Origin of the sequence: Bradyrhizobium huanghuaihaiense, from assembly GCF_025200885.1 — a bacterium.
GTDB classification, from domain to species: domain Bacteria; phylum Pseudomonadota; class Alphaproteobacteria; order Rhizobiales; family Xanthobacteraceae; genus Bradyrhizobium; species Bradyrhizobium huanghuaihaiense.
In genome coordinates this window covers 4132252-4589811 of sequence record NZ_CP104172.1, presented here as the reverse complement: position 1 = coordinate 4589811, position 457560 = coordinate 4132252, and the positions used below count along the sequence as shown (strand labels likewise).

431 protein-coding genes, 5 tRNA genes and 4 pseudogenes (2 of these 440 cut by a window edge) are annotated in these 457560 nt (G+C 64.1%); 158 read left to right on the top strand and 282 right to left on the bottom strand.

All coding sequences use genetic code 11. The annotated features are described in order from the left end of the window. A protein-coding gene (locus N2603_RS21935) for a YoaK family protein (protein ID WP_260423984.1) crosses the window boundary here: on the bottom strand, positions 1–471 show its 5' portion. 207 nt of this gene lie to the left of the window's left edge; 471 of the gene's 678 nt are visible here — the first part of the coding sequence; it begins with the start codon at positions 469–471; its stop codon lies beyond the left edge, outside the window. Between the two features lie 137 nt (positions 472–608). Between N2603_RS21935 and N2603_RS21930 the strand changes: the two genes are divergently transcribed. From N2603_RS21930 to N2603_RS21920, 3 genes are read left to right on the top strand one after another with little or no spacing between them, the layout of a single operon-like run. Continuing rightward, positions 609–2297: an aspartate:alanine exchanger family transporter gene (locus tag N2603_RS21930; protein WP_260423983.1), complete on the top strand. Its 1689-nt coding sequence runs from the start codon at positions 609–611 to the stop codon at positions 2295–2297. A 10-nt stretch (positions 2298–2307) separates the two neighbouring features. Then, the gene (locus N2603_RS21925) at positions 2308–3195 is read left to right on the top strand and encodes an alpha/beta hydrolase family protein (protein WP_260423982.1); all 888 of its coding nucleotides are present in this window, start codon (positions 2308–2310) and stop codon (positions 3193–3195) included. A 22-nt stretch (positions 3196–3217) separates the two neighbouring features. Continuing rightward, on the top strand, positions 3218–3802 hold the full coding sequence (locus tag N2603_RS21920) for an invasion associated locus B family protein (protein ID WP_260423981.1): 585 nt from the start codon (positions 3218–3220) through the stop codon (positions 3800–3802). Positions 3803–3816: 14 nt separating this feature from the next. Here N2603_RS21920 and N2603_RS21915 read toward each other — a convergent pair whose 3' ends face one another. Continuing rightward, positions 3817–4218, bottom strand: a complete 402-nt coding sequence (locus tag N2603_RS21915) for a response regulator transcription factor (protein WP_311741519.1) — start codon at positions 4216–4218, stop codon at positions 3817–3819. A gap of 117 nt (positions 4219–4335) precedes the next feature. Next, positions 4336–4959 carry a response regulator transcription factor gene (locus N2603_RS21910; protein ID WP_260424229.1) on the bottom strand — a complete coding sequence of 208 codons (624 nt, stop codon included), beginning with the start codon at positions 4957–4959 and terminating at the stop codon, positions 4336–4338. 305 nt (positions 4960–5264) lie between these two features. Between N2603_RS21910 and N2603_RS21905 the strand changes: the two genes are divergently transcribed. Further along, entirely contained in the window at positions 5265–5948 is a 684-nt protein-coding gene (locus tag N2603_RS21905) for a helix-turn-helix domain-containing protein (RefSeq protein ID WP_018641902.1), read from the top strand. A 9-nt stretch (positions 5949–5957) separates the two neighbouring features. Here N2603_RS21905 and N2603_RS21900 read toward each other — a convergent pair whose 3' ends face one another. Both N2603_RS21900 and N2603_RS21895 read right to left on the bottom strand, forming a co-directional pair. After that, a complete protein-coding gene (locus N2603_RS21900; RefSeq protein ID WP_260423980.1) occupies positions 5958–6410 on the bottom strand; it encodes a potassium channel family protein in 453 nt (150 codons plus the stop codon). Further along, positions 6410–7486 carry an AI-2E family transporter gene (locus tag N2603_RS21895; RefSeq protein ID WP_260424228.1) on the bottom strand — a complete coding sequence of 359 codons (1077 nt, stop codon included), beginning with the start codon at positions 7484–7486 and terminating at the stop codon, positions 6410–6412. Before N2603_RS21895 ends, N2603_RS21900 begins: the two co-directional genes overlap by 1 nt. Before the next feature lie 359 nt (positions 7487–7845). Between N2603_RS21895 and N2603_RS21890 the strand changes: the two genes are divergently transcribed. Beyond that, positions 7846–7992 carry a hypothetical protein gene (locus tag N2603_RS21890; RefSeq protein WP_260423979.1) on the top strand — a complete coding sequence of 49 codons (147 nt, stop codon included), beginning with the start codon at positions 7846–7848 and terminating at the stop codon, positions 7990–7992. A gap of 188 nt (positions 7993–8180) precedes the next feature. Here N2603_RS21890 and ntrC read toward each other — a convergent pair whose 3' ends face one another. From ntrC to dusB, 3 genes are read right to left on the bottom strand one after another with little or no spacing between them, the layout of a single operon-like run. Continuing rightward, positions 8181–9623, bottom strand: a complete 1443-nt coding sequence (ntrC, locus tag N2603_RS21885) for a nitrogen regulation protein NR(I) (protein WP_018641898.1) — start codon at positions 9621–9623, stop codon at positions 8181–8183. A 9-nt stretch (positions 9624–9632) separates the two neighbouring features. Beyond that, on the bottom strand, positions 9633–10808 hold the full coding sequence (locus N2603_RS21880) for a two-component system sensor histidine kinase NtrB (RefSeq protein ID WP_018641897.1): 1176 nt from the start codon (positions 10806–10808) through the stop codon (positions 9633–9635). Then, positions 10805–11806, bottom strand: coding sequence for a tRNA dihydrouridine synthase DusB (dusB, locus tag N2603_RS21875; protein WP_260423978.1), 1002 nt, complete (start codon positions 11804–11806; stop codon positions 10805–10807). Before dusB ends, N2603_RS21880 begins: the two co-directional genes overlap by 4 nt. 277 nt (positions 11807–12083) lie before the next feature. Between dusB and N2603_RS21870 the strand changes: the two genes are divergently transcribed. Further along, positions 12084–13265, top strand: a complete 1182-nt coding sequence (locus N2603_RS21870; protein WP_260423977.1) for a bifunctional 2-C-methyl-D-erythritol 4-phosphate cytidylyltransferase/2-C-methyl-D-erythritol 2,4-cyclodiphosphate synthase — start codon at positions 12084–12086, stop codon at positions 13263–13265. Between the two features lie 3 nt (positions 13266–13268). Then, positions 13269–13877 (top strand): CinA family protein, encoded by a 609-nt coding sequence (locus tag N2603_RS21865; RefSeq protein WP_018641894.1) that lies wholly within the window; start codon positions 13269–13271, stop codon positions 13875–13877. A 141-nt stretch (positions 13878–14018) separates the two neighbouring features. On the opposite strand, the gene N2603_RS21860 is transcribed toward N2603_RS21865, so the two are convergent. Then, the gene (locus N2603_RS21860) at positions 14019–14198 is read right to left on the bottom strand and encodes a hypothetical protein (RefSeq protein WP_018641893.1); all 180 of its coding nucleotides are present in this window, start codon (positions 14196–14198) and stop codon (positions 14019–14021) included. Positions 14199–15475: 1277 nt separating this feature from the next. Here N2603_RS21860 and N2603_RS21855 point away from each other — a divergent pair. Continuing rightward, a complete protein-coding gene (locus N2603_RS21855; RefSeq protein WP_260423976.1) occupies positions 15476–17539 on the top strand; it encodes a DUF1217 domain-containing protein in 2064 nt (687 codons plus the stop codon). A gap of 16 nt (positions 17540–17555) precedes the next feature. On the opposite strand, the gene N2603_RS21850 is transcribed toward N2603_RS21855, so the two are convergent. The 3 genes from N2603_RS21850 to N2603_RS21840 form a co-directional block, all read right to left on the bottom strand. Continuing rightward, positions 17556–18416 carry a DNA-binding protein gene (locus tag N2603_RS21850; RefSeq protein WP_260423975.1) on the bottom strand — a complete coding sequence of 287 codons (861 nt, stop codon included), beginning with the start codon at positions 18414–18416 and terminating at the stop codon, positions 17556–17558. Between the two features lie 9 nt (positions 18417–18425). After that, positions 18426–20033 (bottom strand): acyl-CoA synthetase, encoded by a 1608-nt coding sequence (locus tag N2603_RS21845; protein ID WP_260423974.1) that lies wholly within the window; start codon positions 20031–20033, stop codon positions 18426–18428. Between the two features lie 105 nt (positions 20034–20138). Beyond that, positions 20139–20636, bottom strand: a complete 498-nt coding sequence (locus N2603_RS21840) for a hypothetical protein (protein ID WP_260423973.1) — start codon at positions 20634–20636, stop codon at positions 20139–20141. A gap of 94 nt (positions 20637–20730) precedes the next feature. On the opposite strand from N2603_RS21840, the gene N2603_RS21835 reads away from it, so the two are divergent. The 3 genes from N2603_RS21835 (at position 20731) to N2603_RS21825 (ending at position 21993) form a co-directional block, all read left to right on the top strand. Then, a complete protein-coding gene (locus N2603_RS21835; protein WP_018642166.1) occupies positions 20731–21099 on the top strand; it encodes a hypothetical protein in 369 nt (122 codons plus the stop codon). Between the two features lie 91 nt (positions 21100–21190). After that, positions 21191–21706 (top strand): DUF3828 domain-containing protein, encoded by a 516-nt coding sequence (locus N2603_RS21830; protein ID WP_018642167.1) that lies wholly within the window; start codon positions 21191–21193, stop codon positions 21704–21706. Between the two features lie 11 nt (positions 21707–21717). Beyond that, a complete protein-coding gene (locus tag N2603_RS21825) occupies positions 21718–21993 on the top strand; it encodes a GNAT family N-acetyltransferase (protein WP_260423972.1) in 276 nt (91 codons plus the stop codon). Positions 21994–22041: 48 nt separating this feature from the next. Here the strand turns inward: N2603_RS21825 and N2603_RS21820 are convergent, their stop codons facing one another. Continuing rightward, the gene (locus N2603_RS21820; RefSeq protein ID WP_260423971.1) at positions 22042–22440 is read right to left on the bottom strand and encodes an SPW repeat domain-containing protein; all 399 of its coding nucleotides are present in this window, start codon (positions 22438–22440) and stop codon (positions 22042–22044) included. A gap of 165 nt (positions 22441–22605) precedes the next feature. Further along, positions 22606–23541 (bottom strand): tetratricopeptide repeat protein, encoded by a 936-nt coding sequence (locus N2603_RS21815; protein WP_260423970.1) that lies wholly within the window; start codon positions 23539–23541, stop codon positions 22606–22608. 104 nt (positions 23542–23645) lie between these two features. Between N2603_RS21815 and N2603_RS21810 the strand changes: the two genes are divergently transcribed. Further along, a complete protein-coding gene (locus tag N2603_RS21810) occupies positions 23646–23921 on the top strand; it encodes a GNAT family N-acetyltransferase (protein WP_260423969.1) in 276 nt (91 codons plus the stop codon). Between the two features lie 50 nt (positions 23922–23971). Here the strand turns inward: N2603_RS21810 and N2603_RS21805 are convergent, their stop codons facing one another. Next, the gene (locus N2603_RS21805) at positions 23972–24373 is read right to left on the bottom strand and encodes a DUF3597 domain-containing protein (protein WP_260423968.1); all 402 of its coding nucleotides are present in this window, start codon (positions 24371–24373) and stop codon (positions 23972–23974) included. 444 nt (positions 24374–24817) lie between these two features. Between N2603_RS21805 and N2603_RS21800 the strand changes: the two are divergent. Then, positions 24818–25261 (top strand): annotated as a pseudogene (locus N2603_RS21800) (DUF2189 domain-containing protein); the annotation flags it as partial. A gap of 129 nt (positions 25262–25390) precedes the next feature. Then, the gene (locus tag N2603_RS21795) at positions 25391–26215 is read left to right on the top strand and encodes a lytic murein transglycosylase (RefSeq protein WP_018642173.1); all 825 of its coding nucleotides are present in this window, start codon (positions 25391–25393) and stop codon (positions 26213–26215) included. A 74-nt stretch (positions 26216–26289) separates the two neighbouring features. On the opposite strand, the gene N2603_RS21790 is transcribed toward N2603_RS21795, so the two are convergent. Further along, positions 26290–26616 carry a hypothetical protein gene (locus N2603_RS21790; RefSeq protein WP_018642174.1) on the bottom strand — a complete coding sequence of 109 codons (327 nt, stop codon included), beginning with the start codon at positions 26614–26616 and terminating at the stop codon, positions 26290–26292. A 643-nt stretch (positions 26617–27259) separates the two neighbouring features. On the opposite strand from N2603_RS21790, the gene N2603_RS21785 reads away from it, so the two are divergent. The 5 genes from N2603_RS21785 (at position 27260) to N2603_RS21765 (ending at position 31972) form a co-directional block, all read left to right on the top strand. Beyond that, positions 27260–27412 (top strand): DUF1127 domain-containing protein, encoded by a 153-nt coding sequence (locus tag N2603_RS21785; protein WP_007590701.1) that lies wholly within the window; start codon positions 27260–27262, stop codon positions 27410–27412. 127 nt (positions 27413–27539) lie between these two features. Then, positions 27540–28967 (top strand): methylenetetrahydrofolate--tRNA-(uracil(54)-C(5))-methyltransferase (FADH(2)-oxidizing) TrmFO, encoded by a 1428-nt coding sequence (trmFO, locus tag N2603_RS21780; RefSeq protein ID WP_260423966.1) that lies wholly within the window; start codon positions 27540–27542, stop codon positions 28965–28967. 7 nt (positions 28968–28974) lie between these two features. Continuing rightward, the gene (locus N2603_RS21775) at positions 28975–30069 is read left to right on the top strand and encodes a serine/threonine protein kinase (protein ID WP_260423965.1); all 1095 of its coding nucleotides are present in this window, start codon (positions 28975–28977) and stop codon (positions 30067–30069) included. 95 nt (positions 30070–30164) lie between these two features. After that, positions 30165–30716, top strand: a complete 552-nt coding sequence (locus N2603_RS21770; protein ID WP_018642177.1) for a CAP domain-containing protein — start codon at positions 30165–30167, stop codon at positions 30714–30716. Between the two features lie 77 nt (positions 30717–30793). After that, positions 30794–31972 (top strand): aminotransferase class V-fold PLP-dependent enzyme, encoded by a 1179-nt coding sequence (locus tag N2603_RS21765; RefSeq protein WP_260423964.1) that lies wholly within the window; start codon positions 30794–30796, stop codon positions 31970–31972. A gap of 12 nt (positions 31973–31984) precedes the next feature. Here the strand turns inward: N2603_RS21765 and N2603_RS21760 are convergent, their stop codons facing one another. From N2603_RS21760 to yajC, 6 genes are read right to left on the bottom strand one after another with little or no spacing between them, the layout of a single operon-like run. Continuing rightward, positions 31985–33229, bottom strand: coding sequence for a threonine ammonia-lyase (locus tag N2603_RS21760; protein WP_260423963.1), 1245 nt, complete (start codon positions 33227–33229; stop codon positions 31985–31987). 45 nt (positions 33230–33274) lie between these two features. Continuing rightward, positions 33275–34138, bottom strand: coding sequence for a phytoene/squalene synthase family protein (locus tag N2603_RS21755; protein WP_260423962.1), 864 nt, complete (start codon positions 34136–34138; stop codon positions 33275–33277). Next, on the bottom strand, positions 34135–34518 hold the full coding sequence (locus tag N2603_RS21750; RefSeq protein WP_260423961.1) for an Mth938-like domain-containing protein: 384 nt from the start codon (positions 34516–34518) through the stop codon (positions 34135–34137). Before N2603_RS21750 ends, N2603_RS21755 begins: the two co-directional genes overlap by 4 nt. A gap of 60 nt (positions 34519–34578) precedes the next feature. Continuing rightward, positions 34579–35598, bottom strand: a complete 1020-nt coding sequence (gene secF / locus N2603_RS21745; protein WP_018642182.1) for a protein translocase subunit SecF — start codon at positions 35596–35598, stop codon at positions 34579–34581. Positions 35599–35608: 10 nt separating this feature from the next. Continuing rightward, positions 35609–37213, bottom strand: coding sequence for a protein translocase subunit SecD (gene secD / locus N2603_RS21740; RefSeq protein WP_018642183.1), 1605 nt, complete (start codon positions 37211–37213; stop codon positions 35609–35611). Positions 37214–37260: 47 nt separating this feature from the next. Further along, entirely contained in the window at positions 37261–37638 is a 378-nt protein-coding gene (gene yajC, locus N2603_RS21735) for a preprotein translocase subunit YajC (protein ID WP_011087504.1), read from the bottom strand. A 182-nt stretch (positions 37639–37820) separates the two neighbouring features. Between yajC and N2603_RS21730 the strand changes: the two genes are divergently transcribed. Continuing rightward, on the top strand, positions 37821–38813 hold the full coding sequence (locus N2603_RS21730) for an ATP-binding protein (RefSeq protein ID WP_260423960.1): 993 nt from the start codon (positions 37821–37823) through the stop codon (positions 38811–38813). 50 nt (positions 38814–38863) lie between these two features. Here N2603_RS21730 and N2603_RS21725 read toward each other — a convergent pair whose 3' ends face one another. The 6 genes from N2603_RS21725 to N2603_RS21700 all read right to left on the bottom strand — a co-directional run bounded on the left by N2603_RS21725 (position 38864) and on the right by N2603_RS21700 (position 47136). Beyond that, entirely contained in the window at positions 38864–40354 is a 1491-nt protein-coding gene (locus N2603_RS21725; RefSeq protein WP_260423959.1) for an arylsulfatase, read from the bottom strand. Positions 40355–40565: 211 nt separating this feature from the next. Next, a complete protein-coding gene (locus N2603_RS21720; protein ID WP_260424227.1) occupies positions 40566–41543 on the bottom strand; it encodes an HAD family hydrolase in 978 nt (325 codons plus the stop codon). A 238-nt stretch (positions 41544–41781) separates the two neighbouring features. Next, positions 41782–43383 carry an arylsulfatase gene (locus N2603_RS21715; protein ID WP_260423958.1) on the bottom strand — a complete coding sequence of 534 codons (1602 nt, stop codon included), beginning with the start codon at positions 43381–43383 and terminating at the stop codon, positions 41782–41784. A 195-nt stretch (positions 43384–43578) separates the two neighbouring features. After that, positions 43579–44574 (bottom strand): formylglycine-generating enzyme family protein, encoded by a 996-nt coding sequence (locus tag N2603_RS21710; RefSeq protein WP_260423957.1) that lies wholly within the window; start codon positions 44572–44574, stop codon positions 43579–43581. 401 nt (positions 44575–44975) lie between these two features. Then, on the bottom strand, positions 44976–46376 hold the full coding sequence (locus N2603_RS21705; protein WP_260423956.1) for a peptidoglycan DD-metalloendopeptidase family protein: 1401 nt from the start codon (positions 46374–46376) through the stop codon (positions 44976–44978). Between the two features lie 109 nt (positions 46377–46485). Then, positions 46486–47136: a protein-L-isoaspartate(D-aspartate) O-methyltransferase gene (locus N2603_RS21700; protein ID WP_260423955.1), complete on the bottom strand. Its 651-nt coding sequence runs from the start codon at positions 47134–47136 to the stop codon at positions 46486–46488. Between the two features lie 239 nt (positions 47137–47375). On the opposite strand from N2603_RS21700, the gene N2603_RS21695 reads away from it, so the two are divergent. Continuing rightward, entirely contained in the window at positions 47376–47750 is a 375-nt protein-coding gene (locus tag N2603_RS21695; RefSeq protein WP_260423954.1) for a response regulator, read from the top strand. A gap of 110 nt (positions 47751–47860) precedes the next feature. Here the strand turns inward: N2603_RS21695 and surE are convergent, their stop codons facing one another. The 12 genes from surE to N2603_RS21635 form a co-directional block, all read right to left on the bottom strand. Continuing rightward, entirely contained in the window at positions 47861–48628 is a 768-nt protein-coding gene (surE, locus tag N2603_RS21690) for a 5'/3'-nucleotidase SurE (RefSeq protein ID WP_260423953.1), read from the bottom strand. A 108-nt stretch (positions 48629–48736) separates the two neighbouring features. Further along, on the bottom strand, positions 48737–49093 hold the full coding sequence (locus N2603_RS21685; RefSeq protein WP_260423952.1) for a hypothetical protein: 357 nt from the start codon (positions 49091–49093) through the stop codon (positions 48737–48739). 62 nt (positions 49094–49155) lie between these two features. Beyond that, the gene (serS, locus tag N2603_RS21680; RefSeq protein WP_018642195.1) at positions 49156–50487 is read right to left on the bottom strand and encodes a serine--tRNA ligase; all 1332 of its coding nucleotides are present in this window, start codon (positions 50485–50487) and stop codon (positions 49156–49158) included. Positions 50488–50704: 217 nt separating this feature from the next. Continuing rightward, positions 50705–51517, bottom strand: coding sequence for a twin-arginine translocase subunit TatC (gene tatC, locus N2603_RS21675; protein ID WP_018642196.1), 813 nt, complete (start codon positions 51515–51517; stop codon positions 50705–50707). Beyond that, the gene (tatB, locus tag N2603_RS21670) at positions 51514–52050 is read right to left on the bottom strand and encodes a Sec-independent protein translocase protein TatB (RefSeq protein WP_260423951.1); all 537 of its coding nucleotides are present in this window, start codon (positions 52048–52050) and stop codon (positions 51514–51516) included. The genes tatC and tatB overlap by 4 nt, the downstream gene beginning before the upstream one ends. A gap of 88 nt (positions 52051–52138) precedes the next feature. Beyond that, positions 52139–52372 (bottom strand): twin-arginine translocase TatA/TatE family subunit, encoded by a 234-nt coding sequence (locus N2603_RS21665; protein ID WP_018642198.1) that lies wholly within the window; start codon positions 52370–52372, stop codon positions 52139–52141. Positions 52373–52540: 168 nt separating this feature from the next. Then, positions 52541–53293, bottom strand: a complete 753-nt coding sequence (gene scpB / locus N2603_RS21660) for an SMC-Scp complex subunit ScpB (protein ID WP_260423950.1) — start codon at positions 53291–53293, stop codon at positions 52541–52543. 21 nt (positions 53294–53314) lie between these two features. After that, positions 53315–54154, bottom strand: coding sequence for a segregation and condensation protein A (locus N2603_RS21655; protein ID WP_018642200.1), 840 nt, complete (start codon positions 54152–54154; stop codon positions 53315–53317). Next, complete coding sequence (nagZ, locus tag N2603_RS21650; RefSeq protein WP_260423949.1) at positions 54151–55179, bottom strand: beta-N-acetylhexosaminidase; 1029 nt, start codon at positions 55177–55179, stop codon at positions 54151–54153. The genes N2603_RS21655 and nagZ overlap by 4 nt, the downstream gene beginning before the upstream one ends. Positions 55180–55225: 46 nt before the next feature. Next, positions 55226–56776: an SPOR domain-containing protein gene (locus tag N2603_RS21645; protein ID WP_260423948.1), complete on the bottom strand. Its 1551-nt coding sequence runs from the start codon at positions 56774–56776 to the stop codon at positions 55226–55228. Positions 56777–56916: 140 nt separating this feature from the next. Next, entirely contained in the window at positions 56917–58707 is a 1791-nt protein-coding gene (gene argS / locus N2603_RS21640; protein WP_260423947.1) for an arginine--tRNA ligase, read from the bottom strand. A gap of 9 nt (positions 58708–58716) precedes the next feature. Next, positions 58717–59925 carry a deoxyguanosinetriphosphate triphosphohydrolase gene (locus tag N2603_RS21635; protein ID WP_260423946.1) on the bottom strand — a complete coding sequence of 403 codons (1209 nt, stop codon included), beginning with the start codon at positions 59923–59925 and terminating at the stop codon, positions 58717–58719. A 123-nt stretch (positions 59926–60048) separates the two neighbouring features. Here N2603_RS21635 and erpA point away from each other — a divergent pair, with 123 nt between their 5' ends. After that, the gene (gene erpA / locus N2603_RS21630) at positions 60049–60378 is read left to right on the top strand and encodes an iron-sulfur cluster insertion protein ErpA (RefSeq protein WP_212084647.1); all 330 of its coding nucleotides are present in this window, start codon (positions 60049–60051) and stop codon (positions 60376–60378) included. A 9-nt stretch (positions 60379–60387) separates the two neighbouring features. Here erpA and N2603_RS21625 read toward each other — a convergent pair whose 3' ends face one another. Next, on the bottom strand, positions 60388–62718 hold the full coding sequence (locus N2603_RS21625; protein ID WP_260423945.1) for an ATP-binding protein: 2331 nt from the start codon (positions 62716–62718) through the stop codon (positions 60388–60390). Between the two features lie 137 nt (positions 62719–62855). Between N2603_RS21625 and xth the strand changes: the two genes are divergently transcribed. Beyond that, positions 62856–63653 carry an exodeoxyribonuclease III gene (gene xth / locus N2603_RS21620; protein WP_260423944.1) on the top strand — a complete coding sequence of 266 codons (798 nt, stop codon included), beginning with the start codon at positions 62856–62858 and terminating at the stop codon, positions 63651–63653. A 103-nt stretch (positions 63654–63756) separates the two neighbouring features. On the opposite strand, the gene N2603_RS21615 is transcribed toward xth, so the two are convergent. The 8 genes from N2603_RS21615 to N2603_RS21580 all read right to left on the bottom strand — a co-directional run bounded on the left by N2603_RS21615 (position 63757) and on the right by N2603_RS21580 (position 70663). Further along, entirely contained in the window at positions 63757–64578 is an 822-nt protein-coding gene (locus N2603_RS21615; protein ID WP_260423943.1) for a tetratricopeptide repeat protein, read from the bottom strand. Next, complete coding sequence (gene ilvD, locus N2603_RS21610; RefSeq protein WP_260423942.1) at positions 64565–66289, bottom strand: dihydroxy-acid dehydratase; 1725 nt, start codon at positions 66287–66289, stop codon at positions 64565–64567. The genes N2603_RS21615 and ilvD overlap by 14 nt, the downstream gene beginning before the upstream one ends. A gap of 597 nt (positions 66290–66886) precedes the next feature. After that, a complete protein-coding gene (locus N2603_RS21605) occupies positions 66887–67456 on the bottom strand; it encodes a hypothetical protein (RefSeq protein WP_425248999.1) in 570 nt (189 codons plus the stop codon). 91 nt (positions 67457–67547) lie between these two features. Continuing rightward, complete coding sequence (locus N2603_RS21600) at positions 67548–67769, bottom strand: hypothetical protein (protein ID WP_018642215.1); 222 nt, start codon at positions 67767–67769, stop codon at positions 67548–67550. A gap of 90 nt (positions 67770–67859) precedes the next feature. Continuing rightward, positions 67860–68117: a hypothetical protein gene (locus tag N2603_RS21595; RefSeq protein ID WP_018642217.1), complete on the bottom strand. Its 258-nt coding sequence runs from the start codon at positions 68115–68117 to the stop codon at positions 67860–67862. A 141-nt stretch (positions 68118–68258) separates the two neighbouring features. Further along, positions 68259–68471, bottom strand: a complete 213-nt coding sequence (locus N2603_RS21590; protein ID WP_026311873.1) for a hypothetical protein — start codon at positions 68469–68471, stop codon at positions 68259–68261. Between the two features lie 152 nt (positions 68472–68623). After that, positions 68624–68800 carry a hypothetical protein gene (locus N2603_RS21585; RefSeq protein ID WP_260423940.1) on the bottom strand — a complete coding sequence of 59 codons (177 nt, stop codon included), beginning with the start codon at positions 68798–68800 and terminating at the stop codon, positions 68624–68626. A 126-nt stretch (positions 68801–68926) separates the two neighbouring features. Next, positions 68927–70663: an adenylate/guanylate cyclase domain-containing protein gene (locus N2603_RS21580; protein WP_260423939.1), complete on the bottom strand. Its 1737-nt coding sequence runs from the start codon at positions 70661–70663 to the stop codon at positions 68927–68929. Between the two features lie 320 nt (positions 70664–70983). Between N2603_RS21580 and N2603_RS21575 the strand changes: the two genes are divergently transcribed. Next, on the top strand, positions 70984–73170 hold the full coding sequence (locus N2603_RS21575) for a lytic transglycosylase domain-containing protein (protein WP_260423938.1): 2187 nt from the start codon (positions 70984–70986) through the stop codon (positions 73168–73170). Between the two features lie 82 nt (positions 73171–73252). Here the strand turns inward: N2603_RS21575 and N2603_RS21570 are convergent, their stop codons facing one another. The 3 genes from N2603_RS21570 to N2603_RS21560 all read right to left on the bottom strand — a co-directional run bounded on the left by N2603_RS21570 (position 73253) and on the right by N2603_RS21560 (position 74200). After that, positions 73253–73414, bottom strand: coding sequence for a hypothetical protein (locus N2603_RS21570; protein ID WP_244635732.1), 162 nt, complete (start codon positions 73412–73414; stop codon positions 73253–73255). Between the two features lie 205 nt (positions 73415–73619). Next, positions 73620–73808 (bottom strand): hypothetical protein, encoded by a 189-nt coding sequence (locus N2603_RS21565; protein ID WP_260423937.1) that lies wholly within the window; start codon positions 73806–73808, stop codon positions 73620–73622. Further along, positions 73805–74200, bottom strand: a complete 396-nt coding sequence (locus N2603_RS21560) for a hypothetical protein (protein ID WP_260423936.1) — start codon at positions 74198–74200, stop codon at positions 73805–73807. Before N2603_RS21560 ends, N2603_RS21565 begins: the two co-directional genes overlap by 4 nt. A 680-nt stretch (positions 74201–74880) precedes the next feature. Between N2603_RS21560 and N2603_RS21555 the strand changes: the two genes are divergently transcribed. The 3 genes from N2603_RS21555 to N2603_RS21545 all read left to right on the top strand — a co-directional run bounded on the left by N2603_RS21555 (position 74881) and on the right by N2603_RS21545 (position 78449). Continuing rightward, positions 74881–77313: a PAS domain S-box protein gene (locus N2603_RS21555; RefSeq protein WP_260423935.1), complete on the top strand. Its 2433-nt coding sequence runs from the start codon at positions 74881–74883 to the stop codon at positions 77311–77313. After that, entirely contained in the window at positions 77310–77975 is a 666-nt protein-coding gene (locus N2603_RS21550) for a response regulator transcription factor (RefSeq protein ID WP_018642231.1), read from the top strand. Before N2603_RS21555 ends, N2603_RS21550 begins: the two co-directional genes overlap by 4 nt. A gap of 87 nt (positions 77976–78062) precedes the next feature. Next, entirely contained in the window at positions 78063–78449 is a 387-nt protein-coding gene (locus N2603_RS21545) for a response regulator transcription factor (RefSeq protein ID WP_260423934.1), read from the top strand. A 63-nt stretch (positions 78450–78512) separates the two neighbouring features. On the opposite strand, the gene N2603_RS21540 is transcribed toward N2603_RS21545, so the two are convergent. The 17 genes from N2603_RS21540 to N2603_RS21460 all read right to left on the bottom strand — a co-directional run bounded on the left by N2603_RS21540 (position 78513) and on the right by N2603_RS21460 (position 95639). Then, positions 78513–79484 (bottom strand): tripartite tricarboxylate transporter substrate binding protein BugD, encoded by a 972-nt coding sequence (locus N2603_RS21540; RefSeq protein ID WP_260423933.1) that lies wholly within the window; start codon positions 79482–79484, stop codon positions 78513–78515. 126 nt (positions 79485–79610) lie between these two features. Beyond that, entirely contained in the window at positions 79611–80852 is a 1242-nt protein-coding gene (locus N2603_RS21535) for a threonine synthase (RefSeq protein ID WP_260423932.1), read from the bottom strand. A 143-nt stretch (positions 80853–80995) separates the two neighbouring features. Beyond that, entirely contained in the window at positions 80996–82417 is a 1422-nt protein-coding gene (gene lpdA, locus N2603_RS21530) for a dihydrolipoyl dehydrogenase (RefSeq protein WP_260423931.1), read from the bottom strand. 17 nt (positions 82418–82434) lie between these two features. Beyond that, a complete protein-coding gene (locus tag N2603_RS21525; protein ID WP_018642236.1) occupies positions 82435–82668 on the bottom strand; it encodes a hypothetical protein in 234 nt (77 codons plus the stop codon). Positions 82669–82676: 8 nt separating this feature from the next. After that, entirely contained in the window at positions 82677–84020 is a 1344-nt protein-coding gene (locus tag N2603_RS21520; RefSeq protein WP_260423930.1) for a pyruvate dehydrogenase complex dihydrolipoamide acetyltransferase, read from the bottom strand. A gap of 62 nt (positions 84021–84082) precedes the next feature. Beyond that, positions 84083–84535, bottom strand: a complete 453-nt coding sequence (locus tag N2603_RS21515; protein ID WP_260423929.1) for a nucleoside deaminase — start codon at positions 84533–84535, stop codon at positions 84083–84085. A gap of 2 nt (positions 84536–84537) precedes the next feature. Continuing rightward, a complete protein-coding gene (locus N2603_RS21510) occupies positions 84538–84840 on the bottom strand; it encodes a DUF5076 domain-containing protein (protein ID WP_172783638.1) in 303 nt (100 codons plus the stop codon). Then, a complete protein-coding gene (locus N2603_RS21505) occupies positions 84837–85160 on the bottom strand; it encodes a hypothetical protein (RefSeq protein ID WP_260423928.1) in 324 nt (107 codons plus the stop codon). Before N2603_RS21505 ends, N2603_RS21510 begins: the two co-directional genes overlap by 4 nt. A gap of 14 nt (positions 85161–85174) precedes the next feature. After that, complete coding sequence (locus N2603_RS21500; protein ID WP_260423927.1) at positions 85175–86557, bottom strand: pyruvate dehydrogenase complex E1 component subunit beta; 1383 nt, start codon at positions 86555–86557, stop codon at positions 85175–85177. Between the two features lie 29 nt (positions 86558–86586). After that, positions 86587–87609, bottom strand: a complete 1023-nt coding sequence (pdhA, locus tag N2603_RS21495) for a pyruvate dehydrogenase (acetyl-transferring) E1 component subunit alpha (protein WP_018642240.1) — start codon at positions 87607–87609, stop codon at positions 86587–86589. A 255-nt stretch (positions 87610–87864) separates the two neighbouring features. Beyond that, positions 87865–89244 (bottom strand): glycerophosphodiester phosphodiesterase family protein, encoded by a 1380-nt coding sequence (locus tag N2603_RS21490; RefSeq protein WP_260423926.1) that lies wholly within the window; start codon positions 89242–89244, stop codon positions 87865–87867. A gap of 165 nt (positions 89245–89409) precedes the next feature. Next, positions 89410–90927, bottom strand: coding sequence for an aldehyde dehydrogenase (gene adh, locus N2603_RS21485; protein ID WP_145831631.1), 1518 nt, complete (start codon positions 90925–90927; stop codon positions 89410–89412). Between the two features lie 275 nt (positions 90928–91202). After that, positions 91203–92186 (bottom strand): GAF domain-containing protein, encoded by a 984-nt coding sequence (locus N2603_RS21480; RefSeq protein WP_260423925.1) that lies wholly within the window; start codon positions 92184–92186, stop codon positions 91203–91205. A gap of 219 nt (positions 92187–92405) precedes the next feature. Beyond that, positions 92406–92723, bottom strand: coding sequence for an FtsB family cell division protein (locus tag N2603_RS21475; protein ID WP_130366516.1), 318 nt, complete (start codon positions 92721–92723; stop codon positions 92406–92408). A gap of 98 nt (positions 92724–92821) precedes the next feature. Then, a complete protein-coding gene (locus tag N2603_RS21470) occupies positions 92822–93373 on the bottom strand; it encodes an NADPH-dependent FMN reductase (protein WP_260423924.1) in 552 nt (183 codons plus the stop codon). 183 nt (positions 93374–93556) lie between these two features. Beyond that, positions 93557–94555, bottom strand: coding sequence for an MBL fold metallo-hydrolase (locus N2603_RS21465; RefSeq protein ID WP_260423923.1), 999 nt, complete (start codon positions 94553–94555; stop codon positions 93557–93559). A 115-nt stretch (positions 94556–94670) separates the two neighbouring features. Then, on the bottom strand, positions 94671–95639 hold the full coding sequence (locus N2603_RS21460) for an AraC family transcriptional regulator (RefSeq protein ID WP_260423922.1): 969 nt from the start codon (positions 95637–95639) through the stop codon (positions 94671–94673). Between the two features lie 98 nt (positions 95640–95737). Between N2603_RS21460 and N2603_RS21455 the strand changes: the two genes are divergently transcribed. Then, positions 95738–96475, top strand: coding sequence for an SDR family oxidoreductase (locus N2603_RS21455; protein WP_260423921.1), 738 nt, complete (start codon positions 95738–95740; stop codon positions 96473–96475). 29 nt (positions 96476–96504) lie between these two features. On the opposite strand, the gene N2603_RS21450 is transcribed toward N2603_RS21455, so the two are convergent. After that, positions 96505–97641: a zinc-binding dehydrogenase gene (locus tag N2603_RS21450; protein WP_260423920.1), complete on the bottom strand. Its 1137-nt coding sequence runs from the start codon at positions 97639–97641 to the stop codon at positions 96505–96507. Positions 97642–97675: 34 nt separating this feature from the next. Next, positions 97676–98959 (bottom strand): phosphopyruvate hydratase, encoded by a 1284-nt coding sequence (gene eno / locus N2603_RS21445; protein WP_260423919.1) that lies wholly within the window; start codon positions 98957–98959, stop codon positions 97676–97678. Between the two features lie 174 nt (positions 98960–99133). Here eno and N2603_RS21440 point away from each other — a divergent pair, with 174 nt between their 5' ends. The 3 genes from N2603_RS21440 to N2603_RS21430 are packed head-to-tail and all read left to right on the top strand — an operon-like array spanning position 99134 to position 101429. Beyond that, positions 99134–100111 (top strand): Vgb family protein, encoded by a 978-nt coding sequence (locus N2603_RS21440; protein WP_260423918.1) that lies wholly within the window; start codon positions 99134–99136, stop codon positions 100109–100111. A gap of 51 nt (positions 100112–100162) precedes the next feature. Then, positions 100163–100615 (top strand): preQ(1) synthase, encoded by a 453-nt coding sequence (gene queF, locus N2603_RS21435; RefSeq protein ID WP_035666153.1) that lies wholly within the window; start codon positions 100163–100165, stop codon positions 100613–100615. A 16-nt stretch (positions 100616–100631) separates the two neighbouring features. After that, the gene (locus N2603_RS21430; protein WP_260423917.1) at positions 100632–101429 is read left to right on the top strand and encodes a substrate-binding domain-containing protein; all 798 of its coding nucleotides are present in this window, start codon (positions 100632–100634) and stop codon (positions 101427–101429) included. Positions 101430–101596: 167 nt separating this feature from the next. Here N2603_RS21430 and glsA read toward each other — a convergent pair whose 3' ends face one another. The 4 genes from glsA to N2603_RS21410 form a co-directional block, all read right to left on the bottom strand. Continuing rightward, positions 101597–103423, bottom strand: a complete 1827-nt coding sequence (glsA, locus tag N2603_RS21425; protein ID WP_260423916.1) for a glutaminase A — start codon at positions 103421–103423, stop codon at positions 101597–101599. Between the two features lie 157 nt (positions 103424–103580). Further along, positions 103581–104786, bottom strand: coding sequence for an MFS transporter (locus N2603_RS21420; RefSeq protein WP_260423915.1), 1206 nt, complete (start codon positions 104784–104786; stop codon positions 103581–103583). Beyond that, positions 104786–105634, bottom strand: coding sequence for a 3-deoxy-8-phosphooctulonate synthase (kdsA, locus tag N2603_RS21415; RefSeq protein WP_260423914.1), 849 nt, complete (start codon positions 105632–105634; stop codon positions 104786–104788). The genes N2603_RS21420 and kdsA overlap by 1 nt, the downstream gene beginning before the upstream one ends. Positions 105635–105759: 125 nt before the next feature. Next, entirely contained in the window at positions 105760–106086 is a 327-nt protein-coding gene (locus N2603_RS21410) for an NIPSNAP family protein (RefSeq protein WP_018642257.1), read from the bottom strand. A gap of 196 nt (positions 106087–106282) precedes the next feature. Between N2603_RS21410 and N2603_RS21405 the strand changes: the two genes are divergently transcribed. The 3 genes from N2603_RS21405 to N2603_RS21395 all read left to right on the top strand — a co-directional run bounded on the left by N2603_RS21405 (position 106283) and on the right by N2603_RS21395 (position 109122). Then, positions 106283–106960, top strand: a complete 678-nt coding sequence (locus N2603_RS21405) for a response regulator (RefSeq protein ID WP_260423913.1) — start codon at positions 106283–106285, stop codon at positions 106958–106960. 10 nt (positions 106961–106970) lie between these two features. Beyond that, positions 106971–108347, top strand: a complete 1377-nt coding sequence (locus tag N2603_RS21400; protein WP_260423912.1) for a sensor histidine kinase — start codon at positions 106971–106973, stop codon at positions 108345–108347. Between the two features lie 112 nt (positions 108348–108459). Beyond that, positions 108460–109122 carry a class I SAM-dependent methyltransferase gene (locus N2603_RS21395; RefSeq protein ID WP_260423911.1) on the top strand — a complete coding sequence of 221 codons (663 nt, stop codon included), beginning with the start codon at positions 108460–108462 and terminating at the stop codon, positions 109120–109122. A gap of 5 nt (positions 109123–109127) precedes the next feature. Here the strand turns inward: N2603_RS21395 and N2603_RS21390 are convergent, their stop codons facing one another. From N2603_RS21390 to tpiA, 3 genes are all read right to left on the bottom strand, one after another. Then, entirely contained in the window at positions 109128–110759 is a 1632-nt protein-coding gene (locus N2603_RS21390; protein WP_260423910.1) for a CTP synthase, read from the bottom strand. Between the two features lie 166 nt (positions 110760–110925). Beyond that, the gene (secG, locus tag N2603_RS21385; protein WP_018642262.1) at positions 110926–111312 is read right to left on the bottom strand and encodes a preprotein translocase subunit SecG; all 387 of its coding nucleotides are present in this window, start codon (positions 111310–111312) and stop codon (positions 110926–110928) included. Positions 111313–111451: 139 nt separating this feature from the next. After that, on the bottom strand, positions 111452–112207 hold the full coding sequence (gene tpiA / locus N2603_RS21380; protein WP_260423909.1) for a triose-phosphate isomerase: 756 nt from the start codon (positions 112205–112207) through the stop codon (positions 111452–111454). A gap of 255 nt (positions 112208–112462) precedes the next feature. Between tpiA and N2603_RS21375 the strand changes: the two genes are divergently transcribed. The 4 genes from N2603_RS21375 to moaC are packed head-to-tail and all read left to right on the top strand — an operon-like array spanning position 112463 to position 116738. After that, positions 112463–114361, top strand: coding sequence for a SurA N-terminal domain-containing protein (locus N2603_RS21375; protein WP_260423908.1), 1899 nt, complete (start codon positions 112463–112465; stop codon positions 114359–114361). A gap of 14 nt (positions 114362–114375) precedes the next feature. Continuing rightward, positions 114376–115389 (top strand): anthranilate phosphoribosyltransferase, encoded by a 1014-nt coding sequence (gene trpD / locus N2603_RS21370; protein WP_018642266.1) that lies wholly within the window; start codon positions 114376–114378, stop codon positions 115387–115389. A gap of 7 nt (positions 115390–115396) precedes the next feature. Beyond that, positions 115397–116218, top strand: coding sequence for an indole-3-glycerol phosphate synthase TrpC (gene trpC / locus N2603_RS21365; RefSeq protein WP_260423907.1), 822 nt, complete (start codon positions 115397–115399; stop codon positions 116216–116218). A gap of 1 nt (position 116219) precedes the next feature. Then, on the top strand, positions 116220–116738 hold the full coding sequence (moaC, locus tag N2603_RS21360) for a cyclic pyranopterin monophosphate synthase MoaC (RefSeq protein WP_260423906.1): 519 nt from the start codon (positions 116220–116222) through the stop codon (positions 116736–116738). Positions 116739–116742: 4 nt separating this feature from the next. Here moaC and N2603_RS21355 read toward each other — a convergent pair whose 3' ends face one another. Next, complete coding sequence (locus tag N2603_RS21355) at positions 116743–116907, bottom strand: Flp family type IVb pilin (RefSeq protein WP_026311877.1); 165 nt, start codon at positions 116905–116907, stop codon at positions 116743–116745. A 300-nt stretch (positions 116908–117207) separates the two neighbouring features. On the opposite strand from N2603_RS21355, the gene N2603_RS21350 reads away from it, so the two are divergent. Further along, positions 117208–119928 (top strand): bifunctional diguanylate cyclase/phosphodiesterase, encoded by a 2721-nt coding sequence (locus tag N2603_RS21350; RefSeq protein ID WP_260423905.1) that lies wholly within the window; start codon positions 117208–117210, stop codon positions 119926–119928. 178 nt (positions 119929–120106) lie between these two features. Here the strand turns inward: N2603_RS21350 and N2603_RS21345 are convergent, their stop codons facing one another. Next, on the bottom strand, positions 120107–121444 hold the full coding sequence (locus tag N2603_RS21345) for a S41 family peptidase (protein ID WP_018642271.1): 1338 nt from the start codon (positions 121442–121444) through the stop codon (positions 120107–120109). Positions 121445–121739: 295 nt separating this feature from the next. On the opposite strand from N2603_RS21345, the gene N2603_RS21340 reads away from it, so the two are divergent. The 7 genes from N2603_RS21340 to N2603_RS21310 all read left to right on the top strand — a co-directional run bounded on the left by N2603_RS21340 (position 121740) and on the right by N2603_RS21310 (position 127202). Then, entirely contained in the window at positions 121740–122873 is a 1134-nt protein-coding gene (locus N2603_RS21340) for an alpha-hydroxy acid oxidase (RefSeq protein ID WP_260423904.1), read from the top strand. Between the two features lie 8 nt (positions 122874–122881). After that, the gene (locus N2603_RS21335; RefSeq protein WP_260423903.1) at positions 122882–123514 is read left to right on the top strand and encodes an HAD family hydrolase; all 633 of its coding nucleotides are present in this window, start codon (positions 122882–122884) and stop codon (positions 123512–123514) included. Between the two features lie 155 nt (positions 123515–123669). Then, positions 123670–123864: a hypothetical protein gene (locus N2603_RS21330; protein WP_018642274.1), complete on the top strand. Its 195-nt coding sequence runs from the start codon at positions 123670–123672 to the stop codon at positions 123862–123864. Between the two features lie 230 nt (positions 123865–124094). Then, positions 124095–125306 carry a molybdopterin molybdotransferase MoeA gene (locus N2603_RS21325; protein ID WP_260423902.1) on the top strand — a complete coding sequence of 404 codons (1212 nt, stop codon included), beginning with the start codon at positions 124095–124097 and terminating at the stop codon, positions 125304–125306. A 176-nt stretch (positions 125307–125482) separates the two neighbouring features. Next, the gene (lexA, locus tag N2603_RS21320; protein WP_027559402.1) at positions 125483–126184 is read left to right on the top strand and encodes a transcriptional repressor LexA; all 702 of its coding nucleotides are present in this window, start codon (positions 125483–125485) and stop codon (positions 126182–126184) included. 185 nt (positions 126185–126369) lie between these two features. Next, positions 126370–126573 (top strand): hypothetical protein, encoded by a 204-nt coding sequence (locus N2603_RS21315; RefSeq protein ID WP_260423901.1) that lies wholly within the window; start codon positions 126370–126372, stop codon positions 126571–126573. 197 nt (positions 126574–126770) lie between these two features. Next, positions 126771–127202, top strand: coding sequence for a hypothetical protein (locus tag N2603_RS21310; RefSeq protein WP_260423900.1), 432 nt, complete (start codon positions 126771–126773; stop codon positions 127200–127202). 104 nt (positions 127203–127306) lie between these two features. Here N2603_RS21310 and N2603_RS21305 read toward each other — a convergent pair whose 3' ends face one another. After that, positions 127307–127438 carry a hypothetical protein gene (locus N2603_RS21305; RefSeq protein ID WP_260423899.1) on the bottom strand — a complete coding sequence of 44 codons (132 nt, stop codon included), beginning with the start codon at positions 127436–127438 and terminating at the stop codon, positions 127307–127309. On the opposite strand from N2603_RS21305, the gene N2603_RS21300 reads away from it, so the two are divergent. After that, positions 127425–128366 (top strand): GAF domain-containing protein, encoded by a 942-nt coding sequence (locus tag N2603_RS21300; protein ID WP_260423898.1) that lies wholly within the window; start codon positions 127425–127427, stop codon positions 128364–128366. The two genes, N2603_RS21305 and N2603_RS21300, sit on opposite strands and share 14 nt — an antisense overlap. Positions 128367–128375: 9 nt before the next feature. Here N2603_RS21300 and N2603_RS21295 read toward each other — a convergent pair whose 3' ends face one another. Both N2603_RS21295 and N2603_RS21290 read right to left on the bottom strand, forming a co-directional pair. Further along, entirely contained in the window at positions 128376–130658 is a 2283-nt protein-coding gene (locus N2603_RS21295) for a ComEC/Rec2 family competence protein (RefSeq protein WP_260423897.1), read from the bottom strand. Positions 130659–130751: 93 nt separating this feature from the next. Next, positions 130752–130985 carry a DUF2171 domain-containing protein gene (locus tag N2603_RS21290; RefSeq protein ID WP_026311879.1) on the bottom strand — a complete coding sequence of 78 codons (234 nt, stop codon included), beginning with the start codon at positions 130983–130985 and terminating at the stop codon, positions 130752–130754. A gap of 386 nt (positions 130986–131371) precedes the next feature. Between N2603_RS21290 and N2603_RS21285 the strand changes: the two genes are divergently transcribed. Continuing rightward, a complete protein-coding gene (locus N2603_RS21285) occupies positions 131372–132697 on the top strand; it encodes an MFS transporter (protein ID WP_260423896.1) in 1326 nt (441 codons plus the stop codon). 82 nt (positions 132698–132779) lie between these two features. Here N2603_RS21285 and N2603_RS21280 read toward each other — a convergent pair whose 3' ends face one another. After that, the gene (locus N2603_RS21280) at positions 132780–133142 is read right to left on the bottom strand and encodes an SPW repeat protein (RefSeq protein ID WP_260423895.1); all 363 of its coding nucleotides are present in this window, start codon (positions 133140–133142) and stop codon (positions 132780–132782) included. A 244-nt stretch (positions 133143–133386) separates the two neighbouring features. On the opposite strand from N2603_RS21280, the gene N2603_RS21275 reads away from it, so the two are divergent. Together N2603_RS21275 and glnA (N2603_RS21270) are read left to right on the top strand one after the other, a co-directional pair. Continuing rightward, on the top strand, positions 133387–133569 hold the full coding sequence (locus tag N2603_RS21275; protein ID WP_026311880.1) for a hypothetical protein: 183 nt from the start codon (positions 133387–133389) through the stop codon (positions 133567–133569). Between the two features lie 126 nt (positions 133570–133695). Then, positions 133696–135126 (top strand): type I glutamate--ammonia ligase, encoded by a 1431-nt coding sequence (gene glnA, locus N2603_RS21270; protein ID WP_260423894.1) that lies wholly within the window; start codon positions 133696–133698, stop codon positions 135124–135126. 94 nt (positions 135127–135220) lie between these two features. Here glnA (N2603_RS21270) and N2603_RS21265 read toward each other — a convergent pair whose 3' ends face one another. The 3 genes from N2603_RS21265 to N2603_RS21255 all read right to left on the bottom strand — a co-directional run bounded on the left by N2603_RS21265 (position 135221) and on the right by N2603_RS21255 (position 137959). Further along, positions 135221–135607 (bottom strand): nuclear transport factor 2 family protein, encoded by a 387-nt coding sequence (locus N2603_RS21265; protein ID WP_260423893.1) that lies wholly within the window; start codon positions 135605–135607, stop codon positions 135221–135223. Between the two features lie 8 nt (positions 135608–135615). Beyond that, complete coding sequence (locus N2603_RS21260; RefSeq protein WP_260423892.1) at positions 135616–137292, bottom strand: glutamine--tRNA ligase/YqeY domain fusion protein; 1677 nt, start codon at positions 137290–137292, stop codon at positions 135616–135618. Positions 137293–137371: 79 nt separating this feature from the next. Beyond that, positions 137372–137959, bottom strand: a complete 588-nt coding sequence (locus tag N2603_RS21255) for an NAD(P)H-dependent oxidoreductase (protein WP_260423891.1) — start codon at positions 137957–137959, stop codon at positions 137372–137374. A 67-nt stretch (positions 137960–138026) separates the two neighbouring features. Between N2603_RS21255 and gltX the strand changes: the two genes are divergently transcribed. The 9 genes from gltX (at position 138027) to N2603_RS21210 (ending at position 148022) form a co-directional block, all read left to right on the top strand. Further along, positions 138027–139457 (top strand): glutamate--tRNA ligase, encoded by a 1431-nt coding sequence (gltX, locus tag N2603_RS21250; protein ID WP_260423890.1) that lies wholly within the window; start codon positions 138027–138029, stop codon positions 139455–139457. Positions 139458–139603: 146 nt separating this feature from the next. After that, positions 139604–140908 (top strand): citrate synthase, encoded by a 1305-nt coding sequence (gene gltA / locus N2603_RS21245; RefSeq protein ID WP_018642295.1) that lies wholly within the window; start codon positions 139604–139606, stop codon positions 140906–140908. Positions 140909–141007: 99 nt separating this feature from the next. Further along, positions 141008–141712, top strand: coding sequence for a hypothetical protein (locus N2603_RS21240; RefSeq protein WP_260423889.1), 705 nt, complete (start codon positions 141008–141010; stop codon positions 141710–141712). 123 nt (positions 141713–141835) lie between these two features. Further along, on the top strand, positions 141836–143014 hold the full coding sequence (locus N2603_RS21235; RefSeq protein ID WP_260424226.1) for an ROK family transcriptional regulator: 1179 nt from the start codon (positions 141836–141838) through the stop codon (positions 143012–143014). A gap of 61 nt (positions 143015–143075) precedes the next feature. Then, positions 143076–144362 (top strand): ABC transporter substrate-binding protein, encoded by a 1287-nt coding sequence (locus tag N2603_RS21230; protein WP_260423888.1) that lies wholly within the window; start codon positions 143076–143078, stop codon positions 144360–144362. Next, positions 144359–145282, top strand: a complete 924-nt coding sequence (locus N2603_RS21225) for a carbohydrate ABC transporter permease (RefSeq protein ID WP_018642298.1) — start codon at positions 144359–144361, stop codon at positions 145280–145282. The genes N2603_RS21230 and N2603_RS21225 overlap by 4 nt, the downstream gene beginning before the upstream one ends. Continuing rightward, positions 145275–146132, top strand: coding sequence for a carbohydrate ABC transporter permease (locus tag N2603_RS21220; protein ID WP_260423887.1), 858 nt, complete (start codon positions 145275–145277; stop codon positions 146130–146132). Before N2603_RS21225 ends, N2603_RS21220 begins: the two co-directional genes overlap by 8 nt. 10 nt (positions 146133–146142) lie before the next feature. After that, positions 146143–147258, top strand: coding sequence for an ABC transporter ATP-binding protein (locus N2603_RS21215; protein WP_260423886.1), 1116 nt, complete (start codon positions 146143–146145; stop codon positions 147256–147258). Further along, positions 147255–148022 carry an SDR family NAD(P)-dependent oxidoreductase gene (locus N2603_RS21210; protein WP_260423885.1) on the top strand — a complete coding sequence of 256 codons (768 nt, stop codon included), beginning with the start codon at positions 147255–147257 and terminating at the stop codon, positions 148020–148022. Before N2603_RS21215 ends, N2603_RS21210 begins: the two co-directional genes overlap by 4 nt. Before the next feature lie 99 nt (positions 148023–148121). On the opposite strand, the gene lpxB is transcribed toward N2603_RS21210, so the two are convergent. Genes lpxB through lpxA form a run of 3 tightly spaced genes read right to left on the bottom strand, consistent with a single transcriptional unit; the run spans position 148122 to position 150965 of the window. Continuing rightward, positions 148122–149300: a lipid-A-disaccharide synthase gene (lpxB, locus tag N2603_RS21205; protein WP_260423884.1), complete on the bottom strand. Its 1179-nt coding sequence runs from the start codon at positions 149298–149300 to the stop codon at positions 148122–148124. After that, complete coding sequence (locus N2603_RS21200) at positions 149297–150154, bottom strand: LpxI family protein (protein WP_260424225.1); 858 nt, start codon at positions 150152–150154, stop codon at positions 149297–149299. Before N2603_RS21200 ends, lpxB begins: the two co-directional genes overlap by 4 nt. 19 nt (positions 150155–150173) lie before the next feature. Further along, positions 150174–150965, bottom strand: coding sequence for an acyl-ACP--UDP-N-acetylglucosamine O-acyltransferase (gene lpxA / locus N2603_RS21195; RefSeq protein WP_260423883.1), 792 nt, complete (start codon positions 150963–150965; stop codon positions 150174–150176). 176 nt (positions 150966–151141) lie between these two features. On the opposite strand from lpxA, the gene N2603_RS21190 reads away from it, so the two are divergent. Further along, positions 151142–151465: a KTSC domain-containing protein gene (locus tag N2603_RS21190; protein WP_260423882.1), complete on the top strand. Its 324-nt coding sequence runs from the start codon at positions 151142–151144 to the stop codon at positions 151463–151465. Between the two features lie 23 nt (positions 151466–151488). On the opposite strand, the gene fabZ is transcribed toward N2603_RS21190, so the two are convergent. The 15 genes from fabZ to N2603_RS21115 form a co-directional block, all read right to left on the bottom strand. Next, the gene (fabZ, locus tag N2603_RS21185) at positions 151489–151950 is read right to left on the bottom strand and encodes a 3-hydroxyacyl-ACP dehydratase FabZ (protein ID WP_018642306.1); all 462 of its coding nucleotides are present in this window, start codon (positions 151948–151950) and stop codon (positions 151489–151491) included. Then, positions 151947–153014, bottom strand: a complete 1068-nt coding sequence (gene lpxD, locus N2603_RS21180) for a UDP-3-O-(3-hydroxymyristoyl)glucosamine N-acyltransferase (protein ID WP_260423881.1) — start codon at positions 153012–153014, stop codon at positions 151947–151949. Before lpxD ends, fabZ begins: the two co-directional genes overlap by 4 nt. 136 nt (positions 153015–153150) lie before the next feature. Next, positions 153151–155691, bottom strand: a complete 2541-nt coding sequence (bamA, locus tag N2603_RS21175) for an outer membrane protein assembly factor BamA (protein WP_260423880.1) — start codon at positions 155689–155691, stop codon at positions 153151–153153. A gap of 174 nt (positions 155692–155865) precedes the next feature. Next, positions 155866–157017, bottom strand: a complete 1152-nt coding sequence (rseP, locus tag N2603_RS21170) for an RIP metalloprotease RseP (RefSeq protein ID WP_260423879.1) — start codon at positions 157015–157017, stop codon at positions 155866–155868. A 44-nt stretch (positions 157018–157061) separates the two neighbouring features. Then, positions 157062–158285, bottom strand: coding sequence for a 1-deoxy-D-xylulose-5-phosphate reductoisomerase (gene dxr, locus N2603_RS21165; RefSeq protein ID WP_018642310.1), 1224 nt, complete (start codon positions 158283–158285; stop codon positions 157062–157064). Between the two features lie 4 nt (positions 158286–158289). Beyond that, positions 158290–159132 (bottom strand): phosphatidate cytidylyltransferase, encoded by an 843-nt coding sequence (locus N2603_RS21160; protein WP_260423878.1) that lies wholly within the window; start codon positions 159130–159132, stop codon positions 158290–158292. Next, complete coding sequence (locus N2603_RS21155) at positions 159129–159887, bottom strand: isoprenyl transferase (RefSeq protein WP_018642312.1); 759 nt, start codon at positions 159885–159887, stop codon at positions 159129–159131. Before N2603_RS21155 ends, N2603_RS21160 begins: the two co-directional genes overlap by 4 nt. A gap of 10 nt (positions 159888–159897) precedes the next feature. Continuing rightward, positions 159898–160461: a ribosome recycling factor gene (gene frr / locus N2603_RS21150; RefSeq protein ID WP_026311883.1), complete on the bottom strand. Its 564-nt coding sequence runs from the start codon at positions 160459–160461 to the stop codon at positions 159898–159900. A 69-nt stretch (positions 160462–160530) separates the two neighbouring features. After that, entirely contained in the window at positions 160531–161247 is a 717-nt protein-coding gene (gene pyrH / locus N2603_RS21145) for a UMP kinase (protein ID WP_260423877.1), read from the bottom strand. A 60-nt stretch (positions 161248–161307) separates the two neighbouring features. Beyond that, on the bottom strand, positions 161308–162231 hold the full coding sequence (gene tsf, locus N2603_RS21140) for a translation elongation factor Ts (RefSeq protein ID WP_018642315.1): 924 nt from the start codon (positions 162229–162231) through the stop codon (positions 161308–161310). Positions 162232–162364: 133 nt separating this feature from the next. Then, entirely contained in the window at positions 162365–163360 is a 996-nt protein-coding gene (locus N2603_RS21135) for a 30S ribosomal protein S2 (protein WP_018642316.1), read from the bottom strand. Positions 163361–163572: 212 nt separating this feature from the next. Next, positions 163573–166068: a caspase family protein gene (locus N2603_RS21130; RefSeq protein ID WP_260423876.1), complete on the bottom strand. Its 2496-nt coding sequence runs from the start codon at positions 166066–166068 to the stop codon at positions 163573–163575. A 189-nt stretch (positions 166069–166257) separates the two neighbouring features. After that, positions 166258–167028, bottom strand: a complete 771-nt coding sequence (locus N2603_RS21125; RefSeq protein ID WP_260423875.1) for a carbonic anhydrase — start codon at positions 167026–167028, stop codon at positions 166258–166260. Positions 167029–167355: 327 nt separating this feature from the next. Then, the gene (gene dnaE / locus N2603_RS21120; protein ID WP_260423874.1) at positions 167356–170859 is read right to left on the bottom strand and encodes a DNA polymerase III subunit alpha; all 3504 of its coding nucleotides are present in this window, start codon (positions 170857–170859) and stop codon (positions 167356–167358) included. A 458-nt stretch (positions 170860–171317) separates the two neighbouring features. Next, entirely contained in the window at positions 171318–172040 is a 723-nt protein-coding gene (locus N2603_RS21115; protein ID WP_260423873.1) for an outer membrane protein, read from the bottom strand. Between the two features lie 255 nt (positions 172041–172295). On the opposite strand from N2603_RS21115, the gene N2603_RS21110 reads away from it, so the two are divergent. From N2603_RS21110 to N2603_RS21095, 4 genes are all read left to right on the top strand, one after another. Then, positions 172296–172604, top strand: a complete 309-nt coding sequence (locus N2603_RS21110) for a DUF3551 domain-containing protein (protein WP_260423872.1) — start codon at positions 172296–172298, stop codon at positions 172602–172604. Position 172605: 1 nt separating this feature from the next. Further along, positions 172606–172854 (top strand): DUF3551 domain-containing protein, encoded by a 249-nt coding sequence (locus N2603_RS21105; RefSeq protein WP_260423871.1) that lies wholly within the window; start codon positions 172606–172608, stop codon positions 172852–172854. A 161-nt stretch (positions 172855–173015) separates the two neighbouring features. Continuing rightward, complete coding sequence (locus tag N2603_RS21100; protein WP_260423870.1) at positions 173016–174335, top strand: MFS transporter; 1320 nt, start codon at positions 173016–173018, stop codon at positions 174333–174335. Between the two features lie 88 nt (positions 174336–174423). Continuing rightward, on the top strand, positions 174424–175677 hold the full coding sequence (locus tag N2603_RS21095; RefSeq protein ID WP_260423869.1) for a hypothetical protein: 1254 nt from the start codon (positions 174424–174426) through the stop codon (positions 175675–175677). 416 nt (positions 175678–176093) lie between these two features. Here the strand turns inward: N2603_RS21095 and N2603_RS21090 are convergent, their stop codons facing one another. Continuing rightward, positions 176094–176264, bottom strand: coding sequence for a hypothetical protein (locus N2603_RS21090; protein WP_018642326.1), 171 nt, complete (start codon positions 176262–176264; stop codon positions 176094–176096). Positions 176265–176316: 52 nt separating this feature from the next. Then, a complete protein-coding gene (locus N2603_RS21085) occupies positions 176317–176721 on the bottom strand; it encodes a response regulator (protein WP_260423868.1) in 405 nt (134 codons plus the stop codon). Positions 176722–176804: 83 nt separating this feature from the next. Here N2603_RS21085 and N2603_RS21080 point away from each other — a divergent pair, with 83 nt between their 5' ends. From N2603_RS21080 to N2603_RS21060, 5 genes are all read left to right on the top strand, one after another. Continuing rightward, on the top strand, positions 176805–177809 hold the full coding sequence (locus N2603_RS21080; protein WP_260423867.1) for a chemotaxis protein CheB: 1005 nt from the start codon (positions 176805–176807) through the stop codon (positions 177807–177809). Then, complete coding sequence (locus N2603_RS21075; RefSeq protein ID WP_260423866.1) at positions 177806–178099, top strand: hypothetical protein; 294 nt, start codon at positions 177806–177808, stop codon at positions 178097–178099. The genes N2603_RS21080 and N2603_RS21075 overlap by 4 nt, the downstream gene beginning before the upstream one ends. Before the next feature lie 167 nt (positions 178100–178266). Then, positions 178267–181437 (top strand): CheR family methyltransferase, encoded by a 3171-nt coding sequence (locus N2603_RS21070; protein WP_260423865.1) that lies wholly within the window; start codon positions 178267–178269, stop codon positions 181435–181437. Next, positions 181434–182183, top strand: a complete 750-nt coding sequence (locus tag N2603_RS21065; RefSeq protein ID WP_260423864.1) for a Crp/Fnr family transcriptional regulator — start codon at positions 181434–181436, stop codon at positions 182181–182183. Before N2603_RS21070 ends, N2603_RS21065 begins: the two co-directional genes overlap by 4 nt. Before the next feature lie 326 nt (positions 182184–182509). After that, entirely contained in the window at positions 182510–182758 is a 249-nt protein-coding gene (locus N2603_RS21060; protein WP_018642333.1) for a DUF6894 family protein, read from the top strand. A gap of 56 nt (positions 182759–182814) precedes the next feature. Here N2603_RS21060 and N2603_RS21055 read toward each other — a convergent pair whose 3' ends face one another. Next, positions 182815–183588 (bottom strand): helix-turn-helix transcriptional regulator, encoded by a 774-nt coding sequence (locus N2603_RS21055; protein WP_260423863.1) that lies wholly within the window; start codon positions 183586–183588, stop codon positions 182815–182817. A gap of 107 nt (positions 183589–183695) precedes the next feature. Between N2603_RS21055 and N2603_RS21050 the strand changes: the two genes are divergently transcribed. Next, positions 183696–184775 carry a quinone oxidoreductase family protein gene (locus tag N2603_RS21050; protein ID WP_260423862.1) on the top strand — a complete coding sequence of 360 codons (1080 nt, stop codon included), beginning with the start codon at positions 183696–183698 and terminating at the stop codon, positions 184773–184775. A gap of 129 nt (positions 184776–184904) precedes the next feature. Here N2603_RS21050 and N2603_RS21045 read toward each other — a convergent pair whose 3' ends face one another. The 11 genes from N2603_RS21045 to N2603_RS20995 all read right to left on the bottom strand — a co-directional run bounded on the left by N2603_RS21045 (position 184905) and on the right by N2603_RS20995 (position 196124). Beyond that, positions 184905–185609: an ABC transporter ATP-binding protein gene (locus N2603_RS21045; protein WP_018642336.1), complete on the bottom strand. Its 705-nt coding sequence runs from the start codon at positions 185607–185609 to the stop codon at positions 184905–184907. A 7-nt stretch (positions 185610–185616) separates the two neighbouring features. After that, entirely contained in the window at positions 185617–186897 is a 1281-nt protein-coding gene (locus tag N2603_RS21040) for a lipoprotein-releasing ABC transporter permease subunit (RefSeq protein ID WP_018642337.1), read from the bottom strand. A gap of 90 nt (positions 186898–186987) precedes the next feature. Then, positions 186988–188307, bottom strand: a complete 1320-nt coding sequence (proS, locus tag N2603_RS21035; protein ID WP_183238930.1) for a proline--tRNA ligase — start codon at positions 188305–188307, stop codon at positions 186988–186990. A gap of 145 nt (positions 188308–188452) precedes the next feature. Continuing rightward, entirely contained in the window at positions 188453–190012 is a 1560-nt protein-coding gene (locus N2603_RS21030) for a copper resistance CopC/CopD family protein (protein ID WP_260423861.1), read from the bottom strand. Next, positions 190012–190530, bottom strand: coding sequence for a YcnI family copper-binding membrane protein (locus N2603_RS21025; RefSeq protein WP_260423860.1), 519 nt, complete (start codon positions 190528–190530; stop codon positions 190012–190014). The genes N2603_RS21030 and N2603_RS21025 overlap by 1 nt, the downstream gene beginning before the upstream one ends. Positions 190531–190550: 20 nt before the next feature. After that, on the bottom strand, positions 190551–190964 hold the full coding sequence (locus N2603_RS21020) for a hypothetical protein (protein ID WP_260423859.1): 414 nt from the start codon (positions 190962–190964) through the stop codon (positions 190551–190553). Between the two features lie 20 nt (positions 190965–190984). Continuing rightward, entirely contained in the window at positions 190985–191506 is a 522-nt protein-coding gene (locus tag N2603_RS21015) for a copper chaperone PCu(A)C (RefSeq protein ID WP_260423858.1), read from the bottom strand. A 27-nt stretch (positions 191507–191533) separates the two neighbouring features. Then, the gene (locus tag N2603_RS21010; RefSeq protein ID WP_018642343.1) at positions 191534–192031 is read right to left on the bottom strand and encodes a TlpA family protein disulfide reductase; all 498 of its coding nucleotides are present in this window, start codon (positions 192029–192031) and stop codon (positions 191534–191536) included. After that, positions 192028–193239: a sialidase family protein gene (locus tag N2603_RS21005; RefSeq protein ID WP_260423857.1), complete on the bottom strand. Its 1212-nt coding sequence runs from the start codon at positions 193237–193239 to the stop codon at positions 192028–192030. Before N2603_RS21005 ends, N2603_RS21010 begins: the two co-directional genes overlap by 4 nt. A gap of 26 nt (positions 193240–193265) precedes the next feature. Next, on the bottom strand, positions 193266–195665 hold the full coding sequence (locus tag N2603_RS21000) for a TonB-dependent receptor family protein (protein ID WP_260423856.1): 2400 nt from the start codon (positions 195663–195665) through the stop codon (positions 193266–193268). A gap of 84 nt (positions 195666–195749) precedes the next feature. Beyond that, on the bottom strand, positions 195750–196124 hold the full coding sequence (locus tag N2603_RS20995) for a DUF2946 domain-containing protein (protein ID WP_260423855.1): 375 nt from the start codon (positions 196122–196124) through the stop codon (positions 195750–195752). A gap of 483 nt (positions 196125–196607) precedes the next feature. Here N2603_RS20995 and N2603_RS20990 point away from each other — a divergent pair, with 483 nt between their 5' ends. The 4 genes from N2603_RS20990 (at position 196608) to N2603_RS20975 (ending at position 200749) form a co-directional block, all read left to right on the top strand. After that, positions 196608–197012, top strand: a complete 405-nt coding sequence (locus tag N2603_RS20990) for a globin (RefSeq protein ID WP_260423854.1) — start codon at positions 196608–196610, stop codon at positions 197010–197012. A gap of 153 nt (positions 197013–197165) precedes the next feature. Then, positions 197166–198188 (top strand): sugar ABC transporter substrate-binding protein, encoded by a 1023-nt coding sequence (locus tag N2603_RS20985; protein WP_260423853.1) that lies wholly within the window; start codon positions 197166–197168, stop codon positions 198186–198188. Between the two features lie 21 nt (positions 198189–198209). Continuing rightward, entirely contained in the window at positions 198210–199712 is a 1503-nt protein-coding gene (locus N2603_RS20980) for a sugar ABC transporter ATP-binding protein (RefSeq protein ID WP_260423852.1), read from the top strand. 11 nt (positions 199713–199723) lie between these two features. Beyond that, positions 199724–200749, top strand: a complete 1026-nt coding sequence (locus N2603_RS20975; RefSeq protein ID WP_260423851.1) for an ABC transporter permease — start codon at positions 199724–199726, stop codon at positions 200747–200749. 325 nt (positions 200750–201074) lie between these two features. On the opposite strand, the gene N2603_RS20970 is transcribed toward N2603_RS20975, so the two are convergent. Genes N2603_RS20970 through N2603_RS20950 form a run of 5 tightly spaced genes read right to left on the bottom strand, consistent with a single transcriptional unit; the run spans position 201075 to position 206461 of the window. Further along, the gene (locus N2603_RS20970) at positions 201075–202106 is read right to left on the bottom strand and encodes an ABC transporter ATP-binding protein (RefSeq protein ID WP_260423850.1); all 1032 of its coding nucleotides are present in this window, start codon (positions 202104–202106) and stop codon (positions 201075–201077) included. Further along, on the bottom strand, positions 202099–203079 hold the full coding sequence (locus N2603_RS20965) for an ABC transporter ATP-binding protein (protein WP_260423849.1): 981 nt from the start codon (positions 203077–203079) through the stop codon (positions 202099–202101). Before N2603_RS20965 ends, N2603_RS20970 begins: the two co-directional genes overlap by 8 nt. Continuing rightward, the gene (locus N2603_RS20960; protein WP_018642354.1) at positions 203076–203897 is read right to left on the bottom strand and encodes an ABC transporter permease; all 822 of its coding nucleotides are present in this window, start codon (positions 203895–203897) and stop codon (positions 203076–203078) included. Before N2603_RS20960 ends, N2603_RS20965 begins: the two co-directional genes overlap by 4 nt. Then, positions 203894–204817 carry an ABC transporter permease gene (locus N2603_RS20955; protein WP_260390224.1) on the bottom strand — a complete coding sequence of 308 codons (924 nt, stop codon included), beginning with the start codon at positions 204815–204817 and terminating at the stop codon, positions 203894–203896. Before N2603_RS20955 ends, N2603_RS20960 begins: the two co-directional genes overlap by 4 nt. Before the next feature lie 54 nt (positions 204818–204871). Further along, positions 204872–206461 (bottom strand): ABC transporter substrate-binding protein, encoded by a 1590-nt coding sequence (locus tag N2603_RS20950; RefSeq protein ID WP_425248998.1) that lies wholly within the window; start codon positions 206459–206461, stop codon positions 204872–204874. A gap of 232 nt (positions 206462–206693) precedes the next feature. Between N2603_RS20950 and N2603_RS20945 the strand changes: the two genes are divergently transcribed. Further along, the gene (locus N2603_RS20945) at positions 206694–207569 is read left to right on the top strand and encodes a hypothetical protein (RefSeq protein WP_260390222.1); all 876 of its coding nucleotides are present in this window, start codon (positions 206694–206696) and stop codon (positions 207567–207569) included. Positions 207570–207713: 144 nt separating this feature from the next. Here N2603_RS20945 and mtnK read toward each other — a convergent pair whose 3' ends face one another. The 24 genes from mtnK to N2603_RS20825 all read right to left on the bottom strand — a co-directional run bounded on the left by mtnK (position 207714) and on the right by N2603_RS20825 (position 231950). After that, positions 207714–209003: an S-methyl-5-thioribose kinase gene (gene mtnK, locus N2603_RS20940; protein WP_260390221.1), complete on the bottom strand. Its 1290-nt coding sequence runs from the start codon at positions 209001–209003 to the stop codon at positions 207714–207716. 33 nt (positions 209004–209036) lie between these two features. Continuing rightward, complete coding sequence (locus N2603_RS20935) at positions 209037–209384, bottom strand: hypothetical protein (RefSeq protein ID WP_260390220.1); 348 nt, start codon at positions 209382–209384, stop codon at positions 209037–209039. A 142-nt stretch (positions 209385–209526) separates the two neighbouring features. Continuing rightward, positions 209527–209802, bottom strand: coding sequence for a DUF1467 family protein (locus N2603_RS20930; RefSeq protein WP_080136915.1), 276 nt, complete (start codon positions 209800–209802; stop codon positions 209527–209529). A gap of 9 nt (positions 209803–209811) precedes the next feature. Then, on the bottom strand, positions 209812–210216 hold the full coding sequence (gene mce / locus N2603_RS20925; RefSeq protein WP_260390219.1) for a methylmalonyl-CoA epimerase: 405 nt from the start codon (positions 210214–210216) through the stop codon (positions 209812–209814). A gap of 42 nt (positions 210217–210258) precedes the next feature. Next, the gene (locus N2603_RS20920) at positions 210259–211929 is read right to left on the bottom strand and encodes a ribonuclease J (RefSeq protein ID WP_260390218.1); all 1671 of its coding nucleotides are present in this window, start codon (positions 211927–211929) and stop codon (positions 210259–210261) included. Beyond that, positions 211929–212735, bottom strand: coding sequence for a biotin--[acetyl-CoA-carboxylase] ligase (locus tag N2603_RS20915; protein ID WP_260390217.1), 807 nt, complete (start codon positions 212733–212735; stop codon positions 211929–211931). Before N2603_RS20915 ends, N2603_RS20920 begins: the two co-directional genes overlap by 1 nt. Position 212736: 1 nt before the next feature. Then, positions 212737–214173: an NADH-quinone oxidoreductase subunit NuoN gene (gene nuoN / locus N2603_RS20910; protein WP_260390216.1), complete on the bottom strand. Its 1437-nt coding sequence runs from the start codon at positions 214171–214173 to the stop codon at positions 212737–212739. A 22-nt stretch (positions 214174–214195) separates the two neighbouring features. Then, entirely contained in the window at positions 214196–215704 is a 1509-nt protein-coding gene (locus N2603_RS20905) for an NADH-quinone oxidoreductase subunit M (protein WP_018642369.1), read from the bottom strand. Further along, complete coding sequence (gene nuoL, locus N2603_RS20900) at positions 215705–217783, bottom strand: NADH-quinone oxidoreductase subunit L (RefSeq protein WP_260390215.1); 2079 nt, start codon at positions 217781–217783, stop codon at positions 215705–215707. Positions 217784–217791: 8 nt separating this feature from the next. Next, positions 217792–218100 carry an NADH-quinone oxidoreductase subunit NuoK gene (gene nuoK, locus N2603_RS20895; protein WP_008547737.1) on the bottom strand — a complete coding sequence of 103 codons (309 nt, stop codon included), beginning with the start codon at positions 218098–218100 and terminating at the stop codon, positions 217792–217794. Continuing rightward, entirely contained in the window at positions 218097–218735 is a 639-nt protein-coding gene (locus N2603_RS20890) for an NADH-quinone oxidoreductase subunit J (protein WP_018642371.1), read from the bottom strand. The genes nuoK and N2603_RS20890 overlap by 4 nt, the downstream gene beginning before the upstream one ends. 9 nt (positions 218736–218744) lie before the next feature. Then, positions 218745–219233 (bottom strand): NADH-quinone oxidoreductase subunit NuoI, encoded by a 489-nt coding sequence (gene nuoI, locus N2603_RS20885; protein WP_026232873.1) that lies wholly within the window; start codon positions 219231–219233, stop codon positions 218745–218747. Between the two features lie 17 nt (positions 219234–219250). Next, positions 219251–220318, bottom strand: coding sequence for an NADH-quinone oxidoreductase subunit NuoH (nuoH, locus tag N2603_RS20880; protein WP_130366410.1), 1068 nt, complete (start codon positions 220316–220318; stop codon positions 219251–219253). A gap of 5 nt (positions 220319–220323) precedes the next feature. After that, complete coding sequence (gene nuoG / locus N2603_RS20875) at positions 220324–222399, bottom strand: NADH-quinone oxidoreductase subunit NuoG (RefSeq protein WP_260390214.1); 2076 nt, start codon at positions 222397–222399, stop codon at positions 220324–220326. 5 nt (positions 222400–222404) lie between these two features. Further along, complete coding sequence (gene nuoF / locus N2603_RS20870) at positions 222405–223730, bottom strand: NADH-quinone oxidoreductase subunit NuoF (RefSeq protein WP_018320146.1); 1326 nt, start codon at positions 223728–223730, stop codon at positions 222405–222407. A gap of 15 nt (positions 223731–223745) precedes the next feature. Then, positions 223746–223952: a hypothetical protein gene (locus tag N2603_RS20865; protein WP_018642378.1), complete on the bottom strand. Its 207-nt coding sequence runs from the start codon at positions 223950–223952 to the stop codon at positions 223746–223748. Continuing rightward, the gene (gene nuoE / locus N2603_RS20860; protein ID WP_211411596.1) at positions 223952–224563 is read right to left on the bottom strand and encodes an NADH-quinone oxidoreductase subunit NuoE; all 612 of its coding nucleotides are present in this window, start codon (positions 224561–224563) and stop codon (positions 223952–223954) included. The genes N2603_RS20865 and nuoE overlap by 1 nt, the downstream gene beginning before the upstream one ends. 10 nt (positions 224564–224573) lie before the next feature. Continuing rightward, the gene (locus N2603_RS20855; protein WP_260390213.1) at positions 224574–225536 is read right to left on the bottom strand and encodes an FkbM family methyltransferase; all 963 of its coding nucleotides are present in this window, start codon (positions 225534–225536) and stop codon (positions 224574–224576) included. Beyond that, positions 225536–226732, bottom strand: a complete 1197-nt coding sequence (locus N2603_RS20850) for an NADH-quinone oxidoreductase subunit D (protein WP_018642381.1) — start codon at positions 226730–226732, stop codon at positions 225536–225538. Before N2603_RS20850 ends, N2603_RS20855 begins: the two co-directional genes overlap by 1 nt. Positions 226733–226734: 2 nt before the next feature. Next, the gene (locus N2603_RS20845) at positions 226735–227346 is read right to left on the bottom strand and encodes an NADH-quinone oxidoreductase subunit C (RefSeq protein WP_260390212.1); all 612 of its coding nucleotides are present in this window, start codon (positions 227344–227346) and stop codon (positions 226735–226737) included. An 11-nt stretch (positions 227347–227357) separates the two neighbouring features. Continuing rightward, a complete protein-coding gene (locus N2603_RS20840; RefSeq protein WP_371740171.1) occupies positions 227358–227939 on the bottom strand; it encodes a NuoB/complex I 20 kDa subunit family protein in 582 nt (193 codons plus the stop codon). After that, on the bottom strand, positions 227936–228301 hold the full coding sequence (locus N2603_RS20835; protein WP_008136158.1) for an NADH-quinone oxidoreductase subunit A: 366 nt from the start codon (positions 228299–228301) through the stop codon (positions 227936–227938). Before N2603_RS20835 ends, N2603_RS20840 begins: the two co-directional genes overlap by 4 nt. Positions 228302–229006: 705 nt before the next feature. Then, positions 229007–231259 carry a TonB-dependent siderophore receptor gene (locus N2603_RS20830; protein ID WP_260390211.1) on the bottom strand — a complete coding sequence of 751 codons (2253 nt, stop codon included), beginning with the start codon at positions 231257–231259 and terminating at the stop codon, positions 229007–229009. A gap of 178 nt (positions 231260–231437) precedes the next feature. Further along, positions 231438–231950, bottom strand: a complete 513-nt coding sequence (locus tag N2603_RS20825) for a MarR family winged helix-turn-helix transcriptional regulator (RefSeq protein WP_260390210.1) — start codon at positions 231948–231950, stop codon at positions 231438–231440. Positions 231951–232130: 180 nt separating this feature from the next. On the opposite strand from N2603_RS20825, the pseudogene N2603_RS20820 reads away from it, so the two are divergent. The 3 genes and pseudogenes from N2603_RS20820 (at position 232131) to N2603_RS20810 (ending at position 235018) form a co-directional block, all read left to right on the top strand. Beyond that, positions 232131–233318 (top strand): annotated as a pseudogene (locus N2603_RS20820) (Rieske 2Fe-2S domain-containing protein). 60 nt (positions 233319–233378) lie between these two features. Continuing rightward, on the top strand, positions 233379–234674 hold the full coding sequence (locus N2603_RS20815; RefSeq protein ID WP_260390209.1) for a spinster family MFS transporter: 1296 nt from the start codon (positions 233379–233381) through the stop codon (positions 234672–234674). 140 nt (positions 234675–234814) lie between these two features. Continuing rightward, entirely contained in the window at positions 234815–235018 is a 204-nt protein-coding gene (locus N2603_RS20810) for a hypothetical protein (RefSeq protein ID WP_018642392.1), read from the top strand. A 132-nt stretch (positions 235019–235150) separates the two neighbouring features. On the opposite strand, the gene N2603_RS20805 is transcribed toward N2603_RS20810, so the two are convergent. Next, positions 235151–235993, bottom strand: a complete 843-nt coding sequence (locus tag N2603_RS20805) for an FkbM family methyltransferase (RefSeq protein WP_260390208.1) — start codon at positions 235991–235993, stop codon at positions 235151–235153. A gap of 219 nt (positions 235994–236212) precedes the next feature. Next, positions 236213–236289: transfer RNA gene (locus N2603_RS20800), tRNA-Asp, on the bottom strand. Positions 236290–236522: 233 nt separating this feature from the next. Here N2603_RS20800 and N2603_RS20795 point away from each other — a divergent pair. The 11 genes from N2603_RS20795 to N2603_RS20745 all read left to right on the top strand — a co-directional run bounded on the left by N2603_RS20795 (position 236523) and on the right by N2603_RS20745 (position 250859). After that, entirely contained in the window at positions 236523–236837 is a 315-nt protein-coding gene (locus tag N2603_RS20795) for an HU family DNA-binding protein (protein ID WP_018642395.1), read from the top strand. Between the two features lie 106 nt (positions 236838–236943). After that, complete coding sequence (gene pepT / locus N2603_RS20790) at positions 236944–238194, top strand: peptidase T (protein ID WP_260390207.1); 1251 nt, start codon at positions 236944–236946, stop codon at positions 238192–238194. Positions 238195–238395: 201 nt separating this feature from the next. Beyond that, complete coding sequence (locus N2603_RS20785; RefSeq protein WP_260390206.1) at positions 238396–238770, top strand: hypothetical protein; 375 nt, start codon at positions 238396–238398, stop codon at positions 238768–238770. Positions 238771–238887: 117 nt separating this feature from the next. Further along, entirely contained in the window at positions 238888–239286 is a 399-nt protein-coding gene (locus tag N2603_RS20780; protein ID WP_260390205.1) for a FixH family protein, read from the top strand. Further along, the gene (locus tag N2603_RS20775) at positions 239283–240701 is read left to right on the top strand and encodes an efflux RND transporter periplasmic adaptor subunit (RefSeq protein WP_260390204.1); all 1419 of its coding nucleotides are present in this window, start codon (positions 239283–239285) and stop codon (positions 240699–240701) included. Before N2603_RS20780 ends, N2603_RS20775 begins: the two co-directional genes overlap by 4 nt. Continuing rightward, a complete protein-coding gene (locus N2603_RS20770; protein ID WP_260390203.1) occupies positions 240698–243856 on the top strand; it encodes an efflux RND transporter permease subunit in 3159 nt (1052 codons plus the stop codon). The genes N2603_RS20775 and N2603_RS20770 overlap by 4 nt, the downstream gene beginning before the upstream one ends. A 139-nt stretch (positions 243857–243995) precedes the next feature. Then, entirely contained in the window at positions 243996–244361 is a 366-nt protein-coding gene (locus N2603_RS20765; RefSeq protein ID WP_018642405.1) for a hypothetical protein, read from the top strand. A gap of 55 nt (positions 244362–244416) precedes the next feature. Further along, positions 244417–245691: a divalent metal ion exporter subunit IhpA gene (gene ihpA, locus N2603_RS20760; protein ID WP_260390202.1), complete on the top strand. Its 1275-nt coding sequence runs from the start codon at positions 244417–244419 to the stop codon at positions 245689–245691. Next, positions 245688–246665: a divalent metal ion exporter adaptor subunit IhpB gene (gene ihpB / locus N2603_RS20755; protein ID WP_260390201.1), complete on the top strand. Its 978-nt coding sequence runs from the start codon at positions 245688–245690 to the stop codon at positions 246663–246665. Before ihpA ends, ihpB begins: the two co-directional genes overlap by 4 nt. Then, entirely contained in the window at positions 246658–249870 is a 3213-nt protein-coding gene (gene ihpC / locus N2603_RS20750; RefSeq protein WP_260390200.1) for a divalent metal ion exporter subunit IhpC, read from the top strand. Before ihpB ends, ihpC begins: the two co-directional genes overlap by 8 nt. 2 nt (positions 249871–249872) lie before the next feature. Then, positions 249873–250859 (top strand): cation diffusion facilitator family transporter, encoded by a 987-nt coding sequence (locus N2603_RS20745; protein WP_260390199.1) that lies wholly within the window; start codon positions 249873–249875, stop codon positions 250857–250859. A gap of 5 nt (positions 250860–250864) precedes the next feature. On the opposite strand, the gene N2603_RS20740 is transcribed toward N2603_RS20745, so the two are convergent. From N2603_RS20740 to N2603_RS20715, 6 genes are all read right to left on the bottom strand, one after another. After that, entirely contained in the window at positions 250865–252523 is a 1659-nt protein-coding gene (locus N2603_RS20740; RefSeq protein ID WP_260390198.1) for a hypothetical protein, read from the bottom strand. Positions 252524–252525: 2 nt separating this feature from the next. Then, positions 252526–253374, bottom strand: a complete 849-nt coding sequence (locus tag N2603_RS20735) for a class I SAM-dependent methyltransferase (protein WP_260390197.1) — start codon at positions 253372–253374, stop codon at positions 252526–252528. Between the two features lie 17 nt (positions 253375–253391). Continuing rightward, on the bottom strand, positions 253392–255296 hold the full coding sequence (gene asnB, locus N2603_RS20730) for an asparagine synthase (glutamine-hydrolyzing) (RefSeq protein ID WP_260390196.1): 1905 nt from the start codon (positions 255294–255296) through the stop codon (positions 253392–253394). A 22-nt stretch (positions 255297–255318) separates the two neighbouring features. Beyond that, the gene (locus tag N2603_RS20725) at positions 255319–256185 is read right to left on the bottom strand and encodes a glycosyltransferase family 2 protein (protein WP_260390195.1); all 867 of its coding nucleotides are present in this window, start codon (positions 256183–256185) and stop codon (positions 255319–255321) included. Next, on the bottom strand, positions 256182–256832 hold the full coding sequence (locus N2603_RS20720) for a class I SAM-dependent methyltransferase (RefSeq protein ID WP_260390194.1): 651 nt from the start codon (positions 256830–256832) through the stop codon (positions 256182–256184). The genes N2603_RS20725 and N2603_RS20720 overlap by 4 nt, the downstream gene beginning before the upstream one ends. Positions 256833–257208: 376 nt before the next feature. Further along, entirely contained in the window at positions 257209–258069 is an 861-nt protein-coding gene (locus N2603_RS20715; RefSeq protein WP_260390193.1) for a class I SAM-dependent methyltransferase, read from the bottom strand. A 195-nt stretch (positions 258070–258264) separates the two neighbouring features. Here N2603_RS20715 and N2603_RS20710 point away from each other — a divergent pair, with 195 nt between their 5' ends. From N2603_RS20710 to N2603_RS20695, 4 genes are all read left to right on the top strand, one after another. Continuing rightward, a complete protein-coding gene (locus N2603_RS20710; protein ID WP_260390192.1) occupies positions 258265–260121 on the top strand; it encodes a caspase family protein in 1857 nt (618 codons plus the stop codon). A 187-nt stretch (positions 260122–260308) separates the two neighbouring features. Next, positions 260309–262150 carry a caspase family protein gene (locus tag N2603_RS20705; protein WP_260390191.1) on the top strand — a complete coding sequence of 614 codons (1842 nt, stop codon included), beginning with the start codon at positions 260309–260311 and terminating at the stop codon, positions 262148–262150. 587 nt (positions 262151–262737) lie between these two features. Further along, positions 262738–263094 carry a hypothetical protein gene (locus N2603_RS20700; RefSeq protein WP_260390190.1) on the top strand — a complete coding sequence of 119 codons (357 nt, stop codon included), beginning with the start codon at positions 262738–262740 and terminating at the stop codon, positions 263092–263094. A gap of 228 nt (positions 263095–263322) precedes the next feature. Beyond that, a tRNA-Val gene (locus N2603_RS20695) sits at positions 263323–263399 on the top strand. 141 nt (positions 263400–263540) lie between these two features. Here N2603_RS20695 and N2603_RS20690 read toward each other — a convergent pair. The 6 genes from N2603_RS20690 to N2603_RS20665 all read right to left on the bottom strand — a co-directional run bounded on the left by N2603_RS20690 (position 263541) and on the right by N2603_RS20665 (position 271144). Next, complete coding sequence (locus N2603_RS20690) at positions 263541–263945, bottom strand: GFA family protein (protein WP_260390189.1); 405 nt, start codon at positions 263943–263945, stop codon at positions 263541–263543. A gap of 67 nt (positions 263946–264012) precedes the next feature. Then, the gene (gene lon / locus N2603_RS20685) at positions 264013–266436 is read right to left on the bottom strand and encodes an endopeptidase La (RefSeq protein WP_018642419.1); all 2424 of its coding nucleotides are present in this window, start codon (positions 266434–266436) and stop codon (positions 264013–264015) included. A 325-nt stretch (positions 266437–266761) separates the two neighbouring features. Beyond that, positions 266762–268033, bottom strand: a complete 1272-nt coding sequence (clpX, locus tag N2603_RS20680) for an ATP-dependent Clp protease ATP-binding subunit ClpX (protein WP_018642420.1) — start codon at positions 268031–268033, stop codon at positions 266762–266764. A gap of 451 nt (positions 268034–268484) precedes the next feature. Beyond that, positions 268485–269120: an ATP-dependent Clp protease proteolytic subunit gene (locus N2603_RS20675; RefSeq protein ID WP_018642421.1), complete on the bottom strand. Its 636-nt coding sequence runs from the start codon at positions 269118–269120 to the stop codon at positions 268485–268487. Between the two features lie 405 nt (positions 269121–269525). Next, positions 269526–270887: a trigger factor gene (gene tig / locus N2603_RS20670; protein ID WP_260390188.1), complete on the bottom strand. Its 1362-nt coding sequence runs from the start codon at positions 270885–270887 to the stop codon at positions 269526–269528. A 172-nt stretch (positions 270888–271059) separates the two neighbouring features. Further along, positions 271060–271144, bottom strand: a tRNA-Leu gene (locus tag N2603_RS20665). Positions 271145–271298: 154 nt separating this feature from the next. On the opposite strand from N2603_RS20665, the gene N2603_RS20660 reads away from it, so the two are divergent. Further along, positions 271299–272603: a multicopper oxidase domain-containing protein gene (locus N2603_RS20660; protein WP_260390187.1), complete on the top strand. Its 1305-nt coding sequence runs from the start codon at positions 271299–271301 to the stop codon at positions 272601–272603. Between the two features lie 99 nt (positions 272604–272702). Here the strand turns inward: N2603_RS20660 and N2603_RS20655 are convergent, their stop codons facing one another. Further along, positions 272703–274202 carry an NAD(P)H-hydrate dehydratase gene (locus N2603_RS20655; RefSeq protein WP_260390186.1) on the bottom strand — a complete coding sequence of 500 codons (1500 nt, stop codon included), beginning with the start codon at positions 274200–274202 and terminating at the stop codon, positions 272703–272705. 382 nt (positions 274203–274584) lie between these two features. Between N2603_RS20655 and N2603_RS20650 the strand changes: the two genes are divergently transcribed. The 4 genes from N2603_RS20650 to N2603_RS20635 all read left to right on the top strand — a co-directional run bounded on the left by N2603_RS20650 (position 274585) and on the right by N2603_RS20635 (position 278466). Then, the gene (locus N2603_RS20650; protein WP_007603495.1) at positions 274585–274923 is read left to right on the top strand and encodes a P-II family nitrogen regulator; all 339 of its coding nucleotides are present in this window, start codon (positions 274585–274587) and stop codon (positions 274921–274923) included. A 153-nt stretch (positions 274924–275076) separates the two neighbouring features. Next, on the top strand, positions 275077–276486 hold the full coding sequence (glnA, locus tag N2603_RS20645; protein WP_018642425.1) for a type I glutamate--ammonia ligase: 1410 nt from the start codon (positions 275077–275079) through the stop codon (positions 276484–276486). A 323-nt stretch (positions 276487–276809) separates the two neighbouring features. Continuing rightward, positions 276810–277649, top strand: coding sequence for a hypothetical protein (locus N2603_RS20640; protein ID WP_260390185.1), 840 nt, complete (start codon positions 276810–276812; stop codon positions 277647–277649). Between the two features lie 7 nt (positions 277650–277656). Next, the gene (locus tag N2603_RS20635) at positions 277657–278466 is read left to right on the top strand and encodes a hypothetical protein (RefSeq protein ID WP_260390184.1); all 810 of its coding nucleotides are present in this window, start codon (positions 277657–277659) and stop codon (positions 278464–278466) included. Positions 278467–278799: 333 nt separating this feature from the next. On the opposite strand, the gene N2603_RS20630 is transcribed toward N2603_RS20635, so the two are convergent. The 4 genes from N2603_RS20630 to N2603_RS20615 all read right to left on the bottom strand — a co-directional run bounded on the left by N2603_RS20630 (position 278800) and on the right by N2603_RS20615 (position 282658). Further along, the gene (locus N2603_RS20630; RefSeq protein WP_260390183.1) at positions 278800–279939 is read right to left on the bottom strand and encodes an asparaginase; all 1140 of its coding nucleotides are present in this window, start codon (positions 279937–279939) and stop codon (positions 278800–278802) included. Between the two features lie 80 nt (positions 279940–280019). Further along, on the bottom strand, positions 280020–280781 hold the full coding sequence (locus N2603_RS20625; RefSeq protein WP_018642427.1) for a slipin family protein: 762 nt from the start codon (positions 280779–280781) through the stop codon (positions 280020–280022). Continuing rightward, a complete protein-coding gene (locus N2603_RS20620) occupies positions 280778–282223 on the bottom strand; it encodes an NfeD family protein (protein ID WP_260390182.1) in 1446 nt (481 codons plus the stop codon). The genes N2603_RS20625 and N2603_RS20620 overlap by 4 nt, the downstream gene beginning before the upstream one ends. A gap of 180 nt (positions 282224–282403) precedes the next feature. Next, entirely contained in the window at positions 282404–282658 is a 255-nt protein-coding gene (locus tag N2603_RS20615) for a tautomerase family protein (RefSeq protein WP_260390181.1), read from the bottom strand. Between the two features lie 150 nt (positions 282659–282808). Between N2603_RS20615 and N2603_RS20610 the strand changes: the two genes are divergently transcribed. After that, the gene (locus N2603_RS20610; RefSeq protein WP_260390180.1) at positions 282809–283786 is read left to right on the top strand and encodes a GlxA family transcriptional regulator; all 978 of its coding nucleotides are present in this window, start codon (positions 282809–282811) and stop codon (positions 283784–283786) included. An 89-nt stretch (positions 283787–283875) separates the two neighbouring features. Here N2603_RS20610 and N2603_RS20605 read toward each other — a convergent pair whose 3' ends face one another. Further along, on the bottom strand, positions 283876–284253 hold the full coding sequence (locus tag N2603_RS20605) for a VOC family protein (protein ID WP_260390179.1): 378 nt from the start codon (positions 284251–284253) through the stop codon (positions 283876–283878). Positions 284254–284612: 359 nt separating this feature from the next. Further along, positions 284613–285386, bottom strand: coding sequence for a gamma-glutamyl-gamma-aminobutyrate hydrolase family protein (locus N2603_RS20600; RefSeq protein ID WP_260390178.1), 774 nt, complete (start codon positions 285384–285386; stop codon positions 284613–284615). 270 nt (positions 285387–285656) lie between these two features. On the opposite strand from N2603_RS20600, the gene N2603_RS20595 reads away from it, so the two are divergent. Next, the gene (locus N2603_RS20595; protein ID WP_260390177.1) at positions 285657–286814 is read left to right on the top strand and encodes an AI-2E family transporter; all 1158 of its coding nucleotides are present in this window, start codon (positions 285657–285659) and stop codon (positions 286812–286814) included. A 6-nt stretch (positions 286815–286820) separates the two neighbouring features. Here the strand turns inward: N2603_RS20595 and N2603_RS20590 are convergent, their stop codons facing one another. The 6 genes from N2603_RS20590 to N2603_RS20565 all read right to left on the bottom strand — a co-directional run bounded on the left by N2603_RS20590 (position 286821) and on the right by N2603_RS20565 (position 290496). Beyond that, entirely contained in the window at positions 286821–287117 is a 297-nt protein-coding gene (locus N2603_RS20590; RefSeq protein ID WP_260390176.1) for an antibiotic biosynthesis monooxygenase family protein, read from the bottom strand. 99 nt (positions 287118–287216) lie between these two features. Beyond that, positions 287217–287453 (bottom strand): hypothetical protein, encoded by a 237-nt coding sequence (locus N2603_RS20585; protein WP_018642437.1) that lies wholly within the window; start codon positions 287451–287453, stop codon positions 287217–287219. 59 nt (positions 287454–287512) lie between these two features. After that, positions 287513–288733 (bottom strand): GGDEF domain-containing protein, encoded by a 1221-nt coding sequence (locus N2603_RS20580; protein ID WP_018642438.1) that lies wholly within the window; start codon positions 288731–288733, stop codon positions 287513–287515. Between the two features lie 230 nt (positions 288734–288963). After that, positions 288964–289443, bottom strand: a complete 480-nt coding sequence (rpsI, locus tag N2603_RS20575; protein ID WP_018642439.1) for a 30S ribosomal protein S9 — start codon at positions 289441–289443, stop codon at positions 288964–288966. A 1-nt stretch (position 289444) separates the two neighbouring features. Further along, positions 289445–289909, bottom strand: coding sequence for a 50S ribosomal protein L13 (rplM, locus tag N2603_RS20570; protein WP_018642440.1), 465 nt, complete (start codon positions 289907–289909; stop codon positions 289445–289447). 158 nt (positions 289910–290067) lie between these two features. Beyond that, positions 290068–290496 carry a PaaI family thioesterase gene (locus tag N2603_RS20565; RefSeq protein ID WP_018642441.1) on the bottom strand — a complete coding sequence of 143 codons (429 nt, stop codon included), beginning with the start codon at positions 290494–290496 and terminating at the stop codon, positions 290068–290070. A gap of 86 nt (positions 290497–290582) precedes the next feature. Between N2603_RS20565 and N2603_RS20560 the strand changes: the two genes are divergently transcribed. The 4 genes from N2603_RS20560 to N2603_RS20545 all read left to right on the top strand — a co-directional run bounded on the left by N2603_RS20560 (position 290583) and on the right by N2603_RS20545 (position 294068). Further along, a complete protein-coding gene (locus N2603_RS20560; RefSeq protein ID WP_260390175.1) occupies positions 290583–291407 on the top strand; it encodes an enoyl-CoA hydratase in 825 nt (274 codons plus the stop codon). Between the two features lie 101 nt (positions 291408–291508). Further along, complete coding sequence (locus N2603_RS20555) at positions 291509–292093, top strand: CoA-binding protein (RefSeq protein ID WP_018642443.1); 585 nt, start codon at positions 291509–291511, stop codon at positions 292091–292093. Positions 292094–292241: 148 nt separating this feature from the next. Further along, positions 292242–293522 carry an O-acetylhomoserine aminocarboxypropyltransferase gene (locus N2603_RS20550; protein WP_260390174.1) on the top strand — a complete coding sequence of 427 codons (1281 nt, stop codon included), beginning with the start codon at positions 292242–292244 and terminating at the stop codon, positions 293520–293522. A 201-nt stretch (positions 293523–293723) separates the two neighbouring features. Next, entirely contained in the window at positions 293724–294068 is a 345-nt protein-coding gene (locus N2603_RS20545; RefSeq protein WP_260390173.1) for a hypothetical protein, read from the top strand. A gap of 19 nt (positions 294069–294087) precedes the next feature. Here N2603_RS20545 and N2603_RS20540 read toward each other — a convergent pair whose 3' ends face one another. Further along, positions 294088–295170, bottom strand: a complete 1083-nt coding sequence (locus tag N2603_RS20540; RefSeq protein WP_260390172.1) for a COX15/CtaA family protein — start codon at positions 295168–295170, stop codon at positions 294088–294090. 109 nt (positions 295171–295279) lie between these two features. On the opposite strand from N2603_RS20540, the gene N2603_RS20535 reads away from it, so the two are divergent. Next, a complete protein-coding gene (locus tag N2603_RS20535) occupies positions 295280–295501 on the top strand; it encodes a DUF2842 domain-containing protein (protein WP_018642447.1) in 222 nt (73 codons plus the stop codon). On the opposite strand, the gene N2603_RS20530 is transcribed toward N2603_RS20535, so the two are convergent. Beyond that, a complete protein-coding gene (locus tag N2603_RS20530) occupies positions 295485–296534 on the bottom strand; it encodes a polysaccharide deacetylase family protein (protein ID WP_260390171.1) in 1050 nt (349 codons plus the stop codon). The genes N2603_RS20535 and N2603_RS20530 overlap by 17 nt on opposite strands. 130 nt (positions 296535–296664) lie before the next feature. On the opposite strand from N2603_RS20530, the gene N2603_RS20525 reads away from it, so the two are divergent. Next, positions 296665–297846 (top strand): GNAT family N-acetyltransferase, encoded by a 1182-nt coding sequence (locus N2603_RS20525; protein ID WP_260390170.1) that lies wholly within the window; start codon positions 296665–296667, stop codon positions 297844–297846. Positions 297847–298001: 155 nt separating this feature from the next. On the opposite strand, the gene N2603_RS20520 is transcribed toward N2603_RS20525, so the two are convergent. Beyond that, on the bottom strand, positions 298002–300317 hold the full coding sequence (locus N2603_RS20520; RefSeq protein ID WP_260390169.1) for a GumC family protein: 2316 nt from the start codon (positions 300315–300317) through the stop codon (positions 298002–298004). A 202-nt stretch (positions 300318–300519) separates the two neighbouring features. On the opposite strand from N2603_RS20520, the gene N2603_RS20515 reads away from it, so the two are divergent. The 3 genes from N2603_RS20515 to N2603_RS20505 all read left to right on the top strand — a co-directional run bounded on the left by N2603_RS20515 (position 300520) and on the right by N2603_RS20505 (position 304761). Continuing rightward, positions 300520–301653 carry a glycosyltransferase family 4 protein gene (locus N2603_RS20515; RefSeq protein WP_260390168.1) on the top strand — a complete coding sequence of 378 codons (1134 nt, stop codon included), beginning with the start codon at positions 300520–300522 and terminating at the stop codon, positions 301651–301653. Positions 301654–301772: 119 nt separating this feature from the next. Then, the gene (locus N2603_RS20510; protein ID WP_260390167.1) at positions 301773–303323 is read left to right on the top strand and encodes an undecaprenyl-phosphate glucose phosphotransferase; all 1551 of its coding nucleotides are present in this window, start codon (positions 301773–301775) and stop codon (positions 303321–303323) included. Between the two features lie 190 nt (positions 303324–303513). Next, complete coding sequence (locus tag N2603_RS20505) at positions 303514–304761, top strand: O-antigen ligase family protein (protein ID WP_260390166.1); 1248 nt, start codon at positions 303514–303516, stop codon at positions 304759–304761. Here the strand turns inward: N2603_RS20505 and N2603_RS20500 are convergent. Beyond that, positions 304739–305206, bottom strand: a complete 468-nt coding sequence (locus N2603_RS20500) for a MarR family transcriptional regulator (RefSeq protein ID WP_260424224.1) — start codon at positions 305204–305206, stop codon at positions 304739–304741. The two genes, N2603_RS20505 and N2603_RS20500, sit on opposite strands and share 23 nt — an antisense overlap. 147 nt (positions 305207–305353) lie before the next feature. On the opposite strand from N2603_RS20500, the gene N2603_RS20495 reads away from it, so the two are divergent. Further along, positions 305354–306550 (top strand): FAD-dependent monooxygenase, encoded by a 1197-nt coding sequence (locus N2603_RS20495; RefSeq protein WP_260390165.1) that lies wholly within the window; start codon positions 305354–305356, stop codon positions 306548–306550. A gap of 101 nt (positions 306551–306651) precedes the next feature. Here N2603_RS20495 and N2603_RS20490 read toward each other — a convergent pair whose 3' ends face one another. From N2603_RS20490 to N2603_RS20480, 3 genes are read right to left on the bottom strand one after another with little or no spacing between them, the layout of a single operon-like run. Then, the gene (locus N2603_RS20490) at positions 306652–307830 is read right to left on the bottom strand and encodes a saccharopine dehydrogenase family protein (RefSeq protein ID WP_260390164.1); all 1179 of its coding nucleotides are present in this window, start codon (positions 307828–307830) and stop codon (positions 306652–306654) included. Between the two features lie 10 nt (positions 307831–307840). Next, positions 307841–308623 carry a DUF169 domain-containing protein gene (locus tag N2603_RS20485; RefSeq protein WP_260390163.1) on the bottom strand — a complete coding sequence of 261 codons (783 nt, stop codon included), beginning with the start codon at positions 308621–308623 and terminating at the stop codon, positions 307841–307843. A 59-nt stretch (positions 308624–308682) separates the two neighbouring features. Continuing rightward, positions 308683–309399: a YdcF family protein gene (locus N2603_RS20480; RefSeq protein WP_260390162.1), complete on the bottom strand. Its 717-nt coding sequence runs from the start codon at positions 309397–309399 to the stop codon at positions 308683–308685. Positions 309400–309618: 219 nt separating this feature from the next. On the opposite strand from N2603_RS20480, the gene N2603_RS20475 reads away from it, so the two are divergent. The 3 genes from N2603_RS20475 (at position 309619) to N2603_RS20465 (ending at position 311509) form a co-directional block, all read left to right on the top strand. After that, a complete protein-coding gene (locus N2603_RS20475; RefSeq protein ID WP_260390161.1) occupies positions 309619–310560 on the top strand; it encodes an acetamidase/formamidase family protein in 942 nt (313 codons plus the stop codon). A 199-nt stretch (positions 310561–310759) separates the two neighbouring features. Further along, on the top strand, positions 310760–310957 hold the full coding sequence (locus N2603_RS20470; RefSeq protein ID WP_007603456.1) for a hypothetical protein: 198 nt from the start codon (positions 310760–310762) through the stop codon (positions 310955–310957). 72 nt (positions 310958–311029) lie between these two features. Then, positions 311030–311509: a GcrA family cell cycle regulator gene (locus N2603_RS20465; RefSeq protein WP_260390160.1), complete on the top strand. Its 480-nt coding sequence runs from the start codon at positions 311030–311032 to the stop codon at positions 311507–311509. 279 nt (positions 311510–311788) lie between these two features. Here the strand turns inward: N2603_RS20465 and N2603_RS20460 are convergent, their stop codons facing one another. Next, positions 311789–313345, bottom strand: a complete 1557-nt coding sequence (locus tag N2603_RS20460; protein ID WP_260390159.1) for a porin — start codon at positions 313343–313345, stop codon at positions 311789–311791. Positions 313346–313753: 408 nt separating this feature from the next. Between N2603_RS20460 and N2603_RS20455 the strand changes: the two genes are divergently transcribed. After that, entirely contained in the window at positions 313754–314260 is a 507-nt protein-coding gene (locus tag N2603_RS20455; RefSeq protein ID WP_026311904.1) for a MarR family winged helix-turn-helix transcriptional regulator, read from the top strand. A 15-nt stretch (positions 314261–314275) separates the two neighbouring features. Here N2603_RS20455 and N2603_RS20450 read toward each other — a convergent pair whose 3' ends face one another. The 3 genes from N2603_RS20450 to N2603_RS20440 form a co-directional block, all read right to left on the bottom strand. Next, on the bottom strand, positions 314276–315388 hold the full coding sequence (locus tag N2603_RS20450; protein ID WP_018642461.1) for an alpha/beta hydrolase family protein: 1113 nt from the start codon (positions 315386–315388) through the stop codon (positions 314276–314278). 272 nt (positions 315389–315660) lie between these two features. Continuing rightward, positions 315661–316632, bottom strand: coding sequence for an SDR family NAD(P)-dependent oxidoreductase (locus N2603_RS20445; protein WP_260390158.1), 972 nt, complete (start codon positions 316630–316632; stop codon positions 315661–315663). A 143-nt stretch (positions 316633–316775) separates the two neighbouring features. Beyond that, complete coding sequence (locus tag N2603_RS20440; protein WP_260390157.1) at positions 316776–317684, bottom strand: dihydrodipicolinate synthase family protein; 909 nt, start codon at positions 317682–317684, stop codon at positions 316776–316778. 328 nt (positions 317685–318012) lie between these two features. Here N2603_RS20440 and N2603_RS20435 point away from each other — a divergent pair, with 328 nt between their 5' ends. Further along, positions 318013–318252 (top strand): hypothetical protein, encoded by a 240-nt coding sequence (locus N2603_RS20435; protein WP_027547402.1) that lies wholly within the window; start codon positions 318013–318015, stop codon positions 318250–318252. A 135-nt stretch (positions 318253–318387) separates the two neighbouring features. On the opposite strand, the gene N2603_RS20430 is transcribed toward N2603_RS20435, so the two are convergent. After that, positions 318388–319362, bottom strand: coding sequence for an alpha/beta hydrolase fold domain-containing protein (locus tag N2603_RS20430; protein ID WP_260390156.1), 975 nt, complete (start codon positions 319360–319362; stop codon positions 318388–318390). A 121-nt stretch (positions 319363–319483) separates the two neighbouring features. On the opposite strand from N2603_RS20430, the gene N2603_RS20425 reads away from it, so the two are divergent. The 4 genes from N2603_RS20425 (at position 319484) to N2603_RS20410 (ending at position 323362) form a co-directional block, all read left to right on the top strand. Then, a complete protein-coding gene (locus N2603_RS20425; protein ID WP_260390155.1) occupies positions 319484–320107 on the top strand; it encodes a TetR/AcrR family transcriptional regulator in 624 nt (207 codons plus the stop codon). A gap of 327 nt (positions 320108–320434) precedes the next feature. Next, positions 320435–321010: a hypothetical protein gene (locus N2603_RS20420; protein WP_260390154.1), complete on the top strand. Its 576-nt coding sequence runs from the start codon at positions 320435–320437 to the stop codon at positions 321008–321010. Positions 321011–321528: 518 nt separating this feature from the next. After that, positions 321529–322803 (top strand): tyrosine-type recombinase/integrase, encoded by a 1275-nt coding sequence (locus N2603_RS20415; RefSeq protein WP_260390153.1) that lies wholly within the window; start codon positions 321529–321531, stop codon positions 322801–322803. After that, positions 322793–323362: a hypothetical protein gene (locus N2603_RS20410; protein WP_260390152.1), complete on the top strand. Its 570-nt coding sequence runs from the start codon at positions 322793–322795 to the stop codon at positions 323360–323362. The genes N2603_RS20415 and N2603_RS20410 overlap by 11 nt, the downstream gene beginning before the upstream one ends. Positions 323363–323380: 18 nt before the next feature. Here N2603_RS20410 and N2603_RS20405 read toward each other — a convergent pair whose 3' ends face one another. The 4 genes from N2603_RS20405 to N2603_RS20390 all read right to left on the bottom strand — a co-directional run bounded on the left by N2603_RS20405 (position 323381) and on the right by N2603_RS20390 (position 326510). Continuing rightward, a complete protein-coding gene (locus tag N2603_RS20405) occupies positions 323381–324211 on the bottom strand; it encodes a nodulate formation efficiency C protein (protein ID WP_260390151.1) in 831 nt (276 codons plus the stop codon). A gap of 36 nt (positions 324212–324247) precedes the next feature. Then, on the bottom strand, positions 324248–324856 hold the full coding sequence (locus tag N2603_RS20400; protein WP_260390150.1) for a hypothetical protein: 609 nt from the start codon (positions 324854–324856) through the stop codon (positions 324248–324250). A gap of 383 nt (positions 324857–325239) precedes the next feature. Continuing rightward, the gene (locus N2603_RS44875; protein ID WP_341850489.1) at positions 325240–325563 is read right to left on the bottom strand and encodes a thermonuclease family protein; all 324 of its coding nucleotides are present in this window, start codon (positions 325561–325563) and stop codon (positions 325240–325242) included. After that, entirely contained in the window at positions 325560–326510 is a 951-nt protein-coding gene (locus N2603_RS20390; RefSeq protein ID WP_260390149.1) for a restriction endonuclease, read from the bottom strand. The genes N2603_RS44875 and N2603_RS20390 overlap by 4 nt, the downstream gene beginning before the upstream one ends. 67 nt (positions 326511–326577) lie before the next feature. On the opposite strand from N2603_RS20390, the gene N2603_RS20385 reads away from it, so the two are divergent. Both N2603_RS20385 and N2603_RS20380 read left to right on the top strand, forming a co-directional pair. After that, entirely contained in the window at positions 326578–327156 is a 579-nt protein-coding gene (locus N2603_RS20385; RefSeq protein ID WP_260390148.1) for a hypothetical protein, read from the top strand. 180 nt (positions 327157–327336) lie between these two features. Further along, complete coding sequence (locus tag N2603_RS20380) at positions 327337–327507, top strand: hypothetical protein (protein ID WP_260390147.1); 171 nt, start codon at positions 327337–327339, stop codon at positions 327505–327507. Positions 327508–327835: 328 nt separating this feature from the next. Here N2603_RS20380 and N2603_RS20375 read toward each other — a convergent pair whose 3' ends face one another. The 4 genes from N2603_RS20375 to N2603_RS20360 all read right to left on the bottom strand — a co-directional run bounded on the left by N2603_RS20375 (position 327836) and on the right by N2603_RS20360 (position 331476). Next, positions 327836–329146 carry a hypothetical protein gene (locus N2603_RS20375; protein WP_260390146.1) on the bottom strand — a complete coding sequence of 437 codons (1311 nt, stop codon included), beginning with the start codon at positions 329144–329146 and terminating at the stop codon, positions 327836–327838. Between the two features lie 26 nt (positions 329147–329172). Next, positions 329173–330384, bottom strand: a complete 1212-nt coding sequence (locus tag N2603_RS20370; RefSeq protein WP_260390145.1) for a hypothetical protein — start codon at positions 330382–330384, stop codon at positions 329173–329175. After that, positions 330381–331175 carry a hypothetical protein gene (locus N2603_RS20365; protein ID WP_260390144.1) on the bottom strand — a complete coding sequence of 265 codons (795 nt, stop codon included), beginning with the start codon at positions 331173–331175 and terminating at the stop codon, positions 330381–330383. Before N2603_RS20365 ends, N2603_RS20370 begins: the two co-directional genes overlap by 4 nt. Before the next feature lie 91 nt (positions 331176–331266). Then, a complete protein-coding gene (locus tag N2603_RS20360) occupies positions 331267–331476 on the bottom strand; it encodes a hypothetical protein (protein ID WP_260390143.1) in 210 nt (69 codons plus the stop codon). 759 nt (positions 331477–332235) lie between these two features. On the opposite strand from N2603_RS20360, the gene N2603_RS20355 reads away from it, so the two are divergent. Then, complete coding sequence (locus tag N2603_RS20355; RefSeq protein ID WP_260390142.1) at positions 332236–332472, top strand: site-specific integrase; 237 nt, start codon at positions 332236–332238, stop codon at positions 332470–332472. 39 nt (positions 332473–332511) lie between these two features. Here N2603_RS20355 and N2603_RS20350 read toward each other — a convergent pair whose 3' ends face one another. The 5 genes from N2603_RS20350 to N2603_RS20330 form a co-directional block, all read right to left on the bottom strand. Beyond that, complete coding sequence (locus N2603_RS20350) at positions 332512–332817, bottom strand: hypothetical protein (protein WP_260390141.1); 306 nt, start codon at positions 332815–332817, stop codon at positions 332512–332514. A gap of 271 nt (positions 332818–333088) precedes the next feature. Then, on the bottom strand, positions 333089–333790 hold the full coding sequence (locus N2603_RS20345) for an AbiU2 domain-containing protein (protein WP_260390140.1): 702 nt from the start codon (positions 333788–333790) through the stop codon (positions 333089–333091). A gap of 13 nt (positions 333791–333803) precedes the next feature. Then, complete coding sequence (locus N2603_RS20340) at positions 333804–334556, bottom strand: hypothetical protein (RefSeq protein WP_260390139.1); 753 nt, start codon at positions 334554–334556, stop codon at positions 333804–333806. Further along, complete coding sequence (locus N2603_RS20335; protein WP_260390138.1) at positions 334553–335083, bottom strand: thermonuclease family protein; 531 nt, start codon at positions 335081–335083, stop codon at positions 334553–334555. The genes N2603_RS20340 and N2603_RS20335 overlap by 4 nt, the downstream gene beginning before the upstream one ends. A gap of 14 nt (positions 335084–335097) precedes the next feature. Next, positions 335098–335346, bottom strand: a complete 249-nt coding sequence (locus N2603_RS20330) for a signal recognition particle (protein WP_260390137.1) — start codon at positions 335344–335346, stop codon at positions 335098–335100. A 185-nt stretch (positions 335347–335531) separates the two neighbouring features. Between N2603_RS20330 and N2603_RS20325 the strand changes: the two genes are divergently transcribed. The 4 genes from N2603_RS20325 (at position 335532) to N2603_RS20310 (ending at position 338245) form a co-directional block, all read left to right on the top strand. Continuing rightward, complete coding sequence (locus N2603_RS20325) at positions 335532–335756, top strand: hypothetical protein (RefSeq protein ID WP_260390136.1); 225 nt, start codon at positions 335532–335534, stop codon at positions 335754–335756. 31 nt (positions 335757–335787) lie between these two features. After that, positions 335788–336681: a hypothetical protein gene (locus tag N2603_RS20320; RefSeq protein ID WP_260390135.1), complete on the top strand. Its 894-nt coding sequence runs from the start codon at positions 335788–335790 to the stop codon at positions 336679–336681. 111 nt (positions 336682–336792) lie between these two features. Continuing rightward, positions 336793–337239 carry a thermonuclease family protein gene (locus tag N2603_RS20315; protein ID WP_260390134.1) on the top strand — a complete coding sequence of 149 codons (447 nt, stop codon included), beginning with the start codon at positions 336793–336795 and terminating at the stop codon, positions 337237–337239. A gap of 46 nt (positions 337240–337285) precedes the next feature. Beyond that, on the top strand, positions 337286–338245 hold the full coding sequence (locus tag N2603_RS20310; RefSeq protein WP_260390133.1) for a hypothetical protein: 960 nt from the start codon (positions 337286–337288) through the stop codon (positions 338243–338245). Positions 338246–338471: 226 nt separating this feature from the next. On the opposite strand, the gene N2603_RS20305 is transcribed toward N2603_RS20310, so the two are convergent. Beyond that, the gene (locus N2603_RS20305) at positions 338472–338633 is read right to left on the bottom strand and encodes a hypothetical protein (protein WP_260390132.1); all 162 of its coding nucleotides are present in this window, start codon (positions 338631–338633) and stop codon (positions 338472–338474) included. 182 nt (positions 338634–338815) lie between these two features. Between N2603_RS20305 and N2603_RS20300 the strand changes: the two genes are divergently transcribed. From N2603_RS20300 to N2603_RS20285, 4 genes are all read left to right on the top strand, one after another. After that, complete coding sequence (locus N2603_RS20300) at positions 338816–339994, top strand: restriction endonuclease (protein WP_260390131.1); 1179 nt, start codon at positions 338816–338818, stop codon at positions 339992–339994. A gap of 267 nt (positions 339995–340261) precedes the next feature. Further along, positions 340262–340825, top strand: coding sequence for a hypothetical protein (locus tag N2603_RS20295; RefSeq protein ID WP_260390130.1), 564 nt, complete (start codon positions 340262–340264; stop codon positions 340823–340825). Positions 340826–340959: 134 nt separating this feature from the next. Further along, positions 340960–343809 (top strand): TrlF family AAA-like ATPase, encoded by a 2850-nt coding sequence (locus N2603_RS20290; protein WP_341850488.1) that lies wholly within the window; start codon positions 340960–340962, stop codon positions 343807–343809. Beyond that, a complete protein-coding gene (locus N2603_RS20285) occupies positions 343809–344357 on the top strand; it encodes a hypothetical protein (protein ID WP_260390128.1) in 549 nt (182 codons plus the stop codon). The genes N2603_RS20290 and N2603_RS20285 overlap by 1 nt, the downstream gene beginning before the upstream one ends. Before the next feature lie 333 nt (positions 344358–344690). Here N2603_RS20285 and N2603_RS20280 read toward each other — a convergent pair whose 3' ends face one another. The 5 genes from N2603_RS20280 to N2603_RS20260 form a co-directional block, all read right to left on the bottom strand. After that, positions 344691–348050, bottom strand: a complete 3360-nt coding sequence (locus N2603_RS20280) for a caspase family protein (RefSeq protein ID WP_260390127.1) — start codon at positions 348048–348050, stop codon at positions 344691–344693. Beyond that, positions 348031–348540 carry a DUF1353 domain-containing protein gene (locus N2603_RS20275; protein ID WP_260390126.1) on the bottom strand — a complete coding sequence of 170 codons (510 nt, stop codon included), beginning with the start codon at positions 348538–348540 and terminating at the stop codon, positions 348031–348033. The genes N2603_RS20280 and N2603_RS20275 overlap by 20 nt, the downstream gene beginning before the upstream one ends. A gap of 690 nt (positions 348541–349230) precedes the next feature. Further along, entirely contained in the window at positions 349231–349470 is a 240-nt protein-coding gene (locus N2603_RS20270; protein WP_260390125.1) for a hypothetical protein, read from the bottom strand. A gap of 416 nt (positions 349471–349886) precedes the next feature. Then, positions 349887–351392 (bottom strand): AAA family ATPase, encoded by a 1506-nt coding sequence (locus tag N2603_RS20265; protein WP_260390124.1) that lies wholly within the window; start codon positions 351390–351392, stop codon positions 349887–349889. 165 nt (positions 351393–351557) lie between these two features. Beyond that, complete coding sequence (locus tag N2603_RS20260; RefSeq protein WP_260390123.1) at positions 351558–351791, bottom strand: hypothetical protein; 234 nt, start codon at positions 351789–351791, stop codon at positions 351558–351560. A gap of 298 nt (positions 351792–352089) precedes the next feature. Between N2603_RS20260 and N2603_RS20255 the strand changes: the two genes are divergently transcribed. After that, positions 352090–352272 carry a hypothetical protein gene (locus tag N2603_RS20255; protein ID WP_260390122.1) on the top strand — a complete coding sequence of 61 codons (183 nt, stop codon included), beginning with the start codon at positions 352090–352092 and terminating at the stop codon, positions 352270–352272. Between the two features lies 1 nt (position 352273). Here N2603_RS20255 and N2603_RS20250 read toward each other — a convergent pair. The 7 genes from N2603_RS20250 to N2603_RS20220 all read right to left on the bottom strand — a co-directional run bounded on the left by N2603_RS20250 (position 352274) and on the right by N2603_RS20220 (position 356989). Continuing rightward, positions 352274–352351: transfer RNA gene (locus tag N2603_RS20250), tRNA-Pro, on the bottom strand. A gap of 110 nt (positions 352352–352461) precedes the next feature. Continuing rightward, the gene (locus N2603_RS20245; RefSeq protein WP_260390121.1) at positions 352462–353037 is read right to left on the bottom strand and encodes a MerR family transcriptional regulator; all 576 of its coding nucleotides are present in this window, start codon (positions 353035–353037) and stop codon (positions 352462–352464) included. 24 nt (positions 353038–353061) lie between these two features. Continuing rightward, complete coding sequence (locus tag N2603_RS20240) at positions 353062–353403, bottom strand: integration host factor subunit alpha (RefSeq protein WP_026311906.1); 342 nt, start codon at positions 353401–353403, stop codon at positions 353062–353064. 134 nt (positions 353404–353537) lie between these two features. Beyond that, positions 353538–354518 carry a beta-ketoacyl-ACP synthase III gene (locus tag N2603_RS20235; RefSeq protein WP_260390120.1) on the bottom strand — a complete coding sequence of 327 codons (981 nt, stop codon included), beginning with the start codon at positions 354516–354518 and terminating at the stop codon, positions 353538–353540. Then, the gene (gene plsX, locus N2603_RS20230) at positions 354515–355576 is read right to left on the bottom strand and encodes a phosphate acyltransferase PlsX (protein ID WP_018642473.1); all 1062 of its coding nucleotides are present in this window, start codon (positions 355574–355576) and stop codon (positions 354515–354517) included. Before plsX ends, N2603_RS20235 begins: the two co-directional genes overlap by 4 nt. Before the next feature lie 295 nt (positions 355577–355871). After that, positions 355872–356441, bottom strand: a complete 570-nt coding sequence (locus N2603_RS20225) for a YceD family protein (protein WP_260390118.1) — start codon at positions 356439–356441, stop codon at positions 355872–355874. Then, positions 356438–356989 carry a ubiquinol-cytochrome C chaperone family protein gene (locus N2603_RS20220; protein WP_260390117.1) on the bottom strand — a complete coding sequence of 184 codons (552 nt, stop codon included), beginning with the start codon at positions 356987–356989 and terminating at the stop codon, positions 356438–356440. The genes N2603_RS20225 and N2603_RS20220 overlap by 4 nt, the downstream gene beginning before the upstream one ends. A 98-nt stretch (positions 356990–357087) precedes the next feature. Here N2603_RS20220 and N2603_RS20215 point away from each other — a divergent pair, with 98 nt between their 5' ends. Both N2603_RS20215 and N2603_RS20210 read left to right on the top strand, forming a co-directional pair. Beyond that, positions 357088–357573, top strand: coding sequence for an outer membrane protein assembly factor BamE (locus tag N2603_RS20215; RefSeq protein ID WP_260390116.1), 486 nt, complete (start codon positions 357088–357090; stop codon positions 357571–357573). A 96-nt stretch (positions 357574–357669) separates the two neighbouring features. After that, positions 357670–358683: a Bug family tripartite tricarboxylate transporter substrate binding protein gene (locus tag N2603_RS20210; RefSeq protein WP_260390115.1), complete on the top strand. Its 1014-nt coding sequence runs from the start codon at positions 357670–357672 to the stop codon at positions 358681–358683. A 193-nt stretch (positions 358684–358876) separates the two neighbouring features. Here the strand turns inward: N2603_RS20210 and N2603_RS20205 are convergent, their stop codons facing one another. The 13 genes from N2603_RS20205 to N2603_RS20145 all read right to left on the bottom strand — a co-directional run bounded on the left by N2603_RS20205 (position 358877) and on the right by N2603_RS20145 (position 369615). Beyond that, positions 358877–360997, bottom strand: a complete 2121-nt coding sequence (locus N2603_RS20205; RefSeq protein ID WP_260390114.1) for a sodium-translocating pyrophosphatase — start codon at positions 360995–360997, stop codon at positions 358877–358879. Between the two features lie 232 nt (positions 360998–361229). After that, a complete protein-coding gene (gene thiL / locus N2603_RS20200; RefSeq protein WP_260390113.1) occupies positions 361230–362270 on the bottom strand; it encodes a thiamine-phosphate kinase in 1041 nt (346 codons plus the stop codon). After that, positions 362228–362404 carry a hypothetical protein gene (locus N2603_RS20195; RefSeq protein ID WP_260424460.1) on the bottom strand — a complete coding sequence of 59 codons (177 nt, stop codon included), beginning with the start codon at positions 362402–362404 and terminating at the stop codon, positions 362228–362230. The genes thiL and N2603_RS20195 overlap by 43 nt, the downstream gene beginning before the upstream one ends. Positions 362405–362413: 9 nt before the next feature. Further along, complete coding sequence (nusB, locus tag N2603_RS20190; RefSeq protein ID WP_260390112.1) at positions 362414–362911, bottom strand: transcription antitermination factor NusB; 498 nt, start codon at positions 362909–362911, stop codon at positions 362414–362416. Between the two features lie 3 nt (positions 362912–362914). Beyond that, a complete protein-coding gene (ribH, locus tag N2603_RS20185) occupies positions 362915–363406 on the bottom strand; it encodes a 6,7-dimethyl-8-ribityllumazine synthase (RefSeq protein WP_018644625.1) in 492 nt (163 codons plus the stop codon). A 159-nt stretch (positions 363407–363565) separates the two neighbouring features. Beyond that, positions 363566–364174, bottom strand: coding sequence for a riboflavin synthase (locus N2603_RS20180; RefSeq protein WP_260390111.1), 609 nt, complete (start codon positions 364172–364174; stop codon positions 363566–363568). A 1-nt stretch (position 364175) separates the two neighbouring features. Then, positions 364176–365324 carry a bifunctional diaminohydroxyphosphoribosylaminopyrimidine deaminase/5-amino-6-(5-phosphoribosylamino)uracil reductase RibD gene (gene ribD / locus N2603_RS20175; protein ID WP_260390110.1) on the bottom strand — a complete coding sequence of 383 codons (1149 nt, stop codon included), beginning with the start codon at positions 365322–365324 and terminating at the stop codon, positions 364176–364178. Then, positions 365321–365803: a transcriptional regulator NrdR gene (gene nrdR, locus N2603_RS20170; protein ID WP_011087793.1), complete on the bottom strand. Its 483-nt coding sequence runs from the start codon at positions 365801–365803 to the stop codon at positions 365321–365323. Before nrdR ends, ribD begins: the two co-directional genes overlap by 4 nt. A gap of 15 nt (positions 365804–365818) precedes the next feature. Continuing rightward, positions 365819–367117 carry a serine hydroxymethyltransferase gene (glyA, locus tag N2603_RS20165; protein WP_018644621.1) on the bottom strand — a complete coding sequence of 433 codons (1299 nt, stop codon included), beginning with the start codon at positions 367115–367117 and terminating at the stop codon, positions 365819–365821. Between the two features lie 269 nt (positions 367118–367386). Next, on the bottom strand, positions 367387–367608 hold the full coding sequence (locus tag N2603_RS20160; protein WP_018644620.1) for a hypothetical protein: 222 nt from the start codon (positions 367606–367608) through the stop codon (positions 367387–367389). Positions 367609–367645: 37 nt separating this feature from the next. Further along, positions 367646–367882 carry a hypothetical protein gene (locus N2603_RS20155; protein WP_018644619.1) on the bottom strand — a complete coding sequence of 79 codons (237 nt, stop codon included), beginning with the start codon at positions 367880–367882 and terminating at the stop codon, positions 367646–367648. A gap of 194 nt (positions 367883–368076) precedes the next feature. Then, positions 368077–368595: a transcriptional regulator LdtR gene (gene ldtR / locus N2603_RS20150; RefSeq protein ID WP_018320040.1), complete on the bottom strand. Its 519-nt coding sequence runs from the start codon at positions 368593–368595 to the stop codon at positions 368077–368079. Between the two features lie 516 nt (positions 368596–369111). After that, positions 369112–369615: a DUF6163 family protein gene (locus N2603_RS20145; RefSeq protein ID WP_260390109.1), complete on the bottom strand. Its 504-nt coding sequence runs from the start codon at positions 369613–369615 to the stop codon at positions 369112–369114. A gap of 124 nt (positions 369616–369739) precedes the next feature. Here N2603_RS20145 and hemB point away from each other — a divergent pair, with 124 nt between their 5' ends. The 3 genes from hemB to N2603_RS20130 all read left to right on the top strand — a co-directional run bounded on the left by hemB (position 369740) and on the right by N2603_RS20130 (position 372482). Continuing rightward, entirely contained in the window at positions 369740–370798 is a 1059-nt protein-coding gene (hemB, locus tag N2603_RS20140; RefSeq protein WP_260390108.1) for a porphobilinogen synthase, read from the top strand. Between the two features lie 235 nt (positions 370799–371033). Next, positions 371034–371576 carry an RDD family protein gene (locus N2603_RS20135; RefSeq protein ID WP_260390107.1) on the top strand — a complete coding sequence of 181 codons (543 nt, stop codon included), beginning with the start codon at positions 371034–371036 and terminating at the stop codon, positions 371574–371576. Positions 371577–371705: 129 nt separating this feature from the next. Then, positions 371706–372482 (top strand): arginyltransferase, encoded by a 777-nt coding sequence (locus N2603_RS20130; protein ID WP_018644615.1) that lies wholly within the window; start codon positions 371706–371708, stop codon positions 372480–372482. A 52-nt stretch (positions 372483–372534) separates the two neighbouring features. Here the strand turns inward: N2603_RS20130 and N2603_RS20125 are convergent, their stop codons facing one another. Further along, positions 372535–373887 (bottom strand): Nramp family divalent metal transporter, encoded by a 1353-nt coding sequence (locus N2603_RS20125; protein WP_018644614.1) that lies wholly within the window; start codon positions 373885–373887, stop codon positions 372535–372537. A 170-nt stretch (positions 373888–374057) separates the two neighbouring features. Here N2603_RS20125 and N2603_RS20120 point away from each other — a divergent pair, with 170 nt between their 5' ends. Together N2603_RS20120 and N2603_RS20115 are read left to right on the top strand one after the other, a co-directional pair. Beyond that, positions 374058–375302, top strand: a complete 1245-nt coding sequence (locus tag N2603_RS20120; RefSeq protein WP_260390105.1) for an MFS transporter — start codon at positions 374058–374060, stop codon at positions 375300–375302. A gap of 288 nt (positions 375303–375590) precedes the next feature. Further along, positions 375591–376355, top strand: coding sequence for a hypothetical protein (locus N2603_RS20115; protein WP_260390104.1), 765 nt, complete (start codon positions 375591–375593; stop codon positions 376353–376355). Positions 376356–376388: 33 nt separating this feature from the next. Here N2603_RS20115 and N2603_RS20110 read toward each other — a convergent pair whose 3' ends face one another. Further along, positions 376389–377651: an adenylate/guanylate cyclase domain-containing protein gene (locus N2603_RS20110; RefSeq protein WP_018644611.1), complete on the bottom strand. Its 1263-nt coding sequence runs from the start codon at positions 377649–377651 to the stop codon at positions 376389–376391. 163 nt (positions 377652–377814) lie between these two features. Here N2603_RS20110 and N2603_RS20105 point away from each other — a divergent pair, with 163 nt between their 5' ends. Together N2603_RS20105 and N2603_RS20100 are read left to right on the top strand one after the other, a co-directional pair. Beyond that, positions 377815–378972, top strand: coding sequence for an MFS transporter (locus tag N2603_RS20105; protein ID WP_260390103.1), 1158 nt, complete (start codon positions 377815–377817; stop codon positions 378970–378972). Between the two features lie 31 nt (positions 378973–379003). After that, entirely contained in the window at positions 379004–379192 is a 189-nt protein-coding gene (locus N2603_RS20100) for a hypothetical protein (protein WP_018644609.1), read from the top strand. Between the two features lie 13 nt (positions 379193–379205). Here the strand turns inward: N2603_RS20100 and N2603_RS20095 are convergent, their stop codons facing one another. The 5 genes from N2603_RS20095 to dmeF all read right to left on the bottom strand — a co-directional run bounded on the left by N2603_RS20095 (position 379206) and on the right by dmeF (position 385190). Next, entirely contained in the window at positions 379206–381269 is a 2064-nt protein-coding gene (locus N2603_RS20095) for a methyl-accepting chemotaxis protein (protein ID WP_260390102.1), read from the bottom strand. A 79-nt stretch (positions 381270–381348) separates the two neighbouring features. Further along, positions 381349–381999 (bottom strand): hypothetical protein, encoded by a 651-nt coding sequence (locus N2603_RS20090; protein ID WP_260390101.1) that lies wholly within the window; start codon positions 381997–381999, stop codon positions 381349–381351. Between the two features lie 344 nt (positions 382000–382343). Further along, on the bottom strand, positions 382344–383222 hold the full coding sequence (locus N2603_RS20085; RefSeq protein WP_260390100.1) for a DMT family transporter: 879 nt from the start codon (positions 383220–383222) through the stop codon (positions 382344–382346). An 83-nt stretch (positions 383223–383305) separates the two neighbouring features. Then, positions 383306–384136, bottom strand: coding sequence for an N-acyl homoserine lactonase family protein (locus N2603_RS20080; protein ID WP_260390099.1), 831 nt, complete (start codon positions 384134–384136; stop codon positions 383306–383308). Positions 384137–384218: 82 nt separating this feature from the next. Further along, positions 384219–385190 (bottom strand): CDF family Co(II)/Ni(II) efflux transporter DmeF, encoded by a 972-nt coding sequence (dmeF, locus tag N2603_RS20075; RefSeq protein WP_260390098.1) that lies wholly within the window; start codon positions 385188–385190, stop codon positions 384219–384221. A 199-nt stretch (positions 385191–385389) separates the two neighbouring features. Here dmeF and N2603_RS20070 point away from each other — a divergent pair, with 199 nt between their 5' ends. Both N2603_RS20070 and chrA read left to right on the top strand, forming a co-directional pair. After that, positions 385390–386208: a chromate resistance protein ChrB domain-containing protein gene (locus N2603_RS20070; protein WP_260390097.1), complete on the top strand. Its 819-nt coding sequence runs from the start codon at positions 385390–385392 to the stop codon at positions 386206–386208. Further along, positions 386208–387593 carry a chromate efflux transporter gene (gene chrA / locus N2603_RS20065; RefSeq protein ID WP_260390096.1) on the top strand — a complete coding sequence of 462 codons (1386 nt, stop codon included), beginning with the start codon at positions 386208–386210 and terminating at the stop codon, positions 387591–387593. Before N2603_RS20070 ends, chrA begins: the two co-directional genes overlap by 1 nt. A gap of 180 nt (positions 387594–387773) precedes the next feature. On the opposite strand, the gene N2603_RS20060 is transcribed toward chrA, so the two are convergent. The 3 genes from N2603_RS20060 to N2603_RS20050 are packed head-to-tail and all read right to left on the bottom strand — an operon-like array spanning position 387774 to position 389737. Next, complete coding sequence (locus N2603_RS20060) at positions 387774–388457, bottom strand: L-2-amino-thiazoline-4-carboxylic acid hydrolase (protein ID WP_260390095.1); 684 nt, start codon at positions 388455–388457, stop codon at positions 387774–387776. A 22-nt stretch (positions 388458–388479) separates the two neighbouring features. Further along, positions 388480–388866, bottom strand: coding sequence for a RidA family protein (locus N2603_RS20055; protein ID WP_260390094.1), 387 nt, complete (start codon positions 388864–388866; stop codon positions 388480–388482). Position 388867: 1 nt separating this feature from the next. Continuing rightward, complete coding sequence (locus N2603_RS20050) at positions 388868–389737, bottom strand: VOC family protein (protein ID WP_260390093.1); 870 nt, start codon at positions 389735–389737, stop codon at positions 388868–388870. A gap of 127 nt (positions 389738–389864) precedes the next feature. Here N2603_RS20050 and N2603_RS20045 point away from each other — a divergent pair, with 127 nt between their 5' ends. After that, a complete protein-coding gene (locus N2603_RS20045) occupies positions 389865–390491 on the top strand; it encodes a LysR family transcriptional regulator (protein WP_260390092.1) in 627 nt (208 codons plus the stop codon). Between the two features lie 181 nt (positions 390492–390672). On the opposite strand, the gene N2603_RS20040 is transcribed toward N2603_RS20045, so the two are convergent. The 10 genes from N2603_RS20040 to N2603_RS19995 form a co-directional block, all read right to left on the bottom strand. Continuing rightward, a complete protein-coding gene (locus N2603_RS20040) occupies positions 390673–392217 on the bottom strand; it encodes a GMC family oxidoreductase (protein ID WP_260390091.1) in 1545 nt (514 codons plus the stop codon). 4 nt (positions 392218–392221) lie between these two features. Next, complete coding sequence (locus N2603_RS20035) at positions 392222–393772, bottom strand: ABC transporter substrate-binding protein (protein ID WP_260390090.1); 1551 nt, start codon at positions 393770–393772, stop codon at positions 392222–392224. Positions 393773–394161: 389 nt separating this feature from the next. After that, the gene (gene parC, locus N2603_RS20030) at positions 394162–396420 is read right to left on the bottom strand and encodes a DNA topoisomerase IV subunit A (protein ID WP_018644591.1); all 2259 of its coding nucleotides are present in this window, start codon (positions 396418–396420) and stop codon (positions 394162–394164) included. A gap of 214 nt (positions 396421–396634) precedes the next feature. Beyond that, on the bottom strand, positions 396635–397582 hold the full coding sequence (locus tag N2603_RS20025) for an ABC transporter substrate-binding protein (RefSeq protein ID WP_260424223.1): 948 nt from the start codon (positions 397580–397582) through the stop codon (positions 396635–396637). A 56-nt stretch (positions 397583–397638) separates the two neighbouring features. After that, positions 397639–399744, bottom strand: coding sequence for an adenylate/guanylate cyclase domain-containing protein (locus N2603_RS20020; RefSeq protein WP_260390089.1), 2106 nt, complete (start codon positions 399742–399744; stop codon positions 397639–397641). A 21-nt stretch (positions 399745–399765) separates the two neighbouring features. Continuing rightward, positions 399766–400782 carry a SphA family protein gene (locus N2603_RS20015; RefSeq protein ID WP_260390088.1) on the bottom strand — a complete coding sequence of 339 codons (1017 nt, stop codon included), beginning with the start codon at positions 400780–400782 and terminating at the stop codon, positions 399766–399768. Positions 400783–400828: 46 nt separating this feature from the next. After that, a complete protein-coding gene (locus N2603_RS20010; protein ID WP_260390087.1) occupies positions 400829–402256 on the bottom strand; it encodes a DUF1254 domain-containing protein in 1428 nt (475 codons plus the stop codon). Positions 402257–402273: 17 nt separating this feature from the next. Continuing rightward, the gene (locus tag N2603_RS20005) at positions 402274–403299 is read right to left on the bottom strand and encodes a DUF1214 domain-containing protein (protein ID WP_260390086.1); all 1026 of its coding nucleotides are present in this window, start codon (positions 403297–403299) and stop codon (positions 402274–402276) included. A 15-nt stretch (positions 403300–403314) separates the two neighbouring features. After that, positions 403315–405021, bottom strand: a complete 1707-nt coding sequence (locus N2603_RS20000; RefSeq protein ID WP_260390085.1) for an arylsulfatase — start codon at positions 405019–405021, stop codon at positions 403315–403317. A 15-nt stretch (positions 405022–405036) separates the two neighbouring features. Then, on the bottom strand, positions 405037–406050 hold the full coding sequence (locus N2603_RS19995; protein ID WP_260390083.1) for a formylglycine-generating enzyme family protein: 1014 nt from the start codon (positions 406048–406050) through the stop codon (positions 405037–405039). A gap of 511 nt (positions 406051–406561) precedes the next feature. Here N2603_RS19995 and N2603_RS19990 point away from each other — a divergent pair. Continuing rightward, complete coding sequence (locus N2603_RS19990; RefSeq protein ID WP_260390082.1) at positions 406562–407569, top strand: helix-turn-helix domain-containing protein; 1008 nt, start codon at positions 406562–406564, stop codon at positions 407567–407569. 73 nt (positions 407570–407642) lie between these two features. On the opposite strand, the pseudogene N2603_RS19985 reads toward N2603_RS19990, so the two are convergent. The 10 genes and pseudogenes from N2603_RS19985 to rpoZ form a co-directional block, all read right to left on the bottom strand. Next, positions 407643–407913: pseudogene (locus N2603_RS19985) on the bottom strand (hypothetical protein). Positions 407914–408012: 99 nt separating this feature from the next. Further along, positions 408013–408765 carry a DNA repair protein RecO gene (recO, locus tag N2603_RS19980; protein WP_018644581.1) on the bottom strand — a complete coding sequence of 251 codons (753 nt, stop codon included), beginning with the start codon at positions 408763–408765 and terminating at the stop codon, positions 408013–408015. Positions 408766–408915: 150 nt separating this feature from the next. Next, positions 408916–409296: a hypothetical protein gene (locus N2603_RS19975; RefSeq protein ID WP_018644580.1), complete on the bottom strand. Its 381-nt coding sequence runs from the start codon at positions 409294–409296 to the stop codon at positions 408916–408918. A gap of 21 nt (positions 409297–409317) precedes the next feature. Then, entirely contained in the window at positions 409318–410244 is a 927-nt protein-coding gene (gene era / locus N2603_RS19970; protein WP_260390080.1) for a GTPase Era, read from the bottom strand. Next, positions 410234–411085, bottom strand: coding sequence for a ribonuclease III (rnc, locus tag N2603_RS19965; RefSeq protein WP_018644578.1), 852 nt, complete (start codon positions 411083–411085; stop codon positions 410234–410236). Before rnc ends, era begins: the two co-directional genes overlap by 11 nt. Continuing rightward, positions 411082–411846 (bottom strand): signal peptidase I, encoded by a 765-nt coding sequence (lepB, locus tag N2603_RS19960; RefSeq protein ID WP_018644577.1) that lies wholly within the window; start codon positions 411844–411846, stop codon positions 411082–411084. Before lepB ends, rnc begins: the two co-directional genes overlap by 4 nt. A 249-nt stretch (positions 411847–412095) precedes the next feature. Next, positions 412096–412515 carry a holo-ACP synthase gene (gene acpS, locus N2603_RS19955; RefSeq protein WP_260390079.1) on the bottom strand — a complete coding sequence of 140 codons (420 nt, stop codon included), beginning with the start codon at positions 412513–412515 and terminating at the stop codon, positions 412096–412098. Then, positions 412512–413264 carry a pyridoxine 5'-phosphate synthase gene (locus N2603_RS19950; RefSeq protein WP_260390078.1) on the bottom strand — a complete coding sequence of 251 codons (753 nt, stop codon included), beginning with the start codon at positions 413262–413264 and terminating at the stop codon, positions 412512–412514. The genes acpS and N2603_RS19950 overlap by 4 nt, the downstream gene beginning before the upstream one ends. Positions 413265–413309: 45 nt before the next feature. Continuing rightward, complete coding sequence (locus N2603_RS19945) at positions 413310–415595, bottom strand: RelA/SpoT family protein (protein ID WP_260390077.1); 2286 nt, start codon at positions 415593–415595, stop codon at positions 413310–413312. A 208-nt stretch (positions 415596–415803) separates the two neighbouring features. Beyond that, entirely contained in the window at positions 415804–416196 is a 393-nt protein-coding gene (gene rpoZ / locus N2603_RS19940) for a DNA-directed RNA polymerase subunit omega (RefSeq protein ID WP_008133017.1), read from the bottom strand. Between the two features lie 330 nt (positions 416197–416526). Here rpoZ and N2603_RS19935 point away from each other — a divergent pair, with 330 nt between their 5' ends. Further along, positions 416527–417174: a LabA-like NYN domain-containing protein gene (locus N2603_RS19935; protein WP_018644573.1), complete on the top strand. Its 648-nt coding sequence runs from the start codon at positions 416527–416529 to the stop codon at positions 417172–417174. Beyond that, entirely contained in the window at positions 417155–417829 is a 675-nt protein-coding gene (locus N2603_RS19930) for a uracil-DNA glycosylase (protein ID WP_260390076.1), read from the top strand. Before N2603_RS19935 ends, N2603_RS19930 begins: the two co-directional genes overlap by 20 nt. 16 nt (positions 417830–417845) lie before the next feature. On the opposite strand, the gene N2603_RS19925 is transcribed toward N2603_RS19930, so the two are convergent. From N2603_RS19925 to dapA, 4 genes are all read right to left on the bottom strand, one after another. Then, positions 417846–418427 carry a peroxiredoxin gene (locus N2603_RS19925; protein WP_260390075.1) on the bottom strand — a complete coding sequence of 194 codons (582 nt, stop codon included), beginning with the start codon at positions 418425–418427 and terminating at the stop codon, positions 417846–417848. Positions 418428–418431: 4 nt separating this feature from the next. Then, on the bottom strand, positions 418432–418905 hold the full coding sequence (smpB, locus tag N2603_RS19920; RefSeq protein WP_018644570.1) for an SsrA-binding protein SmpB: 474 nt from the start codon (positions 418903–418905) through the stop codon (positions 418432–418434). A 73-nt stretch (positions 418906–418978) separates the two neighbouring features. Next, a complete protein-coding gene (gene mscL / locus N2603_RS19915) occupies positions 418979–419392 on the bottom strand; it encodes a large conductance mechanosensitive channel protein MscL (RefSeq protein WP_026312235.1) in 414 nt (137 codons plus the stop codon). 54 nt (positions 419393–419446) lie between these two features. After that, on the bottom strand, positions 419447–420337 hold the full coding sequence (gene dapA, locus N2603_RS19910; protein ID WP_260390074.1) for a 4-hydroxy-tetrahydrodipicolinate synthase: 891 nt from the start codon (positions 420335–420337) through the stop codon (positions 419447–419449). A gap of 279 nt (positions 420338–420616) precedes the next feature. Between dapA and N2603_RS19905 the strand changes: the two genes are divergently transcribed. Continuing rightward, positions 420617–423004, top strand: a complete 2388-nt coding sequence (locus N2603_RS19905) for a lytic transglycosylase domain-containing protein (RefSeq protein ID WP_260390073.1) — start codon at positions 420617–420619, stop codon at positions 423002–423004. A 284-nt stretch (positions 423005–423288) separates the two neighbouring features. On the opposite strand, the gene N2603_RS19900 is transcribed toward N2603_RS19905, so the two are convergent. The 4 genes and pseudogenes from N2603_RS19900 to N2603_RS19885 form a co-directional block, all read right to left on the bottom strand. Continuing rightward, positions 423289–424965: an arylsulfatase gene (locus N2603_RS19900; RefSeq protein WP_063710356.1), complete on the bottom strand. Its 1677-nt coding sequence runs from the start codon at positions 424963–424965 to the stop codon at positions 423289–423291. Positions 424966–424994: 29 nt separating this feature from the next. Next, positions 424995–425420, bottom strand: a pseudogene (locus N2603_RS19895) (formylglycine-generating enzyme family protein); the annotation flags it as partial. Between the two features lie 402 nt (positions 425421–425822). Continuing rightward, entirely contained in the window at positions 425823–427430 is a 1608-nt protein-coding gene (locus N2603_RS19890; protein WP_260390072.1) for a porin, read from the bottom strand. A 747-nt stretch (positions 427431–428177) separates the two neighbouring features. Next, on the bottom strand, positions 428178–430790 hold the full coding sequence (locus N2603_RS19885; RefSeq protein ID WP_260390070.1) for an O-linked N-acetylglucosamine transferase family protein: 2613 nt from the start codon (positions 430788–430790) through the stop codon (positions 428178–428180). A gap of 493 nt (positions 430791–431283) precedes the next feature. Between N2603_RS19885 and N2603_RS19880 the strand changes: the two genes are divergently transcribed. After that, positions 431284–431376 (top strand) — tRNA-Ser (locus tag N2603_RS19880). Between the two features lie 141 nt (positions 431377–431517). Here N2603_RS19880 and N2603_RS19875 read toward each other — a convergent pair. The 10 genes from N2603_RS19875 to N2603_RS19830 form a co-directional block, all read right to left on the bottom strand. After that, positions 431518–431727, bottom strand: a complete 210-nt coding sequence (locus tag N2603_RS19875) for a hypothetical protein (protein ID WP_260390069.1) — start codon at positions 431725–431727, stop codon at positions 431518–431520. Positions 431728–431922: 195 nt separating this feature from the next. Next, positions 431923–432189, bottom strand: coding sequence for a hypothetical protein (locus N2603_RS19870; RefSeq protein ID WP_260390068.1), 267 nt, complete (start codon positions 432187–432189; stop codon positions 431923–431925). 1529 nt (positions 432190–433718) lie between these two features. Further along, positions 433719–435203 carry an Asp-tRNA(Asn)/Glu-tRNA(Gln) amidotransferase subunit GatB gene (gene gatB, locus N2603_RS19865; protein ID WP_018644561.1) on the bottom strand — a complete coding sequence of 495 codons (1485 nt, stop codon included), beginning with the start codon at positions 435201–435203 and terminating at the stop codon, positions 433719–433721. Further along, complete coding sequence (locus N2603_RS19860) at positions 435200–436084, bottom strand: FkbM family methyltransferase (RefSeq protein WP_260390067.1); 885 nt, start codon at positions 436082–436084, stop codon at positions 435200–435202. The genes gatB and N2603_RS19860 overlap by 4 nt, the downstream gene beginning before the upstream one ends. After that, positions 436081–436374 (bottom strand): hypothetical protein, encoded by a 294-nt coding sequence (locus N2603_RS19855; protein ID WP_208751666.1) that lies wholly within the window; start codon positions 436372–436374, stop codon positions 436081–436083. Before N2603_RS19855 ends, N2603_RS19860 begins: the two co-directional genes overlap by 4 nt. A 2-nt stretch (positions 436375–436376) precedes the next feature. Then, a complete protein-coding gene (gene gatA / locus N2603_RS19850; protein ID WP_260390066.1) occupies positions 436377–437858 on the bottom strand; it encodes an Asp-tRNA(Asn)/Glu-tRNA(Gln) amidotransferase subunit GatA in 1482 nt (493 codons plus the stop codon). Next, positions 437855–438067: a hypothetical protein gene (locus N2603_RS19845; RefSeq protein WP_074119612.1), complete on the bottom strand. Its 213-nt coding sequence runs from the start codon at positions 438065–438067 to the stop codon at positions 437855–437857. The genes gatA and N2603_RS19845 overlap by 4 nt, the downstream gene beginning before the upstream one ends. A gap of 18 nt (positions 438068–438085) precedes the next feature. Beyond that, positions 438086–438373: an Asp-tRNA(Asn)/Glu-tRNA(Gln) amidotransferase subunit GatC gene (gene gatC / locus N2603_RS19840; protein ID WP_260390065.1), complete on the bottom strand. Its 288-nt coding sequence runs from the start codon at positions 438371–438373 to the stop codon at positions 438086–438088. Between the two features lie 77 nt (positions 438374–438450). After that, positions 438451–439527: an NAD(P)H-dependent flavin oxidoreductase gene (locus N2603_RS19835; RefSeq protein WP_018644556.1), complete on the bottom strand. Its 1077-nt coding sequence runs from the start codon at positions 439525–439527 to the stop codon at positions 438451–438453. A gap of 142 nt (positions 439528–439669) precedes the next feature. Further along, on the bottom strand, positions 439670–440692 hold the full coding sequence (locus N2603_RS19830; RefSeq protein ID WP_260390063.1) for an NAD(P)H-dependent flavin oxidoreductase: 1023 nt from the start codon (positions 440690–440692) through the stop codon (positions 439670–439672). Between the two features lie 97 nt (positions 440693–440789). On the opposite strand from N2603_RS19830, the gene N2603_RS19825 reads away from it, so the two are divergent. Both N2603_RS19825 and N2603_RS19820 read left to right on the top strand, forming a co-directional pair. Continuing rightward, entirely contained in the window at positions 440790–441680 is an 891-nt protein-coding gene (locus N2603_RS19825; protein WP_260390062.1) for a LysR family transcriptional regulator, read from the top strand. A gap of 187 nt (positions 441681–441867) precedes the next feature. After that, positions 441868–442803, top strand: coding sequence for a cyclase family protein (locus tag N2603_RS19820; RefSeq protein ID WP_018644553.1), 936 nt, complete (start codon positions 441868–441870; stop codon positions 442801–442803). A 50-nt stretch (positions 442804–442853) separates the two neighbouring features. Here N2603_RS19820 and N2603_RS19815 read toward each other — a convergent pair whose 3' ends face one another. Beyond that, positions 442854–443072 carry a hypothetical protein gene (locus N2603_RS19815; protein WP_260390061.1) on the bottom strand — a complete coding sequence of 73 codons (219 nt, stop codon included), beginning with the start codon at positions 443070–443072 and terminating at the stop codon, positions 442854–442856. 47 nt (positions 443073–443119) lie between these two features. On the opposite strand from N2603_RS19815, the gene ruvX reads away from it, so the two are divergent. Together ruvX and N2603_RS19805 are read left to right on the top strand one after the other, a co-directional pair. Further along, positions 443120–443599: a Holliday junction resolvase RuvX gene (ruvX, locus tag N2603_RS19810; protein WP_260390060.1), complete on the top strand. Its 480-nt coding sequence runs from the start codon at positions 443120–443122 to the stop codon at positions 443597–443599. A 4-nt stretch (positions 443600–443603) separates the two neighbouring features. Then, positions 443604–444527 carry an AEC family transporter gene (locus N2603_RS19805; protein ID WP_260390059.1) on the top strand — a complete coding sequence of 308 codons (924 nt, stop codon included), beginning with the start codon at positions 443604–443606 and terminating at the stop codon, positions 444525–444527. A 179-nt stretch (positions 444528–444706) separates the two neighbouring features. Here N2603_RS19805 and N2603_RS19800 read toward each other — a convergent pair whose 3' ends face one another. From N2603_RS19800 to N2603_RS19790, 3 genes are all read right to left on the bottom strand, one after another. After that, positions 444707–445471 (bottom strand): CPBP family intramembrane glutamic endopeptidase, encoded by a 765-nt coding sequence (locus N2603_RS19800; protein WP_260390057.1) that lies wholly within the window; start codon positions 445469–445471, stop codon positions 444707–444709. 138 nt (positions 445472–445609) lie between these two features. After that, entirely contained in the window at positions 445610–447253 is a 1644-nt protein-coding gene (locus N2603_RS19795) for an acyl-CoA dehydrogenase family protein (protein ID WP_260390056.1), read from the bottom strand. Between the two features lie 20 nt (positions 447254–447273). After that, complete coding sequence (locus N2603_RS19790) at positions 447274–448032, bottom strand: M15 family metallopeptidase (protein ID WP_260390055.1); 759 nt, start codon at positions 448030–448032, stop codon at positions 447274–447276. 180 nt (positions 448033–448212) lie between these two features. Here N2603_RS19790 and N2603_RS19785 point away from each other — a divergent pair, with 180 nt between their 5' ends. The 4 genes from N2603_RS19785 to N2603_RS19770 all read left to right on the top strand — a co-directional run bounded on the left by N2603_RS19785 (position 448213) and on the right by N2603_RS19770 (position 452546). Further along, a complete protein-coding gene (locus N2603_RS19785) occupies positions 448213–449160 on the top strand; it encodes an aspartate carbamoyltransferase catalytic subunit (protein ID WP_018644545.1) in 948 nt (315 codons plus the stop codon). 5 nt (positions 449161–449165) lie between these two features. Then, a complete protein-coding gene (locus N2603_RS19780) occupies positions 449166–450467 on the top strand; it encodes a dihydroorotase (protein ID WP_260424222.1) in 1302 nt (433 codons plus the stop codon). A 62-nt stretch (positions 450468–450529) separates the two neighbouring features. Continuing rightward, the gene (gene plsY / locus N2603_RS19775) at positions 450530–451126 is read left to right on the top strand and encodes a glycerol-3-phosphate 1-O-acyltransferase PlsY (RefSeq protein ID WP_018644543.1); all 597 of its coding nucleotides are present in this window, start codon (positions 450530–450532) and stop codon (positions 451124–451126) included. Positions 451127–451337: 211 nt separating this feature from the next. After that, entirely contained in the window at positions 451338–452546 is a 1209-nt protein-coding gene (locus N2603_RS19770; RefSeq protein WP_260390053.1) for a patatin-like phospholipase family protein, read from the top strand. Here the strand turns inward: N2603_RS19770 and N2603_RS19765 are convergent. Beyond that, entirely contained in the window at positions 452538–453782 is a 1245-nt protein-coding gene (locus N2603_RS19765; RefSeq protein WP_260390052.1) for an amidase, read from the bottom strand. The genes N2603_RS19770 and N2603_RS19765 overlap by 9 nt on opposite strands. A gap of 90 nt (positions 453783–453872) precedes the next feature. Between N2603_RS19765 and dprA the strand changes: the two genes are divergently transcribed. Next, on the top strand, positions 453873–455015 hold the full coding sequence (gene dprA, locus N2603_RS19760) for a DNA-processing protein DprA (protein ID WP_260390051.1): 1143 nt from the start codon (positions 453873–453875) through the stop codon (positions 455013–455015). A gap of 241 nt (positions 455016–455256) precedes the next feature. Here the strand turns inward: dprA and N2603_RS19755 are convergent, their stop codons facing one another. Continuing rightward, a complete protein-coding gene (locus tag N2603_RS19755; protein ID WP_260390050.1) occupies positions 455257–455715 on the bottom strand; it encodes a winged helix-turn-helix transcriptional regulator in 459 nt (152 codons plus the stop codon). A gap of 83 nt (positions 455716–455798) precedes the next feature. Here N2603_RS19755 and N2603_RS19750 point away from each other — a divergent pair, with 83 nt between their 5' ends. Then, positions 455799–456407 (top strand): FMN-dependent NADH-azoreductase, encoded by a 609-nt coding sequence (locus tag N2603_RS19750; protein WP_260390049.1) that lies wholly within the window; start codon positions 455799–455801, stop codon positions 456405–456407. A 58-nt stretch (positions 456408–456465) separates the two neighbouring features. Here the strand turns inward: N2603_RS19750 and N2603_RS19745 are convergent, their stop codons facing one another. After that, positions 456466–456648: a hypothetical protein gene (locus tag N2603_RS19745; RefSeq protein WP_260390048.1), complete on the bottom strand. Its 183-nt coding sequence runs from the start codon at positions 456646–456648 to the stop codon at positions 456466–456468. Between the two features lie 176 nt (positions 456649–456824). Continuing rightward, positions 456825–457560, bottom strand: the 3' portion of a protein-coding gene (locus N2603_RS19740; RefSeq protein ID WP_260390047.1) for an SDR family oxidoreductase. Its footprint extends 38 nt past the window's final position; only the last 736 of its 774 coding nucleotides appear in the window; its start codon lies off the right edge, out of view; the stop codon is at positions 456825–456827.

The following is a 457560-nucleotide window of genomic DNA, read 5'->3' as shown; positions in this document are numbered from 1 at the left end:
GGTTTCGACGGACTGACGCATGTTGCCGGTGATCATCACCGTGCTGCATACGGAGCCCTCGACCTTGACGAACGTCGCTGCCTGCATCGCCGCGACCAGGGAAATGCCGAGCGTGCCGGCCAGATCCGGGAGCCGGTTGTGCAGGATGCCGATCGTGATCAAGAACACGATCTCGATGAGGATCGTGAGTGCGCTGGCCCGCTCGCCGGCAACACGGCGCAGCCAGGCCGCGATCACGATACCGACGGTGAAAGCCAGGATCGGCGGCACGAAGTGCAATGCCCGCATCCAATCGCCGGCCATCGCGTAGACCCAGAGGAAGATCACATTGGCGGTCTGGGCGTTGGCCATCACGCCATGGATGATCCAGGTATAGGCGTCGATATAGCCGCCGGCGAAGGCGAGCAGCAGCACGATTTCGACCGTCTCATCGCGGCGGATCGCGCCGGCTGCGACGTCCAGCGTACTCATGTCGGCAATGGCCGCTGTCGCGAACTCTTCATCACGGCATTGGCGGCGGCTTACCCCCGGCGAGGCTTGATCTGGATCAAGCAACGATCCCGCGCGCCCAATCAAATCCGCCGCAATACGCCGGGGGAAATGCGACCATGGATACCGTCAGGTGGATCATCTCCACCGCACCGGAAATCTTCCTGCTGCTGGCGATGGCGATCGGCACCCTCCTCGGCCGCATCAAGATCCGTGGCTTCTCGATCGGGACCACGGCCTGCATCCTGATCGTCGCGGTGCTGATCGGACAACTCGGGCACTTCGCGTTCCCGCCGATCCTCAGGGCGATCCTGTTCAGCCTGTTCGTCTTTACCATCGGCTATCGCTCGGGGCCGGAATTCTTCGCCTCCTTGAGCGTTCGAACCCTGGCGCAGGTCGTGCTGGCGCTGGTGATCGGGACCACCGGGCTCGTCCTGGTGCTCGCCTTCGCCCATGCGTTCAAGCTTGATGCAGGCACCGCGGCGGGGCTGACCGCCGGTGCGCTGACCCAGTCCTCCGTGATCGGCACGGCCTCGGGCGCGCTGGCGCAGCTTGGGCTTCCGAGTGACGTGCTGAAACAGCAGGAGGCCAACATCGCGGCGGGCTATGCCGTGACCTATGTGCTCGGCTACATCCTGACGCTGATGTTCGTGCCGTTCGTCGCGCCGCGGCTGATGCGCATCGATCTGAAGGTTGAGGCCAAGAAGCTCGAGGCCGAGCTCGCCGGCGGCGCGCCGCCGAAGACGGAAAACCTGTCCTATCGTAAATTCCAGGCCCGTGCCTATCGCGTGTCCGCCGGCGCAGGCCGTGCCGTCGCAGCGATCGAGGCGGAGATAGGCAGCCGTACGGTGGTAGAACGGATCGTGCGCGGCGGAGCCGACATCAAGCCGCAGCACGACATCGTGCTCGAGGCTGGCGACGACATCGTCATTGCCGGTCCCACCGCCGCGATCGTTGCGGCCAAGCCGATCCTCGGGGCCGAGATCGATGCGGGAGAACTGCTGCGCAATCTGCCCGGCAACGTGATCGAGGTGCTGGTCGAGAACCGCGAGCTGCACGGCCGCTCACTCCGCGAGATGGTGGAGCGACTGGGAGGCAATGCGCGCGGCGTATTCCTGCGGGCGCTCACCCGCATGGGCCGGGAGGTGCCGCTCGGTCCCGACACGCGGGTCTATATCGGTGACGTCATGACGCTGGTCGGCAGCACCGGCAATATCGCGCGGGCCACGGCGCGGGTCGGACATGCCCTCAATACCAGCGACCGGACCGACATTGCCTTCCTTGCCGTCGGCATCGCTGCCGGTCTTCTGGCGGGTCTTGCCAGCTTCAAGGTCGGCACTGTCGCGCTGACGCTCGGCGGTGGCGGCGGCGCGCTGATCGCAGGGCTCGTCTGCGGTTGGCTGCGGACGCGCAAGCCCGGTATCGGTGCGATGCCGCCGGCCGCACAGCAGACGCTGAGCGATCTCGGGCTCGGCGGCTTCATCGCGGCCGTCGGACTCGGCAACGGGCTTGCCGCCTGGTCGGCGATCCAGGCGCACGGTCTCCTGCTGGTCGGCATGGGCATCGTCGTCACGCTGATTCCAATGACGGTCGGAACGCTCGTTGCCTATTATTTGCTGCGGATGAACCCGGTCGTGACCTGCGGTGCGCTCGCCGGCGCCATGACGGTCGATGCCGCCGTCACCGGTGCCTGCGACGTGGCCGAGAGCCAGACCCCGGTGCTCGGCGTCGCCGTCCCCTATGCGGTCGGCAACGTCGTCCTCACCGTGCTCGGTCCGATTGTGGTGGCCGCCACGTTCACGGGTTGAGGAGGCAATGATGCGCTTTGATCTCCCCGCAATCCGCCGTCTCCTTGCAACCGTTTTGCTCCTTCTCGCCGGCCTCGTGGCGCCGGCCCGTGCCGAGGACGAAATCCGCATCCAGGAAGAGATCTGGGCGCTGCCGCTGCCACTGCCGATGTTCGCCTATCTGGTCCGCCCGGTCGGCGATGGCCCCTTCCCTCTGGTGATCATGAACCACGGTGTCTCGCTCAACCCCACTGACCGGAGCTTCTTTCCGCTGGTGGAATTCCGCGACGCCGCAAAATGGTTCGCCAAACGCGGCTACCTCGTGGTCGCACCCGTCGGCAGCGGGTATGGCGCGGCGGCCATCGACATTCCCGAGCGCGCGCTCTACGGGCCGTTCTTCTCCAAGGTCGGCAAGTGCACCAATCCGAACTTCCATGATGCCGGCCTCGCGGTCGCGCAGGTCGATCTCTGGATCATCGACCACCTGACGGCCCAGAAGCGCATCATCCCCAAGGAAGTGATCGTGGTCGGGCAGTCCGCCGGAGGCTGGGCCTCGATCGCGCTGTCAAGCGTCAACCCGCCGCAGGTGAAGGCCATCATCACCTTCGCTGCCGGCCGTGGCGGTCGGGTCGGCGGCAAGCCCAACAACAATTGCGCGCCCGACAGGCTGGTCGAGGCCACCGCGGATTTCGGCCGCACCTCGCGGGTGCCGATGCTGTGGATCTACATCGAGAACGACACCTTCTTCGGGCCCGAACTGTCGAAGCGGATGCATCAAGCCTTCACCGCCGCCGGCGGCCGCGCCGAATATCATCTGATGCCGCCGTTCGGCAACGAGGGACATTTCTTCATCGGCTCGCCGGATGCGATCCCGCTCTGGTCACCGCTGGTGGCAAAATTTCTCGATGCACAGAAGTAGAGCCTGGCCTGGAGGCGTAACCATGTTCACCATCCGTGATCATCTCTGTGGCGCGCTGGTTCTCGCGCTCGTCGGGACCGCGACATATCCTGCCATCGCCGCGCCGGAAGCCGCACCGGCCGATAAACCTCCCGAGGTGGCCACGCGCGGTCAGCGCGAAGCCAAGGACATCAGCTACGGTGACTGGCAGAAGTTCTGCTTCAAGGCCGGCGGCGCGCCGATGTTGTGCCGGACGACCATCACCGGGACATTCCCGACCGGCCAAGTAGCCGTGCGCGTCGACCTGATCGAACGCGAGGGCACCCCAACGGCCCGGCTGCAACTTTTCGTGCCTGTCGGAATGTACCTGCAGCGGCCGCCCAAGCTGTCCGTCGACCCCGGCAGCAGCTTCAGCGTCCCCTACAACTGGTGCCTGACCAATATCTGCATCGCGGCTGACGTCGTCCCGTCCGGGATCGTCGAGGAAATGGAGTCGGGAAAGACAATGGCGCTCGAGGTTGTCGATTCGAACCTGCTGGCGCTGACGACCCTGGTGCCGCTGGCGCAGTTCGGCACGGTCCACAAAGGTGCGCCCACGAAAATGCTGGAGCAGTATGTCGACGAATGATCGGCGTTTCCGCGCTAAGCCGCAGCCGCACGCGTGACCGACTCGATCAATGACTGCGCCGTGAACGGCTTCGTCAGATAGGCGACGCAACCCGACGCAACCGCAGCACTACGGTTCACCGGGCTGTCATTGCCGGTAACGTAGATCACTGGCGCCGTGACGCCTTCCTCCGCCAGCTTGCGTCGCAGCTCGACGCCCGACTTGCCGTCGAGATTGATGTCGATGACGATGCAGATCGCCTTGTCGAAACCACCGTGATCAAGCAGGGCCTCCGCGGAGTCGAACAGCGTCACGGCGAATCCGTGTGCGCGCAGCAGCCTGTTCATGCTCACTCGCATGGATGGATCGTCGTCGACGATGAAGACTGATCCGCGCATCGGCAAGAATCGACCTTTCGGACTCGCCACGATGGTCATGCAGAAGCCGCAACCAGTGCGGGTGGCGCAGTTGCATGGCAGCACCACGTCAATGCGCTTCATATTGTCCTTTGGGGCAGTGACATGGCGGGAACTGGATTCGAAGCGACGGAATGGCTAACCGCTATTCGAATCCAGCATCCCAAGCCGCTCCGCGATCGAAACGAGCTCGGCAAGCGAATGAACCCGCATCTTCTCCATCACCTGATGGCGATGGGCTTTCACGGTCCGCTCGGTCGTCCCCAGCTCGTACGCGATCTGCTTGTTGATCTTGCCGCGGACGATGAGATCGAATACCTGCCGTTCGCGCTGCGTCAGCGTTGCAAGGTGTACGCGAAATGCTTCGAGCTTTCCGCGTTGACTGCGCGCGGCATCTTGCCTCGCCAGTGCACGCGCGATCGCATCGAGCAACAGCTCCGACGAAACCGGTTTGGTCAGGAAGTCTTCCGCTCCCGCCTTGATGGCCTGCACGGTCGTCGGCGTGTCGGCGTGCCCCGTCAGGAATATGATCGGCAACGTCGAGCCCGCGGCGATCAGACGACTTTGCAGTTCAGGACCGCTCAAGCCCGGTATGCGCACGTCAAGCAGGATGCATCCCGGCTGCTCATCGTCTGGCGCTGCGTCCAGGAGATCCTGCGCCGATGCGTAGGTTTTGACGTCATAACCCGCAAGTTTCAGCCGGCGCTCGATCGCCGTCCGGAACGATGCGTCGTCATCGACCACGTGGACAAGGCCGGACACCATTTACCTCGCGTAAAATTCAGTAAAGCAATCTTTTAACCGAGGCCGCGTGGTTGCCAACGGTTCAAAAACCGAAACATATGCTTCGCAACAGAATACTTTTCGGCCTCCATTGAGGTCTTTCTCAGTCCGCGCAGCGAACGCCCCCCGCTGTCCCTTGGGACATTGACCCTTGGGACAATGGATTGGAATACCTCGTTAGTCGTAAATCAACCTCGGCGGGAGTGCGATTGCGCGGCGTATTCCGGTGCAAGAGATTTTTTGTCTCAAAGACCAAATTCGACGGCAAGCTGAGGAGCTGGCCCATGTTCGTTCGCATCACCACTGATTCCGCGCTGCGCCCCAACTCTCTTCGCGACCTCGGCATGACAAGCGATTCAAATGCGCTCGTCAGTTTAATCGAGTTTTCCTACAAGAAGGGCACCGAGATCTATGGCGAGAAAGAACCCGCCGAGTATGTCTACCAGGTCAAGTCTGGTGCGGTGCGGAGCTACAAGCTGCTGTCGGACGGCCGCAGGCAGATCGGCGCGTTTCACCTGACCAGCGATATTTTCGGGTTGGAGAACGGATACGAGCACCGCTTCACCACGGAGGCGATCGTCGACACCACAGTGCGCCTCGTGAGGCGGGAGAGCCTCGAGATGGTGGCCGAGAGCGATGCCATGGTTGCGAAAAACCTGCTCAGCATGACCACGAACAATCTTCAGCATGCGGAAGATCACATGCTGCTGCTCGGCCGCAAGACCTCGCTGGAGCGGGTCGCGGCCTTCCTGCTGGAAATGGACAAGAGGCTGACCGCTGCGGGCGTCCTCGCGCTGCCGATGTCGCGGCGCGATATCGCCGACTATCTCGGCCTGACGCTGGAAACCGTCTCGCGCGCGCTCTCGCGGCTGCATGAGCTTGGAATCCTCGGCTTCATCGGCAACACCCAGCGCCAGATCGTGCTCCTGAACCGCGACCAGCTCGCGAGCCTCGATCTTCAGCCCTGAGCGGCAGGCTCACTGTCCTGTCCTGCCCGGAAGCCGCGCGATCGCTTCGAGATGCTCGATCGTCTTGCGCAGGACCTCGAACAGGATGGCCGCCGACCAGCCGAACAGCAGGATGCCGTTCATGGCCGTCAGCGGCCCGATCAGCCGCCATTCGGGCACCGGCGTGATGTCGCCATAGCCGAGCGTGGTGTAGTTCACGAAGGCGAAATACAAGAGGTCACTTCCCGCCGGCGCCGCCTGGACGAACCAATACGTGCAGACCCAGACCAGGACCTCCAGGGTGTGCGCGACGCTCAGCGCTGCCGCCGTTGCGACCATCACTCCCATCAAATGCAGTCGCGGACCCTTGGTGTGTCGCAGGCCGGCCGTTCGCGCGATCGACACGGCAACGACGGTCGCCAGCGCGTGGATTCCGATATTGATCGCGCTGACCAGCGCGCCGACAAGGACTTGAAGCAGCATCAGGGGTGCCCATGCGATTGGACGGCAGTGGAAATCCCGGACTGTTCCTGCTCCCGTAGGGCTGCGGAACGGTCGATTTGGATCCAGGCCGCTGCGAGCTCCCAGGCGACCGCCAGAATGATCGGGCCGATGAAGAGGCCGATGATGCCGTGCGCCAATGTGCCGCCGATGACCCCGATCAGGATGACGAGCGTCGGCGTGCTCAGGCCGCGGCCCATGACCAATGGCTTGAGGATATTGTCGAGCAGACCGACGACGACGAGGAAGATCGTCAGTGGCACCGCCGTCGCGACGTCCTTGTCCATCCAGATCCAGATCACAACGGGCACGAGGACGATCGCGGCACCGATCTGCACGATCGACAGCAGCAGAACGAGGATGGCGAGCAAGCCGGCGCTCGGGATGCCCGCAAGCTTGAGGCCGATGCCGGCCAGCAGCGCCTGGATGATCGCAACGCCGATCACGCCCTGCGATACCGCCCGGATCGTCGCGCCCGCCAGTTCGAGAAAATGCTCGCTCTGCTCCGGCACGATGCGGAACAGGAAACCGCGGACCGCGTCAACGAGCTGCGGTCCGTACGGAAACAGGAAGCCGGCGACCAGCACCGAGAGCAGGAACTGCAGCGTGCCGACACCGGCGCTGCCGGCGAATGACAGCATCACCCCCGCCAGCGGTTTCAGATAAGGCGCCACCTCGCGCAGAACGGCGCGAATGTTGGTATAGGCCAGTGTCCAGAGATCGAACAGCTGGGGGCCGATCAGGGGCCAGTCCTTGAGCCATTCCGGCGCCGCCTGGAGCATGAGATCGCCGGTGCCGATCTGGGTCGCGAGATCCTTGATGCCCTCGGCCGCGCTCAGCCCGAGCCATGCCGCCGGACCGATGATGATGCCAAGCATCATCAGCGTGAGGATGACCGCAGCCGTCCGGGGGCGACCGCCGAGGCGTTTGGCGAGCCCGCTGAAGGCGGGATAGAACGCGACCGCGAGCACCGCGCTCCAGGTCAGGATGGGCACGAAGGGGTGGATGATCAGAAACGTCCATGCGATCAACAGCGCGAGCAATCCGAGACGGATCACGAGCTGGACGATCTGCTCCGCGGAGAGAAGCTTGCGAAGTGTGGTCAAGACGACCGTCCTTCCGGGAGTGCGGATACCCGATGGACGTAGCGGCCTCTGCCGCGCGGCATTCTTGATCCAGATCAAGCGGGCGCGGGAGACACGTCCTTCGTTCCCGATCTCATGCGGCCTGAGGCGATCATACCGATCGCCGTGCCAGCCGGTCTGCCGGGACATGCCCCGTCGGCGAAAGGCGACCTTTGTAAGATATTGTAATTGCTAAGAGAATCTTGGTGGCGCCCGGATGGCGAAATCCACAGGAGTTTGCTGATCGGCACTCTCTCGCGGGAACGGATTCCCTCGTCTCCGGATTGACCGGGATGGATAGAGTCTTTCTCGCGACGATGGTTTCAGCCGTGCTGCTGCTGATTGTGGCCGCCGACCTCCTGGTCAACGGCGTCGGCCTGCAGCCGCCGCCGACGCAACTGGCCAATGTGGTGCCGGTGCCTGCACGCCCGGTCAGATAGTGCGACGCCGCGTCTCGCGGCTGAATGACCAATTTGAACGGTTCCCACGGAACATTTCGGCCCCATCGGGACTTCTGCTCACCGCGCCAGCCACAACGGCCAGCGCGATCCGGACAGGCTCAGCTCCGCTGTGGTAGGGGGAGCTGAGCCACCCCGCGCAAACGCGTTTAGCGTTTGTCGCGAGAAAACTAACCCCCGCTCCGATACACCTGGATATCGAGATCCCGGATCTTCTTCCGCAGCGTGTTGCGGTTGAGACCGAGCAGGTCAGCGGCCCGGATCTGGTTGCCGCGGGTGGCGGCGAGCGCCGCCGTGAGCAGCGGCACCTCGATCTCCTTGAGGATGCGGTGATAGAGGCCCGGCGGCGGCATGCCGTTCGGAAAGCCCTGGAAGTGCGAAGACAGATAGGCCTCGACCGCGCCGCCGAGATTGTCGACGCCCTGCTGGACCGCGGCCCCCGGACTGACCGAGGGCGGCGCCAGCTCGCCGTCGATGACGGAGGCCGTGATCACGTCCTGCGGATAAAGCGCGGCAAGGCGGCGGGCGAGGTTCTCGAGCTCGCGGACGTTGCCGGGCCAGCGGTGCTGCTTCAGCCGCTCCAGCGCCAGCGTGTCGAGCTTCTTCGGCGGCAGACCGTCCTTCTCGGCCAGCGAGAAGAAGTGCCGTACCAGATCCGGCAAGTCCTCGATGCGCTCGCGCAGCGGCGGCAGCCGCAGCGGCACCACGTTGAGGCGGAAGAACAGGTCCTCGCGGAACAGGCCCTGCTGGATCAGGACGCGCAGATCCTTGTTGGAGGCTGCGACGATGCGCACGTCGGTCTTGATCGGGGTGCGGCCGCCGACGGTGGTGTATTCACCCTGCTGCAACACGCGCAGCAAGCGGGTCTGCGCTTCCATCGGCATGTCGCCGATCTCGTCGAGGAACAGCGTGCCGCCCTCGGCCTGCTCGAACCGGCCCGAGGCGCGGGTGTTGGCGCCGGTGAAGGCACCGCGCTCATGGCCGAACAACTCGGATTCGATGAGGTCGCGCGGGATCGCCGCCATGTTGACGGCGACGAACGGGCCGTTGCGGCGCTTGCCGTAATCGTGCAGCGCGCGCGCCACCAGCTCCTTGCCGGTGCCGGACTCGCCCGTGATCATCACGGTGAGATCGGTCTGCATCAGGCGCGCCAGCACGCGGTAGATTTCCTGCATCGCCGGCGAGCGCCCGACCAGCGGGATCGCCTCCATCTCCGCGTCCTCGTCCGGCGTCGAGACCCGCTCCTTGGGCTCGGCCAGCGCGCGGCCGACGATGGCGATCAGCTCCTTCAGGTCGAAGGGTTTTGGCAGATATTCATACGCCCCGCGCTCGGAGGCGCGGATCGCCGTCATGAAGGTGTTTTGCGCGCTCATGACGATGACTGGCAAATTCGGCCGCATCTTCTTGATCCGCGGCAACAGGTCGAAGGCGTTCTCGTCCGGCATCACCACGTCGGTGATGACGAGATCGCCCTCCCCCTGGCTGACCCAGCGCCACAGCGTTGCGGCGTTGCCGGTGAGCCTGACTTCATAGCCGGCGCGGGAAAGTGCCTGATTGAGAACCGTGCGGATGGCGGTGTCGTCATCAGCGACGAGAATGCTACCTGCGGGCATCGTTAATCCTCATTTTGCCCCCTGTGACGCAGACGACGACTTCCCGGCAGAGCCGTCGCGACTGCTTTGATCGGCATGTTTCACCGATGTGGAATACATCGGCATCAGCACACGGAAGGTGGTCTTGCGCGGCTGAGATTCGCATTCGATGATGCCCCCGTGATCGCCGACGATTTTTGCGACCAGCGCCAAGCCGAGACCAGAACCGGTCTGCTTGGTGGTCACGAAGGGATCGAACAGGTTGGGCAGAAGATCGTCGGGCACGCCCGGTCCATTGTCCCTCACGCAGAATTCGAGCGGCAGGGACACCCGGGATTTTTGACCGGGGACTGACAGGCGCACGCCGGGGCGGAACGCGGTGGTGAGCTGGATCTCGGCGTCGGGCACGTCGATCAGCGCTTCGGCGGCATTCTTCACGAGGTTGAGGAACACCTGGATGAGCTGGTCCTGGTTCGCCAGCACCGGCGGCAGCGATGGATCGTAATCCTCGATGAAGCGGATGTTGCGGGCAAAGCCCGACTGCGCCAGCCGCTTCACGTGGTCGAGCACCGAATGGATGTTGACGGGGCCGCGCACCACGGGACGCTCGTCGCCGAACACCTCCATGCGGTCGACCAGCGTCACGATGCGGTCGGCCTCGTCGCAGATCAGCCGCGTCAGCATGCGGTCCTCGGACGAAGCCTGCTGCTCCAAAAGCTGCGCCGCGCCGCGAATGCCCGAAAGCGGATTCTTGATCTCGTGCGCGAGCATGGCTGCTAGCGCTATCACCGAGCGCGCAGCGCTGCGATGGGTGAGCTGCCGATCCATTTTGTCGGCGATGGTGCGCTCCTGGAGCATCACCACGATATGGCCGGGCCGCTCGGTGAGCGGAGCGACATGCAGATCGACCTGGCGGTCGCCGCCCATGCGCGGCGTGCCGAGATCGACCTTGTATTCGTTGACCGGCGAATTCGAGGAGCGCACCTGGTCGATCAGCGCCAGCAAGGGGCTGCCGAACGGCACCAGCTCTTTCAGCGACTGCCGCTTCAGGAACTGCGTCGAGATCTCGAAAAAGGCTTCGGTTGCGATGTTGGCGGCGACGATCTTGCCGTCCGGCCCGATCATGAGCACGGGATTGGGAAGCGCATCCAGGATCGCATCGCTGTCGGACGGAAGCGGCCGACGATGTTCAGCGGCTGAGCTCATGCAGCAGCGCTCCATGCGAAGTCGTCGAAGGCATCTCGCAGTGAATTGTGAACGAGGCGCGGATCCTCGGAGGTGAGGATCTTCTGGCGCCAGGATTTCAGCTTCTCGGCCGGCGCGCGGCTCGCATCGGCCGCGACGTCGAGCGCCCAGCCCAGATGCTTGCGCGCGTGTTTGAGACCGACGCGCATTCCATAGAGTGCGCAGACGCCATCATAGAGCGTGCGGACATAATGGAGCTGCGTCTGCAGCGACGGCGCGGCTTCTGCCGCCTCGCCCATGAGGCGGCGACCGATCTGGCCCGGCAGCCAGGGCTGGCCCTGCGCGCCGCGGCCGATCATCACGGCATCGGCGCCGGAGGCCTGAAGCGCCGCGCGCGCTTTTTCGTATGACGTGATGTCGCCATTGACGATGAGCGGGAGAGAGATCGCTTCGCGCACGGCGCGGATCGCGTCCCAATCGGCCTCGCCCTTGTAGAACTGGCAGCGGGTGCGGCCGTGAACGGTGACGAGCTTGACGCCCGCGGCTTCCGCGCGGCGTGCCAGCTCCGGCGCATTGCGGCTGCGGTCGTCCCAGCCGAGCCGCATCTTCAGCGTCACCGGCACCTTCACCGCCGCAATCGTCGCATCGATCAGGCTGACGGCGTGGTCGAGATCGCGCATCAGGGCGGAGCCGGACTGGCCGCCGGTGACGTGGCGGGCCGGACAGCCCATGTTGATATCGATGATGTCGGCGCCTTCGGCTTCCGCGATCCGGGCGCCTTCGGCCATCCAGTGCGCTTCGCAGCCTGCGAGCTGGACCACGTGCGGACCGATTCCCGTCGCTTCGCAACGCAACCGCGACATCCGATGGCCGTTGGCAAGCTCATCGCTCGCGGTCATCTCGGACACGACCAGACCGGCCCCGAGCTCGGCCACCAACCGCCGAACGGGCGAGTCAGTCACCCCCGACATCGGCGCCAGGAAGACCGGGGTGGCGACTTCAATATCGCCTATTTTCAACGGCTTAGAGCCGGATACTGCCGGGCCTGTCACAGGGGTCTCGTCAACTCAGCAGCGCCTCATCGCGCTGGCCATGACCTATCTTGCGCACAATTCTTGTGCAGTCAAGCGTCATGCCTACAGTTTAGACAGTTCTGCAGATCTTTCAAGTGCAGTGCAGCAAAATGCTGTTTCCCACAATCCGGGGAAACCCCCTTTTTTTGCGGGCCTGCCGTGCTAGAGGCATGCCGGCAAATCACCCCCTGCTCTTTCATTAGCAACTGAGTATTTGAGTCCTATGGCGAAATCACAACGTACCGCTGTCGTCCTCGTGGCGGCCGGACGCGGCCTGCGCGCCGGCGCCGGCGGGCCGAAGCAATATCGCGAGATCGGCGGCGTGCCTGTGATCTATCGCGCCATGGAAGCCTTCAGCCGCCATGCTGATGTGTTTGCGGTGCAGCCGGTGGTGAACCCCGACGACAGCGCCATGTTCACGGCGGCGGTCGCAGGATTGAAACACGAGCCGCCGGCCCATGGCGGCGCCACCCGTCAGGCTTCGGTGCTCGCCGGTCTCGAGGCGCTGGCCAAGCACAAGCCGGACATCGTCCTGATCCATGACGCCGCGCGCCCGTTCGTCTCTGAAGGCGTGATCTCGCGCGCGATCGAGGCGGCGAGCCGCACCGGAGCTGCGATTCCCGTCGTTGCCGTCACCGACACCATCAAGCTCACCGGCGAGAGCGGCAATGTCGAGGACACGCCGGACCGGTCGCGCCTGCGGATCGCGCAGACGCCGCAATCCTTTCGTTTCGATGTCATCCTCGAGGCGCATCGTCGCGCCGCGAAGGACGGACGCTCCGATTTCACCGACGATGCCGCGATTGCCGAATGGGCGGGATTGACGGTTGCAACCTTTGAAGGCGATGTTGCCAACATGAAGCTCACCACCCCCGAGGATTTCGTGCGCGAGGAAGCGCGCCTGGCTGCCCAGCTCGGCGACATCAGGACCGGCACCGGCTACGACGTGCACGCCTTCGGCGAAGGCGACCATGTCATGATCTGTGGCGTGCGCGTGCCGCACAGCAAGGGTTTCCTGGCGCATTCCGACGGCGACGTCGGCCTGCATGCGCTGGTCGATGCCATCCTCGGCGCGCTCGCCGACGGCGACATCGGCTCGCACTTCCCACCGAGCGACGCCAAGTGGAAGGGCGCCTCCTCCGACCAGTTCCTGAAATACGCCATCGAGCGCGTCACGGCGCGCGGCGGCCGCGTTGCCAATCTCGAGGTCACCATGATCTGCGAGCGGCCGAAGATCGGCCCGTTGCGCGACACCATGCGCGCACGCATCGCCGAGATCTCCGGCGTCGACATCTCCCGCGTCGCGGTGAAGGCGACGACCAGCGAGCGACTCGGCTTCACCGGCCGCGAGGAAGGCATCGCGGCCACCGCGAGCGCCACCATCCGTCTTCCCTGGAGCGTCTAGGTCATGGGCGGCAGCGACGCACGCGCCCTCTCCCGCTCGCTGCTGGATTTGTGCCGGATGCGCAAGCTGACGATCGCGACGGCAGAGTCCTGTACCGGCGGCCTCGTCGCGGGCGCGCTGACCGACATCCCAGGCTCGTCCGACGTCATCGATCGCGGCTTCGTCACCTATTCCAATGACGCCAAGCGCGCGATGCTTGGCGTCGAAGCCGGCACGCTGACGAATTTCGGCGCGGTGAGCAAGGAGACCGCAACCGCCATGGCGATCGGCGCGCTTGAGCGTGCGGATGTCGATCTCGCCGTCGCCATTACTGGCATCGCCGGTCCCGGCGGCGCCACGCCGGGCAAGCCGGTCGGCCTCGTGCACTTTGCCGCTGCCGCGCGCGACGGCCGCATCATCCACCGCGAGCACCGTTTCGGCGCGATCGGCCGCAGCGCCGTGCGCGCCCGCTCGGTGGTCGAGGCGCTGCGCATGCTGATGGACCTCGCCCGCGGCCCGCAAGTCGCCGCCAAGCCGCAACGCACCGCCGCCAGCCGCCTGCGCCCGCGCGTGACCCGCTCACCGCGCCGGCATGCGGTGAAGCGCCGGCCGCCACGCTCGCCAAGGGGCTGAGCCCGTAGCCCGGATGGAGCGCAGCGCAATCCGGGATTTGCATCCGCGGGCGCAGGGGTCCCGGATTACGCTGAGCTCCATCCGGGCTACGAGTCTGCGCACGGCGAAGCATCTCACGCCGCTGCAAGCAGCACGCGCCTGTCATTGCGCCGTTCGCTCGGTCCGATAGATGACGGGGAGCTTTTGTTCGATCGCCTTCGCGAGCACCGTTCCCGTGGTCCGTCCGAGCTCTTTCGCGATCGTCGTGATTGGCTTGGTGCCTGCGAGCTTCCTGAGCCGGTTGAGATCGTCCTCGCTCCACGATTGCTTCCAGCGCGCCATATCTCCAGTCCCACTCCACAAGCCCCCGCGCCCGACTCAGATTTTAGTTGAACATCCCATGAAATACAGCCCTTGCAGGTGTACCGCTCGCGGCAAGGGGTGTTCCGTCACTGCACCGCCTTTTGGCACAAACTGCACTTGTCAGCTTCGGCCGCGCGAAGTCTTGATTTCGGATTGTGCGCCCGGCTCGCCGGTGTCCGCCCATATCTACAAGCCCTTGTGCTGCTGGTCGGGCAAAACACCCATCCGGCGGGTGAACCGCCGTGCGCGAAAATATTCCACTTTACCGAAATTCGGCTTTGGCGTATTCGTGCGTCACCTCATCCCGGTCAGAGGGGCGTATCGCGATCGTCACGAAACGTGGGGTGAGCGGCGGTGGACGCTAGTCACATCGGCGCGAGAAGGCATCGCAGGGCGGGCAACCGTGAGCGGGCACCATCGCGCACACGACCGGTGCGATTTGCGTACGGCAAAACCGTGTCGTCCTGGCGCCCGGGGTCTGAGCGCCAAGTCTTGCGGTGATGCGGCGGCCCGACCGGGCACGTGCATCAGCCATCGCGCAAGGCGACGGGGGCAATAGTGCATCGCTCCCCGGGGAGAGCGCGGCATAAGCCGTCAAACCACTGCGCAGGGAAGGCCGGATGTTTGGCTTCACCTGTATGCCGCTGTGCAGCTTCTCGTAGCGCAATTTTCGCACAGTGGACCGTGGGTGCCAGCCGGCACCCGGCCTTCCCTGCGCCCTCGGCACTTTTGAGGGCGACGACTGAAGCAAAGCTCGGGCACGATGTGCCGCGAGAATGCGAGACCGTGTGTGCGATTTAGATTCGAGCATGAGATGAATTCCGCGCACGTGCCCCGGACGCGGCGCAGCGCCCCGTCGGCGATGCGCTTCAGAGCCGGGGCCCATGCAGCAGCAAAATGCGCGGCTTCTGGGTCCCGGCTCTGCGCCGCAACGCTTGCGCATTGCAGCTTGTCCGGGACACGCGTGTGGGCGTCGGGTATGCCCCCTCGCCGCCCATTCCGATCCATTCCCTGATCGGAACATATCCGGAACACCATCTTCGCGAAAGCTGCATCTGAGAAACATATGGAAACAAACGGCAACAAAACACGGCATGCGTCATCTTGGCACAAACTAAAACTTTAGATTGTGATCCAGAATCACTTTAAGAAAACGCAGCTATGAGACAGAGGCTGGCATGAGGCCGGCTCCCACCTCGCGACCCCGCAATGATTGACGGAAGTCCGGGACGTTAAGAAGCCGCGAGGAATGCGCGATGGTGTCAACGTATTTCAGTTACAACTACATTTCGCACCATCTCAAACAGTCCCTGACGCGGGTCGAACAGCAGACCGACGTCGCGCGAGAGGCCGCCTATTACAAGGCCAACATCGGCAAGGTGAAGACCGTCGACGATCTCATGAAGGACTATCGCCTCTATCACTATGCGATGAAGGCATATGGCCTGGAAGACATGGCCTACGCCAAGGCGTTCATGAGAAAGGTCCTGGAGAGCGACCTCTCCGACGCAAAGAGTTTCGTCAACAAGCTGGTCGACAAGCGTTACCGGGAGTTTGCCGCGGCATTCTCCTTCGCGGGCGGTACAAAGCCCGTTGCGCAATCGGAGGACCAGATCGACGAGATGATCGGCCTGTACACGGCGACCAAGAAGGGCCAGGTCGATGCACTTGCGGACGATACGAAATACTACAGCACCCAGATCGGCAGCATCACCAGTGCAGACCAGCTGCTGAACAACGATCGTCTTCGCAACTACGTCTATTCGGCATTCGGGATCGATCAGAGCAAGTGGCCGCGCGACACGATCAGTCAGGTCCTGCGCAGCGATCCATCCGATCCAAACAGCTACGTCAACACCACCTTCGCGTCTCAGTTGCCCGGCCTCAACGCCCAGCTCGCTCAAGCCAAATCGGACGTGAGTGCCACCACTACGAAGATCGCCGACTACACGGCCCAACTCTCGCAACCAGGCGCCGACGTGGATCAGTTGAACGTCCAGATCCTGGTCGAAAAATATCACCTGGAATCATATACGAAGAGCGTATCCAGCCTCAACGACCAGATATCGACGATTGGCAACTTTGTCGATCTCGCCGGCGCATTCGAGTTTTCGCCTGACGGTTCGCTGCCGTCGGGTGTGCCCGCGCAGACTGCTGCAAACGTCACGCTCACGACAAAGCGGTTCGACGACAGCAAGTCCGCCATCTATGCGGCGGCAAGCCCGCTGAACGAAGCTCTGGCAATCAGGCAGTTCAGAAACGCCATCCTCAACATCAAGTCGGTCCAGGCGTTCGTATCGACTCCGGCCGTGTATGATTTTGCGCTGGGCGCCGTCGGCCTCGATCCCAAAGCGGTCCCGCAGGACACTGTCAAGGCTGTCCTCGAAAGCGATCTCAGCAACCCCAAGAGCTTCGTCTATACGCTCAAGGACAATCGGTACGTCGAGCTCGCACGGTCCTTCAACTTCGATGCAAAAGGCAATCTGACGACCCCCTTGGTGGCTCAGGACCCGGCAAAAGTCCTCCAGATCGCGAAGGACTACGTCATTGCAGTCGTGAAACAGGCAAGCCCTGAGCAGCAGAAAGCAGTTCGGGAACAGGCCCAGAAAGACGCGACGTCCTATCAGGAAGCCATCGCAGGCATAGACAGCGTTTCCGAGCTGCTTGCGAACCAGAAGATGGTCGATTTCATTCTCGTCGCCAAGGGTTTGGACCCCAAGAAGGTCAGCACCGAATATCTCGAGAAGATCTTCGCGTCCGACCTGAACAATCCAAAGAGCTTCGCCAACACCCAGACCGATCCTCGCTTTGCCGAAATCGCGGCGTCGTTCAACTTCGACAGCAAGGGCAACGTCGCGCGCCTTGCGATGATGGGTCCGCAGAAGCAAGACCAATTCCGGGAAACACAGGAAAACTATCTCCAGCAAAGCCTGGAGCAGCAGCAGGGGGATACGAACCCCGGCGTACGCCTGGCACTCTATTTCCAGCGAAAGGCGGGGGAAATCACGTCCGCATACGACATCCTCGCCGACAAGGCTCTTTCGGAGGTGTTCAGGACCACCTTCAATCTGCCCGACTCGATGGCGTCGATGCCGATCGATCAGCAGGCCAAGTTCGTGGACAAATTCATGAAGATCAAGGATCTCTCCGATCCCGCGAAGGTCGAAAAGCTGCTGGGCCGTTTCTCCGCCATGTATGACGTCAAAAACGGCCAGAGCATCGGTCAGGGACAATCCCCGTTGCTCAATCTCTTCCAGGGATCAGGCTCAGGGATAAGTGACTCCACGTACCTGGCCATCGCCAAACTACGCTCTCACTGATGATCGTTCGCCGAGATTAGCTCAACACCTCGAGCATCAATTCCATGGTCATCAGCACGGGATTGTCGCCACGGATCAGACGCCCTTCGGCGATGCCGCCCATGTAGTCGATCAGGGCAACATCGAGTACAGCCTCCAGCTCCCCAGAGGGACCAGACGCGATCGTCCCGGCCGTTATCGCCAGCTCCGTCGCGAACGGCTCGGTCACGCCGCCATGGGTGAAGCGGGCGCCGATGGTCGAGCCGACGCCGCCATGAATCTTGGCCCGCGCGATGCCGTGTGCGCGGCAGAAGTCTTCGAGGCAGAAGGCAAAATCCTGATTGGGGCGCAGCCGCAGCGCAAAGGCACGGCTGGTCGTGCGCGCGCCGGTGCTCGCAAGCGCGACCGGTCCGAACAGCTTGAAATTGGTTTCGGGATCAGGCTCGGCGGTGAACATTGCGCCGTCGAGGCCGAAGGCTTCGACCTCGAACGGCTCGGCGACGATGGTCTCGTCCGGCAGCATGTGGCCACCGCCGGCCTTGTCGCCGGCTTCGGTCCAGAGCCCATGGCAATGAAAGAACGGCGCGCCGTCGCGCGTGCCGAGCGTCATGCTGCCGAGCTTCGTGCGCGTGATGCCTTGGGGCCGATAGGTGTCGCTGTAGAACGCGGCATTCTCGCCGGTCTTGGACAGCGCCGGCATGACATAGCCGAACGGCCCGAGCGCGCCTCCGCGAAAATTCAGCACGCCACCGACAAATCCCTCCGTCGCAAAGCCGCGCCGCGCAGCCTCCAGCAGCGGCACACCTGCCTGAAGCGTGAAGGAGAAGGCACGCCCCCTCGCCTCCACCCATTGAATGCGCTCTGCGACGGGCGCGCCGGGCTGCTTGATACTTCGCATCACCTACGCTCAGCCCGCCTTGATCTTGTCGAGGTCGAGCAGGCCGCGCGCCTCGAGCTCGTCGCGCACCATGCGCTTCGGCACCTTGCCGTAGCCGGATTTCGGCAGCGCCTCCCAGAAGAAGAACCGCTTCGGCATCTTGTAGCGCGGCACCTTCGGGTCGAGGAACGCCGCCATCTCGGCCTCGCTCACGGCCTTCGCGCCTTCACGCGCGACGCAGACGGCGACGCCGACCTCGCCCCAGGTCGCGTCGGGCACGCCCAGCACGGCGACCTCGCCCACCGCGGGATGCGTCAAAATCTTCTCCTCGATCTCGCGCGGATAGATGTTGGAGCCGCCGGAGATGTACATGTCGGAGGCGCGGCCGGTGATGTAGATAAACCCCTCCTCGTCCATATGGCCGAGATCGCCGGTCCGGAACCAGCCGTTGCGGAACGCCTTGGCATTGGCTTCGGGGTTGTCGTAGTAGCCGGCGAACACCGCAGGTCCGATCACGCAGATCTCGCCGCTCTGGTTCGCCTTGAGCTCGCGGCCCTCGTCATCCTGGATCGAGACCTGCATGCCGGTGCGCTCGAAGCCGCAGGTGCCGATCTTCGCATGCGCGCCGTCCTCAGGATCGTGCAACGCCGCCGGCAGCACGGTGATGTTGCCGGTGACCTCGCCGAGACCGAAATACTGCACGATGACCTTGCCGAGCTTCGTCAGCGCCGACTTCTGGTCCTCGCGATACATCGGCGCGCCGGCATAGATCACTTGCCGCAACGAGGAATGATCGTATTTGTCGACGGCGGGATGCTCGACCATCATCTTCAGGATGGTCGGCACCGTGAAGAGATTGCTGACGCGATGGGCCTCGATCAGACGGAACGCCTCGTTGATGTCGAATTTTTCCGTCGGCAGCAGCACGGTGCAGACGCCACGCACGGTCTGCACCAGCTGGTGGACGCCGGCGCCGTGCGACAGCGGCGCCACCACCAGCGAGGCATCGTTCTCGGTGACGCCCGGGGTGAGATCGGCGAGATGGTTGGTGACGACAAATCCCATCTGGCCGTGGGTCAGCACCGCCGCCTTGGAGCGGCCGGTGGTGCCGGAGGTGAAGAAGAACCAGCAGGGATCATCATATTCGACCTCGGCATTCGCGACATCTGCGCCGGCATTCGAAGCGATCGCGTCGGCCACCGAGCGCTCGCCGAACGTGGCCTTGCCGTCGAGGCTCCAGGTGAATTGCAGCGCGCCGCCCTTCACTGCCGCCGCATGCTCGGGAAAATCGACGTGGCACAGAAACGCCTTCGCGCCGGAGGCCTCTGCGAGGTAGGTGACCTCATCCGGCATCAGGCGGAAATTGGTGGGCACCCAGACCGCACCCAGCCGGAACGCTGCGAACATCGAGAAGAACATCTCGTCGCCGTTCTTGGAATGGACGAGGATGCGGTCGCCTTTCGTGACGCCGCGCGCGGCGAGCGCCGCGGCCAGCGCCGAGACCTGCGCGTCGATCTCGCGCCACGTCCAGGATCTGTCGCCCCAGACGAAACCGGGACGCGATCTATGCCGCCGCGCATTCTGCGTCAGCATGTAGGCGAGATTCATGACGCGGCGGGACATGCGCAGGGGCTGCATCGGGCTTCCTCTTCGAGCGCGGACGGCGCGCAAGCCGCCCGCTCATTGCAGCCCATTTATCGCCATCGCCGGCGCCCCCGCAAGGCCGCCCGCCGCACACCTGCCCTACGGTTGCCTGAACGCAAATGGGGTTGCCGAGATCGCCTTCTCCTTGGAGCAGGCCTGCGCACCGAAACCGCCGCAATAGCTCCCATGCAGATCGAACCGGACAACGCGCGCGGCGCCGCGCTTCATCGGCGGCGCCAAAATCTTGTAGCTGCGGACGTAGCCGTCGAACACCGAACGCACGCTGCCATCCGGCAGCGTGACCAGGATGTTCGTGACGCAGCCGCCGGTTCCGCAATAGGTGGTCTCGCGTTCCCCGCATTTGGTGTCGCGGAAATCGACGATATAATCGTCGCGGCCGTCGCCGGTCAGGTCGAGCTTGCGCACCGTGTCCGGTGCAAAGGTCACCGCGCCTCCGTCCTGGCTCTCGCATTCCTCATTGGCGTAACGCAGAGCCTTCTGCACGCCGGACGGATAGTCGGCCGGATTGAACGGCTTTGCGTCGTCGGCGCGCGCGGCCGTGGCAAGGAGGGTCAGCAGGAGCATCAGATATCGCATGCGCGTTGGTCGTGCGCAGGCCCGCCATCGTTCAAGGAATCTTAAACATGATCGGCGCAACCTCGCTCAGTTCTCGCGTACAGAGTGCCGCATCATGGTCAAAGCGCCCGCCCTCCTCGTCTTGTCGCTGGCGCTCGCCGGATGCGCCATCGCCCCGCAAGCACATCTGGCCTCCGATCCCGCCTTCAAGCCTGCACGCTATGCCTGGGATGGCGCCGGCGAGGATCCCAATCAGCCGCGCGCTGCCTCCGCACCATCGCGAACGACGCGTACCGCCGCCACATCCGAGCGCACCGGGTCGCGAGCCGGACTACAGCCCTATTCGAAGGAATGGTGGCAGGCGCAGGACGGCATCGAGGCCGAGCAGGACGCCAGGGTCAACCGCTCCCTCGTCATCTGCCAGGGCTGTCTCCGCCCGCAGCCGCAGGCGGAAGATTCCAGGCTCGCCAAAGCGAGCGATTGAACCGAACGGCCTTCCCATCGGTCTACAGAAATGTGCGCCGGCACCGGCCGCCCCGGCCTGCCGTCATGCGCCATCATCTCAGGGACATCTCATGCTCACCCGTCGCTCCTTCGTCGCCGCTTCTCTGCTCGCCGGCATCTCCCCGGCATTGGCCGAGACCCCTGCCCCCGCCGATCCCCTCGCCACCCTGACCGCGATCTACGCCCGCGCGGCCAAGGGCAAGGGCGATGGCGGCGGCGCTTTCATCATCGAGAACAAGGCGGCGAAGGCAAAATACCTCTCCAAGGCGCTGGTCGCGCTGTGGGCCAAGGCGGATGCGCATACGCCGAAGGGCGATGTCGGGCCGATCGATTTCGATCCGGTCACCAATTCGCAGGAACCGGACGTGAAGTCGTTCAAGGTGGACGCCGAGAAGATGGAGGCGGACAAGGCGATCGTCGCGGTCACCATCACCGGTCACCGCAACGACCGGAAACCTGCCGACCTGATCGTGCGTTACGACTTCGTGCGCGAGGCAGGTAGCTGGCGGATCGACGACATCAGGGGTGCCTCCGACGGCGAGGCCTGGTCGATCCGCAAGATGCTGACGGACTCCCTCAAGAGCTGACCGGAGACGACATGAGCGACGTCATTGACAACAAAGCCCACCACCGCTTCGAGTTCGAGGTCGAGGGCCACCTTGCGACCGAGCATTACAAGCTCGACGGCAATGTCATCACCTTCGAGCATACCGAAGTGCCGAAGGAGCTCGGCGGCAAGGGCGTCGGCTCAAAGCTCGTGCAAGGCGCGCTCGACCAAGTTCGCTCCGCCGGATTGAAGCTGATCCCGCAATGCCCGTTCGTGAAGGCGTGGATCGAGAAGCACCCGGACTATCAGGACCTGGTGAAGCGATAACCGCGCAGGCCCGCCCGTAGCCGGGCGGGCCTGCCGACATCCTTCGGCCTATTGCCCGTGCTTGAGCATGTCCTGGTCGTTCAGGTCCCAGTCCTGCCACAGCAGCAGCACGCCGAGGAGAACCACGGCCGCGCCGAGGCTCGTGTGGTAGATGCGCAGGAACCCTTCACCGGAATAGCCGAGGAAGTAGGGCGAGGCGATGAGCCACAATCCGACAAGGATCGTCGCCACTTCCTGCCAGCGTTGCAGCGCGACATATTCGAGCTGGCTGATGCCAAACACGATCAGGCCGACTGCGACCGCATTCAGGATGACCATCGAGTCTCCGACGACCCCGGGCTGATCCTGGATGGGAAACCACGGCGAGACGACAATCAGTGCGCCCAGCAGCATCCCGGACCAGTCTTCCCACGTGCGATGAGTATTCAAGAAACCAAAGTCCGACATCGTACCCTCCTCTGACAGAGGCACACGTCGGCGGCTGGCGATCACGACTTCCGAATGTCTGGCGACCCTGCCTGCCGCATTCGGACGTATGTCCTAGGGAACACGTGGGAACAACCGGTGACCGCGCAAGAGTGAGAGCGAGGATTATTTCATATCGCACCGCAGCTAGGGCGCCCCGAGCTTCCTCAACGACTCCTGTGCCGTCTGCAAGCCCGGCTTCAATTCCAGCGCCTTCCTGAAATCGGCGATCGCACCCTGCTTGTCGCCCAGCCGCAGCTTAGCCTGTCCGCGGTTGTTCCAGGAGAACACGTCTGAGGGATCGTATTGCAGCGCCTTGTCGTAGTCGGCGAGGCCGCCCTTGTTGTCGCCCTGAAAGAGCCGGATCATGCCGCGATTGCGCCAGCCGCGCGCATCCGTCGGCGCGAGTCGGATGGCCTCGCCATAATCGGCGGCCGCACGATCGAGCTGCTCGCTGTCGCGATAGACGTTGCCACGGTCGATATAGGCGAGCATATCGGGCGCCAGCTTGATCCGCGTGGTGTAGTCGGCGAGCGCATGCGTGGTATCGTGCTTGCGGGCGTAGACGTAGCCGCGATTGGCATAGGCGGTGGCGTAATTGGGATCGCGCTTGATCGCGGCGTCGAAATCGGCAATGGCGCCGTCGAGGTCGCCCTTGTTGAAGCGGGACTCGCCGCGGTTGCTGTAGGCCAGCGCCAGCGACGGATCGAACTTGATGGCCTGGTCGTAATCGGCGATGGCGCGATCGTAGTCGCGCTTGAAGCTATAGACACGGGCACGGTTGTTGTAGGCGCAGGCATAGTCCGGCGCGAGCCTGACCGCCTCGTCGAGATCGGACAGCGCGGCGTCGAGCTCGCGCTTCTCGGTGAGGCCATGGCCGCGGTTGCAATGGGCGCCCGCGAGCCTGCGACCAGTCTCGCTCCCGGTGTCAATGACGCTCGAGCAGGCCGCGACCCGCTGGTCCGGCGTGCTGGTCGGCCCGACGCACGCCTCCCAGGCTGGACCGCCTTCGGCCGCAGCCAGCACCGGTGCCGTCGAAGCGAGCGCGACCAGCAAGGCCACGACGCTGAGCGGGACACGCATTTTCCGGATATCTCCCCTGCGGCAACCTCCCTTGGTCGCATCTTGGCAAGGGCCGGTTCAGCCGCCTAGATCAGAGGCAGACATCGTTTCGGAAGGATTTCCGCATGGCGGCATCGGTACGCGACAACAAGGACAAGAGCCGCTTCGAGCTCGATATCGGCAGCGACATCGCCTTCGCCAATTACCGCCTGACGCCGTCGGCGGTGATCATCACCCACACCGAGACGCCGCGCGCGCTGCGCGGCCGCGGCATCGCCTCCGATCTGGTCAAGGGTGCGCTGGATCTGATCCGACGCGACGGCAGGAAGGTGATCGCCGGCTGCGGCTTCGTCGTCGACTATCTCGACAAGCATCCCGAGGATGCGGACCTCGTCGCCTGAACGCAAAAGGGCCCGCGCGATCGCGGGCCCTTCGACGACCGAGGGATCGGTCAGTGCTTGATCTCGGGCGGCAGCTTGCCGCCATTGGCGGCGAGCTTGGACATCACCTGCTTGTGCAGCCAGACGTTCATGCTGGCCGAGTCGTTCATGTCGCCGCTGTAGCCGAGCTCCTTGGCAAGATCCTTGCGCGCGGCCAGGCTGGAGTCGATGTCGAGCGCCTTCATGAGATCGACGATCGAGGTGCGCCATTCCAGCTTCTCGCCCTTGTGCGCGGCAACCGCCGCATCGACGATTGCCGCAACGTCCACATTCGCCATCGGCGCGGACGCCGGCGTCGATCCGCCCGGCGCGGCGCTGGCGGGCGCGCTACCCGGCGCTGCGCCACCGGCGGGCGCGGCGGAAGCCGGATGGCTGCCGAAGATCGCGCCCATGATTTTCCCGAAAATGCTCATGTCTGCTCCCCGAAAAGGATCCGTTGGAAGGCCTTGAGTGGCCACTTATAGACCAAGTTACTGCGTTGCGCCCGCGGTGTTCTGCGAACCTGCAAACAGCATGAGCTTATCTGCGGCGAAATGACGGCCGAATGACATCGTCGAGGTTGCATTGCGGCATCAAATTTCACCCAGGCGTGAGGGACAGGACTCGGAATTGGGAGTAGCCTCAAGGTTCAACTCGCGATCCCGTCCGGAATTCGCGTCTGGTTGGAATCGCGAAACTCAGAGAAGAGCGGCCGCTTGCGCCGTTTGCCGGCGTCGAGTGCGGCTGCCCGGCAAGGGAGCTAGCGACCATGGCGACACTCTACCAGGGCAATGTCCCCACGATGGCCCAGCCCACTGATGCGGCTGGACCAGTCATTCGAACCATCCACCTGTCCGACCTGCACGAGGCGCTCCGGCACTGGGATCTCGGATTTCGTGACGCGCGTGCTGATGACGCAGCAGGGCTGGTGGCTGATCGTGGTCGGCTGCGGCACAGGCTTCCTGTTTGCGCTCGCCGCGCTCTGCCTCAGCGCCGTGTCGTTCCCGCTCATGCTCGACCGCCATGCCGGCGCGTTCGAGGCCATGGTGACCTCGCTGCGCGTCGTCGCCAGGAACCCGGTGCCGATGGCGGCCTGGGGCCTGATCGTCGCGGTGCTGCTGGCGCTCGGCACGATCCCGGCGTTCCTCGGCCTCGCCGTCGTGATCCCCCTGCTCGGCCACGCCACCTGGCATCTCTACCGTAAGGTGATCGTATCCGATCCCGGTGCGCGCCCCGTACCGCCTCCGCCGCATCGTCCGCGCAAACCGGCCGCGGATTTCCCGGCCAATCTCTTCCCGTGGCGGAATCGAACGGACGCTTAACGATCTCGTGACATCCGATCCTGCCCGGCTCCGGGCAGGATCGGCACGGTCATGCGCCTTGCTTTGGCCGCGGTTCCGGCAGAGATTGCACGCGCCGGTCAGATCACTTCACGGAATCCATTTCATCTGATGACCCCGACGATTTCTCGTCTCGCTCTCGCAGCCCTCGCCCTCTCCGTTTCAATTCTGTCCGCCGAGCCAGCGCTTTCCGCTGCTGCCTGCGGCTCGGGCAATTTCGACGCCTGGCTTGCGGATTTCAAAGCCGACGCCGCGGCCAAGGGTATTTCGCAGCAGGCCATCGCCGCCGGGCTCGCAGGTGTGACGCTTGACGACAGCGTGCTCAAACGTGACCGCTCGCAAAAGGTCTTCACCCAGACCTTCGAGGAGTTTTCCGGCCGCATGGTGCCGCCGCGCATGACACGCGGCTCCAACATGATGAAGCAATACGGCTCGGTGCTGTCGCGCATCGAGCAGACCTACGGCGTGCCGGGCGAGGTGCTGGTCGCGATCTGGGGTCTGGAGACCGATTTCGGCGTCAACACCGGCAAGTTCGCCACCATCCGCTCGCTGGCGACGCTGGCCTATGACTGCCGTCGTTCCGATCAGTTTCGCGCCGAGTTGCTGGATGCGCTGCGCATCGTCCAGCGCGGCGACCTCGCGCCAGCCGACATGAAGGGGGCCTGGGCCGGCGAACTCGGTCAGACCCAGTTCATGCCGTCGTCCTGGATGAAATATGCCGTCGACTTCGACGGCAACGGCAAGCGCGACTTGCTGCACAATGCGCCCGACGTGCTCGCATCCACCGCGAACTATCTTGCCGGTTATGGCTGGCAGAAGGGCAAGGATTGGCAGCCGGGCAGCCCGAACTTCGCGGTGCTGCAGCAGTGGAACAAGAGCGAGGTCTATTCCAAGACCGTGGCCTATTTTGCCGCCCAGCTCGCGCGCGCTCCTTAAAGGCACTTTAGGAAACGCGTAGGGCCGATCGCCCTGCGATCGGCCCTCTCTTGGGTGCGTTTGTACCTACCCGTCTACTTGCCCATGGTGGCTTGCATCGCCTTGTTCAGATGCGCGCCGCACGCACCCATTTTGCCGTTGAGCAGGGAGTCCTGAGCCGCAGCGATCTCCTTCTGCGCGACGAACTTGCTGTCGCCGTCGGCCATGTTCTCGATCGCGGTCTCCGTCTTCTCCAGATTGGCCCCGCTGCAACCGCCCATGGCGTGCTTGGCGGCCTGGGCCGGCGCGATGGCGAATGCGACGGCGGCAATTGCGATAACCCCGAGTAACTTCGTCATGATGTTACTTTCCTTCTCTTGTTCTTGGGACAGACCCGGCGACATTGCCGGAATCTGCAACATGACTTTCCTTCGGTTGCGGCAACTTGCCGCAATAAATTTCCCGCGAGAATTGCGTGATGTTGCGCGCTGCGCAGAGCCCACATGCGAAACTTCTGATTTTCATTACAACTTGGTAATCAGGGGACGCACGCTTGGCGTGTGTGCGCCGCACCAACGGGACGGTGGCCAGCTCCAGATCCAATGGCAGCGAATGCTGCCGAGCCCCACCGAAAGCCATGACTGCAATTCTTCCGGGCAGTGCCGACGAATCGCAGCTCGAAAGCACGATGGAACGCGGCAACGTTTGAATATTTGTTCATTCCTACAAATCGCGTTTCATGCGATTCGCGCATGCGAGACTTGGGCTTAGAAGCTAGCCCATCGTGTTGCGGATCACGGGATCGCAACTTATTTAAACCCTCATCGGAACCGCGATGCCTGCCATAACTCCGTGATTTCACGGTATTTTATTGCAGAACGCGGGCAATCCCGCCCAGCCCTTGGGCGAGACTGCCAAGAGGTTAAGCGCCCCTTACCGATGCTATGCGCTCATCGCTTAGCTGCATCGCAACATCGGAACTTTCGCACTGCACCACTCTCACCTATATTCATTTCAACGATGACGCCTTAGGCAAAGGCTGAATCGAACTACAGGAGACTACCAATGCTGCTCTCGCTCATCCGCATGATCCAGGCCTTCCGGGATTATCAGCGCAATGTTGCCGAGCTGTCCCAGCTCAGCGATCGCGAACTGGCCGACATCGGCCTTGATCGCTCGGACATCCCGCGCGTTGCCGCCGGCCAGTATCAGGGCTGATATCGTTCAGCCCTTCACCGGAACGAACCGATAGCGCCCGCCTCGTGCGGGCGTTGTCGTTTCCGGAGGCAGAAAATTCGATCTCGGCGATTCCACTCGTCGCCGAAAAGCGCTACCTGTCCGCCCCATGACAGGACCCCATTCCAATAGTGTGCACGTAATCGGTGCCGGCCTTGCCGGCTCCGAGGCCGCCTGGCAGGTCGCCAAAGCCGGCGTGCCCGTGGTGCTGCACGAGATGCGGCCGGACCGCATGACCGAGGCGCACCGCACCGACGGGCTCGCCGAGCTCGTCTGCTCCAATTCGTTCCGCTCGGACGACGCCGCCAACAATGCCGTCGGCCTCCTGCATGCGGAGATGCGCCGCCTCGACTCGCTGATCATGCGCGCGGCCGATGCCAACCAGGTGCCCGCCGGAGGCGCGCTCGCGGTCGACCGCGACGGCTTCTCCGCGGCCGTCACCAAGGCGCTGAACGAGCATCCCCTGATCGAGATTGCCCGCGGCGAGATCGCAGGCCTGCCGCCGGCCGACTGGGGCAACGTGATTGTCGCCACCGGCCCCCTCACCTCCGCCCCGCTGGCTGACGCGATCCGCGAGCTGACCGACGAGAACGCCCTCGCCTTCTTCGATGCGATCGCGCCGATCGTGCACCGCGAATCCATCGACATGTCGGTGGCCTGGTTCCAGTCGCGCTACGACAAGGTCGGCCCCGGCGGCAACGGCGCCGACTACATCAACTGCCCGATGACCAAGGAGCAGTATGACGGCTTCGTCGCCGCCCTGATCGCCGGCGAGAAGACCGAGTTCAAGGAGTGGGAGACCAACACGCCCTATTTCGACGGCTGCCTGCCGATCGAGGTGATGGCGGAGCGCGGGCCTGAGACGCTGCGCCACGGCCCGATGAAGCCGGTCGGCCTCACCAATCCGCACGATCCCGCCACCAAGGCCTACGCCATCGTGCAGCTGCGCCAGGACAACAAGCTCGGCACGCTCTACAACATCGTCGGCTTCCAGACGAAGCTGAAATACGGCGAGCAGCAGCGCATCTTCCGCACCATTCCAGGGCTGGAGAAGGCCGAGTTCGCCCGCCTCGGCGGCCTGCATCGCAACACCTTCCTGAATTCACCAAAGCTGCTCGACAACCAGTTGCGCCTGCGCGCGCAGCCGCGGCTGCGCTTTGCCGGCCAGATGACGGGCTGCGAGGGCTATGTGGAATCGGCCAGCGTCGGCCTGATCGCCGGCCTCTACGCAGCCGCAGATGCGCGCGGCGAAGCGCTGGCGAGCCCGCCGGGCACGACGGCCCTCGGGTCGCTGCTCGGCCACATCACCGGCGGCCACATCGAGACGATCGAGCCGGGCACGCGCTCGTTTCAGCCGATGAACATCAATTTCGGCCTGTTCCCGCCGCTTGCGAGCGCTCCGACGAAGAAGCCCGACGGCACGCGCCTGCGCGGCAACGAGAAGACGGTGGCCAAGAAGCAGGCGATGAGCGCACGGGCGCTCGCCGATCTCGATCGCTGGATCGCCGATCACCTGCGCATTGCCGCCGCCGCGTGAGTTGTCGATGAGCCTTCCCAAAGACGACGCCGCTGAGCTCTCGGCGCGCTGGACCGAGGGCGTGCTGCTCAAGCGCGACGTGTTCTCGACCGTCGAGCGCGGCCGCTTCCGCGGTGACAATTGCGAGGTCGACGCGGTCCTGCGCCGGCTCGACGAGGTGCCGTGGTGGTCGTTCCTGCTGGCACGGCATCTGTTCGCACGCGAGAAGCATGCGCTGGCCCTCGCCAAGGGCCTGAATGTCGGCCCCGAGCTGCTCTGGGCCGGACGCCGCGCCTTGGTGCGCGGCTTCGTCGACGGCGTCGCGCTGCATCTGGCAAAGCCCCATGGCGACCTCGCCTATTTCCGTTCGGCCAAGGCGGCGCTGCGGCGGCTGCGCCGTGCCGGCATCTGCCACAACGATCTCGCCAAGGAACAGAACTGGCTGGTCGGCCGTGACGGCCGCGCCTATGTGACGGACTTCCAGCTCGCCGCGTGCTTTGCGCGGCGCGGCCGACTCTACCGCATCCTCGCTTATGAAGACCTCCGCCACCTGCTCAAGCACAAGCGCTCCTATGCGCCGGAAGCGCTGACGTCGCGCGAGCGAAAAATCCTGGCGAAGAAGTCGTTCGCCGCGAGCCTGTGGCTTGTCACCGGCAAGAAGGTCTACCGCGCCATCACCCGCGGCCTGTTCAATTTCACCGACCGCGAGGGCGGCGGCCGGCGGCTCGTCAACGATGCGCCGGTGCTGGCCGAGCTGATCCGCAAGAATCCGGCGGTGCGTGACACCGCCATCGTCGCCTTTGCCGATCGGCGCTCCGGCGTCGGCCTCTATGCCTTCGTCGAAGCGGATCAGGCCACGCTCGAAGGCCAGCTCCGGAGCGAGCTTTCGGCCGCCAAGGGGCCCAAGCCGCCGGAGCACATCCAGGTGGTGCACGCGCTGCCGCGCGATACCAGCGGCAAGCCGCGGACCGAGATCCTGCAGCTGGTCGCCATGAACCAGCTCGACCTGATCGAGCCGATGATGAAGAACGACCAGGACCGCGCCTTCCTCAAGGACATTCTGGAACAGCGCAAGAACCTGCGCGACCGCTTCAATTTCGAGGCGGACCTGCCGGCCGGCTAGTCCGGGGGCCCGCGCCTTGAAGCGTCCACATTGGCGATAGAGAAGCGGTCGGATAAGTGGGGCTTGGCGGGGTCATGGGCACTCGGGGGACGACGATGCGGCGTGCGGTTGGCGGTCTGATCGCCGGCGTGCTGCTGCTTGCGGCCGCCCCCGCAATTGCCGATTCCCCGGCCGAGCAGATCTCGAGCTTCCGCCTCAAGCACGGTGAAGTCCGCGTCGTCCGCGACGCCACGCTCGACCGCATCGCCATGGACCAGGCGCGCGCGATGGCGGCAAAGGACGATCTCAGCCACGACGCGCTCGGCCCGTTCAACCGGCGCGTCGCCCCGGCCGGCGCAGGCCGCGCCGCCGAGAACATCGCCTACGGCTACGACAATTTCGAGAAGACGCTCGGGCAGTGGATCGACTCGTCGGGGCACCGCAAGAACCTCCTGCTGCACAACGCCTCCCGCGTCGGCATCGCGAGCGCCAGGAACGCCAGCGGCAAGCGCACCTATTGGGCGATGGTGATCGCCGGTGATTACGAGCCGAAGGGCAAGAAGAAAAAGGATAAGGAGCCGCTGGTTGCCGTCAAACGCGAGGCCGCACCCGCCAGCAAGCCCAAATCCAGCAACTGCCACGTCAAGCTGCTCGGCCTTTGCATCTGAGGCCCAGCCCTGCCGTCTTGCTCACAATCCTCGACGCATCTAATTCATGCTCGAGATCGCGAGAAGCGGAGGCGCAAGTGATCGACATCGACCGGATACGCGCCGAGACGCCCGCCGCCGCGCGGCTCGCGTACCTGCATAACGCCGGCGCGGCCCTCATGCCGGCGCCGGTTGTCGCGGCGATGAAGGAACACATCGATCTGGAGAGCGAGATCGGGGGCTATGCGGCCGCCGACCGCGAGGCGAGCCGGCTTGATTCAGTCTACGGCTCGGTCGCGCGTCTGCTGAACGCCGCGCCTGACGAGATCGCGCTCGTGGAGAACGCGACGGTTGCCTGGCAGATGGCGTTCTACGCGCTGCCGTTCCGCAAGGGCGACCGCATCCTGACCGCCGAGGCGGAGTATGCGGCCAATTATGTCGCGTTCCTGCAAGTCGCCAAACGTACGGGCGCGATCATCGACGTGGTGCCGAGCGACGCAACGGGCGAGCTCGACATCCAGGCGCTCGAACGCATGATCGACGCGCGCGCGAAGCTGATTGCCATCACCTGGGTCCCGACCAATGGCGGGCTGGTCAATCCCGCGGCGGCGATCGGCAGGATCGCGCGGACGCACGGCATTCCCTATCTGCTCGACGCCTGCCAGACGGTCGGCCAGATGGCCGTCGACGTCGAAGCCATCGGCTGTGACATGCTGTCGGCGACGGGGCGCAAATTCCTGCGTGGCCCGCGCGGCACCGGCTTTCTCTACGTGCGCCGAGCACTGCTGCAACAGCTCGAGCCGCCCATGATCGACCATTTCGCTGCGCCCTGGGTCTCGCGGGACACCTATCAACTACGGGATGACGCCCGCCGCTTCGAAAACTGGGAGAACAATTACGCAGCCCGGCTTGGGCTTGGCGCGGCTGTCGACTATGCCCTCGCAATCGGCCTAGGTCCCATTGAGCAGCGTTGCCGCCTGCTTGCGGACCGTCTTCGCAGCGGCCTCGCCTCCATTCGTGGCATCACCGTTCGCGATCTCGGCCGCACGCCCGGCGCCATCATCAGCTTCACGGTGGAAGGGCATGAGGCTGACGCCATTGTTCGCAGCGCCGCTGAGGCGGGCATCACCATCGGCGCTTCGGATCCGGCGAGCACACGCATCGACTCTGAAATCCGCGCGCTGCCGCCGCTCGTGCGGGCATCCCCGCATTACTACAACACGGAAGCGGAGATCGACCGGCTGATCGACCACCTCGCGGGCCTGACGCCACGCTAGCGTGGCGCGCGCTCAGGTGCAGCGCGCGCTCAGTCCGGATGCGCTGAGCCTTGCCATGACCTCCTCTAGGTGCGCGCTGTCGCGGGTCTCAATCACGAGTTGCAGCAGCGTCGCCTTGGCCGGCAGGTCGGAGAAGGTCCGCTGGTGCGAGACCTCGATGATGTTGGCGCCGGCTTCGGCCAGCAGCGCCGCCACGGCGGCCAGCTGCCCGGGCCTATCAGGTATATCGAGCGACAGTTGGGTCAGGCGCCCCTCCCGCGCGAGTTCGCGGGTGAGGACGGAGGCGATCAGCCTCGTATCGATGTTGCCGCCGCTGAGGACGAGGCCGACCTTCTGGCCGGCGAAGCGGGACGGATCGGACATCAACGCGGCAAGGCCGGCGGCGCCGGCGCCTTCGACAACCGTCTTCTCGATCGAGATCAGGGTCGCCAGCGCGCGCTCGAGCTCGGCTTCGTTGACCAGCGCGATATCGTCGACGAGGCGGCGGACGATCTCGGTCGTGATCTTGCCCGGCGATTTCACCGCGATGCCTTCGGCGAGCGTGTCGCCGCGCGCCGGAAGATGGCCGTCGTGGATCGCATTGTACATCGAGGGATAGAGCCAGGCCTCAACGCCAAGGACCCGCAGCGACGGCTTGATCGACTTCGCGGCAATGGCGATGCCGCTGATCAGCCCGCCGCCGCCGATCGGGACGACCAGCGTGTCGAGCTCAGGGACAGCCTTGAGCATCTCGAGGCCGACGGTGCCCTGCCCCGCGATGACGAGCGGATCGTCGTAGGGATGGACGAAGATCATGCCGCGGGCTTCGCCGTGGCTGCGCGCATAGGCAGCCGCCTCCTCCAGCGTCGCGCCTGTTACCACCACCTCGGCGCCGTGATGCCTGGTGTTCTCGACCTTCACCATGGGCGTGCCGATCGGCATCACGATGGTGGCGGGAATGCCGAGTCGCCTGGCGTGATAGGCGACGCCCTGCGCATGATTGCCCGCGGACATCGCGATCACGCCCCGCGCGCGCTCCTCAGGCGTCAGTGCGGTGAGCCGGTTCAACGCGCCGCGTTCCTTGAACGAGGAGGTGAACTGGAGGTTCTCGAATTTGAGCCAGATATCGCAGCCGCAGATGCTGCTCAGCGTGCGACTGTAGCTGCAGGGCGTCTCGACGACGGCGCCCCGGATGGTCGCGGCGGCAGCGTGAATGTCGCGAGGGGCGACCGGAAGGCCGCTGAGATCGGAGGAGGTGGTTTGGGATAACTCAGCCATGGGACAGCATAGAGCATTTGGCCGGCTCGGGCGATAAGCCAACCGCTAATTGGTAAACTCCCGGGAACGTGAACCCCGCCAGAGCGTCCACAGCGTCCGCAGCCGCGACGGAGGCTGCGGCGCAAACGGATTGCGCCCGGGCTGCGACAGGCGCTTGAGGTCGGTCCGCACCAGGCTCAGCGGCAGAAACGCCGGCCGCACCGACGGCGGCACCTGCGCCAGCAGCGACAAGGCCGTGGTCACATGCTGCTGTGCCTCGCCGGCGAGCTGATCCAGCACGGCACGCAGGCCCGGCGTCTCCTTGCCGGCGAAGACATCCTCCATGCTGCAGCCATGGCTCGCCAGCACCTGTTGCGGCACGAACAATTGCCGGTGCGCTGCGTCGCGCGGCAGATTGGCGATGATTTGCACGATGCCCTGCGCCAGCCCGGCGTGCCTCGCGAGATGCTCGGCCGCCTCCGACGGCGGCCCCAATACCTGCGCCGCCAGACCGAACAGCGCAGATGAGGTCGCGGCCAGATAGCCCTCCAGCGCCGCCATGGTCGGCATGGGATCGTTGTAGAGATCGAACTGGTGCTCGTCGGCGAGCAGTGAGAGCGGCTCGACCGGCAGCTCGAAGTCGCGGATCGCGCGCAGCAGCTCGGCCGCGACCGGATTGCCCTCGGCGCTGCCATGGACATGGCCCGAGAGCATGTCGGTCCACCATTGCAGGCGGATTTCGCCGGGCAAGGGCTGGCTCACCTGGTCGCGGACGCGGACGATCTCGACATTGAAGGCATAGAGCGCCAGCAGCGCGCGGCGCTCGGCCGCGGGCGCGAACAGGGTCGCGGCGTAGCGCGGAAAGTCGTGGCTGCGCACGAGATCGGCGCAGAAGGCAGCGGAATCGGACGGCGGCGCAGCGCTGCTCATGGCACGGCGATCAGCGCGGCTGCGACGCGCCGCCGTTCGCCGATCATGATGTTGTAGGTGCGCACGGCGGGCCCGGTCTGCATCGTGTCCAGCACCACCCTCACCGCCTTGAGAGCCTGACGCAGCTCCGGCGGCGGCAGCCAGTGGCCGGTTCCGGTGCCGACCAGGAGCGTGTCGATGCTGTTGGCGGCTGCGAACACCCGGTCCAGCGAATAGCGGTCGATCTGCGCGGGGTCCGTCACGTCCCAGGCCCAGATCGCGTCGGGCAGGCAGAGCAGCGATCCCCGATGCGACATGCCGGCGAAGGCGAAGCCGCCCTTGCCATAGGCATCGATCGGCGCCGAGCGCGGGAAATGCGGTGCGTTGGGATCGCCGGCCATCTGGTTCGTCCGAATGAGCTTATTGCCCCCGCAAACGCCTGCGGGGGCCTGCAGTTCGGATCATGCCTTGTTTTTCTTCGCGGGCGTAGCCGTCTCGGGTGCATCCTCGCGATGCTCGCCGACGCCGAGATAGATCAGGATCGGCGCCGCAATGAAGATCGAGGTGTAGGTGCCGACCAGCACCACGCCGAACATCATCACCGCCGTGAAGCTGTGGATGGCGTGACCGCCGAACAGCAGCAGCGCGAGCAGTGCCAGCGTCACCGTGACGTGGGTGATGATCGAGCGCGACAGCGTCGAGTTGATGGACTCGTTGAGCAGCTGCGGCATCGGCATCTTCTTGTAGCGCCGCAGCATTTCTCGGATGCGGTCGTAGATGACGACGGTGTCGTTGAGCGAATAGCCCAGAATGGTCAAAAGCGCCGCGATGCTGGTCAGGTCGAAATCGACCTGGCTGATCGACATGAATCCGATCGTCAGCACGATGTCGTGCACGTTGGCGATCATGGCGCCGAGCGCGAACTGCCATTCGAAGCGGAACCAGAGATAGATCAGGATCGCGACGATCGCGAGCATCAGGCCGAGCATGCCATAGGCCAGGAGCTCACCGGCGACGCGCGGACCGAGCACCTCGGTGCGCTGAATGTCGACACTGTCGCCGAGCGCGCCACGAAGCTTCTGCAGGGCTGCCTGCTGTGCGGCATCGCCCCCCGGCTGTTCCGCAACGCGGATCAGCACGTTCTCGGGGCCGCCGAACTGCTGCAACTGGACTTCGCCGAGACCCAGGGCGTCGAGCTTGGTGCGCATCGCCGCGATGTCGGCGGTGCCGGACCTCGCCTTCACCTCCAGCAGCGTGCCGCCCTTGAAGTCGATACCGAGGTTCAAGCCGTGGGTGAAGAACAGCGTAATGGCGACGATCGACAGCGCGGCCGAGATCGGGAAGCTGATGCGGCGGAAGCGCGTGAAGTCGAAATGCGTGTTGTCCGGAACGATGCGCAGCGACGGCAACAGGCCAAGCGCCGCGACCACGGTGAGGATGGCAATGAGGACGCCGAGCCCGATGAGAACGGTGTGAGTCACGATCAGGCTCCTAGATCGGCACGCTCTGCGGCCGCTTCCACCGCACCCACCAGGCGACGATCAGCCGGGTCAGGGTGAAGGCGGTGAACACCGTGGTGATGATGCCGATGCCGAGCGTCACGGCGAAGCCGCGCACCGGGCCGGTGCCGATGTAGAACAGCACCGCGGCGGCAATGAAGGTGGTGATGTTGGAATCGAGGATGGTCGCGAGCGCCCGCTTGAAGCCCGCGTCGATCGCCGAGATCGCGTTGCGGCCGCCGCGCAGCTCCTCGCGGATGCGCTCGTAGATCAGCACGTTGGAGTCCACCGCGATGCCGACGGTAAGCACGATGCCGGCTATGCCGGGCAGCGTCAGCGTGGCGTTGAGCAGCGACAACAGACCGAAGATCATGGCGACGTTGATCGCGACCGCGATGTTGGCGAACACGCCGAACAGCCGGTAGGTCAGCAGCATGAAGATGATGACCAGGATCGAGCCGACATAGGCCGCAAGCTCGCCCTTCTCGATCGAATCCTGGCCGAGGCCCGGACCGACGGTGCGCTCCTCGACCACGGTCAGCGGCGCGGGCAGCGCGCCGGCGCGCAGCAGAATGGCGAGGTCGTTGGCCGATTGCACCGTGAAATTGCCGGAGATCTGGCCCTGGCCGCCGGTGATGGGCTCGCGGATGACGGGCGCCGAGATCACCTTGTTGTCGAGCACGATCGCGAAGGGCAGCCCCACGTTCTCCTGCGTCGCCTGCGCGAACTTGCGCGCACCCGAGGTGTTGAACTTGAAGCTGACGACCGGCTCACCCGTGCGCTGGTCGAAGCTCGCCTGGGCGTCGGTCAAATCGCCGCCGGCGACCAGCACCTGCTTCTTGACCACGTAAGGCGTGGGCGGCGGCGAGGCGCTCATCAGAAGCTCGGATTCCGGCGGCAACCGTCCCTGCTGCGCCTGATCAGGCGGCACGGAGGTGTCGACCATGCGGAATTCCATCTTCGCGGTCTTGCCGAGCAGCTCCTTCAGGCGGGTCGGGTCCTGGAGGCCGGGGACCTGCACCAGGATGCGGTCATTGCCCTGGCGCTGGATGACGGGCTCGACGGTGCCGAGCTCGTTGACGCGGCGCTCGACGATCTGGATCGATTGCTCGATGGTCTTGCGCATGCGGTCGAGCATCGCCGCCTGCGGGATGCCGAGGCGGATCACGCCGCCGCCGGCGTCGGACACCTCAAGGTCGCGCTGGCCGCTGGATCCCATCAGGCCGCCCAGCGGCTGGGACAATTCGCGCAGCTTGGCGAGCGCCGGCTGCACGTCGGTTTCCTTGGTGATGCGAACCTCGGCCGCGTCGTTGCGCACGGTGACGCCGCCGGTGAAGCCGATCTTGGCATCGCGCAGCGTCCGGCGAACGTCGTCGCGGATCTGGTCCAGCCGCTCCTTCTTCACGTAGTTGGAATCGACCTCGAGCAGCAGATAGGAGCCGCCCTGAAGGTCGAGGCCGAGCACGAGCCGGCGCTGCGCCCAGGCCGGCCAGGTCTTGACCGTCGCCTCGGGAAAGAAGTTCGGGACCGCGCAGAGGCACACGATCAGCGCTGTCAGGATAATCCCCAGCGCCCTCCACCGCGTGAAATACAACATCGACTGGACCTGTCAGATCAGGAGACTCAAGAGGCTCGCGGAAGCGCTCACTTCGACGCGGCGTCGTCCTTGGCGGCTTCCTTGGCGCTATCCTTGGATTCTTTCGCCGGCTCGCCCTTGGCGCGCACGCCGGAGATCATCTGGCGCATCTGCCGCACGCGCACGCCGTCGGAAATCTCGAACTCGATCTGGTCGTCATCGACGACCTTGGTGACCTTGCCGACGAGGCCCCCCGAGGTCACCACGGTGTCGCCGCGGCGGATGTTCTTCACGAGGTCGGCGTGGTCGCGCACCTTCTTCTGCTGCGGACGCAGAATCAGGAAGTACATGATCACGAAGATCAGGGCGAACGGCAGCAGCGACATCAACATGCTGTTGGTGTCACCGGCGCCCGCAGCCTGGGCATACGCAGGGGTAATCAACATTCGGACGATCCTCGTGAGAACGGGGGAAAGCCGGTCAGGCCCTCGGGGGGCGACCGGTTCGGTCAAATTCGCGCGGACTATAGCGGCCACCGCCCCAATTGCAACGCTGCCAGACCGTCGATTTGGCCACCTTGCGGCGCGCCGTCAGGCCCGATAAGGCTGCATTCTCAGGAACTTCGGACATGCCCAAAAAACCAAGCAAAAGCCCGGCCGGCAAAGGCCCCCGTACCCCTGCCAGCAAGCCCGCCCGCGTCGCGGCAAAACGCCCCACGGAGGCCGTCAAGGCGGCCGTTAAGGCGGCCCCGGACCTCTCCCAGGAGCGCCTGGTCCGCGCGCTGGAGACCATTGCGGCGCACCTCGCCGCCCAGGGCAATCCGGCCATCGAACCCGAGTCGTTCGAGCGGGCCGATGCCTATGTCTGGCACCCCGACGGCCGGCTTTCGGCCGTGCCGCGGGTGAGCCGCGTCGAGCTGTTCCTGCTCAAGGGCGTCGACCGGATGCGCGACATCCTGATGGAGAACACCGAGCGCTTCGCAGCCGGCCTGCCCGCCAACAACGCCCTGCTCTGGGGCGCGCGCGGCATGGGCAAGTCATCGCTGGTGAAGGCGGCACATGCCAGCATCAATGCCGACCGCAAGCCCGCCGACAGGCTGAAGCTGATCGAGATCCACCGCGAGGACATCGAAACGCTGCCGATGCTGATGGAGAAGCTCCGCGACGCCAGCTTCCGCTTCATCGTGTTCATCGACGACCTCTCCTTCGACGGCAACGACGCGTCCTACAAGTCGCTCAAAGCCGTGCTCGAAGGCGGCATCGAGGGCCGGCCCGAGAACGTCATCCTGTACGCCACCTCCAACCGCCGCCATCTGCTGGCGCGCGACATGATCGAGAACGAGCGCTCGACCGCGATCAATCCCGGCGAAGCGGTCGAGGAGAAGGTCTCGCTGTCGGACCGCTTCGGCCTCTGGCTCGGCTTCCACCGTTGCAGCCAGGACGAATATCTCGCCATGGTGCGCGGCTATTGCAGCCATTTCGCCATCAAGGTCGACGACGAGGCCCTGGAGCGCGAGGCGCTGGAATGGTCGACCACGCGCGGCTCCCGCTCGGGCCGCGTTGCCTGGCAGTTCGTCCAGGAGCTGGCGGGCCGGCTGGGCGTGAAGTTGGCGGCGCCGTAGCGGTCGGGATTGCAACCCCGTTACGGCTGTCTTTCCCCGAAGGTGGGGAATCAAGGGCGCGTGCGCGTCAAACCCGGCTCTGACGGCGTGTAGGGATCTGGGGTGCCGAGTTTGATCGGAGGGTACCTCTTCAGGCTCGCTTCCAGATCTCCGATGATTCTCACTGCGGGATCGGCGACCCAGGAGTTTTGCGCGGCAACATCGCGTTCCTCCTTCCGGTCGGTCAGAAGATTGATGATTCTCGGCAAGGGCAATTTCTGCGGCGTGGCGTACATGGTTTCCTGCCAGATCAAATGGACTTTCCAGTTTCGCCATTTAACGGCTGACAGCCGGTCGGCCACGTAGGCGGGAAACCCCTCACGGTTTGAGGTCTCCTGCTTGCCCAAGAAAAAATCCAGCTGATCCACGCCGTCAATCGGGCGATCCGTAGGGACCTCCGCGCCCCCGACCCGCGCAAGCGTCGTGAAGATGTCGACGATATGAACGATTTCGTTGCTGATGCGGCCTGCCGGCACCTTGCCGGGCCAGCGAATGATGAACGGTGCCCGCAGTGAACCTTCCATCGCCGTGAAGTAGGTTCCGCGCCAAGGTCCGTTGTCACCCTCCCAGGGGTTGGTTGCCTCCGGACCATTGTCGCTGGCGAATATCACAAGTGTGTCGTTTTCGATGCCTGCTTGCTTGATCGCATCGAGGATTTGCCCGGTGCGGTAGTCCAGCTCGGCCAGGCAATCGGCCCAATCGCCGTTGCCGGTTCTGCCCGCGAACTCAAGATTTGGGAGCGTCGGCATGTGAACGTGCGCGAATGGAACGTAGGCATAGAACGGCTTGCCTGAGCTCGCGTTGCGCTTGATGAACTCCACTGCACGGCTGGTGATCTCCGCGTCCATGGTGCGGCGGTGATCAACATCCAGCACAGCGACCTGTCGAGGCTTATCGCCCTTGCGTGCTTCATAGATATGTTCGGGGTGAACGACTTTCGCATTCCAGCCCTGCCTGTTTCCGACCGACGGCCACATGCTTTTTGTCTCGTCGAGGGATGGCCACATCGCCTCGTCATATGTGCGCGGGATGCCATACCACTCGTCGAAGCCCTGATTGGTGGGCATCCGGTCTTCGGCGCTGCCAAGATGCCATTTGCCCCACATCCCGGTTGCATAGCCCCGCCCGGACAACAGCTCGGCGGTGGTGATTTCCCACTGTGTCAATCCGTCGGGGATGCCGCCGACCGGAACTTCGTACGTGCCGGAGCGGATGGCAAAGCGTCCCGTGAGCAAGGCCGAGCGGGACGGCGTACACTGCGCTTCAACATTGAAGTTGAGCAGGCGCATGCCCTCACTGGCAAGTGCGTCAATACGTGGCGTGGGCGCGCCGCGCAGGATACCGCCGCCATATACGCCCAGCTCGCCGTAGCCCAGATTGTCCGCGAGCATGACAACAATGTTGGGATTCCCAGGTTGCTGCGCCGCGGTAGGCAAGCTCGCAATCGTTATGGCGGCGACTGATGCTAATGGACCAACCCAGATGCTTTTGCTCTTTGGCATTTTTGCCCTCAGATCAAGCCATCACTCCCCGCGGGCGCCCAACGCCACTCAAGTTTGCTGAAATGCGCTTGACGACCCTGCGACGGGTCCCGCAACGCTGCTTTCAGGCCCGGTGGGTGAAAATCGCAAAGGTCAGCCAAGTATTCCAACCCGACGGACGATTTGCTGCGTCGAATTCGCTCGCGCGGCCAGGAGCCCTACGATCTCGCCTCTAATCGAACGAAAAGATCCTCCTCCAGTCCTTCTTCATGTCCACGACGGTCCACCTGTTCAGCGCTGCAGCATCGAGAGCGACATCGAGCTTGCCGAAATGTGATTGGCGATCGTAGGCATATTCGCGTTCCGCGTCGGTATGGTGGACGATCAGGCCGAACCGCGCGCCGCTGGCACCGAGCGTCGCCCATTGCAGCATTTCGAGGTCGCCATCCGAGTTCCCGAAGGCGGCGATCGGACGCCGGCCAATGTGGCTATTGATCCCGATCGGCTTGCCGGCCTTGTCGTCGATGAAATCGACCTCCGGCAAGCGAAATAGAACCGGCGTGCTGTCGCGCATTTCATAGCGGGTCTTGATTGACGATCCGACGACCTGCTCGGGCGGAACTCCATAAATCGTCTCGGTCCATGGCCGCATGAATTCGATGCCGCCCCCTGACACGATGAAGGTCTTGAAGCCGTTGGCGCGGAAGTAAACGAGCAATTCGAGCATAGGCTGATACACGAGTTCGGTGTAGGGGCGTTTGAAGCGAGCATCACGCGCCGTCGCAAGCCAGTCTGTGACGATCTTTTCAAACTCCGCTGTCGTCATGCCGGCGTGAGTCACCGCCACCAGCTCGGCCACGCCCTTTTCTCCGAAAGCTGCGAGCACCTTCAGGTCGCCGTTCAGCACTGCCGCGAAGGGCTGCTTGTCCTTCCATTCCGGATGCATGGGCGCAAGAACCTTCACGCGATCCAGCACAAAAGCGAGCTGCACATACATCGGCTGCTCGATCCAAAGCGTCCCATCGTTGTCGAAGGTCGCGATGCGTTGATCGGGCGGTACGAAATAGGGCCCGCCACTCTCCGTGACCCGTGCGACGAAGTCGACGATCGAAGCTTTCGTCGGGCCCTCATTCCAAGATGGCAGAGGACCGGCTTGCGTCTGGGCCATGGCGGACGTGGAACGCAGAGCGGCAGACAGAAACGGAAGCATCGCCAGAGACGAGAGCAGTGAGCGACGGTCAAGGCGAGAAAATCGCATGATCTGTTTCATTGTCGACCCGCTTCGATTGTGCGGTCCCTACCGGTCAACATTGAAGGTGCGTGCGAGGCTGGTGTATCGCTGCTGTTCTCGCACGCTTGCCGATACGCTGCTTCGTGAGCAGTTGGATTCTGACCGCAGTGGATTGGCGAGCGCCGAAAGTGACGCCCGCCAATGCAGTATCGGGCCATTAGTCGCTGCGGCCGGCCGTCTTCATATTCCTGACTTGCCGCATGACCTGTTCCAGATTGTAGCTGGCCGGGTCCTGCAGCGGCGGGAACTTGATGTAAGACTCAAGGTGCATCAGCCAAAGCTGCTGGCCGATGGGCAGCAAATTCCAGTCATAGACATAGGCTGTCGATGGAGAAGCAATCGCCCCGCCCATACCGAAGAGCGTCTTCTGTTGCGAACCCACCGAGGTCTCGAAGGGATCGCGCTTGATGTTGACGACCTGGGTCCAGGAGTAAGGCTGCACTCCGTTAACGAAGCCCGCCGGGTCGTCGGACACCATTGCGAAATACATCTTCCAGTTCTTGTAGCGAACCGCCGACGGCGTCGTGCTGGAGTAGTACAAGAAGTGGTCGCGTAACGACTTCTCAGACTTGCCGCTCAGGTAGTCGATCTGGTTGATGCCATCGAGCGTGGTCTTGACGATGCCGGGATAATCGCCGGCCTCGATCCGTTGCTTGAGTGCATCGCCTTTGGGGCCGCCGGCGATCTCGACGAGCGTCGGAAGCCAGTCCAGAGCGGAAAACATTTCGTTCTTCACCGTGCCGGGCTTGATGACGCCTGGCCACCGGATCACCATCGGGGCGCGCATGCCGCCCTCCCAGGTGCTCAGCTTACCGCCCTTGAACGGCGTGACGCCGCCGTCCGGAAAGGTAATTGTCTCGGCGCCGTTGTCGGTGGTGAAGACGACGATCGTGTTGTCGAGTTGGCCCATGTCTTGGAGCTTCTTGAGCACCACGCCGATATTGTCGTCCATCTGCTTCATGCCGGCTTCATTGATGCCCCAATCCTTGCCGCCGGGCTCGCCCACCATCGCCAGGTACTTGTCGTTCAGCACGGTCGTGATGTGCATGCGCGCCGGATTGTACCAGACGAAGAACGGCTTGTTGGTGCGGCGCGGGTCGTTGCGATCGAGGAAGTCGACGACCTTGGTCGAGATTTCCTCGTCGATACCCTTCGATCGGTCGAGGGTCAGCGGCCCCTCGTCCTTGCACGTCATGTTCTTTGCAGTGCCATCTGAGGACTTGCACGCGAGCATCGGACGCGGTGGCGTCAGGCAGACCGTGGTCTTGGGATCCACCGCGCCGGGAACCTCAGGTACGCCGGGGATCGGCGTGTTCTTGCATGGCGGCGCGACGGTCTGCTGGGCGGGGCTCTTGTTGATGTCGGGGAAGCTCACCCCCTGCATCGCATCGAGGTGATACAGGTAGCCCCAGTACTCTTGGAAACCATGCGCAGTTGGCAGCGAGTCGGTGTGGTCGCCGAGATGGTTCTTACCGAACTCCCCCGTGTTGTAGCCGAGATCGAGCAGGAACCTGGCAAGCGACGGCGTCCCGGGGCGCAGATAGGATGGGCTACCGGGAATCTCTGGCAGGGTCATGCCGACACGAACCGGCTGCATGCCGGTGAGGAAGGCCGTACGCCCGGCCGTGCAACTCTGCTCGGCGTAATAGTGCGTGAACATCGCGCCCTCGTTGCCGATGCGATCGATATTGGGCGTTTCCCCGACCATCAATCCGCGATGGTAGATGCTCGGCTGCATCCAGCCGATGTCGTCACCCATGATGAAGAGGATGTTTGGTTTTTGCGCCGGCTGTTGGGCGACTACCGGAGTACTAATCAACCCTGAGGATGGAATTATCATCGTCGCACTGAGCAGCGCTAGACAGGACCGCTTGATCCAGCTTTGCGTCTTGCGCGGCGTTGCAACCGAAAGCTTGTCATTGAATACGCAATTCAACATGGCATTGCTCTCCCGTTATGATGCGTTAGAGACACCTCGCCTGATGCACCGAAATCCAAGATGACTTGTGGATGTGTCGACCGGCTCCGCATGCCGCGCAGCCGGCCGGTAGCGCCGGCAGTAATTCGGCGCGCACAAATGCGAGCCGCCTTTGATGACCTTGCGTGGAATCTTGACGTTGGTCGTTCTGGGGTCGTAGCTATCGGCCTCGCGGCCGCCGCGCGGGTTCTCTGGAATGCAGCAGGCTTTTGCAGCGTCGGCCTCATGCCGAGGCGCGTACCAGTCGGACGTCCACTCCCAGACGTTGCCGATCATATCGTACAGCCCGTATCCGTTCGGCGGAAATGCGGTGACCGGCGATGTCCGTTCATACCCGTCGTCGCCGCTATTTTGGCGTGGAAATGCGCCCTGCCAGGTGTTGGCCATGTGACGGCCCTCGGGCGCAAATTCATCTCCCCAAGCGAACTCGGCGCCGTCCAGCCCGCCGCGCGCCGCGAATTCCCATTCCGCCTCGGTCGGCAAATCCTTGCCGGCCCATTTTGCGTAGGCGATCACGTCGCTGAACGCCACATGCACGACGGGATGATCGTCCAGCCCACGGATGTCGCTGCCCGGCCCGTAGGGATGCCGCCAGTCAGCGCCTCTGGCGAAGGTCCACCACTGGCTGAAGTCCCGGAGACTGACGGGATACGCGGGCGGAGAGAACATCAGCGAACCCGCGTAGATCATATGCGGGAGAATTCCGGGGTAATCCTTTGGATCGGGCGTGATCTCGGCGACGGTGACGTGGCCGGTAGCTCTGGCAAATGCCTTGAATTGCCGGTTCGTCACTGGATGGCGATCCATCCAGAACGCATCCACGGTGACGCGGTGGACCGGCGCTTCCTCCGGATAGTGCCGATCCGAACCCATGCGAAACGTGCCGCCCGGCACGTACAGCATCCCCTCAGCTGCTGGTTGCTGGAACGACTGTCCGGGATCAGGCGACGATGTCGTATCAGCCAGCTTCATGCCGATCTCCGGACCCGTGCATCATTGGCTTGCGCCGCCACGGAAACGGAACGCCACTCTTCCAGGTTGATCTAGATCAAAGGTTGCGGGTTGGGTCGTTCACGCCGGCGCTGGGTCGCTGGCAAGCCCAGCCATGTCCGTTGCGCCGTCGAAACCGAAGCAGACTCAAAACACTAAAAGATCACACCGACAGCCATCGGCTACTTTGCATGGGGTTGTTTTTCGAAATTTGATTTTCCGGTCGCAAAAGACTCAGTACGCCATGGTTCGAGGCAACTTCTGGGCCTGGCGACCGCCGCCTCTGGAATACTGGATCGCCCGCTCGAGTGCGCAATGCGCACAAGGCGGGCGATGACAGCATATTCGTGATGATTGCGCGTCCGACTTCTCGGGCCCGCGCCTCACGCTCCGTTCAGGAATTGAAGCGGGTCAACCGGGCTCGATCCCTTGCGGATCTCGAAGTGGAGCTGCGGCGACGCCACCTCACCGGATTGACCCGACTTGGCAATGACCTGACCGCGCTTGATGGTATCGCCGCGCTTCACCAACAGCTCACTCGCATGGGCATATGCGGTGACGTAGCCGTTGGAGTGCCGAACCAGGACCAGATTGCCGTAACCCTTCAGCTCGTTGCCGGAATAGGCGACGACGCCGTCTTCAGCTGCCTTGACCGGCGTCCCCTCGGGCACCGCGAGATTGATGCCGTCGTTGGACTTGCCGTTGGTCTTGGCGCCGTAGGTCGTGACCACCTTGCCGCGCACCGGCCAGCGGAAGGTCGGCAGCGCGCCGGTGGCTTCCGCAGCCTTCGCCGGCATCTCGGCGGGCTTCTCTTCGACATTCGCCGTGGCCTGCGCCAAGCGGGCGCTCTGCACGGGCGCGAGGGCCGCCATCTTGGTGGCGGGCGCGGGAGCAGCCGCGACCGGCTGAAGCGTACCCGCAACCGGAGCAGCGCCGACCGGAGCCGCAGCAACCGGCGCCGCGAGGGCGGCGGTCTTGGCACCGGGCACAGTCAGCTTGGCGCCGAGCTTGAGCTTTGCCGAGGCATCGAGGCCGTTGGCGCGGGCGAGCTCGGCCGCGGAGATATGGTTCTTGCGCGCGATGCTGGCGAGCGTGTCGCCGCGATTGACGAAATGACTGCTCGGAGGCGCAGCGACGGCAGCAACCGGCTTGCCAGCAGGCGCCATCGCCGGAGCCGCGGCGACAGGAGCCATCGCAGGCGCGGGTGCAGCGGCCGTGGCCGGATGCGGGATGATCAGCTGCTGACCGGGCGAGAGCGCGCGCGGTCCCTTGTAGCCATTGGCGGCGAGGATCGCCTGCGACGTCACGTGATAGCGTTTGGCCAGCACGTCCAGCGTGTCGCTGGTGCCGACGATGATCTTGGTTCCACCCGCCGGCTGTGCGGCTGCGACCGAGCGCGGCGGCACAGTGGCCGTGGTCTCCAGGTGCGGCTGCGCCGGGGGCGCATAAGAGCTGACGCCGCGGCCGCCTCCGGACACGCCGCCGCCCGAAGTGACGGGATAGGATTGCGGTGTGGACACCGCCGGCGGCGGCAAGGGCTGCGACTGATAGGAACCGGGTTGCGTCTGCGGCCGCGCATATTGCGGCAGCTCACGCGGCTGCTGCGGCGGAGGCGCCTGCTGCACCGAACCGGTCTGGTCGGACGCGAAGGGGTTGGAGAAATTCGATTGGGACAGCCGCGACGACATGTCGGCACTGCACCCTGCGAAGCTGAAGGAGATCAGCGCCAGCACCGCGACCTGCGGCACGCGGCGCGAGTAAAGCAACTCGGCGACGACAGACATGGTTACTCACTCGTACGCAACAGAACTGGTGTTTTAAGTAAACACGCGCCGAGTAAATAACGGCTTAACCCTCCCAATAAGATGTTGGCGGAACAGCCAATCCGGTATTCTACAGCTCCCGCGCCACACCGGGCAGTGCCGGCACGAAGCGCACCTCGACGAGTTCCTTGCGCTCGATCCCGGCCTCGGTCCGGGTCAGGCGGATCAGCGTCTGCACGCCCTGATGCGGTCCGACCGGGGCGATCAGGATGCCACCGACATCGAGCCGCTCGACCAAATTCTCCGGCAGCTGCTCCACCGCGGCGGTGACGATGATGCGGTCGAACGGGCCGATATTGGGCGGCAGGTTGAGGCCGTCACCGAGCATCACCTCGACATTGTGACAATCGAGCTTTTCGAGCCTGGCGCGTGCGGCATCGGCCAGCTTGCGATAGCGCTCGACCGTCAGCACCTGGCCTGCGAGCCGCGACAGCACCGCCGCCTGATAGCCGGAGCCCGCGCCGATCTCGAGCACACGGTGCTGCTTCTGGAGCTGGAGCTGCTCGGTCATGTAGGCGACGACGAAGGGCTGGCTGATGGTCTGCCCGCACGCGATCGGCAGCGCGCTATCGCGATAGGCCCCCTCGCGATCGGCCTCATCGACGAAAAGCTCGCGCGGCACCTCCTCCATGGTCCTCAGCACCGCCTGATCGCTGATGCCCCGACGCCTCAGCGTGAGCTGAAACATCATCTTTTCCGGCGGATGCTGATTGGGAGTCATCGTTGCTTGTATCGTCTCGTCAGGTCCGGATCGTCGCTTGCAGAGCTCAAGGCCCGGGCGAGAATCTTGTTCCTACCCCGGAACCCATGATAACCTTTTGCTGCAGTATTTGACCACAAATTGGCCTGCAGCGGTCTGGACGCAAAGGCCATTTTCAGGCGCTCGTTCGCCGAAACGCGCATTGCGTCGATTCGCGTTATCTGCGAACGTTTTCGCAAATGGGCAAGGACTCACCGACAATGACTGCGACAGGGCTTTCGGGCCGCTCTGTATTCCTCGTCGAGGACGAGGTGATGATCAGGATGATGGTCGCGGACATGCTCGAAGAGCTCGGCTACAAGGTCGCAGCCGAAGCCGGCGACATCACCGAGGCCATGCGGCTCGCCCAGGCCACCGAGTTCGACATCGCCATCCTCGACGTCAACGTCAACGGCAAGGTCATCTCGCCGGTCGCCGATGTCATCAAGGCGAAAGGCTGCCCCTTCATCTTCGCCACCGGCTACGGCTCCTCGGGCCTGCCCGAGCAGTATCGCGACCGGCCGGCGCTGCAGAAGCCGTTCCAGCTCGACGCGCTCGGCAAGACCATCGAAGCCGCCCTGCGCGGCGGCCAGTAGACTTCCGTAGCCCGGATGGAGCGAAGCGCAATCCGGGAGCTTCCGCCACGAGCGACGACGGCCCCGGATTACGCTGTGCTCCATCCGGGCTACAGGTTCGTCGCGAACCGCTACTTCAACGTCGCGCTCAACGCCTCCGAGAACGCTTCGTTGGTGCGATCGAGCCTGAGCGGCGTGACCGAGACATAGCGATCGCGCAGCGCGGCGAGATCGGTGCCATCGGCCGGCGTATCCATCATCGCCGCGCGCTCGAAGCCGATCCAGAAATAGGGGTTGTTGCGCCCGTCCCTGCGCTCGTCGATCCGCAAGAAACCGAGATTGCGCTTGCCCTGCCGCGTCACGCGAATGCCGAGCACTTCTTCCGGCGCGCAGGACGGGAAGTTGACGTTGATGACGGTGTCCTTCGGGATGCCTGCGGCGATCACCTTACGCAGGATGTCGGGACCGAATTTCCGCGCGGTGTCCCACAGCGGCCGGTCGCGGGTCTCGACGCTGAACTCCTGCGACAGCGCGAACGACGGCAGCCCGAGGATGGTGCCTTCCAGCGCGCCGGCGATGGTGCCGGAATAGACCACGTCCTCTGCGACGTTGCGGCCCTTGTTGACGCCGGACAGCACGACATCGGGCGGCTTGGTGCCGAGGATATGCCGCGCCCCCATGATGACGCAGTCGGTCGGGGTGCCGCGCACGGCAAAGTGCCGCGGACCAACCTCGCGCAGGCGCAGCGGATCGTTCAGCGACAGCGAATGCGACACGCCGGACTGGTCGAGCTCGGGCGCCACCACCCAGACGTCGTCGGACAAGGCACGCGCGATCTCCTCCACGACCTTGAGGCCGGGAGCGTGAATGCCGTCGTCATTGGTGCAGAGAATGCGCATATGAAAGGTCGATTCCAGAAAGCGGGTTCCGAGCCGTCTTATCCGGCTCTGGCCGATCAGGCAAACCAGGACAATTTCGGGGCCGGCCAGGTTCCCGGGCCTGTCCCGTTACCGACGGACGCGCCATTGCGGCAGGAAGCGCGCCAGCCGTCCCTCGACACGCAGTTGCATCGCAGGCAGGGCCGGGCTTACGACGGGCGCCTCGACCACGCCGAGCGCCGCCAGTTGCACAATGATCGGGTCCGGTGTCTGCGGAAAACGTTCGCGTGCGATTGTCAGCGCCTTGTCGAAGTCAGCGGCATTCACGCCGGGCTTGGCCCGCCGGCTCTGCACGAGATCGTCGTCCCAGAGCCGCACGATCTCGATGTCGAGCACACCGCGCAAGCGCTGGTCGACGGCCTGGATGCCGGCACCTGTCACCGCCCATTGTCTGCCGACCCAGAAGATATCGCGATGCAAGGCCATGGACGGTCAGTTCGCATTGACGGGTGGGCGGCAGGATAACCGGCCGCCCGATCTTCGCAACCCTACTCGCGCGCGACCACCTTCAAGCCGCCCATATAGGGCTGGAGCACGCTGGGGACCGCGATCGAGCCGTCCTCCTGCTGGTAGGTCTCCATCACGGCGATCAGCGCGCGGCCGACCGCGGTGCCGGAGCCGTTCAGCGTGTGCACGAAGCGCGGCTTGCCGTCGGGCCCGCGCGAGCGCGCATCCATGCGGCGTGCCTGGAAGTCGCCGCAGACCGAGCAGCTCGAGATCTCGCGGAACATGCCGCCATCGCCCTGCCCGGGCATCCAGACCTCGATGTCATAGGTTTTCTGCGACGAAAATCCCATATCTCCTGCGCAGAGCGTCATCACGCGATAATGCAGGTCGAGCTTCTGCAACACCTGCTCGGCGCAGGACAGCATCCGCTCCAGCTCGTCCTTGCTGGTCTCCGGCGTCGTGATCGAGACCAGTTCGACCTTGGTGAACTGGTGCTGGCGGATCATGCCACGGGTGTCGCGGCCCGCAGCGCCCGCCTCGGCGCGGAAACACGGCGTCAGCGCCGTGAGCCGCATCGGCAGTTGCTTCTCGTCGAGGATAGATTCACGCGCGAGGTTGGTGAGCGAGACCTCCGCCGTCGGGATCAGGCCTAGGCGTTCGGTCTTCAGCCGCTCGTGGTCCGGCGAGGCCAGCAGCTCGCCCTTGATCGCCCAGAACTGATCGTCCTCGAATTTCGGCAGCTGTCCGGTGCCGAACATCACCTCGTTGCGCACCAGCAGCGGCGGGTTGATCTCGGTGTAGCCGTGCTCGGTCGTGTGCAGATCGAGCATGAACTGGCCGATGGCGCGCTCGAGCCGCGCCAGCCCCTTCTTCAGCACGACGAAGCGCGCGCCAGAGAGTTTTGCCGCCGCCTCGAAATCCATGTAGCCGAGCGCGGTGCCGAGATCGTCATGCAGCTTCGGCGCAAAGCTGTAGCTGCGCTTGTTGCCGAAGACGTGATGCTGCACGTTGCCGTGCTCGTCCACACCATCGGGCACCTCGTCGAACGGAATGTTCGGGATCGCGGACAGCTCTTTGGTCAGCTCCTCGTCGGCGGCCCTCGCGGCGGCCTCGAGCTCCGGCATCGTGGTCTTCAGCTCGGCCACCTCGGCCATCAGCTTGGCTGCGCGCGCCTCGTCCTTGGCCTTCTTGGCGTCGCCGATTTCCTTCGAGGCCGCATTGCGCCGTGCCTGGGCCTGCTCCGAGGCCAGGATCGCCGCGCGCCGCCTCTCGTCGATCGCCAGCAGCGAGCCCGACAACGGCTTCAGGCCCCGCCGGGCGAGACCGGCGTCGAAGGCTTGCGGATTGTCGCGGATCGATTTGATGTCGTGCATGGCCGTGGTCCTGGATCAGCGCGTAAACATACAACGGCAAACGTTGTAAGTTGCATTGGCGCGCTTCCCCTAGCACAGCTGTCATCATCCGCGAAGGCGGATGATCCAGTATTCCAGAGACAGCAGTGATTTCTCGAGAGGCCGCGGCGTACTGGATTCCCCGCTCCAGTGCGCAATTGCGCACAAGGCAGGGAATGACAGCGGAGATCGGAGCGCCCTACTCGGCGGGTTTCGCCGGCGTCGACACGTCAGTGCCGGTCGCGGCCTGCGAGGCCGCCGCCTTCTTCTCCACCATCCCGACCGCGATGATCGAACCCTCGTAGAGCGCCAGCAAGGGGATCGCGAGCGAGCACTGGCTGAGCACGTCGGGCGGCGTCAGCACGGCCGCGATCACGAAGGCGATCACGATAAAGTAGCGGCGCTTCTCGCGCAGCATCTTCGACGTGACGATGCCGATGCGGCCGAGCAGCGTCAGGATCACCGGGAGCTGGAAGGCGATGCCGAAGGCGAAGATCAGCGACATCATCAGCGACAGATATTCGCCGACCTTGGGCAGAAGCTGGATCTGCGCGGTCTCGTCGCTGCCGGCCTGCTGCATGCCGAGCGAGAAGCGCACCAGCATCGGCAGCACGACGAAATAGACCAGCGCCGCGCCCAGCACGAAGAAGAACGGGGTCGCGACCAGATACGGCAGGAAGGCCTGCTTCTCGTGCTTGTAGAGTCCGGGCGCCACGAACTTATAGATCTGCGTCGCGACGATCGGGAACGAGATGAAGCCGGCGCCGAACAGCGCGAGCTTGAGCTGCGTGATGAAATATTCCAGCAGCGCCGTGTAGATGAACTTGGAGTTCTCGGGCCCTGCGACCCACACGAACGGCCAGACCAGCACGTTGTAGATCTGCTTGGCGAAGAAGAAGCAGAAGATGAAAGCCACGCCAAAGCCGAGCAACGCCTTGATCAGCCGCGAGCGCAGCTCGATCAGGTGGTCCATCAGAGGGGCTTTGCTGGCTTCGATGTCGGCGTCGGTCATGACGCTTTGGCGTCCTTGATCGCTTCGGATGGCGCGGTGTCCTGCGCGACCTTTGCCTGCTCGACTTCACGGGTGATGGCGAGCGGCTCGTTCACGGTCGCATGCGCCTCGGCTTCGACGAAGGTCTCCGGCGTCGGCGCCTCCGGAGTTGTTGGTGTGACCGGCGCTTCGATTGAAGTCGCCGGCGCTTCACTTGAAGTCGCCGGCGTTTCGGCAGCACTCGTCGCGGAGGTTTCCGCCGGCTTGTCCAGCGCATCGACGCGCAGCGCGTCGCTGACGTCCTTCTGGAGCGAGGTCAGCGGATTGAATCCTGTGGCGGCTTCCTTGACCTCGTCAAAACTCTTCTTGAGGTCGGCCATCTCGGCCTCGCGCATCGCCTCCTGGAACTGGCCCTGGAATTCGGCGGCCATCTTGCGGGCCTTGCCCATCCATTGTCCGACCATGCGCAGCACGCCCGGCAGCTCTTTCGGGCCGATGGCGATCAGGGCCACGACCCCGATGAGGACCAGTTCACTCCACCCGATGTCGAACATGAGGTCTTCCGTTCACGCGAAGCCGCAACCGGCCCAATCCCTTGCGCGCAGGATCGGGCCGCTACCCGCGTCTCGCGTGCTCTCTGGCTCAGACGGCCTTGCTGCCGACGTCGGACCGTGCCGCGGTCGGCGCAGCGTTGTGCTCGATGGACTTGGCCGGCTCGGGCTTCTCGGCAGGCTTGTCGTCGTCCTGCATGCCCTTCTTGAACGCCTTGATGCCCTGCGCCACGTCGCCCATCAGATCCGAAATCTTGCCGCGGCCGAACAGCAGCAGGACCACTGCGATCACCAAGATCCAGTGCCAAATGCTGAGTGAACCCATCCTGCAACCCTCCAAACACGCATGGCCGGGGACCCGGCCGATCTTGACCGGAACGTAGGCTTGGCGGGCCTTAAAAACAAGGACCAAGGCAGCGCCAATTCGCTGTTGGTGCTACGTAATCCTGCTAGTGTTAACTGGTCGCAGGGGGGCCCGTGGAAGGCCGGAGGATTACTCCTCGCTCCCGCCCTCGCCACCCTCATTGCTGCCTTCCGGCAGCGTCTCAGGCTCGACCGCAGGCGCCAACGCCAAATCCAGATCCTCGCCCGGTTCCAGCGGATCCTCATCCTCACGCAGCGCCGGATCGTCCGACGGCGTCGGCACGCTGAAGCCGGTCGGCAGGCGCGAATCCAGCAGGCCCGTGCCCTTCAGCTCTTCCAGGCCCGGCAGGTCGCCGAGCTGTTCCAGGGTGAACTGCGACAGGAAGTCCTCGGTGGTTCCGAAGGTGAGCGGACGGCCCGGCGTCTTGCGACGGCCGCGCGGCTTGATCCAGCCGGTCTCCAAGAGCACGTCGAGCGTGCCTTTCGAGGTGACGACACCGCGGATCTCCTCGATCTCGGCGCGCGTCACCGGCTGGTGATAGGCGATGATTGCCAGCACCTCGATCGCGGCGCGCGACAGGCGGCGGGTCTCGGTGCTCTCGCGCGTCATCAACCAGGCGAGATCGCCGGCAGTGCGGAAGGTCCATTTGTTGGCGACCCGCACGAGATTGACGCCGCGCGAGGCGTAGTCGGCCTGGAGCTGCTCGAGCGCGGCCTTGACGTCCACGCCGTCAGGCATGCGCTTGGCCAGCGTTGCCGTATCCAGCGGTTCATTCGAAGCAAACAGCAGCGCTTCCAGCAGCCGTAGCTCTTCGGGACGTGCCTGGGTCTCGTTCTCCATCGGCTCGGCCTCTTCTACCCGCACTTCAGCCAGGCTTGCCATGACAGACTCTCCTTCTTGCACTTAAGCGACCGGCGCGTCGGGCGCAGGAGCTGCGTCCGGAACCGGCTTAGGGCGCCCCTTACGGAAATAGATCGGCGCAAACGCCTCTTTCTGGTTCAGCTCGAGCTGACCCTCGCGCACCAGCTCGAGCGCAGCGGCGAAGCTCGAGGCGAACACCGTCGCGCGCTGCGTGGGATCGGCGACGTGCCGGATCAGGAAATCGTCGAGAACGCCCCAATCGTCCTGTTCGGTGATGCTGCCGACCAGCCGCTCGAGCGTGGCGCGCGCTTCCGCAAGCGACCACACGGTGCGCTTGGCCAGATGCACGCTTGCGAGCACGCGCGACTGCCGCTGCGAGGCGTAGGCGGTGAGCAGGTCGTAGAGCGTTGCGGTGTATTTCGGATGCTTGATCTCCGCGATCTGCTCGGGCTCGCCGCGCGGGAAGATGTCGCGCTGCAATTGCGGCCGGTTCATCAGCCGGTTGGCGGCTTCGCGAATGGCTTCCAGACGGCGCAGCCGGTTGGCGAGTGCAGTGGCCATCTGCTCGGCGCTCGGCCCTTCCGCGCTCGGCGGCTCCGGCAGCAGCAGGCGCGATTTCAGGAAGGCGAGCCAGGCTGCCATGACCAGATAGTCGGCGGCGAGCTCCAGCCGGATCTTTCGCGCGGCTTCGATGAAATGGAGATACTGGTCGGCCAGCGCCAGGATCGAGATCTTGGCGAGATCGACCTTCTGCTGCCGCGCCAGTGCGAGCAGCAAATCGAGCGGGCCTTCATAACCCTCGACGTCCACCACCAACGCCGGCTCACCCTCGGCGAGCTCTGCGGGCCGCCCGGTTTCAAACGATAGGATTTCTGCGGTCATGCGGATGCCGTGTTTGCCCGTGCGATCAATGCGTCCAGCTCAGTGCGTGCGGCCACGCGGTCGAACGGCTGCGGCGGCTTGCGCGCTGCGAGCGCGGCGTTCGCCCGCTCCAGCGCCCTCCCCGACAGTTCAGGTGTCTGGCCGGCAACCTCGCGCATTTCCTCGAGGTTGCCGTTGCAATGCAGAGCCACGTCGCAACCGGCCGCGAAGATGGCGCGGGTCCGCTCGGCGATGCTGCCCGCCAGCGCGTTCATCGACACGTCATCACTCATTAACAAACCCTGGAACCCGATTGCGCCGCGAATCACCTGAGCAATCATTGTCGCAGATGTCGTCGCCGGATGGGCGGGGTCGACCGCGCTAAACACAACATGTGCAGTCATGGCCATCGGCAGATCCGCCAGCGGCTTGAACGCGGCGAAGTCGGTCCGATCGAGCTCGTCCATCGGCGTATCAACTGTCGGCAGCTTGAAATGGGTGTCCGCGGTGGCGCGCCCATGGCCGGGGATGTGCTTGAGCACCGGCAGCACCCCACCCTGCTCCAGCCCCTCGGTGACCGCGCGGGCGATCGCTGCGACCTTGCCCGGTGAGGTGCCATAGGCCCGGTTCCCGATCACGGCGTCGGCGCCAGGCACCGGCACGTCAGCCAACGGCAAGCAATCGACGGTAATGCCGAGATCGGCGAGATCGGCCGCGATCAGCCGGGCACTGAGCCGCGCCGCGGTGAGCCCGAGCGCCGAATCAGTGTCGTACAAAGTCGCGAATACGGCCCCCGGCGGATAGACCGGCCAGTGCGGCGGGCCCAGCCGCGCCACCCGTCCGCCCTCCTGGTCGATCAGGACCGGTGCGTCGGAGGCTCCTGCAACCGCCCGCAATTCTGCAACCAATGCAGCAACTTGCGCCGGGGTCGCGACATTGCGTTTGAACAGGATGAAGCCCCATGGGCGTTCGGCACGGATAAACTCCCGCTCGGCGGCGGTCAGTTCCGTTCCTGATACGCCGGTAATGAAGGCCCGCGTGCTCATAACGGCCGATTAACCCTGACCCGCGAGGGGGTCAAGGAAACGGCCGTTAATTCCTCTGGACGAAGCAGGTCGGGAGACCTGCAGACTTCAGGCTGTTGCAAGCATGCGTCGCTTCTTCGAGCGACCCATAGGGGCCGGCGAAGGCGCGGTAGACGATACCCTTGCCCTTGTCGGTGAGATCGACCCGTTTGATCACCGGCGAACGTGACCCGAGCACGCTACCGTACTTGCCCTGAAGCACACGGTAGGACGCGGCGGCGCTGTCCTCATTCTGCTGCGAGGAGACCTGCACGATGAAGCCGCTACCACCGCTGCTCGCCGGCGCGATCTGTGTCGGATTGGTCGCAGCCATCCGCTGTGGCGGCTCGGCCGCCGATTGCGGCGCCAAAGACATCGGCTGGTTGGCGCTGGCATTGGCCGAGGTCGGCGGATTGCGCGGCGCAGCCGGTGCGGCGGGCGCGGCAACAGGCTTCGGCGCCGCCGCCGTCTGCTTGGCAGCCGCCGATTGCGGCGTGGCGCTGTCGGTCTGATCACCCTTCACGGCCACGGTCCTGATCGGGCGCGGTGAATTGTTCGGCAGCGTGCCGTTGCTCGGGGTCGCCCCGGCGCTCGACGGCGGCACCGCAGACGGCGACACGCTCGCCACCGACGGCGGATTCGCATTCTGGTTCAGTGGCGGGAACACCACGCGCGGACCGCCCGCCCTGGCGTTGACGTCGACAGGCGCCTCCTCGCGCGGCACGATCTTCTCGGTGCCGTCACCGGTGACCATGCGATCCGGCACCTTGGCCGAGGAGTCCGTCGGCGCCGGCACGATCTTCGTCGGGGTGTTGTCGGCCTTGATGACCGGCGGCTCGCCGCTGCGGGGCGAGCCCACATAGGTCTTGTAGGCGAAAGCCGCGCCGGTGCCGACCACCGCAAGCGCAAGGATCGCCGCGACCGTCATCATGCCGCCGCGCTGCTTCTTCGGTTCGTCGAGGTCGGCCTCGGGATAGTCGCTTTGGAATGCGTAGGGGTCGTCCGGATAGGCCGGATCGCGCTGAAAGTCCTGCTCGCCGGTCTCCAGGCGGCCATAGAGTGCATCGTCGTAGCGCGACGGATCGGGCTGCTGATGCGGCTCCTGGTAGGCCTGGTCCTGCTGGTAGGCTTGAGCCTGATAAGCCTGATCCTGGTAAGCGTGATCCTGATAAGCCTGCGGCTGATGAAAATCAGGCTCGGGCGCGGCCGGCTGGGCGGAATAGCGATGCAACGGATGAACCGGACTGGCAGAAACGGGATAGTCCGGCTCCGGCGCGGGTGCCGGCTGCGGCTGCACGTTGGCGCGGCGCATCCATGACGGCGGCCCGGGCGGAGGCGACGGAGCCGGCTCGGCGTAGTCCTGCTGATAATCGTCCTGACCGTAGCCGTCGTCCTGATAGCTCTGGGCGGGGGCTGTCGGCGGGCGCGCGGCGGGCCGGCCCTGCGCAGCGAACGGATCGGTCTGTCCGATCAGGCGGGCGAGCTCGGCCAACGGATCGTTATCCGCCTTCCCATGCTGATCGCCGTCGCGACCATAGTCATCGGAAGGAAACGGTCTGTCGTGATATCGTTCGGCCATCGTGATGATGCGTCCCTTCGGGAAAGCCGCGCGCCCCTCGACCAAGGCACGGCTTTCGACCCACAAGGCTTTCAACCAAGTCTAAGCGATCCGGCTTCTGCCGGTTACCCCCGAATTCCCATTAAGTAGTTCGCCCCAAACTACCGCATCTCGTCCGGAGCATGGACGCCGAGGATGGCGAGGCCCGATGCCAGGACAGAGACGACGCCCTGGACCATTGCCAATCGCGCCTTTGTAAGATCTGCATCATTATTGATAATGAAGCGTAAATAGGGCAAATCGCGCCCCTTCGTCCAAAGTGCGTGAAATTCGCTCGCTAAGTCATAGAGATAGAAGGCAATTCGGTGCGGCTCATGGGCCGCGGCGGCAGCTTCCAGCATGCGCGGATAAATTGCGAGGCGCTTAAGAAGATCGAGTTCCACGGGGTCCGACAGCCGTTCCACGGCCGACTCGCTGAGCCAGGCGATGCGCTCGCCGGCATCTTCGGGGAGATTCGGGAACACCTCGGCCCGCGCGTTGCGGAAGATCGAGTGGCCGCGGGCATGGCCGTACTGGACATAGAACACCGGATTGTCGCGCGACTGTTCCATGACCTTGGCGAGGTCGAAGTCGAGCACCGCGTCGTTCTTCCGGTAAAGCATCATGAAGCGGACGGCGTCCTGGCCGACTTCATCCACCACCTCACGCAAGGTGACGAAGTCCCCGCTCCGCTTCGACATTTTCACCGGCTCGCCGTTGCGCAGCAGCTTCACGAGCTGGACGATCTTGACGTCGAGCGATCCCTTGCCCGAGGTCGTCGCCTTCACCGCTGCCTGCATCCGCTTGATGTAGCCGCCATGATCGGCGCCCCAGACGTCGATCATCTCCGCAAAACCGCGGTCGAACTTGTTCTTGTGGTAGGCGATGTCGGAGGCGAAATAGGTGTAGGAATTGTCCGACTTGATCAGCGGACGATCGACATCGTCGCCGTAAGCGGTCGCCTTGAACAGCAACTGCTCGCGGTCTTCCCAGTCCTCCACCGGCGCGCCCTTCGGCGGCGGCAGGCGCCCCTCATAGATGTCGCCCTTGGCCTTCAGGAAATCGATGGTCTCGGCAACCTTGTTGTTGCCGGTCTCGATCAGCGAACGTTCGGAGAAGAACACGTCGTGGCGGATGTTGAGGGCGGCGAGATCGTCCTTGATCTCGTCCATCATCATCGCGATCGCCTTGGCGCGTGCGGTCGGCAGCCATTCGGCCTCGCTCATTGCGCGCAGCTTGTCGCCGTGCTCCTTCGCCAGCGCCTCACCTACCGGCTTCAGATAGTCGCCGGGATAGAGGCCTTCCGGGATGGCACCGATATCCTCGCCGAGCGCCTCGCGATACCTCAGGAACGCGGAGCGTGCGAGCACGTCGACCTGGGCGCCGGCGTCGTTGATGTAATATTCGCGGGTGACGTCGTGACCGCCGAACTGGAGCAGGCTCGCCAGCGCGTCGCCGAACACGGCGCCGCGGCAATGGCCGACATGCATCGGCCCGGTCGGATTGGCCGAGACGTATTCGACATTGACCTTGGAGCCGCCGTGGACGCGACCGTAGTCGGCACCCTCACGCAGCACCGTCCGTAGCGCCTCGGCCCAGGCGGCCGGCTTCAGCGTCAGATTGATGAAGCCGGGACCGGCGACGTCGACCTTGGCGATCAGGGCGTCGGCACGCAGCCGCTCGGCGATCTGCTCGGCGAGATCGCGGGGCTTCGCCTTTGCCTCTTTCGCAAGCACCATCGCGGCGTTGGTCGCCATGTCGCCATGGGAGGCATCGCGCGGCGGCTCGACCACCACGCGCGAGAAATCGATGCCCCCGGGCCAGCCGGAATCCGCCGCGAGCGCGCGGCAGGCGGCGTGCACGCGTGCGAGCACGTCAGCGAACAGATGCAGGGATGAGGATGTCTGGGGCATGGCCGCCGCCTAACGCAAATCCGGGGTCGAGTCAAAAAGCCGCTGGTGCTCGGTCAGGGCGAAACGGTCGGTCATTCCGGCAATGAAATTGCCGATCCGGCGGGCCCGGTCGCCCTCGTCATCCGCCTCCGCCCCGACCAGCCATTCCGGCGGCAGCTCGGCCGGGGATTTCAGGTATTTCGCGAACAGGTCGAACAGGATCTGCTCGGCCTCCCCCATCACGCGCATCACCCGCTTGTGGCGGTACATGTGCTGGTACAGGAAGCCCTTGATGGCGGCCTCCTCCTCGGCGACCTCCGCGGGAAAGGCGATCAGCGCCCGGCTCTGCTGGCGTACGTCCTGGGCCGATTGCGGCTTGGTCGCGGCGAGGTTCTTCTGCGCCTCGGCGAAAACCGCGCCGATCAGGTGCGAGATCAGCTCGCGCACCAGCTCGGCGCCGCGCCTGACGTCTTCGAGATCGGGATAATGGGCGGCGATCCCGGCGATGATCTCCGCGGTCAGCGGCATGACCTTGAGATCGTCGAGGTCGAACAGTCCCGCGCGCAGGCCGTCATCGATGTCGTGGGCGTCATAGGCGATGTCGTCGGCGATCGCGGCGACCTGGGCCTCGAGCGAAGCAAAACTCCACAATTCGAGATCATAGACCTTAATGTAGTCGGCGATCCCGACGGGAATGCCGTGCTCGCGATAGCGCCCGACCGGCGCGCCGCTGCGATCGGTCAGCGGGCCGTTGTGCTTGACGATGCCCTCCAGCGACTCCCAGGTCAGATTGAGCCCGTCGAACTCGGGATAGCGATGCTCCAGCGAACCGACGACGCGAAGCGTCTGGGCATTGTGATCGAAGCCGCCGAACGCCTTCAGACAGGTGTCGAGCGCCCGCTCGCCGGCGTGGCCAAAGGGCGGATGACCGAGATCGTGGGCGAGCGCCAGGGTCTCGGTGAGGTCCTCGTCCAACCCGAGCTGCCGGGCCAGCGCGCGGGCGATCTGCGCCACCTCCAGCGAATGGGTCAGCCGGGTGCGGTAGTGGTCGCCCTCGTGGAACACGAACACCTGGGTCTTGTATTTGAGGCGGCGGAATGCGGTGGAATGGATCACCCGGTCGCAATCCCGCCGGAACGGGCTGCGGGTCCGGCTCGGGGGCTCGGCGACCAGCCGGCCCCGGCTGCGATCGGGGTCGCAGGCATAGGGCGCGCGGGGGGCTGCCATTCCGACGGACACGGCGAATTTAGTCCCTATCCATTTGATTCTGCGTATGGTGGCACTTAACTATGTCAGGCGCGGGTTACCAAATGAATTGGGCAAGTGAACTTGGTATGACCGCGGGACTATCGGAGACCAGCAATGACCACTGCCGTGACCATCAGTGACCGGGCCGCACGCCGGATTGGGGAGATCCTCAAGGGCGAAGGCTCAGGCGCGATGCTGCGCATTTCGGTCGAGGGCGGCGGCTGTTCCGGCTTCCAGTACAAGTTCGACATCGACCGCGCCCGTACCGACGACGATCTCGTGATCGAGCAGGACAACGCTGTGGTGCTGGTCGATTCCGCCTCGCAGCCCTTCCTGGAGGGATCGCAGGTCGATTTCGTGGACGATCTGATCGGCGCCTCGTTCCGCGTCAACAATCCCAACGCGACGGCGTCCTGCGGCTGCGGCACCAGCTTCTCGATCTGATCTTGCCGGCTACGCGCCGGTGATCTGCCTTTCCTCATCCGTCCACTCCACGTCACCCGGCAATAGCGCCGGTTGAAGCGGTGCGTCCTCCGACACCAGGTGGCCGTCCAGCGCGCGCAGCAAGGCTTCAATCAGCGCCGGCTTGCGCAGCGGCTTAGCCAGGAAATCGGACATGCCGGCTTCGCGGCAGATCCTGACGTCTTCGGGGAAGGCGTTGGCGGTGAGCGCGACGATCGGCAGCGCCTCGAAGCGGCCGCCCTGCGCACGGATCGCGCGGGTCGCGGCAAGGCCGTCCATGTCGGGCATGCGCACGTCCATCAGCACCACGTCGTAGTCGACTTCGGAGGCCGCCGCGACGGCTTCGACGCCGTCGGTGACAACGCGCAGCTCGACGTCGAAGGCCCCCAACATCTTGCTCACGACCATGCGGTTGACGGCATCGTCCTCGGCGACCAGCACCCTCAGCGGCCGATCGAGGCCGGCGATGCGGGCTTTCAGCTCCTCTGCCTCATCGCGCTCGGCCGTGGCATCGGAGGCCTGCGCCTGGCTCCAAGGCAGCACCAGCGTGAAGCGGAAGGTCGAGCCCTCGCCTGGCGCCGAGGTGACGCCGATGGTACCGCCCATCTGCTCGATGATGCGCCGGGAGATCGCAAGGCCGAGGCCGGTGCCGCCGAAGCGGCGGCTGATCGAGGCGTCGGCCTGGGCGAAATCGCTGAACAACTGGCCAAGCTTCTCGGGCGCGATGCCGATGCCGCTGTCGGTCACCGTCCATTCGACGGTCGCCAGCAGGTCGCGCCGCGCCTGGCAGGTGGCCGATATCGTCACCTCGCCTTCGTCGGTGAACTTCACCGCGTTGGAGGCGAGATTGAGCAGCACCTGGCGGATGCGCGCGACGTCGCCGCGCAGCGTCGGCGGCAGGTTCGGATCGAGCTCGACCTTGACCGTGAGCGCCTTGCTCTTGGCGCTCGCGCGCACCACGGTCGCAACCGTCTCAGCCAGCGCCTGCGGCGCGAAGTCGATCGCCTCGAACTGGAAGCGGCCGGCTTCCAGCTTGGAGAGATCGAGAATGTCGTTGAGGATGCGCTGGAGATTGTCGCCGGACTCGCGGATCGTGGTGACGGCCTCGCGCTGCTCCGGATCGAGTTTCGTTTCCAGCAGCATGCTGGCGAGCCCGAGCACGCCGTTCATGGGCGTACGGATCTCGTGGCTCATGACGGCGAGGAAGTCCGACTTGGCGCGGCTCTCGGCCTCGGCCTTTTCTGCGCGCCAGCGCTCGGTGACGTCGCGGCCGAAGCCGCGATAGCCGAGGAACTGGCCGTCGCGGTCATAGCCGGGCTTTGCCGTCAGCGACCACAGCCGCGCCTCGCCGCCGGCAACGACCTTGAGGTTCATCTCGTGCAGCGGCTCGTTGTGTTCCATCAGGCCGACGACGTTGTAGGCCGCGGTCTTGTCCTCGGGGCAAAGCATGTCGAGCACGTCGACGAAATGCGAGCCCTTCAGCAGCGGAAGCGGCAGCTGCGCGACATCGGCAAAGCGTTGGGGCACGTCGACCAGATGCCCCTCGGCGTCGGTCTGCCACAGCCAGTCGCTGGCGTTCTCCTGAAAGTCTTTCAGCAGCAGCGAGATGATCTCGGTCTGCCGCTCGAGCTCGAGCTGGGCCTTGAGGTTGCCGAGGAACAGATTGCCCTGCGAGACGATGTTGCGCGCCATGAAGAACGCGAACAGCAGCAGGAACACCGCGGTCACCAGATAGGGCCCGGTGCCGCATAGCAGCAGCGCGCCGGTGCAGGCGACCGTCATGGTGGCGAGATAGACGAGGCCCGCGCGGGGGAACGTCGAAAGCGTGAAGGCGCCGCCCGACATCATGCCGACCATCAGACAGGCGAGGATGAGCTGGCTGGTCGGCTCGATGCGGCTGAACAGGGCGAGCGGCAGCGTGCCCCAGATCGCAGCAAGGAAGAACGCCTGCCGCATCATCTGCCGCGCGGCGCGGGGCGAGGCTTCCTGCGGCGGGTTTTGATACGACCGCCGCCAGGCCCGCACCGCAAGCGAGGCGGTGACGGCAAGGGTCATGCCCCAGATCGCGAGAAAGTCGTTCCAGCCCCGGCCCCAGAACAGGATCAGCACGATGGCGACGTTGAGCATGGTGACGGCCATCGTCACCGGGATCAGCCGCGTCACGGCGTCGATCTGCTTCGCGCGGATACGGCAGATCTGGCGCTCGCTGAGATCGGCGGTCAGACCATCCTCAATCTCGAAGCCGCCGAGCCAATATAGGAACGCGCCGACAAGGCCGTCGCGTGGCTCAGTGCGTTGTGAAGTCTTGTCCGGCCATCCCATTCCAGCGGAACCTTTTCCGTATCAATGGCCTGCGGCCCGCTTAAGCCGGGTTAATTTTGTGGGAGATTTTGCGGCGTCCTTGACGGGCACGTTTGCATTTTGTTCTAACCATGACCCCTGCCTGGAGCCCTTCCCCAATGCCCATCAGAGTTGCCACCTGGAACGTGAACTCGGTCCGGCAGCGGATCGATCTCCTCCTGACCTGGCTGAAGGAGTGCCAGCCGGACATCGTCTGCCTGCAGGAGATCAAATGCGTCGACGAGGCCTTCCCGCGGCTGGAGATCGAGGCGCTCGGCTACAACGTCGTCACCCACGGGCAGAAGACGTTCAACGGCGTCGCCCTGCTCTCGAAGCTGCGGTTCGACGAGACCAAGTCGGGGCTCGCCGGCGACGATGAGGACTCCCATGCCCGCTTCCTCGAAGGCGTGGTGACGCTCAAGTCCGGCGTGATGCGGATCGCCTGCCTCTATCTGCCCAATGGCAATCCGGTCGGGACCGACAAATATCCCTACAAGCTCAAATGGATGTCCCGGCTTTTTGAGTATTCGAAGGAGCGCCTCAAAACCGAGGAGCCGCTGATCCTCGCAGGCGACTTCAACGTCATCCCGCATGCCCGCGACGTCTCCAATCCCGCCGCCTGGACCGAGGACGCCCTGTTCAAGGCCGAGACGCGCGAGAGTTTTCAGTCCCTGCTGGGCCTCGGCCTCACCGATGCCTTGCGAGCGGTCACCGACGAACCGGGGCTGTACACATTCTGGGACTACCAGGCTGGCGCCTGGCAGAAAAACCAGGGGCTGCGGATCGATCATCTGCTGCTGTCGCCGCAGGCCAGCGACAAGCTCGCCAATGTCGGGATCGACAGCTATGTGCGCGGCTGGGAGAAGCCGTCGGACCACGTGCCGGTGTGGGCGGATCTGGATCTGGAGGCGGCGTAACCGTCAGATTGGTCATTCCGGGGCGATGCGAAGCATCGAACCCGGAATCTCGAGATTCCGGGTTCGGCTCTTCGAGCCGCCCCGGAACGACAGTGTCATGTGATTACTCGCGGCGGCCCTGCACCCATTGTTCCAGCATTTGCAGGCACATGGCGCGGTCGTCGTCGGAGGCCTTGGCGAAGGCGCGGTTGTAGCTTTCCTTGATCCAGGTCTCCTCGGCACCGGCGCTGTCGCGCGCCAGCGTCAGCCACATCAGGCCGCGCGCGGCCTGCCGCGGCAGGCGGTCGCCGTTGAACAGCATCTGGCCGAGCAGCGCCTGGGCCTCATGCTGGCCCTTCTGGGCGGCAAGGCCGAGCCAGCGGGCGCCATAGCGGAAGTCCTCGCGCGAGGCGTCCGGCGTCTTCAGGTACAGCCGGGCGAGGTCGTACTGGGCGTCCGCGTTGCCGAAATAGGAGGCGGCATAGGAGAACATCTCCCGCGCCCGGTCCGGGTCGGCCTTGATCTTCGAGTTCGGGATGCCGCTGAGGTAGTAGCGGCCGAGCGCGACGAAGGCGTTGGCGACGACCTGTGCCTGCGGCGCCGACGGGCTGTCCTCGGCATGCGCGTTGGCGATCCGGCTGAAATATTCGAAGGCCCGCATGTCGTCCTGGGCGACGCCGTCGCCATTGGCATACATGCGGCCGAGCTTCCACTGCGCGATGGGATGACCGCCCTCGGCGGCATATTGCAGGGCGCTGAGCGAGGTTTCCTGGGTCGCCGGCGGCACCTTGCCCCGCACCGCACCTGCGGCGCCCGGCAGCGTGGTCACGACGGGGATGGTCGCGTCCTTCTGGTTGACCGGCGCGCCGTCGAAGGCGAGCGCCGGCGCGACCAGCGCACTGGCCCCCAACACAAACGCAACTATGGCACGCCTAGATGTCCGCATAGCACTGTTTCTCGTGCGCGCCGCCCGGATGGGTCACAGCCCCCCCGACCGCTGGTCCAACCTGCTGAGCATATTTCCAGAGCGCACCCGACGTGTGGTTAGTCGCGCGAGCGCTCCATTTGGTTTTGCGCTGGGCGAGCTCCTGGTCGCTCAATTTTACGTTAAGGGTACCGGCGTCCGCGTCGATCTCGATGATGTCGCCGTCCTCGAGCAGCGCGATCGGACCGCCGATGGCGGCCTCAGGCCCGACATGGCCGATGCAGAAGCCGCGGGTGGCGCCGGAGAAGCGGCCATCGGTGATGAGCGCGATCTTGCCGCCCATACCCTGCCCGGTCAGCGCCGCGGTGGTCTGGAGCATTTCCCGCATGCCGGGGCCACCCTTGGGGCCCTCGTAGCGGATGACGATGACTTCGCCTTCCTTGTAGGTGCGGCTCTGAACAGCCTCGAACGCGTCCTCCTCGCGGTCAAAGCACCTGGCCGGACCGGTAAACTTGAGGTTGGACATTCCCGCGACTTTCACGATCGCACCTTCTGGCGCCAAATTGCCCTTCAGACCGACCACACCGCCCGTGACGGTGATGGGTTTGTCTGCCGGGTGCACCACGTCCTGGTGCGGATTCCATTTCACGCTTTTGAGGTTTTCGGCGATCGTTCGACCGGTGACCGTAATGCAGTCGCCGTGGAGAAATCCGTTGTCGAGCAGCGTCTTCATCAGAAGCGGTATGCCACCTACTTCAAACATGTCTTTGGCGACATAACGGCCGCCCGGCTTCAAATCCGCGACATAAGGTGTCTTTTTGAAGATTTCGGCGACGTCGAATAAGTCAAACTTAATGCCCGCCTCATGGGCGATCGCCGGCAGGTGCAGCGCAGCATTGGTCGAGCCGCCGGAGGCTGCGACGACGGCGGCGGCATTCTCCAGCGCCTTGCGGGTGACGATGTCGCGCGGCCGGATGTTCTCGGCGATCAGGTCCATGATCTTCTCGCCCGCAGTCATGCAGAAGGCGTCGCGGATCTCATAGGGCGCCGGGGCACCGGCCGAGTAAGGCAGCGCAAGGCCGATCGCTTCCGAAACCGTTGCCATCGTGTTGGCGGTGAACTGCGCGCCACAGGCGCCCGCCGAGGGGCACGCCACGCGCTCGATCTCGTCGAGGTCCTCGTCCGACATGGCACCGACCGAGTGCTTGCCGACGGCCTCGAACATGTCCTGCACGGTGACCTGCTGTCCCCGGAAATTGCCGGGCAGAATCGAGCCGCCGTAAATGAAGATCGAGGGCACGTTTAGGCGGACCATCGCCATCATCATGCCGGGCAGCGACTTGTCGCAGCCGGCAAGGCCCACAAGCGCGTCGTAGGCGTGGCCGCGCACTGTCAGCTCGACGGAATCGGCGATGCATTCGCGCGACGGCAGCGACGAGCGCATGCCGTCATGACCCATGGCGATGCCGTCGGTGACGGTGATGGTGCAGAACTCGCGCGGTGTGCCGCCGCCGGACGCGACGCCCTTCTTCACCGCCTGCGCCTGGCGCATCAAAGCGATGTTGCAGGGGGCGGCCTCATTCCAGCACGAGGCGACGCCGACGAAAGGCTGGTGGATCTGCTCGGTGGTCAGACCCATGGCGTAGAAGTAGGACCGGTGCGGCGCGCGCGCAGGACCTTCCGTCACGTGACGGCTCGGCAGCCTCTGCTTGATGTTAGACTTCGCGTCCATACAACCAGTTTCCCCGGTCAACCCTTTCAGACCCGAAAAATCAGAGCCAAGATTTGAATCGACCTTGGGATTTCCCGTCGCCTTCGCGGACCGCCGCTCCCGCTGAAAAACTTAGAGCGATTTTATTCATGTTCGGGTGTGGCCAAAAAGCGGCGGTGATGCGAACGGCCGGCGATGACGGTTTAATCCGGAATGGGTGTGGCGTAGACAGCACAATCGTTACCGGGAAGACACGGAGATAGCTACTTGGGTACCGTCGCGAAGATGACAATCCACAATTTGAGATTTTATGTCGTGGTCGTCTCACCCCGACATGACGTCAAGAACCGAACACGCCTCAACTGAGTCGGCGGCCCGCATTGCCAACCCCGTCATCCTGACGACCACATGATCGCCCTCCCGATGAGCCGGGATGGGCGACACATACGACAAATCAGAATTCGGTAAAGCGGAATATGTTTACGATGACGGTTGACAGCCGGGACACAGCCCAGTGCCGTAGCCCGGATGGAGCGAAAGCGAAATCCGGGACCGCTCGTTCGGCGAGGCAGCTTTCCCGGATTTCGCTTCGCTCCATCCGGGCTACGAGTGGGTCGCTCAGGCCGACATCGCTCCCTTGCGCCCGAACGGAGCGACCAGGCGGACGATCTCGCAGACGGCGACGAGGCCGGCGAGCCAGACTGCGCTGAGGAGCCCAAGCCGCGTCACGGTGGCTGCTGTGAAGGCGCCCTCTCCACCTAAAACCGGCGTTGCGGCGAACAGCACGAGCTCATAGGTCGCGTAGGCGACAGCGAGCGTGCTCGCCAGCATCAGCGGCGTGCGCCCCTGCGGCAGCGTGCGGAGCACGGCGAACGATGCCGCGGTCGCAACCAGCGCAGCGACACTGATCACAAATCCCCAGGCGAGAGTGCTGCCATCGACCGGATAATGCAGCATCCCGAAGCCGATGCTCTGGTTCACCAGCCATGCGCCGGTGACGACGAGCAGCGCCGGCCGCAGCGGCAACATCGCGGCCGCCACGACGGCGAACGCGGCAAACGGTGTTGCGCAGGCGAGCGCGAAGCTTGCCAGCGCGCATGACGCGGTCAGCAGCGCAAGGCAGAACATCGGCGCAAGGCGCGGCGCGACCGGGTGAAGGCGGAAACGATCAACGTCGGGCGAAAGCATCTCGCAAGGCATCATGGACCTCCGTTGGCGATCCTAGCACATGCGCCGAGGGGGTCGACATGACATGCACGCGAGAAGCGGACCGACCGGGCTACGCCGGCTCTTTCTCCGCAGGCGTCCTGATCATCGCCCGCTCGCCGGCGTCGACGAGCTGGCCGATGCCGGTCCGCCCTGCGAGCGCAGAGCGGATGATGTTTTCGGCGACCGATCTGCGGAAGCCATGGTCCTCGCCGTCGGGGCGATTGCGGCAGACCCGGTCCAGTGCCAGTTTCATGTTGATGCGGGTGCGGGTGTCGAAATGCTCGCTGATCATTCGCACGGCCTCAGTCGCGTTGATATCGGAGGCGGAAACGCTTCGGTGACCGGCCGGGTTCCAAAACAGAAGCGAGCGATGGGCCGGCCGCTATGTCCGGCCTCTCGGACGCTGCGCCAGAGCCCAGGCCACGGCAACGTCGCGCGGCGGGACGTCGACGCGCCGGATCGGCGTCAACTCGCCCGAGGCGGAGACGATCGCGGTCTCCTCGCGGCGGCAGCGCGGGCACACGAAGCGAACCTCATGCGGGGACGCCGACCAGCTCGAACGTTTCACATTGGCGGCCATCGGCCAGGCCTCGCATTGCGAGCACGACACCAGAAACCGCCCGGGATCGAGCATACCCATTCCATCGGACTCCGCGTCCTGCCTGCCCCTTCAATAATTAACCCATGTGAATCGTTCCGGTGCCTTGGCACCGTCAGCCTCGACCCAGCGGAGCCAATGGACTCGCTGTTCCCGATCCGCCGGCCTCCGGCTTCGAACGGCTCAGTGCGCGCCCTTGAGGGTGCAGGAGGTGGTGCAGGTGACCGTGGTGCCGTGGTCGCACGCCTTGCAGGCGGCGACGCACTGGTTCATGTCGCGCGCATTGTACGAGCTGTAGTTGCGCATCGGGCAGGTCGACGTCGACCCGGTAATGTCCTGCTCCTGGTTGCAGGCTGCCATTGCGAGCGCGAGACCAAGGACTGCAAGAAGGCGCACGGGATTGCCCTGTAGGAGCGGCAAAGCGACGTCGGCGGGGCACGTCGCACCGCAACGGACCCCGGCATTCCCACTGCGAGCAACCGTGGAAGCCCGACGCTCGCATTCCCGGAGGATGCGCGCGAAAGATTAAAAACGGATTGCAGCCGCCGTCAGGCCGCAGTTTTGGTCGCGATCGCCTGCCGCATGTCCACCGCGAGTTGGCGGTACTGTTCTGACAGTTTCAGATAGAATGCGCGCTTGGTGCTGTCGGTGGCGAGCTTGGCGATCAGCTCGCATTCGGCCGTGAGCGTCTCGAACCGTTCCAGCCTGTCCTCAGGTTCTGTCATCGGCGTGTCCCCATCAAACGCCTAAGGGACAATCAACCTAAGCCCGGGAAATAGGTCACGGCGAACATCGTTATGGGGTAGCATCAATTTTCGCTGCCGCATGTAGCGAGAAGAGGACGCCGCTACCTATTTCTGCTCCAACCGCCATGCGCCGTCCCATTCCTCGCCCGGCGGATCGGACTCGAACTGCGCAATGCGGGCGAGCAGCGTGCGCGAAGGACCGTCGCCCGGGACGGCTTCGAGCGCCGCATTGAACGCGGCGCGCGCATCGTCGAAACGTTGCGCGCGATAGGCGGCAAGGCCTTCGCTGTAGCGCGTGCGCAGGCTCTCCTGGGGGACGCTGAGTCCGTGCACCTTGCTCATCACCTCAAAAATGGCCTGCGGTACGTTCTGGCCGGCCACTGCGAGACGATCGATCTCGCGCAGCTCAAGGTTCGATCCGATCGCATCCGCGGTCGCCTGCGAAATCAGGATTCGGGTTCCGTAGACCTTGTTGACCATCTCGAGCCGCGAGGCGAGGTTCACGGCGTCGCCCATCACGGTAAAGCTCATCATCAGCTCGGAGCCGATGCTGCCGGTCAGGACCTCGCCGGTGGCGATGCCGATGCGCAGGTCGCAGGGACCGGGCATGGCGCGGATGCCGAGCAGGTCCGGCAATTGCTTCTGCAGCGCGGGCACCTGGTCCGCCATCTCGATGGCGGCGTAGCAGGCGAACAGCGCCGGCTCGTCCTCCTCGATGAAGGGCGGGCCCCAATAGGCCATGATGGCGTCGCCGATATATTTGTCGATCACGCCACGATGGCTCCTCACGGGAGCGGACATGACCGTGAAATAGTGATTCATCACCTTGACGAGGCCGCGCGGGGTCATGCCCTCGCTCATCGAGGTGAAGCCGCTCATGTCGCAGAACATGATGGTCATCACCCGGCGCTGGCCGTCGATGGCGACCTCCGGCCGGTCGATCAGGCCCTGCACTACCTTGGGATCGATGTAGCGGCCGAAGGTCTCGCGGATGCGCTCATTGTGCCGGAGCTGCTCGATCATGCGGTTGAAGGCGGCGGCGAGTTCGCCGATCTCGTCTTGGGTGGAGACGGTGATGGGCTTGTCGAAGCGACCGGCCTCGACCTCGCGGGTGCCGGCGAGCAACAGCCGCACCGGTCGCGTGATGCCGCTGGAGACGAGGAGCGCGAAGGCAAATCCGACCACCGCCGCGAGGATGGTGACAATGCCGGAGATGATGATCGCCTTCCGCTGGCGGCTGACCACGGTCGACGTCGAGGCATAGACCTGCTTGAGCATGTCGGCACGAATGCCGTCGATCCTCTGGTTGAACTGGTCGCGCAGCGCGTCGAGATGCTCCAGCGTGCCGCGCGCCTCGGGCATCTGCTTGGCATCGATCTGCTTGAGGAGCTTGGCGTGCGCCTCGTTCATGCCCTGGCGCAGCTCGGTGACGGCGGTCTCGATGCGGGTGTCGATCCGCGCCAGCGCAGCATTGTCCGAGGGCGTCCTGGTGTCGTCGATGATCGCGTTGATGTGGCCGCGCGCGTCCGAGGTCTCCGCCTCGATCTTGCGGTCAGCCTCCTCGAACTCTTTCAGCCGAGCAGCGTACGCCTCCTCGTCCGGGGCTTCCTGCATCTTCATCATGACCATGCGCCGCAGCGCCACCGATCGCTCCAGCGAACGGATGTTGGCGCGCGCCAGATCGCCATAGGCCGGGATGTAGCGATTGGTCAGCTCGTCAAGGAGGACGCCGACCTGGCTCGACATCACCATCGACAGGATCGAGGTGACCAGCATCAGGACGATGAGTCCGAGGGCGATGCCGACGATCTTGCGCCGGATCGACTGGTTGAAAATCGGCATAGGTGCGGGGCAAAGGCTGCAAAGACGGTTTAGGGAACTGAATACACCGGATTTGGCGGCGGGAACACGCGCAATCTGGCCGCCGCGACGCTCCAGACGCCCACAACCGTCGCGCGAGCCCAAATCGTTAACAAAGGTTAAAGCGCCTGCCCTTTTCTCCTTTGCGGAAGTTCCCTTGCATCATCCGTATTTTGCCGCATTGTTGCGACAGCGTGAGACATGCGAAACGATGCCGTGGCATCGTTTTCGGTGTCTTTGATTCTCAAGCCGCATACGATCGCGGACCTTGGTTTGTAGTGGTTTCGCAGGGGGACCATCCAATGAACCAGTGCCTACGCTCGCTCGCGTGTGTCGTTGCCGTGGCCGCTTTGGCCCTCCTTCCGTCGGAGCTGGCGGCGAAGAGCAGTCACAAATCGTCTGCGTCGAAAAAGACGCATGAGGCGAAAGCCGGCAAGCAGCGCCATGCCGCGGCGAAATCCCGTCACGGCAAGCATGCCGAGGCCAAACGCAAGTCGAAGAAGCAGGACGACACGCCCGCGGACAAGCCGGCCGCCCCGCCGCTCACCGGCGATCTCGCCGCACTGAAGGACGCGATCGATCTCGCGCGCAAGGGCAAGTCCGACGACGCGAGCGCGGCGCGCGACCGCATCGCCGACCCCGCCGGGCAGAAGCTCGCCGACTGGTTCATGCTGCGCCATTCCGAGAGCACCGCGAATTTCAAACGCTATGCCGGCTTCCTCGCCATCAACCCGGACTGGCCGAGCAGCGCCCTGCTCCGCCGCCGCGCCGAGGCCCGGCTGTGGCAGGAGAAGGCCGACGCCGCCACCGTTCACAAATTCACGATGGATCGCCCGACCAGCGCCAAGGGCAAGTTCGCACTCGCCCGCGTGCTGCTTGCTGAAGGCGAGACGGACAGGGCCGCGCGGCTGGTCCGCGAGGCCTGGCGCACGGACGAATTGTCCGAGCGCAGCGAGGAAGATTCCTACGAGGCGTTCCGCGACCTCCTGACCGCCGACGATCATCGCGCCCGCATGGACAAGCGGCTCGGCGCCAAAGACTACGCCGGCGCAAGGCGCGCAGCGAAACGGCTCGGCGAGGATGCGCTCGCGATCGTCAAGGCCTGCGCCGCGGTCACCGGCAAGGCGGACAAGGCCAAGGACTATCTCGACGATGTCGCGAGCGAGGCGCGCCGCGACCTCGGCTATGTGCTGTGCCGCGCGCAATGGCATCTGCAGAAGGACCGCATCGACGATGCGGCCGAGGTGATCCTCGCCGCCGCGCCCGACACGATGGCCGCGCAGGACACCGACGCCTGGTGGCGCGAGCGCCGGCTGCTGGCGCGCAAGCTGCTCGACCAGGGCAAGTCTAGGACCGCCTACGACGTGGTCCGCACCGCGGCCGTGCCGGCGATGGAGGTCTACCGGGTCGACTATCACTTCATGTGCGGCTGGATCGCGCTGCGCTACCTCAACGATCCCAGGACGGCGGTGGTGCATTTCGCAGCGATCGACGAGGGCTCGGCCAACCCGATCGCGCTGTCGCGCGCACATTACTGGCGCGGCCGCGCGGCGGAAGCCATGGGTGCGACCGCCGATGCGCGCATGAGCTACAAGGCCGCCGCGCGCTATTCGACCGCCTATTACGGCCAGCTCGCCCGCGCCAAGCTCGGGCTCGACCGCATCGAGCTGCGTGCGCCCTCGCCCGTGCTGGCCTCTGCCGACACGCCTCCCACTGATGAGCGCGTGCGCGCCGCCGACATGCTGTACGGGATCGGCGAACGCGACATGGTGTTCTACTACGCCGAGGATTTCGCCAAGGAGAGCACCGACGTCGCAGCGCTCGAAGCGCTCGGCGAGCTTGCCGGCCGGCGCAACGATGCGCGCGTGATGCTGGAGGTCGGCAAGTCGGCGCTGGCGCGCGGGCTCGCGCTAGACCATTACGCCTTCCCGACCATCGGCATCCCCGAGCACAAGCAGCTCGCCCCGCCGATCGAGACCAGCGTGATCTATTCGGTGGCGCGCACCGAGAGCTCGTTCGACCAGCGCGACAAGTCGCCCGCCAATGCGGTCGGGCTGATGCAGGTGACGCCGGAAGCCGGCCGCGATACCGCGAAACGCTTCGGCCTGACCTATGACTGGGACAGGATGGTCTCCGATCCCGTCTACAACACGCAGATGGGCGCGGCCGAGCTCAGTGCGCTGCTGTCGGAATATCGCGGCAACCAGATCATGACCTTCGCCGGCTACAATGCCGGCCGTGGCCGCGTGCGGGAATGGGTGCAGGCGCGCGGCGACCCCAGGGATCCCAATGTCGATCCGGTCGACTGGGTCGAGCGCATCCCGCTGTCGGAGACGCGCAATTACGTTCAGCGCGTGATGGAGAACGTGCTGGTCTACCGTGCGCGGTTCGAGGGCAGCGGCATGGTCGCGTCGAAATCCGAGCAGCGCGTCACGACGCAGGAAGTGAGCGCGGAACCGTCCGTATCGGCCGCAGCCCCGTCGCCCTAGCCTCGCGACCGCCGGGGCTGGACGCGGCGCGAGTGGACGCGGTGGCTGCGGCCGACGGCTCTGCGCGGCCGGCAACGGGCAGTTAGCGGTCACCTCCTTCCGTGGTCAGAAGGACGTACTCGCGCAGATAGACCTCAGCCAGTGAGCGCGACAGCGCGCTCATCTGAATCATCCAGCTCCAGCCCGCCATCGCAGTCAGCACCGCGATCGCCTCGAACGGGCTACGCGGCCTCAGCATGTCCATGGCGGTCTGCTGGCGGTAGCAATCGTAGTCGCAATACCGTTCTTGCTTGGACACATGCCGGACGTAACTCGAGCCCAGCGGCTGGGCGCATGCGCTGCAGGCTGAGTTGTGGCTGGGATGTTCCTGATTGACGAGCATGAACCTCAATGTCGTGTCCTCTCCTGCCTAAGGCACGTCCGCCGCCGCGTCGCGCCGGCCCGTCTGCTCAGGATGCCGCGCGCGTACGCCCCTCGATCGACCGCCCTGATTCCTGATGAATCGCGTAGCACTCGTAGCCGCAGTAGGGCAGCAGCGTCCTGGCGTCGCGCAGATATCCGCCCTCGATCGCCTCGCAGCACCACAGGCACGACGTCTTGCGGAACGGGGTTCTGCCGTTCACCAATATGAATCTCACGTGGAACCTCCCAGCGCGAAGCAGTAGACCGTGTCGACCAGAGAGGCGGACGGCGGCGGCGCACAGATGTGGTTGCGGCCGTCGGGATTGTCTCTGTTGCGCTCGACCTTCTGGGACGGGATCAGGATGTATTTCCCGTCTTCCCGGCGCCGCGCGTAGATCCTGCCGTCGACGTAGCGTACCTCGGTCGGGTAGCAATCCGCATTGTTGCAGCAGCTCAGAACCGGATTGTCCGGCATGTGCCAGTTCGAATAGAACTTCTCGTGGAGCAGCTGATCCTGAGGCGGATGGTGGCGATGTGAACCATCCCGTACGACTTCCTCGGCCTTGACGCCCGTCAGCAGCAGAAGCGGCAGCGCGATCGCCAACAGGAGCTTGCAGCTACGGTTCAACTCACAGCCTCCGGGCGAAGACATGACCTGACGGGCTAGGTGCGGCGGCCGATCCTCATGCCGCCTGACATCGGAACAGCCAGAGCCGGTCGCGTTCGCGACGCGCCCTGAACCGATCGAGACATTTCCGCGAGCAGAGCGGCGCCCGCCAGGAGTAGTATCGGATCAGACCAAACTTGCCGGCACAGACGGCACAGCCTTTGGACTCGGAACGGCGCTCGGAGTAGTCGGGGCTATCGCACATCATCCTCTCCTCTTGACCTCTTGGGGTCCTGGCCTCCTCGTGCGCAAAACGCAGAGGTGGCCACGGTCGTCACGGAAAATGCGGGCTTCTCAATCGTGTGGACGCAGAGCCTGGCTCTTTTGGGTGCAACACGCCGGGCGTTCCGGCAATTTGTGCTCCGCAATCGTCTCCTCTCGATTGACTGCAAGACTAGGCTCCTTGCAACGCACCGCTCAATTGTACGGAGGTAAATGCGCGCTAGAACTAGGATTGTGCGAGCTATACGTAGGTTTGTGCCGTAGTTTTCCGGACATCCGCCGCAACGAGACGGCGCAACGCGTGCAAGCTGCACGGCAATCGGGAATTTTGCGAGAGTTCGACTTTGGTCGGAGGGAATTGCCCCTGTAATGGCAAAGTGCTCTACTCGCTTTGACGCCAGCGAGCCGGGACGCTTGCGATGATGCCTGGCCAGATCACGAAAATCGGGAGTTCGGCCGCGCAATTCCTGCTCGGCGGCCTTGCGGCGCTTCGATCATTCGGCAACGGCGTGAAGGACCGCCCCGCCGTCGCGGACGCCTCGCGGCAGAACACCGATCTGCGTGACGCCATGAAGCAATGGCGCGAGGTGTTCGAGCACAATCCGGTCATGTACTTCATGGTCGATCCCGCCGGAACGGTGCTCAACGTCAATACGTTCGGCGCCGCACAACTGGGCTACACCACGGATGAGCTGATCGGCCAATCCGTGCTGAACGTCTTCTTCGAGGAGGACCACGACTTCGTTCGTCAATGCGTCGCCTTGTGCCTGACCACCGTGGACCAGTCGCACACCTGGGAGATTCGTAAATTCCGGAAGGACGGCTCGGTGCTCTGGGTCCGTGAAAACGCCAAGGCGATGCTGCGCGGCGACGGCACGCCGATCCTGCTGGTCGCCTGCGAAAACATCACCCAGCGCAGGGAGACCGAGGACGCGCTGCGCCAGAGCGAGGCCTATCTCGCCCAGGCCCAGGAATTGAGCCACACCGGCAGCTTCGGCCTGAACTTCGCGACCGGCGAGGCGGTCTGGTCGAGGGAGACCTTTCGCATCTTCCAGTGCGACCCGACGAGGAAGCCGACCCTCCGCTTCGTCTTTCAGCGCATTCATCCGGAAGATCGCGACACGGTCCGCAGCACTCTTGAGCGGGCCTACCGCCTGGCGGAGGATTTCGATCACCAATATCGCCTGCTGATGCCCGACGGATCGGTCAAATATCTCCATTCCGTGGCGCGCGCGGTGCGACATCCATCCGGGCGCATCGAGTTCGTCGGGGCCGTGACCGATGTCACGGTTGCCAAGGAAGCGGAACAGAGGCTGCGTCGCAGCGAAGCCTATTTGAGTGAAGCTCAACGCCTCAGCCATACGAGCAGCTGGGCCTGGGACGTTCATCGCCAGGAGTTCGCCTACCGATCGGCTGAACTCTACCGCCTGTTCGGGTTTGAGCCGGACCAGATCGATGTCCCGGCCCGGGCTTTCCAGCAACGTATCCTGCCGGAGGACTTTCAGCGGATCATCGCGATGGAACGTGAAGCTGTCAGGCAGAAGCAACCCTTCCAGATCGACTTCCGGATTGCGCGCCCCGACGGCTCGATCAGACGCGTCCATAGCGAGGGACACCCCGTGATAGGCCACGACGGCGAGGTGATGGAAATCATCGGCACGCACGTGGACGTCACCGAGCAGTTCGCGGCAAAAGATGCGCTGCACAAGGCGTTCGACGAGCTCAAGGCATCCGAGCAGCGATTCCGCGACTATGCCGAAACCGCATCGGACTGGTTCTGGGAGACCGGCCCGGACCACCGCATCACGCGGATATCGGAACATGCCGACACCTCCACCGCCCCGCCGACGGGCTTGATCGGCCTGACCCGCTGGGACATCCCACCCGATGCCGAGCTCGAGCCGGAGAAATGGGAGCAGCACCGCGTGGCGCTCGATGCCCATGTCCCGTTCCGCGATCTGATCTACCGCAGCAGGGATCGTAACGGATCTCCAATCTACGTGCGCACCAGCGGCAAGCCCTTCCATGATGCGCAAGGCAATTTTCTCGGCTATCGCGGCGTCAGCAGCGACATCACGGCGGCGATCCGCGTCGAGCAGGCGGAAGAGGCGCTGCGCAAGGCGCAAGGCGAGCTTGCCCATGTCACGCGCGTCACGACGCTCGGCGAGCTGACCACCTCGATTGCCCACGAAATCACCCAGCCTCTTGCCGCCGTGATCTCCAATGCGGACGCCTGCATCGCCTGGCTCGACCGCGAACCGGCCGATTTGAAAGCTGCGCGCCGGTCCGCTGAATGGATTGTCGAGGACGCCAATCGGGCGACCGAGGTGATCCGCCGTATTAGGGCGCTTGCGAAGAAGACCGAGATCGAAGTCGTTCCGCTCGACATCAACCAGGTGGTCAGGGAGGCCGTGGCGCTCGTTCGGCGCGAGCTCGCGACCCACGCGGTATCGGTGCGCATGGAGCTGGCGTCCGACCTGCCCCGGATCTGCGGCGACCGGATCCAGCTCCAGCAGGTGCTGATCAACCTGGTGATGAATGGAATTGAAGCCATGCAGGGCAATCTCGATCGTGCTCGCGAGCTGGCGATCCGCTCGTGCCGGGCGGACGACGACGACCGCCTGCTCCTCACCGTGACGGACCGCGGCGTCGGTCTCGCCAAAGACGTCAAGGAACGCATCTTCACTCCCTTCTTCACGACGAAATCGAGCGGTCTGGGAATGGGACTCTCGATCTGCCGATCGATCATCGAGGCTCACGCGGGCCGGCTTTCGGCCTTTCAAAACGAGGGGCGCGGTGCAACATTCCAGATCGCCCTGCCCTTGCCCTTGCCACACAAGGACATGTCGTGACTGACCATGCCAAGCAGGCCGAGGGGAGCGCCGGTGATCCGATCGTCCTTATCGTCGATGACGATCCGTCGATGCGCCGTGCGCTGACCAATCTTTTTCAATCGGTCGGCCTCAAGGTCGAAGCCTTCAGCTCGGCGGCGGAGATCCTGGAAGCCAAACCGCCTGCGGTCCCCAGTTGCCTCGTGCTCGACATCCGCCTGCCAGGCGCGAGCGGCCTCGACCTCCAGGCCGACCTCGCCAAGGCCAATATTCACACGCCCATCATCTTCATCACCGGTCACGGCGATATCCCCATGACCGTGAGAGCCATGAAAAGCGGTGCCGTCGATTTCCTGACCAAGCCGGTGCGCGACCAGGACATGCTGGACGCAGTGCAAGCAGCGATCGAACGGGATCGCAAGCGGCGCGATGCCGAGAAGTCCATCTCGGGCGTGCGATCCCGTTTCGAGGGGCTGACGGCACGTGAGCGCGACGTCCTCGCTCTGGTTGCATCCGGCCTGATGAACAAGCAGGTCGCCGCTGAACTCGGATTAGCCGAAATTACCGTAAAGATCTATCGAGGGCAGATCATGCGGAAAATGGGGGCAAAATCGTTGGCCGATCTCGTCAGAATGACGGACGCGCTCGGAATCCCGCGCAACAGGGGTCACCTGCAAACCTAAGTATGCTTTCCAAGCTCGCTCTGGTGGCCCACTTTCCCTGAAGCGGCTGAACCGCGGCCGGCGGCTCCCCGTTCAGGAGCGATCATCTTGTCAGTGCCTTCGATCATTTCCGTCATTGATGATGATGCCTCCGTTCGCCTTGCGACGAACAACCTCCTGACGTCGCGCGGGTACACGGTCTACACCTTTGGCTCCGCTCACGAATTTCTCCAATCCGCCGAACTGGAGGCGACCTCCTGCGTGATCGCGGACGTGCAGATGGCGGCCATGAGCGGCGTCGAGCTGTTGACGCATATGCGCGGCCTCGGGCGCATCACGCCCTTCATCTTCATGACGGCTTTTCCCGACGAGGCCGTGCGCGACCGCGCGCTGAAGGCCGGCGCGATCGGCTTTCTCGCCAAGCCGTTTTCAACACGAGCCCTGATCGAGTGCCTCGAGACGGCACTTTCGGACGCCGGTGACGCCACGATGTGATGCGGCGCCGCGTCGCGCCGGTCCTCACGGCAAGCACTGCGTGCTGCGGCCACAGCGAGGCACTCAATCCACTTTGATGTTGGCCGCCTTGATGATCGGCCACCACTTTGCAATCTCGGCCTTTTGCCGCGCACCAAGCGCCTCCGGCGCGAGCTGGTCCTGCGGCGTCATCTCCAGGCCCTGGCTTTCGAGCTGCTTCTTCACGGCGGGATCCTTCAGCGCCTCCACGGCCGCGGCGTTGAGTTTCGTTACGATCGCCTTCGGCGTGCCCTTCGGCACCCACATGCCCGACCACAGCGTCATGTTGAAGCCCTTCAGCCCGGCCTCCTCCGCGGTCGGAATGTCGGGCGCGGAGGCCAGGCGCTTGTCGTCGGTGATGGCGTAGGCACGGATGGTGCCGGCGCGGACCTGGTTGATAGAGTTGGAGGTCTGGTCGACGATGATATCGATCTGGCCGGCGATCAGATCGTTCAGCGCGGGCGCGGTGCCGCGATACGGGACGTATTGCAGCTTGATGCCGGAAACGCTCTCGAAATAGACGCCGGCGATGTGGCTGCCGGAGCCTGCGCCGGCCGTGCCCGCCGTCGGGGGCGAGGGCCGCGACTTCAGCCATTCGATCAGCTCTTTCAGCGAGGTCGCGGGCACTGCGTTCTTGCTGACCACGATCATCGGGTTGCTCGGCAGCAGCACCACGGGTTCGAGATCGGCGACGAGATCGTAGCTGAGCTTGTAGACGGCGCCGTTGGCGACGTGAGTGCCGAGATGGCCGAAGGAGATGGTGTAGCCGTCGGGCGGCGATTGCACGGCGCGGCCGACGCCGATCGAGCCGCCTGCGCCGGTGACGTTCTCGATCACCAGGGGCTGGCCGAGCGAGGTCCGCATCCGCTCGGCGAGCACGCGCGCCATCGCATCCGACGGGCCGCCAGCCGCAAAGGGAACGATGATGGTGATGGGGCGCGAGGGATAGTCGTCGGCGCGCGCGGCGCCTGCGATCGCGAGAATACCGATCAGTCCGGCCCAGACGGCCTTCTTCATTGTGCTCTCCCCAGCGATGTCTTTGTTGTTCTTGTGCCCTCCCGCGTACGGGAAGAGGGACCGGTCGTGAAGAGACGAAATGACGCGCCGGAGCGAGATCGCCGCGCTCCGGCAGTATGGTCGTGCCTAGAACTGCGAATAGTCGATCGGCTTGTGGCGATCGAGCGTGCGGGTGACCGGCGGCAGCGGGTATTTCAGGCCGGTCGCGCAGTTGAACAGCATCACGCGGTCACCCTTCGAGACGCGGCCGTCGGCGAGGCTCTCCTTGTAGGCGGCGTAGGTTGCGGCGCCCTCGGGACACAGCAGCAGCCCCTCCTCCCGCGCAACCTCGTTCAGCGCCGCCGAGATCTTGTCGTCGTCGACGGCAATGGCAAAACCCTTGCTCTCGCGCACGGCGCGCAGAATGAGAAAATCGCCGATCGCCTGCGGCACGCGGATACCTGATGCGATGGTGTGGGCGTCCTCCCAGCGCGTGGCATGCTCGGTGCCGGCCTCGTAGGCGCGTACCATCGGCGCGCAGCCCGAGGCCTGCACCGCGACCATGCGCGGGCGCTTGCTTCCGATGAAGCCGATCTTCTCGAGCTCGTCAAAAGCCTTCCACATGCCGATCAGGCCGGTGCCGCCGCCGGTCGGATAGAAGATCACGTCGGGCACGTCCCAGCCGAGCTGCTCGGCGAGCTCGAGGCCCATCGTCTTCTTGCCTTCGATGCGGTACGGCTCCTTCAGCGTCGAGGTGTCGAACCAGCCGACTTTCGCCTTCCCCTCACCGACGATCTTGCCGCAATCGTCTATATAGCCGTTGACGCGGTAGACGGTCGCGCCCTGAAGCTCGATCTCGCTGACATTCACTTCCGGCGTATCGGCCGGGCAGAAGATCGTGGTCTTGATGCCGCAGGAGGTGGCGTAGGCCGCCAGCGCCGCGCCGGCATTGCCGTTGGTCGGCATCGCCATGTGCTTGATGCCGAGCGCCTTGCCCATCGACACCGCCATCACTAACCCGCGGGCCTTGAAAGACCCGGTCGGCAGACGCCCCTCGTCCTTCACGATGATCTCGCCGCCGCCGAGCTTCTTGCCGAGCTTCGGCAGCCGGATCAGCGGCGTCGTGACTTCGCCGAGCGAGACGATGTCCTTGCATTTGCGCACCGGCAGCAGCTCGCGGTAGCGCCACATATCACCGGGGCGCTGCGCCAGCGCGTCCTTGGTCAGCGCCTTCTTCACGCCCGCGAGGTCGTAGCGCACCAGAAGCGGCTTGCCGGCCTTAGAGAGATTGTGGACCTGATCGGCGGCGTAGTGATCGCCCTCCATCGCGCATTCGAGATGGGTGACGAAGGTCGGGCGTTCGATGGTGAGGTTGTCGTTGTCGTGCATGGGGTGATTTCCTTCTTATTTTGAAAACGCTCTCTCGGCCCGTCATTGCGAGCGCAGCGAAGCAATCCAGAGTCTTTCCGCAGAGGCAGTCTGGATTGCTTCGCTTCGCTCGCAATGACGGCGGCGGGCGACGCGCTCGTCCATCAAATATTCAACACCCGTCCATACGCATCCAGCACGGCTTCCTTCATCATCTCCGACAGGGTCGGATGCGGGAAGACCGTGTGCATCAGCTCTTCTTCCGTGGTCTCCAGGTTCATGGCGACGACGTAGCCCTGGATCAGCTCGGTCACTTCCGCGCCGACCATGTGGGCCCCGAGCAGCTGGCCGGTCTTCTTGTCGAAGATTACCTTGACCAGACCCTGGTCCTCGCCGAGCGCAATCGCCTTGCCGTTGCCGACGAAGGGGAAGCGGCCGACGCGGATCTCGCGGCCGTTCTCCTTGGCCTTGGCTTCCGTCAGGCCGACGGAGGCGACCTGGGGATGGCAATAGGTGCAGCCCGGGATCATGTTCTTGTCCATGGGATGCGGATGCAGGCCCTTGATCGCCTCGACACAGATTACACCCTCGTGCTCGGCCTTGTGCGCGAGCATCGGGGGACCGGAGACGTCGCCGATGGCATAGATGCCGGGAACGTTGGTCTTGCCGTAGCCGTCGACCACGATGATGCCGCGATCGGTTTTGACACCGAGCTTTTCGAGTCCCAGATTCTCGATGTTGCCGACGACGCCGACGGCCGAGATCACGCGCTCGAACTCGGTGGTAACCGGCTTGCCCTTGCCGTCGTCGATGGTGGCGACGACGCTGTCGGCCTTCTTCTCCAGCTTGGTCACCTTGGTCGAGGACATGATTTTGATGCCCATCTTCTCGAAGCGCTTCCGGGCAAGGCCTGCGATCTCGGTGTCCTCGACGGGGAGGATCTGCGGCAGCACCTCGACTACCGTGACGTCGCTTCCCATGGTGTGGAAAAAGGAGGCGAACTCGATGCCGATCGCGCCAGAGCCGACCACCAGCAGCGATTTCGGCATCCGCTCCGGCACCATCGCCTCAAAATAGGTCCAGATCAGCTTCTTGTCGGGCTCGAGCCCGGGCAGCACACGCGGCCGTGCGCCGGTCGCGACGATGATGTGCTTGGCCTGATAAGTCCCCTCGCCCAGCGCGCCCTTCGGGCCCTCGACATCGGACTTCTTCACGGTGACTTTGCCGGGCGCATCGATCGAGGCCGCGCCCCAGATGACGCTGACCTTGTTCTTCTTCATCAGGAAGCCGACGCCGTCGTTCAGCCGCTTCGAGACGCCGCGCGAGCGCTGCACCACGGCCTTCGGATCGAACGAGACCTTCTCCGCCGACAGGCCGTAATCCTTGGCGTGCTGCATGTAGTGGTAGATCTCGGCCGACCGCAGCAGCGCCTTGGTCGGAATGCAGCCCCAGTTCAGGCAGATGCCGCCGAGATAGGATTTTTCGACGATCGCGACCTTGAACCCGAGCTGTGCGGCGCGGATCGCGGTGACATAGCCGCCGGGACCGGAGCCGATGATGATGACGTCGAAGGATGTATCGGCCATGGCGGCTCCCATTCAACTCAAGCGGTCGTTGCGCCGCGGGCGCGGCGTTTGAAGATGTAGGTTCTGATCAGCCATTCGATGAGAATGACCACCGCCATGATGGCGAAGATGGTGAGCGCAATCGGCGCCCAGATGTTGCGCGACAACGCCTCGCCGGCAAAGAAGGCGGCCTCAATGATCTCGCGGCCATGCGGGCTGAGCGTGAGGATCAGCGAAATCAGCATCGAGATCCAGGGCCAGCGCGACGTCATGCGCCATCTCAGACCATCATCATGACGGGGTTTTCGATCAGCTGCTTGAACGCGCCGATCAGCTCGGCGCCGAGCGCACCGTCGATGGCGCGGTGATCGCAGGACAAGGTCACGCTCATCATGTGCGCGATCTCGATCTTGCCGCCGCGTACCACGGGACGCTCCTCGCTGGTGCCGACCGCGAGGATGGTCGCATGCGGCGGGTTGATCACGGCGGTGAAGTGGCTGATGCCGTACATGCCGAGGTTGGAGACGGCCGTAGTACCGCCCTGGTATTCCTCGGGCTTGAGCTTGCGCGAGCGGGCGCGCGCGGCAAAATCCTTCATCTCGTTGGAGATGGTCGAGAGCGTCTTGGTCTCGGCCTTGCGGATGATCGGCGTGATCAGGCCGCCGGGCATCGCCACGGCAACGCCGACGTCGGAATGGTGGTGCTTGACCATGCCGCTTTCGGTCCAGCTGACATTGCAGTTCGGAATCTTCTGCAGCGCGACCGCCATCGCCTTGATGACGAAGTCATTGACCGAGATCTTGTAGAGCGGCTTCTTCTCCTTGTCCTTCGGCGCAGCGGCGTTGATCTCCTCGCGCGCGGCGAGCAGCTTGCCGATGTCGCAGTCGATGGTGAGATAGAAGTGCGGGACGTTCTGGATCGATGCGGTCAGGCGCTGCGCGATGGTGCGGCGCATGCCGTCATGCGGGACGATGTCGTAGGAGCCCGGCTCGAACAGCGACAGGATCTGCTTGTCCGACATGGTCGGCGCGATCGACGGCGCACCTGACGGCGCCGCGGCAGGCGCCTTGAGGCCCTTGCCGGACTTGGCCTGCTCGACGTCGCGCGCGACCACGCGGCCGTGCGGACCAGTGCCCGTCACCATCGACACATCGATGCCGGCATCCTTGGCGAGACGGCGCGCCAGCGGCGACGAGAACACGCGACCGCCATGGCCGTTGCTCTGCGCAGCCGGCGCTGCCGCCTGCGGCGCGGCGGCGGGCGGCGGTGCGGCCTTGGGCGCGGCCGGCGCAGGCGCTGGTGCGGCGGCGGGAGCCTCCGCGGCCTTCGGCGGCGCGGCCGAGGCGCTGGGCTTGGCGCTACCCGCAGCCTTCACGTCCTCGCCCTCGCCGGCGAGCACCGCGATCACGTCGTTGACCGGGACGTCCTGCGTGCCCTCGGGCACGAGGATCTTGGCGATCGTGCCCTCGTCGATGGCCTCGACCTCCATGGTCGCCTTGTCGGTCTCGATCTCGGCGATGACGTCGCCGGATTTGACCTTGTCGCCTTCCTTCTTCAGCCACTTGGCGAGGTTGCCCTTCTCCATCGTCGGCGAGAGAGCGGGCATCAGGATGTTGATGGGCATGCTGACCTCAAGAAGAACTTTGCAAAACGTCGCCTCCGACAGCGGAGACGAACAGACCAGGTTTAGTTGCCGATGTCGCCCTGCCAGAGGCGCTCATTGGCAGGGATGGAACGCCAATTCTTCATCATGGTGATGGAGCGATCGTCGGCAAGGTCGATCCAGGGGATGCCGAACTTGTCGAGGATGTCCTTGGAGCCCGGGAAAGTGACGGACTCCCCGATCACCACCAGCTTGACCTTGAACAGCGCGAGCGCGCCGGCGCACATCGAGCAAGGTGACAGCGTCGTGTACATGACCGTGTCGTGGAACGTGATCGCACCGGCCTCGCGCAGGCAGCTCATCTCGCCGTGCAGGATCACGTTGTTCTCCTGCACGCGATTATTGTGGCCGCGGGCGATGATCTTGTTGTCGCGCGTCAGCACCGCGCCGATCGGCAGGCCGCCCTGCGCGATCGAGGCTTCCGCCTCGCGGATCGCCTCCAGCATGAAGTCGAAGTGGTGGGATTCGATCGCCACTTTCAGTGTCCCTTTCCGCGCGGCGTCGTGGTGCCGGTGTCTGTGGGACGCTCGATCTCAGCCTGGAACATGTCGAGGATCCGGTTCAGCGCATCCTCCTCGGTATATTCGCTCTCGCGCGCATAGGCGCGCGCGGCGTGGCGGGCGAGATCGACGAGCAGCAGGCCCCACATGTCGGGTTCCTCGAAGGCGCGCTGGAACGCCATCGACAGCCCGCCGTCCAGCACGAACACGCGCAGGATCTCGACCGCGTCGTCGCGGGTCATGACGTCAGGCGGCAGTGGCTGTTCCTTCGGCCCGCTCATTGCGATGAACCCGATGCGTCTTGAAGGACAAGGACTTTCCCGCCGAACTCCACTCCAATAGCTCGTTGCAGCATGGACCGGAGCACAAGGAAACCAACCGCGAAAAACACTGGAACTAAGACGACCGGCTGGAAGATCATCGCGTTGACGACTGCCGTGGCAGCGGCCGCAAATTCCGGATAGCCCAGCATGCGCGAAAGGATCGCCACCAAAAGCATCAACGGAAACTCGACCACCATGACCGCGAGCGGAATAAGAACCGTAAAAGCCAGAGCTGCCAATATCCAGCGCCAGTAGATATGCCAGGTTAACTTATACATGGTTGCGCCGGACTCTACCTGTAGCAGACGGCTTTGGCGGCCTCGACGACTTCCGCCGCCGAGGGCAGCGCGAGCTTCTCCAGGTTGGCGGCATAGGGCATCGGCACGTCCTTGCCGGAGACGCGCGCGACCGGCGCATCCAGATAGTCGAACGCGTTCTCCATGATGCGCGCGGCGATCTCGGCGCCGACGCCGCTCTGGGCCCAGCCCTCTTCCACCGTGACGGCACGGCCCGTTTTCTTCACGGAGTTGATGATGGTCTCGGTGTCCATCGGACGCAGCGTGCGCAGGTCGATCACCTCGGCCTCGATGCCCTCCTTGGCGAGCTCGTCGGCGGCCTTGAGCGCATAGGTCATGCCGTTCGACCAGGAGATGATGGTGACATGGCTGCCGGAGCGCACGACGCGCGCCTTGCCGATCGGGATGATGAAATCGTCGAGCTTGGGCACCTCGCCGGTATGGCCGTAGAGCACCTCATTCTCGAGGAAGATCACCGGATTGGGATCGCGGATCGCGGCCTTGAGCAGGCCCTTGTAGTCGGCGGCCGAGAACGGCGCGACGACCTTGAGACCCGGAATGTTCGAGTACCAGGCCGAATAGTCCTGACTGTGCTGGGCGGCGACGCGCGCAGCGGCGCCGTTCGGCCCGCGGAACACGATCGAGCAGCCCATCTGGCCGCCGGACATGTAGAGCGTCTTGGCCGCGGAGTTGATGATCTGGTCGATCGCCTGCATGGCGAAGTTGAAGGTCATGAACTCGACGATCGGCTTCAGCCCGGTCATGGCGGCACCGACGCCGACGCCGGCAAAGCCGTGCTCGGTGATCGGGGTGTCGATGACGCGCTTGGCGCCGAACTCCTGGAGCAGGCCCTGGGTGACCTTGTAGGCGCCCTGATATTCAGCGACCTCTTCGCCCATCACGAACACGTCGGCGTCGCGGCGCATCTCTTCGGCCATGGCGTCGCGAAGCGCTTCGCGGATGGTCTGCGTCACCATCTCGGTGCCGGCGGGCACTTCGGGATCGGGCTCGGCGACGGCTTGCGGCGCAGGCGCAGCCTTGGGCGCGGGTGCCTCGGCCTTTGCTGCGGCAGGCGGCGCGGACTCCGCAGCCTTCGCGGCCGGCGCAGGTGCTTTCGCAAGATCAGCCGCGCTCTCGCCGTCGGCGAGAATAGTCGCGATTGGCGTGTTCACCGCGACATCGGCGGTACCTTCGGGGATCAGGATCTTGCCGAGCGTGCCCTCGTCGGTCGCCTCGACCTCCATGGTCGCCTTGTCGGTCTCGATCTCGGCGATCACGTCCCCCGACTTGATCGTCTCGCCCTCTTTTTTCAGCCACTTGGCGAGGTTGCCCTTTTCCATCGTGGGCGACAACGCGGGCATCAGCACTTGAATTGGCATATCGACTCCAAAAGAAAGCTTGCGCGCGTTCAGCGGTAAACGTCGGTCCAGAGCTCGGCGGCATCCGGCTCGGGATCATGCTGGGCAAAATCGGCGGACGCGTTGACGATGTCGCGCACCTCGGCGTCGATCGCCTTGAGATCGGCCTCGCTGACCTTGGCCGCCAGCAGGCGATTGCGCACCTGCTCGATCGGGTCCTGGTCGTGACGGACCTTCTCGACCTCCTCGCGCGTGCGATATTTTGCAGGGTCGGACATCGAATGGCCGCGATAGCGGTAGGTCTGCATCTCCAGGATGAAGGGGCCCTTGCCGGCGCGGCACCAGGCCGCCGCCTCCTCGCCCGCCGCCTTGACGGCGCGGACGTCCATGCCGTCGACCTGCTTGCCGGGGATGTTGAAGGACACGCCGCGCTTGGAGAAATCCTGCTGGGCCGAGGCGCGCGAGACCGAGGTGCCCATGGCGTAGCGGTTGTTCTCGATGACGTAGATCACCGGCAGCTTCCAGAGCTCCGCCATGTTGAAGCTCTCATAGACCTGGCCCTGATTGGCCGCGCCGTCGCCGAAATAGGTGACGCTGACATTGCCGTTGCCGCGATAGTGATTGGCGAAGGCGAGGCCCGTGCCGAGCGAGACCTGGGCGCCGACGATACCATGGCCGCCGTAGAAGTGCTTCTCCTTGCTGAACATGTGCATGGAGCCGCCCTTGCCCTTGGAATAGCCGCCGCGGCGGCCCGTGAGCTCGGCCATGACGCCATTGGCGTCCATGCCGGTCGCAAGCATGTGGCCATGGTCGCGATAGCCGGTGATGACCTGATCGCCCTCTTTCAGGGCCATCTGCATGCCGACCACCACGGCCTCCTGGCCGATATAGAGATGGCAGAAACCGCCGATCGCGCCCATGCCGTAGAGCTGGCCGGCCTTTTCCTCGAACCGCCGGATCAGGAGCATCTCGCGGAGCGCCTTGAGCTCCTGCTCCCTGGTGAATTCCGGGGGCGATGCGCCGTCGGTTTTGTCCTGTGCAGCGCCTGCGGCGGCTTTCTTGGGTGCGGCCATGGGAATTCCGGGTCAGAGAAAACTTCAGCCCTCTCTAACCCAAGTCAAACGCCCTTGGAAAGCACCGCGGCGGCATGGCACGACTTTCATTATGCCGCACTGCAACGTGGCCGAAACTTTGCAAAACCTTTAGGCTTGATCAGGCAACTTTAGCTCACGCGCCAGCGAACGTGGCGCGTGCCACGCACGCAACGAAATTCGGACGCGTTTATCCGCGGGTCTGAACCCTTGCACGCGTCCGATTCGCCGTGCCGCCTACCAGCCCAGCTCACGCAAATACGCTGCGCGGGCGGCGACGCCGGTATGCGTGAAGTCGCTGAAGACCCCATCGACGCCGAGCCGGAAGAATTTGAGATATTCAAGGCTGGGATCGCCGCGATAGTCGGCTGCGAGATATTTCTTCTCGTTCCGGAATGTGAAGACATGCACGAACAGGCCGAGCATGTGCGCATCGGTGACGAGGCTGGTCGGGTCCTGCGTCGAAGCCTCCGGCGTCGATCCCTTGTAGGGCGTGCCGTCGGCATTGCTGTCCTTCCACGGCGCGATCTTGAGTGGAACGATATAGGCCTTCCACGGACCGATGCCGTCGGCATAGGTCTTGATCTCGGCCATGCCCTCCGGGGTCAGCATCGCATCGTAGAGGCGCGCATCACCCGCAACCGTCCAGTCGAACGGACGTGAGCTCGTGATGTTGTTGAGGAGCACCTTGCCGGTTTTGAAGTCGATACCGTTGCCGTCGATCAGCTGGGCCTGCCGCGTCTGGAGCCCGTGGCTGCGCATATATTTCAGGCTGCCGGGCTCGAAGCTCTGGACCAGGATGGGCGCGTCCTTGGTGTTGAGGCCGTTGTCCTTGATGATCTTGATCAGGGCATCTTCGAGCGGATGACTGCCGGCCGGGCCGCAGCCATTGGCGATCGCCTGGGCATTGTTCCAGGTCGGGTTCTTGGTTTCGGGGTAGACGAGGATCGAGCGCCCGGTCTCCTTGCTCTTGGCCTTGGCGATGTCGATGACGTCCTGGAAGCTGATGATCGGGAGCTTGCCATTGAAGACCTTCGGCCGCTCGTTGGCCGCGTCATAGGTGGTGCCGGCGATCCATTCCTTCAGCTCGGCCATCGTGAAGTCGGTGATCGACCAGTCGTTGGTGTGGTCCTCGCCGTCCACGATCAATGACTTCAGCACCGATTTCGGATCAGCCGGATCGGTGAGATCCGTCAGGTAATCGGCAGGCGCGCTCGGGGAAGCTGGCGCCTTGACGCGCACGCCGGGCACCGTGCGCTTGCGCGCGGCCACAGTCGCATTGGTCTTCGCGACCTCGGCAATGTCAGTGTTGTCGCTGAGCCAGGGATTATGCCGCACGACCAGCACGCAATCCTTGGTCAGGTGCAAATCCTCTTCGAGCGCGTCGGTCCCGACGGCCGCCGCGAGGTCATACGAGGCCTCGGTCTCTTCCGGCACCAGTCCAGGCAGGCCGCGATGGCCGAGGACGAGCGGCGCCTTGCCATCGACGGTCAGGAAGGGTTTTGCGCCTGATGGCGCCGCAGCGGACTGCGCGAAGGCCATCGACAGCGGGAGCGCCGCGGCCCCGAGCAAAATCGCCCCAACATACATTGTCCGCCGTGAACGAATGTTCCGCATCGCCAAGCCTCCGTCTTTGCCCGGCATTGCTGCGAATGCCGGCAGCGCCGAACCCGGATAGGCGCGGCGCTGCCGTCTTGTCCGAATTCTCTGACAGATGGATGACGGTGGAGAGGGCGGCGCAGGGGTGCGCCGCCCTCTCCTGCCTGAACAAATCTTGCTCGATCAGAAGAAACCCAGCTTCTTCGGGCTGTAGCTCACCAGGAGGTTCTTGGTCTGCTGGTAGTGGTCGAGCATCATCTTGTGGGTCTCGCGACCGACACCCGACTGCTTGTAGCCGCCGAAGGCCGCATGCGCCGGATAGGCATGGTAGCAATTGGTCCAGACCCTGCCCGCCTGGATCGCCCGGCCGAAGCGGTAGCAGCGGTTGGCATCGCGGCTCCAGACACCGGCACCTAAGCCATAGAGCGTGTCGTTGGCGATCGCGAGCGCTTCGTCGTCGGTCTTGAAGGTCGTGACCGAGACGACCGGGCCGAAGATCTCCTCCTGGAAGATGCGCATCTTGTTGTGGCCTTCGAACACCGTCGGCTGGACATAGAAGCCCTTGGCGAGGTCGCCGCCGAGCTCGGCACGACCGCCACCAGCCAGCACCTTGGCTCCCTCCTGCTTGCCGATGTCGATATAGGAGAGGATCTTTGCGAGCTGCTCGCTCGATGCCTGCGCGCCGATCATGGTGTCGGCCACGCGCGGATCGCCCTGCTTGATCGCGGCGACGCGCTTCAGCGCGCGCTCCATGAAGCGGTCGTAGATGTCGGCGTGAACCAGCGCCCGGCTCGGACAGGTGCAAACCTCGCCCTGGTTCAGCGCAAACATGACGAAGCCCTCGATCGCCTTGTCGAAGAAGTCGTCGTCCTCGGCGGTGACGTCCTTGAAGAAGATATTCGGCGACTTGCCACCGAGCTCCAGCGTCACAGGGATGAGGTTCTGGCTGGCATATTGCATGATCAGCCGGCCGGTCGAGGTCTCGCCGGTGAAGGCGATCTTGGCGATGCGCGGGCTGGACGCCAGCGGCTTGCCGGCCTCGAGGCCGAAACCGTTGACGATATTGAGCACGCCTGCTGGCAGCAGGTCGGCGATGATCTCGGCCCAGACCATGATCGAGGCCGGGGTCTGCTCGGCGGGCTTGAGCACGACGCAATTGCCGGCGGCCAGCGCAGGCGCAAGCTTCCAGCAGGCCATCAGCAGCGGGAAGTTCCAGGGAATGATCTGGCCGACCACGCCGAGCGGCTCGTGGAAATGATAGGCGATGGTGTCGTGGTCGATCTCGCCGATCGAGCCTTCCTGGGCGCGCACCACGCCGGCGAAATAGCGGAAATGGTCGATCGCGAGCGGCAAGTCGGCGGCGCGGGTCTCGCGGATCGGCTTGCCATTGTCCCAGGTCTCGGCGACCGCGAGGCGCTCGAGATTCTCTTCCATGCGGTCGGCGATCTTGTTCAGGATCGCGGCGCGCTCGGCGACGCTGGTGCGGCCCCAGGCGCCCTTGGCGGCATGCGCCGCGTCGAGGGCGGCCTCGACGTCCTGCGCGTCGGAGCGCGCGATCTTGCACACGACCTGGCCGTTCACCGGCGAGGCATTGTCGAAATACTTGCCGGCAGCCGGCGGGACGAACTTGCCGCCGATGAGATTGTCATAGCGTTCGGCGAAGGGATGCTGGGTGACGCCGAGGAATTCCACCTTGTTCATTGATCACTCCCGATGTTGCTGTTTGCGCTTGTCGTCGCATGTTCGCGACTTGCGCTGACGATGATGCGGGAGGCGTTTTCTGTCAGCCCGGTCGGGAGCGATGGCGGCGCGGACCTGTCGCAGTTCTGAGACAGTCGTGGGCGAGGCAGCGCGAGATGGAGCACCCCTGCTTCCACATCGTCATTGCGAGCGCAGCGAAGCAATCCAGAGTCTCTCCGCGGAAAGATTCTGGATTGCTTCGCTGCGCTCGCAATGACGGCTGAGAGAGGACGTGCTCAGTGGTTCAGCTCGAACCGCTTCAGCTTCCGGTGCAGCGTGGCGCGGCTGACGCCGAGGGCCTTGGCGGCGGCGGAAACATTGCCGCCCGCGCGAAGCAGCGCCCGCTGCAACACCGCGCGCTGACCGCCGGCAAGGTGGTCATGCGCAACATCGCCGCCGAGCAGATCGGCCGCGGGCACTGGGCGCAACGGGCGACCGGGCGCGATCCCAAGTCCAATGCCAAGTCCAATGCCAAGTCCCATCCGGGCGGAGCGGGTCGCACCGATCACGAGATCGTCCGCATCGACGGCCACGAGGCCGCCGCACTGGCCGTCCGCAGCCGGCGTCAGCACGATGCGGGCATGGGCGAAGGCGCGGCGGAACATGTCGGCCTCGATGCGTTTGGCCGCCTCGCCCGCCGCCAGTGCGATCAGGCTGGAAAACGCATCGGTGCGGTCGGCGCGGCAGGAGGAGACGTCGAGCACACCGGCGAAGGCCGCCTCGTGGTCGTAGATCGGAACCGCAGTGCAGCTCAGAAGCGTGTTGCGGGTGAAGAAGTGCTGGTCGCGGTCGATCGTCAGCGGCCGCTGCTCGACGACGCAGGTGCCGATGCCGTTGGTTCCCTCGTGCTCCTCGCTCCAGAGCGCGCCGGTCCACAGGCCCCAGGATTGGAACGTCGCATCGTCCGCGGGCGTGCCGCGACGGTCGACCGGCACCCCCTCGCCGTCGGCAAGCAGCACACAGCAGCCGGCCGCTCCAACGGCCTGATAGAGCCGGTCCATGGCGCCTTGCGCGGCGGCCAGCAGCGGCGCGATGCGCTCGCGCGCCGTGCGGAGTTCCGCCTCCGTCAGCCGCTTCGGCAGGCCGCGGCCAGAGGGGTCGAGATGATGCAATCGGGAGGAACGGCGCCAGGAGGCCACGAGCGCGGAACGAGCCGCCTGGCCTGATGCGATGGCGGCCTCGACACGGGCCGCGTGATGCTGGGGGGCTTGCCCATTCATCACCGTTTCCTCCGGGTGGCATTCTTAAGACGTGCCGGCGGGGCCTTGTTGATCTCCGTCAATCCTGGAGGCCGCGCGTCGAACAAGCCATGCCCCCGCCCGCGCCGCCCCGTCAAGGCGGCAAAGCGGCTGCCGCCTTGCGACCTTCGAGTGATGGAGATGGACCGCGAGGAATCCCGACGCCAGCTTGCGAGGTTGGTTTCGAATCGCGCGAAAACGCTAGTTCGGCGGGATCATCCGGACGAGATCATGCGGATTGACGTAGTCGAGCTGGAACCGGGCCCGCTCGTCCAGCATGTCGGGATCGATCCTCGAGGTGCGCAGCAGCGAGACGCGCTGCTCGCTCCTGGCGCGCTCGCGCTTGAGCTGCGCCAGCTCGCTGGTCAGCGCGATGATCTCCTGGTCGAGCTCCTGGCGCGCGTTGAGGCCGTATTTGCCGGTATAGGCGTTGACGCCGAAATAGCCGACGATGGCAGCCGCCATCGCGTAGAGGGCAAGACCGGTCAGGATCGATTTCAGGCGCGCGCGGGAGACCATCTTGGGAAGATGCGGCACCTTGGTTAAGGGAGCGCTAACGCCCCTACCCGCGTCGTAGTCATGGCCGGGTCAAGCCCGGCCATGACGAGAGCGTGTGCTCACCCGTGATGCTTCGCCACGTGGGCGGCAAAGGCATCGATGTAGGCCTGGAGCACACCCTTCAGCGAGTCCTTGGTGAGGTTGCCCTCCGCATCGAAGGCATCGCCGACGGCGTTCAGATAGGTCTCGGGCTGCTGCATGATCGGACCGGTAATGCCGGGCAGGATGTTCTGCAGCGTCTTGGCGGCGCTGACGCCACCGAGCGGTCCCGGCGAGTTCGAGATGATGCCGACCGGCTTGCCGTTGAACGAGCTCTTGCCATAGGGCCGCGAGGCGACGTCGATGGCGTTCTTCAGGGCGCCCGGAATGGCGCGGTTGTATTCGGGGGTGACGAAGATGACGCCGTCGGACTTTTGGACCTTGTCACGGAAGGCCAGCCAGTCCGCGGGCGGCGCGCCCTCGAGGTCCTGATTGAAGAAGGAGATGCCTGCCGGCGTGATGACCTCGAGCTTGAGAGAGGCCGGCGCGAGCTTGGCGAGCGCATTGGCGATCTTCAGCGAAAAGCTGTCCTTGCGCAGGCTGCCGGCGATAACGACGATATTGTAGGCCATGGGGTGTCCTTGAAACCTTGAGGGGAAGTGCCGGGCGGCACTTAAGCGATCCGGAGCGATGGATGCAAGTGCATGGACCGGTCCGATTTGGAAACGCTGCGTTTCGCGAAAGCAGATAGTCGTCCAAACCAATCAGGCCGCCCAGCGGCGGCCTGATGTTTCGCACAAAATCTACAACGGCAATCAGATCGTCGGATTCCACGCCGACGGGATCAGGCGATACTTCGCCCCGTCCCTCTCGACATGACCGACCGAGGGGAAGGTGAAGTGGAAGCCGATCACGGTCGCCTTCTCCGCCACCGCCATGTCGTAGAATTTGTGGCGCGTCGCCTGCGCCAGCGCGGCGTCGGCATCGAACATCACGTGCCAGTCCGGATTGCGCAGGAAGAACTCCGGGATGTTGGTGACGTCGGACTGGATCAGCACCTTGGCATCGCCCGAGGCAACCGCGAACGAGGTGTGGCCGGGCGTATGGCCGGGCGTCGCGATCGAGGTGATGCCAGGCGCCACTTCCTTGCCCCACTCGTACTTGGTGACCTTGGACTCGAGCCCGGCGAAGGTCTTCTTCACGTTGGCGAAGTAGTTCTTCATCATCGGATTGGACTCGGCCTTTGCGGCGTTGTCCTCGCTGGTCCAGAACTCCCAGTCCTTGCCCGGCACCATGATCTCCGCGTTCGGGAACGCGAGAGCGCCGTCGGCGAGACGGATACCGTTGGTGTGGTCGGGATGCAGATGCGACAGCAGCACGACGTCGATGTTCTTGGGATCGACGCCGGCGGCCTGGAGGTTTTGCAGGGTGCGGCCGACGGCGCCCTTGCTCGGCTCGAGATTGGCGACGCCGTTGCCGGTATCGATCAGCACCAGCTTGGAGCCGGTGTTGATGAGCTGCGGGTTGAACGGCACTGTGACCATGCCCTTGGGCATGTAGGCGGCCTCGCCGGCGGCTGCGGCTTCTTCCTTCGGCACATTGACGACGAACTTGTCGGGCATCGGAAAGGTGCGCGCGCCGTCGTTGATCGAGGTGCACTCCAAGCTGCCGACCTTGTAGCGATAGAAGCCCGGCGCCTGCGTCCCGGCTGGCGGCACTGAGGCATTGGCAATGGTCGGGCGAAGTCCGGTGGCGGCAGCCGCACCGACGGCGGCGACGCCTGCGAGCAGGTGACGACGATTGAGATCGGTCATGGAATGAAGTCCCCTTCTGAGCGCCTTGCGGTTTTTCCGCTTTCAACGGCGGCGGGAATAATCCCCGGCCTCGCTCAGAAGGCAAGTCCTTCTTTCGGTGATGCGCCGTCGCGCATCACGATAATTTATTTGGGGCGTTGGGGAATTTTTCGCCCGTAGCCTGTCCGCGCCAGTATCGCTTCGGTGCATGGCCGTAGACTCGCTTGAAGGCGTGTCCGAAGGCGCTCTCCGACGAATATCCAAGCTGCGCGGCAATTGCCGAAACGGTCGCGCCACGTCGAAGCAGATCGCGTGCAAGTCGCATTCGCCATCGGAGCAGGTAGTCGAGCGGCGCCAGCCCCACCAGCGACTTGAACCGCTTCGAAAATGCGGATCGCGACATGGCGATCGCTTCGGACAATGCTTCCAGGGTCCAGGGGTGAGCGGCGTCTTCGTGCATCAGCCTGATGGCCTTGCCGATCCTGGCGTCGACCAGCGCGTTGATCCATCCCAAACCCTCGCCGGCACTCTGATCCAGCGCCGCGCGGAGCACCTGGACGAGCAGGACGTCGGCAAGCCTGTCGGTGAGTACGGCCGCTCCGATTCCCGTCCCCCTGATTTCAAGGTCGAGAATCTCGAGCGTGGAATGAATGACAGGTGCCGACGGACTGCGCGACGGTATGAGCAGGAAACGGGGGAGTGCATCGGGCAGCAATCCGGCGTCCGACGCTTCGAAACCGAAACTGCCGGCAAGCAGAACGGTGTCGCTGCCCGCATGACGCGCGACATCCGACTGCATCCAATCGAACGCCGCTATGCCGTCTTCGGGAGCAAGGCGTTGGTCGTTGGCCAGAACATAGGCTGGTGCATTGGCCAGAAGAAAGCAGTCGCCGGTGGCAAGCCGATGATTGGCTTCGTCGCCGAAATCGATCCAGCAATCACCTCGGATGACCGCGCCGAACTTGAGGGCGGGTTTGGCCGGGAACCGATACGACCAATTGCCGCCGGCCTCGAACCTCGTGCAACGCGCCGCGCGAACGTTCAGGAGCGAGAAGACCTGAGACAGCGGGTCCGAGGTCTTGTGCCTATCCGAGGGTTTGTCCAAGGCTTGATCCGATCTCGACGATTTTCGAGCATTTCGAGCATAGATCATCCTCGCTGCCGATGCGAAGTTCATCTCGCAACGAATTGCATGGAACATCTATGACGGGCATCGCAGGCAAGGTCATCGGCATCACGGGCGCGAGCAGCGGAATTGGCGAAGCCGCCGCCCGGCATCTCGCAGAACGTGGCGCCATCGTGATCCTCGGCGCACGGCGCGCCGACCGGCTGCAGATGCTGGCCGCGAGCATCGCCTCAAAGGGCGGAAAGGCATCATTCCTCGTTACCGACGTCAGGCAACGCGAGGACGTCGCCAGGCTCGTCGGACTTGCCACGGACCGATACGGGAAGCTGGACGTCCTGATCAACAATGCGGGGATTGCCCCGATTTCGCGCCTGGACGATCTGAGGGTCGACGACTGGGACGACATGATCGACGTGAACGTGAAGGGTGTGCTCTACGGGATCGCCGCGGCCCTGCCCGTCTTCCGTCGTCAGGGCTTCGGCCATTTCGTCAACACCCTGTCGACCGCCGGCATCAAGATCGTTCCGACAATGGCCGTCTATGCGGGGTCGAAGAATGCCGTCAGGGCGATTTCCGAAGGACTTCGCCAGGAGGCCGGCCCGTCCCTTCGCGTGACGACCATCTCACCCGGTTATGTCGACACCGAGCTGCCGTCCTCCATGACGGATTCCGCGTTACGGGAGCAAGGGCAGGCAAGCATGAAGGCGATGGCCATTCCGGCGAGCGCTATCGCGGAGGCGATGGCCTTCGCGATAGCGCAGCCGGATAGCGTGGACGTCGGCGAGATCGTTATTCGCCCCACGGCTCAGGCATAAATTCGATCAGGCCTGGACGCCGCCGCGCGTCACGACTTGTTCGGGTTGATGAGGAATTTTTCGCCGGTGGCGCGTTTGGCGTACGCCGCGATGTTGGCGGGATCGAGTGCCTCGGAAAGCGACACCACCTTGGTGTAGTGGCTGGCGAAGGTGGTCTTCAGTTCATTGACGACACGCTGGCGCAGCCGTCCGATATCGGCCGGACCGATCTTCTGGAGGAACGGGGTCAGCAGCCATCCGCCGACGCCCCAGGCCATGCCGAAGCCGCGCGGCAGCTCGATCGGACGGATGTCGAGCGCGCCGTAGACATAGACCTGCTTGTGCACGCTGGAGCCGTAGCGGCTATATTCCTTGGCGGTCTTGTTGATTGCGATTTCCATGCAGTTGAGGATGTCGCCGGCAAGCTTGCCGCCGCCGATGGCGTCGAAGGCGATGGTGGCGCCGGTCTCGACCAAGGCGGCCGTGAGATCGTCGAGGAAGCTCGGCACGCTGGAATCGACGACGTATTTGGCGCCGATCTTCTTCAGGATCTCCGCCTGCTCCTTGCTGCGCACGATGTTGACGAGCGGGATGCCGTCCGCAATGCAGATCTTGTTCAGCATCTGCCCGAGATTGGAGGCGGCCGCGGTGTGCACCAGGGCCTTATGGCCCTCGCGCCGCATCGTCTCGGTCATGCCGAGCGCGGTGAGCGGATTGACGAACCAGGACGCGCCCTCCGCCGCCGTGGTGCCCTCGGGCAGCGGCTGGCAATCCCTGACCTTCATCGTCCGGTACTGCGAATACATGGCGCCGCCGATCATCGCGACGGTCTTGCCCATCAGCGCCTTCGCGGCATCCGACGAGCCGGTCTTGATGACGACGCCGGCGCCTTCATTGCCGACCGGCAGGGACTGGTCGAGCCGCGCGCCCATCGCGCGCATCGCGCCGTCAGGCACCTTTGCGGTGATGACGGGCGCATCCTTCGTGCCCGAGGCCTTGGCGGTGCTCATGTCGGCGGCGCCGACGAGCAGGCCGAGGTCGGACGGGTTGATCGGCGCCGCCTCGACGCGGACGACGACCTCGTCGTCCGCGGGCTCGGGGGTCGGCACGTCGACGAGCGAGATCTCGAGCTCGCCGCTCTTCTTGATCAGCGAACGCAGTTGCAGTCCGGTCTTGCCGTCGCTCATGTCGATCCTCCCCTGTGTTTGCTAAGGCGCTGGCTTATGCCAGCGCCTTCAGTGCCGCCTTGCCGCCGTAGAGCGCTTGCTTGCCGAGCTGCTGCTCGATGCGCAGGAGCTGGTTGTATTTGGCGGTGCGGTCGGAACGCGCAAGGGAGCCGGTCTTGATCTGACCGCAATTGGTGGCGACCGCAAGATCGGCGATGGTGGAATCCTCAGTCTCGCCGGAGCGGTGCGACATCACCGAGGTGTAACCGTTCTTGTGCGCCATCTCGACGGCGGCGAGCGTCTCGGTCAGCGTGCCGATCTGGTTGACCTTGATCAGGATCGAGTTGGCGCGGCCGGCCTTGATGCCTTCGGCGAGGCGCTTGACGTTGGTGACGAACAGATCGTCGCCGACGAGCTGGCACTTCTTGCCGATGAGGTCGGTGAGCTCCTTCCAGCCGTCCATGTCGTCTTCCGACATGCCGTCCTCGATGGTCACGATCGGATAGCGCGAGACGAGATCACCGAGATACTTGGCCTGCTCGGAGATCGAGCGGGTCTTGCCCTCGCCTTCATAGACGTATTTGCCGTCCTTGAAGAACTCGGTCGACGCGCAGTCGAGGCCGAGCACGATGTCGGTGCCCGCCTTGAAGCCGGCCTTGCCGATCGCGTTCATGACGAATTCGAGCGCGGCGTCAGCCGACGGCAGGTTCGGGGCGAAGCCGCCCTCGTCGCCGACATTGGTGTTGTGTCCGGCCTTCTTCAGCTCCGACTTCAGCGTGTGGAAGACTTCCGCGCCGTAGCGCAGGCCCTCGGCGAAGGACGAGGCGCCGACGGGCAGGATCATGAACTCCTGGAAGTCGATCGGGTTGTCAGCATGCACGCCGCCATTGATGATGTTCATCATCGGCACCGGCAACAGCCGCGCCGAGGTGCCGCCGACGTAACGATAGAGCGGCATGTCGAGCGAGTTCGCGGCGGCCTTGGCGCAGGCCAGCGACACGCCGAGGATGGCGTTGGCGCCCAGCCGGCTCTTGTTCGGCGTGCCGTCGAGCTCGATCATGATCTGATCGATCTGCGCCTGCTGCTCGACATCGAGGCCGCTCAGGGCCTCGAAGATCTCGCCGTTGACGGCTCCGACCGCCTTGGTGACACCCTTGCCGAGATAGCGGGCCTTGTCGCCGTCGCGCAGTTCCACCGCCTCATGGGCGCCGGTCGAGGCACCCGACGGCACGGCGGCGCGGCCGAGCGCGCCATCTTCCAGCACGACGTCGACCTCGACGGTGGGATTGCCCCGGCTATCGAGAATTTCGCGGCCGATGATGTCGATGATGGCGGTCATGATGTGCACTTCCGTTCGTTAGAGCTGATCGGTGCCGCGGGTCTTACACGGGCCGCAAGCAAATGTGAACGCTTGGGCGCCCGGCTTCGGCTGACGCGTGAAGCACCCGAGACTAAGCTTGAGAACATCGGGTCTGCGCGTCCATCCTCAATCCCAAGGAGTCGAGGTAACGCCATGAATCGCCGCCAGTTTCTTGCTTCGAGCGCCGCCGTCCTTGCCGCCCGCCCAAGCCTTGCGCAGGAGGCCTCGTTCCGGACAAAATATTTCCCGATCAGCGCCGGCATTGGCTTGCACGATCTCACGCCCGCCCCTGACGGCACGGTCTGGTTCACCGCTCAGGGCAAGGGCCTGCTCGGCAGGCTCGATCCCCGGGATGGCAGTTTCAAGACGGTCGGCCTCGGCCAGGGCGCCGCCCCGCACGGTGTGACGATCGGCCCCGACGGCGCCCCCTGGATCACGGAAGGCGGCCAGAACGCGATCGCGCGGGTCGATCCCGGCGATCTCAAGGTCGCGCTGTTCCGCCTGCCGGAAAAGTTCGCCTCCGCTAATCTCAACACCGGCGTGTTCGACAAGACAGGTACCTACTGGTTCACCGGCCAGTCCGGATATTACGGCCGCCTCGCGCCGAAATCGGGCGAGATGAACGTATTCAAGGCACCGAAGGGGATCGGGCCCTACGGCATCACGGTGACCCCCAAGGGCGATGTCTGGTACGCCTCGCTCGCCGGCAGCCATATCGCCAGGATCGACCTTGCGACGGGCAGCGCCCATGTCGTCGAGCCGCCGACGCCAAACCAGGGCGCGCGACGGGTCTGGTCGGATTCGAACAGCCGTATCTGGGTCAGCGAGTGGAATAGCGGCCACGCGTCCGTGCACGATCCCGCCGACGGATCCTGGAAGACATGGAAGCTGCCGGGCGAGCGTCCCCGCACCTACGCGGTCTATGTCGACGACAAGGACAAGGTGTGGCTGACGGATTTTTCGGCCAATGCCATCGTGCGTTTCGATCCCGCCACCGAGAAGTTCACCGTCTTCGCCAGCGACAAGGCCAACGCCAATGTCCGCCAGCTCGACGGCCGTCCGGGCGAGCTGTGGGGCTGCGAGTCCGGCAACGACCGGATCGTCATGATCCAGACGACCGCCTCGGGTTGACGACGGCCGCGATTACGTCCATCCCGGCATCCGTAACAGGATGTGACGACGATGGCGAAAAAATCCCTCCAGCTCGGCCGCGCGGTCGAGTGGCCGCACACACCGGACGAAGCCCAGCTCGACCGCGTGCCCAATCCGCAAGCCGGCACGGACTATCTGGTGCGCTTCACGGTGCCTGAATTCACCTCGCTCTGCCCGGTCACGGGCCAGCCGGATTTCGCGCATCTGATGATCGACTACGCGCCCGGCCAATGGCTGCTGGAGTCGAAGTCGCTGAAACTCTACATCGCGAGCTTCCGCAACCACGGCGCCTTCCACGAGGATTGCACCGTGATGATCGGCAAGCGCATCGCGAGCGAGATCAAGCCGAAGTGGTTGCGCATCGGTGGCTACTGGTATCCGCGCGGCGGCATCCCGATCGACGTGTTCTGGCAGACCGGCCGCGTGCCGAAGGGCCTGTGGGTGCCCGAGCAAGGCGTCGCGCCCTATCGCGGGCGGGGCTAATGGGAGAAGAACAACAATGAAAACGATGTCAGCAACATTCCGCAACGTCGCCCTGGGCGTTCTGGGCGCCCTATGGCTCACCGGCGCCTCCGATGCTGCCGAGGTCCGGGTGATGATCTCGGGCGGATTGACGGCGGCCTACAAGGCGCTCGTGCCGGAGTTCGAGAAAGCCACCGGCAACAAGGTGCTGACGGAATATGGGCCGTCGATGGGGACCACCACCAACGCGATTCCCGTGCGGCTCGAACGCGGTGAACCGGCCGACGTCCTGATCATGGTGGGTTACGCCCTCAACGATCTCGCGAGCAAGGGCAAGGTCGTTGCCGGCAGCCAGGTCGATCTCACCAAATCGCCGATCGGGATCGCCGTGAAATCGGGCGCGCCGAAGCCGGACATCAGCTCGGTCGACGCGGTCAAGCGCGCGCTGCTGGCGGCGAAGACGATCGCCTATTCGGACAGCGCCAGCGGCGTCTACGTCTCGACCGAGATGTTCGACAAGCTCGGCATTGCCGACGTCATGAAGGACAAGGCGCGCAAGATTCCGGCAACGCCGGTCGGCGAGATCGTCGCGCACGGCGAGGCCGAACTCGGCTTTCAGCAGATCAGCGAATTGAAGCCCGTGAAGGGCATCGACATCGTCGGACCACTGCCGAACGAATTGCAGAAGATCACGATCTTCTCGGCCGGGATCGCGGCCGGTTCGAAGGAGCCCGAGGCTGGCCGCGCCTTGATCAACTTCCTCGCCTCGCCCGCCGCACGCGAAGCGATCATCGCGAGCGGGATGGAGCCGATCGCGGCTGGTGGAACGAACTGAGGCACCAGCCCCTCGCTCATGTCCCGGACGCGGTGCAGCGTGAAGCGCTACGCCGCTGAGCCGGGACCCACCACCACGAATTCTGGACCTGGATCAGCAACGCACCACGCCGCAAGTGCGGCGCGCGGCGCTGCATCCGCGGAACGAACAACGATGTCTCGGTGTAATCAGTACGCGCTGAGCAGATCGACCTTCGCATTGGCCGCGACCAGCCGCCGCGCCAGGATGGCCGCGAGATTGCGCATGATCTTCAGCGACGTCTCCGGGTGCACGCGGCGGTAGTCGGCAAAGCTGTCGAGCGGCAGTTCGAGGCAGGTGACGGGCGTATCGGCGAGAACGTCGGCGCTGCGGCTTTGCTCCAGCATCGCCATCTCGCCGAACTCCATGCCGGGGCCGAGAGACGCGAGCCGCACGCCGCTGCGCAGCTTCACGCTGACCATCCCGCTCTGGAGAAAGAACAGCGAATTGGCGGGCTCGCCGGCGGCGATGATGCGCTGGCCGGCCGCGTAGTGCCGCGTGGTCGACAGCTTGACGATCGCGGCGATCTCGTCGGCGTCGAGTTCGGCGAGCAGCGCCTGCTCGCCGAAATGCGCGCTCTCCTTGACGTCGGTGAAGCCGCCGAAGCGGTAGATCACCTGGTCCTCGGCCCATTCGATGGCATCATCGAGCAGCGGAAAACGGCGCAGCCGCCGCGGCTCGGCCGTGCGCGCGGCGATCGCGCTCCACACCGCCGAGTTCTCCTCGAAGCCGGACAGAACGGCGGTGACGCCGGCATTGCCGAGCGCGGTCAGCGTCTCGCCGAGCAGCTCCGCGCCGGCCGCGGTGATGTCGGGGACGCGGCGGAAATCAATGATCAGGAGCGGCGCATTCGGCGGCTCGCTGGTGAGCCTTCGCGTGACGTAGTCGATCGTGCCGAAATTCATCGCGCCGACCAGCTCGAGCACGCGGATGTCGCTGTGGCGCTCGTCGAGGATCTGCTGCTCGTGCGGCTGGCGGCTGCGGCGCGAAGAGATGCCGTAGACGTCGTAATCCGCCATGATGCTGGTGCGCACGTCCGCGTTGCGGTTGAGCATGTGCAGGTCGAACCGCGCCGACAGCGCCTCGCAGACCTTCAGGCCGCGCACGCTGTTGAAGTGATTGTCGAGCAGCGGGGAGAAGGTGCCGAGCCCGAGCTGCGAGGGCAGCGCCGCGACGATGCCGCCGCCGACGCCGCTCTTGGCGGGGATGCCGACGCGATAGGTCCACTCACCGGCATAATCGTACATGCCCGAGCTCGTCATCACCGACAGCGTGCGCGCGACGATGTTCGGCGTGATGACCTGGACGCCCGTGACCGGATTGATGCCGCGATTGGCGAGCGTTGCCGCCATCACGGCGAGGTCGCGCGCGGTGACCAGGATCGCGCATTGGCGGAAATAGACGTCGAGCACGGCGTCAACGTCGTCGGGCAGCACCGCATAATTCCGCAGCAGCCAGGCGATCGCACGGTTGCGATTGCCGGTCGCGGTCTCCGAGGCATGCACGGCCTCGTCGACGCCGAGCTCGCGGCCGGCAAACTGGCTGAGCTTGGCGCGGACACGCTCGAAAGCGCCCTTCCCGTCCGCCTCGTAGATCAGGCCCGAGCAGGCGATGGCGCCGGCATTGACCATCGGATTGAAAGGACGGTTGTCGTTGGTGAGCCGGATCGAGTTGAAGGCTTCGCCGCTCGGCTCGACGCCGATGGTGGCCGCGACGCGCGCCTCACCGACCATCTCCAGCGCCAGCGCGAAGACGAAGGCTTTGGACACCGACTGGATCGTGAACGGCACATCGCTGTCGCCGACCTCGTAGACGTGGCCGTCGATGGTGACGAGCGCGATGCCGAAATGATCGGGATTGGCGCGCTTCAGCTCGGGGATGTAGTCGGCGAGCTCGCCGGAATTGTCGGTCCGGAATTCGGCGTGGCAGTCGGTGAGGAAACGCCGCAGCGGTGGCCTGGTAGGATAACCGGTCATGCGGGGCGTGCTGGCTGCGTTGGCGGAACGGCTGGTCTGGGCGTCCACGATCTCACACCTCGATTTGCCCAGAATAAAAGCAATTCGTGTGCCATGTATACGTTGCCGGGGGTGTCATGGTGCGGGACGACGCCCGGCTTACGTCCGCGAATGGACTTCAGCGCGCGTCGGAGGGTGCCCGCGGCTTGAGCAGCCGGGCGCAGACGAGGCCCAGCACCACCATGATCGCGGCGCTCGTGAGCAAGGTCGCAACCTTGCCGGCATGCTGCAGCCCGAAGCCGTAGGCGAGCGGGCCGACCGTCTGTCCCATGAAGAAGAAGAACGAATGCAGCGACAGCGCGGTCGCGCGCGCCTCCACCGACAGCTCGCTGGCGAAGACCTGCAGACAGCCATGGGCGATGTAAAAGCCCCAGCCCATCACGATGAGGTTCAGCGCCTGCACCTCCCAGCGCGGGCCAAAGGCCACGGCGATGAGCTGTGAGGCCACCAGCGTCATGCCCGCGATCATCATTCTCTTCATGCCCAGCCAGGGCAGCAGGCGCGACACCGTCAGCGTGTAGAACAGGCCGCCGACCGCAAAGCCCGCGATGACGATACCGGCGATCGACAGCGACGTCTGCCCGAGATCGAACAGGAACGAAGCGATGTAGGGAAACAGGCCGAGCACGCAGCAGCCTTCGATGAAAACGGCCGAGTAGCACACATAGGCATTGGGATTGGTGAAGATGGTGCGATAGCCCGCCTTCAGCGCGGACAGGCTTGTCTTCGGCGGATGCTTGACCTTCGCGCCACGAAAGCCGGCGGCGACCGCGATCGAGGCGACGATGACGAGCACGCCGAGGACCGCCAGCACGCCGCGCCATCCGAGGAAATCGCCGATCAGGCCGGACGCCGAGGCGCCGAGCAGATTGCCGGTCATGGCCCCGGCGAGCGTGCGGCTGATCGCGACCTGGCGCTTCTCCGGCCCGACCAGATCGCTGGTCAGGCTCAACGCCACCGGAAACACGCCGCCGGAGCCGATGCCTGCGAGGATGCGCGTGGCAAACAGCACCGAGAACGAGGTCGAGAGCGCGCCCAGGATGTTGGCAAGGCCCAGCAACGCCAGGCATGCGATCATCAGCCGCGTCTTGCCGAACAGATCGGCCGCGGCGCCGATCACCGGCTGGATGATCGAGAAGGTGAAGGCGAACACGGCGGCAAAGCCCGCCGCGGCCGCGATGCTGACGCCGAAATCCTCTGCGACATGCGGCAGCACCGGATCGAGCGCGCGCGCCGAGAGCGCTGCTGCGAAGCTTGCTCCGGAAATGACATAGAGCGCTGCCGGCAAGCCGTGATCGTGCGGCCCCGCCTCGCCGTGCTGCATCAGCGCGGGTTCTTTGCGAGCGCGTCGAACGCCATCAGCCTGGCGATCAGCCCCTCGAACTCGCGCAGCGGTACCATGTTGGGACCGTCGGAGGGCGCACGATCGGGATCGGGATGGGTCTCGATGAAGACGCCGGCAACGCCGACCGCGACAGCCGCGCGCGCCAGCACCGGCACGAATTCGCGCTCGCCGCCGGAGGACGTGCCTTTCCCGCCCGGTTGCTGCACCGAGTGGGTGGCGTCGAAGATCACGGGCGCGCCGGTGGTGCGCGCCAGGATCGGCAGCGCACGCATGTCGGAGACCAGCGTGTTGTAGCCGAAGGAGGCACCGCGCTCGGTGACGAGCACGTTGGGATTGTTGGCGCTGGTGATCTTGGTCACGACATTGGCCATGTCCCAGGGCGCCAGGAACTGTCCCTTCTTGACGTTGACGACCTTGCCGGTCGCAGCCGCCGCCAGCAGCAGATCGGTCTGCCGGCACAGGAAGGCCGGGATCTGCAGGATGTCCACGGCCTGCGCCACCTCGGCGCATTGCGTGGCCTCGTGCACGTCGGTCAGGACAGGCAGGCCGAGCGAGGATCGGATTTCGGCGAAGATCGGCAGCGACTGCGCCAAGCCCAGCCCGCGCGCCGCCGACGCGCTGGTACGGTTGGCCTTGTCGAACGAGGTCTTGTAGACGAGGCCGACGTTCAGCCGCGCCGCGATCTCCTTCAGCGCGGAGGCCACCTCCAGCGCATGCTGGCGGCTTTCGAGCTGGCAGGGTCCGGCAATGATCGCAATCGGCAGATCATTGCCGAATTTGACCCTGCCGATGGTGACGACTGGCGCAGCTGAATTCGAAGAGCTCAAGGCAAATCCCTCGTTTCGGCGCGACCATAGCCCCCATGAGTGTCGGATCAACCCCATTCGGCCCGGGCCGTCCGAATATCAGGGTTGCGCCGGGGCTCCCGGCGCCGCCCTTGCGTTGCAGGTTCCTACTTCACCGCCGAGAAGGCAGTCGGCGTCAGGAGCTGGCTGACGATATTGCCGACGATCTGGCCATCCGCTTCGCTCTCGGCGCGTGCTTTCATCCAGTCCGGATCAGTCATGAACTTGCCCCACTTCGTCTCGCGCTCGGCAAGCGAATCCCAGGCCAGGAAATAGGTCAGCTCCTGGTTGGATTCGCCGATCAGCGTGGTGAAGAACCCGGCTTGCTTGATGCCGTGCTTCTCCCACAACTTCAGCGTCACCGTCTCGAACCGCTTCAAAAGCGCCGGCAGGCGGCCGGGCACGCAGCGATAGACGCGCATTTCGTAGATCATTCATGTCCTCCCTGAACAGGTCCGGCGGTTATAGCGGCTCGCCCCGACGGTGTCTTGAGCCAGGCCCGACCGGCCCTGTGGCGTTCTGCGCATGGCTTGAAAGCTTCTGCCGAACCGCGCGCCGTCAGGCTCCCGCAATGCTGCCGCAATGATCGGGCCGCTACAAAGGCTCAGTTGCGGTTGAGGTGGCTGTCACATGCGGATTTTGCTGGTCGAGGATGAAGCGGAAATGGCCGGCGCGCTGGCCTCGGCGCTGAAGCGCTACGACATGGTGGTGGACCATGCGCCGACACTCGCCGAGGCGGAGGAGGCCATTTCCGCCGACGTCCATGCCGCGGTCCTGCTCGACCGCCAGCTTCCTGACGGCGACGGCCTCACCTTGATCCCAAAGCTCCGCGCACGCGCCGACGGTGTGCCGATCATCGTCCTCACCGCGCGGGGCGAGCTCGCCGACCGCATCGCCGGGCTCGACAGCGGCGCCGACGACTATCTGGCCAAACCGTTTGCGGTCGAGGAGCTGCTGGCGCGGCTGCGCGCCGTGCTGCGGCGGCCCGCGGGCCTCTCACCCGAAATCATCCGTGCCGGCCGCCTCGCCTTCGACCTCGGCCATCGCGAAGCCAGCATCGGCGGCGAGCCGTTCGAGCTGCCCCGCCGCGAGCTGCTGGTGCTCGAAGCCTTGATCCGCCGCATGGGCCGGACCGTGCTGCGCTCGGCGCTCGAAGAGGCGGTCTACAATTTCGACGACGAGATCCAGTCCAACGCGCTGGATACGCATATCTCGCGGCTGCGGCGAAAGCTCGCGGACGCCGACGCTGGGATCGAGATCCACGGCATTCGCGGCGTCGGCTATCTCCTCAAGAGGCTGCCAGCCTGAAGAAGCTAACATGAGCAAACACGACGATCCCTATTGCCTGCGCTCGCGCTTGAGCTGGCGCCTGCTCTCGCTTCAGGCCGCGATCCTGGTCGCGCTGGTTGCCGTCGTCCTGGCCGGGCTTTGCGCCTCCGGCCTCGTGCTGGCCGAGCGCGACGAGGACCGCGTCATCGATGTCGTGCAGCGCGCGCTCACGCGCGAGGCGCAAGGTGGACTGGCCTTGCGCCCGACGGCCGAGCTGCAGCAGTTGCGCAGCGAGACGCCGGACCTCTGGTTCCTGGTCCGCGACAAGCAGGGACATTCGCTCAGCGAAGGCACCGTGCCGGCCGAATTCGCTGCGATCGGCGGTGGCCTCGACCAGATCAGCCAGGCGCGGCTCGGCTGGCAGATGTTCGAGGACGATCCGCGCAAGCCGGCGGCGCGGATGAAGCGGGTCGACACCGATGCGGGCAACGTGCAGGTCATCACGGCGACACAAGGACGTCTGACCGGCGCCAAGGCGCTGTTCACGACATCCCTTGCGTTCCTCGGCATCGCCCTGCCCGGCCTTCTGCTGATGGGAACGGCGACGTTCATTGCGACGCCGATGATCGTGCAGCGCGCCTTCAGGGGGCTCGATAGCGCAGCGGACGAGGCGCGGCGCATCGACATTCATCAGCGCGGCGCGCGGCTTCCGGTGGAACGGATTCCGCTGGAGGTCGTGCCGCTCGTGACCGCGATCAACGACGCGCTGGCGCGGCTCGATCAGGGCTATGCCCGCCACAAGCGCTTCGTTGCGGACGCCGCGCACGAGCTGCGCACGCCGATCGCGATCCTGAACACGCGGCTGGAGTCGCTTAGGCCCGGACCGGACAAGACCCGCCTGCTGGAGGATGCGGCGCGGCTGGCGACGCTCGCCGAGCAATTGCTCGATATCCAGCGGCTCGACCGCTGCGGCCATCCGTTCACGCGCGTCAATCTCGTCGCCGTTGCGCAAAGCGTCGCCGCCGATCTCGCGCCGCTGGCGATTGCGGCCGGCTACGAGCTGGCCCTCGATGCGCCGGCGACACCGCTCGAGACGATTGGCGATGCGGCAGCGCTTGAGCGCGCGCTCACCAACCTCGTGCAGAATGCGATCCAGCACGGCCCGCGCCGCGGCACGATCGGGATTCGCCTCAACAAGCCCGCGAGCATCGAGGTCACCGACGAAGGCGCCGGCATTCCCGCCGGTCAGCGCGAGCAGATCTTCGAGCCGTTCTACCGGCTGACGCCACTCGATCGTGGGGCCGGCCTCGGCCTCAACATGGTGCGCGAGATCGTGCAGTTGCATGGCGGCCACGTCTCGGTGGCGGACGGACCCGATGGCGGCGCCTGTTTCCGGATCACGCTGCCGGAAGTGCGGCAGAGCTGACTCAATTCGCATTCGCGCTCGACAGCGCAATGCTCTCGCAATGCGCTCCCGTGACACTGCATCCGTCTCACCTCTGATCTCAAGAGGTGCAAACCAAGATGCCGGAGTGCGCATGCCCAACGATTTTCTTTCGTTTTTCATGTCCTGGATGTCGTCCCCGCGCCGGGTCGGCGCGATCGCACCATCGGGTGCGGCGCTCGCCGATCTCATCACGCGTGAGATCAGTGCAACGACGGGTCCGATTCTCGAGCTCGGTCCCGGCACCGGCGCGTTCACCTACAAGCTGCTCAAACGCGGCGTCCGTCCGCAGGACCTCACGCTGATCGAATACGGCTCCGACTTCATGAAGCTCCTGCAGATGCGCTTTCCCGGATCGCGCGTGCTCTGGATGGACGCAGGCCGTCTTGCGACCGAGCGCCTTTACGACGGCGCCCCCGTCGGCGCGGTCGTGAGCGGCCTGCCGCTGCTCAACATGTCGAGGCGCAAGGTCATCTCGATCCTCAGCGGCGCGTTCAGCTATGTCCGCCCCGGAGGCGCCTTCTACCAGTTCACCTATGGCGTGAGCTGTCCGATCCCGCGGCCCGTGCTTGACCGGCTGGGCCTGCGCGCAAAGCTGGTGGATCGCGCCCTGCTGAACGTGCCGCCCGCTGCCGTCTACCGGCTGACGCGGCGGCCCCAGATGAAGCTGATCACGGGATCGCTCGCGCCTGAATCGTCAACGCGGGTCGCGCTGGCGCCCATGCATCACGCGCGCGACTACTCCGCCGCGCGCTGAAGCCGTCAGACCAGCCGGCTCTGCACCATCGCCGCCTGAATGAACGAGGCAAACAGCGGATGCGGCTCGAACGGCCGCGACTTCAGCTCGGGGTGGAACTGGACGCCGATGAACCAGGGATGATCCTCGTACTCGACGATCTCAGGCAGCACGCCATCGGGCGACAACCCTGAGAATTTCAGGCCATGCTGCTCGAGGCGATCCTTGTAGGCGGTGTTGACTTCGTAGCGGTGGCGGTGGCGCTCGGATATCTCGGTCGCGCCGCCATAGACCTGCGAGACGCGGCTGCCGCGGTTGAGCGCGGCGGGATAGGCGCCAAGCCGCATCGTGCCGCCGAGATCGCCGGCCTGCGAGCGCTTCTCGAGCTCGTTGCCACGCAGCCATTCCGTCATCAAGCCGACCAGGGGCTCCTTGGTCGGGCCGAACTCGGTGGAGTTGGCGTCCTCGATGCCGACGAGATTTCGCGCGGCCTCGATCACCGCCATCTGCATGCCGAAGCAGATGCCGAAATACGGCACGTCGCGCTCGCGCGCGAACTGCGCCGCCCTGATCTTGCCCTCCGCGCCGCGCTGGCCGAATCCGCCCGGCACCAGGATGCCGTTGACGTGCTCGAGGAACGGCGCCGGATCCTCCTTCTCGAAGATCTCGCTCTCGATCCAGTCGAGGTTGACCTTCACCTTGTTGGCGATGCCGCCATGCGAGAGCGCCTCGATCAGCGACTTGTACGCATCCTTCATGCCGGTGTACTTGCCGACGATGGCGATGGTGACGTTGCCTTCGGGATTGCGCACGCGCTCGTTGATCTGCTGCCAGCTGCGCAGCTCGGGTGGAATCCGCGAGCCGATGCCGAAGGCGGCGAGCACTTCGTCGTCGAGGCCCGCGTTGTGGTAGGCCTCAGGCACGGCATAGATGTTGTCGACGTCGCGCGCCTCGATCACGGCGCTTTCGCGCACGTTGCAGAACAGGCCGAGCTTGCGGCGCTCTTCCTTCGGAATCTCGCGATCGGTGCGGCAGAGCAGGATGTCCGGCTGGATGCCGATCGAGCGCAGCTCCTTCACGGAGTGCTGCGTCGGCTTGGTCTTCAATTCGCCGGCGCTCGGGATATAGGGCAGCAGTGTGAGGTGGATATAGACGGCGTGATCGCGCGGCAGCTCGTTCTTGAGCTGGCGGATCGCCTCGAAGAACGGCAGGCCCTCGATATCGCCAACGGTGCCGCCGATCTCGACCAGCACGAAGTCGTAATCGTCATTGCCGTCGAGGACGAACTCCTTGATGGCGTTGGTGACGTGCGGAACCACCTGGATGGTCGCGCCGAGATAATCGCCGCGGCGCTCCTTGGTGATGATGTCCTGGTAGATGCGCCCCGTCGTGATGTTGTCGGCCTTGGTCGCCGGCCGGCCGGTGAAGCGCTCGTAGTGACCGAGATCGAGATCGGTCTCCGCGCCGTCATCGGTCACGAACACTTCGCCGTGCTGATACGGCGACATCGTCCCGGGATCGAGGTTGAGGTAGGGGTCGAGCTTGCGGAGGCGGACCTTGTGGCCCCGGGCCTGCAGCAGGGCACCGAGTGCCGCTGAAGCCAGACCCTTGCCGAGCGAAGAAACCACGCCGCCGGTGATGAATATGTACCGCGCCATGGGACTTAACCTCTAATCCCTCGAATTCGATTCGCCAAAGCGATTCGTATTCCGCCCCAAAGATTTTGCGGGCCTGTGGGTGAGCCAAAACGAAGAGTGGTGACAGTGCCTTGATGGGGATTGTTGATGCAGGACAGTAGCCACCGCCCTGCATGGCCCCCCTGCTTTATTGCGAGCGCGGTACCTGCGGGCCGCTCGGGGCCGGCGCCTGCTGCTGCTCGTCGGCCTTCTTCAGCGTATCCAGAATGCCGCCCGAAGTCGGGGCCGTGATCGGCGATCCGCCGGCCGGCTGGCCCTGCGATGCGGGCGTGCCGATGATCGACGACGGCGCGCGGCTGTAGCCTGCGTGCCAGGACAGGAACATGCTGGTGAGGAAGAAGCCCGCAGCCAGGATAGCGGTGGTCCGCGTCAGGAGGTTCGCGGTGCCGCGGCTCGACATGAAGCCCGCGCCGCCGCCCATGCCGAGGCCGCCGCCTTCCGACTTCTGAAGCAGGACGGCGCCGATCATGACGGCGACGATCATGAGGTGGATGACGATGACAACGGTCTGCATAGTGTCCTTCCGTCACAAGCGGGCGGCGCCTGACGGCGGCCGATCGCGCTTCGCGGGTTTTCCTGAAGTTGCGCGGTGTTACACGATCGGAGGGGGTATTGCCACCCCCGATCAGCCCTGAACCAAAGCTTTGGGTTAGCTAGGGGCAGCCCTTGGCAATGGCAAGGAAATCGGCCGCCTTCAGGCTGGCGCCGCCGACCAGCGCGCCGTTGACGTTCTTCACGGCCATCAGCTCGGCCGCGTTGGAGGGCTTGACCGAGCCGCCGTAGAGGATCCGCATCTTCGCACCCTCAGCCTTGAACCGGGAGATCAGGAACTCCCTGATAAACCCATGAATCTGCTCGACATCCTGGGCCGTGGGGGTCAGGCCCGTGCCGATCGCCCAGACCGGCTCATAGGCCACGACCAGATTGACCGCGGTCGAGGCATCCGGGAGCGAGCCTTGGAGCTGGCCGCGAAGGATGTCCAGGGTCTGGCCGGCGTCGCGCTGGCCTTGCGTCTCGCCGATGCAGACGATTGCCGTCACCCCTGCCCGCCAGGCCGCTTCGGCCTTCTGCCTCACCAAGGCGTCACCCTCGCCGTGATCCGCGCGCCGCTCGGAGTGGCCGACGATAATGGCGGTCGCGCCGGCATCCGCCAGCATTTCGGCGGCGATATCGCCGGTATGAGCACCGGAGGCCTTCGGATGGCAATCCTGGGCTCCGACCGCGACCTTTTGGCCCCGCGCCTTATCGGCAAAGGCGGCGACCAGCGTCGCCGGCGGGCAGACCAGCAGGTCGGCCTTGGCGACCACATCTGCCGCGCCATTGAGCATGGCGTCGAATTCGGCAGCCTGGGCCTTCAGGCCGTTCATTTTCCAGTTGCCGGCGATCAGCGGTCGGATGGCGTCGGTCATTTCAATTTCCAGCGATATGAGGTTTGTTCATGCGCTAGCAGAGGACCTGCCGCAGTTCCAGATTCTTGTTCTGACCCGTTTTCTGACGGAAAACGCTTTGGGGCTTTTAACCGCAGCTTCTCGCAGTCGCATGACCTGAGGTTGCGGGGGGAAAGCCGCCACTTTATGATGATCTATCAATTTGGTGACGCGCTTTTGCGGAATCTGCATTAAGACGCGCTCCCGTTCCCCTCCTGACCAAACAAGTTGGACCAAATGCTTCGAGGAATGCGCAAGGCCTCATCAAACTGGCTCGGCAAGACCATTATGGCCGTGGTGATGGGTGTGTTGATCGTCAGTTTCGGCATTTGGGGCATCGCCGACATCTTCAAGGGCTTTGGCCAGTCCACTGTGGCCAAGGTCGGCCGCACCGAGATCTCGCTGAACGAGTTCCGACAGATCTATACCGACCGCCTGCAGCAGATCAGCCGCCAGTTCGGCCGTCCGCTGACGCCCGACCAGGCGCGCGCCTTCGGCCTCGACCGTCAGGTGCTGCAGCAGACGATCGCCGAAGCCGCCCTCGACGAAGAGGCACGCCGGCTCGGACTCGGCCAGTCCGACGAGCAGATCCGCCAGGTCATCATGAACGACCCCAACTTCAAGGGCGTCGGCGGCAACTTCGATGCGAACCGCTTCCAGGCCATGATCCGCAATTTCGGCTACACCGAGCAGCGTTACGTCGCCGAGCAGCGCAAGGTGTCGCTGCGCCGGCAGATCACCGGCACGATCGGCGCCGGCCTCGAGCCACCGAAGGCCATGATCGACGTGCTGACGCGCTTCCAGAACGAGCAGCGCTCGATCGAGTTCGTCAGGCTCGACGCGGCCCAGGCAGGTACCATCGACGCGCCCTCGCCCGAGGCGCTGGCCGCCTATTTCGAGGATCACAAGGTTCAGTTCCGCGCCCCCGAATATCGCAAGATCGCCTTCGTCGTGATCTCGCCGGAAGAGATCGGCAAATGGTCCGAGGTCTCCGACGAGGACGCGAAGAAACTGTTCGAACAGCGCAAGGACCGGCTCGGCACGCCGGAGAAGCGCCAGATCCAGCAGCTTGTGTTCCCCAGCGTCGCCGAGGCGCAGGCCGCGCGCGAGCGGCTCGTCGGCGGAATGTCGTTCGAGGACCTCGGCAAGGAGCGCGGGCTCAGCGCCTCCGACGTCGATCTCGGGCTCGTGACCAAGTCCTCGCTCGACTCCTCGGTCGGGAATGCCGCCTTCGCGCTGCCCGCAGGTGAGATCAGCCAGCCGATCCAGGGCGCTCTCGGCACCTCCATCGTCAAGGTCGACAAGATCGAGCCGGGCAATGAGGCCGACTACGCGAAGCTTGCCGCCGACATCAAGCGCGAGATCGCGGCCGACCGCGCGCGCGTCAAGGTCGCCGACCTCCGCGACAAGATGGAAGACGAGCGCGGCGGCGGCTCCAGCGTGATCGACGCGGCGCAGAAGCTCGGCCTCACCGCCGTGACCATCGACGCCGTCGATCGCTCCGGCCGCGCCCCGAACGGCCAGCCGGTGGCCAACATCCCGCAGGGCCTCGACGTGGTGTCGCAGGCCTTCAACACCGATGTCGGCGTCGACAACGACGCGATCTCGTTCAAGGGCGGTTATGTCTGGTACGACGTGCTCGCCATCACGCCTTCGCGCGACCGCAGTCTCGACGAGGTCCGCGACCAGGTCGAGGCGCGCTGGCGCCAGGACCAGATCGCGACCAAGCTGAAGGTTAAGGCGACCGAAATGGTGAAGAAGCTCGAAGCGGGCGGCAAGCTCGCGGATGAGGCGGCCTCGATCGGCGCCAAGGTCGAGACCGCGACCGGCTTCAAGCGCGACGACTCGCCCGCCGGCGTGCCCGGCACCGTCGTGGCGGCCGCGTTCCGCACTGCCAAGGACGGCGTCGGACAGACGCCCGTGAACGGCGGCAGCGAGGTGATCGTATTCCGCGTCACCGACATCATCGACCCCGCGGTCGATGCCGCCTCCGAGGCGGTCAAGAAGCTGAAGGACAGCCTCGACCGTGCCCTGACCGAGGAGCAAGTCGCCTCCTACGTCAACAAGCTTGAAACCGACATCGGGACCACCATTAATCAGGCCGCCTTCGCGCAGGTGACCGGCGCGAACCAGTGAGTTGAAAGCACGCGATGGACGACCTGAAATCGATCATTGGAAAAGTGGCGACCGGCGCCAGCCTGTCGCGTGACGAAGCCGCATCCGCCTTCGACGCCATGATGTCAGGCGAGGCAACGCCCTCGCAGATGGGCGGTCTGTTGATGGCGCTGCGGGTGCGCGGCGAGACCGTGGACGAGATCACCGGCGCAGTCGCGGCGATGCGCTCCAAGATGTTGACCGTGACGGCACCGCCCGACGCGGTCGATATCGTCGGCACCGGCGGCGACGGCTCCGGCTCGGTCAACGTATCGACCTGCGCCTCCTTCATCGTGGCGGGCGCCGGTGTGCCGGTGGCCAAGCACGGCAACCGCGCGCTGTCGTCGCGCTCCGGTGCTGCCGACGTCCTGGCTTCGCTCGGGGTGAAGATCGACCTCAAGCCGGAGCAGGTCGGGCGCTGCGTGCGCGAATGCGGCATCGGCTTCATGTTCGCCCCCGCCCACCATCCCGCCATGAAGAACGTCGGCCCGACCCGGGTTGAGCTCGCGACCCGTACGATCTTCAACCTGCTCGGCCCGCTGTCGAACCCTGCCGGCGTGAAGCGGCAGATGGTCGGCGTGTTCTCCAGGCAATGGGTGCAGCCGCTGGCGCAGGTGCTCAAGAATCTCGGCGCCGAATCCGCCTGGGTCGTGCACGGCTCCGATGGTCTCGACGAGATCACCCTCACCGGCCCGACCTTCGTGTCCTCGCTTCAGAACGGCGAGATCCGCAATTTCGAGGTGACACCGGAGGAAGCTGGACTGACGCGCTGCGAGACCGGTGCGCTCAAGGGCGGCGACGCCGACGCCAATGCGATCGCGCTGCAGAGCGTGCTCAACGGCAAGCCGAGCCCCTACCGCGACGTGGCATTGATGAACGCCGCCGCCGCACTGATCGTGGCCGGCCGTGCCAAGGACCTCAAGGAGGGCGTTGCGATCGGCACAAAGTCGCTCGACAGCGGCGCGGCGAACGCGCGGCTGAAACACCTGATCGCGGTCTCCAACGGCTGAGCCTGACATGTCGGATATCCTGACCAAGATCGAGGCGTACAAGCGCGAGGAGATCGCCGCCGCCAAGCGCGCGCAGCCGCTGTCGGCGGTGGAGGCCAAGGCCAAGGCGCAGTCCGCGCCGCGCGGCTTCGTGCGCGCGATCCGGGCAAAGCACGCCAACGACGATTACGCGCTGATCGCCGAGGTCAAGAAGGCCTCGCCCTCGAAAGGGTTGATCCGCGCGGATTTCGATCCGCCTGATCTCGCCAAGGCCTATGAGGCCGGCGGCGCAGCCTGTCTCTCGGTGCTGACCGATACGCCCTCGTTCCAGGGCCATCTCGACTTCATGGTGGCTGCGCGCGCGGCGACCTCGCTGCCGGTGCTGCGCAAGGATTTCATGTTCGACACCTACCAGGTGGTCGAGGCCCGCGCGCATGGCGCCGACTGCATCCTGATCATCATGGCCGCGCTCGACGACGCCACCGCAAAGGACCTCGAAGATGCCGCCATCGCCCATGGCATGGACGTGCTGATCGAGATCCACGACCGCGCCGAGCTCGACCGCGCGCTAAAACTGCGTTCGCCGATGATCGGCGTCAACAACCGCAATTTGCGCACCTTCGAAACCACGCTCGCGACCAGCGAAACGCTCGCGCCGCTGATCCCCGAGGGGCGGCTGATGGTCGGCGAAAGCGGCATCTTCACGCCCGCTGATCTCGCCCGCCTCGAGCGGGTCGGCATGTCGACCTTCCTCGTCGGCGAGAGCCTGATGCGGCAGGCCGACGTCACCGCCGCCACGCGCACGCTGCTCGCGCGTGAGACCGGCGCTCGCGCGACGGGCACGCGCTGACATGGCGCGCAAGGCCTCCACGACCAAGCCATCGAAGACCAAGGCCGGCCCTGCCCTCACCCATATCGGCGCCTCCGGCGAGGCGCGAATGGTGGATGTCTCGGCCAAGCCCGCGACCGAGCGGCTCGCGGTCGCCGAAGGCCGCGTCGTCATGACCAGCGCGACGCTCGATCTGATCGTGTCCGGCAACGCCAAGAAGGGCGACGTGCTCGGCACCGCGCGCATCGCCGGCATCATGGCGGCAAAGCGCACCTCGGAGCTGATCCCGCTCTGCCATCCGCTCGCGCTGTCCAAGGTCACCGTCGACATCGAGCCCGACGCGAAACTGCCGGGCTGCCTCGTCCGCGCCAGCGTCAAGGTGACAGGTCCGACCGGCGTCGAGATGGAAGCACTCACGGCCGTATCGGTCGCCTGCCTCACCATCTACGACATGATCAAGGCCGTCGAGCGCGGCGTCCGCATCGAGGGCATCCATCTCGTCGAGAAGCTCGGCGGCAAGTCCGGCCATTACCGCGCCTGATCTTCTACTTCAGCGATGTGCTGATCGATCCGAACTTCAGCTTCAGCGTCGAGCCGAGATTGTTGACCACGGCGATGATCGCAAGCGCGATGCCGGCGGCGATCAGGCCGTATTCGATCGCCGTCGCACCGGATTCGTCGGCAATGAAGTTCTTCAAAACGGTTTTCACGATCAACTCCTCACTGTGTCGTTGGCAGGCATGTTCGCAAATCACGTGCCAATGGCGACTTGAGGATCGCCAACGCCTTAGATGGTTAAGCCTTGGTTGATCGCGGCATGGTCGGCAGGAACTGTCCGGCAGCGCAGGTGTCTTGCGGCAATTCCTGCACGGCTTGCTCCCGCTTTTCTGCGTGATGATTCATGTCGCATTAACCGCGCTTCCTAACTTCTGCTCCATACCGTTCCCGTAAACCAACGGATGTCTTGAGGATCAAGAATTGATCCTGGCGTGTGCGCGGCAGCGATCGACATGATGACGAAATTCGGCAGTCGCCTTTACGACCAGGCCTTCGCGCGCAGCGGACCGATCCGCTGGCTGGTCGTGGGCGGCACGCTGCTGATCGCCGCGATCGCCGTCGGCGCGACGCTGATGGCGCAGAACTTCCGCGAACGCGCGCTACGCAATTCCGGCCGCGAGCTGGAAAACACCGTCTTGATGCTGGCCCATCATTTCGATCAGCAATTGCAGGATTTCGCGGTCATCCAGAAGGATTTCGTCGACCACGTCCGCACGATCGGCATTTCCAACGCGGAAGACTATCGCAAGCGCCTCTCGGGTCAGGACATCCACCGGATGCTGCGCTCGAAGATCGAGGCGCTTCCTTACATCGGCGGCGTCAACATCATCGATGCCGACGGCAATCTGATCAATTCATCGACGGCATGGCCCGCCCCCAAGGTGAACGTCGCCGATCGCGCCTATTTCCGCACCTTCAAATACGACCCCTATTCGCCTGATGTCCTGATCGAGCCGCTGCACAGCCGGATCTCCGGCGCCTGGACCATCCTGCTCGTGCGCAGGATCGTCGGCCCGAACGGTGAGTTCATGGGCGTGGTCGGACGCGGCATCGAGCCGGCCAATTTCGAGAAATTCTTCGAATCCGTGGTGCTCGGCGAAGGCGCGACGATCTCGATGTTGCATCGCGACGGCACGCTGCTCGCCCGCTATCCCCATTCCAACGAATTGATGGGGCGGAATTTCAGGACCGGCCCCTTCGAGCAGCAGCGGGTCTTCGGGCTCGATCACTTCGCCGGACGCTTCATGAGCCCGGTCGACGGCGAGGACCGCCTGATCGCTTCGCACGCCCTGCCTCACTACCCGATCCTGATGATGGCCACGACGACGCGCGCGGCGGCTCTGACGGACTGGCGCGAGCAGATCGGCATCCTGGTCTCGGTCGCCGCCTCTTCCGCGCTCGCCATCGCCGGCGTTCTGATCGCGATCGTGCGCAAGCTGCTGGAGCAGCACCGCCTCTCCAGGGAACGGCTGACGCTGGAGAAACAACGTCTCGACCGCGCCGTGAACAACATGACCCAGGGCTTGCTGCTGTTCGACGCGGACCGGCGGCTCGTGGTGTGCAACCAGCGCTACATCGACATGTACGGCCTGTCGGCCGCCGTGGTGGCGCCGGGCTGCAGCTTCCACGACATCATCGCGCATCGCAAGACGACCGGCTCGTTCACCGGCGACGTCGATCAATATTGTGAACGCGTGCTGCGCGACATTCATGTCCGCAATTCCATGGTCGTGGACACCGCCGACGGCCGCTCGATCCAGGTCCTCAACGAACCGCTCACCGACGGCGGCTGGGTGGCGACGCACGAGGACATTACCGAGCGCCGGCGCATCGAGGAGCGCATCACCCACCTTGCCCATTACGACGCGCTGACCGATCTGCCCAACCGCGCCATGTTCCACGAGCATCTGCGGCAGGAGCTGGCCGCCATCGTCGATGGCGAGGAGGTCGCGGTCCACTATATCGACATCGACGAGTTCAAGGGGGTCAACGACGCGCTCGGCCATCTCGTCGGCGACGAGCTGCTGAAATCGATGGCAGCGAGCCTCAGCCGCTGCGCCGGTCCGACGGATTTCGTGGCGCGGCTCGGCGGCGACGAGTTTGCCATCGTGCAGAGCGCGGTGACCTCGCCGGACCAGGTCAACGATCTCGTCGCCCGGATCTTCCAGGCCATCCGCACGCCCTTCGACTGCATGGGCCATCATCTCACCAGCGACGCCAGCATCGGCATCGCGCTGGCGCCGGGACACGGCACGGCGCTGGACCAGATCCTGAAGAACGCGGACCTTGCGATGTACGCCGCCAAATCCGCGGGACGCCGCACCTACCGCTTCTTCGAACCCGAGATGGACGCCAAGGTCCGCGAACGGCGGCAGCTCGAGATCGACCTGCGCCACGCCATCGCCCAAGGGGGGCTCGAGGTCTACTACCAGCCCTGCCTCGGCCTGAAGGACGACCGCATCACCGGCTGCGAGGCGCTGGTGCGCTGGCGCCATCCCGAGCGCGGCATGGTCTCGCCGGCCGAGTTCATCCCGATCGCCGAGGACACCGGCCTGATCAACGAGATCGGCGAATGGGTGCTGGCGACCGCCTGCCGGGATGCTGCCGGCTGGCCCGACGACATCCGCCTCGCCGTCAACGTCTCGCCGGTGCAGTTCAAGAGCGGCACGCTGGCGCTGAAGATCATGGCGGCGCTCGCCGCTTCCAACCTTCCGGCGAGCCGGCTCGAGCTCGAGATCACCGAGGCGGTGCTGATCCGCGACGATGACACGGCGCTCGCGATCCTGCACCAGCTCCGCGCCATCGGCGTGCGCATCGCGCTCGACGATTTCGGCACCGGCTATTCCTCGCTGAGCTATCTGCACCGCTTCCCGTTCGACAAGATCAAGATCGACCGCTGCTTCGTCGAGGATATCGCCGGCCCCGACGGCTCCGCCAGCATCGTCCAGGCCGTGGTCAACCTCGCCAGCGCCCGCCGCATGGCGACCACCGCCGAGGGCGTCGAGACCGAAGAGCAGCAACGGCTGCTGCGCACGCTCGGCTGCACCGAGATGCAGGGCTATCTGTTCAGCGCCGCAAAACCTGCCGACAAGATGCTGGAGCTGTTCGCGCTGCATCGCAGCCGGCTCGCGCGGCGCGAAGGCAGCGAAGGCCGCCGACGGGAAGCAGGCTAGGTCGGAATGTCGCGAGCGTAGCCCGGATGGAGCGAAGCGTAATCCGGGTCCGTGTAGTGTGAATCCCGGATTGCGCTTCGCTCCATCCGGGCTACGGATCACCGAGACAATCCCCCAAACGAAATCGCCCGGGAGCGGTATCCACTCCCGGGCGATCGGTGTCTGGAGATCGCAAGGTCTAGTTCGGCACCGCGGCCTTCGGCGCGGGCTTTGAGGCGACGGCATTCGCGGTGACGCCGTGGAGGAAGTCATAGGCCGCGTGCAGGGCCTTGTCGTCCTTCTCTTCCGGCGGGACGTAGGATTGCGATCCGGTCTGCTCGGTGCCGTCGGCGGCTTGCAGATGGCCGCGCATCTGGGACTCCGCCATGGTGTCCATCCGGCCCTTCAGCTCGGGCGGCACATCCTGGAGGATCTCGATGTCGGGCGCGATGCCCTGGGCCTGGATCGAGCGGCCTGACGGCGTGTAGTAGCGCGCCGTGGTCAGCGCCAGCGCGCCGTTGCCGGAGCCGAGCGGGATGATGGTCTGCACCGAGCCCTTGCCGAACGAGCGCGTGCCGATGATGGTGGCACGCTTGTGGTCATGCAGCGCACCGGCCACGATCTCCGAGGCCGAAGCCGAGCCGCCATTGACCAGGATCACGAGCGGCTTGCCCTTGGTGAGGTCGCCGCCATGCGCGGTAAAGCGCTGGGTCTCTTCCGGATTGCGGCCGCGCGTCGAGACGACCTCGCCGCGCTGCAGGAAGGCGCTCGACACCGACACGGCCTGGTCGAGCAATCCGCCCGGATTGTTGCGGAGGTCCATCACGTAGCCAACCAGCTTCTCCTGCGGCACCTGCTTGGAGATCGAGGCGATCGCCTTCTTCAGGCCGTCGGTGGTCTGCTCGTTGAACGAGGTGACGCGGATATAACCGATATCGCCGTTCTCGACATGGAAGCGGACGGGGCGCACATGGATGATCTCGCGCGTGATCGCCACGTCGAGCGGGGCGTCCGCGCCCTTGCGCACGATGGTGAGCTTGGTCTTGGTGTCGACCGGGCCCTTCATCTTGTTGACGGCCTGCTCGAGCGTCATGCCCTGCACGGCGTCGCCGTCGATCTTGCTGATGAGGTCGCCTGACATGATACCGGCCTTCGAAGCCGGCGTGTCGTCGATCGGCGAGACGACCTTGACGAGGCCGTCCTCCATCGTGACCTCGATGCCGAGCCCGCCGAACTCGCCGGAGGTGGTCTCCTGCATCTCGGTCCAGGCCTTGTCGTTCATGTAGCGTGAATGCGGATCGAGCGAGGTCACCATGCCGGTGATCGCGCCTTCGATCAGCTTGGAATTGTCCGGCTTCTCGACATAGCTCGCCTTCACCCGCTCGAACACTTCGCCGAACAGGTTGAGCTTGGAATAGGCATCGTCCGCGCCCGCTGCCGCCCTCGCCGCCCATAGTCCGCCCTGCGGACCGGATACCAGAAGGGTCAGGCACACGCCGGTGAGCGCGCCAAGGGGGAACAGCAGGGATTTCCGCATGGATGAGTTAGCCTTCTTGCTCGGGGCTCGGGAGCCGCCATGCAAATGGCGATCCAGCCCGGTTCTCACAATACCATTCAGGTTTCTTCAAGGCCGGCCCGCAACGCCGGCGGGGCACCTGCAAAAATCCCTTCGTCCCGGCCTAAACTTTTGGCAACGTTCCGAAACCATCACGCACGAGCGGCGGAATCGGCCGGCCGGCCCGCGCTTCGCAGCTATGCGATTTTAGGATGGTTTTGGAGAGGCGGACGGGTTAGGCGATGACACAAGGCTTCAAATTCTCGGGAGGACAACAATGAACGAAGCGCCCCGCATCCGGCCGGAACGGAACGTTGAACTCGGCGCCAGCAACGAGCCGTTCCAGAACCTGCACGAATTCATCCGGAAGGCGCGCGCCAACCTCAACCAGAATGCCTGGGACTATATCGTCGGCGCCGCCGAGACCGAGACCACGATGCGCCGCAATCGGATGGCGCTGGACGAGATCGCCTTCCGCCCGCGCGTGCTGCGCGACGTCCGCAAGGTCGACGGAAGCGTCGAGCAGTTCGGCCGCAAGATGCGCCTGCCGGTGGTGCTGGCCCCGGTCGGCGCGCTGGAGATTTTTGACCCGGATGGCGCCGCGAGCGTCGCACGTGCTGCCGGCACCTTCGGTGCGGCGCACATGCTGAGCTCGGTGTCCGAGCCCGGCCTGGAGAAAACCGCCGAGGCTGCCCCCGACGCGCTGCGTCTCTACCAGCTCTATGTGCGCGGCGATGACGCCTTCGTCGCCGATGTCGTCAGCCGGGCCGAGAAGAACGCCTACGCCGCCTTCTGCCTGACCGTGGACACCGCCCATTACAGCCGTCGCGAACGCGACATCGCCAAGCGCTACGTTCGCGAAAGCCGCCTGCGCGCCACCGGCGGCGACTACCAGAAGGGACTGGAGTGGCGGACCGTGAAGATGATCAAGGACAAGTTCAAGATCCCTCTGATCCTGAAGGGCATCGCCACCGCCGAGGATGCGCAGATCGCGCTCGATCACGGCGTCGAGTGGATTTACGTCTCCAACCATGGCGGCCGCCAGCTCGACCACGGCCGCGGCGCCATGCATGTGCTGCCTGAAATCGTCGACGCCGTGAAAGGCCGCGCCAGGATCATGGTCGATGGCGGCTTCTGCCGCGGCACCGACATCGTCAAGGCGATTGCGGCAGGCGCCGACCTCGTCGGCATCGGCCGGCTGCAATGCTGGGCCCTGGCGGCGGCCGGCGAGGCCGGCGTGGCCCGGATGCTGGAGCTGCTGGAAGACGAGGTGCTGCGCTGCCTCGGCCTCTTGGGCGCCACCTCGTTCGCCGAGGTCGGCAGGTCCTGCCTGCATCCGGCCACCGCGACCAACGCGCCGAGCGTGTTCAGCGCGTTCCCGCTGTTCGACCACGATCCCTATCGATACTGAGTGAAAGGATGCAGGTGCCCCCGCTCTCTCCCGGCAGCGCAGACGCGCTTCTGTTCGATCTCGGGCGCGTGGTGCTCGACATCGATTTCTCCAGGGCGATCGCCTGCTGGGCGGGACACGCCGGCTGCAAGCCCGAAGCCATCGTCGCGCGCTATGTGCGCGACAGCGAAGCCTACCGGCTGCACGAGGTCGGCAAGATCAGCGACGCGGACTATTTCTCCTCGCTGCGCTCATCACTCGGGATCGCGATTTCCGACGCGCAGTTCCTGGAGGGCTGGAACGCGATCTTCGCCGGCGAGATGCCTGACATCGCGGAACTGTTGCCGCGTGCGGCGAGGCGGATGCCGCTCTACGCCTTCTCGAACACCAACCGGCCGCATGTCGACCATTTCTCGAAGGAATATGCCGGCCTGCTCGGCCATTTCCGCGAGCTCTACCTGTCGTCCAGCATCGGCCTGCGTAAACCGGACGCGGAGGCTTTCGACCATGTCGTGGCCGCTATGGGCGTGCCGGCGAGCCGCATCGTCTTCTTCGACGACCTCGCGGAAAACATCGAGGGGGCCCGGGCGCGCGGATTGACCGCGGTGCATGTGACCTCGCCCCGTGACGTCGGCGATGCGCTGAAGCAGCTCGGGATTTGACGGATCCGCCTCCCGGCAGGTGCGGTTCCCTGGAACTCGTTTGCCAAATATGAGGAACCAAATCACTTTGTGCATTTTTGTACAAAGTTCCGGGAACGGAATCTGCCCTTCCGGACTCTTGAGTCCGTTGGGACTTCTACATTGGACCGATCGACGTGCTGGGCAAATCCTACCTCACCAAGCAAGCCTCTCTCCTGCTCGAGTTCGCAAGAACCACCTCGGACTCCGACCTATCCGCCAAGTTGATCAGCAAGGCCGCCGACCTGAAATCCCAGGCCGACCCGCTGCCCGACAAGGATCAGGGCCCCAAAGCGCCGGACGTCAGTCCGGACGCGCCGGCAGGGAGTTGACCGATGCTGGCCGTGGCGCTCGTTCTTCTCGTGCTTGCCATGGCCGTCCTCGTGCCGGTCTGCCTCGCCTTCCGGATCATGCCGCGGCGGATTTGACGTCCATCTTTCGCGATAGAGCGAACGACGCAGGCTGAATCATCCTGCATCTCCACTGTTTTGCCTCTGCGGCCGCACTCGGCTAGAACTCTCGCCGCCGATTTGCCGAACGTGCTCAGCAGGAGTTTTCACCCGTGGCCTTGATGCCGGTATCTGACGCGCTTGCCGCGGTGCTTGCCGGCGCAGAGCCGCTGCCTGAGGAGACGGTCCCCCTCGACCAGGCCTACCACCGCGTGCTCGCGCGCGACGTCGCGGCGCGGCGCACGCAGCCGCCGCAGGCGATGTCGGCGATGGACGGCTATGCCGTGCGCGCGGCCGATGCGGCGACGATCGATTCCCAACTGACGGTGATCGGCGAGGTCGCGGCCGGGCGGCCGTTTGCCGGGTTGGTCGGCGCCGGCGAAGCGGTCCGGATCTTCACCGGCGGCGTCGTTCCCGCCGGCGCGGATACGGTCGTGATCCAGGAGGATACGGTCGCTGATGGCAAGCGCATCACGATCAAGGAAGCAGCGATTCCCGGACGGCACATCCGGCGCGCCGGGGTCGACTTTGCCGAGGGCGAGGTGCTGCTGCGCAAGGGAGCCCGGCTCACCGAGCGCGACCTCGCACTCGCGGCCGGGATGAATCACCCGCACCTACCCGTGCAACGCCGTCCGAAGGTCGCGATCCTCGCCACCGGCGACGAGCTGGTGATGCCGGGCGCGACGCCCGGCCCCGGCCAGATCGTCTATTCCAACGGCTACGCCCTGCACGCGCTCGCCCGCCAGGAGGGCGCCGATACCGTCGACCTCGGCGTTGCCGCCGACACGCTGGAAGCCACCACCGCCGGGATCCGCCGGGCCCGCGAGAGTGGCGCCGACATCCTGATCACGTCCGGCGGCGCCTCGGTCGGCGACCACGATCTGGTCCAGCAGGCGCTCAAGGCCGAGGGGATCGCGATGTCGTTCTGGAAGATCGCGATGCGGCCGGGCAAGCCGATGATGCACGGCCGGTTCGACGCGATGCGCGTCATCGGCCTGCCCGGCAATCCCGTGTCATCCTACGTCTGCGCTTTCCTGTTCATGGTGCCGTTGATTCGCGCACTGTCGGGTCGCACCGTGATTCATCATCGCCGCGAGCGCGCCGTGCTCGGCCGCGACCTCAATGCCAACGACCAGCGCGAGGATTATCTACGCACGCGCCTGGAGCGACGCGACGACGGCACGCTGATCGCCCTGCCCGTCAATCACCAGGATTCCTCGCTGCTTGCGAATCTCGCTGCGGCACAGGCACTTCTCGTACGCGCGCCGTTCGCGCCCGAGGCCGAAGCCGGCACGCAATGCGAGGTGCTGCTGCTGCCCGTATGAACGCTGTCACCACACGCGTTCCGCGAACTTTGTCGCGTTCACGGTAAATTAAGCAGTTGCGGAACATGTATCGAACATATAGTGTCCGTTCATGATTTGTTTCGAGCATGCAGCGGCTTATCGCTGAACTGAGCGTCTCGGAATCGAACGACATCAACCGGGGGATTTTGGTCGAGATGTTAACGCGCAAACAATACGAGCTCCTGCGGTTCATCAGCGAGCGACTGAAGGAAAGCGGCGTGCCGCCTTCCTTCGACGAGATGAAGGACGCGCTCGATCTGCGCTCGAAATCGGGTATCCATCGCCTGATCACCGCGCTCGAGGAGCGCGGCTTCATCCGGCGCCTGCCCAACCGCGCCCGCGCGATCGAGGTCATCAAGCTGCCCGAGCTCCAGGCGGCTGCCGGCAACCGCCGCGGCTTCACGCCGAGCGTCATCGAAGGCAATCTCGGCAAGGTGCGCACGACCTCCAGCCCGCCGGCTGACGAGGGTGAGCGTCCCGTCGCCGTGCCCGTCATGGGCCGTATCGCGGCCGGCACGCCGATCGAGGCGCTGCAGACCCGCAGCCACACTATCAGCGTACCGCCTGACATGCTCGGCTCCGGCGAGCACTACGCGCTCGAAGTGCGCGGCGATTCGATGGTGGAAGCCGGCATCCTCGACGGCGACATGGCGCTGATCCAGCGCAACGAGAGCGCCGACACCGGTGACATCGTGGTGGCGCTGATCGACGACGAGGAAGCAACGCTGAAGCGCTTCCGCCGCCGCGGCGCATCGATCGCGCTCGAGCCCGCCAACGCCGCCTATGAGGTCCGCATCCTGCCGCCCAACCGGGTGAAGATTCAGGGCAAGCTGATCGGCCTGTACCGGAAGTACTAAGTGCATCCCGCGGCGCCAGTTGGCGACCGCGCCTGAACGATTGGAGCGGATCATTGTCCGCTCCGGCTGGATAGTCTTTCTGGTTCTGCACAGATTATCCGGCCACCTCCCCCGCGCTAGATCCTCGGCACGCCGCGCAAAGCACGCATCGCTTTACGGGCCTTTGAGAAACCGAGGAGACAACCATGCGCAAGATCGTCTTGAGCACCGTCGCGATGGCGCTGATCGCAACGTCAGTGTCACCGGCCGTCGCCGCACGATCGCATCATGTCCGCAAGACGACGCCAGCGACGACGCGTGAGCAATTGCGCAACGCACGCGACGCCGTTGGACAGCAGTCGCAACCGGCCTCGCCGTATTCGGGCTGGTCGGCACCTGCTGGCCGCTGACGAAGAAGAAGCTCGCAGAATGCACGGAAGCGGGCTTTGTTCCTCGTGCATCTGAAAAAGATATTGTGATGGCGGCGTGCGGACCCAAGCCGCAGATTTGCCCACAACCAAGCAGACCGTTGTATGCTTCCACTCTGATAGAGGCTTGTGCCTCGACAAGAGGCGCGGGTCGCTATCTTCGAATGAGGAGCACCCCGATGTGTGACTACAGCCTGCACGCCGTCGCGACGCGTCCTGCCGAAGTCGGTGAGACGATCGTCACGACAACCTTCCGCGGCACCTCGACACGCGGCTTCGCCTCCGAAGCCGACATGTCCGTCGCGGTATGCCTGCTGCCGGGAACGGAGCTCGCCTTCGCCGACAACGTCCGCTACGACAATCGCTGGATCTGGACGCGCACCATCAACTCGCGCGTCGGCAAGTTCGGCAAGATCGACCCGCACATTCCGGATCGCCATCACGATGCGATCGAATTTCCCGACGGCAAATACGTGCTGGTGACTCAGCTCGTCGAAGGCCAGCGCGCAACCGTGCTGCAATTGCCGGTGACCCAGCCACTCGGCGAGCGCGAGCACAAGCCGCAGACCATGGCCGACAGGCCGACGATCACACGCCTGCCGATCGGCTGATCGTAGCAGCCCCGGCTCGCGGGTCGGGCCATGATTGAAATCGCCATCGCCGGCCGTGGCCGGCGACGTGGTGTGGTTTGCATCTTCGAAAATACCTTCGCCGATCAGCCGCCGCTCTTCTCCGTCGCACGAAGTTTGCGCTGCCCTGCCTGAATTTTGAACGTCCGTTCCGCAGGCAAATGGCCGATGCTGCCAAAAGGCTTGAGGCGGCGGACACGTTCGATGAAGACCTTCATTCGCGTCGTTGAACTCTGGGTGCCCGACCGGACGCGTACGCGGCTGGAATTCGGCGGGGGCCTCTACGGCGAAGGGCTGTCCGCGTTCAGGGCCGCAAGTGAAGAGCTGCGCTTCGGTCGGGATGAGGGCCTTCCCGGCAAGGCCTGGGCTTCCGGCCATCCCGTCATCCTCACCAAATTCGCCAACTCCTATTTCAGGCGGACCGACCAGGCGCTCGCGGCGGGCCTGACTTGCGGCGTGGCGGTGCCGGTATTTTCAGGCGAATTCCTGCAAGCCGTGATGGTCCTGTTCTGCGGCGACGACGAGGCGCATGTCGGCGCGATCGAGCTCTGGCACAACGACCCCGATACCTCCCACGAGATGGGCCTGGTCGACGGTTACTATGGCACCGCCGACATGTTCGAGTTCAACTCGCGCCACACCAGGTTTCCGCGCGGCTTCGGCCTGCCCGGACGCACCTGGAAAGCCGGCCTGCCGCTGATCATCAAGGACCTGCACAACGCCAAGAGCTTTCTGCGCTGGGAAGACGCCGCCGAGGTCGGGATCAATCTCGGCGTCGGCGTTCCCTACCGGACCGGCACCGACCAGACCTGGGTGCTGACCTTCCTCTCCGCGCAGGCAACGCCGATTGCGCGGCGCTTCGAGATCTGGGGGCCGAACGAGGCTCGTTCTGCGCTGGTCTTCCGCGCCGGCGATTGCAGCGCCCAGACCGACCTTGCCGCGCTCTATGCGGACAAGTCCATCACGAGGGGCGACGGCAGCATCGGCGGCGCCTGGGCCACGGGGATGCCTGCGCTCAACGATGATCTCGCGCATGACAAATCGATCGCCGCGGCCGAAGCCCGCGCGTCCGGGCTGAGCCAGATGGTTGCCTTGCCGGTAATCGGGAGCGCCGGGCTCGACGCCGTGCTGGCCTGGTACCTGTAGCCCGCCTCCTCAATCCTCAGCCTGCATGTCCGCCTCGGACGGCGTCGCATCCCGGTTACGGGGCGCCGCCGCCGGCGGCGCAAGGGTCGCGCCGAAATCGCCTTCGCCGGCGGTTGCCGCCGCCCACGGGCGGTCTGCGCCTCTTGCTTTAACCGTCTGCACCGCAAAGCCGTCGCCCCGCCGTGTCAGCGCCAATGCGCCCTGCGCGGCAAGGCGCTGCCGGTCCACCACCATCGCCGCGCAATCCGGCGCAGCCGGCCGGGCCGTCACCACCAGCGCGGCGCGGCTGCAATCGTCCGCCAGCGCATCGATGCGCAAGGCCAGCGCGACGAGGCGCCCGTCGGCAAGCGGCGTCACGCAGCCGGCCTCGTCGCACGACACGCCGTCGGCCAGAGTACCATTGGCGGCATCGCGCGGATCGGCATCGGCAGCCGGCCACTCCTTCAGCAGAAAGCTGTCCTTGCTCGCCCGGATCACGTGCAGGTGCCCGTCCCTGCCCCGGACCGCGACGCTCTGGCCGTCCCCGGCGATCAGGATATCCGGCGGCCGCGCCGACAGGCCCCAGAGGATCGCAGCCAGCAGCACCAGCCCGCCTGACCAGCGCAACGGCGTGCGCAAGAGGCCCATGACAATGATGCCGAGACTGGCCGCGATCAGCGGCGCGATGCCGAACGCCGGGATGCGGCCGACCGCGCCCGGCAGGGCCGCCACCCAGCGCGACACCGCGACCATCCAGTCGATGCCGATCCCCATCAGCCACCAGAACACGCCATCGAGCCCGAAGGGAGCAGCGAGCAAGCTTAACAATCCGGCCGGCATCACCAGCGCCGAGACCACCGGCATCGCGCCGAGATTGGCGAGCACGCCGTAAGGCGTGACGCGGTGGAAGTGGAAGGCAGCATAGGGCGTGGTCGCAAGCCCCGCGATCAGCGAGGCCAGGAACAGCATCGCGATCTCGCGGCCGCCCCACAGCGCGATGCGCGCGGTCGCGGAATGGTCGGGCGAGGCAAACAGGTTCGGCATGCCGATCTGCACCAGCGCCACCAGCCCGAGCGTTGCCGCAAACGACATCTGGAAACTGGGGTGAACCAGCGCCTCCGGCGCCACCGCGAGCACGATCAGCGCGGCCACGGCCAGCGTGCGGAAGGTGATGGCGCGGCGATCGACCATGACGGCGATCAGCACCACCGCGGTCATGAAGAACGAGCGTTGCGTCGCGACCTCCGCGCCCGAGAGCAGAAGATAAAACGCGGCGGCAACCAGCGCTGCAGCCGCCGACCATTTCTTGATGGGGAAGCCGACCGCCAGTCCCGGGATCAAGGCCAGCAGCGCGCGCACCGCGAAGAACACGACGCCGGCAACCACCGCCATGTGATAGCCGGAGATCGACAGCACGTGGCCGAGCCCCGAGACGAACATCGCGTCATTGACGGGCGCAGTGATGGCATCGCGCCGGCCGGTCAATAGCGCGGTCGCGATCGCGCGGTTGTCGCCTTCGAGCACGGCACGGATGCGCGCGTCGATCGCATCGCGCAGGCCCTGCATGAAGGCGGCGTAGCGCAGCCGCAAGCCGCCGGTCTCCGGCGGCACCGAAGCCGTGATGGCGCCCATCACGAAGCCGGAGGCACCGATGCCCTGGAAGAACATGTCGCGCGAGAAATCGTAGCTGCCGGGGCGCACCGGCGAGATCGGCGGCATCAGCCGCGCCTTGAGCTGCACGAAGCTGCCGACCTCGGGCGCTGTCCCCTTGCGCACCGATAGCCGCACGCGCTCCAACCTGATGTCGCTGCGCTGCGCCTCCATCGCGGTGACGCGCAGCACGAAGCGATCGGTGCGCTCGCGGATGTCGCGCGTCTCGACGAAGCCCGACAACGACACTGAATAGAGCGGCTTTGCCAGAACGGTGTGCGCGATGCGCGCCGTCTTCCAGGTGGCGACGGCAAAGCCGGCCGCAACCGCCGCGATCATGATCGCAGGGGCAAACAGCCGGCTCCGCCGCACCAGGACGGCGCCGAGCAGCAGCGCGATCGCCGTTGTGGCAACGACCCACAGCACCGGCTCGCGGTCGGCCGCAAAGTAGAGCCCGATGCCGCTGCCGAAAGCGACGGGAACCCACGGCAACAGCCGGCCCGCGCCGGCCTCGGCGCTGGCCCATTGGCGCAAAGTCCCGGCGATCGCGGACCAGAGGTCGAAGCCTGCGGGTGCGAGGCCGCCAGCGGACGCGGAGCGCCCCGCCGGCCAGGTTCCTGCGATCCCTTGCGAGACACGCTGCGGCCGGCCCGGCTCCGCCATTCCTGCACCTTACGATACGCGACTGGCTCAGAGGCTACCGGAACGTGCAGGCGGACGAATAGCGGTACAGATCAGGAACGAAGAGGGTGCGCCCTACTTTTCCTCTTCCATCGTCACGGCGACGTCCGCCTTGGCCGAGAGGCGGACCTTGTTCCCCTCGACCCCGGCGACGAGACCCTTGTCGATGAAATGGTGGTGCCCCTTGTGGCTGCCCTCGCCGCTGTCTTTCTTCGTCAGCTTGATGCGGTTGCCCTCGACGCGGTCGACCGTGCCGACATGGACGCCGTCGGCGCCGATGACTTCCATATGCTCTGCGATGTTCTGCATGGTGGGATCCTCTGATAGACCCCACACAACGCCTGGGACGACCTTCCGTTCGCTGCCCGCCAGACGTCACGGAGAATTTGAGCGCGTGCGGCCTCCTTCACAAACGCGCCCCAGGCCCGTCGATTGCGCCGAAAGTCTCATAAGGTGCCCGCCCCTGCTGGGACTACACTACGGTTCCCCGCCTCTCCGGCAAATGGCAAGGCGGTGGCTGCTCGCGGTTCTAAAGCCGCTGGAGCTCACCTCAGGTGGTCCAATACTCCCCTGAGGTCAGGCGTTGCCGACGCAACTCGATAGCAGGCGCATGCAACGCCGCGCATCACGCACTCCGCGAGAAGATCGACCGCTGAAACACGCGAGGAGACATCTTGAAACCATAGGAGTTGCAAATGCCCATGCAAATTCCGAGCGATTTTCGCCGCGTGATCATCGCTGCGTCGGTGGGAAACATCATCGAATGGTATGATTTCTATATCTTCGGCAGCCTGGCCGCAGTTCTATCGGTCAAGTTCTTCGAGCAATCCCACCCGGTTGCAGCCCTCCTCAGCACGATCGCGCTCTTTACGGCAGGATTTCTCATCCGTCCGCTAGGGGCCTTCCTGTTCGGATGGATGGGTGACCGGGTCGGCCGCAAATATACGTTTCTCATCACACTCAGCGGAATGGGACTGGGCACGGGGGCGATCGGATTAATCCCGACCTACCAGTCGATCGGTCTGACGGCCGCGTTCCTCCTCTTCGGCCTCCGCATGATCCAGGGCCTGTGCCTGGGCGGCGAATATGGTGGCGCCATCACCTACGTTGCCGAGCATGTGCCGGACGACAAGCGCGGCTACTATACCGGCTGGCTGCAGACCTCGCCTACTCTCGGGATCGTGGTGTCGCTGGCCGTCATCGTCCTCACGCGGACATATGCCGGCAACCAAGCCTTCGACGAATGGGCGTGGCGCGTTCCGTTCCTGCTGTCCTTCCTGCTGGTGGCGATTGCGATCTACATCCGACTCCAGCTCCAGGAGACGCCGATCTTCCAGGAGATCAAGGCTCGCGGGCAGATGACCAAGAACCCCTGGAAGGAGGCCTTCCTGAGCGCCAACATCAAATACATCGGGATTGCCGTTGTGGTCCTGATCGGTCAGGGCGTGGTCTGGTACAGCGGTCAGTTCTGGGCGTTGTACTTTCTGCAGCAGGTCTCCAAGGTGGACGCGCTGACCTCCGCCTACATCGTGGGAGCCGCGCTGCTCATCGCAACGCCGAGCCTGATCTTCTTTGGCTGGCTGTCGGATCAGATCGGCCGCAAGCCGGTGATCCTCGGCGGCATGCTGCTCGCCGCAATCACATACTATCCACTGTATCTGTGGCTGGGAACGGTCACGCAGCCCGGCAACATCAACTATGTGGCCGCGATCTTCATCATCTTCATTCTCGTTTGCTATGTCGGGATGGTGTACGGACCGGTCGGCGCGTTCCTGGCGGAATTCTTTCCCGGCAGGATCAGGTACACGTCGGTCTCGGTGCCGTATCACATCGGCAACGGCTGGGGCGGCGGGCTGGTGCCGTTCATCACCTCGGCGGCTTTCGCCGCGACCGGCAGCGTCGGCTACGCGCTGATCTACCCGATCGTGGTCCCCGCCGTGTGCTTCGTGCTTGCCGTCTTCCTGATGCCGGAGACTCGCAAGATCAGCATCTGGCAGCCGATCGAGCCCAGAGCCGCATAAAGCGGCAACCCTCACGGTGCAGGACCAAACGCCCTGCACCGTGGCCGACAGTCCGCATCGAAAGCTCGGCCAACGTCTCTCGTCAGCCGGCCCGGTGATGCCAGCGATCGTGCCACCAGGTGGAGAAATCGCGATCGGTCATCAGCTCCCAGCCACCGAACAGGATCACCAGGATGCCTGACAGCACACTGCTGACCGTGGCTGACGTCGTGTCATAGCCGATGGCCCAAGGCGCCAGCACCAGAGCCAGGCCCAGCAGCATTTCTCCCCACTCTTCCAGATAGGATGGGATGACAAACGCTTCTACGGCAAACAGCGCGACGCCGAGCCCGAGCGCGATCGTGATCCAGACGGCCGCCCCGGACGAGCCGAGGACGAAGGGCGACAGCACCAGCCACACGCCGACCAACAGGCTGGCAGCGTCTTGCCAATGTTGGATGCGCATGATGCTCACCTCCTCTCTCCCATTCATATGGTGGTACCGCCTGCGAAAATGTATCCATCCGGCCTGCGCTGTGTTGCCGCGAGGGCCGGTCGAGGAGCCGGCGTCCAGGCCCGGCCGCTCATGCCCGAGATGGCCCTTGCGAGGGCGCACACCCGGATGCAGACTGTCGCCGCTTGACAGGTGTCAATGTCGACCGTTCCCGGTGCCGCGGAAGTTCGCGCCCGGAGCAGAGGGAGATGACGCCATGCGAGAAATGGAAATCCACGACTATGCGCGGCAGTTGCTGGAAGCCCATGGCCCCAAGGCCATTGCGGAAGCCGCTCAAAACGCCATCGACCTCGAGCAGAAGGGCGAGCTCGAATTGGCAAAAACCTGGCGGCACATCGAAGATGCGATGAAGATGATGCGCGGGCCACACCAAAGCTGACTGCCGGCGCGCGAAGCTTGCCTGACTGCGGCGACAACGCCGAACGTGGACGACAGTCCGTCGCGAGCCGCTAGGTTGCGGCCGAACGGCTACGCGATCTCGGGACGCTGACCTGGGAGCGAAGCCATGGTTGCGAAATGTACGACAGCCGAAGACCTCCTGAAGGCGATCACGGACGAGAAAGTCCAGATGATCGATCTGCGATTCACCGACTTGCCGGGGGTATGGCAACATTTTTCCGTCCCGCCGAGCGCAGTGAACGTCGACGCCCTCGAGGAGGGCATTGGATTCGACGGCTCATCGATCCGCGGCTTCCAGGAGATCCACGAAAGCGACATGCTGGTCGTCGCCGATCCGACGACGGCCTTCGTCGACCCCTATAGTCCGGCCAAGACGCTGGTTCTCATCTGCAACATCCGCGATCCCGTGACCGGCCAGTCCTATAGCCGCGATGCCCGCTACATCGCCCAGAAGGCCGAAACCTACCTTGGGGGTACCGGGCGTGCCGATACGAGCTATTTCGGCCCGGAGGCCGAGTTTTTCGTCTTCGACGAGGTCCGCTACGGACAGGGCATCAACTTCGCCATGCACGCAATCGACTCCAGCGAAGGCAGCTGGAACACCGGCACGGATGAAGGACCGAATCTCGGCCACAAGCCGCGCCCGAAAGAGGGGTACTTTCCGGTTCCTCCGACCGACAGCATGCAGGCGCTACGCACCGAAATGGTGCTGACGATGGAATCTCTGGGGATCCAGATCGAAGCCCATCACCATGAGGTCGCAACCGGCGGCCAGAACGAAATCGACATGCGCTTCACCACCCTCACCCGCATGGCCGACAATCTGATGATCTACAAATACGTGGTGAAGAACACCGCGCACCAGCATAGCAAGACCGCGACCTTCATGCCGAAACCGCTGTTCGAGGACAACGCTTCAGGAATGCACGTTCATCAGTCGCTGTGGAAGGGCGAGACGAATCTGTTCTACGACAAAGGCGACTACGCCGAATTGAGTGAACTCGCCCGCTACTACATAGGCGGGCTGCTCGCTCACGCCTGGGCATTGTGCGGGCTCTGCGCTCCCACCACGAACTCCTACCGGCGCCTGGTGCCAGGCTACGAGGCTCCAATCAACCTGGTCTATTCCCGGCGCAATCGCTCGGCCTGCTGCCGGATTCCGATGTATTCGCCGAACCCGCGCGCAAAGCGCGTCGAGTTTCGCTCACCGGATCCCTCCTGCAATCCCTATCTCGCCTTCGCCGCAATGCTGATGGCCGGCCTCGACGGTATCGACAGGCGGATCGACCCCGGTAGCCCGATCGACAAGAATCTCTACGACCTCCCACCTGCGGAGGCGAAGGAGGTGAGGTCCACGCCGGGATCGCTGGATCAGGCGCTCGACGCGCTCGAGCGCGATCACGCGTTCCTGCTGCGCGGCGACGTCTTCACCACCGACGTGATCGAAACCTGGCTCGACTACAAGCGCAAGAAGGAGGTCGACCCGATCCGGCTGCGACCGCATCCTTACGAGTTCCATTTGTATTACGACATCTAGCTATTCACCGTCATTCCGGGGCACGACGAAGTCGCGAGCTATGATGCGCAATTGCGCATCTGAGAATGACGAAACTGATGGAGTCGTATTGTTGCTAGATCAGCGGCGCCTTCGACGAGGCATGGTGATTGACGATCTTCCAGTCGCCGTCCTCGCGGATGATGACCCAGCTCATCTTGACCACGAGATCGTCCCGCTCGCCGGCGAGATCGAACGAGATGGTCGCGCCCATGTTGATCAGGTCGGGCCCGGCCTGCGCCGCGCTCACCTCGGAAAACATCGCGCTCGGCCTGCGCCAGCGCGGCAGGCCGTTGAAGTAATCGGCGACGCCGTCCCTGCCCCGATAGAGCTTAGGGTTCGAGCCGAAGAAGAACGCCTTCCTCGAATACAGCGATGACAGCGCGGCCGCATCGAGCGTCGCGAAGCCGGCGCACCATTTCGCGATGATGGCGGAAACGATGGCGTCGGCTTCGCTGCTCATGTCATCCCTCAACCTTTCGCGACTTCCTTCGCGAAGGTGTCGCGCAGGCCGATGGTCCGCGAAAACACCGGCTTGCCCGGCGTCGAGTCCTTGTCGCGCACGAAATAGCCCTGGCGCTCGAACTGCATCGGCTCGGTCGAATTGCTCTCGGCCACCGAAGCCTCGATCCGTGCATCGGAGAGGATCTCCAGCGAGTTCGGATTGAGATCGGCCGCGAAGTTCGAGGCGTCCGGGCTCGGATTGGCGAACAGCTGGTTGTAGATGCGGATCTCCGCGGGCACCGACGTCGCCGCCGGCAGCCAGTGCATGGTCGCCTTGACCTTGCGGCCGTCGGGCGCGTTGCCGCCCCTGGTCGCGGGATCGTAGGTGCAGCGCAGCTCCACCACCTCGCCGGCGTCGTTCTTGATCACGCCGGTGCACTTGACGAAATAGGCGTAGCGCAGCCGCACCTCGTTGCCCGGCGACAGGCGGAAGAACTTCTTCGGCGGGTTCTCCATGAAGTCGTCCTGCTCGATATAGAGCTCGCGGCCGAACGTGATCTTGCGCGTGCCCGCCGACGGATCATCCGGGTGGTTGATCGCCTCGAGCTCCTCGGTCTGCCCTTCCGGATAGTTCTCGATCACGACCTTGAGCGGCTTCAACACCGCCATGCGGCGCTGCGCGGTGCGGTTCAGCTCCTCGCGGATGCAGAATTCGAGCATGCCGACATCGACCACGCTGTTGGCTTTCGCGACCCCGATGCGCTTGACGAATTCGCGTAAAGCGGCCGGCGGCACGCCGCGGCGGCGCATGCCCGCTACCGTCGGCATGCGCGGATCGTCCCAGCCCGCGACATGGCCGTCGCGGACGAGCTGGGTCAGGACGCGCTTGGACAGGACAGTGTAGGTCAGGTTCAGCCGCGCGAACTCGTACTGATGCGGCTCCGACGGCACCGGCAGCTTCTCGATGAACCAGTCGTAGAGCGGGCGGTGGTCCTCGAACTCCAGCGTGCAGATCGAGTGGGTGATGCCCTCGATCGCATCCGACTGGCCGTGGGCATAGTCGTAGCTCGGATAGATGCACCATGCGTTGCCGGTGCGCGGATGATGCGCATGCAGAATGCGGTACAGCACGGGGTCGCGCAGGTTGATGTTGCCCGCGGCCATGTCGATCTTGGCCCGCAGCACGCGCGCCCCGTTGGGGAATTCGCCGGCCTTCATGCGGCGGAACAGGTCGAGGTTCTCCTCCACCGAGCGGTCGCGGAACGGCGAGTTCTTGCCCGGCTCGGTCAGCGTGCCGCGCGACGCGCGGATCTCTTCCTGGGTCTGGTCGTCGACATAGGCGAGCCCGTCCTGGATCAGCTTCTCCGCCCATTCATACAGGCGGTCGAAATAGTCAGAGGCGAAGAACAGGTTCTTGCCCCAGTCGTAGCCGAGCCAGCGCACGTCGGCCTGGATGGAATCGATATATTCCTGCTCTTCCTTGACCGGGTTGGTGTCGTCGAAGCGCAGGTGGCAGCGGCCCGGAAACTCCTGGGCGATGCCGAAATTGAGGGCGATCGACTTGGCGTGGCCGATATGCAGGTAGCCGTTCGGCTCCGGCGGGAACCGGGTCACGATCTCCTTGTACTTGCCCTGATCGAGGTCGGCCTGGATGATGTCACGAATGAAATCGCGCCCAACCTCAGGTGCCACCGGTTCTGTCATTACGAAAATCCTGTAGGGAAATCAGCGGTCCTTCTGCCAAATTCGCGCCGTCAGGCCAAGCCCCATGCCCGCCCCCCGGTCAAACTTCGGCGATCCTGGCGCGCACGCGCTCGACAAAGGCAGCCCGGGATGCCGGTGTCGACCGGTCCATATCGTAATGCGCCAAATAGAACGAGCTAACGCGAGGTCCGCACATCGGCTTCAGCGCCCGAAACAGGACCTTGCGGCCGGGGTCCTGCATGACGATCCGGGTCAGCCACCACGGCGAGCCGTAGCTCGTCACGACGCCGAACAGGCGGATATTGGTCAGCAATGGCCTGATGCGACCGCCGCTCAGATCATGGGCAAACGCGGTTCCGGGCGCCCAGACCCGGTCGAAATAGCCTTTGAGCATGGCGGGCATCGAGAACCACCAATGCGGAAAGCAGAAGATGATGCCGTCGGCGCGCCGCAAGTGCCCGATGAGGCGCGTCACCGCGTCCTCGGCATAGGGCCCCTGAAAGTAGCTGCGCCGCTCCGCCTCGGTCATCGCCGGCGAAAAGCCCTCGCGGTAGAGATCGGTCGCGATGACCTCGTGCCGGCGCTTCAGCGTCTCGACAATCGTTTGGAACAACGCATGATTGTAGCTGTCCGCAAGTGGATGGCTATGAACGACCTGGATTAGCATTGGCAAACTCTCCCATCCCTATGATACACGGTCGCCCCACAGCTTTACCTTCCCTGCTCGCTATCGAATGACCGCATCCCCGATCGTCACACGCTTCGCCCCCTCTCCGACCGGCTTCCTCCATATCGGCGGCGCCCGCACGGCGCTGTTCAACTGGCTTTACGCCAAGAAGCACGGCGGCAAGATGCTGCTCCGGATCGAGGACACCGACCGGGAGCGCTCCACCGAGGCCGCGATCGGCGCCATCCTCGACGGGCTGAAATGGCTCGAGCTCGGCTGGGACGGCGAAGTGATCTACCAGTTCAGCCGTGCCGCCCGTCACCGCGAGGTCGCCGAGCAATTGCTCGCCGACGGCAAGGCCTATCGCTGCTACGCCACGGCGGAGGAGCTCACCGCGATGCGCGAGAAGGCGCGCGCGGAAGGCCGCACCCGCCTCTATGACGGCATGTGGCGCGACCGCGACCCGGCCACGGCTCCGAGCGACGTCAAGCCCACCATCCGCCTGCGCGCGCCGCAGACCGGCGAGACCGTGATCGAGGACCAGGTCCAGGGCCGCGTGGTCTGGCAGAACGAGAACCTCGACGACCTCGTGCTTTTGCGCGGCGATGGCAATCCGACCTACATGCTCGCGGTGGTCGTGGACGACCACGACATGGGCGTCACCCACGTCATCCGCGGCGACGACCATCTGATCAACGCCGCCCGCCAGAAGCAGATCTACGACGCGATGGGCTGGGCGCTGCCGAGCATGTCCCACATCCCCCTCATCCACGGCCCCGACGGCTCCAAATTGTCGAAGCGGCACGGCGCGCTTGGTGTCGATGCCTACCGTGCCATGGGGTACCTGCCGGCCGCGCTCCGCAACTATCTCGTCCGCCTCGGCTGGAGCCATGGCGACCAGGAGATCTTCTCGACCGAGGAGATGATCGAAGCATTCGACCTCGCCAGCGTCGGCCGGGCCGCCGCCCGCTTCGACTTCGCCAAGCTGGAGAACCTCAACGGCCATTACATCCGCCACGCCGACGATCAATCACTCGTGAGGATGTTCGAGGACGTGCTCGACCATGTCGTACCCAGCCGCGACGAGATTAAGGCGAAGTTAAACGACACCACGCGGGCGCAGCTCCTCAAAGCCATGCCGGCCCTGAAGGAGCGCGCCAAGACGCTGCTCGAGCTGATCGACGGCGCCTATTTCATCTTCGCCGACCGGCCGCTGCAGCTCGATCCCAAGGCGCAGGCGCTGCTGACGCCCGAGAACCGCAAGCTGATCGGCCAGCTTCATTCCGCGCTGGAGAAAGTCGAGACCTGGAGTGCGGCCACCGCGGAAGCTGCGCTGCGCGCCTTTGCCGAGGAAAATAGTCTCAAGCTGGGCGCAGTCGCCCAGCCGTTGCGGGCGGCGCTGACCGGACGGACCACATCGCCTGGTATATTTGAGGTTTTGGACGTGCTGGGACGCCAGGAAAGTTTGGGCCGGCTCAAGGATCAGGCTACGACGTAAGTAGGCCATGCGTGCGGGTGATCTTGCAGCGCACACAGCAATAATATACCCATCTCCCCCGTACCTTCTGGAACATCCGGCCTGCCCCGCCATCTCGTCGGGGCCTTCCGGGTCCGGCCCGTTTCACCATACATCGGGGACCTCTGATGGACGCAAAAGAAAGCCCAAAGACCGCCACGCTGACGGTCGGAAACAAGAACTACGATCTCCCGATCCTCAGCGGCAGCGTCGGGCCCGATGTCGTCGATATCGGCAAGCTCTACGGCCAGTCTGGTCTGTTCACCTACGATCCCGGCTTCACCTCGACCGCGAGCTGCCAGTCCAAGATCACCTATATCGACGGCGATGCCGGCGTGCTGGAATACCGCGGCTATCCGATCGAGCAGCTCGCCGAGCACGGCGACTTCCTGGAGACCTGCTATCTCCTGCTGTACGGGAACCTGCCGACCGCTGAGCAGAAGAAGGATTTCGACTACCGCGTGACCCATCACACGATGGTGCACGAGCAGATGGCCCGCTTCTTCCAGGGCTTCCGCCGCGACGCCCATCCGATGGCGATCATGGTGGCCGCGGTCGGCGCCCTCGCCGCGTTCTATCACGACTCCACCGACATCAACGATCCCAAGCAGCGCATGATCGCCTCCATGCGCATGATCGCGAAGATCCCGACGCTGGCCGCGATGGCCTACAAGTACACCGTCGGCCAGCCCTTCGTGTATCCGAAGAACTCGCTCGGCTTTGCCGAGAACTTCCTGAACATGTGCTTCGCGGTGCCTTGCGAGGACTACAAGGTCAGCCCGGTTCTCGCCGACGCGCTGGAGAAGATCTTCATCCTGCACGCCGACCACGAGCAGAACGCCTCGACCTCGACGGTGCGCATCGCCGGCTCCTCGGGTGCCAACCCGTTCGCCTGCATCGCGGCCGGCATCGCCTGCCTCTGGGGCCCGGCGCATGGCGGCGCCAACGAAGCGGCGCTGAACATGCTCTACGACATCGGCACGGTCGACAAGATTCCCGAGTTCATCGCCAAGGTGAAGGACAAGAACTCCGAAGTCCGCCTGATGGGCTTCGGTCATCGCGTCTACAAGAACTACGATCCGCGCGCCAAGATCATGCAGAAGATGTGTCACGCCGTGCTCAAGGAGACCGGCCATGGCGACGATCCGATGCTGAAGGTGGCGATGGAGCTCGAGAAGATCGCGCTCAGCGACCAGTATTTCATCGACCGCAAGCTCTACCCGAACGTCGACTTCTATTCGGGCATCACGCTGAAGGCGATGGGCTTCCCGGTCTCGATGTTCACCGTGCTGTTCGCGGTCGCCCGCACCGTCGGCTGGATCAGCCAGTGGAGCGAGATGATCGAGGACCCGCAGCAGAAGATCGGCCGTCCGCGCCAGCTCTACACCGGCGTCACCAAGCGCGATTACGTGCCGATCAAGGATCGCAAGTAAGTCTAAGGCCAATTCGGCTTTCGAAACGGCGCCATCTCACGATGGCGCCGTTTTTGTTTGGCAGGGTCCGATGGAGCGAGCGAAGCGTGAGGCAAGCCGATGCGGATCACGAACCCGGTGGATGGATGGTTGCAGGTCGTGGCCTGCTCGCCCTTCCCGGATGCCGCCGCGGAGATGGTGCTTCATCCCCGATGTGACATTGACGGGGTGGTCACCGCGGAGCGCCTTGCGGCGACGGCCGTGCAGTACAGCGGCTATGACGTGCCCAAGGCGAAATGGCCGCAGCCCGGCGCGGTGCTTCCCGTCACAGTGGATTTGGCTGATCCGAAACGGTTCAGGATCGAATGGAATCGGGTGCCAACCGGGCGCGAAGCCGCCGAAACGCTGGCGGCAGATTTGCGTGGCGAGCAGCAGGCCGACACGCCCGGCCGCCACCCGTTTCCCCGCATCTGGCGCGAGGCGAAGCATGCCGCATCGTCGCCGGCGTTGATCAATGGGCTCACGCCGCAGCAGACGGAGATTGCGCTCGCTGGCGGCGGCGCCGCCCTCGGCCTGGTTCCGACGACGGCGAAAGTACTGAGCGCGCATGAGTTGCAACCAAGCAGCGCACCGGGCGGGACGTGGGATATCGCCGTCGCTGTGAACGACCCCACCGGCGGAGCCGCCTGGCAAGCGGTCACGCGCATGTCATTCAGCAGCTCGAGCCGCCGCGAGGGCCGCACCGCCGCTGGCGTCGAGTTGCCTGTCCTGGTCGACCCGGACAACCGCAAACGGATCATCGTCGACGTCGCGCGTCTCTCCTGACTGGCGTCACTCTTCCAACCTTGCTGCCGCGCACAACAACAAGTCGGCGCATCGCGCCGGCGATCGCTTGACAGCGGAAATGCTCCGCGCGCATTCTTACACTAAGTAAGAATGACGACAGGGATGGAAATGCCGGAGCAGCCGAGAAGTCGGCGGCAGACGCGCGCCGCCATTTTGACTCATCTGCTTCAGTCGGGCGGCTCGTTTCGCCCTCCGCTGGCCAAGGCCGTGCGGCTGTCGGAAGCAAGCCTGTCGCGCATCCTGTTTGACCTCAAGGCCGAAGGCCTGATCGAGGAGGTGCGGCGCCCGGCCCCTTACGTCGGCGGCCCAACGGCGCTCGTCGCACTCGATGGCTCGGTGGCCCTGGCCGCCTTCGAGTTGAGCACGCAGCGGCTCAGTGTCGGCGTTGGCAGCCTGTCGGGCGAGCTGCACTACACAGAGCGCGTGCCGCTGCCGAAAACGCCGACCGCCGAATCCGTCGGCCGTGTGTTCCGCGAGGCCATGACGTCGCTGCGCGACTGGACGCGCCGCCGCCGCATCACCCTCGCGCAGATCGGCGTCTCCATTCCCGGCCTCGGCCGGCTCAGCGTGTCGGGCAATCCGATCATTCCCTGCGACGTCGGACGCATCCGCGACATGCTCGACGGCATGTTTGCCGGCGTGCCCGCCGAGTTCACCAATTCGGTCGTCGCCCATGCCACCTTTCACCGCTGCCGCACCGAAAACTATCCCTTCAGCACTACGCATCTGTTCGTCCTCGTCAGCCACGGCGTGGCCGGCGCCTGGATGGATGATCCGGGCGAGGCCGACGCCCTGCAACCGATCGAGCTCGGCCATATGGTGTTCGGCCCGGAAGGACCGCGCTGCCGCTGCGGCCATCATGGCTGCGTCGAGGCCTATACGTCGCTTACGGCTTTGGCCGAGCTCCTCGGCGTCGCCGAAGCCGAGCTGCTCCAGCCCGGCAGCGAATGGGTGAACGCGCTCCCGCTCCCATCGCGCGTTCGTCAGGAACTGCGCCGACGGCTGTTCAGGCTCGGCCTCGCGATCGGCAACACGCTGAACGTGAAGCCATGCGGCGGGGTCGCGATCAGTGGCTGGCCATCGCTTCTCGGCGATGACGACCGCCAGGCGGTGATCGACGGGATCGACGCCTGCCTGCTCGGCGGCCGGACCCTGGCGCAAACGTCCCTCGCCTTCGTGCCGCCCTCGACCGGCAACGATCCGCAGGCTGCGCTCGCCTTCGCCTGTTTTTGCCTTGCCAGAAGCGGCGGCATGCCCGCCGCATCGACGGAGGCTGCCTGACATGCTCTGAGCCGCGCAGTCTGCACGCACCACGAAAGTTCACACCCGGGAGGAACTTGCCATGCCGATCACAACAACAAGGCGCCGTCTGCTCGCTGGATCCGTTGCCACACTCGCGCTGCCGGCATTTGCCCGCGCGCAAGGCGCGGTCAAGCCGCGCCTGACCGCGATCTCGCAATGGTCCGCGGGCAGCGACGGAGCTGCGATCACGGCGCTCGGCAAGAAATTCGAGGAGAAAGGCGGTGTCTGGCAGCACTCGCCCGTCCCCGGCTTCACCACCGAGATGATGAACAAGCTGCGTGCCCAGATCATCGCCGGCGATCCGCCGGCCTGTTCGCAGCTCAAGGGCCCGGAGATCGCGGCCTGGTCGAAGATCGCCCCGACCGTCGATCTCGACGCCCTCGTCGCGGCCGCCGGTTACGAAAAGGTCGTCGCACCAGATCTAGCCAGATTGCACAGGCCGGCGGGCAAATGGATCGCGCTGCCGCTGCAGATCTACAGCACCAACATGCTGTTCCTGTCCAAGCGCGCGATGGACAAGGCCAAGGCCGACAAGATCCCCGTCACCTGGGCCGAGTTCAACGATCTCGCCGAGAAGATGAAATCGGGCGGCGTCGCATTTCCCGTCGCCAACGGCGGCACCCGTCCCGATGATGGGCAAAAGTTCGAGGCCGCGTTGGCCGGGATCAGTCCGGCCGTATATCGCACGGCCATCATGAATCTCGACGAGAAGGCGCTGAAGGCCCCTGAGATCAAGGCTGCCTTCGCGCAGGTCCGCAAGATCGCCGACTGGATGGACCCCAATGTCGGCGCCCAGCATTTCTCGACCAACTTGAAGCGCTTCGTCGACGGCGACATGGGCATGATGATCATGGGCGGTTGGGCGCAGGGCGTGCTCCGCAACGCCGGTTTCAAGTTCGAAGACTTCGTGATCGCCCCGGGCCCGAGCGACAATGGCAAGCCGGTCTTCCTGCTGAATGCCGATGCCTTCATCTTCTGGCAGCGCAAGGAGCCCGATCTGCAGGCGGGTCAGACATTGATGGCCCAGCTCGTCATGGATCCGGCGATCCAGACGATGTACTCGCAGATCACGGGATCGATCCCCGTGCGCACCGATGTCGATCTGTCCGGTGAAGGCTGGTCGGACGGTCAACGGCGGACCGCAGCCGCTCTGAAAGAGGCGATCGCCAGCAATCAGGCCGTCCTCAGTCTTGCGCACAACATGGCGCAGGAAAACGGCATGACCGCCGCGATGATCGACGTGATCACGGAGTACGTGAAGAACAAGACGATCAAGCCGGAGCAAGCGGCCACACGCCTCGCCGACGCCGTCGAGGGCGCACGTTGACCATCGCCGTCTCGACAGGACCGGGCCGGCCGGCGGCATCTGAAATCGTCCGCCGGCTGCCCGAATATCTGACCATCTGGGTGCCGCTGCTGTTGTCCGCCGCGCATCTCATTGCGTTCTCGCTGTGGACGATCTGGATATCGTTCACACCATCCACGCTGGTCCCTGTTACGGGCTGGGTGGGTTTGCGCAACTATTCCGCGGTCGCGGCCTCGCGGAACTGGCAGATCGCCCTCGACAATCTGCTGCTGTTTGGCAGCGCCTTCGTGTTGCTGAGCCTTGCGACCGGCCTCATCCTTGCAATCCTGCTCGATCAGCGCATTCGCGGCGAGAATTTGCTGCGCTCCATCTTCCTCTATCCCCTCGCGGTGTCGTTCGTGGTCACCGGCACGGTCTGGAGCTGGCTGCTCAATCCCGGCCTTGGGATCCAGAAGCTGGTCCACGACCTCGGCTGGACCTCCTTCCGGTTCGACTGGCTGATCGACCGCGACATGGCGATCTGGACCATTGTCATCGCTGCGATCTGGCAATCCTCCGGCTTTGCCATGGCGCTGTTCCTCGCCGGCCTGCGCTCCGTCGATGCCGACCTGATCAAGGCCGCGCAAATCGACGGCGCCGGAGCTATCAGGATGTACCGGCGCGTCATCCTGCCGACGCTTTGGCCGATCACCATCACCGTCATCGTCATCCAGCTGCAGTTCGCGATTTCGACCTTCGACCTCGTCCGTGCGCTCACCAATGGCGGGCCCGGCATAGCGACGCAGCTGCCGGCACTCGTCGTCTATGACCTGATGTTCCAGCGCAGCCTGCTCGGACGGGGAGCGGCAGCGGCGGTCCTCATGCTGCTCATTCTTCTCGCGGTCTTGCTGCCCTATGCAGCGTGGCGTTACATCCAGCGGCGGCGGGCGAAGCATGCGTGACCGCACCTTCGCGCCAAGCCGGATCCTGATCTATCTCATCGTTTTGCTGATCGCCACGGCATGGCTCGCGCCATTGGCTGTTGTCGTGCTGAATTCGCTCCGGACCAACGAGGAGATCGCGCAGGGTTCGATGATCGGCTGGCCGCAACATTTGGCCTGGAGCAATTATGCCGCCGCCTGGAGCGGCTTCTGCGTCGCCGAGACCTGCGCCGGCATCCGGCCGTACATGCTGAACTCCGCGCTTGTGACCATCCCCGCGACGGTCTTCTCCACCCTGCTTGGCGCGGTCGCCGGTTACGCGGTGTCGCTCTGGCGCTTTCGCGGCGACAGCTGGATCTACGGCATCGTCACGCTCGGCATCTTCCTGCCGCAGCAGATGCGCCTGCTGCCCTGGACCATCGTGCTGCGCGATACCGGCCTGATGAACACGCTGACCGGCTTGGTCGTGATCCACACGATCCAGGGCCTCTCCTTCACCACCCTGTTCTGCCGAAACTATTACGTTGCCATCCCGCAGGAGTTGATCAGAGCCGCGCGGATCGATGGCGCAGGGTTCTTCCGCATTTTCTGGCGCATCATCCTGCCGCTCTCGCCGCCGATCCTGGTCGTCACCGTGATCTGGCAGTTCACGCATATCTGGAACGAGTTCCTCTATGGCGTGACGTTCACGACCGGCCAGCAGCAGCCGGTCACCGCCGCGCTGATCGCGCTCTCCGCCGCCGTCGCCGATATCCCGCAGCATGGCGTGCAGAGCGCCGCGGTGATGATCGCCGCCCTGCCGACGCTGCTGATCTACCTGATCGGCGGAAAGTACTTCGTACGCGGCCTGACCGCGGGGGCCGTGAAATGATGGATTTGCCATGACAGCACTGAGCATTCGCGCCCTGTCGAAGCGCTACGCCAATCTGGAGGTGTTGAAGGGGATCGATCTCGACATCGAGAGCGGCGAGTTCACCGTGCTGGTCGGGCCGTCCGGCTGCGGCAAGTCTACGCTGCTCAACATCGTCGCCGGGCTGGACCGCGCCAGCGCAGGCACCGTGGAAATCGGCGGGCGCGTCGTCAACGATGTCCCGCCGAAAGACCGCGACATCGCCATGGTGTTCCAGTCCTACGCGCTCTACCCATCGATGACGGTGCGCCAGAACATCACCTTCGGCATGGAATGCCGTCATGTGCCGAAGGCCGAGCAGGAGAAGGCGGTCGCGAACGTCGCCAAGCTGCTCCAGATCGAGCCGCTGCTCGGCCGCAAGCCGTCGCAGCTCTCCGGCGGCCAGCGCCAGCGCGTGGCGATGGGCCGGGCGCTGGTGCGCGATCCCCTGCTCTTCCTGTTCGACGAGCCGCTCTCCAATCTCGACGCCAAGCTGCGGGTCGAGATGCGGATGGAGATCAAGCGCCTGCATCAGCGCATCGGCGCCACCATCATCTACGTCACCCACGACCAGATCGAGGCCATGACCATGGCGACCCGCATCGCCGTGATGCACCGCGGCGTGGTGCAGCAATTCGCCGACCCCGATACGGTGTACCGCTATCCCGCCAATCTGTTCGTCGCCCGCTTCATGGGCTCGCCGCCCATGAACACGATGCCGGCACGGCTCGAGGCAGATAGCAGCGGACTGGTGGCCGTGATCGGCGCCGGTCGACCGGACGAGGTGCGTCTGCATCTGCAGGGCTACGATGCCGCCGCATCCTATGTCGGGCGCGAGGTGGTGCTTGGAATCAGGCCGGAATGCATCGCCGAAGGCGACCGCGCGTTCTCAGGCGCAACCGGCGCGCCGGTTGTCGTCACCGCGCCGGTCGAGATGGTCGAACCTACCGGGGCCGAGACCATCGTCCTGCTGCGCCTTGGCGGCGAGCCCGCGCAGGCGCGCATCTCGCCGGACGTCCGCCCCGCGCTGGGCGAATTGGCGCCCTTCGCGCTCGACACCCGCCGCATCTGCCTGTTCGACCCCGAGACGGAGCGACTGATTGCATGACAAAGACGAGCTATCCTGGCCTCGCCGACCGCGTGGTGCTGATCACCGGTGGCGCCAGCGGCATCGGTGCCGCCTTCGTGCGCGCCTTTGCCGGTCAAGGCGCCCGCGTCGCCTTCCTCGATTTCGACGAAGCGGCCGGCGCGGCGCTGGTGGCGGAGGTGGCGGCCGCGTCCGGCACGGCGCCGCTGTTCGTACCTTGCGACCTCCTCGACATCGATGCCTTGCGCGTCGCCATGGCCGAGGTCCGCCGAAAGCTCGGGGACGCCGCGGTGCTCGTCAACAATGCCGCCAACGACCAGCGCCAGGTGCTCGCGGAGGTGACACCTGCCGAATTCGACTGGACGATCGGCGTCAACCTCAAGCACGTCTTCTTTGCCGCGCAAGCCGTGGTGCCGCAGATGCAGGCGCGCGGCGGCGGCTCGATCATCAACATGTCGTCGATCGCCTGGATGCGTGGGGCGCCGGCGCTGCCGGTCTATGCCGCCGCGAAGGCAGCCATCGTCGGCTTCACCAACTCGCTGGCGCGGTCGGTCGGCCCCGACCGCATCCGCGTCAACGCGATCGCGCCGGGCATGGTGATCACCGAACGCCAGCGCCGGCTGTGGTATCCGGACGAGCGGGTCATCGCAGAGTTTCGCACCCGCCAGGCCATTCCCGATCCGGTGACGCCTGAGGACATCGCGCGGATGGCGCTGTTTCTCGCATCCGACGAGAGCCAACGTATCACCAGCCAGTGTTTTCGGGTCGATGGCGGCTTGGCCTAATCTTGTAGGGTGGGCAAAGCGCAGCGTGCCCACCACCTTTCGCCGGTCGATAGAAGTGGTGGGCACGCTATCGCTTTGCCCACCCTACGAGACCGTCGCCTACCGCCGCCCCTTCCGCATCGTCGCGAGGACCACATCGGCGGCGAGCACGCTCGGCGATTTGTTGCCGGTCGACATGATCCGATCGAGCCGTGCGAAGGCGTCGACCTGCCGCTGGCGCAGCGGTGTGTCGGTCAGCACCTCGGACAGCGCCAGCGCGAGCTTCTCCGGCGTGCAGTCCTCCTGCAAATACTCCGGAATGACATCCTCGCCGATCACGAGATTGGCGAGGATCACTGAGGAGACGCGGATCGCGCGGCGCAGGATGAAGGCCTCGATCGCACCGACGCGATAGGCCGTCACCATCGGAATGCCCGATAGCGCGAGCTCGAGCGTTACCGTGCCTGATTTCGCCAGCGCGGCATGCGCGATCCGGAAGGCGGCGCGCCTCTCGGCCTCGCCGATCACGATTTGCGGCTCGACCGACCAGCTCGCAATGCCCTCGCGCACGGTGGCTTCGAGATGCGGCATGGTCGGCAGCATCAATTCGAACGCGCGCCCTTGCCCCTGCAACCGGCCGAGCGCCGCGCCGAACACCTCGAGATGATGCCGGATCTCGCTGCGGCGGCTGCCGGGCAACACCAGCAGCACCGGCGGCTCGGTGTTGCGGCGCGTCTGCTCCTCCACATTCGGCCGCAGCGAGGACAATTGCTCGATCAGGGGATGGCCGACATAGCTGCAGGGCGGCCCGCCGAGCTTGCGGTATTCCTCCGGCTCGAACGGCAGCAGGCCGAGCACATGATCGACGTAGCCGAGCATGGTCCGCGCCCGCCCCGGCCGCCAGGCCCAGAGCTGCGGCGAGACGTAGTCGACGACCGGGATCGCGGGATTCTTTGCCCGCACGCGGCGGGCGACGCGATGGGTAAAGTCGGGACTGTCGATGATGACGAGCGCGTCCGGCGCGGCCTCGGTCACGGCATCGACGGTCTGGCGGATCAGCCGCAGGATTTTTGGCAATTGCTGCACCACTGCTGCAAAGCCGACGATCGACAGCTCCTCGATCGGAAACAGCGTCTCCAGCCCCTCGCGCGCCATGGTGCGGCCGCCGACGCCGACGAACTGCACGCCGTCGCCGAGGCGCTGGCGCAATACCTTCATCAACGCGCTGCCGAGCCGATCGCCGGATTCCTCCGTCGCGATCAGAAAAATCTTTCGCTTGGGATCGCGGGACTGCATCATTTGGGCAGGCCGATGACGAAGAGATATTTGGCATCGGCAAGCGCGATCATCGCCTGCGGCTCGGCAGCAATCGTGTTGCCGGCGATGACGGCGATGCCGGCAAGGCCGGCCTTGGCGACACCCTCGATGGTACGCGGGCCGATCGTCGGCAGGTCGAAGCGCAGATCCTGACCGCTCTTCGGTGCCTTCACCAGCACGCCGCGGCCGGTGGCGGCGCGGATGCGGCCCTCTTCGCGCAGCCGCGCGACGCGCGCGAGCAGCGCGTCGGTGCCTTCGATGTCCTCGACCGCCACCACATGACCGTCGATCACGACGGCAGCCTGACCGATGTCGAACGGGCCGAGCGCCGTCAGCACCGCGCGCCCGCGCTCGATGTCGGACTTGGCATTGTCATTCGGCCAGGCACGACTGATGCAGCCCTCGGGCATCAAGAGGTCGGGCGCCACATCCTTGATGCCGACCATGCGAAAGCCGTCCTGCTCGAGGAGACGGCCGACACCCGAGAGAAGATGATCGTCGCCGCCGCGAAAGGCACGGATGACGTTGCCGAGCAGGCGCAGCGTCTTGATGTCGAACCGGATCTCGGACAGCGAAGGTCGCACCAGGGTGCCGATGAAGATCAGGTCGCGGCAGCCCTCCTCGCGGAACAGCCGCATCGCGCGGCCGAGCTGACCGACCGAGATCCAGCGGTGGCGGAATTTCTCCACCCGTGCTGGATCGCAGGCACCGCGCAACGGAAACAGCACCGGCGTGATGCCGCGCGCAGCGAGCGACTCGGCCACAGCGAACGGCATCGCGCCGCCGCCGGCGACCACGCCGACCGGCGATGAAATCTCTGGAGCCGCCGATGTCATGTCCGCGGCCATCCCGGTTTCACTTCGCGATGGCAGGAAGACAGAGCGGGCGCTTGCCCTTGCCGATGAAGTCGAGGATTTCGGCGATGGCCGGATCTTCTCCCGCGAGCGGCCGCACCGCCTCGAGCCGCTCGGCGAACGTGCCCGGGCCGTGGAAGAGCTTCTGGTAGAAGCCGCGCACCGTCGCAAGCCGCTGCTTGGTGAACTTGCGGCGCTTCATGCCGATGATGTTGAGGCCCTCGAGTGCCGCATACTGGCCGTTGACCAGCCCGAACGGAATGATGTCGTCGCGCACGCCGCACACGCCGCCCACCATGACCTGCGGCCCGATGCGGGTAAACTGGTGCACTGCGGACAAGCCGCCGATGAAGACGAAGTCGCCGATCTCGCAGTGACCGCCGAGCGTTGCCGACGTCGCGAAGATCACGTCGTTGCCGACATGGCAATCATGGCCAACGTGGCTGCAGTTCATGAAGTAGCCGCGGTCACCGACCGTGGTGATGCCGCCGCCGGCGACCGTGCCGGCGTTCATGGTTACGGATTCGCGGATGGTACAGCCTGAGCCGATCTTGAGCTTGGTCAGCTCACCCCGATAGCTGAGCGACTGCGGCGGCGTGCCCAGCGAGGCAAAGGGATAGATGGTGCAATCATCGCCAATGGTGGTCTGCGCCGTGATGTGCACATGCCCGATCAGCTTGCAGTTTTTGCCGATAACGACATTCGGGCCGATGATGCAGAAGGGTCCGATCTCGGTGCCCTCGCCGATCACGGCGCCGTCCGCGATCCGTGCGGTGGGATCAATCTTGCTCATCAAGCAATCTAACTCGTCAAGAAGGTCTGATTATGTGTTGAAGTCGCTGGGTTTTCCGGTGGTTAGCGCGACTATGCCCGATCTGTCCAGTGACGTATCATCTCGGCGTGTTTCAAGTGCCGGATGAAGCGGCCCTTCCCGGCTTTCAACGTGCTCATGTGGAGCTTGAACTTATCATGGTCAGGGCCCTGGCACTTCTGCTCGCGCAGCTCACGGCTGCGGCTGTTGTCTCCGAAACGGTCGAGATCGGCGAGGGCGACCGCGTCGATCTCGGGACATTCGAGTGCCGCGACATCACCCGGAGCACGGTGCTCCAGCGGGTCTGCTACGATCGCACGCGTCAGGACCTCGTCGTCGCAACAAACGGTGCCTACGACCGCTATTGCGGTGTCACGGCCGAGACGGTCGACCGCCTCCTGGGCGCACCCTCCATGGGCCAGTTCTTCAACCAAAATATCAGGCGCGAGACTGCGGGCAGCCGCTACGACTGCCACGCGTGAATCCATTCGCGCTAGCTGCTCCCTCAATCCGTCAGCATGGCGCCGACGTCGGCCTCCGCAACCACCTGGCCGTTGACCTTGGCGTCGCCGTGAAACCACCACATGGCCTTGCGGCGGCCGAGAGAGCGCATGTGATACTCGATGGTATCGCCGGGCAGCACGGGCTTGCGGAACTTGCACTTGTCGATGGTAAGGAAATACACCGCGCGCGGCTTCTCGGTGCCCTCGACCGATTTGATGCCGATCACGCCCGCCGTCTGCGCCATCGCCTCGATCATCATGACGCCGGGATAGACCGGACGCTCGGGGAAATGCCCCTGGAAGGCCGGCTCGTTGAAGGTGACGTTCTTGATGCCGATGCCGCTGTAATCGGCGCGGATGTTGATCACGCGATCGATCAGCAGCATCGGAAAGCGGTGCGGCAGCGTCTGGAGGATCGCGTTGATATCCACCAGCTCGAACTTGATAGGCGATTCCTCCGTCATTCCCGTCCCTCGTCCTTCGGATCGGCCTTGCTGTCGCGTACCAGACGCTCCACCGCGATGATCTCCTTGAACCATTGTTTGGTCGGCTTGGCGAAATGCCCGCCCCAGCGGCCGCCCGGCGGGATGTCGTCCTTGACCGCGCTCATCGCGGTCACCTGGGCTCCATCGCCGATCTTGAGGTGATTGTTGATGCCCACCTTCGCTCCGAGCGCCACGTTGTCGCCGATGGTCAGGCTGCCGGCGAGGCCGATCTGGGCCGCCAGCAGGCAGTGCCGGCCGATCGTGACATTGTGGCCGATCTGGACCTGATTGTCGATTTTGGTCCCTTCGCCGATGATCGTATCCCGCAACGACCCGCGGTCGATCGTGGTGTTGGCGCCGACCTCGACGTCGTTCTGGATCAGCACGCGCCCGGTCTGGGGCACCTTCAAATGGCCCTCGGGACCGAAGAAGATGAAGCCGTAGCCATCCTGGCCGATCGAGCAGCCCGGATGGATCAAGACGTTGTTGCCGATCAGGGCGCACTGGATCGCGGTGCGGGCGCCGACATTGCAGTCCCGGCCGATCTTGACGCCAGGGCCGATCACGGCACCAACACCGACCACCGTGCCGCTGCCGATCTCGACATCCGCACCGATCACCGCCAGCGGCTCGACGATCACGCCGTCCTCGAGCCGGGCCGTGGGATCGATGATGGCCGACGGGGCGATGCCGTCATTGCCGGTCCAGGATTGCGGCCTCAGCGCGTCGCCGTGCCATTCCCGGGCAATGCCGACGAAGGCGCGGAACGGCTGCTTCGCCCGCAGCACGGCCACATGCGCGGGCACCTCGCCCTCGAAGCGCGGACTGACCAGGCATGCACCTGCCTTGGTTGCCTTGAGCTGATCGACATATTTGAGGTTGTCAAAGAATGCCAGATGCATCGGCCCGGCTTCGTCCAGCGAAGCCAGGCCGGTGATGACGAGGCCGCCCCTCGTGGGGTCAACCAATTGCGCCTTGGTCAGCGTGGCAATGTCGGCCAGCGCTGTGGCAGGCGGCTTTGTGAAGAAGGTCGGCTGCGCCATTCCACCCCGTCGCGGTCCGGCTTCGGCATGAAGCGGTCAGGCCGCATCATGCCTTATCTCATGGATTGAGCACGATCTTTTTGGAGATCGGCCCCCCAGGAAAACTGAGGGGCCGGATCATGCCGTGCTGTTCGAATTAGAAGGTGGTGCCGCCGCCGAACCGGAACTCCTGGGTACGGTCGTACTTGCCCTTGCTGAGCGGCACGGCGTAGTCGAAGCGCAGCGGACCGAACGGCGACTGCCAGATCAGGCCGACGCCGACCGACGACCGGATCACCTTGCTGTCGTCGTAGATCAGGCCGGTACAGGTTCCCGCGGACACCGGATTGGTGGTCGAGGGGATGCAGCCCGCCACATTGACCTCGTTGGTCGCGGTCCAGCTCGTCGGTCCCTTATAATCATAGAGACCGCCAGCGTCGGCATAGACTGCACCCTTCAGACCCACTTCCTTCGGCAGGAACCAGAACGGCATCTGCAATTCGAACGAAGCGCCCCAGTACTTGGTGCCGCCGAGTGCGTCCTGCGTGCCAAAGGGATTCAAATCGCGAGGACCGATGCCGTTCGGAGCAAAGCCGCGGACGAGGTTCGGGCCCATCTGGAAATGATCGAGCATACGCAGATCGCTGCCCATCTTGGTCAGGATACCGCCCTGGAGGTGGACAAGGCCCACAATGTCCGAGACCAACGGGGTGTAATACTTACCGTCCGCCGCGGACTTGAGGTAGGAGACGTCGCCACCGACGCCGGCGAAGTCCTGGCGGAAGTCGATGAGCAGACCGTCGGTGGGGTTCTTGTTGTTGTCCAGCGTGTTGTAGGTCAGCGTGTAGCCGAGCGCCGAGGTCAGGGTCTTGCCATTGGCAAGCTCCTTGCGCACTGGCAGCGAGGCTTCGCCGTCGCTGTAGCAGCCGAGGCCATTGGTCGAGGCCAGGCTGATACCGTTAGCATTGGCAAAGGCTGGGCTCGGATTGAACAATGGATTCACGCTGCCATCGGGCAGAAACTGCACGTTGTTACAGTTCGCCAGGTAGCTCGGCAGCGTGATTTCCTGCCGGTAGATCGAGTAGCGCAGCTGGAGCGCCAGATCTTCACGCAAGGAGAAGCCGAGACGGGGCGAGAAGCCGAGCGTCTTGGTGCCGTAGGAGATGTAGCTGTTGGACTTCTGCTCACGCTGATAGAGGTCGAGGCCGAGCGCGACGCGATAGTCGAGCAGATACGGCTCGACGAACGACAGCGAGTAGCCGCGCGCGTACTGGCCGTAGGTCACCGACGCCTTGGCGAACAGGCCGCGGCCGAGCAGGTTGCGCTCGGAGACCGAAACTTCGGCCAGCGCACCGTCGGTCGTGGAGTAGCCGCCCGAGATCGAGAAGTCGCCGGTCGATTTCTCTTCCATGTCGACGATCAGGATAACGCGGTCGCTCGACGAGCCGGGCTCGGTCGTGATCTTGACGCTCTTGAAGTAGTCGAGGTTCTTCAGGCGCCGCTCGGCGCGATCGACCAGCGCGCGGTTGTAGGCATCGCCTTCCGAGATGTCGAACTCGCGGCGGATGACGTAGTCACGCGTGCGGGTGTTGCCGCGCAGGTTGATGCGCTCGATATAGGTACGCGGACCCTCGTCGATGTTGAACACGACGGACACCGTGTGCGCCTCGAAATTGCGGTCGCCGCCGGGACGGACCACGGCAAAGGCATAGCCGCGGCGCGAGGCTTCGATCTGCATCTCCTCGACCGACTTCTCGACCGATTCGACGTTGTAGAGCGAGCCGACCCCGACGCGCGAATAGCCCCGCATCGAAGACGGATCGAAGTTCGGAATGCTGGAGCGGAAATCGACCGCGCCGACGCGATACTGCGCGCCTTCCTCGATCTTGAAGGTGACGTTGAAGCCCTTCTTCTCCGGATCGTATTCGGTGAGCGCGGCCACGACCTGGACGTCGGCGAAACCGTTCTTGAGATAGAAGCGGCGAATCAGGTCGCGGTCAGCCTCGACACGATCCGGATCGTAGATGTCGCCGCTGGCGAGGAAGCTGAGGAGGTTCGATTCGCGCGTCTTGATGACGTCCCGCAGGCGGTACGACGAGAACGCGACGTTGCCGACGAACTCGATCGACTTCACGCCGGTCTTGGAGCCTTCCACGATCGTGAAGATGAGATCGACGCGATTGTTCGGCTGCTCGATCACTTCGGGCGTGACGCGCACGTCGTAGCGGCCGGAACGGCGGTAGATTTCAGCGATTCGCAGCGTGTCGGACTGCACCATGGCGCGGGAGAAGGTTCCGCGCGCCTTGGACTGGACCTCGGCAGTGAGCTGCTCGTCCTTGATCTTCTTGTTGCCCTCGAAGGCGATGCGCCCGATCACCGGGTTTTCCACCACGGAGACGACGATCTGGCCGCCGGGGCCGCGGTTGATCCTGACGTCCTGGAACAGGCCGGTCTCGATCAGCGCCTTGAGGCCGTCATCGATGGCGCCTTGATCCAGGCGGCCGCCCGGACCCGGCTTGAAATAGGAGCGGATCGTCTCCACCTCGACGCGGCGATTTCCTTCGACGGAAATCGACTGGACGGTCTGAGCAAGCGCAGACGAAGACACAAGAGCAGCCCCGACCGGGGCAACCACCGGCGCGCCGAACATGATCAGGGTTGCGAGCAAGCCCCCCCGGAGTCGCAGTCCAAACTTCATGCGCAACGCGCCCTTATCATTCCGTGCCAGACCCACCCCAACGCCGGTCTGGAGATTCCCCAAGTTCAGGCCGCTTGTAGCCAATTTCGCCGACGCCGCAAACGGCCGAAAGCGCCGTAATTTCAATTTCATTCCAGGACGTTGCTCAACAGCAACGCCACAAAAAAGCCCCTATCAGGAAGCTGCCATCCGCAGGATGTCGTTGTAGGTCGCAAACACCATCAACATCAGCACCAAGCCCAGCCCGATTCGGAACCCCATCTCCTGAGTCCGCTCGGACAAGGGCCGACCGCGAACCACTTCGGCCGCATAGAACATAAGGTGACCGCCATCGAGCAGCGGGATCGGGAACAGGTTCAACAGACCGATCGACACTGACAGCACGGCGCAGAGATTGATCACGAACTGGAACCCGGCACTGGCCGCCTGCCCCGACATCTTCGCGATGCCAAGGACGCCACTGACCTCGTTCGGGTTACCGTGTCCCACAAACAGCGAGCCCAGGAACTTGAAGGTGCTGGTGATGATGAACCAGACCTGTTCCACGCCGATCTTGAACGCCTCACCGACACCGACGGGCGCGGTCGAGGCTTCGCCGGCCTGAGTCTTGTGCTCGACACCGAGCACACCGACGCGGTGGCTGTTGCCGAACGGGTCCTTGCGCTCGAGCAGCGCCGGGGTCGCAGACAGCGCCACGATGGCCCCGTCACGCTTCACCTGGAACGCAAGCGTCGAACCAGCGTTCATCGCCACGATTCGCTGCATGTCGGCAAAGCTCTCGATCGGCTTGCCGTCGATCTGAACGACGACGTCACCGATCTTGAAACCGGCCGCAGCCGCCGCGCCATCGGCGACGACGCCGTCAACGCGCGCGATCGTGCTCGGCTTGCCGTAGTACAGCGCCATGCCGGCGAAGATGAGCGCGCCCAGAATGAAATTGGCGATCGGACCGGCCGCGACGATGGCCGCGCGCGGGCCGACCTTCTTGTGGTGGAAGCTGCCGGCGCGCTCCTCGGGCGTCATCGCCGCAAGTGTGTCGGCCGACGGGGTCGAGGCCTCGCTCTCGTCGCCGAAGAACTTGACGTAGCCGCCAAGCGGGATCGCCGAGATCTTCCAGCGGGTGCCGTGGCGGTCGTTGAAACCGATCAGCTCGGGTCCGAAACCGAGCGAAAAGGTCAACACCCGAACGCCGGCCCAGCGCGCGACCAGGAAATGGCCGAGCTCGTGGAAGAACACGACGATGGTCAGGACGAACAGGAAGGGAACCGCGTAGCCGAGGAGCCCATGGCTCAACGCATTGAAACTATGGACAAAAAAGTCGATCATCGATTTCCCTCATCCAGCGCCGCAAGGCCCTGGCCCCGAACCAACTAGGATGCCTTTAAGGCAATTTGAGGCAATAGGGCGGCAGCTCTATTTCGAGCAACATGGTCAACAGAGATTGCATCGTCGGCGGACGTCAGGGGCGCCTGGTTCCCGCCGCGGATCCAGTCATCAAGGGTTGCCTCGACCAGCCGGGCAATCGCGCCGAAGCGGATCTTGCCGGCGATGAAGGCGGCGACGGCGACCTCGTTGGCGGCGTTGTAGACCGTGGTGGCCCCCTTCCCGGTCCGGAGCGAATCGTAGGCCAGCCGTAGTCCAGGGAACCGCTCGAAGTCCGGCGCCTCGAAGGTGAGCTGGCCGATCTTGGCGAGGTCCAGCTTGGCCGCCGGCCCCTTGATGCGGTCGGGCCAGCCGAGGCAGTGCGCGATCGGCGTGCGCATGTCGGGCGAGCCGAGCTGCGCCATCACCGAGCGGTCGGAGAACTCGACCATGCCGTGGATGATCGACTGCGGATGCACCAGCACGTCGATCTCGTCCGGCGAGAGCGCGAACAGATAGGAGGCCTCGATCACCTCGAGCCCCTTGTTCATCATCGAGGCGGAATCGATCGTGATCTTCTGGCCCATGCTCCAGTTCGGATGCTTGAGCGCCTGCTCGAGCGTCGCCTGCTCGATGTCGGCGGGCTTCCAGGTCCGGAACGGGCCGCCCGATGCGGTGATGATGACGCGGACCAGCTCGTCGCGATTGCCCGAGGCCAGCGCCTGGAACAGCGCGTTGTGCTCGGAATCGGCCGGCAGGATGCAGGCGCCCGCCTTCGCCGCGCGCTGCATGAAGAAATCGCCGGCGCAGACGAGGCATTCCTTGTTGGCGAGCGCGACATGCGCGCCGCGATCGACCGCGGCGAGAGCCGGCTTCAGCCCGGCGGCGCCGCTGACGGCCGCCATCACCCAATCCGCTGGACGCGCGCCGGCCTCGATCACCGCGCTTTCACCGGCGCCGCATTCGGTGCTCGTTCCCGCCAGCAGAGCCTTGAGCTCGCCGAGCTTCGAGCTGTCCGCGATCGCCACGAAGCGCGCGTTGAATTCCTTCGCGAGCTTGGCCAGCGCTTCGACATTGCCGTTCGCCGTCAAGGCCTCGACGCGGTAGCGCTCGGGCGAGGCGCGCAGCAGATCCATCGTGCTGTCGCCGATCGAGCCGGTGGCACCGAGGACTGTGACGCTGCGAATGTCGGACGCAGCAAGCCTGTTATTACGCAAGGGAACGGCGCTCATATCCTCACCAAACCATAAGACCGCTTCCGGCGCTATGCACACCGTGACGGAGAAAGCCGATAAACCAGGCCGCCAGGATGGCGGCAACAAAGCCGTCCAGGCGGTCCAAAAGCCCGCCATGACCGGGAATTAAGTGACTGGAATCCTTGACTCCGAACCGCCGCTTCACCGCGGATTCGAACAGATCGCCCAGCTGCGACACCACTGAGAGCACGGCGCTGATCAGCAGCAGCGGGACCGCCTTCCCGACCCCGCAAGCCGCAAAGCCGGCGGCGACCGCAAGGCTCGCGGCAAAGCCGCCGAGGGCTCCGGCCCAGGTCTTCTTCGGGCTCACCCGCGGCCACAGCTTCGGTCCGCCAATGCCGCGGCCGGCGAAATAGCCGCCGATATCGGTCGCCCACACCACCAGCAGCACGAACATCAGCGCGGAGAAACCGTTCACGAGATCCTTCCGCACCAGGATCGAGGCCAGCAGCGCCGCCGACGCATAGGCAAACCCGGTGGCTGCCCATAAGAACTTGCCCCGCGCGATCAGGGTCACGATCGCACCGCCGATGAGGCCGGTGACGACGGAGGTCTTGAGCCCGCCAAAAGCGACGGCGGCTCCCATCATGGCGATCACGACCGTCCCTGCCCCGGTCAGCGCAGCCGATCCCGCCCCCACTACCATCAGCCATTCCGCGAACAGCCCGATCGAGACCAGGGTGACGAGAAGCGCCCACAGCCAGCCGCCGGCATAGGCGATGGCAATGGTCAGCGGCGCCAGCACCAAGGCTGCGAGGACCCGCATCACCAGATTGCTCGGGGCAGGCTTGGCGCCCGCCGGTGCGGTGTCGGATTCGCTCACGAGGCGGTTTTCGCGACCAGGCCGCCGAAACGGCGCTCGCGCCTGGCAAATTCGGCGATCGCGCCCTCCAGCGCCGCCTTGTCGAAATCGGGCCAGTGGATCGGCACGAAGACGAGCTCGCTATAGGCGGCCTGCCACATCAGGAAATTCGAGAGGCGCTGCTCGCCGCTGGTGCGGATGATGAGATCGGGATCGGGGATGTCGGGCGCATCGAGATGCGTGCCGAGCGTCTCGGCGTCGATCGTGGCAGGGTCGCGCTTGCCGTCGGCGACTTCGCGCGCCAGCTTCTGTGCCGCCTTCGCGATCTCCTGCCGCGAGCCGTAGTTGAAGGCGACGACGAGCGTGAGGCGGGTGTTGTCCCGCGTCAGCTCCTCGGCTTCGTTCAGCAGCGCGCAGATGTCGCTTTCGAGCCCATCCCGCTCGCCGATGATGCGAACCTTGACGCCGTCGCGATGCAGGCTCGCCAGATCGTTGCGGATGAAGCGGCGGAGCAGACCGAAGAGATCGCCGATCTCGCTCGCCGGACGCGACCAGTTCTCCGATGAGAAGGAGAAGATGGTGAGGTAGCGGATGCCGAGCTCGTGCGAGGCGCGCACCACGCGGCGCAGGGCCTCGACGCCGCGGCGATGCCCCTCCGCACGCGGCAAGCCGCGCGCGGCCGCCCAACGCCCGTTGCCATCCATGATGATGGCGACATGCGCGGGCGCCTCGGACCGGTCGGGTCCTTCCGTAGCGGGCGCGGCGGCGTTGGACATGGAGGCAGCCTTAAACAGTCAGGATTTCTTTTTCCTTGGCGCCCAGCAGCTGGTCGATCTCGGCGATGGTGCCGTCGGTCGCCTTCTGCACCTCGTCGGCGTGACGCTTCTGGTCGTCTTCCGACATCTCGTGATTCTTCTCGAGCTTCTTGAGCACGTCGAGGCCGTCGCGGCGGACGTGGCGCGCGGCGACCTTGGCGGCTTCCGCGTATTTGTGCGCGACCTTCACCAGCTCCTTGCGGCGCTCCTCGTTGAGCTCGGGAATGCGCAGGCGCAGCACCTGGCCTTCGGTCGCGGGCGACAGGCCGAGATTGGAGTCGACGATCGCCTTCTCCACCGCCTTGACCATCGACTTGTCCCAGACCTGCACCGAGATCAGGCGCGGCTCGGGCACGCTGACGGTGGCGAGCTGATTGAGCGGCATATGGCTGCCATAAGCGTCGACCTGCACGGGATCGAGCATCGAGGCCGAGGCGCGGCCTGTGCGCAGGCCGCCAAGCTCGTGCTTGAGCGAGGCGACGGCGCCCTGCATGCGGCGCTTCACTTCGTTGAGATCGAAATTACCCGTGGCCATCACGTTTCTCCTTCAAAATCCCGGCGACCTAACCCGCGCCCTTCCCTTGAGGGCGCGGCAGATGAGCCGTCAGCCGGCGACGATGGTTCCGTGGCTGACGCCACGCAGAATCGCACCGATCGAGCCCGGCTCCGCGATCGAGAATACGATGATAGGCAGCGACGTCTCGCGGGCAAGCGCGAAGGCGGTCGCATCCATCACCTTGTAGCCGCCTTCGATCGCTTGCGAATGCGTCAGCCGGTCGAACCGCGTGGCGCTCGGATCCTTCTTCGGGTCGGCCGAGTAGACGCCATCGACATTGGTCGCCTTCAGGACCGCCTCCGCGCCGATCTCGGCCGCGCGCAGCACGGCGGTCGTATCGGTGGTGAAGAACGGGTTGCCGGTTCCGCCGCCGAGCAGCACGATCCGGCCCTCGGCGAGGTATTTGTGCGCCGCAGTGCGGGTGAACAGCTCGGAAATCTCGGGCATGACGAAGGCCGACAGCGTGCGCGCCGGGGTGCCCTTGCGCTCGATCGCCGCTTCCAGCGCGAGGCAGTTCATCATGGTGGCGAGCATGCCCATGGTGTCGCCGGTGGTGCGCGACACCCCCCGGGAGGAGACCTCGACGCCGCGGACCATGTTGCCGCCGCCGATCACGACCGCAACCTCGGTGCCGAGCTTGCGGGCGGCGATCAGGTCGTCCGCAACCCGGTCGACGGTCGGCTGATCGATGCCAAACCCCTGCTGTCCCGCGAGATATTCGCCGGACAGCTTGATCACGACGCGACGATAGACCGGATCAGTCATGAGCACTTTCCTTGCCCGGGCGCCGCTTCCGGCGGCACGCCGGAAGGAACGTTCCGGCGCTTACTTCTTGCCGCTGGCCGCCGCGACCTCGGCTGCGAAGTCGCTTTCCTGCTTCTCGATTCCCTCACCGAGAGCATAGCGCACAAATCCGGCGATCTTCACTGCGCCGCCGACCTTGCCCTCGGCTTCCTTCACCGCCTGCGCCACCGACTTGCCGGTGTCGTGGATGAAGGCCTGCTCGAGCAGGCAGACTTCCTTGTAGTAGGTCTTCAGACCGGACTCGACGATCTTCTCGATCACGTTCTCGGGCTTGCCCTGCTGACGGTACTTGTCCGCGAGCACGTCCTTCTCGCGCTTGACGACGGCCGGATCGAGGCCGGACGGATCGAGCGCCAGCGGGTTGGCGGCGGCGACATGCATCGCGATCTGGCGGCCGAGGGCGGCGAGCTCGTCGGCCTTGCCCGGCGATTCCAGCGCGACGATCACGCCCATCTTGCCGGCGCCGTCGATGACCGCACCGTGGACATAGTGCGACACCACGCCCTGCGTCACCTCGAGGGCGGCAGCGCGGCGCAGCGTCATGTTCTCGCCGATGGTGGCGATCGCGTCATTGATGGCGGCCTCGATCGTGACGTCGCCGACCTTGGCAGCCTTGATCTTCTCGACGTCTGCGCCGGCGTCGAACGCGACCTGGGCGATCATCTTGACGAGGCCCTGGAACTGGCCGTTGCGGGCGACGAAGTCGGTCTCGGAGTTGACCTCGACCACGACGCCCTTGGTGCCCTTGGTGAGCGCGCCGATCAGGCCCTCGGCCGCGACGCGGCCCGACTTCTTGGCGGCCTTCGACAGGCCCTTCTTGCGCAGCCAGTCCTGCGCGGCTTCCATGTTGCCGTCGTTTTCGGTCAGCGCGGCCTTGCAGTCCATCATGCCCGCGCCGGTCGACTCGCGCAGGTCCTTGACCATCGCAGCTGTGATCGTTGCCATCGTTGAAAATCCTTTGTGCCTGCCGGTTTGCCGCGGCGTGGCATCCGATCGCCCCGCCGCGGTCCATCTCAGGGATTCGCGTCAACTGAAATGGTGGCCGGATCCTATCCGGCCAACCCATCGCTCTTTTTGACTATTCCGCTTCCGCGGTCAGCGCCTTGGCCTTGGCCACCCAGGCGTCCGCGCGGCTCGGCAGACCGACTTCTTCGCCGATCGTGTGCGCGGTGTCGTGGTCGAGCTCGGCGAGCTGCCAGTAGTGGAAGATGCCGAGGTCGTTGAACTTCTTCTCGATCGCGCCCGACACGCCCGGGAGCTTCTTGAGGTCGTCGGCGGTGCCGCGCGGACCTGCGAGGCCCTGGAAGCCGCTCGAGGACGCCGCCGGCAGCTCTTCGGCAACCGGACGAACCGAGGCGCCGATGTCGATGCCCGAATCGCCCTGGGCACGCGAGATGCCGTCGATCGCCGCACGGGCGATCAGGTCGCAATACAGCGCGATGGCGCGGCCGGCGTCGTCATTGCCGGGGACCACATAGGTGATGCCCTTCGGGTCCGAATTGGTGTCGACGATCGCGGCGACCGGAATGTTGAGGCGCTGGGCCTCCTGGATCGCGATGTCTTCCTTGTTGGTGTCGATCACGAAGATCAGGTCGGGCAGACCGCCCATGTCCTTGATGCCGCCGAGCGAACGGTCGAGCTTGTCGCGCTCGCGCTGAAGCGTCAGGCGCTCCTTCTTCGTGTAGGAATTGGCTTCGCCGCCCGAGAGCACGTCGTCGAGGTGACGCAGGCGCTTGATCGAGGCCGAGATCGTCTTCCAGTTGGTCAGCGTACCGCCGAGCCAGCGCGAATTGACGAAGTACTGCGCGCAGCGCTTGGCAGCATCGGCAACGCCGTCCTGCGCCTGGCGCTTGGTGCCGACGAACAGGATGCGGCCGCCCTTGGCCACCGTGTCGCTGACGGCCTGAAGGGCCGTGTGCAGCATCGGCACGGTCTGCGCGAGGTCGACGATGTGGATGTTGTTGCGAGCACCGAAAATGAACGGAGCCATTTTCGGATTCCAGCGGTGAGACTGGTGACCAAAGTGCACGCCAGCTTCGAGCAGCTGACGCATAGTGAAATCGGGCAGTGCCATCGTTCTAATTCTCCGGTTGGTTCCTCCGGAAACGTGTGAGCAAAACGGAGCGTTCTCGCCCCGGTTGCCACCGGACGGCCTTGTGAGCCATGTTTCCGTGTGAGATGGCGCGCTCTATAGCGCAATTTCGGCCAGAAGCAAGGAAATAAGGGCCTTTCGGGGGCGATTTTCGCCCGCCAAAGGCCCCTGTTCCATGAACACCGCCCTGCCATCTAGCACTTCGGCTGGTTGGGCGGGCACTTCTTTGCGGGCGGCGGGGCCGCCGGGCGTGGCGGAGGTGCCGCCGGACGCGGCGGGGCCACGGCCACCCGTGGTGGCGGCGGTGGTGGAGCCGGCCGGGCAACAGGCGGTGGCGGCGCGGGACGGGCCGCAGCGACCGGCGGCGGAGCGGGTCGCGGCGGCGGGGGTGCAGCCATCCGCGGCGGCGGAGGCGCAGCCACCCGTGGCGGCGGCGCGGATACGCGCGGCGGCGGTGGCGGCGGCGTAGGCCGCGCCACGGCCTGGGGCCGCGGCGGCGGTGCAACGGGTCTCGCCGCCTGCGGCGGAGCGGCTGATGGCCGATTCTGCGGCCTGATCGGCTCATGCGCAGCCGAGGGCGGCGGCGCAACCGGCCTTCCGGCCGCGGCCGGAGGCGTGCCGGGCGACTCGCGGGTTGCGGACTTGGCGCGATCCGCAGGCCCGGCCCCCGGCGGGGTCTGTGCCACCGGCGGCTTCGGCGGCAGGCCGGGCGCGGCAGGCGGGCTTGTCGTGGTGGGCGCAGCCGTCGCAGAGCCGGCAGCATTTGGCGCACCGGGATGGGCAGGCAGCGTGGTCGTGCCGGGAGCCGCAGCCGTCGGCGCCCCCGGATGAGCCGGCGGCGGCGCACCGGGTGCAGTCGCCGTCGGTGCTGGCCTGCCGTTCGGCAGCGGGCCAGCCCCCGCCGGCGCCGCAGGCGGACCGCCATGGGCTCCTGGCACCGGCAACGTGTTGGCCGCGGGCAGCCTGGTCTGTGGTGCAGCGTTCGGGGCCGCACCTGGTGCGGCGGCGCCCGGCAGGGCGTTTGGCGCGACGTTCGCCGGCGCCGCCGGCGGCGCCCCGGGCCTCGCCGTTGGCTGGACCGTTGCGCTCGGCGGCAACGGCGCCTTGCCCTGCTGGATCAGGGCGGCGCGCTGCATCACCGCCTGCGGCACGGCCGGCGCCACCGGATTGGCGCGGCCGGCAACCGCCGGCGCCAGATTGGCCGGTCCTGTGCTGGCTCCCGCAGCAGGCGCCGGTGCCGGCGCCTGGTTGATCACGGTGTTGATGACCGTGGTGTTATGGATGTTGTTGAAGATGATGTTGTTCGGCGGCGGCGCGACATAGACCGGCGGCCTCACGAACACCGGGATCGGCACGAACACCGGCTGCGGCAGCACGAACAGGCCGACCACGGGCAGCGGCGGCGGCAGCACGACGAAATCCGGCGGCGGCGGCGGCAGGTAGTAGACCGGCGGCGGCGGTGGCGGCGCGAAGCCGAAATCGGGGTCGCTGAAATACAGCACCGGGCGATCGACATAGACCACCTCCTCCGGCGGCGGGGGCGGCACGTCGTAGTCGATCATCGCAAAGCTCGGCGGCGGCTCGACCGGCGCGGTGAGGATCGCAAGGCGGCGATGCGCATCGCCCGCGTGCGGGCCGCGCGGATAGCGGCGCAGATACGACCAATAGGCCTCCGGCGTGTCGGTCCGGTACGTGCGTCGCCAGGTGATCGCCTCGCGGCGCGCCGCGACGATCACCATCACGCGCTTGGACATCGGATCGTTCGGATAGGCCGCAAGAAATTCCTCATAGGACGGCAGCGTGTCGCGCGAGAGCGCGGCGGCATAGGCATCCTGCGCGCCGAGATCGCGGATCGGCTTGCTGCGGATCGCAGCAACCTGGTCCGGTGCCGTCTCCGGCGGCGGCGCGTCGGGCCCGCGCTCGAAGAAGGAGAATGGCGCCGATATCTTCTGCTCGTTCCAGGGCACCTGCGCGCCCTTGCTGGCCTCGTTGACGCGCAGGCGGACGCGGTCGAACACGTCTGCCAACGACAACCCGCCGGTCCGGATCATTTCCGCCAGCGACTGCGCGTAGATGCCATAGGGTCCCGGCTCCTCCGGCGCGACCGTGCCGGGCGCGGCGTTGAAGGCGATCAGCATGTTCGGATCGGGCTCGACCAGCGCCAGTCCGCTCGCGATCGGCTGCCCGCCCTCGATGAAGGGCTGCGCGCGGGCTGCATCGAGCACGACGATGTTGGCCTTGAGCGGAATGGCCGCAAGCTGGCGCGCATAGTCGCTGATGCGCAAGGCTTCGGTCGGAATGTCGGTGTCGCGCGTGATGTTGGAATCGACCGGGATGAAATAGTTCTCACCGGCGAGCTGCACGCCGTAGCCGGCCAGATAGACCATCGCGACGGTGCCGGGTCCCGACGCCTGCGCCTTCTGGACGAAGTCGCGAAAGCTCTTGCGCAGCGTGTCGCCGTCGAGATCGCGGGCGCCGACGACGTCGAAGCCCGCTGCCTGCAGCGTCTGCGCGATCAGACCGGCATCGTTCGCGGTCGTCGCCAGCGGCGACTTGGCATAGGCGCCGTTGCCGACAACCAGCGCGATGCGCTTTTCCTGCTGCTGCGCGCGCACTGGCCCCGGACCGCCAGCGGCAAGGACCATGATCGGCAGGAGAAGGCAGATGAAGACTTTGAGCGTCCCACGCATGGCTTGCTTGCCCGCTTTTGTCTTTGAGGTGCCAGCGTGCATGAAACGCCCGGCTAGCTGAATGGCTCTTGAACGAAAAGCGCGGATTGAGGCGGCGGCATGGCGCCCCCGCCTCATATCAAATCAAACCCTGCGTCAGGCCCGCGCAAGCCTTGTGACCGCACTGCGGCGCGAGCCGCGTCGGCCCGTTCAGCCCTGGATCAGGTCGACCGTTCCCGTCGTGAGCCGGTAGATGCCGCCGACGACCTTGATCTTGCCCTGCTCCACGGCCGCGTTGAGAATCGGCGCGGCCGACTTCAGCTTTGCGACGTTGTCGATCACGTTCTGCCGGATCGCCTTGTCGAGGACATCCCCGCCGCCCTGCTGCATGGCAGCCTTTGCGGCGGGCGCGATCGCATCGACCAGCGAGGGAATGTGGCCCGGCGGCGACGTATTGTCCTTGATCGCCTTCAGCGTCGCATCGACCGCGCCGCAACTGTCATGGCCGAGCACGAGGATCAGGGGCGCGTTGAGCACCGCGACTGCATATTCCATGCTGGCGATGGTCTCGGTGCCGGCAAAATTTCCGGCGACGCGACAGACGAAGAGATCGCCGCGGCCGCTGTCGAAGGCATATTCCGGCGCGATGCGCGAGTCGGCGCAGCTCAGAACGGCCGCGAACGGGTTCTGGCCACCGGCCAGCGCCTCACGCTCGTGCTTGAAATCGTGGCGCCGCGATACGCCTTCGACATAGCGCGCATTGCCCGTCATCAGCCGCTTCAGCGCCGCGTCGGGCGCCAGCACGTTCTGCGGCTTGGGTGGCTGCTTGGCTTCCTTTGCCAAGGCACGGTTGGCGAAAGCTCCGCCGGCGAAAGCCATGCCAAACGCAGCGGCGCCAAACAGCATCGCGGATCGACGTGACGGCGCGATGTCTTGATGCAGAGATTGATGATGCAGAGATTCAGAGCACTTGTCGCACATGTGATGTTTCCCCAGGGTACAGTGGACGAATGGAAGCGTCGCGATGATAGGTGCGCCGATATGAAGAAATCACCAATTATAATTGACGCAACTTATGATTGCTGCACCGCGAACTATGCTGCTAAGCCGAAGCGATCGCTCGCCTCACGCGCAGCGACTGCACGGGCCCGCGCGCGCCCGCATATATTCGCGACCGGCTGCTAGGGCATGATCTAAAAAAAGCACAGCAATCTTCCCTCGCGACAAACGCGGCACGCGTTTGTACGGAGATCATGCTCCAACAACGATCCAAAGCGCGACGGCGATTCTTCGAAATCTCATCGCGCTCTACAGTTGCTGCACGTCCACCACGCCCGCAACCGCCTTGATCGCGCCGGCGATCTGCGGCGAGACCTTGAAGCGGCCGGGCAGCTTCATCTCCACCTCGGTCTCGAGGTCGAGCATCAACACCAGCGAGACCTCGCCGTCGCCATTTGAGCGCGGCGCAATCCCGGGACTGCCGATCTTCGGCGCGGCACCGTTCGACGCGGCTGCATCGGGACCGGCGAGACGCTTGGCGATCGAGTCCAGCGGCTTGGTGTCGCGCAGGAAGATGCGCAGGCCCTTCTGCGTCTTGGCCGCGGCATCATCGAGCGGCTCGGCATGCAGCACGCGGGCACGCACGTCTTCGCCCTGAAGCTCGGCACCTAACTGAAGCAGCACGGCGGCGCCCGGCTCCAGCACGTCGCGATATTGCGCGAGGCCTTCGGAGAACAGCACCGCCTCGAAATGCCCGGTCGGGTCCGACAGGCCCATGATGCCCATCTTGTTGCCGGTCTTGGTACGCCGCTCCATGCGCGAGACAACGGTCGCCGCGACCTTGCCGGCGGTGGCGCCGGTCTTCACCGCGCGCGAGAACTCGGCCCAGCTCTGCACGCGCAGCCGCTTCAGGACGGTGGCGTAATCGTCGAGCGGATGTCCCGACAGGAAGAAGCCGATCGCGTCGTATTCGCGGCGCAGCCGCTCGGCCGGCAGCCACGGCTCGATCTGCGGCAGCATGATGGTCGGCGCGTCCGCCGACATGCCGAACATGTCGTTCTGGCCGATCGTCTCGGCCTGATGCGCGCGCTGGCAGGCGGCCATGATCGAGTCCGCCCCGGCGAAGACCCGCGCCCTATTCGGCTCCAGGGTGTCGAAGGCGCCGGCGGCAGCCAGGCTTTCGATGATGCGCTTGTTGATCGCACGCGGATTGACGCGCGCGGCGAAGTCAGCGAGCGAGGTGAACACCCCCCGCTTCGTGCGCTCCTCGATGATCTGCTCAATCGCCTGGATGCCGACGCCCTTGAGCGCGGCAAGCGCGTAGTAGATGACCTTGTCACCGACCTCGAAGGTCGCACCGGAGCGGTTGATGTTCGGCGGCTCGACCTTGATGCCAAGGCGCTGCGCCTCCGAGCGGAATTCGGAGAGCTTGTCCGTGTTGTTGAGATCGAGCGTCATCGACGCCGCGATGAACTCCACCGGATAATGCGCCTTCATATAGGCGGTGTGGTAGGACACCAGCGCATAAGCCGCCGCGTGGCTCTTGTTGAAGCCGTAGTCGGCGAATTTTGCCAGCAATTCGAAGATGGTCTCGGCCTGCGCCTTCGGCACGCCGTTCTTCACCGCGCCCGCGACGAAGATGTCGCGCTGCTTGTCCATCTCGGCGCGGATCTTCTTGCCCATGGCGCGGCGCAAGAGGTCGGCGTCGCCGAGCGAATAGCCCGACATCACCTGCGCGATCTGCATCACCTGTTCCTGGTAGATGATGACGCCGAAGGTCTCCTTCAGAATCGGCTCGAGCACCGGATGGAGATACTCCGGCTCCTCGTCGCCGTGCTTGCGTGCGCAATAGGTCGGGATGTTCGCCATCGGGCCCGGGCGATAGAGCGCGACCAGCGCGATGATGTCCTCGAAACGGTCGGGGCGCATGTCGACCAGCGCGCGCCGCATGCCCTGGCTTTCAACCTGGAACACGCCGACCACCTCGCCGCGCGCCAGCATCTGGTAGCTCTCGGCATCGTCGATCGGCAGTGTGGCGAGATCGACATGGATATCGCGCGGCTTGAGCAGCTTGCAGGCGACGTCGAGCACGGTCAGCGTCTTCAGGCCGAGGAAGTCGAATTTGACGAGGCCCGCCGGCTCGACCCACTTCATGTTGAACTGGGTCACCGGCATGTCCGATTTCGGATCGCGGTACATCGGCACGAGTTCGCTCAAGGGGCGATCGCCGATCACGATGCCGGCCGCGTGGGTCGAGGCGTGGCGGGTCAGGCCTTCGAGGCGCTGCGCGATGTCGAAGGCACGCGCCACCACCGGATCTTCATCGCGGAACGCCTGCAGCTTCGGCTCGCTCTCGATCGCAGCCGCCAGCGTCACCGGCGCCGCCGGATTCTGCGGCACCAGCTTGGTCAGCTTGTCGACCTGGCCATAGGGCATCTGCAGCACGCGGCCGACGTCGCGCAGCACGCCGCGCGCCTGCAGCGTACCGAAGGTGATGATCTGCGCGACCTGGTCGCGGCCGTAGCGCTCCTGGACGTACTTGATCACCTCGCCGCGGCGATCCTGGCAGAAGTCGATGTCGAAGTCCGGCATCGAGACGCGCTCCGGATTGAGGAAGCGCTCGAACAGCAGGCCGAACTTGATCGGGTCGAGGTCGGTGATGGTCAGCGCCCACGCGACCAGCGAGCCTGCACCGGAGCCACGGCCCGGTCCGACCGGAATGCCGTGCGCCTTGGCCCATTTGATGAAGTCGGACACGATCAGGAAGTAGCCCGCGTACTTCATGCGCATGATGACGTCGAGCTCGAACGCCAGGCGCTTGTTGTAGTCCTCCTCCGTCGTGCCCTGCGACAGGCCGTGCACGCGCAGACGGTTGGCGAGCCCCTCCTCCGCCTGCCGCTTCAACTCGGCCGCCTCGACCGCGGCGGCATCCGAGCTCGCCGCGGCGCCGACGGTGAAGAACGGCAGGATCGGCTTGCGCGTCATCGGGCGGTACGAGCAGCGCTCGGCGATCTCGACAGTCGAGGCCAGCGCCTCCGGAATGTCCGCGAACAGCACCGCCATCTCGGCGCGGGTCTTGAAGCGGTGATCGGGTGTGAGCTGCACGCGATCGGTCTCGGCGATCAGCCGGCCGCCGGCGATGCAAAGCAGCGCATCATGCGCCTCGTAATCGTCGGTCGCGGCGAAATACGGCTCGTTGGTCGCAACCAGCGGCAGGCCCTTCGCATAGGCGATGTCGATCAAACCGCTTTCGACGCGCCGCTCCTTGTCGATGTTGTGGCGCTGCAGCTCGATGTAGAGCCGGTCGCCGAACAGATTGGCCAGACGCTCGCAGCGCGCCGCTGCGAGCTCGGCCATGCCGCCGGCAAGCGCCAGCGAGATCGGCCCGTCCGGACCGCCCGTGAGCGCGATCAGGCCCTCGGTCTCGCCATTGAACCAGTCGAACTTGATGAACGGGGCATGGCTGTCGGGTGATTCCAGGAACGCCCGCGAATTGAGCCGCATCAGGCTGCGATAGCCGCGCTCCTGCGCGGCCAGCAGCACGACGCGCGAGGGTCCCATCGCATTGCGCGCGTTGGGATCCTGATCGCCGAAGTCGATCGCAAGCTCGCAGCCGACGATCGGCTGGATCCCGGAGCCCGCCATCTTGTCGGAGAACTCCAGCGCCCCGAACAGATTGTCGGTGTCGGTCAGCGCCAACGCGGGCTGGTGGTCTTTCTTCGCAAGCTCGGCCAGCTTGGCGATCTTGATCGAGCCCTTGAGCAGCGAATAGGCCGAGTGAACGTGAAGGTGGACAAATCCGGCGCTCGGCATGGTCGCGTGACGGCCTCTTGCAGATGAGATGGAGCGGTCGCCGGCTCCTCAAGGCATCATGCACTCGCGCGGCCGACTCGGCATCACAATGGTGGGGTCTCGCGCCGCCAGAGTCCACGCCGGAGCGGCCGCTTCGCCGCGTCGTCCCGCTTTTCCCCAGCCGAGCCTGTCCTGGAGCTGCGGAATCAGAGCTGCGGTATGACCTGGGCCCAGATCGCGATCATCCCGACGAACAGCGTGATGGACGCCAGTGCAGCCGCCTCTTCCACGAAAATCCTGAACATGGTCTCGCTCCCTTGCTAGAACGTATGAAGAACATTGTTCTCATTTCGTTCACGGGAGTCAAGCGATCTCGGCGACCTCGAAATGCGATGGTTAACTTGCTGAACTCAAACAACAAAAAAGCCCCGGCCAACGGCCGGGGCTTTCGACAACCGCTTCTTGCGAAGCGATCGGTATCAGTAACGGCCGAGCATCGGGCCGCCGAACTTGTAGTTCAGGCGGACGAGGCCCATGTCGACGTCCTGCTTGATGCGATCGGTGCCCACCAGGCCGGCGAAGGTGACGTCCTTGTCGGACAGGAAGATGTGGTTGTACTCGACGCCAACCGACCAGTTCGGCGCAAAGCCGTACTCGAGGCCGGCACCGACCGTGCCACCCCAGCGGGTCTGGTCGTTCGAAGCCAGCAGCGCGCCGGAGGCCCTGTCGAAGACTTCGTACTTGGTGCCGGCCACAGCGGCACCGCCCTTGACGTAGATGAGGACGTTGTTCCAGGCGTAGCCGACCTGACCGGTGATCAGACCGAACGAGTCGATCTTCGAGCGGTTGCGGGTCGTGAACAGCGCGCTGTCGTTGTCGCCCGAGAAGTCGGCCCAGTTGCCCTGGCCTTCCACGCCGAACACCCACTGGCCGGACTGCCAGCGATAGCCGATCTGGCCACCGACCGTGCCCCCGGTCGCATCGTGCGAACCTTCGCGGCCACCGCCGACCAGATCCCAGGTCGAATGCGACGAACCACCGCCGCCGTTGATGCCGATGTAGAAGCCGCTCCAGTCGTAGATCGCGGCGACCATCGCGGGCGCCTTGGTGTAAGGACGCGCGGCGAGGTCGGCAGCCAGCGCCGGTGCAGCTGCGCTGAGCGCGACGAGGCTCACAGCGGCAAGCAACAAATTCTTCTTCATTTCAATCCCGTTCCAGTTTCGTCGTTAGGCCCCCTGGCCGTGGCGTGGTCATAACAGCGATCGATGGAATTGCTGTAACCTCGACGCAACAGTTCACACCAAAGGCCCGCGCTTCATTAATGAAGATTTATCGGAGCGCGCTGGAAACCCTTTGAAACAAGTGTTTTCGAGAGTTCCAATGTCGACGAGACGAGATAAACTGCACGCGCGCGTAACATCGTCGCGCGCACAATCGTGTGATTGGAGAATCGAGAAATGCGCGGACGAATTGCTCTCCCCATTGTCGCCACACTTTCGCTTGCAATCGCCACATTCACGCTCGCGCTGAACACAAGCACGCCTGCACGCGCGTTCGGTACGCATCACGCGTTCTGCCTGACGGGCGACGAATGGCCGGGGCTGAGCAATTGCAGGTTCGATACTTACGCGCAGTGTCAGGCAAGCGCATCGGGCCGCGCGCTGACCTGCATCGCCAATCCCTATTTCGGGGGACAGAGTGATGATCCCTACGCGTATCAGAATCGTCCGCGCGCGCTGGCGCCCGGCACCTTGCTCTCGCGCTGAGATGCGCAGCGCCTGGCTTGCGCTCGTTGCGACCGGCACGCTCTTCGTGAGTGCGCAGGCGCGCGCGCAGACCTATGATCTCAGCTATCCGGTCTGCATGCAGATCTACGGCCAGGTGGGCTATTTCGACTGCCGCTACACCTCGCTCGAGCAGTGCAGGTTTCTTGCCGTCGGACGCTCGGCGAGTTGCGTCGCGAATCCGTATTTTTCGCAGCAGAGACCCGCTCCGCGGCCAAAGCGCCCCGGCTAATCGTCGGCACACGCAAATCGGGACGCTGATATGCGACCTGCCTTGCGCTGCGCCTTACGTGTTGACGCAGACAGATCCGGGTTTAAGTACGACGGACAAATCTTGCAGGGATGGCGACGTTCGCTGGGTTGGTTCCCGTTGACGCCAGCAATGCAGGACTCATGACGATCTCGCCTCTCGCGACCTCGCCCCGCGCCAATTCGACCGCGGCCGCTCATCCCCCTCACCTCGCCATCGTCCTGATCTCGCTCGCGATGGGCGGCTTTGCGATCGGGACCACCGAATTCGCGTCGATGAGCCTGCTGCCGTTCTTCGCCGCCGATCTCCACATCGACGAGCCGACCGCAGGGCACGCGATCAGCGCCTACGCACTCGGCGTCGTGTTGGGCGCACCGCTGATCGCGGTGCTGGGTGCGCGCTTCGCCCGGCGCACGCAGTTGCTCGTGCTGATGGCCGTGTTCGCGCTCGGCAACGCGCTCACTGCGCTTGCACCCGGCTTTGGCTGGATGATCGCGGCACGCTTCCTCTCGGGGCTGCCACATGGCGCCTATTTCGGCATCGCCGCGCTGGTTGCGGCTTCGCTGGTTCCGCAACAGCGCCGCTCGCAGGCGATCGGCCAGGTCATGCTCGGCTTGACCTGTGCCACGATCATCGGCGTGCCCCTCGCCAACCTGATTGGGCAGTCAGTCGGCTGGCGGGCGAGTTTTGGTCTCGTGTCGGTGCTGGCGCTGCTCACGGTGCTGCTGTGCGCGCTGTTCGCGCCGCGCGACCAGGCGGGCCGGTCGGATCCACTGCGGGAGCTCGGCGCCCTCAGAAGCGGCCGCGTCTGGATCACGCTGGCGATCGGCGCCATCGGCTTTGGCGGCATGTTTGCCGTCTACACCTATCTTGCGACAACGCTGATCGAGGTCACCAAGGTCAGCCCCGCGACCATTCCGTTCTTCCTCGCATTATTCGGCATCGGCGCCACGCTCGGCAATCTGTTCGTGCCGCGCTTTGCCGACCGCGCGCTGATGCCGACGGCGGGCATCATCCTGCTGTTTGCTGCGGTCGCACTCCTGGTGTTTCCGCTCGCCGCCGGCAATCCCTGGCTGCTGGCGATAGACATCTTCGCGATCGGCGCCAGCGTCTCGCTCGGCGCCATTCTCCAGACGCGGCTGATGGACGTCGCCGGCGACGCGCAGGCGCTGGCGGCTGCGCTGAACCATTCGGCCTTCAACACCGCCAATGCGCTCGGCCCGTTCCTGGGTGGCCTTGCCATCCGCGAAGGGCTGGGCTGGACCTCCACCGGTCCCGTCGGCGCCGCACTCGCGCTTCTCGGTTTACTGATCTGGGCCGTCGCCCGGCGCGATGCCGGCTCTGCTCCGGTCGAGGTCGCCTCGCGAAGCGACGCTGCTCCGCTCGCGCCGTCGCTGGCGCCGGATCACCGAAGCCGTTCAGCGGTTCATAGGGATCTGCCCGCCCGGACGTCAGCAAAATAAACGCGAATTCGAGCGCCACCGCAAGTTGTGAAAGCGCCAAGCGTCGTATAGCGTCGATATCGGTTTGCACCGCATAGTCGATCATTTCATGCTCGCCCGTATTCTGCTTGTCGTCGCCGCCTTGTCGCTTCCCGGCGCATTGCGCGCGGAAACGCCGTCGGAGAAAGCCGGATTTGCGCCCAGGCTGACGATCTATCTTGCCAAGGGGGCGCCCGATGCGTGCGGGCCGGGCTGCGACCGCTGGATCGCCATCGAAGGCGAGATCGATGGAGACGCAGCCCCGCGCATTCGCCGCTTCCTCGCCGCCGTCAAGGACACGCAGCGGCCGATCTACCTCTATTCGCCCGGTGGAAACGTGGAGCAGTCCTATGCGATCGGCCGGTTGCTGCGCAGTCGCAAGGCGATCGCCCGGGTCGGCCGCACCGTCGTGACGGCATGCGCGGCGGACACACAGGTGGACGCGGCCTGCCTGAAGGTGAAGAACGCAAGCGGCGAGGTCGAGGCGGAGCTCACGACCCGCAGGGCCATGTGCAACTCGGCCTGCGGTTACCTGTTTCTTGGAGCGACCTCCCGCGAGGTGGCGCCCGACGCGGCGCTGGCGGTTCATAATTCCAGGCTGGTCCTGCGCTTTCGTGGGGATCCGCCTCCACAGATCGTCGCCGAGGCGAGGCAGCGCCGAATGGCGAGCGCCGATCGCGATCGCACTGCGTTCATCACCTCGATGGGCATCAGCCGCGAGCTCGACGCCCTGATCCGGACCGTGAAGTTCGAGAACCTGCACGTGCTGACGCGCACCGAGCTCTATCGTTTCGGGATCGACACGCGACCGCTCGCCGAAACGGCGTGGAAGCTGGAGAAGGACGCGCGACCGTATGTCCGCAAGATCGCCGTGATGAAGAAGGAGAACGACTCGTCGTTCCGGACCATGGAGTGGCGCCTGTCGTGCGAAAACAAGGCGCGCGTGCCGCTGTGGTTCGCGGCCGAAATCGACGAGGCGTCGACCGGCAAGAGCACGATCCTGATCACGGCGGACGCCGTCACGGACAAGGCGGCCGGAGGGTCACCGCTGCGATCCGGCAAGTACGAGGTCTGGCGCGGCAGCATCGACGCCGACATGGTCAAGGCGATCCTGGCCTCCCGCTCCCTCCATGTCCGCGAAACCACGACGATGCCCGACGACAAGACGGACATGACGAAATTCGACGTCGACCTCACGGGCCTCGCGCCGGCCTGGACGCAGCTCAAATCATCCTGCGCCTTGTCGGCGCTCAGCCCGATCAGCCCCTGGCCGGCCACGGTGCCGGGCGTCAGCGCAACCCCTCCGGCTGCGGTGGCGCCGTAAGCGGGGACGCCAAGCCGGCCCATCGCTCAGAAAGCGGCCGGCGATTCACATAACCTAATGCGCACCGCGCGGAACAACGTCAAAATCGTGTCTGGGATGAGGGCAACACGATGACGATGGATCGGGTCGAACGGGTTTTCATCGCGACAGCGATGCTGGGTTTCCTGGTGATGCTGGGAGCGATCATATGGATGATGGTGGCTTGACGGACTCCTCGTTGCGCCAGGCCTTGTCGCAAGGCTTATTGCAAGCCTTGCCCTATCTCGGGATCGCCCTCTGCATTGCCGTGGCTATGTGGCTGACCTGGAGCCGCTTGCTCTAAGCATGATCCGGAAAAGTGCGAAGCGGTTTTCCGATAAGGTCATGCTCAAACAACAACCTGAAGCGCGATGACGCTTCATCAATCTCATTGCGCTTCAGACCGGATCGCCCTCCCCGCGAACCGGCTCGACCGCAACCAGTCCATCCCGGACACGCTGCGCCCTTGCGATGTGATCGCTGTCGCGCAGTATCTTGAGGGCATCGCGAACCAGTTCGCGCGAAAAGGACAGGAGCTGCGCATCGCCCGCGCGGGGGGTGTAGATCATTCGAACCTCACTTGGATCATGAGCGGGCAGCGCAATGGCGCGACGCTGCGCCTCACGTCTTCGGCTTCCCGATCAACCCGGCCAAGCCGCGGACCATCGCTGCGATGTCGATCGGCTTTTCCCACAGCATCACGTCGTGAAATTGTGGAGCGATGCTGACCTTGTCGTAGCCGGTCGTGAACACGAACGGCACCTGACGCGCCTTGAGCTCCTGTGCAACCGGGAAGACCATCTCGCTGTGAATGTTCACGTCGAGCACCGCTCCGTCGAGAATACCGCCGTCATTGATGATCGGGATCGCCTCGTCGAGCTCGCTGACCGGACCGGCAATTTCCGCGCCCGCCGACCGCAGCGCACGGCTGATGTCATCGGCCAGGAAATACTCATCCTCGACCACGAGGATGCGACGTCCCGACAAGGGGGCGGGCCTGCGCGACAACGTTGGCGATACCGCCATGCTTCCTCCAGTACCCCAAAAGGGATAGGAACATAGGTCTCAAGGCCGTCTTGGTGCAAACAAAGCATTGAAAGGCGGGTTCCATGAGCAACCGCGATATCATCGTGATCGGGGGGTCCTCAGGGGCCACGGCGCCGCTGAAGCAGATCTTGGCAGCCCTGCATCCGGATCTGCCGGCAGCCATCTTCATCGTCCTCCACCTTCCTGCGCAGGGCATCGGCATCCTGGCCACGGTCGCCGCCTCCGCCGGCAGGCTGCCGGTGCATCAGGCCGCGGACGGCATGATATTCGAGCGCGGCCACGTTTATCTCGGCGCCCCCGATCATCATCTGCTTTTGTCGGGCGATCGTATCCGGCTGGGGCGCGGTCCACGCGAGAACATGGTGCGGCCTGCGATCGACCCGCTGTTTCGGTCGGCTGCGCTCTATCACGGCCCGCGCGTGATCGGCGTGGTGCTCAGCGGATTGCTTTCGGACGGCGCCGCCGGCCTCAACGCGATCAAGCGCTGCGGCGGGATCGCGGTCGTGCAGGATCCAGTTGAGGCGATTGCGGCCGAGATGCCGCAGCGCGCCCTGGAGGCGACCGCGGCCGACCTTTGCGTTCCCGCCGCACGGCTGGGCGACGTCCTCTCCGATCTTGCCCGGGAACCGCCGGGGGCCGCGCTTCCAATCGCTCCGGATATCCGCCTGGAGGTGGAGATCGCCGCGGGCGAGCGAATTGGCAGCGCCATCTTGGCCGACATCGCCGATCCGGCGGCGCTGACCTGCCCCGGTTGCGGCGGAGTTCTCTCCCAGGTGAAAGCGGCTCGTCCGATGCGGTTTCGCTGTCAGGTCGGCCACGCCTATACCGCTGACGCCCTCGCCAAGGAGCAGGAAGGGCAAGTCGACGAAGCCCTGCGGGTCGCGCTCCGGATCATCGAGGAGCGGGCCGAGTTGGTGCAGCGCATGGCGGCGGACGGCCGCCGCAGCGGCAGGCCGGCAGTGGCCGAGATGTACGAGCGGCGCGCAGCCGAATATCGCGAATATGCCGACATGATCCGGCGCGTCGTGCTACAATCGCTTGATCCTCCGATCCAGCCAGGGGCATGAACGCCGCCATGGCAGTATCCCTTGCCATACGTACGCAGCAACTCCGGGACGAGCGGCGTCTTCTGAAGAAGGCCGATCTCGATATCGAGGAAGGCTGGCAGCGCGTCCGCAGGCAGGAGGATCGGGTGCGGGACCTGCAAGCCGGCGGATATGACTGCCTGCAGGCGGAACGGCTGGTGGAGCTGCTCAAGCAGACCTTGGTGGAATGGGAGCGGCATCGCACCCTGATCATCCAGAGAGTGAACTACCTCCAGCAGGAGGTCGATCCGGTGCCGCCAGCGGCCGCTTGACAGGGCAATGGCTCCGCCACCAGCGCTCGGGGCTTGCCGCTTCCGCTAGCTGAGGCCGTGTCAGAAGGACGAACACTTTTTGCTTTTAGCTGTTGGGATGAAGACGATTTCTGGTATTTGCAGAAACCGGAATCCGTCGATCCAAGACAACGAGAGTAGCGGCAATCATGGACGAAGTCGGCAAGACGGCGGGGGAGCGGGAGCCTCAGGCCAAGGCCCCGTTGGTCATCGGCGTGGGGGCGTCGGCCGGCACGATCGACAGTATCGAGCGGTTCTTCGCCAAGCTGACCTTGGGCGACGACCAGGCGGTCGTCCTCGTCGTTCAGAGCGCCGAGGCGCTCGACGAGGCGCGGTTGCGCGGCATCGTCCAGCGCGCCGATGGCGCTCGCCTCGCCGACATCCGCGATGCCATGGTGGTCGAAGGGGGCGTCATCTATCTCAGCCCCGCGGCCATGATCACCACGATCCAGGGTGGGCGCTTTGCAGTGCGCAAGGCCGAACAGGGCCCGGGCGAGCGCGCCACCATCGACAGCTTCCTGGTGTCGCTCGCCGAGGAGCGTGCCGAGCAGTCCATCGGCGTGCTGCTGAACGGGACCGGCGGCGACGGCACGCTCGGCGCGGCAACGCTGAAGGACCATGGCGGCCTCGCGATCGCGGAAAGATCGGCCGGCGACGAATCGTCCGACCATCTGGCCGACAGCAGCAAGCCGGCGGCGATCGCAGATTACGTCCTGCCGCCCGAGGACATCCCCGAGCACATCCAGGTCTATGCCCGACATCTCCGGCGGCTCGAAGAGAAGCAGGGATTCGACGAGGTTCTGGCCGCGGCGGCGACCTCGCTGTCGCGCATCGCCGACATCCTGCGCAACAAGACCGGCAACGATTTCCACGGCTACAAGCAGAACACCTTCCTGCGCCGCGTGCAGCGGCGCATGCAGGTCGTGCAGATCGAGGAGATCACCTCCTATGTCGACTTCCTCCGCAACGACAAGGACGAGGCGCAGAATCTCTTCAACGACCTTCTGATCGGCGTCACCGAGTTCTTCCGCGACAAGCGTGAGTTCGAAGTCCTCGAAACCCAGATCATCCCGAAGATTTTCGAGGGCAAGGGCAACGGCCAGCAGGTCCGCGTCTGGGTGCTGGGCTGCGCGACCGGCGAGGAGGCCTATTCGATCGGTATCCTGCTGCGTGAGCACATGGCGACGCTCGATTCCGCGCCCCAGGTGCAGATCTTCGCAACCGACATCGACGGCCGGGCGCTCGCGGCAGCCCGCGTCGGGCGCTACCGCACCAACATCGAGCAGGACATGTCCCCCGAGCGGCTGGCGCGCTGGTTCGTGCGCGAGGGCGACACCTATTGCGTGGTGAAGGAATTGCGGGAGATGTGCATCTTCTCCCAGCACAACGTCATCAAGGACGCCCCGTTCTCCAAGCTCGATCTGGTCTCCTGCCGCAACCTGCTGATCTACCTCAACGCGGAGCTGCAGAACCGCGTGATCCCGCTGTTCCATTTCGCGCTGCTGCCCGAGCGCTTCCTGTTCCTCGGCAATTCCGAGAACGTGACGCGGCACCCGAAGCTGTTTGCGCCGGTCGATCGCCGCGCCCGCATCTTCAGGAAGCTCGATACCGGCACGCGGCTGCCGCCGGAATTTCCGATCTCGACCTCGGCCGGACGTACGCCGGTCGAGGTGCCGCCGGTCCGCTCGTTCGGGCCGGACGTCGGCCTCGAACGCCGCGCCCAGCGCATCGCCGAGCGCTATGCGCCCGCTTACGTGATTACGGACGACAATTTCCAGATCCTGCACTTCTCCGGCCGCACCGGACGCTATATCGAGCCGACCGCCGGTGCGGCCTCGCTCGACCTGCTCCAGCTGGTGCATCGCGATCTCAGGCTGGAATTGCGCACCGCCCTCTCCCGCGCCTCGGAAACCAACGAGTCCGCCCATGCCGAGCAGGTTCAGCTCGGCGTCAACGGCCATCGCATTCTCGTCGACATCACGGTCGAGCCGATCCAGGATGGCGCTGGTGGCCATCGCAACTTCATCGTCCTGTTCAAGGACGGACCGGCGCGCGCCGCTGATGTCCCCGAGAGCAATTCCGGCGCGCTGGTGCGGACCGAGCATGTCGAACGTCTCGAAGGCGAATTGCGGGCGACGCGCGAACGCCTCCAGGCGACGATCGAAGAGCTCGAAAGCACCAACGAAGAGCTGAAATCCTCGAACGAGGAATATCAATCCCTCAATGAAGAGCTGCAATCCGCCAACGAGGAGCTGGAGACCTCGCGCGAGGAGCTGCAATCGGTCAACGAGGAATTGACCACCGTCAATGGCGAGCTGGCGCACCGGGTTCAGGAGCTGACCCGCGCCACCAGCGACCTCAAGAACTTCCTCGAAAGCACGCAGATCGCGACCGTCTTCCTCGACAACGATCTCCGTGTCATGAACTTCACGCCCGCAATCACGCAGATCCTGCATCTGGTCGAAACCGATGTCGGCCGCCCGATCGCCCACATCAAGGCGCGCATCCCGATCGAGGAGCTCTACGACGAAGTACGCCGCGTACTGCGCACGCTTGCCAGCGCCGAACGCGAACTCACCGCGCCCGACAGCGGCACGCGTTACATCGTCCGCATCCTGCCCTATCGCAGCATTGACAATTTCATCGCCGGCGTCGTCATCACCTTCATCGATGTCACCGCGATCACGCGTGCCGAGGAACGGCAGCGCCTTCTCCTCGCCGAGCTTCAGCACCGCGTTCGCAATACGCTCGGCGTGGTGCGGTCGATCGCGCGCCGCTCCGCGGAGACGAGCTCCACGGTCGAGGAATATGCCGCCCATCTGGACGGGCGCCTCAACGCCTTCGCGCGCACCCAGGCGCTGGTCACGCGCGACCCCGAGGGCGGCGTCGATCTGGAATATCTGGTGATCGAGGAGCTGCTGGCCTATAATGCCCATGAGGGCGAGCAGGTGCGCGCGTCCGGGCCCGCGGTTCGCTTCCAGCCGAAGGCGGCAGAGACCTTTGCGCTCGCAATCCACGAGCTTGCAACGAACGCGCTCAAATACGGCGCGTTGGGTCAGCCCGGCGGCCGGCTCGAAATTTCGTGGCGTATCGACGGGGCCATCGAGTCCCCGCAACTGCTGTTCGAATGGCGCGAGCGGGGCGGTCCCGCGGTGACGCCACCGCCGCGCAAGGGCTTTGGTACCGAGCTTCTGGAGCGCACCCTGGCGTTCGAGTTGAAGGGGCAGACGACCATGTCGTTCAATGCGTCCGGCCTCATGTGCTTGATCGCGATTCCGCTGACCAGGCGTACCTTCCATACGCCGTCGATGGAGGGATGATGCGTTCTCACGGGACCGATGGCGGTGTGGCGCAGGCGGTCTTTCGCCGCTTCAACGCCTTGCGCCCGCTGTCCGACGAGGATGCCGCTGCACTGGAACATGCCATCCTCGAAGGTTTGTTGCGTGCCGGGCCGGGCGAGGACCTGATCGGCGAAGGCGATCCCGTCGACAGCGTCCGCATTGTCCTCTCGGGCTGGCTGTTCCGCCACAAGACACTGGAGGACGGGCGCCGGCAGATCGTCAATTTCATCCTGCCGGGCGAGAGCTGCGACGCCCACGCTTATCTCCTGTCCACCATCGATCATTCGATCACGACAGCGACGCCGGTTGCCTATGCCGAGATCAAGCGCGCGCGCTTCGAACAACTGATGGCTGCCAACCGCACGCTGGCCGAAGCCTTCATGTGCGAGACGCTGCTGAACAGCGCGCTCCAGCGTGAATGGATCGTCAACCTCGGCCGGCGGTCGGCCTTCGAGCGCGTGGCCCATCTGTTCTGCGAAATCTTCGAACGGCTTCGACCCGTTGGCCTGGTCGACGGCAATTCCTGCGCGCTTCCGGTGACCCAGACCGATCTGGCCGACGCGACTGGCCTGTCGGTGGTTCATGCCAACCGCACGATCCAGGAATTGCGCGCGTCCGGCCTGATCGTCCTGAAGGACCGGACCCTGACGATCGGAGATCTCGAAGCGCTCAAGAACGCGGCGATGTACTCGCCGGGCTATCTTCGGCTCTATCGGGCGAAGTGAACGCGGCCGACGACTTAAACATGGCGGCTTCAAGGTGCCCGCCATGTTTCCGACAGCAGCACTGCCTGACCTATTGGATTTCGTACAGCCCGCATTGGCTCTGATAGGAACGAGTTTGGGGCCCATTAGCTTATGTTAAAGCGGACGCATCGGGGAGGCTTGCGAGGCAGATGCGAAGCGCCGACCCTTCGGGGGAACAATGCCGCTCATGGACGAGGGAGCGCTCGATCCGCTCGCCAAGGACACATGCTCGCGGCTTGTCGCCGAGCAGCAGACACCGGCCATCGTGGCGCGACCGCTGGCGAACGAGGCATTGGAGATCTGAGATGGCACGTTATTATTTCGATCTTCGGGATGAAGATGAGTTGGCGCCCGACGAGGAAGGCCTCGAGCTTTCCGGTCTTCGCGCAGCCCAGGTCGAGGCCGCCAGATCATTGGTCGATATGGCGAGAGAGGCGGCCTGCACGTCCGCTCCCGTGAATGGCACGCACCGCATGGCGATCGAGGTCCGCGACGCCGGCGGCCCTGTGATGCAGGTCAAGTTCACTTTCGAGGTCGAGACGCTGAAGCATTGAGGCGGCCCCGGGAGGCCGCCGCCGCTGCCGGCGCTCGACCTCCGTGTCTTCGCGCCTCACACCGGCGTGTAGATCACAAGCTTCAGCGCAGGATCGTCGTTGGCCTGGAAACTCGTGTGCTCGAAATGCAGCACGCCCTTTGTCGGATGGGTCATGGTCTTGCGACCCGACAGGGTGCCGTGCACCTCGTGCGCGCCCCACCATTTGACGAATTCGGGACTGCCATCGCGCAGCCGCGCCAGCAATTCCGCAAAGGCGGGATCGCCGGCCCAGACGTCGTGGGTAGCGCGAAACATCGCGACCATGCGCTTGGCCACATCGGCCCAGCCCGCGCCGTAGGATTTCCGCGTGCGCTTGCTGGTCATCATCAAGAGCAGCGTGTTGCGATCCTCCTCGGGCAGCCGGCCAAATGCGAAGACCTCCTCGGCGGCATCGTTCCAGGCCAGGACGTCCCAGCGCCGCCCGGTGATGTAGGCCGGATGCGGCAGGCTCTCGACCAGGCGCCGTATCGGCGGCGGCACCACCTCGCGCGTGAACGCGCCCCTCGCGCCATCGCGCGCCAGCGCCTTGAGATGCGCGTGCTCGGTCTTCGAGAGGCGCAGCGCGCGGGCCAGCGCGTCGATCGTGGTGACCGAGGGGCTGACGGTGCGGCCCTGCTCGAGGCGGATGTACCAGTCGACGCCAATGCCGGCGAGCTGGGCGACCTCCTCGCGGCGCAGGCCCGCGGTGCGGCGCCGGCGGCCGGCGGGCAGCCCCACGGTCTTCGGCGACAGCTTTTCGCGGCGGGACCTGAGAAAATCGCCGAATTCGACGCGGCGTGGGTCGGCCATGATGCGTGTCCCGATGGAGGGTCCTTAGGATACTAGGATAATACCAGGCCTTCTTGTCGCTTCAAGGGCGAGGCATATCCAACTCACCCGTCCCCGAGGTGAACATCATGAAAGCTGCCGTGCTCAAATCCTTCGGCTCGCCGCTGGCAATCGAGACTGCCCCCGACCCGGTGCTCGGTACCGGCGAGGTCATCGTCGACGTCGTCGCCACGCGGGTGCTGTCCTACATGAACGAGGTCTTCAGCGGCGAGCGCAACTACGCGCTCGATCTACCGATCATCCCGGGCCCCGGCGGCATCGGCCGGGTGCGCGCGGTCGGCCCGGACGCGACAAGGCTTGCGATCGGCGACTGGGTGTTCTGCGACCCGACGGTGCGCTCGCGCGACGACGCCGTGGCACCCGATATCGCCCTGCAGGGGCTCACGGCCGCCGGCCCCGGCGGCATGCGCCTGCAACAGCATTTTCGTCACGGCTCATTCGCCGAGCAGATGTGCCTGCCGACCGAGAACGTCAAACGCCTCGGCACGATCACGTCGGAGGACGCCACGCGGTGGTGCGCGCTGGGCACGCTGCTGGTGCCCTACGGCGGCTTCCTCGCCGCCAACCTGCAAGCAGGCGAGACCGTGCTGGTGAGCGGAGCCACCGGCAACTTCGGCAGCGCTGCGGTGTCGGTTGCGCTGGCGATGGGGGCGGCCTGCGTGGTGACGCCGGGACGCAACGAAAAGATCCTCGCCGACCTCGTCCGCCGTTTCGGCAGCCGTGTGAAGCCGGTCAAGCTCAGCGGTCACGAGGACGACGACCGCGAAGCGATGAAACGCGCCGCGCCCGGGCCGATCGACTGCGTGTTCGACATCATGCCGCCCTCGGTGAGCCCGACCGTCGTGCGCGCGGCGGTCATGACGGTGCGCGCCTACGGGCGCGTCGTGCTGATGGGCGGCGTCGGCATGGCCGGCGGCGCAGGGCTCGAGCTGCCCTACCCCTGGATCATGCGCAACTGCATCAGCATCCACGGCGTCTGGATGTATCCGCCCGATGCGGCGGCCCGCCTGATCGCGCTGGTGCGCTCGGGCCTGCTGCGGCTGGAGGAATATGAGACGACGGCCTTCGACCTCGACCATGCCAACGAGGCCGTGGCGCATGCCGCGGCCAACGGCGGGCCGTTCAAATTGACGGTGATCAGGCCCTAAAACAGCCACCTGCCCGGCGATGCGCGGTCAGCGCCGTTTTGCCCGACACATCAAGCGCCTGGCGGGCGTCGGGCCGGCACTGGTTGAAACAGGCCGGCTACTGTGCATGGGGTTGTTTTCGCAGTTTTTTTATTCGAGCTCGACCACCTGGCCGTTCGACAGCGAGACCCGCCGGTCCATGCGGCCGGCGAGCTCCATGTTGTGGGTCGCGATCAGCATGGAAACGTGGGTCGCCTTGACCAGCTGCATCAGGGCCTGGAAGACGTGATCGGCCGTGTGCGGATCGAGGTTGCCGGTCGGCTCGTCCGCGAACAGCACCCGCGGCGCATTGGCCACCGCGCGCGCGATGGCGACGCGCTGCTGCTCGCCGCCCGACAGCTCCGCAGGGCGATGGGTGATGCGGTCGCCGAGGCCGAGATAGCCCAAAATCTCCTTGGCGCGCTTGACGCTCTCGGACTTCTTCAGGCCGCGGATCATCTGCGGCATCATCACGTTCTCCAGCGCCGAGAACTCCGGCAGCAGCCGGTGCGACTGGTAGACGAAGCCGATGTCGGTGCGGCGCAGCTGGGTGCGCTCGATGTCGGGCAGCTGCGAGGTCGGCGCGCCGTTGACATAGACCTCGCCGGAATCCGGCGCTTCCAGCAGCCCGGCAATGTGCAGCAGCGTCGACTTGCCCGAGCCCGACGGCGCCACCAGCGCGACCGATTGCCCGGCCCACAGCGCGAGCTTGGCGCCGTCCAAAATCGTCAGCGGCACCTCACCCTGCAAGTACTGCCGCTTTATCTCGTGGAGATAAATGACCGGTACATCGTCCGCCCCCTGCTGCTGCTCCATCAGCCCCTCACTCGTACCGGAGCGCTTCGACGGGGTCGAGGCGCGCGGCGCGCCAGGACGGGTACAGCGTCGCCAGGAACGACAACGTCAGCGCCATGATGACGACCGCCGTGGTCTCGCCGATGTCGATTTCGGCGGGCAGCTTCGACAGGAAGTAGAGCTCCGGCGAGAACAGCTCGGTGCTGGTCAGCCAGGACAGGAATTGCCTGATGGACTCGATGTTGAGGCAGATCACGAGGCCGACGACGAATCCGACCAGCGTGCCGACCACGCCGATCGAGGCGCCGGTGATCAGGAAGATCCGCATGATCGAGCCCTGCGAGGCGCCCATGGTGCGCAGGATCGCGATGTCGCTGCCCTTGTCCTTCACCAGCATGATCAGGCCGGAGACGATGTTGAGCGCTGCGACCAGCACGATCATGGTCAGGATCAGGAACATCACGTTGCGCTCGACCTGGAGCGCGTTGAAGAAGGTCGAGTTGCGCTGCCGCCAGTCGACCAGGAACACCGGCCGGCCCGCTGCCTCCGTCACCGCCTGGCGGAAGGCGACGATCTGGTCGGGATTGGTGGTGAACACCTCGATCGAGGTGACATCGTTGCTGCGGTTGAAATAGGCCTGCGCCTCCGCGAGCGGCATGAACACGAAGCCGAGATCATATTCGGACATGCCGATCTCGAACACGGCCACGATCTTGTACGGTTTGATGCGCGGCGTGGTGCCCATCGGCGTCACCGCGCCCTTGGGCGCCACCAGCGTGATGCTGTCGCCGGCATGCAGCGACAGCTGGTCGGCGAGGCGCCGGCCGATCGCGACGCCCTGCCCCTCGTCAAAACCCTCGAGCGAGCCCTGCTTGATGTTCTTGGCGATCGAGGTGAGGTTGTTGAGATCGTCGGAGCGGATGCCGCGCACCAGGACGCCCGAGGCGTTCCACGGCGAGGACGCCAGCGCCTGGCCGTCCACCACGGGTGCGGCGAGCCGGATACCTTTGACCTGGCTGAGGCGGTCGGCGACGTCCTTCCAGTCGGTCAGCGGCGATTCCAGCGGCTGCACCAGGATGTGGCCGTTCAGCCCCAGGATCTTGTCGAGCAGTTCCTTGCGGAAGCCGTTCATGACGGCCATGACGATGATCAGCGTCGCCACGCCCAGCATGATGCCGAGGAACGAGAACCCGGCGATGACCGAGATGAATCCCTCCTTGCGGCGCGCCCGCAGGTAGCGCGCCGACAGCATCCACTCGAAGGGCGCAAAAGGCGCGGTTTGCACGGTTTCAGTCATGGTCTCGTCCATCGCTCGATAATCCCATGATTCGGGGTCAATTGTGGCCGGATTGGCGGCCGCGATATCGGGCGATGAACAATATTCAGCCGACCAGCCTTATCAGCCCACAAGTCTTGCGACCGCGTCCGCAGGCGACATGGTCTCGCGGGAGCCGTCGCTACGCCGCTTGATCTCGACCTTGCCGTCGGCGAGCCCCTTCGGCCCGATCATGATCTGCCAGGGGATGCCGATCAGGTCGGCGGCGGCGAATTTGGCGCCGGCGCGCTGGTCGGTGTCGTCGTAGAGCACGTCGACGCCCTTGGCCTGGAGCTCGGCATAGAGCTTCTCGCAGGCCGCATCGACCGCGGCATCGCCCTGCTTGAGGTTGAGCACCACCGCGCGGAACGGGGCGACGGCCTCGGGCCATTTGATGCCGGCATCGTCATGGCAGGCCTCGATGATGGCACCCAGCAGGCGCGAGACGCCGACGCCGTAGGAGCCGCCATGGATCGGCACGTCGACGCCATCCGGGCCCGCCACGAGCGCCTTCATGGGCTCGGAATATTTGGTGCCGAAATAGAAGATCTGGCCGACCTCGATGCCGCGGGTGTTCACGCGCTTGTCCGCAGGCACTTCCTGCTCGAACCGGGCGGCATCGTGAACGTCTTCGGTCGCGGCATAGACCGAGGTCCACTGCTTGATGATCGGCGTCAGGTCGCTGTCATAGTCGACGTCCTCGCCGGGTACCGGCAGGTCCAGCACGTCGCGATTGATGAACACGCCGGATTCGCCGGTCTCGGCGAGCACGATGAACTCGTGGCTGAGATCGCCGCCGATCGGGCCGGTCTCGGCGCGCATCGGGATCGCCTTCAGCCCCATCCGCGCGAAGGTGCGCAAATAGGCGACGAACATCTTGTTGTAGGCAACGCGCGCCGCCGCCTCGTTGAGGTCGAACGAATAGGCATCCTTCATCAGGAACTCGCGGCCGCGCATCACGCCGAAACGCGGACGCTGCTCGTCGCGGAATTTCCATTGGATATGATAGAGATTCAGCGGCAGGTTCTTGTACGACTTCACATAGGCGCGGAAGATCTCGGTGATCATCTCCTCGTTGGTCGGCCCGTACAGCAGCTCGCGCTTGTGACGGTCGGCAATGCGCAGCATCTCCGGGCCGTAGGCGTCGTAGCGGCCGCTCTCGCGCCAGAGGTCGGCGAGCTGCAGCGTCGGCATCAGCACCTCGATCGCGCCGGAGCGATCCTGCTCCTCACGCACGATCTGCTCGATCTTCTTCAGCACGCGGAAGCCGAGCGGCAGCCAGGCATAGATGCCTGCGGCCTCCTGCCGGATCATGCCGGCGCGCAGCATCAGCCGATGCGAGACGATCTCCGCCTCTTTCGGATTTTCCTTCAGAATGGGCAGAAAGAACCGCGACAACCGCATGGCAATACTCTGGGAATCAGTGAGGGGTTGCAGTGAAACCGGATTGCGAGCGAAAACACAAGGCCGGGAATGAGGAAAAGCCGCTAACGCAGCGGAATTCCTGTCATTTTTCCGTTGCCTTCAGATTCAGCTTGAACCGGTTTGCCTACGGCGCCAGCTCGAGGTCGTCCTCCAGCGTGATCTGCTCGAAATCGGTCACCAGCGCATCGATCCGCACGTGCCAGCGGCCAGCGAAGGGCAGCTCGACCTTTCGAACATGCCAGTAGCCGTCGGGCCCGAGCGAGGCAGCCTGCGCCATCGGCTCGATGCCCCGCTCCGGCAGGTTCAGGATCAGCGTCACCTCCTTCGCCCCGAGCAGCGTCCCCTCGCCGGTCATGAGCTGGAGCACGAAGTCGTTGGCGCCCGCCTTCCCCGGAGAGACCAGCACCTGGAACATCGCCTTGTCGGTATGGATGTGGATTGCCAGCGGCGTCTCGGGAACAATGGTCCGCGGCGGCGGCGTGAAGCGCCAGCCGGCGACGAGCGCGAAGATGCCGAGGGCGATGGCGCATTCGAGCAGGATCGAACGCCTGAGCGCGGGCGCGGCTTTTTCGTCCCGCGCCAGGGCCGACGTCAGCCGGAACCGGTTGAGTGCGGCGAAAGCCAGCAGCAGGACGGCCAGACCAAGCTTGATCGACAGGATGGCCCCGTAACTGGTCTCGATCAGCGCGGACGGCCTTTCGAGCTGAACGATGGCAAGGCCAAGGCCGGTCAACGCGAGCACACCGACGGCCAGCACGGCCATACGCGAAAAGCGGTTCACGACCGGCAGCGCCGCAGTCGCCGGCTTCGACACCAGCGCGGCGAGCGGCGCGAGGGCTCCGATCCAGAAGGCGACGCCGAGGCCATGGAGGAAGATCGCCGGGCGCGTCAACATCTCGGGCGGTGCCGTTGCTGCGTGCCCGGTCATGGCAAGCGACAAGCCAACGCCGATGAATGCGATCATCGCAAAGGCGCGCGCGTACCACGCGCTGCGCAGCGCCATCATCGCGAGCAGCATCGATGCGACCGCGACGAGCAGCGCGGGGCCGGCGCTGGTGGCGAATGCGACCTTCCACGGAGCAACCGTCACGAGTGCCGCCGGCGGCAGGCCAAGAAGATCGAGGCCCAGCACGCCAAGAGAGACGATCGCGCTCGGAATGCCGAGCGCGAGCCCGACGCGCGGCACGGACAAGCCCGTCATCGACCACGCGACCCAGCGCGCGAAAAACACACCGCCGACGCCAACGAACAGGCCGAGATAAAGACCGATCCGCGCCAGCCAGATCAGCGCGCTCAATCCGCCGTCCGCACCGGCGGGCGGCTTCGTCGCCGTCGGAGCGCCGACCGAGAAGATCACCGATCCCGCGACGGGATGGCCGTCCTGCGAGATCACGCGATAGCTTACGACCGCCGTGCCTTGCGGCAGGTCCGGCGGCATCACGACCGAAATGGTCTCGCCCGCTGCCTCGATGCGCGCATCATCCCGTGCCCTGCCCGCGCCATCGATCAGCCGGATCGCGCCCGGCGTCACCGTCTCGTTGAAGCGCAGCTCCACCGCCTTCGGTGCGGTCTTCAGGATGCTGCCGCTCGCCGGATCGACCGAGACCAGAGCGGCATGCGCAGACGCGCCGGTCGCGAAGCCGGCAACGAGGAGCAGCGTCGCGAGCGCGGCGAAGAGGCGCATCAGGGTTTTGGCAGCAGCTTCACGCCTGGCGCCGACGACTTGCCCTCGTGCGAATGCCCTGCCTCTTCCGCCGGGATTTCGATCCAGCGGCTGACGCCCGTTTCGCATTCCTGGACGACGGGAAAGTACAGCGTCGTGTTCGGCTTGAGTTCGTCGGTGAGCAGCGTCTGCATGACGAATTCGTCATAGTACTTGTCCGGCAGCTTGCCGCCGGACCACGCGACCTCCTTGACGCCCGAGGAGAGCTTGTTGCCGTGATAGTCGTATTCGGTTGCATATTTGCCCTCGACGACATCGACGCTCCAGCCCGCTTTCGGCATCGGTTTCACCGCGATCACCCCTTCGGGGATCTGCACCCGGATCTTGACCGTGGGCGAGCCCGCGCAGCCGTGGGGCACTGCGAAAACGGCCTTGTAGTACGAGCCAACCGTCGCCTGCTTGGTCTCGAGCGTGACATGTGCGGCCGCTGGCGAAGCAGCGAGCGCGGCCACCAGGAACAGAAAGGGTCGCTTTGACATGGTCAGCCTCACGAGCGTGGTCATTTGATCAGGATCGGCGATTCCACGCTGACGTGATCGGCCTCGGAGATCGAAATCCCGAGCCCCAGCATCCAGCGTCCGGGCGTCAACTGCGCCACCTTCACACGCCAGCCATCCTCGCCGTCGCGCGATGCCTCGACCGGCGCGAGTTTCCGGCCGGTCTGCGTATCCACCAGCGTCACCGAAACGGCCTTGGCCGAGAGCGGCGTCTCGTCCGTTGTCTCCAACTGGATCGCGATCTCGACCGGGCCGGCGCGCCCCGGGGAAACCGTGACATTGGCCATCGCCTTCTCGGTGTGCAGATGCGTGAAGAAGCTGTCGTCATCGGTCGCCGCGGCAAGCGGTGTTGCGGCCACCGACAGCAGCGCAGTCATTGCGAACGCGAGGCCCGCGATGGTTCGATTCGAGCTCATGAGGGACTTGATCTGTTTCATCACATCTTCATTCCCGAATGATCGTGCATCTTCTTCATCATCTGCCCGCCATCGCCGGGCGCCTGCGCGCCGACGCCTTGCACATCCAGGGAGACGGTGACCTTGCCGGCCTTCTCGAACTGAAGCGTCACCGGAACCTTGTCGCCCTGCTTGAACGGCCCCTTCAGCTCCTGCAGCATGAGGTGATAGCCGCCCGGAGCAAGCTTCACCGTCTTCCCCGGCTCGATGGCGAGCCCCTGGTCGAGGTGACGCATTTTCATCACGCCGTTATCCATCGCCATCTCATGGACCTCGGCCTTGCCCGCGATATCGGCGGAAACGCTGACCAGCTTGTCCGCGGCCGTCCCCTTGTTCTCGATCGTGAGATAGCCGCCCGCGACCTTGGCGCCGCCCGGCGTCGCCCGACTCCACGCCTGCGAGATGACGAGATCGCCGGCCTTGACGTCCTCGGCAGCCGCTGGTGCAGCTACGAGCACGAGAGCGAGCGCGGCGAGCATCACGTCTTTCAACATAGTCTTCATGTTAGTCTTCCCGTTTGCAGACAGATTTCAGTGCGTGCCGAGCTGCTGGCCCGACCATTTCTCGAGATCGGCCATCTCGGCCGAGCCTTCGATTGTCATGATGGTCCCGTCCCGCGCGATCAGCATGGTCCGGGGAATGTCGCCCTGCCAGGCGGGATCGATCTCGAACCGCAGCCGTTCGACAAAGCCGTCGCTGAAAATGAAATTCTCGGTCGCTGACAGCCCTGCCTTGTCGAGCATCGATTGCGTGGCGGCCGGCAGGTTCGGCACGAGATCGGCGCTGATCGTGACGACGTCGATCCCGGGGTGATCCTTCGCGAACTGCCCGAGCAAGGGGAGCTCGACCTTGCAAGGCCCGCAGGTCACGCCCCAGAAATGCACCAGCGTGGGACGGCCCGCATGTTCCCTGAGCACGCTTTGCCATGTGCCGCGCTCAAACGGTTTGAGAGCCGGCGCCGCCCCGAGCATAGCGACCGACGCGACCAGGATACCCAGACCCAGGAGCCCTGCAAATCGATGTTTCATCGCTGATCCTCGATAGCTGTAAGACGGTATCCGTCCGCCTTCGTCATCCATGACAGGTAAGTCTGCCGGCCATTGGATACGAGCAAAGGATGGTCGGACGTGTCGGTCGTGCTCGATATCGTCTTCGGCGATGACCATGTCTCGCCATCGTCGCGCGAGATCGTCATCTGGACCGAGGTCTTTTCGCCATCGAACTCCTTCCAGACCATGACTGTTCCTGCCGGACCCGCGAGCACGTAGGGGCGCGTCGGATTGCGCCCCGGCTGCCCCAACGGCATCGGCGCCGAGAACGTGCGGCCCTCGTCGCGCGAATGCGCATAGAACAATCCCTTCCGCATCTTTCCGTTTGTGTACCAGGCGACGTGATAGGTCCCATTCGGCGCAACGGTGAGGCTCGGCCCGTGATGCGGGCAGGCATTGATCTGCCAGTCGTCGTTACTGACCCGGCGGATTTCGCCTGGAGTGGCGACGTCGGTGAAGGTCATGACCGCATGATCGCGCACGCCGCCGTCAAAAATGTTTCTGAAGATCACGGCCGGCCGCCCCGGCGCCGCGAATGTCAGCCCCAACCGGCAGCATTCGCAGGTGCCTTCGCGCGCCAGTCGGGCCTCGGCGTAGGTGGTGCCGCCGTCGTTGGACGAGGCAAAGAACAGCCCCGCCCCCTCGTACTTCCGTCCCGCCTCCTTCGCAGGAATGCGATTGCGCTTGTCGAGCCACGCCGCAAAGACCGTTCCCTCCTGATCGAGCGCCAGCGCCTCAAAACGCTGGCTCTCGTTGCTGGCGGTGATGGGCTTCAGCTCGGCAAACCTCTTCCCGCCGTCGGTCGAGCGCGTGTAGAGCACCTGGCCGTTGAAGGCCTCGTCCCTGAAGATCGAGAACGCGAGCACGATGCCCCCCTTGCGATCGACCACGATCTTCGGCCGCGCGTCCGGCCCCCAATCAAGGTTCAGCCGCTTCGCCATGACCTGGGTGGGCGTCGAGAAACTGCGACCTGCGTCCTGCGAACTCGCAACCGAAACCTGCCCGCCCGCCATCCAGACCAGCCACAGCGTTCCGTCCGGACCAAAGGCGGGTGTCACCTTGGTTGCGCAGCGCAGCGTCGGTTCGTCACAGGCAGCTTCAGAGGCATGCTGACCGTGCATCTGCGCGAGCGCCATGCCCGGCAAGAGCGCGAAAGCGACTATCCCGAGCAAGCCGCGTCGGACCATGGTCCTACCCCCTTCAAGAGCCCGGATCATTTGAATGCCACCTTCATACCTGCAACGAACAGGCGCGGCGAGCCGGCGTAGATCGAACCCGTCGTGTTTGCGAGCACGCTCGCAGAATTTTGAAGGCCAGCCGCCGTCACCGTGTTGGCGATGTTGTTTGCCGACGCGACATATGTGCGGTCGAACACGTTCCTGACCTCGAGAAACAGGTTCAGCGATCTGAAGGTGTCGGACACCAGATTGGTCTTGTAGTGGACATTCACATTGACCAGTTCGTAACCCGGCGCCTTCAGTAGATTAGCATTGTCCATGTAGAAGGAATCCTTCCACTGGACCTCGACGAAGCCTCCGAGACCTGCGAGCGGCCCCGCAAACTCGTCATAGCCAACCCGGGCTGTCAGCTCGTTGGGAGAGATGCCGGGTATCTTGTTGCCGGCACGGTTGAAGCTGAACACCGCGCCATTGGTGATATTCTCGACATACTCGGTGTAGACCTCGTCGAGATAGGTATACGCCGCCATGAACCGCCAGCCCGGATAGAACTTCCAGTCGGCGGCGAGTTCGATGCCGCGATGCTCCGATCGCGGCGCGTTGAACGAATAATTTACGCCCGCGACCGGCGTCGCCTGGTTGACGATCTCGTTACGGAAAAACTCGTAAAAGCCAGTAGCGCTGAGCTTAAGTGCGTTGTTCGGCGTCCAATCGAACCCGAGATCGTAGCCAAGATTCTTCTGGGTCTGGAGCTGGGTATTGTTGCCCGACAACCCTGTCGGCAGGATGAAGAGGTTCGAAACCTGCGGAGTGCCGTACCCGGTGGCAACCCGTCCCCGGAGCAGCCACTCATTGTTAAGATTGTAGAGCAGCGCCAACTCAGGCGCGGCATTTTGAAACTGCCGGTCCGCAGTCGTGAGCGTTGTAGTGGTGATGCCAGTGGGGCCAGCATATGCGTATGCCGTATTGATTCCCCTTAGGAGGGTAGTCTCCCAGCCGATGCCGGCAACGGCCGTCAGCGAAGCTGCGAGCTTGAGCTCCTCCCTGGCGCGAACACCATAGTTGGTGGTATCGCTATAGAGGTTGCTCGAGAGCCTGCCGAGCCTGGCATTCCCTCCCGGCATCACATTCCACGTATCGCTCGAAGCCGTCAGCGTGTTGTAGAAGGCACCGAAGAACGTAGTCGACTCCAGGCCGAGAATTTCACCGCGCTTGGTGACGTCACTCATGAAATTGTACGAGGGAAAATCTCCGATCGCGCTGGTCGTGCCGGTTGGCTGGTTGATGTTCCTGTCATCGAAGACGAACTGGTTGCGCCAGGTCGTGGTGTTGTCGAAATCGTGCTCCCAGCGGCCACCGACGATGGTGCGGCGATCATTGCGGCCGAGCCCGGCCTGCACGGCCGTCTCCGTGTCGGTTCCGGCGGTTGCGTTGAAGCCATTGTTGAACAGTCTGACCGTGCCACAGCCGGCCGCGGCCGTGACGCCGGTCGCGCAGCCCTGCTGGAACGGGTTTTGATAGTACTGGTTCAGCGACTGCCGGATCGGCAACCGCGCGCTGAGATCGTTGTTGATGATCTTGACCGTGAAGCGATCGTCCGGCGTCGCCTTCAGCGTTCCGAGGAAGTTGACGGTCTGCGTGTTGAACCAGCTATTGCCGATATAGCCGTCGCCCCGCGTGTCACTTGCGAACAGCGAGCCCTCGAAATTCCCGACCTTCTTTCCGGCGGCAACATAGTTGTTGAGATAGCCATAGCTGCCACCGTCGACGCCATATTCGACGCCGTCGATCGTGCCGCCGGGCCGCGTCCGGAAATTGAGCGCGCCGCCAGTCGCGTAATTGCCGTAGAGCGCCGACGAAGGGCCTCGGACCACGTCGATGGCACCATAGGCATGGGGATCGATCAGATCGCTCCGCGACAGGCCGTCCGGCTGCGTCACCGGAAAGCCGTCGTCGAAGATCACGAGGTTGCGGATGCCGAAGCCGTTCCTCGCGTTGGATCCGCGAATCGAGATGCCGAAATCGCGCGGGCCGTTGCCCTGCTTGATCGAAATGCCGGGGCTGTCGCGCAGGACGTCGCTGACCGAGAACGCCGGGCGGTTGTCGAACTGGCTGCGATCGATGGTTGTCGCGGTCTGGCCGGCCGGCGCCTGATTGAGGCCATCTCGCGCTGCGCTTGCAGTCACGGCCCTGTTTTGAGTCGGTGCGCTGGCGCTCGCGGTCGGCGCAGCGGGTCGCGCCGCACGCCCGGCCGAAGCGGAGCGCGGTTTCGATGGCCGGGGAATCGGTTTGGCACGAGCCGCCTGTGGCGCATCGACGGTAACCGGCGGCAGCACTGTGCTGCTGCTCTGGGCAAAGACTCCGCTCGACGACGCAAGCAGCGCAGCCTGGACGGCAACGACGCTCACACCGCGGCGGGCATGACAACCTAACATGGGGTATTCCTGATGCCGGTTTTCTTCCCGGCTGTTCGACAGCATCAATCGCCAGCGGTCGAGCCGCGGCGATTACGAGGGTCGTCAGGAAATTCGAGGAGGCGCGCGCGCCTGGGCGCTTGAGCCCTTGTGGGCGACAACGGCAGACGCATCCGCCGCGCGCCACACCACGCGTTCGGCGTGGCGGAACGGAGTGGCGAGCGCCAGCTGCGGCGGCGAATCGAGCGACGCGTTTGCCTGCGCCAGACAACAGAGTGCGCACGCAGCGCCATGCGCAGTCGGCGAGCCGGTCCGATCGTTGAGGCCGCCCTGGTCGCTCGCGCTATGGCAGATGACAGCGGCAGACAGCGGATCGGCAACGGCCTGGCCCGCCGCGAGACAGGCGGCAATCGGCGCCAGCACCTGCATCGCCAAAGCTAGCAGGACCAGAGGTAGGAATTTTTGCAGCCGTGCGGGCATCCACCGAACCATTCGTTCGTGCGCTAACTAAACACCGCCCCGGCACCCGAGTCGAGGTCAGTTCCGCCGCCGGCTTGGGCCAGCGCAAATTTCCCCAAATCTGTGATCGGATCCCCCTGCCGGCGGGCGGGGTCCGGCATTTGAGGCAGCCCAACCATCCCCGCCCATCCACAGATTTCTTATATTTGTCATATGCTTAGATGGCCAAAAGCCCGAACATTTCGTCAGCTGCTCTTATTTTGAACAATCGTTGCCGAAAATGATGACAAGTGAGAAAAGTTGATCTAGCATCCTCTTGCTCAGGCGCTGACCGCGAGGTCGAGGCCTGGTGGTCCAAGTCTCGGGAGGAGCCCCTGGCGCGCAAAATGCAGCGTCGCCCCGTCAATCAAGATTAAATCTTAAGATCGGGGATAATAGGGTCGACACAATTTTTGAGCGGGGCCAGGGCCCCGCTCTTTTTTTGCCCGCATGGCTAAAAAGCCGATGAATGCTTCTCCCAATTTGATCGAACAGAGTTTTGAGATCGCGGCACAGCGCTGCGCTGATCTCACGCCGCTCGTCTACCAGAGGATGTTCGAAGCACATCCGGAAACGCGAACAATGTTCCGGACGCAAGGCAGCGAGCTCGTGAAGGGATCGATGCTGGCGCTGACGATCGAGGCGATTCTCGACTTCGCGGGCGAGCGCCGCGGGCATTTCCGGCTGATCGCCTGTGAGGTCGCATCGCACGATGCCTATGGCACGTCGCGCGAGCTGTTCATCGCCTTCTTCGCCATCGTCAGGGATACGCTGCGCGACCTGCTCGGCGATGAATGGACGCCGGATATGGCACTGGCCTGGGACGCATTGCTGGTCGAGATCGACACATACGCCGGCATTCCAGCCTGACGCTTTGCGCTGCACCAACGCGCGGGCAGCGGCGACGCTGCGGCGATCTCGCGATTGATTGCAGATTGAGTGCCAACAACTCTTGTGAGAGACTTTAAGACATCGGTCGCGCAGGCAATGACGCGCCGACGACAAAAGATATGGGAGCGAGCGATGTCCGGGACGAAAGATTTCTCGACGACGAGGCGCGATCTTCTTCAGGCGGCCGCGACCGCCGGCGCCGGGGCTGCCCTCTTCGGCAGCATGGGCATAAATCCAGCACTGGCCGCCGAAGTCGGGCGCAGCGAGAAGCCGCTGAAGGCGGCATTCTCCAATGCCGGCCTTCAGGCCACCTGGTGCGCGCAAGGCAAGCAGGCGGCGGAATTCTGGGGCAAGCTGTTCAACGTCGAGGTCACCTGGTTCGACGGCCAGCTCGATGCGGTGAAGCAGCGCGCCGCGATCGACAACATGGCCTCGCAGAAATGGGACTTCGTCGCGATCCAGGCGTTCGGCATCGGCACCCTCACCCAGCCGGTGCAGAAGATGATCGACGCCGGCACGCCCGTGATCGACATGGACACGCTGATCGCGCCGCTCGATCAGATCAACGTCCACTCCTTCCTCGCCCCCGACAACGAGTTCATGGGCGCCTCGGTGACGCAGGCGCTGTGCAACGCCATGGGCGGCAAGGGCAAGATCATCATGACGCAAGGTGCGCTCGGACATACCGGCGCGCAAGGACGAGCCAAGGGCTTCAACTCGGTCGTCAAGCAATTCCCCAACATCGAGGTGCTCGACACCCAGCCGGCCGACTGGGACGTGTCGAAGACCGCCCGCCTCTGGGAAACCTACCTGACGAAGTATCCCCAGATCGACGCGGCGTTCTTCCACAATGACGACATGGCGCTCGCGGCGGCCAACATCATGAAGGCGCGCGGCCGTACCAACATCCTGATCGGCGGCGTCGACGCCATGCCGCCGGCGATCCAGGCGGTCAGCGAAGGCCGCATGTTCGCGACCGTGCGCAATCCGTCCTGCCGCATCCATGGCGGCGCCATCATCGCGGGCGTCTCGGCCGTGGTCGGCGGCGAGAAGAGCGGACAGGGCATTCCCAAGAACGTCGTCACCGACGGGCCGGTCGTGACCAAGGCCAACGCCGCCGGGATGCAGTGGATGCAGGATCACTTCCTGATCTGAGCCTCCAAGATCTGATCCTTCATGCCTGAGGTGCGTTCGCCCATCCTGGAACTGCAGGGCATCACGAAGAGCTTCGGCGGCGTCGAAGCGCTTCGTGGTGTCGACTTCGCGCTTCTCCCCGGCGAGATCCACGGTCTCGTCGGCGAGAACGGTGCGGGAAAAAGCACGCTGATGAAGATCATCGCCGGCGTGCACACCGAATTCTCCGGCCGTTTCCTGATCGACGGCAAGGAGACGCATTTCCGTTCGACCCGCGATGCGCATGCGGCCGGCATCGCCATGGTGCATCAGGAGCTCTCTGTCGCCCCCGATCTCACGGTCGCCGAGAACGTCTTCCTCGGCAACCAGCCGACCAACGCCCTCGGCCTCGTGCAATGGCGGCGGATGGCGCGCGAGGCCGGCGAGCAGCTCGCCCGCTTCGGCATCGACGTCGATCCGATGACGAGGCTCGGCGATCTCCCGATCGGGCTCCAGCAGCTGATCGAGATCGCGCGCGTCCTGTTCTCCGGCGCACGCATCGTCATCCTGGACGAGCCGACCTCCGCCCTCTCCCCGCCCGAGGTCGAGCGCCTGTTCGCAACGCTCCGGCGGCTGCGCGAGGAAGGCACCGCCATCGTCTTCATCTCGCATTTCATCGAGGACATCCTGCTCGTGTCCGACACGGTGACCGTGTTCCGCAACGGGCGGAAGGTCGCGGAGACCGCGAGCGCGGCGACCAGCAAGGGCGCGCTGATCGAGGCCATGATCGGCCGCGGCGGCGAGGCGCTCGAGCACAGCTACACCGACGATCTGATGCTGCCGCAGCCGAGCGACAGCACGGTTGTGCTGAAGGCCGATCAGCTTTCGCTGGCGCGCAGCCTGAAGGACGTCTCCTTCGAGGCGCGCGCCGGCGAGGTGCTCGGCATCTACGGCTTCATGGGATGCGGCCAGCAGGAGCTCTCGCGCATCCTGTTCGGCAAGCTGAAGCCGGACGGCGGCACGCTGGTGGTCGAGGGCAGGCCCAAGACCTTCGCCAGCACGGCAGCGGCCCGGCGCGCGGGCGTGGCGCTGGTGCCGGAGAGCCGGCGCGACATGCTGTTTCACCAGGAGCCGGTCTACAAGAACATCTCGATCAGCATTCTGGACCGCATCTCGTCCCTGCTGCTCAAGCCGGCGCAAGAACGCGACATCGCCAAACGGCAGGTCGAGCAGTTGCAGATCCGGCCGCCCGTGGTCGGCCTCGATCTCGGCATGCTCTCCGGCGGCAACCAGCAGAAGGTCGCGCTGGCAAAATGGCTGACCTATCCGCCAAAACTGCTGGTGCTGTGCGAGCCGACCCGCGGCATGGATGTCGGCGCCAAGAACGACGTCATCAACATCGTCCGCGACCTCCGCGCCAGGGGGCTCGCGATCATCGTGCTGTCGACCGAGCCGGAAACGGTGCTGTCGCTGGCCGATCGCATCCTGGTGCTCAAGCGCGGCGCATTGGTGCGGGAATTCTCGAACGAGCCGGTCAGCAAGGACCGCCTGCTGGAAGCGGCGTGACGGAGAAGCACATGAGCAGCGAGACGGCCTTTGCGGAAGCCCATCGGGCGCGAGGACTCGCGCCCTTCCTGCGCTCGCAGATGCGCAACATCGCGCCGTTCCTGACGCTGATCTGCCTGTCCGCCTTCTTCGCCTTTGCCAGCCCCTCCTTCGCGACGCTGGACAATCTCGGCAACATCCTGACGCAGGTGTCGGTCACCGGCATCATCGCCGTCGGCCTCACCTTCGTGATCCTCTGCGCCGAGATCGACCTCTCGATCGCCAGCATCGCCAACGTCACCGGCATCGCGGTCGCCTACTTCACGCTGCAGGAGTCCTACGTCAACATCGCCAACATCCCCCTGCCCGGCGCGGTCGCGATCATCCTGTCGATCCTGCTCTGCGCCCTGCTCGGCCTCGTCAATGCGCTGGGGCTGACCGTGATCGGCATCCCCTCCTTCATCATGACGCTGGCGATGATGCAGATCGCCGCCGGCATCTCGGCCCTCTTGGTGCGCGGCCAGATCGCCTACAAGGTGCCGAGCCTGATCACGACGCTCGGCTCCGGCTCGATCGGGGGCATTCCCTGGATCGTCATCGTCGCCGCCATCATGCTGCTCGGCGGGCACCTCGTGCTGACCTACACGCGCTTCGGCCGCTACGTCTACATGGTCGGGGGAAACCGCGAGGCGGCCGAATATTCCGGCCTCAACGTCAAGCTGATCCTCGGCGCCGTCATGGTGATCTCGGCGGTCTGCTCCGGCATCGGCGGCATGCTGGGCGTCGCGCATTTCGGCAGCGCGCAGCAGAACGAGTTCGACACCTACCTGCTCGACTCCATCGCCGCCGTCGTCGTCGGCGGCACCAGCCTGTTCGGCGGCCGCGGCGGCATCGGCAACACCATCGTCGGGCTCTTTGTTCTCGGTGTCCTGAATAACGGCCTCGACCACGTCAACATCGACAGCTTCCTGAAGATCCTGATCCGCGGCCTGATCCTGCTGGCGGCGCTGATCATCAACGTCTATGCGCAGCGACTGAGAGAGAAAGCGGCGGAGTAGGCGGCGCTCAAAACAAAAGTGCGAAAACAACCCCATGCACAGTAGAAACTGAGAGGGAGCTCAGCGGCTTACCAAACGCGTAATGGCGTAAGTGCGGCCGCACCCAAATTTTGACTCGTCGGGCAAAACAGGAGCAGGATGTCATCATGGCGATCGGCATCGGCGCGTCCCTGGCAGCTCTTCTCAAGATCGTTGAACAATGACCCGTCATCCTGAGGCGCGTAGCCTACGATGCGAATGCATCGCATGCGGAGCCTCGAAGGATGAACGGCCGAGGTGCTGGCCGGGCCGTCGCCCTTCGAGGGCCGCTGAAGGAGCGGCCACCTCAGGGTGACGGTGATAGAGCGAAGCGCGCGGCAGCAATCTCCTCACTCCGCCAGCACCTCACCGCATGCCCATCGGCACGCGTCTCCAGCACCGGCCCCGGCTCGCTCCGACACACCGCTTCCGCGTAACGACACCGCGGGCTGAAGGCGCAGCCGTTCGGCGGATTGAGCGGATTGGGAAGGTCGCCGCCTGTCGTCGCGAGCGGTGCGTGGCGCAGCGGATCGGGGATGGCGGCGATCAGGGCTTGCGTATAGGGGTGCGCGGGACGTTCGAAAATCTCGCGCCAGTCGCCGTTCTCCACGATGCGGCCGAGATACATCACGGCGACGCGGTCGCTCATATGCTCGACGACGCCGAGGTCGTGGCTGATCATGATGTAGGACAGTCCGAGCGTGTCCTTCAGCTCCAGCAGCAGGTTGATGATCTGGGCACGGATCGAGACGTCGAGCGCCGAGACGGGCTCATCGCAGATGACGATCCTGGGATTGAGGATCAGCGCGCGCGCTATGCCGATACGCTGGCGCTGGCCGCCGGAGAATTCATGCGGGTAGCGGTCGGCCTGTTCGGGGCGCAATCCCACATGCTTGAGCATGGTCGCGACGCGGTCCTCGATCTCGCTTTTCGCGGCCACCCCATGCACACGCAGGGGATCCTCGAGCGTACGGCGAACGGTCTGGCGTGGATTGAGCGAAGCGTAGGGATCCTGGAACACGATCTGCACGGTGCGCGCCAGGGCCTTGCGATCGGCGGATTGGCTGTCCGTCGCGACCTCCCGCCCGTCCACCACGATACGGCCGCGCGTCGGCTTCAACAGCCCAAGGATCGACAAGGCGACCGTCGACTTGCCCGACCCGGACTCGCCGACAAGACCGAGGCATTCCCCTCGCCTCAAGCTGAGATCGACGCCGTCGACGGCACGGAGCAGCCGACGCTCGCGGCCGAACAAGCCGCCTCCCAGAGGAAAATGAACCGCGAGATCCTCGACCCTGAGGATGAGATCGTCGTCTGGCTTCCGCTGCGGCTCATGCATGGTGGTAACACCTGACGAAACCGCCGGCCTCGAGGACATCCGTCTGCGGCGCAACTGTCCGGCAGATGTCGGTCGCCTGGGCGCAGCGCGGATTGAACCGGCAGCCGTCCGGAAAACTCGTGATCGCCGGGACCACGCCCGCGATTTCCTTGAGCCTGGTACGACCAAGCGCGGCGCGACTGCCCAGCCGCGGCAGCGAGGCGACGAGGCCCTGGGTATAGGGGTGCGAGGGCGCGCTGAAGATGTCGGCCGAGCCGCGCTCCTCGACAATGCGGCCGGCATACATCACGGCGACGCGGCGGCAGACATTGGCGACGAGGCCGAGATCATGGCTGATCATCAGGATCGCCGTTCCCCGCTCGGCACAGAGATTGCGCATCAGCTCGATGATCTCCGCCTGCACGGTGACGTCGAGCGCGGTGGTCGGTTCGTCCGCGATCAGGAGGTCCGGACCGCACGCGAGCGCAATGGCGATCATGACGCGCTGGCGCATGCCGCCGGACAGCTGGTGCGGATAGTCGTTCACGCGCCGCTCCGGCGCGGGCACGCGGACGCTCGCCAGCGCCTCGACCGCAAGCTGGTTGGCCTCCCGCCAGCTCTTGCCCTTGTGCAGCACGAACATCTCGGCGATCTGCCGGCCCACCGGCGAGACCGGGTTCAGCGCCGTCATCGGCTCCTGGAAGATCATGGCGATGCGGTTGCCGCGCAGCTCCCGCTGCCCGGCGACGGAAAGGTGCTGGATCTCCTTCCCGTCGAACCTGATGACGCCGCCGCCGATCGACAAGGGCGGCCGCAGCAGCCCGATCAGGGCGAGCGCCGTGATGCTCTTGCCGCAGCCGGACTCGCCGACAAGGCCGAACGTCTCGCCCCGGTCGATGCGGAACGAAATGCCCTCGGCCGCTGCAACGCGCCTCGATCCATCATCGAGATCGATGCGGAGATCCTCGACCTCGATCAGCGGCACGCCCGTCATGTCCGCCGGCTCCGCGAGTGGGGATCGAGGATGTCGCGCAGGCCATCACCGAGCAAGTTGAGGCCAAGCACCGTCAGGAAGATGGCAAGGCCCGGAAACAGCGAGAGCCACGGCGCCGTCGTGATCTGGTCGCGGGCCTCCGAGAGCATGCTGCCCCAGCTCGGAAAAGGCGGACGGACGCCGAGACCGAGGAACGACAACGCGGCTTCGGACAGCACCGCGCTGCCCATGCCCAGCGTGCCGATGACGACGATCGGCCCGAGCATGTTCGGCAACAGCTGTGTGATCATGATGCGCAGATCGCCGTAGCCGAGCACGGTTGCCGCCTGGACATAGCCCTGGTTCCGCAGCGACAGCGCCGAGGCCCGTGCGAGGCGGCAGGTGAAGGACCAGTTGGTCAAGCCGAGTGCGATCAACAGGCTGGTGAGGCCCGGTCCGAGCACCGCCATGATGGCGAGCGCGAAGATCAGCGAGGGGATCGCGAGCATCAGATTGGTCAGGGCGTTGACGACATCGTCCCACCAGCCGCCAAAATAGCCGGCGCTCAGGCCCAGGGCGACGCCGATGACGCTGTTGATGAGCTGGGAGACGATGCCGACCGTCAGCGAAACGCGCGCGCCGTAGAGGACGCGGGAATAGATGTCCCGGCCCTGCCCGTCGGTGCCGAACCACCAGGTCCAGCTCGGCGGCTCCTCTGCGTTCATGAGATTGGCGTCCATCACGGGATCGGTGTGCGCCAGCCAGGGCGCGAGCAGGCCGACGATGATCGCCAGCGCGAACAACGACCCGCCGATGACGAGATTGGCGCGGAGCTTCATGCGTATCTGATCCTGGGATCGATCACGCCGTAGAGCACGTCGATCAGCAGATTGATCGCGAGAAAGAACAGCACCACTACGAGAATGGAGCCCTGGACGGCGGGAATGTCGCGCTGCAGGACACTGTCGACCAGCAGTGAGCCGATGCCCGGCCAGGAGAACAGCTTTTCGACGACGACCGCCTGCCCCATCAGCGCGCCGAATTGGAGGCCCATGGTGGTGAGGATGAGGACGAGCGCGTTGCGCATCACGTGCCACTTCACGACGCGGGTCTCGCTCATGCCCTTCGAGCGCGCGGTGCGAACGAAATCGGCCGTCATGATCTCGAGGACCGCGGCGCGCGTCGTCCGCGCCAGCAGCGCCATCGGCGAGACGCCGAGCGTCACGGCCGGCAGGATCAGATATTTGAGACCGCCATCGCCGTAGCCGAAGCTCGGCAGCCAGCCGAGTTTGAGCGCGAACAGGTACATCAGGAGCAGTCCGAGCCAGAACTTGGCCAATGACAGGCCCGACACCGCCAGGACCATCGAGACGGTGTCGACGAGGCTGCCCGGCCGCAAGGCCGCGATGAAGCCGAGCGGCACGCCGAGCAGAACCGCAAACGCCATTGATGCGAAGATCAGCTGCAGGGTCGGCCATGCCCGCTTGGCGATCATGGTCGTGACCGGCTCGCGCGTCCGGAACGAGGCCCCGAGATCACCGGTCGCGAGCCTCGCGACATAGGCGCCGAAACGCACATAGACGGGCTGATCGAGGCCGAGCTGCTTCTTCATGCGCAGCTCGACCTGCGGATCGCTGTCGTCGCTCATGGTCGAGGCGATGCTGCCGGGAACCACGCTGAACAGCACGAAGACGAGCAGCACGACGGCGAGCACGGTCGGAATGGTCTGCAGGAGGCGACGGATCAGGAACGCGAGCATCTCAACTTTTCCCGGCTCCCTCCATCGCCCGTTGCGCCGGAGGGAGCGCGCGTGTCACTTCGCGGGCGAGGTCTCGTCGACCCAGAGGTCTTCGACGTTCTGGTGGGTCAGCTCCGTCGCGTTCAACTGAACTCCCTTGAGCCAGGGCTGCACCGCCATGACCGCCTTGTTGTAGTTGAAGAACCAGACCGGCGCCTCGTCATAGAGCAGCGCATTGGCCTTTTGCAGAAGCTGGCCGCGCTTGGCGGGGTCGTCGGCCTGGCCGGCCTCATCGACCAGCTTGTCGAAATCGGCATTCTTGAAGTTCATGTAGTTGCAGGCCGATTGCGGCGTCGATGAGTGGAAGCATTTCAGCGCCGCCTGGGGATCCGGGCCGCTCTGCTGGGAGTAGACGAAGGCCTGGTAGTCGCCGCTGCGAACCACCTCCGCCAGCACCGCGGTCTCGACCTGCTTGACCTTGGCCTTGATGCCGACCTTGTCCAGCATCGGGATCACGGCCGTGACGATCGGCAGGCCCCAGCTCTCATTCTGGCTGGTGGTCCATTCGAACTCGAAGCCGTTGGGATAGCCCGCGTCTGCGAGGAGCTGCTTGGCCTTGGCGGGATCATAGGCGTAGGGCTTCATGGTCTTGTCGTAGAGGGGCGAGGTCAGCGGCAGCCAGCTGGTGGCGCGATAGGCCTTGTTCTTGACCAGCTTGTTGATGATCAGGTCTGTGTCGATCGCATAGTTGATCGCCTGCCGGACGCGCTTGTCGGCGAACGGCTTGAAGGAGGGGTTCATCCCCATGTAGCGCGTGAAGACCTCGGCGACCTCGACGATGGTGCCCTTGAGGGCGGCGTCGGACTGGTAGGCGACATACTGCGCAGGTCCCAGCACCGAGGTGTCGATCTCCTTGTTGCGGAAGGCGACATCGCGTGCCGCTGCCTCGCCCATGACCGAGACGATGACCTTGTCGGCGTAGGGCTTGCCGGGTTTGTAGAACCGGTCCCACCGCTCCAGCACGATGCGCGATCCCGGCACGTGCTCGACGAACTTGAAGGGGCCGAGACCGATCGGCTTCTGGATAAAGCTCTCCTTGGCGGCCTCGTCGGCGGGATAGATCGAGGTCAGCGCGGTGAAGAAGTAGAAGCCCGGATCGACCTTCTCGGTCAGCTTCATTTCGATGGTGAAGTCGTCGATCTTCTTCAGGCCGGAGATGTCCTTGGCCTGGCCCTTCTCCACTGCGGCGGCGCCCTCGATCACGCGGACATAGCGCGCGCCGGGATAGGCCTTGGTGCCGTCCATGATGCGGTTGTAGGACCAGATGACGTCGTCGGCGGTCATCTTGCGGCCATTGTGGAAATAGGCGTCGTCGCGCAGCTTGAAGGTGTGAACGAGACCTCCGCCCGAGACGACGACCTCCTTGGCAAGCTCCGGAACCGGCTTGCCTTCCGCGGAATCCCAGATGTAGAGCGAGCGGTGCAGCCCCTTGGCGTAGATCTCGTCCTGGGCGCGCTGGGTGGTGTGAATGTCGAGGCTGGTGAAGCTCGAGCCATAGGGCGCCGTCATGCGGACGGTTCCGCCCTTGCGTGGCGTCTGGGCCTCCACTGTTCCGGCTAGCGCCAGCCCCAAGCCGGCGACGATTGCAATCACCCTGAACATCATGAGTCCCCCAACAACGCAGGTTTGTTCCGACAACAGATTTGATCATTCGTCGCCTGTCGAAAGCAAGCTTCGTTTTGGTGGCAATCGATGCCGGTTCCTGAGGCAGTCCTCGACGGAGACCGCGGGGCAAGCCGATTGACGCGGTGCGTCATCCAGGGACCGGTGAACATTTTTCGTGATCGAGGCGACCAAGCTCAGGATCGTTATCTGAGCGCCAAGGATCGCGGAAAAAATGAATCGCCGAACGCTAGGTGCCCTGCTCGCCGGCAGTCTGGTCGTCGCCACGGCCGTGCTGGCAAGCCCGGTCGCGGCCAGCCTCGGCCGGGAGAGCTCGGCAGACAGCATCTGCTTCGGCTGGAGTCGCACCACAGGCGTGAACGACTATCTTGACGAAACGTGGTGGGCGGTCCGGGGCCATGACACTCCAGATAATTTCGTCGAACGACTGCTCAGCATCGCCGTCGGAGCGGTCGCACGCGGCGCAGGTGCGGGTTTCGAGGCCAGGGTTTCCCAGGGCACCGGTCTGCCACTGCCAGAGAGCTGGAGCATCGCTACGGCGAAGAATTCGCCGTTCATCACGTCGGTCTACGCCGAGACCCCGCGCGATCTCGCGGCGGTGCTCGGCTTCTATCGCGCCGAGCTCGGCAAGCGTGGCTGGATCGAGACCGTGGTCGAACCGGACCGGGCCGTGATCACTTTCACGACGCCCCGTGGACCGGTCCTGCTCCGGCTTTCCCGTCAGGACGACAGGACAATCGCCGAACTTTCGCTGCGCAGACCGGGTATCGCGGATGCCGGCCTCCCGCCGAGGCCGAGGCAGGCAAAGCTGATGGTCGGCAACACGTCGGACGAGGAAGCGGTCATCACCGTCGCCGACCAGACCATCAAGCTGCCGGCGCACGCCGGTGAGAAACTGGCGGACTCCGACTCCGCCGCAGCCGAAATACCGGACAGCCAAAAGATCGATCTGCCGCCGGGCAGGTACAAGGTCACCCTCAAGGTTGACGGCCGTGCGGCAGAGAGCCGGCAATTCGAGGTCGCGGCCAACGAGACCTGGGGTCTCCTGGCCGGCACGGACGGTGCCCTGCTGCCGATGCGACTTTATTGAGGCGCGCGACGATCTCTCGCCTCGTCATTGCGAGGAGCCCTTGCGACGAAGCAATCCAGAGTCTTTCCGGAGAGGGACTCTGGATTGCTTCGCTGCGCTCGCAATGACGGAGTGTGGCGGCACGCTCCTTGCCACAGAGCTCTGTCAGCCCGTTCGCTCCGGCACCCAGTCCCGCAGCTTTCGCGCGGCGCCTGTCACGTCGGTGATCGTCCGAAATGCCGCCGTCTCCACCATCATCGCCCTCGCCAGCCGCACGGCGCGGGCTTCGGTGGTCGCCCGCTGCCTGGGATCCTCGATCAGCTCGAAATCGATATTGTGGGCGAGACCGAAGATACGGCGGATGATCTTGGCTGCGGCGAAGCCGACCGCATCAGTGAACAGGCGCTGCATGTAGGCCTGCCGCTCGGCCTCCAGCCGCGCGGCGCCCTTCTCACCGGGAAAGAGCGAGGCCGGATAGGCGTCACCGGCCGCGCCGGCGCGCCAGAGGTCGAGGAATTTGCCGGCGAACCCGGTCCAGACCTTTTCGACTGCCTCCAGCACCCAGGCCTCGAAAGCGGCCCGTTCGCCCGGCGCGCGCTCGTGACCGGCGGAGGCGAAATAGGCCATCAGCAGGTTCGCCAGCACCGCGCCGACGTCGAATCCCATCGGGCCGTAGAACGCAAATTCAGGGTCGATCACCCGCGTCTGGCTGTCCGTCACCATGATCGAGCCGGTGTGGAGATCGCCGTGCAGCAGCGCCTCCGGGCTCGCCATGAATTTCAGCTTCAGCCGGGAGATCGCGACATGCAGCTCCAGGTCGTCGCGCAAATCGGCCGCGAGGCCGTCAAGATATGGCGAGGTCCAGCGGTTCTGTTCGGCGATGCGGTATGGGTCGGTGAAGATCAGGTCTTCGGTGATCTTGCAGAGCGCGTGGTTGCCGGCAAACGCCGCAATGCCCTCCTTCTTCTCGGCGGCGGAGAGCGCGAGGTCGGAGGTGAAGAACAGGGTGCGCGCCATGAAGGTGGTGATGTCGTCCGTGAAGCGCGGATAGCGCGTTCCCGCGACCAGTCCCTTGCGCATGATGATGTGGGGCTCGTGCAGCTCCATCACCGTCAGTGCCAACTTCTCATTGTGGTGCAGCAAGGCCGGAACGAGGCCGGGCGCACGCTCGGCCTGCCGCGACAAGGCCAAAAATTCGTAATGGGCTCGCGACAGCGGCAGCGGCCAGCTCTCCCCGACGAGGCGGACGTAGGGCAGCGCCTGCTTCACGGCGATGCCGCTCCGCGCGCCCTTGACGATGAAGACGAGGTTGAGATTGCCGTCGCCGACCTCGGTGATCGCCCAGGACGCGGGATCGCCGCCGAGCAGTGCCTTCAGGTCCGGAAGGCCCGCGAGATAGTCCCGCAAGGCCGCCTCATGCAGAATCCGATAATCCCCTGCCCGGTCCCCGGTCATGACGATCCCACCCCATAGATACAGGCCGGATCGTTACTCCCGCTCCAGGAAGCTCGAGCCGATCTCGGCCTTTCTTTTGATCGGATCGTAATCGCAATAGACGCTGTCCGCCACCAGCGTGTAGCTGGCGACGACGTTGTATTTGTCCGGCTTGACCGAGTTCAGCCCGATCACCGAGGTGCTCTTGCCGCCGTTCCACTTGAACGGCGTCGAGCTCTTGGCCTGCTCGCAGGCCATCACCGCTTCGTTGAAGACATAGCCCTCGACGAACGCCCTCAGCGTCCGGGCCTGGACGGCGATCTTCCATTCGAAATAGCCGATGGCGCCAAGGCCGGCCACGATCAGCACCAGAAGCGCAACGACGATCCTCTGAAAAGTCATTCGTTCCCCCAATATACGAACTATCTCCGCCGTCATTGCGAGCGCAGCGAAGCAATCCAGAATCCCTCGGCGGTAAGACTCTGGATTGCTTCGCTGCGCTCGCAATGACAAGCTTGGTCGATATCCTTCGTCCCTTACACCTCTAAAACGGCATGCCCATCATTTTCGACAGGCGTTCGATCGAGAGATAGCCGGCATGGTAGGCCACCATGCCGAGGCCGTAGATGACGGCCGAGATGATCGTGGTCCAGATCAGCTTGCGGCCCATCCGCGTCAGGATCGGCGCGCCGGGGTCGGTGCCGGGGGCGCCGACGCCGTCCTCGTGCTGGCTGCGCACGCCGAACGGCAGCGTCAGGAACAGCGCGATCCACCAGATGACGAAGTAGATCGCAAGCGCGGTCGAGATCTGGATGGCCATGGGGCGGCCTTACGCCTGCTCGATTTCGACCAGCGCGCCGGAAAAATCCTTCGGGTGCAGGAACAGCACCGGCTTGCCATGGGCGCCGAGCTTGGGCACGCCGTCGCCGAGCACCCGCGCGCCCTCCTTCACCAGCGTGTCGCGCGAGTGGATGATGTCGACGACCTCGTAGCAGACATGGTGGATGCCGCCGTCGGCATTGCGCTCCAGGAACTTTGCGATCGGCGAGGCCTCGCCAAGCGGCTCGATGAACTCGATCTTGGTGTTGGGCAGTGTCGCGAACACGGTGGTGACGCCGTGCTCGGGCAGCGGCACGGCCTCGGAAATCTGGGCGCCGAATGCCGCGCCGTAGATCTTGGCGGCCTTGACGGCGTCCTTGGTCGCGATCGCGACGTGGTTGAGGCGACCCAGCATGTTTCTTCTCCCTCAGGACGTGATCCGGAGACCAGCCCTAATCTACACCGTCAGGACATGTACCAGACAGGGGGGCTTTTTGCCCCAATGTTCGTTGATCACGGCTCGGACCGCGCGTCGCACCGACTCGGCCAAGGCATCCGGATCGCGCCGGCGCGCCTTTGGCAGCCCCTCGATCGTGGACATGACGGCATCGAAGACCAGGTCGTCAAATGTCTCGCCCGCCCTGTTCTTCTCGGGGATGCCGACGAGATCGATCTCGGGTTCGTCGACGAGCTCGCCCTGCGCGGTCATGGCGATGGCGACGAAGGCGCAGCCGGAGAAGGCCATGCGGCGCCGCTCGACCACGGCACGGGATTTGGAGTCCTCCAGGATCGTGCCGTCCTTGTAGAGACGGCCCGAGGGCACCTCGCCGACGATGCCGGGATCGCCGGGGCCGAGCTTGACGAGATCGCCGTTGCGGCAGACCAGCACGCGCGGCACGCCGGCGGCGCGCGCGAGCTTTGCGTGCTCGTGCAGATGCAGGGCCTCGCCGTGGACGGGGATCAGCAGCTGCGGCTTCACCCAGGAGATCAGGTCGCGCAGCTCGTCGCGGCGCGGATGGCCGGAGACGTGGACGAGTGCGTCGCGGTCGGTGATGATCTCGACGCCCTGGAGCACCAGATTGTTGATGATCGAGCCGACGGCCTTCTCGTTGCCGGGAATGGTGCGCGAGGAGAAAATGACGCTGTCGCCGCGGTTCAGGGTGATCTCGGGATGGTCGTCATTGGCAATGCGGGCCAGCGCGGCGCGCGGCTCGCCCTGGCTGCCGGTGCACAGCGCCAGCACCTTGTCCTGCGGCAGATGGCCGTAGACCTCGGGCGAACGGAAATTCTGCACGCCGTCGAGATAGCCGGTCTCGCGCGCGACCTGAACCACGCGCTCCATGGCGCGGCCGACCACGACAACCTCGCGGTCGGCGGCTTTGGCGGCGTCTGCGACGGCTTTGACGCGGGCGACGTTGGAGGCGAAGGTCGTGACCGCGACGCGGCCCTTGGCCGACTTGACGAGGTCGATGATGGTCTTGGCGACCTCGGCCTCCGAGGGCGAGCGGCCGTCGCGCACGGCGTTGGTGGAATCGCCGATCAAAGCGAGCACGCCCTCCTCGCCGAGCTCGCGCAGCCGCTTCTCGTCGGTCGGAGCCCCCAGTGTCGGCGTCGGGTCGATCTTCCAGTCGCCGGTGTGCAGCACGATGCCGGCTTCGGTGTGGATCGCCAGCGCATGCGCCTCGGGAATCGAGTGCGCGACGGGAATGAACTCGACGTTGAACGGGCCGATATCGACGCGGCCGCCTGAGGGCACCACGGTCACCGGAATCTCGGGCGCATTGCGCTCGGCGGCGCATTTGGCCTCGAACAGCGCCGCGCTGAACTTCGTGGCGTAGATCGGGCATTTCAGCTTCGGCCAGAGATCGATGATGGCGCCGAAATGATCCTCATGGGCGTGCGTCAGCACGAGGCCCATCAGGTTCTTGCGCTCCTTCTCCAGGAAGCTGATGTCGGGCATGATCAAATCGATGCCCGGCAGATGCTCCTCGTCGCCGAAGGAGACGCCGAGATCGACCGCGAGCCAGGCACGCTGGTGGCGGTTGCCGAGGCCGTAGATCGACAGGTTCATGCCGATCTCGCCGACGCCGCCGAGCGGCGCAAACACCAGTTCGTCGGGCCTCGCCATCACGCAGCCCCCACTGAGCGGGCCGGGCCGAAGAAGACTTCACCCGCCGCCACCGGCACGCGCCGGCCCTCGGCGGTGCGGACGATCAGGCAGCCGGTCTCGTCGATGGTGTCGAAAATGCCTTCCAGCGTCGTCGTCCCCGTATGGATCGCGACCTTCTCGCCGAGGCCGGCGGCGCGCTCAAGCCACAGTTTACGGATATCGGCAAAGCCGCGGCCATTGTCCCAAATGCCACGGAACTCGACCCAGGCGTCCGACAAGGCCGTAAACAGCTCCTCCGCGCTGATCTGGACGCCGAGGGCGGCCAGCGACACGGCGGGCGTCGGCGTGCCCTCGGGCGCGGCGACCACGTTGGTGCCGATGCCGACGACGATGGCAAGGTGATCGCCGACGGCCTCCGCCTCGAGGCCAATGCCGACGAGCTTCTTGCCGTTGGCGAGGACGTCATTCGGCCATTTCAGGGCGTAGCGGGGACGGCCCTCGCCGAGCCGCAGCGCGGCCTCGAGGCTGACCTTCTCCAGGGCGGCCTCCTCCGCCAGCCCCGCCGCAAACCCGATGGTGGCAGCAACCGCGGGCGCGATGTCCAGGACTTCGAGCACGCTGGCCGCGAGATTGCCCTTTGGCGCGATCCAGGCGCGCTGGCGCCGGCCGCGGCCGGCGGTCTGCTCGGATGTGACGAACCACATCGGGCCGCGTTCGCCGGCCCGTGCGTGCTCGATGGCGTCGGTATTGGTCGAGCCGGTCCGTTCGAAAGCGGCGAGCTTGTAGCCCGCCGAAAGTGCGCGAGGACCGAGCGCGAACCCCATCCTAGAACAGCGACTTTGCCGCGGCCGAGGCAACGCTCACCACGGGGCCAGCGAACAGCGCGAACAGGATATTGAACAGGCCCGCAACCGCCAGCACCGTCTTCACCTCGACGCGCACCGGATCGACCTGGCCGGCCGGCTCGTCGAAATACATCGTCTTGACGATGGCCAGATAGTAGTAGGCGCCGACGACGCTGGAGAGCACGCCGATCACGGCGAGCGTGAACAGGTTCGCCTTGATGGCGGCGACGAAGACGTACCATTTGGCGAAGAAGCCGGCGAGCGGCGGAATGCCGGCGAGCGAGAACAGCAGCATCGCGAACATGAAGGCGAGCAGCGGATTGGTGCGCGACAGACCGGCGAAATCGCTGATCTGCTCGACGGCCTGGCCGTTGCGCTTCATGGCGAGGATGATCGAGAACGAGCCGAGCGTCATCGCGACATAGATCACGATGTACATCAGGACGCCCTGCGCGCCCTCGACCGTGCCAGAGGCAAGGCCGACCAGGGCGAAGCCCATATGGCCGATCGAGGAATACGCCATCAGGCGCTTGATGTTGCTCTGGCCGATCGCGGCGAAGGAGCCGAGCGCCATCGAGGCGATCGCCACGAACACCAGGATCTGCTGCCACTGCGAGACGATGCCCGGAAATGCGGTCAGCGTGACGCGGGTGAAGACGGCGAGCGCGGCCACCTTCGGCGCCGAGGCGAAGAACGCGGTGACCGGCGTCGGGGCGCCCTCATAGACGTCAGGCGTCCACATGTGGAACGGCACGGCCGAGACCTTGAAGCAGAGGCCGGCGAGCAGGAACACCAGGCCGAACACGAGGCCGATATTCGAGGCCGTCACGGCCGCGGCGATACCGGTGAAGCTGACGGTGCCGGTGAAGCCGTAGACCAGCGAGGAGCCGTACAGCAGCATGCCCGAGGACAGCGCGCCGAGCACGAAATACTTCAGCCCGGCTTCGGTCGACTTGGCGTTGTCGCGGTTCGAGGAGGCCACGACGTAGAGCGCCAGCGACATCAATTCGAGGCCGAGATAGAGCGAGATCAGGTCGCCGGCCGAGATCAGCACCATCATGCCGAGCGTCGAGAGCAGCACCAGGATGGCGTATTCGAAGATGCGGCGCGAGGGATCGGACAGGAACTCGGTCGACAGCACCAGCGTCACCGCCGAGCCGATCAGGGCCAGGATCTTCATGAAGCGGGCGAAGTCGTCGACGATGAAGCTGCCGCCGAAAGTCACCTGCTTGCCCGCGGGCTGAGCGTAGACGAGCACGCCGACCACGACCAGCAGCAGGACCGCCAGCGAGGTGACGGTCCTGGTCGTCTCCTGCCCGCGATAGGCCCCGAGCATCAGAAGCGCCATGGCGCCGACCGCGAGCACGAGCTCGGGCAGCACCGGCGCCAGTTGATAACCTGCAGTCGAAAAGCTCATGGCGATATCCTGACCTGCCCGATCACTGGAGCAGTGCGGCGGCCTTCACGGCCGTCACAGCGGTGTTGTAATTGTTGACGAGTTGCTGGACCGAGGCGGCCGACATGTCGAGCACCGGCTTCGGCCAGACGCCGAACAGGATCGTCAGCGCGACCATCGGGAACAGCGTCACGCATTCGCGCAAGGTGAGGTCCTTCATGCTCATCAGCGACGGCTTGACCAGCGCCCCGAACACGACCTTGCGGTAGAGCCACAGCGCGTAGCCCGCCGACAGGATCACGCCGAAGGTGGCGAAGAACGCGGTCGGGATCGAGACCTTGAAGGTGCCGAGCAGCGTCATGAACTCGCCGACGAACCCGCTCGTTCCGGGCAGACCGACATTGGCCATGGTGAAGACCATGAAGGTCATCGCGTAGAGCGGCATCCGGTTGACGAGGCCGCCATAAGCCGCGATCTCGCGGGTGTGCAGGCGGTCGTAGACGATGCCGACGCAGAGGAACAGCGCCCCGGAGACGATGCCGTGCGATATCATCTGGAACATGCCGCCGGCGACGCCCTGCATGGTGCCCGCGAAGATGCCCATGGTGACGAAGCCCATATGCGCCACTGACGAGTACGCGATCAGCTTCTTCATGTCCTCCTGCATCAGCGCCACCAGCGAGGTGTAGATGATGGCGATGGCCGAGAGCGTGAAGATCAGCGGCGCGAAGTCGTGCGAGGCCAGCGGGAACATCGGCAACGAGAAGCGCAGGAAGCCGTAGCCGCCCATCTTCAGCAGGATCGCGGCGAGGACCACCGAGCCCGCGGTCGGCGCCTCGACGTGCGCATCGGGCAGCCAGGTGTGCACCGGCCACATCGGCATCTTCACCGCAAAGGAGGCGAAGAAGGCAAGCCAAGCCCAGGTCTGCAAGGACCGCGGCACGGCGGTGTGCATCAGGGTCGGAATATCAGTGGTGCCGCCGTTCCAGTACAGCGCCATGATGGCGAGCAGCATCAGGACCGAGCCGAGCAGCGTGTAGAGGAAGAACTTGAACGAGGCGTAGACCCGGCGCGGACCGCCCCAGACGCCGATGATCAGGAACATCGGGATCAGGCCGCCCTCGAAGAACAGGTAGAACAGCACGAGATCGAGCGCCGAGAAGGTGCCGATCATCAGCGTTTCCAGGATCAGGAACGCCATCATGTATTCGCGGACGCGGTTGGTGATCGCCTTCCAGCTCGCGATGATGCAGAACGGCATCACGGCGGTGGTGAGGATCACGAGCGGCAGCGAGATGCCGTCGACGCCCATGTGGTAGGTGATGCCGGTGGCGAGCCAGTTCGCCTTCTCGACGAACTGGAAGTCGGCGCTGTTGGGGTCGAAGCGCATGACCAGGATCACCGACACCGCGAAGGTGATCAGCGTGGTCCAGAGCGCAATCCAGCGCGAATTGCGCCTGCTAGCCTCGTCATCGCCGCGGCTGAGATAGACGATCAGCGCGCCGACTGCCGGCAGGAACGTCGTGACCGAAAGAATGGGCCAGGTTGTCATTTACTGGCCTCCAAAGCCGAACATGAACCAGGTGATCAGGCCGGCGGCGCCGATCAGCATGGCGAATGCATAATGATAGAGATAGCCGGTCTGGATCTTCACGACGTTGCGGGTGACGTCCAGCACGCGGGCGGAGACGCCGTCGGGACCGAAGCCGTCGATGATGAAGCCGTCGCCCTTCTTCCAGAGCTGATAGCCGATCCACTTCGCCGGACGGACGAAGATGATCTCGTAGAGCTCGTCGAAGTACCATTTGTTGAGCAGGAACTGGTACAGCATCGGATGCTCTTGAGCGAGCCGAACGGGGATGTAGGGCCGGCGGATGTAGAACAGATACGAGACGAGGAAGCCCAGCACCATCATCACCGTCGGCAGGAAGGCGATGGTCTCGGGGATGTGGTGCATCTCCTCGATGATGTGCGGGTTCATCTTCACGGACTCGCGGAAGAACTCCTCGACGCCGTGGCCGGCGAACAGCTCCTTGAACGGCAGACCCGCGACGAACGAGCCGACCGCGAGCACGCCGATCGGGATCAGGATCCAGAGCGGGGCCTCATGCGCAGCCTCGTAATGATGCTCGTCATGCGGCTCGCCGTGGAAGGTCTTGAAGATCAGGCGCCAGGAGTAGAACGAGGTCAGGCCGGCGGCGACGACCGTCATCAGGAAGCCGTAGACCCCGAACGGATTGTGCGAGGCGTAGGCGGACTCGATGATCGCGTCCTTGGAGAAGTAGCCGGCGGTGAGCGGGAAACCGGTCAGCGCCAGCGTGCCGACCACCATCACCGCATAGGTGTAGGGGATCTTGCGCCAGAGGCCGCCCATGTTGCGGATGTCCTGCTCGTGGTGCATCGCGTAGATCACCGAGCCGGAGCCTAGGAACAGCAGTGCCTTGAAGAAGGCGTGCGTGAACAGGTGGAACATGCCGACCGAATAGGCCCCTGCTCCCATCGCCACGAACATGTAGCCGAGCTGCGAACAGGTCGAGTAGGCGACGATGCGCTTGATGTCGTTCTGGACGAGGCCGATCGTGGCCGCGAAGAACGCCGTGGTCGCGCCGAAGAACATCACCACGGCCTGGGCGGTCGGGGCGAGCTCGAACAGCGGCGACAGGCGCGCCACCATGAACACGCCTGCGGTCACCATGGTCGCGGCGTGGATCAGCGCCGAGACCGGGGTCGGGCCTTCCATCGCGTCCGGCAACCAGGTGTGCAGCAGGAACTGCGCCGACTTGCCCATCGCACCCATGAACAGCAGCAGGCAGGTCAGGGTCAGCGCATCTGCATGCCAGCCGAGGAAGTTGATGGTCTTGCCGGTGAGGCCCGGCGCGGCATGGAAGATGGTCTCGAAGTCGGTCGAGCCGGCCAGCATGAAGATCGCGAAGATGCCGAGCGCGAAGCCGAAATCGCCGACGCGGTTGACCACGAAGGCCTTGATGGCGGCCGCGTTCGCCGAGGGCTTCTGGTACCAGAAGCCGATCAGCAGATAGCTGGCGAGACCCACGCCTTCCCAACCGAAGAACAGCTGGACCAGATTGTCCGCCGTCACCAGCATCAGCATGGCGAAGGTGAACAGGCTGAGATAGCCGAAGAAGCGCGGCCGGTACGGATCCTCGTCCATGTAGCCGATGGAATAGAGGTGCACGAGCGAGGACACGGTCGTCACCACCACCAGCATCACGGCGGTGAGCGTGTCGACGCGCAGGGTCCACCAGACCTGGAGGTCGCCGGAGAAGATGAAAGGCAGCAGTTGGATGCGGGCGTCATGGTGCATGAAGCCGACGTCGACCAGCGTCATCCAGGACAGCGCCGCCGCGACGAACAGCAGCCCCGTGGTGATCAGCTCCGCCGCGCGCGAGCCCGCAGCAGCCGGCTCGACCGGGCCGTGGCCGTGGTCGTCATGGCCGTGATCGTCGTGGCCATGGTCATCATGGGCCGCCGACGCATGCGCATCACCGTGACCATGATCGCCATGATGCTCGACCTCGTCACCCGAGGGGTTGCGGGCATGCGCGCCGACCAGGGAGATGAGGCCGGCCAGAATGGCGCCCAGCAGGGGCAGGAAAACGATTGCCTGAACCATTTGAGAGCTCAGCCCTTCATCAGATTGACGTCCTCAACCGCGATCGAGCCGCGGTTGCGGAAATAGACCACCAGGATGGCGAGACCGATTGCAGCTTCCGCAGCCGCAACGGTGAGCACCAGAAGCGCGAAGACCTGGCCGACGATGTCGCCGAGGAAGGTCGAGAACGCCACGAGGTTGATGTTGACCGAGAGCAGGATCAGCTCGATCGACATCAGGATGACGATGATGTTCTTGCGGTTCAGGAAGATGCCGAGGATCCCGAGCGTGAACAGGATCGCGCCGACCGCCAGATAATGTCCGAGCCCGATCGTCATTTCACCCACTCCGCCGCATCGGCATCCTGGAGTCCCTGCCCCGGCGCCACCTTGCGCATCGCCATCGCCATCTCGGGCGTGCGCGCGTTCTGAACGTTGATGTCCTGCCGCTTCACGTTCGCCTTGTGGCGCAGCGTCAACACGATGGCGCCGATCATGGCGACCAGCAGCACCATGCCCGCGAGCTGGAAGTAGTGGATGTACTTCGTATAGAGCACGAGCCCGAGCGCCTCGGTGTTGGAGACGTTGGTCGGGATCGCCGCCGTGATCGTCTTGGCGACGCCGGGGTTGATGACCCAGAAGCCGACGGTGAGCAGCAGCTCGAACAGGAAGATGCCGCCGATCACGAGGCCGACCGGCAGGTACTCGATGAAGCCCTCGCGCAGCTCGAGGAAGTCGACGTCGAGCATCATGATCACGAACAGGAACAGCACCGCGACCGCGCCGACATAGACGACGATCAGCATCATGCCGAGGAACTCGGCGCCCATCAGCACGAACAGGCCGGAGGCGTTAACGAAGGCCAGGATCAGGTACAGCACGGAGTGCACGGGATTGCGCGAGACAATCACCATCACGGCCGAGGCAACGCAGATGCCGGCGAAGAGATAGAAGAACAGCGCGGGAAGGATCATGCCCTCACCTCACCGGTACGGCGCGTCGAGCTCGATCGCTTTCGCGATCTCGCGTTCCCAGCGGTCGCCGTTGGCGAGCAGCTTGGCCTTGTCATAGAACAGTTCCTCGCGGGTCTCGGTCGCGAACTCGAAGTTCGGACCTTCGACGATGGCGTCGACCGGACAGGCCTCCTGGCAGAGGCCGCAATAGATGCACTTCACCATGTCGATGTCGTAGCGCACGGTACGGCGGGTGCCGTCGTTGCGGCGCGGACCGGCCTCGATGGTGATGGCCTGCGCCGGGCAGACCGCTTCGCACAGCTTGCAGGCGATGCAGCGCTCCTCGCCGTTCGGATAGCGGCGCAGCGCGTGCTCGCCGCGGAAGCGCGGCGAGATCGGGCCCTTCTCGAACGGATAGTTCAAGGTCGGCTTCGGCTGGAAGAAATAGCGCATGGCGAGGAAGAACGCCGAGACGAATTCCGACAGCAGAAGCGAGCGTGCAGTGGCGTTGATGTTGATACCCATGACGACGGCCCTCACTTCGGCGCGATGCCGGCGAAATGCAGCACGCCGGCCACCACGATCACCATCGCCAGCGACAGCGGCAGGAACACCTTCCAGCCGAGTCGCATGAGTTGGTCGTAGCGGTAGCGCGGCACGATCGCCTTTGCCATCGCGAACAGGAAGAACATGAAGAACAGTTTCAGCGAGAACCAGATGATCCCCGGCACCCAGTTGAAGGGCGGCAGGTCCACCGGCGGCAGCCAGCCCCCGAGGAACAGGATCGTGGCGAGCGCGCACATCGTGACGATCGCGACGTATTCGCCGAGCATGAACAGCAGGTACGGCGTCGAGCCGTACTCGACCATGAAGCCGGCGACGAGCTCGGATTCCGCTTCGACCAGGTCGAAGGGCGGACGGTTGGTTTCCGCCAGCGCCGAGACGTAGAACACCACGAACATCGGGAACAGCGGCCAGACGTACCAGTTCAGGATGGTCAGCTGCGGCAGCCCGATCAGGCTGGCGAGGCCGCGCGCGTGCTGGGCCTCGACCACGGCCGAGAGGTTCAGCGTGCCGGCGCAGAGCAGCACCGTGATGATGACGAAGCCGATCGAGACTTCATACGACACCATCTGCGCCGCCGAGCGCAGCGCGGCCAGGAACGGGTATTTCGAGTTCGACGACCAGCCGGCCATGATGATGCCGTAGATCGACAGCGACGAGATCGCGAAGATGAAGAGGACGCCGACATTGATGTCGGAGATCACCCAGCCGAGATTGGTCGGGATCACCGCCCAGGCCGCGAGCGCGAGCACGCAGGAGACCAGCGGCGCCAGCAGGAACACGCCCTTGTTGGCGCCGGCCGGGATGATCGGCTCCTTCAGCACGAACTTCAGGAGGTCGGCGAAGGATTGCAGCAGGCCCCAGGGGCCGACCACGTTCGGGCCGCGGCGGATCTGCACCGCCGCCCAGATCTTGCGGTCGGCGAGCAGGATGTAGGCGATCGCCACCAGCAGGACGACGAGCACCAGGACGCTCTCGGCGACCATGATGATCAGCGGCCAGAGGAAACCGGTCCAGAATGCGCTTTCGAAGAATTCCATCTAGCTCACTCCGCTGCGGTCAGCATCTGCCCGGAGGCAAGCCGCGAGCATTCCGCCATCACGGCGGACGCACGCGCGATTGGGTTGGTCAAATAGAAGTCCTCGACCAGCGGCTTGAACGGCGCCTTCTCGGGCGAGCCGCCCTTCCCCGCCAGCTTCTTGACCTGGTCGGCGGAGCCGGCCTCGATCTGGTCGAGACGGATCAGGTGCGGCACGGCCTTGAAGATCGCCTGGCGCAGGGCGGGAAGCGAGTCATAGCCGAGCTTCTTGCCGAGCGCTTCCGACAGCGCACGGACGATCGCCCAGTCCTCGCGGGCTTCGCCCGGCGGGAACGCGGCGCGACCGGTCATCTGCACGCGGCCTTCGGTATTGACGTAGATTGCGGACTTCTCGGTGTAGGCGGCCGCCGGCAGGATGACGTCGGCGCGGTGCGCGCCGCGATCACCATGGGTGCCGATATAGACGACGAAGGTGCCGTCCGGCGCCTTGATCTCGTCGGCGCCGAGCAGGAACAGCAGGTCCAGCGTGCCGAACGTCGTCATCTGCGCCGCGTTCAGCCCGCCCGCGGTTGCGGCGAAGCCGATGTCGAGCGCGCCGACGCGCGAGGCGGTCTCGTGCAGCACGCCAAAGCCGTTCCAGCCGTCCTTGACCGCGCCGACGTCGAGCGCGAGCTTGGCGGCGGCGGCGAGGATGGCGGCGCCATCGTGACGGGCGGCCGCGCCCGCGCCGACCAGGATGATCGGGTGCTTGGCGTTCTTCAGCACGTCCATGAAGGAGTGCTTGCCGGCCGCGAGCTCACTGAGGGTCTCCGTGCCCGCGCCGAGATGGTCGTAATCATAGGTCAGGTCGGCCTTGGCGCCGATCACGCCGACCTTGAAGCCGCCGCCGCGCCAGCGCTTGCGGATGCGGGCGTTGAACACGGCCGCCTCTTTCCGCGGATTGGCGCCGATGATGAGCAGCGCGTCCGCCTGCTCCACGCCGACCAGGGTCGGATTGAAGATGTAGGAGCCGCGGCCGAGCGCGGGATCGAAGGCGTCGCCGCCCTGCACCGCCAGATTGCTCGAACCGTACTTCGCCAGCAGGTCCTTCAGCGCGAACATCTCCTCGACACCGGCGAGGTCGCCGGCGATCGCGCCGATGCGCTTGCCGTCGGAGCGCCCCGCCTTGGCGGCGATCGCGGCGAAGGCCTCGGGCCAGCTCGCCGCGCGCAGCTTGCCGGCCTCGCGGATATAGGGCCGGTCGAGGCGCTGGGTGCGCAGGCCGTCGACGATGTGGCGGGTCTTGTCGGAGATCCACTCCTCGTTCACGGCCTCGTTGATGCGCGGCAGCACGCGCATCACCTCACGGCCGCGGGTGTCGACGCGGATCGCAGAGCCGACGCCATCCATGACGTCGATCGACTGGGTCTTGCCGAGCTCCCACGGACGCGCCGCGAACGCATAGGGTTTTGAGGTCAGCGCGCCGACCGGGCAGATGTCGACGAGGTTGCCCTGCAGTTCCGACGTCAGCGCGTGCTGGAGATAGGTCGTGATCTCCATGTCCTCGCCGCGGCCGGTGGCGCCCATCTCGGGCGCGCCGGCGACTTCCGCCGAGAAGCGGACGCAGCGCGTGCACTGGATGCAGCGGTTCATCGAGGTCTTGACCAGCGCACCGAGATACTTGTCCTCGACGGCGCGCTTGTTCTCGGCGAAGCGGCTGGTGTCGACACCATAGCCCATCGCCTGGTCCTGCAGGTCGCACTCGCCGCCCTGGTCGCAGATCGGGCAGTCCAGCGGATGGTTGATGAGAAGGAATTCCATCACGCCTTCGCGCGCCTTCTTCACCATCGGCGAACGCGTGGAGATCTCCGGCGGCTCGCCCTTGGGGCCCGGACGGCAGTCGCGCACGCCCCAGGCGCAGCTGGCGACCGGCTTCGGGCCGCCCTTCACCTCGACGAGGCACATCCGGCAATTGCCGGCGATCGACAGCCGCTCGTGATAGCAGAAGCGCGGAATCTCGGCGCCGGCCGCCTCGCACGCCTGAAGCAGCGTGTACTCGGCGGGGACATCGATCTCTTTGCCGTCGATGATGAGCTTGGTCATGTCTCTTACTCCGCCGCGACCATGTTCACGGGATCGCGGACGCCGATATCGTCGACATCGGCCTTGTGCGAATACTGGTCGATGCGCGCTTCGATCTCATGACGGAAATGCGCGATCAGGCCCTGGATCGGCCAGGCCGCCGCGTCGCCGAGCGCGCAGATGGTGTGGCCTTCGACCTGTTTTGTCACCTCGAGCAGCATGTCGATCTCGCGCTTGTGGGCGCGGCCTTCGGCCATGCGGGTCAGCACGCGCCACATCCAGCCCGTGCCCTCGCGGCACGGGGTGCACTGGCCGCAGCTCTCGTGCTTGTAGAAATAGGAGATGCGGGCGATGGCGCGGATCAGGTCGGTCGACTTGTCCATCACGATCACGGCCGCGGTGCCGAGGCCGGAGCGCAGCTTGCTCAGGCTGTCGAAATCCATCGGCGTGTCGATGATCTGCTCGGCCGGCACCATGCGCACCGACGAGCCGCCGGGGATCACGGCCTTGAGGTTGTCCCAGCCGCCGCGGATGCCGCCGCAATGCTTGTCGATCAGCTCACGGAACGGAATGCCCATGGCCTCTTCGACGTTGCAGGGCCGCTCGACATGGCCGGAGATGCAGAACAGCTTGGTGCCGACATTGTTCGGACGGCCGATGCCGGCGAACCACGCCGCGCCGCGGCGCAGGATGTCGGGCGCAACGGCGATGGACTCGACGTTGTTGACGGTGGTCGGGCAGCCGAACAGGCCGACATTGGCCGGGAACGGCGGCTTCAGGCGCGGCTGGCCCTTCTTGCCTTCGAGGCTTTCGAGCAGCGCGGTCTCTTCGCCACAGATATAGGCGCCGGCGCCGTGCGCGACGTAGATGTCGAACGGCCAGCCGTTGACGTTATCCTTGCCGACCAGCTTGGCCTCATAGGCCTGGTCGATCGCGGCCTGCAGATGCTCGCGTTCGCGGATGAACTCGCCGCGGACATAGATGTAGCAGGCATGCGCGTTCATCGCGCAGCTCGCGATCAGGCAGCCCTCGATCAGCAGATGCGGATCATGCCGCATGATCTCGCGATCCTTGCAGGTGCCGGGCTCGGACTCGTCGGCGTTGACGACGAGATAGCTCGGCCGGCCGTCGGTCGATTCCTTCGGCATGAAGGACCACTTCAGGCCGGTCGGGAAGCCGGCGCCGCCGCGGCCGCGCAGGCCCGACGCCTTCATCTCGTTGATGATCCAGTCGCGGCCCTTGTCGATGATATTCTTCGTACCATCCCAGGCGCCGCGGCGCCGCGCACCCTCGAGCCCCCAGTCGTGGAGGCCGTAGAGGTTCTTGAAGATGCGGTCCTTGTCCTCGAGCATATCAGTGCTTTCCGATCAACGATTGGACTGCTTGTAGGCGAGTCCGGCGGCGCAGACGGCGAAGGTCAGCGCCCAGAGCAGGCTGGATTCCAGCGACGCGTTCAGGCTGAAGCGTTGCAGGAGAAAGATGAACGCACCCGCCACCGCGGCATGCATCGCGATGAAGCCCCACTTCTTCATGGCACCGCTCCCCTGCACCGAAGGCTGCGAGAGACCACGCATCAGGTGATCTCCTTCAGCGTGGTCGGCCCGCCGAGCGGCGCCGAGAACTGGCGGCCATTCTGCGGACCGGGCTTGGGTGGATTACCCGAGGCGAAGCCGTCGAGCACCTTGCCAAAACTTTCCTTGGTCAGATCCTCATAGGTGTCCTTGCCGATCAGCACCATCGGCGCGTTCACGCAAGACCCCAGGCACTCGACCTCTTCCCAGCTGAAATTGCCGTCCTTGGAGAGATGGAAGGGCTCGTGATGGATGCGGTGCTCGCAGACGTGGATGAGGTCCTCGGCGCCGCGCAGGCGGCACGGCGTGGTGCCGCAGACCTGGACGTGGGCCTTCTTGCCGACGGGGGCGAGCTGGAACATGGTGTAGAAGGTCGCGACTTCGAGTACGCGGATATAGGGCATGTCGAGCATGTCGGCGATGACGCGGATCGCGGCTTCCGACACCCAGCCGTCATGCTGCTCCTGCGCCCGCCACATGATCGCGATCACCGCGGAGGCCTGGCGGCCGGCCGGATATTTCGCAATCTGCTGCTTGGCGAATGCGAGGTTCTCCTCCGTGAACGCGAAGCTCGCGGGCTGGACTTCCTTCGGTGCTAATCGGCGAACGGACATCTCTTATCTCTCACTGCATGCGGCGCGCGGTTTTGGCATTCAGGGCATTGATCCTGTCCTGCCAGAATGCGCTTGCGGTGCCGAAAACGTTGTAGCCGACATGGGTCGAGACCTTGATGCGGTCGAGGATCGACAGCTCGGTCACGGTCTCCATCCGGTTGCTGCGCGGATCGAACACGATCAGCTTCAGCGGGGTCTGTTCGAGGATGTAGCGCGACACCGCATGGGAGCGGTCGCTGCCGTGCTCCTCGCACATGATGACGCTGTCGGCCTGGAGCAGCCGGGCGCCGCCCTTGATCGCCTCGATCTCGACGCCCTCGACGTCGAGCTTGATCAGGTATTTTCCGTTCGCCGCGACCTTGCCGTCATCGATCAGATTATCCAGCGCCAGGACCGGCACTTCCTCGCCACCCGCCGACGGATCGCCGGCGATGCTGAAGGCCTCGTGCTTGGTGCCTGACAGACGTGCGGTGCCGCGCGTGGCGCCGATCGCGCATTTCATCGTCTCGAAGCGGCCACCGTTGACGCGGGCGTTGTTGGCGAGCTTCGGATAGTTCTGGCCCGACGGCTCGATCGCGATCGCCTTGTGCGAGCCGAACGGCCTGCTCGACACCAGCACCGACCAGTAGCCGTAATTGGCACCGCAATCGAGCAGCGTGTAGTCGACGTCGATGGAATCGGCGAACAGCAGCTCGAGCTCGTCCTCGTAATTGTACGAGCGGTTGAGCAGCTTGCTCCAATAGCCGTCGCCGTAGGGGAATTCGAACACGGCGTCCGGGTTGAGCTTGATCGCGATGTTGCGCCTGGGCAGCGTCTTCGCCAGCAGATTGGCGCAGGCGATGTATCCCATGTGCGAGAAGTGCGAGGAGATCTTCGATCCCGTCACCAGCGCCAAGGCAGCCGTCCGCTCCCACAGGTTGGCCCCTTCAAGGGCCCCCGAGGCGCGGTCAAACTGGATTGGCGCCTGCGCCATCACCGATCGACCTCTCCGAACACGATGTCGAGCGAGCCCAGGATCGCCGAGACGTCGGCGAGCAGATGGCCGCGGCAGATGTGGTCCATCGCCTGCAGATGGGCAAAGCCCGGCGCGCGGATCTTGCACTTGTAGGGCTTGTTGGTGCCGTCGGAGACGAGATAGACGCCGAACTCGCCCTTGGGCGCCTCGACCGCGGCGTAGACCTCGCCGGCCGGCACGTGGACGCCTTCGGTGTAGAGCTTGAAGTGGTGAATGAGCGCTTCCATCGAGCGCTTCATCTCGCCGCGGCGCGGCGGGGCGACCTTGTTGTCGGCGACGACGACGGGCCCCTTGCCCTCCGGTGCATTCAGCTTCTGGATGCACTGCCTCATGATGCGCACGGACTGGCGCATCTCTTCCATGCGGATCAGGTAGCGGTCGTAGCAGTCGCCGTTCTTGCCGATCGGGATGTCGAAATCCATTTCGGCGTAGCACTCATAGGGCTGCGACTTGCGCAGGTCCCAGGCCGCGCCCGAGCCGCGCACCATCACGCCCGAGAAACCCCACTCCCAGGCTTCCTTCAGCGGCACCACGCCGATGTCGACGTTGCGCTGCTTGAAGATGCGGTTGGCGGTGAGCAGCCGGTCGAGGTCGTCGACGACCTTGAGGAACGGATCGCACCAGGCCTCGATGTCGTCGACCAGCTTCTGCGGCAGGTCCTGATGCACGCCGCCGACGCGGAAGAAGGCTGCATGCATGCGGCTGCCCGAGGCGCGCTCGTAGAACACCATCAGCTTCTCGCGCTCTTCGAAGCCCCACAGCGGCGGGGTCAGCGCGCCGACGTCCATCGCCTGCGTGGTGACGTTGAGCAGATGCGACAGGATGCGGCCGATCTCGCAATAGAGCACGCGGATGAGCTGGCCGCGGCGCGGCACCTCGATGCCGAGCAGCTTTTCGGCAGCCAAGCAGAAGGCATGCTCCTGGTTCATCGGCGCGACGTAGTCGAGGCGGTCGAAATACGGGATCGCCTGGAGATAGGTCTTCTGCTCGATCAGCTTCTCGGTGCCGCGATGAAGCAGGCCGATATGCGGGTCGACGCGGGCGACGATTTCGCCGTCAAGCTCCAAAACCAAGCGCAGCACGCCGTGCGCGGCCGGATGCTGGGGCCCGAAGTTGATGGTGAAATTGCGAAGCTGTTCGGGTTGCTCGTTCATGATCAGACCTTCGGTCCCGCCTTCTCGTCACCGGGAAGCGGATAGTCCGCCCCTTCCCACGGCGAGAGGAAATCGAACTTGCGGAATTCCTGGTTGAGCCTGACGGGCTCGTACACCACCCGCTTCTCCTGGTCGTCGTAGCGGACCTCGACGAAGCCGGTGAGCGGGAAATCCTTGCGCAGCGGATGGCCCTCGAAACCGTAATCGGTGAGGATGCGGCGCATGTCGGGATGGCCGACGAAGAACACGCCGTAGAGATCGTAGGCCTCGCGCTCGAACCAGTCGGCGCCGGGGAATTCGTTGATCAGCGACGGCACCTGCGTGGTCTCGTCGGCGGCAACCCGCAGCCGGATCCGCGTGTTCAGGGTCGGTGACAGGAAGTGATAGATCACGTCGAAGCGCTTTTCGCGCGAGGGGTAATCGACCGCGGTCACGTCGGTGATGTTGACGAAACGGCAGTTCGGATCGTCGCGGAGGTACTTGACCACCTCGACGATCTTGCCGGCCTCGACATCAACCGTGAGCTGGTTGAAGGCCACCGTGTGACCGGTGGCGGCGCCCGGAAGCGCGCTAACGATCGTTTGCCCAAGGGCGTCGAGCTTGCCGTCGTCCATGACGTAAAACCTTAGCGTTCGATGGTGCCGGTGCGCCGGATCTTCTTCTGCAGCAGCAGCACGCCGTAGAGCAGCGCTTCCGCCGTGGGCGGGCAGCCCGGCACGTAGATGTCGATCGGCACGATGCGGTCGCAGCCGCGCACGACCGAGTAGGAATAGTGATAGTAGCCGCCGCCGTTGGCGCAGGAGCCCATCGAGATGACGTAGCGCGGCTCGGGCATCTGGTCGTAGACCTTGCGCAGCGCCGGCGCCATCTTGTTGGTCAGCGTGCCCGCGACGATCATCACGTCGGACTGGCGCGGCGAGGCGCGCGGGGCGAAGCCGAAGCGCTCGACGTCGTAGCGCGGCATCGACACCTGCATCATCTCGACGGCGCAGCAGGCGAGACCGAAGGTCATCCACATCAAGGAGCCGGTGCGCGCCCAGGTAATGAGGTCGTCAGTCGCGGCCACGAAGAAGCCCTTGTCGGACAGCTCGGAATTGACCTCGAGGAAGAACGGATCATTGGCCCCGACCGGCTTGCCGGTCGACGGATCCAGAATGCCCTTGGGGGCCGGTGCAACGACCGGACCGGCGGACGGTGCAGGATTCAATCCCATTCGAGTGCCCCTTTCTTCCATTCATAGGCGAACCCGACCGTCAGCACGGCGAGGAACACCACCATGGACCAGAAGCCGGTCGCGCCAAGCTTGCCGAACGCCACCGCCCAGGGAAACAGGAACGCCACCTCGAGGTCGAAGATGATGAAGAGGATGGCGACCAGATAGAAGCGGACGTCGAACTTCATTCGCGCGTCGTCGAAGGCGTTGAAACCGCACTCATACGCCGACAGCTTTTCCGGGTCCGGCTGCTGGAACGCCACGATGAAGGGCGCGATCAGCAGCACGAGGCCGATGAGGCCTGCTACCCCTATAAAGACGACGAGTGGAAGATAGTTCTGTAGAATGCCGCTCATTGACGAGCCCTTTTTCCCGCGACGTCGGGGAGCCGCGGATTCGTCCCGATTTGGAATTATTCTGAGCCTTAGCGCAGTGCACCAATGGGCGCAAGACACGCTCTTTTTAGGCCCTTTGTCGCCCCCAGAACGGTGGAAATCCCGGAATCACCCCGCGGCTGGTATGGAGCAGATCGCTCAGCCCAGCAAGGGCGACCGCAGTTTTGCACGGTGGCTTGTTCTGAGATTGCGGGGCACGAACCGGGACAGCGATCCGCCACACAGCATCAGGTCAAAATGCCCGATTTTTTCGTGCGGCAGCGCACCCAGACCTTGGCAATAACGGCCGTGGCGGCCCTTTCCGTCACTCAGGCGACATACTGGCCCGGCCGGGTGGCGCAACGGGCGGCCCCGGTGAAGCTCGCGGGCGCAGGCAGGAACATGCGCGTCCGCAGGCGCGGCTGGTCAGCCATGCATCATGACGGGACCGCACCTCGTCCGGCGAATGCGTCGGGGCGGCATCCGATCCGGAGCGACCGCGAGCGCGGCGGCGACTTGCTGGGCCGTCGCACGCGCCGCGCTCGCATGAGCTTCGGGCCGGGGGGCATAGCCCGGGAGCTCATCGATCTCCCGATGGAAGATCAGCGGTCGTCCGGTCGGTAGAGCCTAGGAATGGCCGAGATCAGGGGCGTCCGAAGCTGCCCTCGCCTCTCCTCATCCGTTGCCTCACCATTTGTAGGAGACGCTGGCGGTCACGCGCCGGCGGTCGCCGTAAAAGCATGACGTCGCCGACGCACAGCTCGCGACGTAGATCTTGTCGGTCAGGTTGATCACGTTCAGCGCCGTGCGCCAGTTCTGCCATTCGTAGTGGAGCGCGAGGTCGCCGAGCACCACAGCGGGAACCTCGAGGGTGTTGGCGGTATCGGCCCAGGACGCGCCGATATAGCGGACGCCGCCGCCGAAGCCGAAGCCCTCGAGCGGTCCGTCCTTGAAGGTGTAGTCGGCCCAGCCCGACACCAGCATCTCGGGCGTGTTGGTCGGCGTCTTGCCAACCAGCGACGGGTCGAGATCCCGGCTGTTGAAGAGATGGTAGGCGGTGAACGCGCCGATCAGCTTCAGCTCCCTGGTGGCGTTCGCCACCGCTTCGAGCTCGATACCGCGCGAGGTCACCTCGCCGGTCTGGGTCTGCAAGACGGGCGTGGTCACCGTGGTCGTCGCGACGTTCTGGCGTTTCAGGTCGAAGAACGAGGCGGTGAAATAACCGTCGAACCTCTTCGGTGCGACCTTCACGCCGATTTCAGCCTGCTTGCCGGTTTCCGGCAGGAACAACTGGTTCTGCGCGTTGAGGCCGATGATCGGATTGTAGCTCGTCGAATAGGAGACGTAGGGCGCAATGCCGTTGTCGAAATTGTAGATCAGGCCGGCGCGACCGCTGAACTTGCTGTCATTGCGGCTGGCGACATTTGCGCCGGTGTCGCGGGCGTCTTGCGTCGTCTCGACCCAGTCGTTGCGGCCGCTCAGCACGAGCGTGAAATTGCCGAGCTTCATCTGGTCCTGAAGATAGGTGCCGGCCTGCTTCTGCGTGATGAGGAAGTTGCGGAACGGCGCGCTCGGGAGCGGAGTTTCGGCCGCCCCATAGACGGGATTGAAGATGCTGATCGAGGGCACGCCAAACCCAAAGGCCTGATAGTCGTCGATCTGATAACCCTTGAGATCGAGGCCGAACAGCATCGTGTGCTTCACCGGGCCGGTGTTGAAGCGATACTCGAGCTGGTTGTCGAGATCGGCCTGATTGGCCGTGTTCTTCGCATACCAATTGTATCGGCCCATCGTGGCCGTGTTGATGTTGTCCCAGCCGTTGCCGACGTAGCCGCGATAGGTCACGTCGACATGCGCAAAGCGCGCATTCTGGCGGAAGGTGAGATCGTCGGTGAGATTGCGCTCAAACTGGTAGCCGAGCATCTCCTGCTCGCGCGTGAACTTGTCGACGCTGGGATCGCCCACGAAGAAGCTCGTCGGGATCTTGCCGAACGGCGCGCTCGTCACCGTCCCCTGATAGGGCAGGAAGTTGATGCCGCGGGTGTCCTGCTTCGAGGCCGAGGCCAGCACCGTGAAGGTGGTGTCGGCATCCGGCTTCCAGGTGAACGACGGCGCGATGAAGTAGTTGTTGTCGGGCGTGAAGTTGACCTGCGTCGGACCGTTCTGGACCTGGCCGACGACGCGGTAGAACAGCTTGCTGTCCTGGGGCTGCGTCGCGACCGGACCGCCGAAATCGAAACCGACATAGGCGTTGCCGAAATTGTTGACGCCGGTTTCGACATAGCGGATCGGCTCGGCCGGCGGCATCTTGCTGATGACGTTGACGATGCCGCTCGGGCTCGATCCGCCGTAAAGCACGGCCGATGGTCCGCGCAGCACCTCGACGCGCTCCATGTTGGGCGTCTGAAGCTTCCAGCTCGCATAGGACGTGTAGAACAGCTGCATGCCGTCGAGGAACAGTCCGACGTCGTCGGACTTGAAGCCGCGGATCAGCCACCAGTCGTTGCGCGTATCCGCGCCAAAGGTCCCTGCCCGCACGCCGGCGGTGTAGCGCAGCACCTCGTCGAGCTTGTTCGACTTCTGGTCGCGGATCTGCTCCGCGCCGATGACGGACACCGATTGCGGCGTCTCCATGATCGGCGTGTCGGTCTTGGTGCCCGATGAGCTGCGGCCGGCGACGTAGCCGTGCACCGGTCCGCGCGGCGTCTCGACGAAGCCGGCGTTGCGCTGGGGCTGCGGCTTGCTTCTGTTCGCGGTCTGCACCATCCGCCGCGGTGCACTGCGCGCGGCGGCTGCGGGTGTGCGGCGGCGTGTTTCCGGTGCGGTGACGGTCACGGACGGCAGGTTCTGCGCGCCGCTCTGCGTGGACGATTGTGCGAGCGATGCCTGCGGCATCAAAACCCAAGCCGATGCGGTCGCCAATACGGCCGACCGCAGCATTCCAAGACTGTTCAACGCGCCACCCCAAAGCTGCATGTTTGATGCGTCATGCCGCCGTGTCCCCGGGGCGGCCTGCGCTTGCGGTGACGCTTATGTGAGGGTGCGCGAATTCCCTAATTGAAAGCCTCTTAGAGAGACTCTTAGAAGCGATCCATTGTTCCCGGGGACTATCGGAACGTCAGCGCGCGTTCTTCTCGCTCTCGAGCATCTCGGCGGCGATCGCCGTGAGCTGATCGACCTGCTGCAGCAGCATGTCGAACTCGGCGGCGCTCAGATGTTCCAGGAGGCGGCGGTTGCGCTCCTGCGCGCCTTCGACGATCGCATCATGCGCGGCGAGGCCCGCCGCGGTGAGCGAGATCAGCACCTCGCGGCTATCCTTTGGATTGGCCGACTTCGCGATCAGCTTGCGCGACACCAGATTGGCCAGCGCGCGGCTGATCTGGCCCTTGTCCTGGCCGACGGCCTCGGCGAGCCGCGCCACGCTCATCGGCGGACGCCGGCCGAGCGAGGCGACGAGACCGAACTCGACGGAGGACAATCCGGTCAGCCGCTTGTAGCGCAGGATGGCACCGCGCTTGAGCAGATTGGCGAGCACCATCAGCCGCGAGGACAGCATCGCGGTGATCGGCGCCGGCTCGCTCTCGCCCGGCTCTGGGGCCGTCCACCCGTCCCTGCTCGGTGTCTGGTTCATCGTCCACCTCTGCCAAGAAAGCCCGGTCCTGCCAAGCCTGCGCCGCCGCGGCCGGCCGTTCTCCTCAAATGGGATTAAGAGGCATTTAGAGGATCGTTGACAATGTCATCGATTTATCTTTCACTGCTCGCAAGACAGAAAAAAGGCCCGGCCAACACGGCCGGGAGCGGGAGGACCAGCATGACCATCACCCAGCGGGATCGCGATCTCGGCACGGCCTACGCGATGAAGCCGGCGCACACGCGCACCGAGCTCACCTCGGTCGTGCGCGGCACGCCGATGGGTGAACTGCTGCGCCGCTACTGGCATCCGGTCGGGCTCGTCGGTGACGCCAGCGGCACGCCGAAGAAGGTGCGCGCGCTCGGCGAGGATCTGGTGCTGTCCGCGACAAGCATGGCCGCGCCGGCCTCCTGCACGCGCGCTGCTGCCACCGCGGCACCACGCTCTACTATGGCAAGGTCGAGGAGGACGGCATCCGCTGCTGCTATCACGGCTGGAAGTTCGACACCGAAGGCCGCTGCCTGGAGCAGCCCTGCGAGCCCGATGGCGGCCAGTTCAAGGACAAGGTGCGCCAGCCCTGGTATCCGGTCGAGGAGCGTTACGGGCTGATCTTCGCCTATATGGGCCCGGCCGAGAAACGCCCGGTGCTGCCGCGCTACGTGCCTCGAAAACATGGACGACGGCGAGCTCGTCGAGGCCGACGATTCCTCGATCGGCGGCGGCGGTCCGGCGATCATCCCCTGCAACTGGCTCCAGCATTTCGAGAACGTGGTCGACCCCTACCACGTGCCGGTGCTGCACGGCTCGTTCTCGGGTCCGCAATTCACCAACATGATGGCCTCCATCCCGGAGGTGAAGTTCGAGAAATCGCCGCGCGGCGTCCTCGTGCGCTCCGAACGCAAGCAGGACGACGGCAAGGTGTTTTACCGCGTCAGCGAGGCGGCGCTGCCGACGCTGCGCGTGGTGCCGAACCCGCGCGTCGCGCAGTTCGCCCGCGTCGAGTCTATCGGCTGGGTGCTGCCGATCGACGATGCCTCGTTCCGCATCTATGTCGCCGGTCGCGTCAAAAATCCTGGCGACATCAGCCGCATGCGCTCGAAGTTCAACGGAAAATTCTGGTGGGACATGACGGAGGAAGAGCATCAGCAATTCCCGGGCGACTATGAGGCCCAGGTCGGCCAGGGCGAGGTGACGGTCCACTCCGAGGAGCATTTCGGCCAGAGCGACCGCGGCATCCTGATGATCCGGCGCATGCTGAGCGACCAGCTCGACGCGCTCGCCGCGGGCCGCGATCCGATCGGCGTCTCGTTCGATCTGGGCACACCACCAGTCGAATTCGAAGCGGGGAATTACATCCGCGAAGGCTGACCTGCCAGCTCGCACAGGAGCTGGACCGACAACGACAACAAAGACAAATTGGGGGAAGCGATGGTCGATGTGACGTCACAGATGTCGGTGCAAACGGCTGCCGCGGCAAAGCCCTCGGCGCGGCGCTACTACGTGCTGGGGCTGCTTACCGTCATCTACGCGCTGAACTTCCTCGACCGCACGATCTTCAATGTCCTGATCGAGCCGATCAAGAAGGAGTTTGCCCTCAGCGATACCATGATGGGCCTGCTCGCAGGCTTCGGCTTCGCGCTGTTCTACTCCCTGCTCGGCATCCCCATCGCGCGCGTCGCCGACCGGCTGAACCGGCGCAACATCGTCGCCGTCGCCTTCGCGTTCTGGAGCGCGATGACGGCCCTTTGCGGCGCCGCCACCAGCGTGACCTCACTGGCGCTGGCACGCATCGGCGTCGGCATCGGTGAATCCGCGGGCTCCCCGGCCTCGCAGTCGATCGTCGCCGATCTCTTCGCCAAGAACGAGCGCCCGCGCGCGCTCGGCATCTATGCCATCGGCACCTATCTCGGCGTCTTCCTCGGCTATTTCGTCGGCGGCTACGTCAACCAGCACTTTGGCTGGCGGATGGCCTTCTACGTCGCCGGCCTGCCCGGCATCCTGCTCGCGGCTGTTCTGTGGCTGACGATCTCCGAGCCGAAGCGCGGCGCCATGCAGGAGAGTTTTGTGCCCGAGCCGCTCGGACCGACACTGCGCTTCCTCGCGTCCCAGCGCAGCTTCATCGTCGTCCTGATCGGCTTCTGCCTCACCACCTACACCAACTACGCGACCGCGGCCTGGATCCCCCCGTTCCTCGCGCGCGTGCACCATCTGTCGAGCGCCGAGATCGGCACCTATGCCGGCACCTTCAAGGGCCTCGCCGGCATGGCCGGCACCCTGCTCGGCGGCTTCGTGGTGGCGCAGATCAGCCGCCGTGACGACCGCTGGAAACTGTGGGCCCCCGCGATCACCTCAGGGCTCGCCGGACCGGTGTTCGCGCTGTGCATGCTGACGCAGGATTTTGCGATGATGGTGGCGATGCTGGCGCTGACCTCGTTCCTGGTCGGCTTTCATCTCGGCCCGATCTTCGCGATCGCGCAGACCGTGGCCAAGCCCAGCATGCGGGCGCTGGCTTCAGCGCTGATCGCGCTCACCGCCACCTGCTTCGGCCAGGGCGTCGGTCCGCTCGCCGTGGGCATGGTCAATGACGCCCTGAAGGGCAGTTATGGCGCAGAAGCGGTGCGCTATTCCCTGCTTTCGGCGGCGGTCACGACCACGCTCGGCGCCCTGCTGTTCGTCTGGGCCGCCCGCTCAATCCGCAGCGACATCGGCCGGGCGGCCGCCTGAGGCCCGCCCACCGCCAGCCCGGCGAAACCAAGCGGGCGTATTAATGAAACCATTTTGCGGAACCCGCGAAACCATCCGGAAACAGATGGTCCTTAGAAGATGAGCCCATAGACGACGGCAAAGCCCGTCGGGAGGCTCATATGAACCACTCAATTCACTCTGCTGATCGTGCGACCCACCTGAAGATCGTGGTGGTGGCGCTGGTTGCCGGCATTGCAGTGGCCGGTTTCGGGATTGCTGCCCGTACCAACGCCGATTACGGCCAGACCGCCCAGTCCACCCAGGTGATCAAGGCCGGCAAGCCCGTCGCGATCACCAGCGCGGGCACATCGGAGATTCGCTGACGGCGAAAAGGTCCGATTTGACTCCAAACGGCCGCCCTCGGGCGGCCTTTTGATTTCAGCCGTCGGCTGAAGGTGACCTGCCAAGCCTCTGAAATATCGAGGGTGTATTCCATAGCCCGGCCTGCGCCAAAGTCAGTCGGCCCGGTAGCTGCCGCAGCAATGCTTGAATTTCTGCCCGGAGCCGCAGGGACAGGGATCGTTGCGGCCGGCATCGGCCTGCCCGTAGCGCAGCCGGTTCAATATCTTCCTGTTCTGTTCGAGGATCATCTTGCGGCGCACCTCCTGCACCTCGATGACCGCCGCATTGTCGCCGGCCTCCCAGAACGCCTGCGGCTTCAGATGGGCGAGCTTGCCGCTGACATAGACGGGGTAAAACCAGCCGAGCGTTCCGTCGCGCAGGCGCTGCAGCGTCGTCAGGTCGTAGAGGAAGAAACCTGACTCCAGCAGCGTCGCGTTGATGTCCTGGAAGTCGTCGATGTCGGCCTCGCACACGACGACGCTGCAATTTTCGAGCACGTAACGCGCGCCCTTCAATGCGGCCTTTTCCGCGCCCTGGACGTCGAGCTTGAGCAGGAACGGCGGCTCGAGCGACAGTTCCTTGACCAGCGCATCGAGTGTCGTCGCCGGCACCTTGACCTTGCTCTTGATCAGGTCGTTGAGCCGCGCCCAGTAGAGATCGCCTGTCGGGCGCACAGACGACCAGTAGGGATGGACCGACTCGGTGATCTCGATCTCACCCTCATGGTCGGTGATGGCGCAGATGCGATAGTGCCCGCCAAGCACCTCCTTGATGGCCTTCAGGGAGTCCTCATAGATCCGGTTGGCATCAATGTTGAGCGGCACCGCACCATCGAGGCGTGACAGGTGGTTAAGGACGAAATGCCCATCGGCACAGCCAAGGTCGATCACGGTTCCGTAGCGCACGCCTTTGGCGAACAAATTTTGCAGCGTTGCGCTGAAATCGGCTGCCTGCATTGGATTGATCCGAATGAGAGCGGTTTGACCGGTCGTAGGCGGTCTGGCGGGTTGCACAATGTGTTGCACACCGCTTGCTGCGGGCAAGATCGGAAACACGAAGACATCGAAAAATAACGACGGTCCGCTGGCCGGCCATCGAATCCGGTTTCGCTCCGCTGGCGGCTTGCCAAAGAGGGCTTGTATTCAGCGATTAAGTTATTGATTTCCGCCATAAAATGGCGCGAGAGACGGGGCTCGAACCCGCGACCTCCGGCGTGACAGGCCGGCGCTCTAACCAACTGAGCTACTCCCGCGTGGCGCACAGATGTCCGCGGAACGAGGGGGGACTTAAAGGCCGGGCTTGGTGAAGTCAAGGACGTTGCTTCCACAGCCTGAAGAAGCGGATATCCGCCGCTGGCGCACAGGAACGTGACCCGGCCGCGCCGGGCGGCGTAGTCAGTCCGGCCCCGAATCGTCTACGCCTCCGGGAACCAGCGGGGTCCGGGGGCGGTCTCCCAGCCAACGGCAAGAATCGAGGAGGCCGGACATGGCTAAGAAGGATTCGGCGAAGAAGGCAGCCGCTCCTGCCACCATCACGCTGAAGCACCTCGCCGCCGATATCGCGGAGAGCCAGGACCTGTCCAAGAAGCACGCCGAGGCCGTCCTGACCGACATGGTCGATCTGATCACCAAGCACCTGAAGAAAGGCGACCGGGTCCGCATCGTCGGGCTCGGCATCCTCCAGGTCCGCAAGCGTGCCGCCCGCACTGGCCGCAATCCCGCCACCGGCGAAGCCATCCACATCAAGGCCAGCAAGAAGGTCGCGTTCCGCCCGGTGAAGGAACTCAAAGAGGCGATTTAAGCCTACCATTCGTTAAGCCTGATCGGATGTCGTTCCTGGCCGCATCACGGCCCGCTTTTCTGATATACCGCCTGCATCCCCCAAAGACCCGGCGGTTTGACCAGAAATGTCCTCCCTCACCTTTTCGCACACCGTGACCGAGCGCTTCCTGCGCTACGTCACCATCGACACCCAGTCCGATCCCGATTCCCCTCACTCGCCCTCGACCGAGAAGCAGAAGAATCTCGGCCGCGTGCTCGCCGCCGAGCTGAAGGCCATGGGCGTCGCCGACGCCCATCTCGACGATTACGGCTATGTCTACGGCACCATCCCGGCCAACACCGACAAGAAGGTGCCGGTGATCTGCTTCTGCTCGCACATGGACACCTCGCCCGACGTCACCGGCAAGGACGTCAAGCCGCAAATGGTGAAGAACTATCGCGGCGGCGATATCGTGCTGCCGGGCGACACCAGCCAGGTGATCCGCTTCACCGAGCATCCGGCGCTGAAGAATCAGATCGGCAACGACATCATCACCACGGACGGCACCACGCTGCTCGGCGCCGACAACAAGGCCGGCGTCGCCGAGATCATGGATGCCGCGCATTTCTTCATCAACAATCCCGATGTGAAGCACGGCACCATCAAGATCCTGTTCACCCCGGACGAGGAGATCGGCCGCGGCGTCGACAATGTCGATCTGAAGAAGCTCGGGGCCGACTTCGGCTATACCATGGACGGCGAGAGCGCGGGCTCGGTCGAGGACGAGACCTTCTCGGCCGATGGTGCCACCATCACCATCAACGGGGTCAGCGCCCATCCCGGCTACGCCAAGGGCAAGATGGAGCACGCGATCAAGATCGCGGCCGCCATCGTCGAGCGGCTGCCGAAGGAAGGCTGCTCGCCGGAGACGACGTCAGGCAAGCAGGGCTTTCTGCATCCGATCAGCATCGACGGGGCGCTGGAGCAGGCGAGCCTCTCCTTCATCGTCCGCGACTTCACCGAGGAAGGGCTGAAGGAGAAAGAGGACCTGCTCGAGGGCATCGTCAAGGACGTGATGAAGGACTATCCGCGCTCGACCTACACGCTCGAGATCAGGGAGCAGTACCGCAACATGAAGCAGGTGATCGACCGTCACCCGCACGTCCTCGAATACGCGATCGAGGCGATCCGCCGGGCCGGTCTCCGGCCGATGCGCACCGCCATCCGCGGCGGCACCGACGGCTCGCGCCTGTCCTTCATGGGCCTGCCCTGCCCCAACATCTTCGCCGGCGAGCACGCCTTCCACTCGCGCCTCGAATGGGTCAGCCGGCAGGACATGGAGAAGGCGGTGCAGACCATCGTCCACCTTGCGATGATCTGGGAGGAGAAGGCGTAGGTCTCGATCCGGAACAGCCTGAAGCGGCCGTCCCCAGTCCCGTCCGGAAACATAGTTCCGGCCGCCCATGCGTCTCCGGCGCGACACGGCTGGTCCGTTTGTCATTGATCAACGCCCGCGGGTCGCCGGGCCGTTAAGCTTGGCGAAGAAGTGAACGACGGGGACTTCCTCGTCCGAGCCCCCCGTGGGAATATCGCCCCGATGACAACGGCCCGCCTCCTGCGCCTCCTGTTTGCATCGCTGATCTCGATCGGATTAGCGGTGGCGCCCTTGGTCGCGCCGGCCGCCGCATCGGGCATGGCATCGGGCCCCGCCTCCCCCGATATGAGCATGATGCAGATGGCCGACATGCCGGCCGATATGGCCTGCTGTCCGGAAGAGGAGCAGAAGCAGAGCGGCTGCCATGACTGTCCGCTCCTCGCGATGTGCGTGCTGAAGGTGTTGCAGGCGGGACCTGCGGTCGTGACCGCAATCCGCTATGCGCGTCCCCTCGCTCTGCTTCGGCCGCTCGATGATGCCATCGCCGACGGCCTCGTCCGCCCACCTCCGGACCACCCACCTCGATCGATCGTCTGACAGGCGCCCAGCGCGCCTGGTGAACATGCGCACCGGAAGCGGCGCGCATCGCTGCCTGCCGTCCCGCAACACGTCGCTGCGTGCGGCTCCATCAGACCCATCGAGGAATTTGAAATCATGACAACGTCCAACCTCGCGCGTGCCTCCGTGGCCGCGCTGATCGCCTCTACTCTCGCGACTGCCGCGCGCGCCGAGATCAAGAACTACGAATTCCAGCTCGTGCAGCCGACCGTCAAGGCCGGCGCCGATCGCGTGGTGACGGTGCGACTGGTCGACAAGACCACCGGCAAGGCGGTGCCCGACGCAGTGATCTTTGCCAGCCGGCTCGACATGGCCCCGGACGGCATGCAGGAGATGGCCACCAAGGTCACCGCGATGCCGGGCACCGAACCCGGCACCTATCGGTTCAAGGCGACCTTCGGCATGGCGGGGCGCTGGCAGCTCTCGCTCGGCGCCAAAGTTCAGGGCGAAACCGGAACGGTCGACAACAAGCTCGTCGTCACGGCCGAGAAATGACCCGCCGCCTCCTCATCGGCGCTGCCGCTGCGATCCTCGCCACGGCAGGTATCATGCCGTTCGCGGGGCTGCTGCGACAGCAGCCGAGTGACAGCTCCATCGAATCCGCGGCAAACGCTGCGGATACGGCTGCCCCGATCTATTACCAGGACCCGGATGGCAAGCCGCTCTATTCGCTGACCCCGAAGAAGACCAAGGACGGCCGCGACTATCGTGCGATCCCCGCGGGCGCGGACATCAGCTTCGACGAGCCCGAGCAGCCCGCGGAGATGACGGCGGCCGAGCCCAAGACTGAGCATAAGGGCGATCGCAAGATCAAATACTACCGCAATCCGATGGGCCTGCCCGACACCTCGCCGGTGCCGAAGAAGGATTCGATGGGGATGGACTACATCCCCATCTACGACGGCGACGATAGCGACGACGGTTCCGTCCGGCTATCCCCGGGCAGGATCCAGCGTACGGGCGTCAGGTCAGAGCCCGCTGCACTCCGCACGATCCACACGATGGTCCGTGCCCCCGGCATCATTCAACTCGACGAGCGGCGAGTCTCCGTCATCTCGATGCGGTCCGAAAGCTTCATCCTGAAAGTCGCCAACGTGACGACCGGCTCCCACGTCGTGAAGGGGCAGCCTTTGATGGAGGTCTACAGCCCCGCCGTCGCGACGGCGGCCGCCGAATATCTCGCCACCATCACGTCCAAGACGACGGGCAGTGACCAGGCCTACGGCCGCGGCTCCCGTCAGCGACTGGTCAACCTCGACGTACCGGAAGCCGCCATAGCGGCGATCGAGAAAAGCCGGAACGTGCCGACCTCCTTCGAGTGGACTGCGCCACGCGATGGCATCGTCCTGGAGCGTAGCGCGATCGAGGGAATGCGCGTGCAGCCGGGCGGCGTGCTGTTCCGGATCGCGGATCACTCGGTGATGTGGGCGTTGATCGACGTAGCGGAACGCGATCTGGGCATGATCTCCAAAGGTCAGTGGGCTACCGTGCGGGCCCGGAGTTTTCCGGGCCGCGAATTCTCGGGGAAGGTCGAAGTGATCTATCCCGAGATCAACAAGGAAACCCGAACCGCGCGCATCCGCGTCGAATTGCCGAACCCAGACCTCGCGCTGCTGCACGACATGTACGTCGACGCCGAGATCGACACCGGGACGGGCGAGCCGGTCCTGACCGTCCCAGAGAGCGCGGTGATGGATACCGGCAGTCGGCAGGCCGTCTTCGTCGACAAAGGACAGGGCCGGTTCGAGCCGCGGGAGGTCAAGACCGGCCATCGCGGCTCGGGATACGTGGAGGTCAGGGAGGGTGTCGCCGATGGCGAGCCCGTCGTCGTGTCCGCCAACTTCCTGATCGACGCGGAGAGCAACCTGAAGGCGGCGCTCAAGGGCTTTGCCGAAGGAGCCCAGCAATGATCGCCCGCCTGATCGCCTGGTCGGCCCGCAATCTGCTGCTGGTGCTGTTCGGCGCCGGTTTCGCCGCGGCAGCCGGCATCTACGCGCTTGTGCATCTGCCGCTCGACGCCATTCCGGACCTCTCCGACACCCAGGTCATCGTCTACACGGAGTATCCCGGCCAGGCACCGCAGGTCATCGAGGACCAGGTGACCTACCCGCTCACCACGGCGATGCTGACGGTGCCGAAGTCGAAGGTCGTGCGCGGTTTTTCGTTCTTCGGCGTCTCCTTCGTCTACGTCATCTTCGAGGACGGCACGGACATCTACTGGGCGCGCTCGCGCGTGCTCGAATTCCTCAACGCCGCGACCTCGCGCATTCCCGCCGGGGTAACGCCGACCATCGGTCCGGACGCGACAGGTGTCGGCTGGGTCTACCAGTACGCCGTCATGTCGAAGGAATTGAATCTCGCCGACACGCGTACGATCCAGGATTGGAATCTGAAGTTCGCGTTGGCCAAGGCCGAAGGCGTCGCCGAGGTGGCGAGCGTCGGCGGCTTCGTCAAGCAGTACAACGTGATCCTCGATCCGCAGCGGATGCGCGACCTCGGCATCACCATGCAGAAGATGCGGGACGCGATCCGCGCCAGCAACGCCGACGTGGGCGGGCGGACAGTCGAGCTCTCCGAGTTCGAGTACGTGATCCGTGGAAAGGGCTACATCAAGTCCATCAACGACCTCGGCAACATCGTGCTGAAGACGAGCAACGGAACGCCGGTCAAGCTGCGCGACGTCGCCCGCGTCGAACTCGGGCCGGACGAGCGGCGCGGCATCGCCGAGCTCAACGGCGAAGGTGAAGTGGCGAGCGGCATCGTGCTGCAGCGCTTCGGCATGAACGCGCTCGACGTGATCGAGAGCGTCAAGAAGCGGTTCAAGGAGATCGCGACCAGCCTGCCGAAATCAGTCGAGATCGTCCCGGTCTACGACCGCTCCAACCTCATCAAGGCCGCGATCGACACGCTCCGGCACACGCTGCTCGAGGAGAGCATCGTGGTGGCGCTGGTCTGCATCGTGTTCCTGCTGCATGTCCGCAGCGCGCTGGTCGCCATCCTGATGCTGCCCGTCGGCGTTCTCATGGCCTTCGGGGCGATGAAGCTGCTCGGGATCGGCTCCAACATCATGAGCCTCGGCGGCATCGCGATCGCGATCGGCGCCATGATCGACGCCGCCATCGTCATGATCGAGAACGCGCACAAGCATCTCGAGCGCGCCGAACCCGGCCAATCCAGGATCACGATCCTGATCGAGGCCGCGGCCGAAGTCGGCCCCGCGCTGTTCTTCAGCCTCCTGATCATCACCGTCTCGTTCATGCCGATCTTCACGCTGGAATCGCAGGAGGGCCGGCTGTTCAGCCCGCTCGCCTTCACCAAGACCTTTGCGATGGCGGCGGCGGCCCTGCTGTCGGTGACGCTGGTGCCGGCACTGATGGTGATCTTCGTTCGCGGCAGGATCATCCCGGAGCACCGGAACCCGCTCAACCGCTTCCTGATCTGGATCTACCGCCCGGTGATCTCAGGCGTGCTGCGGGCGCGGATCCCGGTGATCCTGCTCGCGCTCGGCGTGCTCGCCGCCTCGGTCTGGCCGGCCGGCCGGCTCGGCTCCGAGTTCATGCCGAACCTCAACGAAGGCACCCTGCTCTACATGCCGACGACGCTGCCCGGCATCTCCGTGACCAAGGCCGCCGAGCTGATGCAGACCCAGGACCGGATCATCCGCTCGTTTCCGGAAGTCGCCTCGGTCTACGGCAAGGCCGGCCGCGCCGCCACCGCGACCGATCCGGCGCCGTCGGAGATGTTCGAGACCATCGTCGACCTCAAGCCGAAGGAGCAATGGCGCGCTGGGGTGACCATCGACAGCCTGATCGCCGAGATGGACAAGGCGCTGCAGTTTCCCGGCGTCTCCAACGCCTGGACCATGCCGATCAAGGCGCGCATCGACATGCTCTCGACCGGCATCCGCACGCCCGTGGGCATCAAGGTCATCGGCACCGATCTCGTCGGAATCGACAGGCTGGCCCGGCAGATCGAGCAGGTGCTCAAGGCCGTGCCGGGCACGTCCTCGGCCTATGCCGAGCGGAGCCTCGGCGGCTACTATCTCGAAATCACGCCGGACCGCGAGGCGCTGTCGCGCTACGGCATCGCGGTGCAGGACGTGCAGGACACGATCGCCACCGCGCTCGGCGGTCAGACCGTGACGACGACGGTCGAGGGCCGGCAGCGCTTCACCGTCAACATGCGCTACCCGCGCGACCTGCGCGACAATCCGAAGGCGATCGCCAGCGACATCCTGGTGCCGATGCCCGCCGGCGGCGCCGTCCCGCTCGGCGAGGTCGCCAGCGTCACGCCGGCGCGCGGGCCGACCTCGATCCGGACCGAGAACGGACAGCTTGCCACCTACATCTATGTCGACATCCGCGACCGCGACCTCGGCGGCTATGTCGCCGATGCGCGGGCGGCGGTGCAGGCGAGCGTCCCGTTCCCGCCCGGCTACTACGTGGTCTGGAGCGGACAATACGAATATCTGGAACGCGCCACCGCGCGGCTGAAGATCGTGGTGCCGGTGACGCTGCTGATCATCTTCCTGCTGCTCTATCTCAACTTCCGCTCGATCACCGAGACCATGATCGTGATGCTGTCGCTGCCCTTCGCGCTCGTCGGCGGACTGTGGCTGATGTGGTGGCTCGGCTTCAACCTGTCGGTCGCGGTCGCCGTCGGCTTCATCGCGCTCGCGGGCGTGGCGGCCGAAACCGGCGTGGTGATGCTGATCTATCTCAACCAGGCCCTCGCCGAGACCAAGGCGCGCTGCGCGCATGCAGGCCGCGCCCTGACCCGCGCCGATCTCAATGAGGCCATCATGGAAGGCGCCGTCGAACGCGTCCGCCCGAAGATGATGACGGTGGTTGCGATCATGGCCGGCCTGCTGCCGATCATGTGGAGCAGCGGAACGGGATCGGAGATCATGCAGCGTATCGCCGTGCCCATGATCGGCGGCATGATCTCGTCGACGCTGCTGACGCTGATCGTGATCCCCGCCATCTTCGCCCTGGTGAAGGGTTTCGGGCTGCGTTCGGGCGACGCGGTTGTCGCGCCGAAGCAAATTCAGGAGGCCGCCGAATGAGCTCGCACATGTTGCGAGCCGGTCGCAGTCGCACGAAGACTCGGCTGCGACGTTGAGTTCCCCACACGTAACACTATTGCGGGTCGACACTGTTCCCGCTGCCATGCTAGGCCAGCCGGACCGACAGCAGAGTGAATTCGTGCTCCCGAACCGCCGGCCCTTCAGACTGAGCTCCACGCGCAACTGGCGCGGGCTCGTGGCTGTGGTCGTCGCGGTCCTGTATCTGCTCTCGGGCGCGCTCCATGGCGCCCACGACATCGATGTGACCAGCCCCTCCGGCGGCTCGGAGATCGCCTCGATCCTCGACGAGGGCGCGGCCGGCCATGGCGACCACAAGGCGTTTGCCGGCCATCACTGCCACGGCTGCTTCTCCGTCGCTGTCCTACAGCCGATGCAGTCGGACGCCACAATCGATGTGATGGCCCCGCCGGTCCAACAGCGGCAGCCGGCGCTCGCCGGCATCGCGCCCGATACCGATTCCCCGCCTCCAAAACACCTGACCTGAACGGATCAGCCGGGCGCTACGCGCGCCCATCGGTTCTCCTTCACGGGTCTTTTTCATGTTTCGCAGACGAACGGCCGCGCGCATCGCGTGCGCGCTGGCTATTCTCATCAGCCCGCCCCTGGCGCTGACGTCATACGCCCAAACGCTGACCATGCGCGCGGCGCTCTCGCGCGCGCTGGCCGCGAGCCCGCGCCTGACGGCGGCGGAGCGTGATGTCGGCATCGCCACCGGCCAGCGCATCCAGGCCGGCGCGCTGCTCAATCCGGAACTGTCCTACGAGCAGGACAACTCGTTCGGCTCCGGCATCTATCGCGGCACCAGATCGGCCGAGACCACGCTCCAGATCAGCCAGGCCTTCGAGCTGTTCGGCAAGCGCGACGCCAGGATCGCCGCCGGACAGGCTGGCATCGAGGTCGCCGCGACCCAGCGCAAGGCGGTCAGGCTGGAGGTCCTGTCGGAGACTGCGATCGCCTTCCTCAGCGTGCTCGGCGCGCAGCGGCGGATCCAGATCCTCGACGAGCAGATCGACGCGATCGACCGGCTGACGCCGCTGCTGCGCCGCCGCGTCGAGGCCGGCGCCTCCTCGCCGGCCGAGACCGGCCGCGCCGAGGTCGCCTCCGCGCTGGTGAAGGCCGACCGCGAGCGCCTCAAGGCTACGCTGGCGAGCGCCCGGCGCGAGCTTGCGGTGCTGATGGGCGATCCCTCAGCGAAATTCGGCGAGGTCTCCGGCCGGCTCGACACCACGGGACGTCCGCCGACGTTCCAGTCGGTGGTTGCCGCCATCGACGCCAATCCGCAGCTGGTGCGCTGGACCGCGGTCTATGCCCAGCGCAACGCCGAGCTGCTGATCGCGCGGCTCAAACCCTATCCGGACGTGCGGATCGCGGCCGGCTGGCGTCATTTCAACGAGAGCAATGACGACGCGGTGCGCCTCACCGTTTCGGTGCCGATCCCCGTGTTCGACCAGAACCAGGGCAACATCATCTCGGCGCAGGAGAGCCTCGCCAAGACCAAAGCCGAGCGCGAGGCCAACCGCAACACGCTGATCGTGATTGCCGGCCGCGCCTATGACTCGGTGCAGGGCTCGCTGCGCGAGCTCGCGGTGCTGCGCGAGACCGCGATTCCCAAGGCCGTCGAAGCGTCCGGGGCGATCTCGCAAGGCTACGGCCAGGGCCGCTTCACCCTGCTCGAAGTGCTCGATGCGCAGGCGAGCGTCACGCAGGCGCGACTGCGCGAGCAGGAAGCGCAGCAGAATTTCCACGCTGGCGTTGCGACCATTGAAGGTCTCGTCGGCAATCCCTTTGCGCTTGCCCGGGAGAGCGCGCGATGAAGACATCCTCCACCATCCTCGTCGCCGTCATTGCGGCCGCCCTCGGCGCCTACGGCTATTCCATGCTCGTGCCGGCCAATGTTGCCTCGACGGAACATGCCGAGCATTCCGAACCGAAGAAACCGAACGACCATGTCGAGCAGGACGAGCACGGCGCCGACCGCATCCGCATCTCCGACGTCAAGCTGGCGGCCGCCGGCGTGACCTTGGCGGAAGCCGCGGGCGCGACGCTGACCGACACGCTGTCGTTCAACGGCATCCTGCGCGCCAACCAGGAGGCGGTGGTTCAGGTCACGCCGCGCTTTCCCGGCATTGCAAAATCGATCCAGAAGCGGATCGGCGATAAGGTCGGCAAGGACGATCTCCTCGCCGCGATCGAGAGCAACCAGAGCCTCACCGTCTACGAGCTGAAGGCGCCGATCGCCGGCACCATCATCGAACGGCAGATCTCGCTCGGCGAATACGCCTCCGAGCAGAAGCCGGCCTTCGTTGTTGCCGACCTCTCCAGCATCTGGGTCGATCTGTCGATCTACCGGCAGGACCTGAAGCGCGTCCACATCAACGACGAGGTGCTGATCGATCCGGACGACGGCCGTGGCGAGATCAAGGGCACGATCTCCTACATGGCGCCGATCGGCTCGAGCGAGACCCAGACCGCGCTCGCGCGCGTGGTGCTGCCCAACCCCGAGGGCCGCCTTCGCCCCGGCCTGTTCGTCACGGCGCGGTTGATCCTTGCCGCCCGCAACGTCGCGGTCGCCGTGCGGCGAAGCGCGATCGAGACGCTGGAAAACAAGACCATCGTGTTCGTCCGCGAGGATGGCGACAAGATCGAGGCGCGCCCGGTGGAGCTTGGCGATTCCGATCCGAAATTCGTGGAGATCCGCGCGGGCCTGTCGGCCGGCGAGCGCTACGTCGCCGAGAACAGCTTTGTGGTCAAGGCGGAGATGGGCAAGGGAGACACCGATCATGATTGACGCCCTGCTCGCCTTCTCGGTCCGCCAGCGCTGGCTCGTGGTCCTGCTCGCCCTCGCGGCCGGTGCCCTCGGCGCCTGGAATTTCACGCGCCTGCCGATCGACGCCGTCCCCGACGTCACCAACGTCCAGGTCCAGATCAACACGCGCGCGCCGGGCCTGTCGCCGCTCGAGGCCGAGCAGCGCATCACCTTTCCGCTCGAGACTGCGATGGGCGGCCTGCCCAGGCTCGATTATACGCGCTCGATCTCGCGCTACGGCCTGAGCCAGGTCACCGTCGTATTCCAGGACGGCACCGACATCTATTTCGCGCGCCAGCTCGTCAACGAGCGCATCCAGCAGGCCAAGGACCAGTTGCCTGCCGGCACCGAGGTCGCTATGGGGCCGATCTCGACCGGGCTCGGCGAGATCTATGTCTACTCGGTCGAGGCCAAGCTAGGTGCGAAGTCGCCCACCGGGGCCGAATTCACGCCGACGGAGCTGCGCACCATCCAGGACTGGATCATCAAGCCGCAGCTGCGCACCATTCCCGGCGTGATCGAGGTCAACTCGATCGGCGGCTATGAGCGGCAATTCCACGTGCTGCCGATCCCCGGCCGGCTGATGGCCTACAAGCTCGGCTTCCGTGACATCATGACGGCGCTGGCCGCCAACAATGCCAATGTCGGCGCCGGCTATATCGAGCGTAACGGCGAGCAATATCTGGTACGCGCGCCCGGCCAGGTCGCCAATATCGAGGACATCAGGGCCATCGTGATCGGCTCGCGCGGCGGCGTGCCGGTGCGCATCCGCGACGTCGCCGAGGTCCAGGAAGGCCAGGACCTGCGCAGTGGCGCTGCGACCACGAACGGCGGTGAGACCGTCCTCGGCACCGCCATGCTGCTGATCGGCGAGAACAGCCGTACCGTGGCCCAGCGCGTGAAGGCGAGACTCACGGAGGTCGCGAAATCGCTCCCCGACGGCGTGATCGCGCGCGCCGTCTACGACCGTACGCATCTGGTGGAAGCGACCATCCAGACCGTCGAGAAGAACCTCGTCGAGGGCGCGGCGCTGGTGATCGCGGTGCTGTTCCTGATCCTCGGCAACTTCCGCGCTGCGCTGATCACGGCCTGCGTTATCCCGCTCTCCATGCTGTTCACGATCACGGGCATGGTCGAGAGCAAGGTCAGCGCCAATCTGATGAGTCTCGGCGCCATCGACTTCGGCATCATCGTCGACGGCGCCGTCATCATCGTCGAGAATTGCCTGCGGCTACTCGCAGTCGAGCAGCACCGGCGCGGCCGGCTGCTGACGCTGGACGAACGCCTCCAGACCATCCGCACTGGTGCCAGCGAGGTGATCAAGCCGAGCCTGTTCGGCACGCTGATCATCGCCGTGGTCTATCTTCCGGTCCTCACCCTGACCGGGACCGAGGGCAAGATGTTCACGCCGATGGCGCTGACCGTGCTGATGGCGCTCGCCGGCGCGGCGCTGCTGTCGGTCACTTTCGTGCCAGCCGCGGTCGCGATTGCCGTCACCGGCAAGGTCTCGGAGACGGAGAACGTCTTCATGCGGGCCGCCAAGCGGCTCTATCTGCCCCTGCTCGACCGCGCCATCCATTATCGCGGCAGCGTCGCGTTCGGTGCCGTGCTGATCGTCGCCGGCAGCATCTTCGCCGCGACACGCATGGGCGGCGAGTTCATCCCGAGCTTAGATGAAGGCGACATCACCATCGAGACCATCCGGATTCCCGGCACCAGCCTGACCCAGAGCGTCGACATGCAGCTGCGGCTGGAGAAGGCCGTGAAGCAGGTGCCGGAAGTCGCGACCATCTTCTCCAGGATCGGCACGGCCGAGATCGCCAACGATCCGATGCCGCCGAACGTCGCCGACACCTATGTCACGCTGAAGCCGCGCGAGGAATGGCCCGATCCCGCCAAGCCGAAGAACGAGGTGATCGAGGAGGTCGAACGCGCCGCCAACACCCTGCCCGGCACAGCCTATGGCATGACCCAGCCGATCCAGATGCGCTTCAACGAGCTCATCGCCGGCATTCGCAGCGACGTCGGCGTCAAGATCTTCGGCGATGATCTCGACGTGCTCGCCGGCATCGCCCAGCAGGTCAACGGCGTCGTTCGCGGCATCGAGGGTGCCGCCGACGTCAAGACCGAGCAGATCGCGGGCCTGCCGATCCTCACCGTCAAGCTCGACCGCCAGGCGCTGTCGCGCTATGGCCTCAGCCTCAGCGAGGTGCAGAACCTCGTCGAGATCGCGATCGGCGGCAAGCCGGTCGGCAAGCTGTTCGAGGGCGACAGGCGCTTCGACATCGTGGTGCGGCTGCCGGAAAGCCTGCGTGCCAATCCCGATACGATCAAGTCGCTGCCGATCCCGCTGCCGCCGGGCGAGGACATCGCTTCCGTCACGAAAACCGCCTGGCCGGGGACCTCGGGGACGACGCCGCGCTACGTACCGCTCTCGTCCGTTGCGGCGATCGAGATCGCGCCGGGCCCCAACCAGATCAGCCGCGAAAACGGCAAGCGCCGCGTCGTGGTGATGGCGAACGTTCGCGGGCGCGACCTGCGCTCCTTCGTCGCCGAGACGCAGGCCGCCGTTGCCGAGAAGGTCAAGCTGCCGCCGGGCTACTGGATCGGCTGGGGCGGACAGTTCGAGCAGCTGGTCTCCGCAACCAAGCGGCTGACCATCGTGGTGCCGGTGGCGCTGCTGCTGGTGTTTTTGCTGCTGTTCATGGGCATGGGATCGGCGGCCGACGCGGCGCTGGTGTTCTCCGGCGTACCGCTGGCGCTGACCGGCGGCGTCGCGGCGCTGCTGCTGCGCGGGATTCCGCTGTCGATCAGCGCCGGCGTCGGCTTCATTGCGCTGTCAGGCGTCGCCGTGCTCAACGGCCTCGTCATCATCGCCTTCATCGAGCGGCTGCGCAGCGAGGGGCGGCCCATTGCGGAGGCAGTGCGCGAGGGCGCGCTGACGCGCCTTCGCCCGGTGCTGATGACGGCCCTCGTCGCCTCGCTCGGTTTCGTGCCGATGGCGCTCGCCACCGGCGCCGGCGCCGAGGTGCAGCGGCCGCTCGCGACCGTCGTGATCGGCGGCATCATCTCCTCGACCGTGCTGACGCTGCTGGTGCTGCCGGCGCTCTACCTGCTGTTCCGGCGTGACGGGGCGCACGAAACGCCTAGAATGGCGCCTGATTTGGCGGCTTCCGGGGAGCGCTAGGTTTGGGCAACCACGACCATCACGGCCATCACCATCACGACCATGCCGGCCATTCGCATGATCACGGCCATGGTCACGACCACGATCATGGTCCTGGCCACGCACATGTCCATGCGCCCGCCAGCTTCGGTAGGGCGTTCGCGATCGGCATTACCCTCAACACCGCGCTGGTCGTGGCCGAGGCCGTCTATGGCTATATCGGCAACTCCACCGCCCTGCTCGCGGATGCCGGCCACAACCTGTCCGACGTGCTGGGCCTGGTCGTGGCCTGGGGCGCATCGGTTGCGGCAAAGCGCGCGCCGAGCGGCCGCTTCACCTACGGCCTGCGCGCCTCCACCATCCTGGCAGCGCTGGCCAATGCGGTGTTGCTGCTGGTTGCGACCGGCGCGATCGGCTGGGAGGCAATTCTGCGCCTGCGCCAGCCGGAGCCGATTGCTGGCGTCACCGTGATGGTGGTCGCCGGCATCGGCATCCTCATCAACGGTTTCACCGCCTTGCTGTTCGCACGCGGCCGCAAGGACGACATCAACATCGAAGGCGCGTACCTGCACATGGCGGCGGATGCCGCCGTCTCGCTCGGCGTCGTCGTCTCGGCGGCGCTGATCATCTGGACCGGCTGGCTCTGGCTCGATCCCGTCACCAGCCTCGTCATCTGCGCCACCATCCTCTGGAGCACGACCAACCTCTTGCGCGGCTCGATCGACATGTCGATGGCGGCCGCCCCCAAGGGCACGGACCTTGCCGCGATCAAGCTCTTCCTGCTGGAGCGGCCCGGCGTCTCTGCCATCCACGACCTCCACGTCTGGCCGATCTCGACCACCGAGACGGCGTTGACGTGTCACCTCGTCATGCCAGGTGGCGCCGGCGACGCGTTCCTGATGGAGACCGCGCGGATGCTGAAGGCGTCCTTCCGCATCGGGCACACCACGCTTCAGGTGGAGACGCATCCCGACAATGGCTGCGCGCTGGCGCCGGACGATGTGGTGTGAGGCGCTTACGTCGCCGTCACGCGAGTGCTCGGCTTCGAGCGGCTGCGATAGGCGACAATCCGATCGAAAGACAACCAGAGCAGGACGGCGCTCGCGCCGCCGAGGAAAGGAATGGTGTAATACGCGTAGCGATTGAGCCCGTAGATGAGGAAGGTGGGGAATGCGGCGCTGACCAGCGCAAGCAGGACCATCAATGCGCCGACCGCAACAAGGCCGCGGGGAAGCTGCCGGACGCCCCCCGCATAGCCCGCGGGAACGCCGACTAGAAGGATAAGAGCGAGAAGGAGTGTCGCCCCTGACAGCCACACGATCGGTCCGGGACGGTCGTCGTATTCCGTCGAGACCTTCAACCCGCAGCAGAACTTGACCAACCCCGAATTCGGCGCGTAGCCGCGCCCCATAAGCTGGCTCAGGCCGAGCTGAACCCCATCGGCGCCCGGCAGAAGCCGCGAGAGCGGCCACCAGGGTTTATAGTAGTCCTGAACCAGCTGTCCGGGCTTGAGCCCGGTCGGACTATCGAAGAACGGAGAAGCATCCCGCTTGACGAAAAACTCGTAGGCCTGCGGATTGGGGGTCTGTCGCGCCACCGCGTTGCCGTCGAACAGCAGGAAATACATTTCCCGCAGGAAGTGCTTCGTGAGGTGTCGATAGAGCGTTGATGGCGTCGTCAGTGTTTCGATGAAGATATCGCGCACGACCCTCCCGAGGTCCGCGTCGGTGTCACCGGGCATCTTCAACCGCCCCACCGCCCCGAAGGGCCATTGATATTCACCGCCGTCGGCCCATCCGCTCGGAGTGTCCGCAGCCCGCATCTGTTCGACGAACGGCCGCGCCTGCGCCTTCCGGTCGAGATGAACGCCGTGATCGAAATCGCCGGAATAGCCGACCACGAAGGCCATCACAGCAGCGCTCTCGCTGCCTACGGCGGTCTTTCCAATCACTGCGTTGATCGCCGCTGGGGTGGAATAGACCGCGGAAGCAAGGACGGTGGCCAGCGCAACGGCACCCAGCCGACGCAAGACTCCCGCATCCAGCATCAAGAGCAGCCACAGCAGAATGACGGCGGCCTGACCGATCGCCGCCGACCGGCAAACCATCACCGCCCCGAGCGTCAGCCCCACTGCCGCCGAAGCGAGGACTACAGGCCATTTCCTGAAGACGGCTCCAGCGGCAATGAAGGCCGCAAGCGCGACCAGGAAGTTGGTAATCGTCTCGGCGCCAACCGTGTTGTCATAGTGGATGATGCGGCCATGCAGCGCCGCGAAGAGAAAGGCCAAAAGCGCGAAGAAGCGGGGCGCGCCGGCCATGCGCACGGTCGCGGCGATGAGGAGTGCCGTGCCGACGCTGGCCAAGTGCTGGGCGACGACGAAGACCAGGATATGCGGGCCGAACAGCTTCGAAAGCAACACGAGGAAGACGGCCACGCCGTACGGCCGCTTGATCGCATCCTCGATATATTGCCCCTTCAGGATCGATTCCGCCTGAATGACGTAGGCGCCGCCGTCCTCGTGGATGAAATGATCAGGCCAGGTCACCAGGAAAGCGAGGTGAACCATCAAGACGGCGCCGATCGCGCCGACCCAGATCCAGAACCACACGACAGAACTCGCCCAGCCTGGCCATGCGGGCAAAACTCCGGCGTGCCCGGCGCGTGCTCCGTTCATCTTCAATGCCCACCCTTGATATTCTCAGTCGCGGATTGACCGGGCGACGCCGCCGGGCGCGTGCCGGACACCGTCCAGCTATAGCCATGCCGGTGATAGAGTTGAACATCCGCAAATCCCGCATCCGACAACAACGCCTCGGCCTCGGCGCGCGTATAGTATTTCGCGTAGGCGGGATTGAGCTGATCGTAGATGGTCAGGCGGCGAACCGAGCGCGGAAATTTCGCCAGGACGGAACGCATGTAGCTGCGCATCGGAAGCGGAAGAATCCGGCAGAGCCCGATATAGGCCGTCAGGGCTAGCTCCAGCAGATGCGACAGCGCCACGAGCATCCGGTGCGGCATCCGCACCGTCAGCTTGCGCAGCGGGATTGCGATCGACAAATAGGTCTCGTTCCCTTCAACGCCGTAGAGCCACACGATGCAGCGTCCGCCCGGCCGCAGCGCCGCGAACGCTGCGCGGACGACGGGCTCCGGCACGGGGATATGGTGCAACACGCCCATCGAGACGACGTAGTCGAGCCCAAGATCGGGCGGCAGTTGATCGCCGGGCACCTGGAGATACTCGATGCGGTCCGCGTTGGCGGTGGTGTTCGCCTTCAGGACATCGAATGCAGCCGATGGTTCGACCGCAACGACGCGATCGGCGCCCGCATCGAGCAGCATGTTGACGATACGTCCGGTGCCGCTTCCGATGTCGGCGACCCTCGCGCCCTTCACATCGTCGAGCGTCAGCAGCGGACCGAACAGATCGGCGAGCAGATCCGCCGACCCGTAATAGCCGGGGTTGTCGCGGAAAGCCGTCCACTGCTCTCCGAAATCGCTGATCGTCTGTCCCTTCAGATCCGGCATGCGCGCGTCCAGCTCGCTCAACGCGGCCGGGGGGCCGCGAGCCCCATCAGCCATATCCCCAACGTCAGAATGGGCCATAATGCGAAGGCGTTGTCGCTGCGCCGCTCCAGATGGTCGCTCCACAGCGTCCGGATCGCATCCGGCTTGAGATAAGGCGCGAAAACGTCCGGCTCCTTGTTGAGGACGCGATCGCAGATCCCTTGCAGACCACCCCGCCTCATCAACTGCGCGATGGGCACGTTGAACCCGCGCTTGCGCGACCACGCGGCCTCCCTCGGCATTCCCAGGCGCTCGGCCAGCGTGCGGAGCACGTATTTCGGAGCTCCTTTCGGCCACGGGTTGAGAAGGGCGACATCGATCGTGCCCGCGAGGTCCATGACCCGCCGGTCAAGGATCGGAACGCGCACCTCGAGCGAATGCGCCATGCTCATCGCATCAACCTTCGTGAGCACGCTTTGCAGGTGAAAACGCTGGTCGGCGATCAGCGCCCGATCCAGCACCTTGTCGTGCGGCTCCGCATAATATTCCGCATATTCCGCGAACGGATCCGCCGCCGCGACATCGGCCATCTCGGACGCGTAGATCTTCGCGGCAACAAATCCAGGGACCAGCCGCCGCCATTGCAAATGCGGGCTGTCGCCCTCCTCGCTGAGACCCAGTGCAAAACGGGCCAGTTGCGCCGCCGCCGGAAGACGTCTCTCATTGCCGCGGACGGCCGCATAGGCAAGCCGGCCGGTCATGCCCGCAACGCCGCGCGGCACGACGCGGCGCAAGGGCTCCGCCATCGCGGTTGCGGCATAGGTCTCATACCCGGCGAAAAACTCGTCGCCGCCATCGCCAGACAGAACGACGCTGCAGTGCTGGCGGACTGCACCGGCGAGACGATAGAAGCCGAGAGCACCCGTATCCGCGCACTGCCCGTCGAAATGATGGACGATCGCGCGGAGGGCTGTCTCGGCATCCTCCCCCCCTTCCCCGTCGATCACGCTGACCGACAGGCCGGCGGCGGCGGCGATGTCCTTTGCTGCGGCGGATTCATCATGGCTCTTCTCGGTAAAGCCTGCCGTGAACAACGGCGGCTTCAATCCGAGCTGCTTCAGCGTGAGCGTGACGAGCGAGCTGTCGACGCCTCCGCTTTGCAGCACGCCGAGGGGCACATCGCTCACCATCTGGCTCTCGACCACCGTCTGGATCGTCGACCGCAGACGATCGACCGCATCATCCAACCGGTCGATCGTTGGCGCACGAACGGGACGCCAGAAGCGGCGCTCGGTCCGTTCGCTGGCGGTGAAGCTCATCACCGTACCCGGCGGCACTTGCCTGATGTCGCGGAAAAGACTCTGCCGCGTCCCGGGGTGCCCGGCGGCCAGGAACGTGTGCAAAGCAGCGGGATCGATATGCGCGGCCACGCGCCGGCTCGCCAGGATCCCCTTGGCCTCGCTCGCGAACACGACATCGCTGCGGTCCTCGAAGTAATAGAGCGGCTTGATGCCGATGCCGTCGCGCGCGAGGATCAGGCGACGCTCCTGACGGTCCCAGAGGCCGAGGGCGAAAAAGCCCTCCAGCCGTTCGAACATCGCCTCTCCCCAGGCGAGATAGGCATAGGGGAGAATTTCCGTATCGCAGTGCCCGCGGAACCGGAAGCCGAAGGAGCGCTCGAGCTCGTGGCGCAGCTCGCCGTCGTTGTAGATCTCGCCATTGTAGGTCACGACGATCCGGCCCGACGCATCGAGCATCGGCTGGTGCCCGGCGTCCGACAGATCCCGGATGGCGAGCCGACGATGGGCGAAGCCGACGGACTGATCCAGCCAGGAGCCGTCACCATCCGGCCCGCGATGAATCAACGCCGCAGACATCGCGGCGACTGTGCCGCGATCAGCCGCGCGGCCGTCGCGGTGGAAGATTCCGGCTATGCCGCACATCGCGCTTTGGCGTGATCAATGGTCATGGTCGCTGGTTCATGATCTGCTTCAGAAGCACCGCCAGCAGCCCCATCGCCACGACGAGAATACTGAGGAGGATGGCTCCGACCCCGAGGACGAAACCGCTGACGACCTGGAGAATGATCCCGCCGACCAGCGAAATCACGGCGAGCAGCATGCACATCATCGCCAGCAGCACGAAGATCTTCAGCGGGTTGTAGTAAGTGCAGGCTTCGAGGACGTATTGCAGCGTGCGAAGGGAATCGCGGAAGAGATTGACCTTGGACCGCCCGATCCGCTCCGCATAGTCGATGGGAATGTAATCGACGAATTTCGCGTTCATCATGTACGCGAGAGTCAGCGACGTGGTGAAGCTGAAGAGATCGCTGACGTGGTCGAAAAAAGAAATGGCAACCTCGCGCCGGAAGGCACGAAGGCCGGAATTGATGTCGGGGATCTCGCGATTGGCGGTGAACTCGACGATCACCTTGAGCACCGCACGAAGCGGCGACTTCAGCATCGACTCCCTGTAATTCGGGCCGGTTCGCGCGCCGACGACCATGTCGAACCCCTCATTGAGGCGTGCGATCAGCGCAGGTATGGTCTCGATCGGATAGGAGCCATCGGCATCGCTGATGACGATCGTCTCGAAGGACGCCATGCGAATGCCGTCCTTGAGCGAGCGCCCGTAGCCGATGTTGTGGGCGTGCCTCAGGACTTTTGCGCCGGCCTGCTCGGCCAAGGCACCCGTCCCGTCGTTCGATCCGTCGTCGACGACGATGATTTCGTAAGGAGTGAGTTGAGCTCCGTCGAGAACCGCTTTCGCCCGTGCGATCGTGTCAACGATGCCATTACGCTCGTTCAGCGCTGGAATGACGACTGAAATCATACGCGCCGTGCGATGCAGGTGACGGATTGCCCGAAAAAGCTCCGAGACAGGGGATCAAGCGCCCGCGACAACGGAACCATATACTTGTCGAACAGCGCGATCTGTCCATTCACGGCGTCGTCGTTCAAGGACTCGTGGCGTTTCAGACGGTTGGCGAGCCATCCCAACCCACCGATGGGATTGAAATAGCTGAGCCGGACCAGCTCGACAGGCTGCCCCGCCAGGATATCGCGCAGGCGCGTGGTGCTGTAGCGCCGGAAGTGTCCGGCAAGGCGATCCAGATCGTTGTAGAGCAGCATGAGGGCCGGAACGCTGATGAGGAGATGCCCGCCCGGCTTGAGCACGTCGACCAGATTGGCGACCGCCTTGGCATCGTCCTCGATGTGCTCGAGCACGTTGACGGTGAAGACCGCATCGACACCGTCGGGGAACAGCGTGCGGAGCTGTTCCGCAGCCAAAATGTCGCAGACGGCGAAGCTGCGGTCCGGCATGGCCCGACTGGCCTGCTCGACGCTGTCGCGGTCGTGGTCCACCCCGCAATAATCGCCGAGTTCCCCGAGCACCCTGCTGTAGAGCCCATGCCCAAACCCGACCTCAACGATCCGCCCCTTGAGATACGGACGGAATTGCTCGATGACCCAGTTCATATAGTTCTGAGCATCGGCGATGCCGCTCGAATACGTCGCCGCCCCCGTCTTGAGACGGTCCTCAGGCGCAGGTTGTGACAGCCGAGTGACTTGAGCCATGGATCCCGAAACTCTGTTCGGCTGGGGATTAGCAGCAAGAGCAGGGTTTCTCAAGCGCGTTCGGCACCCGTTCGCCTGTCGGTTGAATCAGGCTCCGACCCGATCTCCCTTGCATCCTACGCCTCATGATGTCGACGCAGCACGCCGCACGGCTCGCAAATCACGTCCCACCCTCTCGCGCCCCGCGATCCGACCAACTGGATGCTTGCGCGGCAGCGATCATGCGGCATGAGAGCACCGGCTTCGTCGTCTGCCGATGGGGCGAAGGATTTTGCGTCTACCCCGCCTTCGCCGTCACGATCCAGATCGCGCCCTGCAGCGCCACGCTCTGCCCTTTCAGGAACGGCGCGAGCGTCTGGCGGATCGAAGCTTTGGCGGCCTCATAGGTCTCCGGCGGATGGCCCTGCAGCGCACGGCTGGCCGGGCCGATCTGCAGCGAGCCCTCGACCGCGGCGTCGAGGCCGCCGCCGATCGCGATATCCATCGCCAGATTGTACGGCTCCATTGCGACGTCGACGAAGCCTGCGCCATTCAAGATGCGCATCACGCGCTCCTCTGAAGCAAAGGCGAACGGGCCCGGCTCCTCAGGCCCGACCGGAGGCATCTTCGGCACATGCTTATAGACCGCCATCAGCGGCGCCATCATCCAGGGATTTTCCTTCGGCTCGCGCCAGCAGACGAAGCCGAGCCGTCCCGAGGCCTTCAGCGCGCGGCGGAGATTGGCGAAGGACGCGACCGGATCGGCAAAGAACATGACGCCGAAGCGCGAGGCCAGGAGATCAAAGCTCGCCGGCTCGAACGGATGTACCGTCGCATCCGCCAGCACGAAATCGAGCGGCAGGCCCTTTGGCGCGAGCGACCGCGCCTGCGACAGCATCGGCTCGGACACATCGAGCCCGAGTGCAAAGCCATCCGGCGCGACAGCCTTCGCGAACGCGACCGTCGTCGCACCGGAGCCGCAGCCGACGTCGATCACGCGCTCGCCCGGCTTCGGTTTGGCGCGCTCGATCAGCACATCGGCGATCGGGCCGAGCAGCTTTTCCTGCACGGCGTGGCGATCGGCCCAGCGCTGCCCGCTGGGGCCGTTCCAATAGGCGATCTGGTCGGCGTTCTGCTCGTGTCCGCTTGGCTGTTGCATGCTGTCCTCGGTCGTTCCCGTCCCGCGCGATCCCCACCGCCACCGCGGTCCAACCGCATGCACCGGCACAGCGGCGATATCACGTCGGGATGCTTGGCGCACCCCGTGCGACAGCCTGTGACGTTCGTCACATAGAGGCTTTTGCCTTGATGGCACGCTCCGACTACTCTGGTCACATTGCGATTTGGGGCTGCAATGGGCGTAATTCGGATTTTTCTGTTTTTATTGGCCGCCTTCTGTCTTGGCTGCGGAAGTGCGCAGGCGGAAAAGCGCGTGGCGCTCGTGATCGGCAATTCCGCCTACAAGAGCGCACCACAGCTTGCCAATCCCGTGAACGACGCCTCGCTCGTCGGCGGCATGCTGAAGAAGGCGGGGTTCGACCCGGTCGACATCAAGCTCGACCTCAACGCTGCGGAGATGCGCAGGGCGCTGCGCGACTTCGGCAGCAGGACGCGTGAGGCGGATGTCGCCGTCGTCTACTATGCCGGCCATGGCATCGAGCTCGACGGCACCAATTACCTGATCCCGACGGATGCCAGCCTCGAGACGGATAGCGACGTCCTAGACGAAACGCTGCCGCTGGAGCGCGCCCTGTTCGCGGTCGAGCCGGCCAGGCAGCTCCGGCTCGTCATCCTCGATGCCTGCCGCGACAACCCGTTCGCCAAGACGATGAAGCGGACCACGGCCGCGCGGGCCATTGGCCGCGGCCTCGCCAAGGTCGAGCTGACCAGCCCGAACACCATGATCGCCTTCGCGGCGAAGGCCGGCTCCACTGCCTCCGACGGAGACTCCAGGAACAGCCCGTTTGCAGCAGCGCTGGTCGAACGCCTCCCCACGCCGGGGCTCGACCTGCGCAAGGCGTTCGGCTTCGTCCGCGACGACGTGCTCAAGACCACCGGCTACAAGCAGGAGCCTTATGTTTACGGCTCGCTCGGCGGCGACGACGTGCCGCTGGTTGCTGCGAAGCCGATCGTGGCCGGCCCCCAGGCAAACCCCGACAGCGAGCTCCGGCGCGACTACGAACTGGCGCTTCAGCTCGGGACGCGCGACGGATGGACAGCGTTCCTCAACCGTTTTCCGGCTGGCTTCTATGCCGATCTCGCCAAAGGCCAGTTGAACAAGATCGCCGCTGAAGAAACCCGCTCCGCCACGGCAGACAAGGCTCGGCAGGCGGAAGAGGAGAAGGCGCGGCTCGCCGCCGAGCGCGCCAACAAGGCCGAACAGGACAAGGCGGCGGCCGCAGCCAAGGCGGCCGAGGACAAGCGTCTTGCCGCCGAGAAGGCCAAGCAGATCGAGGAAGCCAAAGCCGCTGCAGCCGAGCAGCGGCGCAAGGACGCCGAAGCCGCGGTCGCGAAGGCGCTGGCTGACAAGCAAGCGGCCGAGAAGGCACTCGCCGAGAAGCTCGCGACCGACAGGGCCGCGGCTGACCTGGCCGCCAAGCAAGCCGCCGAGAAGCAAGCCTCAGCCAGCGCGGAGCAGAAGGTCGCGGCGGTTGCGCCCTCCTCAACCCCGCCGGCCATGTCGCCGCAGGAAACCACCAAACTGGTGCAGTCCGAGCTGCGCCGCGTCGGCTGTTTGACCGCCTCGGCAGACGGCGATTGGAACCTTGCGTCACAGCGCTCGCTGACGCTGTTCAACAAATATGCCGGCACCAAGTACGACGCCAAGCTCGCCACCTTCGATGCGCTGGATGCGATCAAGGCCAGGCCGGGCCGCGTCTGCCCGCTGGTTTGCGACCACGGCTTCAAGGCCGACGGCGACGCTTGCGTGAAAATCACCTGCCGCGCGGGCTATCGTATCAATGACGACAATGAATGCGAGAAGGTGCAGGACAAGAAGCCGGTCGCGACGCGCGATGAACCCAAGAAGCGGGATGCCGATCGGAAATCCTCCGAGTCCGCTCCGGCGCAACCGCAGGCGAGAACAAGCGGACAAATGATTTGCGGCAATGCGGGCTGTCGGCCGGTTCGCCCGGGATGTCGGCTGGAGCCCTACCAACAAGGGAAGCACGGAGCGGGGAGCTGGGGCGTCAACCAAGAGGTCTGCAATTGAACGTCGCCGGTGCGGATCCAGGAGCTTTGGCACACTACTCAAGGTTCGCCGATCCGGCCGTGAGCGGCGTTGGTGACGAGATGCTGAGTGAACCGCCCTCACCGCATCTGTGACATCAATCACAATCCGAGGGTTTGCGTTCTGACATGCTCTGGATAATCTGTTCACATTGCAAGCTGGGGCGGCAATGGGCGCGATTCGTCTTTTTCTATTTTTATTGGTGGCTTTGTGCTGTTGCTGCGGATCGGCGCAGGCGGAGAAGCGCGTCGCCCTCGTGATCGGCAATTCCGCCTACAAGAGCGTGCCAAGGCTAACCAATCCGGCGAACGATGCCACACTCGTCGGCAGCATGTTCAGGAAGGCCGGGTTCGACATCGTGGATGTCAAACTCGACCTTAGTGTCGTCGACATGCGCAAGGCGTTGCGTGACTTCGGCGGTAAGGCGCGCGAGGCCGACGTCGCCGTCGTCTATTATGCGGGGCACGGGATCGAGCTGGACGGCAACAATTATCTCATTCCGACCGACGCAGCACTCGAGACCGACACGGACGTCTTTGACGAGGCCTTCCCGCTCGACCGGGTGTTGTTCGCCATCGAGCCCGCCAAGCAGCTCCGCCTCGTCATCCTCGATGCCTGCCGGGACAACCCGTTCGCGAAAACAATGAAGCGGACCATGGCCGCGCGTGCCATTGGCCGCGGCCTCGCCAAGGTCGAGCTGACCAGCCCGAACACCATGATCGCCTTCGCGGCGAAGGCCGGCTCCACTGCCTCCGACGGAGACTCCAGGAACAGCCCGTTTGCAGCAGCGCTGGTCGAACGCCTCCCCACGCCGGGGCTCGACCTGCGCAAGGCGTTCGGCTTCGTCCGCGACGACGTGCTCAAGACCACCGGCTACAAGCAGGAGCCTTATGTTTACGGCTCGCTCGGCGGCGACGACGTGCCGCTGGTTGCTGCGAAGCCGATCGTGGCCGGCCCCCAGGCAAACCCCGACAGCGAGCTCCGGCGCGACTACGAACTGGCGCTTCAGCTCGGGACGCGCGACGGATGGACAGCGTTCCTCAACCGTTTTCCGGCTGGCTTCTATGCCGATCTCGCCAAAGGCCAGTTGAACAAGATCGCCGCTGAAGAAACCCGCTCCGCCACGGCAGACAAGGCTCGGCAGGCGGAAGAGGAGAAGGCGCGGCTCGCCGCCGAGCGCGCCAACAAGGCCGAACAGGACAAGGCGGCGGCCGCAGCCAAGGCGGCCGAGGACAAGCGTCTTGCCGCCGAGAAGGCCAAGCAGATCGAGGAAGCCAAAGCCGCTGCAGCCGAGCAGCGGCGCAAGGACGCCGAAGCCGCGGTCGCGAAGGCGCTGGCTGACAAGCAAGCGGCCGAGAAGGCACTCGCCGAGAAGCTCGCGACCGACAGGGCCGCGGCTGACCTGGCCGCCAAGCAAGCCGCCGAGAAGCAAGCCTCAGCCAGCGCGGAGCAGAAGGTCGCGGCGGTTGCGCCCTCCTCAACCCCGCCGGCCATGTCGCCGCAGGAAACCACCAAACTGGTGCAGTCCGAGCTGCGCCGCGTCGGCTGTTTGACCGCCTCGGCAGACGGCGATTGGAACCTTGCGTCACAGCGCTCGCTGACGCTGTTCAACAAATATGCCGGCACCAAGTACGACGCCAAGCTCGCCACCTTCGATGCGCTGGATGCGATCAAGGCCAGGCCGGGCCGCGTCTGCCCGCTGGTTTGCGACCACGGCTTCAAGGCCGACGGCGACGCTTGCGTGAAAATCACCTGCCGCGCGGGCTATCGTATCAATGACGACAATGAATGCGAGAAGGAGCAGGACAAGAAGCCGGTCGCGACGCGCGAGGACGCCAAGAAGCGGGATACTGAGCGCAAGCAAACGGAAGCCAAACCATCCAAGCCTCAGGCAAGCGGGCAGCTTATATGCGGCAACGCAGGCTGTCGTCCGGTCAAATCGGGATGCCGGGTCGAGGGTGGGAGCTCGTCGGGTGCGGGATCGGTCGGATACAGGGAAGTGTGTCCCTAACTCTTCGGCAGCTTCAGGAGTTTAGCCGGGTCGAATTTTGGTGCCGGCCCGTTCGGCCCCAGAGTTGGCTGTTCTTCACTTTCCGTGGTGCCAGCATTCCGCTCCCTCCCTAATCGTTGCCGATCTCGCTCAAGGCCGCCCCCGCGTGCATTTCATTGGGCCACCGCCTGTTGCGCAGGTGGATGTGCCTGCGGTGCACGTCGCTCCCGGTCGCATCGTGCCTGTCGAAGTGAACGCCGCGGGCGCAGCGCGGCGAAGGCGAGTCTTTCAAACTGGAACACCTGTCAAACCCTCGTCGAGTGGTTTGATTGCTGTTCGACCTTTTGGCGTCCACGTTGAAGTGTTGCCTCGCTTTCGAGCAAAGGTGGTGGGCGGTCACGGTTTCGAACCGCGGACCTTCTCGGTGTAAACGAGATGCTCGAACCAGCTGAGCTAACTCCTTGCCGTAGGCATCATCGGACCCGCGCAACGGGTCTCATCCGTGCGCATTGCGGCCGCATTGGTTTCACCGAACGGCCACATCGGAATCAGATGCCAACCAGATTTTCTCGATAGGTTCGCCGTTCCTCAAACTGGAAAGGCAGACCATGCGCAGCTTCACGGCATCCGTCATCGTTGCAGCTCTCTCCCTCGGAACACCTGCCCTGGTGCAGGCACAGGGCGCATCGTCGCAACCCGGCGCGGAGCAGCCATCCACCCAGTCCAGCACGGTGATCCGCAGCATACAGGTTGTGGACGTCAAGGAATTGCAGCCGGCGGTGCGCGCGAAAGTCGATGAACTCGTGGCGCACACAAGCGACCAAGACATCCAGTCGCTCCGGCAGTCCATCGACGCCACGCCGCAGGCCGCCTCCGTGCTCAAGGCCAAGGGCTTGAGCTCGTCCCAAGTCGTCGCGATCAACATCGCCGACGGTGTACTGACGATGTTCACCAAGACAGCCTGACGTGGAACTCCAGGCCGAGGCATTGCACAGCGGCGGCAAGCACAATTGCCGCCTCCTCGGTCGGATGACGCGAATCGCGCTACGAAAGTGGATTCCCCCTGCAGCGGGCTGGTCGCAGGGCTGCTCGTGTCCGGTCTGAAAACCCTGACCGAGCCGCAAATTGGGGCCGGCTCGCGGCGCGCTCGCCCCTTGCTCCTCCCCCCGCCGGAGCGCTAAAGAGGCGCCGTGGGGCGGTTAGCTCAGCTGGTTAGAGCATCTCGTTTACACCGAGAGGGTCCGCGGTTCGAATCCGTGACCGCCCACCAGCCTTCGCCCGCTTCGCGGGCTACGGCTTGGCAAGCCAGCCAAAACGCGCACTGACGCGAAGCGGGCGAAGGCTGCCTTGCCAAAGCCGTTCGGGCGAAGGCGGGCTTCTCAAGACGAAAACTATCTCAGCAATCTCAGGCTCAATCCCGCGGCCGCCCCGGCAGCAGCGGCACGGCGTCGATCCACACGGCCGCCGACTGGCACCAGATCTGCCTGACGGGCCGCAGGGCGTCGCGCTGGCGGATGCTGCCCCAGCGGATGCCCCAATCGTCGGCCTCCTCGCCCTCGCCGCTGGTAAACAGCGGGGAACCGCAGTCGCCGCAGAAATGCTGGAAACGCATCCGGCCGTTGTCGCCGCGCTTGCCGTAGACCTTGGGCGTGCCGGCGGTCAGCTTCACGTCGGCCCTGGTGCAGATCGCCGTCACCCGGAACGGTGATCCCGTCAGCGCCTGGCAGTCGGTGCAGTGGCACACCGAGACCGCCTCGGGGTCGATCTCGGCCTCGAAGGTGATCTTCCCGCAATGGCACTGTCCGTCGACCTGCATCGCTCTCTCCCGCCGCCGAAACAAAAACGGCGCCCGAAGGCGCCGTTTTATCATCTTTCGCTTGAGATCAATGAGCGGTCAGGCCGCCGGCGGCTTCATCGCCGTCCGGCTTCACCGTCACCTTGGTGTCCTCTTCCCAGACGATCGGCACCGGCTTCTTCACCAGGGCCTTGGCGACGACGTCGTCGAGGCGCGAGACCGGGATGATCTCCATGCCGCCCTTGATCGCATCGGAAATCTCCGTGAGATCCTTGGCGTTGTCCTCGGGGATCAGCACCGTCTTGATGCCGCCGCGGGCCGCAGCCAGCAGCTTCTCCTTGAGACCGCCGATCGGCAGCACGCGGCCGCGCAGCGTGATCTCGCCGGTCATCGCGACATCGTGGCGAACCGGGATGCCGGTCATCACCGAGATGATCGCGGTGGCCATGGCCACGCCCGCGGACGGACCGTCCTTCGGCGTCGCGCCTTCCGGCACGTGCACGTGGATGTCGCGGCGGTCAAACATCGGCGGCTCGATGCCGTAGTTGATCGCGCGCGAGCGGACGTAGGACGCCGCCGCCGAGATCGATTCCTTCATCACGTCGCGCAGGTTGCCCGTGACCGTCATCTTGCCCTTGCCGGGCATCATGACGCCTTCGATCGTCAGCAGCTCGCCGCCGACATCGGTCCAGGCAAGGCCGGTGACGATGCCGACCTGCGGCTCGCTCTCGATCTCGCCGAAGCGGTACTTCGGCACGCCGAGCAGCTCTTCCAGAGTCTTCTCGGTGACCTTGACCGACTTCTTCTTGGAGATCATCAGCTCCTTCACCGCCTTGCGGGCGAGTGTGGAGAGCTCACGCTCCAAATTGCGCACGCCCGCTTCGCGGGTGTAGCGGCGGATCAGAAGCAGCAGCGCGTCGTCGTCGATCGAGAACTCCTTGGAGTCCAGGCCGTGCTTGGACACCGCGTTCGGGATCAGATGCTTGCGCGCGATCTCGACCTTCTCGTTCTCGGTGTAGCCCGCGATCCGGATGATCTCCATGCGGTCCATCAGGGGACCTGGAATATTCAGCGTATTCGCGGTCGTGATGAACATCACGTTGGACAGATCGTAGTCGACCTCGAGATAGTGGTCGTTGAAGGTCCCGTTCTGCTCGGGGTCGAGAACCTCGAGCAGCGCCGAGGACGGATCGCCGCGGAAATCGGCGCCCATCTTGTCGATCTCGTCCAGCAGGAACAGCGGATTGGACGACTTCGCCTTCCGCATCGACTGGATGATCTTGCCGGGCATCGAGCCGATATAGGTGCGGCGGTGACCGCGGATCTCGGCCTCGTCGCGCACGCCGCCGAGCGACACGCGCACGAACTCACGTCCGGTCGCCTTCGCGATCGATTTGCCGAGCGAGGTCTTGCCGACGCCGGGAGGCCCGACGAGGCACAGGATCGGCCCGGTCAGCTTGTTGGCGCGCGACTGCACCGCGAGATACTCGACGATGCGTTCCTTGACCTTCTCGAGCCCGTAGTGATCGGAGTCCAGGATGGCCTGCGCGGCCTCCAGGTCCTTCTTCACCTTGGACTTCTTGTTCCACGGAATCGACAGCAGCCAATCCAGATAGTTGCGCACGACGGTCGCTTCCGCGGACATCGGCGACATCTGGCGCAGCTTCTTCAATTCGTGCTGCGCCTTCTCGCGCGCTTCCTTGGAGAGCTTGGTCTTGGCGATCTTCTCTTCGAGATCGGCGAGCTCGTCGCGACCGTCGTCGTCGCCGAGTTCCTTCTGGATCGCCTTCATCTGCTCGTTGAGATAGTACTCGCGCTGGGTCTTCTCCATCTGGCGCTTGACGCGCGAGCGGATGCGCTTCTCGACCTGCAGCACCGAGATCTCGCTCTCCATCAGGCCCAGCACCTTCTCGAGGCGCGTGGTGACGGACAGCGTCTCCAGGATGCCCTGGCGGTCGGCGATCTTGACGGCGAGATGCGAGGCAACCGTGTCGGCGAGCTTGGCGAAATCGGTGATCGCCTGCACGACGCCGACGACCTCGGCCGAGATCTTCTTGTTGAGCTTCACATAGCTCTCGAAGTCGGACACGACCGAGCGTGCCAAGGCTTCCGCCTCGACCGATTTCGCATCGGTGTCGGCGAGCGCCACGGCGGTGGCTTCATAGTAATCGGCGCGATCGGTGTACTTCTGCACGCGCGCACGCTCGAGCCCTTCGACCAGCACCTTCACGGTGCCGTCGGGAAGCTTCAGGAGCTGGAGCACGCTGGCAAGCGTACCGGTCTCGTAAATGGCGTCGGGCGCCGGATCATCATCGGACGCGTTCTTCTGCGTCGCGAGCATGATCAGCGCGTCGTTCTTCATCACCTCTTCAAGCGCGCGGATCGACTTCTCGCGACCGACGAAGAGCGGAACGATCATGTGCGGGAAGACGACGATGTCGCGCAGCGGCAGCACGGGATAGGCGTGCGCTTCGCCGTGGACGATGGTTGGCCGGGGTTTTGGATTAGTCATGGCCTTTTCCTTTTGCTTTGCCCCCTTGCACGCAGTCCGCCATGCTCATGCGCAACCGCCACAAGGTGCCGAGGTGATCCACAAAACCGGTCGGTCCTCTTGAAAGTTGGACCGGCTCGCCGGATCGGAACAGAGGCGAATCTTGAAGAGAATTCTCGCTCGCCGCCGACATTAGGTGGCTATCGACCCGGGGGGTGTCAAGTCATTGAAAAACGCGCGCCATCAGGCGCTTACGCACGCGGATAAGCGAACGCAACACCGGCTGCGGAGATACACGTCCGCAGCCCAACTCGATGAGACGATTGGAGCGTTCCAGCGCCGGAAATCAGGCGCTGGCATTCTCGACGGCGCGATCGGTCCGATCAGCGTAGATGTAGAGCGGACGCGCCGTACCTTCCACGACTTCGCGGGAGATCACGACTTCTTCCACACCTTCCAGGCCCGGCAGGTCGAACATGGTCTCGAGCAGGATCGCCTCGAGGATCGAACGCAGACCACGCGCGCCGGTCTTGCGCTCGATCGCCTTGCGGGCAACCGCGCCAAGCGCCTCGTCGGCGAAGGTCAGCTCGATGTTCTCCATCTCGAACAGCCGCTGGTACTGTTTCACCAGCGCGTTCTTCGGCTCGGTCAGGATCTTCTTCAGCGAGGTCTCGTCGAGGTCCTCGAGCGTCGCCACGACGGGCAGACGACCGACGAACTCGGGGATGAGACCGTACTTCAGGAGGTCCTCAGGCTCGACGTGACGGAAGATCTCGCCGGTCCGGCGATCTTCCGGCGCCATCACCTGGGCCGCGAAACCGATCGAGGTCGACCGGCCGCGCGCCGAGATGATCTTCTCGAGGCCGGCGAAGGCGCCGCCGCAGATGAACAGGATGTTGGTGGTGTCCACCTGCAGGAACTCCTGCTGCGGATGCTTGCGGCCGCCCTGCGGCGGGACCGAAGCCACCGTGCCTTCCATGATCTTCAAGAGCGCCTGCTGCACGCCCTCACCCGACACGTCGCGCGTGATCGAGGGATTGTCGGACTTGCGGCTGATCTTGTCGATTTCGTCGATGTAGACGATGCCGCGCTGGGCACGCTCGACATTGTAGTCGGCGGCCTGGAGCAGCTTCAGGATGATGTTCTCGACGTCCTCGCCGACATAGCCGGCTTCGGTCAGCGTCGTCGCATCCGCCATCGTGAACGGCACGTCCAGGATGCGGGCGAGCGTCTGCGCGAGCAGCGTCTTGCCCGAACCGGTCGGACCGATCAGCAGGATGTTCGACTTCGCGAGCTCGACGTCGTTGTGCTTGGTCTGGTGGTTGAGGCGCTTGTAGTGGTTGTGCACCGCGACCGACAGGACCTTCTTCGCATGGCTCTGGCCGATGACGTAGTCGTCCAGCACCTTGCAGATTTCCTTCGGCGTCGGAATGCCGTCGCGCGACTTCACCAGCGAGGATTTGTTCTCCTCACGGATGATGTCCATGCAGAGCTCAACGCACTCGTCGCAGATGAAGACCGTGGGACCCGCGATCAGTTTGCGGACTTCGTGCTGGCTCTTGCCGCAGAACGAGCAATATAGCGTGTTCTTGGAGTCGCTCGTGCCGACCTTACTCATTCATGTCTCCGTCCGCGGTTCGATCCCGTTCCGCTCGATCGCTCCATTCCGATACGATGGTCGGGATGGAGTTCAAATAGAGCAAATTCCGTACCAAAAAAGACCTACGCGTTACTACATCCCGTGCGAATCACGGTCACTCGATTCTCCCGCGATCATAGCCGATCAATCGTAGCCAACCATGCTGTCACCCGACTATCAAGAATTCGCTAATCGGGGGTCGCGCGCTACCCGTGACAATACCGTGATTTCCGGTCCTGGCACGGGCGAAGTGACCGAAATCACCCCGACGTTGCTGGATTACCACGAAATAACAAGCACGAAAGCGGAACTTTCTGCCTGCCGCAGGGCGCAAAACGACGTTTTGCATTGCGCACACGCGTACCTAGCGTGAACGCCGCCCTGATGGGACCCCGGCGATCCCAGGGATCGCCGTTACGGTCCAGTAGTGCTACGGGGCCTTCGCCGGCGCCGGCTCCTCGGCGCGCTTGTCGATGACCTTGTCGACCAGGCCGAACTCCTTGGCGTCGTTGGCGGTCAGGAACTTGTCGCGTTCCAACGCATCCTCGATCGTCTTGTAGGTCTGGCCTGTGTGCTTCACGTAGATCTCGTTGAGCCGCTTCTTCAGGTTCAGGATTTCCTGGGCGTGCAGCATGATGTCGGTGGCCTGGCCCTGGAAGCCGCCGGAGGGCTGGTGCACCATGATGCGTGCGTTCGGCAGCGAGAAGCGCATGTCCTTCTCACCGGCGCAGAGCAGCAGCGAGCCCATCGAGGCGGCCTGGCCGGTGCAGAGCGTCGAGACCGGCGGGCGGATGAATTGCATGGTGTCGTAGATCGCAAGGCCCGACGTCACCACGCCGCCCGGCGAGTTGATGTACATCGAGATTTCCTTCTTCGGATTTTCCGCCTCGAGGAACAACAGCTGCGCGACGATCAGCGTCGACATGCCGTCCTCGACCGGACCGGTCACGAAGATGATGCGCTCCTTCAAGAGGCGCGAGAAAATATCGTAGGCGCGCTCGCCACGGTTGGTCTGCTCGACCACCATGGGCACGAGGTTCATGTAGGTTTCAACCGGATCGCGCATGAGTCACCTAGGGTTTTAGGAGGCGGACATCGCCAGTCTTGGCTGCCAGTTTGGGCTGGATGTGCCGGAAGGCCGATGGACGTCCCGTGATGCAGGAAGTTGGTAGAAGTAGAACGCTTGTTAGCAGAAGACTTGGGTACAGGGCGTACCGACAGATATAGCCCAATTCGCGTCAGACAAGTGCGGAGCGAATTAAGGCTTAATCCACTGGGGACTTGAAGCTGATTCTCGCAAAAAGACCCAGCCGACCATCTGGCTAGCTGGGCCCCTTCGCTGATCATCCTTAATAGAAGACTGTCCTGGAGCCCCGTTCCGATGGAATCGGAAAGGGGCTCCAGCTTCTATTTTGACGCGTTTTCTTCACGCGAACCGGTATCCACTTCGCTCGAAAACGCTCTGGAGCCTTCAGGCTGCGGTCTTTTCCGCCTCGTCGTCCTTGTAGAGATCCTCGCGCGAGACCTTCTTCTCGGTCACGTTGGCAAGTTCGAGGATGAAGTCGACGACCTTGTCCTCGTAGATCGGCGCACGAAGCTGGGCCAGCGCCTGGGCGTTGCTGCGATAGTAGTCCCAGACCTCCTTCTCGCGGCCGGGCATCTGCCGGGCGCGCTCGATCACGGCGCGGCCGACCTCGTCATCGGTCACGGTGATCTTGTTCTTCTCGCCGATCTCGGAGAGCACGAGGCCGAGCCGCACGCGGCGGTCGGCGATCTTGCGGTACTCGTCCTTCGCCTTGTCCTCGGTGGTGTCCTCGTCGGCAAAGGTCTTGCCGGCGGAGTCCATCTCGGCCTTCACCGAGTTCCACATCAGATTGAACTCCTCGTCGACCAGCGAGGGCGGCGCCTCGAAGCGATGCGCTTCGTCGAGACGATCGAGCAGCGCGCGCTTGACGCGCTGGCGCGTCGCGGTCGCGAACTCGGCAACCAGACGCTCGCGCGCGGCTTCCTTCAGCTTGTCCAGCGATTCCAGGCCGAGCGTCTTGGCGAACTCGTCGTCGATCGCAACGTCCTGCGGCGCCTCGATCAGCGTCGCGGTGGTCTCGAACTCGGCCGGCTGGCCGGCGAGCTTCTCGCTCATGTAGTTCTTCGGGAACGAGACCTTCAGCGTGCGCGTCTCGTTGGCGCCGATGCCGATGAGCTGCTCCTCGAAGCCCGGGATGAAGGTGTTGGAGCCGATCACGACCTGGATGCCCTCACCGGCACCGCCCTCGAAGGCTTCGCCGTTGATGGTGCCCTTGAAGTTGATGGTGACGCGATCGCCGGAGGCGGCCTTTTCGCCGTCGCCCTTGGCGGCATAACCACGGTTGCTGTCCGCGATGCGCTTGATCGCCTCGTCGACGTCGGAATCGGTCACTTCAGCAACGGGCTTTTCGACCTGGAAGGTCTTGAAGTCGGCGAGCGCGATCGACGGCACCACCTCGATCGCGACCGTGTAGGTCAGATCGGTCTTGCCGTTCAGCAGCTCCTCGACCTCGGCCTGCTCGGTCGGCATCGTGATCTTCGGCTCGGTCGCGAGACGGAAGCCGCGCTCGGAGAACAGCTGCGTGTTGGTGTCGCGGATGGTCTGGTCGATGGTCTCGGCCATCACCGAGCGGCCATAGACCTTCTTCAGATGCGTCACCGGCACCTTGCCGGGGCGGAAGCCGTTGATGCGGACCTTGTCCTTGAGATCGACGAGCTTGGCGCCAGCCTTGGCGTCGAGATCAGAGGCGGGAACGCTGATCTTGAACTCGTGCTTCAAACCTTCCGAGAGGGTCTCTGTGACCTGCATGGCGTCCAATCTTCTTTTCGTTCGGCCCCGGCGCGCATGCGTCGGGACGCTGTCATTAATCGATCCGGCGCGAGGCAAACGCCTCAACGCCGGTGGTTCATCGGACCGGCTTCAGGCGGACAACATCCGCCAGGAGCAGGCCCTCGTAATCCGTGCAAACGCGATAAGCGCTTGGTGCGGGCGGAGGGACTCGAACCCCCACAACTTTCGTCACTGGAACCTAAATCCAGCGCGTCTACCAGTTCCGCCACGCCCGCGTGAATTTGCATCAAGACCGGCCGCGATGCCGCGGGCGGCCGGGCTTATAACATGTGCCTGACTGTTCGCAGCAAAAAAATGGCCTGATGCGGGCAGGCTTAAAGTAGGCACGACGGCTGGACTTATCCAGCGCGGCGTGGTCCGGATCGCGCCATGAAGCCGCGGATTTTTGACCTGAACAGACGAGAGCTTTTGGCAGGGCTCGGAGCCTCGGCGGCAGGGCTAATCGCCGGCGGCGCCGGCCCGTCCGTGACCGCCCAGCTCGCGCTTCAGGCAAGGCCCGCAACGCTGGCTCTGAGACCGGGTCAGCCGGCTACTCCGATCTGGGAGCTGGCCGCCGTAAGCCATCTCAAGGACGTCCGTCTCAAGCGCTTTGACCGGTGCGAGGTGGTGTTTCGGAACGACCTGCCTGTGCCACTTGCCCCGGTCTGGTACGGCCTCAATGCCCCATCTGCTTCCGATCCGCTCCGGGGACGTGCACCGGCCCCGCCAAATGCGGTTGAAACATCAATTATTTCAATATCTAACGCAGGAACCCTGTTGGCCGACTTCCGGCTCTTCGAGGACGGCCTGAAGCAGCCGGCGCGTCCGCTTCCGATCATCGCGGTCGAGACCAGCCCGGTTGCCGTCGATCGCGACGAGATCCTGCTGATCGAGGAATGGCGCCTGCGGCCGGATGGCACCGCGGTGCCGCCGGGCCAGGATCCCAAGGACACGACGCCGCTCTACACGGTCAACGGGCTGACTTCATTCGAACTCTCAGCTTCGGCCAATGAGCGGATGCGGCTGCGCTTCATCAACGGCTCGCAACGTACTGTTCTGGCGATCAAATTGGAAAGCCACGAGGTCCGCGTGATGGCCCTGGACGGGCAGCCCGCCGAGCCGTTCCCGGCGCGCAACGGCGCCCTGGTGCTGGCCCCCGGCGGACGCGCCGATGCGTTTGTCGATACGGCCACAACGGCCGCATTCCTGCTGCATGACGGCAAGGAGGCGCGCCAGGTCGGCAGCCTCAAGATATCGGGCCAATCGGAGCGGCGCGCGCCGCTGTTGCCGCCGCAGCCACTGCCGTCGAACGATCTGCCCGAGAAGCTCGATCTGAAGGGCGCCCTGCGGTTCGATGTCGCGCTCGGCGCCCCCGATGCCGGCTGGGCTCGGCCCGCAAACTTCTCCACGGCCTCCGCTCCGGCCTTCCGCGCCAAGGCCGGCCGCACCGTCGTGCTGGCCCTCAAGAACCCTGCCCCCACGACCACCGTGTTCCACCTGCACGGCCATCCGTTCCGCCTGCTCGACAAGCTCGACGACGGCTGGAAGCCCTACTGGCTCGACACGCTCGCGATCGAGCCCGGCCAGACCCAGCGCATCGCGTTCGCCGCGACCTCGCCTGGATGTTGGCTGCTCGAGTCGGTTGCGACGGACTGGGCCGCGCCGCGGCTGGTGCGGTGGTATGGGGTAGAGTGAGACTTCGTAGGATGGGTAGAGCGTAGCGAAACCCATCGTTACCGCACCGAGATTTGAGATGATGGGTTTCGCTTCGCTCTACCCATCCTACCTGACAGCTCAGTATTCGATCCCCAGCGCATCATAGATCCGCCGGTGCACGGCCGGCAGCGTCTCGGTCAGGTCCTCGGCGATCAGGCCCGGTCCGGCCTCGCTTGCCCCCTCGCCATGCATCCAGACGCCGATGCTGGCGGCTTCGAAGGCCGGCACGCCCTGCGCGAGAAGACCGGCGATGATGCCGGAGAGCACGTCGCCGGCACCTGCCGTGGCCAGCCAGGGCGGCGCGTTGGCGGCGATGGTGGCGCGGCCGTCGGGCGCGGCGATGGTGGTATCGGGCCCCTTCAGCAGCACCACCGCGCCGGAGCGCTCGGCGGCGGCGCGGACGCGCTCGAGCTTGGAGCGACCCGGATGCTTGTTGCTGAGATCGGAGAACAGGCGCGGAAACTCGCCCTCGTGCGGCGTCAGCACCACCGCACTGTCGTGCGAGGACTTGATCGATTCGAACAGGCGCTCGGGGTTTGCGGCAAAGCTCGTCAGCGCGTCCGCGTCCAGCACCAGATGGCGCTGCGCGGTGAGCGCGGTGTGCACCATGTCGCAGGTGCGCTCGCCTACCCCGGCGCCGGGACCGATGATGCAGGTGTTGTAGCGCTTGTCGCCGAGCAGCTCGCCGAACTCGACCACGGTATCGACGGGGCGCACCATCACCGCGGTGAGCGCGGCCGCATTGATCGCGAGCGCATCGCGCGGAGTGGCCAAAGTCACCAGGCCTGCGCCGGCGCGTAGCGCCCCGCGCGCGGCGAGCCGCGCCGCGCCGGTCGCGGCCGCGTCGCCGGAGACCGCAAGCACGTGACCTCGCGCATATTTGTGGGCGTCGATGCGCGGCACCGGAAACGCCGCGCCCCAGAAATCCGGATCGTTCTCGAAAATCTGCGGCCCGATCTCGTCCAGAACCTGTGCGTCGATACCGATGTCGGCAACCCGCACCCGGCCGCAATGCATCCGTCCCGGCAGCAGCAGGTGCGCCGGCTTCTTGCGGAAGAAGGTGACGGTCTCGGTGGCGTTGACCGCCACGCCCAGCACCGCCGCGCTGGTGCCGTTGATGCCGCTCGGCAGGTCGACCGCGAGCACTGGCGCGTCGTTGGCGTTGATCGCCTCGATCATCTCCCACGCCTCGCCCTCGACGGGGCGGCTGAGGCCCGCGCCGAACAGCGCATCGATGATCAGCGCAGGTCTTCCGATCGCCTGCGGATTGAACGGGAGCACCGGATGCTTCCAGCCGCGCGCGGCCGAGGCCGCATCGCCCTGGAGCTGATCGCGCTCGCACATCAGGATCACCGAGACCTCGCGGCCTTGCGCGGCGAGCTCGGCGGCTGCGACAAAACCGTCGCCGCCATTGTTGCCGGGACCGGCCACGATCAGGATCGGCCCCTCCTCCACCAGCGCGTTGGCGGCCTCCGCGACCGCCTGGCCCGCGCTCAGCATCAGCTTGAAGCCGGGGGTCCCGGCCGCGATCGCGAGCTGGTCGGCGCGCTGCATTTCGGCGTTGGTCAGAACTTCCATGCCACTTCCCTGGTACAAACGCCTCTTCAACAGGCATCTTTTGTGCCGACCCGTCCCCGGGAACGCCGATCTGCACAGATACTGAACTGTTTGCCTATTTCGTAGTCTTCGGTATTTTGGCTCGGTCGGCACCACCTATCAGAGATGCTCGTTAAAAGGCTGATAACGCTCCAATAATCAGGGCATTTGCAACTTGGCATAGACCCTGCTTTCGAGGAAGCCGCTTCGGTTCGTCGTGCTCACTGGCATTTATCAGGGTGTGGCCGGCCGTTGTTGCCGGACTGGTCAGGGATCCCGGCATAGCGAAGACAACATCGTGCGTTAAGAAAAGCGCATCCTGACGAAGACGTTGCTATTTGATCGAAAGGCCGGGAGGCGCGCAGTGAAGAAAATTGAAGCCATCATCAAGCCGTTCAAGCTCGACGAGGTGAAGGAAGCGCTTCAGGAAGTCGGCCTTCAGGGCATCACGGTCACCGAGGCCAAGGGCTTCGGCCGGCAGAAGGGTCACGCCGAGCTTTACCGCGGCGCAGAATACATCGTCGACTTCCTGCCCAAGGTGAAGATCGAGATCGTGATCGGCGACGATCTGGTCGAGCGCGCCATCGACGCCATCCGCCGCGCCGCGCAAACCGGGCGCATCGGCGACGGCAAGATTTTCGTCTCCAACATCGAAGAGGCGATCCGCATCCGGACCGGCGAATCCGGGCTGGACGCTATCTAAGCCGGGTGCTATCCCGCATTTTGCGACACTCTGACAAGAAATAAGGCTGCTTCGGCGGCCTGATTTCGTTTGTGCGGTCGCGCGCGAACTCGCCAAAAGCGAGAACAATCTTGCTCACCTGGAAACCGACCCGCAGAGCCAAAAGGGGTATGCATGAAGACCGCCAAAGACGTCCTGAAATCGATCAAGGACAACGACGTCAAATACGTCGACCTGCGCTTCACCGATCCGCGCGGCAAGTGGCAGCACGTCACGTTCGACGTCAGCATGATCGATGAGGACATTTTCGCCGAAGGGACGATGTTCGACGGCTCCTCGATCGCCGGCTGGAAGGCGATCAACGAGTCCGACATGTGCCTGATGCCCGATCCGGTGACCGCGACGATCGATCCGTTCTTCGCCGAGACCACGATGGTCATCACCTGCGACGTGCTCGAGCCGACCACCGGCGAGCCCTACAACCGCGACCCCCGCGGCATCGCCAAGAAGGCCGAAGCCATGGTGAAGTCGATGGGCGTGGGCGACAGCGTGTTCGTCGGTCCCGAAGCCGAGTTCTTCGTGTTCGACGACGTGCGCTTCTCCTCCAGCCCCTACAACACCGGTTTCCGCCTCGACTCCTCGGAGCTGCCGACCAACACCGACACGGAATATGAAGGCGGCAACCTCGGCCACCGCATCCGCACCAAGGCCGGCTACTTCCCCGTCCCGCCGCAGGACTCGGTGCAGGACATGCGCTCCGAGATGCTCGGCGCCATGGCCAAGATGGGCGTCAAGGTCGAGAAGCATCACCACGAGGTCGCTTCCGCCCAGCACGAGCTCGGCATGAAGTTCGACACGCTGACGCTGATGGCCGACCACCTGCAGATCTACAAATACTGCATCCATCAGGTCGCCCACATCTACGGCAAGACCGCCACCTTCATGCCGAAGCCGGTCTACGGCGACAACGGCTCGGGCATGCACGTGCACCAGTCGATCTGGAAGGACGGCAAGCCGGTGTTCGCCGGCAACAAGTATGCTGACCTGTCGGAGACCTGCCTCCACTACATCGGCGGCATCATCAAGCACGCCAAGGCGATCAACGCCTTCACCAACCCGTCGACCAACTCCTACAAGCGTCTGGTCCCGGGCTACGAGGCCCCGGTGCTGCTGGCCTACTCCGCGCGCAACCGCTCGGCCTCCTGCCGCATCCCCTACACCGCTTCGCCGAAGGCCAAGCGTGTCGAGGTGCGCTTCCCCGATCCGCTCGCCAATCCCTATCTCGGCTTCGCCGCGATGCTGATGGCCGGCCTCGACGGCATCAAGAACAAGATCGATCCGGGTCCGGCGATGGACAAGGACCTCTACGACCTGCCGAAGGAAGAGCTGAAGCAGATCCCGACCGTCTGCGGCTCGCTCCGCGAGGCGCTGGAAAACCTCGACAAGGACCGCGGCTTCCTCAAGAACGGCGGCGTGTTCGACGACGACTTCATCGACGCTTACATCGAGCTGAAGATGACCGAGGTCGAACGCTTCGAGATGACCCCGCACCCGATCGAGTTCGACATGTACTATTCGGGCTAAGCGGCCCGAACGCCCTGCAACAAGCAAAAGGCGCTCCGCGAGGGGCGCCTTTTCGTTTGGCCCTCCTTTGCCTGGAAAATTCACCCCGATATCCGACCCGACCGGCGCCCACTTAACCAGCGTCACGCTGTCGACGGCGGGCAGCGCGCCGCGAGGCTGCTCGCCCCCTCTTCCGAAAACGAAGGGGTTGAGTTAGATTTTAAATGCAACTGCCATGACCGCGCGATCGAGCTCCGGCGCCCGCAATTGGCTTACACTCTGATGCGACTGCCGATATCGTAAAAACATTCACACAAAAGCTTTGTTGGGGGATGGGACCTGCCATGCAACAAGGGCCAAAAGACACTAAGAATCTAGATGAGGCCAATTCTGGAAACGACCAGAGCGAGGAAACGAACAAGGCATCAACAAATGCCCCTGTTAAGTCTGAAAACGCACCAACACATCTCGACGACAGCGCCATCCAAATTCTGCAGCTTCTTTTTTCCCGTACCGTTGATTTCTCCAAAAGCGGGTTTTTCTTCATTCTCTTGGGATGCGGCTTTCTGTATTTCGCCTACAGCTTGCTTTATCATGTGCATCCGACGTTCGTTTTCATTTTAGCTCTATTGGGTTTGTCCATTGTCCTGTTCGGCACTGGCACCCAGAGCCTCGGCAGCGGCGAGTTCACCGAACCGGGCTCCCAAGCCAAGGCCAAATTCTATTTGGCAGGTGGTGCTGGCGTTCTTGCCGGCGTCTTTGGATTCGGAGCAGTCCTCGGCTCCGATAGGATAGAACGCGTGTTCGCCAACTCGAGCGGCTACGCGCTAGTGGTTTTTGAAATCAACAATCCCGCCGGAACCAATCTGCAGCAGGCCACGGTCACGACATACTTGAAGGACGGTCGCACGCTACCTGCTTTGATCCGCGACGCCTCTATTGAGGTACTAGCGCCAATTTCGAGAGGCTACGGAAAGCTGGACGTCTGCATTGAAGCGAAGGGTCCCAAATGGTCAATCGAGCGCGGCTGCCCGACGCTTGACCTAAAAGACAACGCGCCGGGCCAGCGACCGGAACCTGTGCAGAGCATCGGTACCACCAAAGTCGACCTCAAATTCGTCAACGTTCTAAGTCTTGACGAAGCGGGAAAGCCCGCACCCGCACCCCCGTTTACCGCAAACTGAGGGGCGCATGATGTTGCACCGAAAAGCATTCATCACCGCTCTCAAACTGTCACGTGCAATCTTGAGCCTTGCGGCATTTCTGCATCTGCTTGCGGAGATTTCGCCGGTTGCCGCGCAGCCATCCGATGCCATTCGTTGTTCTTACGTCGCGAGACCGGATGTTTCCGCAACCCTCAAGGGCTTGCAATCAAACGATGAGCCGACCCGCCTGACTGCCGCCGGCACGCTCGGACAGATCGGAAAGGACGCGCTGCCTGCGCTGATGGCGGCAATTCCACAATTCCTGCGTCGGAATCCAGAACCAAGCACTTGGCCCCCGACTCAACGCGACGTCGCAATTGTGTTGACCGATGTCATCCGTGCCATCATTTCCGACGACCGTCTTTCAATCCTTCGGTTCAGGCAATGCACGACCGACACTATCATCAAGTCGCTGACATGGGCGGCACGAGGCGACAATCAGCGATTGCGAGTGAACTCAGCCAACATTCTTGCAAACGTCGTCGACAACACGACTGTCTGCATCGTCCTTCATCACCTGCGCGACTCCAACATCAGCACGAACGGCAGAGCCAATCTTCTGGGGGTGACGAACTCAATGGCAAGTTACGCCTATCGAGAAAACGTGAACGACATCAGCAAAACGCTTGAAATCGTAAACGCGCAGATTGGTTCATCGATTGGGTTTGATCAGTCTCGCATTATTGTAAGAGATATTTACTCTCGGCTGGCCGAAAGTGAAAACAAAGAAACCTCGCTCCAGACTTCGTTGAAGGAATATTGCGGCAGTTACAATTTCAACGTGCCTCTAGACTAACGCTTCTTTCTCTTAGCGGGCGCGGCGCTGAAGATGACCGAGGTCGAACGCTTCGAGATGACCCCGCACCCGATCGAGTTCGACATGTACTATTTGGGCTAGCGGCTCGAACTCTCTGCAACAAGCAAAAGGCGCTCCGCGAGGGGCGCCTTTTCGTTTGGGACGTCGCAAGTCCGTAGGGTGGGTTAGCATTGCAGATGTGCGAAGCGCATTTGCAATGCGTAACCCACCACTGTCTCTATCCGGGCAAGCAGAAGAGGTGGGTTACGCAATACGGATTGCGCTTCGCACAATCCGAATGGCTAACCCACCCTACAAGATGCGGGCTGGCCGCTACCACGTCGCCGTGAACGCCCGCTGCAGCTCGGCCGGCCCTGTCACCCCGCCCGCGATCAGCAACTGGGTGAGCACCCGCGCCTTCTGGGGATTGAGATCCTCGGACACGACGAACCCGTTCTTGTCGTCGTCGACCTCGACGTTCCGGGTGACAAAGCCGGAGCGAACGCGGGTGGAACGGACGACGATGATGCCCTTCTTTGCGGCGGCCTCGAGCGCGTCGAGTGCGGACTTCGACGTATTGCCGTCGCCGACGCCGGCCAGCACGATGCCCTTGGCGCCGTGCGAGATGGCATCCTCGATCGGAACGGCGTCCATATTGGCGTGCGAGTAGACGATCTCGACGCGCGGTAATTGCTCGCCCGCCGGGAGCTGATAGGTCGCGCGCTTGAAGCCGGCGGCCTGGGTCATGAAACGGATGCCGCCGGCGGTGTCGACATAGCCGACCGGCCCGTCATTGGGGGAGCTGAAGGTCTCGATGCTCGTCGTGTTGGTCTTCGTCACCGAGCGCGCGCCCTGAATCTTGTCGTTCAGCACGGCCATAACGCCGCGGCCGCGCGAGCGCGGATCGGCGGCGACCTGCACCGCCTCGTAGAGATTGCCGGGGCCGTCGGCGCTGACCGCGGTGGCCGGCCGCATCGAGCCGACGATCACCACCGGCTTGTCGCCGCGCACCACGTTGTCGAGAAAGAACGCGGTCTCCTCCAGCGTATCCGTGCCATGGGTGATGATGACGCCGTCGGCTTCGTTCTTGTCGAAGGCATCCTGGATGCGGCGGGCCAGCGCGAACCAGACCTTGTCGTTCATGTCCTGGGACCCGATCGACGAAATCTGCTCGGCGTTCAGCTTTGCCAGCTTGTCGAGGCCCGGCACCGACGCCATCAGCTGCTCGCCGGTGATCTGGCCCGACTTGTAGGCGCCGGTCGCACGCGGATCGGCCTGGCCTGCGATGGTGCCGCCCGTCGCAAGCACGAGAATGCGCGGCAGGCTGACGGCCGCAGCGTCCTTGCCCGGCTCTGCCGCCTGCGCGGCTGCGCCGATGCCGCCGGACCAGAGCGCAAAGGACAGCAGTGGAATGGCGAGAATGGATGTTCGAATTTGGCGACAGCTGGCTGGGCTGGCGGTAGGCTTCGTCATCGAATTGTCCTCCCGTTTAAGGTGGGATCGACATTCGATACGCCCATTGAGGCCGAAGATGGGTCAGCCTGCTGCTTTCCCTAGGGGTTGTCCCGCCGTGGCATGAAATGATCGAGCAAACCCGTCGGGAGCGGAAAGACGACGGTCGACGACCGTTCGCCCGCGATGTCATGGAGAGCTGCGAAATAACGCAGCTGCATCGCCTGGGGCTCCTGCGCGAGAATCCGGCCGGCTTCGACGAGCTTTTCAGCAGCCTGCTGCTCGCCCATTGCATTGATCACCTTGGCCCGCCGCAAGCGCTCGGCCTCGGCCTGCTTGGCGATCGCGCGAACCATGGTTTCGTTGAGATCGACGTCCTTGATCTCTATGCCGGTGACCTTGATGCCCCAGACGTCGGTCTGCTTGTCGAGGATCTCCTGGATGTCGGCGTTCAACCTGTCGCGCTCGGCGAGCATCTCGTCGAGCTCGTGCTTGCCGAGAACCGAGCGCAACGTGGTCTGGGCGAGCTGGCTGGTGGCGGCCATGTAGTCGCCGACCTTGATAATGGCACGTTCGGGGTCGACGATGCGAAAGTATAGAACGGCGTTGACCTTGACGGACACGTTGTCCCGGGAAATCACGTCCTGCGGCGGCACCACCTGCACCATCACCCGGAGATCGACCTTGACGAGTTGCTGCACGACCGGAATGAGGAGGATGAGGCCCGGTCCTTTCACGCCGGTGAAGCGGCCGAGTGTAAAGACGACGCCACGCTCGTATTCGCGAAGGATTCGAATGGCCTGGGATAGAAACATGACGACAAGCAGCGCAAGCGCCGCATAGGTCAGATATTCCAGCATCATGATGTACCTCCCTCGCCGGTTCGGGCTGGTGCGCGCCGTATCAGCAGCGTCAGGTCGGTGACGCCCGCGACTTCGGCCATCTCTCCGGGCATGAACGTTTCGGCACCGCGCGCCTGCCAGCGCTCACCGTGGGCGAAGACGTGACCTTCGTTCCCGTTCCAGTCGAGAACCTCCGCAGGCAAGCCTCGCATGGCCTTCGCGCCGACCAGTGCAGGAGCCTTGCGGATGCGCCGGAGTGAACCAAGCACGACGAGCGCAAAGCCGGTGAACACGGCCGTCGTGATGCCGATCACCCACCACGACAGCTGGTAGCCAGGCGCCTCGCCCCTGAAAAGCATCAAGGCTCCCAGCACGAAAGCGATGATTCCTCCGAGACCGATCACCACGGTCGGATTGAAGGCCTCGATCGTGAGAAGCACGAGCCCGACCAGCATCAGGGCGAAGCCGGCATAGTTGACCGGCAGCAGATTGAGCGCATAGAGGCCGATCAACAGGCAGATCGCGCCGATGACTCCCGGGGCGACGGCGCCGGGAGACATGAATTCGAAGATCAGGCCGTAGATGCCGATCATCAGGAGAATGAACGCCACGTTCGGATCGGTGATGACCGCCAGGAAGCGGGATATCCGTCCGGGGTCGATGGCCTCGACGACGGCATCCTTCGTCGCGAGGCGTTGCGTCCTGCCGCCTGCAACCTCCACCACACGGCCGTCGAGCTGCCTCAGCAATTCGGCCTGATCGCGCGCGACGAGATCGATGGCATGCGCCTCGAGGGCGCCGTTGGCAGAGAGCGTGGCAGCCTCACGGACCGCCTTCTCCGCCCAGTCCACATTGCGGCCGCGCAGCTCCGCAAGGCTGCGGATGAAAGCGACCGCATCATTGGTCGCCTTCGCCGTCATTGGATCCTTGAGCTGATCCTTGAGCTGATCCTTGAGCTGATCCTTGGCCTGATCCTTGGGCTCGCTCTGCTGGTCGCCGTCCTTCTTGTCCTTGCCGCCCTTGTCCGGCGCACCGCCCGGCAGGCCCGGCAGCGGCCCGCCAATCTGCACCGGCGTCGCGGCACCAATATTGGTGCCTGGCGCCATCGCCGCGATGTGGGTCGCATAGAGGATATAGGTCCCCGCACTCGCTGCGTGGGCGCCGGAGGGAGCAACGTAACCGACGACAGGAATCGGCGAGGCGAGCACATCCGCGATGATCTCACGCATGCTGGAATTGAGACCGCCGGGCGTGTTCATCCTCAGAAGCACGACCTCGGCGTGCCGTTCACTCGCCTTGGCCAACGCCTCCTTCACGTAGCTGGCCGAGGCCGGGCCAATGGCCCCGTCGATCGAAACAATCAGTGCGACACGGCCGCTCTCCTCCGCTGAGCTGGGACGGAGGCAGCAGGTCAAAGCCACGACGGTGATCGCCGCAACGAGGGCCGCCTTCATGGTCTGCACGGCAAGGGCTCCCTTGCAGAGGATATGGTGTTCCTCTCGAGAACCTCAATGCTGCGCGTGGAGACCAACGTTGCGATTGTGCAACGCAATGGGAAGGCCATGCAGGATGGCGATGTGATCGGTTGAGCAGAGGCGGTGGCGGACCATGACGACGACTGATCCGCCCCGTGCCAGCCGCTGCTACCGTGCCACCCTCACGCCATCGGCTCCGATCGCACCGAACGTGCTCGCGATGATCTCGCGCGTCGGCTGCATACCGCCGAGCGACCAGTGCGAGGGCTCCTGCTCCTCGATCCTGACCCAGACGTTGCGGCGGAAGTCCGGGCTGCCCTGCCCTTCGACCTCGACCATCAGGTCGGTGATCCGTTCGAGCAGCGTCTTCTTCTGCGCGGCATCCAGGATGCCGCGCACGGTGGAAATGGTGATGTAAGGCATATCTCTCTCCAATCGTGTCGTTTGACGACGCGGCCAATTTGGACCCGGCGGGCCCGGCAAGGGAGTGGCGGGTAAGCCAGAGATCGGGCAATTTCCGCCACGCGCGGGCGCAGCGATCGGCTAGGATCACAGCGTCTGCCTGGAGGTCTCATGAAGCTCGCAATTCTGGCGCTGGAAGGTTGCATGCATTCGGCGATCGCCGGCGTCGCCGACGTCCTCTCGCTCGCCAATCATGTGATGCAGCAAAGCGGCGCAGCGCCCCGCTTCAGCTGGCAGACGCTGTCGCTCGACGGCCGGGACGTGCGCGCCGGCGGCGGCCGGATGGTCGCGGTCGACGGCGCCATCGGCAGACGCGGCCGCTTCGATGCGATCCTCGTCCCCGGCAATCTCGTCGATCACGTCACGGCCGCGCGTCTGCAACCGCAATATGCCCGTGCCGGCGCCTGGCTGCGGCGGCAGCATGCGAACGGCCGTCTGATCGGCGCGTTTTGCAGTGGCGTGTTCCTGCTGGCAGGCAGCGGTCTGCTCGACAACCGCCGCGCCACCATCACCTGGTGGCTGCAAGGCGAGCTGCGGCAGCGGCATCCCACGATCGACCTCGCGGCCGACGCCGTCATCACGGTCGCGGACCGCATCGTCTGCGCGGCCGGACCGATGTCGTGGGTCGACCTTCTGCTCAGGCTGATCGAGATGGTCGACGGCAAGGAGATCGCAAAACTATGCGCGGACTACGTCGTGATCGACACCGCGCAGCGCAGCCAATCGATCTTCATGCCCGTCGGCTATCTGCTCTCGCAGGACCCGCTGCTGACCAAAGCCGATCTCCTGGTTCGCCGCACCGGCAAGAGCCCGATGACGGTCAAGCGCCTCGCGGGCGCGCTCGGCCTCAGCGAGCGCACGCTGAACCGGAAGTTTCAGGAGCTCACGCACGAGCCGCCGCAAGCCTTCATCACGCGCCGCCGCGTCGAGCATGCGCGCACGCTGCTGGAGACGACGACGCAGCCGGTCAAGACCATCGCCCGCGCCGCCGGCTATGAGGACGAAAGCAGCTTTCGCAAGGCGTTCCGCAAGCTGACCTTGATGTCGCCGCAGGCGTATCGCGCGCGACGGATGGAGCGGACGGCGTGAGGCAGGCCGCGAATGCCTGCTTCGCGAGCCGCTGAGCGGCCCAGTTAGTGCAGCACCACAAAATGTCACGATGGGCAGTTGCAGACGAATTACTGCGCCCCGGCGCGGAGATGGGTTGGCCAACCGACACGGACCAACGTTTCATCTGGGTCAGAGATCGCAAATTCGTACATCCCCCACGGCTTGTCTTCGGGTGATTGCTGAAATTCGCGCGCTGCAGCATCAACATTCTCGAGGTAGAGATAAAGCCCAAATGGGTTCCTGCCCGGCGTTAGCCATCCCTCGACCGCGTCCGTCAGATGTAGATATCCGCCCTTCCCGTTCGACAACATGCGATAGGTGTCGGGCTCTCCCGGAGCAGGCCTTTCACCGTCCGGGCGCGCAAAGCCCAGCCGATTGTAGAACCGCTCCGACGCATCAAGGTCATTACACGGCAGGATCGCGATCAAAGCTCCGGAAGGACTCATTCGTGCACTCCAACGTCATGCAACCCGTCAGCCTTCGTTCTGCATCTGACTCCACTTCGTTCTCAAAGAACAAATCAGAGCCGCAAAAACAGGCCGGACCAATTCCTACTGATTGGTTTATCTCGTCCGAAATTTGGACTGCGCCTTGAATGCATGACGCAGTCCCGCAGGCCCTTCCCATCGCAAGCCTACGGAAGCCGCAGATCTGAGTAGTGGCGCTCGCCCTCCCCGTCATTGCGAGCGCAGCGAAGCAATCCAGATTCTTTCTGCGGAGGGATTCTGGATTGCTTCGCTGCGCTCGCAATGACGATGCGGCGAGGGCGTAGCTGAAACGCCTACTCACGCCTGAGTCCGCCCGCCTACGCCGCCGCCTTCCGCCGCGCCACCAGCGCTGCGCCGAAAGCCTCGAACAGCTTGCGGTTGATGGGATTGTGCTGCGGGTCGTACTCGGCATGCCATTGCACGCCGAGCGCAAAGGTCGGGGCTTCCGCGATGCGGATCGCCTCGATGGTGCCGTCCTCGGCGATGCCCTCAATCAGCACGCGCTTGCCGGGATCCAGGATGCCCTGCCCGTGCAGCGAATTGACCCTGATCTTCTCGCAGCCGAGAATTTTGGCAAAGGCGCCTCCCGGCGTCAGGTCGACCTCGTGACGGTCGGCGAACACCACGGTCGGATCGGGATGGATCTCGCCGTTCTCGAGCCGGGGCATGCGGTGGTTCATGCGGCCCGGGATCTCGCGGATCTCCGGGTGCAGCGAGCCGCCGAAGGCGACGTTCATCTCCTGGAGGCCGCGGCAGATGCCGAACAGCGGCACGCCGCGCGCGACGCAAGCCACCGAGAGCGCCAGAGCCACCTCGTCGCGATGGATGTCGTAGGGCTCGTGCTTCTCGCAGGGATCGACGTTGAAGCGGGTCGGGTGCACGTTGGCCCGCGCCCCGGTGAGGATGATGCCGTCGACGGTATCGAGCAGCGCCCCGATGTCGGTGATATCAGGGGAGCCCGCGAACATCACCGGCAAGCCGCCGGACACCTCGGCCACGGCGCGCAGGTTTCGCTCGCCGACCATCTGGACCTGAAATCGATTCTCGACGCGATGGGCATTCCCGATCACGCCGACGACCGGCTTTCTCATCTGTCGTTCCGACCTCCCCGCCGAAGAAGATTCTCCAAACATGCCCCTGGCATGGAACAAATTCAACAGAAGGGATCGCGGGACGGCAATGCTATTTTCGCGCAAATGCCGGGACCAGCGCGCGGATATGGCCCCTTTTGGCGGCCGGAGCGTTGATCCGTTCAGGCCGGACGCGTCAAATCGGCACCGGGCCGGCACCGGGCCTAGCTTGATCCCCACCGGAATTTCGCGAAAGAGTGGCCGCCTGCAGCGTTCCGAAAAGGACCCGATGTGACCATTTCCAGAGATGAACGGCCCCGGACCCGCAACGATCAGGCTTGGGATCAGGCTTGGAATCAGGCCTGGGCGATCTCGGTCGGCGGCATCGGTGTCGTGCTGTTCACCGCGCTGCTCGCCTTCACCTGGCATTTTGCGGCCACCCTGCTCCTGATCTTCACCGGCATGCTGCTCGGCGTCGGCCTCAATGCGCTGACCCATGCGCTCGGACGGCGCGTTCACCTGCCACACACAGTGCGGCTCGCGATCGTCTGCCTCGTCCTTGCTGTGCTGCTCGCAGGCGTTGCCTATCTCGGCGGCGCCACCATCGCCGAGCAGGCCTCGCTGCTCAGCAAGACCATCAAGTCGCAGATCGGCAATGTCCGGTCCTTCCTCGAAAGCCACGGCATCGACACCAGCGTGTTCGACCTTGGCAACGCAACGCCGGCAGCCTCAACCGACGAGGCGCCGGCGCCCGCCCCAAGCCCGAGCGCGCACGGCGGCTTGCCGGGTGCAGGCGCGCTCGCCTCGAGCGGCGGGGCGATTGTGAGCCAGACCTTCAAGCTGCTGTTCGGCGCGATCAGCGCCGTCGGCAACATCTTCATCGTGCTGTTTCTGGGGCTCGCCTTTGCCGCCCAGCCCGCCGTCTATCACGACGGCCTGCTGTTCCTCGCGCCTGCGAAGCACCGCACCCGCGTCACGCTCATCATCGACCGCATCGGCGAAACGCTGGAGCGCTGGCTGATCGCGCAGATCGTGGTGATGATCGCGGTCGGCGTCGTGACCTGGATCGGGCTCGCCATCATCGGCATTCCCGGCTCGTTCATCCTGGGGATCCAAGCCGGCCTGCTCGCCTTCATCCCCACCGTCGGCGCCATCATCGCAGGCGTCGTCGTGGTGCTGGCGAGCCTCGCCTCGGGCTGGATCCCGGCGCTGTCGGCGTTTCTGCTCTTCATGGTCGTCCACGCCATGGAGAGTTACGTGCTGACCCCGCTCCTGCAGCGGCAGGCGCTGGACATCCCGCCGGCGACGCTGTTCGCGTTCCAGATCCTGCTCGGCGTCGTGTTCGGAATCTGGGGCCTCGCGCTGGCGCTCCCGCTGGTCGCCATCGCCAAGGTCATGATCGACCATTTCAAGACGTATGAAGCGCCGCCCCTCGCTGAAGCGGCGTAACCTCGCTCAGGTCGTCAGCACGGTCTCGGTGTGCTCGACCTCCGGCGGCGCGGCAAAATACTGGCCAACGAGGCCGCGCCATTCGGTGAAATTCTCGGAGCCGCGGAAATCGACGGTGTGATTTTCCAGCGTCGCCCACTTCACCATCAGCTGGTAGCGCTGCGGCTTCTCGATCGACTTGTGCAGCTCGAAGCCGTGAAAGCCCTTGGAGCGGCCGAAGGCGGCCTTGGCCTTGGCGACGGCGGCCTCGAAATCCTTCTCGCTGCCCGGCTTGACGTCGATTTGCGCGATCTCGGTGATCATCGGTTCCACCCTTTTTGTTGATGGCCGTGTCTACCGCAGACGGCGGCAAAGAAAAAGGCGCCGAAACGGCGCCCTGCCCGGCCAAAAAATGCAGGCCTGTCAGGCAAACAGCAGGGCCGTGCCAGCCACGATCAGCGCACAACCGACGAACAGCGCGAGCGGCCAATAGCTGCGGCCCTGCGTGTAGCGGCCCTGCGCACGGCGCTCGGTGATCAGCGCCGTCTCGTATTCATCCGCGGTCGAGAACAGGCAGGCGAAGCCGCCGCGTGCCGAAGCGGCTTGCGCTTCGAGCGACATCAGGGCGGCCTGCGGGTTCTGTCGACGGATCGATTCCATGACCGCAATGGTAGGGATCGATTGGTAAACAGCGGATTACCGCAGGGCCGCCCTCGAGCTCACGCCGTGACCGGACGCGCCTGCGGCGCACCGACCCGCGCCGCGCTCTGGCGGCGCCAGTTCTCCAGCGACAGCGGCAGCTCCTCCGCCGCCTCGACGCGGTTACGGCCGCCGCGCTTGGCCTGGTAGAGCGCGGTGTCGGCCGAGGCCAGCAGCACCTCGAGCTCGGTGCCGGCCGGACCGCCGGCGACACCGATGCTGACGGTGGTGTCGACCGGGCCTTCATCGACGACGACGCCAGAGGTCTCGAACGCCTCGCGCACGCGCTCGGCCACCAGCACGCCCTCCTCCAGCGAACACGGCAGGAGCGCGGCGAACTCCTCGCCGCCGATACGGCCCGAGAGGTCGGAGATGCGTAAGTTACTGACGACGACGGTCGAGAACAGTCTCAGCATCTCGTCGCCGGCGGGGTGGCCGAAGCGGTCGTTGATCGACTTGAAGTGGTCGATGTCGAAGATCATCACGGTGACGGGACGTCCGGCCTTGGCCTCGCGGTCGATCACGCGGCCGCAGGCTTCGGAGAAGCCGCGGCGGTTGAGCATGCCGGTCAGCGGGTCGGTCGACGCCGCGGTCCGGTGCGCTGTGACGGTGCGCTCCGACACCAGCATGAAGATCACGAAGACGGTGCCGACGGCGTAGAGCACGAGCTCGACCGCGAACACGGTGACCCAGATGCTGGAGGAGAAGCCGGCATCGTGCGGCCGCAGGAAGCTGCCGATCAGGATCGGCAGCATCAGCACGCAACCATGCATCACCGGCACGACGAAGGCAGGCCAGCGCCGTTGCAGGCTCTTGCGCCGCTCGACCCAGAGCTCGCTCGCCGTCACCGCCGCGTACACCGAGACGATGCCGGCGCCGATAATCATGCGCAGCATGGACGCAGTGGGATCGAGCAGCGTCACGGCGGCGACCCAGGCGAGCGCACCGAGCACGAGGCCGGGCCAGTTCGGCTTGCGGCCGTGGAACACGCGCGCCGCATTCCACACCATGCCGCAGGCCACGAAGCCGACGGCATTTAACGCCAGATAGAGATGCGGCCCCAGCCTCTCGCCGGCCGCCGTCCACAGTGCGACGGAGGCGGCACCGAGCAGATAGGCGGTGCCCCACCATTTCAGCGCAGGACTGTTCTCCTGCTTGCCGAAGAACACCATCATGGCGCCGAGCAGTGCGGCAACCATGGTGGCAACCAAATAGAGCGTGATGCTATCGAGCGACATCATGTCGGCCCCCTTGAAAACATAGCAGTTACGCGATCGGCACATCCGATTTGCGCGCCCTTCCGAATGCGACGCTATGTCCCGCGGGTTCCATTCAGGTTTTCACGCGTCCGCAAGTTTTCCGGAAACTCGTCGTCAATTTGCATACAAACGAACAATAAAAAGGGCGCTGAAAATCAGCGCCCTTTTGCATCTCATTGAAGCCGCTTTCGCGGCGAATGCGACCGAAGCGATTAACGCTTCGAGAACTGGAAGGACCGGCGGGCCTTGGCCTTGCCGTACTTCTTGCGCTCGACCACGCGCGAGTCGCGGGTGAGGAAGCCGCCCTTCTTGAGCACGGAGCGCAGCTCCGGCTCGAAATAGGTGAGCGCCTTGGAGATGCCGTGACGGACCGCGCCGGCCTGGCCGGACAGACCGCCGCCGGCGACGGTGCAGATCACGTCATACTGGCCCGAACGCTGGGCCACCGAGAACGGCTGCTCGATCATCATGCGCAGCACGGGACGGGCGAAATAGACCTCGACCTCGCGCGAGTTGACGGTGACCTTGCCGGCGCCCGGCTTGATCCACACGCGGGCGACCGCGTCCTTGCGCTTGCCGGTGGCATAGGCGCGGTTGAACTTGTCGACCTTCTTCTCGTGCTTGGGCGCCTCGGGCGCCGCCGCCGTCTTGAGCTGCGAGAGCTGGTCGAGCGACTGGATGGATTCGGCCATGTTATGCGGCCCTCGTGTTCTTGCGGTTCAACTTGGCGATATCGATCTTCTCGGGCTGCTGCGCCTCGTGCGGATGATCGGCACCGCCGTAGACACGGAGGTTGCCCATTTGCACGCGACCGAGCGGACCACGCGGGATCATGCGCTCGACGGCCTTCTCGAGCACGCGCTCGGGATGACGGCCCTCGAGGATCTGGCGCGCGGTGCGCTCCTTGACGTGGCCGACATAGCCGGTGTGCTTGTAGTAGGTCTTCTGCTCGCGCTTGCGACCGGTGAGGACCGCATGCTGCGCGTTGATGATGATGACGTTGTCGCCGCAATCAACGTGGGGGGTGTAGGTCGGGAGGTGCTTGCCGCGCAGGCGCATGGCAACGATGGTGGCGAGACGGCCGACGACCAGACCCTTGGCGTCGATCAGCACCCACTTCTTCGTCACCTCAGCCGGCTTTGCCGAAAAGGTTTTCATATCGGAGTTTCCGTGGACGGGAGATATCGGCGCGAACACCGCACCGGACTGGGCGGGTTTCTAGAGAAGTGGCGCGCAACGGTCAATGCCACAAGGTGGAAATTACACATACAAAATCAATAGTTTAGAAATATGGTGCCATATTACCTGCAAAAAGCTCAAACATTTGGAATGGAATAGGTCGAGGTGACATGGGCGATCGGATCGGGTGAGGTGCCGGATAGGAGGTTCACCTCCCCGACCGCCAGGCGCTTGCCGAGCTTGAGCAGCCGCGCCTCGGCGAGCACGTCCTGCCCGGGCTGGCCCTTGCGCAGGAAATTAATGTTGAGATTGGTGGTGACCGCGAGGCCGATCGGGCCGATCGCGGACAGCAGCACCACGTACATCGCGAAATCGGCCAGCGCCATCAGGGTCGGGCCTGACACGGTTCCACCCGGCCGCAGCATCCTTTCGCTGTAGCGCTGGCGCAGGAGGCAGGTCTGCCCGTCCGCGCTCTCGATCGTGATGTCGTCGCCACTGAAGGCCTGGGGAAACTCGTCACGGAGAAACTGCTCGACCTCCGCCACGCTCATTTTCGCCAACGCCATGCTGTTCCCCACCCTCGCTTCGGTCGCCCTGGTACATTAAGTTATCGGTGTCATCCAATTGCAATCATTCCACGGAAGTCGCGTCAATGTCCGTTCAGGCCGCCCGTGCCCCCTCCCCGCAACCGCAGATCCTGCTGCGGGAGACCGTCGGATCCATCGCGCTGCTGACGCTGAACCGCCCGACCGCGCGCAACAGCCTGTCGGCGGCGATGATCGCCGGCCTGCATGCAGAGCTTAATTCTATCCGCGACGACAAGGCGGTGCGCGGCGTCGTGATCGCCGCCAACGGGCCCGCCTTCTCCGCTGGCCACGACATGAAGGAGCTGACCGCGCGCCGCACTGACCCGGACCGCGGCCGCGCCTTCTTCGCCGAGATGATGAATGCCTGCAGCGCGATGATGCAGGCGGTCGTGCATCTGCCCAAGCCCGTGGTCGCTGCCGTCCAGGGCATTGCGACCGCGGCCGGCTGCCAACTCGTGGCCAGCTGCGATCTTGCGATCGCATCGGAGGATGCGAAGTTCGCGACGCCCGGCGTCGACATCGGCCTGTTCTGCTCGACGCCGATGGTGGCACTGTCGCGCAACGTGCCGCGCAAGCAGGCGATGGAGATGCTGCTGACGGGCGAGCCTATCACGGCCGACCGCGCCCGCGAGATCGGGCTCGTCAATCGCGTCGTGCCTGCCGGCACCGAACTCGGGGCCTCGATCGAGCTGGCACAACAGGTCGCGCTGAAATCCGCCTACACCGTCAAGCTCGGCAAGGAAGCGTTCTACCGCCAGGCCGAGATGAGCCTTGCGGACGCCTATCGCTATGCCGCAGAGGTGATGACCGAGAACATGATGGCGCGCGACGCCGAGGAAGGCATCGGCGCCTTCATCGAGAAGCGCACGCCGACATGGCGGGATGAGTGACCCCCGTCATTGCGAGCGAAGCGAAGCAATCCAGAATCTTTCCGCGGTAACAGTCTGGATTGCTTCGCTACGCTCGCAATGACAACAAGAAAAGATAAGTGATGAACCACGACGCCTATCCCGACAATTACATTCGCGGCATCCTCAACAGCGTGAAGTCGATCGCAATGGTCGGCGCCTCGCCGGTTAACGTGCGGCCGAGCTATTTCGCGTTCAAATATCTGGCGCAGCGCGGCTACGACATGATCCCGATCAATCCCGGCCATGTCGGCAAGGATCTGCTCGGAAAGCCGTTCGTCGCCTCGCTGTCGGACATCGGCCGTCCCGTCGACATGATCGACATTTTTCGCAACTCTAGCCACATCATGCCCGTCGTGGAAGAAGCGCTCACGCTCGACCCGCTGCCGAAGGTGATCTGGATGCAGCTTGGCGCGCGCGATGACGCCGCGGCGGCGAAAGCGGAATCGGTCGGTATCAAGGTGGTCATGAACCGCTGCCCCAAGATCGAATATGGCCGCCTGTCGTCCGAAATATCCTGGATGGGCGTGAATTCGCGCACGCTGAGCTCCAAGCGCGCGCCGGCACCGACGCAGGGCATGCGGCTATCCCTCAATCGGATGAGCGTCGGTGGCGGCGACACCGCAGCATCGGATCGCGCTGCGAAAAACAAGACCGAGCAAAGCTGACGCAATTGCGAAGATTTCGTTTCGCGAACGCGACAATGCGTAGCACGATCATTCCCAAATGATCCTGATGTGAAGCGGCGCCTTGACGGCGGACGCCCCGCCCATCAGCATGCCGCGCGATTTCAGACCAAGAGAACAGGACGCCTCAATGAGCGATCGCCTTCCGGGATTTTCAACCCTCGCCGTGCATGCCGGTGCACAGCCCGATCCGACCACCGGTGCGCGCGCGACTCCGATTTATCAAACGACATCATTTGTCTTCAATGACGCCGATCACGCCGCCTCGCTGTTCGGCCTGCAGGCGTTCGGCAACATCTACACCCGCATCGGCAACCCGACCAATGCCGTGCTGGAAGAGCGCGTTGCCGCGCTCGAAGGCGGTACGGCTGCGCTGGCCGTTGCTTCGGGCCACGCCGCGCAGGTCGTGATCCTGCAGCAATTGCTGCAGCCCGGCGACGAGTTCATCGCGGCGCGAAAACTCTATGGCGGCTCGATCAACCAGTTCACGCACGCGTTCAAGAGCTTTGGCTGGAACGTGGTGTGGGCCGATCCCGATGACATCACAAGCTTCGAGCGCGCGGTGACGCCGCGCACCAAGGCGATCTTCATCGAGTCCATCGCCAACCCTGCCGGCAGCATCACCGACATCGAGGCGATCTCGACGGTCGCGCGCAAGGCGGGCGTACCGCTGATCGTCGACAACACGCTGGCCTCGCCCTACCTCATTCGCCCGATCGACCACGGCGCCGACATCGTCGTGCACTCGCTGACGAAATTCTTGGGCGGCCACGGCAATTCGCTCGGCGGCATCATCGTCGATGCCGGCACTTTCGATTGGTCCACGGGCGGCAAATACCCGATGCTCTCCGAGCCGCGGCCGGAATATCACGGCATCCGTCTCCAGGAGACCTTCGGCAATTTCGCCTTCGCGATCGCCTGCCGCGTGCTCGGCCTGCGCGACCTCGGCCCTGCCCTGTCGCCGTTCAACGCCTTCATGATCTTGACCGGCATCGAGACGCTGCCGCTGCGCATGCAGAAGCACTGCGAAAACGCCAAGGCGGTCGCCGAATTCCTCGCCGGCCATCCGGCGGTGGCCTCGGTGAGCTATGCGGGCCTGCCGAGCGACAAATACAACCAGCTCGCGCGCAAATACGCGCCGAAGGGCGCGGGCGCGGTGTTCACCTTCAGCCTGAAGGGCGGCTATGACGCCGGCGTCAGCCTGGTGTCGAAGCTGCAGCTGTTCTCGCACCTCGCCAATGTCGGCGACACCCGCTCGCTGGTGATCCACCCGGCCTCGACCACCCACAGCCAGCTCGACGACGCGGCGAAGGTGAAGTCCGGCGCGGGCCCCGACGTGGTACGGCTCTCGATCGGCATCGAGGACAAGGAAGATCTGATCGCGGACCTGGAGCAGGCGCTGGCCGGGTAGTTTTCCGCGTCGTTCCGGGGCGGTGCGAAGCACCGAACCCGGAACCTCGATGTTGTCTGGCCATCTCTAGATTCCGGGTTCGGTCCTACCGGACCGCCCCGGAATGACGGTGGCTGTTTTGGCCGCCGCCGGTTAACAGTCATTAACCATATCTGCCGCATACATCGTCCTTGGATCGCCCCCTTGATTCGGAGCCGACGAATGCTGCGCTGGATGGTACCTGCCCTTGCGGCGATGCTGACGGTTTCAAGCGCGCTCGCCGCCGATCTGCCGGCGACGGCGAAGCGGCGCGTTGCCGTGCCGCCGCAGGACCCGCCACAGGTCTATGTCGAGACCGATCCGGATGCGCTGATCTCGCCGGCCTACGGCATCGGCAGCTACATCCGCAACCTGCCGGGCACGCCGCTCCTGCCCGGCTCCAACACCTTGCCGGGCTATTATGGCCGGCCCTGGAGCTACGATTATCAGGGCCCGTACTACGGCGGGAAGCAGGTCGATTATTTCTGGCGCCTGCCCTACGCCTGCGGCGTCTACGGCTATTGCTGATCAACCGGGCTGATGGTGATCAGCCGGGCTGGCTGACAGGAACCGCGCGCGGCTGCGCTTGCGCAGGTTGTCGCGAGGCCAGCCGCTCCACCTGCATCACCGCCAGCGTCAGCACCACGATCGCGACCGCCTGGTGCGAAAGTGCGAGATCGATCGGCACCTGATTGAGCAGCGTAAGGATCCCGAGCACCGCCTGAAGGCTGACCGCCGCGAACAGCCACAGCGCGCCGCCGGCCGCTGCGCCCGCGCGCGAGCGCACCGCATCGAACGCATGCAGCGCCGCCAGCAGGAACAGCGCGTAGGCCGTCATGCGATGCTCGAATTGCACGGTCAGCACATTGTCGAACATGTTGCGCCACCACGGCGTCTCGAACCACAGCCGCTCGGCCGAGGGAATGAACGCGCCGTCAATTTGCGGCCAGGTGTTGTAGGCGCGGCCGGCACGCAGGCCCGCGACCAGCGCACCGAAATAGATCTGCACGAAGGTCACCACGAGCAGCAGCGCGCTGGTGACGCGCAGCCGCGCCGGCGCGGCGATCTGCGGCCGCTCCTTGAGCCGCCGCACCGTCCAGACGATGCCGGCGAAGATCAGCAGCGCCAGCAACAGATGCGTCGCCAGCCGATATTGCGACACTTCCACACGCTCCGTCAGGCCCGAGGCCACCATCCACCAGCCGACCGCGCCCTGGAGCCCGCCGAGCGCGAACAGCAGCCACAACCTGCGCTTCAGCTCGCCCGACAAGCCGCCGCGCCACAGGAAGAACAGGAACGGCAGCAGATAGGCGACGCCGATGAAGCGGCCGAGCAGCCGGTGGCTCCACTCCCACCAGAAGATCTCCTTGAACTCGGACAGGCTCATGCCTGAATTGAGCTCGCGATATTGCGGGATCTTCTTGTAGGCCTCGAACGCCTCGGTCCACTGCGTCTCCGAGAGCGGCGGAACGCTGCCCGTGACCGGCTTCCATTCGACGATCGACAGGCCGGATTCCGTCAGCCGCGTCGCCCCGCCGACCAGCACCATCAGCGCGATCAGCGCGGCCACGGAGATCAGCCACCAGCGCACGGCGCGGTGCGGCTCGGACGGGGTGGAAATCATCGTCATTTCAAGGACAAAACCAAGCCTGTGCCTAAGAGACTTGAACCGGACTGCGTGCCCCTTATAGTCCCCCGCTCCCGCAGCGCAAGTTACGCGAAAGCCGCAAGTCTCCGCCATGACGATCCGCACCCGCAAGTTCCTCGGCGCCATCCTGCTCCTGGTGCTGGCCACCGTCTGGGCCCTGCTCGGCATGGCGGCGGCGCAGATGCCGTGGATCGCCGAGTCCGGCTGGCGACAGGCGATCTACTACGTCGTGGTCGGCATGGGCTGGGTGCTGCCGGCGATGCCGATCGTGAGCTGGATGCAGCGGCCCGATCGCGTCAAGTCTGGCCCGTAGTGCTGCCGGTCGGTCTCACCGGCGCAAAGGCGACACCTGACACCAGAACACGCAGCATGCGCAGCGAGCGGACGCGCCCGTCCCATGAAATCCGCGGCAGCGCCCGCAGATTGGTGCGCCCCTCCGCCTCCACGATGCCCGGGATCGTCGAGACCGCGCTGGCAAAGCCCGCCTCCTCCGCCATCACAACGTGGTTGCGCCGGAACGAAGCGCGGTCGCCGAACGGAAACGCCAGATGCCGGATGTCGCGATCGAACGCGGATTCCGCCACGACCTTGCCCATCGTCATCTCGCGCAGCGCGGCCGCATCTTTCATGTTGGCGAGAACGGGATAGTTCACGGTCGCGCTGCCGATCGTGACCCGCGGGTCGGCAGCGAGCTTCGCGAGATCCTCCCAATCCATCGACGCTTCGCGCGAGAGCGCGGCGAGGTCAATCCGGTAGCGCGTGCAGAGATCGGCGATCGCAGCCGACAGATCTGGCGGGGGCAGCGAGCGCAGCCAGCTCTCCAGATACGAGAACAGCGCCTGCTTCTCGGCGTTGCCTGTGACGGTGAAGCGCTGCTCCTTCTCGCCCATCATCAAGCTGATGCGGCTCTCGCGCGCGATCACCTGCTCCAGCCCGAGCCACCAGGCTTCGCCGACGCCGTCGGGAAACGCGGTGGGCACGTAGATCGTGAAAGGCACGGCGTGGCGTTCCAGGACCGGATAGGCGAAGGTGATGAGATCCTTGGGCGCGCCGTCGAAGGTCAGCGCCACGAAGCGCCGCTTCTCCGGCAGCGTCACCGCGCGCCGGCAGACCTCGTCCATGCCGAGAAAATCGTAACCCCACCGCTTCAGCGCCCGGATGGCGCGGTCGAGGAATTGCGGCGTGATCTCGTGCGCGCGCAGCGGCTGAAATCCGCCGCGGCGCCGCGGCCGCACATGGGCGAGGCGCAGGATGGCGCCGGCCCCGCGACTGCGTAGCAGAGCCTGGCCGGTGAGCCAGGTCAGCTCGAGGCGCAGCCGTTCCAGCCATCTGTCGTCGGATGCCAATATCCCACCTTCGCGCTCGCCGGCGGCCCGTTCCCTCGCCTATCCTCATTACTCTTTGTTGACATTTGTTTGCAAAGGTCGGCCACAGGCCGAATTACGCATTTTTTCGTTTTCTCGACAGGTTTCGCGAATGACCATGGCTGCGGCGATGCAAAGCCGGACGGCAGAAGCGCCAGCACGGTCGAAAGCGAGCCGTATCGCGCATGTCGACATCCTCGGTGACCTCGGCGAGGCCGAGGCGGTCTGGCGCGCCTTCGAGGAGCCCGGCCATCTCTTCACGCCCTATCAGCGCTTCGACCTGCTCGGCCCCTGGCAGCGGCAGGTCGGCGCTCACGAAGGCGCCCGTCCCTTCATCGTCATCGCCCGCGACGCCGATCGCCGGCCGCTTCTGCTGCTGCCGCTCTCGCTGCGCCAGGGCCACGGCGTGCGCACGGCCGGCTTCATGGGCGGCAAGCACACGACCTTCAACATGGGCCTGTGGAACGGCGAATTCGCGGCACAGGCCGCGGCCGCCGATCTCGACGCGCTGCTTGCGCCGCTCGGCGCGCATGTCGACGTGCTCGCGCTGACGCAGCAGCCGCTGCGCTGGAACGATCAGCAGAACCCGTTTGCAGCCCTGCCGCGACAGAGCGCGATCAACGGCTGTCCGCTGCTGACGATGGAGCCGGGCGGCCCGCCCGCATCGCGGATCAGCAACTCCTTCCGCCGCCGCCTCAAGAGCAAGGAGAAGAAGCTCCAGACGCTCGCCGGCTACCGCTATCACCTCGCCACGACGGACGCGGACGTCACCCGCCTGCTGGACTGGTTCTTTCGCGTCAAGCCGGCGCGGATGGCCGAGCAGAAACTCCCGAACGTCTTCGCCGAGCCGGGCGTCGAAGAGTTCGTCCGCAGCGCGTGCCTGTCGCCGCGCGGTGAAGGCCGCGTCATCGACATCCACGCGCTCGAATGCGACGAGGAGGTGATCGCGATCTTCGCCGGCGTCGCCGACGGCCAGCGCTTCTCGATGATGTTCAACACCTACACGATGTCGGAGCACGCCCGCTACAGCCCGGGCCTGATCCTGATGCGCTACATCATCGACCGCTACGGCGAGCGCGGCTACCGCTCGCTCGACCTCGGCATCGGTTCGGACGAGTACAAGCGGATGTTCTGCAAGAGTGACGAGGACATCTTCGACAGCTTCGTACCCCTGACCTCGCGCGGAAAACTCGCGGCGATGGCGATGTCATCGCTCAGCCACGGCAAGCGGCTGGTGAAGCAGAACCAGGTGCTGTTCGATTTGGCCCGACGCTTGCGGCAGGCGTTCGGATAGACTTCGCAGTATCGTAGGGTGGGCAAAGCGAAGCGTGCCCACCACTTGTCGTGTTGGAGCGATGGTGGGCACGGCGCAAGTGCGCCTTTGCCCACCCTACGATTCCGAACTCGTGGAGAGAGACCCCTCGCCCGTCTCGCGCAATGAGAGAGGGCCTACGCCGCCACCACGCGCGGTGTCTCCACGGCATCCGACGGCTGCACCGGCCGGTTCAGCATCGTCACCTCGCTGAAGCCGACGGCCTTCAGCTGCTCGCACATCAGCGTGCGCGCATCCGCTGCCATCGAGGCGTCGGGCACCACGACGGCGCGGGCGCTGGTCGTCAGCAGCTCCGCCGGAAGGTCGGAAGCACCGCCGGCATCAAGCAGCACATGATCGTAGGCACGGAGCAGCGCGTCGATCGCAAGGCCCACGCGCGGCGATTGCAGCAGGCTGCGGTCGAAGCCGGCACGGCCGGCCAGGACCAGATGCAGGCGCGAGAGCTTGTCGCGGGTGATGACCTGGGCAAATGAGGCCTCGCCCTGCATCAGCTCGGCAAGGCCGGGCGCGGAGGCGTCGACCGACACCGCGGCGATGGTCGGCGAGGACGCAGCGAGATCGACCACGACGACGCGCGCCTCGCGCGCCAGATGCCGGGCCAGCGTCAGCGCCGATAGCGTCACGGCTTCGCCGGACGCGGTGCCGAGCACCGTGACCTTCTTCGCCGCCGGGCCGGCTGCACGCAGACTGTCGGCGAGCTGCTCGATCTCGGCGAACTCGGCGACACCGGCACCGGCCGTCATCTCCGGCTGAAGCGGCGCCGGCTCCGCCATCACCGGCTCAATGACCGATTCGACGAAGGGCTCTACCACCGGCCGGACCAATGGCTCCTGGCGAACCGCCGCCTGCGTTCGCGACGCCGCCGGCGTGAACGCAGCCGCCGCACGCGGTGCGGTCTGGCGCAGCAGCTCGCCGGTGACGACGACGCCCGACGAGAGCAGCAGCGTTGCGATCGTCGCAATCAACACGATCGGCAGCTTCTTCGGATAGGCCGGCGTGTTCGAGACGATGGCGCGCGAGATGATGCGGCCATCGGTCGGCGCGGTGTCGATGGTCTCGCGGGTGTTGGCCTCGCGGTACTTGGCGAGATAAGTTTCCAGCAGGTCGCGCTGCGCCTTGGCTTCGCGCTCGAGCGCGCGCAGTTGCACGTCCTGCCCGTTGGTCGAGGTCGCCTGCTTCTTGAGCTGCTCGAGGCTCGCGGTCAGGCCGTCGACCCGGCTGCTGGCAATGCGCGCATCGTTTTCGAGCGAGCGGGAGATCTTCGCCGCCTCATCCCGGATCTGGTTGTCGAGGTCGCCGAGCTGCGCCTTCAGCTCCTTGATGCGCGGGTGGTTGCCGAGCAGCGTGGACGATTGTTCGGCGAGCTGCGCCCGCAACGTCACCCGCTGCTCCGACAATCGCCGCATCAGCTCGGAGTTCACCACTTCGGATGCCTCGATTGGCTTGCCGCTCTGGAGCATCTCCTTGATCAGCCGCGCCTTGGATTCCGCATCTGCCTTCATCGAGCGCGCATTGTTGAGCTGGGTGTTGACCTCGCCCATCTGCTGGTTCGACAGCGTGGTGTTGTTGGTGCCGACGAACAGGCTCGACTTGGACCGGAAGTCCTCGGCCTTGGCCTCGGCATCGGAGACCTTCTTGCGCAAATTGTCGATCTCGCCGGCCAGCCACTGGCTTGCGTTCTTGGCCTGGTCCTGGCGCGCACTCTGCTGCAGCACGAGATAACCTTCGGCGATCGAGTTGGCGACGCGCGCGGCAAGCTCCGGATCGGCGGACTGGAATTCGACCACGATGACGCGCGACTTGTCGACGGCGTAGGCCTGGAGCCGCTCGTAATAGGCATCCAGCACGCGCTCTTCCGGCGTCATCGAGAACGGATCGCGGCCGATGCCGACCAGCGCCGCGAGCGACTTCAGCGGCGAAATGCCCTGCAGCACCGGATCGAATTCGGGGCGTTCGGCCAGCTTGTTCTTCTTGATGATCTCGCGCGCGAGATCGCGCGACAGCACGAGCTGCACCTGGCTGGTGACGGCCTCGGCGTCGAGCGCCTGCCGCTCCTCGGTGCGGTCGCTGTTCGGGCGCAGGAACACGTTCTCGCGGCCGTCGATCAGGATGCGCGATTCCGACTTGTAGCGCGGCGTGACCAGGTTGACGGCGGCGATCGACGCGACGAGGGCCAGCACCGTGGGCACGATGATCCAGCCGCGCTTGCGCGCCAGTGCCGCTCCGAGCGCGTGCAGATCGATGTCACCGGATTCGACTGCCGCCTGCTTCGCGATGACCGGCGCCGGCTTTGCATCAACCTTGGCGGCTTCGGCCTTGGGCGCGGTTTCGGCCACTTTGGTTTCGGTCACCTTGGCTTCGGCTTTGGACTTCGAAACAGCCCGCTCGATCACCGCCTTGTCCTTGCCGGCACGCCAGAACGCTAAACGCATCGAACACTCCCGCAGGGGCAACGCCACCAAGCTACCTCAACCGCAGCGATTACACTCCATTAAGGTTGCCGCTGGGTTAATCGCGGTATCCCGCGCCTCGTGCCCGCGCGCTCCTCACCGTTTGTTAACCACGAAGGCTCTTAATCCATCTCGATATTTCCTGGAGTTGTTCTCTACTCGCCGTCGAGCGCTGGTTTTGATCATGCCCCCCTCACCTGACCAGCCGCTTCGAATCCTGCACGCCGTGCGCGCTCCGGTCGGCGGCATCTTTCGCCACATCCTCGACGTTGCCAACGGCCAGGTCGATCGCGGCCATCATGTCGGGATCCTCGCCGACAGCCTCACCGGCGGCGAGCGTGCCGACAAGGCGCTGGCCGAACTGGCGCCGCGGCTGAAGCTCGGCGTGTATCGCATGGCGATCCGCCGCGAGCCGTCGCCCGATGATTTCATGGTGTGGATGCGGATGCGGCGCCTGATCGCGAAGCTCAAGCCCGACGTCATGCACGGCCACGGCGCCAAGGCCGGCGCCTTCATCCGCATGCGGCGGCGCACCGACGACACCATCCGCATCTACACCCCGCACGGCGGCTCGCTGCACTATCCGCTCAACACTTTGAAGGGCGAGTTCTACGCGCGGCTCGAACGCTCGTTGATGGGCGCGACCGACCTGTTCCTGTTCGAGAGCGCCTTTGCCCGCGACACCTATCAGCGCATCGTCGGAACGCCCAAGGGCGTGGTGCATTGCGTCTTCAATGGCGTGACGCCGGAGGAATTCGAACCTGTCATCACCGCCGAGGATGCGACCGATCTCTGCTATGTCGGCGAGTTCAGGCACATCAAGGGCGCAGACCTGCTGGTTGATGCCGTGGCACGGCTGCGCGAAGGCGGCAAGAACGTCACGCTCACCCTCGGCGGCGACGGTGAGGAGACGGCGGCGCTGAAGGCCCAGGTCGAGAAGCTCGGCCTCGCGAGCACCATCCGCTTCATCGGCCACGTCAAGGTGCGCTACGGCTTCTCCAAGGGCCGGCTGCTGGTCGTTCCCTCGCGCGGCGATTCCATGCCCTATGTGGTGATCGAGGCGGGAGCGGCCGGCATTCCCATGATCGCCTCGAAGATCGGCGGCATCCCCGAAATCTTCGGCACCGACAGCCCCGCTTTGTTCGCGCCCAGCAATCCCGAGGCCATGGCCGAGGCGATCGCTGCGGCGCTGGACGATCCGCAAGCGACCGCGCAACGCGCGACGACCTTGCGCGAGCGGATCTCCGCGCATTTCTCCCAGCAGGCCATGGTCGACGGCGTGCTCGCGGGCTACCGCGACGCATTTGCCAATCATTAACCATCCTTAAGGCCGCTTTAGAAAATCTTCCGATTTGTTCGGTAATCGAGTGCCAGGGGATGCTTGCCCGGGGCCGCAAAGTCGCGACCTAAGGGTGCTTGGAATGGACGTGGACGCCCGTGGAACCGCTCAACGCACGCTCGATGCTCGATGCCGCGGCCAGCGCCGCGGCAAGGCCCGCTGATCAGCCCTTTGTGGAGCGCCGCCGCCGGCTCTCGCCCGCCGCGCTCGAGGTCGTCAACCAGAAGGTCGCCCGCGCCTATTCGCCGATCGTGATCACCGGCTTCGTCCGCCTCATTGACTTCGCGCTGCTGAGCTTCGTCGGCATCGCGGTCTATGTCGGCTATGTCATGCCGCTCGCCGGCGGCTTCAGCTGGGTCTATCCTGCGGAGATCGTAGCCGTCGCGGTCGCGGCCGTGGTCTGCTTCCAGGCTGCCGACATCTACCAGGTGCAGCTGTTCCGCGGACAGCTCCGGCAGATGACGCGGATGATCTCGTCCTGGTCGTTCGTCTTCCTGCTGTTCATCGGCGTCTCCTTCTTTGCCAAGTTCGGCAGCGAGATGTCGCGGCTGTGGCTCGCCGCCTTCTACTTCCTCGGGCTCGCCGCGCTGATCGCGGAGCGTCTGGTGCTGCGCTCGCTGGTGCGCGCCTGGGCGCGTGAGGGCCGGCTCGACCGCCGCACCATCATCGTCGGCTCCGACCGCAACGGCGAGCAGCTGGTCGAGGCGCTGAAGGCGCAGGACGATTCCGACATCCACGTGCTCGGCGTGTTCGACGACCGCAATGACAGCCGCGCGCTCGACACCTGCGCCGGCGCGCGCAAGCTCGGCAAGGTCGACGACATCGTCGAGTTTGCCCGCCGTACCCGCGTCGATCTCGTGCTGTTCGCGCTGCCGATCTCTGCGGAGACGCGCATCCTGGAGATGCTGAAGAAGCTCTGGGTGCTGCCGGTCGACATCCGCCTCTCCGCGCACACCAACAAGCTGCGTTTCCGTCCCCGCTCCTATTCCTATCTCGGCGAGGTGCCGACGCTCGACGTGTTCGAGGCGCCGATCACCGACTGGGACCTGGTGATGAAATGGCTGTTCGACCGTGTCGTCGGCGGCATCGCACTGCTCGCGGCGCTGCCGATCATGGGACTGGTCGCGCTGGCCGTGAAGCTCGACAGCCCGGGTCCGGTGCTGTTCCGCCAGAAGCGGTTCGGCTTCAACAACGAGCGCATCGACGTCTACAAGTTCCGCTCGATGTACCACCACCAGGCCGACCCGACGGCGTCGAAGGTGGTGACCAAGAACGATCCGCGCGTCACCCGCGTCGGCCGCTTCATCCGCAAGACCAGCCTGGACGAGCTGCCGCAGCTCTTCAACGTGGTGTTCTCCGGCAATCTCTCTCTGGTCGGCCCGCGCCCGCATGCGGTGCAGGGCAAGCTCCAGAGCCGCCTGTTCGACGAAGCCGTCGACGGCTATTTCGCCCGCCATCGCGTCAAGCCCGGCATCTCCGGCTGGGCCCAGATCAATGGCTGGCGCGGCGAGATCGACAATGAAGAGAAGATCCAGAAGCGCGTCGAGTTCGACCTCTACTACATCGAGAACTGGTCGGTGCTGTTCGACCTCGTCATTCTCCTGAAGACGCCGATCTCGCTGCTGACCAAGAACGAGAACGCGTATTGAGTTTTGTCGTGCCCGAGCCCCAACTGTCATCGCCCGGCCCGACCGGGCGATCCAGTAATCACCGGCAGTGGGAACTGCCACGAACGGCTCGGAGTACTGGAGGCCCCGCCCCCCGTGCGCAATTGCGCACTAGGCGGGGCATGACGGCGGAAGTTGTGGCGTAGCAGTTGCGTAAGCGTATGAGCGTGTGATGGCGTATGCGGCGACAGCCGGTGGAGTGAAATTGGCCGCACCGGCTGCGCCCGGCGTGCTGGCGCTCCAGCGCGCGCTGGTGTGGCTGGTCGGCGCCTCCGGCGCCATCGTCTTCATCGAGCCGAGCCCCTACGAGATCGCGACGCTGCTCGCCACCGTCACCTTCTTCGCCACCGGCCTGCGCCTGCGGCTGGCGCTGATGCCGCTGGTGCTGATGCTGGTCCTGCTCAATGTCGGCTACACCATCAGCGCGATCCCGCTGTTCGAGCAGCCCGAGGTGGTGAGCTGGATCGCGACGTCCTGGTACATGGCGGTGACCGTGGTGTTCTTCGCCATGGTCACGTCCGAGGACACCGCGGCCCGGCTCGACATGCTGCGCCGCGGCCTCGTGGTCGGCGCGATGATCGCCTCACTCCTGGCGGTCGCCGGCTACTTTCACCTCGTTCCCGGTGGCGACGACCTCCTCACGCTCTACGGCCGCGCGCGCGGCACGTTCAAGGACCCGAACGTGCTCGGCGCCTTCCTGATCCTGCCGGCGCTGTTCGCGCTCCAGAGCGTGGTCTCCGACAAGCTGGCTAAGGCCTTCCGCAACGTCATCGCCTTCGGCATCATGTCGCTGGCGATCCTGCTTGCGTTCTCGCGCGCCGCCTGGGGTGGCCTCGTGCTGACCTCCGCCTTCATGCTGGCGCTGATGGTGCTGACCAGCCGCACCAACGCGCAGCGCTCGCGCATCGTCATCATGGCGATCGTCGCCGCGGTGCTGGGCCTCGCGCTGATCGCGGTGCTGCTGTCGTTCGATTCCACCGCCGAGATGTTCAAGCAGCGCGCGAGCTTCGATCAGAGCTATGACGAAGGCCGCTTCGGCCGGTTCGGCCGTCACATCCTGGGTGCGGAGATGGCGCTCGACCTGCCGTTCGGCATCGGCCCGCTGCAATTCCACCGCTACTTCCCCGAGGACACCCACAACTCCTACCTCAACGCCTTCATGTCCGGCGGCTGGCTCTCCGGCGTCTGCTATCCCGCGCTGGTCTTCACCACCGTCACCATGGGCTTCAGGCACGTCTTCGTCCGCGTGCCCTGGCAGCGCGCTTATCTTGCCATCTTCTCCGCCTTCGTCGGCACCGTCGGCGAAAGCTTCGTGATCGACACCGACCACTGGCGCCACTTCTGGATGATGCTCGGCGCGATGTGGGGCATGATCGCCGCCGCGCAAATCTACAAGGCTAGCGAAGCTTCTTCAGCTTGAGATCAGGACGCTTCTCCGGCGGCGTTTCGAGAAGACTCTTCAGCGCTTCGGTCGCCGCGAGCACGCCCCTGTAACCCTCATTGGCGAAGCGCAGCAGCAGGCGCAGCTCCTCGTCCGAATAGGCGCCGAACACCTTCTCCATCGCCTGCTGCATCGGCACGTAGAACTGGCCGATCTTCATGGCTGCCTCCGGCACGACGGCGATGAAGACCTTGCGGCGGTCCTTCTCGTCCCGCTCGCGGCGCACGAGGCCAGCCTTCTCGAGCCGGTCGATCACGCCGGTGATCGCGCCCGTCGTCAGGCCGGTGACCTCGGCGAGCCGGCCCGCGGTGACGCGGCCCTCGAGATAGAGGATGTCCATGCATTCGAGGTCGGAGTTGGCAATTCCGGCAACGTTCGCAACGGTTTGGCCATAGAGCACGCCCTGCGCGGAGGACCTGCGCATCGCCGCCTCGAGCTCCTGCAACAGCGCAGTTCGCGCCTTCGTCCTTGACAAGGTCGGCCTCTTATCTTACTCGACATATATCTTAGTCACTAAGAGATTTAGCGACCGTAATTTCTCCTAGCACCACGGAAACGTCGGGAGCAAGCCATGTCCTATCGTCCCCGCAAGGCCCTCATCATCGGTGCCGGCATCGCCGGGCCCGTCGCCGCGATCCTGCTCCGCCGCGCCGGCATCGAGTCCGCGATCTACGAGGCGTGGCCCTACTCGAAGGGCATCGGCGGCGGCCTCCAGATCGCGCCGAACGGCATGCATGTGATGGACGAGATCGGGCTCGCAAACGAGCTGATCAGCCGCGGCTCGGTCGCGGAAGCCTTCGACTTCTATTCGCAGGGCGGCGAGAAGCTCGGCTCGATCAACCGCGACATGGCGCGGCGCTTCGGCCAGCCGGCCGTCAACATCTCCCGCGCGGCGCTGAACGAGATCCTCATCGACAAGGCCTGGTGCGCCTGCGTCTCGCTCTATTTCGAGAAGCGCCTGATCAAGATCGAGGATCGCGGCGATCAGCCGATCATCGCCTATTTCGCCGACGGGACCACCGCCGAAGGCGATTTCCTGATCGGCGCCGACGGCGTGCACTCGGTCGTGCGCCGCCAGGTCGTGCCTGATGGGCCGCAGCCGTTCGACACCGGCCTGATCGGCTTCGGTGGCTTCGTGCCGCATGCCGTCCTCGACGGCAGGCCGATCGGCCGGCATGTCGAGACGACATTCGGCCAGAGCGGCTTCTTCGGCTACGGCCATTGCAGCCCGGATCCGAACGACGGCGTGATGTGGTGGAGCACGCAGCCCGCGCACGGCATGGACGCGGCGATGTTCCGCGCGCTCGACCACGCGACGCTGAAGCAGCATCTGCGCGGCTTCCACCGCGGCTGGCACGATCCGATCCCTGATATCATCGAAGCGGCCGAGAACATCGTCGTCACCGACACGCTCGACGTCGCAACCCTGCCGACCTGGTCGCGCAAGCGCTCGCTGCTGATCGGCGATGCCGCGCATGCGACCAGCCCTCACGCCGGCCAGGGCGCCTCGCTCGCGCTGGAGGACGCGATGCGGCTCGCCCGCCTGATGCAGGAGGGCCAGGAGCTCGGCGCCACCTTCCAGGCCTTCGAGGCCGAACGCCGCCCGCGCACCGAGAAGATCGTCGCGATGGCCCGCCGCAACGGCAACAGCAAGCGCGAGTTCAGCGCCACCGGCGCGTGGATGCGCAATCAGATGCTGAAATGGCTGCTGCCGCTGGGCTCGAGGAGCATGGAGTTCATGTACGCGTATGATGCGCGGGCGGCGTAGCGGCACGAGCGGTGCCGTAGGGTGGGCAAAGCGCAGCGTGCCCACCACTGAGAGATGGTGGGCACGGCGCGCTGCGCCTTTGCCCACCCTACGATACCGAGCTAGCTCTCGACAGCAAACGTCAGCCCCGCATTGTCCTGCAGCCGCTTGATCAGCTTGTGCTGCATCGCTGCGCCCGGCGTCCAGAAGCCGGCGGGAACTTCGCTCGCATCACGCAGCAGGCAGATCGCGCATTCGGAGATCATCTTCGAGGTTGAGCCGTAGCCGGGATCGCGATCGCCGGTGACGCCGGCGCGGACCATGCGGCCGTCGGGCGCGATCGCGACATAGAGCAGATTGAAGAGACCGTTCTCGCGCTCCTCCTTCGACGGCCCCTCGCCCGGCTTCGGCGCATTCGGCCCGGTCTTCTCGGCGTTGGCCGCCATCACGCGCTTCGCGTTGGCCTCGCCCTTCTCGCCCGGACCGGTCAAAACCATCTCGTCGTAGACGAAGTCCTGGCCGTAGGGAAAGCCCATCAGCATGTTGGAGCGATGGACGTTGCGCGTGTTGATCAGCGCCATCATGAACGGCGCGGCCCAGGATTGCAGATCCTCCTCGAAGACCGCCCTGTTGCCCTTGGGCTGCTTCGGGCCGGTGAAGCCGGGCGTCAGCGCGAAGTGGTCGTTGAGGATGGCGACGAGGCTGAGGTCCTTGGCGACGGCGTCGAAGGTCGCTTTCGCACTCGCCGCGGTGCCGCCTGACAGCGTGCCGCGCATGTCGCGCACGCGGCCCTTCACGCGGGCCGCCGGCGCGCCGAAGACACGCTTTGCTTCCTCCTGCACGAAGAACGTGCCGAGCTCGAACGGCACGGAATCATAACCGCAGGAGAACACGATGCGCGCGCCGCTTGCCTTGGCCGCCGCACCGTACTTGTCGATCATCTGCCGCATCCAGACCGGCTCGCCGCAGAGATCGAAATAATCCGCGCCCGCCGCGACGCAGGCAGCTAACAGGCCCTCGCCGTAGAATTGATACGGACCGACCGTCGTGATCACCGACCTGGTCTGCGCGACCATCGCCTTCAGCGAGGCCGCGTCCGACGCATCGGCCACGATCAGCGGCGTGTCGGCGGGCGCGCCGATCGCGTCGCGCACCGCTTTCAGCTTGTCGAGGCTGCGGCCCGCCATCGCCCATTTGAGCGCCTTGTCGTCCTTGTAATGCGCCGCCAGATATTCGGCGACGAGCTGGCCGGTGAAACCGGTCGCGCCGTAGACGACGATGTCGAATTTCGCAGAGCTCATGACTGGGCCTTTACTTCTTCGCGTAGCTCACGCCCATGCCGGCACGGACGTCGCTTTGAATACCATAGGGCGGGATCGGATAGCGCAGGCCGTTCTTCGCCAGCGCTTTCATGCCCTCGATTGCCTTGGCGAGATGCGCTGGCTTGAGCGCCATCAGCATCTCCTCGTCCGGCACGCCGCCATAGCGCCGTTCGGCATAGCATGGCAAGGACAGGCTGGGCTCCCCGGTCTTGAGCGCCCGCCCCCAGGAATCCGCGCAGGCGGTCTCGCCGACCACGCCCCACTCGAATTTCCTGTAGCCGGTATATTGCAGCCCGTTGATCAGGATGATCATTTGCCCCGGCGTCGCGTAGACGAGGCAGATGTCGGGCGGATCGAGCCGGCCGCTTGCGAGCGGGCTGACCGCGAGCGCCTGATAGCGTCCGAACGGAACCACGTCCAGCGCCTCCTGGCGCTTGCGTGCGTCCTCCGCGGTGCCGTGCCAGACCCCGACATAGTTCTCGCCGGCGAGCCATTTGTCGTCCTGGGGGCTAAGCCCGATCACCGCGCGGCACTGGCTGCCTACCAGGTCGTCGGCGGTGATGCCGACGGTCCAGCCCAGCCGCGCGGCCATGCTGACGATCTGGTCGGTGGTGTGGATCGCGTTCGGCCGGCGGATCTTCGGGATCGCTTCCATCTCCGCTGCTTGAGCGAACAGCTTCATGCCGATCTCCGTCGTCTTCAGCCGCAACAGGCTGTTGAGATCGGCAACGAGGCCGGCAAGATCGATCCTCTCCGCACTCTGCTGCTGCATCGCGTCCTCCCGGCCGGCGGTCGCGCGCCGGTGCTGTGTTCTTGTTGTGCGACCTCGTTCTAGTCCCTGCCCGGCCCCGGTAGCAACTCGCCGGTCCGGCCCAGGATGCGGTACGTCAGAAGACCGATCCATTCGCGCATGGCGACATCGGTCCTGCCGAGCCCCTCCTTGCCGATATGGGTGAACGCGAAGAGATCGTCACGCCCGCCCATCCGCCAGTCCACTGGATAGGCCTCGACGTCGAATCCGGCCTTGTGAAAGATCCCCATCGCGCGCGGCATGTGAAAGGCCGAGGTCACCAGCAGCCAGCGCTCGCCCGGCTTCGGCGACACCAACTGCTTGGTGAAGACCGCATTCTCCCAGGTGTTGCGTGAGTCCCGTTCGACGATCAGGCGTTCCTTCGGGATACCGAGGCTTTCCAGGATCGGCGCGGAGTAGTCGGCCTCTTTCGCATCGGTGGAGACCAGGTTCGCCGAGCCTCCGGTGAAGACGATGCGCGCATTCGGATAGCGGCGCGCGAGCTCGGCCGGTGCCAGCATGCGATCGGCCGCGGAGGCGACCACCGGCGTGCGATGCGCCGCCGACAGATCGGTGTCGACGGAGCCGCCGAGCACGATGATGCCGTCGGGCGCGCCCCGCGACGGGTCCCACTTCGGAAAGCGCGACTCCAGCGGATAAAGCAGGAGATTGCCGAGCGGCGAGAACGCAGCCAGCGCCAGCAGGACCAGCGTGGTCACCGCAAGCTTGCGGCCGAGCGCGGCAAAGCGCGTCAGCATCAGCACCAGCGACAGGATGCCGAGCTCGACCAGGAGATTGATCGGCAGCAGCGCCGTGCCGATTGTCTTGGACAGGACGAAATACAGGGGAGCCTCGCTCGAATGATCGTGCCATGCGCGGGCTTGACCGGCCCACCCATGATCGGAAATCTTCTTGAAAGAGGATCGCTCGCCGGGTCAAGCCCGGGCGTGACAAGCAAACCGAATGGACGGCCGCAAATGACCCATCACCACCTGCATTCCAGCCCCGAGACCTGTCATTGGGGCTTCTTCGAAGCCAAGCTCAAGCCTGTCCTCACTATCAAGAGCGGCGACGAGGTGACGGTCGACACCATCAGCGGCGGCCCGGACATGCTGCCCGACCGCGACAAGTTTCACATTCCGCCCGAGATGCACGAGGTTCACGCGCGGTCCGAGCGCATGCTGCCCGGCCACATCCTCACCGGACCGATCGCGGTCGAGGGTGCCGAGCCCGGCGACGTGCTCGCGGTCGAGATCCTCGACGTCCAGCTCCGGCAGGATTGGGGCTGGAACATGATCAAGCCGTTGTCCGGCACCCTGCCCGACGATTTCCACGAGACGCGCATCCTCAACATCCCGCTCGACCGGTCGCGCATGGTCGGCCGCATGCCGTGGGGCCTCGATCTGCCGCTGAAGCCCTTCTTCGGCGTGATGGGGGTCTCGCCGCCACCTAGCTGGGGCCGCATCTCCTCGCTGGTCCCGCGCGCCATGGGCGGCAATCTCGACAACAAGGAGCTCGGTGCCGGTGCGACGCTCTATCTGCCGGTGTTCGTCCCCGGCGCGATGTTCTCCTGCGGCGACGGCCATGGCGTGCAGGGCGACGGCGAGGTCTGCGTCACCGCGATCGAGACCGCACTGCAAGGCCGCTTCCGCCTGACGCTGCGCAAGGACCTCAGGCTCGACTATCCCCGTGCCGAAACGGCGACGCACTACATGACCATGGCGATGGACCCCGACCTCGACCAGTGCGCCGTGCGCGCGCTGCGCGACATGATCGCCCTGCTCGGCGAAACGCGAAACCTGTCGCGCGAGGACGCCTACACCCTGTGCAGCCTGGCGGCCGATCTGCGGGTGACCCAGACCGTCAACGGCTCCAAAGGCATCCATTGCATGATCGAAAAGGCCATCGTGCACGGCTGAGCCGGCCCGCACCTCCTGCCCTGTAGACGCGACCACGCCGCGCCGGTTTCCGCGCGGCGCACCGCCGCGCGCCCGATTTCACAAGCGATTCCAATGCACTGCGCTACGAATCGTGAACGCATTGACTTCCACCCCCGAACCTAAATAGAGTCTTAATCGTTACTTTTATGTACCCGAGTAAGAGGCTAGCGTTCGGGCCATGGCCACCGAAAAAGCCGAGACTGACCGCATTCCCGTAACCTTGGCGCTCTCGACCATCACCTATCTGGAGAAACTGGTGAGACAGGGCACCCACGGCACCAGCGTTCCCGGCGTCGCACGAACCCTGATCGAGGAAGGCATCCGTCTCGCCATCAAGGACGGACTTCTGTCGATTCGCGACAATGGCAGGACGTGAGCGCGCGCCGGACGTGAAGCGGACGGATCTTGCGATGCGGATGGCCGACATCTGCAACCTGGGACCGTTACAATGCCTGTTCTCTCACCAACCTGGACTGACGAGCGAATTGAACTTCTGAAGCAGCACTTCGAGGCCGGCCTGTCCTGCCGCGAGATCGCCGCCGACATCGGCGTCAGCCGCAATGCGGTCATTGGCAAGCTGTCCCGGCTCAATCTGACGCGCAGCCGCGCGGTCGAAGACCGCAGGCTGGAGCGAAGCCTCGCGCCGCCGGCGCGCGCGACACGCGCCGTGCCGCGGCTGCAATACGAGATGCTCGCGACGATCTACGGCGAGACCGACGCGCCCGTCGTCGCCGGCCCCATCGACGACGCCAATCGCTGCTCGCTGCTGGAACTGTCCGAGAACTGCTGCCGCTGGCCGATCTCGAGTCCGGGTGAAGACGATTTCTGCTTCTGCGGCAATACCGCGCCCGACGGTCAACCGTACTGCGCCGGTCACAGCCGCCTCGCCTACCGGCCGAACTCGCGCGCCCGCATGATGCGCGGCTAGCGTCTCGCTTGACGCGAACCTTGCCCAAAAGAGAAAAACCTCCGGCGGGGCATCACCGGAGGTTCCTGGAGGCTTAGCGTGAAGCTAAGAGCCGCAACTTTCGTATTTGGCTGAGAGCTATATAGCTGATTAACTCAGGTAAGTAAATAAGTTTGAAGACGATCGAATCGCATGGCTCGTCTTCGCCACCTGCAGGCCGCCGGATTTTCCGAAAGCCTCTTCCAAGAAAAAGCCCCGGCGGTTTCCCGCCGGGGCTTCGTCGAGTTCGATAGACCAACCTTACCAGTTGCGCTGGGCGCGCAGCAGCATGCTGTAGGTGTCCTGGTCCTTCAGCTCGTAGGTGGCCGCCGGCTTGGCGACGCCCGTCAGTGCACCGGTCGTGATCACGCCCGAATACTTCTGGTCGAGATGGCTGTAGGTGAAGTCAGCCGAGAAGGTCAGGTTCTTCACCGGCGTCCAGCGGGTGATGACGCCGACCTGGCCGATGTTGAAGTCCGGGTTGCAGCTGCCGGTCAGGGTGGCGAACGCGGCGCTGCCGCAGATCAGGCTCTTGGCCGTGCCGCTGTAGTTGACCGCAGCCCACGCGCCGTAGAGCGCCGTGTTCCAGTACGGGCTCCAGTTGTGGGTGTAGGCACCACGGAAGCCGTAGGTCTTGGTCAGTTCGAGCTGGCCGCCGGGGCCGAACACCGCGTCAGACACGCCGGCAAAGCCGATGCTCTGATACGCCGCGTTCGAGCTGCCGAACATCGAGTAGCTGGTCGCAGCCAGCTCCTGGAAGTTGTAGCGGCTCGCGCCCTCGGTGTAGACGCCCGAGACGTTGATCACGTCGCCGGCACCGGTCGGGATGTTCTTGATCTGCAAGGCGAGCTGGACGGCCCAGCCCCACTTGTCTTCAGGATGGCCGGTGACTTCGGTGGCGCCGTAGTAGCCGGCATGGTTGTCGTGCGCGGCGACCGATGCCTGGAACAGGCCCCAGGCCTGGTCGACGCGGACCATGCCGACGATGTCGGGAGCACGGGTGCCGCCGAGGTTGTTCGAGCCGTAGGCACCGCCGAGGACGCCGGTGGTGGACATGCCGGCGGTGTTCCAGATGTTGGTCTGGAAGACCTGCGTCTGGTCCTGCACCGAGAACGCGGCCGTCACGCCCTGGCCGAAATCGGCCGTGTAGGTGGCCTGAACGACGCCGTTGGTGGTGCCGCTGCCGCCGACCAACTGGTCGAAGTTGTTGCCGGGATAGTTGATCCAGGGCGCGTCGAACTGCGACACCGCCTTACCGAGGGTGAAGCCGGCGAACTGGATGAAGGCGTAGTAGACGCCGAGCGAGCCGCCCGAGATCGCGCCGTCGGTGCCGTTGACGGCGCCGCCGTTCGATCCGACCAGACCCGTGCCTGCAGCGTTGAGGCCGAGCGTACCGCTGTACTGGGTCGCGCCCGTTCCCGAACCGGTGCCGACATAGTTGCCGGTCGTCCAGGTGAAGACCGCGTCGAAATAGGTGCGGACCACGCCGTACTCGGTCGCGGTGCGCGTGTCGATGTTGAGATCTTCACGAGCGCGCATCGAGTAGTAGTTCGTCAAGCGGTTGTTCGCCGCGAACACGTTGCTGTACTGGCCGTTGTAGTTGCCGCCGGCATTGAGCGCCACTTCGGCACGCAGATAACCGCCGAGCTTGATGCAGGTGTCGCTGCCCGGGATGTAGTAGAAACCCGCGCCATAGAGCGAGCAGACCTTCACGTACTCGACCGCCTTGGCCTTGACCGGAAGATCAGCCGCCTGAGCTCCGCCGACGGCGATCAGACCCGCCGCAGTGCCGAGCAAAAGGCTCTTCACCATTTTCATTTAAAACCTCCAAGTTGCTCATTTTACGGAGACTGGACCGTGAGGCCCCCCAGATCCCCGTCTCTTCAAATCCGCTCGGCCGCTTCGCGCTTTCGGACACACCCGCTTTCGACGCGAGGGACGTGAGCGAACCACCTGCAACGGGACGATCGAGTACCCCCCACCGTCGGCGAGCAATATGCCTGCGCCGTTCCACTAATCAAAATAGTTTATTTGATAAGCTTTCTGGTTTCACTAAACCTGTGCCCCGGGCGCAACACCCGGGCCGGGGGAATATGCTGACTGGCTCATCTTTGTAGTTTTAGTGACAAAATTACCCTGCTCTGCACTTGCGTCAGGGCAGGCTTGCGTGGACTATGCCCCCCGCACGAACACCGGCCTGAAGAATCATTTCACGGGAGTGATGCTGTGTCCGCGACGAGGAAAGAAGGAGCGCGCCTGCGCTCCATCGGCAATCTGGATATCATCAGGCGCTTCACCTGGGAGATATCCTCGATCAACATGTATCTGGAGGAGCTGCGTCAGTTCTGGGCGAGAACGCTCGGCATCAGCGGCCCGCAATGGTTGATCCTGATGGCGATCTCCGACCTCGACAAGGACGACGGCGTGCCCGTCAACGTGGTCTCCAAGCTGCTCCACGTCGATCCCTCCTTCGTCACCACCCAGTCCAAGCTGCTGGAAAAGAAGGGCCTGCTGCGCCGGCGGCCCTCGCCGACCGACGCGAGGGTCGTGCGGCTGTCCCTGGTCGACAAGACCCAGAAGCACATTGCGAGCCTCAACGAGCAGTACAAGACGATCCGCGAATTCGTCTTCCAGGAGTTCGACGAGAACGAGCTGACGGAATTCACCACCAAGCTGGCGACGCTGAAGACCCGGCTGGAGAAGGCCTGCGTCAGGATCTCGCTGGATTTCTGAGATCCGAGGTCGCGCTCAGGCGCGCCGTCCGGCGTCCAGCCGCGTCTCCAGCCAGTCGAAGATGTATTCGTTGGCAAGGCTCGGATTGTCCGCATGGGCCTGCGCCGCGCCGGTCTCCGCCGCGGTGAACACCTTCAGCGCGATGTCGGAGCTGCCGAGCCGGGACTGCTGGACGATCTGACGCGCCCGGTCGGCCTTGAGCCAGCCATCCTCGCCGAGCGTGATCAGCACCGGACAATCGGCGCTGGAGGCCATCAGCGGCGCATGCGGCACCGGGACGATGCTGAGGTCGCTCATCGCGAAACGGCTGGCGAAGAAGGATCGTTCGTGCAGATCCCACAGGCCGCCGTCGCAGACCGCCGCAGCCAGCCGCGGCTCCTGCAACACCGCGCGCGCCACGAAAGAGGAGCCCCACCCGTCCGCCACGATGGCGACGCGGTCGAAATCGACGTCGCCCCGCGTTTCCAGATAATCCATGACGCTCGCAATCGAGCTCTCGAGGTCGCGGCGCTGCAGAAGCGCATCGGTGAAGTCGTCGCGCTGGTCGCCGAGCAGGTCCAGCGCCAGCATCGACAGTCCGCGCTCGCGCGCATGCGGCGCGAGCTTGAACAGGAATTCCTCCTTGCGGTGCCCGGGCTCGCCGATGCAGATCACGGTCGGCGCCCGGCCTCGTGCCGACGGCGCGGGCAGGAAGTAGCCCTGCAACGCATGATCCTCGACCCAGGGAATCGTCACGACTTCGCCCGCCGGCGCGCGCGCCGTAAGATAGCGGCGGGCGCATTCCTGCATCGCCAGTACCGCAACCCAGCGGCGCTCGTCGGCCGGATCGAGCGGCATTGCGGCTGCGCCGTAGTAGTTGAGGGCCCGCAGCCAGTTGCGCTGCGCCGTCGCCATGTGGCCTTCCGCGAACGCGGCCTCGGCACGGTGGCGATTGGTCCGCGCCAGCTTCTTCCACTCGCGATGCCAGGATTGCTCGTCGCCCCGCTTGAGCTGCCGCGCGATCATCAGACATTCCGCGATCGTGGCGCCGCCCTCCTGGGCCGCGGTGAGGAGCCGCGTGAACTCAGAGGAGATGTCCTCTCGCTCCGGGCAAAGGGTCCAGTCGTCGGAGAGGCATGCGGGTATCATCGGAGCTACGCTCTATCATCGCGTTACCCCTGATTGACTAAACTATTTTGGTTCGCCAACCAAGCTGCCGTGCGCCGAATGAGACCCGTTGGACATCACCATCGCTTGAACAATGCTTGAACGATGGGCCGCGCCGCATGCGTGACATTCCAATTCGTCACACCGCTGTGAACAATGGCAAGAGGTGGCACGTCAAATGACCTGCGCACCTCTTGTCATGACGATCATCATACCCATATTCGCGCGTCGCCGGTCGTGACGGCGAAGCAGGCTCAACCGAGTCGCCAGCCCACCTCCTGCGTGAAGCTTTCGTAGAAGGCGCGGTCGTAGGCCTGCTCGGGCGTGGCGCGCACGCGCTCGTCGAGGCGCTTGGCGTCCTCGCCCACGAGGATGCGCCAGCGCTCCGCCTTGACGCCGTCGAGGATGATCTTCGCGGCCTGCGCGGCCGTCGTCGGCGCATCCTCCAGGAAGCTGCGGGCACGCTCGGCGAACGCCGCCTGGATGTCCTCGTCCGACATCTTGTCGGCATCCGGCACGCCGGCGGTGACCATGCGCTTACGGGTCAGCGCGACCTCGTCGGCGTTGAGCCGCTCCGAGCCGTCCGCGCTCTGCACCTTGCGCGAATTGGAGACGATCGACGTGCCGATATGGCCGGGCATCACCACCGAGCATTTGACGTGCGGGGCGTGCAGGCGCAGGTCGTTGATCAGGGCTTCGGTAAATCCCTTCACCGCGAACTTGGCCGAGCTGTAGGCGGTGTGCGCCTGGCCCATGCCGATCGAGGCCCAGAAGCCGTTGACGCTGGCGGTGTTGACGATGTGGGCCTCGTCGGCCGCGACCAGCATCGGCAGGAAGGTGCGCACGCCGAGATAGACCCCGCCCCAGCAGATGTTGAAGGTGCGCTCCCACTGCTCGCGCGTGTTGGTGAACAGGCTCCCGCCGCCGCCGATGCCGGCATTGTTGAACAAGAGATGGATCCTGTCCGTCTTCTGCTGCTCGGCGAGCTCGTCGCGGAAGCGCTTGAGATGATCCTCGATGGCGACGTCGGCAACATGGGTCGTGACGCGCAAGCCCTGCGGCAGCTTCTCGACCTCGCACAGCCGTTTGGTCTCGGCCATCGCGGCCTCCGAGACGTCGCACATCGCGACATTGCAGCCTTCGGCAACGAGCTGCCGCGCGAGCTCGCGCCCCATTCCCGTGCCGCCGCCGGTGATGACCGCGATCTTTCCAGCAAAATCCTTCATGGGACTTTCGGCCCCTCCCTTTGTCGGTGTGTTTCTTGTCGCTACGCCGCTCACGCGACCGCGCGCAAAATGTAGCAGCGCCGCATCCGCAGGTAAAAGCGGATCGGCGCTGCCGTTCGACATCGGTTATTTCGGGCCGCGGACTATTCGGCCGCCGCGACGCGCGTCCTGCTCAGCGCGCCGAGGCCCTCCAGCGCCTTGCGGATCGCGACCTGCTGCGCAGCTGATGCCCCAGGCATCGGGGCGCGCGGATATGTCCGGGGTAGGCCCTGGAGCATCTGTGCGTAGCGCGTGCAGGCCGGAAGATTGTCGGCAATGACCGCGTTCCACAGCGTCAGCAGCTTCTTGTGCAGGTCGAGCGCGCGCGGATGGTCGCCCGCCTTCACCGCATCCCATAGCGCGACGGAGGCATGCGGCGCCGCGGTCAGGATCGCGGCGATCGAGCCATGGGCCCCGAGCGTGTAGGACGGGTACATCAGGGCATCGACGGCACTGTAGATCAGCTTGTCGGGCGCCATCATCATGAGGTCCGCGAACAGTTTCAGATCGCCCGCGCTCTGCTTGACGCCGACGACCAGCGGCACCTCGGTCATGATCCGCGTCAACAGCGTCGGCGACAGATACGACCACGGCACCACGTTGTAGATGATGATGGGCATGCCGGTCTCGTCCGCCATGGCGCGGAAATGCGCGACCATCGCCTCGTCCTCCGGCTTGAACAGATAGTGCACCGGCGTGACCTGGAGCGCGGCGACATTCATGTCGCGGACGAGCTTGCCGCGGCGGATCGCATCGCGCGTGGAATCGACGATGATGCCGGCGATCACGGGAATGCGTCCCATCACCGCCTCAACGGTCGCGGCCATCAGGTCGCGATATTCCTCATGGTCGAGCGTGTGGCCCTCGCCAGTCGAGCCGCCGGCCGCGACGCCGTGCACGCCGGCACCGATCATCCAGCCGACCTGGGGCGCCACGAGCTCGAGGTCGATCTCGCCGTCTTTCCGGAACGGCGTCGTCATCGGCGGGATCACGCCGGTCGGTCGTACCTTCATGGTCCGCCCTCGCGTTTCCTGTGGTGCTGCGGCAGCCCCGCTCTTTTGACGGGTACCCGCAACTTCACGAATCGTATCGGCCGTGCGGGTCTTGTGAAGTGGCTCATACGCGGCGCTGCCCCGACAATCGATCATTCCTGGGGGCTCCTGCGGGTTCCCCCGTATTTGTCCGGCTTCGGGTTAATGGCAATTTTTTTACAATCCGAATCATCAAATGAAGGTGGACGCTAGGTCGAGTCGTCCGGGTCAGCGTGTTGTTTGTGTCACAGGCTCTGGCACTCCGCTTGCATCCTCTTCGTGGTCTGAAACTACTGATGAGGTGACTGGAATGTTCGTGACCGTCGTTGCCGTGCTCTGCCGGCTAGGTGCATCTGCCTCGGGCGCTTGCGTCGAGGAAATCGTGACCGACAGCAACATGACGCCCGAAATGTCGATGATGCAGTGTGCAATCGGTGCACAGGCACCGCTGGCGAAATGGATGGGCGAGCATCCGATCTATCACGCCAACTGGCGCCTCGAGCGCTACAAATGCGTGCCGGGTCACTACGAGATCAAGGGCCACGCCTGACGGCCCCGTAAAATTACGTCTATTGAGGAAACGCCCGGGGCAGCCTTCCCCCTGTGCGAGCACTGCCAGCGCCAGACCCACCGAGGCTGCGCGCCCTGTGACGTCAGTCACACCTTTCCCCCAAGCTATCGCCCCCTAAGCTATCGCCCGCATGATCAGCGCACGCGCCCGCCGTCCCTCCGGCGTCGGCATCAGCGCATAATTGTGCGGCTGGTCGCGGAGCAGATGCAGCTCGACCGGCACGCCCACCGCCCTCGCCCGCTCCGCAAGATCGACGCTGTCGGGGTAGAGCAGATCGCGCGTCCCTGCGAAGATCGTCATCGGCGCCAGCGCGCGGAAGGCGCCGTTGAGCGGGCTGACGAAGGGATGGCCGACATCGAGCTCGCCGGCATAGAGCCGCCCCGCCTCGACGATCCCCGGAATGTCCTGGATCGGATCGCGCGCTGCGATCGCAACCTGCTCCGGTCGGCTGACCGACGCATCGGCCGCGGGCGAGATCAGCATCAGCCGGCTCGGCTGCCGATGGCCGCGATCGCGCAGCCACTGGCAGGCCGCAAGCGCGAGCCCCGCGCCGGCGGAATTGCCGACCACCGTGACCTTTGCGGCCCCCGCATCTTCCAGCAACATGCGCAGCAGCTCGGCCGTCGCCGGCACGACATCCTTCGCGGTCGCGCGCGGCGCCAGCGGATAGATCGGCACGACGCAGCACACGCGCGCCTGCCGCGTCATCTCGCCAACGAAGCGCCAATGCGCCGGCACGATCTCGTTGATGAAGCCGCCGCCATGCAGGAACATGACGTAGTTGCAGCCTTCGTGTCCCGACGACGGCGCGGTGTAATAGACCGGCCATCCGCCCATCTTCGTCAGCGTTGCCTCGACGCCGCGGCCAAGCCCCGTCGGCTCGAACGTTACAGGCTCCAATGCGAGCTTCTGCACATGCGCCTGCACGACCTCGGCGGATGCGAGCTGCTTCTTGAACGGAAGAAGGCGCAGCAGCAGGTTGAAGGCGCGGCTTTGCAGGCTTGGCGCGGGATCGCGCCGGGCCGCTGGACCGAATACGCAACCACCCGGGCAAAACTGCAAGGCCGACACGATCCTGGCAACGCTCATGGCCACATCCCCATCCGGCGCGTTCGAAACGGCGACGAAGAGACTTGCCGACCCGCCGCCACTTGCCGCTATAATGCGAGCATTCGCTCGCTTTTCCTACTCGCATTCAGATCACAAGGCCGTGGCCCGCAAATCGCACACAACCCCCCGGAAAAATGCCTCGCAGGAGCGATCCCGCGCCACCGTCGACGCACTGGTCGAGGCAACTGCTCGCATTCTGGTCAAGGAAGGTTTTGAGAAGGCCAGCACCAACCGCATCGCCGAGATCGCCGGCGTCAGCGTCGGCTCGCTCTATCAATACTTCCCGAGCAAGGAAGCCCTCGTCGCCGCCGTGATCGACCGCCACAACGAGGAGATCATGGGCCTCGTCCGCACGGCGCTCCTTGAGGTCGCCGACCTCCCGATCGACAAGGCGGTGCGAAAACTCGTCACCGTCGCGATCGAAGCCCACCGCATCAACCCGAAACTCCACCGCGTGCTCGCCGAGCAGATCCCCCGCACCGGCCAGCTCGCCGAGGTCGAAGCCTTCAACCGCGAAGTCCACACCCTCGTCCGCGCCTATCTCGAAAGCCGCCGCAAGGAGATGCGCAAGGTGGACGTCGATGTCGCAACGTTCATCTGCGTCAGCGCGATCGAAGCGGTCGCGCACAACACGGTGCTGAACCACGCCGAGATGCTGACGGAGAAGACGGTGCGGACGCTGGTGGACGAGACGACGCGGATGGTGGTGGGGTATTTGAGGTAGGGAGCTTGATCGCTAGATGCACTGCACAGGAGCCGCGATATCTTTCCCATGTTACGCGACAACAAGCGATTTGGGCCCCGCATACCCTTACGTGGCGGCGCTCGCGATGTCGGTCGCAACTAGCTATGGATCGCGACGTAGGGACTGGTGACGAGCGTGAGTGAACTGCGGGTAGTCTCCCAGGCGCAAGCGCGCAGTTGAAAATGCTGGAGAATTGGAAATCGCTATTTCTTGCAGCATTGAATTCATTGAGCTTTCGTTTTTAGTGGGCAACTGAAATTTCCGGTCATTTCGTCGGAATGTGCATCAAGGCAAAGGAAGGACTGGATGTTCGATGATCAGAAGATCAGGTACCTGCTGGATCATCGGATGCAGTCGGTCGCCATGCTTCGATGGGCCTTTGACCTGAGATCGAGCTGGCGTGAAGCACCAGCGATCGCTGTCTACATCGACGGCAAATTGAGCGTCGAAGGCAGCCTAGATGCGATCACCAATCCAATGCTTGAGGTTGGGTTGGTGCATTGCCGCGCACTGCTGGAGTTCTTAGGACTGTGTGACAGCAAGGGATCGCTCGGCCAAATCAAAAACCGACGTGAGACTGACGTGGGAGTCGAGCACTTCCGGAATGCCGCCGGCCCTTTGAAGAAAGTCGAACCGGAAGTTGCATTGAGCCGCTATGACGGGGACCGAGCCGAAGCCGAGAATGCGCTAGTTGCCGTCCTGCACGTAACTAACAAGGGAATTGCGCACAACGCGATGGATCTCATTGAAGGTCCAGACGGTGCCAGGCTCATTGAGATCGCCAGTCGTGGCGTGCCAGCGCTGATGGTCAGCTACTTCTACACGCCACTCGGCCTGCAGAAACCGGATTCCTGGATCACGACACGGCCGAGGGAGGTGTAGGGTCCATCCCAGCCGAACTTGAGCCTCGTCCCACAAGACTGGCATGATGACATCATACCCCTGTTTTGCCCAACGCGTCAAATCGACTTCGGAAAAACATCATTCCACCAACGGCATCGCTACTGTGCATGGGGTTGTTTTCGGCATTTTGATTTTCCGCCCCCGAACCAGCCACCGCGACCGACCGTCGCGCAGGCGTCACCCGCGGGAGCAGGCTCCACGCCGACGGTCGATCCACCCGACAGATGAGTTGAGGAAAAATGGTCGGAGCGAGAGGATTTGAACCTCCGACCCCTAGTCTCCCAGTGATTCCGAACCGGATCACCGCGAAGCGGCAACACGTCCCGGAAAATACCATTATCACCTATTTTTCAGTTGCTTACCTGTTATCAATACCTACCATCGGTTACCATCAGTAACCATCCAATCCCGCGCCGTTGTTTCCCAAAAGTTTCCCAAATGGCTATAAGATCGGTCCCGGCACGTAGCCGGGGACTAGGGCGCTATCGGGGGGACACATGGCTAGGGTCCGAAACAAACTTGCCGCCAAAGTGGTCGACAAGGCTATTGCGGAGGCAAAGGAGACCGGGCAGCGGATCGAACTCAGCGACGGAGGTGGCTTGGTACTGCGCTGTCCGCCGTCCGGGATCGCGCGCTGGACGTTCGCCTATCGGTCCCGCGCCAAGGGCGGCATGCGCCGGGTGACGCTGGGGCTTTTCGGCTCCAAGGCCCCTGCCCTTAGCCTGAAGCTCGCCCGAGAGGCCCGGGACCGCGAAGAGGCCAGGAACGGCCAAGGCGAGGACCCCAAGGCCGCACAAGAGCGCCAGCTTGTCGAGCACCGGAAGGGTGTCGTCACCTTCGGCGAGCTGTGCGACCAATATCTAGCGTACATACAGGCTATCGACCCCCGCACCGGCAGGCCCAGCAAAGCCAGTTGGAAAAACGACGAAGGGTACCTGAAGCGCCCCAAGGCGAAGTTCGGGAAGCGCTCGGTTGGATCGATTACGCGCGGCGAGATCAGGGAGTTCCTCGAAGAGATCGCCAAGGCATCCCCGTCGTCAGCGAATCGGACTCAGTCCGTGATCCGCACCATGTGGGGGTATGCGAACGATAAGGACATCCTGACCGAGAACTTCCTGCACGGAATGAAGAAGGTCGGCGGCAAGGAAGCCGAGAAGGACCGCGTTCTCACACTCGACGAGTTGAAGGCGTTCTTTGCGATCCTCAACGATGAGGAAGCGGGCATCACGGACGGGACACGCTTGGCACTGAAGGCCGTGCTGCTGACTGCCCAGCGACCGGGCGAGGTCGCCGGTATGATGCGTTCCGAGCTTCACGGACTTGACGGTGACAAGCCGCACTGGATCATTCCGACTGTCAGGACGAAGAACAAGAAAGCAGAGCATACGGTCCCCCTCTCCCCGACCGCGGTCAAGCTGATCGAAGCGGCCTTGGAGATCGGGAAGCCGGAAGACGGCGAGGACAAAGGCGACAGGCCAGTGTTTGCAAGCCGCTTCGAAAGCGTCGGGGTGCTCGCGCGCCACTCAATGAGCCAGGCCGTCCGCCGCCTACTGGAAGACAAAGAGCTGGCAGCCTTCACACCCCACGACCTTCGCCGAACGGCTGCAACAATCGTGCAGGCGGTACGGCTGCCCGTCGATTATGTGAAGGCGCTATTGAATCACAACGACAAGGGCGTAACGGGCGTTTATGCTCGATGGCATATGTTCGAAGAGAAACGGGAAGCTATTTTGGCAATAGAAGCGACATTGGGGACCTATCTTGAGCGATGACCACCCGGTAACACGCGATGCCATCGCCATCGCAGAGATGGTTGGGTTGGACAAGTCGGCGCTGGAGCGGAGCGTGCTATTCGCGGAAGCGGCGATCAATAAAATGATCGTGGCGGAAGTGGTGATGCAATACACGCTGGCCGACCAGCTACTTTCTGAAATCACTGCAAGCTACTTCTTGAACGTCGAGCCCTTTTCCGCACGATTCTCTTCCCGCCTTTCCGAACGGGAACGCGTATTCAATCATCACGTTCTCGACGAAATGTATTTGCTGAAGAAGCTTGCCATTGTGCACGCCGCGCGGCCCGTTCCATCAGACGTCACGAATAAGCTGCGAAAGCTTAATGCGCTTCGAAATGCACTCGCGCACAGCTTCTACCCCGAGAACCGAAAAGAGTATCAGTCGTCAGGCAAAGTCATGTACGGCGGGCACGATATCCGTACTCCAGCAGGTCTTCAGAAATTTATCGACGACGCAAAAGAGGTTGTCACCTACCTACATGAGCAGGCGTATGGCCCCGGTCTAGGCGCGGGCCTTGATGAAGCACCTCCACTTTGAGCACATTTTGGCGTAGCATCAGCGGTTTTTCAGAAACGGTGATTGCAAGCCCTGCGTCTGCATGCCTGCACCACCCTGCGCCTTCCGGGCGGCTTCGAATATCTCTTGCTCCGCCGAGTCCGGATGGTCGAACCAGGAGCCGGGAGCATACGTCGCGATACGTTTCGCAAAGAACGATTGCGGCTCCCAATCTCGCCCTTCCGGCTTCTCGAAGATAATGATTCCATCACGGGTAAAATAGCGCGGCCCCGGGATATCGCAGTTCACTGACATCTCAACGCGCCATAAATCGCCCTTTGCCGTCTGCTTCTCATCTACCTTTGGCAGGTAGTCCACTCCGACCGGATCGCCGATGGTGCAATGGCCCCGCCGCAGAAGATCGCCCAGCTTGCCTTGCGCGGTCCTCACGAAGTTGAAGTTAGCGGGATCGTGCAGAAAGCGAAGTTTCACTCCCTTCTCGCCGTCGGTGACTTCGCTAGCGATCAGCGAGAGCGCGAACGCCTGCCAGCCTAATTCCATCGGCTTCGCATAGGGCGGCCCTACTTTGATCGCCCCATCGGGGGTAACTTCCCAGGCTATCGTATATTCGTCATCTGTCTTATCGTTGCGGTTCTTCGCCCACGAAAAGAAAACAGGTTCGCCCGAGTCGGTCTTCTGGCCCACTTCCCAGCCCCTCGGAAAGAAGTGTGCAACTTTAGCGACCTTACCGAATATTTCCTCTGCGGTTTCGCCGTTCTGCGCCCGCCACGTGCTTTTGACCCTTGCGATGGTGGCAGCTTCATCGGCATTCGCGGAAACAGGCGACAGCGCCAAGCTTAGCGCAACCATTGTCCGAGCAAGCGACATCATTCTCTCTTTTTTCTCTGCCTTGGACCAAAAGCGCGATTAGAATCCAAATTTGACGTAATCGCATCGGGCGTAGATGTCTCGCGACTGCCAGACAAACTTATACTCGCCCTGCTCGATCATGTCGGAGCACTTCATGTTACCAAAACTAGCGGACGGGATCGTTACGACCTTCTTCTGTATGTAGTTGTAGAAATTCGGGTACTTAGGGTCGGGCTCTAAGCGCGCGACCGTTACGACGCCGCAAAGACCGTCGGGACCGGTATTAGAGGCCCACGTTTGCGAGCCAGGGACTCGCTTGAACTGCAAGGAAAAACTATTTGTGCCGACAATGCAGGTGCGCGCTTCCCTTTCGAAGTTCAGCGTCGTTAGCCTCGTCATTGTCTGCTCGTTCGGACTTTTGCAGAACTCTACCAGAGTACTCATCGTTTTGAGCAAGTCTTGCTTAGCCGGAGGCTCCATGGAGCTGAGTTGTGCATAGCCCTCATCAGTAGGCTTTGGATTCTTTATCTTCTCAACCGCCTGCTCCCATTGTGCGCACTCTTCTGGCTTGATGGGTTTTTCCGTCTTTAGTTGCGCAAGAGCTTTCGAGATTTCCTCTTGAAGCTTTTTGCCTCCACTTTGGCGGCGCACGGACGCCTGCGTCATATCACAATCTAAGTTCCCACCGGATCGAAGATGACACTCGTATTGGAGGCTCGACCATTCGGACGTATTGTAAATGATGCCCGTTGTTGGCTGGCTCTGTGCATGCGCAAACTTAGGCAGCAGCGCCGATACGGCCGCCAAGCACACCAATTTAGCAATCAAATTTGAGCTCCGCATTATTGCCCTCTGATTTTACGGATGAGAGTTCGCGTCATCGGAGCACTCGCGCGGCCTTCCGCCCTGGTTGACGCATCCCCGATAAGACCAAGGGACCACATAACTCCCCGCCCATACGTCACGCCCGATTTTATGCGCTTCACGCTGCGCCTTATCGTACTCCCCGTTAGAGTATTTCGGCCAATCAAAAGCAAGCCCGCTGTCCACTAGCCATTCGGCCAAGTCGTTTCCCCGATCGAACACGTTGCGACTGTACGCCCGTAGACATCACGCCCAACCGCTTCAAAGCTAACCGGCCTTGCCGCTATGAACGCGTCCAGCTCATTCGCGGCCTTCGCTCCACAACGATGGGGCAAGCTGTCGTCACCGCGGCAGAGCTGCGAGCTTTCGGGTGCATCAATGTCCCACAGCCGAATGCGCGTACCGTGAATTTCGAGCGTGTCGCCGTCGATAATAGTTGCCTGCCCCACAATGTTGGCTGCATACGCGGTCGTCGTGAGCAAGACAAGGCAAAGACAAAGAGCTTTCATAAAAACGTTGGAGCCTCAGCGTGCCATCTCACGAGAGAATCTATGTCAACTAGAATGAGCTTGTCCGATAGTTGGGCTGACTCCGTTGCTTCCTCGGTAAAGTTGGATGTCGTGACGACGTACCCGCGAAAAGCATTCTGTTCTTCAATCACGCCCTTGAACTGCTGGATAGTCGGCCGACCGACCTTGTTCTCCGACGCGTTTCGCTTGCACTGAACGATCATCGGACCTTCCGGGTGGATGGCGAAGCCGTCGACGCCGAAGTCATTTGATTTCCGAGTCGCCCACGCCTCAAAGCCCGCGGCATCGAAAAAACTCATCGTGTGGCGCTCGAACTGAAACGGATCCATGTTGAGCAGATAAGCGCGAAGCGCAAGCTCTTCTGGCGGGACTGCGAAACGCGTGGGGTCCATTGGCTGGTCTTTCATTGCAGCCTTCATCTGCGCGCTAGTGCGGCGCAAGCGCTCGTCCTGGATGATGGCGTCAATGATTTCGGCAATGTGGGGCCGCGCCTGGGGATTAGTTACGACGGCCTCAATTATCGAAGTGATGCCTGCCGCACCGAGAAAGATCAGCAACAACACCGGTACGCCGAGCGCACTTCCAAACGCTGCAACACCGGCAGCCTGTCCTCCGACCAAGGGAATAGCGGCCAACGTCGCAGGCAGCGCGATCTTCATAGGTAACGGAAGATCAGAACTCCGGTAATTTGAAACCGCTTCCGAAACGCTTTTTGCAATCGCAACGATTGCCGTTCGCGAATTAACGAGGGCATTCAATTTCTTGAACTTATCGACAGCGTTCAGGTCACTCGCGACGACAGCGCGAGATTCGCTAAGCCACCGTATCGCGAGCCCCCGATCTTCCGCCCGCGTTGTATGCTTGATGGCCGACGCAAATCGGGCGACCAGCCACCCTTTAATGCCTTCTGTGATTGCATCAAACATAATTGCGCCCTAGGGTCGTGAATGCTTTCATAGTAGCACCTGACGTTTTTGCTAGTGGGAAATCGATATGCGCGCTTTGTTGGTAGTGCTGTCTTTGATAGTCGCCCCTTCTGCCGCTCGCTCAGAGGATGTTGCTCCAAGTCGAATTGACAGCATAACGAAATCAGCACGGGACTTAATGCCTGTCCTGCCTTCTGTATCGCTGCCGTCAATGCCTGATCTCTCGCTCCCCGACTTTTCCGACGCAACCGGTAAGGTCATGACAGAATTCAATGCTTTCACTCAACAGGTTGGCGACGCTCTGCCGATACTTGAACAGATGGGGTATGAAGTCACGACGTTTAGAGTAACTTGGGGACTTCCCCCGAAGGCTCGACTACGTATGAAGTCAACCGGAAATGGCGACGTTCAAAAGCTAAACGCGATCGCCGCAAAGGCGAGCAACAGTGGAGTGCTGGTTTCGGCGTTAATCACTAGCGCCGCGACAGCAAAGCGCATCCAAAGCACGATGCGACTTGGAACCGCATACCTTGATGTAGAATTCGCGGTGCCTCCACGGGTGAACATGAAGTTTGTCGGCGCAAAGGCGACCGAAAAAGACGAACTAATTCGCGACTCTGACGAGTTGGAAATATCATGCAAGTAACTAACGAATTCGCGGATAGGAGCTTGGTGCGATTGTTTGGCGCTGAACCCGTTCAACGAAAGCTGTGCGACCTCAAGGGCATTTATTTCGACGGGTACGACGATCCGAACGACTGATTTCCTGCGCCGAGATCAACCTTGACTTGCTTAGAACATAGTGAGAACATTCCAGGCGGTCAACATGAACAATCCCAAACCCGAAACGCCCGCGCCGAGCCAGCTATCGGACGCGGCGAGCTTAGACGCGGCAGCCGATCAGGCAATCGCGGCTTGCGGCGGTGACGCACGCGCGCTGTTGATTGCGAATGAGTTTCTAGAACGCGAAATGGAGGAGCAAGTATCGCGCGGATAGCAACGCTTCCTCGCCGATGATTTAAGCTTCGCCACACTCAGCTTTGCTGCTTCTATCGCAGCTCTTGTTCTGGTCTGGCTATCCAGTGGGGCTTTACGATCTACAAAACGCAGAAGATCGAACCAGACCAATACCTTTCGGTGTCGTTCAGATGCTTGATCGAGCGGCCTGCCGCGCAATCCAACACCATTCAGACCGCCCCCAGATTTGGGGTGATGTTCTTTGATCCCCTGTATGGAAGCTACGTAACGTTCTTCAACAAGAGCAGCGTGCTGAGGTTCGTTCGCGGCGAGGATGGTTTCTGGGACGGGAAAGTAATCAGCTGGTCCTAAGTTGAGGCTCGCGCACCCTCACTTCCTAACTGCCACGCCCCCCCCTGCTGTTTGTTCAGGTAGGCATTGAGCTGTCTCGGGCGCTCATGTCCCGACTGGTCGAATATCTTCTCGAAGAGCTGAAAGAGGTATTCATCTTGAGCATCGTGTGAGTCGTCACGGAGAACCATCGTGTGCTCGACATGATCGGACATCATCTTCCCGTAGGTGCCAATAACGGCACCGCTAACACCCAAGGTTCGGCCCTTTAGCCCAGTGACCCCGGCAATCACTTTGATCGGGAGCGAGACACCAGCGACTTTACGCATATAATCGAGACCTTTTTCCAGCGTATGGATGAAGGCGTCTTCCGCGGACAGGACGAGATAGAGTGGTGGACTCCCGTTCTTGCCTTGGCGCATGATGTCGGCATTGATGGCCCACACCTCTCCGCTCGGAAAATACTGGGTCAAGGCATCGATTTCGTTCGAGGCACCCGTGACCGTGAAGCACATAACGCCGTAGTGGTTTGGGATCGGTATCGCCCCCTCAGAGTTTCCCATAGCTCCGTACCGATGAGCGTTCTTCAGCATCGCGGCTTCCGCGACGGGACGCTTGGGAGGAACGGTAGGGATGAGCCGCATGTAGAGCACATCCCGGAAAGGCATATCCACCTCCCCACCGAGGCGATTAGAGATGCCCAAAATCTCTTGATCCGCGAAATAAAACGCCCTTCCCAACCCGCACGCAATTTCGGGGGCGGCTATCACCTCCGGTCCGGGGCTATCGATGAAGCCTTTCAGCGCATCTACGAAATGGCCCTTTAGTTTGTTGCGAGCGGCGTCGATCTCCGCTTTGGATGCACCTTCGACCAATCGGTAGCGAATGGGCCAACGCTTGTGAATAATGTCGAACGGCAAGTCCTTGGGTTCGCCGAATGCCTCATTCATTACCCCGATTACAGCGCTATCGGACAGTTTACGGAGAGCGAAACCATACTCGATAGCAACATTAGAGTTGATCAACGGGCGGCCAGGCTTAATCCCCTCATTGCCTGGAATATCTGGCGTCTTGCCAACCGGAGTAACGTCACCAACGAAGACCGTCGACGCCTGAATCTTCTCAAGGATCGAGCGGGCCACGTCCGGTGAGCCCGTCAGACCCTTAGTGTCGTGGTCGAGATGGAGATCGCCGCGGGACTCTTCCGGAGCTTCGACAACATCCCTTTCCTGCTTTAGGTGCTCGATAGCAGCCTCAAGCGCCGTGCGGATGACATCGCGAGAGATCTCGCGAGGATGGTCCGACTGCCAAGCCCAGAAAACCTTCATGTCTCGCCCACCGCTCTATCACAGTATCAGCTTTCCAAGTATTGCCGATGCCACTTGATCTGGCTCTCACTGACCTGAAATCGTCCATCCATCATTTTAGCTTTATCTCGGTCAGCACCAACGATCACACGGCCCAACTCCTGAATGCGATCGAAGAAGTCGAGGATGTCGCTAGAGCGCTCTAGTATGCCTTCGCTGGATATCGGTTCACCTTTGTATGTGTACATGTTGTCAACCTCATCCAGTAATCTTTTGTAGTCCGTGAGGATCGGCCTCATGTACATCATCGCGACATCCTCAACTTCGGGAGGAACGTCTTTGTCGCCGAACAAAAGCTTGGAGAGTTGAAGGGCTGACTCCCACGTCCAGCTTTCCCTCCCCTGTACAAGTCGCTCCTTCATCAGCTCGATGAAGTTCAGCTTCCCATATTGAAACGGTGCGTGAGGCCACCCGTTCTGGATATAGAAGTCGTACATGCCTTGAGGGAACAGCGCCCGGATGGTCTGGTCGCTGGCGATCTTATTTATCTCGACCGAACGAGCTGCCGATAACTTGTTACTCAGGTAAGCAAACATGATCTCGACAATCTGGCGTACCGAATAAACACCTTGAGATGCCTCACCCAGCAGCGCGGAAATCATGGGCAGTTCTGCTTTGGTGGCGAACTTCTCCAACCATTCCGTTGAGGCCCTTCGCAAGCGCACGTCAATGGGATGGGGAGGCTGCGTTAGCTTCCGGGCGTTTTCGAGCGCCACCCTGTAGCGGTGTATCCAATACTTTGTCCGGCTTGGCGGCTCCAGAAACACGTCGCCGTAGGCTACTTCCAATTCCCGCGCTAGCCATTCCTCCTGCTGGCGTTTGAAGACCCCCGTCCGGGCATCGTGCAACATACCCCCGAGGTCCTTTAAAACGGGGTGGGTTCGCGCCCTGATGCCGAAGATTTCCTCTAACTTGGCTTTCTCCGCGTCGCCCTCGACGATGTATGGCGATTGATCGACCCAGAAGATAATGGGCGCAGGATCTCCAACGCGGAAAAACTGTTGCCGGTAGGTGTCAGGAAGCAGCCCGGTCAACTCGTAGCCGTCGGCATTGTCAAAGTGCAGGAAGGCGCTGATATTGAAGTCGGCATCCATTTCGGGAAGATACATCGAGTTCCCGGCCAGGAAGACAGGCACGCCGATAGAGTCGACTGGGGACAGTCGGATTGCAGCGGAGACTGACAGGGTGTCAGGTGTCAAAGGTTAATCCCTGCCCGCTTGTAGACCTGCTCCACGCACTCATAAATCAGGCCGTAGTGTTGGCTGATGTTCAATGGCAATAACCGATAGGTTTCGACCACATTTGTCAGTGCCTTCAGGGATTCAGTGACACCGGGCGTTCGCTGGAATTCTTCCGGGATGACGACGCCCAGCAGGTTCGCCTTTTTGAGTGGGATATCCTCTTCCACCTGAAGTTCGATCACCGCCGCCCGATCGTCGCAGTCTTTGGTCGAGCCTTCCTTGTACAGCTTCGAAACCGCAAGCACCCTGGAATGACTCATGTTGAGAAGATGCTCCTCCTTGAGCTTCTTCTGATCGTTCGCGTCCCGATTGACGTACCGGCGTGGCGTTTCAAAATACAGGGAGATAAGCCGACCGATCTGCTCTCGATCGGTACCGACGTTGAAATCCTCCAGTTTAAAGGTCGTCAGGTAGTCCGGCATCCTTCCCCGCTCGAAGGCGCCCGTATCGAAGGGATGTATCCGTTTCAAGGGTGGCGGGCTGTTGAAGCGCATCACGAATACGGATGGCAACTGCCATGGCTCAGGGTTCAGCGCGTCCTTACCCTTATAGGCGGCACGACCGACGAACAGGTAGCAGAGCTTTTCGCCTTTGAAGACGTTGCATTTCACAGCGAGAAGCTTCTCTTCCGTTAGGATCGGAATCAGATTGCTCGAAGCGGTGCTGTGTATCCACGGCGGACTTTTCGGTACAGCCAAGTTGCTGTTCTTCAGAAAGTCTCGAAGCTTCACCTCTGCGGGCTTGACCATCGGATATCCATTAGCTGCAGCAAATCACCGGGACACCAATCTATCAAAATCGGTTGAGGCAGGTGGGTTCACAACCCGTAATCCCCACTACTCAACCGAAATGTCTGACGATGCCATGGGCAATCAACAGAACCGTGCCGAGGGGAACCAAGACACCGGCCAGGACCGCGAGCAGCATGAGGACAAACCCCCGCTCCCGGCCAAAGGCTCGAACCACGGTCTCAGACTGAGATAGGATTCCGCTCATCCCCACGGCGATCCTGGCCAGGTTCGGTTCGCGCCTTTGCGTGGCTTTAGCCATGCCCGTCTCCGAAAGTGAGCCACCGGAATACTTCCCGGCTCGTACCGTTCGACCATTCCCGAGGCGTCAACCGCCAACAACGCACCACGACTATCCCCACCGGGTCTGCAGTTTGGAAAAACCTCCTTGACGCTTCATCCAACACGAATGGTTATTTCAACAAACCGCAACGCACCAGCCGTACAGCGCTCCGGCAAGCGCCTTTTACGAGAGTGATTTCAATTAGTTAGACACATCACAGAAGCGCGCAGCGCAAGCTAGCTAGCAAACCCGCCGTCCAAATTTTGGAAAAGTCGTCCGAAACCACGGATTCGCCGGGTACAGCTGGCCCGACTGGGCGTCAAACGCCCAATCGCCTGCTACTGCGACGACGTGGCCCGACCCGTGCTGGATGATACTGGCGGGGTGGCCCGCCTGCCAGCCGCTTGAACTATAGGGGCATCATCTCCAAGGGCGCCGATGCGCCGTACCGATCGGAGAGGACCGAAGCCTGGCTGAAGGTGAAGACGGTCCAGCCCGAGAAATTCCCGGTTGTCGGTTTCGTCAAAGACCCTACCGGCGTCGCTGCTCTCTACCTCGGCAAGCAAGAGGGCAAAGAGTTGCGCTACATGGGGAAGGTGAGGCTCATCAAGCAGGCGCTGGCGGAGAGACTGTATGACGAAAGCCCTTACGTCTTCCCGTCCACCCGGGGCAAGGGCGAAAAGCCGATAGACCGGAGCTCTATCGCAAGCTGTCCGCCGACTTCGGCTGAAGCTCAAAATGGCCGAATGGTCCCCGCACGATGCGCGCCGGTCAGCCACGACCTGGGCGCGGGCCATGGCCATTCCGCGCGACACGACGGAGGCACTCACGCATCATGCCATCATCGGTAGTGGAAAGACCTATGACCGCTACAATATGCAGACTGAGAAACGGCAAGCGGTCGATGCTATTGCCAACTATATCTCTCGCACCTTGCTGAAGCGCGACAAAGCCGAATCTCAAGAGGCTGCTTAGACGCGTTCGAGTGATCCAAAGTCAGGAACTATCCTCTCTTCACGCTTTCTTAAAGCCGCGAACAACCCAACGGGTCACGGCAACGACTAACCACATCCCGAGCCACATAAACGGGATTGGAAGCAGCGCTGCGATGGCAGCGTTGCCAGGGCCGGGATCATAATCGAGATAGCTCTTGGAAGCTCTCTCGCTGCATTCCCGGAAATCATAGTTCTTCGCCGCAGACTTCGCTTCGGAACAAGTCGAATACACGAAGCTCGAAAACTTTCCCGCCTGCTCGATGTCTCGGCTCCGGACGTAGAAAAATGCCGAGAGAGCCCAAATGACCGAGAGCACGATGCCCAACCTGCTCCATCCGCGCATGCTCGCACCCCCCTCAGAAAATTCGCAGACCGTACATGAGGTGCCAAACCCAGCTCGTGCGGGTTTCCGTTCCCTCCAGACACGCCTCCCGCTCAATTCGTTTCAGGGCATCCTGTATATTGAACTGCGCGCAGGAACCTAGAAAGTTTGCGTAGCGATAGTTTTCCAGCCGCACCACAGCGGACCCGAGCCAAACAACCGCGAGCAAGAGTGCTCCTATGACTAGACTTAGAAGGACCTTCACTCCTCCCCCCTAGACATCATGAATCACCAAATCTTCAGCGGTTTGTATCCCCGCTCGGAGCCGCTTGCCTCGTTCTTCTTTCGCCCGCTCACCAATCCCAAGAACATATAGAAGCGAGACCGCGCCGCCGAGAGGACCAGCCACATGCTCGAACGCGGTTTGAGAGTCAGTGTAGTGGGTCGCCGCTTCATTCAACACCGCGGCTATCGCCGAAAGCGCTTTCTTGACATCCTCTCTACTGGCTTCCGCTAAAGGAGTCGTCGCCTGTTCGAGGGCAAGCTTCAAATCACGGTGCGCGATATGCCGATTGCGCCAATCGCGAGCGAACTCAGTAAGCTTGACGGCTTCATCGGCTAGCTTAGCCAGGCGATCCTTGAGGGGCGCATCGTCAATCAGGCCCGAAAGCGCTCTGATCGTCAGATTTGTACGACCGCTGCCTTTTCCCATCGACTCCGCCGGATCGGTCAACCTAGCCAAATGAAGTAAGGTCGTTTCCCATAGCCGATCCTGAACGAGCCGAAAGAAATGCGACGCAGCCGCGTTCATCAAATCTATTCGCGCGGGCTTCGTTCCGAAGAGCTCAACATACTCATGCCAGTCGAAATGTAATACCGCCACGTCCTGCCACAGCGCAGAATAGATTTCGCCCAGCTCGTCGCCCATCTTCGCAACATTTGCGGTCTTGGCTTCTTCAGCAGTCCGAAATGTCATCGCGTCATGCTCCTCAGCTCAACTCATCGAGCATCTTATATCCCATTTCCTCGACAGTCAGGAAATCCGTGGGCATTTGAACGTGAAATGCAAAATGAGCTGTAGTCTCCGTAACCGAATGGGTGATTAAAGGCTGAAAGACTAATAGCTTCTCCTGCTCAGCGGACAAGCGCTCGTATTCGAAACCATCGTTCTGAACATAGAGCGCGTGAACTATCTGCTGAGAAAGGGCGTTGTAGTCATCCACATTTTTTGTAGGAACGCCTCCGGGCGGTATGTATAGCGGGATTCTATGGGCAAGAGCGTCTCGATACTCAATGAGATACTCAAGCCAAGGATCGAGATTCTGAAGATAAGCTTGGAAGTTGGCGCTGAGCGTGGAACGCAATTCAGTGTGTTTCGCGCGCAGCCCCACTCGGTTGCGAGAGATTTTCGTCAAGCCACGTTCGTGCACCCATACCCATGCCAGATTATCGACACATCCGTAAACGTTGGCGAAGAATGCTTGAATATTGATCTGCGCATCGTGAAGCACATTTCGCTCGGGTATTTCACTCTCGTCAGGCGAGATCAGCGCGAAGACGTTGTCGATGCACCGCTTCAACGTACCAAGCCGCCGCAAGTATCCGTGAAGGGCATACTCTGCGGCTTGCTCGCTGCTAAATCGACGCTGCCTGAAAGTCAGAAGCAGGCGGTTGTATCTTGGTTCAATATCGTCGAGCGCTTCCCTGAGCTTCTCTATTTGGTCTGGCTTCAAATAGCTCAATGCGCTTCCCCGCTACCGTACTGCGGCTCATCCGAACAGTTGCCCGGCCGCCCGCTCTTCTTGACACAAGATCGATACAGCCAGGGCGCGACGTAGCTCCCCGACCACATGCCGCGTCGAGCCTGTTTGGCTTCGTGCTGCGCTTCGGCATATTTCATTTTCGAGTACCTAGGCCAATCGAGCGCGAGCCCTTGCCGAACAAGCCATTCGCCCATATCACTTTCGTTCACTGAGCACTTGGCGACTGTACGCCCATAAACGTCACGACTCACGGGCTCACACTGAACCGGCCGTCCTGCTATAAACCTGTCCAGCTCATTTGCCGCCTTCACTCCGCAACGATATGGCAAGCTGTCGTCACCCCGGCAGAGCTGCGAGCTTTCAGATGCATCGATACCCCATAAGCGAATGCGCGTGCCGTGAATTTCCAGGGTATCGCCATCAATCACGCTCGCTCGTCCGACCAGATCGGCAGCCAAGACGGCGGTCGCAGCGGCTAGCGAAAGCAACGCAGCCAGCGTTCGCATCTAGCCGCTGCTCCTCACTTAGCGAATCCGTAGGACTTGGCGACGCGCCTAACCTGGGTGCAGTGCGCGGTTTTGGCGGAAGGCGACAAGCCTTCTATTTGCACCGCGTTGCCTGTCACCATCATATTTAGAGTGGAAGGAAAGCTCATGTCGTTGGCAGGCACCCGCTGTTCGACAAACGCCGCAATCGCCGCTTGGTCATATGTGAGCCCGCAAACCTTCTCCGAGGCGAGAATGCTTCCTAGCTCGTTTGCGAGATTCATGGCCTCCATAGAACCAGCCGCCGCGGGCGTGCATGATGCAAGCACGTCCAATACAAACCCAAGCGCCGTTGAGACTAGAACAACTGCTACTCGCACCGCTCTCCTCTCCCCCCTCAGCGGAGTGACAACTGGAAACGCTACCTTGACTTGCGAAGAACATAGTGGGAACATCGCAGCGAGTCAACATGAGCATCCCGCAGTCCAAGTCGGCCAATAACCCTTTGTCGGATACGGCAGCCTTAGAGGCAGCCGCCGATCAGGCAATCGCAGCTTGCGGTGGTGACGCGCGCGAAGCTGTGAAGGCGCTGTTGATTGCGAACGAGTTCCTAGAGCGCGAGATGGAAGAGCGCGTGTCGCGCGGATACATTCGCGGCGTGAAGCACGGACGATTCAACACCTATTCTGGCTAGCGCTTTAGGGCGCGGTGCTTAGAGGTAGCTAATGACGGAATGCTATATTTGGGACACACAGGCCACCATGCCGAGGGACTCCGATGGAGCCTCTGTCTACCTTGATTCGCCACGCGCAGGCGGCAAGTACAAAATCACCGGCACCGCATCGAGCATGTTGGGCCAACTTGACGTAAAAGGAAGAGCGCTGCTGACCACGTGGCTCTGCGATCAGCGCCGCGCGGGCGTTGAATGCCCAGCAATAACTAGTGACACCATCAGCTCGACCAAAACGTTTCAACCTCTAACAACCACCGAGCGGATCGAACGCGCGCTCTTGCACTTCAACCAGAATGTTAGAGTTGGTCAGACGATCACTCTCTCCGCGAATGGTGCTCGCAGCGGTCCGGATGAAAATCGGTTGATGGCAGTAACGGAGTCTCTGACGCTGGGGGAACTGGTCGCATTTCTTCAGATGATGGAGCAAATGCATCTGCTGACTGATACGACGGAAGTCTTGGGGCTCTATGAGTTTACCCCCACGGCGCAGGGATGGCTGAAAATTGACGATCTTGTCACGCGTCTGTCGAGCACGACCCAAGCGTTCGTTGCCATGTGGTTTAATGATGCGGTGCAAGCTGCATACATCGAGGGTATCGAACCCGCCATTAAGGATTGCGGTTACCGAGCTGTACGCATCGATCAGAAAGAGCACAACAACAAGATTGACGATGAGATAATCGCAGAGATCAGACGCTCGAAGTTCGTGGTGGCAGACTTCACTTGCGAAAAAGAAAAGGTGCGCGGTGGAGTGTATTATGAAGCAGGCTTTGCGGGCGGGTTGGGCATTCCGGTTATTTGGACCGTTGCCAAAGACTCCCTTGGTGACGTTCACTTCGACACGGCAGTACAACCACATCGTATGGGACACGCCAGAGACACTTAGAAAACTTCTAACGGCCCGGATTGGGGCTGTGATCGGCGACGGCCCGCTTAAGGCTAAGCATTCAAGTTAGATTCCAGCAGCTTTAGCGAGCAACTATTGGGGGTTAACACCTTGAAATTGGCAGCTTCCGTACTGATCCTTGTGACGTTCGTCGCACCCCCCGCATTCGCAGAGATGGTCGGTCAAGGCGCGAACGTTACCGATGGCGACACCTTCGACCTCGCGATGCCGGACCACATGGTGAAGATAAGGATTTGCGGAATCGATGCTCCGGAGGGCGGACGACCCGGCTCACGTGAAGCGTGGGCCGCACTATCCGCGTTGGTGCACGGTAAGACGGTGCGTTGCATCCAGGTTGGCCAGCCGCCTGGAACTGTCTGCGATCACCGCTCTAGATCTACAAATAGAGATCGGATTGTCGCCCAATGCTTCGTTGACGGTCAGGACATCGCTGTCGAGTTGGTCCGCAATGGCAATGCTTGCGACTGGCAGAAGTTCTCCGGTGGGCACTACCAGAGCCTCACTGGTGGGAAAGCCTGCGCGGGCAAACGGGAGTAATTCAGCGAGCTGAATTCGAAAGCCAGATCGGGGGACCAAGGAGACCATGGCTACGTTCGCAGGAAACGGCACTGACCTTGCCGCGCTGATCGCGTATGAACGCGACGCGTTGGAGTTCATTAGAGCAGCTCTCTTCCACCAAACCGAAACGACTTCGCAGTCACTCCAGCTGGACCTTTCAGCTGGTAAAAATGCACAAGGCCTCTATCCGAGAGAGGCACGAATGACGTCTGCTATTTCGATAAGCGCGGGCGCGGTCCAATCGGCGTTGTCGCGTCTCAGGCCATTGGCATTTGCGGCCGCCTTCAAGCTCCAAGACATGATCGTTGAGTGGATTTTACGTGCCAACGCGTCAAGGCCAGGCAGCTTTCAAGATAAGATCAGGAAATACGATGAGCTAATGGCGGCAGGTCGCTTCGTAGAACCCTTGGCATTTGCGAACCGAAGCGCTTTGTCCGGTGCGTTTTGGGAGCTCTATAGAGCTTTGACGCCGTTCCGAAACAAGATCATCCATAAGAATAGTTTTTGCGTAACAGGCAGCACACTCACAATAGCAACGGGCGGACAAAATTCGAATTTGTCCGATGCGGAGCAAGGCTCATACATCCGCGCCATGTGCCTGATCGCCGATGCGCTTGTGAGTGATGCCAAAATTGAAGGTGTTGCCGCCTACATCGTGGAGAACGATTTATGCATTTTGCATGCAGTTCACAAAGTGGCAGGGCTTACCGCGCGGACATTTAGAGTGGTATCAATTGCTGGCACACTACTCGGTCGACTGAACGCAAACGGCTGCGTTGAAGGCGACGTCGATTTCGACGCCATCAGGCAAAGCGCCGAGGCGGCGTTTCCACCGGGCGCTAACGGCATTCTGCTATTTGATTTGGCTTTAACCATCACAGGAGCTAACCGAGACGTGAAGTGGTTATTTCCGTCAACCACAGCTCCGGCCGGAAATGTAGTGATCGCGGAGAATGCCCCCGAATTCGAAGCTTATCGTGACTAGCATCTTCCCTGATATTTCGAGGCGTTTCTGGTTACCTCGGTAAAGGCGCGCGCCCAACGTCGCCTAGCTCGGGGCTGAACTCGATGTCCAGGCTTCCACCTTTCCCGCTTCGAACACTAGCGAGATGGCGGCCTTCGTCGAGCGCGGAGGCAAGCTTTGCCTGCATTTTCTCCCCGCTCAGGCCAGCCCCATACATGGCGGGTGACGACTCGCTCCATAAGCCTTGTCAGGTTGCGCGGCAATGCTTCGACTCGTTGACGATCACCGCCCGCTCGATTTGCCACGCGCACTCCTGCAACCACTCAAACACGCCAGATAGGCTGTAAGACTGTTCGATTACAGGATCGCCCAGCAGTGGTCCCGCCACCATCAGCACAAAAAGGACCATCCGGCTTTCTATACATGCGACCTTCTAGGTCGAATAGTTCAAGCGTGACTGGATGCAAGACATGTCTGCTTGACCGCGCGAGAGATCGCAGCCAAGCTTAAAAAGGCTCGAATTTAGAAGCTGCTTCGACCCATGGACAAGTTTTGCGAATAATCCCCTTCGACCTCCTGGCGTCATCCGATTTGATCATTGACGCCGTCTATGAAGGCGGCAAGCAAGGCAACGCGGCTGACGATCCAATCTCTAAGATACTGGAGGGCGTCGGAAACCAGGGTGGATTTCGCGCTGCTGGACGCGGCTCAGACAAGAAGTATGTTGTTCTATACACGAGCGGCGAGGAAAATGATTGGCCAGACACCTTAGACCTGAGCACCGGTCAGTTCACCTACTTTGGCGACAACAGAACGCCAGGGCATCAACTGCACGAGACCCCGCGCAGGGGAAATGAAATTCTGCGACGTACTTTCGAGCTGCTGCATGCCACACCGACGATGCGAGCACTCATACCCCCATTCTTCATTTTCAAATGGTATCCGACGCCAGCAAGCAGCCGATCTGTACAGTTCAAAGGATTGGCAGTCCCAGGATTTCTCGGGTTGCCTGCGACATCCGATCTCGTCGCCGTTTGGAAAACAACCCAAGGACAACGGTTTCAGAATTACCGCGCGATCTTTACCGTGCTAGATGCTCCAGTGGTCACACGTGGTTGGTTGAAGGAATTAGCGACCCAATCTGTTGTAGACGCAACCGGCTCCGCCCCTGCTGTATGGCTGAACTGGTTGAGATCTGGTCGCGCAAGGGCGCTATCTTCGGAGAACACCACGATCATTAGAAGTATCGACGAGCAGCGCCCCGATACTCCGACTAAAATGGCAATCTTGCGAGTGGTCTTCGAATACTTCGAGCAGGCCCCGATTGCTTTCGAGGCTTTCGCGGCAAGGATTTTTCAGATGCACGATACGCGAGTGATCGTCGACACGATCACACGAGGCAGCGTTGACGGAGGTCGCGACGCCATCGGCCGCTACCTCCTCGGCCTTTCGGACGACCCCGTTTACGCAGAATTTTCCCTCGAAGCGAAATGCTACCAACCAGGCTTCGACGACGCATCGCCGAACACCGTTGGAGTTCGAGAAGCTTCACGTCTGATCTCCAGAATTCGCCATCGCCAATTCGGAGTTTTGGTGACAACCTCGATGATCGCGCGCCAAGCCTATGAAGAGGTACGCGAAGACCGACATCCAATTATCTTTCTTAGTGGGAAGGACATCACCAATATTCTCGTCAATAACGGCTTCAACACGCCAGAATTGGTGACCTCTCTTCTGCGTACGGAATTCGCGTTGACGACCGCTGATTGACCAACCGACCCGGTTTCGACGCCGCCGATTGCCGGATAAGTCGTCCTCATCGCTCGCATTGGAGGATGGCTAACCATCCTGACCTCAGAATGCGATTCACCCCAATTGTATAGGGCCTGCATGATGTCCCACCAATCCGGGTGAAGGTCTTCGAGCTTCGTTCGAGGCCGCCCTACTGACTTCGGCTCTTCCTATCCCGACCCCGTCGAGATGTCTGTATCGGCATATCAACCTGGAGTATAATCCAGCCTTTGAAAGTTGAGAATCATGGGCTGGCCTACCTATCTCGTCGCTCCTCCTGATAGCGTTCATGCCCTTGGCGTGGTCAGCATAAATTTCGCCCGCTTTGAAATGACGAACAATTGGATGCTTGCGGCCGTGGCTAACATTGGCGAGCAAGACGCAACCGTCAAAGCCGCGAAGCTCGTCCCCGGCGAGCGCGTAAAACTTATAAGATCAGCGATGGCCCGCCGAGAGTGGCCCGATGACGTTGCCGCGGCAATTACCCGCTATCTGAAGGCAATGGAGATATTCACCAAAAATAGGAATGTCTTGATCCACTCCAACATGGCGGAGGTTGGGGATAACAAAACCGCGATCTTTTCCGTGTCGCGCGACGCACAACGCAGGAATTTTGTGACGACGCCGGAAGACATCCGACGGGTCGCCGACGAGTTGAACGACTATTTTTGGTTCGGCCATACGCTATCGAATTATATCGCGTCGGAGATACACTACGCCGCCCGTGAAGAAGGTATGATCGCCATTTCTAACCTACCTGAATTGTTACCCCTGCCAGTTCATATTGATCCGGCTGAACGTCCCGCCTAACGCCTATTGAGCGGACAGCCGCCCGCTTGTGGCAAGAACCTGCAACCTTAGTCGAACACGCCACGGTTCGTTTGACTCTGACGGCCACTTTTGGTTGTGATGATACGCTGATTCAATGGGTCGCGGGGGTACTAATGCCATTCGAGAAGGGCCATCACCCGGGCGCTACATGGCGCAAGGCGGACCTCCAATGCCACTCGCCTAGGGACCAAGGGTGGACCCAGCCGCCGTCACTGCCGGGCGGCCCCCCTGAATTCGAGAAAGCGCGGGACGATTGGGCGACCCTGTTCATCGCGGAGTGTCGCACCCGTAGTCTTGAGTTGGTTTCCATTACGGATCACCACGACATGACGTTTGTGCCCTACGTCGTGAAGGCGGCGGCCGGCGACAAGTTCACACTGGTCATGCCGGGAGTGGAGGTCACCTGCAACGACAACACTCAATGTCTTGTTCTGTTCGACCCTGCCTGCCCTGCTACGACCTGGACGCACTTTCTCGGTAAGCTCAAGGGCGTCACGCAAGGCCCGGTCACCGAGCCAAAGGCCGCGAAAGCTGTAAATGCCGGTGTCTCGATCAAGGAACTGTTCGATGACGTCACGGGCGACAAGGCTCTTCGCGACGTATGCGTGATGCTACCGCATTTCAGCGACCCTTCGGCCCACAAGAGCCTGAATGAGCAGGGTCACCACGACCGGTTCGCGTCCATCGAATGTGACGGCGTGTACATTGAGAAACCGTTTGCGGACCTTGAGCAGAGCACGCAGGACAAGGCCTATGGCAAAATCCCAGACTGGGGCAACCGCCGACGCGCAATCATAGCCACTGGCGACAACAAGATGCCGACGTGGGACCGGTTAGGCACCCATGAATGCTGGATAAAGCTTGGCGACGAAACGATCGAGGCTCTCCGACAAGCCCTATTGGCCGACGAGGCCCGAATATCTCACACCACCCCGGTCATTCCCTCCGAACGCATCGTAGAACTGAGGGTCTTGTCTACCCTGACCGGCGAAGAGCTTTTCACCATGTCTTTCAACGATGGCTTTAACGTCATTATTGGAGGCCGCGGCTCAGGGAAAAGTGCGCTTCTCGAATACCTACGCTTCGGGCTAGGGCGGACGCTGAAGGATCTTCCCCGGCGGGAAGTTGATGTTTTCGACACCAGCTTCGACCGTGACGCTCAGCTCATCGACGATACTTTGGGCGAAGAAGGTTACGTCGAGGTCATCATCGAGCGCGAGGGAGTTCGTGAAACTTGGTTGCGCACCTCCAAAGAACGCGATGTCATCATAGTCACCAACGAGGACGACAGCGAAACGGAGTTCTCGATTGAGGACGCGCAACAGCGCTTCCCTGCCCGCGCCTTCTCCCAAAAAGGCCTGTCGACCACCATGAACGACAGCGCGAACGCTGCCGAACAGGTCACGGGTATCGCCGCAGCGGAGCAATTGGACAAGCGCCGTGATATCGACACCTCGATCGAAAGAGTCAAACGGCAGATCGGTACAACCCTGCGCAAGCAGACTGCCTATTGGGAAATACAGCTGGAACGACGGCGAGCTCAGACTCGTATCGCCGACCTCAAGCGACGGATTGGGGCAATCGCCGCTCGCCTGGAGAAGGAAGGCGTCAGTAGGGAGACGCTTGACGTAATCGCTATGAAGGCAATCTACGACAGGGCTAAAAATTACCAAGGCCAGATCAATCGGGCGCAAAATACCGATCGAGACCGCTTGACCGCCCTTCGGGACAATTTCCTGAATATCAAAATTGGCTCGTTTCAAGGCGCCGACGGCTTTCCTGAAATTGCAGCCCTTGATGCCGCCGTCACCACGGCGCGCGACAATGTCCTTAAACATATCCAAGCCGCCTTAGATGACATGCAAATATTGGGGCAAGCGCACATCGACTCCCTCACCGCGTTCACGACCCGGGAGGTCGCGTTCAAACTCCAATTAGATACTGCTGTTCAGGCTCAATCCGCGCACAAGCAGCTGTTAGAGGATAGTGCCAAGTTAACTGCGGAGCTAAAGGAAGCTGAAGCTGAAGAGCTTGAGATTGGTGAACAGGAGGATGCGAACAAAGACGCACCCAGGAACTTCACCGATTCCTGTGCCGAGCTGGATAACCTCTTGACCGAGCGCACCCGCGTCCTGACCAAAGCGGCGATGAAGGTTGAAGGCCAGTCAGGGAAAATGCTCAAGGCGAGCCATCGCCGAGATCCCCGACCGCGAGAATATATCGACGCCCTAATGAAGGTCATGGCCAGCGCCCGAGTTCACGACGTCGAATCGAAGTGTGAAGACTGGGTAAAGGAACTGTCCAAACACGATGCGAACCCGACGTGGAGCGCGGTGCGCGGCTCCCTGCTGGCGCTCTTCAAGGCCAAAATAATGGCCGGCTCACCTACCGAACCCAGCGACGATCACGCCAAGAAGCTCAAGGATTTGATTTTTTCAGAGTCCAACCTCACGGACCAACAGACCCATCGAGTTTATCAAAATCTCGACGACGATCGGCTTTCTGACATCTTTGCGGCGGTGCCCCGCGACTTCATCGTCATGAACTACGTCGACCAAGGGCGTACAGTTGAATTCGAGAAGGCGTCCCCTGGACAGCAGGCTTCAGCCCTCCTTGAACTTCTCTTGAACCAGTCCGCGGGCACTCTGATTATCGATCAGCCAGAGGACGACCTGGACAACCGGGTCATCATGCAAATCGTCAATCTCATCAGGAAGTCGAAGGATCGACGTCAGTTGCTTTTCACGACCCATAATCCGAACATCGTGGTCAATGGCGACGCCGACAAAGTGGTTGCCCTAAAATCGGGCGATACCGGTACGGACGGACGGATTCAGATCGATGTTGACGGAGCGATCGAGACCCCCGAAATCCGCAAGGTCATCACCCACATTATGGAAGGCGGCAAAGCCGCTTTCGACCTCCGGAACCGCAAATATAACTTCGAAACGATAGCAGATTGATGAAAGTCAAAATCATCGGGCCCAACGATAAGGTTAGGAAGCCAAGACCTCCCACGGTCGAGGAAATCGGCCTCAAGCATCAGATGAGCCAATTTTACTCCCTCAAGTCGACTATGGAGGCTCTATTCGGTCACCCGATGTACATGGAGCTAAAGGAAACCACCGACCTCGCCGTCTGGCGTAGAGCAATGAAGAAGCTCCTGGACGCCATAGAGGTCTCAATAAAGCATTCTGTGAAGGTGGTTGACGCTGACTGGCATGAAGCCATCAAAGACGTAATCAATCTAGGCAGGGAACGCGTAAAATGCGCCCGAACCGCTCCTGACCTTTTTGCCGGGTTGACGGCCACCCTCACTGAGATTGTCTTTACCCAAGTTGGGTTCATGCCCACGCGGTCGCGCCGGAATAAGATGGTGCCGCTCAAAAAGGAATTTTGGGAAATGAACAACTTTCGGACCGTCCAATATATTCAGACGGCCGAACAGAAGGCAGCCTTAGAGCAATACCGTGCTGTCTTGGCCGCTAAACAGTCGACTACATCCATTTAGTGCGGTGGTTATCCTCCCGACAACCCAGTCCATCATGCGGTGGAATAGACGGCGCATCTTAGTATCCCATCAGCCAAAACAGTTGCGGCCTAGTCAGCTCGATGAACTTCTCGATGATGCCAAGCTCCTTCAGTTGGTGTAGTTACCGGTGACCGCGGAGATCGACATGGTCACCACTACCGGAACCTACGAGAAGGACAGCCAGACCAAGTACCTGGCAGCATCATCAAGACCACCCAGGGCCTCCGGCTAAAGCTTATTTCGCACAGAGAACACGCGCCCTGCACGCAGATTGCAGGCGAACATCGCGGAGTGGATGATCATTTGCCGCGTTTAGTGAACGGGAATAGGTCCGACCATATTCGTACGAGCGATCCAAGGCGTCTGCTTATTCCCTGATGCTCGAACGACGCGTGATTTTACTTCCCTATAAATCTCATCAAGTTCGAGAACACCGTTACCATTTCGATCTGACCTAGCCCTGTCATTTGTCAGTGTTGCCAACAATGCAGTGGTAAACAGACCTCCCCCGCTTGTTTCCGAACTCTCTTGCCGTCCCTTAGACGCCGAAAATATCAAGATTGATCTCGATTGCGATAACAGCCCAGTTGTTGCGGAGTCATTCGCACCTGCACTTGCTCCGCCATGACAAACATCCAGAAAGACTAATACACGCGCCTTCACTTCTTTGACTGCCGCACTCACAGCACTCCAACTCCACCCCGTACTCGATAACGAATCCACGCGCGTTCTCTTTGTTGCTAAGTAGAGACCTCCATCAGTATCTGTAAGCCCGTGCCCCGCGAGGAATACAACAACTGTATCTGCTTCGGTCGCTCCTTTGGCGATAGCGTGCAGTTTTTCCTTGAAACTTGCCTCGACATTATCGTCGTCCGCCAAGATGGAAAGCTGCTCAACCTTTTTATAGAGCTTCGACTTGGAGAATGTTGTCGCGAACTCTCGCGCATCTCGAACAGCCTTCAATGCTGGAAGTCTGTCGTCTTGGTACTGATCAGTAGCAGCCGCTATGAGATAAAGACGACTGGCTGTGACTTCAGTACTCTGGGAAATCGGAACCGAGGCCACAAGACTTTGCGCACCCTGCTGATCTAACGCTACAACACTTATCCACCGTGATGCCGATGTAACAGGTACCCTTACCTCACGCGTTGCTTGAATGCCGTCAACCAACAATTCATTGACCGGTTGGCCATTTACGAAGAAGCGGAGCAGCGACAAACCAGCGGTAGAAGTTGCAGTCACCGAGACCCGTCGGGAGGTATCGCCAATACTTTTCAATTCCAATTGGACGTCTGGAGGAGCCACTAGGTCAAGCGCCCCTCTTGGCTGATCTTTGTCGACAAGACGGCTTGCGATATACGCAGGCTGATTAAGCTTGGCCCCTAGATTTTCGAGCGGAAAATCGACCGGAAGACCTGGAAACCGCATGTACACATATCGCGCCGCCTCGAAGGTTCCTGAGTAGTAGCCGCTTTGATCAAAGAAAAGGAGCTCGTCATCGATAAACCGACCTCGCACGAGCAGCTGTCCTGTACTCCGCGAGAATACCCCCAGTGTACCGTCTTGGTTCAACTTGAGGGCGCGGCCGTCTAGTGTCCAATAGAGCTGCGTTGCAGGTATTCTGCCATTACCGTCGGACGCAGCCATCCCGATACGGTCCTGCTCAATGTCATAGACGACGAGTTCGTCACGGTTTCCAATTGAAAGAACAAGAAACCGCTGTTCATATATCTGCGCTAGCACCTCCGGGAGCGGTAAAGGCGCAAAGTCGAGACCCAACAACGTTTCGAGAGTCTTCTCTTTGTAATTTCGCGTGTTCAACCACCGAAGCTTCGCCGGCTGCCCTTTCCTCTTAGTTACAACGGCGAGGTGCACAAAAAGGTCGGACACCGAAGGAGACGTTGAGCATTCCCTCGCCAACAACCAGGTGTCCATTTCCTTCGAGCGCCATACCCACGCTTGATATACGTCATCGAGACCAATCGCGCTCACATCGTTTTCTGGAAGCTCTCGCTCTCCAGTAATCCAGGCCGCACATCCAACGAGTGCATTCGACTCTTTCGGTTTCGCGTCTGGTACGGACGCAACGAACAACTTCGAGATCCAGTTGCTACCGTCTTTATCTCTGTCGTAGTTCGCGGGCCTGGCGTACTTGATACGATTGAAGGACGGTTGAGCAAGAGATAAGCCCCATTGTGCGGCACGATCGAAAAAGGGATCGTCTTTCAACGGGAGGACTGCTCTACGTTGGAGCTGCATCGGCTCCGGCTGGGCCAGTTGGTCTCGAGTACGAATCCCACGTCCCAACGACGCAAGCTGGGCTATGGAAGGAATATACACCGCCCTAGCTTCACCCCCCTTATCCCACTTTTTTGTGGACCGAAGATCCACGCGCCTCGGAGATCGGTCCTTGAATAGCCGCATGCTCCCCACCGCAGCCGCCCTTCTCTGCTCTAACTTTTCAATCAAGTCATAGAGCGCCGCCTCACTATCTGGCTCTTCAGACTTGCCCTTCAGCGTATTATATTGTTGCAGCTCGGAAGGAGAGACGACCGCATCGATTTCGGCATTCTCATAAATAAGCGACTCGACCCTTTGGCTACCCGACTTTGTCGAAAATATTATCTCAGCGTTCTCTGTGTCGATAGAGACTGTAGAACCTTGATCGATTGCATCACAGCAGTTCGCACCCAAGTCAGCAAACTTGCCAGGCCTGTCTATCAGAGTCTGAAACGCGCCTACGCGGCCCCCTTTCCCAAAGCCGACAACGAGAATGGAGTCTCGCATTCCCCATCTCACAGAAACGACTGAGTTATGTCCGACTCCGTAACTGTCGTCATCCTCTCTCGAGTTTACCACGACCGACCGGCCTGCCACTAAGTCGAACACTTCGAATCTGGATAGGTCGGGGGCGGCAGAATCGGGCGCGGAACCAAAGTAATAGACAAACCGGCCTGTCGGAGAGAGAGCAGGCTGCGATCCGGCAAGCTGGAAACGCGTTTCGAGAGAGGCCGCATCTAGTACGCGAAAGAAGCCCTTGAAATCCTGAATCTCATAAGCCTCCGATCGGACGACTTTCTGCGGGGCCTGCGCTGAGAACTGATCATTGACCGAGAAAATTGGTCGCCCCGGCACGATTGCGAACGTCTTCAATATACGAGCCTCTTCGAACAGCTCGAAGGAACCAGCTCCGCTCGCAGATGTCACCTTTTCAGACGGACCGACGAGCTCGCCCGCGGCCCAACTTATTTCGTGCCTTCCTGGACGGAAGAAACTGATGCTAATAGCGCCTTCGTCTTTGAGGCGTGCGTGGAGCGGTATTACCACTCGCATCCGTTCCTTCCAAAATCGAATTGCAAACGGGGCCTCAGCTTCTGGGGGAAGTGCGATGATGCCGCTTCCCGACAACCGGACGGCATCCGAAGTGGACAGCAAGAGGTAAGCCGGTGATTTGCACGCTCGATTGAACCCCGGACCGAGCCGCCAGCGCAACTTTACGGTCTCACCGACCGACACTGGCTCTCTGACGCTGGAGTCCACTTCCAATTGAACCAGCTCAGAGCCCCGTTGAGGCGGCTGACAGGCCCCCCCGAGGCTGGTGGAGATGCTTTGACCGAGGAACAGCAGAACGCCGAAAAATAGAACTCGCCAACTACTCCGGAGCGAATACATCGGGTTTCATCCTCCACTCTGCCCACGTGGTAATGACCTCAGTTGGGTATTTGCTCAGAACCCGCTTCTCGCCCTGCGCTTTCAACCGCTTGTTCTCGTCCCACGCGCGCCCTCCGGCGGCTCTAACGGCCAAATGGATCGTCCATGCCGTTGCCGGATCGACCCCAGTATCCTTCATGGCTGCAAGCAAGGTATCGTCTGCAATCTCGCGGGAATGTTCCTGCCGCCAGTACATATGGTCGTGAAGGATCGCGGCATACGCGTATGTCCCATCCGGACGAAGCAGCGAGAAAAATGCTGGGGGAATGCTCGCCAGATCCGTTACAAATCCTGTCGGAGCAACAACCGAAAAAAGTCGAGACCCTTCAGCCTCATTCGGCGTCCAGGAAATAGGGCGCAGAAGGAAATAAATAGGATCTCGGAAGCGTGAAAATACGGGAGGGCTACCTAACTTACCTCGACGCGTTTCACGCAGGAAAACCTGGTCCATCCAGTCATTTCTTGTCGCGATGTCGCTCTTGCGGCTCTTTCCGAGTGCGCTTGTTACTGCAGCTTGTCCGAGCGCTAGAACGGTGGGCGCTCCAATGTAGAATTGCCTGCGACTGAACAACTTCATAATTTCACCCTGTGAAATGCATGCGCAATATCGTCGAATACATCTATTCCACAATCCCGCTAGAGTTGAGTCAACCCCGGGCTGCTGGGTCAAGTGAATGGCGGCCCCAGTTTTTCGGTGGCGTCGATTCAGGAAGAGATTTCACCCCGAACACTCAAACAGGGGCGCTCGCGGTCGCCATTCCTGGGGCCCCAAAAAAAGGTGTTCCTGGCTGAGGGCGAAGGGAGCCAACTTCTTCGGTCGTCGCACTTAAGCCAGGTACTTTCCGAGTCGAGCCAATTAGAGAGTCCGTTCGATCTTCCGGCCTTGTAGGATGAGCAATCAAGAGCTTGCCTTGCCGGACCGACAGGCGCCCCTGCGATCAATCAAGAGTGCTGTTTTCCAATAAAGTATTTCGGGTTTTCAGGGGCGGCGAATGCCCCCGAGAGGTGGGGTCCCCCTAGCAGGGACCCGCACCCCCGGGGGCATGTCACCACCTGGAACTACCGTCCAAAGCCTTCGGTTTGCCTACCGAGGGCCATGACGGAGCACCAGCCAGAAGACCCCGCCCGCTCAATCCAACAGTCAGATGTCCTCGCTGAACATATTTTTCCCGGCTCCAGTGCGGATAAATCTGACTTTCTTGTAGGTCACATCGCCATTTCGGTCGCTCATGGCAGACTCCTTGGTGCCGATGAGGCTCCCAAATCGACGCAAGAACACTTCAAAGTCTGCTGCAAACGACTGACAGGAATCCGCGATACGAGAAAGTTCGTCGGCGATTGTGGCGAGATGAGCAGGCGATTCATTCGTATTCATTGACATACTTAGATCTTCCTTTTTGGCCTCAATTCGAAGCCAGTGAGTTCAAACTTCAGGTACTCTTGGTGGCGGAGCGCAGATCAAGGTCGACCCGATCGCGCTCACGCTTTGGCTATGCCTTTGTTGGCTACGACATCAGCAAGAGACTGCATGCCGTTCACACCACCCTCGCCCCTTAAAGGGGGCGCGGGGGTGTACAGGTGTCACTGTGTCCAACCTACGATACACCTGATCTAGTCGACGATAGTGAGGGGCATTGATTTCATTGGGAAATCTGACTCCCCCTGCAGACCGAGCGTACACCTGTCTGCACACCTCCAGAGTTTTCGACGCGCCACTTTCGCTCCTTGCGATGTACACCCCAAACGAGGTGTGACAGTTTTTGCGTAGGTGCCTTAGGTTGAGAAGTAAGCTTCGCTCTAGTCTTCATCTTCGACAGCTTCGAAAGCATCTTCTCGCGCGGGCCTGTTCGGCCCGACGCGGTAGATCGGGACCTCTCGGCGTACGCCAGCCACACGCCCCTTTTCTCGCTTGATCCATCCCGCGGCTTCCCATTCCGAGAGAAGCGCCGCGATGCGCTTTTTCACTTCCGCATCGATCGACAACTCGGCAATACCTGCGATCAGTTCAACGACCGGACGATTAGCCTGAGAGTCTGATCGAAACACGCCGTCGCGAATAGCATCGAGTACCCTGTCGCACTGTTCGTCGCTAAGCAGCGGACCGGCGTTTGAACTGTAGACGCCAAGCGCAACCGTATTGTCGGCTGCAAACTCATCATCGCCATTCTGCGCTTGAACGCTATGCATGTAGAACAATCGAGATCCGTTTTCGCGCGGGCTGTAATTGCTCTTGGCGCCCTTGCTAATTGCCACGACGCGCGATGCATCCTCGGCTGGAATTCGCAGGCGCTTCAAGTCGGATTTGCTTAGCCTCTTGAGAGACAACACAGTGCGGGTCGGCGTGGTGATCGTACCCGCACCGCGCGCATCATCCTGCGAAGCGTCTGCAACACTTTTGTTGCTGACGTTCTTCTTGTCGTGATGCGCCAGGAGGAGAGCCACGTTACACTCAGTTGCCACGTTTTTTATCTCGACGATCAGATGATTCATCTCTGAGTTGGCATTCTCGGGAATCGTATGCAGTCCAATGAGAGGATCGAGCACAACCACCTCGATGTCTCTCTCCCTCACCATCTTTTTGAACAACGACACGGCTTCCTTGAGAATTACGACCTTTCCGTCCTTGTAATCCGCAAAACGCAACGGACCGTCCGCTCCGCTGACGACAGCAAGATTCTGTTCGACGGATAGACGCATGTCTGCGCTAAAGCCGTGATGAAGCATAAACGCCCCAGCACGCCGCATCATCTCTTCGGTATCGTCCTCGCCGTTGTAGACGAGCACCTTGCGCTTTTTGAATGCGCCCGCACCGAGATGATCGGCACCGCAGGCGAGATCGATACCGGCGGACAGACTCCAAGCCGACTTGCCTACGCCGCCGCTTGCCGATAGGAGCGTCACCTGCCCGCGTTGCAAATACGTCCCGTACAAATAAGCGCGGGGCGGCAGCGCGTTGATATCGAGATCGCGGGGAATGTGCGTAGCGCGACTGTACCACCGCACGCCCTTATCAACGGGCGTCCGCCCACTCTCATTGGAAGCGATCCTCTTTTTGAAGGCTAAACGCCGTGCGTATCGTTCGATTCCTTTCGCGGTCACTTGGCGTCCAACAACGCGCGCAACTTCTTGGACGTCATAGTGTCCATTGGCGTCGGCACGCACCTCGCGCCTTCGCCCAAGCTGGGCAATCCGGTGAGGGTTCACCTCCAATAGATCGCCAACTAGCGTGACATTACCTCTCGTAGGAACGCTGATCGTCTGCGTCATCATTCTTCGATGCATCCTCTTGATCTCTTGCTTCATGCTCGTGTTCGTGATGTTGCGAGCAGGAAACATTGCAAAATGCTTGAATTTGCGGCTGACTAGCGAGCGCGCAAGCGCGATCGGCCGTTGACGGGCTGTCACGGCACCACGCGCCTTGGTTATTGATGGTTCTTCAGACTCGGTTTGCTACGAAACGGACGCGGGTCATTGCTCGAAGCCCGCGTCGCGCACTGCGACCATTTCGGTTTCAAGCCACCGATTCAGGTGACCGAGTTTGCGAGGCAGTGGAATTTTCCCGGCCGCCAGCCAACGATTGAAAGATGTGATGGAGGGGTTGCCAAGTACTTCAATGAACAGGTCGCGTCCGCCTAAGCGGGCCGGATGGGGAAAGTCGTGAGGGATGGTTTCGCGCGTCGCGCGGTTCGCACGGTTAGTCATAGCCGAGACTCCGAAAGCGGTGGAGGATTGACGGGTTGCTTTCGGAGACCTCCCCGCGGGTCGGCCTAGACTAGTAAGGACGTGTCGCGAAACCGCAGGCCCTTGTCAGGCTTCACCTGCAAACCACCCGTCAGGTGGCCCACCGTTTTTCTTCGGTGTTGGAGGCGGATAGACACGTCCCTGTGCCTGAACATTCCGCTCCTACCATCCGCCTTGCCTCCGAAGCTTAGGCGGTGCGCTTTCAAGGTGCTTAAGTCGTCTCTACGCGAAACTGCATCGTCTTGGCAATTTATGGGGCATGACGCCCCTGCTTGCCCTTCGATCGCGATATCAGTTGCTCAACGCCCAATCCCAACCAAGTTCTTCGAAGCAATTTGAAAAAATCTTCGAACGCGAGGGTCTTTCCACCGCCGTTGTTTCCCCGGTGTTTCCCAAGCTGAATTTTGAAGGCGAAGGACTTCCGGCCAAATCCTTGATTTGATTGGTCGGAGCGAGAGGATTTGAACCTCCGACCCCTAGTCTCCCAGACTAGTGCGCTAACCGGGCTGCGCCACGCTCCGAACGTCGTTCCATTAGCTAGGATCGCTGCTTTGCGCAAGGCGAGGCCGCACCATTTTGGTGTGTCCCCAGCCAAAGCCCCGGAACTGGCCGCAAAGCCGGCGGGCCGCCCCTACCCGTCCTTCAGCGCCTGATCCAGCATTTCCCGGCAGGCGACGAGGTCGGCGAGTGCCCGCCCGAGGCGCTCCCGGTCCAGCGCGCTGGGGCCGGCGGGCGCGGCCGTGCCGCCCTTGCGGAAGGTGGTGAGGATTTCCTCGTCGTCGACCTCGGTGAAGCGGAAGTCGATGCCTTCCTCCTCATCGCCCTGGTAATCGTCATCGTCGGCATCGGCGATGCCCTTGATCGGGCCCTCGTCGTCCGGCTCCATCAGGCTCGCGCCGATGGCGTCCTCGATGGCTCCGAACGAGACCGCGGCCGCGCCGTCGGCGAGGCCCTGCACCGACTTGACGCCGTGCTCCTTGAGGATCCGCTGCACCCCGCGGATGGTGTAGCCCTCCCCGTAGAGCAGCCGGCGGATGCCCTTGAGCAGGTCGACGTCGTCGGGACGGTAATAGCGGCGGCCGCCGCTGCGCTTCATCGGCTTGATCTGGGAGAAGCGGGTCTCCCAGAACCGCAGCACGTGCTGCGGAATGTCGAGCTCCTGCGCTACTTCGCTGATGGTTCGGAACGCATCCGGCGCCTTGTCCAAATGCCAATCCTTTCCGAAAGGCGGTTACGCCTCGGGTTGAACCTTGCTGCCGTCGCCGTTGGTGCGGTGCTGCGCATTGATCCGCTGCTTCAGGATCGCGGACGGCTTGAACACCATGACGCGGCGCGGCGAGATCGGCACCTCGGTGCCGGTCTTCGGATTGCGGCCGATACGCTGGCCCTTCTTGCGCACCATGAAGGAACCGAACGAGGACAGCTTCACCGTCTCGCCCTTCTCCAGGCAGTCGGTGATCTCCTTCAGCACGAGTTCCACGAACGCGGACGACTCCGTCCGCGACAGGCCCACCTTCTGGTAGACGGCTTCGCAGAGATCGACACGCGTTACGGTTTTACTTTGATCGGTCATCGCCCTGCCCCACATCACGGCGAACAATTGTTGTCTGAAATTATGAGGTTACGATACGGCGGTCAACAGCGCTCATCAATGCAGACGCATCGATAATCCGCGCAGATTCGGGCAAAATTTTATCAACTGTGGCGCTACCAGCGCACCAGCGCTGAACCCCAGGTAAAGCCGCCGCCCATCGCTTCCAGGAGGACCAGGTCGCCCTTCTTGATGCGGCCGTCCTTGCGCGCCACCGCCAGCGCCAGCGGAATCGAGGCGGCCGAGGTGTTGCCGTGCCGGTCCACCGTCAGCACCACCTTCTCCGGCGCGATATGCAGCTTGTGGGCGGAGGCGTCGATGATTCGCTTGTTGGCCTGGTGCGGCACGAACCAGTTGATGCTGTCGGCATTGAGCCCGGTCGCCTGGAAGGCGTCGACGATCACGTCGGTGATCATGCCGACGGCATGCTTGAAGACCTCGCGGCCTTCCATGCGTAAGTGCCCGACGGTCTGGGTCGAGGACGGTCCGCCGTCGACGAACAGCTTTGCCTTGTGGCGGCCATCGGAGCGCAAATGAGTGGTGACGATGCCGCGGTCGGTCGCGGCATTGCCCGGCTGCTCCTGCGCCTCCAGCACGACAGCGCCGGCGCCGTCGCCGAACAGCACGCAGGTGCCGCGGTCGTTCCAGTCGAGGATGCGCGAGAAGGTCTCGGCGCCGATCACCAGCGCGCGCTTGTAGGCGCCGGTGCGCAGGAAATTGTCCGCGGTCGCGAGCGCGAACACGAAGCCCGAGCACACCGCCTGAAGGTCGAAGGCCGCGCCATGGTTGATGCCGAGGCCGTGCTGCACGGCGACCGCCGTTGCAGGGAAGGTGTTGTCCGGCGTCGAGGTCGCCAGCACGATCAGCTCGATCGACTGCGCGTCCACGCCGGCGTCGGTGAGCGCGGCCTGCGCCGCCTTGATGGCGAGGTGCGAGGTGAACTCGCCCTCCGCCGCGATGTGCCGCTCGCGAATGCCGGTGCGCTGGACAATCCACTCGTCGGAGGTGTCGATACGCGCCGCCAATTGGGCGTTGGTCACCACCTGCTCCGGCAGGTAAGAGCCGCAGCCGAGCACGACCGAACGAATCTGAGTCACGAAACATCCTCCGGCGCGGGCTGCACGGAACTGAGTGCACCACCCTCGCGGTTGAGCATCTGATTGATCTTGTTCAGGAGATCGAATTTGACCATGTCATAGCCAACATCGATCGCGTAGGCAAAGCCTTCGGCGTTGATTCCGCCATGGCTCTTGACCACGACGCCTTTCAAACCCAGGAACACCCCGCCATTGGACTTGTTGGGGTCCATCTTGTCGCGGAGGGCCTGGAACGCATTGCGGGCGAAGAGATAGCCCAGCTTGGACAACCAGCTCCGCTGCAATTCGTTGCGAAGCAGTTCCGCCATCTGCCGGGCGGTTCCCTCGGCGGTCTTGAGCGCGATGTTGCCGCTGAAACCCTCGGTGACGATCACATCGGCCAGCCCCTTGCCGATGCCGTCGCCCTCGACGAAGCCGATATAATCGAGCTCCGGCAGGTTCCGCGCACGCAGGATCTCGCTGGCCTCGCGAATCTCCTCGTGCCCCTTGATCTCCTCGGCCCCGATATTGAGGAGGCCAACCGTGGGCCGCTTCTTGTTGAACAGCACGCTCGCCATCGCCGCGCCCATGACGGCCAGCGACACCAGATGGTGGGCATCGCCGCCGAGGGTGGCGCCGAGATCGAGCACGACGGACTGGCCGCGCTTGGTCGGCCATATCGCGGAGATGGCCGGGCGGTCGATGCCGGGCAGCGTGCGCAGATGGAAGCGCGACATCGCCATCAGCGCGCCGGTATTGCCGGCGGAGACCGCAACATCGGCCTCGCCCTTCTTCACCGCGTCGATGGCAAGCCACATCGAGGAGGTCCTGCGGCCGCGGCGCAGCGCCTGGCTCGGTTTGTCGTGCATGCTGACGGCGACGTCGGTATGGACGATCTTCGAGGCGGCCCTGAGCTGAGGATGTTTCTCGAGCTCGGGCTCGATCTTCGCCTGGTCACCGACCAGCAGGAACTCGGTGTCGCGATGCCTGCCAAGCGAGATGGCCGCGCCCGGAATGACCACGGCGGCGCCGTCGTCGCCCCCCATGGCGTCAAGCGCAATACGAACCTTGCTAGGCATGAACGTCCTGGAAACCTGGTCTGGTGCGGTCTTGAACAAGCGGGGCCGCAAATGGGTTCGCCATGATATGGCGACCGGCCAAGCGCCACGCCGCACCCGGACCGGGGCGCGACAATAGCGTTTTGTTATCCCGAAACAACCTCTTGCCCCCAGCCTTTTGCATTCAGGGCGATCCGGCCACGAACCGGAGAGTTGGCCGGAAACGCATAGAAATCAGATAGATAAATCTGACTCTCAAACCACCGCCGCAGACGCATCCTGTGCCGGAGCCAGCGGTCTTACGGGGAATCGGCCTCTACTGGTTCTTTTTGTTGTCCTGAAGCGCCTTCAGCGCCGCGAACGGATGGTCCTCCGGGTCACGGGCGGTGACCTCCGGCTCGAATACGACCCCCTCCTTGCGCGGATAGGGATCGATCGCCAGGAACAGGGCATCGGTGGCGATGCGACCGAGGTCGATGATGCCATTGATGATCGGCTCCGGCGGGTCGGCGACCTCCGGCGGCTCCTCATCGTCCTGCCCCTCCTCGATCAGGTCGGCGAGGCGCCGCGCCTCGGCCTCGGGGGCGAACACCAGGTCCACCTCCTCGTCGATCTCGCTCTCGATCGGGTCGAGCGTGACCACGCAGGTCTGGCCGACCCGGGCGCGGACCTGCCCCGTGACCTGGATCCGGCCACCGCTCTTCGGCACGACCTCGAAGCTGGCGTGAGCGGACAGGATCTCCCGGAGACCTGCGAGCTCCGCCATTGCCTGCCGCTCGGCCGCCGATGCCTCGAGCTCGCGATGCAGCCCGGTGTCGGGGATCTGCGCGACGATGACAGGCGCCCGCCAGGGATCGGGCGAGGATGTGGTGTTGGGTCGGCTCATGGCGTGACATCCTCCCTGAACGCCGGGGGAAATTTGAAGGACGCACCAAGCAGTGCGGCCTCGTCGGTCCGGCCGAGATCGGCCTCGGCCGCTCTGGCATAGGCCGCGAGCTGCCGGGCTTGGTCCATGCCGGTCCCATTCAAGATATTCTTGCAGATCGCCGCCGCCAGCGCCTCACCGTCGCCCTCCATGGCCTGGTCGTACGCCTGGACGCGGCCGTAGAATGCCTCGCCGAAGGCCCGCATCCGCTTCGGCACGATCTGGTCGCCGACCCCCATCTCGCGCAGATTGTCGTCCATGTCCTCGCAGAAGCGGTCGAACAGCGCCTGAGACAGCTCCGTGGCGCGCTGGACCGTACGCAGGCGGCGCAAGAGCAGCCACAGATGCAGTAGCAACAGGTCGAAACGCCCGTTAACCGTATCCGGCACACCCAAGTCGCGGTAAAACATGGGTTCTCGCGCCTGCGTCACGATCATGCCATAGATGGCTTCAATGGTGCCCGGCGGGGTTAGCCGGGGTTTCCTGAAGTGATTGAACGGCCAAAGCATTGTGGTTTCCGCAAGCGGGCGCGCGCGTGTTGCATTCAGAGCCCCCGCCCGGTACTTCAGCGCCTCGCGCGACGCAAGGGGACGGAATCAGTTCCGCTATGACGAAAACGAACCAGATCGGCCCGCGCGCGGACAAGCGGCGCGGCCTTCATGCACGCTGGCGCGGCTTGCGCCTGGCGGCCGCTGCCGCCTTGGTCGGCGTGGCGCTTGCGGGCTGCGCCGGCGAGCAATTCCAGAAGGGCTACATCCTGCCGCCCGGCGCGCTGGAGCAGATTCCGATCGGCGCCAGCCAGGACCAGGTGCTGATTGTCATGGGCACGCCTTCCACCGTCGCGACGCTCGACGGTGAGGTGTTCTACTACATCTCGCAGCGCTCGGAGCGGATGGTCGCCTTCATGAACCAGAAGGTGGTCGATCAGCGCGTGATCGCGATCTATTTCGACAAGAACCGGCGCGTGCGCCGGCTGGCGAATTACGGCCTCCAGGACGGCAAGATCTTCGACTTCATCAGCCGCACCACGCCGACGTCGGGCCAGGAGATGAGCTACCTCACGCCGCTGTTCAAGCTGCTCAGCTTTAACTGAGCCTTCAGCCTGCGGCGTCGTGCCGCCGGTCGCGACTTGCCGTTGCGCGACGGGTTCCCTACGCTCCCAGCAAAACAAGAAGCTGGGAGTGGATTCGTGTCCAAGAAACTTCAGAACACTTTGTTGTCCCGCCGTCGCGTGCTTGTCGGCGCCGCCGGCCTGTCGGCCGCAGCGATCCTGCCGCGGTCGAGCCTGGCGGACTGGAAGCCGACCGAGAACGTCCGCCTCGTCGTGCCGGCTGCGGCCGGCGGCTCGACCGATGTGATGGGCCGCCTCTTGGCCGCCCATCTGCAAACCGCCTGGGGCCAGTCGGCCGTCGTGGAGAACCGCTCCGGCGGCGGCGGCACGATCGGCACCGCCGAGGTGGTCCGCGCCAAGCCCGATGGTCACACCATCCTGATCGGCAACCCCGGGCCGAACGCGATCGCCTACAGCATCTTCAAGAACCTGACCTACAAGTCGGACCAGCTCCAGCCGGTCTCCAACATGATCAGGATCCCCAACATCGTGTCGGCGCATCCGAAGACCGGCATCAAGTCGGTCGCCGAGCTGATCGCGTACCTGAAGGCCAATCCGGACAAGCTCAGCTACGCCTCCTCCGGCGTCGGCCAGAGCCCTCACCTCACCGGCGCCTGGTTCCTCCAGCTCACCGGGCTGAAGATGACCCACATCCCGTTCCGCGGCGCGGGCCCCGCGCTCCAGGCTGCGCTCGCCGGCGACATCCAGATCCTGTTCGACAACCTCTATCCGAGCCTGCCTCAGGTGCAGAACGGCACGCTCAACGGTCTCTGCGTCACCACGACCGAGCGCAGCGACCTCGCGCCCAACCTGCCGACCATGCGCGAGAGCGCGCCCGAGCTGGCGAATTTCGACATATCGTCCTGGTTCTCGGTGTTCCTGCCGAAGGGGGTCTCACCCGAGGTGCTCAACGCGCTCAATCTTCAGGTGAAGGCGATGCTGGAGCGCGACGACATCAAGAAGCAGATCGCCGCCATGGGCGCCCGCGCCGATTACGGCACCCCGCAGCAGTTCGCCGACTTCGTGGACGCCGAGACGAAGAAGTTCGCCGGTATCATCCAGAAGGAAGGCTTGCAGATGGATGTGCAGTAGCGTTCACGCGAGCGCTGCTGCCTCCTTCGTCTTTGCGAGCGCAGCGAAGCAATCCAGACTGCCTCCACGGAAAGACACTGGATTGCTTCGTCGCAAGAGCTCCTCGCAATGACGAGGTGAGATCATACAATCCATCAAACAAAAAACCCCGCGGCGCGAGCCGCGGGGTTTTGTCTTATGCAATCGCTTCAGCTCAGTGCGCCAGGATCGCCAGCAGCAGCAAGGCCACGATGTTGGTGATCTTGATCATCGGGTTCACCGCGGGTCCCGCCGTATCCTTGTAGGGATCGCCGACGGTGTCGCCGGTCACGGCCGACTTGTGGGCATCGCTGCCCTTGCCGCCGAAATGGCCGTCCTCGATGTACTTCTTGGCGTTGTCCCAGGCGCCGCCGCCCGAGGTCATGGAGATCGCGACGAACAGGCCCGTCACGATCACGCCGAGCAGCATCGCGCCGACGGCAGAGAACGCCGCCGACTTGCCGGCCGCGCCACCACCCGCGATCGCGTAGATCAGGAAGTAGACGACGATCGGCGACAGCACCGGAAGCAGCGAGGGGATGATCATCTCCTTGATCGCCGCCTTGGTGAGCAGGTCCACCGCCTTGCCGTAGTCCGGCTTGTCGGTGCCCTGCATGATGCCCGGCTTCTCGCGGAATTGGCGGCGGACCTCCTCGACGATCGCGCTGGCGGCGCGTCCCACCGCGGTCATTCCCATCGCGCCGAACAGGTACGGCAACAGGCCGCCGAACAGCAGGCCGACAACCACGTAGGGATTGTTCAGCGAGAAGTCCGGATTGACGCCGGCGAAGTAGGTGTGACGCGCGGAATCCGCAACGAAGAACTTGAGGTCCTGGTTGTAGGCCGCAAACAGCACGAGGGCGCCGAGACCGGCCGAGCCGATCGCGTAGCCCTTGGTCACCGCCTTGGTGGTGTTTCCGACCGCGTCGAGCGCGTCGGTCGACTTGCGCACCTCCTTCGGCAGGCCCGCCATTTCGGCAATGCCGCCGGCGTTGTCGGTGACGGGCCCGAAGGCGTCGAGTGCGACGACCATGCCGGCCAGCGCCAGCATGGTGGCGGTCGCGATCGCGATGCCGAACAGGCCTGCCAGACTGTAGGTGACGAGGATGCCGGCGATGATGACGATCGCAGGCAGCGCGGTCGCCTCCATCGAGACGGCAAGGCCCTGGATCACGTTGGTGCCGTGACCGGTCACCGAGGCCTGGGCGATCGACTTCACCGGACGATAGTCCGTGCCGGTGTAGTATTCGGTGATCCAGATGATCAGCGCGGTGACGACGAGGCCGACCACGCCGCACTCGAACAGCGCCATGCCGGTGTAGTCGACGCCGTCGAGCTTGCCGAAGCCGATCAGGGCGTAGATCACGCCGCCGATGCCGATCAGCGACAGGATGCCGGTTGCGATCAGGCCCTTGTAGAGCGCCCCCATGATCGACTGGCTCGGCCCGAGCTTGACGAAGAAGGTGCCGATGATCGAGGTGATGATGCAGATGCCGCCGATGGCGAGCGGCAGCGTCATCATGTTGGCGAGGATCGGCGTCTTGGCGAAGAAGATGGCCGCGAGCACCATGGTGGCGACCGCGGTCACCGCGTAGGTCTCGAACAGGTCGGCGGCCATGCCGGCGCAGTCGCCGACATTGTCGCCGACGTTATCGGCAATGGTCGCGGGGTTGCGCGGATCGTCCTCGGGAATGCCGGCCTCGACCTTGCCGACGAGGTCGCCGCCGACGTCCGCACCCTTGGTGAAGATGCCGCCGCCGAGACGGGCGAAGATCGAGATCAGCGAGGCGCCGAAGCCGAGTGCCACCATGGCGTCGACCACGGTGCGGCTATCGGGCGCGAGCTTCAGCGAGTGAACCAGGAAGCCGAAATAGAGGGTCACACCGAGCAGCGCGAGACCGGCCACCAGCATGCCGGTGATCGCGCCCGCCTTGAAGGCGAGCTCGAGGCCGCCGGCCAGCGACGTCGTCGCGGCCTGGGCGGTACGCACATTGGCGCGAACCGAGACGTTCATGCCGATGAAGCCGGCCGCCCCTGACAGGACGGCGCCGATGGCAAAACCGATCGCGACATAAAGACCGAGGAAGTAGACGAGCAGCACGAAGATGACGATGCCGACGATACCGATCGTGGTGTACTGGCGCCGGAGATAGGCCTGCGCGCCTTCGCGCACTGCTCCTGCAATCTCCTGCATGCGCGGCGACCCCGCATCCGCGCCCAACACCGAAGACGTCGCCCAAATCGCGTAGACGACGGAAAGCACTCCGCAGAGCACTATCAACCATAATGCTGTCATGTGATTTTTGCCTCAGATCCTTGATGTACCCCCGGCGCCTTTTGTTGTCCGTCGTGCGGTGCGGCGCCTTGATTTTGAACAAAGCCGCCCCTTTCCCGAAGGGGCGGCTCCAGTCGGTCACAAGCTTGCCAAAATCAAATTGAGGGTGCAACGCCGGATGAGGCCGAAAAGACCGATCTCGGCAGGTATTTAGACGAACCTTGAGAACTTGGCCGCCGGTTTGGAGCAATTCCTAGAAGTGACTGTAGGACAGCCGCTTCAAGGTCAGCTCTCGCCCCTGCCCGTCCAGGAAGCGTGGCCGGTCATGGCCAGCGATGATCGTGCCGATCGCGGTGACGGGAAGGCCCGCCGCCCGACCGGCTGCGATCAACGCATCGCTTTGCGCCGGCGGAACAGTGCACAGGACCTCGTAATCGTCGCCTCCGGCAAGCAACGTCTCGACGCCAACGACGTTGCGGGCAATCAGCCCCGTCGCGGCAGCCGAGAGCGGCACGCTCGCCACATCGACCGTGGCCGAGACGCCGGACGCTGCACAGAGTTTCGTCAGATCGCCGGCAAGGCCATCGGAGACGTCCATCGCGGCCGACGCATGGTCGCGCACGGCCTGCGCCAGCGCGTTGCGCGGCTGCGGCACGCGATAGCGCGACGCAAGCAAATCCCGTGCAGCGGGATCAGACACGAGTGCCCCGGCCACCGCGCCGCCGGTGAGCGCGTCGAGACCGAGCGCAGCATCGCCGATCGTGCCCGTCACCAGGATGCGGTCGCCGGCACTGGCGCCGGTGCGGCCGACCATGCGCCCCTTCGGCACCCGGCCGAAGGCGGTGATCGAGATCATCTGCGGTCCCGGCGTCGACACCGTGTCGCCGCCGAGCAGCGGGCAGCCGAACGTCTTGGCGTCCTCGCCCAGCGCGTCCGCGAACGGCCGGAGCCAGGAGTCCTCCTTGCTGCGCAGCGCCAGCGTCAGCACGAAGCCGGCAGGCAGCGCGCCCTTGGCGGCGAGATCGGACAGGTTCACCCGCAGCGCCTTGCGCGCGATGGTGTCGGGCGGGTCGGTTGCAAGATAATGCACGCCCTCGACCACGGCATCGGTGGTGACGACGATGTCGTCGCCGGATGAGGACAGGATCGCCGCGTCGTCGACCAGCCCGAACGCACCGGGATCGGTCGCCAGCGGCTTGAAATAGCGCGCGATGAGGGAGTCTTCGGCGGAGGGCTGTGTTCTGTCCTGTGTCACGACAGTAGACCCGTCATCCCTGCGAAATGGCGAAGCCATTTTCGCTGGAGGTGCGAGCCCTTGCGAGCCTCGAAGGATGCACGGCCGAGGTGCACTTTCAGCGGCACGCCGTCGTCCTTCGAGGCCTTCGCTTCGCTACGGCACCTCAGGATGACGGCTACTGCAAGGGCCATCGACTGATCCTACCCCCGCCCGAACTCGTCGCCGCGAAACTGGCGGCCGATCTGGTCGAGCACGGCATTGACCATGCCGGTCTCCTCGCGGTCGACGAAGGCATTGGCGACGTCGACATATTCGGAGATGACGACGCGGCCCGGCACGTCCCTGCGGTGCTCCAGCTCGTAGGCCCCGGCCCGCAGCACTGCGCGCAGGATCGCCTCAATCCGCTTGAGCGGCCAGCCCTTCGACAGCGCTTCGTCGATCAGGGGATCGAGCTTCTTCTGGTCGCGCACGACGCCGGAGACGACGTCGCGGAAGAAGGCGGCTTCCGCCGGCAGATAGGTGTCGCCCTCGACCTCGTTGCCGAGCCAGTGGCTCTCGAACTCGGCGAAGATGTCGTTGATGCCGGCTCCCGCGATGTCCATCTGGTACAACGCCTGGACGGCCGCGAGCCGCGCCGCGCCGCGCCGGTTCGCCTTCTTCTCGTTAAGCCCCGCCGGCTTCTTGGTGTTGTCAGCCATGTCTCAAGCCCGCGCCAGGCGGCGTTTGATGCGCAGCATCGCGAGCGCCGCGCGCGCGGCATCGCCGCCCTTGTTGAGCTCGCTGGCGCGCGCCCGCGCCCAGGCCTGGTCCTCATTGTTGACGGTGAGGATGCCGTTGCCGAGCGGCAGCTTGCGCGCCACGGCGAGGTCCATCAGCGCGCGCGAGGATTCCTGCGAGACGATCTCGAAATGGATGGTGTCGCCGCGGATCACGCAGCCGAGCGCGATCACCGCGTCATAGGGCTTGCCGTTCGCCGCCGCGGCATCGACCGCGATGGCCACCGCCGCCGGGATCTCCAGCGCGCCGGGAACCGTGATGACGTCGTGCGTCAGACCGGCCGCCTTCAGCTCGGCCACCGCGCCGTCGAGAAGCGCGTCCTGGAGATCGTCATAGAACCGGGCCTCGACAATCAGCGCCCGTGCGCCGGAAATGTCGGTCTGGTCCTTCAGGGGTGCGCGCCGCGCGTCTGCCATCGTTCAATCCGTTTCGAAAGGGGTCGGCGCTATGTAGTCGCCGCAGGTCCGTAAGCCAAGTTAGAAACTGTCATTCCGGGGCGATGCGAAGCATCGAACCCGGAATCTCGAGATTCCGGGTTCGGCTCTTCGAGCCGCCCCGGAATGACGGCTCTGCCGTCACTTCATTTCCGTCAGCCGCGCCGCATAGCGGGCCATCAGATCGACCTCGATATTGACCTCGGCCCCCGCCTTCCAGCTGCCGATGGTCGTGACATCAAGCGTATGCGGGATGATCAGCACCGAAAAGGTCACGTCGTCGACCGTATTCACTGTCAGCGAGACGCCGTCGAGCGTGATCGAGCCCTTGGTGGCAATGAACCGCGCGAGCTCGCGCGTGGTCGAGAGCACGAACCGCGCCATATCAGGCAGGTCCTCGCGGCTGACGATGGTCGCGATGCCGTCGGCATGGCCGGCGACGATATGGCCGCCGAGCTCGTCGCCGATCTTGAGCGCACGCTCGAGGTTGAGCTTCGTGCCCAGCTTCCAGTGCTTGGCCGTCGTCAGCGCCAGCGTCTCCGCCGCCGCATCGACGTCATACCAGGTCTTGCCGTCCGCGATGCCGGACCCAACCACGGTCAGGCACACGCCGTTGCTCGCGATCGAGGCGCCGTCGGCAATGGTGGTCTGATCGTAGCGGCAGGCGATGCGCAGCCGGTGCAGCTGCCCCTGCGCCGTCGGCGTGAAGCTGACGATCTCGCCGATATCGGTGACAATGCCGGTGAACATGTTAGGCGCGCTCGTAGATGGTGAGAGTATCGTGGTCGAATGTCTCGCTAGCATGAACCTTGTAGGCCTGCGACTGCGTGATTTTCGTCAGGGGCAATGCATCGAGCGCATCGACACCGCCTTCGCCGACCGCTTCCGCCCCGCGGAACAGCCAGATCTCGTCGACAAGATCAGCCGCGACGAACGAAGCCGCAACCCGGCTGCCGCCCTCGACCATCAGCCGCGTGATGCCCTTCTCCGCCAGCGCATGCAGCACGGCCGGAAGATCGAGCCCGGATGCACTGCCTGGAGGCATGCGCATGATTTGCGCACCGGCCGCACCAAGGCGGGTTGCGGCCGCGGCCTCCGCCAGCTCGGAAGCGATCACCCAAAGCTGTGTCTCGCGCGCGGAGCGCACGAGCTGGCTCGATGCCGGAATGCGCAGGCTCCGGTCGAGCACCACGCGCACCGGCGAGCGCGCCGCCATGCCCGGCAGGCGGCAATTGAGCTGCGGATCGTCCGCCAGCACCGTGCCGATGCCGACCAGGATGGCGTCGCTCTGCGCGCGCAGAAGATGCACGCGATTGCGCACCGCCTCGCCGGTGATCGCGAGCGGTTTACCGCCGGCCGCGCCGATCTTGCCGTCGGGCGAGACCGCGAGCTTCAGGATCACATGCGGGCGCTTGTCGCGGATGCGGCGGAAATGGCCGGCGTGTTCGAACGCGGCCTCTACGGCGCATAGACCGACATCCACCGTGATACCGGCGGCGCGCAAGCGCGCATGGCCCTGCCCCGCCACTTCCGGATTGGGATCCTCGATCGCCGCCACCACGCGCTTGATGCCGGCTGCAATCACCGCATCGGCGCAAGGCGGCGACTTGCCGAAATGCGAGCACGGCTCCAGCGTGACGTAGAGCGTGGCGCCCCGCGCCGCTTCGCCCGCGCGCCGCAGCGCTTCGGGCTCGCCATGCGGTCGTCCGCCGGGCTGGGTCCAGCCGCGGCCGACGATCACTCCGTCTTTCACAATGACCGCGCCAACGGCCGGATTGGGCCACGTGCGCCCCTGCCCGCGCTTACCCAGCGCCAGCGCAAGCTCCATGAAGCGGCGGTCGGCGTCCTTGGCCTCGCGGGCCTTCTGCGCGAACTGATCCTCCAGGATGCGGAAGATCATTTGCGGATCGCGGCGAGCCGCGCTTCCTCCTCACCGGAGAGCTCGCCGAGCACGTCGGCGAAATCTTTGGCCTCGCGGAAATTGCGGTAGACCGAAGCGAAGCGCACATAGGCGACGTCGTCGAGCGTGCGCAAGTGCTCCATCACAGTCTCGCCGATCACCTCAGAGGAGATCTCGGCCTCGCCCCCGGTCTCGAGCTCGCGCACGATGGTGGAGACCATCTTCTCAACCCGCTCCGGCTCGACCTGCCGCTTGCGTAAGCTGATCTGCACCGAGCGCATCAGCTTGTCGCGGTCGAACGGCACGCGGCGGCCGTTGCGCTTGATCACCGTGAGCTCGCGCAGCTGCACGCGCTCGAAGGTGGTAAAGCGGAAATTGCAGGCGACGCACACGCGACGCCTGCGGATCACGGACGAGTCCTCGGTCGGACGCGAGTCCTTTACCTGCGTATCGAGACTGTTGCAGTTCGGGCACCGCATCCGCTTGGCCTGACCTTACTGGTAGATCGGGAACCGGTCGGTGAGCGCCTTGACCCGTTCCTTGATCGCGGCTTCCACCAGCGGCGCCTTGCCGTCGGAGGACTGCGCGATCGCGTTCAGGACCTCGGCGATCATGCCGCCAACCTGCTGGAATTCGGCGACGCCAAAGCCGCGAGTGGTCGCAGCGGGCGTGCCGAGCCGCAGGCCCGAAGTGACGAAAGGCTTCTCGGGGTCGAACGGAATGCCGTTCTTGTTGCAGGTGATGGCCGCACGGACCAGCGCCTTCTCCGAGACGTTGCCCTTCAGGCCCTTCGGCCGGAGGTCGACGAGCATCAGGTGGTTGTCGGTGCCGCCGGAGACGATGTCGAAGCCGTGGCTCTTCATCGCCTCGGCCAGCGCCTTGGCGTTCTCGACGACGTTCTTGGCATAGACCTTGAAGTCCGGCCGCAGCGCCTCGCCGAAGGCAACCGCCTTCGCCGCGATCACATGCATCAAGGGGCCGCCCTGCAGGCCCGGGAAGATCGCCGAGTTGAGCTTCTTGGCGAGCGTCTCGTCATTGCTGAGGATCAGGCCGCCGCGGGGACCGCGCAGCGACTTGTGCGTCGTGGTCGTGGTGACATGCGCATACGGTACGGGCGAGGCGTGCACGCCGCCGGCAACGAGGCCCGCGAAGTGCGCCATATCCACCAGAAGGTAAGCGCCGACGCTGTCGGCGATCTCGCGGAAGCGCTTGAAGTCCCAAGCACGCGAATAGGCCGAGCCGCCGGCGACGATCAGCTTCGGCTTGACCTCTTCGGCCTGCTTCTGGACCGCATCCATGTCGATGATCTGGTCCTCGCGGCGCACGGTGTAGTGCGCGGCCTTGAACCACTTGCCGCTCATGTTGACGGGCGAGCCGTGGGTGAGATGGCCGCCGGCCGCGAGATCGAGACCCATGAAGGTGTCGCCCGGCTGGAGCAGTGCCAGAAACACCGCCTGGTTCATCTGGCTGCCGGAGTTCGGCTGCACGTTGGCGAAGTTCGCGCCGAACAGCTTCTTGGCGCGATCGATCGCGAGGTTCTCGGCGACGTCGACCCACTCACAACCGCCGTAGTACCGCGCGCCCGGATAACCCTCCGCATACTTGTTGGTCATCACCGAACCCTGCGCTTCCAGCACGGCCCGGCTGACGATGTTCTCGGAGGCGATCAGCTCGACCTCATGGCGCTGCCGGCCGAGCTCGCCCTTGATGGCGGCTGCGATTTCCGGATCGGCCTGCTCGAGCGAGGCGGTGAAAAACGAATCGGGCGCGGAGGCGGTCTTTGCGAGGGTCATCTTGCGAATATCTCCACCGCCGCAGCCTTTTGGCGGGCTACGGGCGGGTCTGGTGTGGCGATCGGAAGCACGCGCGATCTACCACATCGCCCGCCCCCGGCCAAGCATTTGCGGGTCGGGCCTGAGATTTATGCAAGATGTGGTGGGGACCGGGGATTTGGGCGGCGGACGGTTCTCCGGAACCGTCTCCGCTCCAATTCTGCCGGAAGGGGCCATTTTGGACCCTAAAGAGGTATGGGCTCCACGGGCCAAAGCAGTCGGTTCACCTCTTACAAGCCGGTATACCCCGCCTTCACCGGGTCCACGCTGCCGTCGAGCTGGCGCAGATAGGTCAGGCCGCAGACCGTCAACCTGTGCGGATCCTTCTCGCCCGCTTCCACCAGGGTATTGAGGTAGTTCGTGACCTTGGCCCGTGCCTCCTCGCTGGCCGCCGCCGTGCGGTTGGCGAGCAGGTCATAGGTCTGCATGATGCGGTCGATGGCAGCTTCCATTGCACCCTCTGGTTCTTCCGAATTGCGGAAATTTTGATCAGGCAACCGCGCGGGCCTCGGACTGCGTCTCGAACTGGGCGATCGCCTTGTTGGCAAGCCTGATCTTGTTGAATTCACCGTGCTGGATCAGCTTGATGATGATCTCGAGCAGGCGTTCGTTGGTGACGAGCGTGTCGGGGATTGCGCCGGAGCGGCGGAGGTAATTCGCGGCGATGGCATAGGCATCGCTCACGAGTTCGACGTTCATGGCCTGCAACCCGCGCCCGCCCGGCATGGTATCCTCCGATCCAGAGGACTAACTGCGATGCGGCGACCTGGTTCCGTGCGCGCGGGCATTTTTTCGCAACTGCGAAACGTCAAAACGCACCGGTCCGGGCAAGCCGGGCCGATGCGCTTGGGGAAGTCAGGCACGTTCGGGAGGCTTGCCGGTCTTGTTGTCGGGCCGGCTTGGCCTTGATCCCTTGGAACTCAGAGGCGGTACAGGATCTGGTCGGTCCAGAATCGCTCGAGACGGTGCAGCGACTTGTTGAGCGTGGAGAACTCCTCGCCCGAGATGCCACCGACCTGCTCGACCGTCTTGACGTGCTTCTGGTAGAGCGCGTCGACGATGCGGCGGACTTCCTGGCCCTGCGGGGTCAGGCGGATGCGCACCGAGCGGCGATCAACGCGCGAGCGCTGATGGTCGAGAAAGCCGAGCTCGACGAGCTTCTTCAGATTGTAGGAGACGTTGGAGCCGAGATAGTAGCCGCGGGTGCGCAGCTCGCCGGCGGTCAGCTCCTTGTCGCCGATGTTGTAGAGCAGCAGTGCCTGCACCGAGTTGATGTCGGCGCGACCGCGACGATCGAACTCGTCCTTGATGACGTCGAGGAGCCGGCGATGCAGCCGCTCCACCAGAGTCAAAGCTTCCAGATAGAGCGACTGCACCGAACCCTGCTGGCCGGAGACGCGCTCTGCGGTATCTGCCGCAGTTGCGACGGCTTTCATCATGACACTTCCCCTGTTGTCGTTTTTATCGACACTTATTCGACGAAACTTGTGTCCCGTCTGATAGGTGCAACTTAAGGGGCTCGTTTGAAGATCGGCTTAAATAAGAGAATAAAGAGATCATGAATTTAAGACAGTGAATTGCGGATTAAGCCTGTGCCAGAAGGACTTTTCGCAACCGACTGTTGACCTTCGCAAGGTCCTGTTCACCCTCCGTCCGCCCAATCTGTCGCATTCCAGAACAGCCCCGCCCCGTTTCGAAACGGGCCCGTAACAGCTGTGGCGGAACCGGCTGGTTAGTGAAAACTTACCGCAAATTCGAGGCAACCAGCGGTCAACCAATCGCGACACTTGTGTCCCGGACAAGCGCAGCGAAGCGAAGCGCAGAGCCGGACCCAGATGTTTCAAAGCGAGATTGCGGAGAGATGGGCCCCGGCTCTGCAATGCATCACGCCGTACTGGACGATGCTTCGCATCGCCAGGGGCGCGCTGCATTTCGATATCAGCGAAGACGTCGCGCTACGGCGGCCGTTCGCGCGCGGCCATCCAGGCGAGCGCCAGATATGCGGCGAGCATGAAGACCTCGACGCCGACCACGACCAGGCTGCCGCCGTAGATTCCCGGGAACATCAGCTCGATCACCGCCATCGACACGACGGTCGTCAGCCACACCACCGCGCCCCACGGCGTGGCGAGCCACAGGCCGACGGCGGCGACGAGCTCGATCACCGCGAAGTAGACGGTCGCGGCCTGCCAGGCCATCGACTGGTTCTCGAACGCCTCGTCCTCGCCGCCGACGAAGCCGGTCACCTGCGCCCAGTGATAGAGGCCCTTGAGGATCGAGAGCAGCGCCATCAGGCGCAGGAACAGCACGAGCCGCCGCGTCCAGACATTGTCGTCGGACTCAGGCCGCTCCGACGAGATCGCCGCCACCGAGAGTGCGCTCTCTCTGGCATTGTCTCGGGCAGCGTCCCTGGCACTGGCGCCGTCGCGGGCCGCATCGCGGGTGGAGATCTCGGACATGGGCCCCTTCTGGCTGCTTCCGCCCGCAAAATCAATCGGCTGCCATCACCTTGCGGCAGGTCAAGCCGCGGTGACGGGAACCATGCGAGCTGGTATAAGAATAATTCCAGCCGGAGGAAGAGTAATGGCGATCAAATACGGACGTCCGATCGAATTGCGCGAGGTGTCGCGCCGGGATGGCGGACCCTCCCCTGCCCTCGATCTGACCGTCCGCCCGCGCCGCAACCGCAAGGCAGAATGGGCCCGGCGGATGGTGCGCGAGAACGTCCTCACCACCGACGACCTGATCTGGCCGCTGTTCCTGATCGACGGCAACAACAAGCGTGAGCAGGTCGCCTCGATGCCGGGCGTCGACCGCCTCAGCGTCGACCAGGCCGTGCGCGAGGCCGAGCGCGCGATGAAGCTCACCATCCCCTGCCTCGCGCTGTTTCCCTACACCGATCCCTCCTTGCGCGACGAAGAGGGCTCGGAAGCCACCAATCCGAACAACCTGGTGTGCCAGGCGGTGCGCGCGATCAAGAAGGAGTTTCCGGAGATCGGCATCCTCTGCGACGTCGCGCTCGATCCCTTCACTAGCCACGGCCATGACGGCCTGATCTCCGACGGCAAGATTTTGAACGACGAGACGGTCGCGGTGCTTGTGCGCCAGGCCCTGGTGCAGGCCGAGGCCGGCTGCGACATCATCGCCCCCTCCGACATGATGGACGGCCGCGTCGCCGCGATCCGCGAGGGACTGGACCGCGCTGGCCTGCTCGACGTGCAGATCATGGCCTATGCGGCCAAATACGCCTCCGCCTTCTACGGTCCGTTCCGCGACGCCATCGGCTCGGCCAAGACGCTCACCGGCGACAAGCGCACCTACCAGATGGATAGCGCCAATACCGATGAAGCGCTGCGCGAGGTCGAGCTCGACATCGCCGAGGGCGCCGACATGGTGATGGTGAAGCCCGGCATGCCCTATCTCGACGTCGTCCGCCGCGTGAAGGACACCTTTGCGATGCCGACCTTCGCCTACCAGGTCTCCGGCGAATACGCGATGATCGCAGCCGCCGCCAACAATGGCTGGCTCGATGGCGAGCGTGCGATGATGGAGAGCCTGCTTGCCTTCAAGCGCGCCGGCGCCGATGGCGTGCTGAGCTATTTTGCGCCGAAGGTGGCGGAGAAGCTGCGCAGCCAAGCATAGGTGCCGTAGGGTGGGCAAAGCGTAGCGTGCCCACCAATCCATCCATCGCGCACGACAACGGACAATGGTGGGCACGGCGCTCACGCGCCTTTGCCCACCCTACGGCTTCCGCGCCAGCGGCCACATCCGCCCCCGAATCGCCGGAATATTTCGGCTTGCTGACGCCTGCGCGCCCTTGGCACGGGGATGGGCTGTTCCCATGTCCTGCGACGGGGGCTTCGCTGGAGAACGGACTATGTCGTACGACTCGGGTAATTCAGGCGCCTGGCGCAACGACGGCGCGGTCCAGGCGCACGCCTACGATCCCTATCTGCATCCGGAACTGTTCCGTGGCGTCGCGACGCGGCGCGTGTTCGCGTTCCTGATCGACATGGTCGTGATCTCCGTTCCCGTCATCCTCGGCTACATCTTCATCGCGCTGTTCGGCGTGGTCACGCTCGGCATCGGCTGGGCGTTGTTCTGGCTGGCCTGGCCGGCCTCCGTGATCTGGGCCATCGTCTATTACGGGGCCTGCATCGGCGGACCGTCCTCGGCAACGATCGGCATGCGGGTCATGGACCTGGAGCTGCGCACCTGGTACGGCGCACCCGGCTATTTCGTGCTCGGCGCCACCCATGCTGTGCTGTTCTGGGTGACGGTGTCGTTCCTGTCGCCCTTCGTGGTGCTGGTCGGGCTGTTCAACGGCCGCCGGCGCCTGCTGCATGATTTCGTGCTGGGAACGGTCGTGATCAACAATTCCGTCCGTGCCCCCGTGCCGCAAGGCGCAAGGACCTACTGAGAACCCGTGATCAAGAACCTATCAACCAGGACCGACTAAGCTGACGCATCTGACCTGCCGAGCAGACCAATTGACCGAGAGCTTCCGTAGCGCGATGCTGATACCCACTTCGGAGGCCCACGACGTCCCTTGACCCAGCACTCGCGCGACACCCCACAGTTTTACCTCACGGCGCCCTCGCCCTGCCCGTATCTGCCGGGCCGGCATGAGCGCAAGGTGTTTACGCACCTCGTGGGTGACCGCGCCGGCGACCTCAACGACCTCCTGACCCATGGCGGCTTCCGCCGCAGCCAGTCGATCGCCTACCGGCCGGCCTGCGATCAGTGCCGCGCCTGCGTCTCGGTCCGGGTCATCGCCAACGAGTTCCGCCCCTCGCGCAACTTCCGCAAGGTGATGGCGCGCAACGCCGACATCATCGGCGAGCAGCGCAGTGCGGTGCCGACCTCCGAGCAATATTCGGTGTTCCGCGCCTATCTCGACGCCCGCCACCGCCATGGCGGCATGGCCGACATGACCGTGCTCGACTACGCCATGATGGTCGAGGACAGCCATGTCGAGACCCGCATCATCGAGTACCGCAAACGCGGCCCCGACAGCGGCATCACCGGCCGCGGCGAGGAGCTGATCGCGGTGGCGCTCACGGACGTCCTCAGCGACGGCCTGTCGATGGTCTATTCCTTCTTCGAGCCGAGCCAGGTCAGCCGCTCGATGGGCACCTTCATGATCCTCGACCACATCGCCCGCGCGCGACGTCAGGGCCTACCTTACGTCTATCTCGGCTACTGGATCGAGGGCTCCAAGAAGATGGACTACAAGGCCCGCTTCCTGCCGCAGCAGCGCCTCGCCCCGTCAGGCTGGCTGCGGATCGACGCGCAGGGCGATACGGCGTCCGAGCCGCAGGATTAGCTTTCTGTCATGCCCCGCGAAGGCGGGCGATGACAGCTGCGTAGTGGCAACTTCACCCGAACAGCGTATCCGCCAGCAGCTTCACGTTCAGAACCACGATCACGCCCGCGACGATCCAGGCGATCGCGGCAACGGACACCGGTATCGCGAACTGGCCCATTTTGCGGCGGTCGGAGACGAAGCGGACCAGCGGGATGACGGCGAAGGGCAGCTGCATCGACAGCACGACCTGGCTGAACACCAGCAAATCTGCCGTGCCGCGCTCGCCATAGATCGCGGTGACGATGATGACGGGAATGATGGCGATGCCGCGCGTGAGCAGGCGGCGCGCCCAGCTCGGCAGGCGCAGGTCGAGAAAGCCTTCCATCACGATCTGGCCGGCGAGCGTCGCAGTGACCGTCGAGTTCAGGCCCGAGGCGAGCAGCGCCACCGCGAACAGCGTCGAGGCGATGCCGAGGCCGAGCAGGGGCGAGAGCAGCTCGAACGCCTGGCCGATCTCGGCGACGTCGGCATGGCCGCTCTTGTGGAAGGTCGCGGCGGCCACGACGAGGATCGCGGCGTTGATGAACAGCGCCAGCATCAGGGCGATGGTGGAGTCCGTCGTCGCCCATTTGATCGCCTCGCGGCGGCCCTCGTCGTTGCGCTCATAGGCACGCGTCTGCACGATCGAGGAGTGCAGATAGAGATTATGCGGCATAACGGTGGCACCGATGATGCCGATCGCGATGTAGAGCATCTCCGGATTGGTGAAGATCTCGCTCTTCGGCATGAAGCCGCGCAGGACCTCCGCGACCGGAGGAGCCGCCGCCGCGATCTGGACCACGAAGCACGCCGCGATCACCGCCAGCAGCGCGATGACGAAGGCCTCCAGGAATCGGAAGCCGCGGTTCATCAGGATGAGCAGCAGGAACGCATCGAGCGCGGCGAGCAATGCGCCGCCGATCAGGGGAATGCCGAACAGCAGTTTCAGCGCGATCGCGGTACCGATCACCTCGGCGAGATCGCAGGCGATGATCGCGGCCTCGCAGGCGAGCCAGAGCAGGAAGTTCACCGCCGGCGAATAGGTGGCGCGGCAGGCCTGCGCGAGATCGCGGTCGGTGACGATGCCGAGCCGCGCCGCCAGCGACTGCAGCAGGATCGCCATCAGGTTCGAGAGCAGGATGACGGAGAGCAGCGTGTAGCCGAACTTCGATCCACCGGCGAGGTCGGTCGCCCAGTTGCCGGGGTCCATGTAGCCGACCGAGACGAGGTAGCCCGGACCGACGAAGGCGAGCAGCCGCCGCCACCACTGGGCCGCGACCGGAATGGCGACCGTGGCGTTCACTTCGGCGAGGCTCTTGGTGGCTGGCGCGTCAGTGCGCCAGCCGGCGGCATCGGGGGTTAAATCAGGCGATCGGGCATCCATACGGTCAGAATACCGAAGTCGGGGCTTATTGCAACTCATTTGCAACTGCATCTAGCCGCATCGGTTCCCCGGCACAGCGGAGCTCTGCCCTGCCCTGTCGGAAAGCGGGTGGGTTTGGCCGCGCCCGGAAGCGGATACTGGCGCCAATCCGACTTTGCAGGAAATGAGCCATGTCAAATTCGCAGCGCCTCCCTGACACCTTCAGCCGCCTCGCCTGGTCCAATCTCGCAGCGCAATCCGCCGAGCAGATCGCGCTCGCCGCCGCTCCGATCGTCGCCGTGCTGACGCTCGGGGTCGCCGAGGGCCAGACCGGCGTGCTGCAGACCGCGCTGACCCTGCCCTTCGTGCTGTTCGCCATTCCGGCTGGTCTGCTCGCCGACCGCATCTCCCGCCGCGCGCTGATGGCGGGCGCCGAGGCGCTGCGGGCCGCAGCCCTTGCGGCCATCGTGCTCCTCCTCGCGCTGAGCGCGCTCAATCTGCCGCTGCTGGCATTGCTCGGCTTCACGGCAGTGTGCGGCACCGTCGTCTACAGCGTTGCCGCGCCTGCGCTGGTGCCCTCGCTGGTCAACGCGGACCTGTTGCCGGCAGCGAATGCGCGGATCGAGCTTGCGCGCACCATTGCCTTCGCAAGTGGGCCCGCGCTCGGCGGCGCACTGGTCGGCTGGTGGGGGGCAAGCCTCGCCTTCGGCTTTGCCGCGGCGCTATCGGCCGTCGCCGTGGTGCTGCTCTCCGGCATCTACGAGCCCGCCCGCGCACCGATGCCACGGCGCCATCCGTTCCAGGAGATCCGCGAGGGCGCGGCCTTCGTGTTCCACCATCCGCTGCTGCGGCCGGTGTTCATCACCCAGTTCATCTTCAACACCGGCTGGTTCCTGCAGATCGCGGTGTTCGTGCCCTATGCCGTGCGCCATCTCGGCCTGACCGCCGCCGGCGTCGGCACGGTGCTGACGATGTATGGCGTCGGCATGGTGATCGGCGCGCTCCTTGCCACGCGCGTGATGCAGCGCATCGCCTTCGGCACGGTCGTCGGCCTCGGCCCGGTCACGGGCTTCGTCGCCTCGGTCGTGATGGCGCTGACGGTGCTGGTCCCCTCACCCTGGCTTGCAGGCTTGAGCTTCTTCCTGCTCGGCGCTGGGCCGATCCTGTGGGTGATCTCGACCACGACGCTGCGCCAGTCGGTGACGCCGCCGCGCCTGCTCGGCCGCGTCTCCGCCATCAACATCATGAGCTACGGCGCCCGCCCGCTCGGCTCGGCCCTCGGCGCGATCGTCGGCGGCTTCTGGAGCGCGGAAGCGTGCCTCTATCTCGCAGCAGCCGTGTTCGGCGCGCAGGCGCTGGTGATCTGGCTGTCGCCGGCAGCCGCGCTGGATCGGCAGCCGGTTATGGTCGGGGACGAAGCGGCGGCGAGCTGCTAGCAATTCGTCGAAGCTCGCCTTCGGCAAGGATATGCCCGCACTTGTTGTGTCATGCTTCGCCAATATAAGGTTGCATGGCAACAACTGTGGTGGTTCTCGGTCGTGATCAGACAATTCGCTGCCGGCATTGCACTCGCATGCTGGATCGTCGCGAGCACTTTGACGTCCGCAAGCGTCGCCGAGCCGATCAAACCACCCGGTAGCCGCATCAGCCTCGAGCCACCAAAGGGCTTTGCGGTCGCAACCACCTTCTCGGGCTTCCTGGACCAGGAAGGCAGCGCTTCGATCGTGCTGGTGGAGTTTCCGCCGGCGGCGTTCGAGCAAATTCGCGCCGGCATCAGCGCCGAAGCGATGGCCAGGCACGGCATGCGCCTCCTGTCCACCGAGACGATCGAAGGACTGCCCTACGAACAGGTGACCGTCAGGGCGGAGCAGCGCACCGGCAATCAGACCTTCGACAAATGGATGTTGAACGTCAAAGGCCCGGACATGGTCGCGATCGTGACCATGTCGATCCCGAGGCCCGCGCCGGCGCGCCTCTCGGACGCGGTGATCCGGGCGACTCTGGCCAGCGTCAGGATCAGTGCGGTCAGCACAAGCGATCCGATCGCGGCGTTGCCATTCTCGATCGAGCCCACCTCGCGGTTCAAGTACCGCAAACCACTGGCGGGCCGCGGCCTCCTGGCGAAGGAAACGCCCCCACCGCCTGAGGGGAAGTTGGACGACGTCGGCTTCGTGGTGACCTTGGCGGCGGACGGGATCATTGCGCCGTCCGATCAACAGGCCTTCGGCGAACGGCAGTTCCTTATGTCGAAAGCCATCACCGACAAGGTGATCCTGAGTTCGAAGCCGCTACAGATATCAGGGATGCCCGGTTTCGAATATCTCGCAGAGGGCAAGCAGTCGAGCGGCCGGCCGCTTCGCTACTTCGTCGTCGCCCTCTATCCGTCGGGACGTCCCTTTCTGCTGATGGGCATGGCGCCGCAAGAGCGCTTTGACGAGGCCCTGCCGGAGTTCCGCTCGATGGTCGAGAGTTTCCGATCCAAACTCTAGTCAGGCAGGCGCGATAGCTGAGCGCCCCGCCCCCTAATTGGCCGCCAGGTACCGCTCATAGCTCCCCGTCACCGGCTCGCTCGCGTCGACATCGGGATCGAGCGTGTAGAGGTCCTGCGCGCGGCCGATGCCGCGCAGCGCGTAGCGGCCGGTGGAGACGAGATAGCGGCGGCCGGCGGCGTCGAGACCCTTGTAGAACTCCGCCGACGCGAGCAGCTCGCGATCGACCGAGCGGCTCATCGAGGCGATGCGGCTGACCTCGTTCACGGTCGGGCCCACCACCGTGAAATCGAGCCGGTCCTCGCTGCCGATATTGCCGTAGAAGACCTCGCCGACATGCAGGCCGATATAGGCGGACGTGGTGGGACGGCCGTCGGCCGCCCGGCGCGCGTTCAGCGCCGCGACGTTCTGGCGGAACAGATGCTCGGCACGGAGCGCCGCACGCCGCGCATGCGCCATGTCCTCGCCGGTGAACATCGCCAGCACGCCGTCGCCGATCAGCTTCAGGACGTCGCCGCCGGCGTCGTGGATCGCATCGATCACGGCCTGCGCATAGTCGTTGAGGAACGGGATGATCTCGTCCGGACCGATGCTCTCGCTGATCCCGGTCGAGCCGCGCAAATCCGAATACCACAGCACGGCGTTGATGCGCTCGGTGACGCCGCGCGAGATGCGGCCGCCCAGCACCTGCTCCGAGGCGCCGCGGCCAAGATAGACGCGCCCCAAGGTGCGCGCGATGTCGACCTGCTGCGCCGACTTGATCGCAAGCCCCAGCACCGGCACGAGATCGCGCAGGGACTCCAGCTCGGCTGCGCTGAAGCCGCTGTCGCGGCGTGTGGTCCAGCAGGAATAGAGGCAGTCCATCAGGCCGAGCGCGCCGTTCTCACCGAAGCGATGCACGAAGGCGAGATAGTGCTTGTGGCCCTTCTCGGCGAGTTCGCCGATCTGCGAGAAATCCAGCGACGGTGCGTCGGCCAGATCGATCACCATTTCGTCGTGGCCGTGCTCGAGCATGTGGAAGAACACCGAGCGGCGCCAGCTCTTGGCGGCGTCGCCCTCGGCGGTCGAGCCGTATTCGAACATTTCGCTCTCGTTGCTCTGCCGGTCGCTCCAGCGGAAGCCGCGCCCCTCATAGATCGGATGCAGCGTGTCGATGACGACCAGCGCGCGCGAGAGTTCCAGGCCCTCGGCGCGACAGCGCTCGCAGAAGCCGCGGAGCAGTTCATTTTCGGGCAGGCCCGTGAGCCCCTGGCCGGTCAGCCAGTTCATCAGCGCGAGGCGCGAGGTCAATTGCATACGCCATTATGGCGTGCATTCGTGACGAGCGGAAGGCCGCGCGAACGTCGCGCGCCAAGGCACCCGCCCGCAGCAGGTCGAATATGCCGCAGGTGCTGTTGACGCGCTGTCATGGCCGGCTGCAAATGGAACCAATGACACCGCCGACCAGAAATACAGGAATATGAGCCAGCGCCAGCTTCCGATCATCCTGGCGCTCGGCACCACGCAGACACTGGCCTGGGCGTCCAGCTATTATCTGCCGGCCTTGCTCGCCGATCCCATGGCGCACGACCTCGGCATCTCCTCCAACTGGATTTTTGGCGCGTTCTCGGCCTCGCTGGTGATCTCGGCGATGCTCGGCCCGCGCATCGGGCGGCAGATCGATCTCGTCGGCGGACGGCAGGTGCTGTCGATTTCCAACCTGACGATTGCCGCCGGCCTCATACTCCTTGGGTTGTCGCAATCCGTCCTGGTGATGGCGATCGCCTGGCTCGTGCTCGGCATCGGCATGGCGATGGGCCTCTATGATGCCGCCTTCGCTGCTCTGGGGCGCATCTACGGCACCGAGGCGCGCCGGCCCATCACCGGCATCACGCTGATGGCGGGCTTTGCTTCCACCGTCGGCTGGCCGCTCACCGCCTGGGGCCTCGCCCATATCGGCTGGCGCGAGACCTGCTTTGCCTGGGCCGCCGCCAACATCCTGATCGGCCTGCCCCTCAATTTCTTCATGCTGCCCACGATCAAAGGCGCGAGGCAGGCGGCGGCGACGGCCGAGAAGCCGCATGTGCCGCTCGACCGCACCATGCTCCTGCTCGCCTTCGTCTTCGCCGCGGTCTGGACCGTCACTGGGGCGATGGCGGTGCATTTTCCGCGCATCGTCGAGGCAACGGGCGCGAGCCATGTCGAGGCGATCGCGGCCGGCGCGCTGATCGGCCCGGCGCAGGTGGTGGCGCGCATCCTCGAAGCGAGCGTCCTGAGCCGCTTTCATCCGCTGTGGTCGACGCGGCTCGCCTGCCTCACCCATCCGATCGGCGCTGCCGTCATAGCCATCTTTGGCGGTGCCGCCGCGAGCGCCTTTGCGCTGTTCCACGGCTCCGGCAACGGCATCCTGACGATCGCCCGCGGGACGCTGCCGCTGTCGATCTTCGGCCCCAAGGATTTCGGCTACCGCCTCGGCATCATCGGCGCGCCGGCGCGGATGGCGCAGGCGGTGGCGCCGCTGGTCTTCGGCCTGCTCATCGACGTCATGGGCGCCAAGGTGCTGATCGTCTCCTCCGCACTCAGCCTCTCGGCGCTTGCGGCGCTGTTCCTGATCCGGGCCGGACAGCGGCCGGATTGACCGCATCGCCGCTTTCGCGCACAAGCGGGCCATGACCGACGACAACAATCCGCCGCGCACATTCAAGGGCCTTTTGCGCTGGGCGACCACGCCGCCGCAGGCCTGGGGCGTCTATCTCCTCGCCCTCCTGCTGGTGTGGCTGGTCTCGTTCTATGCCGGCTCGCTGAAGCCGAAGAAGACGCCGGAGGCGAGCCCGCCTCCGGTGACGGCGCCGCGCTAAAGCACATCGCGCTTTAGGCGGCCCGGACGTCCTCGACAAAGCTGCCCACTTCGCTCGTCAGCTGCTCGGCCTGTCGCGACAGGCCATCTGCCGCGCTCAGCACCTCGCTTGCCGCAACGCCCGTTTCCGTGGCCGCCTTGCTCACGCCGCTGATATTCGCCGTCACGTCCTTCACCGATTGCGACGTCTGTTGAACGTTGCGGGCGATTTCCGCCGTTGCCACGCCTTGTGCCTGGACTGCCGTTGCGATCACGCTCGAGATCGAGCTGACCTCTTCGATCGTCCCGCTGATGCCGCGGATCGCGTCGACAGCCTCCTTGGTGGCCGCCTGGATTTGCGCGATCTGGGCGCCGATCTCCGCAGTTGCCGATGCCGTCTGGTTCGCCAGCATCTTCACCTCTGAGGCGACCACGGCAAAGCCTCTCCCGGCCTCCCCCGCCCGCGCCGCCTCGATCGTCGCGTTCAAGGCCAACAGGTTGGTTTGAGCGGCGATGGCCTGGATCAGGGTCACGACCTCGCCGATCTTCTCGGCGCCCTCGGCCAATGTCTGCACGATCTTGTCGGTGCGCTGCGCGTCGGCCACCGCGCGCCCGGTGATGGTCGAGGATTGCGCGACCTGGCGGCTGATCTCACCGATCGAGGCCGTCAGCTCCTCGGCCGCAGAGGCAACCGTGCTCGCGCCCACACTCGCTTCTTCGGCTGCGGCAGCGACGGTCGTCGCCTGCCCCTTGGTCTGCGTCGCGGTCGAGGACATCGAACGTGCGGTCGTCTCGAGCTCGGTTGCCCCCGACGCCAGCAGTGCCACCATGGCCCCCGCCTTGGCCTCGAAATCGCTGACCAGGCCTTCGAGACGCGCCGCACGCTTCTCCTTGACGATCCGCTCGGCCGCCTGCTCGCCAGCCAGTCGATTGGTGGTGATCATGGCCTCCTTGAAGACCTGCACCGCGAGCGCCATGCCGCCGATCTCGTCCTTGCGGGCAGCGAACGGCACCTCGGCTTCCTCGTTGCGGGCGAGCCGGGTCATCACTTCCGACAGCTTAGAGATTGGCGTGAGCAGGTGACGCACGAGCAGGACGGACGCAGCCGCCGACAATCCCAGGACGACCAGAATGGCCGCGCCGGCGAACAGGATGCCGCCAAGCCCGTCGGCTTCGTCCCGTTCCGCCACGGCCTGCGCATCGCGCAGCGCGGCATCGCGGATTCCCAGCAGCGAGGCGTTCGCGCCCGTCGCCGACTTGCGCCATTCATCCACCGACACCGCGTAAGGCGTGCCGTCGAACGCGGCTTTCATCAGCGCCTCGCGGAGCGGCTTGTCCGAACCGAAGTAGCGATCCCTGGCCGCACCGACGCTGGCCCGCGTGTTCTTGGGTGCTTGAACGTCGTCGCCGCGGTCGAGAATTTCAGCCCAAAGGCGCGTCATCTGGCCGATCGCGGCGTTGAGTTCGTCCCGTTCCGCCAATGTGGCCGGACGGCCCGCTGTCACCAGCCCCGAAATCAACAGCGAGACCTGGCCGGCAGTCTGGCGGATCACCCACCCCTTCTGTGCGACGTCGAGCAGGTTTCCCGCCGTTGTGCTGAGGCGCATCGTCGCCTTGATGCCGGACTCCAGCAACTCGTTCAGGCTCGCCATCGCATCGGCGTAGTCGCGCATGGCCTTGGCGGCGGCGGCGCCGGGACGCTCCGTCAGCGGCTTCTGCCAGTGCGATGCGGCTTCCGCGCGCGCGGCGGCGATCTTCGCCGCGGCGGCCTTGACCCGCCGCGTCAGGTCGGCATCGCCGCGGGCCAGCGTTTCCAGTTTCACCAAGGCCTCGTCGCTGGCGCGGCGATTGTCGGCGAACTCCTTGAGCACCGCATCGTCCGCCGCGGATTTGCCGAGCAGTGCCCGATTGACGGGACCGCGCTCGATGGTGAGGCTGCCGACTGCGTCGAAGCCGGCAGCCAGACGAGTCTCCAGGGCGTGCGCCGCGATGGCGTTCTGGTAGGCGCTCAAGCGCTCGCTCAGTTGAAGGCCCGAGGTCAGAACGACGACGCCCGACATCAGCGCTGCAATGGCAATTCCCGACCGCTTGATAGACACGCCCCGCTCCTCATTCCCATTAAAGCCCCGGACGTAAAAGGCCGGCCCCCGCCAGCCTTCACGCCCCCACCCGCGTCCCCTACTTCAGTTCGAATTCGACGAGCTCGACGGTCGAAGTCCCTGCGTTTCGCATCGTCCGGACCGGGCCCGCATTCTGCCACGCGAAGTCGCCGTATTTCAGGTTGAGCTTGTGCTCCGGCTTGCCCTGCACACCCTCGACCAGCATGCCACCCTGCACCACGATGCGCACGCCGGGCGCGGCCTGCTGCATCGCCGGCGCAACCTCGCCCGGCTTCAGGATCAACCGCCAGGCCTGGACGCGGTGGTTGTCCATCACCGAAACGTAGGGCTCGGGGCGCGGCAGCGGCGAGAAGCGGCCCGGCTGAGAGTCGAACAGCTCAAACCCCATGATCCGGAAATCGCTGGCGCCGACATTGGCAACCTGATGCACCACCGGCTGCTTCGTGTAGTTGGTGAACAGCACTTCGCCGACCTTGCGCGGCGTGATGACGGGCTTGCCGCCGAGCGGCGTCCCTTCCGCGTCCGAGACCGCCATGTAGACTTGCGCAAAGTCCCTGGTGTGCCGGTGATAGGCTGCGATCTGCCCCGGCGGGATCGTGACATTCATGAACTGCAGATATTCGTTGCTGAACGTCTGATCGTGAAAGCTCGCAAACTCGATCGGAACGATCTCGGGATCGCCCGCGGCTTTCGCTTGTCTCGGCAGCACCGCAGCTCCAAGCACTGCGCAACAACCGCACAAGAACTGACGCCGTCCGATCGCATTACGCATAGCCTTGCCGTCCCGTTGAATTATGCACGCTGACATGCATATCGGCCGAGTCTTTAAGGTCCGCTTAAGTGCGCGCGTGTTCGCCGCTTCGGAAAAAGCATGATCGTCTTTCCAAACGGTATGCCTGCTCGATCTTCGATGACGCCTTGCCGAAACTATAGGCACGGCAATGATTGCGCTCTGCATCTGCCTGCATTCGCCGGCACAACGAACGCGGTGTTCGAAGCGAACCGTTCGTGACACTCCTGCGACATTCAAACCTTCGCACAGCGCGGAGCCGATCAGCTTGTCTTCGCCTCGCCGGTTGCGATCCAGATGCCGGCGAAGACGGCGACCAACCCAATCAGAAGATTTGCCGTGATCGGCTCGCCGATCAGCAGCGCGGCCAGCAAGGTGGCGGCGATCGGATTGACCGTCATCGTGTTGGCGACGCGGGTCGGCGTCGCCCGCGCCAGCGCCATGACCCAGAGGATGAAGGCGAGCGCGCCGCCACCGGCGCCGAGATAGACGCCGGCGATCCATTGCGCCGTGGTGAAATGATCGAGCGCCGCAAAGCTTCCCTTCACAAAGCCAGCGATCACCAGCACCACAGCGCCCGCGCCCATGCCGACCGTGAGAAAGCCGAGCGCGCTCGAGCGCTGCATCAGCGGCCGCGACAGCACGTTGTAGAACGCCATGCAGAACACGGCTGCGGTCATGATCAACTCACCCCGCCACGCGCCGGCCGGACTTTGCGCCAGGCCCGCCGCGAGCGCTGCCGTCACACCGAGCACGGCAATGCCGACGCCGGTGATCTTGCGCGCGGTCAGCCGCTCCACGCCGAGGATCGCGCCGACCACCATGGTGTGGAGCGGCAGCGTCGCCAGCGCGAGGCTGGCACGCGCGGCCGTCGTGTAGGACACCGCGATGTTGTAGAGGATGAAGAACAGGCCGAAGAAGCAGATGCCGAGCAGCGCCACCGCCGGCCAGTCGGAGCGCTGCGGCCAGCGCACCCGGAGCAGCAGTGCGCATGGCAGCAGGCAGAGGAAGCCGATCCCCCAGCGCAGGATCGCCAGCAGGACCGGATCGGCGCCGCCGACGAGATAGCGGGTGATCGCCGCCGCCGTGCCGCCGATGCTGCTCGACGCCAGCGCAATCGCAACCCCGAGCCACTCCCCCACGACCGCCTCCTGTCCCGGAGCTTTTGCGGGCGGTTAGCACAGCCCTGCTGACAGCGGTGTGGCAACAGGGGGCTTGACGCGCGCTAGTCGTAAAACTCCGGCGCCATCTTCTGGCTGTCGCGCTGCGCCTTGTCGTGGTTGATCCAGAGCTGCGCCTTCTCCTTGGCGAGGGTGTCAGCGATCTTCTGCATCGAGGCCGCGCTCATCTCCTTGTTGACGTTCATGCTGGGCACGCGGCGGTTGTCCCAATTGTCTTTGAAGTGCACGGCGTCGCCGGACAGCACCACCGCGCCGGTCTTCGGCAATTTCACCAGCAGCGACTGGTGTCCCGGCGTGTGGCCGGGCGTCGACAGGATGGTCACGCTGCCGTCGCCGAACACATCCTTGTCGCCCGCGAGCAGTTCGACCGGATGCGAAGGCTTGAAGCGCGGCTCGTTGTTGGCGCCGGGCCAGTCATATTCGACCTTCTGCACGTAGAGCATAGCCTGCGGGAACAGCTCCACATTGCCGGTGTGGTCCGGATGGGTGTGCGAAACCGCCATCGCCTTGACGTCATCGGGCTTGAGGCCGAGCTGCTCGAGCTGGGCGGCCAGCGTCTTCGGCCGGCGCCAGGTCACGGCCTTGGGGTCGGCCGGTGCCAGGCCGTTGGGCATGGCCGCGACGGCATCGGCGATGCCGGTGTCCCACAGGAACCAGCCCTTGGCGTGCTTGATGAGGTAGCAGCTGTCGACGAAGTCCATCGTCTTGCCCTCGTTGATGCCGGGCGTCCAGCGCGAGATGTCGCCGGCGGTACCCTCGCCGCAATTGAGGACGTAGAGCCTTTCGACGCCGGTCTTCTCCGACTGCGCCATCGCTGCATGGCTGAACAAGGTGAGAGCAGCGGCGGCAAAAGCAAGCTTGATCCCGGACGTCATCCTTGGTCCCTCCTTGGCAAGCGTTTGGGGAGCTGCGACCGAGGATCAACCCCGGTCGCGCCGCAGAATTCCGCAGATCACGTCAATGCGGGCAGGTCTCGACCTCGACCGTGATGTGGCTGAGGCCCTTCAGCCCGGCGAGCCGCTTCTTGTAGACAGCCGGCTGCTTCGGCTTGTCCGAGACCACCGAGACGAGCACGGCGCAATGGCCGGGGCCGACCTGCCAGAGATGCAGATCGGTGACGCGGTCCTCGCCGACCTCCATGCGCGCCCGGATCACCCGCTCCAGCTTCTCGTCGGCGCGCACGTCGAGCAGCACCGCGCCTGACGACTTGATCAGGCCGAACGCCCAGCTCGCGATCACGACGCTGCCGATCAGGCCCACGGCCGGGTCAGCCCAGACCCAGCCCGAATACATCGCGACCACGAGGGCGCCGATCGCCAGCACCGAGGTCGCTGCGTCCGCCATGACGTGGACGTAGGCCGCACGGAGATTGTTGTCGTGATGATGGTGATGGTGGTCGTGCTCATCGTGCTCATCGTGATTATGATGCGCATGGCTGTGGCCATGATCATGACCGTGATGGTGATGGTCGTGGCTGTCGCGCAAGAGCCACGCGCTGGCGAGGTTGACGCACAGCCCCAGCGCGGCCACCGCGATCGCCTCGCCATAGACGATCGGCACCGGCGTGATCAGCCGCAGCACGCTCTCATAGGCGATCTCGACCGCGATCAGTCCCAGGATGATCGCGCTGGAGAAGGCGGCGAGATCGCCGAACTTGCCGGTGCCGAAGGTGAAATGCGCATTCCCCAGGTGCCTGCGCGCGAAGCGGTAGGCGAAGGCAGCGATGCCGAGCGCGGCCGCATGCGTGCCCATGTGCCAGCCGTCGGCCAGAAGCGCCATCGAACCGAACAGCGAGCCGGCGACGATCTCGCCGACCATCATAACCAGCGTCAGCACGACCACGAGCCAGGTGCGCCGCTCGTTCTCGTCGTGCTTCTCACCCAGGAAGGCATGGTCATGCGTCCACTGTTCAATGGAGTGGGAATGCATCGAATTCTCCAGAGGATTCAGGTCTATTGGCGCGCATTATAGACCGGTGAAGCCCAATTTTCTAAGGCCCAATCGTCCTGCGGATTGACAGTTCCGCTTAGTTTAGCTGTAATCAGCCCATGGGGATTTGAGCGATCTCCCCACGAGGCGACATGCCCAAGTATCGCGTCCCGTTCAGTTTTTGCGAGGACGCATCAACATGTCTACTTTCACGACCATATCACCCGATAAATTGGCGCGCCTGATCGGCACGGCCAATCCCCCTGTCCTGATCGATGTCCGCACGGAGGAGGATTTTGCCGCCGACCGGCGGCTGATCCCCGGCTCCATCAGGCGCAGCCACGAGACCGTTGCCGAATGGGGCGGCGAATTTGCCGGCCGCTCGGCCATCGTCTCCTGCCTGCGCGGCGCCAAGCTCGCGCAGGGCACAGCTGCCTGGCTGAGGCAACTCGGCGTGCAGGCCGAAACGCTCGATGGCGGCTTCGAGGGCTGGAAGGCAGCAAAACTGCCGCTGCTCGATACCCGCAAGCTGCCGCCGCGCGACGCCAAGGGACGCACGGTCTGGGTCACGCGGGCGCGGCCGAAGGTCGATCGCATTGCCTGCCCATGGCTGATTCGCCGCTTCGTCGATCCCGATGCGGTGTTCCTCTACGTCGCACCGTCCGAGGTGGTCGCGGTCGGCGAGCGCTTTGGCGCGGCCCCCTTCGACATCGAGAACGTGTTCTGGAGCCACCGCGGCGAGCTCTGCACCTTCGACGTCATGATCGAGGAGTTCGGCATCGCGACGCCGGCCCTGCTCCACCTCGCGACGCTGGTGCGCGGCGCCGACACCGCGCGGCCCGACCTCGCGCCGGAGGCGCCCGGCCTGCTCGCCGCCTCGCTCGGGCTGTCGCGGATGTACGATGACGATCTCGAACAGCTCGAGGCCGGCATGACGCTCTACGACGCGTTCTACCGCTGGTGCCGCGACGCGACGGCCGAGACCCACAACTGGCCGACCAACAAGGTGAAGGCGTAATGGATACCCGCAGCCTTCAAACGGGAGCTGATGCCGGTCACGGCATCAGCTTCAACGAGGCTTTCCGTGTCTGGCTGCGCGTCGCCTGCCTGAGCTTTGGCGGGCCCGCGGGCCAGATCGCGGTGATGCATCGCATCCTCGTCGAGGAGAAGAAGTGGATCTCCGAAGGCCGTTTCCTGCATGCGCTGAACTATTGCATGCTGCTGCCGGGACCGGAGGCGCAGCAGCTTGCGACCTATGTCGGCTGGCTGATGCATCGGACCGCCGGCGGGCTGATGGCGGGCGGGCTGTTCATCCTGCCCGGCATCATCGCCATCATGGCCTTGAGCTACATCTACGCGGCTTTCGGCAATGTCAGCTTCGTCGAGGCGCTGTTCTTCGGCCTGAAGGCCGCCGTGCTCGCCATCGTCGTCGAGGCCGTGGTGCGTGTCGGCAAGCGCGCGCTGAAGAACCGGATCATGATCGCGCTCGCCGCAATCGCCTTCGTCGCGATCTTCTTCTTCGCCATCCCCTTCCCGATCATCATCATCGCCGCCGGCGTGATCGGATATATCGGCGCGCGGCAAGGTCGTCCGGAATTTGCCCCGGCCGGTCACGGCCATGGCGACAGCAGCGCCGTGATCGACAGCATGCTCGGCGATGCCGTGCCCGATCACATCAAACCCGACACCGGCCGCGCGATCCGCGTCGGCGCGTTGTGGCTGGCGCTCTGGCTGGTGCCGGTGATCGCCCTGCTCGCCGCGTTCGGTGAGGCCAACGTCTTCAGCCAGATCGCGCTGTTCTTCTCGAAGATGGCGCTCGTCACCTTCGGCGGCGCCTACGCGGTGCTGGCCTATGTGGCCCAGCAGGCGGTCGAGCATTATCACTGGCTGAAGCCGCACGAGATGCTCGACGGCCTCGGCATGGCCGAGACCACGCCGGGTCCGCTGATCATGGTGCTGCAGTTCGTGGGCTTCATGGCGGCCTATCGCGATCCAAGCGGCCTGTCGCCGATGGTCGCGGCGACCTTCGGCGGCCTGCTCGCAACCTGGGTCACCTTCACGCCCTGCTTCCTCTGGATCTTCGTCGGCGCCCCCTATATCGAGCGCCTGCGCGGCAACACCGGCCTTGCCGGCGCGCTCAGCGCGATCACCGCCGCGGTCGTCGGCGTGATCCTCAACCTCTCGATCTGGTTCGCCCTGCACACGCTGTTCCGCGAAACCGCGCCGGTGCACGCCTTCCCCTTCGCCTTCGACCGGCCGGTCTTGACCAGCGTCGACATCCCCGCGCTCGTGCTGGCGATCGCGGCCGCGACCGCGATCTTCCGCTTCAAGCTGGGGATGCTCACGGTGCTGGCCGGCAGCTGCGCGGCGGGCGTGGTGCTGCGGGTGGCTGGGGTGATCTGAGGCGCTGCTAGCCCCACTCTCACTGTCGTCGCCCGGCTTGACCGGGCGACCCAGTACGCCGCAGCAGTTGTAGTTGAATCGAGAGGTCGCGGCGTACTGGATGCCCCGCCCCCGTGCGCAATTGCGCACTAGGCGGGGCATGACACCGGTGTTGGACGAACAGAGCGCCCCCCAACTCGCCTAACCCATCCGCGAGAACCGGAAATTGCAGTGGCTTGCGCCGCCGGCGAGCGTTTGTGTCCGCTCCAGACGGATGCCCCGCGTTGCATAGGCGTCGAAATCAAGCCCGCAAATGTTCGGCAGGATGCCCTTGTCGCCATGGCGCGCCGCGAATTTGCAGAAGCCGCAGGCCTTGTAGTCGATACCGAATTCGAAATTGTCACCTGGGCCAGGCTCGACGAAATCGTAGACGAAGTCTTCCGGAAAGGCGTCCTGATGGCTGCTCGCCGCGCTCAGTGCAGCCTGCTCGCGTAGCAGGGCCTGGTTCTCAGGCGACATGAACTGACGTCCCGCGGCGAGGCGTTCCGCTTCGGAGACGGTGAGCAATTGCGCCTTGTAGGTTTCCCGCTCGATCTCGCCGATCACTGGCAGCGGCACGCCGCGCCGCCGGAGCATCCGGCTGATCGCCATGAAGCCGATCAGACGCATGAAGAAATCGCTCATGCGACTGGCCGCGCCCCCGACATAGGGCATCTGGGTGAGCACGATCTCGAATTCGTCCATCACCTCCTGCCTGATCCCGTCGATATCGGACAGATGCGCGCGTTCCCGCAGCATCGCCTCGGCAAGATCGAGGCGATGGCGCATGGCGGCCTCCATGGCAGCGCGATGCGCCTCGTAGAATGGATGGATCATCTCGGCCATTGGACGCCTGACAGGATTGGGTTCATTCCGCGGCGATCGCCTCGATCTCCAGCAGCCATTTGCTGTCGACGGTTTCGACGATCACGACCGTCAGCGCGGGCCGGTGCTCGCCGAGCACGTTGCGGCGAATGATGCGGTTCGGCACGACCTGGGCCCGCTCGGTCAGGAACGTCGTGACCTTGACCAGGTGCTCGACGCCAAGACCGGCAGCGGCAAGCACCTCCGCCACATTGCGCCAGGCTTGCTCGCATTGCGCCTCGAACCCGTCAGGCACGGCACCGTCGGATGCCTCGGGCACCTGACCGCTGATGAACAGCAGGCGGCGATGCTGACTGAGCTCAACGCCCATGCTGTAGCCGCCGGCGGGTGGATGGACCGCTGCGGGATTGTGGTTGAGGATGTGCGCCATGTCAGCCTGCCTCCTGTTCAACGAATTCCAGCGCCAGACCATGCGTGGCGACGGGCGGGATCAGCAGCACGCCGCCGGTCATCGCGAATCCGACGCCGTTGCTCTCCAATGCCCGCCGCGTCGCATCGAGATCGGCGACCGCGAGGCGCGCAGCGCAAAAGCGCGGCGATGAACCGCTGACCTGGCCCGGCAACCGGCGCCCCAGCTCGGACGGGTCGAGCAACGTGACCCGGTTATCGCTGTCGCCGATCGTCAAGCAGCCAGGCGCAAGCCCGGCAGGCCCTTCCATGAGGCGCTCGAGAAAATCGCGATGCGCCGCCGGCTCCTCGGCCGACATCACGACCTCGATCACGCGCGCGGCGCCGTTGGCGTGCCGCTGATACTCCGGCTTCCAAAACAGTTCCGGCGGGTGACGCTGCTGGCAGGTGAAGAACGCTACTCCGGGCATGGCCGGATCGGTGGCGAAGGCCAGGGAAAAGCCAACGCGTGCCGTGCCTCCATCAGGCAGCACCGCATCGCGGCCAAAGTCGAACGGCGCGTAGGCGCCGATGCCGTCGGCCTTGAAGCGGGCCGCGTCGGCATGGGCGTCGGTGCTATGCAGGACCAGCATCGACATGCCTTCGGCCTGCGTCAGAAAATCCCGGTTGTGGGCTGCGAAGCTGAAATGGCCGGGTGCGCTTGCTGGCACCAGCGCATCGTCGGTGACGGCCAGCAGCTCCACAAAATTGTCGGCGAACTGCGCGAGGCGGTTGCTGGTTCCAAACGGGTGCACACCGGTCGGCGTGAGCTTGAAGCCCAGCGCCTGCCAATCCAGGGCAGCCTGTTCGAGATCGCGGACGCAAATGACGAGATGATCCAGTCGGCGGGGCATGGGGTTCTCCGGATTGCAGGCTGACCGTACCCGGCAACATCGCCGCGGCGCAAAGCATCATTCCTGCGGTTCAGCGCAAGAAAATCTATTGCAAGGCCGCAGGCGATCGGTGTCAAACTGAACCGCGATGACCTACGCCCTTCCACCACTCAACGCGCTCCGCGCCTTCGAAGCCGCCGCGCGACATCTCAGCTTCAAGCTCGCCGCGCACGAGCTGCACGTGACGCCTGCCGCCGTCGGGCAGCAGGTGAAGGCGCTGGAGGCGCGCCTCGGCGTGCAGCTGTTCGAGCGGCTGCACAAGCAGCTGATCCTGACCGCGGCCGGTCAGGCCTATCTGCCCGGAATCTCCGAAGGCTTTCGCCACATTGCGGAGGCGACCGCGCAATTGAAGCCGGCGGGAGTGGTGCTGCTGCAATTGGGCGTCCACGGCACCTTCGACTTGCGCCGGCTCGCTTTGGCGGAATTTCGCAACGCGCATGCGGACGTCGGTTTGAGGGTGCTGCAGCCGGCCGGCCTGCACGAATTGGTCGAGGGCAAGGTCGATCTGCTGATCGCTCGCGGGCTTGGTCACCATCCCGGCTATCGCTGTGACCGGGTCAACCAGGGATCGGGCCTGGGCGATTGGCTGATCGCGCCCGAAGGCACCGCCGATTGCCCTGAGATCGTCAGCTTCCGCGAATGGCTGCGCGCCCTGTCGGCCGAGACCTCGCGCGCAAACCGCAGCCCGCGCCTGGTCGGCACCGTCGGCAGTTGAGAGCAATCGCCTCACTGCTTGCTCTGTCATTGCGAGCGGAGCGAAGCAATCCAGGCTGTCTCCGCGGAAAGATTCTGGATTGCTTCGCTCCGCTCGCAATGACGATGGAGAAACAGCGAGCGCACCCCATCACCGTGCCCCCGCGCAATGGCGTAGCCATTGCGCGGGGATGACGGGATAACTACCGCATCATCATCCGCGCGATCGCTTCACCGATCACCACCGTGGTGAAATGGGTGTTGGCGCGGCAATCGGACGGCATGATCGAGGCGTCGGCGACGCGCAGGCCGCTGATCCCTTTCACGGTGCCATCCGGATTGACCACGCCATCGGCGTCGCCAGCGCCGCTCATGCGGCAGCTGCCGGCGGCGTGCTGGATGTCGCCGGTCTCTCGCCGCAGCAGCGCATCGAGCTCGTGATCGGGCAGCGCTGCTGCCTGCGGCAGCGTCAAGTCGGTGTCGGTCAGCCGGATCCAGTCGGCGATGCCTGAAAGGGCCGGCTGCGAGGTGATCACGGCAAGGCGTTTCACTGCATCCATCATCCGCAGCATGTCGCGGGGATCGGCCAGCATGTTCTCCTCGACGACCGGATCGATCGCTGGGTCGGTCGAGGCCAGCTTGAGCGTGCCGCGCGAATAGGCGTTGAACAGTCCGGCGCCGATCGCACCCGGCATGCCGATGCCGCGATGGTTGAACGCGATCAGGATCATGTCGCGCTTGCCGCCATTGGCGAGACTAGAAGAATAGGTCACGCAACAATTGGTATGGCGGGTGTCTGGATCGGTCGGCCGCAGGTCTTCGCGGAGCTGGATCGTGGCGCGAAACAGCGGGTGGTCCAAGAAGTGGCGGCCGACCGGCAGGTCGCGCTCGACCGCGATGCCCATCGCCTTCAGCTCATCGGCCGGGCCAATGCCCGACCGCAGCAGGATCGCCGGGCTGTGGATCGCGCCGGCGCAGAGCACGATGTGACGCGCGCTGATCTCCTGGGTGCCCTGCCCCTCGACATGGACGCGGACGCCGGTCGCCCGTCCGTCGCTGATCAGCACGCGATCGACCAGCGCGTGCCCGCGGATCTCCAGATTGGCCCTTCCGCGCGCGGGCTCCAGATATCCCTCGTTGGTGGTGATGCGGCGGCTGTCGCGGCTGTTGATGGGGTAGCAGGCAACGCCCTCGCCATCAGGACCGTTGACGTCGGCGCACCAGGGATAGCCGCTCGCGAGCGCAGCATCGCGCAAGCCGCGATCGATCGGCCCCCACGTCTCCGGCGGCGCGCGGTAGACTGGAAGCGGTCCGCCGCGTCCATGTCCCTCGGCGTCGCCGAACTCCAGATCATCCTCGATCACCGAGAATAGCGGCATCACGTCCTTGGCTGACCAGCCGGTGCACCCTTTGGCCGCCCATTCGTCGAAGGCATCGGCGACACCGCGGATCGCGATCTGGCCGTTCATCATCGATGAGCCGCCGAGCCCCTTGCCGCGCCAGTAGAAGCGCGGCTCCTGCCCCGCCACCCGGCGCGTCAGCAGATCAGGCCACTGCCACTTCTCCTGATATTCGCGCTTGTGGATGATCGGGATCGGATTGGGCGTCCTCACTTCCCACGGCGCTTCATCAGCGCGCCAGTCGAGACCGGCCTCTAACAGCAGCACGCGGCGTGCGGGATCTTCGGAGAGCCTTGCGGCCACAGCGGCGCCGGCGGAACCGCCGCCGACAACAATGACATCGTACATCGCGTTACTTCTCAACGTTCCAGAACACCGGGATGGCTGACGGTATCAGACCACGCAAGGTCGCGCGATAGGCGGCCGGCTGGGCGAACTGGCCCCACGGGATCGCAGGCGCCTGATCGTACATCACGCTCTGGATCTCGCCCGCGATCTTCTTGCGGTCCTCCTCGGCCGGCGCCTTGGCGAAGGCTTCCAACAGAGGCGTGATGCGCGGATCGCATTGCCAGCCGGTGAAGTCGGCGCAGTTGAAGGCGACCATGACGTTGGTCAGCGGCGAGCCGAGATCGAAACCGCCGGCGTGAACGCCATAGACGCTCCAACCCTCCTTCTTGGCACGGCGCGCCAGCACGCTCGCCCAGTCCATCACCTGCAGATCGACGTTGAAGCCGGTAGCCTTCAGCCGCTCGGCCAGCACCTGCGCCGAGACGCGCGGCGCTTCGAGATCGTTGGCCTCCATGACGACGACGGGCTCGCCGGCATATTTGGTCGCCTTCAGTGCAGCCTTCGCCGCCTCGATCGACGGCTTTGCGGCGGCTTCAGTCCCCGCCTTGCTCTCATAAGTGGTGCCGCAGGTGAAGTAAGTCGCGCACGGCGTGGCGTATTTGGCATCCAGGCCGAGCGCATCCAGCACCTCCCGCTGGTCGACCAGCTTCCACAGCACGCGGCGGATCTCGGGATCGTCGAACGGCTTTGACGCGGCGTTGAGACGATAGGCGCCCGCGAACATGTTGCCGCCGGTGAAGTTGAACAGCTTGACGCGGGAGTTCTTCTCCAGCTGTGGCAGCAGATCGAACGGCGCGTATTGCATGAAGTCGACTTCACCGGCCTGCAGTGCCGACGCGGCGGTCGCGCCGTCGGGAATGACGCGGATCTCCAGCGTGTCGACGTTGACGCGCTTGCCGCCGGCAAGGAAGTCGGCGGTTTCAGGACGCGGCACATAGTCGGCGAACTTCTTCAGGATCATGCGGTCGCCGGTGCGGTGATCGGCCTTGCTGTAGACGAACGGACCGGAGCCGACGATCTCGGTGATGCGCTGGTCGCCGGGCGTTTTCGCGATGCGCTCGGGCATCATGAAGGCGACCGGGCTGACGGGATTGCCGAGCGCGTCGATGACGAGGCCGGACGGCTCCTTCAGCGTCAGCACAAACGTCTTTGCATCCGTCGGCTCGAGCGAAGCCGTGATCGCAAAAATGCGGCGGCCGAGCGCGCTGCGGGTGCCCCAGCGGCGCAGCGATGCCACGCAATCGGCCGCCGTGACCTGCTGGCCGTCATGCCATTTCAGGCCGTCGCGCAGCGTGAACGTGTAGGTCAAACCGTCGGCGGAGACCTTCCAGTCCTGCACCATCTGCGGCTTGATGTCGCCCTTGGAGTCCTTCGCGAACAGCGTGTCGAACACCATGTAGCCGAACGTGCGCGAAATATAGGCCGTGGAGAAATGCGGATCGAGCGTGACAATTTCCGCCTCGAGCACCGCGACGAGATTGCCCGCCGCATGCGCCGGCGCCGCCAGCAGCGCGAGGCCCAGCAGCGCCGGAATGAAAGCCTTCAATTTGAACATTGGGGTGTATTTGCCTTTTGACCAGCCGTTTTGCAGTCGCCAGGAAAAAGCAATGTTCGTGCCCGCACGTATGCGCTCACGACTATCTGCCAAGCGTTTGCGGGGTACTCAATGTCAGTTGGAGAGCAGCGCTATCGCCTCTCGTCATTGCGAGCGCAGCGAAGCAATCCAGAGTCTTTCCGCAGAGGCAGTCTGGATTGCTTCGCTACGCTCGCAATGACGGTGGGGAGAGAACCAGGCACACTCCCTCGTGCCCCGGACGCAGCGCAGCGCGAAGCGGTGCGCTGCAGAGCCGGGGCCCATGTCTCCCGGCAATCCGTGTGGCGTGGGTCCCGGCTCTGCGCAGCAACGCGAAGAGCGTTGCAGCGCGTCCGGGACACGAAAGAGCCCTACCCGATCACCTTGCCGAACTTGTTCGACTTCGGGAAACCCTTCGGCGGCAGGCGGCCGGCGTCGGCGCGGGTGCCTTGCCACTCCGCGAGCTCCTTCATGGTCGCCGAGAACTCGCGACCGGCAGAGTCCTTCCAGGTCAGGCCGGCCTTGGCGTCGAACACGGCGACGTCGGAGAGGCCGCCATCCTTGTACTTCTGCAGGCGCACGCCACGGCCGCGGGCCATCTCCGGCACCTGGTCGAGCGGGAAGATCAGCATCTTGCGGTTCTCGCCGATGACCGCGACGGTGTCGCCGATCACCTCGGTGACCGTGCGCGCTTCGTTCGGCATGTCGACGTTGAGGACCTGCTTGCCCTTCTTGGTGGTGCCGACGCAATCATCCTCGTTGACGATGAAGCCCTGGCCCTCATGGCTCGCGACCAGGAACTTGCGACCGCCCTTGTTGACGAACAGCGCAACGGGAGCGGCCTCCTGCTCGAGGTCGATGAACAGGCGGATCGGCTCGCCGTGACCGCGACCGCCCGGAAGCTTCGCGACGTCGAGCGAGTAGAACTTGCCGTTGGTCGCGAACAGCAGCAGCTTCGAGGTCGTCTCCGCGAAGAAGGCGAAGCCGAGCTTGTCGTCCTGCTTGAAGGCGAGGCCCGAGAGATCCTCGACATGGCCCTTCATGGTGCGGATCCAGCCCTTGTCTGACACGACGACCGTCACCGGCTCGCGCTCGACGAGGGCTTCTTCCATCGCGGCGAGATCGTGCTCGGGCGCATCTGCAAAAGTGGTGCGGCGCTTGCCGAGCGGCGTCTTCGGTCCGAACATGTCGCGGACCTTGCCGACCTGCTCGCCGACCTTCTTCCACTGCTCGGCTTCGGAAGCGAGCACGCCTTCGATGCCCTTCAGCTCCTTGCGGAGATCCCTGTCCTCGTTGCGGATCTCCATTTCCTCAAGCCTGCGCAGATTGCGCAAACGCATATTGAGGATAGCTTCCGCCTGGATCTCGGTGAGCTTGAACGCCTTGATCAAGGCCGGCTTCGGCTCGTCCTCGGTGCGGATGATCTTGATCACCTTGTCGAGGTTCAGATAGGCGACCAGATGACCGCCGAGGACTTCCAGGCGGTGCTCGATCTGCGTCTTGCGATAGTTGCTGCGGCGGATCAGCACGTCGCGCAGATGGTCGAGCCATTCGCGCAAGCACTCCGCGAGCCCCACCACCTTGGGGATGCGGCCCTTGATCAGCACGTTGAGGTTCAACGGAATCTTGTTCTCGAGCTCGGTGAGCCGAAACAGCGATTCCATCATCAGGGCGGGATCGACGTTCTTCGACTTCGGCTCGATGACGATGCGGACGTCTTCAGCCGACTCGTCTCTGACGTCGCCGACCAGCGGCAGCTTCTTCTGGTCCTGCAGCTCGGCGATCTTCTCGATCAGGCGCGACTTCTGTACCAGGAAGGGAATCTCGGTGACGACGATGACCCAGGTGCCACGCGCGCCCTCCTCCTGCTCCCAGCGGGCGCGGACGCGGAACGAACCGCGGCCGGTCGTGTAGGCTTCAGCAATGGCCTGCTTGGAATCGACGCAGATGCCGCCGGTCGGGAAATCCGGGCCCTTGACCCACTTCATCAGCGCCTTCGACTTCGCGTCGGGCTTCTCGATCAGATGCAGCGCGGCATCGCACAGCTCGGCGGCGTTGTGCGGCGGGATCGAGGTCGCCATACCGACCGCGATGCCTTGCGCGCCGTTGGCGAGCAGGTTCGGAAAGCCGCCGGGCAGCACGACGGGCTCTTTCGACTGGCCGTCGTAATTGGCGCGGAATTCGACGCCGTCTTCGTCGATGCCCTCGAGCAGAAGCCGCGCCACGTCGGTCATGCGCGCTTCGGTGTAGCGGTAGGCGGCGGGATTATCGCCGTCGATATTGCCGAAATTGCCCTGGCCGTCGACCAGCGGATAGCGCGAGGAGAAATCCTGCGCGAGGCGGACCATGGCGTCGTAGATCGCCTGGTCGCCGTGCGGATGGAACGAGCCCATCACGTCGCCGACGATTTTTGCGGACTTCTTGAACGCCGTGCCGGGGTCGAGCCGGAGCAGGCGCATGCCGTAGAGGATGCGCCGGTGCACCGGCTTCAGACCGTCGCGCGCGTCCGGCAGCGCGCGGTGCATGATGGTCGAAAGCGCATACGCGAGATAGCGCTCTTCCAGCGCTTCCCGCAGCGGAACCTCATGGATTTCGGCCGGCTCTTCCGGCGGAACTATTCGTTTGCCCATTAGGCCTTTACTTTCAAAGACTTCCGGCTAGGTCTCGGGCAACTCCCCCCAAAGACCTGGCCAATTCTCCCCCGCTGGGGCACGATTCGGGCGGATATATAGCAGGCTGGGCAGCGACATGCGCCCCTTCCCTGCGCCATGGCCGCGGCGCGAGTTATCCACAGGGCGCCCCGCCGCGGTCCGGGCGGTATGGGGTGCTGGTCGCGTCGAGCATTTACGCGACGGTCGAAAGATAGAGCTGCGTGTCGAAATAGTCCGATGCCCGGACCGGGCTCGTGACTCCGGCATCTGCCATGAAGAAGTCGCTGACCTGCTGGAGCCACTTCACGACAGAGCCGTCCGAATAGAGGCGGCGCCATTCGCGCGAGGAATAAAGCTTCTGCGCCTTGAAGGCCTCGGCGAGGTCGTCCCGCCCCGACTGCTGATAGTGCGACCTCTGCAAGGCCTCCGCGGCCGCCGCCGGATTGCGGACCATGTGATCGTTGGCGTCCGTCCAGGCACGGATGATCCGGCTGAGCACCTCCTTGTTCTCCGGATAGTAATCGCTCCTCGCGGCCCAACCGCCCAGCACGGCCGATTGCGGATAGAAGGCGGACGCATCGACGAGCTTGATCGCCTCGGGCAGCGCCTGGCGCACGGCGATATTGAACGGCACCCAGAGCGCCACAGCAGGAACGTCGCCGGCGATGAACGCCTGGACTGCGGCGGGCATGCGGCGATTGACGATCTCGACCTCGGACGGATTGATGTTATTGGCGCGCAGCGCCCTGTCGAGAAAGATGTGCGCGGTCGTCTTCGTGGTCGTCGCGATCCGTCTCCCCCTGAGGTCGGCGAAGGTCTTTACGCCGAGCGTCGGCCGGACCCAAAGCTGCGCGGTCGCCACCTCGATGTCGTTGATGAGAAAGCCCCGGCCCTGGCCAAGCGCGAGATAGTTCGAGATCACGCCGCCGGCCGACACGACATCGACCCGCCTCTTCCCCATCGCCTCGAAGACCTCGGGTCCGGTGCTGAACTCGTGCAGATCGAAATCAATTCCCTCGCGGTCGAACGAGCCGCGGTCGAGGCCGGTCCAGATGTGTCCGTCCACGGCAACCACGTGGAGATAGCCGAGCCGGATTCTGCTGCGGGCCTGCGCAAGAGCCGGTGCGCCCAGCGCCGACATGGCGGCCAGGGCCGCACCACGATGCAGCAACCGTCGGCGGCTGATGGCGCCGGCGCTCACGCCGCCTCCCCCGGGTTCTGGGCCGCCGCGCGGAGCCGCCGGGCGTGAAACTGCGCGATGCCGTCCGCGGGGTAATCGAGCAGGAAGCCGGCGAGCCGGACCAGAGTCGTCTCGACCGCACCGTCCTTGGCAATCAGCGTGAAAACCTCGTCCCAGCGCCGGCACATCGTGATCTCCGCTTCGTCCGCCTGCGCGAGCTCGCCACGCAGCTCGCTGACCTCGACCGCCTCGGCAAATCCCTTCGGCCTGATGCTGTCGACGCTCCGGAACAGGAACGCCTGCTCCGCACGGGCGCGAACGGCCGCGCTGGCCAGCACGCGCGTGCCGTAATTCTTGTTCAGCCCTTCCAGCCGCGAGGCCAGGTTGATGGTGGCGCCGAGCGCGGTGTAGTTCATCCGGTCGCTCGAGCCGATATTGCCGACCACGGCATCGCCGACGTGAAGGCCGAAGCGCGTGTCATAGGGCGGCCAGCCCTCGCGCCGAAAGTCCCTGTTGAGCGCTTCATTGGCCACGACGCATGCCAGGACGGCGCGGCAGGCATTGACGGTGTGATCGGGGTCATCGGCGGGCGCATTCCAGAACGCCATCACGGCATCGCCGATATATTTGTCGACCGTGCCCTGGTGCCGCATGATCTCGTCCGACAGCGCGGCGAAATAGCGCGAGGTGTGGATCATCACCTGCGAAGGGTCGGCCCGTTCCGTCTTGGCGGTGAAATCGGCGACGTCGGTGAACAGCACCGTCACCTCGCGCCTGGCGCCGCCGAGGCTGAGCGAGGAGCCGGTCTCGATCAGTTGCCGCACGATCTGGCGCGGGATGAAGCTGGCAAAACTGCGGACCACGCTGCGCATGGTGAACACCGAGCGACCGAGCTCCTCGATCTCGGTAATGACGGAACGAACGCGCGGCCGCTCCGCGATCTCAAAGCGCTGGATCTCGTCGGTCTGCTGGACGATGTTGCGCAGCGGCCGCGCCATCAGCGATCCCAGCCAGAACGCGAACGGCAGCGTGGCGCCCACAAAGGCGAGCGCCAGCACGAACAGGGTGCGGCGCTCGCGGATGATCTGCGCGTAGAATTCGTCGAGCGGCGCGATCATCGCGAGGCGAACATTGGCGGACCCCGTCGTTTCAAGCTTATGGACCGCGGCGACATAGGTGCGCCCCGAAGCGCCTGTGAAGAATTGCTGGGCCGGCCCGCCCTCGCGCCAGGAGCGGATGACCGGCACGAGGCCCGGCAGCTTGAGCGCGCCGACCCGCGGCAGGTCGTCCTGCCTCTCTGGAATCTCTGCCATCAGGCGGTTCATCTCGGGATGGCCGACGATCCGCTCGCTGCCGTCGAACAGAAAGGCGAGACCCGACTGCCCGAGCTTCTGCTCCGCCAACATGTCTTCGAATCGGTTGAGCAGCACGTCGCCGGCGACGACGCCGCGCCGTCCCTCCTTCAACGGCGTCCGCAGCGTATAGCCGGGCTCGCCCGTGGCGTAGAAGACGTAAGGGCCGGTCAGCAGCGTCTTGTCGTTCCTGAATGCCTCGACATACCAGGGCCGCTGACGCGGGTCGTAATCCCTGGGTCCGGCGACCTCGGCCACTTGGATGAGGTTCTCGGACAGATACTGGGTCACCGGTGCGGCTCCCGCCGTGCGCGAGATCACCACAAGCCGGAAGGCGGCATCCTGATCCACATTCAGGCTCGTCCTGAAAGCGGGCCTGGCGCGATCGATCACGTCCATCTCGATGAATGAACCATCCTCATAGCCCACATAGAGATTGAAGAGCTGCGGATCGTTGCGCAACATCGCCGCCATCAGGCTGTAGAGCCGCGAGTTGTCGGCGATGTCGGCCTCCTGGATCGACGGCAGGCCGGACAGGATATCGAGACTGTCGCGAACGTTCTTGAACTGCTCGTCGACGTGGTCCGCCCCCAGTTGAGCCACCTTCTCGATGAAGCTGCTGGCTGCCTTCTGCGTGATCACCGTCACGCGTTCGAAGCTGAGATAGACCAGCGTCAAGCCGACGATCAGCACGACGGCAACGAACACCGTGATGATCGATGTCTGGAAGCCGATTCTGAATGCGCGCTTTGTGGTTTGATCTCCCGCCATCGAGCGACGCCGGCGCCTCCCTCAGTACTTTCGAACGATGGGCTTCGTCGCCGCCGGCGCAGGCGCGGCCGGCGAGACCGAGAAGGTGACCCAGGTCGACCAGCTCTTCGGCCGGTTCTCGACCTCCAGGTCCTTGTAGCCACGGATATTGAGATAGCCTTGGTAGCCGTCGGACATCGGGATCATGAAACCGATCTGCGGCCCGATGCCGACAGCCCGCCCCCTGAAGCCGCCAAGCCTGGCACCGGGACCGCTGTCGTCGGTGAGCTGCTGGAAGAAATAGCCGGCGACGCCGATATGGACATTCTTGCTGACGAACTGGGACGCCGCCCAATCGACATGGAAGTCGATGCCGTTCTGGTACTGCAGGAACGGGTTCATGAAATTGTAGGTGAGCCCGCCGACGATCGAGAATTCATGCCCGGTCTTGAGGTCGAGATAGGTGTAGCCGGCTCCCGCATCGATCGCGGGGAAGCCAAAACTCAAATTCGCGAGCCGGCTGGAATCGTAGGTGCCGCTCGGGATGTTGCCGGTGATGTAGACCATCTCGTTGTGGACGCCCTGGTTCCATTTCAGCGTGCCCTGGTAGAAGACGTCGGCCAGCGTCGTGCGGTTGTCGGTCGCGCTGCCCGAGATGGTGTTGCCGCGCGGACCTGTCAGCGTCGCGTCGATGCCGACGCCGACGTTTCCCGGTACGGTCAGCAGGGTGAAGCCAGCCTGGCCGCCGAGCACCGGCATCGGCGAGGTGTAGGTAATGCCCATGACGAGCGCGTCGGCATGGGCATTGAGGCCGGCGGTCACCGAGCCGGGGACGCCACCGCTGGTGACGAAGTTCTGCCCTCCTCCGGCCTTTTCCTGAAGGTGGATGTAGATGGTCGAATAGGCCCATCCCGGCGTCACGGGAACGGCGGCAAGGCTGCCGAAGATGCCCGGCAGCCAGAAGCTCACGCCGCTGGCGTCGGCCAGCGCAGGCTGGGCCGTGAAGGCCGCCAGCGCGAAAGCGGTTGCAAGCCCGGTCTTTCGAATGTGTCCCGACATTGTCGTGTCCCCTCGATCGCGTCATCCACCGGTCGCGCCTGGTTCTCTATTTCGTGGCCCCTCCAATCGTCGTGGCGATGCGCTCCACATCGGGCAGCTTCCAGCTATGGTCGAACAGCGGCTGCTCCGGACCATAGAGACGGAACAGCAGCTCGAATTTTCGCGCGGGATCGGTAGGCACCCAATTGGCTTCCTTGCCGGCCGGCGCCTTGGGGCCGAAATAGACGTCGACTGAACCGTCGGCGTTCTTCTCGATGCCTGGGCTGATCGAGGCTCGGCTGGCGCTCGGCATATTCCGCACCAGCGCATGCGTCTCGCGGTCGTAGACCGTTGCGGACCAGTATTGCCTGACCGGCGCATTTGCCGGCACGGTCAGCCGATAGGTTGCGCTGCCCTCGAGAGGTTGGCCGTCCTTGTCCTTCGCCACCATCAGGTAGAACTGCGCCGTGCCGAGCCGCTTCACGCCGGTAAAGCCGAGCGTGTATGTCACCGCGCGCGCGTCGATCGGATAGGCGTTCGGATCGGCGTATCCGCCGCTTGCCGCCTTCACCATCTCCGCCACAGCGGCCGGGAACCAGCGAATGCCCGGATTGATCACGGGAAATCCCGCGTCGTAGCGCTGCTCCAGCACTGCATGCGCCTCGCGCGCGGCCTGATCGAGCAGCACAAGCGTCTTCTGATCGGGATTGTACGGCTTGCCCTTCTCGATGCCGATGGTCGCGAGCTGGTCGATCATCGCGCGATCGCGATCGAGCCATGGCTCGTTCTGCACCACACGGTCGAGGCTGCGATAGAAACTCGCATCATAGGGGATCGTGGAGTCGAACAGGACGTCGTAGGCATCGGTGAAATTGGTCTGTGGCAGGCTGTTCGCCTGAGCGAGCGGATAGACCTTGATCTGCTTGCCGTAGGCGACCGACTTTGCGATGTCGGCATCACCGTGACTTGCGAGATTGGAGCGCAGCAGCGCAAAGCCGCTGAAGGTGTCCGATTGAAGCGCGATGTGGCCCGCCGGCACCTCGCCTTTGTAGCCGGGCGGCAGGATCAGGTACTTGCCGCCCTGCCCCTTGTCGGCGCCCTCGGGGCCAGCGTCCTCCAGCGGCATCTGCCAGGCCGTGACGATATTTCCGGCGATCGAGCCGCCCTGCGCCGGCGGGATTTCGATCACGACCGGGCCGTCCTTCACGTTCCAGAACGACATCAGGTAGATCGCGTCCGGATTGGGCGTCAGCGTCTGGTTCTTCCAGTTCACTGGCCTCGACCAGTAGACGACTTCATTGACCTTCGCGCTGGTGGTCCTCAGCATGGCCTGAAGCATGAGGTCGGCATTGACGGCGGGCATGCCCCAGATCATCGCCTCGACGGCGCGGCGCTGGATGTTGCGCGCGGCAATGTCATCCGGCGACGGGCTCTGCGCCTGCACGCTCGCGGTCGCCAGCATCATCGCAACCAATCCGCAGACTGCCTGCCTCATGACGGCCTCCATGTTGGCTACGCACCGTTTGCCGGCTTCGGCTCCGGGAATTTCCACTTGCCGTTCAGGATTTCGGGGCGCGGCCGGTAGAGCCGCACGGTGTAGTTCCAGCCTTTCATGATCGGCAGGCAGTTCGGGATCTTGCCGTCGCAGCCGCCGAACTGGATCGCCGTCGAGCCGTCGGCCGATTTCACCGCGGTCAGATTGTTGAGGGAGTAGGCGTTGTACGGGTTCTGCTCGAAATAGCCCTCGGCGTTGTAGAGGCTGATCGACCAGAAGCCGTCGACCGGCACGTTGCCGGGAACCACCAGCTTGTAGACCGTGCTGCCGTCGTTCTTCTCGGGATTGAAGCTGAGATAGGTGGCTTCCTTGTCGGGATTGCCGCCCCACCCCGCGGCGGTTCCGATCAGATGCTTGATCGGATCGACCTGCCCCTTGGGGCCGAACGCATTCTTGAATCCGCCCGTCGTTGAGGCCAGCACGAGCAGGGCATCGCGCACCTTCTTCTGACTTGCGGCATCCCAGTTCGGGATTTCGAACTTCCCCGCAGCCTTCTGGCTGATCTTCACGGCATCTTGAAGCGCATGAACCTTCTCGACGTCCTTGGGATCGCTCGGATCGACCAGTGTCCGCAGCCCAACGAGCACATAGCGCGTTCCGACCTTGTTCTTGTAGACCGTGTAGCTGCCGGCACCGTATTCGACCTTGCCGACGACATAGTGATCCTCGTTGATCAGCTGCATTGACCGGAATCTCTTGCCGGCGTCCGGTAACGTGATCGTCGCGGGACCGGCATCGAGGTCGAGGATGACGGTCGAGTACAACGTGTCGCGGTTCGACCGGATCACCATCTGCTTGTCGATCTGCATCGGTTCGCGATGATGAAACAGCTTGCCGGTGCCGCCGGCGTCCTTGACGCCGTTGCCGAAATAAAGGTCGGACTCCGCGCGTCCGAAATTATCGACCGTGACCGGAACGGGCGACTGCGCATATGCGGCCGCCGTGAGAACAAGCATCGAAGCCGCCAGCAACGCTCTCTTCATGTGTCCCCTCGCCCACTATTGCGTGACCTCGAAACTCCTCTGCATCTTCTCGACGATCTGATCGATGCTGAAGCTGGAGGGGCGCTGGCTCGGCGGGTAATCCTTGAAGCTGGCCAGGAATTGCGCGACGATCGGCTGCGAGGCGATGAAGATGCCTGCGCCGTCGGAAGCCAGCCAGTCCCAGTATGTGTTCGAGGTGATGTCGGCTCGCTCATAGGGATCGGCGCGAAGGTTGAAGAGCTTCGGCAGCCGCAGCTTGGTGAATGGCTCGGCCCAGATCTGCATCGTGCCTTTCTCTCGTTGCTCCTCGAACACGACCTTCCAGTTCTCGTAACGCGTGGCGACGAGATCACCGTCGTCGTTGAAATAGATGTATTCCTTGCGAGCGCTGCTCGGCTGCTGGCCGGTCAGAAAGGGCAGCTGGTTGTAGCCATCGAGGTGGACCTTGAAGGTCTTGCCGGCAGCCTGGTGGCCGGTGAGCAGCTTCTGCTTGATGTCGGGATCGCCCGCAGCCGCCAGCAGCGTCGGACACCAGTCCAGGCCGCTGACGATATCGTTGGAGACCGCGCCGGCCTGGATGCGGCCGGGCCAGCGGATAAGGCAGGGGACGCGAAATGCGCCTTCCCAGTTGGTGTTCTTCTCGCTCCGGAACGGAGTCGTCCCGGCATCCGGCCACGTATTCTGATGCGGACCGTTGTCGGTGGTGTAGAGCACGATGGTGTCGTTGGCGATGCCGAGGTCATCCAGCGCTTTCAGGATCGTCCCGACGGTCGCGTCGTGCTCGATCATGCCGTCCGCATATTCCGTTCTCGAATTGAGGCCAGGCTTGTCTCTGTGTTCGGCCCTCACATGGGTGCGCAGATGCATGCGCGTCGAGTTGTACCAGCAGAAGAAGGGATTGCCGGCCTGGACCTGCCGCTTGATGAAGTCGATGGCAGCGGCCGACGTCTCGTCGTCGATGGTTTCCATGCGCTTCTTGGTCAGCGCGCCCGTATCCTCGATGGTCTGCTTGCCGACCCTGCCCCAGCGCGGCTGCTCAGTGGAATCGTCGCGATCGCTGGCCTTGCAGCGAAGCACGCCCCGCGGGCCGAACTTCTCCCGGAAGGCGGGGTCCTGCGGATAGAACCGGTTCTCCGGATCTTCCTCGGCATTGAGATGATAGAGGTTGCCGAAGAATTCGTCGAAGCCATGCAGCGTCGGCAGATACTCGTTGCGATCGCCGAGATGGTTCTTGCCGAACTGCCCGGTCGCGTAGCCGAGCGGCTTCAGCAGTTCGGCGATGGTGGCATCGCGTGCCTGCAATCCAACCGCCGCGCCGGGAATGCCGACCTTCGACAGCCCCGTACGCAGCGTGCACTGGCCGGTGATGAAAGACGAACGGCCCGCCGTGCAGCTCTGCTCGGCGTAGTAGTCGGTGAACATCATCCCTTCCCGGGCGATGCGATCGATGTTCGGCGTGCGATAGCCCATGACGCCGAAGGAATAGGCGGAGATGTTGGTCTGGCCGATGTCGTCGCCGAAGATCACGAGGATGTTCGGCCTGCGGCCGGGCGCCGCCGGTGCCGGTGATGTGGCGGGAGCGGCCGGCTGGGCCTGCGCCATTGCTTCGGATGTCAGTGCCGCGGCGGCGACGATCGAGGACGTTCCAAGCAGCAGACGTCTGCGATTGAGCGGTTGGTCAGCCCGAGACTGGTTGTTGTTGTTCTCCAATTCGGTACTCATCCGACACTCCTATGCTTATGCTGCGGCTGTTCCTTCTTGCTCGTGGTGAACGCCAAGCGGTGACCGCACCACGCAGCGGAAGCCGACATGGCTGGTCGAGGTATCGATCGGCTCGGCATGCCGCGCTGCGGGACGGTAGCGGCGGCAGTAATTCGGCGCGCAGAGGTGTGAGCCACCCTTCAAGACTTTGCGCGGGATGCGGACGTCGGGTTGACATGGATCAAAGCTCGCGTCCTCCCGGCCGCCACGCGGATTCCTGGGAATGCAGCAGGGCTTCGCCGCTTCGGCCTGATGCCGCGACGACCACCAGTCCGAGGTCCACTCCCAGACATTGCCGATCATGTCGTAAAGACCATAGCCATTCGGCGGGAAGGCCATGACCGGCGAGGTACGCTTGAACCCATCCTCGCCGAGGTTCTGGACAGGGAAGTTTCCCTGCCAGATGTTGGCCATGTGCCTGCCGCCCGGCATCAGCGCATCACCCCAGGCAAACTCCTCGCCGTCGAGTCCGCCGCGCGCAGCGAACTCCCACTCCGCTTCGGTCGGCAAATCCTTGCCCGCCCAGCGCGCATAGGCGGTCGCGTCATTGTAGGAGACGTGGACGACCGGGTGGTCGTCGAGCCCTTTGATATTGCTGCCGGGGCCGTAGGGATGGAGCCAATTCGCGCCGCGCATGAAGGACCACCACTGGCTCCAGTCGGCAAGATCCGTGATGCGCGGCAGCGGCGAGAACACCAGCGAGCCGGCGTAGAGCATTTCCCTGAGCGCGCCGGGATAGTCCTTGGGATCGGGGACGACCTGCGCCTCCGTCACATGGCCGGTGGCGTTGACGAACTCCTTGAACTGCCGGTTGGTCACCGGCGTGCGGTCGATCCAGAAACTGTCGACGCAGACACGATGGCTCGGCGCTTCCTCGGGATAGTGGTGATCGGATCCCATACGGAAGGTGCCGCCGGGAATGAAGACCATCTCGCCGGTCTTCATGTCATCCGGCAACCACTCGCAGCGATCGAGATCGGCCCGCAGCATGATGGAAACTCCGATACGCGCAGTCCACCGGTGCTATGATACGGACTTCGGCAGGCGCCGATGACGGCAGATTGCCCGGCGCATTGGACGCATTGTCTGATCCCCCTCTTCCTGGCGCCGAGGGCGGGAGATGCAGATCGCGAGTTGCGTCAACATCTCTCCCGTTCTTGCGCACACGCGTTCCGAGCATGCGGCAGCACGCTGCCCCTTTTCCGCGCCGCGATCCGCAGCGCGCCTTCGATTCATATCGCTTAGGTTGCAAATGGTATCTGAATATCCGGCGACTGTGATGTGCAGATTGTGCCAGCACATCGCAGTGATGGCCGGGATCGAGCGACACCGCGTCGCAGATCCGCTTAATTGACAGCACCATTGCCCGATTCATCGCGTCGAATTCGACGATCATTCGCCTCAAAACGCGAACTCAATTCACAGCACCTCTTCGCGTTGTGGTGGTATTTCGCTTGTCGTCTGCCGCACAAATGTCGCGCTTCAAGACAAGTGTACGACCATGGTGGGGTCTCTTCTGGTTGATTCGCGGAAGCTCGACGGTTTCGAGGGTCTACACCAGGCCGTGCACGGCTCTCACGTCGACGTCATGCAGCTCGGACGCGGGCGGCTACGCGGGACATTGTCCCATGTCGGCATCGGCGATTTCTCGCTCAGCATCGGCGCCTTCAACATCGGAATGCGCACGCAGCGCATTTCCAGCGACGACAAGCTCATCATCGGGATGCTGCTGGCGGCCGAGCGGCGCGTTGCCCATTGGTCCTTCGACATGCAGCTCAACGACGTGCTGGTGATTCCGCCGCTGCTCGAGCATGACGGCGTCTTTCACGGCGCATCCGCCTACGCCGCCATGCGCTTCGACCTCGATGAGGTGGCGTCGCTGTTCGGCGGAGAGGTGCGTCTGAGCGATCCCGACACATGGCGCAAGCGCGGTCACTTCCGGGCGGATCTCGCAACCGGCGCATTGGCCTCGCGTCGCCTGATCCGGATCATGTCCCATCTGGCCTCGCACAAGGACGGCCTGACGCCGTCGACAGCCGATTTCTGGAAACGATCGATCGTCGAATGCATGGCTGCCAACGTGATGTCGTCGCTGCCGCCCGACGACTCCGGCAGACTTCCGTCAGCGAGGCGGCTGATCCGCAAAGTCGAGGAGTATCTCGACCAGGCCGGCACGCGCCCGGTGCATGTTTCGGAAATATGCGCCGCGTTCATGGTGTCACGACGTACTCTGCATCGCGCGTTTCAAGAGGTGTTCGGGCTCGGCCCGGTCACCTTCCTGCGCCATAAGCGCCTGTGCACCATTCACTCCATCTTGCGGGAAAGCAGGCCGGGTACGACCACCGTGGCGGCGGTCGCGATGCAGCAGGGCTTTTACGAGCTCGGGCGCTTCTCGCAATATTACTCGATGATGTTCGGGGAGCGTCCCTCGCAAACCCTGGGAGTCACATCATTCCCTCTCTCGGACGACGAGCACGCCCAAGCAGGCTCCATCCTCTCGGAGGGATGAAACGACGAGCGGATCTCGCGCGGCGTTGTCCCGTGCAGCCCGGTTCAGGATCAAACGGTTCCTAGCGGGCGGGCTACTGCCCGGCCCAGCCGGGCGGTCACAGTCTGGGTCTTTGCCTGTGCCGGGGCGTTGGTCAGGCAGCGGCGGGCCGTCTCGATCTCGGCCTCCGTCGCGCCATGGGCGCGCGCCCATGTCTCTGCGGCCGCCGCGGAATATTTCGCCACATAGTACCGCACGACCGTGCAGGAGGCGCGGCGAAACAGGCCGGGTTGCGGTTCGCCAGCCGTCGCGTCCGGCGCAAAGGCAAACAGCGCCGCCGACAGCGCAAATCCTCTGATCAACATTTAGGCTGTCCCCGTTGTGGAACCCAGGCGCCAACGCGATCACGCCGATTTCGTTCCCGGGAACTCCATGCGCTCAGGCAGGACAGAGCCGCGGTTCCCTCATGGCCCTGAAATCACCGCCCTCGCCTGCTGCCGCATCAGCGCGTTGATGAAGCCGGCCCGCGCATCGGAATGGCCCTGCCCGCGCGGCTCCAGCACGTGGCGCAGCAGGAACAGGCCGGTCAGCCGGAAGCCATCCTGGAGATCCTGCTCGGTGAGTTCGCTCGCGGTTTCGCCGTGCCGCAGGAACGGCGGCAGCCGCAGCAGCCGGTCGCGCCACGGCTCGCCCGCGCCGCGCGACACCGCCCCGCCTGATTTGGGCGAGACGTAGATCAGGTCCGTGGTCTCGCCGGTCACCGCACAATTCTCCAGCGCGAGCCCGAAGCCGAGCTCGGCGAGCATCGCCAGCTCGAAGTGGATGAGATGCACCGCCGCGCTGCCGATGTCGTCGAAATCATCGAGCGAATGCTCGAGCAGCGCAAAGATCTCCTCGTGCGGATCGCGCTCCGGCAGGAGCCGCGCGATCGAGGCGAGATGGGTGACGCCGTAGACCCCATGGGACGATCCCAGCAGCGTGGCCGCGCGCAGCTTCAGCCCTTCGATGGCGTAGGTGCCGAGATGCTCGTCGAGCCGCGCCCGCCACACCGCGCTGACGCTGTTGCCAGGCTGCAGCAGCGGCCGCAGCCGCGAGCTGGCGCCACCGCGTACGAGGCCGAGATGCCGGCCATGCGCGCGCGTCAAGAGCTCGACGATGGCGCTGCTCTCGCCATGCCGCCGCACGCCCAGCACGATGCCTTCGTCGGTCCATTCCATGGGAGGAAGTCTAGCGGATTCCAGTCAGGAGCGCAGCGTTCCATCCACTGTCATTCCGGGGCGATGCGACGCATCGAACCCGGAATCTCGAGATTCTCAGTGCGCAATTGCGCACCCTAGTTCGCCTCTCCGAGGCGCCCCGGAATGACGCTAGGCATTAAACCAGCCCTGCGCGTCGCCGGTGAAGGAGAAATACAGGCCCATCGTCGTCAGCACGCAGGAGACGATCTCGATGGCACTGTCGAGCTCCATGCCCTTCTCGCCGATGATCTGGCCGAGCGAGATCACCGACAGCACGAGCGCTGCCGCCAGCACCCAGCGCGGCCAGTTCTTGCGCCAACGCGCAGCCAGCCAGACGAAATAGACGAGGAGCAGGATCATGCCGCCGGCGAGCAGGGTCGCCGTCATGATCATCTGCCCGGTCATCTCGGCATTCGGCGTGCGGTCCTGCACGGCAACCGAGACGGCATCCAGCATCAACGATGCATAGAGCAGCGCTTCGAAGCGCTGGACGTTGGCAGGTACGCTCATCGGATGCCGATCTATTCTTGGTTATTCTTTGGGGAAGTCGAGGCCCATTTCGCGGTAGCGGTCGGGATCGTCACCCCAGTTCTCGCGCACCTTGACGAACAGGAACAGATGCACCGGCACGTCCAGGATCTGCATCAGCTCTTTCCGCGAGTCCGCGCCGATCGACTTGATGGTGGCGCCGCCCTTGCCGAGCACGATCTTGCGCTGGCTTTCGCGCTCGACGAAGATCGTCTGCTCGATCCGCACCGAATGATCCTTGCGCTCCTCCCATTTGTCGGTCTCGACCGTGGACTGGTAGGGCAATTCCTGGTGCAGCTTCTGATAGATCTTCTCGCGGGTGATCTCGGCCGCCAGCTGCCGCATCGGCGCGTCCGACATCTGGTCCTCGGGATAGAGGAACGGGCCCGGCGGCACCATCTCGGCGAGCGTCGTGCGGATGTCGTCGACGCCGTCGCCCGAGATGGCCGCGATCATGAAGGTCTTGGCGAACTTCATGCGCTCGTTGGCGGCCTGCGCCAGCGCCAGCAGCTTCTCGCGCTGGACCAGGTCGACCTTGTTGATGACGAGGATCTTGTCGTGGTTGACGCTGGCCGCCTTGGCGAGGATCGCCTCGGCCTCCTCGTCGATGCCGGTCTTGGCATCGAGCAGCACGCAGACGAGGTCGGCGTCGTGCGCCCCGCTCCAGGCGGTCGAGACCATGGCGCGGTCGAGCCGGCGCTTGGGCAGGAAGATGCCGGGCGTGTCGACCAGGATGATCTGCGCGTTGTTCTCGATCACGATGCCGCGGATCAGCGCGCGCGTGGTCTGCACCTTGCGCGAGACGATCGTGACCTTCGCCCCGACCAGCGCGTTGACCAGCGTGGACTTGCCGACATTGGGCGCGCCGATCAGCGCGACGAAGCCGCAGCGCGTCGCGGCAGGCGCCTCGCCGCTTGCTTCAGCCGTCATTGCCGCCGCCAACGCCTTCACGTTCGATCATCACTGAAGCTGCCACCTTCTCTGCCGCGCGCTTGCTGCCGCCGATGCCTTCGGCCGGCGCGAGGCCCGGCAGGTCGACGGCGACGCGGAATTGCGGATCGTGATGCGGGCCGGTGCGCTCGACCTCGCGGTAAACCGGCGTCGGCAGGCCCTTGCCCTGCGCCCATTCCTGCAGCACGGTCTTGGGATCGCGCAACGGACGCCGCGGCTTGTGCATGCGCTCGGTCCAGTTGCGCCTGACGAACTCGGCCGCCGCGGCATGGCCGCCGTCGAGGAAGATGGCGCCGATCACGGCCTCGCAGATGTCGCCGAGGATGGATTTGCGTAAGCGCGCATCGGCACTGGAGCCGACCGAACCGAGCTTGATGTCGTCGAGCAGGCCGAGCGACTTGGCAACGTCCGCGCAGCTCTCCTTGCGCACGAGCTCGGCGAGGCGCTTGGACAGCTCGCCCTCATCGGCGTTCGGGAAGGCATGATAGAGCATGTCGGAGACGACCAGACCGAGCACGTGATCGCCGAGGAATTCGAGCCGCTGATAGCTGTCGCCGCGCTTGCGCCCGGACTTCAGCGCCGAGACATGCGTGATCGCCTGCATCAGGAGGTTCGGGTCAGTGAAGCCGTGGCCGATGCGCGCCTCGAGCGCGGCATTTGCGTCCGCCGCCTTGGCCTTGCTGCTCCGCGCCCGCTTCTTCTTTGCAGGCGTCTTTGTGTCAGGAGTCTTGGTCGCAAGCGTCTTGGCGGCAGCTTCGCCGTCAGGGACGGCTTGCGCGTCGATCGGTTGGGTCGCGATGTCCTTGGCTTCGTCTTTCATCGGACGATTTTGAAGAAGCGATTCCAGCGCACCGCCCACGGCCAGCGCCAGAACATCCAGGCATGTTCGCCTTCGGCGATCGAGAAGAAGATCATCTGGGCGCGACCGATCAAATTCTCCTGCGGTACGTAGCCGACCTGGCCGAGGAAGCGGCTGTCGGTCGAGTTGTCGCGGTTGTCGCCCATCATGAAGAAATGGCCGGCCGGCACGGTGTAGACGTTGGTGTTGTCCATGTAGCCGTTGTCGGCGCAATCGAGCGTCTCGTAGGACACGCCGTTCGGCAGCGTCTCCTTCCAGCGCTTCACCCGGGAGATGCCCCCGCCCTCGGAGCCGCACGGATCCTCGCCGACATATTCGCTCATCCGCTGCCGCTCGACCGGGGTGTCGTTGATGTAGAGCAGCCCGTCCCGCATCTGGACGCGGTCGCCAGGAAGGCCGATCACACGCTTGATGTAATCGGTCGAGTCGTCCTTGGGCAGGCGGAACACGACGATGTCGCCGCGGTTCGGGTCCGAGCCCCAGATCCGTCCCGAGAACAGCGGCGGCGAGAACGGGATCGAATAGTGGCTATAGCCGTAGGAATATTTCGAGACGAAGAGATAGTCGCCGACCAGCAGCGTCGCCTTCATCGAGCCCGAGGGAATGTTGAACGGCTGGAACAGGAAGGTGCGGATCACGAGCGCGATCAGGAGAGCATGGATCACGACACGGATCGTTTCGCCGACGCCGCTCTCAGTTTTCGTTCCCGAAGTCACGCTCATTGCTCTCTCAATTCCGGCCGGCGATCACAGAGCGCCCTCCTCCCGCGAACGGCCCATCGCTTCGCGGCGCAAGGAGATTGTCCTGATTCTGATAATGAGGGCCAATTCCGGCGTAAAGCCGAATTCGCCCAGCCTGATTTGCGTCGGCGGACTTTTAGACGGTTGTCGGGAGCCACGCAATCAAGGATCGCATCGAAACTGCATAAGATATTGATTTTTAACAGGAATTATAAAATGACCGCTCAACTTTCAGGGCTTGGCCAGCGGAACGGCGGAAATGATGACGAAGGCCTGGGCGAGCGGCCAATCGTCGGTGATCGACACATCGATCCGTGCCTCGAATCCCTCTGGGGTCAGGGCCTGGAGCCGGGCCAGGGCCCCGCCCGTGAGCTCCATGGTCGGCCGTCCCCCCGGCAGGTTGACCACCCCCATGTCGCGCCACCAGACGCCGCGCCTGATGCCGGTGCCGAGCGCCTTGGAGCAGGCCTCCTTGGCGGCGAAGCGCTTGGCATAGGTCGCCACCACCATCTTCTCGTTTTTGGCCCGCCGCTCCGCCTTGGCCCGCTCGGCCGCGGTGAAGATACGGTCCAGAAAACGGTCGCCGTGGCGCTCGATCACCTTGGCGACGCGGGTGATGTCGATCAGGTCGGAGCCGATGCCGATGATCATGCCCGGCTCCGGCCGCGGTCCATCGCCGCCCGCATGCTGCGCACCGTCTCGGCAAGGCCCACGAACAGCGCTTCGCCGATCATGTAGTAGCCGATGTTCAGCTCCATGATCTCCGGCAGCGCTGCGATCGTCTCCGCCGTCGCGTAGTCGAGCCCGTGGCCGGCATGAACCTCCAGCCCCGCGGCCTTCGCCAGCTTCGCCCCCGCCACGATCCGTTGCCATTCGGCCGCGGCCTTGTCGGCGTGGCCGTCGACGACGGCATCGCACCAGGCGCCGGTATGGATCTCGATCACGGGCGCGCGCAGCCGCGCCGCCATCTCGATCTGCGCGGGGTCGGCGGCGATGAACAGCGAGACGCGGATGCCGGCATCGCTCAGCCGCGCGATATAGGGTGCCAGCGCATTGTGCTGCCCGACGACATCCAACCCGCCTTCGGTCGTCACCTCCTGGCGCCGCTCCGGCACCAGGCACACCGCGTGCGGCTTGGTGGCCAGCGAGATCCGCATCATGTCGTCGGTCGCCGCCATCTCGAAATTCAGCGGCTTGGAGATTTCCACCTTCAGCCGCGCCATGTCCTCGTCGCGAATGTGCCGGCGATCCTCGCGCAAGTGAGCCGTGATGCCGTCGGCACCGGCCTCGATGGCCAGCAGCGCAGCGCGCACCGGATCGGGATGGCGGCCGCCGCGCGCGTTACGCACGGTTGCGACGTGATCGATATTGACGCCGAGGCGGAGCGGAGTTGCGGGCATTTCAGGACTCACGAAATCAGAGAGACGGACGCATGCGAGATGCGTCTATCCATTAACACGTTCGACGCGGGCGACGACCGCCTTGGCGCGCAACTGGGCGAGGATGGCGCTCAGGTGCTTGAGATCGTAGACTTCGAGGTCGATCGTCGTCTCGGTGAAATCGGGCGAACGGCGCTGCATGCTGATGTTGTCGATGTTGCCGTCGTGCTCGGCGATCACGGTCGCGATCTGCGCCAGCGCGCCGGGCTCGTTGACGTTCTCGACCCTGATGCGGGCCGGGAAGCGCTGCGGCGCGGTGTCCTCGATGTCCCAGCGCACATCCAGCCAGCGCTCCGGCTCCTCTTCGAAATCCTTCAGGGCCGGCGCCTGGATCGGATAGATCGTGATGCCCTCGCCCGGGGTGACGATGCCGACGATGCGGTCGCCGGGCACCGCGCCGCCATTCGGCGCGAACTTCACCGGCAGGTCGGAATTGATGCCGCGGATCGGGATCGCGACCGGGCTGCGCGGCGGCTCGGCCGACTTCTCCTTGAGCTTGGCGGCCAGGCCCTTCTTGATGCCGTAGCGGGCGACGCGTTCCTCCTTGTAGTCGGGATACATCGCGCGCGCGACGTGGGACGCCTTGATCTCGCCGCGGCCCACGGCCGCCATGACCTCCTCGATCGAGGTGCGCGCAAGCCGCGGCAGCGCGCCCTTGAGCTTGTCGTCGGCGTATTCGATCTTGGCACGCTCGAACAGGCGCTCGACGATGCGCCGGCCGAGGCCGACATATTGGTCGCGCACCGCGGTACGCGTGGCACGGCGGATCGCGGCGCGCGCCTTGCCGGTGACCGCGAGCGTCTCCCAGGCCGACGGCGGCGCCGATTGCGCCTCGGAGGTCAGCACCTCGACCTCGTCGCCGTTCTGCAGCTCCGAGGACAGCGGCGAGAACTTGCCGTTGATCTTGCAGCCGACCGCGCTGTTGCCGACGTCGGTATGCACGGCATAGGCGAAGTCGATCACGTTGGCATGGCGCGGCAGCGCGATCAGCTTGCCCTTTGGGGTGAAGCAGAACACCTGGTCGTGGAACAGCTCGAGCTTGGTGTGCTCGAGGAATTCCTCGGGATTGGCGCTCTCCGACAGGATGCCGACGGTGTGGCGCAGCCAGGCAAACGCGTTGGATTCGCGCTTGAGGAATTCGGTCGGCGAGCCCGTGCCTTCCTTGTAGAACACGTGCGCGGCGATGCCGCGCTCGGCGATCTGATCCATCTCCTCGGTGCGGATCTGGAGCTCGGCGCGCTGGTTGCCCGGACCGATCACGGTGGTGTGGATCGAGCGGTAGTCGTTCTGCTTCGGCGTCGAGATGTAGTCCTTGAAGCGGCCCGGCACGACCGGCCAGGTGGTGTGAACGATGCCGAGCGCGCGATAGCACGCCTCGACGTCGTTCACGACGACGCGAAAGCCGAAGATATCCGACAATTGCTCGAAGCCGACCGACTTGCGCTCCATCTTGGTCCAGATCGAGAATGGCTTCTTGCGGCGGCCGTAGACCCGCGCGCCCAGGCCCCGGTGGCGCAGATTGTTGGAGAGCTGGTCCTCGATCTCGCCGATCAGGTTGCGGTTGCGCTCGGCGAGCGCATCGAGCCGCTGCATCACCACCGAATAAGCCTCAGGGTCGAGGGTGCGGAAAGACAGATCCTCCAGCTCCTCGCGCATTTCCTGCATACCCATGCGGCCCGCGAGCGGCGCATAGATGTCGAGCGTCTCCTCGGCGATGCGCCGGCGCGATTCCGTCGGCACGAATTCCAGCGTGCGCATGTTGTGCAGACGGTCGGCAAGCTTGACCAGCAGCACGCGGACATCGTCGGCAATCGCCAGCAACAATTTGCGCAGGTTCTCGGCCTGCTTGGCCTCGCGCGAGACCAGCTCCAGCCGCTTCAGCTTGGTCAGCCCCTCGACCAGCGCGCCGATCTCGGGCCCGAAGATCTGGTCGATCTCGGCCCGCGTCGCTTCGGTGTCCTCGATCGTGTCGTGCAGCAGCGCAGCCACGATGGTGGCGTCATCGAGCTTCAGGTCGGTGAGAATCGCCGCCACTTCGAGCGGGTGCGAAAAATACGGATCGCCCGAGGCCCGCGTCTGCGAGCCGTGCGCCTTCATGGCGTAGACATAGGCGCGGTTCAGCAGATCTTCGTTGGTGTTGGGATTGTAGGACCTGACGCGCTCGACGAGGTCATATTGACGCATCATGCGCGCGCGCGGCTTTGCCGGGCGCACCACCGGCGCAGTCGGGGCCATGGCAACCGATTCGGTTGCGGCCTGCATCTGCGTTAATCTCCGGCGCCGATATACCATGCCGTCCTGCCTTTAAACGGGCCGTGAGGCTGCCCGTTGTATACATCTTAGCTCCGTCCGCGCGCGCGTCAGTTCAATTCGATGACAGGTTCGCAGCGCCAACCGACAACACTATGGTAACCACGAAAACGCCAACAAAAGCAAAGGCCCGAACAACGGTTCGGGCCTTTGATATGATCACAAGAAGTCGACGATTGCGACGGGACGATTACTCGTCCTCCTCGGGCTGCTCTTCCGGCGGCGCGAGCCCTTCGAGGCCCTTCAGGAGCTCCTCTTCGGTCATGCGCTCAACGGCAACTTCGGTATCGTCCGCATCGACGCTGGCGCCGGCGGAACCGATCAGCGGCACCGTATCCGGCTCGGGCTCGTCGACCTCGACGAACTTCTGGAGCGAGTGCACCAGCTCCTCACGGAGGTCCTCCGGCGAGATGGTCGTGTCGGCAATTTCACGCAAAGACACAACAGGGTTCTTGTCGTTATCGCGGTCAACCGTTAGTTGTGAACCTGACGAAATCATGCGGGCGCGGTGGGCGGCCAGCAGGACCAGGTCAAACCGGTTGTCGACCTTGTCGATACAATCTTCTACGGTGACGCGAGCCATGGACTGTCGCTCCGTTGTGGGTGGGACGAAATATGTGGATGATTGGGGCTAGTTATAGGGGCCAAGGCGATTTCGCAAGGCCAATTTGTGATTTGGCCTCGCCAAATGGCTCTGGTACCCCCACATTAGGGCTGGGATGGGTGATTTCCCGGGCGGCCAGCGAGGGCGGCGCCGGGCATATGAGAGTCCGCCATAACTATACCTTGATTGCCCCGACTTCTCCGGATTTGCGGATTCGACGGGATTAGGCGCCACCTTGGGACTGCGCGACCGGCTGCCCCCGCGCCAACAATAAACGATCAATCACGACACACTACGCGAGCAAACTGAATGTCACCTTCTCCTACCAACAAGATCGCGCTCTTCATCGACGGGGCCAATCTCTACGCGACGGCGAAAACCCTGGGCTTCGACATCGACTACAAGCGCCTGCTGAAGGAGTTTCAGAGCCGCGGGACGCTGCTTCGGGCGTTCTACTACACCGCCATCATCGAGGATCAGGAATACTCCTCCATCCGCCCACTGATCGACTGGCTGGACTACAACGGCTACACCGTCGTCACCAAGGCGACCAAGGAGTTCATCGACGCTTCCGGCCGCCGCAAGGTCAAGGGCAATATGGACATCGAGCTGGCCGTCGACGCCATGGAGCTCGCCGAGCACATCGACCAGATGGTGCTGTTCTCCGGTGACGGCGACTTCCGCTCCCTGGTCGAGGCCGTCCAGCGCCGCGGCGTACGGGTCACCGTGGTCTCCACCATCGCCAGCCAGCCGCCGATGATCGCCGACGAGCTGCGCCGCCAGGCCGACGTCTTCACCGACCTCGTCGAGCTGCAATCCAAGCTCGGCCGCGACCCGTCCGAACGCCCCGCCCCGCGCGACCGCGGCGAGCGTGGTGAAGGACGCCACCACGCCCCGCAGTTCCTCCAGCGCGCGACCACCATGGCGCCGAGGGGCGATGACGACTTCGAGGAGTGAGGCGGCACGGTCAAGCCGCCAGCCCTCCACCCTCGTCCCCGACCGTGACTGTCCGCTCTGCCCGCGCCTGGTCGCCTTTCGCCAGGCGAACCGCGCGCGCGAGCCGTTGTGGCACAACGCCCCGGTCCCGCCCTTCGGCGACATCACGGCGCGCCTCCTGATCGTTGGCCTGGCGCCGGGCATGCAGGGCGCCAACCGCACCGGCCGCCCGTTCACCGGCGACTATGCCGGCGACCTGCTCTACGCCACGCTGCTCGAATACGGCTTTGCCAAGGGGACCTATCAGGCGCGGCCCGACGACGGCTTGAGGCTGGTCGACTGCCGCATCGCCAATGCGGTGCATTGCGTGCCGCCCCAGAACAAACCGCTGCCGGCCGAGATCAACACCTGCCGCCAGTTCCTCGTCGCCAATCTCGAGACGATGCCGAAGCTGCGCGCCATCGTCGCGCTCGGGCGGATTGCGCACGACAGCGTGCTCAAGCCGCTGAAGCTGAAGGCCTCGCAGGCCCCCTTCGGCCACGGGGCGGTGCATCAGGCCGGCCCGTTCAAGCTGTACGACAGCTATCATTGCTCGCGCTACAACACGAACACCGGCGTGCTGACGGCCGACATGTTCCGGTCGGTGTTCGCGAGGATCAAGGCCGACCTCGACTAGCCTTGCTTGCCTTGGATCAGGCCTTGGCCGGATTGGCCTTCAGCCAGTCCAGGACGTCGCCGGCATTCCGGTCGGGCGGAAACACCGGATAGAACACATGCGTGATCCTGGCATCGTCGATGATCAGCGCAAGGCGCTTGATCAGCGTCAGGCCCGCGACCTCCATGGTCGGCAAGTTCAGCGCGCGCGTGAGCACCAGCTTCTCGTCCGACAGCACGGGGAACGGCAGATGCAGCCGCGAGGCCATCTCGGTCTGGTATTCGTTGCTCTGGGTCGAGAGGCCGAACACGTGGGCGGCGCCGGCGGCCTTCAGCTCGGCAAACAGATCCCGGAACGCGCAGGTCTGTGGCGTGCAGCCGCGCGCCCCTGGGATCATGTCCCAATCGTCCACCAGCGCGATCTTGCCCGGCTCGCCGGTCCGCGGATAGGCAAACACCACGGTCCGGCCGTTCAGCGCCGACAACGTCACCGACCTGTCGTCGGTCGCGAGCAGGCTGACCGGAGGCAGCGTCAAGCCTTTGAGATGCGCTGCACCGCCATCGTCGGTGGGCGCGGGAATCTGACTCCAATCGACCTCGAGCAGGTTCCGCTGGTTCATCACACTATCCCCTCGCCCGCAGCAGCCGGCCCTTCTCACGGCTCCAGTCGCGCTTCTTCTCGCTCTCGCGCTTGTCGTGCAGCTTCTTGCCCTTGGCGACCGCAAGCTGCAATTTGGCGCGACCCCGCTCGTTGAAGTAAAGCTTGAGAGGGATCAGCGTCATGCCCTCGCGGTCGACCGCGCCCATCAGCTTGTTGATCTGCCGGCGATGCAGCAGCAGCTTGCGCGGCCGCTTCGGCTCGTGATTGAAGCGGTTGCCTTGGAGATATTCGGGGATCGTGGCGTTGATCAGCCAGATCTCGCCGTCCTTGGAGTCGGCGTAGGATTCGGCGATCGTGCTCTTGCCGTTGCGAATCGACTTGACCTCGGTGCCGGTGAGCGCAATGCCGGCCTCGATCGTGTCTTCGATCGCATAGTTGAAGCGGGCCTTGCGATTTTCCGCCATGACCTTGATCGGACGTTCGTTCTTGTCGGCCATGACCTACAAAACCTGGCAAAAAAACCTGATCGAGATGCGCAGCGATGCTAACAGTTTGGACGAAGCGCGCGCGTCACTTCTTGAGGAGATCGCGGATCTCGGTGAGCAGCACGACCTCTGCCGACGGCTTCGCCGGCTCGGCGGGCGCCGCCTCCTCCTTCCGCTTCAGCGTGTTCATGGCGCGGATCACCAGGAACAGCACGAAGGCGATGATGACGAAGTTGATCGTCAGCGTCAGGAAGCTACCGTAAGCAAGCACTGCGCCTTGCTTTTTCGCATCCGCCAAGTTGGTGGCGGTAACCGCCTTCGACAAGGGGATGAAGTAGTTCGAGAAGTCGAGCCCGCCGGTCGCGGCGCCGATGATCGGCATGATGACGTCACCGACCAGCGAGGTGACGATGGCGCCGAAGGCCGCACCGATGATGACGCCGACCGCGAGGTCGACGACATTGCCCTTCATGGCGAACTCGCGGAACTCCTTGAGCATCCGCATGCCCTTTTCGTCGACCCCCATGAAAGCTCCCCGGGTTTGGTTAGCGCCTCAGTTGATCAGACCGGCGTGCACCATCGCGCTGCGCACCGCAACGCGCGTCGGCTCGGAGACCGGCACCATCGGCAACCGCAGCGTCTCGTCGAGCTTGCCGAGCAGCGACATCGCATACTTGATCGGCGCCGGATTGCTCTCGATGAAGAGGTTGTTGTGCAGCGGCATCAGCTTGTCGTGGAGCTTCAACGCGGTGGCATGATCGCCCTTCTGCCAGGCGGCGTGGAACTCCGAGCACAGGCGCGGCGCGACGTTCGAGGTCACCGAGATGCAGCCATGGCCGCCATGGGCCATGTAGCCGATGATGGTGGCGTCCTCGCCGGAGAGCTGGTTGAAGTCCTCGCCCAGCGCTGCGCGCTGCTGCGACACGCGCACCATGCTGGCGGTGGCGTCCTTGACGCCGGCGATGTTCTTCAGCTCCCAGAGCCGCTTCATGGTGTCGACCGACATGTCGATCACCGAGCGCGGCGGGATGTTGTAGATGATGATCGGGATTCCGATCGCATCGTTGATCGCCTTGAAGTGCTGATACATCCCTTCCTGGGTCGGCTTGTTGTAATAGGGCGTCACGATCAGCACGGCGTCCGCGCCCGCCTTCTCGGCGTGCTGGGAGAGCTCGATCGCCTCCTTGGTCGAATTGGAGCCGGCGCCCGCGATGACCGGGACGCGGCCCTTGGCTTCAGCGATGCACCATTCGACCACCTTCTTGTGCTCGTCATGGCTCAGCGTCGGGCTCTCGCCGGTGGTGCCGACCGGGACGAGGCCATTGGTGCCCTCCGAGATCTGCCAGTTCACCAGGGAGCGGAACGCCGCCTCGTCCAGCGAGCCGTTCTTGAACGGCGTGACCAAGGCGGTGAACGACCCCCGGAATTTCGTCTTGGCTGCCATGGACTTCCTCCGTACGCGGCAATCTTGAGAGCAAGCCCATACATATCGGGTCTATCCCGCCGGTAAAAGGGCCGCTGCCGCGGGACGCACCGTTTAGGCCGCGATTTTGCCGCGGTGGTGGTGCAAACCCGCCGGAAGTAAGCGGCTGTTGGTATTTTGTCCGCATATTCAATCAGATTCAGCTAGATCTTGAGCCACTTCACTGATTCGGGGCGACAAAACGCCGTGACCTCCTTTCCTCGTGCCGCCTGGCGATCCCTAGGTCTGGCCGTGAGCCTGATGGCAGGGCTGTCGGTCGGCTGCGTCGCCCTCGCCAAGTCCAATGAGACGCCCGCGGAGGGGACCAAGGAACCCGCGAAGCCAGCTGCCAAGGATCCCGCGAAAGGATCAGCCAAGGACGCATCCAAGGGAACCGGCAAGGACGCAACGAAGGGCGCGAGCAAGGGGGCAACCGGCGCGCCGGCCAAGGACGCAGCGAAGAAGCCGGCCAAGGATGCAGGTAAGGATGCCGGCAAGAACGCAGCCAAGGACTCCGGGAAAGACAAGCCGAAGCCAGCGGCCGCAGCCCCCGCGCCGAAATCACAGCCGACCGCCAACAGCTCGCCGCCCAAAACCGCACCCGCCCCGGCCGTGACGGCCACCGTCAGGCCAACCGCCCCGGCCCCCGCAAAGCCCATCGCAGCTCCCGTGCTGGCGCCGGCAACCCGCCAGCACGCCGCGCCGCGCAAGCCGGTGACGCCGGCCGCGGTCGCGGCGACCTCGTCGACGTCGCAAGCCGACAAGGACACGCTGGAGAACGTCATCGAGCTCGTGCGCAAGCGCAAGCCGGGCGATGCCAGCAATTACGCCGCCTCCATCTCCGATCCTGTCGCGCGAAAACTTGCGGAATGGATCATCCTGCGCAGCGAGGACAATGGCGCAACCGTCGAGCGCTACCGCGCCTTCCTCTCCGCAAATCCGAGCTGGCCGTCGCAGACCTTCCTGCGCCGCCGCCTCGAGGCTGCGATGTGGGACGACAGGCGCGACGAGTCCGTCGCGTGGTCCTGGTTCGAGAACGAATCCCCGGTGTCCGCCAAGGGCCGCTTCACGCTCGCCAGGGCGATGCTGGCACGCGGCGACCGCGCCAATGCCGAACGGCTGGTGCGCGAGGCCTGGCGCAGCGATCCGATGTCGGAGGAGACCGAGAACAACGCGCTCGACCAGTTCGGTGCGCTGCTGACGGCGGGCGACCAGAAGGCGCGGATGGACACCCTGCTCTATGGCAGCGAGAACGAAGCCGCGTTGCGCGCCGCAAAGCGCCTCGGCGCCGGCTATGTCGCGCTGGCCAAGGCTCGCATCGCCTCCGTCAAGAAGGCGCCGAACGCGCGCGCATTGCTCGATGCGGTGCCGCGCGAGCTGCACAACGATCCCGGCTTCCTCTTCAGCAAGATCCAGCTGCTGCGACGGGAAGAGAAGTTCAGTGAGGCCGCCCAGCTGATGCTGTCGGCCCCGAAGGATCCGAACCGGCTCTACAATCTCGACGAATGGTGGATCGAGCGGCGCCTTTTGGCGCGCAAGATGATCGACACCGAGGAATTCCGCAGCGCCTATCTGATCGCGCGCGATGCCGCCCTGCCCTCGCGCGACATCTACAAGACCGAGCAGGAATTCACCGCGGGCTGGATCGCGCTGCGTTTCCTCAACGACCCCGCGACGGCCACCCAGCATTTCGCCCGTATCGGCGTCGGCAGCGTCAACCCGACCACGCTGGCACGCGCCGGCTATTGGCAGGGCCGCGCCGCGGAAGCCTCGGGCCGCCAGCAGGAGGCGCGCAACGCCTACGCGCGGGCAGCAGAGCAATCCACGAGCTATTACGGCCAGCTCGCGCGCGCAAAACTCGGCCTGCCGCAGATCGAGCTGAACAGCCAGCCGCGCGGCCGCGGCGCCGAGCGGCTTGAGATCGTGCGCGCCGCGCAGCTGCTCTACGAGCTCGACGAACGCGAAATTGCAATACCGATGCTCGCTGACATGGGCGAGAACGGCGATCCCGAGGCGCTTGCCGGCCTCGGCGAGCTGACCCAGCGCTACAGCGATGCGCGCGGCATGCTGCTGCTCGGCAAGGCCGCGCTCAACCGCGGCCTGCCGTTCGACTTCTACGCCTACCCCGTCAACGGCATCCCGCAATTCACCCCGATCGGCCCCGAGGTCGAGCGCAGCATCGTCTACGCCATCGCGCGGCAGGAGAGCGCGTTCAATCCGTCGGTGGTCTCGCCGGCCCAGGCCTACGGGCTGATGCAGGTGACGCCGGATGCGGCGCGCTATGTCTGCAAGCGGCACGGCGCAACCTACGATCTTGGGCGGCTCAAGAACGATTCGGTCTACAACGCCACGCTCGGCTCGGCCGAGCTCGGCGGGCTGCTGGCGGATTATCGCGGCTCCTACATCATGACCTTTGCCGCCTACAATGCCGGCCGCGGCAGCGTGAAGAAGTGGATCGACCGCTACGGCGACCCGCGCGACCCCAAGGTCGACGCGGTCGACTGGGTCGAGCTGATCCCCTTCTCCGAGACACGCAATTACGTGCAGCGGATCATGGAGAACCTTCAGGTCTACCGTGCCCGGTTCGGCGGCGGCACGCGACTGCAGATCGAGGCCGACCTGCGCCGCGGCGCCGGCAGCGTGGAATAGAGACGGCCCTACTCTGATTCGCTTCGGGGAGCATCGGTGGCGAGCGCCGGACATGCGACGTCGTCCGGCTTGGGCCTTCGAGGAATATCTCTCGGCCGTCGTGAGGCGAGCCGTCCCAGAGCGCGCAGCTTGAGAGCTGCCGACGTAGCTGGTCAGAACGTCCGCTACGGCGCCGATAGCGAACCAAATTCCGCACCGCAGCGAAACGACGCAAAGTCCCAACAACGGGTAAGAGGAGCGGGCGACCGATAAAAGGCCACCCGCAAGTGATCAGAACTGTACGCTTATTTCGTCATCGCCGCCCGCGCCGCTTCGATCTTGGCCTTCACCGCGTCTAGATTGAAGCTTGCGCCCCTCTGCATCGGCGGAAACTCTATCGCCGTCATCGCCAGCTTTTCCACCTGCTGCTGCACAAACACGAAGCGCCAGAATTCGTATTTGAACCAGTCAAAGTATTGTTGCGCTCCAAATTTGGTCCCGCTATCGGGCCAGCCCGTGCGCTCGAAAGGATCGAGGCGAAGGTTGGTCAAATAGGGCACATCAACCTTGCTTTTTTCACCCAGCCAGCCTCCAGGCTGATCGATGAAACGATACTTGTAATCGTCGATGCGCACGGCCCCCAGCTCGCTTTCGCCGAAATAAAAGATCTCGTGCCGATTTGACGGCCCCTTGCCAGTGATCATGTCCAGCTGGTTGTAACCGTCCAGATGGCACTTGTAGGTGCGGTCACCGATGTGCTTACCCTTTTTGAGCTCGTCGACGATGTTGGGGTTGCCAGCCGCGGCCAGGAAGGTCGGGAACCAGTCCAGCCCGGACATGATGCCGTTCTCGACCTTGCCGGCCGGCACCTTGCCCGGCCAGCGGATCATCGCCGGTGCGCGGAAGCCGCCCTCCATCACGGTGCCTTTGCTCTGCGCAAATGGCGTCTGTCCCCCATCGGGCCAGGTGAAGACCTCGGTGCCATTGTCGGTCGTGAAGACCACGATGGTGTTGTCATCGACGCCCATGTCCTTCAGCTTCTGCATCACGATGCCAACGTCGTCGTCGAGCTGCGCCATGCCGGCTTCATGGATGGACCAACCGTTCTTGGAGTTGCGCATCGCCTGGTACTTCGGCGACAGGTGCGTAACGATGTGCATGCGGGTCGGATTGAGCCACAGGAAGAATGGTTTGTTGTCGGCCTTAGCTCTGTCGATGAAATTCAGCGCAAAGTCGCGGATTTCATCGTCCACGGTTTCCATCCGCTTGGGATAGAGCGTTCCGGCGTCTTCGATCCTCTGCTTGCCGACTTTGCCCCAGCGCGGATCCACGGTGGCATCGTCCACGTTAGTCGCCCACGAGTGGACCATGTTGCGCGGACCGACTGTGTTCAACAGTTCCTGCGGGTAAGCGGGGTGGGCCGGATCTTCCATCGCGTCGAGGTGATACAGGTAGCCGAAGAACTCATCGAAGCCATGCACCGTTGGCAGAAACTCATTTTTGTCGCCAAGGTGGTTCTTGCCGAACTGGCCGGTGGCGTAGCCCATTCCTTTCAGCGCCGTGGCAATGGTCACGGCCTCCGCCGGCAGGCCGGTGGGAGCGCCTGCCTGGCCGACTGTGGTCATGCCGGTCCGGATCGGCAGCTCGCCAGTGATGAAGTTGGCGCGACCCGCCGTGCAACTCGCCTCGGCGTAGTAATCGGTGAACAGCATGCCTTCGGCGGCGATCTTGTCGAGGTTTGGCGTCCGCCCGGCCATCATCCCGCGGTGGTAGGCGCCGATATTCCAGATGCCGATGTCGTCACCCATGATGAAGACGATGTTTGGCCGCTGGCCGGCCGCTGCCGGCGCTGGTGCCGGTTGCTGCGCTTGCGCCGGGCTCGTCAATCCGACGGCCGAGAGCGCCGAAGCGGCGACGAGAGAACTACCACTCAACAAGAGATCGCGGCGTTTCAATCCTCCGCCGATTGGTCCCGTGCTCATCTCAGGCTTTTCCGGAATCCTATCGTTACTCATGATGTGATCCTCTTCCTGGTGATGCACCTGAAGCCGACATGGCTTGCTGAGGTGTCGATCGGCTCGGCATGACGCGCGGCCGGACGGTAGCGGCGGCAGTAGTTGGGAGCGCAAAGATGCGAGCCGCCTTTGAGCACCTTGCGTGGAATCCTGAGGTTTGGCTGACAAGAATCGTAGCTCGCGCCCTCGGGCCCGCCGCGAGGATTTTGCGGGATGCAGCAGGCTTTCGGGGCGTCCGCTTCGTGCTTCTGCGAATACCAATCGGCCGTCCATTCCCAGACATTGCCGATCATGTCGTGCAAGCCGTACCCGTTGGCCGGGAACGCGGTGACGGGCGAAGTGCGTTCGAAGCCGTCAGCCGCAAGATTCTGATGCGGGAAATTGCCCTGCCGATCCGAGCCCATGCGAAACGTGCCGCCCGGCACGTAAAGCATCCCCTCACCTGCTGGATCTTCGAACGATTGTCCGGAGCCAGACAACGAATTCGTATCAGCCAGATTCATGACGCCCCCCGCCCGTACATCAGCGGCCTGCGTTGCTTCACACCGCGCGACGAGTTGCTTCGCTTGATATGCGCTTTTCGATAGTGGGGTCTTTGACCGATGGTGAGACGTACAGAAACGAAGCGGCACTCCTCCGGGTTGATCCAGATCAACGGTCCGTTTCGGGCTGAGCAGACAGCGTGGAGAGGCCGCGACCTGAGCCGGAGCGAGCGACCGGTCACGGAAGCGGGGCGCCGGCTGGGCTGACATTGCCGGGGTCGCCCAAAAGAAAAGCCCCGGCGGTTTCCCGCCGGGGCTCTCTGTCAGGTCGTTAGACCGAACTTACCAGTTGCGCTGAGCGCGGAGGAGCAGAACGACCGAGTTCTGATCCTTGAGCTCGTAGGTCGCGACCGGCTTGGCCGGAACCGGGACCAGAGCGGCCGGGGTCACCGTACCAGCATACTTCTGGTCGAGATGGGTCCAGGCGAGGTCAGCCGAGAACGTCAGGTTCTTGACCGGGGTCCAGCGGGTGATGATACCCGCCTGGGCGATCGCGAAGTCCGGGTTGCACGAGGTCACGCCGGCAAAGCCAGCACCGATCACGCCACCACCAGCACCACCGGCGCCGCACAGCGTGGTCTTGGCCAAGGTGCCGAACTGCGCCTGAGCGTAAGCACCGTAGATCGCCGTGTTCCAGTAGGGATCCCAGTTATGGGTGTAAGCACCGCGGAAGCCCCAGGTCTTGACGGTCTCCTGCGAGCTGCCCGTGATGAACACGGTGTCCGGAGCCGAAGCGTAGCCGAGGCTCTGGTAGGCGGTGCTCGAACCGCCGAACATCACGTAGGTGCTGCCCGCCAGGTTCTGGAAGTTGTAGCGGGTCGCGCCGTCGGTGTAGACGCCCTGGATGTTGATCACGTCACCCGCACCAGTCGGGATGTTCTTGATCGACAAAGCGAGCTGAACCGCCCAACCCCACTTGTCGTCGGGGTGGCCAGTCGGCTCGGTCGCGCCGTAGTAAGCGACGTGGTTATCCTTGGCCGCAACCGACGCCTGGAAGAGGCCCCAGGCCTGGTCGACACGAACCTGACCGACGATGTTCGGCGAACGCGAACCGCCGATGGCGTTGGAGCCGTAGGAGGCACCGAGGACGCTCGACGCGGTCGCACCGGACATGTTGAGGTTGCCGGCCTGCATGTACGAGGTCGGATCTTCCAGCGAGATCGCCGCCGTGATGCCCTGACCGAAGTCAGCGGTGTAGGAGAACTGGTTGATACCAGTGACCGTGCCGCTGCCGCCGACGAGACCGTCGAAGTTGTTGCCGGGATAGTTGGTCCAGGGCGCGTCGAACTGCGACACGGCCTTACCCATGGTGAAGCCCGCGAACTGGATGAAGGCGTAGTACACGCCGAGCGAACCAGCCGAGGTGTTGCCGTCGGTGCCGTTGACCGAGCCACCGCCCGAGCCGAAGAGCGACGTGGTGGTCGCGCCAGGGGTCGTGGCAGTCGCCAGCGCGCCGCTGTAGGCGGTGGTGCCGGTCGCGCTGCCGGTGCCGACGTAGTTGCCGGTGGTCCAGGAGAACACGCCGTCGAAGAAGGTACGGACGACGCCGTACTCGGTCGCGGTGCGCGTGTCGATGTTGAGGTCTTCACGAGCGCGCGCGGTGTAGTAGTTCGTCAGACGGTTGCGTGCACCGTTGGCGCCCTGGGTCGAGACGTTCTGGTTCAGGGTGAAGTCCGAGTTGGTGCCCAGCGCGACTTCGGCGCGCAGGTAACCACCCAGCTTGATGCAGGTGTCAGTGCCCGGGATGTAGTAGAATCCGGCACCGTACAGGGAGCAGATCTTCACGTATTCGACCGCCTTGGCCTTCACGGGGAGATCGGCTGCCTGCGCTCCGCCAACGGCGATCAGACCCGCCGCTGAACCGAGCAAAAGGCTCTTAACCAACTTCATGTTAAACCTCCAAGTTTGCTCTATAGGGAAGGTTCCGGATCCGCTGGGTGACGACACCCTAAGGTTGGTTCCCTTGTCCCCTAACTCACCGCTTAGTCGCTTCGCGCCTTCGGACACACCCGCTGAACGCGAGGGACTTAAGCGAACCACCTAAAACGGGACGACCTCGGGATGCCCCCCTCCGTCGCTCAGTCACAATTACCGAACGTCCTTGCACACACAACAACAGAACGCTTCAAGACGGGCCTATGAAGCTCGTTTTCCGACGGGTGTTGCACAAATAACACGCAGATGTGATCGCAGCGCCTTCGCAACATACTGTTTTTGCTGATGTTTTCGAGACGGTTCCATTCGCCTCTGAAAATCCTCAATTGAGGCGGCGCGGACGGAGCGTCGTCCCTTTGCGGTTCTAACGCGGTCGAATCGTGGAATCGGCCGGAGACTCAGGCAGCACGCCGGCCCGCCGCAAAATGGCTCACGTGGCGAGGACACGGCCACGACAGCAGCCGCCAGAAGGGCGCCGGTCGACGCGGCGATGGACATTCACATGAAATGGCTCGGATAGATTGGCTCGGACAGGCACTGGGCCACCAGGCCGGCCGAAACAGCCGGCATCCGGCGCCAGCCCCTCCTTCCCAATCAGCGTCCTCGATCTCCGTCGGGCGCCAGTCCGGGAACCCGGGAGCGGGCGGAGCGGCTGTGGTGCGTCCGTGTCAGCAATGGGGCGGCAGGCGTAGGACGGCCTGCTCACCCAAGCGCCTGAATTTCGATCTGGTCCGGCGGCAATCCAGCTTGATGCCTTTGAAGCATTGCCTCGTAGGCCGCCTCCAAATGCTTCGTATAGAGAGGCGCATCAAACAGCGACGTTGTCCGGTTCTCTTGCAGCCTGTTGCGAATGGCCTGAAGCCTTTGCTTGTTGCGCGCCAGGTCGACCGCGAGCGCTTCATATTCCTCGCGTGTCCGCGTGATCAGCTCGGGCAGGCCAGCGGCCTCAAGCAAGCTCGCGGCGACGCGGCCTGCGAAACCATTTCCGATCTGCGTCAGGACGGGCAGACCGGCCCACAGCGCATCGCTGGCCGTGGTATGTGCGTTGTATGGCAGTGTATCCAGAAACAGGTCGGCAAGGCGATGGCGCGCCAAATGGTCGGCGGATGATGAAAGGCGCCTTGCGAACACGAGGCGGTCCGGATCGATGGCGAGGCGTCCTGCTTCCTTTCTCAGGTTGGATTTTGCCATTTCCGCCATATCGGACAACCACAACACCGACTGGTCCACGCTCCTCAGGATATTCATCCAGCTGCCGAAGACGGATGGATTGATCTTGTAGGCATTGTTGAAGCAGCAAAACACCGTCCATTCCGGTCGCAGATCGTGATCAGCCCTGTCGCAGGCCGTCTGGTCGATGGCCTGTCCCCTGCTGTCGCGCGGCATGAAGCTGCCAGGCAGGCGAACGACCTTCTCTTCAAAGAACGGGGCGCTGGATTCCGGCAGCACGACCTTGTCGGCGATGATGTAATGCGCGAGGTCCTTGCTTCCCAATGTCCCTGCGAATCCGAGGTAATTGACCACAATCAGAGCTGGACCGGATGCGAACAGCGACAGCCTGGCATTGTGCGTATGTCCGGCAAGATCGACGAGGATGTCGATCCCGGCATCGTTGATCGCTTGCAGGACCTCACCGTCGTTCTTGTGCTGACAATCGATGAAGCGATGGAAGGAGCCTTCCAGCCGCTTGCGCAATTCGCTGTTGTCCCCCGGACCGATCGAGAAGGCGTAGGTCTCGAAGCGGTCGGTGTCGTGGCTCTCGAAAATCCCGGCGGTCAGGTAGCCGACCGGATGCTCGCGCAAATCGGGCGAGACATATCCGACCCTTATCCTGTCGTGCCTGTTGCTCTCCCCCTTCGCGCCTGGTTTCGAGAATTGCGGGAGCTTTGCGGCGACCCATGCTCTGGCGCATCGGAGATGATCGTCAGGAGAATCCGTCAGCGACAGCAATGCAAAGGGAGAGCTATTCGCTTTGCCCGCCCGGATTGCCGCCGTCAAATGACTGATCTCTTCCTCCAGATGATCCCAGTTGCACAAATGCATCTTTGCATAGAGACGCAACCCCTCGATGCCTTCGAGATCAGGATTGATGGACAGGGCCTTGTCGTAAGCGGCAAGAGCCTCGTCGAAGCGCCTGAGATCGGTGAAGACATTGCCTCGACCAATCCAGGCCCCTTCCAGTTCAGGCTTGGTCGAGAGTGCCTTGTCGAAAGCAGCAAGAGCATCCTCGTAGCGCTTAAGCCCCCACGCAACATTGCCTTGACCGAGCCATGCTTCGGCGAGGTCGGGCCTGATCGACAGCGCCCGCTCATAAGCGGCAGATGCGCCATCATAGCGCTTGAGCTCGGTGAGAACGTTGCCCCGGCCAAGCCACGCCTCCGCCAGATCAGGCCTGATCGACAGCGCCTTGTCATACGCCGCGAATGCTGCGTCGTAGCGCTTCAGATCGCAGCAGACATTGCCGCGGCCAAGCCAGGCGCCCTCCAGGTCGGGCTTGATCGACAGCGCCTTGTCGTAGGCCACAAGCGCGGCGTCGTAGCGCGCAAGGCCCCAGAGAACATGCCCCCTCGCGACCCACGCATTCGCCAGATCGGGCTTGATCGCCAGCGCCTTCTCGTACGCAGCAAGCGCTTCGTCATGGCGCTTGAGATCGGCCAAGACGTCACCTCGGCCAATCCATGCGTCCCCGAACCCGGGCTTGCCCGACAGCGCCTTGTCGTAGGTTGCAAACGCTTCGTCATGGCGCTTGAGGTTCCGCAAGGCATTGCCGCGGCCGAGCCAGGCATTCTCCAGATCGGGCTTGATCGCCAGCGCCTTGTCGTAGGCGACGAGAGCGTCTTCGTAGCGTTGCAGTTTTTCGAGGCAATTGCCCTTGCTCACATAGGCATCGGCGAAGTTCGGATTGTAGGCTATCGCCTTGTCGAATTGATCGATCGCGTTCGAATAGTCTCTCGCAAACTCGGCGAGGATCGAACCTCGGTTGTGGTAGGAAAGAGGATTGCGCGGATTCACCGCCAAGGCGCGCGAAAAATACGTCAGCGCCTCCTGGGGGCGATTCAGGGATTTGAGCGCATAGCCATAGTTGCTGAGCGCTTCGTCATTGCTTCCATTCAGGCCGACCGCCGCCTTGAGATGAATCTCGGCCTCCGAAAACCGGCCCTGCATCAGCTTGATCACGCCGAGGAAGTGCTCGACGTCAAAGATATTCGGGGAGGATCTCCTGATCTGCTCGAGTATTTTTTCCGCTTTCGCCAGGTCCCTGCCCTGAAAGGCATCGACGGCACGCCGAAATTTGGCCTGCAACTCGTTCGCCAAGCCATTCCTCCCTCAATTCAACTCGTTGACCATAGCAACCGGTCCCGCGAACGCCCATCCGGGCGGCCGCTGCGGCGCTTATTCCGCCGGGAGCATCGTTACCAGAATCGGCGGACCGTCCGGGCGAATACGGTCAAGGAGCAGCTCGCTCCACGCGCGACAGCAGGCACTTGGCTATAAATCAATTAGATTCAAAGCGTTACTGGGATATCGCGGAGACGAGCGAATTCCCAGCTCGATAGGCTCTGCCGCACAAATTCTATCGATTCCGCAGTAAATCCAACTACTTACGCCAGGACGAACACCCCATGTGCGAGAAACAGCCGCACTTCATACGCCAGACATTCCAGCCCCCGCGCCTGTTCTCGCGGCGTAATCGTTCTCGTCCCGAATGCAAAGCCGGCCTGTTTCGAAAATCGCTGGGAATATTCGAGCGCAATCACGCGCTTACAAATTGACCGGCCCAACTAATTAGAGGCATAAGGCTCGCACCGGAGAGGTGGCCGAGTGGCTGAAGGCAACGCTTTGCTAAAGCGTCATACGGTCTCAAGCTGTATCGAGGGTTCGAATCCCTCCCTCTCCGCCACCCAACAGCAGCAGCATCAACAAGGTCTGTGGGCTCTTTCAGCTGAAGGCGGCCGCCGATCGGCTCCGGAAGCCCCGCGCCAGGACCAGCGCCGCCGAGCTCAGGCCGATTCTCAATGACCTTATATATGTGTGTCCGCGCCTAGCGGCCGGACCGCCAGATGCGCCAATGCGACGGCGAAATCAGCACCGGCTCGTTGGCCCAGACGTTGAACCAGACGCCGCACCTGCGGCGAGCCGGAAAGGTCCAGGGCACGATGCCCGTCTTGTGCGGCCGTCCGAGTTCCAGATCGCAGTCATCGGGAGCGATCTGAATCGGCAGCCATTGTCGATTGGCGTCGTGGGTGTTCATGCCGCGCGGGTTCTTAAGTGGCGGCACGACGAAAGATTTGATTCAGCGCAACAGGTCCGCCCGTGAAAACACGGGGTTGGATGCGATTCTCAGTTCAAAGCGGGTTTCGAGCGAAGTCGATATCGGCTCGCGCAAGAACCGCGCATCAAACAGGGACCGAGAGCCCGGTCCGGTTCCATCGGACCGGAAACGGCTCTAGTGCGCGGAAACCCACGCCCTCGCGTCGCGCTGCGCGGCCGAGATCTCGGCAACCGACATCTGGCCGGCAACTTCCTGGCGGAGCGCCACGGCGTCCTTGCGGCCCTTCAGGGCAGCGAGGTTGAACCATTTGTGCGCGGCGACGAGATCGACGAGGCCGGAGCGGCCGCTCGCCCAATAGATCCCGCGCTCGAACAGCACGTCCGACAGCGCGCTGGCGTCGATCGGCGTCGCCGTCTCCAGATCGAAAGTACCCTGAAACATAACGCATCCCCTTTTTTCTTGTGCCGCCTCGTTCCCCCGAGCGCGGCCCCCGTCCAACTCTGATTTGCATGATCCCTTCTGGGATCGTGCAGTGTTCAACTCTTCCCCAAGTCTTCTCGTCGAAGTCTTCTTGCCCAAGCCGTTTGCCGGCTTGTTGGAGGCGATGATGGCGGGCAAATTTGAATGGCAGTTTAAGTATCGCGATGAAGCAGACGTAAACGCGAGCGCGCGGCGCCTGCGCGTAAAATTCAAAAAGTCCCCGATTTGCAGGCACTTCTGCGATTCGTCAGATTCTGTTTACCGCAGGATTTTGGGACATCGATAACCATCGCGCGCGGTGGTGCGCGTCCTGCGGTTACAATTTGTGGGAGCGGCTCACCCGAAGAGCCCCCGTGGCCGCCTCGTGCGGCGGCACCACTCGCAGCCACCAATGCAGGCCGGCGCGAAGCTCGAGACTGGGGATTGGGTCTTAGTGGGCTTGGCGCAGTCGCCCGAGCCATGACCGTCATGCCGGTTCGCCGCAGCTGCCCCAAGGCAGCACGACAGAAGCGGCGCGGACGCGTCGCGGTCAGATCAGCAATGTGGGAAAGGGGATGCCGGCAATACCCCGGCCTCAGGGAGAACGAGGGCGTCGGCGAACACGTCAGGACCAGATTTCACGTCGACCCGAAGGCCGCTTGTGAAATTGCGGAGCCCCGGAAGGAGAACCGCACCGAACGAAGAAAACTCGTTTCTTCTGCCGGACCGTGAAAGAGAACGGCCCGACCGTTGACCTGATGTCTCGCCGACACCCTCTATCGTCGACCAGAACCTCTGGGAGGCGCTGATGACGTGCCGGCTGCTTTAAGAGCCGGCAACTTCAGAAGCGAAGTTACTTCTTCTTCTTCGCGACCTTGCGGGTCTTCTTCGCAGTCTTCTTCACTGCGCTCTTCGCCTTCTTCGCCTTCTTCGCTTTCTTGGCCATGTTGCCCTCCGATGTGTGAGATGGCTTTAATCGCTGCGTGCACTCGGGGATCGAATGCACTCACCCCAAATACACCAACACGACGAAAAAAACATCTTCTCACTTAAGGAAGTGTTGACGGCGCGGTGCGCGTGCGCCAGCCGCGCTTGATTTGCCGACACGCAGAGACACGCGTCCGCGATTGCAAATGCTTCTCGCAGCATCGACGTCGTCCAGCGCAGTGATTGCAAAAAAACTCTATGCAGCAAGTACTATTCTGCGCGCACACATCACGCGTGATCAGTGCGATGAAGTGCACTGCAATGCGCGCTATCGCCTCGCAGAGGCGAGTCGCGGACTCTGAGTCGCGATTTTTGGCAACGAAATTATTTTCATGCTTAACGGCGGAAGCGCTCGTCAGAGCGTGTGCAAGTCGCCGTTTTGCGCGAATCGCGCGACGGCGATTCGGTGGCGCTGCGCGCCCTCAGCGGGTGATGTTTGCCACCAACGATGCGCACGAACGTCGCATCGCGAAGCCGTCGCGAGGTGACGGAGCGTGTCCGCCACCTCGTTCGAACGCGTGAGCCTAGACGCCGAGCTTGGACTTGAGCAGGTCGTTGACGCTCTGCGGGTTGGCTTTGCCGCCCGACGCCTTCATCACCTGGCCGACGAACCAGCCGAGCGACTGCGGCTTGTCCTTCACCTGCGCGGCCTTGTCGGGATTGGCCGCGATGATGTCGTCGACCACCTTCTCGATCGCCGAGAGGTCGGTGACCTGCTTCATGCCGCGGCTTTCGACCAGCGCGCGGGGGTCGCCGCCTTCCTGCCAGACGATCTCGAACAGATCCTTGGCGATCTTGCCCGAGATCGTGCCCTCACCGATCAGGTCGATGATCGCAGCAAGCTGCTCGGCATTGACCGGCGAGCCCGTAATGTCCCGGCCTTCCTTGTTGAGACGGCCGAACAGCTCGTTGATCACCCAGTTCGCTGCCATCTTGCCGTCGCGCGCGCGGTTGGCGAGCTTGTCGAGCACCGTCTCGTAGAATACCGCGCTCTCGCGCTCGGCAACGAGCACGCTCGCATCATAGGCCGACAGGCCGAAATCAGCGACGAAGCGCGTCTTCTTCTGGTCCGGCAGCTCCGGCAACTCAGCCTTCAGCTCGTCGACGAACGCCTGGCTGAACTCGAGCGGCAAGAGGTCGGGATCGGGGAAGTAGCGATAGTCGTGCGCCTCTTCCTTCGACCGCATCGAGCGCGTCTCGCCCTTGTTGGGATCGTAGAGCCGCGTCTCCTGGTCGATTTGGCCGCCTTCCTCGAGAATCTCGATCTGGCGCCGCGCCTCGTACTCGATCGCCTGGCCGATAAAGTTGATCGAGTTCATGTTCTTGATCTCGCAGCGGGTGCCGAGCGGCCCGCCGGGCTTGCGCACCGAGACGTTGACGTCGGCGCGCAAGGATCCCTTCTCCATGTCGCCGTCGCAGGTGCCGAGATAGCGCAGGATCGAGCGCAGCTTGGTCACATAGGCCTTGGCCTGCTCGGCATCGCGGATGTCCGGTTTTGACACGATCTCCATCAGCGCCACGCCGGAGCGGTTGAGATCGACATTGGACATGGTCGGCGAACGGTCGTGCAGCAGCTTGCCGGCGTCCTGCTCGAGATGCAGGCGCTCGATGCCGACGGTGACGCTGCGGCCGCCATCGAGCTCGACCAGCACCTCGCCCTCGCCCACCACAGGCGATTTGTACTGGCTGATCTGGTAGCCCTGCGGCAGGTCCGGATAGAAATAGTTCTTCCGGTCGAACACCGAACGCAAATTGATCGTCGCGTTGAGACCGAGCCCGGTCCGGACAGCCTGCCTGACGCATTCCTCGTTGATGACGGGCAGCATACCCGGCATCGCCGCGTCGACCAGCGACACGTGGCTGTTCGGCTCGCCGCCGAATGCGGTGGAGGCGCCCGAGAACAGTTTTGCGTTCGAGGTCACCTGGGCATGTATTTCCATGCCGATGACCATCTCCCAGTCACCGGTGGCACCTTTGAGAAGCTTGTGGGGGGTGGCGGATGCGTTCATGGCGTTACTGATCCGTTGGCTGTTCGCCGTTCACTCGCGTCGAGAAACCCGTTGAGCGACCGAAGCACGTCGGCCGGCGGGCGCAGCGCGATCTCGGGGCGGCCCATCACCTCGATCTCTCCGAACAGCGCCGCGACCTCCGGAGAGGAAGCAAACACGAAGCCGTCGAATGAAGTGCTCTGGTCCTCGAAATCGCTGGATATCTCGACCCGATAGCCCTGCGCCTTGAGACGATCGACCACCTCGCGATGGAGGGCCTGCGAATGGGTTGCAATAAACAGATAATCGACGCGGCGCTTGGTCAGCACGCTCTCCGCGCCTTGCAGCATCTCGACTTCAAAGGCCTGGATATCGGCATGCAATATGTCGATATGCTTGATCTTCCTGTCCCGGAAGAAGGCGTCGACCTCGAACTTGCCGTTGCCGACGAAGGCCTTGATGAACTCGCCCTTCAGTCCGTTGCGCGCGAAATTATCCTGACCGGTCTTCAGGCAAGCGGTGTCCGGCTCGACCAGGATGACTTCTGCCTTGGGGCGGACCTTCTTGAGCCACATGGAGTAGTGGCCCCAATAGGCGCCGAGCTCGATCATCGCAGGCATCTCGCCCAGCCGCTTCAGCAGCTCCTGAAAGACGTACTCCTCCAGCGGCTCGTGGACGCCGCGATTCATGATGAGCACGCTGCTGAAGGGTCCGTAATACGCGCCGGGCCCGATGCCCGGGACCTTCAGTCCGTTATGCAGATAGACCTGGTCGCCTTCGACATGACCAGCCATCGGGACGCGTTCGATCAGAAGGTTGAGGGGATCGGAAACGATCTCGCGAAAACGGCCGAACAGATCCTCGGGCTTCGCCTTGGGCCCCTTGAATCCAGACTCGCTCATGCCGGCGCACTCCCACTCAGCGCGTTGGCGATGCGCTGCCATTCTGCTTCAAGCGAATCCTTTGCCACGGGCTGTCCGGCCTGGCGATACCAATAGCCGGCGTTGCCGAGATCACCCTCGACCCGATGCAGGTAGGCGTGCACCCAGGCGGCCTCGCGGCTGCTGTCGTCCTGAACGATCCCGTGCGCACGGTCCCAGTCGCCCTTGGCGGCCCACCAGAGGCCAGCGAGCGGTGCGCCGAGTTCCGGCGCAGGTGCTGCGTCGTCGAGGCTGGCGATGAACGCCGCCATCGTCACCACCACCTCGCGGGCGTGAAGCGGCCTGCCGCCTGCTCGATCACCTCGCCGAGCGAGAACAGCGTCTCCTCCTCGAATGGACGGCCGATCAGCTGCAGGCCGAGCGGCAGGCCCTGCGTATCCTTGCCGGCGGGCACGGCGATACCCGGCAGGCCCGCCATGTTCACGGTCACCGTGAAGATGTCGTTGAGATACATCTCGACCGGATCCGCATCTTCGCCGCTCTTCTCGCCGATGCCGAAGGCAGCCGACGGCGTCGCCGGGGTGAGGATCGCGTTGACGCCCTTGGCGAAGCAATCCTCAAAGTCCTTCTTGATCAGCGTACGCACCTTCTGGGCGCGCAGATAATAGGCGTCGTAATAGCCGGCCGAGAGAACATAGGTGCCGATCATGACGCGGCGGCGCACCTCGGCGCCAAAACCTTCGGCGCGAGTGTTTTCGTACAGCTCGATGATGTTCTTGGCCTGCTCGCGCAGGCCATAGCGGACGCCGTCGTAGCGCGCGAGGTTGGAGGACGCCTCCGCCGGCGCCACGATGTAATAAGCCGGCAGCGCATACTTCGTGTGCGGCAGCGACACTTCGACGAGCTCGGCACCCGCCGCCTTCAGCCACGCCGCGCCCTCGCCCCACAGCTTCTCGATCTCAGCCGGCATGCCGTCGAGACGATATTCCTTGGGGATGCCGATCTTCATGCCCTTCACGGACTTGCCGATCGCGGCTTCGTAATCCGGCACGGGGATGTCGACCGAGGTCGTGTCTTTCGGATCGTGCCCGGCCATCGAGCGCAGCAGCATCGCGCTGTCGCGCACGCTGCGTGCGATGGGACCTGCCTGGTCGAGCGAGGAGGCAAAGGCGACGATGCCCCAGCGCGAGCATCGGCCATAGGTCGGCTTGATGCCGACAGTTGCGGTGAACGCCGCCGGCTGGCGGATCGAGCCGCCGGTATCTGTCGCAGTCGCACCCATGCACAGCAGCGCCGCCACCGCCGAGGCCGAGCCGCCCGACGAGCCGCCCGGCACCAGCGTCGTGTTGCTGCCGTCGCGCCTCCAGGGATTGCCGACGGGACCGAAGCACGAGGTCTCGTTCGCAGAGCCCATCGCAAACTCGTCATTGTTGAGCTTGCCGAGCATCACCGCGCCGTCGCGCCAGAGCTGTGAGGTGACGGTGGACTCGTAGGTCGGCACAAAATTGCCGAGGATCTTTGAGCACGCCGTGGTGCGCACGCCCTTGGTCGCGAACAGATCCTTGATGCCGAGCGGGATACCGGCGAGCGGACCCACATCGCCCTTGGCGATCCTGGCGTCGGCCTCGCGCGCCATGCTGCGCGCCTGGTCGGGCGTCTCCAGCACGAAGGCGTTGAGCACACGCGCAGCTTCGATCGCGCTCAGATGCGCGTCGGTCAGCTCGAGTGACGTGAAAGTCTTGTCGGCGAGACCCTTGCGGGCCTCGGCGAGCGTCAGCGATGTCAAATCGGTCATTTATTGATCGGGCTGCAGAAGAACGGAGACAGGGTCTTGTCGTTGGCCGGGTCGTCTTTTCTGGCGGCGGCTTTCGCGGCCGCCTCGATCTCGTCGAGCACGGCATTGACGGCGACATTGGGGTCGGCAGCCTTGCCCTGCCGCTCCATCTTGTCGAGGTAATTCATGTAGGCCTGATAGGCCTTCTCATCGTCGCAAAGCAGACACATCGGACCACGTCCTAAAAGTTACTCTACGACCTTCGGCACAAGAAAGAAGTGACCTTCGGTCGCCGGCGCGTTGGCAACGATATCGTCGGCGATCTCGCCGTCATTGACCACGTCCTGCCGCTTCTTCATCTGCATCGGGGTCACCGAGGTCATCGGCTCCACGCCCTCGACATTGACCTCCGAGAGCTGCTCGACGAAGGCGAGCATGGCGTTGAGCTCGCCCTGCAGATGCGGAACCTCGTTCTCGGAAACCGCAATGCGCGCCAGATGCGCGATGCGGCGGACGGTAGCGGCGTCGACGGACATTATATAAGGCCTCTCACGGCAAAACCTATGTGCCGTATAGCAGAGGCCGCTTTTGCGCCGCAACCGGCCCTGGGGGCCTATCCGGACAGCGCTTTCAGGCGAGCCAAGGCCGATTTGGCCAGATCGCGGGTCAATTCAGCCGCAGGGACCTCACGGCCCAAGGCAATGGCTTGTCCGGCAAAGAGATTGGTGAAATCGACTTTGCCCTGCTTTTCGGCAGCCGCCTTCAGCGGTCCGAGCGGGGTGGCGGCATGCGGGAAGGCCGGCGCATCAGGCGAAATCGGGCCGATCTCGCGCATGACACGGTTGGGGACACCACGCGCTGGACGGCCGGTCACCACATTGGTGATGACGGTCGTATCGTCCCCCGCCCGTGCCAGCGCCAGGCGCGCTGCCGGGCTTACCGTGGACTCCGGGCAGCGCAGATATGCTGAGCCGATTTGCACCCCAGAAGCACCCAGTGCGAATGCCGCCGCGATGCCGCGTCCGTCGGCGATGCCGCCGGCCGCGATGACAGGTACCTTCACCGCGTCAACCACCTGCGGCACCAGCGCGAATGTGCCGGGTTGCTCGGCGACATTCTCGGTCAGGAACATGCCGCGATGGCCGCCGGCTTCCGCGCCCTGCGCGATAACGACGTCGGCGCCGTTCTCCTCCAACCAGATCGCCTCTTTCACGATCGTGGCCGACGACATAACGACGGCGCCAGTGGCCTTCACGCGCTGAAGCAGTTTCGGCTCCGGCAGGCCGAAGTGGAAGCTGACGACCTCCGGCCTCAATTCTTCGACCACCTCGCAGAACGCGGCATCGAACGGCGCGCGGTTGGCGGCCGCGATCGGCGTGGCCGGATCGAGGCCATACTCCGCGTAATAGGAAGCCAGGCGCTGCTTCCAGCGCGCCTCGGCTTCCGCCGAAAGCTCGCGCGGCTTGTGGGAGAAGAAGTTCATGTTAATCGGCGCCGAGACATGCTGGCGGATGATGTTGACCTGCTCGCGCGCCTTCTCGGCCGACAGCATCGCGCATGGTAGCGAGCCGAGCGCGCCGCCTTTCGCTGCCGCTATCGCGAGCTTTGCATCCATCGCGCCCGCTATCGGCGCCAGCACGATCGGGAATTCGGTCTTGAAGAGATCGATCAGTCGACGGTCAGGCCACATGGTTGTTCTCTCTCGTTTTTCTTACCCTCCCCTGGGGGGAGGGTCGATCGCGCGAAGCGCGAGCGGGGTGGGGTGACAGTCTCTCCATTGAGGCGCTGCCCGTGTGGAGAGGTCATCCCACCCCGCTTCGCATTTCGCTTCGCTACATGCGAAGCGACCCTCCCCCTCCAGGGGAGGGTGAAGAAGTTTGCGCCGCGACTACCGAGTTTCTCCTGCCGGCAAGAAGCTGCTCCGCCTCCACCGCGATCCGCTCGACGATCTCCGCCGCCGGTGGAATATCATGAATCAATCCGACCGCCTCGCCCGCGATCACGGCTGCGACATCGAAATTGCCGGCCGCCTTTGCCGCCGCATATTCAGCCGCGACTGCGGCGACATTCTGCATCAGCTCGACCTCGCGCCCGATCCAGCGCCGCGCATGGTCGTTGACCAGGCACCGTCCCGTGAACGGCGCCGGCCAGACATTGTTGCGCGAGAGATCGAAGATGATGCCGCGCACCGTCGCGCCGCTGTTGGCTGCGCAGATGCGCCGCTTGGCCTCCTCCGCGCCGTCAGCCTCCTGGCTGGCATAGAAGCGCGTGCCGAGCAGCACGCCGCTCGCGCCCAGCATCATCATCGCGGCGAGCCCGCGCCCGTCCGCGATGCCGCCGGCCGCGACGACAGGCACACGGCCCGCGGCGAGATCGACGATCGCAGGCACCAGATCGACGGTGGTGCGCGAGGCGCCGTGACCGCCCGCCTCCGTCCCCTGCGCGATCAGGATGTCGGCACCGGCGTCGAGCGCCTGCCGCGCCATCACCTCGCCCTGCACCTGACAGATCAGGCGCGCACCGGCGGATTTGATCCTCGGCGCGAACGGCGCGGGATCGCCGAACGACAACATGATCGCAGACGGCTTGGCGGCGAGCGCGACATCGAGAAGCTCGGGCTTTCTGGCGAGGCTCCAGGTGATGAAGCCGATCCCGAACGGCGCACGCAGTTCGGCGAGCTTCGCCGTCTCCTGCTCCAGCCACGCCTGCTCGCCGTAGCCGCCGCCGAGAATGCCGAAACCGCCGGCACGGCTCACAGCCGAGACCAGACGACTGCCGGCGACGACATCCATCGGCGCCAGCAGGATCGGATGCTCGATCTCGAGCAGCGTGGTCAACGGTGTCGCAATCGGCATGGCTCCTCCCCGATCTGGACAGCGAGACTAGGTCCGACTAGCATTCTCGAAAAATGAATTGTTGCGAACGCTGCCATCTCAAAAGCGAAACGACGCCATGGAACTCAGCGACATCCAGACTTTCGCCGCGGTCGCCCGTACCGGCGGCATCACTCGGGCCGCAGAAGAGCTCAACACGGTGCAATCGAACGTCACCCAGCGCGTGAAGGCGCTGGAGGCGGAGATCGGCACGCCGCTGTTCGAGCGCCACAGCCGCGGCATGACGCTGACCGGCGCCGGCAAACGTCTCCTCCCCTACGCGCAGCGGATGGCCGCGCTGTCGCGCGAGGCCGTGCTGGCCGCACGCGACGATGGCGAACCGAAGGGACCGCTGGCGATCGGCTCGATGGAGACGACGGCAGCCGTGCGATTGCCACCACTGCTCGCCGATTTCCACCGTCGCTTCCCCGCCGTGCGCCTCTCCTTGCGCACCGCGACCACGGCCGACCTCGTCGCCGGCGTGCTTGACGGCACGCTCGACGGCGCCTTCGTCGCAGGTCCCATCGCGCATGCCGACCTCACGGCGACGAACGCCTTCCGCGAAGAGCTGGTGCTGGTCAGCGCGCGGCGCTGGACGTCACTGCCCGAGCTGCGCGCCGGCACGCCGGAGTCGGGTCCGACCGCGCTGGTGTTCCGCACCGGCTGCACCTATCGCCAGCGGCTCGAGCAGGTGTTCGTCGAATTCGGCTGGCCGTCCGCCGCACGCTTCGAGCTCGGCACGCTCGACGGCATGATCGGCTGCGTCGCCGCCGACATGGGCGTGACGCTGCTGCCGCGCGCGGTCGTCGAACGCAGCGCGATGAACAGCAGCGTGTCGATCCACGCGCTGAGCTCCGCGCATGCGCGCGCCGAGACGCTCTTCATCCAGCGCAGCGCCGGACATCAATACAGCGCGCTGCAAGGCTTTGCCGCGTGCCTGAAGAAGGACGAGGATGTCATCGCGGCCTGACGCGACGCGAACGTTCCACGCCACGAAATTCGTCACAAATCTATCGCGTTTGAATCGATACGTGCAGCGTTCTGCCGTCGCAGCGCAACACATCGAAAAGCTTTGAAGCGCGCGATCATTCTACGTTAGGATGAGTGACTGGCCAGCGCGAAACCATAAACGAAGCCAAACATCGGGAGGACTATCGATGCGCAATACGCTCGTGTTGTGCTGCGTCGCCGCGTTGTCGGCGATATCAGGAACTGCAAGCGCACAGGACTGGACCAAATCGAAATGGGGGCCGAACGACGAGATCGGCGCCGCCAACTACATGACGCCCGAGCTCGTGGTGAAGGCCGCCTCTCTGGTGAAGACCGGCAAGACCTACGCCCTCGGCATTCCCGTCACGCCGCAAACGCCCGCCTATCCGCCGCGCACCTTCAAGCTCACCATCGTGCAGCCCGGACAGGCCGGCAGCCCGGGCCTCGGTCCCAACAAGGCGACCTACAATGACGACATCCTCGACACCTGGGTCGGCATCGGCAGCCAGCTCGACGGGCTCGGCCATCTCGGCGTCGAGCACGTCTATTACAACGGCAACAAGCTCGCCGATTTCGCCGATCCGAACGGATTGAAGAAGCTCGGCATCGAGAAGGTGCCGCCGATGGTCACCCGCGGGGTGCTGCTCGACATGGCCGCCTATTTCAAGACCGACGTGGTGAAGGAAGGCACCGCCTTCAACGTCAAGGAGATCGAGGAAGCCGCCAAGCAGCAGAACGTGGAGATCCGCCAGGGCGACGTCGTCATCTTCCACACCGGCTGGCTCAGCCTGATCGGCAAGGATGACAAGCGCTACTCGGCCGGCGAGCCCGGTCTCGGCGTCGAGGGCGCAAAGTACCTGACCGGCAAGGGCGTCGTGGCTGTTGGCGCCGACACCTGGGCGCTCGAGGTGCTGCCGTTCGAGTCCAAGAACGTGTTCGAGGTGCACCAGATCCTGCTCGCGATGAACGGGACCTACATCCTCGAGAACATGGACACCGCCGCGCTCGCCCGGGACAAGGGCTATGAATTCCTGTTCGTGCTGGGACAGCCGCGCTGGACCGGCGGTGTGCAGGCGATGATCAACCCGATCGCGATCCGCTGATCTGATACCGGGCGAGGAGCCGCCAGCGCCCGGCGGCCCCCTCGTCCGGCCTATCTCTGCGGCGTGAGTTGCCACCGCCGCAATGCAACCACGGCCCAGATCGCCTCGATGAGGCCGAACGGCCAGGCGCCTTGCAGGAAGCCGTAGGCCGAGCCGAGCGCGCAGGACGCCGCGAACAGCAGCACGAACCAGTGGCTGCGGTCTTCCAGGGCATAGCAGACCAGCATCGCCGTCACGGCAAACAGGCCGAATAGTGTCAGTGCATCCATCGTCGAGGGTTCACTCCGCAGCGCGACGCGTGATATGCGCTAGATCCATGCCGGCTCTTATCCTGCCTCTCATCGATGCTGCAACCCACTGGCCCGAACGCGGTGCGCTGGTCGGGCTTGATTTGGGTACCAAGACCATTGGCGTCGCCGTGTCCGACCCGGACCGGCGGCTCGCCACCGGCGTCGAGACGATCCAGCGCAAGCAGTTCAAGCAGGACGCCGCCCGGCTGCTGGCCATCGCGGCCGAGCGCAAGGCGGCCGGCTTCGTGCTCGGCCTGCCCATCAACATGGACGGCAGCGAGGGCCCGCGCGCGCAATCCACCCGCGCCTTCGCCCGCAACCTCGCCGGCCTCACCGCGCTTCCCATCGGCCTCTGGGACGAGCGCTTGTCGACCGCGGCCGTCGAACGCGAGCTGATCGGCATGGACGTCAGCCGCGCCAAGCGCGCCGAGGTCATCGACGAGCACGCCGCGATCTTCATCCTGCAAGGCGCGCTCGACCGCCTCGCAAACCTGCGCGCCGGCTGATCCCATGACTGTGGTGATCGCGGCGCTGCTGCCGGTCTTCGTCCTCATCGTGCTCGGCGTCGTGCTCAGGCACAGCCTGATGCGGCTCGACACACAATGGCACGGGCTGGAGCGGCTGACTTATTTCGTGCTGTTCCCGATGCTGCTGATCCAAACGCTGGTGAAGGCGGACCTCACCAAAGTGCCGGTCGCCGGCGTCGGCGGCGCGCTGCTGCTGTCGGCACTGGCGATGTCGCTGCTCTGCCTCGCGCTCCGCCCCGCGCTGTCGCGGCTCGATATCGACGGCCCCGCTTTCACCTCGATCTTCCAGGGCGCGACGCGCTGGCAGACCTATGTCGCGCTGTCCGTCTCCGCCAATTTGTATGGCGATGTCGGGCTGGCGCTCGCCTCCGTGGCGATGGTCGCAATCATCCCGCTGGTCAACGTCTTCAGCGTCGCCGTGCTTGCACATTACGCAGCGCCCGAGAAGCAGTCCGCCCGCGCCATCGTCATGACGGTGATCCGCAATCCCCTGATCTGGGCCTGCGTGATCGGCCTCGTCATCAACGTCGTCCATCTGCCGCTACCGAAGATCTGGCACGAGGTGGCGGACGCGCTCAGCCGCTCCTCGCTGGCGATCGGCCTGCTCGTCACCGGCGCCGGCCTGCAGCTCAAGGGCCTGCTCCGCCCGAGCACGGGCGCGGCGATCGGGGTGGCATTCAAGCTGGTCCTGATGCCCGTGCTCGCGCTGGTGCTGGCCGCCTGGTTCGGGCTGTCAGGCATCAACCTTGCGATCGTCGCGATCTGCGCGGCCGTGCCGACCTCGCCCAGCGCCTATGTGCTGGCCCGCCAGATGGGCGGCGACGCACCGCTATTGGCACAGATCATCACGCTGCAGACGATCCTGGCGGCGATCACGATGCCGATCACGATCGCGCTGGTGGCCTAAGCGCACCCGTCGTTGCGAGCAGCCTCTCTCTCCATCGTCATTGCGAGGAGCCCTTGCGACGAAGCAATCCAGACTGTCTCCGCGGAGGCAATCTGGATTGCTTCGCGGAGCCTGTCATCGGGCCGCGCATTGCGCGGACCCGGTGGCTCGCAATGACGGAGTGTGAGGCAACGCCCGCCTCAGTTCCCCAGCCACATCGTCAGCACCACCGCCGTCATGTTGTTCAGCGCGTGCAGGATGGTCGTCAGCCAGAGCGAATTCGCACGATGGCGCATGTAGCCGAACCACAGGCCGATGGTGAAGACCTCGGCGAGGAAATAGAAGTCGTATTGCAGGTGCACGATTGTCCACACCAGCGACGACAGGATGATCGCACCGGGCACGCGCAAAAAGCTCGCCGACCAGCCGCGAAGCAGGAAGCCGCGCGCCAAGACTTCTTCCGACATCGGCGCGGCCACGCTGAAGGCGACCAGCAGCAGGAGCGCGGCGCCCTTGTCGCGTCCCGATTTCAACAGATCGGTCATGAAGCCCGGCGTCGCCTCGCGGCCGAGCGACCGCGACGCCACCTCCCAGGCCAGCACGATCAGGACGAGACCGACCACGCCGAACAGCAGCTGCTTCCATGACGGCCAATAGAGCGCGAGGTAGTCGGCGAACGATGCCTTCTTGATGCGGATGGCGAGCCACACCGCCGCCAGCGTCGCCGGCAGCCCTGTGATCACCGACAGCGCCAGCGCCTGGGGCTCGTGACCGATCGACTGGAACGAAGCCATGTCGAAGGGAACGTCGCGGAGCACCACCAATAGAACGATCGCGCCAACCTGCCCGACGAACATCGCGACAAAGATGAAGAGGCCCCACAGTGCAGTGCCCCAGAACTTCCAGACGCGCGGCGGCGCAGGCGTCATGACGAGCGGCGGATGATCGGGATTGAGGGAGTCCATCAGGAGGCTTTCGTTAGAACATCACCGTCATTCCGGGGCGGTCCGAAGGACCGAACTCTGGTGCGCAAATGCGCACCTGAGAATCTCGAGATTCCGGGTTCGATGCTCCGCATCGCCCCGGAATGACGGAATAAATAGTCACGGCAGCGCCCTCGCCAGCAGTTCGCGCGCGGTGCCACTCTCAAGCTCCACCGCGCCGTACATGTTGGCGTGGCTCGTTGCCAGGCGCGTGGTCGCGAACAGCTCGGCCTGACGAGGTGACACGCCATTGAGTGCAGCAGCCGCGGCCAGCAGCGCCAGCTTCTCGACCGCAAGGCGCGCGACGCGTTCGCCGTCGGCGCGGCGAAAGGTCTTGCCGATGAATGCGGCCGCCTCGCCGGCGCCCGGCAGACCTTTGGTCTCGGCGACAAGGGATTGCAGCACCGCCATTGCCGCTTCCGGCTCACGCGACAGCGCGCGGAGCACGTCGAGGCACATGACGTTGCCGGACCCTTCCCAGATCGCGTTGACTGGGGACTCCCGGTAGTGGCGCGCCAAAATGCCGTCCTCGACATAGCCGTTGCCGCCGAGGCACTCCATCGCCTCATAGAGAAATGCCGGCGCGCTCTTGCACGTCCAGTATTTGATCGCGGGCGTGAGAAGCCGCATGTAGGCAGCTTCCGACGCATCGTGCGGGGTCCGGTCGAAGGCGCGGCAGAGCCGCATCACCAGCGCGACGCTTGCTTCCACATGCAGGGCCATGTCCGACAGCACGGCCTGCATCAAGGGCTGATCGGCAAGATGTTTCTGGAACACGCTGCGGTGCCGGGCGTGATGCAGCGCATGGGCGAGGCCCGAACGCATCAATCCGACCGAGGCGATGGCGCAATCCTGCCGCGTCAGCTGCACCATCTGGATGATGGTGCGGATGCCTTTGCCCTCCTCGCCGACCGCTTGCGCATAGGCGCCGACGAACTCGACTTCAGAGGAGGCATTGGAGCGGTTGCCGAGCTTGTCCTTCAGCCGCTGGAACTGGATCGCATTGACCGAACCGTCAGGCGCAAAGCGCGGCATGAAGAAACAGGTCAGCCCGCTATCTGCCTGCGCCAGCACCAGGAACGCATCGCACATCGGCGCCGACATGAACCATTTGTGGCCGGTGATGCGATAGGCATCGCCGTCGCGCACCGCGCGCGTCATGTTGGAGCGGACGTCGGTGCCGCCCTGCTTCTCCGTCATGCCCATGCCGAGCGTCATGCCGCGCTTGTCCCGCCACGGCGCGAAGGCGGGATCGTAGCTTCTGGTCGACAGCACCGGCATCACACGCGCCAGCAGATCCGGCTGCATCGCGAGCGCGGCGACGGAGGCGCGCGTCATCGTGATCGGGCAGAGATGGCCGGTCTCGACCTGCGCGGCGATGTAGAATCTTGCGGCCCGGATGACCTCGGCGGCATCGCCTGCAGGTCTTCCGTCCGCCGTCCAGGTAGAATTGTGCACGCCGGCATGCGCACTGTGCGCCATCAGCTCGTGATAGGCCGGATGAAACTCGACCTGGTCGCGCCGGTTGCCTTTTGCATCAAAGGTCCGCAGCTTCGGCGTGTTCTCGTTCGCCACGCGGCCGCGATCGGCCATCGCGGCGGAGCCCCAATGCCTGCCGAACTCCGACAACTCCCGCTCCGCCGCCGCACCGCCATTGGCCTTGACCGCGTCGACCAGCGGCCGGTCCACGGCAAACAGATCGACGTCCTCGAATGGCGGCGACTGGTTGAAGACCTCGTGGGTCGAAAACGCGGGCTGGGTCATCTTGCGTCCTCGGCGCGGAATCAGCTCCGGCGCGGCTGGATCGGGAAATCATAGGCCGCCCCGCCCGCCCCCGGCAGGGAAAAGTGCCACCACTCCTTCGAATAGTTCACAAAGCCTTGCCTGGCCATCGCAGCCACCAGCCGCCTGCGCCAGGCCCGCTGCTCAGGATTGATCGACGGTGCCGCGGTATGGCCCCTGGCGTCGGTACAGTCGTAGCCGGTGCCCATGTCGACGCTGCCTTCCGGCGCCCGCGCCTCGACCGGCGCCGTGCAATCGGCGTAGGTCTTGGTCGGGTCATATTTGCCGGAATTGTCGGCCTTGAGATCGACCAGCGTGAGGTCGAGCGCCGCACCGGTGGAATGCTGCGAGCGGCTCGCGATGTACCCGAGGCGAAACAGCTCGGTCTTCGGGATCTTTGGATTGTAGCGCCGCTCGGCGGCGGTCTCGTGGCCGTTCTGCGACCACTTGACCATGTCGAGCGAGGCCCGCGCCGGCCGGTAGCAGTCGAACATCTTGAGCGACAGGTTTTGCGCCGTCAGCTCCTCTTGCACCGCCTTCAGCCGCAGCCCCACCTCCCGTTTCACCACGCACTCGCCGGCGCCGTAGCCGGCGAGCGGACGGCCGACGAAATTGTTCGGCGTGGCGTAGCGGATGTCCTGGACGATGGTGGGATCGATGTCGCGCAGATAGACGAAGCCGCCGGGGAGCGACTGGGCGGACGCGGATGAGATGGAAGCGATTGCTAAAAGTGCGATCAAAATCGATTTGATGGAGCGCATCTAAACTTCCCTGTCATTCCGGGGCGATGCGAAGCATCGAACCCGGAATCTCGAGATTCCGGGTCTGGCGCTCGCGCGCCATCCCGGAATGACGGTGTACCAGACTCCTCAGGGGATAACTCCCCGCCCCGGCATTGGCCCTTGCCCCTCCAGCCATCCCCGCCTATAGCTCTCGTTTTAATGACATCGAAATCGACCTTCGTCCTCGGCCACCGGCATTTGCTGGGCATCGAGGGCCTTTCCGCGGCCGACATCAGCGGCCTCCTCGACCTGTCCGAAGAATATGTCGAGCTCAACCGTCAGGTTGACAAGAAGCGTACCGTCCTGCGTGGACGGACGCAGGTGAACCTCTTCTTCGAGGCCTCCACCCGGACCCAGTCCTCGTTCGAGCTCGCCGGCAAGCGCCTCGGCGCCGACGTCATGAACATGTCGGTCGCTTCCTCGTCCATCAAAAAGGGCGAGACGCTGATCGACACCGCGATGACGCTCAACGCGATGCACCCGGACATCCTGGTGATGCGCCATCACGCCTCCGGCGCGGTGGAACTCCTGGCCCGCAAGGTTGACGGTTCCGTGATCAACGCCGGCGACGGCGCGCATGAGCATCCAACCCAGGCGCTGCTCGACGCGCTGACCATTCGCCGCAACAAGGGCCGCATCGAGGGGCTCGTGGTCGCGATCTGCGGCGACGTGCTGCATTCGCGCGTCGCCCGCTCCAACATCATCCTGCTCAACACCATGGGCGCCCGCGTCCGCGTCGTTGGCCCCTCCACGCTGCTGCCGCCCGGCATCGAGCGGATGGGCGTCGAGGTCGCGCGCGACATGCGCGAGGGTCTCAACGGCGCCGACATCGTCATGATGCTGCGGCTGCAGCGCGAGCGGATGAACGGCTCCTTCGTGCCGTCGACCTCCGAGTATTTCAACTATTTCGGGCTCGACCAGAAGAAGCTCGCCTACGCCAAGCCGGACGCCCTCGTCATGCATCCCGGCCCGATGAACCGCGGCGTCGAGATCGACACGGCGGTCGCCGACGGCGCGCAGTCCCTGATCCGCGAACAGGTGGAGATGGGCGTCGCCGTGCGCATGGCGGTGCTGGAAGCGCTCGCCCGTAACCTGCCGAACGCGTGATGCCCATGCTGACCGACCGTCGCCCCATCCTGCTCGCCAACGCCCGCGTCGTCGATCCCAGCAGGGATTTCGACGGTGTCGGCGACGTCCTGATCGCCGACGGCACCATCCGTGAGACCCGCCGCGGCATTGGCGCGGCCGGCGTCCCCGAGGGCACCGACATCGTCAACTGCGCCGGCAAGGTCGTCGCGCCGGGCCTGATCGACATGCGCGCCTTCGTCGGTGAGCCCGGCTACAGCCATCGCGAGACCTTTGCCACCGCGAGCCAGGCGGCTGCGACCGGCGGCATCACCACCATCATCTGCCAGCCCGACACCCTGCCCGTGGTCGACAATTCGGCGACCGTGGACTTCGTGATGCGGCGCGCCCGCGACACCGCGATCGTCAACATCCAGCCGATGGCGGCGCTCACCAAGGGCATGCACGGCCAGGAGATGACCGAGTTCGGCCTGCTGAAAGCCGCGGGCGCCGTGGCCTTCAGCGACGGCGACAGAAGCGTGACCAATGCGCAGGTGATGCGCCGCGCGCTGACCTACGCGCGCGATTTCGACGCGCTGATCGTGCACTACACGGAGGATCCCGATCTCGTCGGTGAAGGCGTTATGAACGAAGGCGAGTTCGCATCGCGGCTGGGCCTGATGGGCATCCCGAGTGCCGCCGAGGCGGTGATCCTCGAGCGCGACATGCGCCTCGTCGCACTGACCGGCGGCCGCTATCACGCGGCATCGCTGTCCTGCATCGACTCGCTCGAAATCCTCAAGCGCGCCCGCGATGCAGGCCTCCCCGTCAGCGCCTCGGTCTCGATCAACCATCTTGCACTGAACGAGAACGACATCGGCCCCTACCGGTCCTTCCTGAAACTGTCGCCGCCGCTGCGCACCGAGGACGACCGCCGCGCGCTGGTCGCCGCCATCGCCTCCGGCCTCGTCGACGTCATCATGTCCGACCACAATCCGCAGGACGTCGAGGTCAAGCGCCTGCCGTTCGCGGAAGCCGCTCCCGGCGCCATCGGTCTGGAGACCATGCTGCCCGCCGGCCTGCGGCTGGTGCACAATGGCGAGCTGGAACTCAAGACGCTGATCCGGGCGATGTCGACCCGGCCGGCCGAGCTGCTCGGCTTGCCCGGCGGAACCTTGCGCGCCGGTAGCCCGGCGGACGTCATCGTGATCGACCCCGATGTGCCCTGGGTGGTCGATCCCGCCGACCTCAAATCGCCCTGCAAGAATACTCCGTTCGACGAGGCCCGCTTTACAGGCCGCGTGGTGCGCACCATTGTCGGCGGACGGACGGTGTACGAACATGTCTGACGTGCGGGATCATGTGTGGCGCCTCGATTCGACATGCGGATGCGGCCTTTGGAGATCCAGCCATGGGGCTTGAAGCCTTCCTGCCGGTGGCCTTCGTCATCGGCTACCTGCTCGGCTCGATCCCGTTCGGACTGGTGCTGACAAAACTCGCCGGCACGCAGGATATCCGCTCGATCGGCTCCGGCAGCATCGGCGCCACCAATGTTCTGCGCACGGGGCGCAAGAGCCTTGCCGCCGGCACCCTGCTGTTCGATGCGCTCAAGGGCACCGTGGCCGTGGTGATCTGTGGCTACATCGCCGGCCCCAATGCGGCGATGGTGGCGGGGCTCGGCGCTTTCCTCGGCCACCTCTTCCCGGTCTGGCTCAAGTTCAAGGGCGGCAAGGGCGTCGCGGTCTATATCGGCATACTGCTCGGACTGTTCTGGCCGGCCGCGGTGGTGTTCTGCCTGCTTTGGCTCGCGACCGCCTTCACCACCCGCTACTCCTCGCTCTCGGCACTGGTGGCGTCCTTCATCACACCGATGTTCCTGTGGTGGTTCGGCCATCTCGCTTTGTCTGCGCTGTTCGCGGTGCTGACGCTGCTGCTGTTCTACGCGCATCGCGAGAACATCAAGCGGCTGCAATCCGGCAAGGAAAGCCGGATCGGCGAGAAGGCATAGAGCGTTTTCGAGCGAAGTGGATACCGGTTCGCGTCAAGAAAACGCGTCAAACAAAATCCAAGGCTGAAAAAAGTACGGATACTGCCGCACCCTTTCCGCATTATACGCCAAATCCTGTTCGCAACTTTCGCACCGCTCGCGGCAGACAGTAGCGAACGGGTTCCATGCCTGTCATCCTGACGAGGAAGACGGCGTTACGCGGTTGCTCAGAATGAGCGAGAAGATGGTCGGCGCACAGATTGACGGTGGTTCGCAAGTTGCCGGGCGCACCGCGGCGAGCCGGCTGCTCTTTGCAACGGACATCTGGTCCGGTGCCCCCTCGCCGCCTCCCACTCCAGAGCCTGCCTCCGTTACACCGCCGGCGCCTGTTGCGGCCGCGCAACCGCCGCGCCCTGTCGGGGTGATCACCGTCGCCGCACCCGTTGCGCCGGTCCCGGCTCCATCAAGACAATGGCCTCCGCAAAAACTCTCGCTGGCCCTCCAGGGCGGCGGCACCTTCGCCGCCTTCACCTGGGGCGTGCTGGAGCGGCTGCTGGAAGAGCCTGACATCGAAATCGACACAATCAGCGGCGCCAGCGCCGGCGCCGTCAATGCGCTCCTGCTTGCCTCCGGCCTTGCCGAAGGCGGCCGCGAAGCCGCCCGCAGCCGGCTGAACCGGTTCTGGGTCCGCCTGATGCACGAGGCCTCGTTCCGTTCATTGATGCTGGTCGGCGGCTTCTCGCCGGCGGGAAGCTCGGTCGCGTTCGGGCCGACGCTGCGCTCCGGCCAGTTCGACCCCTTCGACCTCGATCCGCTCAGGCAGGCGCTGTCGCGCGACATCAATTTCGCGGCGCTGCGCGCGGCGAAATCGCCAAAACTCCTAATTGCGGCGACGCGGATCCGCGACGGGCAGCAACAGATCTTCCGCAACGATGCCATCACCGCCGATGTCGCGCTGGCCTCGACCTGTCCGCCACTTGTGCACTGCGCCGTCGAGATCGATGGCGAGGCCTATTGGGACGGCGGCTTCGGCGGCAATCCCCCGCTGGTGAGGCTGGTTCAGGAAACGGCGGCGACGGACGTGCTGCTGGTCCAGGTCACGCCGTCGCGCGACAGCTACGTGCCGATCACGCTTGCCGCGATCGACCGCCGGCTCGACCAGATCGCGGCGAACGCCGCGCTCAATGCCGAGGTTGCGGCCATCGCATGGGCGCAGGCGCAGACGGCACCTTCGCTGCGGCTCTCCAGGATCGCGGCGGAAGACTCCGTTGACGGGCTGGCGCAGCGCTCATCGACCGATCTCGGCCGCGGCTTCATTCGCCTGTTGCACCGGAGCGGACGCGAGGCCGCCGAGCGCTGGCTCGGCCAAGCCGCAATCGCCGGCGCAGCTCCACCTGTACTCGGCCAACGCGTCGCCGCCGGCGAACCCGCGCTAGCCTGACTTCGCCAGCGCGTCTTCCAGGAACCACGCCGTCGCCAGCGCATGCGCGTCATTGCCGAAGCGCGCGATCACCTGCACGCCGATCGGCAGGCCACCGACCTTCAGCACCGGCACGTTGACGCACGGATTGCCCATCAGCGTCCAGAGCCGGTTGTAGCGGGGATCACCGGTCGTCGCGAGCGCCTTGGTCGGCGCGGTGCCGGGCGCGGAATAAGTGAGCAGCACGTCGACCCCTTCGAACAGCTCGCCGAGCTCGCGACGGCCGCGCCGGCTGATCCGCCGCGCCTCGTCATAGTCTTTCGGGGTTATCCCGACCGTCTCATCGAGGCTGGCGCGCAGCATCGGCGCGATCTCGTCGTGACGCGCGTCAAACTCCCAGGCGAGCGCGCGATGCGCCTCAAAGTTCTGGATGATGGGATGGATGCGCCAGGCTTCCTTGACCCCCTCGGGCAGATCGATGGTCTGCACGCTGGCGCCGGCCTTCTCGGCCGCCTTGATCGCCGCCTGCAAGCCCTCCTCTGCCGCCGGCTCCACGGCCTTGGCAAACTCCTGCCTGACCACGCCGATGCGCGGCGCTTTCGCCGGCGCAATACCGGAGAATTCGGTGCGGCCGGTCATCGCCGAAAGCCCGCGCGCGAGATCTTCTGCCCGTGATCCGAACAGGCCGACCGTATCGAGCGCCCACGAATAGCACTTCACGCCGACCGTCGGCAGCATCCGGAACGATGGCTTGATCGCGGCAGCCCCGCAATAAGCGGCCGGCCGGATCACCGAGCCGCCGGTCTGGGTGCCCAGCGCCAGCGGAATCATGCCGGCACCGACCGCTGCGGCCGACCCGGCGGACGAGCCGCCCGGCGTATGGCCGAGGTTGTGCGGATTGAGCGTCGGGGTCGGATCGCTCGAGGCGAACGCTGTGGTCGTGGTCTTGCCGATGATGGTGGCCCCCGCCCGCTTCAGCATCATCACGACCGGCGCGTCCGAGCGCGGCTGCCAGCCGCGATAGATCTCCGAGCCCATCTCGGTCGGCATGTTGGCGGTGTCGATGATGTCCTTGATGCCGACGGCAATCCCGCGCAGCGGCCCGGAGGCTTGCGCTTTCGCGGATTTGTCATGCCGGACGAAGGCGCGGACGTCTTTCTCCCTGGCCTCGATCGCCGCATGCGACTGGGCGATGGCGGCCTCGGGCGAAAGCTCGCCCGCTTCAATGCGGCGCTGGAGGTCGGCAAGTGAGATCATGGCAAAATCCTTCTTATTGCCATCGCTTTTAGCATCGCGAAGGGGCCGCGCAAGCGCACGCCGCTGTTGCCCACGCCCTCAGGTTGTTCCATGCTGCGCACACAAGGAGACGCCGTGGACGCCATCAACCCGAGCGTGGAGCTGACCGAGGCTGAGCGGGTCGACCGCCTGCGGCTGATCCGCTCCGACAATGTCGGACCGCGCACCTTCCGCTCGCTGGTCGATCATTTCGGCACGGCGCGCGCCGCGCTGGAACGGCTGCCGGATCTGGCGCGCCGCGGCGGTGCGCAGCGATCGGGGCGGATCTGCAGCGCGGATGACGCGAAGGCCGAGCTCGCGGCGAGCCGCAAGCTCGGCATCGCCTGGCTCGCGCCCGGCGAGGACGGCTATCCGGCGCGCCTTGCGATGATCGACGATGCGCCGCCGCTGCTCGCGGTGCGCGGCGACACAAAAACCCTGATGCGGCCGATGATCGCGATCGTCGGCTCGCGCAACGCCTCCGGCGCCGGCTTGAAGTTCGCCGGCCAGCTCGCGCGCGAGCTCGGCGAAGCCGGCTTCGTCATCATCTCGGGGCTGGCGCGCGGCGTCGACCAGGCTGCGCATCGCACCAGCGTCGAGACCGGCACGATCGCGGTGCTCGCCGGCGGCCATGACTGCATCTACCCGCCCGAGCATGGCGATCTGCTCGCCGCGATCCTCGATCACAAGGGCGCGGCGATCTCCGAGATGCCGCTCGGCCATGAGCCGCGCGCCCGCGACTTCCCCCGCCGCAACCGGCTGATCTCGGGCGCTTCGCTCGGCGTCGTCGTGGTGGAGGCGGCGCACCGCTCCGGCTCGCTGATCACCGCGCGCATGGCGGCCGAACAGGGCCGCGAGGTGTTCGCGGTCCCCGGCTCGCCGCTCGATCCGCGCGCCGCAGGCACCAACGATCTGATCAAGCAGGGCGCAACGCTCGTTACGGAAGCTGCCGACATCGTCAACGCGGTGCAGCCGATCATGGAGCGGCCGCTGATGCACCCCGCCGGCGAGCCCGACAGCGAGCCGTTCGAGAGCGATCCGCAAAACCATGACCGCGACCAGATCACCGGCCTGCTCGGCCCTGCCCCAATCTCGATCGACGACCTCGTGCGGATGTCCGGCGCCTCGCCTGCGATCGTGCGCACCGTGCTGCTGGAGCTCGAGCTCGCCGGCCGCCTCGAACGCCACGGCGGCGGACTGGTGTCGCTGCTGTAGGGCGTTTGAAAATGAGGCTCGATCGGTGGCCCGTCCTCTTACCCTCCCCTGGAGGGGTCCGGGACGAGCGTAGCTCGCCCGTGGTCGATCGCGCGCAGCGCGAGCGGGCTGGGGTGATCTCTCCACTCGGGCACTGCATCGGCGGAGAGACTGTCACCCACCCCGTCTCACATTTCGCTGCGCTCAATGTGAGCCGACCCTCCCCCTCCAGGGGGGGTGAAGCGCACGTGCCCCTTCAGCTTTAGCCCTCGTTGCGCTGGTCGAACTTCGTGCGTGCCGCCTCGATCTGATCGAGATGCTCCTTCGCCCATTTGCCGAGTGCCTCGACGGGCCGCGACAGCCCGTGGCCGAGATCGGTCAGCTCATAGTCCACGCGCGGCGGAATGGTCGGGAAGATCGTGCGCGTGACGAGGCCGTCGCGCTCGAGGCCGCGCAGCGTCAGCGTCAACATCCGCTGCGAGATGCCGTTGATCATGCGCTTCAGCTCGTTGAAGCGCTTCGGCCCGTCGCTCAGCATCATGATGACGAACACGCTCCATTTGTCGCCGACGCGGGACAGCACGGAGGCGACCCCGCGGCAGTCCGCATGGTTGGGATCCGGCCTTTGATCCGGCCTTTGATCCGGACCGGGACCTGGCCTCTGATCCAGCCTTGGCGAGGCAGGCAAATCGGTGTGAGCAGGTTTCAATAATGTGTCCATGGCTCAAAAAAGTGCGTTCTTGCGGGGATTTCGACAGTCACTCATGTAGTCCGGGTTACAAATCTATACCAGGGTGACCCCAAATGAAACTCCTCCATATCGACTCCAGCGTGCTCGGCCCCCACTCCGTCAGCCGGCAGGTTTCCGCCGCCATCGTCGACCGCCTCAAGCAGGCCACGCCCTCGCTTCAGATCGCCTATCGCGACCTCAGCCAGGCCCCGCTCGCCCATCTCTCCGGCTCGCATTTGGCGGCCGCGCAAGGCGCGCCGGCGCCGGCGGAACTCGGACCGGACCTTGCCGCGAGCGCGGCCGCGCTGGACGAGTTCCTCGCCGCCGACATCGTCGTGATCGGTGCCCCCATGTACAACTTCACCATCCCCAGCCAGCTCAAGGCGTGGATCGACCGCATCCTGGTGGCAGGCAAGACGTTCAGCTACGGCGCGAATGGGCCGCAGGGTCTTGCCGGCGGCAAGCGCGTGATCCTGGCCATCTCACGCGGCGGCTATTACGGCGCAGGCTCGCCGGCCGCATCGCTGGAACATCTCGAAACTTATTTGCGCGGCGTGCTCGCCTTCATGGGCATCACAAATCCGGAATTCATCATTGCCGACGGCATCCAGGTTGGCCCCGATCATCGCGAGAAGGCGCTGGCCGGCGCACTTCAGGCCGCCACCAGCCTGCAGGCGGCATAAGACTCACTCCGACACCGGCCGCTGCCGGATTCCGGCGGCGGCTGACAGCTCGACCTCGCTAAAACCAGACGCCCTGCATGCCGAGGATGACGGCCACGAGCGAAATGAACAGGCCGATGCCGGAGAAAAGAGCCACCCCGATGAACTCGGAGGTGTCGGAGCGCTTGGCGGGAATGGCGGAACGTTCGGTGTAAATACGCGGTGCAGAAAACGATGAAAAAATACGAGCTGCCTTTGGCATCACGGGCTCCTTTGAAATGAGTCTTCTGACCCCCTGCCCGTAAAAATGTCTTTGCAGCGCAAGCGAAGGTTCAACACCTCACGCAAAGGTTTCGAAAATAGATCGCACAACGCGAGGAAACCGGCCGACGCAACCGACGTCACGGCGCCGACCGATTCAATTTTCACTTCACTTGATCAGCCGCGATAGATCGGCGCGCCAGCTGGCGAAGCGACTGCACCACCGTCGACGAAGATCTCCTGTCCCTGCACATGCGCGGAATCATCGGAGGCGAGGAACAGCACTGTCCTCGAAATGTGATCAGGTTCACCAATCCGGCCGAGTGGCGTCGCCAGCCCGATGCGCTTCTCGAAAGCCTTCTCCGCTTCGGGCGTCGCGATCGCGGCGCCCCAGATCGGGGTGCGGATCGCGCCGGGCGCGACAACGTTGACGCGGATGCCGCGCGGCGACAGTTCCGAGGCCATGATCCGCGCCATCGCGCGCACGCCGGCCTTCGCCGCGCCGTAAGCCGAGTAGCCGGGAATGCCGAGCACCGAGATCACCGAGCCATTGAGGATGATCGAGGCATTGTCGTTGAGATAAGGCAGCGCGGACTGAACCGTGAAGAACACGCCGGTCAGGTTGGTGCTGATGACCTTCTCGAACACCTCCAGCGTCGCCGAGCCCAGCGGCGTGCCGCCGGCGATGCCCGCATTGGCGAACACGATATCGAACTTGCCGAATTTTTCCGCGCCCTGCTTGATCGCGGCTTCCGTCGCAGCGATGTCCGTCGCATCGGCAGGCAACGCAAGCGCGTTCGGCCCGAGCTCCTTCCCCGCCGCCGCCAGCGTGTCCTTGTTGCGGCCGGTGATCACCACCTTGGCGCCCTCGGCCACGAACAGTTTTGCCGTCGCAAGCCCGATGCCGCTGTTG

Coding starts and splice junctions, on each gene's coding strand:
- N2603_RS21930 (WP_260423983.1), top strand. CDS start 609: ATGGATACCGTCAGGTGGATCATCTCCACCGCACCGGAAATCTTCCTG.
- N2603_RS21925 (WP_260423982.1), top strand. CDS start 2,308: ATGCGCTTTGATCTCCCCGCAATCCGCCGTCTCCTTGCAACCGTTTTG.
- N2603_RS21920 (WP_260423981.1), top strand. CDS start 3,218: ATGTTCACCATCCGTGATCATCTCTGTGGCGCGCTGGTTCTCGCGCTC.
- N2603_RS21915 (WP_311741519.1), bottom strand. CDS start 4,218: ATGACCATCGTGGCGAGTCCGAAAGGTCGATTCTTGCCGATGCGCGGA.
- N2603_RS21905 (WP_018641902.1), top strand. CDS start 5,265: ATGTTCGTTCGCATCACCACTGATTCCGCGCTGCGCCCCAACTCTCTT.
- N2603_RS21900 (WP_260423980.1), bottom strand. CDS start 6,410: ATGCTGCTTCAAGTCCTTGTCGGCGCGCTGGTCAGCGCGATCAATATC.
- N2603_RS21890 (WP_260423979.1), top strand. CDS start 7,846: ATGGATAGAGTCTTTCTCGCGACGATGGTTTCAGCCGTGCTGCTGCTG.
- ntrC (WP_018641898.1), bottom strand. CDS start 9,623: ATGCCCGCAGGTAGCATTCTCGTCGCTGATGACGACACCGCCATCCGC.
- N2603_RS21880 (WP_018641897.1), bottom strand. CDS start 10,808: ATGAGCTCAGCCGCTGAACATCGTCGGCCGCTTCCGTCCGACAGCGAT.
- N2603_RS21870 (WP_260423977.1), top strand. CDS start 12,084: ATGGCGAAATCACAACGTACCGCTGTCGTCCTCGTGGCGGCCGGACGC.
- N2603_RS21865 (WP_018641894.1), top strand. CDS start 13,269: ATGGGCGGCAGCGACGCACGCGCCCTCTCCCGCTCGCTGCTGGATTTG.
- N2603_RS21860 (WP_018641893.1), bottom strand. CDS start 14,198: ATGGCGCGCTGGAAGCAATCGTGGAGCGAGGACGATCTCAACCGGCTC.
- N2603_RS21855 (WP_260423976.1), top strand. CDS start 15,476: ATGGTGTCAACGTATTTCAGTTACAACTACATTTCGCACCATCTCAAA.
- N2603_RS21850 (WP_260423975.1), bottom strand. CDS start 18,416: ATGCGAAGTATCAAGCAGCCCGGCGCGCCCGTCGCAGAGCGCATTCAA.
- N2603_RS21845 (WP_260423974.1), bottom strand. CDS start 20,033: ATGCAGCCCCTGCGCATGTCCCGCCGCGTCATGAATCTCGCCTACATG.
- N2603_RS21840 (WP_260423973.1), bottom strand. CDS start 20,636: ATGCGATATCTGATGCTCCTGCTGACCCTCCTTGCCACGGCCGCGCGC.
- N2603_RS21835 (WP_018642166.1), top strand. CDS start 20,731: ATGGTCAAAGCGCCCGCCCTCCTCGTCTTGTCGCTGGCGCTCGCCGGA.
- N2603_RS21830 (WP_018642167.1), top strand. CDS start 21,191: ATGCTCACCCGTCGCTCCTTCGTCGCCGCTTCTCTGCTCGCCGGCATC.
- N2603_RS21825 (WP_260423972.1), top strand. CDS start 21,718: ATGAGCGACGTCATTGACAACAAAGCCCACCACCGCTTCGAGTTCGAG.
- N2603_RS21820 (WP_260423971.1), bottom strand. CDS start 22,440: ATGTCGGACTTTGGTTTCTTGAATACTCATCGCACGTGGGAAGACTGG.
- N2603_RS21815 (WP_260423970.1), bottom strand. CDS start 23,541: ATGCGTGTCCCGCTCAGCGTCGTGGCCTTGCTGGTCGCGCTCGCTTCG.
- N2603_RS21810 (WP_260423969.1), top strand. CDS start 23,646: ATGGCGGCATCGGTACGCGACAACAAGGACAAGAGCCGCTTCGAGCTC.
- N2603_RS21805 (WP_260423968.1), bottom strand. CDS start 24,373: ATGAGCATTTTCGGGAAAATCATGGGCGCGATCTTCGGCAGCCATCCG.
- N2603_RS21795 (WP_018642173.1), top strand. CDS start 25,391: ATGACCCCGACGATTTCTCGTCTCGCTCTCGCAGCCCTCGCCCTCTCC.
- N2603_RS21790 (WP_018642174.1), bottom strand. CDS start 26,616: ATGTTGCAGATTCCGGCAATGTCGCCGGGTCTGTCCCAAGAACAAGAG.
- N2603_RS21785 (WP_007590701.1), top strand. CDS start 27,260: ATGCTGCTCTCGCTCATCCGCATGATCCAGGCCTTCCGGGATTATCAG.
- trmFO (WP_260423966.1), top strand. CDS start 27,540: ATGACAGGACCCCATTCCAATAGTGTGCACGTAATCGGTGCCGGCCTT.
- N2603_RS21775 (WP_260423965.1), top strand. CDS start 28,975: ATGAGCCTTCCCAAAGACGACGCCGCTGAGCTCTCGGCGCGCTGGACC.
- N2603_RS21770 (WP_018642177.1), top strand. CDS start 30,165: ATGCGGCGTGCGGTTGGCGGTCTGATCGCCGGCGTGCTGCTGCTTGCG.
- N2603_RS21760 (WP_260423963.1), bottom strand. CDS start 33,229: ATGGCTGAGTTATCCCAAACCACCTCCTCCGATCTCAGCGGCCTTCCG.
- N2603_RS21755 (WP_260423962.1), bottom strand. CDS start 34,138: ATGAGCAGCGCTGCGCCGCCGTCCGATTCCGCTGCCTTCTGCGCCGAT.
- N2603_RS21750 (WP_260423961.1), bottom strand. CDS start 34,518: ATGGCCGGCGATCCCAACGCACCGCATTTCCCGCGCTCGGCGCCGATC.
- secD (WP_018642183.1), bottom strand. CDS start 37,213: ATGTTGTATTTCACGCGGTGGAGGGCGCTGGGGATTATCCTGACAGCG.
- yajC (WP_011087504.1), bottom strand. CDS start 37,638: ATGTTGATTACCCCTGCGTATGCCCAGGCTGCGGGCGCCGGTGACACC.
- N2603_RS21730 (WP_260423960.1), top strand. CDS start 37,821: ATGCCCAAAAAACCAAGCAAAAGCCCGGCCGGCAAAGGCCCCCGTACC.
- N2603_RS21725 (WP_260423959.1), bottom strand. CDS start 40,354: ATGCCAAAGAGCAAAAGCATCTGGGTTGGTCCATTAGCATCAGTCGCC.
- N2603_RS21720 (WP_260424227.1), bottom strand. CDS start 41,543: ATGCTTCCGTTTCTGTCTGCCGCTCTGCGTTCCACGTCCGCCATGGCC.
- N2603_RS21715 (WP_260423958.1), bottom strand. CDS start 43,383: ATGGGTGACGACATCGGCTGGATGCAGCCGAGCATCTACCATCGCGGA.
- N2603_RS21710 (WP_260423957.1), bottom strand. CDS start 44,574: ATGAAGCTGGCTGATACGACATCGTCGCCTGATCCCGGACAGTCGTTC.
- N2603_RS21705 (WP_260423956.1), bottom strand. CDS start 46,376: ATGTCTGTCGTCGCCGAGTTGCTTTACTCGCGCCGCGTGCCGCAGGTC.
- N2603_RS21700 (WP_260423955.1), bottom strand. CDS start 47,136: ATGACTCCCAATCAGCATCCGCCGGAAAAGATGATGTTTCAGCTCACG.
- N2603_RS21695 (WP_260423954.1), top strand. CDS start 47,376: ATGACTGCGACAGGGCTTTCGGGCCGCTCTGTATTCCTCGTCGAGGAC.
- surE (WP_260423953.1), bottom strand. CDS start 48,628: ATGCGCATTCTCTGCACCAATGACGACGGCATTCACGCTCCCGGCCTC.
- N2603_RS21685 (WP_260423952.1), bottom strand. CDS start 49,093: ATGGCCTTGCATCGCGATATCTTCTGGGTCGGCAGACAATGGGCGGTG.
- serS (WP_018642195.1), bottom strand. CDS start 50,487: ATGCACGACATCAAATCGATCCGCGACAATCCGCAAGCCTTCGACGCC.
- tatC (WP_018642196.1), bottom strand. CDS start 51,517: ATGACCGACGCCGACATCGAAGCCAGCAAAGCCCCTCTGATGGACCAC.
- tatB (WP_260423951.1), bottom strand. CDS start 52,050: ATGTTCGACATCGGGTGGAGTGAACTGGTCCTCATCGGGGTCGTGGCC.
- N2603_RS21665 (WP_018642198.1), bottom strand. CDS start 52,372: ATGGGTTCACTCAGCATTTGGCACTGGATCTTGGTGATCGCAGTGGTC.
- scpB (WP_260423950.1), bottom strand. CDS start 53,293: ATGGCAAGCCTGGCTGAAGTGCGGGTAGAAGAGGCCGAGCCGATGGAG.
- N2603_RS21655 (WP_018642200.1), bottom strand. CDS start 54,154: ATGACCGCAGAAATCCTATCGTTTGAAACCGGGCGGCCCGCAGAGCTC.
- nagZ (WP_260423949.1), bottom strand. CDS start 55,179: ATGAGCACGCGGGCCTTCATTACCGGCGTATCAGGAACGGAACTGACC.
- N2603_RS21645 (WP_260423948.1), bottom strand. CDS start 56,776: ATGGCCGAACGATATCACGACAGACCGTTTCCTTCCGATGACTATGGT.
- argS (WP_260423947.1), bottom strand. CDS start 58,707: ATGCCCCAGACATCCTCATCCCTGCATCTGTTCGCTGACGTGCTCGCA.
- erpA (WP_212084647.1), top strand. CDS start 60,049: ATGACCACTGCCGTGACCATCAGTGACCGGGCCGCACGCCGGATTGGG.
- N2603_RS21625 (WP_260423945.1), bottom strand. CDS start 62,718: ATGGGATGGCCGGACAAGACTTCACAACGCACTGAGCCACGCGACGGC.
- xth (WP_260423944.1), top strand. CDS start 62,856: ATGCCCATCAGAGTTGCCACCTGGAACGTGAACTCGGTCCGGCAGCGG.
- N2603_RS21615 (WP_260423943.1), bottom strand. CDS start 64,578: ATGCGGACATCTAGGCGTGCCATAGTTGCGTTTGTGTTGGGGGCCAGT.
- ilvD (WP_260423942.1), bottom strand. CDS start 66,289: ATGGACGCGAAGTCTAACATCAAGCAGAGGCTGCCGAGCCGTCACGTG.
- N2603_RS21605 (WP_425248999.1), bottom strand. CDS start 67,456: ATGCTTTCGCCCGACGTTGATCGTTTCCGCCTTCACCCGGTCGCGCCG.
- N2603_RS21600 (WP_018642215.1), bottom strand. CDS start 67,769: ATGATCAGCGAGCATTTCGACACCCGCACCCGCATCAACATGAAACTG.
- N2603_RS21595 (WP_018642217.1), bottom strand. CDS start 68,117: ATGGGTATGCTCGATCCCGGGCGGTTTCTGGTGTCGTGCTCGCAATGC.
- N2603_RS21585 (WP_260423940.1), bottom strand. CDS start 68,800: ATGACAGAACCTGAGGACAGGCTGGAACGGTTCGAGACGCTCACGGCC.
- N2603_RS21580 (WP_260423939.1), bottom strand. CDS start 70,663: ATGCCGATTTTCAACCAGTCGATCCGGCGCAAGATCGTCGGCATCGCC.
- N2603_RS21575 (WP_260423938.1), top strand. CDS start 70,984: ATGAACCAGTGCCTACGCTCGCTCGCGTGTGTCGTTGCCGTGGCCGCT.
- N2603_RS21570 (WP_244635732.1), bottom strand. CDS start 73,414: ATGGACATGCTGAGGCCGCGTAGCCCGTTCGAGGCGATCGCGGTGCTG.
- N2603_RS21555 (WP_260423935.1), top strand. CDS start 74,881: ATGATGCCTGGCCAGATCACGAAAATCGGGAGTTCGGCCGCGCAATTC.
- N2603_RS21540 (WP_260423933.1), bottom strand. CDS start 79,484: ATGAAGAAGGCCGTCTGGGCCGGACTGATCGGTATTCTCGCGATCGCA.
- N2603_RS21535 (WP_260423932.1), bottom strand. CDS start 80,852: ATGCACGACAACGACAACCTCACCATCGAACGCCCGACCTTCGTCACC.
- lpdA (WP_260423931.1), bottom strand. CDS start 82,417: ATGGCCGATACATCCTTCGACGTCATCATCATCGGCTCCGGTCCCGGC.
- N2603_RS21525 (WP_018642236.1), bottom strand. CDS start 82,668: ATGACGTCGCGCTGGCCCTGGATCTCGATGCTGATTTCGCTGATCCTC.
- N2603_RS21520 (WP_260423930.1), bottom strand. CDS start 84,020: ATGCCCATCAACATCCTGATGCCCGCTCTCTCGCCGACGATGGAGAAG.
- N2603_RS21510 (WP_172783638.1), bottom strand. CDS start 84,840: ATGAGCGGGCCGAAGGAACAGCCACTGCCGCCTGACGTCATGACCCGC.
- N2603_RS21505 (WP_260423928.1), bottom strand. CDS start 85,160: ATGTATAAGTTAACCTGGCATATCTACTGGCGCTGGATATTGGCAGCT.
- N2603_RS21500 (WP_260423927.1), bottom strand. CDS start 86,557: ATGCCAATTCAAGTGCTGATGCCCGCGTTGTCGCCCACGATGGAAAAG.
- pdhA (WP_018642240.1), bottom strand. CDS start 87,609: ATGGCCGCACCCAAGAAAGCCGCCGCAGGCGCTGCACAGGACAAAACC.
- N2603_RS21490 (WP_260423926.1), bottom strand. CDS start 89,244: ATGCGGAACATTCGTTCACGGCGGACAATGTATGTTGGGGCGATTTTG.
- adh (WP_145831631.1), bottom strand. CDS start 90,927: ATGAACAAGGTGGAATTCCTCGGCGTCACCCAGCATCCCTTCGCCGAA.
- N2603_RS21480 (WP_260423925.1), bottom strand. CDS start 92,186: ATGAATGGGCAAGCCCCCCAGCATCACGCGGCCCGTGTCGAGGCCGCC.
- N2603_RS21475 (WP_130366516.1), bottom strand. CDS start 92,723: ATGGTCTCCCGCGCGCGCCTGAAATCGATCCTGACCGGTCTTGCCCTC.
- N2603_RS21470 (WP_260423924.1), bottom strand. CDS start 93,373: ATGGCCTACAATATCGTCGTTATCGCCGGCAGCCTGCGCAAGGACAGC.
- N2603_RS21465 (WP_260423923.1), bottom strand. CDS start 94,555: ATGACCGATCTCAATCGTCGTCACCTGCTCGCAGGCGTCGCCGCCGTC.
- N2603_RS21455 (WP_260423921.1), top strand. CDS start 95,738: ATGACGGGCATCGCAGGCAAGGTCATCGGCATCACGGGCGCGAGCAGC.
- N2603_RS21450 (WP_260423920.1), bottom strand. CDS start 97,641: ATGAGCGACGGCAAGACCGGACTGCAACTGCGTTCGCTGATCAAGAAG.
- eno (WP_260423919.1), bottom strand. CDS start 98,959: ATGACCGCCATCATCGACATCATCGGCCGCGAAATTCTCGATAGCCGG.
- N2603_RS21440 (WP_260423918.1), top strand. CDS start 99,134: ATGAATCGCCGCCAGTTTCTTGCTTCGAGCGCCGCCGTCCTTGCCGCC.
- queF (WP_035666153.1), top strand. CDS start 100,163: ATGGCGAAAAAATCCCTCCAGCTCGGCCGCGCGGTCGAGTGGCCGCAC.
- N2603_RS21430 (WP_260423917.1), top strand. CDS start 100,632: ATGAAAACGATGTCAGCAACATTCCGCAACGTCGCCCTGGGCGTTCTG.
- glsA (WP_260423916.1), bottom strand. CDS start 103,423: ATGACCGGTTATCCTACCAGGCCACCGCTGCGGCGTTTCCTCACCGAC.
- N2603_RS21420 (WP_260423915.1), bottom strand. CDS start 104,786: ATGCAGCACGGCGAGGCGGGGCCGCACGATCACGGCTTGCCGGCAGCG.
- N2603_RS21410 (WP_018642257.1), bottom strand. CDS start 106,086: ATGATCTACGAAATGCGCGTCTATCGCTGCGTGCCCGGCCGCCTGCCG.
- N2603_RS21405 (WP_260423913.1), top strand. CDS start 106,283: ATGCGGATTTTGCTGGTCGAGGATGAAGCGGAAATGGCCGGCGCGCTG.
- N2603_RS21400 (WP_260423912.1), top strand. CDS start 106,971: ATGAGCAAACACGACGATCCCTATTGCCTGCGCTCGCGCTTGAGCTGG.
- N2603_RS21395 (WP_260423911.1), top strand. CDS start 108,460: ATGCCCAACGATTTTCTTTCGTTTTTCATGTCCTGGATGTCGTCCCCG.
- N2603_RS21390 (WP_260423910.1), bottom strand. CDS start 110,759: ATGGCGCGGTACATATTCATCACCGGCGGCGTGGTTTCTTCGCTCGGC.
- secG (WP_018642262.1), bottom strand. CDS start 111,312: ATGCAGACCGTTGTCATCGTCATCCACCTCATGATCGTCGCCGTCATG.
- tpiA (WP_260423909.1), bottom strand. CDS start 112,207: ATGACCGACGCCATCCGACCGCTGATCGCCGGCAACTGGAAAATGAAC.
- N2603_RS21375 (WP_260423908.1), top strand. CDS start 112,463: ATGCTTCGAGGAATGCGCAAGGCCTCATCAAACTGGCTCGGCAAGACC.
- trpD (WP_018642266.1), top strand. CDS start 114,376: ATGGACGACCTGAAATCGATCATTGGAAAAGTGGCGACCGGCGCCAGC.
- trpC (WP_260423907.1), top strand. CDS start 115,397: ATGTCGGATATCCTGACCAAGATCGAGGCGTACAAGCGCGAGGAGATC.
- moaC (WP_260423906.1), top strand. CDS start 116,220: ATGGCGCGCAAGGCCTCCACGACCAAGCCATCGAAGACCAAGGCCGGC.
- N2603_RS21350 (WP_260423905.1), top strand. CDS start 117,208: ATGATGACGAAATTCGGCAGTCGCCTTTACGACCAGGCCTTCGCGCGC.
- N2603_RS21345 (WP_018642271.1), bottom strand. CDS start 121,444: ATGCGGAAATCCCTGCTGTTCCCCCTTGGCGCGCTCACCGGCGTGTGC.
- N2603_RS21340 (WP_260423904.1), top strand. CDS start 121,740: ATGAACGAAGCGCCCCGCATCCGGCCGGAACGGAACGTTGAACTCGGC.
- N2603_RS21335 (WP_260423903.1), top strand. CDS start 122,882: ATGCAGGTGCCCCCGCTCTCTCCCGGCAGCGCAGACGCGCTTCTGTTC.
- lexA (WP_027559402.1), top strand. CDS start 125,483: ATGTTAACGCGCAAACAATACGAGCTCCTGCGGTTCATCAGCGAGCGA.
- N2603_RS21315 (WP_260423901.1), top strand. CDS start 126,370: ATGCGCAAGATCGTCTTGAGCACCGTCGCGATGGCGCTGATCGCAACG.
- N2603_RS21310 (WP_260423900.1), top strand. CDS start 126,771: ATGTGTGACTACAGCCTGCACGCCGTCGCGACGCGTCCTGCCGAAGTC.
- N2603_RS21300 (WP_260423898.1), top strand. CDS start 127,425: ATGAAGACCTTCATTCGCGTCGTTGAACTCTGGGTGCCCGACCGGACG.
- N2603_RS21305 (WP_260423899.1), bottom strand. CDS start 127,438: ATGAAGGTCTTCATCGAACGTGTCCGCCGCCTCAAGCCTTTTGGCAGC.
- N2603_RS21295 (WP_260423897.1), bottom strand. CDS start 130,658: ATGGCGGAGCCGGGCCGGCCGCAGCGTGTCTCGCAAGGGATCGCAGGA.
- N2603_RS21290 (WP_026311879.1), bottom strand. CDS start 130,985: ATGCAGAACATCGCAGAGCATATGGAAGTCATCGGCGCCGACGGCGTC.
- N2603_RS21285 (WP_260423896.1), top strand. CDS start 131,372: ATGCCCATGCAAATTCCGAGCGATTTTCGCCGCGTGATCATCGCTGCG.
- N2603_RS21280 (WP_260423895.1), bottom strand. CDS start 133,142: ATGCGCATCCAACATTGGCAAGACGCTGCCAGCCTGTTGGTCGGCGTG.
- N2603_RS21275 (WP_026311880.1), top strand. CDS start 133,387: ATGCGAGAAATGGAAATCCACGACTATGCGCGGCAGTTGCTGGAAGCC.
- glnA (WP_260423894.1), top strand. CDS start 133,696: ATGGTTGCGAAATGTACGACAGCCGAAGACCTCCTGAAGGCGATCACG.
- N2603_RS21265 (WP_260423893.1), bottom strand. CDS start 135,607: ATGAGCAGCGAAGCCGACGCCATCGTTTCCGCCATCATCGCGAAATGG.
- N2603_RS21260 (WP_260423892.1), bottom strand. CDS start 137,292: ATGACAGAACCGGTGGCACCTGAGGTTGGGCGCGATTTCATTCGTGAC.
- N2603_RS21255 (WP_260423891.1), bottom strand. CDS start 137,959: ATGCTAATCCAGGTCGTTCATAGCCATCCACTTGCGGACAGCTACAAT.
- gltX (WP_260423890.1), top strand. CDS start 138,027: ATGACCGCATCCCCGATCGTCACACGCTTCGCCCCCTCTCCGACCGGC.
- gltA (WP_018642295.1), top strand. CDS start 139,604: ATGGACGCAAAAGAAAGCCCAAAGACCGCCACGCTGACGGTCGGAAAC.
- N2603_RS21240 (WP_260423889.1), top strand. CDS start 141,008: ATGCGGATCACGAACCCGGTGGATGGATGGTTGCAGGTCGTGGCCTGC.
- N2603_RS21235 (WP_260424226.1), top strand. CDS start 141,836: ATGGAAATGCCGGAGCAGCCGAGAAGTCGGCGGCAGACGCGCGCCGCC.
- N2603_RS21230 (WP_260423888.1), top strand. CDS start 143,076: ATGCCGATCACAACAACAAGGCGCCGTCTGCTCGCTGGATCCGTTGCC.
- N2603_RS21220 (WP_260423887.1), top strand. CDS start 145,275: ATGCGTGACCGCACCTTCGCGCCAAGCCGGATCCTGATCTATCTCATC.
- N2603_RS21215 (WP_260423886.1), top strand. CDS start 146,143: ATGACAGCACTGAGCATTCGCGCCCTGTCGAAGCGCTACGCCAATCTG.
- N2603_RS21210 (WP_260423885.1), top strand. CDS start 147,255: ATGACAAAGACGAGCTATCCTGGCCTCGCCGACCGCGTGGTGCTGATC.
- lpxB (WP_260423884.1), bottom strand. CDS start 149,300: ATGATGCAGTCCCGCGATCCCAAGCGAAAGATTTTTCTGATCGCGACG.
- N2603_RS21200 (WP_260424225.1), bottom strand. CDS start 150,154: ATGACATCGGCGGCTCCAGAGATTTCATCGCCGGTCGGCGTGGTCGCC.
- lpxA (WP_260423883.1), bottom strand. CDS start 150,965: ATGAGCAAGATTGATCCCACCGCACGGATCGCGGACGGCGCCGTGATC.
- N2603_RS21190 (WP_260423882.1), top strand. CDS start 151,142: ATGGTCAGGGCCCTGGCACTTCTGCTCGCGCAGCTCACGGCTGCGGCT.
- fabZ (WP_018642306.1), bottom strand. CDS start 151,950: ATGACGGAGGAATCGCCTATCAAGTTCGAGCTGGTGGATATCAACGCG.
- lpxD (WP_260423881.1), bottom strand. CDS start 153,014: ATGGCGCAGCCGACCTTCTTCACAAAGCCGCCTGCCACAGCGCTGGCC.
- bamA (WP_260423880.1), bottom strand. CDS start 155,691: ATGAAGTTTGGACTGCGACTCCGGGGGGGCTTGCTCGCAACCCTGATC.
- rseP (WP_260423879.1), bottom strand. CDS start 157,017: ATGATCGACTTTTTTGTCCATAGTTTCAATGCGTTGAGCCATGGGCTC.
- dxr (WP_018642310.1), bottom strand. CDS start 158,285: ATGAGCGCCGTTCCCTTGCGTAATAACAGGCTTGCTGCGTCCGACATT.
- N2603_RS21155 (WP_018642312.1), bottom strand. CDS start 159,887: ATGTCCAACGCCGCCGCGCCCGCTACGGAAGGACCCGACCGGTCCGAG.
- frr (WP_026311883.1), bottom strand. CDS start 160,461: ATGGCCACGGGTAATTTCGATCTCAACGAAGTGAAGCGCCGCATGCAG.
- pyrH (WP_260423877.1), bottom strand. CDS start 161,247: ATGACTGATCCGGTCTATCGTCGCGTCGTGATCAAGCTGTCCGGCGAA.
- tsf (WP_018642315.1), bottom strand. CDS start 162,231: ATGGCAACGATCACAGCTGCGATGGTCAAGGACCTGCGCGAGTCGACC.
- N2603_RS21135 (WP_018642316.1), bottom strand. CDS start 163,360: ATGGCACTGCCCGATTTCACTATGCGTCAGCTGCTCGAAGCTGGCGTG.
- N2603_RS21130 (WP_260423876.1), bottom strand. CDS start 166,068: ATGCGTGGGACGCTCAAAGTCTTCATCTGCCTTCTCCTGCCGATCATG.
- N2603_RS21125 (WP_260423875.1), bottom strand. CDS start 167,028: ATGTGCGACAAGTGCTCTGAATCTCTGCATCATCAATCTCTGCATCAA.
- dnaE (WP_260423874.1), bottom strand. CDS start 170,859: ATGCCGAGCGCCGGATTTGTCCACCTTCACGTTCACTCGGCCTATTCG.
- N2603_RS21115 (WP_260423873.1), bottom strand. CDS start 172,040: ATGAAGAAGAATTTGTTGCTTGCCGCTGTGAGCCTCGTCGCGCTCAGC.
- N2603_RS21110 (WP_260423872.1), top strand. CDS start 172,296: ATGCGCGGACGAATTGCTCTCCCCATTGTCGCCACACTTTCGCTTGCA.
- N2603_RS21105 (WP_260423871.1), top strand. CDS start 172,606: ATGCGCAGCGCCTGGCTTGCGCTCGTTGCGACCGGCACGCTCTTCGTG.
- N2603_RS21100 (WP_260423870.1), top strand. CDS start 173,016: ATGACGATCTCGCCTCTCGCGACCTCGCCCCGCGCCAATTCGACCGCG.
- N2603_RS21095 (WP_260423869.1), top strand. CDS start 174,424: ATGCTCGCCCGTATTCTGCTTGTCGTCGCCGCCTTGTCGCTTCCCGGC.
- N2603_RS21090 (WP_018642326.1), bottom strand. CDS start 176,264: ATGATCTACACCCCCCGCGCGGGCGATGCGCAGCTCCTGTCCTTTTCG.
- N2603_RS21085 (WP_260423868.1), bottom strand. CDS start 176,721: ATGGCGGTATCGCCAACGTTGTCGCGCAGGCCCGCCCCCTTGTCGGGA.
- N2603_RS21080 (WP_260423867.1), top strand. CDS start 176,805: ATGAGCAACCGCGATATCATCGTGATCGGGGGGTCCTCAGGGGCCACG.
- N2603_RS21075 (WP_260423866.1), top strand. CDS start 177,806: ATGAACGCCGCCATGGCAGTATCCCTTGCCATACGTACGCAGCAACTC.
- N2603_RS21070 (WP_260423865.1), top strand. CDS start 178,267: ATGGACGAAGTCGGCAAGACGGCGGGGGAGCGGGAGCCTCAGGCCAAG.
- N2603_RS21065 (WP_260423864.1), top strand. CDS start 181,434: ATGATGCGTTCTCACGGGACCGATGGCGGTGTGGCGCAGGCGGTCTTT.
- N2603_RS21060 (WP_018642333.1), top strand. CDS start 182,510: ATGGCACGTTATTATTTCGATCTTCGGGATGAAGATGAGTTGGCGCCC.
- N2603_RS21055 (WP_260423863.1), bottom strand. CDS start 183,588: ATGGCCGACCCACGCCGCGTCGAATTCGGCGATTTTCTCAGGTCCCGC.
- N2603_RS21050 (WP_260423862.1), top strand. CDS start 183,696: ATGAAAGCTGCCGTGCTCAAATCCTTCGGCTCGCCGCTGGCAATCGAG.
- N2603_RS21045 (WP_018642336.1), bottom strand. CDS start 185,609: ATGGAGCAGCAGCAGGGGGCGGACGATGTACCGGTCATTTATCTCCAC.
- N2603_RS21040 (WP_018642337.1), bottom strand. CDS start 186,897: ATGGACGAGACCATGACTGAAACCGTGCAAACCGCGCCTTTTGCGCCC.
- proS (WP_183238930.1), bottom strand. CDS start 188,307: ATGCGGTTGTCGCGGTTCTTTCTGCCCATTCTGAAGGAAAATCCGAAA.
- N2603_RS21030 (WP_260423861.1), bottom strand. CDS start 190,012: ATGCGCCTCTTCGCCGCGCTCGCGACGCTGCTCCTCGTTGCCGGCTTC.
- N2603_RS21025 (WP_260423860.1), bottom strand. CDS start 190,530: ATGTCAAAGCGACCCTTTCTGTTCCTGGTGGCCGCGCTCGCTGCTTCG.
- N2603_RS21020 (WP_260423859.1), bottom strand. CDS start 190,964: ATGAGCTCGAATCGAACCATCGCGGGCCTCGCGTTCGCAATGACTGCG.
- N2603_RS21015 (WP_260423858.1), bottom strand. CDS start 191,506: ATGAAGACTATGTTGAAAGACGTGATGCTCGCCGCGCTCGCTCTCGTG.
- N2603_RS21010 (WP_018642343.1), bottom strand. CDS start 192,031: ATGAAACATCGATTTGCAGGGCTCCTGGGTCTGGGTATCCTGGTCGCG.
- N2603_RS21005 (WP_260423857.1), bottom strand. CDS start 193,239: ATGGTCCGACGCGGCTTGCTCGGGATAGTCGCTTTCGCGCTCTTGCCG.
- N2603_RS21000 (WP_260423856.1), bottom strand. CDS start 195,665: ATGTTAGGTTGTCATGCCCGCCGCGGTGTGAGCGTCGTTGCCGTCCAG.
- N2603_RS20995 (WP_260423855.1), bottom strand. CDS start 196,124: ATGCCCGCACGGCTGCAAAAATTCCTACCTCTGGTCCTGCTAGCTTTG.
- N2603_RS20990 (WP_260423854.1), top strand. CDS start 196,608: ATGAATGCTTCTCCCAATTTGATCGAACAGAGTTTTGAGATCGCGGCA.
- N2603_RS20985 (WP_260423853.1), top strand. CDS start 197,166: ATGTCCGGGACGAAAGATTTCTCGACGACGAGGCGCGATCTTCTTCAG.
- N2603_RS20980 (WP_260423852.1), top strand. CDS start 198,210: ATGCCTGAGGTGCGTTCGCCCATCCTGGAACTGCAGGGCATCACGAAG.
- N2603_RS20975 (WP_260423851.1), top strand. CDS start 199,724: ATGAGCAGCGAGACGGCCTTTGCGGAAGCCCATCGGGCGCGAGGACTC.
- N2603_RS20970 (WP_260423850.1), bottom strand. CDS start 202,106: ATGCATGAGCCGCAGCGGAAGCCAGACGACGATCTCATCCTCAGGGTC.
- N2603_RS20965 (WP_260423849.1), bottom strand. CDS start 203,079: ATGACGGGCGTGCCGCTGATCGAGGTCGAGGATCTCCGCATCGATCTC.
- N2603_RS20960 (WP_018642354.1), bottom strand. CDS start 203,897: ATGAAGCTCCGCGCCAATCTCGTCATCGGCGGGTCGTTGTTCGCGCTG.
- N2603_RS20955 (WP_260390224.1), bottom strand. CDS start 204,817: ATGCTCGCGTTCCTGATCCGTCGCCTCCTGCAGACCATTCCGACCGTG.
- N2603_RS20950 (WP_425248998.1), bottom strand. CDS start 206,461: ATGATGTTCAGGGTGATTGCAATCGTCGCCGGCTTGGGGCTGGCGCTA.
- N2603_RS20945 (WP_260390222.1), top strand. CDS start 206,694: ATGAATCGCCGAACGCTAGGTGCCCTGCTCGCCGGCAGTCTGGTCGTC.
- mtnK (WP_260390221.1), bottom strand. CDS start 209,003: ATGACCGGGGACCGGGCAGGGGATTATCGGATTCTGCATGAGGCGGCC.
- N2603_RS20935 (WP_260390220.1), bottom strand. CDS start 209,384: ATGACTTTTCAGAGGATCGTCGTTGCGCTTCTGGTGCTGATCGTGGCC.
- N2603_RS20930 (WP_080136915.1), bottom strand. CDS start 209,802: ATGGCCATCCAGATCTCGACCGCGCTTGCGATCTACTTCGTCATCTGG.
- mce (WP_260390219.1), bottom strand. CDS start 210,216: ATGCTGGGTCGCCTCAACCACGTCGCGATCGCGACCAAGGACGCCGTC.
- N2603_RS20920 (WP_260390218.1), bottom strand. CDS start 211,929: ATGGCGAGGCCCGACGAACTGGTGTTTGCGCCGCTCGGCGGCGTCGGC.
- N2603_RS20915 (WP_260390217.1), bottom strand. CDS start 212,735: ATGGGGTTCGCGCTCGGTCCTCGCGCACTTTCGGCGGGCTACAAGCTC.
- nuoN (WP_260390216.1), bottom strand. CDS start 214,173: ATGAGCTTTTCGACTGCAGGTTATCAACTGGCGCCGGTGCTGCCCGAG.
- N2603_RS20905 (WP_018642369.1), bottom strand. CDS start 215,704: ATGACAACCTGGCCCATTCTTTCGGTCACGACGTTCCTGCCGGCAGTC.
- nuoL (WP_260390215.1), bottom strand. CDS start 217,783: ATGGTTCAGGCAATCGTTTTCCTGCCCCTGCTGGGCGCCATTCTGGCC.
- nuoK (WP_008547737.1), bottom strand. CDS start 218,100: ATGACGATCGGGCTCGGACATTATCTGGCGGTCGGCGCGATCCTGTTC.
- N2603_RS20890 (WP_018642371.1), bottom strand. CDS start 218,735: ATGATCCTTCCCGCGCTGTTCTTCTATCTCTTCGCCGGCATCTGCGTT.
- nuoH (WP_130366410.1), bottom strand. CDS start 220,318: ATGGAATTCTTCGAAAGCGCATTCTGGACCGGTTTCCTCTGGCCGCTG.
- nuoG (WP_260390214.1), bottom strand. CDS start 222,399: ATGACCAAGCTCATCATCGACGGCAAAGAGATCGATGTCCCCGCCGAG.
- nuoF (WP_018320146.1), bottom strand. CDS start 223,730: ATGCTCGAGGACAAGGACCGCATCTTCAAGAACCTCTACGGCCTCCAC.
- N2603_RS20865 (WP_018642378.1), bottom strand. CDS start 223,952: ATGCGTGGTCTCTCGCAGCCTTCGGTGCAGGGGAGCGGTGCCATGAAG.
- nuoE (WP_211411596.1), bottom strand. CDS start 224,563: ATGTCCGTTCGCCGATTAGCACCGAAGGAAGTCCAGCCCGCGAGCTTC.
- N2603_RS20855 (WP_260390213.1), bottom strand. CDS start 225,536: ATGGCGCAGGCGCCAATCCAGTTTGACCGCGCCTCGGGGGCCCTTGAA.
- N2603_RS20850 (WP_018642381.1), bottom strand. CDS start 226,732: ATGAACGAGCAACCCGAACAGCTTCGCAATTTCACCATCAACTTCGGG.
- N2603_RS20845 (WP_260390212.1), bottom strand. CDS start 227,346: ATGGACGACGGCAAGCTCGACGCCCTTGGGCAAACGATCGTTAGCGCG.
- N2603_RS20835 (WP_008136158.1), bottom strand. CDS start 228,301: ATGAGCGGCATTCTACAGAACTATCTTCCACTCGTCGTCTTTATAGGG.
- N2603_RS20830 (WP_260390211.1), bottom strand. CDS start 231,259: ATGCTGCGGTCGGCCGTATTGGCGACCGCATCGGCTTGGGTTTTGATG.
- N2603_RS20825 (WP_260390210.1), bottom strand. CDS start 231,950: ATGAACCAGACACCGAGCAGGGACGGGTGGACGGCCCCAGAGCCGGGC.
- N2603_RS20815 (WP_260390209.1), top strand. CDS start 233,379: ATGGTCGATGTGACGTCACAGATGTCGGTGCAAACGGCTGCCGCGGCA.
- N2603_RS20810 (WP_018642392.1), top strand. CDS start 234,815: ATGAACCACTCAATTCACTCTGCTGATCGTGCGACCCACCTGAAGATC.
- N2603_RS20805 (WP_260390208.1), bottom strand. CDS start 235,993: ATGCAGGCAGCCGATTTCAGCGCAACGCTGCAAAATTTGTTCGCCAAA.
- N2603_RS20795 (WP_018642395.1), top strand. CDS start 236,523: ATGGCTAAGAAGGATTCGGCGAAGAAGGCAGCCGCTCCTGCCACCATC.
- pepT (WP_260390207.1), top strand. CDS start 236,944: ATGTCCTCCCTCACCTTTTCGCACACCGTGACCGAGCGCTTCCTGCGC.
- N2603_RS20785 (WP_260390206.1), top strand. CDS start 238,396: ATGACAACGGCCCGCCTCCTGCGCCTCCTGTTTGCATCGCTGATCTCG.
- N2603_RS20780 (WP_260390205.1), top strand. CDS start 238,888: ATGACAACGTCCAACCTCGCGCGTGCCTCCGTGGCCGCGCTGATCGCC.
- N2603_RS20775 (WP_260390204.1), top strand. CDS start 239,283: ATGACCCGCCGCCTCCTCATCGGCGCTGCCGCTGCGATCCTCGCCACG.
- N2603_RS20770 (WP_260390203.1), top strand. CDS start 240,698: ATGATCGCCCGCCTGATCGCCTGGTCGGCCCGCAATCTGCTGCTGGTG.
- ihpA (WP_260390202.1), top strand. CDS start 244,417: ATGTTTCGCAGACGAACGGCCGCGCGCATCGCGTGCGCGCTGGCTATT.
- ihpB (WP_260390201.1), top strand. CDS start 245,688: ATGAAGACATCCTCCACCATCCTCGTCGCCGTCATTGCGGCCGCCCTC.
- ihpC (WP_260390200.1), top strand. CDS start 246,658: ATGATTGACGCCCTGCTCGCCTTCTCGGTCCGCCAGCGCTGGCTCGTG.
- N2603_RS20740 (WP_260390198.1), bottom strand. CDS start 252,523: ATGAACGGAGCACGCGCCGGGCACGCCGGAGTTTTGCCCGCATGGCCA.
- N2603_RS20735 (WP_260390197.1), bottom strand. CDS start 253,374: ATGCCGGATCTGAAGGGACAGACGATCAGCGATTTCGGAGAGCAGTGG.
- asnB (WP_260390196.1), bottom strand. CDS start 255,296: ATGTGCGGCATAGCCGGAATCTTCCACCGCGACGGCCGCGCGGCTGAT.
- N2603_RS20725 (WP_260390195.1), bottom strand. CDS start 256,185: ATGATTTCAGTCGTCATTCCAGCGCTGAACGAGCGTAATGGCATCGTT.
- N2603_RS20720 (WP_260390194.1), bottom strand. CDS start 256,832: ATGAACTGGGTCATCGAGCAATTCCGTCCGTATCTCAAGGGGCGGATC.
- N2603_RS20715 (WP_260390193.1), bottom strand. CDS start 258,069: ATGCAACAGCCAAGCGGACACGAGCAGAACGCCGACCAGATCGCCTAT.
- N2603_RS20710 (WP_260390192.1), top strand. CDS start 258,265: ATGGGCGTAATTCGGATTTTTCTGTTTTTATTGGCCGCCTTCTGTCTT.
- N2603_RS20705 (WP_260390191.1), top strand. CDS start 260,309: ATGGGCGCGATTCGTCTTTTTCTATTTTTATTGGTGGCTTTGTGCTGT.
- N2603_RS20700 (WP_260390190.1), top strand. CDS start 262,738: ATGCGCAGCTTCACGGCATCCGTCATCGTTGCAGCTCTCTCCCTCGGA.
- N2603_RS20690 (WP_260390189.1), bottom strand. CDS start 263,945: ATGCAGGTCGACGGACAGTGCCATTGCGGGAAGATCACCTTCGAGGCC.
- lon (WP_018642419.1), bottom strand. CDS start 266,436: ATGACTAATCCAAAACCCCGGCCAACCATCGTCCACGGCGAAGCGCAC.
- clpX (WP_018642420.1), bottom strand. CDS start 268,033: ATGAGTAAGGTCGGCACGAGCGACTCCAAGAACACGCTATATTGCTCG.
- N2603_RS20675 (WP_018642421.1), bottom strand. CDS start 269,120: ATGCGCGATCCGGTTGAAACCTACATGAACCTCGTGCCCATGGTGGTC.
- tig (WP_260390188.1), bottom strand. CDS start 270,887: ATGCAGGTCACAGAGACCCTCTCGGAAGGTTTGAAGCACGAGTTCAAG.
- N2603_RS20660 (WP_260390187.1), top strand. CDS start 271,299: ATGAAGCCGCGGATTTTTGACCTGAACAGACGAGAGCTTTTGGCAGGG.
- N2603_RS20655 (WP_260390186.1), bottom strand. CDS start 274,202: ATGGAAGTTCTGACCAACGCCGAAATGCAGCGCGCCGACCAGCTCGCG.
- glnA (WP_018642425.1), top strand. CDS start 275,077: ATGAAGACCGCCAAAGACGTCCTGAAATCGATCAAGGACAACGACGTC.
- N2603_RS20640 (WP_260390185.1), top strand. CDS start 276,810: ATGCAACAAGGGCCAAAAGACACTAAGAATCTAGATGAGGCCAATTCT.
- N2603_RS20635 (WP_260390184.1), top strand. CDS start 277,657: ATGATGTTGCACCGAAAAGCATTCATCACCGCTCTCAAACTGTCACGT.
- N2603_RS20630 (WP_260390183.1), bottom strand. CDS start 279,939: ATGACGAAGCCTACCGCCAGCCCAGCCAGCTGTCGCCAAATTCGAACA.
- N2603_RS20625 (WP_018642427.1), bottom strand. CDS start 280,781: ATGATGCTGGAATATCTGACCTATGCGGCGCTTGCGCTGCTTGTCGTC.
- N2603_RS20615 (WP_260390181.1), bottom strand. CDS start 282,658: ATGCCTTACATCACCATTTCCACCGTGCGCGGCATCCTGGATGCCGCG.
- N2603_RS20610 (WP_260390180.1), top strand. CDS start 282,809: ATGAAGCTCGCAATTCTGGCGCTGGAAGGTTGCATGCATTCGGCGATC.
- N2603_RS20605 (WP_260390179.1), bottom strand. CDS start 284,253: ATGAGTCCTTCCGGAGCTTTGATCGCGATCCTGCCGTGTAATGACCTT.
- N2603_RS20600 (WP_260390178.1), bottom strand. CDS start 285,386: ATGAGAAAGCCGGTCGTCGGCGTGATCGGGAATGCCCATCGCGTCGAG.
- N2603_RS20590 (WP_260390176.1), bottom strand. CDS start 287,117: ATGATCACCGAGATCGCGCAAATCGACGTCAAGCCGGGCAGCGAGAAG.
- N2603_RS20585 (WP_018642437.1), bottom strand. CDS start 287,453: ATGGAATCGATCCGTCGACAGAACCCGCAGGCCGCCCTGATGTCGCTC.
- N2603_RS20580 (WP_018642438.1), bottom strand. CDS start 288,733: ATGATGTCGCTCGATAGCATCACGCTCTATTTGGTTGCCACCATGGTT.
- rpsI (WP_018642439.1), bottom strand. CDS start 289,443: ATGGCCGAATCCATCCAGTCGCTCGACCAGCTCTCGCAGCTCAAGACG.
- rplM (WP_018642440.1), bottom strand. CDS start 289,909: ATGAAAACCTTTTCGGCAAAGCCGGCTGAGGTGACGAAGAAGTGGGTG.
- N2603_RS20565 (WP_018642441.1), bottom strand. CDS start 290,496: ATGGCGTTGGCGAAAATGAGCGTGGCGGAGGTCGAGCAGTTTCTCCGT.
- N2603_RS20560 (WP_260390175.1), top strand. CDS start 290,583: ATGTCCGTTCAGGCCGCCCGTGCCCCCTCCCCGCAACCGCAGATCCTG.
- N2603_RS20555 (WP_018642443.1), top strand. CDS start 291,509: ATGAACCACGACGCCTATCCCGACAATTACATTCGCGGCATCCTCAAC.
- N2603_RS20550 (WP_260390174.1), top strand. CDS start 292,242: ATGAGCGATCGCCTTCCGGGATTTTCAACCCTCGCCGTGCATGCCGGT.
- N2603_RS20545 (WP_260390173.1), top strand. CDS start 293,724: ATGCTGCGCTGGATGGTACCTGCCCTTGCGGCGATGCTGACGGTTTCA.
- N2603_RS20540 (WP_260390172.1), bottom strand. CDS start 295,170: ATGACGATGATTTCCACCCCGTCCGAGCCGCACCGCGCCGTGCGCTGG.
- N2603_RS20535 (WP_018642447.1), top strand. CDS start 295,280: ATGACGATCCGCACCCGCAAGTTCCTCGGCGCCATCCTGCTCCTGGTG.
- N2603_RS20525 (WP_260390170.1), top strand. CDS start 296,665: ATGACCATGGCTGCGGCGATGCAAAGCCGGACGGCAGAAGCGCCAGCA.
- N2603_RS20520 (WP_260390169.1), bottom strand. CDS start 300,317: ATGCGTTTAGCGTTCTGGCGTGCCGGCAAGGACAAGGCGGTGATCGAG.
- N2603_RS20515 (WP_260390168.1), top strand. CDS start 300,520: ATGCCCCCCTCACCTGACCAGCCGCTTCGAATCCTGCACGCCGTGCGC.
- N2603_RS20505 (WP_260390166.1), top strand. CDS start 303,514: ATGGCGTATGCGGCGACAGCCGGTGGAGTGAAATTGGCCGCACCGGCT.
- N2603_RS20500 (WP_260424224.1), bottom strand. CDS start 305,206: ATGCGCAGGTCCTCCGCGCAGGGCGTGCTCTATGGCCAAACCGTTGCG.
- N2603_RS20495 (WP_260390165.1), top strand. CDS start 305,354: ATGTCCTATCGTCCCCGCAAGGCCCTCATCATCGGTGCCGGCATCGCC.
- N2603_RS20490 (WP_260390164.1), bottom strand. CDS start 307,830: ATGAGCTCTGCGAAATTCGACATCGTCGTCTACGGCGCGACCGGTTTC.
- N2603_RS20485 (WP_260390163.1), bottom strand. CDS start 308,623: ATGCAGCAGCAGAGTGCGGAGAGGATCGATCTTGCCGGCCTCGTTGCC.
- N2603_RS20480 (WP_260390162.1), bottom strand. CDS start 309,399: ATGCTGACGCGCTTTGCCGCGCTCGGCCGCAAGCTTGCGGTGACCACG.
- N2603_RS20475 (WP_260390161.1), top strand. CDS start 309,619: ATGACCCATCACCACCTGCATTCCAGCCCCGAGACCTGTCATTGGGGC.
- N2603_RS20470 (WP_007603456.1), top strand. CDS start 310,760: ATGGCCACCGAAAAAGCCGAGACTGACCGCATTCCCGTAACCTTGGCG.
- N2603_RS20465 (WP_260390160.1), top strand. CDS start 311,030: ATGCCTGTTCTCTCACCAACCTGGACTGACGAGCGAATTGAACTTCTG.
- N2603_RS20460 (WP_260390159.1), bottom strand. CDS start 313,345: ATGAAAATGGTGAAGAGCCTTTTGCTCGGCACTGCGGCGGGTCTGATC.
- N2603_RS20450 (WP_018642461.1), bottom strand. CDS start 315,388: ATGATACCCGCATGCCTCTCCGACGACTGGACCCTTTGCCCGGAGCGA.
- N2603_RS20445 (WP_260390158.1), bottom strand. CDS start 316,632: ATGAAGGATTTTGCTGGAAAGATCGCGGTCATCACCGGCGGCGGCACG.
- N2603_RS20440 (WP_260390157.1), bottom strand. CDS start 317,684: ATGAAGGTACGACCGACCGGCGTGATCCCGCCGATGACGACGCCGTTC.
- N2603_RS20435 (WP_027547402.1), top strand. CDS start 318,013: ATGTTCGTGACCGTCGTTGCCGTGCTCTGCCGGCTAGGTGCATCTGCC.
- N2603_RS20430 (WP_260390156.1), bottom strand. CDS start 319,362: ATGAGCGTTGCCAGGATCGTGTCGGCCTTGCAGTTTTGCCCGGGTGGT.
- N2603_RS20420 (WP_260390154.1), top strand. CDS start 320,435: ATGTTCGATGATCAGAAGATCAGGTACCTGCTGGATCATCGGATGCAG.
- N2603_RS20415 (WP_260390153.1), top strand. CDS start 321,529: ATGGCTAGGGTCCGAAACAAACTTGCCGCCAAAGTGGTCGACAAGGCT.
- N2603_RS20405 (WP_260390151.1), bottom strand. CDS start 324,211: ATGATGTCGCTTGCTCGGACAATGGTTGCGCTAAGCTTGGCGCTGTCG.
- N2603_RS20400 (WP_260390150.1), bottom strand. CDS start 324,856: ATGACGCAGGCGTCCGTGCGCCGCCAAAGTGGAGGCAAAAAGCTTCAA.
- N2603_RS44875 (WP_341850489.1), bottom strand. CDS start 325,563: ATGAAAGCTCTTTGTCTTTGCCTTGTCTTGCTCACGACGACCGCGTAT.
- N2603_RS20390 (WP_260390149.1), bottom strand. CDS start 326,510: ATGTTTGATGCAATCACAGAAGGCATTAAAGGGTGGCTGGTCGCCCGA.
- N2603_RS20385 (WP_260390148.1), top strand. CDS start 326,578: ATGCGCGCTTTGTTGGTAGTGCTGTCTTTGATAGTCGCCCCTTCTGCC.
- N2603_RS20380 (WP_260390147.1), top strand. CDS start 327,337: ATGAACAATCCCAAACCCGAAACGCCCGCGCCGAGCCAGCTATCGGAC.
- N2603_RS20375 (WP_260390146.1), bottom strand. CDS start 329,146: ATGAAGGTTTTCTGGGCTTGGCAGTCGGACCATCCTCGCGAGATCTCT.
- N2603_RS20365 (WP_260390144.1), bottom strand. CDS start 331,175: ATGGTCAAGCCCGCAGAGGTGAAGCTTCGAGACTTTCTGAAGAACAGC.
- N2603_RS20360 (WP_260390143.1), bottom strand. CDS start 331,476: ATGGCTAAAGCCACGCAAAGGCGCGAACCGAACCTGGCCAGGATCGCC.
- N2603_RS20355 (WP_260390142.1), top strand. CDS start 332,236: ATGGCCGAATGGTCCCCGCACGATGCGCGCCGGTCAGCCACGACCTGG.
- N2603_RS20345 (WP_260390140.1), bottom strand. CDS start 333,790: ATGACATTTCGGACTGCTGAAGAAGCCAAGACCGCAAATGTTGCGAAG.
- N2603_RS20335 (WP_260390138.1), bottom strand. CDS start 335,083: ATGCGAACGCTGGCTGCGTTGCTTTCGCTAGCCGCTGCGACCGCCGTC.
- N2603_RS20330 (WP_260390137.1), bottom strand. CDS start 335,346: ATGAATCTCGCAAACGAGCTAGGAAGCATTCTCGCCTCGGAGAAGGTT.
- N2603_RS20325 (WP_260390136.1), top strand. CDS start 335,532: ATGAGCATCCCGCAGTCCAAGTCGGCCAATAACCCTTTGTCGGATACG.
- N2603_RS20320 (WP_260390135.1), top strand. CDS start 335,788: ATGACGGAATGCTATATTTGGGACACACAGGCCACCATGCCGAGGGAC.
- N2603_RS20310 (WP_260390133.1), top strand. CDS start 337,286: ATGGCTACGTTCGCAGGAAACGGCACTGACCTTGCCGCGCTGATCGCG.
- N2603_RS20305 (WP_260390132.1), bottom strand. CDS start 338,633: ATGGTCCTTTTTGTGCTGATGGTGGCGGGACCACTGCTGGGCGATCCT.
- N2603_RS20295 (WP_260390130.1), top strand. CDS start 340,262: ATGGGCTGGCCTACCTATCTCGTCGCTCCTCCTGATAGCGTTCATGCC.
- N2603_RS20290 (WP_341850488.1), top strand. CDS start 340,960: ATGCCATTCGAGAAGGGCCATCACCCGGGCGCTACATGGCGCAAGGCG.
- N2603_RS20285 (WP_260390128.1), top strand. CDS start 343,809: ATGAAAGTCAAAATCATCGGGCCCAACGATAAGGTTAGGAAGCCAAGA.
- N2603_RS20280 (WP_260390127.1), bottom strand. CDS start 348,050: ATGTATTCGCTCCGGAGTAGTTGGCGAGTTCTATTTTTCGGCGTTCTG.
- N2603_RS20275 (WP_260390126.1), bottom strand. CDS start 348,540: ATGGACCAGGTTTTCCTGCGTGAAACGCGTCGAGGTAAGTTAGGTAGC.
- N2603_RS20270 (WP_260390125.1), bottom strand. CDS start 349,470: ATGTCAATGAATACGAATGAATCGCCTGCTCATCTCGCCACAATCGCC.
- N2603_RS20265 (WP_260390124.1), bottom strand. CDS start 351,392: ATGAAGCAAGAGATCAAGAGGATGCATCGAAGAATGATGACGCAGACG.
- N2603_RS20260 (WP_260390123.1), bottom strand. CDS start 351,791: ATGACTAACCGTGCGAACCGCGCGACGCGCGAAACCATCCCTCACGAC.
- N2603_RS20255 (WP_260390122.1), top strand. CDS start 352,090: ATGACGCCCCTGCTTGCCCTTCGATCGCGATATCAGTTGCTCAACGCC.
- N2603_RS20240 (WP_026311906.1), bottom strand. CDS start 353,403: ATGACCGATCAAAGTAAAACCGTAACGCGTGTCGATCTCTGCGAAGCC.
- plsX (WP_018642473.1), bottom strand. CDS start 355,576: ATGCCTAGCAAGGTTCGTATTGCGCTTGACGCCATGGGGGGCGACGAC.
- N2603_RS20225 (WP_260390118.1), bottom strand. CDS start 356,441: ATGAGCCGACCCAACACCACATCCTCGCCCGATCCCTGGCGGGCGCCT.
- N2603_RS20220 (WP_260390117.1), bottom strand. CDS start 356,989: ATGCTTTGGCCGTTCAATCACTTCAGGAAACCCCGGCTAACCCCGCCG.
- N2603_RS20215 (WP_260390116.1), top strand. CDS start 357,088: ATGACGAAAACGAACCAGATCGGCCCGCGCGCGGACAAGCGGCGCGGC.
- N2603_RS20205 (WP_260390114.1), bottom strand. CDS start 360,997: ATGACAGCATTATGGTTGATAGTGCTCTGCGGAGTGCTTTCCGTCGTC.
- thiL (WP_260390113.1), bottom strand. CDS start 362,270: ATGGCTTCGCCATTTCGCAGGGATGACGGGTCTACTGTCGTGACACAG.
- N2603_RS20195 (WP_260424460.1), bottom strand. CDS start 362,404: ATGGCCCTTGCAGTAGCCGTCATCCTGAGGTGCCGTAGCGAAGCGAAG.
- nusB (WP_260390112.1), bottom strand. CDS start 362,911: ATGGCTGACAACACCAAGAAGCCGGCGGGGCTTAACGAGAAGAAGGCG.
- ribH (WP_018644625.1), bottom strand. CDS start 363,406: ATGGCAGACGCGCGGCGCGCACCCCTGAAGGACCAGACCGACATTTCC.
- N2603_RS20180 (WP_260390111.1), bottom strand. CDS start 364,174: ATGTTCACCGGCATTGTCACCGATATCGGCGAGATCGTCAGCTTCACG.
- ribD (WP_260390110.1), bottom strand. CDS start 365,324: ATGATCTTCCGCATCCTGGAGGATCAGTTCGCGCAGAAGGCCCGCGAG.
- nrdR (WP_011087793.1), bottom strand. CDS start 365,803: ATGCGGTGCCCGAACTGCAACAGTCTCGATACGCAGGTAAAGGACTCG.
- glyA (WP_018644621.1), bottom strand. CDS start 367,117: ATGACCCTCGCAAAGACCGCCTCCGCGCCCGATTCGTTTTTCACCGCC.
- N2603_RS20160 (WP_018644620.1), bottom strand. CDS start 367,608: ATGGAAGCTGCCATCGACCGCATCATGCAGACCTATGACCTGCTCGCC.
- N2603_RS20155 (WP_018644619.1), bottom strand. CDS start 367,882: ATGCCGGGCGGGCGCGGGTTGCAGGCCATGAACGTCGAACTCGTGAGC.
- ldtR (WP_018320040.1), bottom strand. CDS start 368,595: ATGATGAAAGCCGTCGCAACTGCGGCAGATACCGCAGAGCGCGTCTCC.
- N2603_RS20145 (WP_260390109.1), bottom strand. CDS start 369,615: ATGTCCGAGATCTCCACCCGCGATGCGGCCCGCGACGGCGCCAGTGCC.
- hemB (WP_260390108.1), top strand. CDS start 369,740: ATGGCGATCAAATACGGACGTCCGATCGAATTGCGCGAGGTGTCGCGC.
- N2603_RS20135 (WP_260390107.1), top strand. CDS start 371,034: ATGTCGTACGACTCGGGTAATTCAGGCGCCTGGCGCAACGACGGCGCG.
- N2603_RS20125 (WP_018644614.1), bottom strand. CDS start 373,887: ATGGATGCCCGATCGCCTGATTTAACCCCCGATGCCGCCGGCTGGCGC.
- N2603_RS20120 (WP_260390105.1), top strand. CDS start 374,058: ATGTCAAATTCGCAGCGCCTCCCTGACACCTTCAGCCGCCTCGCCTGG.
- N2603_RS20110 (WP_018644611.1), bottom strand. CDS start 377,651: ATGCAATTGACCTCGCGCCTCGCGCTGATGAACTGGCTGACCGGCCAG.
- N2603_RS20105 (WP_260390103.1), top strand. CDS start 377,815: ATGAGCCAGCGCCAGCTTCCGATCATCCTGGCGCTCGGCACCACGCAG.
- N2603_RS20100 (WP_018644609.1), top strand. CDS start 379,004: ATGACCGACGACAACAATCCGCCGCGCACATTCAAGGGCCTTTTGCGC.
- N2603_RS20080 (WP_260390099.1), bottom strand. CDS start 384,136: ATGACGTCCGGGATCAAGCTTGCTTTTGCCGCCGCTGCTCTCACCTTG.
- dmeF (WP_260390098.1), bottom strand. CDS start 385,190: ATGCATTCCCACTCCATTGAACAGTGGACGCATGACCATGCCTTCCTG.
- N2603_RS20070 (WP_260390097.1), top strand. CDS start 385,390: ATGTCTACTTTCACGACCATATCACCCGATAAATTGGCGCGCCTGATC.
- chrA (WP_260390096.1), top strand. CDS start 386,208: ATGGATACCCGCAGCCTTCAAACGGGAGCTGATGCCGGTCACGGCATC.
- N2603_RS20060 (WP_260390095.1), bottom strand. CDS start 388,457: ATGGCCGAGATGATCCATCCATTCTACGAGGCGCATCGCGCTGCCATG.
- N2603_RS20055 (WP_260390094.1), bottom strand. CDS start 388,866: ATGGCGCACATCCTCAACCACAATCCCGCAGCGGTCCATCCACCCGCC.
- N2603_RS20050 (WP_260390093.1), bottom strand. CDS start 389,737: ATGCCCCGCCGACTGGATCATCTCGTCATTTGCGTCCGCGATCTCGAA.
- N2603_RS20045 (WP_260390092.1), top strand. CDS start 389,865: ATGACCTACGCCCTTCCACCACTCAACGCGCTCCGCGCCTTCGAAGCC.
- N2603_RS20040 (WP_260390091.1), bottom strand. CDS start 392,217: ATGTACGATGTCATTGTTGTCGGCGGCGGTTCCGCCGGCGCCGCTGTG.
- N2603_RS20035 (WP_260390090.1), bottom strand. CDS start 393,772: ATGTTCAAATTGAAGGCTTTCATTCCGGCGCTGCTGGGCCTCGCGCTG.
- parC (WP_018644591.1), bottom strand. CDS start 396,420: ATGGGCAAACGAATAGTTCCGCCGGAAGAGCCGGCCGAAATCCATGAG.
- N2603_RS20025 (WP_260424223.1), bottom strand. CDS start 397,582: ATGTCGGCGCTGGGCGCACCGGCTCTTGCGCAGGCCCGCAGCAGAATC.
- N2603_RS20020 (WP_260390089.1), bottom strand. CDS start 399,744: ATGGCGGGAGATCAAACCACAAAGCGCGCATTCAGAATCGGCTTCCAG.
- N2603_RS20015 (WP_260390088.1), bottom strand. CDS start 400,782: ATGTCGGGACACATTCGAAAGACCGGGCTTGCAACCGCTTTCGCGCTG.
- N2603_RS20010 (WP_260390087.1), bottom strand. CDS start 402,256: ATGAGGCAGGCAGTCTGCGGATTGGTTGCGATGATGCTGGCGACCGCG.
- N2603_RS20005 (WP_260390086.1), bottom strand. CDS start 403,299: ATGAAGAGAGCGTTGCTGGCGGCTTCGATGCTTGTTCTCACGGCGGCC.
- N2603_RS20000 (WP_260390085.1), bottom strand. CDS start 405,021: ATGAGTACCGAATTGGAGAACAACAACAACCAGTCTCGGGCTGACCAA.
- N2603_RS19995 (WP_260390083.1), bottom strand. CDS start 406,050: ATGCTGCGGGCCGATCTCGATCGCTGCGAGTGGTTGCCGGATGACATG.
- N2603_RS19990 (WP_260390082.1), top strand. CDS start 406,562: ATGGTGGGGTCTCTTCTGGTTGATTCGCGGAAGCTCGACGGTTTCGAG.
- recO (WP_018644581.1), bottom strand. CDS start 408,765: ATGGAATGGACCGACGAAGGCATCGTGCTGGGCGTGCGGCGGCATGGC.
- N2603_RS19975 (WP_018644580.1), bottom strand. CDS start 409,296: ATGAGCGTACCTGCCAACGTCCAGCGCTTCGAAGCGCTGCTCTATGCA.
- era (WP_260390080.1), bottom strand. CDS start 410,244: ATGACGGCTGAAGCAAGCGGCGAGGCGCCTGCCGCGACGCGCTGCGGC.
- rnc (WP_018644578.1), bottom strand. CDS start 411,085: ATGAAAGACGAAGCCAAGGACATCGCGACCCAACCGATCGACGCGCAA.
- lepB (WP_018644577.1), bottom strand. CDS start 411,846: ATGAGCGTGACTTCGGGAACGAAAACTGAGAGCGGCGTCGGCGAAACG.
- acpS (WP_260390079.1), bottom strand. CDS start 412,515: ATGATCATCGGCATCGGCTCCGACCTGATCGACATCACCCGCGTCGCC.
- N2603_RS19950 (WP_260390078.1), bottom strand. CDS start 413,264: ATGCCCGCAACTCCGCTCCGCCTCGGCGTCAATATCGATCACGTCGCA.
- N2603_RS19945 (WP_260390077.1), bottom strand. CDS start 415,595: ATGGTATATCGGCGCCGGAGATTAACGCAGATGCAGGCCGCAACCGAA.
- rpoZ (WP_008133017.1), bottom strand. CDS start 416,196: ATGGCTCGCGTCACCGTAGAAGATTGTATCGACAAGGTCGACAACCGG.
- N2603_RS19935 (WP_018644573.1), top strand. CDS start 416,527: ATGTCACCTTCTCCTACCAACAAGATCGCGCTCTTCATCGACGGGGCC.
- N2603_RS19930 (WP_260390076.1), top strand. CDS start 417,155: ATGACGACTTCGAGGAGTGAGGCGGCACGGTCAAGCCGCCAGCCCTCC.
- N2603_RS19925 (WP_260390075.1), bottom strand. CDS start 418,427: ATGAACCAGCGGAACCTGCTCGAGGTCGATTGGAGTCAGATTCCCGCG.
- smpB (WP_018644570.1), bottom strand. CDS start 418,905: ATGGCCGACAAGAACGAACGTCCGATCAAGGTCATGGCGGAAAATCGC.
- mscL (WP_026312235.1), bottom strand. CDS start 419,392: ATGCTCAAGGAGTTCCGCGAGTTCGCCATGAAGGGCAATGTCGTCGAC.
- dapA (WP_260390074.1), bottom strand. CDS start 420,337: ATGGCAGCCAAGACGAAATTCCGGGGGTCGTTCACCGCCTTGGTCACG.
- N2603_RS19905 (WP_260390073.1), top strand. CDS start 420,617: ATGGCAGGGCTGTCGGTCGGCTGCGTCGCCCTCGCCAAGTCCAATGAG.
- N2603_RS19900 (WP_063710356.1), bottom strand. CDS start 424,965: ATGAGCACGGGACCAATCGGCGGAGGATTGAAACGCCGCGATCTCTTG.
- N2603_RS19890 (WP_260390072.1), bottom strand. CDS start 427,430: ATGAAGTTGGTTAAGAGCCTTTTGCTCGGTTCAGCGGCGGGTCTGATC.
- N2603_RS19875 (WP_260390069.1), bottom strand. CDS start 431,727: ATGAACACCCACGACGCCAATCGACAATGGCTGCCGATTCAGATCGCT.
- N2603_RS19870 (WP_260390068.1), bottom strand. CDS start 432,189: ATGTTTCAGGGTACTTTCGATCTGGAGACGGCGACGCCGATCGACGCC.
- gatB (WP_018644561.1), bottom strand. CDS start 435,203: ATGAACGCATCCGCCACCCCCCACAAGCTTCTCAAAGGTGCCACCGGT.
- N2603_RS19860 (WP_260390067.1), bottom strand. CDS start 436,084: ATGAGCGAGTCTGGATTCAAGGGGCCCAAGGCGAAGCCCGAGGATCTG.
- N2603_RS19855 (WP_208751666.1), bottom strand. CDS start 436,374: ATGGCGGCGTTCATCGCCAGCCTCGACGACGCAGCACCTGCGCCGGAA.
- gatA (WP_260390066.1), bottom strand. CDS start 437,858: ATGACCGATTTGACATCGCTGACGCTCGCCGAGGCCCGCAAGGGTCTC.
- N2603_RS19845 (WP_074119612.1), bottom strand. CDS start 438,067: ATGTGTCTGCTTTGCGACGATGAGAAGGCCTATCAGGCCTACATGAAT.
- gatC (WP_260390065.1), bottom strand. CDS start 438,373: ATGTCCGTCGACGCCGCTACCGTCCGCCGCATCGCGCATCTGGCGCGC.
- N2603_RS19835 (WP_018644556.1), bottom strand. CDS start 439,527: ATGTGGCCTGACCGTCGACTGATCGATCTCTTCAAGACCGAATTCCCG.
- N2603_RS19830 (WP_260390063.1), bottom strand. CDS start 440,692: ATGCCGATTGCGACACCGTTGACCACGCTGCTCGAGATCGAGCATCCG.
- N2603_RS19825 (WP_260390062.1), top strand. CDS start 440,790: ATGGAACTCAGCGACATCCAGACTTTCGCCGCGGTCGCCCGTACCGGC.
- N2603_RS19820 (WP_018644553.1), top strand. CDS start 441,868: ATGCGCAATACGCTCGTGTTGTGCTGCGTCGCCGCGTTGTCGGCGATA.
- N2603_RS19815 (WP_260390061.1), bottom strand. CDS start 443,072: ATGGATGCACTGACACTATTCGGCCTGTTTGCCGTGACGGCGATGCTG.
- ruvX (WP_260390060.1), top strand. CDS start 443,120: ATGCCGGCTCTTATCCTGCCTCTCATCGATGCTGCAACCCACTGGCCC.
- N2603_RS19805 (WP_260390059.1), top strand. CDS start 443,604: ATGACTGTGGTGATCGCGGCGCTGCTGCCGGTCTTCGTCCTCATCGTG.
- N2603_RS19800 (WP_260390057.1), bottom strand. CDS start 445,471: ATGGACTCCCTCAATCCCGATCATCCGCCGCTCGTCATGACGCCTGCG.
- N2603_RS19795 (WP_260390056.1), bottom strand. CDS start 447,253: ATGACCCAGCCCGCGTTTTCGACCCACGAGGTCTTCAACCAGTCGCCG.
- N2603_RS19790 (WP_260390055.1), bottom strand. CDS start 448,032: ATGCGCTCCATCAAATCGATTTTGATCGCACTTTTAGCAATCGCTTCC.
- N2603_RS19785 (WP_018644545.1), top strand. CDS start 448,213: ATGACATCGAAATCGACCTTCGTCCTCGGCCACCGGCATTTGCTGGGC.
- N2603_RS19780 (WP_260424222.1), top strand. CDS start 449,166: ATGCTGACCGACCGTCGCCCCATCCTGCTCGCCAACGCCCGCGTCGTC.
- plsY (WP_018644543.1), top strand. CDS start 450,530: ATGGGGCTTGAAGCCTTCCTGCCGGTGGCCTTCGTCATCGGCTACCTG.
- N2603_RS19770 (WP_260390053.1), top strand. CDS start 451,338: ATGAGCGAGAAGATGGTCGGCGCACAGATTGACGGTGGTTCGCAAGTT.
- N2603_RS19765 (WP_260390052.1), bottom strand. CDS start 453,782: ATGATCTCACTTGCCGACCTCCAGCGCCGCATTGAAGCGGGCGAGCTT.
- dprA (WP_260390051.1), top strand. CDS start 453,873: ATGCTGCGCACACAAGGAGACGCCGTGGACGCCATCAACCCGAGCGTG.
- N2603_RS19755 (WP_260390050.1), bottom strand. CDS start 455,715: ATGGACACATTATTGAAACCTGCTCACACCGATTTGCCTGCCTCGCCA.
- N2603_RS19750 (WP_260390049.1), top strand. CDS start 455,799: ATGAAACTCCTCCATATCGACTCCAGCGTGCTCGGCCCCCACTCCGTC.
- N2603_RS19745 (WP_260390048.1), bottom strand. CDS start 456,648: ATGCCAAAGGCAGCTCGTATTTTTTCATCGTTTTCTGCACCGCGTATT.